Genomic DNA, 461,373 nt, shown 5'->3' with positions numbered 1-461,373 from the left:
CTATGTGGTTCTTGATTTGTAATGTCATGCCAGGCAGACCTACACAGCGCTTAACATAATTCTCACGGCGGTCTGTAGGCCTCGTCATTATAGAACCGTATTCTGCCTGGTTGTCAAGTATTGCTTGCTTACCAATGGCATAAACCTTATCAAACAAGGCCCGGCGCTGCATAGGATTAAGTGAGTCTATATTAGGATGTTGCGGGTACAACTGCCATCCCATACCATAGCACATCTGATAATAATCATAAGCCTGATATCGAGGTGAACTTACAAGAGTATCACCTGCAGGATAGTTGAATACAACAATATCATTTAGTTTAATCTTGCCAAGTCCCTTTACACGACGGTATTCCCAATGAGGCCATTCAATATATGATTTCATGTCTACGATAGGCATTGTATGTTGTGTAAGAGGCATGGTGAGAGGTGTTTCAGGTATACGTGGACCATAACTGACCTTGCTTACAAACAGATAGTCTCCTGTTAGAAGAGATTTTTCAAGTGAGGAAGACGGAATAACATAATTCTGGAAGAAGAAAAGATTGATGAAGTATACCGCAACCAGAGCAAATACTAGAGCATCAACCCAACTCATAAGGAATTTTACAGGTTTTTCAGCATCTTTCCACCATTGCCACTTTATCTTTTTAGTAATATATACATCAAAGATGAATGGAACAACAATTAGTCCGAGCCAACTCTTTACCCAAAGTAGAAACGCCAGATATAATGCCATTACGACAATGAACTTAGTCCATTGTACCTTCATGTTACGGCTTTCTTTCTCTTTATTTATCATATTATTCTAAAATTTAAACAGGTCGCTAGTAGTAAGCAAACCATTGTGATCTTTTGTGTACTCTGCAGCTAATACAGCCCCTAGTGCGAATCCCTTACGGCTGTGCGCATCGTGAGTTATAGCGATTTTGTCTGCTTCAGAATCATACTCAATAGTGTGTATGCCCGGAACTTCGTCACGGCGAATACTATTGATTGCCAACTCATTGTCGGCACATTTATCTGAGCCTGTAATAGAACCGTCCGGTGCCAGTAAAGTACCTTTCACCCATTTGTCTTTGCTGTTAATATTATCTATTATATCTTCAGCAAGTGTTATAGCTGTACCTGAAGGAGCATCCAATTTATGTATGTGGTGAGTCTCTTCCATCTTAACGCTATACTGTGGAAAATCATTCATGACCTTAGCCAGATAGCGGTTAACGGCACTGAATATAGCTACGCCAATGCTGAAGTTTGAGGCCCAGAATAGTGTTTGTCCACCTTCGGTACACATTTTCTTTACATCATCGCCATGTTCCTTCATCCATCCGGTAGAGCCTGAAACTACTTTAACATTGTGCTTGAAGGCCTTAAGATAGTTACCGTAAGCTGCCATTGGTGCTGTAAATTCTATCGCAACATCAGCAGATGAGAAAGCAGGACTGTCAAAATCCTGTGGATTATTAATATCTATGATACTAACAATTTCATGGCCACGGTCTTTAGCAATCTGTTCAATCATTTTGCCCATTTTACCGTAGCCGATCAAAGCAATTTTCATTTTAATTCGAATTAAATTTTCGCAAAGGTAACTATTTTAGTCCATATCTTGTTTGTTTTCAACCAATTTTATTAAATTTTTCAACAGATTATGCTTGAATTTAGTGTTGTTTATCTGATGCATAGCTAAACTGGTATGAGTAATATTTTGAAAATAGAGCATAATACACTATTGTATCATTTTTTATTTAGAAATGTTTTTTCACCTCCCTCTGGTATGAAATAACGTAAGCAACTGATATGTAGATATATAAATCTGGGGAGGTGAAATTCTGACCTCCCCGGATTTTATGATTTTCGCCTACTTTCTATCAATAGGCAGAGATCCTTGTAATCGTAAGATGCATGTATTAATGACATCTTGTACTATTTTATTAATCAATGAAACTCTAAACATATAAAAAACCAATAATAGCCTATCCCTTTTATTGTATAAAACGATGATTCTCGAATACCAATTCAAGTTAGATTGCTTACCAATTTAACTTAGATTACCAATCAATTCAAGTTAGATTGCTTGTTGTTTAACCCCCTTAATACTCGGTATCTCAATCCGGGGAGGTGAAAATTTCACCTCCCCGTAGATAAAGTGTTGATAATTATGTAGTTATATGTAAAAATACCAGAGGGAGGTGAAAAACACTTTTATTTTTTGGAAAAAACATTTTGGAAGAACAAGTTCATGATTTGAAAACCTGCTGGTTGCCATTTTAATTTTTTGCAGGACATTTAATAGCAATACCAGCAGGATACTAAAAATACAAAGTTTACCTTACTAAAGCCTATTTATTTTTCTCTATACATATCGCAGCTCCTCCACTAGGCGCAAGATGTAACTTCAATACTGTTGCTGATGTAACATCACGTGTCATCGTAGTAAGTGAAGTGGGATTATTGCGATAGTCGGCACCTGGGCCATCTTGGTATATTATGGCGGTATACTGTGCACCGGCATCAAGAAAATCAAGAGATATGTCTATGTCACGGCCATCTTTATCAGTCACACTGCCTACAAACCACTTTTCACTGTTACGGTCTTTACGTGCTATTGTAACATATTTTCCTATCTCGGCATTAGGTACTACAGTCTTCGACCAGTTCGTGGAACATGATTCTATAAACGCCAGTCCGGGTTGGTCTTCGTAATTCTCTATCATATCGGCTGCCATCTGCCATGGACTATATATTATTACATACTCAGCTAACTGCTTTGCCAACGTTGTCTGTGGATGAGTACTAGGAAAAGCTGTGTTGTGAAAATTAAATATTCCAGGGGTAAAATCCATTGGCCCTGCCAGTCCACGGGTAAAAGGCAATAAGCAAATATGTTCAGGAGGATTGCCTCCGTCTGTTGACCATGCATTATATTCTTGTCCGCGCATTCCTTCCTGAGTCATAAGATTGGGATATGTGCGTTGCAATCCTGTTGGCATTGCAGGTTCATGATTTACTACCATAAGATGGTATTTTGCTGCTGTTTCTATTACCTTACGATAATGACGAATGCCATACTGGCTGTGCTGCAGTTCACTGTTGTCAAGAATGGTATTTACATATCCTGTCTTTATTGTATTAATACCTAGAGAATGATATAAAGCAAAAGCACTGTCCAATTGATTCTCATAATTTTTAGCTGCACCACCTGTCTCATTATGGGCTATTATGCGAACACCTTTTTCGTTGGCATAAGCACATAAGCCTTTCAAGTCGTAGTCTGGATAAGGACGTGTAAAACTAAATTTATCTCCTTCTCTAGTCCAGTCGCCATCCCATCCGTAGTTCCATCCTTCTACTAATACAGATTTGAAACCATGGCGTGCTGCGAAATCGATATAACGGCGTGTGTTTTCTGTCGTAGCTCCGTGCTGAGGTCCCTGCGCCCATGTGTACTTCTTCATGTGCATCCCCCACCATATACCTACATATTTGCCAGTCTGTATCCATGAGGTATCTTTTATCTTGCATGGTTCATTGAGATTGAGCATCAGCCTTGATGTTATCAACTCGCCCGGTTTGTGCACGATGATGCAAGTGCGCCACGGCGTTTTGAAAGGTGCTCTGGCATACACCTTTACACCGTTTTTCCATGGCGTCAATGCAGCTACCAGTGTTACGGCTGCTCCAGGATAATGTCTAGGTGTATAGTTGAGTGAAGCATAATCTGTGAGATTTGCTTCATGCAGTGCCATAAAGAGAGAGTCATTCACTTGGATTGTAATGGGTGTATTCACTGTATCTTTATTGCTAAGTGGCGATTTTGTCCATAGTGCCTCATAATAAGATGTCCCATTTGTTGGTTCTGTCCATGCCTGTGCGTCAACGGGCATGGATACTTGTGTTAGTTCTTCCATGATGCGGAAGTCTGTGAGATTGTTCTGCTTTGGGAATTCATAGCGGAAACCGAAACCATCGTTGAATACACGGAACACTATATTCATTTTCAAATAATGTTTTTTGGTCTGTTGCAAACATAGAGTCAATTCATTATAATTATTCTTTACGGTTTTGTCTTCTCCCCACACTTGCTCCCATGTTTCGTTTTTGCTGTCTCTGCTTTTAGAAACTATTTTGAGTCTGTCTTTCAATGAACCATCATTCATTTTGAAACCCAGATATGAAACATTAATGATTGATTCCTTGTCACGTCTTACCTGATAGTATGGTTTCCCGCCCTTCAATCCTGTTGTAACAATTATATGTCCGTCAGGCGAAGCCACTGTGTCGGCGGCATATATCCCTTGCAGAGTCATAACAGAAAGCGACACGGTGAGTACTAATTTTTCTAATTTCATATATTATTGTTTTTATGTTTTATATCTATAGTTGGTCCATCAGAGTCTTTGCCTTTTCAGGCTGTAGGGCATTGAGATAGTCATAGCACTTATCGAGTATTTTTGTCTTCACCGTGTCGTTGGCATATTTTACGCGTAATTGATACCACTTGTATATCAGTTCCAAGTTGCTCTGCTGATAACTTACACCGGTGAACGATTGCAATGCAGTAAGATAACGATAGCCGAACTCTTTTGTTGGCTCTATGATGGTACCTTCGCCATAGTCGTTCCATGTACTAACCTGGAGGTAATTGAGACCTGCCGACTGTGCAGCCTGTAGTTGACTATTGAAAAGTGCTCCATCTTTGTCATCGTATGTGGTGTATCCATCTCCTGCACCACCCAATTTATAATAGTCGTAGAAACCGGGCATAGCTCCGCCTATTACCATCATGTAATTTTTCTTTGCTTGTGTGTACCAGTCTGCTGGACTGGCGTTAACCCAGAGGAATTCGCCTTGAGAATTGGTGTATTCAGGACTATTTGCCTTACTAGATGCATAGTTGAGTACTATGAATTCGGGCTTTGTCGACAAAACCTGGAAAACACGGTACCAGTCAGCTGATGTCGTTATCTTCTGAGGACCGAAATCGAGCAATAGTGGTCTGCCGTCGATTTTTGTATAGTTGTCAGAGGTAAAGAAGTTTTTTGCCAGATATGTCATATCTGTACGGGCTTCTATCACTGCATCATTACCAAGATTAGCATCCTCATAGCATATAGACAACTGCATTCCAGCTTTCTTGATTGCGGTGAAAAGTGCTACAGTATTGCTCGTATGTTTAGCTGTAGAATTGTCGGCATTAGACCCATACCAGTCAACTATCACTCCGTCTATACCCGAATATTTCATCAGCAGACACTGATAATTAAGTATATCGACATCACCAGAGGCGTATGCTCCTGTAAGCGGATGGTAGTGAGAAGCTATCTCGCCGTTACCGGGGTTTAGAGAGGCATTCATTGTCCAATGCCATCCCCATTTACCTGTAGTGCTAGTCTTATTTGTTTCAAACCAAATCATGAAATGGGCCAATATTTTCATAGAGTTGGTTTTCGTAGGCAACTGTGCTGTAAGTATCTCTGTATCCGTATTTCCGCTAGATGATTGGTCGTTGGCGTCACTGCTACTGCATGACGAGAATAGCAGTGACGTTATGATTATATATAGTAGGATTCTTTTCATTCGATAAATATTAATAACCTGCATTCTGTTTCAGATTAGGATTTTTGGATAGTTCCTCTGCAGGGATTGGATAGATTCCTGTGTGATGGTCGGAAGCATCCTCTCCCTTGTTCCACCATGACTTATAAAATGTACCGAAACGAATGTTTACAGTACGGCGGTTGCCCTCGTATGCAAATTCATGCAGCCATTCGTTGTCAAGAGTAGTATCATCAAGTGTTGTAAGGTCACCTAGTCCTGCACGCTCACGTATTTTATTTACGAATGTAAGGGCTGTTTGTGTATAACCCAGTCGATAATATGCCTCACCTTCCATCATCAGCACTTCTGCATAGCGCATCAGTACCCAGTCGTTGTCTCTCTCCCATGAATCGGTAGCGTTCCATTGGTATTTATCAAGACGGGCACCTTCGTTTTGAAGGGCGTTGGTATAATCTTTTATTTCTTCTGTATAGTTGAGTGGTTCACCGTTATCCATATTTACTGCCGAACCGTCCTTTGCACTGTACTGCTGACCAACCATCAGAGTCTTCCCGCGACGTGTATCTCCGTCTTCGTATGATGACCATACGCCAGGTTTGGCACATATACCGTTACCACACCACTGGTATGAACCGTCGGCTGAGAAGGCGTATTTCTGATTGTAATGGTATGTCATAGAAGCCAGGTAGTTGCCTACTGTTCCTTGCTTGTGGTCGTAAGGGATGGCAAAGATTATCTCTTTAGAACCTTCGTTAGCTGTATAGAAGTTTGCCTTGTAATCCGACATCAGCGAATAACCTGAAACCTTTTCGCAAGCGTCAATACATTTTTTCCATTGTGCTGTACCTGTGTACACTTCAGCGTTAAGGTACAGACGTGCTAGCAACGTATAGGCTACATTCTGGGTGAAACGGCCATACTGGATACCTGTAGGCAGATAACTCATAATATCTGTCAATTCATTTTCCACAAAGTTATAGACAGTCTTACGATCTGAGTTGGAGGGAAGTTCAGTTACTGTAAAATCGGTAGATATTGGAACATTTCCAAACTCATCGAGCAAGAGATAATAGTAGTAGGCACGTAATCCGCGGAGTTCAGCCTCGACCTTTTTCTTTGACTCGTCAGAAAGACCACTTTTCTCTACTTGATAGATGATGGCATTTACCTTTGAAACTCCGGTGAAAGCATACCGCCATCCAGCCAGCACACATTGGTTGCTGGCATCATATGTATGGTATTGTAACTGCTGGTAGCGCCCACCGTCATACCAGTCGCTACCACGTGTCGGGATACAAGCTTCGTCACTTACACATTCGTTAAGGAAAAACACATATTCACAAGTTGGATAACAGTTCACACCATTACCTTCGTCAGTACTCGAACCATAGCCACGCAAGGTGGAATAGGCTCCGCCAACGATAGTTTTCACTTCTGATTCAGTCTTGCCATAGTCGTCCATTGATACGACATTGAATAAATCCTCATTAAGATTTGTACAACCTGTTATTGAGAGTGCCCCGAAAAACAATGAGGCAACGATATATTTTGTTTTCATTTTCTTGTACTTTTTAATTAGAATGAAATGTTAACACCTATTGAGAACGTACGTGGGCGTGGAGAATATGTTGCCCCGTCACCTGTTTCGTTATCGGTAATCAGACGGTCGATGCCAGGACCTTCCAGTACATTGTCAGGTATATATATTTCAGGATCGGTTCCCTTATATCCTGTGATACAGAACAGATTTTCACCGGTAACATAAAGACGGATGCGCTCGAAACCCAACTTTTTCACACCTGGTATCGAATAACCTATGGTTAGCGCCTGTAGACGGAAGAAACTGCCGTTTTCTATATAATAGTCTGAGAACACAGGGTTTGCTTTGATACCACTACTGATAAAATCATCTAGCGTGTTCTGTGCTGGCAGCCGGGATGAGTCGAAGAGTTCCATACGGGTTGCATTAAGTACCTTCTGACCAAACATTCCATAACCAGATACTGTAAAGTCGAAATTTTTATAGTTAGCGGTAATCGAAACACCGAGATTCCATTTTGGCATCGCTGAACCTAGATAGAATCCCTTGCCATCCTCTCCGTAGTCGAGAATATATTTGCCATCTGCATCAATACCTGAACATTTTGGTCCCCAGAAAGCTCCTGTAGGATATCCTTCCTTAATAACCTGTGAATAGACGCCAGATAGACCGCGTAGCCCGTGTAGAGAACCAGCCTGCAGACCTACTGCCTCGTATGTGTCGTTAGACAATTTCGTTATTTCCTGATGATTGTATGACAATGATGCGTTAGCATCTAGAGTAAAGTCTTTTGTACGTACTATATTTGTACCGAGTGTCAGTTCCACTCCCTTGTTTTCCATATCTCCTACGTTGGCTAGCATCTTTCCTACTATATAAGGAGGTTGCGGTACAGGATAGGTCCAAAGCAAGTCGGATGTCTTCTTGCTGTAGAATTCAATACTACCGTTGATGCGGTTGAAGAGACCAAAGTCTAGACCGATGTTCCATTGTGCTGTCGACTCCCATTTCAAGTCAGAATTTGTATTTTGTGTTTGTGTATATGAATTTTTCCATGTTCCTGTAGACGAATCATAATATACAGCTCCTGTAGCACTTAGCACAGCTATTGACTTATATGCCGATACACCACTTTGGTTACCTGTAACGCCATATCCGGCACGCAGTTTCATATTGTCGAGCCATCCGCTTGTACCTTTCATGAATGTTTCGTCACTGATACGCCACGCTAGCGATACAGAAGGGAATGTTCCCCATTTATGATCTTCACCGAATACTGAAGAACCGTCATGGCGCAATGTAGCAGTAAGCATATACTTGTTCATTAGGTTGTAATTGGCACGACCGAAGAACGAGATAAGTTTGGTTTTGCTCTTGTAAGAGTATACATCCGTCTGACGGTAGTCTGTACCTGCAGCAAGGTTATTGTAACTGAAAGCGTTGGTTTCGAATCCGCTACGGGTGGCACCGAAACCTTCGTTTACATTATCTAAATATGAATAACCTGCCATTATATTCAAGTGATTATCCTTATCTATTTTTTTGTCGTAAGAGAGATATGTCTCTATCTGACGATTGGTATATTCTGCATAAGTGCGCTGTGCCCAACCGTTTTCGCTCTGACCCTCCAATCTTGCATAAGTGGGTTTGTATGTTCCGCCTGTTGTATGCTGGAACTCATATGAACCGTTAGCAACTGCTTTCAGACCATCAATTATTTCCAATTCCACCTTACCATAACCGAGGAAACGATGACGCTTATTTTGTTGCTCGCGGTTGGTGTTTATTTCTACTGGGTTTTCTGTATTAGTTCCATTAAGTTGCGCAAAACTACCATCTTCGTTGTACACAGGGAATGTTGGGTTGATATTCAATTCACGCTCGAAAATACGTGAATCAATAGGATGCCAACTGTCAAAGTTGGCATTTACACCAGTTTCCATACGCAGACGTCCGTTTAGTCCGAACTGGTATGAACTGACAGAGATCGCTAGTCGGTTCATTTTGTTGTTTACAATTACACCTTCGTTATTGTTGTATGTAACGCTGGCACGGTAGCCACTAGTTTTACGTGAATTGCTGAAACTTACATTATGAGAGTGTGAGATAGCTGTGCGGAGCAGTTCATCTTGCCAGTCGGTATTAGCACCATAGTCAAGAGCATTTGCCACTTTGTTTTCGCGTACATAATCGCGCCACTGATTAGCAGATAGCATATCCAGTTTCTTAGCCACACTGGCGAAAGCAACGTAGGCATTATATTGCATTGTCTTCTTCTCTACGTCTGTTGCAGTTCGATTGGTTGTTACTATTATCACACCATTGGCACCACGACTTCCGTATATGGCTGCTGCTGAGGCATCCTTCAGTACATCAATACTTACTATTTCGGATGGCTGTACTGAGTTGAAATCAACTCCTGCTATACCGTCTACCACTATCAAAGGACCGTTGCTAGCTGATAGCGAAGTACCTCCACGAAGACGTAGTGACGCACCATTTTCAGGTGAACCACTGCTTTGTACTACCGACAATCCTGCAACCTTTCCCTGCAGCATTTGTTCGGTACTAGTTATAACGCCCTGTTTCAGGTCTTTTGCATTAACCGAAGCGATGGAACCTGTGAGGTCACTCTTGCGCATAGTACCGTAACCTACACCTACAACAATTGTTTCGTTAAGTGTCTTGGCATCTGTCTCCATCTTGATGGTAAGGCTCTTCCCTGCTTTCACCTTTCTGGTTACGTAACCTATATATGAGATTTCGAGAGTTGCGTCCTGACTACAGTTTACGGAAAAGTTTCCGTTCATATCAGTAACAGAGCCTCCGTTAGCCTTTAATACTTTAACTGTGGCACCAACTAATGGTTCATTTTGATCGTCTACTACACAACCAGTGGCTGTGCTGTTCTGTGATGACACAGGTAAACTGAAGGCCATTAACATCATTATGGCAATGACCGATAATATATTATTGAATGATATCTTATTCATAATCGTTCTTTATTTTAGAATTATTCGTCAACTGTAAACAATGGGATTTCTGTTGAAATCAACGTTGCCCCTGCTTCGTTTGTAATAGTCAGTGTCATACTGCTAGCACTTACACTTGCTAGTTGCTCAAGCAGGTTGACGGATACTTGACGCTTGTCACGTGTACCGTCTATTGTACCAGTAAAGGTTTTGTTTCCTGCATCTATCTTATATTTTAGAACACCATCTCGCTTGCCGTTATATTTACGTATAAATGTAATAATATCTTGGGTGCTGACCTTTGTGGGGAAATAAGAGAATATGGGATCTGGATAGACTTCTGCTGACCCAGCCTTGTTCAAATAGTCTGAACTTGTGCCTCCCCAGTCGTTGTTTAGTATTCCTACAACGAGCCATGCCAGATTGTCTATCTGTTCATCTGCTTTCAGAAGTGTTGATGCCTGCGAACCATCATCGGCATAGTTCCAACTGTAATAGTCATAAGGACTTGTCATACTTATTTCGTAATAGCCGTTGGTCAATTTATGTATGTTTGTCTTCTTCATACAACCGTCTATCCATACTTTTACACCTTGCAGGAATGTCCAGTCGTTCAGTCCTGAGTGGAGTTTAAAACCACCGAAGCTACTCTGCTTGGTAAACTCTGTCATGGTTTTTCCTCCTACGGTAAACAAATCGGGATTAAATACTATAGTAAGGGCTTTGTTGAGTGTGAAACCTTCGGTCAATGTTAGTGTATTTCCTGTAAACGAAGTAGCATAAAACTTGCATGCACTATTGCTTTTTGCAAATTCTTTCCATGTAGAACGACTGTCTGGAGCCTGGAATACATCACTCTCCTCTGCTCCGTCCTTTGTCTTTAATCGGCACCAGAAGCCTGCCCAATCGTCAGTCTGGCAAGTATTATAAACATCTGTTTCACTCATTGTAGATGCACCTTGCGAGAAATACTTTGTAGGGGTAATTGTCATTGAATAAACATTCTCACCTTCATACTTCAGTTTGGCGAAATTTGATGAGTTTTCCCAGTTGCCTGCATCAGGTTCACTTGGATTCCAACACCAAAGATACAGATCAATGCCTTCTTTGAATCCGGCATCAGTCATATCAAAATAGAAGGTTACAGGCTCGTCAACCGAAAATACAGTAGGAACAGTCCACATACGTTGTGGACCGCCGTGGTCTACGGTTGCAAAGGCAGTCATTGACTGCAATGTCATAACTAGTAAAATAATTAAAGTAACGAAAGTCTTTTTCATAATATTTTCTCCTGTTTATTTTTGTGCAGTTAGATTATATGTATAGGATACAAACGACACACCATTGTTTTTTCGGGTTAGTTTGTACTCTAGAACGGCATTTGTTCCAGGTACAGCAGTGATTGTCAGGTCTACATTGTTATTGAGTAGAATCTTTGCAGACGAACCATTACTATTTACAAAAGCATTAGCCAGTTTCCATGTACCGGATGTTGGCAATAGGGCTGGAGCACTACCTGTAATAGTAAAGGTTGTAGGATTGTTCTCACTGTCAAGGTTAAAACTGATGCCAAATGACTTAAAATTGAACACATTGGTAAGGTCCATTGTACTAGTTGTGGTCTCATCGGTCTGTGTTATAGAATTGAGGATCCAGTTTCCTCCTATCTTCTCATACTGTGTGATAGGAGCCACATAATTTCCGTCGTCAGTGCTTGCGCACGAACATACTGATAATATGCCGAGCACTAGAAGTGAAGACTTCAGAACATTTGAAATTCCATTTTTTCTCATAGATTTATTTATTAGGTTTATAATAAAAATTTTAATGCTGCAAAGTTATTGCAGATAATCCGTGAAATAAAAATAGTATATAAAAATATAACCAAAAAAGAAGTTGTAATTTTATAACTTCTTAATTATAAGATAGTTATAAAATTACAACTTAAAATTTGTATAAAGAAAATATTACGTTTATATCTTCATAATCCGTTTTTCAAACTCATCATTACTTACTATAGACTTGTTCTTCACACGGGTCTTATAAGTATTGATGGTATTTACCGAGTAATTAAGGAACTGCGCTATACGTTCAGCATCATTGATACCAAGTCTTGTAAGTGCGAAGATACGCATTTCAGTTGTTAAATTTTGGGTATTCTCAGGCAACTTACGGTCTTTCTTGTCAAAGAGCTTATTGAAGTTTTCTATAAAGTCGGGGAACAGCTTTAGGAATGTCTCGTCGAAATCAGCAAACATAATTTTACGGTCAGCAATAAGAGTCGACTCTTTCAGACTCCTCTGTAATTCTTCGTACTGATGTGCTGAAATTTTATGGTCGATAGCACGGTATAGTTTTTCAACCTTATTTATATAGTCTGCATTGATAGCAAACGATTTGCCTATATATTCTGTCTTTATCTTATTGGCTTCCTGTAGCTCCACGAACCCTTCCTCCAGTTTTTTGTTACGGTCTTCTATCGTATTACGTGCCTCCTTCAACTTACGCATCTGTCGGCGAATGAAGTAAAACGAACATATAAGTACAAATACAAGTAACGATACTGCAATTATGACAGCTAGCATGGTATTCCTCTGTCTGCTGATAGCTTTATAGCGATCTTGCTGAATGATAGGTAGAATATTGCCAATCTCTATTTTTCGTTGACGGGCATCATACATATTGGCATCATCAAGAGCTTTCTGCAAATATAATATAGCACGGTTATAATCACCATTTTTATATAATATAGCTCCAACTTCGCGCAGTGCTGTTGTTTCTTTTGTAGACGACTGAATATCATAGATGGCAGCTTCAGCCAGATAATTAAGGGCATTCTGATTATCACCATTCAACTTATAAATCCAACCCAGACTAGATGTAACAATAGCCCTTACATGATTACTCAGATACTTATCCTTGAGCAGTTTTTTAAATGAATACTCAGATTCATCATATTTATATTCCTTCATCTGTTGAAGTCCGTCTATATAGTACCACTCCCACGATGCATTCTTAAGATGAACTTTCATAGAGTCAACCATCTCATGAGCCTTTTTTACATAGTTGTTTTGGTATGGTTTCGCATGATTATAATCTGAAATATCAGCAAGCAGGCGCCATCTTGTGAAAAAATAACGCATTCTCGCCTTCTCATCTGCGTGAGAAATATCGATAGCATCAATCCCATCGAAAGCCTCCTTATATAGTCCTGCTGATAGCAGACAGAATACCACATTACATTTGGCATTCACTATCAGACTAGAATTTTTCAGTCGTTCAGATTGAACCAGAGTTTTCTGAGCATAAATAAAAGCGGAATCATATTTAAAAGAACTGTACGACTCATACATATCATTATAAACATTATAGAGAGCCATATCATTATGCGCCTGAGCAACCCTCTTATGCAGCATCTTTATCCTATCCTCCTTCTGTCTGTCGTACGTAGCACTCTTACGCAGATATATATCCAATGTATCGAGGATTTCCATACCCGCGAAACAGTGAACGCCATAAAGGTTGAATAGCAATATAAACAAATATAATTTTGGCATAATAGTTTAACTAGTATTGCAACATTGCTTAAGGTGTAACTATTCTCATTATTTATATAGAATCTGCTGCAAATATAATATTAAATTCTTAAAGACGAAATTATTTTATTGAAATAATTCCGATTCGCACATTTTTAATAACATATCGATTCGCACAAGAATACACGAATAATTCACAGGTTCTTCATAGGGTGAAACCTGCTTCTTATGATAGCGGATGAGGCAACTATTAAGTACTTGCTGTCGTTACGGCTCAGAAGTATTATCTCCGAATGCTTCGTAGCTATGCTTCAACAAATCCTTAATATTCGTATTTAAGAAGGTTTATAGGTTGGCATATCAAAAATTTTACACAACGCTTTCGTAATTGTGCCCCCCTTTAGTCTATAGAGGTTTTCTATACAGGTATATCCAACATTGTACAAGTCAACACCATATTATTTTTATTGCCATTGTGTGGAGACCACACTCTTAGCCGGTATAATAACTTTTATTGTATTTTTGCTATCACCGATTGATATGTTTTGTTGCATAGCAGATGTGTTGCATAATACCATTCCATAAGAACCGTCTGTATTTTTAAATGCTGAATAAATAATACCATTTATAGCAAGACTTTTTTCAGTAGTGCCTATACGCACAGCTCCGGGTTTTATCACAGAAGAGAGATGAGCTATTACATAATAGTGCGAATTCAAACTAATTGTCTTGTAGTCATTCTTATTGATATCTACAGCACCATAACAGGTCTGACAGCCTCCGTCAAGATTAGGTCCCATATTGCTATCAAGCATCAGGTTCCATACTATTACAGCTGTACAATATTTATTTACAGTGCCCAAGGCTATATGCTGCATGTCGTCTAGCAGACGGGTTCTTAAATTTCTACCGTCGTTCCATGTTCCTATAGAAGCCTCTGAAAATATCAATCCTTTATCAGGGCGGCTATTGTGCATAGCATCCAGTGAACTTTCATCGCCAAGATAGTTATGAAAGGCTGCACCTACTACATATTCGGAGCCTTCATAGCCATCCATAGTTTTATATACATTGAGTGGATATGAATAGGCATCATAATTATGATCGTATGCATAAATCTTGGTTGTCAATCCGTTCTTCTTGAATGTTGGAGTTAATACCTTCAGAAAATCAGCTTCTTCAGACCAAGGCATATATAGTGATGCACAATTGCCTTTGTTGAGTGGCTCATTCTGAGGAGTAATGGCATATATAGGTATACCTGCACTTTGATATGCATTAATCCATTTCACGAAATAGTCTGAATAAGTCTGATAATAATCAGGATTAAGATGACCGTCTGTCCAACTATTGTGAGGTGTCTTATTATTAATGTCTTCTACTTTCATCCATTGTGGGCATGTCCATGGTGATCCTATAACCTTTAGATGTGGGTTGATAGCAAGAATTTCTTTCATTACAGGTATAACATAATTTATGTCGTCTGATTGAAGTCCAAAATTTTCAATTCCCGGATTGTCACAACATGTGTATTCCTTGCTAGAAAAATCTGAACATCCAATAGAGATTCTTACATAACTGAATCCGTATCCGTCTGTATCAGAGAATGTCTTGCGTAGAAAATTAGTCCTGTCAGTCTGTGACATCTTCAATAGATTGTATGCAGTGCTGTATGTAATAGCAGCCCCAAAACCATCCATAGTCTGATAAGTCAGCGAAGGGTTGATCTCTATATCAGCACTTTTATTATTGTCACCGGATAATATATCAGCATTTATTTTAGTTAACGAATACATACCTGTAGCAGATGTCATATATACGGTTGCTTTACCTGTGACAGTGCCACCTGTTGTTCCTGACGGGTCATCGCTTATAGAATTGCTACTGCCACACGACACTAATGGTATAAAACCTATCATTGTGATGATTAGCAATTTCCTTGTCTTTCTCTTCATAGTCTTCAATTTTACAAAAGTTATTAATTTAATTAGATCTCACATTATTAGATTTCTATTTTAGAATCTATTGCAAAATTAGATATTAAAAATGAAACCAAATTTAAGACAAAGGTCATAATGTGGACCAATATTGTGGATCGTAAATCTTAACGTATTGATATATAATCAGATACGATAATTATAATAAATAAAAAATGTGGATTATTGAATATTTAATATAAGTCGGACTACGTACATTTATGTAAAAAATGAAGAAGGTAATTCATAGATATTAAAAAGATATATTATCTTTGCAATGTAACTATTCAAAATTATTATGAAAAGGACTTTCCTTCTTTTATTTTTTGTATGTCTGGTTTTTGGCTGTAATGCACAAAACCTCGATTCAATGTATACATGTCTTGATAAAGCAATAGCCAATTCAAGTGAATATATGCGTAATAAGCAATTTAGAATAGATGAATTGAAGAATCAATACAGATATGCAAATAATGGAATAGGGAAATATAATATTGGTCTCAAATTATATGAAGAATATCATGCGTTGATGAATGATTCAGCCATATCATATCTCAATAGATGTATTCAAATTTCAGAAGACCTTCATCGTGAGGATTTGAAGGTCAGAGCTTATATATTGATAGCTCATCAGTTTGCTGTAGCAGGTTTTTATACCGAGGCTCAATACTATTACAGCCTTATTGATAAAAATAAAATAAAAGGAAGTAACATTGTAGACTATTATTATGGTCTTTGTCATTTGTATGGAGATATGGCTTTTTATGCGAAAGACAATAAAATGAAACAAGTATATTTTAAGACATCCGACAATTATCTTTCTCAATTGTATAAATTCCTTGGCAGCAATACCACTATGTATTTATACCAGAAATCAGTACAACTTTGTAATGAAGGTAAATATAAAGAGTCATTGATGTACAATGACAGATGGATGAAAAAAGTAAAGCCGGGAACACATGATAATGCTATCGTAGCTTTTTTCCGTTCGGAGATATATAAGAATATGAAAGACGTAAAGATGCAGAAATATTGGCTTTGCGTATCAGCTTTATATGATATTAAGTGTTCTGTTATGGATCAGTCATCATTGTGGAGTCTGGCAGATCTTGTAAATAGAGATGGAGATGTAGAACGCTCATACAGATATATAGAATATTCATGGTCGTGCATATCTACATTCAGTACTCATATGCGTGGATGGCTTGTATCTCCTATTCTTACAATGATAAGCAACAAATATAAGGAAAAGCTAAAGACGGCTAATCATTCATTATCTACGATGATTGTAGTTGTAAGTGTGTTATCTTTTGTCCTGCTTGTTTTGCTAGTAAGTGTTTTCCGCAAAGAGACACAATTAAAAATAGCTCGTAATGACTTGAGTGATACAAATAATGAATTGGAATCGCTTAATGGAAAACTAAATGAGTCGAACGCAGAACTGTCGTTAGTAAATCGACGGCTTAATGAGTCGAATATAGTTAAGGATGAGTATATTGGCAAGTTTTTAAGCATTTGTTCAGAGTATATTGATAAGTTGGATAACTATCGTATAAAGGTAAGGCGTATGGCCAAATGCAATCAGTTTAAGGAGATTTTGTCAATGACGAGTTCTCAGACACTGAAGGATAGTGAATTAAAGGAGTTGTTTGATAATTTTGATTCAGTCTTTTTACATTTGTTCCCTAATTTTATTGATGATTTTAACTCTCTTTTAAAAGAGGAATGTAGGATAAAGCTTTCTGATAGGAGCAAACTTACTACCGACTTGCGTATTTTTGCGCTTATACGTTTAGGTATAGACGAGAGTTCACGTATTGCAGAGTTCCTAAGATATTCTCCTAATTCTATATATAACTATCGCGCCAGAATAAAGAAAAACGCAATATGTGGCCGTGATGATTTTGAGAAGAAAGTAAAAGAGATAGGTATGAAAATTTAAATACTATTTATACATTCTGAGATTTTATTAAGTATATAAGATGGATACCTTTTGTGATTTTATATATTTATAATACTTCTATATTGTGTCCACTTTTCCGTGAGAGGCATTAACTCATAATTTATTGATTATGAGCTGATTAGCAAAAATACTTCCGAAATTTCATCCACTTTTTATACACAATGGTGAAATAACCTTAATATTTTGTGCTACTTTTGCAGCATCACAATTAAAGTGTTAACGTATATATTAATCTAATAAATTAAGTATGAAAAAGAAAAGGTATTTAATCTTATTGTTGACTTTATTGGTCTCAATAACAACTTTTGCTCAGAAATCGACATACAAAGGTGTCGTAGTAGATAATCATGGCGATCCAATTATTGGTGCGTCTGTTGTACAAAAAGGAACTTCCACTGGCACAGTAACTGATTTAGATGGTAATTTTAGTGTGTCAACTGATGCAGGTTCAATTCTTTCAATTTCTTATATAGGTTATAAAACCAAAGAAATAAAAGTATCTTCAAATATGAAGATTACACTTGATGAAAATGCAGCATCACTTAATGAAGTTGTAGTAGTAGGATATGGTGTACAAAAGAAAAGTGTTGTTACTGCATCTATTGCGAAAGTCGGAGCAGATGAATTGGGGAAGACTCAGCCTGTAAGAATTGATGGGGCTTTAAAAGGTCTAGTATCAGGTGTTCAAGTTACAACAGGTGGAGGTCAGCCTGGCGCATCAAGCAAAATCCGTATACGTGGTAATGGAACAATCAACAATTCAGACCCTCTTTATATTGTAGATGGCATGCCTATAGATGGCGGTATCGATTATCTTAATCCTAGTGATATAGAGAGTATAGAAATACTTAAAGATGCTGCTTCTGGTGCTGTGTATGGAGCTCGTGCTGCTAATGGTGTAGTACTAGTTACTACAAAGACAGGTAAATTGGGTAAAGTAAAGGTAAAATATGATGTTTCGTTTGGATGGCAAAATCCATGGCGTAAAAGGAATATGATGGATGCAGATGATTACAGCACATTGATGAAAGAAGCAGCAGGTTATGCAGGTGATAATAGTATTGATGCAAAACTTGCTAGTTTCGGTACTTCTAATACAAATTGGCAGAAAGAATTGTTTAATGATAATGCTCCCGTACAAAATCATCAGATTAGTTTAAGTGGCGCATCAGAAAATTTAGACTACTTCTTGTCACTTGGGTATTATAAACAAGAAGGTACTATAGGTGGTAATTATGATAGAAGTAATTATGATAGGCTTTCTATACGTAGTAATACTAATTATAGAGTCTTTGATGTATCAAAAGACCGTAATTGGTTACATAAAATGAAAGTAGGCGTAAATGTTGCTTATTCAAGGATTAATAGTACCAGTATTGAAACTAATAATCTTACAGGTTCTGCATTGGGCAATGCTTTGTTCTTGTCTCCTTTGATGAGTGTATATCCAGAAAATGAAGATGCTTTAAGATCTACTTATACTGGTGAGGTCAGTAAATATGGACCACTGGTTAATGATAAAAATTCTGGTCGTCTTCTTAATATCCCAACTAATGATTTTAATGAAATAACTAATCCTCTAGCATATCTTTCTTTGCCAGGGACAAAAAGTAACAGTGATAAATTCGTAGCGAACTTTTATGCAGAACTTAATTTATGGGATGCATTAAAATTCCGCACAAGTTATGGCGTAGACCTATCTTTCTGGGGTGATGATGGTTATTCATATCCTTATTATATTGGTGTTAATGCACACAATGATAAATCTTCTGTTTATTCTTCAATGAATAGAGGATGTCGTTGGCAAGTTGAAAATGTTCTTTCATATGATAAAACATTTGGAAAACATAGCATTTCTGTAGTTTTAGGACAGTCTGCAATAAAATATACCGGACGCAAAATTGGTGGTTCTGCAGAAGATATGATAGAAATAGATGGAGATAAAGCTAATTTGGATTTCACAACAGGTCTTAAGACAGATGGAAAACGTGATGTTTATGGAGGATTATTTGATCCCCATACATTAGCATCTTATTTTGGTCGTTTTAGTTATAACTATGCAGAGCGCTATATGTTGCAAATGACAATGCGTCGTGATGGTTCTTCTAATTTTGGTCCTAACCATAAATGGGGTACATTCCCTTCTGTATCTTTAGGATGGAATGTAACAAATGAAAATTTCATGGCTGATCGTCCTTCTTGGTTCACAAATATGAAAATTCGTTTAAGTTGGGGTAAAAATGGTAATGAGAATATTGGAGCATTCCGCTATACTGCAAATGTTGCAATGGGTAATAACTATGCCTTTGGAGATGGCTCTAATCAGACAGTTGTAAAGGGAAGTAAACCAACAGGAACGCCAAATGAAGATTTGAAATGGGAAGAATCTGAACAGTATGATGCTGGTATTGATTTTGGTTTCTTGAATAACTCTCTAACATTTACAGTAGATTGGTTTAAGAAGAAAACAAACGGTATGCTTAAGGAAATGAGTATACCATCATATCTAGGAGAATCAAAACCTTGGGGTAATGTTGGAGATATGCAAAATTCAGGTATTGAATTTGAGGCATCATATAAGTTCAATTTAGGAGAATTCAAGTTCAACACATCAGGTAATATAAGTTATCTGAAAAATAAATTAATAAAACTAGGCAATGCAGCTGGATTTGAGACATATGATAATGTTCATCAGATTGGTAATGTAAGTCGTGCTGAAAATGGACAGCCTTATCCATATTTCTATGGTTACAAGACTGCCGGGATATTCCAGAATATGGACCAGGTAAACAATTATGTTAATTCTAAAGGTCAGAAGATGCAACCTAATGCTCAACCAGGTGATGTCATTTTTGTAGATTATAACAATGATGGTGTTATTGATGATAATGATAAAACAAAAATAGGTAAAGGAGATCCTGATTGGACATATGGAGTTACTATCAATGCTAGTTGGAGAAACTTTGACCTTTCTATGTTGTGGGCAGGATCTATTGGCAATAAAATATTTGATGCAACTCGCCGTCTAGATCTTCGTTATGTGAATCTTCCTCAAGAATATATGGACAGATGGCATGGTGAGGGAACTTCAAATTCAATGCCTCGTTTTACTTGGAAAAATGATAATGATAATTATCGTGTATCTGATCTTTATATCAAAAATGGTTCTTATCTAAGACTTAAGAATATACAATTGGGTTATACTCTTCCTCAGTCTATAACAGAACATGTTTTTATCTCTAATTTACGTTTATATGTAGCTGCAGAGAATCTTCTTACATTAACTGGCTATAAAGGCATGGAACCTGAAATATTCTATGGTACTCAGTCTGGTATTGATCGTGGATATTATCCTCAGAACCGTACTATAACTATCGGTGCAAATATAACATTTTAATTATCTTAATAAATATAAAATATGAAAACATTAAATATATTTAAATACAGTGCTATAGGAATACTCTTACTTTCTGTAACGTCATGCGGAGATAGCTTTTTGGAGGTAGAACCGTCCAGCAGTGTTCCTATTAATGGATATTATACTACTAAAGCGCGTATGGATGAAGCTGTTACAGCCTCATACGATCCAATGCATTGGTATGACTATTTTTCTGGTTGGTGTCCTATGTTCCTTGTTTCAGATAGTCAAGGTGATGATCTTTATGTTGGTGGTGGTAGTACAAGTGATCAGGCTGAGATACACCTTGCATCACAATATAAATCTACTAGTCTTATGAATTTTAGTGGAGCATGGACTACTAGTTATTCTGGTATTAATAGATCTAATCTGGTCATTGCTGATGCAGAGTCTTCAACTTTATCAGATACAGAAAAAGCTGCTTATATAGCAGAAGGTAAAACTACTAGAGCTTTTTATTATCTAATGCTGTGGAAATATTGGGGTAATATTCCATACTATGATAAGAATTTGGCTATGCCTTATATTGCTCCACAAAAATCAGAAGCAGATGTATACAAATTGGTAACAGACGATTTGGAGAAAGTTATTGAGAGCAAAGCACTTCCAATGAAAGAGACTGCCACACGTGCAGGACATGCCACACAGGCTTTTGCCGAAATGTTATATGCTGATTTTGTCATGTATCAGAAAGATGAAAGCAAATACAAACAGGCTTTAGGTTATATGGAAGATATCATTAATAGCCATAAGTATCGTCTAATGGATGATTTTTCAAGTATTTGGGAACAGCCAAATGAATGGTGCGATGAGTCTATATATGAGATAAATTATTTTGCAAAAGGCAGTACACGTGATTGGGGAAATGCTAACGCTCCTGGTGGAACTGTTGTACCTGCTATGATAGGTGTTGATGGATTGACATATAGCGCTTCAGATGCTCATAAAGCACAAAATCCTAATTATGCTGCTAAAGCTGATTTCGTAAGTGGATGGGGTTTCTGTGATGTATCTAAAGAGTGCTACGATGCATATGAAGATAATGACCAGCGTCGTGATGGTGGTATCTTGGATATGGAAACATATGCTGTTAAGTATAAAGCACAAACTGGCGATAATGTAACATATGGAGGACGTTATCAGAATACCGGTCTTTTCTTAAGAAAATATTTAGGTCGTCCGGGTGGAAATGCTAATGCAACAGCAAGTAGTGACCTTGGATGGGACAATAATCAACGTATTTATCGTTATGCAGAAACTCTATTGAATGCTTCTGAACTAGCATTGCGTACTGGTGATAATTCTAAAGCGCAAAATTATTTTCAGCAGGTTAGAGACCGTGCCTTCAAAGGGAATGCTCCTGCAAAACAAGTATCTTTAGATAATTTGCTTAATGAGCGTCGTCTTGAATTTGTTGGTGAAGGTAAGCGTTATTATGACCTTATACGTTTTGGTAAGGCTGCAGAAGTACTGAAACCTGGTGGTGGTAAGGTCTTGAATGCACAAAAGACTGCATATGATAAGCAAGGCATTCCAGAAAGGATACAATGGACTGAAAGTAAAAAGTATTTGCCAATACCTCAGGGTGAGGTTGATGCAGCTCAAGGAACAATAGTCCAAAATCCATACTGATGATTATCAAATTAGCAAATATGTTAATGATTCTATTTATAGAATTTATCGGCATATTTGCTAATTTATAAATGTAAAAAAATAAAAGGTAAAAAGTATATTATGAAAAGAATATATAAGTTTGCACTTTGCATAAGTCTGGCATTTACATTATTTGGTTCTGTAAGTGCTATGGCTAAAGGCAAATTTGTGACAATAGATGGTAAGAATCTGGTACAACCCAACGGGAAAAAACTGTTTATCGTAGGTACAAATTTAGGAAACTGGTTGAATCCTGAAGGTTATATGTTTGGTTTTAAAAAGACTAATAGCTATTGGATGATAAATAATGCTATTTGTCAGATGGTAGGTCCTGATGCAGCTGATGAGTTCTGGCGTAAGTTCAAGGATAATTATGTTACACGTCATGATATTGAGTATCTTGCATCTATAGGAGCCAACACAATACGTGTACCATTTAACTATAAGTTGTTTACAGACGAAGACTATATGGGCTTAAACGCCAATCAGGATGGATTTGCACGTGTAGACTCTCTTGTAAACTGGTGTCGTGATAATCATTTGTATATGATACTTGATATGCACGATGCTCCCGGAGGACAGACAGGTGATAATATTGACGATAGTTATGGTTATCCTTGGCTTTTCGAAAGCGAAAAGAGTCAGTCGTTGTTCTGTGAAATCTGGCGCAAGATAGCAGACAGATATAAAGACGAGTCCGTGATATTGGGCTATGAACTTCTGAACGAACCTATCGCTCCTTATTTTGACAACATGAAAGATATCAATACTAAATTGGAACCATTGTATAAGCGTGCCGTTAAATCTATAAGAGAAGTGGATAACAATCATATAGTCCTTCTTGGCGGCGCTCAATGGAATGGTAATTTTGATGTCTTTACTGATTGGAAATTTGACGATAAGATCATGTATACATGTCACAGATATGGTGGTGGTACAGACACTAAAGCCATACAGAATATAGTTTCTTTTCGTGATAAGACAGGATTACCTATGTATATGGGTGAAACAGGCCATAACACAGATGAGTGGCAGGCTAGTTTCTGTAAGATGCTTCGTGAAAACAATATAGGCTATACTTTCTGGCCTTATAAGAAGCCTGAAAATTCTTGCATAAATGCCGTGCAGCTCCCTGCCGAATGGGATAGTATCGTAGTAAAGTTTGCTGAGTCTCAACGAGTAATATACAAAGATATACGTGATGCTCGTCCTAATCAGGAGAAGGCAAAAGATGTACTAAACCAGTATTTGGAGAAAATAAAATGTGAAAATTGTATTCCACAGATTGGTTATATTAAGTCTATAGGACTAAAGGCCTCTCAAAAATAATAATCTGTTTATTAAAGATAATATGAAGAATATAATAATTACGTCCTTATTCTTTATGTCTGTTTCGCTTGTGGCTAACGCCCAGACACCGATATATCAGGATAGATCTAAACCAATAGAACAACGAGTCGAAGATGCTCTTTCGAGGATGACGCTAAATGAGAAAATTGCTGTGATTCATGCACAGAGTAAATTTTCATCACCGGGCGTTAAAAGATTGGGCTTTCCTGATTTCTGGACTGACGATGGCCCTCATGGGGTTCGTCCTGATGTACTTTGGGATGAATGGGAGCAAGCCGGACAGACTAATGATTCGTGTGTTGCATTTCCTGCACTTACATGTCTTTCTGCAACATGGAATCCACAGATGTCAAACCTTTATGGCAAGAGTCTTGGAGAAGAAGCTCTTTATCGTGGTAAAAATATGATATTGGGTCCGGGCGTAAACATCTACCGTACACCTCTGAGTGGCAGAAACTTTGAATATCTGGGCGAAGATCCTTATCTTAGCGGTAAGATGGTAGTACCTTATATTCAGGGACTCCAGTCTTGTGGAGTTGCTGCCTGTGTTAAGCACTATGCAATGAACAATGATGAGGAATACCGTCATCAGGTCAATGTTGTTGTTAGCGACAGAGCCTTACACGAGATTTATCTTCCTGCTTTCCGTGCAGCTGTAATTGATGGTAAAGCATGGGGTGTAATGGGAGCTTATAATATGTATAAGAATCAGCATAACTGTCATAATGAAGAGTTGCTGATGAAGATATTAAAAGGCGACTGGAACTTTGATGGAGTCGTTGTTAGTGATTGGGGTGGATGTCATGATACAGACCAGGCTGTAAAGAATGGACTGGATATGGAGTTCGGAACATGGACTAATGGATTATCATTGGGAAAGACCAATGCCTATGATTCTTATTACATGGCAAGTCCTTATCTGGAGGCCATACAGAAGGGCAAATATACTACCAAAGAACTTGATGATAAAGTGCGCCGCGTACTGCGCTTGTTTTTCAGAACCACTATGAACAGTAACAAACCTATGGGTTTCTTATGTTCAGAGTCTCATTACTCTGCAGCCCGTAAGGTGGCAGACGAGGGCATCGTGCTTCTGCAAAATAAAAATAATGTATTACCAATAAAATTCAATAGGACTAAGCATGTTCTCGTAGTAGGTGAGAATGCTATAAAGATGATGACTGTCGGTGGAGGTTCATCTTCGTTGAAAGTTCAACGTGAGATATCTCCCCTCGATGGTCTGAAATCACGTTTGGGCAGTAATGTTAAGGTAGATTACGAACGTGGATATGTAGGTGATACTACCGGTTCTTATAATGGAGTTACTACTGGTCAGAATCTGACAGACAAACGTTCTGCCGACCAACTTATACATGATGCTGTAGAGAAAGCTAAAAAAGCAGATTATGTTATATTCTTTGGCGGATTGAACAAGAGTGATTATCAAGACTGTGAAGGCCACGACCGTAAGTCATATGATTTGCCTTATAATCAGGATCGTGTCATTGAGTCATTATCCAAAGCCAATAAGAACTTTATATATGTCAACATATCAGGTAATGCCGTTGCCATGCCTTGGCACAATAAGGTGCCTGCTATTGTTCAGGGATGGTTTATTGGCTCAGAGGCAGGAGAGGCTTTGGCAGACGTACTCACAGGAGACGTAAATCCTTCAGGCAAACTTCCTTTCACATGGCCAGCTACTTTACAAGATGTAGGTGCACATAAGTTGAATGCTTATCCGGGAGTATGGCGTCCCGACCATAAGGTTATAGACGAAGAATATAAAGAAGGTCTGTATGTAGGTTACAGATGGGTGGACAAGGAAAAGATACATCCGTTATTCGCTTTTGGACACGGACTCAGTTATACCACCTTCAAGTTGTCTGATTTACGTGAATCTTCTAATAAAATCTCGCGTGACGGCAATATAACGTTTACTGTAAACGTTAAGAATACAGGGAAATATGATGGTTCCGAAACTGTGCAATTGTATATCCATGACGTAAAGTCTTCTTTAGACAGACCTTATAAAGAACTTAAAGGATTTAAGAAGGTAGAGCTTAAAGCAGGTGAAAACCGTGATGTTGATATAACCATTGATAACAGTGCCTTAAGTTTTTATGATGACAGAGCGCATGCATGGACATCCGAAGATGGCGACTTCGAGGCTTTAGTAGGTAACGCATCAGATAACCTTCCACTTATGATAAAGTTTAAATTACAGTAGATATGAGAAAATTTTTAATGACTTTCGCATTAGTTCTTACAGCTTCTGCAGGTATGGCACAGCAGAAACCTATGGATGAATACATCAATGGGTTGATGTCTAAGATGACTCTCAAGGAGAAAATAGGCCAACTTAATCTTATGGTTGCCGGAGATATCACCACCGGAGGCAAAGTTGATACTAAGGTTGCCGGAGATATCCTCAGCGGCAATATGGGAGGAGTATTTAATGTAAAGGGCGTTGACAAGATACGTGCTTTGCAGGATATAGCCGTAAAGAAGAGTCGTATGCACATACCTTTGATTGTAGGAATGGATGTGATACATGGTTATGAGACAATTTTCCCGATACCTCTTGGCACATCCTGTTCATGGGATATTCCTGCTATAGAGCATAGCGCCCGTACAGCAGCCAAAGAGGCTAGTGCAGATGGCATCAACTGGACATACAGTCCGATGGTGGATATAGCATTAGATTCACGTTGGGGCCGTGTATGCGAAGGCTCAGGCGAAGATCCATATCTGGGTTCACGTATAGCAGAAGCTATGGTACGTGGATATCAGGGCGATTATAGCAGTAAAGAGAATATAATGGCCTGTCTCAAGCATTTTGCTCTTTATGGAGCTGTTGAAGCAGGAAAAGAATATAACACGGTGGATATGAGCCGTATCAGGATGTACAATCAATATTTTCCACCATATAAGGCAGCTGTTGAAGCCGGAGTAGGCAGTGTAATGTCATCATTCAACCTTGTCGACGGTATACCTGCAACAGCCAACAAATGGCTGCTTAATGATGTTCTTCGTAATCAATGGCATTTCAATGGTTTTGTTGTTACCGATTATGGTTCTATCGGAGAGATGATCAATCATGGCTTGGGCAATTTACAGGACTGTTCGGCCATGACCCTAAAGGCAGGTACAGACATGGATATGTGTACACAAGGCTTTGTTGGTACATTAGAGAAATCATTATCAGAGGGTAAAGTTACTTTGGCAGATATTGATACAGCATGCAGACGTGTACTGGAAGCTAAATATAAGTTGGGCCTGTTCAAAGATCCTTATAAGTATCTTGATGCCAGCCGCCGTAAACGTGATATCTTTACAGCTCAAAACAGAGCGATAGCCCGTAGCCTGGCTACCGAGTCATTCGTCTTGCTTAAGAATGAAGGCAATGTCCTTCCTCTTCAGAAGAAAGGCAAGATAGCATTGATAGGACCTCTTGCCAATACAAGGGCAAATATGGCCGGTACATGGTGCGTTTCGTATACACCCGACAAATATTCAACCTTGAAAGAAGGACTTGAGCGTGCTGTAGCCGGAAAGGCAGATCTGCTATATGCCCAAGGCAGTAATCTTACTGCTGATGAGGCTTTGCAAAAGGCCGCTGAGTTTGGTAAGACTATTCCACGTGGTGATGATAAGAAACTTAAGGCCGAAGCTTTGCAGATAGCAAATCAGTCTGATGTGATAATAGCAGCTATGGGAGAATGTGCAGATATGTCGGGCGAGAGTTCAAGCCGTTCTAATCTGGAACTCCCTGATGTACAGATGTCATTGCTCCGCGATTTGGTAGCTACAGGCAAGCCTGTCGTACTTCTTAACTTCTCAGGCCGTGCTACAGTACTGAAGTGGGAGAGCGAACATGTTAATGCCATCATGAATGTATGGTTTGGTGGCAGTGAGACAGCTGATGCCATAAGTGATGTACTCTTTGGAGATGTCAATCCAAGTGGAAAACTTACAGTCAGCCTGCCTCAGTCTACAGGTCAGGAACCATTGTATTATAACCACCTTCCAACCGGCAGACCTGTTCCTGATGGAACCAAGGAATTCCGTAAATATGCAAGCAATTATCTTGATGTCCGTAATGATGCATTATATCCATTCGGTTACGGACTCAGTTATACAACCTTTGAGTATGGTGATATCCGTTTGAGCAGTGACAAGATGGCTTCTGATGGAAGTATAAAAGCTACCATAAACGTTAAGAATACCGGTAGCCGAGATGGAGATGAAATAGTACAGTTGTATATCCATGATCAAGTAGCAGGAATATCAAGACCTGTAAAAGAGTTAAAAGGATTTCAGCGTATTCACCTTTCTGCAGGTGAGAGTAAAGACGTGACATTCCAGATTACCCCCGAACTTCTTAAGTATTATAACTATAATCTTGAATACATATTAGACCCCGGCACCTTCGATCTTATGATAGGGCCGAATAGCAGTAATCTTAAGACAGTTTCTTTCACAGTGATGTGATAGAGTTCCTGCTTATCAAGTATAATGATGATTAAGTCATTTTGATAGGTTAATGTTGTTTGCCGTAGTCGTCCTGGTGACGACTATGGCATCAACTTATTTCGTAATCATATCACCGCTGAAACTGATGTATTGCCTTTGGTTGGATGAAACATCTATAGAGGTACTTCCATTATCGAATATTTCCAACGAATATTTATAGGTGTCCTCATCAGTCTTTACGTTTAACGTTATGCGCGTCATATTCTTCTTATTGCGTACGGCCGTGTAATTGTATATCTTTCCGGTAAAGTTCAGAGCTTTTCCTCCACCATAGGGAACGTTATACGCCCTGCCATAATAAGGCAGATACGAGATAATACTATCACCTGATATCCGTACAGAGTACATACTCGTGAGATTGATGGCACGGTGAGATTGTGGATATGCCATGTTTACATTAACAGTGAAATGCCTGTTGTTGACAGAGTCCTTGACTTGTTGAGCCAGCTTGTTGTATTTCTCAATCTTAGCTGTCTTTTTGTTCTGGGCATTACACGGTATGCTGTAACCGTTTACGAATAATATAACCACGAATAGAAAATAAAATACTTTTTTCATCTTTACCTCCTTTATTTATTGCGAATATACAATAAAAGAAATATAAATAGAGAAACATACATCCGAATTAAGCCTATTTTGTAAATATTTACATTCTATATATTCATGAATAACATAATAAAGTCTTCGTTTTTATTGAAAATCTTGTAAAAATGCTTTATATTTGCATTCATAATCAAAAACATGAGAAAAATAATATGAAAGTCTTTTTCCTTACCGTCATTTTACAATTTTCATTTGCTCAAATGTTTGCCCATAGTATAAACCTTGAGCAAATGTACAATAAATTAGATAATCTTATAGATCATTCTTCTCAGTATATTGATAATCATGAAAATAATATAAACAGATTACGTTTGTATTTGTCTAAGGCACAAGATCAGAGGGTAAGATATGAAGAGTCTTTTAAATTGTACAGCGAGTACAAGTCATATACCAATGATTCTGCTATTGTGTACCTTCAGAGGTGCATAAGCATAGCCCAGAAGATGCATCGCAAAGACTTGGTTGGCAAGTGCAGATCGCTTATGGCTTTCCAGTGCTCATCATCGGGTCTGTACACAGAGGCACTGCAGATACTCAGACAGGTATCTACACGTGATCTAACCCGTATGAATGGCCTGAGCGAGTATTATATTGCGTACAATCATGTATACCAGGAACTTGGCTATTACACCAGATTGAATGATCTTAAACGCAAGTACATTATCATGTCTGATATATATAGGGATTCTGTTTACAACGTATTAGACAAAAATACCGAAGAGTATCTCTTGTGTAAGGAGAGCTACTACTTCTCGCACAAGTTGTATGCCGACGCCATGAACATCAATAACAGGCGTCTTGCCAAGGTAACACCGGGCTCCAGAAACTATGCCATCGTGGCTTATTACAGGTCGCGACTGTATAATATTAACGGCAATATGCCGATGAAGAAATATTGGCTTATAGAGTCGGCTATGTCTGATATAAAGAATGGCGTTATGGACCAGGCCTCTCTATGGGAGCTATCTGATATTCTAAACAAAGAGGGAGACATAGACCGCTCACTTAAGTATATAAGATTCACCTGGGAGTGTAATAACAAGTTCGGTACCCGTATGCGAAGTTGGCAGATATCCCCTCTGTTGTCTATTATCGACAGCAACTATCAGAAACAGATTAACCGTAAGAACCAGACACTCACCGTCTTCATAACCATTGTCAGTCTGATGTCATTAATGCTCCTCAGCTCATTGTTCTTCGTATACAGACAGAAACGCAAGCTCTCTGACGCCCGTAACGAACTGAGACGTATAAACGAGAAATTGGTCATGCTCAACAGCAAACTGTCTAATGCCAATGATAATCTAGACATATCCAATCACGAACTGTCGGCAACCAACCAGAAACTGGCAATATCCAATCAGCGTCTTAATGAGTCTAACAGAGTAAAAGAAGAATACATAGGCCGATTCCTCAGCATATGCTCACAGTATGTAGACAAACTTGACGACTTCAGAAAGATGGTAAACAAGAAACTTAAGAACAAAGAACTGCAAGACCTCTTTACTATAAGCAAGTCTACAGAGTTTAAGGATAAGGAACTCGATGAACTTTATGCCAATTTCGATTCAGTGTTCCTGCATCTTTTCCCCAATTTCGTAAATGATTTCAATGCCATGCTTAAACCTGAATTCCAGATACATTCTAAAGATTCAGAACGCCTGTCAACAGATATTCGCATCTTTGCACTCATCCGCCTTGGTATCGACGACAGTTCCAAGATAGCCGAGTTCTTGCATTACTCAGTCAATACGATATACAATTATCGGGCAAGGATAAAAAATGGTGTATTAACAGACCGTGAAGATTTCGAACGCAGAGTCAAAGACCTCGGGCTAAATAGCTAGAATCACAATTCACGAAGTGGTCATCTACCGTACCATCATGTGTAGGAATTGAATTTTTTATAAGTTATTTTTCTTAGTTCATTAAATTATTATCCAAAGATACAACAATATGCGATACTAATCAAACATATTTTTTTATCTTTGTATCGATAAAATAGATGGACATGAACTAATACACTTATAATACCGGAATAATTTAGATATTCATTCAAACTTTTTTATTTTCCAGGTTAGGAAAATAAATATTCATTCGTTATATAGATAACGACAGCAAAATAAGTATGCAGAATAAAGAACAATTTGAAGAGCTTTTCAGAAATAATTATGGGCAGATGCTTAGATTGTCAATGCTTATAGTTAAGGATGAAGACGAATCCAAAGATATTGTGAGTGACATCTTCACGGAGATTTGGGATGGAGCCATCAATCCCTATGTAGACAAGCCCAAAAGTTATCTTATGATGTGTGTACGCAATCGTTGTCTTGACCTGCTTAATCACAAGCGCATCAAAGAGCGTGTCAGTCGTCTGCTTATTCTTGACTCGTCACTGCCGGCTATTAATAACGATACGCCCGACATGCAGAGACTCAGAGATATAGTAGACACTCTTCTAAGTGCAAGAGACAGGCAGGTGCTTATTATGAAGTATGAGCGTAAGATGAAGTATAGAGAAATATCCGACGAACTTAAAATAAGTCAGGTAGCTGTATACAAGCATCTTTCACAAGCGCTTAAAACACTTAAGGCCAATTTCAAATAGGAGGATGAATATGAAAACGAACGACAAAATAGAGCGGTTGCTTGATATGATAGAGCACCCTGAACATTATTCTGAAGAGGAAATCCAGAAAATACTTGAAGACGAAGAAACCCGCGAGTATTATAATCTTATTGTAAAGACAGATGAGGCCTATACCAAGACAGATGATGTAGATGTAGAAAAAGCCCTGCAAGAGTTTGAGGCCAAACATATCCATCATTTCTCATGGAGCAAGATAGCCGCTGTATTTATAGGAATACTATTGGTGTCGGGCATAACCTATGCCGCAATTGTGTTTAATCGTAGTTCATCAGAGAAACAAGTTAGTCAGAAGGCACAGACAGGCAGAGTGATTACATACACGCCTGCCAAGAGCACAGAGGCAGAAACGACAGATACCATAGCAACACAGAAAGAACAGTCGTTTGATAATGTAGAATTACAAACCATACTAAATGATATATCTTCATTTTACAAACTAGAGGTAGTTTACCATTCAGACAAGTCAAGACATCTGCGTCTGCATTTTCATTGGGATAAGACCAAGGATGCAGCATCCATAGTAGAGTCATTAAACCATTTTGAGAATGTGAACATTACATTAGTTGACAGTAAAATAGAAGTAAAATGAAAAGATATATATTACTATTGATTGTATCTTTCATTGCTGTATCAATCAATGCACAGAAAATCACACATAATTTCAGAGACGTCCCCCTGTCCAAGGCGCTTAAGATCATAGAGGCTTCTACCGGTAAATACAAGATAAACTTTATCTACAACGAACTCGAAGACTTTACCGTCACTACCGGCATCGACAAGAAGGATATTCCCGATGCCATCAGAGACGTGATAGGCTTCTATCCCATAAAGATGACCGTAGATGGAGAGAACATCTTTGTAGAGTGCGTACAGAAGGAAAACACAAAACTGATAGGAGAGGTTGTCGACAAGAGAGGGCAGCCCATAATTTACGCCAACATATCATTGCTGTCTGCCAAAGACTCCACATTCATTAATGGCGGAGTAAGCAATCTGGCAGGCAAGTTTGTCATCCCCTGTGGCGCCAAGCATGCTTTGGTCAAGGTGTCATGCATAGGATATATGACGAAGTATGTAGAATGGACATATGGAGAAGAGTGCGATATAAAAATGGTTGAGAACAGCAAGATTCTTAATGAAGTTGTTGTGAAGGGGCATCGTAATTTCATTAAGTCAACCAATACGGGACTTTCTATATCAATGGACCACAATCCTCTTTCCAAACTCAGTTCTGCTGTTGATGCTATCAGACAGATGCCGATGATTGATGGTTCTGGCAACGATATATCTGTTCTGGGTAAGGGTTCTCCGGAAATATATATCAACCAGCGTAAGATCAGAAATATGAATGAAGTATCCCAACTGTCACCTCAGGAAATCAAAAGCGTGGACATCATCACTAATCCCGGTGCGCAGTATGGTGCTGATGTGACATCTGTTATTGTAATTCATACAAAGCGACTAGACTCTGGACTTGCCGGTGTCGTGAAAGTATCTGGAAGTCAGTCTGAAGTTTTATCTGCATCTACTGACGCCGATATATCATGGATGGGAAACAATGGTTGGGGACTGTATGCCGGTGCCAATGTGGCTGATGACGGATTCAGACAGAAAAGAATATATACAGAGAAGTTCAACGAAAACAGATATGAAACTATAACTCACGGTGCATATAGAAACCGGTCTGAAAGCCTTAGACTTACCGCAGGCACAAGCTATGACTTCAAGGATAATTCTCTGGGCATAAGGTATGAATTCAGCAGAATTCCGGAAAGCAAATTCACTTCAACCGGTGACATCATGACAAATGTAAGTGCCGGACTTGACAGTATCTCATCTTCCAGTACGGATAACAGCCGTAGCTTCCGCCATTATGTAAATGCCTATACTCTGTTCAAGTTCGGTATCAGAAAGAACTACGAATTTACGTCAGATATGGACTATCTCTATGGAAATTCTCGTTCCTGCTCTGAAACAGAAGAGCAGGCTCAGTCTTATCAGCAGAATATTAATACAGGGAACAGTAGTATCTATCATCTTGTTGCGGCAAAAGCAAATTTAAAAGCCGTGTGGAACAGTGTCACCATGAATATTGGAGGGCAGTATTCATACACAAAGAACCTTCAGAACTTTGCAGGCAGCACTTCAGATGGCAGCAGTTTCTTCGAACCGTCACAGGATAACGAAAAACAGCATCTCTCGGCTGGTTACGCTTCTTTGAACTATAAATACAATAATTACTGGAATATTGATGCTGGACTGCGATTTGAAAGTACCGATTTCAATTATGAACAGAATGGAATCATTGTTCCTGCTCAGTCAAAGACATATACAGACTGGCTGCCTTCTCTTGGACTTAATTATAGTAATAACGGTTTTGGGATGGGAGTCTCATATAATACTAACATCAGTCGTCCTAGTTACAATATGCTTAATAATAATTACTTCTACGTATCACATACTTCATGGGAGACAGGCAATCCACTTCTGCAGTCATTCAAGGATCATAATATAGACTTTCGCCTTTCATATAAACACACATATATAACAGCCTCATTTACACGTAGAAAAAGAAATATCAGCACGACATATACATACCTTGAAAGTCAGAATGTGAATGTACGGCAAGAAATAAACCTTCCTGATTATAGCAGGTTTCAGATAGTGGCATCCCAGAGCTTTGATATTGGCAGATGGCATCCCACATTGCAGGGACTGCTCCAGTTCCAGAATCTGAAATACGGCAGTCCGGAGAAACGCTATGATAGCGTGTTGGGAAAGCTGGAAATGAACAACCGTTTTGATTTGCCATGGAACTTTTATGCGTATCTGTCGGGAATGTGGCTGACAAAAGGCAATGATGCTACAGTTTACAGCAATGGTGGAGCCATGCTTTATATGATGCTAAACAAGAGTATAGGCAAATGGTCATTCAATCTTCTGGCAAATGACTTCGTCTCTTCATGGAGACAGAAAAATCTTGTGGAAACCAATGGCGTTTATTATCTTGACAATAGGAAAGGGGCTTCATGTTTCGTTCGCCTAAGTGTTACATATTCGTTTAACCACAAGAACACATTCAAAGGCAAGGGTGCTTCTAAAGAAGAGCTTAACCGGCTATAGTTTATAGGTGACTGTAAGATTTTAGCTATCCATTCATACTTTTTTTTATTTTCGGGGTTAGGAAAATAAAGATTCATTCGTTATATAGATAACAACAGCAAAACAATTATGAAGAATAAAGAACGATTTGAAGAGCTTTTCAGAAGTAATTATAAGCAGATGATGAGACCATCCCACCACTTCTCCTTGAGCAAGATAGCAGCCATATTCATTGGTATACTATTGGTGCCGGGCACAACCTATGCCGCAATTGTGTTTAATCGTAGTTCGTCAGAGCAACAAGTTGGCCAGAAGGCACAGACAGGCAGAGTGATGGCATACACGCCCGCCAAGAGCACCGATACCCAACCTGTGGATACCGCAGCAACACAGAAAGAACAGTCGTTCGATAACGTAGAATTACAGATCATACTCGATGACATATCCTTGTACTACAAGCTAGAGGTAGTTTATCAGTCAGACAGGTCAAGACACCTGCGCCTCCACTTCCATTGGGATAAGACCAAGGATGCAGAAACCATAGTAGAGTCATTAAACCACTTTGAGAATGTGAACATTACATTAATTGACCGTAAAATAGAAGTAAAATGAAAAGATATATATTACTATTGATTGCTTCTTTTGTTGTCATATCAATCCATGCACAGAGAATCACACGCAATTTCAGAGAAGTCCCCATGTCTAAGGCACTTAAGATTATAGAGGCTTCTACCGGTAAATACAAGATAAACTTTATCTATAACGAACTCGAAGACTTTACTGTCACCACCAGCATTGATAAGAAGGACATTCCGGATGCTGTCAGAGACGTGATAGGCTTCTATCCCATAAAGATGACTGTAGATGGAGATAACATCTTTGTAGAGTGCGTACAGAAGGAAAACACGAAACTGATAGGAGAGGTTATAGACAAAACCGGACAACCTATAATTTACGCCAACATATCATTGCTGTCTGCCAAAGACTCCACATTCATTAATGGTGGAGTGAGCAACCAGGCGGGCAAGTTTGTTATCCCATGTGGCGCAAAGCGTGTACTGGCCAAAATGTCTTGCATAGGCTATAAGACCATCCTAAGGGCATTTGATGTCAGGGATATCGGCAAGATAACCATGACAGAAGATATGCAAGTCATCAAAGGTGTCCTTGTTAAAGGTTCTCGGCCTGCAACCCGCCTCACCACAGAAGGATATACCACACAGGTTAGTGGCACGCTTCTGGCCAATGTAGGCGACGCTCAAGATGTGCTCAAAGAGATACCACGCATCCACGAGAATAATGACGAGTATACTGTTTTTGGCAAGGGGACACCTATAATATACATCAATGGCAAGAAGGTAACCGACAATACAGACCTTAAACGTATCACCTCACAAGAGGTTAAGAGTGTAGATGTCATCACAAGTCCCGGTGCGCAATACGATGCTGAGGCCCGCTCCGTAATAAGGATAAAGACCATCCGCCAACAGGGCAACGGACTTAGTGGCAACTTCCTTACATCGGGCAATTTAGCCAAGAAAAGTTCGATAAATCAACTTATATCTCTCAACTGGAGACATGATGGACTTGATATTTTCGGAACATTCTATGCCATGAGTAGAGGATGGTGGATGGACCAAGTAGCGACGAGCCAGAAATATTTTACAAAAGACAAGGTAGATATGATCCAGGCTACTAATATGCGTGCACGCACAAATATGGTTGTAGGCACATGGGGCTTCAATTATCAGTTGGATGATAACAACTCCCTGGGTGTGACATACTCTGTAAACAAGAGGCTACCATCTTCCACAGGGTCTGGCAGTCAAAACTATACAGTATACACCAATGGCACATATACCGGCGCTGTGAAGTATTACGATGATGAGAGCGAATCTTCTGATGGCCCTAACCATGAACTCGATGCATACTATTCAGGTATTGTAGGCCCTTTGCATTTAGACTTTAATGGTACACTGTGTTGGAAAAAGAGCATCACTATCCAGGATGCCACCGAGCAGAGTGACGAGTTTGATAACAGAACCATCAATGCAGATGCCACAAATCATAACAAGATGGCAGCAGCAAAGATAGTAGCCACTTATCCGATAGGCAATAAAGTAAGCTTAAATGCAGGTACAGAGTATACCAACACTACTAGCAGGTCTCTTTACGTTAATCAACAAGACTTCATCACCTCGTCAGACGATAATATAAAAGAAAGTAATATCGCTGCGTTTGCAGGTGTGGATATCCAATGTGGCAATTATAAGTTTAATGGAGGTTTGAGATACGAGCACGTAAAGTCAGATTATTACTCATACAATGTTTTTCAAAACGATGCAAGCCGTAAGTACGACAATCTTTTTCCAAGTCTTAGTATAGCATATTCAGACAAAGGACTGAATGCAAGCCTTAATTTCACAGAGAAGACCCAACGCCCTGATTATTATCAACTCTCAGGTTTCATCCGATATGATGACAGATACACTTACGAGGGTGGCAATCCGTTACTCCGCCCAATGAAAATTTATAATATAGAATGGAATTTACAGTATAGTTGGCTAACTCTCTCGGCCGACTATACATACAACAAAGACCAGGTAGTGTATTCTACTTCGATTTACAAAAATTCAGATATTATTATTTCAAGTTATAGTAACATAAACCATCTGCAGAACTTGAATTTCTCAGCCACAGCATCACCTGTCTTTGGCCTTTGGCATCCGGTGATCGAGATGGATTTTCTCAAGCAGTTTCTTGATACCCGTCAGTATGGCATTGACTTGACTTTACAGAAACCACAATGGAATCTTTCTATCCACAACCGTTTCGTATTCAAGCACGACTGGATAGCAGAGTGCGATTATGAATACAGTACATCGTACGACGAACAATTTAATCGTAAAGGTAAGTACTCCGAATTGGATTTAGGTATAACCAAGTTATTTCTTAACAAGAAACTCATGACACGCCTAGAAGTTACAGACATCTTAAATACAAATAAGGATAGGGGTTTTAATTATTACAGTTCATGTTTTAACTTCCAGAAAAATGTACACCCCAATGACCGTGGCATACGTCTCACCATATCATATAGCTTCAATTATGCACGCAGTAAGTATAAGGGTACAGGAGCTGGTAATGAAGAGAAAAAGAGACTATAGGCATGAAAACAGATGGCATACCTTATGCCGATACAGATACTTATAACTGTACTCAGCGCCATAGCCGGATTGGTAACAGGAACTGCAGTGCCAGCCAACTGAGCTTAATGGAATGTCTGTAATGGCATCTGCGAATAATAGTAGCAGATGCCGTTATTGCTTTGTATAAAATATCTCTTGTATTATGCTTTAATGCATTACAAAAATGTCTTTTGTATTAAAACATAAGGTGGAATCCTTTATTTCTCGAAGATTCAAACGTTTTCTTGTTGTGTAAATAATATTAAAAGTAAATCCTCTTCTGCAATATTTATATACCTTTGCACATAATATATTTATTTCTAATAAAAAAGTACAGTATGCACAGAGTCTTTGTAAGTATTCATGACAAGAACTACCAATATTTAAGGATATTTTTAACCGTTTTATTGTTGTCGGTGATGCCTGTAATCAGTATGTATGGGCAGGTAATTATGCAACATCCACATGAAGAGATAGGCAACAGTGTTGATACAGTAGGTTTTAAGAAAGTATTTCTTGCGGGTACCATTGATATGGGTAATAGTGTAGACTGGCAGAAGAATCTGGTCACCTATTTAGAATCAAGAGGCGGTAAATGGCTACTTTTCAATCCAAGGCAAGACTCATGGAATGGTGAAAAGAAAGGCGAAATGGATTATCAGGTAAATTGGGAACTTTCACATCTGGAGCAATCTGATTTTATCATCATGAATATTCTTGAGACAAGCAAATCACCTATATCATTGTTAGAACTGGGGCTCTTTGCCCGTTCCGGAAAGATAGCGGTTGCCTGTGATACAAAATTTTACAGATACAATAATGTTAAGATTACATGTCAAAAATACGGTGTGCACTTGTATCCTAATCTGGAGGCATTGCTCCAGAGTGAATTCAAATAGGCAGATGCATGTACCAGAATGCCTCTATTGTACACTTGGATGATATACTTTCTTAGCCTTTATACGTGATTTCATCGACCTTATGGTAACATTGCTTACCGCCATGATCTTTTCAACAGTAGCCTCGTCCTTATTCATTGCGTTCACCATTATCAAGTATAGATATTGTTTTGGACTTAGCTTACGGTATTCGTCATCGAGCGATGATACGAATGGCAGGTCTTTGAACTTGTAATAATCTATGAAGTCATTAAGATCCTTAGCAGACCAATTCACTATTGTGTTATTAGCAAGAATACTCTCGTAGCATTGTTTTCCATTATAAAGAGCCTTCGACTCTTTATTCTCCAAAACATTGATCTTCTTTTCTAAATGTGAAATCTTAGAAACTGAATTATCTTTTGCGTTTTCCATTTTAGATATTCTCTTTTTGTATTCGTTTATCAGCAGGCGGTTTTGAATTATGTCATGTTGTGTTTTAGAGTTTCTGTATTTCTGTCTGAAGATTAGCAATACTATCAACAGAGATAGTAGCAATAATGCCCCAATCATATATATAATGTGGCTTTTAAAATTCTGTGCCATAATCTCACGATCGTATTTTGCCTGGATATCGTTAAGGTTGTCATGCTCTCTGGCGTTGTCTATTTTTTTGTTAAGTTCAATGATGGAGTCTGCTGTACCTAATGCCTTGACATAGTTCTTGGATTTTCTATTCAAGTTGTATAAGGTTGATAGCTTTTTCAACAGTTCAAAGTCATTGGTAGTTTTAGGTGCCTTTGCCATTATCTCTTCTGCCTTTACATATTTCCCTTTTTTAATATACATGTCTGCAACAACCGTATATACGTATGCTGTATGACTTTCTTTTAAGGCTTTAGTTAAGAACTCTTCGGCTTTTTGGGTGTTCCCTTTCTCAAAATAATATTCACCTATATTTCCCAATAATATAGTTTGGTTCAGTTTATCATAGTATTTAGAATATGAAAAGGCTTTTAGATAATATTCCATAGCCTTATTATCCATTTTTAGTTCAGAATAGGCATTTGAAATATACAACAAATCGTAAGCTACGCTAGCTGTATCTTTAATATTGTGAGCAACGCTAAGTGCCTTTAATCCATATTCAAGGGCTATATTATAATGATTGCTCCAAAAATTTACTGTACATATATTATCATAAATCTTATGTATTAGTTTTGCATCAGCTGTTTTTAGGGCAATAGTTTCTGCTTTTTTAAGGTATTCAATAGCTTGCTTCTTTTTTCCTCGGTCGAAATACAATGTCATTGCCTTATAATTATATGCTTCAGCCAGTCTCCTTTCAGGTCCATTCTGCTTATAATAGAATATGGCATAATCGATGGAATCGTTCTTTACGGGAATATATTTGATGTATTTTGTCTTAGTATTTAATAATGTATACAGGGCTATATTTGCATCTCCGTCTAGGTTATCAGGATTAATATGCTTTAGGATATTGTATGCTGAATCAACCTTGTTTCTGTCCAGGCATCCATCGGTCATTTCCAATTTCTTGTTTATATTATCATGGCATGATGCTAACATCATGATGATATATAAGGGAGCTAATATTTTTATGCCGATTTTCATTATGGATCAAATTTTAATTAGAATCATTAAAAGTGATGCAAAAATACTAATTTTATTTGAAAACATTAGATTAATATTGTAGAATTTAAACTCATAAAGTCATGATTCTAATCATTCTTGCCCTTTTTATCGGCATTTGTGAGTGACGATAGAGTGACTATTGTGCTCCGACTCAGGCAAAGAATAATGCACATGATGAAATATGCAATAAAGAACTCATAAACGACCAACTTTGGAAGTGAAAATGCGCCAAAATTGGAAATGAAAATGCGCCAAAATTGGAAATGAAAATAAGCCAATTATGGAAATGGTCCGTCTTTTTTGTTGCATTTGATCTGCAACGAAACAGCTGAAATATCCGCAAAATACTGATATTGTGTATTTTAACCTGCAACATTACCTGCAACACCAACTTTTAATTTGTTACAAAAAATTGGGAATATAAAAAAAACGTTCCTACTTTTGTTTTGTCTACAAGCAAAAAATAACAAATAAATAAAGATAAAAACATGAAAAAAGGACAAGGCGTAAATGTAATGAGATGCAGATTTAGAGCACTAAAAATGATATTATTAGTCACAGTTTTGCTTACATTTCCGAATGTAATATTCTCACAATCCATTACGGGCCGTGTAATAGATACTGATAACAGACCATTGTCATTTGTTGATATTGTGGTTAGCAATCAAAAGGATTCTAGTTTTATAGCAGGCGCGGTAACCGATTCTCTGGGATGCTTTAATGTAAAGAGCACAAAAGGTGGTGACAGACTTCTGAAGATTAGTTCTATAGGCTATAAAACAATATTGTTGCCAGTAAAGGCTGATGATATGGGAACAATTACATTGTATGAGGATGTAAAGACATTGAACGGTATAGTGGTAACGGGGAGATTGCCTAAATATAGAAACATATCCGGAGGTTATTCTACAAATATATCTGGTACGATATTGTCAAAAGCCGGTACGGCAAATGACGTGTTGTCAAATATGCCTCGTGTAAAGGGTGAAGATGGTTCATTCAGCGTATTTGGTAAAGGAAATGCCGTGATATATATAGATGGTCGTAAGGTTACAGATGGGAAGGAGCTGCAACAGTTGTCATCTCAGGATATTAAATCAGTGGATGTACTTACAAATCCCGGAGCGCAGTATGATGCAAGTACCAAGTCGGTAATAGTAATAAGGACATTGAAAAAGGCCGGTAATGGTTTGAGTGGTGATATGCTGGCAAACTATGACCAGTCTTCAAAGGCCGGTACTTTTGAAAATGTGCACTTGAATTACAGAGCTGGCAAACTTGATGCATTTGGAACTCTGACTTATGCCAATAACGGAGGAACTACAGACCAGAAACTTACGCACGAGATCACCGCTGCAGACAAGGTTCAGGAAAATGTACTTATGAATGAACGTGGCAGACATGAGACTGTACAGGGAGAAGCAGGAGTTAATATAACCCTTAACGACAGTAATTCAATAGGTGCAAAATATAAGTTGACAAAGACGACACCACGTGAATACGACCGTACGTCTGAAAACTCAACAGAAATGGTGAACGGTAAAAATGCCGGCAGTATTGACTATCTGCTGGACACAGACTATAGTCTTGGACCAAATCATGCCATAGACGCATATTATGACGGCAAGTTCGGGAAACTGGGAATTAATCTTAACACAACAATTCTTTTGCAAAAGACTGTAACGTCATCATTGAACAAAGAAACAAGCAAGGAACTTGGCGATAGAGTAGTGACGATGGATAATTGTGGCCATAGTAATCTGTTTGCTGCAAAACTAGTAATGTCGTATCCTTTCAATAATTATCTGAAAATTGATTTTGGTTCTGAATACACAAGCAGCAAAAACAAGCAGATCTATGATAACAAGGAAGAACTTATAACATCCTCGAATGACAAGGTGAAGGAATATAATATTGCCGGTTTTGCATCACTGGCACTGAACTGTGGCAAATGGTCTGTTAATACAGGACTGAGATATGAGCATGTGGATCAGAATTACTATAATCACGGAGTTAAAGTTGACAATCAGAGCAGGATATATAATCAACTGTTCCCCAATATATCGTTAGCTTATGGAACAAACAGTTCACAGTTTGAACTGAGTTACACTGCAAAGGCAAGCCGTCCTAATTACGACATGTTGTCAAATTATGTAAGTTACGACAGCCGTCATCTTTATGAAGGTGGAAATCCTTTGCTGAAGACAACTATAGAGCATACTTTGGAATTCAGCTATACCCACAGTTGGTTGAACTTTGCAATGGACTATGAATACAGAAAAAATCCAATTCTTAGTTGGGCGCGAATATATAATAGCACCAATAACATAGTATTGTTGACGACAGAAAACATAGATAAGATTCAGACCCTTTTTGCAACAGTATCTGCAACTCCGGTGATAAGTTTCTGGCATCCTTCTTTGCAGTTAAACTTCCAGCGTCAGTTTGTTGATGGCCGGAAGTATGGAATAGATGAGAATCTTAATCATCCATATTTTGAAATAGCCTTCGACAGTAAGTTCGCACTGAGAAACAACTGGATATTCGGGGCAAAGTATGACTACGTTTCCAATTTCCATGATGACTTCGCAAATGTTGGCCAACGCCAGATGTTGGGCGTGTATATTAACAAGACATTCCTAAATGATCGCTTGTCTGTAAGACTGAATGGCAGCAACTTGTTTAAAAGCCGTAAAAAAATAACGCTATACATGCCTAATTATATTCTGCATCAGGATGCGTGGGATAATAGCCGTAGAATCTCCTTGAGCGTAAGCTATCGCTTTAATTCAACGAAAAATAAATATAAGGGTCAAGGTGCTGGACTAGATGAACAGAAACGCTTATAAGGCATAAATTATCCATCTGTCTTTAGCAAGATTCAATGCAATGTGGTGTGGCTTGCTTGCAGATGTTTAGCTGATATTTCGGCAGGGAGTATTCTCTCCACTTCCTGTCGGATATTTGCTTTTCCACAAGTGAAGGTGTCTCTATGTTGGGAATCAGTGAGGCTGCCCTAATTTCCCCAATGGGTAATAATATAAAGCATTTTAATTTTCGGTTCTCTTGATAGTTCGCCTGGATTACTTCCTTGAACACCTTCTGGTACGGTCATGCCAGCTTTAGAGTAGTATTCTTTCCAAAAAACGGTGATTTCACCGCTTTTGTCATGGAAGCTCATAGGTATGGTGTGGAATATCAGTTGGCCTTTACGGTCTACGAATGATATCTGCACAAGTTCGCTGCAATAGATGGCGCTGTCGCCTGGCTCGAAATAGAAATCATAGGGTCTGCCGATATATTTAAGTGCATTGTGAATACTCTTTGGAATATCAATGGAACCGCGGTTTATTCTGCCTATGATGATCTGGCCGTTGTACTCGTCAACTATATTGCTTTTGATGAAACTGTCAATGGGATTAATGCATACACCCTTGTGGATGGCTTCGATAGCATAGGAACCGTTATTGTCCTTATGGAATATCGCCACGTGATTTATACCCATTCCATCGATACCATGTGAGACATCTGTTATGGCGTCTGGCTTTCCGCTTAAGCAAAACATCAGGTCGCCGTCTTGCAATAGAGATGTATTGGAGATGTGGCGTAACTTGGTCTGCGGAAATCCCTGCGTCACCATTAAGGTGAGAAGGGAAATTATAAGAAATCTTCTCATTATAGATTCATGTTGATGCTGGCTCCTGCCATAATACAGAAGCGACTTCCAGTCAGCGGAACTCTCGACCCAGAGACATTCAACTTGCTTCGTTGCAAGGCGAGTGCAAAGGTACTAAAAAAAAAGAATAAAGCTGATAACGAAGGTCAAAATAGGTTTATGACAACAACCGGTATTACTTTATGTTTGTCTGTCGGTCTCTGATAATTTTTTATCTGTCTAAGAATATCGTTGTAGTGTATTTTGTTTATTCCTGTAGCTTTTGCAGTCTGTGACCTAGCATAGTTATCTACATTATCAAGATTCTGTGAGCCAAAGAAATTGATAATATATGAAACGAATAACATTATTGGCGATCATGCTACTCTCTTTGAGTTGTGTATTTGTTCAGAATAAGGACATAGAAGCCCTAGCCAAAATCAAAGGTGTAAATTATCAATTTGTTGATAAATATATTGATTTTGTTGTTTTAAAAACAATAAAACGGTCAATTAATGTTCAAAGTGGGTCTGCAAAGACTAGCATATTGCAGAACTTGAATAATCTCTTTGTTGAAAATACTTTATAGTATTTGTTTTTTATTTCTTAATCACCTTTTATAATTAGCAGAAATATACTTAGTTCAACTGCCCAAAGCGGTTTCTCTTGCATCCGCCTGTTAGATGCATTACCTTTGCACTCGCAATCAAGAAACAAACCTCTTATTGCAGATGCCGTTATTCTTTTGTATTAAAATATAAGGTGGAAATCTTTATTCCTGGAAGATTCAGTTTCAAAATACATAAATATTTGAAAATATGACCTTATAATGAATATGATACTATAAAAAATCTATACCTTTGTAAAATGATCCAAGATAATTTTAAGTTTTACAGCCCCTGTAAGTTGCTACAATCTTATGTAAGGTATTATTGGGTATTCAAAAGCAACCAACCGATAAATACCTTTACATTTCCACTTGGTTGTCCTCAAATAATCTTTCACAAGAAATCACCGCTTTACATTCCAGAATTAAAAGCCACACAAGAAAAACTGACTGTCAGCGGTCAAGTCAATTTTTCGTCACACTTATATTCTGACGGAGATATAGAAATGATAGTGGTTGTATTTCAACCACACGCAATGAGCGCATTCCTCGATACCCCGACATCTCTATTTTACAATCAAGAAATATCTGGATACAATCTTGAAAACAAGAGTTTGAACGAATTGGCAGTACGAATATCAGAATGTAAGGATAATACATTTTGCGTAAATCTTATTGAGCAATGGTTGTTATCACAAATAACAGTCAATTTGTATGATGCTGCACATAAAAAACGTCTGGGTACAATAGAACAAAACTTTAAAAGAGTGGATGCCGCTATAAAAAGTATATGTGTAGTTCCTCAAACCTCAGTAACTGAGTTATCATCTATTGCTTGTCTAAGCAATAAACAGTTTGAACGATTATTCAACTACCTTGTAGGCATAAATCCCAAAGAGTATGCAAGAATTGTCCGTTTTCAAAAGGCATTGGGGCAAATACAGAACTATTCAGGTGAGAGGAGCCAGGCTCAAATAGCCCATTCAAGCGGTTATGCTGACCAGTCGCATTTTATAAGAGAATTTAAGAAGTTCAGTGGGCATACGCCTGTATCCTTACTGAAAGTATCTACTCCCTATTCGGATTTGTTTACCAATCCTATATAATGTCTCGTTTGTTCTATCATGGTCCGCAAACTTGCCATACTTTTGCAGACTGTTTGTTAAATATAAAAGATTATAAGAATGAAAGTAGTAAACCCCAAAGAAACCCCACGTGCATATGCATTTGAAATGTGGATGAACGCGCCCATGCCCATGGTAACATTCTTCAAAACATTGAATGTGTCACGCCTTGTCAAAATCAGTAGGAGGAAAAAAATGAAATTCAACATGCTGATGTGTTATTGCATAGGTAAGGCTGCAAGTGGTATTAAAGAATTTTACCTTTTGCCTGTAGGAAAGAAACTTATACAATATGATCGTATTGCTGTAAATACGATTGTTGCCAACAAAGAGGGCGAAGTAAGTTCGTGTGATATACCTTTTACAGATGATTTATCCTTATTCAAAAATAGTTATATGCAACTTACTAAACAAGTAAGTGAAAGTTGTATTAATCATGATCTGACGGAAAGTATGGTTATAGGAACTTCAGCATTGGCACAATACGAAATAGATGGTGCAGTAGGTATGTATAGTGGAATTTTTAATAACCCGTTCCTTATTTGGGGTAAATACAAACGCCATTTACTTAAAACTACACTTACTGTTTCTTTTCAATTTCATCATACACAAATGGATGGTGCGCATGCTTCACGTTTTTTGGACCAGGTACAGAAAGAAATTGATAATATGTCAATGTAAATCAGGAAAAGACAAGATGATATATAAAAACAAAAAATCTCAAGATCACTCTTGAGATTAATGCGCTTCAAGATGGGCTTGAACCAACGACCCCCTGATTAACAGTCAGGTGCTCTAACCAACTGAGCTATTGAAGCATTTAATGCGGAATCATTTCTGATTTGCGTGTGCAAAAGTACATCGTTTTTTTTATTCCACCAAACTTTTTCTAGAAAAATTTTATTTTTAGTGCTAAAATGCAAAATTTTTTATCCAAAAAGAGTGGAATAAGGGCATAAACTTGTATTTTTGCACTCAGTAATTAATTAAACTTGATATGAAGAGAATAATCTTTCAACTTGTCCTGTTGCTTCTACCGGTCGCAGCGTTGAACGCACAAGACGTGAAAAGGCATAACTTTGAGGTAACAAAAAACCTTGATGTGTTTAATACAATATATAAGGATCTTGATCTTATGTATGTGGATACGCTTAATGCCGATGAGGTGATAGGTACAGGAATAAAGGCTATGCTTAAGAGTTTGGACCCCTATACGGTGTATTATCCCGAAAGTGATGTAAAGGATCTTAAACTCATGATTACGGGATCTTATGCAGGTATCGGTGCTTTGGTTAGATATCATCAGAAACTGAAACGTGTGGTCATAGATGAACCTTATGAGGATACTCCTGCTGCACAGGCCGGACTGAAAAAGGGTGATATCATATTGGCTATAGATGATACCTCAATGGTAAATAAGAACGTTTCTGAAGTGAGTGACAAGTTGCGTGGTGATGCCGGTACAAGCTTCTTGATGAAAGTTAAAAGGCCGGGAGTAAATAAGGATCTGACATTCAAGATAACTCGCCGTGCCATACAGATGCCTTCTGTACCTTATTATGGGATGCGCGAGAATAATATAGGATATATCAATCTGTCTAGTTTTACTGAAGACTGCTCTAAAGATGTGCGCCGTGCATTCATAGACCTTAAGAAGAGGGGGGCTAAAAGTCTGGTGTTTGACTTAAGGAATAATGGCGGAGGTTCTCTCTCGGAAGCCATTCAGATAATAAATATGTTTGTACCCAAAAACCTGCTTATCGTAAAGACAATTGGTAAGCTGAAACGTGTAAACTCTGAATATCGTACGAAGGTGGAACCGCTGGATACGATTATGCCGGTTGTAGTACTGGTTAACGGTGAGACTGCAAGCGCAAGCGAAATAACAAGCGGTTCGCTACAGGATTTGGACAGGGCCGTTATAATAGGTACGCGCACGTATGGCAAGGGATTGGTTCAGGTGCCGCTCGATATTCCTTATAATGGAAATCTAAAACTTACTACCAGCAAATACTATATACCAAGTGGAAGATGTATACAGGCTATTAATTACAAACATAGCGAAGGCGGTTATAAGGAACATATACCCGACAGTCTTACGCACGTGTTCCATACCGTTGGAGGGCGTGAAGTACGTGATGGCGGAGGTATAAAACCGGATTTGGAAGTCAAGCCGGATTCACTGCCAAATATAGTATTTTATCTGTCAGGTCAAGGCCGTGACTCTACCGAAGTGATGTTCGATTATGAACTGGACTATCTGTCTAAACATCATACAATTGCCCCCGCAAAAGATTTTGAAATAACAGATGCTGATTATGAAGAATTTAAACAGCGGGTGATAAAGAGCGGTTTCACTTATGACCGTATAAGTGAAGCGGCATACAAAGAACTGGTAAAGGCTGCAAAGTTTGAAGGATATTATGATGACGCAAAACCTGAATTTGAAAATTTGGAAAAGAAACTTACACATAATACTGCAAAAGATCTTGACCGAAACAAAGAAATAATAAAACAGATGATGGCTTCTGACATCGTGGCTGCATATTATTATCAGAAAGGCTCTATTGAGAATGGACTAAATAAAGATAAGGCCCTCAAAGAGGCAATACGTGTACTTTCAAATCCTGCTGAATATAGTAAAATATTACATCCTGCAGTCAAAATAACGGTGAAAAAGTAGTACTTATCATATAAATACATCGATTTTTATCAAATATTTCTATAAATACTTGGTAAATATTGAAATTATTACTAATTTTGCATCGTTCAGTGGAATGAGGGGCTTTAATAAGTCCCTCATTTTCATTTTAATAATCATAATTTATGATAGATAAGAAGGTTGTAAAACAGTTAGTAGATGAATGGCTGCAAGATAACGATTATTTTCTTGTAGACATTGCAATTAGTCCGGATGACAAGATTGTTGTTGAAATAGATCATGCAGACGGTGTATGGATTGAAGACTGTGTGTCTTTGAGTAAATATATCGAAGATCACTTGAGCCGCGAAAAGGAAGACTATGAGCTTGAAGTAGGCAGTGCCGGAATAGGTCAGCCATTCAAGGTGCTCCAGCAATATCAAAACCATATAGGAAAAGATGTTGAGGTTCTTGACAATCAAGGCAATAAGTCGAAGGGCGTGCTGAAATCTGTTGATGGAGAGGACTTCGTCGTTACTGTAAGTGAAAAAGTTAAGAAAGAAGGCGTAAAACGTCCTGTACTTACAGATATTGACAAGACATTCAATATGAATAATATAAAATATACTAAATACTTATTAAGTTTCAAGTAAAGCTATGGCAGCAAGAAAAATTGAAGAAGATGCACCGAGCATGATCGACACCTTCAAGGAGTTTAAAGATACAAAGAATATTGACCGTACTACTCTGGTTAGCGTTTTGGAAGAAAGTTTCCGTAACGTTATAGCAAAGATATTCGGAAGCGATGAAAATTTCGATGTTATTGTAAACCCGGACAAGGGTGACTTTGAAATCCACCGTAACCGTATTGTCGTAGCTAATGGTGAAGTACAGGATGAGAATAAGGAGATATCTCTTACAGCAGCTCAGAAGATAGAACCTGACTATGAAGTAGGTGAGGAAGTATCTGAAGAAGTAAACTTCAGCAAGTTTGGCCGCCGTGCTATTCTTAACTTACGACAGACACTGGCTTCTAAGATTCTTGAACTGGAGCATGACAGCTTGTACAATAAGTACAAAGACCGTGTAGGCCAGATAGTAAGTGGCGAGGTGTATCAGATGTGGAAGCGTGAAATGCTTCTCGTGGATGATGAGAATAATGAGATGCATATGCCTAAGACAGAGCAGATACCGGCAGACCAGTTTCATAAAGGTGAAACGGTACGTGGGGTGGTGCTTCGTGTAGACAATGAAAACAATAACCCAAAAATTATATTGAGTCGTACAAGTCCTCTATTCCTGGAGCGCCTGCTTGAAGCAGAAGTACCTGAAATAGCTGACGGACTTATAACAATAAAAAAAGTTGCCCGTATGCCGGGAGAGAGAGCCAAGATAGCAGTAGAAAGCTATGATGAGCGCATCGACCCGGTAGGAGCCTGCGTAGGTGTAAAGGGCAGCCGCGTTCACGGCATAGTACGTGAACTGTGTAATGAAAATATTGATGTAATAAACTATACATCAAATATTAAACTATTTATCCAACGTTCGTTGAGCCCGGCAAAGGTTACTCGTATAGAACTGGACGAAGAAAGCCGTCATGCTGATGTATTCCTTAAACCGGAAGAAGTTTCATTGGCAATCGGCCGTAGTGGACTTAACATCAAACTGGCTAGTATGCTTACAGAGTATACTATCGACGTAATACGTGATGTACCTGAGAATGCAGGTATGGATGATGAAGACGTAATGTTAGATGAATTCTCTGATGAAATTGATCAATGGGTTATAGATGCGATCAAGTCTATCGGATTGGAGACTGCAAAGTCTGTAATCAACGCTCCTCGTGATATGCTTGTAGAGAAAGCAGACTTGGAAGAAGAAACCGTTGACAATGTTTTACGAGTATTAAATGAAGAATTCGAGAAATAAGAGAAAAAATAATAAATGAGCATCAGATTAAACGTAGCATTAAGAGAATTAAACGTAGGACTTCAGACGGCAGTTGATTTCCTACAGAGAAAAAACCTCGGAGAGGTTAAAGCTGACCGAAACGCCAAAGTTACAGATGAGCAATATAAAGCGCTCATTGATGAATTCAAGGGCGATAAGGATCTTCGTAATCAGGCTGAAAGACTCTTCCCTAAAAAGCAGAAGGAGAAAAAACAGTTTACTGATAAAAGAGAGAACGGTTCAGACAACATAACCACTCTTAACAAACCTAAGTTTGTCGGCAAGATAGACTTAGATAACTTGGGCAAAAAGCCGGCACCAAAACCGTCTGCTGCTCCTGAAATTACGCCTGTGTCTCAGCCGAAGGTTTCTGCCGTAAGCCCGACAACTGAAAAGAAACAGCAACCGGAAGAAATAACTCAGCAACATAAAGTGGAACCGATTGAAAAAGTTAGTGAAAACAATAATAGTGAGGTGCATAATATGAAACCGTCTGAACAACCAAAGCCAATACAGAAGCAGGAACAGCCGGTGGTAGCACCAAAACCCCAAGTAGTAGAGCAGCAACCTGCAAGTGTTCAACAGCCTAAAACAGTTGACCCACGGCCTGCTGTTGCTCAGAAGCCCAAACCGGTTCAGCAAAAGTTTCAGGGTTTTCAACCCAAAAAGGAAGAACCTAAAGCTCCGGAAGCAAAAGAGGAACCTAAAGATAGTAAACTATTTACTCTTAAGAGTGAGTCTAAACTAGCCCCGAAGGTAAATGTCCTTGGAAAGATAGATCTTTCAACCCTTAACCAGAGCACTCGCCCTAAGAAGAAAACTAAGGAAGAGCGCCGCAAAGAGCGTGAAGACAAAATACGTCAGAGCCCAAGTAGCAATGCTAATGGTGGAGAACGTAAAAAACGTCAGCGCATTAATAAAGAACGTGTAGATATTAATGCAGCTGTAAGTCAGAACAATAATTCTAATAACGGTAACCGTAACAATAACGGTCCCGGCAATAGAAATAATGGTGCTCCCGGCAGTAGGCCTAATAATGGACCCGGCAATAGAAATAATGGCACATCCGGCAATAGAAACAACAATAACAATAATAGCAGCAGCAATAATAACAATAGTAACCACAAACGCAGCAAAAGATATGTTCAGCGCAGCCTTGAGGTGAATAATGTGGATGTTGCAAAGCAGGTTAAAGAGACTCTGGCACGTCTTACAAATAAGAGTCAGAATAAGAAAGGCGCAAGATATCGTAAGGAGAAACGTGAAGCCGTTCAGGAAAAACTGAATGAGGAGAAGAAGGAAGAAAGAGCAGAAAGTAAGACACTTAAGCTCACTGAGTTCGTTACTGTCAGTGAACTTGCAACAATGATGAATGCTCAGCCAAATCAGGTTATTGCTACCTGTATGAACCTTGGTATTATGGTATCTATAAACCAGCGTTTGGATGCTGAAACAATTAATATTGTTGCAGATGAGTTTGGTTATAAGACAGAATATGTAAGTGCTGAGGTTTCTGAAGCTGTAAGTGAAGATATAGATGACGTAGAAGATTTGATGTCTCGTGCTCCTATTGTAACTGTTATGGGACATGTAGACCACGGTAAGACTTCTTTGCTCGACTATATACGTAAGTCAAATGTTATCGCTGGTGAGGCCGGTGGTATCACTCAGCATATTGGTGCCTATAATGTGAGACTTGAGGACGGTCGTCATATCACATTCCTTGATACTCCTGGACATGAGGCCTTTACGGCCATGCGTGCCCGTGGTGCTCAGGTTACTGATATCGCGATTATCATTATCGCGGCTGATGATAGTGTGATGCCTACAACCCGTGAGGCTATATCTCATGCTCAGGCAGCTAATGTGCCTATGGTATTTGCGATAAATAAGATTGATAAACCGGGAGCTAATCCTGATAAGATACGTGAAGACTTGGCTAATATGAATTTGCTTGTAGAAGACTGGGGTGGTAAATACCAATGTCAGGAGATCAGTGCAAAGAAAGGTGTCGGAGTTAAGGAACTTCTAGAGAAGGTTCTTCTTGAGGCCGAAATGCTTGATCTTAAGGCAAATCCTAATCGTAATGCTACAGGTTCTATTATAGAGTCTTCTCTTGACAAGGGTCGTGGATATGTTTCTACACTGCTTGTTTCTAATGGTACACTTAAAGTTGGTGATGTAGTAATAGCAGGAACATATTTCGGACGTGTAAAGGCTATGTTCAATGAACGTAACATACGTATGGATGAAGCCAAACCTGCAGAACCGGCTATAATCCTTGGTCTTAACGGAGCACCTCAGGCAGGTGATTCATTCCATGTTATGGAGACAGAGCAGGAAGCCAGGGATATAACTAACAAGCGTATGCAGTTGCAGCGTGAGCAAGGTCTACGTACACAGACTCGTCTTACTCTTGAGGAGATCGGTCATCGTATTGCTCTTGGTGAATTCAAGGAACTCAACCTTATTGTTAAGGGTGATACTGACGGTTCTATCGAGGCACTCAGTGATTCGTTCATCAAGTTGTCTACACAGAAGATACAGGTCAACGTAATACATAAGGCTGTAGGACAGATATCAGAAAGTGATGTATCTCTTGCTTCTGCATCAGATGCCATTATCGTAGGTTTCCAGGTTCGTCCTTCTGCTGCAGCCCGTAGGGTAGCAGATCAGGAAGGTGTGGAAATCACTACATACTCTGTAATCTACGATGCTATAGAAGATGTGAAAGCTGCTATGGAAGGTATGCTTGACAAGATTAAGAAAGAGGTTATCACCGGTCAGGTTGAGGTACGTGAAGTTTACAAGATATCAAAGGTCGGTACAGTTGCCGGAGCTTTTGTTACAGAGGGTAAAGTTCACCGTGCAGACAAGGCCCGTCTGGTACGTGATGGTATTGTTGTACACACAGGAGAAATCAATGCTCTTAAGCGTTTCAAAGACGATGTAAAAGAGGTTGGTGTCAACTTTGAGTGCGGTATCAGTCTTGTCAACTTCAATGACATTCAGTCAGGGGATATCATAGAGACATTCACTGAGATTGAAATCAAACAGAAACTGTAATGACAATGTGACTATGTGCACATATAAACAATAAAAATATGCTATTTTGCCATCTCTAGATGGCAGAATAGCATATTTGGCATAAATATTGTTGGAGAATTTGTATGGAGAATAATAATAAAAACGAATTTGTAAAACAGGTAGCAGAGCAGAAGTATGAGTTCGGCTTCACTACTGATGTACATACGGATATAATAGAAAAGGGTCTTAACGAACAGGTGGTGAGACTTATTTCTTCTAAGAAAGGGGAACCTGAGTGGCTTCTCGACTTCCGAATTAAGGCATATAATTATTGGGTTAGCCAGACTCAGCCTACATGGGGTCATGTTCATTTGCCTGAAATAGACTATCAGGCTATATCATACTATGCTGATCCGATGGCGAAGAAGAAAAATGATGATGGCAAGAAGAAAGGGATAGACCCTGAACTTGTTAAGACTTTCGATAAACTGGGCATTCCCCTTGAGGAGCGTCTGGCATTGAGTGGCACAGCCGTTGATGCTATTATGGACTCTGTATCAGTAAAGACGACCTTCAAAGAGAAACTTGCCGAGAAGGGAATAATATTCTGTTCGATAGGTGATGCGGTAAAGAACCATCCTGATTTGGTAAAAGAATATCTTGGTTCTGTAGTACCTTATCGTGACAACTATTTTGCTTCACTTAATAGTGCAGTGTTCAGTGACGGATCTTTTGTATATATACCGAAAGGTGTACGCTGCCCAATGGAGTTGAGCAGTTATTTCCGTATTAATGCCCGTAATACGGGTCAGTTTGAACGTACGCTTATCATTGCTGAAGATGATTCGTATGTATCATACCTTGAGGGTTGTACAGCCCCAATGAGAGATGAGAACCAGTTGCATGCAGCAATAGTCGAGATTATTGTTAAAGACAATGCAGAAGTAAAATACTCTACTGTACAGAACTGGTATCCCGGAGATAAGAATGGTAAGGGTGGTGTGCTCAATCTTGTAACAAAGCGTGGAGACCTACGCGGTGTAAACAGTAAATTGTCATGGACACAGGTAGAGACAGGTAGTGCCATAACATGGAAGTATCCATCTTGTATCTTACGTGGTGATAATTCACAGGCAGAGTTCTATTCTGTAGCTGTAACAAACAATTATCAGGAGGCTGATACCGGTACCAAGATGATACATATGGGTAAGAATACCAAGAGTACTATCATCAGCAAAGGTATTAGTGCCGGTCATAGCCAGAATTCGTATAGAGGTCTGGTACGTGCAACGGCCAATGCAGACAATGCCCGTAATTACAGTTCATGTGACAGTCTGTTGCTTGGAAGTGACTGCGGTGCACATACATTCCCCTATATGGATATACATAATGATTTGGCTATAGTAGAGCATGAGGCAACCACTAGTAAAATCAGTGAAGACCAGCTATTCTACTGCAATCAGCGTGGTATACCTACAGAGCAGGCCGTAGGTCTGATAGTAAACGGATATGCAAAGGAAGTATTAAACAAATTGCCAATGGAGTTCGCTGTTGAGGCTCAGAAATTATTGTCTGTATCACTCGAAGGAACAGTTGGATAATAATAAAAACGATATATATGTTAGAAGTTAGAAACCTTCACGCCAAGATAGGCGATAAAGAAATACTGCGAGGTATCAACCTCACGATAAATGATGGTGAAATACATGCTATTATGGGACCGAATGGTTCTGGTAAGAGTACCCTGAGTGCTGTACTTGTAGGCAATCCTCTGTATGAGGTAACCGAAGGTGAGGCGTTCTTCAATGGCAAGGATCTTCTTCAGATGAAACCGGAGGATCGTGCTCACGAAGGACTGTTCCTTTCTTTCCAATACCCGGTTGAGATACCAGGTGTATCGATGACAAACTTTATGCGTGCCGCTATCAATGAAAAACTTAAGTATCAGGGTAAAGAGCCACTCAATGCAGGTGAGTTCCTTAAACTGATGCGTGAGAGACGTAAAATAGTAGACCTGGATAGTAAACTGGCCAATCGTTCTGTGAACGAAGGATTTAGCGGTGGTGAGAAAAAACGCAATGAAATATTCCAGATGGCTATGCTTGAGCCGAAACTTTCTATTCTTGATGAGACAGATTCAGGACTTGATGTTGACGCATTACGTATTGTAGCAGAGGGTGTAAACAAACTGAAGACTCCTGAAACAAGTTGCATAGTCATTACCCATTATGAGCGTCTGCTTGAGATAATCAAACCGAATGTTATCCATGTGCTATACAAAGGCCGTATAGTAAAGACAGCAGGTCCTGAACTCTCACAAGAAATAGAGGCACGCGGTTACGACTGGATTAAGGAAGAAGTAGGAGAAGAATAATATGGGAAGTGAGAAACAATATATCGACTTATACGGAGAATGCCGTGATATGATCTTCAGCCATAGCGCTGCTCCGCTTAATACTGTGCGCGATAAGGCTTTTGAAGATTTCAAACGATTGGGCTTTCCGTCACGTAAGGTCGAAAGATACAAATATACAGATATGCAGGCACTGTTTGAGCCCAATTATGGTCTTAACATAAATCGCCTCGACATACCTGTAAATCCGTATGATGCGTTCAAGTGTGATGTTCCAAATCTTAGTACATCATTGTTCTTTGTCGTTAATGATGGATTTTATACCAAGTCATTACCCAAAAGCCTTTTGCCTGAGGGTGTTGTTATAGACTCATTGAGCAATGTAGCAGCTAAGAATCCAAACTTGATACAAAAGTATTATGCAGGGTTGGCTAAGACTGACGATGATGCCATTACAGCTCTTAATACAATGCTTGCACAAGACGGACTATTGGTTTATGTTCCTAAAAATGTGATAGTGGAACGTCCTGTACAGGTTATTAATATATTACGCTCTGATGTAGACCTGATGGCTAACCGTCGTGTTCTTATCATCGTAGAAGAAGGGGCTGAAATTAAACTCTTGTTTTGCGACCATGCAGCAGATGATTGCAATTTCCTTACTACACAGGTTATCGAAGCTTATGTTGGTGACAATGCAGGACTAGACTTGTATTGTCTGGAAGAGACTCATGCAAAGAATGTACGTGTAAGTAATCTGTATATTGATCAGCAGGCTAATAGTCGTGTTAATCATAATATAATAACTCTTCATAATGGCGTTACGCGCAACCGTACAGACCTTGTATTTAATGGAGAGGGTGCTGAATGTAACTTATGCGGATGTGTGATAGCAGATAAGGATCAACGTGTAGACAATAATACGCTGATAGATCATAAAGTAGGCCATTGCAGTAGTCATGAACTATATAAGTATGTACTTGGAGATAAATCTGTAGGTGCTTTTGCCGGTCGTGTACTGGTACGTCATGATGCTCAGAAGACAACTTCGCAGGAGACTAATCAGAATCTTTGTACTACTAAGAATGCAAGAATGTATACACAGCCAATGCTTGAGATATATGCTGATGACGTGAAATGTTCGCATGGTAGTACTGTAGGTCAGTTAAATGATGCTGCTATGTTCTATATGCGTCAGCGCGGAATAAGTATGGATGAAGCTAAACTATTGTTGGAGTTCGCATTTGTAAATCAAGTTATAGACAGCATCAAGCTGGAACCTTTACGTGATCGTCTGCACCATCTGGTAGAGAAACGATTCCGTGGAGAATTGAGCAAATGCGAAGGTTGTAAACTCTGTAAATAAGAAATATATGTACGATATAAATAAGGTTAGAGCTGATTTTCCGATACTTTCACGTACGGTTTATGGCAAGCCGCTGGTATATCTTGATAATGCTGCTACTACACAGAAACCACGTGAAGTAGTAGATGCCATTGTCAATGAATATTATTCTGTCAATGCCAATGTGCATCGTGGTGTACACTTCCTTTCACAGCAGGCTACCGACTTGCATGAAGAGGCCCGTGAGAAAGTACGCAGTTTTATCAATGCAAAATCTACCAATGAGATAATTTTCACCCGTGGTACTACAGAAGGGCTTAACCTTGTATGTTCTTCTTTCACAGAAGAGTTTATGGAGCCTGGAGATGAAGTTATCGTCTCTGTGATGGAACATCACTCTAATATCGTACCTTGGCAATTACAAGCTGCAAAGAAAGGTATTGCTATACGTGTAATACCTATGAATGATAAAGGAGAACTTCTCCTTGATGAATACAAAAAACTTTTTACTGAGAAGACAAAGATTGTCAGCGTAACACAGGTCAGCAATGTACTCGGCACTATAAATCCTGTAAAGGAAATGATACGTATAGCTCATCAACACGGAGTACCGGTTATGGTAGACGGAGCGCAGAGCACACCACATTTCAAAGTTGATATGCAAGATATGGATTGCGACTTCTTTGCTTTCAGTGGGCATAAGATGTATGGTCCTACAGGCGTTGGAGTTCTATATGGTAAGGAAAGCTGGTTGGACAAACTTCCTCCTTATCAAGGTGGAGGCGAGATGATCGAGAGCGTAAGTTTCGAGAAGACAGTCTTCGAAAAACTTCCGTTTAAGTTTGAAGCAGGTACACCTGATTATGTAGCAACCAATGGACTGGCTAAAGCAATAGATTACATTACACGTTTGGGTATGGATAATATAGCTGCACACGAGTCTGAACTGACAAAATATTGTATGCAGGAGATGCAGAAGATTGATGGAATGCGGATTTTTGGACAATCAGCCTATAAGGATGCTGTAGTATCTTTTCTGGTGGGAGATATTCACCATCTCGATATGGGAACATTACTAGACCGACTGGGTATTGCAGTGCGTACAGGCCATCATTGTGCACAACCACTGATGATTAGTCTCGGTATACAGGGAACAGTACGTGCATCTTTCGGTTTATATAATACCAAAGAAGAGATAGATGTCCTGATAGCAGGAATCAAAAGGGTAAGTAAAATGTTCTGACCATGCTGGAAAGTCATTTCTATGAAGGAAAAATTGAAGCTGGTTGCGATGAAGCCGGAAGAGGCTGTCTGGCCGGTAGCGTATATGCAGCAGCTGTAATTTTTCCTCCTGACTATAATAACCCCGAACTTAATGATTCAAAGAAACTGTCGGCGAAGAAACGTTACGAACTGCGTAAGACCGTAGAGCGTGATGCCATTGCGTGGGCTGTAGGGATAGTAACTGCCGAAGAAATTGATAAGATTAATATTCTTAATGCAAGTATATTGGCTATGCACAGGGCTCTCGACCAACTTAAAGTCAGGCCGGAGGCAGTGATAGTAGACGGTAACCGTTTTAAGAAATACAGAGATTTGCCTCATACTACTATTGTAAAAGGTGATGGCAAATATCTATCTATAGCAGCCGCGAGTATATTGGCAAAGACATTCAGGGATGATTATATGGATGAACTTGCCGAACAATATCCTCAGTATGACTGGAAATCAAATAAAGGATATCCTACAAAGAAACATCGGGCAGCTATAAAACAATATGGGATAACCCCATTACATCGTAAAAGTTATAACCTTTTAGGAGACGGACAACTAAGTTTTGAATTCAAATAATAATCAGGCTGGTTATCTATGCCTGCAATAATATATGATGATTATGAAAAAGACATTATTCCTGTTATCATTCATGGTAATAGTATTTTCGGTTTCAGCCCAAAATAGGTATCGACAACAAATAGATTTGCAAGGCAGGTGGCAGTTTGCACTTGATCCTGATTCTACAGGAATATCCCTGAATTATCCCATTTCAATATTTAATGAGGAAGTTATTCTTCCCGGAACTACCGATACTAATAAGAAAGGTATACCTTTAACTAATAAAGAAGAGACCACACATCTATCACGACTGTTTTCTTATTTTGGTAAGGCGTGGTATAAAAAGGATATAGTAATACCTGCTAGTTTCAAAGGCAAGGACATAATACTTTATCTTGAACGTACCAAACCTACTATAGTGTTTGTAGATGGCAAGAAAGTAGGGCATAATGATGATATCACAATAGCACAGACATATAATCTTACAAACTATATGAAGCCAGGCAAGCATACTCTTGCTGTGATGGTGGATAATGGTAACTCTGTGCCCAAACAGTTACTTAGCAACTCACATGCTTATACAGAAGACACCCAGACAAATTGGAACGGTATAATCGGTAAAATGTACGTCGAAGCTATAAGTAAACAGCATATCACAAATCTTGTAGTTATACCAAGTGCTTCTGATGGAAGTGTTGCTGTATCTTTCAACATTGATGGCAACATAAAGAAGAACAGACATATTAGCTTGAGTGTATTAGATCCTAATGGTAAATCTGCCATTAAACCAATTGAGGTCAAATGGCTTGCAAATAAAAATAGCGAGAATGAGTTTAAAACAAAGTTTACGGTTACCGATCCACAATTATGGAGCGAGTTCCATCCATCACTATATCAACTTAATGTTGAGATAGATGGAGCAGACAGTATATCGTCAACATTTGGATTCTGTGACTTTAAAGCCAATGGACACCATTTCTATGTAAATGGACATGAAACATTCCTGCGTGGCAAACATGATGCATGCGTATTTCCTCTTACGGCTCATACAGCTATGGATGTAGATTCATGGCGCAAGTATTTTCAGATAGCTAAACAGTATGGTATAAATCATTACCGCTTTCATTCATGGTGCCCACCAGAGGCGTGTTTCGAAGCGGCTGATATAGAAGGTGTGTATCTGCAGCCTGAATTGCCGTTCTGGGGAGATTTTAATAAGAGTGACAATTATCTTATGTCGTTTCTTAAGAAAGAAGGCATGAATATGATCAAGGCGTATCGCAATCATCCTTCGTTTGTAATGATGGCTTTAGGCAACGAACTCTGGGGTGACATACCTACTATGAAGAGTTTCGTAGATTCGTTTAGAACTATTGACAATAAAATACTATATACTTTTGGATCAAATTTCTATCTTGGATATCAGGGTTATAAAGAAGGTATGGACTATTTTACTACATGCCGGGTAGGCGGAGAAAAGTATGGTGAATACAATACACATGTGCGTGGCTCATTTGCTTTCTCGGATGTAGCAGATGGTGGACTCATAAATCATGAATATCCTAATACTGTAACTAACTTTGACAAGGCTATAGGCGCATGTCCTATGCCGGTGATAAGTCATGAGACAGCACAGTTTCAGACATATCCTGACTATAATGAAATAAAAAAATACACAGGTGTTCTATATCCTTATAATATGGAGGTGTTCCGTTCACGACTGGACAAGGCTGGCATGCTGTCGCAGGCTGCAGATTTCCATAAAGCATCAGGCTTGTGGAGTGTAGAACTGTACAAAGCAGACATCGAGATGGATCTTCGTACTCGCAACATGGGTGGATTCCATCTTCTCGACTTGCAAGATTATCCGGGTCAGGGTTCTGCTTATATAGGAATATTGGATGCTTTCATGCAAAGTAAGGGTCTTACCACTCCCGAAGAGTTCCGTCAGTGGTGTTCTCCGGTTGTTCCTTTGCTTAACGCGAAGGGTTATACTTATAATGATGGAGATGTCTTAGACTTCAATATACAGATTGCAAATTATACTGAACAATCATTACAGGATAAATCGATGTCATGGAGAATAACCGATACTAAAGGTAATACATATGATAAAGGTTCTTTTGCTATACCTAATGATAGTATAGGACTATTCAATGCCGGTAAAATATCGTCAAAAGTTTCTGTGAAACAGGCAGGTAGATATACACTGTCTTTAAACATAGATGGTACTCAGTACCGAAATACTTATCCTATATGGTTCTACCCAATGCAGACAGATGCAAAGCAACTTGAGAAAGGAATAATAATTACATCTAAGATTACAGACGAAATAGGCAAGAAACTAGAAAGAGGTGCAAAAGTGCTCTTAATGCCCGATTCTACACAGTTTGTAGGAAATACTGTTGGCGGGCTATTCCAGACCGACTATTGGAACTATCGTATGTTCAAGACAATCAGCAATAATAATAAAAGGCCTGTATCACCGGGTACACTTGGTATATTGACAGATCCTACACACCCTATATTCGTAGATTTCCCGACTGAGATGCATACTAACTGGCAATGGTTCCCTATCATAAAACAAAGTCACCCGCTTATTCTTGACGGACTAAAGACAGACTATAAACCTATCGTCCAGGTAATAGACAACATAGAGCGTAACCACCGTCTGGGACTTATCTTCGAGTTTTCTGTGGGTAAGGGCAAATTACTCGTGTGCATGTCAGAACTCAGCATGAAATCAGAATATAAAGAGACAAGACAATTATATGAAAGTATTTTAAAGTATATGCATTCAGATAAATTCAATCCTGGTTATAATGTCACTTTGCGTTCATTATTGAATAGTCTGACCAATAGAGCTAATTCGGAAAAGATCAATGAACTGAAGAATATATCTTACGAATAATCTTTCTTAGTTATAACCGGTAATATATTTAGGTGTAAGGTCACTTCAAGTATTTATGGTCTGCATTATTAATAGCTAAAACGATGAAACTTTCTGCAAAAAGTTTCATCGTTTTAGCTAATTTAATTTCTATTTTGCTTTCAACCGATAGCTAACACACTTACTATCAGTTCGTTTGGCTGAAGGCAACTTCTTAGTAGTCTCTTTACTCTATGTCTTGTTTTGCAGGCGTTTTCATCAGATGGCACCAGACTGTCACTCTGGAGCATAGCTTTTACCTTGTCTTAGCTATCTTTCTACTATGCAAAAGCATTGAGTTAGACCACTTGGAGCATAGCTTTTATATCAGTAAAGCTATGCTTCGGAGTAAAAGTAGCCCTAAAAATGAGTTAAAGGCATACGTTTTGCATCGCTAACAGTTCTATTTTAGAAATATCGCTGTGATTTTTAATAAAAAAAATACCACTATGTCACCATATTCATAAATCATTGAATATAAACACTATACAGAGCAGCTAGTAGAACGCGTTTACCACAAAATACCACTTATATACCACTATGAAAAAAAAGTGGTATATAAGTGGTATTTGAGTGTCATTTTGTGTCATTTTGATAATAGGTAAAAGCCTATAAACACAGGGTTAGTGGTATAGTGGTATTTTTTATAACAAACTTCTTTTCAGAATTGCTGAATAATCAAAAATACTAACGGAGCCCTTCCTTTCAACTAAATTGAATAAGAACCACCAATATTAGGGATAAGGTTTAAAAGAGTCAGGCAAAATTCTGTAAACACATTAGCCTGGAAGTTGCCTTCAGCCAAACGAACTGATAGTAAGTGTGTTAGATATCGGTTGAAAGCAAAACGAATTTTCTTTTGATATAATTGATATTGTGCCTTATTGGCGAGATATTTTATGGCAACTATCTTTCAATAAAATGGAATAAGAACAATAAATCTAATTAAAAGACAAATGATATAAAATGCTACTTTTTTATGTAGTTTTACAGCATTTAATAATATTTAGTTAATAACAATTTTTACAATTTTACGTTTGAGACGAGAAAATGAAACAATAATCTGTTATTATTCAATATATGCTATAAAATGAATATTATTATGCATTAAATATACAAATACACAACTACCAATTCGTAACTTAAAATCATTTTTAGTTATCAAAAAGTTGGTAATATACCAAGGATGTGGTATTTTTAACATAAAAATGAGGATAAAAATGCACTTTTTTCAAATTATCTTTGGTTGTAGAATAAAAATTATATAATTTTGCATCGAAAATAATTATTTAAGGTAAAATTTTTAAAAGAGAGAGAATTTATGAAGAAAAAAGTTTCACTTTTGTTATTGGCATGTCTCCTCGTCTTTGTAGGAAGTGCAATGGCACAAACTCGTACAGTTACGGGTACTGTCATTTCATCTGAAGATGGAGAACCAGTAATTGGAGCCTCTGTTGTCGTTGATGGCAGCAGAATGGGCACGGCAACAAATGTAGATGGAACATTCTCTATTACAGGAGTTCCAGCTAATGCAAAGAATTTAAGAGTGTCTTACCTAGGTTACAAGACCAAAGTTGTAGGAATTGCACCTAACGTTAAGATAGAGTTACAGTCTGATGCGAATCAGCTTAATGAAGTTGTAGTAACTGCAATGGGTATTACTCGACAGCAGAGAACCTTAGGTTATTCAGCAACAACATTGAAAAATGAGGAGTTGACCGAAGCACGTAATACAGACGTAACTAGTTCATTGGCAGGTAAGGTAGCAGGTGTACAGATTCAGTCTACATCTTCTCAGCCAGGTTCATCTAGTAATGTGATAATTCGTGGTTATGGTTCTATAAACGGAAGTAATCAGCCTCTATATGTTGTTGATGGTGTACCTATGCAGCAGACTACATTTGATGCTGAAAACGGAGGAAACGTACGCCAGGGCTACGATGCAGCTCTCGGTGGTATATCAAATGTATCAGCTGATGATATAGAATCAATGACTATCCTTAAAGGAGCTGCAGCTACTGCACTTTATGGTAGCCGTGCTTCTAATGGCGTAATTGTCATAACAACTAAATCTGGAAAGAAAGGCGATGGCCGTAATTTCACCATAACTTATAACGGTGGTGTTCAAGCTCGCGTTGTTTCTTATCTTCCTGATTTCCAAAATGAGTTTGGCCAGGGATGGAATGGAAAGCAGACTTTTACAGAAAATGGTTCTTGGGGACCAGCTCTAGACGGTTCTACACAAGTTTACGGACCTGTATGGAATAACCAACAGATGCTACATTCTTATTCTGCAAAAAAGAATAGCATAAAGAATTTCTTTGATACAGGATGGTCACAAAACCATGATATAGCATTAAGCGGTGTATCTAATGATAATAAGACTACATACTATTTGTCATACTCATATTCTGACGATAATGGTATCATGCCTGGAAATGTAGATACATACAAACGTAATACATTAGCATATCGTGGAAGTTATGAAGCTACAAATTGGATGAAACTTTCATCTTCTATTAACTTCGCTAAAACAAGTACAAATATGGTTGGTGCATTCCAAGGAACATCTGTTATTGATGGACTTTATGAATTCCCACGTGATATTGACACAAAATACCTAAAGGATACACAATCTGCTTTTGGAACTCCTGAGGCTTATTTTACTCCTTGGGGAATAACTAACCCTTATTGGTCATTGGAAAATAACTATAATCATAATGACGCTAAACAGGTGTATGGTAAAATACAGGCAGATTTTAAGCCAATAAAAGATTTGACTCTTACATACCGTTTCGGTTTCGACTACACAGATTATGATATGAAGATTGGTGTACCAAAGATAGATATTGATGGTTCTTTGTTGGGCCCAGACAAAATATCATCTAGCTACAAATCAAGTGCAATTGGTAGTATGAATCAGGAAGGTTACGTTTATACAGAGTATATGCGTAAGTATGAGCTTAATCATGATTTCCTTGCTAATTATGCAAAGAAGTTTTTTGGTGGTCGTTTAGATTTGAATGGTACTGCAGGTTTGAGTATTAATGAACGTTATAGCACGGTTAGCAGAAACCAAACAACAAATCTTACATTCCCTACAGGATTTTGGGATTTGAGCAATGGTGCAACAAAGAAGCTTATTGAAGAACAACAGTCAAAACGCCGTCTTGTAGGTCTTTTTGGAGATGTTACTTTCGGATGGAATGAGATGTTGTATTTAAACCTTACAGCACGTAACGACTGGTCTTCAACATTACCAATCAATGCTAACAGCTACTTCTATCCAGGAGCAACATTAAGTTGGATCTTTACAAAGGTATTACCAGAAAACAATGTCTTGACTTTTGGTAAAGTGCGTATGGCATATGGTAAAACTGGTAATGATGCAGATCCATACTATACATCTGTACGTTACGTACAAGCTTATTCTGATGGATACTATATCAACGATGTTTCAAAGTTCCCAATGAATGGTACTAACTCATTCCAGGCAGCTAGTACAGCAGCAAGTAATACATTGAAACCAGAGATGACATCTGAGACAGAACTTGGTCTTAATCTTCAGTTCTTTGGCGGCCGTATAGGTTTGGATGCAGCTTATTATAATAGAATAACTAAAGATCAGATCTTTAAGTTGCCGGTAGATCCTTCTTCAGGTTATTTATATAAGGTAGTTAACTTTGGTGAGGTTCGTAACCGTGGTGTCGAATTATTGTTGACAACTACTCCTATTAAGACTGCTAAATTTAAATGGGATTTGAATTTAAACTTTGCTGTCAATAAGAATAAAGTATTGTCAATGCCTTCAAGTCTTGAGGGCGGAAAGACAACAATTTATAGCTTCTCTGCCGGTAATCATGCAGTTTATATGTATGCAGAAGAAGGCAAACCTATGGGTGAGTACTATGCATATCTTCCGCAAAGGGTAACAGATCCGAAAAGTGCTGATTATGGAAAGATGATAGTTGATGCCAATGGACAACCTGTCTTAGGTACATCAGTAGAGGATACCGGTAAGAATATGAATAACAAGTGGACTGGTGGTGTAACGACTGCTCTTTCTGCTTATGGATTTACATTGAGCGCAGCTCTTGATATTCGTGCAGGTGGTTACATGTTCTCACGTACTAAAGATTTGATGCAGTTTACAGGTAACGGCACAATCTCGACATACAATGATCGCCGTCCATTCGTAATACCGAATTCTGTAGTTGCTAATGGTAATACATATTCAGAGAATACAACACCTATTTATTTGACAAATTCAAGTTACCAGTCATATTTTAATGATTATGGTAATGGACAAGGTGATTACTTCTATCTAGTTGATCGTTCTTATGTTAAATTGCGTAATATAACTTTGGCATATGCATTCCCAAGACATTTGGTTCGTTCTTTATCTTTATCAGATATCACAGTGTCTTTGTTCTGTAATAATGTATTTACATGGACAGCTAAAGATAACTATTATATTGATCCTGAGACAACAACAACAGGTACAGACCTTCAAGGACAGTTTGGTGAGCTTTATGCTAACCCTTCTTGCCGCACATTTGGTTGTAACCTCAGCGTTAAATTCTAAAAATGAAATGATATGAAAAAATTATTGATAATATCAACAATATTACTAGGACTTGTAACAACGTCTTGTAATAATTACTTGGATATTAACCAAGATCCAAATTCACCTTCAGAGGATAATGTGACATCTTCTATGTTGATGCCAGGCGCTGAGATGAATTTAGCTGGAAGCTATGGTTGTTTCTTAAGAATGGCAGGTGGATTCCATGCACAGCAATATACACAGCAATTTGGTAGCAGTAACTATTTGGATTTCTCGCAATTCCAAATGAATGCAACTCGTAGTAATGATGCTTATGATCAGTTGATGAGCCGTGCATTAAAGAATCTGGAGACAATAAGAACAAAATCTTCAGCCAAAAATGAATGGGGTACATACCTTGCAGCTACAACCTTACGTGCATTCGTTTTCGAGACATTGGTAGACTGCTATGGTGAAGTTCCATATACAGAAGCCTTGAATTCTGATAATGCTACACCAAAATTTGATGATGGCCAGACAATATATACTGGTATATTAAAAGAACTTGATGATGCATTAAGCAAAGCTTCTTCTTCAGATATTGTTTGCACAAATTTCTTATTCCCATCTGCCAAGGCCGACAGTTGGATTAAATTTGCTAAAGCTTTGAAGCTGAAAATATTGATGCGTGAATCAAATGTAGATGATGTAAAAAATCAGATATCTGCACTTATTACAGAAAATGATTTCCCTACATCAGATGTAGCATATTCTAGTTGTTGGGCAAACCAAAGCGGTAGCTATAACCCATATTTTGCAGAAGAATTTTCTACTTCAGGTAAAGCTACAAATAATACAATCGCTAACTTAGCAATTGTTGGAACAATGCAAGTAACTGATGCATCAGGTGATATAACTTATACAGACCCTCGTTTATCAAAATTCTTTGCAGTTAATGGAAGCTCAAAATATGCAGGAAGTGTTTCTGGTACAAGCCTTAGTACATCAAAGGCTTATAATGCGACTTCTTTTAGCCGCCCTGCAATAACATATAATTCTCCTGTTTATCTTTTGACTGTATCTGAAATTGAATTCTTTAAAGCTGAGTATTATGCTCGTTATGGAACAGCTGATGATGCAGAATCTCATTATGACGCAGCAGTGAAGGCATCTTTCCAATCTGCAGGTATTAGTAATCCAGACGAGAGTCTTGCAGATTATCTGAAGGTTTACCCTTACGATAATGTAAATTATAAAAAGTCTATTGGTATTGCCAAATGGGTTGCTCTTTCAGGTACAAATAATTTTGAGGCTTGGTGCGAGATGCGTCGTTTGAATTTCCCAACATTTGGAACTGTTAAAGGTGATGATCTCTATGATAGTGCTAAAGATGTGATCTATACTTCTAAATATGTACCTGGTACTTTATATACACCTATTTTGGTTTACGGACCAGTAGGAGAGGGTAAAATTTTGGAGCGTTACCCATACGCTGAGCATTCTTCTGCAAGAAATAGCAATGCTCCGAGTTTCCCAGGTTATACATCACCAGTATTTTGGGGTAAGTAATATAAGTTTCAATATTTAATTGGAAAAGAAAATGAAAAGAAAAATATTTTATTTAATGATATTCGCATTGACTGTCGTAGCTTTTAGCAGTTGCAGCAAAGACGAATATAATGATACCCGTATTACATATTATCCTACTTTGACAATGTCTGGTGATAATTATATGTCTTGGGCAAAGGGTGCACAATTTAAAGATCCCGGTTACAAATGTATCTTGAATGGAGAAGATGTAACAGGTCAGGTAACAATTAAATCAAATGTTGATGTTACTAAGTCTGGACTGTATACTGTAGTCTATTCTTTTACTAATGCAGATGGATTTTCTTCAAGTTTAACTCGTACTGTATTTGTAGCTGATGCAAGTGATGCAGTAGAGGGATTATATAAAGTTGATCCAAATAGTTATCGTATGAGTGCAGGTAAACAAACTCTTTATTCATCATTTGGAAAGGATATGTACATAGAGGTTCTTAAGAATGGTTCTAATTATAGTGTAACTGACTTCATAGGAGGTTACTATGATCAGGGTAAAGGATATGGAACGACTTATGCTCTTGCAGGGAATATGAAGGTGGCTAATGATGGAACAATTTCTATATTAGACAATAATTTACCTGGATTTGGAGGTTCTGCAACAAGTTTCACAGGAAATTTTGATTCAGCAAAAAGTACATTATCTTGGAGTGTTGTATGGTCTGGTATGACTTTCAATATTATATTGAACAAGAAATAAAAGAATAAATATGAAAAAAATTATATTTTCAGCTACATTGTTGATATGCCTAGTATTGGCATCATGTAGCAAAGACGAAATAGGTGGTACAGCTACTCAGTCTGTTGCAGGAGAGTGGTATGTGACAGTTGAAGGCGTGGATGCATCAAACAAAGTTGTACTATCTGATGGTGATTTGTATGGACTTGGACATCAACTTATGAAAACTTATAATACGGCAGCTAATACAACCGATGAGATTTTTGTAAATATGCCTTTCGATTTAAGTAATAGTGGCTTGCCTGACTATACTTTTGCGCAGAAAGTATCATGCGATATTAATAATCTGACATTCCAGTCTAAGACTGGAAGTACGGAGACTGCAAGTATTTCTGGTGGACAAATTCTTCCAGGACAGGGCATTCAACCTAATGGGTCAAAATCGGATTCGATTGTATTCTATGTAACATTTAAAGGTGATGCAATACCTTCTGGAAATGGTTTCGTAAAATATAAGATTAGTGGTCATCGCTATTCAGGCCTTGTCAATAATAACTAATTTTATTATTGCGAAGCATAATAAATGATAATATAAATTGGGCGCGTCAATTATTGGCGCGCCCAATTTTTTATGCGTATTATCTATTAAAAAATTTGCAAGAAGAGTTAAGCTATATTTAAAGTGGCAACAAATATAATATAAGTTGTACCACAGTGTAAGTAACTTTTAGTTGAGTTCAGACTTTTTAGTAGTAAATTTTGCCAGTTGGTATAAAATAATTCTAGATAATAGATATAATGTAGTATCTTTGTGCCTTAAATGAATAACTGATATTAGATATGAAAACATTGTTTATAGCAATAACGCTGTCGCTTTTCTCTGCAACGATTTCAGCGGCAGATAGGGACAGTACCGAAATGCTATCAATAGCTAATAAATTCTTTAGTAATACATCATCTTCTAAAAGCAGAAATAGTTCCGGATATGGAAAATCTGCAGTTGTTAGAAAACGACTTTCTATGGATAAACTTGATGTTTATCAGTCTGGAAATAATGGATTTGTGGTATTGGCAAGAGATGACAACTATAATGCAGTTATCGGTTATTCAGATAATACAGCATTTCCTGATACGCTGCCGGATGGTCTCAGATGGTGGCTGGCAAAGGCTGACTCTTCAATGAAAAGCAATATTACAAAAGGTATTGTGAAGATGTCTTCTTCTGAAATACTTAATAGTATGACAACCAGTAGCACTGTTGGTACGTCTGTGGCACCATTCGTAACTACTAAATGGGGACAGGATGGTGCTTATAACCTTTTGACTCCGAAAATAAATGATTCTCATACACCTACCGGTTGTGCTGCTACAGCTATGGCTCAATGCTTAAAGAATATCGGATATCCATCAACATCTAAGGGTACTGGTTCATATTCTGTGTCTGTTGTAGATGCCAAGAAGGATACTACGACTACAAAATACCAATATACTTTTGGACAATATGTATATAATTGGGCAGGAATGACTGATTCATATGATGGTACTTATGCTTTGACAACTTCTAAATTAGCTGCTGCAAATGCTGTAAGTCAGTTGATGGTGGATTGTGGGGCTGCAGCTAAGATGAATTATATGTCAGATAGTAGCGGTGCATTAATATATGATGTGACAAGAGGACTATTTGATAATATGCAGTGTGATAGCAATAGCATTAGATTTTATGATCGTGAATTCTATACAGATTCTGAATGGTCTGGTTTGATATATGAAGAATTGAATGCACATTACCCTATATTTTATTCTGGTCAGGATACAGACGATGGAGGGCACGCTTTTGTATTTGATGGTTATGATGCAAACGGTAATGTTCATGTAAATTGGGGATGGAACGGATTGGCTGATGGGTATTATGATATAACATTGCTAAATCCTAATATTACAGGTTATGATATAAAGTTTTCTGAATACCAGATGATGACTACCGGAATACGGGCAAAATCAGATCTTCGTAGTTATAAGTCTCAATGGTTGCTTTATAAAAATCTTAATATTACGTGTAGCGGGAATAATATAAATTATACTATAGGTGCTGCATGCAATTACGGTACAATGTATTTTAAAGGTCTTATAGCTTTGGTAGCAAAAAATGCTTCTGGTGGGTACACTGTCTTAAATGCTATAACCACCGGCAATAGTTATGCAGGTACGATGTATGGAATCTCTAATTATTCATCCTCAAAGGGTATAAGTCTAAGCTATTTGAGCGATGGTACATATACTATTACGCTTGCTACAGAAGGATATTCAGGCAGTGGAGAAATAGAGACTACTTGGCAGCCTATGTTAGCTTATCAAGGTATAACAAGTGCTTATACGCTAGTTAAAAATGGTAGTACAATAACTCTTACCCCTGTGAAAAGTATACAAACGGGGATTGAAGAACTAGAACCGGGTATTACTAAAAAAGGAGATGGAATAACACGGGTTTATAATACTCAGGGGCAAATTCTATATTCTGCACCGACATCAACTTTCTCTGAAAATAATATTCCATCAAGCAATGGTCTTGTTATTATAAAACAGGGTAAGGATGTGAAAAAAATAACTATAAAGTAGTAAAAAAGGTGGATTATAGTCCACCTTTTTTACATTGAATTACAGATGTGGCAAACCAAATGATGAATAATATTCGTAGTATAATAGAATAACTTAATGGGAAAATGGTGAAGACCGCTGCTACTTGGGCATTCAGTAATAGAAGGGTCTGGCGTGTGCTAATCTTTTCTCCCATAAGTTTTGTGTAATACTTACTTAATGTCACAATAGGGCGGAGTGCATGTTCTTTAATACTTGATATAATTTCACTGATATTTCGTGTACCAGAGTTGTTTGTGGTCAAAACTAATTCCTTTTTCATTGTAGTAATTATTAATTTATTATTGTTTATGCTGCAAAGAAACTGCCGTTTTGTGCAAGATTAGTTCAATTCTAAAGTTTTTTTGTTAAAAGTATGGTGTTTTTTAATTATATTTGCAGTAGAATAAAAAAATATGCGTTTAGACAAATTTGATAGACAATTACGGCTCATGATTCTTCTTACACAGAATCGTGAATACACGCTTGATCAATTATGCGAAAGACTGGAGATATCACGTCGTAACCTTTACTATTATATTGAGGGCTTTAAAGAAAATGGATTTATAGTTGAGAAGAAGGGGCAGATATATAGATTGGATAAAAGTTCTCCTTTCTTTAAAAGGATAACTGAATTGGTACATTTTACCGAGGATGAAGCGATAACGCTCAGGCATGTACTTGAATCGGCCAGTGATACTAGCATTCAGGTCCGTAATCTTAAAAACAAGTTGTATAAGCTTTATGATTTTGATATTCTTTCGAATGTAGAAGTAAGTAAACAAGTAGCAGAAAATATATCCACACTTTATGATGCAATAAAGGAGCATAGGCAGGTCATAATAAAAGGATATTCTTCACCGCATAGTAATACTACCTCAGATAGAGCGGTGGAACCGTTCCTTTTTATGAATGGCAATAATGAAATTCGCTGTTATGAACTTAAAAGTGGGATGAACAAGACATTTAAGATTTCACGTATGGGGGGCGTTAAACTTCTGGATTTGATTTGGTGTAACGAGAAAAAGCATAAAATTATTTATACTGATATATTTCAGTTCAGTAGTGAAGATAAAAAACCAATTAAGTTACGCTTAAACCGGCTGTCGTGTAATATTTTAAAAGAAGAATACCCTATAGCAGAGAAATATATATCACAAGAAGATGAACAACACTGGATATTTCAAACAGACGTATGCAGTTATAAGGGTGTAGGCCGATTTGTGTTAGGAATGTTCGAAGATATCCAAGTGCTTGAATCCGATGAATTCGCTACTTTCCTAAAAGATAAAATACAGAGTATGACTAATTCCTGTCTCTAATTTTTTAGATAAAACTATTTGTCGATTAATGTAGTAAGTTTTTCTTCTGCGAAAATATCTTGAGCAACCTGATGTATTATATCAGGTGTTAATGCATCAATATGATTAAATAGATTTGTTATATCACGTTCCCATCCATAATGCAGATAACTCTTACCGAAGTCAAGAGCAAAGTTTTCACGATTGTCGCATGCAACACCTATCTGACCCTTAATCTGTTTTTTTGCAGCATTCAACTGAGTTATGGTAAGTGGTTTTTCCATAAATCTGTTTAACTCTTTGCGAGTAAGTTTTAGGCATCTTTTTATATCTTTTGGATCGCATCCGAAATATGTGCACCAAATACCGGTATCAGAGTAGCTTATCATGCTGCTTTCTACTGTATAAACTAATCCGTTACGTTCACGCAGGGATAAATTAAGGCGTGCATTCATTCCAGGTCCACCAAGTATATTATTTAGCAGATAAAGAGCCATTCGTCGCTCATCGTGTACAGAATATGCCCTGTTACCAATCATTACGTGAGCTTGATGAGTGCCTTTGTCTTTTTCTATGTATTTAGGTTCATATATAGGTAAAGGACTGTTCGACTTAATATCCATAAGAGGCTTGCAATTGCCAAAATCTTTAGTAGATTTACTCAAAAAATTTACCATTTTGTTGAAGTCCAAATCACCATATGCAAAGAATATGACATTCTCCGGCTTATAGAATCTGGCTGTAAAACGTAATGCATCATCTGTAGTATAAGTACGTAGATGGTCGGCATTACCAAGAATATTATGACCTAAAGGGTGGTTGTTAAAGATGATGTTTTCGAACTCATCATATATAAGTTCAGAAGGAGAATCATTATAACTCTCGATTTCATCGCATATAACCTCTTTCTCTTTATCAAGTTCCTGCTGTGGGTAACGGCTGTTGAATACAATATCAGTAAGTATATCTGCTGCACGGTTGAAATGATCCTTAAGGATTGCTGCATAATATACGGTATCCTCTTTATTGGTGAAAGCATTAAGGTCTCCACCAACACTTTCAAGGCAGTTCAATATATGCCATGCCTTTCTGTGCTCTGTACCTTTAAAAGTAACATGCTCACAGAAATGTGCCAATCCCTCTTCATCGTGAAGTTCGTTTCTAGTACCGGCATTGATTTCATATCCGCAATATACTACCGGTGATGTGGCAGGAAGATGGATTATTCTTAATCCATTAGGGAGAGTATAAGTATTATATTTCATAATTGGATGCAAAAATACCATTTTTTAGTTTGTTTTTTGCCAAAAAATTCAGATATTTGCATAAAATTTTGGGACGATAAGATTATGAGAAAAGTAATAGGTATAGGAGAGACTGTTCTTGACATTATATTTAAGGACGACCAACCTGTAGGTGCTGTACCGGGAGGTTCGGTCTTTAATGGGATAATATCACTTGGGCGTGCAGGTATTAATGCAACATTTATTAGTGAAACAGGCAATGACAGAGTTGGAGAAAAAATTATAAAATTTCTAAAAGACAATAATGTCAATGCTGATAATATTAATGTTTATACTAATAGCAAATCACCTATATCCCTTGCGTTCTTAAATGAGCATAATGATGCGGAATATATATTCTATAAAGATCATCCTTGTGATCAACTAGATTTTACCTATCCAGATGTTCAGCGTGATGATGTGGTAATGTTCGGATCGTATTATGCTGTTAACCCTGTAATCCGTCCACAAGTATCTGCTTTTCTAGACTATGCACGGAATAGGGGTGCAATACTTTATTATGATGTCAATTATCGCCCATCTCATCAGAATGAAGTGATGAAACTCACTTCTAATATACTTGAAAATCTTGAGTATGCAGACATCGTAAGGGGTAGTTATGAAGACTTTGACGTAATGTTCAATATAAAAGACCCTGATAAAGTATATAATGCTGAGGTATCTTTTTATTGTAAGAAATTTATATATACCCATGGTAAAGAGCCTGTATCATTGCATGCAGAAAAGTTGCAGAAAAATTATAATGTAATTAAGACAGAAACAGTAAGTACGATAGGTGCCGGTGATAACTTTAATGCAGGTTTCGTATATGGATTGATAAAATATGGCATCACTAAAGATATGATTGATGAAGGAATTGACGAGGAAAATTGGGATAAGCTTATAGCTTGCGCTCAGTCTTTTTCAGGTGAATGTTGCAGAAGCATAAATAATTCTGTGGATAAAGCCTTCGGAGATAGAATGAAGAAAGAAATGATTGAATACAAACTTCAGCATACTGAAGAATAATATTTAGAAACTATGATAGAAATAAAAGACAAAATCTACTATGTAGGTGTTAATGACCGTAATAAATCTCGTTTTGAAGGTCTTTGGCCCTTGCCAAATGGCGTATCTTACAATTCGTATCTTATAGATGACGATAAAGTTTGTCTTATAGATACAGTAGAAGTTGACTTTTTTACCCAATTCATCGAGAATATACATGAGGTTATAGGTGACCGTCCAATAGATTATATAGTTATTAATCATATGGAACCAGACCATAGTGGCTCTTTGGGACTTATTAAAAAGTTTTATCCCAATGTAAAGTTCATTGGCAACAAAAAAACATTTGGAATGCTTTCCGGCTTCTATGGAATAAATGGAGATACAATAGAAATAAAGGAGGGTGATTCTATAAGCCTTGGAAAGCATAATATTAGTTTTACTATGATTCCAATGGTGCATTGGCCTGAAACTATGGCAACTCTGGAAACAACTACAAATATTCTATTTTCTGGTGATGCTTTCGGAAGTTTTGGAGCACTTAATGGTGGATTGATTGATTCTGACATATGTTGTGATCCTTTTTGGTTGGAAATGATACGCTATTATTCTAATATAGTTGGTAAGTATGGCGTACCTGTACAGAATGCCCTAAAAAAGTTGGTAGAGATGAAAATAGATTATATTTGTTCTACACATGGACCCGTATGGCATGAATATATCTATAAAGTAATGAGCCTTTATAATATGATGAGCAAGTATGAGACAGATGAAGGCATCGTTATATGCTATGGTACTATGTATGGTAATACTGAGCGTATGGCAGAAGTTATAGCCCGTGCTGCAAGCAACGCCGGAATAAAGAATATAGTGATGTACAATGTTTCAAAGACAGACCATTCATATATAATTAGGGATGTTTTCCGTTATCGTGGACTTATAGTTGGTGCACCTACATATAATACAGGATTATACCATGAAATGGATACTTTGCTTAACGAAATAGGCAATAGAGATGTGAAAAATCATTATATTGGTTGGTTTGGAAGTTATGGATGGGCAGGTAAGGCCGTTGCAAAGATAAAAGAATTGAATGAAACGCACTTGCACTTCGAGAAAGTGGGAATTCCGGTAGAGATGAAACAAAGTATGACACCTGAGGTTGCTGCTCAATGCGAGGCCCTTGGCAAAGCTATGGCAGAACGCCTTAAGGCAGACAGATGTGCTGATTAATATAATTGGAATCAGATGAGCAGAATCTTGGTTATTGTAGGCAGCATGCGAAAGCATGGAAATACCGAAGTTTTAGCTTCTGAATTTGAAAAGGGAGCAAGAGATGGTAACAACAATGTTACTGTTATATCTGTTCGAGATTATAATATAGTTCCATGTACAGGGTGTAATGCATGCCACAGACGTGAGAATAAAGATTGCGTGATAAATGACGATATGCAGAAAATATTCCCGATATTAAGGGATGCTGATATAATAGTCATTGCCTCACCAGTATATTTTTATGGAATTAGTGCCAGATTAAAGTCAATAATAGATAGGCTCCATCAACCTGCAAGATCTGCAATGAAGGTTAAGAAACTTGGACTTTTGCTTGTTGCAGCAGATACCATACCTTCTGTGTTTGATGCAATAAAGATGCAGTATAATCTCATTCTGGATTATTTTCATCTTGATAATATTGGCGAAGTATTGGCTTATGGTGTAGAGGCTGTTGGCGACATCGAAGGAAAACCAATTCTAGATGAAGCATATCAACTAGGCAAAAGATTGGAATAATATATGCATGTAATAAATAAAAATCATGATAACACAAGTAGTATCATATATCTGTAATGAAGACCAGAGAGGCAAATTCTGGAAAGATATAGTATCCGCGGGAATAGATATAGAAGGGGAAAAAGAGATTGGGAATATCCGTTATAATTTCTTTTTATCTCTTGAAAACAGCGATACTATTCTATTAGTGGAATCCTGGGAAGATGAGAAATCATTGGAATGCCATTATGGATCAGAAAATTTCAGGAAATTGGGGATACTCAAAAAAACATACGTCAAGCAAACAATAATAGAGAAGTATATAAGTAATAATTGTAATAACTAATAAACCAACTATTTGAAGTAGAATAAAATTATTGTTAAGTATTTCTCTTTTGTTAGAATATAAATAAAATGAATAATAAAATTATCAAATGGAAATAATAACAATAACAAAAGAAAACCTTGATAAAGAACATATTTGTTGTGCAATATCAAACAACAAGGATTTTAAGGTCTTATCTAAGAAAACTTGGCTTTCTGAAAGACTTCAAGACGGTCTAATATTCAAGAAGGGCAATGTTCGTGGCAAGTGCTTTATAGAATATATTCCTGCCGAAAAAGCTTGGGCGCCTATTGAGGCTAAAGAATATATGTATATAGACTGCTTTTGGGTAAGCGGACAGTATAAAGGACAAGGAAATTCGACTTTACTACTTGATGAATGTATTTGTGACAGTAAGGAAAAAGGGAAAAAGGGCTTGGTAGTATTGTCTTCAAGAAAGAAAATGCCGTTTCTTTCTGACCCGGATTATCTTCGTCATAAAGGTTTTATGGTTGCAGATACAGCTAATCCTTACTTTGAACTGCTTTATTTGCCTTTCATGAAAGATTCAGTTATTCCAAAGTTCAGGCATCAAGTGCGTGAACCGAAAATAGAAAGTAAAGGTTTTGTCCTTTATTATACAGCGCAATGTCCATTCACAGTTCAATATGTTCCTCTTATAGAGATTATTGCAAATGAGAATGATGTGCCGTTCAAATCAGTAAAAATAGATTCTGTTGTTGATGCCCAGAATTCACCGTCACCATTTACGACATATAGTCTTTTCTATAATGGCAAGTTCATCACACATGAGATATTATCAGAGAGTAAATTCAAAAAGATGATAAAAGAGATATTATAATATGTATGTTTAATTCTTAAAACCAAAATAGTGATATGACAGAAGAGGAAAAAATATTTGCCGGTAGGTTGTTTGATGCGCGTACTAAAGAATTACGTGATATCAAGCATAAAACTCATGAACTTTGCCGTAAATATAATCTTATGGATGAATACGACAATGAAAGACTGCCTATAATCAGAGAGTTTATAGGATGCATTGGTGATAAGTATTATCTTCAAGGGCCTATACAATTTAATTATGGCACCCATACATTCATAGGAGAGAACTTCTTTGCTAATTTTAATCTTATGGTTATGGACGATGCTCGTATATTTATCGGTGATAATGTTATGTTTGGTCCTAATGTATCTCTTATGGCGACTAACCATCCGTTGATAGCTAAAGAGCGAATATCTATGAAATATCCAGACGGTCATATTTCTGTATCGGAATATGCTGAAGAAATACATATTGGGAATAATGTATGGATTGCTGCTAATGTTGTTATATTGGGAGGCGTATCAATAGGCGATGGAACTGTAATTGGTGCAGGTAGTGTCGTAACTAAGAATATACCTGCAGGTTATGTCGCTTTTGGCAGTCCATGTAGACCGGTAAGGAAGATAACTGATGCAGATAGCAAGATAGACTTATTATGAAAATAAAATGATAAAATGGATATTAACGTTATATTTGTTGCATCTTTGCCAATAGTCTATATGTTGCATGATTTTGAAGAAATCATTGGAATGAAACCATGGGTTAAGTTGAATGAAATGCATTTATATAGTAGATTTCCTAAGATTGCTTCAAAATTAGTCCCGCATCTGCAGAGTACATCAACAGAGGGGTTTGCGCTTTGCGTTGCAATATTGTTTATGCTAATAGGCGTAATAACTATATCAGCATTGTTTACGGACTTTTATAAACTATGGATGGGAATTTTTATGGTTTTCTCAATCCATATTGTTGTGCATTTTATCCAGTGGATAGTATTTCGAAGATACATTCCAGCTATTATAACATCACTGTTATGTATTCCTTATTGTATATTTGGAATTATGTATATAAATCGAATATTCTCTTTGGGAGATATATTTGCTTACACTATTCTTGTTTTAGTTGTTAGCATTATATTATTATACGTTGGTCACCGCTATATTGCAAAATTAATATAATATGTACTGTACACGCTATGCGGGTTGTCTGATGAATGAATTATGTCGTTTACTGCATCTTAAACATAAAAGAATAGGCCCTATAGCATCACGGCAAGCTAAAGAACATGGTAAAGAATAAAGCATTATTTATAGGAGCAATGATTAATTTTATCATTGGCATAGGACATTTAGTATGCCTTGCATGCCTTAATAGGGTGTTTGAAATTTATGACATTACAGATATAATGACTAGATTTGCAGAAACCTATGGTGGCTACTTCCCGTATATACTTACCGTAATTATAGCATTATGCTTCTTTTCTTGCGGAATATATGGGTTGTCGGCTTGCGGGATTATTCGCAGATTCCCTCTTTTGAAATTAGGTATATTTGCTATTGCCTCTGTATTCATTTTTCGTGCCTTATGTGGAATATTTATGATGATAAGTGGTTTTACCTGTATTGAATTATCATCTACTTCTGTTTCTGCATTGGTAGGATTGCTATACTTGTTTGGAGGCATAAAGGCATTCTCAAAAAGTAATAATAGAAAATAATATAATAAAAGAACAATATTTAGATCAGACAAAAAACTATTAGTAAATGAATCCAAAACAAATATATCCTCGCAAGGGAAACAATGCTACAGAAAGTGTTTATTTGCAGTCTGTAGTTAAAGATCCGAATATAATTGTCGGTGACTATACAATATACAATGACTTTGTTAATGATCCTCGTGATTTCGAGAAGAACAACGTATTGTATCATTATCCTCTTTGCAACGAAGAAAAACTTGTAATAGGTAAATACTGTTCTATAGCCTGTGGGGTTAAATTTATGTTCACAGGAGGCAATCATACATTAAAGTCGCTTTCAACATATCCTTTCCCTGTATTCCCAGACGAATGGGGACTCGACGAATGGAAAGTAGCACGTGCATGGGATAATCATGGCGATATAATTATAGGTAATGATGTTTGGATCGGTTACGAGGCTGTAATAATGCAGGGAGTGACGATCGGTGACGGTGCTATAATAGGTACCAGAGCAGTTGTTAGCAAGGATGTAGCTCCTTATTCTATCGTTGGCGGAGTGCCTGCAAAGGAGATTCGCAAACGTTTTGATGATGAGACAATAAAAAAACTACAAGATAAACAATGGTGGAATTGGCCTGACGAAAAAGTAAAAGAGAATATTGAAAATATAATTAATGGCGTAATCTGATTAATATGACAAAAATAGAAACAGAGAGACTGATTCTTCGCAATATAACAGAAGATGATGCTTTTGATATTTTCGAATACGGAAGAGAGGCTAATGTAGGTCCTAATGCAGGATGGAAGCCTCATGAAAATATCGAAGAGACACGGGAAATAATGAAACAGGTCTTTCTTAATCAACAATATGTATTTGGCATCGTTCTTAAAGAGAATAATAAAATGATTGGATCTATCGGTTTAATAAAAGATCCTAAACGAGAGAATCCTTATGCTCTAATGCTTGGTTATGCGATATCTGAGAAATATTGGAGACGTGGAATAGTAACTGAGGCTTCAAAAGCTGTTATAGACTTTGGCTTTAAGGATCCTGAAGTGGATATTATAACCTGTTGCTGTTACAGCTTTAATCAACGTTCGCGTAGAGTGATTGAAAAATGTGGCTTTAAGTATGAAGGATGCCTACGTCAAGGCGAGAGGAGATATGATGGCGAGGTGTTTGACATTGAGAGTTTTTCATTATTAAAAGAAGAAGTATGAAGAAAAAAGTTTTGTTTGTTGTTCTCAACGAATATGCCGATTGGGAAGGAGCTTATCTTGCTACTGCAATTAACAAAGGTGTTATGCCCGGTAGAGAGTCATTATATGAGACAAAAGTTGTTGGCCCAACATTAAGTGAAGTTCATTCACTGGGGGGATTCCGAATAATGCCAGACTACAGTATAGACAACATCCCTGAAGATTATGCTGCGCTTATTCTTATTGGAGGGGACCAATGGAAATCAAAGGACGCGGAGCGTGTGGCACCTATTGTGAGTGATGCAATAAAGCAAGGCAAAGTTGTTGGCGGTATCTGTGCAGGAGCTTCATTTATGGCGGCACATGGCTTTCTCAATAATGTAAATCATACTGGTAATGGTGTGGATAATCTTAAGGAGTGGGGTGGTGATAACTATACAAATGAAGTTGGTTATATGAATTCTCAGGCTGTTAGTGATAATAATATTGTTACGGCTAATGGTACCGGTTGCCTTGAATTCACCCGCGAACTTTTACTTCTGCTAAAGGCTGATACTTCTGAGAAAATAAATCAATTTTACGATTTTCAGAAAAATGGATTTGTTAGATGAATGTATAACATCTCAAATGATTTCAATAGAAAAATGTAATTATAAAGTTTGAATTATGGCTTCTAAAAAAGAAACATTAGATTTTGTCCTCAACCAAATTAAAGGCATCGAAAATATATCTTCTCGTAAGATGATGGGCGAATATCTTATTTATTATAAAAGTAAGGTGATAGGTGGAATATATGATGATCGCTTTCTTGTCAAAAAGACCAACGGTAGTGCTATACTTTTGCCGGATGCAACAGAGGAGATACCCTATCAAGGAGGAAAACCAATGCTAGCTGTGTCGGATATCATATTCGATGAGCATTCGGATAATGCAATCTTAATAGAAAAAGTATTTGAAGCAATTTATAACGATATATAAAAATAACAGTATGAAATTAGATGGCTTTGGTATATTTGTTAAAGATATGCCGACAATGGTTAACTTTTATCGAGATGTCTTAGGATTTGAGATACAAGAAGATGAAAACACTACAAATGTTTATCTTGTTAAGGATGGAACACTGTTCCTCCTTTACAGAAGAACAGATTTTGAAACAATGACAGAGAGTAAATTTCAATATGCAAATGGAATAAATGGTCATTTTGAGATAGCTTTGAGTGTCGAAAATTATAATGCCGTAGATGATGCTTATAAAAAAGCATTATCAAAAGGTGCAACTTCTGTAATAAAACCTACCACAGAACCTTGGGGACAACGTACATGTTATATATCAGATCCTGAAGGAAATCTTATAGAGATAGGTTCTTTTTCAAAGTGATTTTTGTCTTGTCTTAATTATTGGAGGACCATGGAATGGATATAAAAGAAGAAATAAGGAGTATCGTGTTATCATCTGGAGCTGATATTTGTGGATTTGCAAATATTGATCGCTTTGACAATGCTCCAGTAGGTTTTGCACCGACCGACATTTATAAAGACTGTCGATCTGTACTCGTTTTGGGAGTCGCTTTGCCTAAAGGATTGTCTCAGGTAAATCCTCAGCTGATATACAATTATTTTAATGGTAATATTGTAACAATGGTTGATGATATACTATTTAGGGTGGCTAAAAAGATAGAGATAACCTTTGGTGGATTTGCTGTTCCGCTTCCAAGTGATATGGCTGGTTCATGGAATGAAGAGACAAAGACTGCTCATGGCATTTTGTCAATGAAACATCTGGCAGTTCAGGCCGGAATTGGATTTATGGGCAAGAATACAATATTATGTAACGAAAAATTTGGGAATTTAATGACAGTAGGGGCTGTCTTGCTTAACATCGATTTACAATCCGATGAGTTGTGCATAAACCATTGTCCTCCAAAATGTCATATATGTATAGATAACTGTCCTGCTCATGCCATATGTGAAGATGGAACAGTAAATCAGACCTTATGCCGACCTGTTGCATATGGCACAACATTTCGCGGCTATGGTACTGTGGAATGTAACAGATGCCGAATGGGATGTCCATTGAGGTTTGGAGTAAAGAAAAATAAGAAATGAACAATAATCCAAAGAAACTTGGAACTGAGAAAATCAGCCGGTTATTAATTAGCTACGCTTTGCCTTCAATAATAGCCTCGACAGTAATGTCTGTATTTAATATTGTAGATAGTATATTCATTGGGCATGGTGTAGGTACTTTAGGGTTATCCGGATTGGCTATATTAATGCCATTTATGAATATAATGGTAGCTTTTTCTTCACTAGTAGCTGTGGGAGGAGCAAATCTTATGTCTATCCGTTTAGGTCAGAAAGACTATTATAGCGCTAATATGATATTGGGCAATGTAGTTACTCTGAGCATAATTTATGCTACACTATTGAATATAGTCTGTTATATATTTCTTAATAAAATTCTTGTATTTTGTGGAGCATCAGCTGAGACTCTACCTTATGCACGTGATTTTATGCAGGTTTTTCTGGCAGGTAACATTTTTACACAACTATTTTTTAATCTCAATGCTATGTTGCGTTCATCAGTGGCACCTCAAAAAGCGATGATCGCTACTGTCGGAATGGTGATTATAGTCATAATATTGAACCCTATTTTTATATTCAAATTAAAGATGGGAATGAGAGGAAGTGCTCTGGCAACAGTTTTGTCACAGGCAATCATGTTATGTTACCAATTGCATCATTTCTTTAACAAGAAGAATTTCATTCATTTCCAAAAAGGTATATTTGGATTGAGACGATCTATCATTGTAAAGGTTATGTCTGTTGGCTTGTCTCCTTTTTTTATGAATTTTACAGCGTGTATAGTTGTTATACTGATTACTAACAGCCTCACTAGGTATGGAGGAGACCTGGCTGTAGGAGCTTATGGAATAATCAATCGTTTCTTATTTTTATTTGTAATGGTTGTGATAGGGCTTATGCAAGGTATGCAACCCATTGTCGGTTATAATTATGGCGCAAAATTATATACGAGGGCTTTTAAGACTTTAAAGATCTCACTCCTATTTGGCACATTAATATCTATTACCGGTTTCCTGATAGGTGAGATAATGCCAAATATAATAACTTCGATGTTTACGACTGATAGGGAACTCATGTCTATATCTATATCAGGTATGAGAATAATGATGCTTGCAGTACCATTACTTGGAATACAGGTAATATCAACAGGCTTCTTTCAAAGTATTGGCTATGTTAAGACAGCTGTGTTCTTATCTTTGCTCCGTCAGTTGATATTGATAGTACCGGCATTGATTTTCTTGCCTATGCTATTTGGACTTAAAGGTATATGGATGAGTATACCGATAAGTGATACATTGGCAACAGTCATATCTGTAACATTGTTAGGATATAATTGTATGAGACTCAGAAAAAGTAATTAATCGTATTTTATAATATAGTTCGAAGTCGCCCTTTTTGTCATATTTAACCTATTACGGATATTAGAGAATAAATCCGATAAATTTAAACAAATTTCCACTATTTATGCCTATTGGTAGAAATAGCACATGTGTTTGTTTATTAAATAGTTGAGTTGTAATTATAAACTTATAAAAAGATGAGACGTGGTAAAAACTATTTGACACATTTATAGTATTAACTTTAGATTAATACTGGTATTTTTGTGAATTCTTAAATCAATTATAATATGAATGCAAAAAGGATCTTATTATCATTTCTTGCCATTTGGTCGTTATGCTTATCGTATGCACAGAAATTAAACCTTAACGAACAAGGGTATTATGAAAAGAGAGGCGTAAATGTACTGGTATATAGTAACCAGTACAACGGGATGTTCTTCGATGAAAAGACTGCCGGAGTAGAGATTATTCATCACGGTGTAAGAACCGTTACAGGTGGAGCTGTGAGATTGCAGAATACGCCAGAACAATGGGATCTAGTTCCTGATGTTGTTTCGCGTACTATTAATAAAGATGGTAGCATAGATGTGGTACTTAACTATCCGGATTTCAATTTTACTTCGTCTATTAAAGTTTTTCCAAAGGGGAATGGGTTTGTAATTGATGTCATTCTTGACAAACCTTTACCGGAGAAACTTGTAGGAAAGGCTGGGTTTAATATGGAGTTCCTGCCATCAGCTTATTTTGAAAAGAGTTATATTGCGGATAATAAACCATATTATTTCCCACGTTATCCTAGTGGAAAGACAATGATGAAATCATCTGATGATAAAATTCATCAGATTTTCAATCATAACACATTTGATGACAGAGGCCGTAATGAGTATATAGTGCCACTGCCACTTGCTACAGGTAAAGATATCATTCTTGCACCAGAGGATATGCAAAGAACAATAAAGTTGCAGTCAGACAGTACAATATCTCTTTATGATGGGCGTAATTTAGCTCAGAATGGTTGGTTCGTTGCTCGTTCAATATTACCATCTAATAAAAAAGGTAAAGTTCTGGAGTGGTATGTTGAACCGTCATCTGTATCCGATTGGATAAGAGAGCCTAATATTGGCTTTTCTCAGATAGGCTATTGTCCAAACCAGAAAAAAGTTTCAGTCATTGAACTTGATCCTAATGATGATCCATTGCAGGATGCTACCCTTTATAAGGTTAATAGTAATGGTGAGTCGACTGTTAAATTGACTGCTGATTTAAAGAAATGGGGCAAATATTTGAGATATAATTACTTTACTTTCGATTTCTCCAGTATAAAGGATGAAGGTGTTTATTATATACAATATGGGAAAATAAAAACCAATACATTTGTTATAAGTAAGGATGTCTTTAAGGATATATGGCATCCAACACTTGATGTTTGGTTCCCTGTGCAGATGGATCATATGGAGGTAAATGAGGCATACCGTGTATGGCATGGCGTACCTTATCTTGATGACGCACTTCAGGCACCGGTAAATGAAAAGCATTTTGATGGTTACAGTATGGGACCTACTACCGATACAAAATACAAACCTTATGAACGCATACCCAGCTTGAATGTTGGTGGATGGTTTGATGCCGGTGATTTTGATATTCAGACTGGTTCACACGACAGTGCTTTGCTGAGTTTTACAGATGCATGGGAAAACTTTAAAGTAGATCGTGACGAAACCTTTATCGATCAGAAAACGCGTTATGTTGATATTCATAGACCTGATGGAAAGCCAGACCTTCTACAACAAATAGAGCATGGAGCACTCAATGTAGTAGCTCAGGTGAAGAATATTGGCCATCCTGTAAGAGGTATAGTAGTACCAAATCTGCATCAGTATCATCATCTTGGAGATGCTGCTGACATAACCGATAATCTGCCATATAATCCAAATCTTAAACCTTACGAAAGTGATGGCAAATCAAGTGGAACTATGGATGATCGTTGGGCGTTCACAAATCGCATGCCTATGCTAGATTTGCAGACTGCTGCTGCGTTGGCTGCTTCGTATCGTGCATTGAAAGACTACAATCCGTCATTAGCTGATGATTGTCTATCTTGTGCAAAAAAACTTTGGGAAGATTCTAAAGATGCGCAGATGTCATTCCCGAGATTTGAAGGAATGCCTTCGTTAAGGCATTTTAGAATGGATACTCAAGCTGCACTTGAGTTATATATAAGTACTCGTGAAAAGAAATATCTAAAACGATTCACAGACCATATTTGGGAATCCTTAGATTTTGCACCAAGCTTTTCAATATCTTATGCATTACAAGCATGCCCTTATATGGACAAAAATTATATAAAGAGACTGCGTAAGTATGTTATAAAATGTAAGGTTCAACAAGATAGTATATGTAATGAAAACCCTTATGGAGTTCCTCTTGGTAAAGGCATGTGGGCCGGTAACGAAAGTATTATAGATTGGGCAATAACTAATTATTATGCCAATAAATATTTTCCTGATATAATTAATGAAGACAATATTTATAGTGGAATTGATTATATAATGGGTTGCCATCCTTACTCAAACTTATCTTTTGTGGCATCTGTAGGGACAAAATCAAAGAAGATTACTTATGGCAATAATCGTGCTGATTTTAGCTTTATAGCAGGTGGCGTTGTTCCTGGAGTAATGCTTCTAAAGCCAGATTTCTTTGAGAATAAAGATGATTGGCCTTTCTTCTGGGGAGAAAACGAATGTACTGTTGGTGCATGCGCATCTTATATATTCCTAGGTAATGCATTAGAAAATATGAATAGATAATCAAATCTGTTTTTCGTGAATTAGTAAAATATCTAAATTCAAGGATAGAGATATCTTTGGATTTAGATATTATAGTATTTGCATTGTACCTTTATCTTCGAGGATTATAGTTTTATAATGTTTAAAAGTGGGATGAAATAAAGTTCATTTCACCGATATAATATTATATATTCACCGATAAAGTATTGTATGGCATCTGTATAATTAATATCTTTGCATCGTCAAGTCAATCAAGCAGTATGACTTGTGGTTATTTTATATGTTTATATTTTAATAAAAATAATATGGAAAGAAATGGTTTTAGAAGTGTCATCACTGGTGGCGTAATTGTATTAATAGGTATTGTATACTTATTATTTAATGTTGGAATATTGCCTGCAGATTGGAGAGGTATAATAATATCATGGCAGTCTCTGCTTATATTATTAGGCGTAGTCGGAATATGCAAGCGTAGTTATATTGGTGGTACGATACTCTTGGCTCTTGGCATTTGCTTTTTGCTACCAGACCTGTCTGCTGTAATGGGATTTACTTATTCATCAGCAACTCTGCACTCTGTAATGTGGCCAACGGCAATAATCATAATTGGAGTGATGATAATGTTGCATAGACATCATCACCATCATTTTAAACATTGTCATAGAGTAAAATATAGTAATGGGTCAAAAGAAGGCAAGGTCGATTATAATCTTGTGATGAATGGTATTGATGAGGTATTTCTAGATCCTGAATTTAAAGGCGGCGAGATTAATACCATAATGGGAGGAGCTAAATTAGATTTGCGCAGAACTTCGTTGCCAGAAGGTGATTCGGTATTGAAAATAAGTTCTATATTTGGAGGCGTTACGTTATTGTTGCCTTTAGATTGGAATGTAGAGGTACACAGCGATTCTATACTCGGAGGTTTCGCAGATCATAGGCGTATCAATGGAATGTATACAGATCGTCGTCTTATTATTGAGGCTAGTTTTATTTTTGGAGGAGGTAGTATAGAATAATGGAAAATCCAATACTACATGATACGTTAGTGCGCCAACACCATATAGTTTTATGTGTGTTAGTGGGTGCTGCTTATGCGGTAAGTTTTGGATTATCCTTTAATATAACGCCACAAGATTTTGCTGTTGATTCATTAGCGAGTATCTTACTCTTTTTTGGCGAAGCTGTAATGCTATGGACCATATTTACATATAGTCGTCTAGAGTTTATAGATTTTTATCAGTCTGTTGCCATACATATAGTTTATGCTATTGTGGCTGTTGCGTTAATGCTTGCATTAGAATATTTGATAGTCGATACAATAGTGCCTGGATATTCGGATTCATTTATAAAATCTTTTGCAGCTAGAGCATTTTGCCTGATAATAATTTATACTTCTTATCGTAAATATTATACTAGTAGCATATCGGATGATGTAAATTATGGACATTCTGATATTACTGATAATAAAACAGATACAGAATCGGTAGTTAAGGCTGATGTTATAGAGCGTATTACCGTAAAAGTAGGGACAAAGATAAAAGTGATACCGGTAGATGAAATAGTATGTCTTAAGGCGGAAGATGATTATGTATCAGTTATAACAGCTGAAGGACATTGGCTTAAAAGTGAACGTCTCAAAGATTATGAGATGTCATTACCAAGTGATAATTTTGCACGAGTTCATCGCTCTTATATAGTGAATATAAGTAAGATATCAAAGATAGAACGTTATGGTCAAAAACAAATGCTTTCGATGAGTGATGGTGAGCAAATAAGAATAAGTATGACTGGTTATAAAGTATTAAAGGATAAACTAAACTTATAATGAATAAAGTAATAAATACTCATAGCAATTACCAACTAAGTGGGTAATACTATATGGTAAATGTATTGTAGGTGCATTAGCATATAGCTTTTGTAAGTAATATAAAATAACATATAAATAGATAGCGTGAAATGGAAAATAAAATTTTAATATTCACAACATCAGCCAAAAAGAGAAGCGACGCAATACGAATAGAAAAGCTGCTTGATAAAAAATATAATATTTGCAGCTTTAGTTTAGATTTAGATGATTGGGAGAAAATTTTAAGAATTGAATGTAATAATGCGTCTGAATCTGAAATAATATCATTGCTTAAAACAATTAATATAAGTGCTGCTGTTCTTAATCATTAAAGGACTCAATTTCATAACTTTCCTTATTGTAAAATAAAGAAATACATCTAATTAGTTTTATTTAACGTAAAATATTTGACTGTTACCGTATAGTAACTTACCTTTGTTCCCGATTAGTAACATACGGTATGATAACAGAAAGAAATCGTGAAGCTACAGAGAAACGCTTACTGGATACAGTAAGCGATATGATTGCTGAAAATGGCTTTGAAACCATCGGAGTGAATGCGGTTGCAAATAAATCCGGAGTCTCTAAAATCTTGATTTATAGATATTTCGGTTCTGTAGAAGGGTTATTGGCAGCCTATTTGCATCAAAATGATTTTTGGATTAATTATCCAAAAACGATCTCACAAAAAGAGGATTTACCAGAGTTTGTAAAGACAATGTTTCATGGGCAGCTACGTAAACTTAGAGAAAATCCTGCACTAAGAAAACTTTATCGTTGGGAATTGTCAAGCAGTAATGCTATTATTATAAATCTTAGAAAACAGAGAGAGACAGCAGGGATTGACTTGATAAATGAAGTAAGTCGTGTTTCAGGAAGAAAGAAAGAAGATATTGCATCTGTTGCGACTATGATTAGTGCTTCTATTGCATATCTAATGATGTTTAGTGATGTATGCCCTGAATATAATGGATTACGCCTTGATGAGGATAAGGGATGGCAAAGTATTGAAAATGGTATGGATGAATTGATAGACAAATTCTTCAGTTAAAAAAATCTTTAGTGTATACTTTTACCTGTATATTTATTACAGGTATTTTTTTAAGGTAAGATGTTCCCGATTAGTAACATAATATAATATAAAAATGAGAAAAATGATAATTATGACATTGATTATCTTGAGTTTTATGGGATTTTTTTCTTGTCAGGATAATTTAGTAGACTACTCAAGTGGTGATGTAAAAGTTAGTATTGAACAGGGAGATGAGTGGCTTCATGATTTCCCCTTGTTTCTTGGTCTTAAAAAGAAAAATCCACCTCAGATAGCTATTTGGATTGAAGATACATCCGGTCATTATGTGTCTACTGTATATGCGACATATAAGATAGCTACTCAATCATGGCAAATGAATAATGGTAATAGAAGAAAAGAAGCTCTTCCGTATTGGTGTTATTCTCGTGGTGTGAAATATAGTGATGGACTTTACCTTCCAACAAAGGATCATCCTCTAGTAGACGGAATGACAGGGGCTACTCCTCATGGAAGTTTTAATGTAAAATTAAGACCTACTGATAAATTGAAAAAGTTCGTTGTCAAAATTGAAATAAACCATTCCACCGATTTTAATGATTATTATCCAAAGTCAGCAAAGGAGGGTGATGCAAACTATTCAGGTGGTAAAGATGGCAGTGGTCAGCCTGCTGTTGTATATTCCGCAGATGTGGATTTGTCTTCAGGTAAGAAAACATTTGAGGCTAAACTGATAGGGCATAGCAGTCCTGATGGAACATCTGGGAATTTATATACTGATATGTCGGGATTAACAACGGCATTGCATATAGTCAAAAACATAACAATAAGCATACAATGAAAAGATCTTTTTTAATAATAATACTATTTTTTACTTTGCTGTCGATTAATGCACAGCAAAGTAATAGATTTTCTTTAACAAGTGATATCTCTTTATCAAAATCTATAAGTGTTCCATCATATACTCCATTTGAATGGCATGCTGCAGGCCTGTACAATATTAATAGTCATTTGGCAGTAGGAGCTGGTACGGGGTTGTCTTTTTATGAAAAAACGCTTATGCCAGTTTATGGAGATGTAAAATATGTTTTTTCAAGAAAGCATTCCCTAATTCCCTATATTGAATATCAGATAGGATATGGATTTGATTTTGCTAGAAAATCAAATGGTGGACTTTATATGAATCCGTCTTTCGGAATTCAACATTCGCTGAATCGTAATCTGGCACTTACGTTTTCTATTGGATATGAAATACAAAATTTAGAGAGATTAAAGACATACGAGAATGAGTATTATGAATCGGAATTTGCAGAAAAATTGAATCATAATTCTATTTCATTCAGAATAGGATTAGTTTTTAATTGATGAATAGAATTTTTTACTATATTTGTAGCGTAAATAATCTTAAAAGTACAAATGAGAGTATTGGTAATTAATGGGAGCCCCCGTAAGAATGGTAATGTGGCTAAAATGCTTCATTCCGTATCAGATAATATAGAAGGTGCTGAAATTCATTGGTTTGATGTTAATGATCTTAAGGTTCATCCTTGTACAGGCTGTATGTGTTGTCGTAAAACCGGCAAATGTGTTCTGCCACAGGATGATGGCCATATAATTGCAAATGAAGTTGACAATTGTGATGCTATGATTTTAGGTACACCTGTCTATTGGGGTAATATGAGTGGACAGATGAAACTTGTATTCGACCGCATTGTACCATCAATGATGGATGAACCTAAAACTGGATTTCCAATACCTCTTCATAAGGGTAAAAAAGCAGTAATAGTAACAGCATGCACAACCATATGGCCGTTTAGTTTTATATGTCGTGAGACAACAAATACATTGCATGCAATGAAAGAGATCCTTGGTTATTCCGGATTTAAAACAATCGGTAAATTAGTATTATCCGGAACGAGAAAGAAAACTTCTGTTCCTGTTGGCCTTCTGAATAAGGGGAAACGACTGGCAGGTAAATTCTAATGTAATTTATTATGAGAAAAACAAGTATCCTAGCTGTCCTGATCACATTAATAACACTAAATGTTAGTGCTCAGAACTTCCTGCCGATGAAATGGAACATTTCTTTTAAGAATAATTCTTGTTTCACATCACGCATGGCTAAACAAAACTCATCGATAAGTACCTTGCTATCTTGGGAAAGGCAAGGATATTTTGCCGGTGACGGTGATTGTCAATTGTCTAGTAGTTTTGATATACCCAATTTAAAATCTGGATATGTGTTGTACGTTAGGATGGTTTGTGATATAAATAGTATAATAATAAATGGGCATACCATTGCCAAAAGCATAAAGAATCGACATCTACAGAATAATACTCTTGTTGAAAGTTTCAATATAGGTAAGAATATTTTGCTTAAAGGTAAAAACAAAATTGTATTAAATTGTTCATCTTTAGGATATACTGGTGGAGTAAGCAATACTACTATTGCTATTAAGCCAATAGCAGATCATAATGTAGAGTATTTAAAAATATCGTTACCTACAGAAGATCATGTATGTCTCAAAAATAATAGATACATTAACTTGCATTATCTTACGACAAAGAATACTTGCATAAAAATTAATATAGAGAATGATTTTCATAAATTAATACTAGACAGTACTATTACCGTGAATAGTAAGGATTCTGTTATTAATCTAAATCTAAATGGAATATGTAGCAAGGCTGGTTTTTATCAGATAGTAGCAATGATGCATGGCAAGGGTTATAGTGGAGATGCACAATGGATGGCTGTTAAGCCTGAAGAGATTAATTGTAGCAATACTGTTGCTGATGGATTCGATGATTATTGGAATAGAGCTAAATCAGAATTGTCGGCAATAGCACCTGATTATAAAATGTATAAAGTTGACTCACTTTGTCGCAAAAGTAAGAGAGATGTTTATATCGTTGAAATGAAGTCTTTAGGTAATATTACCATTCGTGGTTATTATTTTGTTCCACGTACCTCTGGAAAACATCATGCAGTGTTGCAGGTGCCTGGTTACGGATGGGGATTTGAAAATATAGATGGTATGCTCAATGATGACACTAACAGAATTGAGTTGGCTCTATGCGTTAGAGGTCATGGTATAAGTGCCGATGTATTTAATCCCGGATTTGGATTGCCTGGTATATGGGGATATAAGTTGTACGATAAAGATAGCTTATCTTATCGCGGTATATATATGGACTGTGTCAGAGCTGTAGATTTTCTTTGTAATCGTGAAGAAGTGGACAGCAATCGTATAGCTGTAAAAGGTGGTAGTCAGGGTGGTGGACTTACACTCGCTACAGCTGCTTTATGTTCTGGACGAATAGCTGCTTGCGCATATTTTGATCCTTTCCCATGTGATATGCGCCATCAGATAAAAATACGCACAACATGTCAAACAGAACTCAAAAACGATTTGGCTTACTATCATAATCCATGTTCTTTTGATAAAGTACTGGATATTCAAGACCTTATTGATACACGTTCGTTTGCTCCGAAGATAACGTGTCCTGTATTATTTACTACGGCATTGTTTGATGATGATTGCCCTGCACATGTCGGTTTTTCTGCATTCAATCTTATTAAGTCTGAGAAACAGTATAAGGTATATCCTAATGATGGTCACATGCAGGGATTTACACATGATGGCTTCATCTTAGGATGGTTAGATGAAAAACTTAGTTTGAACTTAAAATAAAGAATTATGATTTTATCAACAACTCCAACCTTAGAAGGTAAAAGAATCACAAACTATTATGGTGTTGTGACAGGCGAGACAATAATTGGTGCTAACATATTCCGTGACTTTTTTGCCGGTATACGTGATATAGTAGGTGGACGCTCTTCATCTTATGAAAATGTACTTCGCGAGGCAAAGGATGTAGCTTTGAAGGAAATGAGTGAACGTGCTTCTGCATTGGGTGCTAATGCTATTGTTGGCATAGATCTTGACTACGAAACTGTAGGTAGTAATGGCAGCATGCTTATGGTCACAGCAAGTGGTACAGCTGTTAGTGTAGAGTCTTTATAATAGAGCGATGCAGATTCTGATATCTTGCGCTAAGATAATGACGGGAAAGGCTCCAAAGGAGATTCCTTATATTACAAAACCGTCATTTCAGTTGCAGGCAAATGACAATGCCATGCAGATGGTTGCTTATTCAGTGGATGAATTGCAGGATATGCTACATGTAAATCATGAAATAGCAGCAGAAAATTGGCATAGGTTTCAGACATTTCATACAAAAGAGAATAGAGAGCCTGCTGTATTCTGTTATGATGGTATGGTATTTCAAAAACTTGCACCTGAAACTTTTTCGGATGATGAACTGAGATATGCCAACGATCATCTGCTAATAAGTTCTTTTCTTTATGGACTTCTTCGTCCGCTTGATATTGTCAATAAATACAGACTGGAAGGAAATATTGTGCTACCTGAAAATGATGGTAAGTCAATGTTCGACTTTTGGAAACCTATTCTTACAGATTGGTTCATCAGAAAGATTAAGGCAGATGATGGTATACTTGTTAATTTGGCAAGTGACGAAATGCGTAATCTATTTGACTGGAAGAGGGTTAAGAAGGAGGTTACTATCGTTACGCCTGAATTTAAGATAGAGAGGAACGGAAAACTTAAGACGATAGTCATTTATACCAAAATGTGTAGAGGAGCTATGACACGATATATTCTTAAGGAACGGATTACAAATATTCAACTTCTTAAACTATTTGAATATGATGGATTCAAAATAGATGAGTCAGAAGGTGATTGGATGTTTACTTTAAAATAAAAACAGCAAGGAAATTTGATATAATCAATGTAAATTTGTATCTTTGCCACCGGATGTTAAAAACAAATTTGGATATTGTAAAGTAAATAACCTTATGACCATTTGGTTATAGGTTATCCCTAAGGTTTCTCAGGTACATACAAGTGTCTGAGAATAATTACATTATATATTTACAATAAAATTTTAACGTCATGAATAATGATAAAGAACAAACAATCTATGATTTTGATTTCAGTTTACTATGTGAATATTTCTCAAGTATAGAACGCCAGGGCCCCGGAAGTGAGGAGATGACGAAGCTGGCTCTCAGCTTTATCGATGGGCTTACTGAAGATAGTAAAATAGCTGACCTAGGTTGCGGTACAGGTGGGCAGACTGCTACCTTGGCACAGAATATAAAGGGCCGTATTACTGCCTTGGATCTATTTCCCACATTTATTGATAAACTCAGAAATCGTTTCGCTAATCTTAAGTTATCCGACAGAGTTAACGGTATTGTAGGCTCTATGGACGAACTACCTTTTTCAGAAAGCGAGTTTGATGTAATATGGTGCGAGGGCGCTATCTATAACATTGGCTTTAAACACGGTCTGGAATATTGGCGTAAGTTTATCAAGACCGGAGGTTATGTTGCTGTGACAGAAGCATCATGGTTTACAGAGAACCGCCCTGAAGAGATAGATAAGTTCTGGAATGAGGCGTATTCTGAAATAGACACGATACCTAATAAGGTGAAGCAAATGCAGGCAGCAGGATATATTCCAGTGGCCACGTTTATACTTCCAGAAGAATGTTGGACAGATAATTTCTATACTCCACAAAAGGGTGCACAGGAGATCTTTCTAAGAAATTATCCAGGCAACCCTACTGCCGAGAACTTGATTAAGTATCAACGCCATGAAGCGGAATTATATTCCAAGTACAAACAGTATTATGGGTATGTGTTCTATATAGGAAAGAAAATATCTATATAGAAAGAATATCTAAGTTGATTCAATTAAGGCGTGCCATCTATAGCACGCCTTAAAAATTTATACTTTTTTTGCCGGAGCACCAATATATCTGTTGTCTGCAGACAGTGTTTCATTCTTCATAAGTACAGACAATGGGTCAAGTATGGCATTTTTCTCCATCTTCGAATCGTAAAGCACAACAGACATACCACCAACAGAGCAGTTCTCTTCCATAGTGACATACGACATCTTCATGACGCGGTCTTCAAATAGGTGGGTCTGCATTGTACAATTGTCATTAAGGGCAGTATAATCATCCACATGTATGAGGTCGAATTCTGTTATCTGTGTCGTAAATATACATGTGCGTTTACCTATTTTACAACCTAGCAGTCTAAGTGGATATTTTATAAATGGTGTACCTGTAAGGATATTGATGCAAAATAGCACTAAGAAATTCTCATACAGACCGGTTATAAGTTCACTACGCCATACAAATCCACTCCATAAAGGTTTGTTTTGTGGTACATACTTTCCAACAATTATCCATTTTAGCAGTGCTGTTACAAATATACCGATTATTGATGCGCCTATATAGAGAAGAGGGAACCATAATAATAGTTCACTAAGATCTCTCTCAATCTGCATACGAGAAGTTACGTCGGTGATGATACCTGCCATGAAAATAAAGAAGGTTGATGGTAGAATAACACGGAAAAATTCAATAAAATAGCGGTAGAAAAATAATTTTTTTGAAGGCTTGTAAGTGCGTTCTGACGAAAAGTCGTGGTTTATGTCTCTTCGTGGAAGGAACACTGCAGGTGATCCAAACCAATTTGTCCCGTCTTTTACAGGTAGGTCTTCTTCCTTCATCTTTGAAAGAACGCCAACGAGGACATCGTCTCCTATTTTGGTTCCAGGGCTCAGTACGGCACTGTTGCCTACGAATGTACGGTTTCCTATATATGTTTTTGCTATCTCTATATAACCGTTACGTACATACGATGCACCCACCGATACAGAGTCGGCTAGGAAACATTCGTCTCCAGTAACCAGTAAGTCTGGAGAGATAAACTCCACGGTTGATATCTCCACGCGTTTACCCATCTTTACACCCAACATCTTGAACCATTTTTGTAGATATAGCGTCGTGTAAAGAGTGCCAATAACCTGCAAACTTAGTTTCATCAGTTGGTCAAAAAACCATTTCTTATAATAGAAGAGACTGTTTACTTTGTAGCGTCCCTCTTTTATATTGCCAAGAAGCAACCATTTAAATAATGCGATAATTACTGTTAGTAGCACCACGAATGATAAGCCGATTAATAGTGTTATCCATGCGAAACTCCATATGCTTGATACATAGTTGATGTGGGCTACTGCCAACATACCAGGGAAGAATGCCACCATAGTGACAAGTGGTATGATGAATACACATGCCAATGACAGTAAAGTGAATTTAGGAGACCAAAGCTTAATGGTATCTTTCTTTTCGTTTATCCCGATTTTGGTAGGAGGCGAACCACCCCAATTTTCGTTCTCAGGTATAGTAGTGCCTTCTGGTACCAGAGTAAGGTCTTCTATCGAACTGTTTTTACTCATCTTTGAATTATGAGCTAGGCAGCAACGAGTACCTACAAAAGCATTGTCTTCAAGTTCTATAGTGCCTATTTTGAGCCAACCGTCTTCTATGGTATATCCTCTTAGGTGCGTATCGGTGCAAATGCTCACATTGTCACCTATCTTTACTAAATCGAATGTGTCGATGGCAGATGTATTGATATAGCAGTTGTTTCCTACCTTTGCACCCATAAACCTCAGGAACCAGTTCATTATGGATGTGCCCGTGAAGTATATTACAGGGCAGATAGCTGTAACTTTGCCTACAATCCAGAAACGGAAGTAATAACTACCCCAAAGCTTGTATTTCCCCGGACGGATCCTACCGAGTACTATCCATTTGAATATTATAGAAAAGACAGTGAGGCAAGGTAGTATAAGGAAGTAGGAGAATAGACTCACATATATTGAGTATAATACACCGTAATCGGCTGAATAGAAATATGAATAGATGAAGAATGGTCCCAACCATTCTAGTCCAAATAGTAAAGTTAGGAATACAAGTGATATACCCTGACATAGTGAACAAAGATAATAGTTCAATGTAGTAACTTTGTATATATCACGTTCCTCTTTTTTCTCGTCTTTTGTAGGACGTTTTTTCTCTAGTTCTTTCGCAAGATCTGAAAGTATCGGATATTTGTATACATCTACCACTGACATGTTTTCAAACATCTTCTGTTCTCTCATTTCAGAAACTACAATGGCAGCGAGTAGTGAATGTCCTCCCAAATCATTGAAGAAATGGTCGTCCATGGATATGTCATCACGGTTTATGTTTTTGGCTATTACTTTAACCATAGCCTTCTCTAGAGGTGTTGAAGGCTGTATAATGTTTCTGTCTCTAGAAAAGCTCAGAGGTATCTTTGGCGACGGTAGACGTTTGCGGTCTATCTTCTGACTAGATGTCATCGGAAGTTTGTCTATTACGTCAAGTGTAGATGGAATCATGTAATATGGTAGCAATAATCTGAATTGCTTTGCAATCACAGCACGATCTATTGTTTTTCCTGCGCGTAGCACCACGAAGGCTGCTAATTGCTGAGTATCTTTGTCAAGTGTTACTGCTGCAGTTTGTACGGCCTCGTCCTGCATGAGCAGTCCTTCTATCTCAGCGAGTTCTACACGGAATCCGCGTACTTTCACTTGAGCGTCGGCACGACCGATGAAAAGGAATTCCTTGTCTTTGTTATATTTAGCCAAATCGCCTGTGCGATAATATCGCTTCATTTTGCCGCAGTAGCGTTCGGTGGTGATGAATTTCTTTGCAGTGAGGTCGTCTCGATTTAGGTAACCCCTGGCTATGCTGTCACCACCAATTAGTATTTCACCTTCTTTGTCTATCTCGTCGATAACATTCATGTCGTCATCTACCAAGAGTACGTCATATCCGTCTAGTGCTTTACCAATCGTTACTTCTTCGCATGGTTTGAGAATGGAGTAGGTGGCGATGACAGTAGCTTCTGTAGGACCGTAAGTGTTGTACACCATACGGCCCTCTTTACACCATCGATTGGCTATGTCGCGAGAGCATACCTCACCACCGAATATCAAAATTCTGAGATTTGGGATATCATCTTTTACCATTGACAACAGCGTAGGTGCGCATGATAGGAATGTGATGCCAAGACCTTGAAGTATTGATGAGAACCTGTCGCCGGAGCGCATAATGTCGAATGTTCCAATCACAAGTGTGGCTCCTGCTGATAATGGCACCCATATTTCTTCAACTGACGCGTCGAAAGATACAGAAAATCCCTGTAGGGCTCTATCAGTTTCGTTTATGGGGTATATTTTCCGTGCTCCGTTTACGTATGTCACGGCGTTTTTGTGCATCAATAACACACCTTTAGGTTTACCGGTGGTTCCAGATGTGTATATCATATAGCACAAATTGTCTTCACTACGTCCTTCTACAATTGGTTTTGTGTCGGGGTAGTTATCAAGTTCTGCTGTTTGTTTGTCTATGTTAAATATAGGAAATGACGATAGTTGCCCTCCTATTCTATCTAGTATTTCATCGGATGTGATTAGTAGTTTGGCGTCAGCATCCTCCATTATAAAGTTAACTCTGTCGGCAGGAATTTCCGGATCTAGTGGAATATACGCTGCGCCGGCCTTTAGTATTCCAAGCATTGAGATTGTTACCTCTGCACAACGTGGCAATAATATCGTAACTTTATCTTCAGGACCTATTGAAAGTCCCTTAAGATAGTTGGCCAGTTTGTTTGCTTTCTTTTCAGCCTCAAGATAGGTATACTGTTTTTCACCTTCTTCAATTGCCTTATTATTAGGGAAAGTCTTTACTGAGCCTTCAAAAAATTTTTCTAAAAACATAAAGTAAGATTCTTATCAATTATTTCGATTGTATGTAACCATATTAAGATAGTCACGACACAGATTTGTATTATCTATTTACTATAAATCTCAATGATGAAATTTGAATTGTCGCAAAGATAAGAATAAATATTAGAAAGCATGATGCATAATATATATTTTTGAGTTAATTTATCTTATGTATTAAAAATACTTTTTTAGAGGCTGTGATATATTAAAGATCCCCCTTTGTAGATTATTATTCAATTAGTTGGTACTTTGAGCGTTTATACTAGGCATTTTTCAATGTCATCAACAGTAGATCGTTTGATTTTTTTATAAATAATACCACTATACCACTACCTCTGTGTTTATGGGCTTTTACATTGTATTGAAATGCCACAAAATGCCACTCATATACCACTCTACCTTCAGAGTGGTATATGAGTGGTATTTTGTGGTAAAAACGTTATGTTGGTTGCTTTGTATATCTTTTGTATTCAGTGACTTATGAAGATAGTGGTATTGTGGTATTTATTTCGTTAATAGATCACCTGGATATCACTAAAATAGTGTAATTAGAGATGTGAAAAGTAATGCCTTTAACTCATTTTTAGGTCTGTTTTTACTGCGAAAAGCATTGAGTTTGACTACTCGGAGCATAGCTTTTACATCATTAAAGTTATGCTCCGAGTAGTCAAACTCAATGCTTTTGGATAATAAAAAGATAGCTAAACATTTACTTTTGTATTATCTTTGCATCGAATAATATGAAGTTAGCAAGATTGGACAAGTGTATAAATACGACTCTAGCTATCTTTGCACTCGTGATATAAAAGAAAAATTATGCAACAAAGACTATCAACAAGAGAGGACTATTCGAGGAGGATAAACATTATCGTCGAGTACATAAACAATCATTTGGCCGATGATATCGATTTGGAAGTGTTGGCCGGCATTTCCAACTTCTCGCCTTATCATTTCCATCGCATCTTAAAGGCATTCCTTGGCGAACCTATCGGGGCATTTATTACAAGAGTGAGAGTCGAGACTGCAGCCCGACTATTACGGTATACCGATATGTCTGTTCAAGAAATAGCTTATAGCGTAGGATATGATGTGCCTTCTTCTCTGTCAAAAGCCTTCAAGCAGTTCTATGACATCACACCTACAGATTATAAAAACAATAAAACGTACACAATTATGAAACCGTTAAAAATCAATCCCGGTCTGGAGTTAAGTGAAAGAATCATTAATTTGGAGCCTAGACAGGCAATATATATCTGCCTTATAGGTGACTACAAGAAAAATGATTATGGTATGGCATGGCGAAAGTTATGGCAGTATGTAAGTACATCAGGAAAGTTCAAAGATGAAATGGAAAGAATATGTGGCTCTACTGATAAGTCTAATATAATACATCAGATGCTTATAGAAGGTAAAATTGCCCATATTGGTATATATCATGATGACCCTAAAGTCACGGAAAGTGATAAACAGAGAGCAGATATATGTTTGGCATTACCTTTCAAAATGGAACCAAAAGGTGAAATAGGAGTTAAGGAAATAGCCGGTGGCAAGTATGCCGCATATAAATATCAAGGATCTTATGACAAACTTGATGAAGTATATGATACTATATATGGTAAGTATATACCAGATGGAGGGTATCAGATAGATGCCCGCCCCGGTTTTGAAATTTATCTCAATGATCCTGAATGTACAGATCCTAATAAGCTGGAAAGTGAAATATATGTTCCTATAGTATAATTAGTAATAGGCTGTGGTGATATTTTCACAGCCTATTTTTTGACTTAATATTTGGAAACTAATTTTATTAATATTATATTTGCATAATAATATGGAGAATAAAGAAATAAAAGTTGATAAAGATTTGATAGCCTATTGTGGGCTGTATTGTGGCTCATGTCGTAAGTATATTAGTGGTAAGTGTCTTGGCTGCAGAAAAAATGAGAAGGCTGCGTGGTGTAAAGTTCGTGCATGTTGTATGTCGAATGGTAATAACTCGTGTGCAGCATGCAGTATGAATCCACATGACTGTAAGAAGTTTAATAACTTTTTCACTAAAGTGTTCTCATTTGTATTCAGATCAGATCGTGAGGCTTGCATCAGAAGAATAAAAGAAGTAGGAGAGGACGAGTATGCTAATGAGATGGCTGAGAAAAAGATTGTGGTCATAAAAAAATAGTATGCGGAGCTTTATATTTATGGACTTATTAATATGAACAGATTATGAAATTATCAAGAAAGGTCTTTATTATAATCGCTGCTATGGGTGTCTTCATAGGTACCGCGTATGCACAAAAGAAGTCGAAGCGCAAGGTTGAAGTTGTCCCGGCTCAGGAGTTCAACTCACGTTTACATCTTGATAAAGATGCATATCTCTTAGATGTACGCACTAATGCTGAATTTGTTGCCGGACACCTAAAAGGATCTCATCAGTTAGATTGGCTAGACAGTACATCGTTTAATAATGGAGCAAACCAACTTGATAAAACCAAAACTATTTATGTTTACTGTCGTAGTGGTCATCGTAGCAATCTGGCTGCGCATAATCTTGCCGCTAAAGGGTTTAATGTAGTAGATTTGCAAGGCGGATATATATCATGGATAGCAAATAAACTTGAAATTGAAAAATAAAACCTATTGTATTGGGCTGGTATTGTCGGACAGAGGAAACTGATAGCCGGAGAATAATAGGCTGAATCTCTGACTGTGAATTACTCTTCGTTATAACTCTAAATAGGTATACACATTAATTGTTATAAATATGTATACCTATTCAGAAAAAATATCTACGAATTCTCAATCAAATTGCATAATTCTTCAAATGTCTTCGCATTCACGATATGTTCAGATACAGGTTCGCGCATAAATTTGCTTTTTTCCATACCTTCCAGCATAACTAAAAGATCATCCCAAAATCCATTTATGTTATAAAGAATAACCTTTTTGTTGGTATATCCTATAGTAGCTGATGCGGCAACAGTGAAAATTTCATCCAGAGTACCTAAGCCTCCAGGCAAAGCAATTATAATATCACTCTGAACAATCATAAGTTGTTTGCGGTCAGAGAGATCTTCGCATGGAATCTCAACATCTAAGAATTTGCTTATATGACCATTTTTCTCTATTTTTGATGGCACAACACCAATAACCCGTCCACCATTTTCGTGAACAGCCTGTGCGGTACTCTCCATAAGGCCCAGGTCGCATCCGCCATTTACCAATGTATAGCTATTTTTACCAATCCATTCACCCAATTCCTTAGTCTTTTCAGCAAATATAGGGTCGATATTATTATTAGCTGAACAAAATACTGCAATCTTTTTCATGCCGCGAAGTTACCTATTTTTGCTAAAAACACAAAATATATTGCGCATAATTTTGATATGTGCATAATTATATGTACCTTTGCACCCCAAATCAGGAATAAATGCCGGGCAGCGAGAACCATTGTATGGTTGGGAAGGTTTTCAAATTGCCCGCTTTATGCTACCTCCATGGTGGAGGGAAAGCAATATTTACATAAAAAAGTTAATTTGAAAACATTTGAAGAATTAGGCGTAAGCGAAGAGATTCGTCACGCTATTAGTGAAATGGGTTATGAGAACCCAATGCCCGTACAAGAAGAAGTAATCCCTTATTTATTAGGAAATGGTAATGATGTAATAGCTTTGGCTCAGACCGGCACAGGTAAAACTGCTGCTTATGGATTGCCTCTGCTACAGAAAGTCGACTCTACACGTAGAGAAACTCAAGCTATTGTTTTGAGTCCTACACGTGAATTATGCCTCCAGATTGCAGATGATCTTAATGATTATTCTAAGTATATGAATGGAATGCATGTACTTGCCGTTTACGGCGGTGCTTCTATTGATACACAGATTCATGCCCTAAGACATGGAGTACAAATCATAGTAGCAACTCCTGGACGTCTTATAGACCTTATGAAGCGTGGCGAAGCTAAGTTGGGCGCTGTTAATAATGTAGTGCTAGATGAGGCTGATGAGATGCTTAATATGGGATTTTCTGAAAGTATCGATGAGATACTAAAGGGTGTTCCAAGAGATAGAAACACATTGCTGTTTTCTGCAACTATGAGTAAGGAAATAGAGAAGATAGCACACAACTATCTGAATGATCCTAAAGAGATAGTAGTAGGTAGCCGTAATGAGGGCGCTGAGAGCGTAAATCATGTATATTATATGGTTAATGCTAAAGATAAATATCTAGCTCTAAAACGTATAGTAGATTTTAATCCACGTATTTTTGCAATCGTATTCTGCCGTACAAAACGTGATACACAGGAGATAGCAGATAAACTTATACGTGATGGATATAACGCAGAAGCCTTGCATGGTGACTTATCTCAGCAACAGCGTGATACCACTATGCAGAAGTTCCGTGAACATGTAGTTCAGATACTTGTGGCTACAGATGTTGCCGCACGTGGACTGGATGTAAATGACCTTACGCATGTCATCAACTATGGATTGCCTGACGATATAGAAAGTTACACTCACCGTAGTGGTCGAACAGGCCGTGCAGGTAAGAAGGGTACAAGTATCGCAATTATCCATACACGTGAGAAGGGTAAGATGCGTGCAATTGAACGCGAGATAGGTAAGGACTTCGTTGAAGGAACAATACCTACATCTAAGGAAATCTGTTCTAAACAGCTGTATAAGGTGATGGATCAGATAGAGAAAGCTGATGTAAATGAAGAAGAAATCGCTCCATTTATGGACGAAATAACTCGCCATTTCGAGTTTATGGACAAAGAAGACATTCTCAAAAAAATTGTAAGTCTTGAATTTGGCCGTTTCCTTTCTTATTATGCTAATGCTCCTGAGATAGAGAAAGCCTCTGGCAAGGGAGACCGTTTTGGTTCTGAGCGTGGTGACAGAAGACGTGGTGATCGTAATGACAGAGGTGATAGAGGTGATAGAGGTGATCGTGGCGGAAGTAGAGGCCCCCGTGGTGGTGGCAGTCATAAGGCTGAAGCAGGATACAAGCGATTGTTTCTTAGTGTAGGTAAAGCTGATGGATTCTATCCCGGAGAAGTGATGCAGTTCATTAATAAGAATGTTAATGGTCATCAGGATATCGGTCATATAGACTTATTGAATAAGATATCATATATAGAAGTACCTGAAAAGGATGCTGACAAGGTTATGAATGCGCTTAATGGCTCAGATTTTAAGGGCCGTGATGTACGTTGTAACGATGCTGAAGATTCAAGCAGATCTAATATGGGTAGAGGCCGTCGTGGAGATCGTGCAGGAGATAGTGCTCGCAATGGTGACCGTAGAGGCCGTCGTGGAGATCGCAGAGATGGCGGTAACAAGCCAGATGCTACTAGCAAGGACGAAAATAAAGGAGATTGGCGTCAGTTCTTCAAGGGTAATGATAATGTCAAATTCAAGGACGAAGAACCTGATTTCTCTGAAGAAGGTTGGGCTAGAAGAAAACCAAGAAAGAAATAATGTAGATAAGTAGACTTATATAGTAAGTCTTTGACATAAAAAATGTCCCAGCCTTTTTGGTTGGGACATTTTCTTATTAGTGTATTCTTTATTTCTTTATTTCATTTATAAGTCTGTCGGCATGTCCCCATTTGTCCATCATATACAGGACATAACGGATATCTACACATATAGTACGTGCCAACTTTTTGTCAAAGTGGATGTCACTGCTCAGCGCATCCCAGTTTCCGTCAAAGGCCAAACCAATAAGTTCTCCTTTGCCATTGAATACAGGACTACCACTGTTGCCACCTGTAATATCATTATTAGTGAGGAAGCATAGCTGCATTTTGTTGCTTGTTTTATCTTTATAATCCCCAAAGTCATTTGACTTTAGCATTGATTGTATTTGCTGTTCTGCAAAATAGTCTGGATTATCAGAACCTTTTTCCATCTTTTTAAGCACACTCTCTGCATCTGTGTAATATCCGGAGTTGTGGTTGCCCATATTATATCCACCTACCTGTCCGTAAGTTAAACGCATAGTGAAGTTCGCATCGCTGTAGTGAGGTAAATCCTGTTCCATACGTAATATTGCAGCGCATAGGTATCGTTCTTGATTGTCTATAGAATCATTGATACTAGCAATCTTGTTCTTTTCTGCACTTATATAATCATTAAGTTGGCAACCCATAATATATCCTGGGTCTTTCTTTGTACTTTTCTTATTGATATATATCTTTATGTTTTTCTTCATAATATTAGATTTGCTATAAAGAAAATCAACATATTTTGCATAGTCGCCTTTGAACTCATCCTTAATGGTATTGTATAGCTCAGGAAGATATTCCGGTCTGACCTGCTTGTCATAGTTCTGCAGTGTGGCTAAAAGCATCTCTTTATCAACATTTTCATCATAAGTATCTGTTATATCAGGATATACTATGAATTTCCTGTTGTCTTTGTTATTTAAAGCCTTTCTTTGACTCTGACTTACCTCATATGCTCTTGAAGCGAAATCTGCACCACGACGGAATGTTTCGACCCAAAATGTGAGAGCACGTTCGTGTTCGAATCGCTGAGAATACCAATTAGACATCTTGTCGAAATTAAGTATACCCTTAAGATAGCCAGTAGAGTCTACATATGCCTTTATTTTCTTCTCATAAGCTTGTTTCTGTGGAATAATCTCAAGACTGTCTATGCATTTGTTCATCCCGATGCTATTCTTCCAGTAGTTTGCACTATGGGCAAATTTTGAATCATATTTAATGCGTATAGCTTCATCAGCAACCATATATTTCTTCATAATGGCTTGCTTTATATCTCTGACCTGCACGCGAGGGGTATTATCTGCATCACGCATCTCTTTTATTCCATAAGAAGAAAGGTAACGCTCGGTACCTCCTGGATATCCCATAATCATGGCATAGTCGCCATCTTTGTATCCTTGTGTGGAAACGGGGGCCCAAACAGCGGGATGATAAGGAACATTGTCTTTACTATAAGCAGCAGGACCATTTGTTTTAGGGTCTGCATAGATACGGAACACGCTGAAATCGCAAGTTTGGCGTGGCCACATCCAGTTGTCTGTCTCGCCACCAAATTTGCCCATAGACTTAGTTGGTGCAAATACTAGGCGTAAGTCATGGAATGTCTGATATACTGTCATATAGTATTTGTTTCCTTCATAGAAAGGTTTTACCTCTGCATACATCGTAGAATCAGCCTTGCTCACAGAATCACTTAATACATTCTCAATAGAGTCTATAGCCTTTTCCTTCTCCATATTGCTCATCTTCTGAAAAGCCGGAGTGTTGATGCGGTCTGTAACATCCTTCTGCGAGATCATAAAACTTACGAACATTCCATCGTTTGGTAGTTCATCAGTCTGTGTCTTGGCACAAAATCCATTCAACATATAATCATTCTGTACTGTAGAATGACTGCGTATTGCTTCGAAACCACAGTGGTGGTTAGTAAAGACAAGTCCGTCGGGAGATACAACAACACCTGTGCAATATCCACTGAAATTAACTACAGCGTTTTTTAATGCATTATTGTTGTTGTATAATTGATCGTAAGGCATCTGGAGCCCTTCTGCTTTCATTTGCTCATACACAGCCTGTGGAAGGTTATAGAGGGTCCACATTCCCTCATCAGCCTTAGCCATAATTACAGCCATAAAGGCTAGAATTATAATTGATAATCTTTTCATATATATTAAAATAACCTTTAGTGTTTAAAGTATTTACCTACTACTGGAATTCCTGATAAAGGAAAGTCTTTCTTTACAATGTAGGTCGCGAAGATAAAAATAAGTACGGTATTTATACCAATAGCTCCTAAAGGAGCAAGGTACTTGTTAGAGAAATACATGCCAACATTTAATAGTATAGATAGTACTACATATTTCATCATTTCTGCAATAGGGTAGTTTATGCGATACATTTTCTGCCCAACAAAATATGATATTAGCATAGATGTTCCATAACCTGTTATTCCAGACCATGCACAAGCCATATATCCAAAACGTGGTACAAATATAATATTGCTTATTATCAGTACTGTACATCCTATTCCCGAGAAATAAGCTCCCCATATGGTTTTATCTATTAGCTTATACCAGAAAGAAAGGTTAAAGTATATGCCATACATTATTGTCCCAATCATTACAATAGGTACAACACGTAGACCTTCCCAATAGTCACGTCCTACAATATATTTAAGAATATGCATGTATCCTATTACCACAAGATAAGCAAAAAGGGTGAATATAACGAAATATTTCATTACTTTGGCATACGTTTCACGGTTGTCATTTTCATTAGCTTTGCCAAATACAAAAGGCTCGTAAGCATATCTGAATGCTTGGGTAATAAGGGCCATTATCATGGCTATCTTACTTGCAGCACCGTATATACCAAGTTGCATCTTCATGTCAGAACCCTTGTATATATATGGGAATAAAATTCTATCTGCAGTCTGGTTTAATATGCCAGCAATGCCAAGTATAAGTATAGGCCAGCTATAAGACATCATTCTCTTCATAAGAGCCTTGTCGAAAACGTATTTGAACCCCTTAAATTCTTTGTAGAAACAGAAAGTAATTGAACCTGTACAAACTAGATTTATGTAAAAGGCATATCCTGCACCTACTGTGGGATCGTAAATTTTGCCTATCAAATCGGGGTTAGACTTGTACAAGTCAGGTAAAATGATGAAGTACAATATATTTAGCAAGAGACTCATGAAAATGAAAAGCAATTTTAGTGTGGCAAACTTGATAGGACGTTTTTTGTATCTAAGATATACAAAGGGGACACATTGGAATGAATCCAAAGCGACAGTTATTGCCATTACCCAAATATATGAAGGATGGTCTGAGTACCCCATGAAACTTGCTATCTGTGGTAAGAAAAGGAATACCAGAGCTACAAAGAGTAATGAGGTAAAACCAACCGAAATTAATATTGTAGAGTAAACCCTTTCTGGATTCTCCTTAGATTTATTGGCATAGCGGAAGAAAGTGGTCTCCATACCATATGTAAGTATTACGAGAAGCAGTGCCGTGTAGGCATATAGGTTCGTTATAACACCGTAGCCGCCGCTAGCTGCTGATAGTTTCGCCGTGTGTATCGGCACAAGAAGATAACTAAGAAAACGTCCTACAATGCTCGACATACCATATATAGCGGTATCTTTAGCAAGTGACTTTAAGTTTGCCATATTTTTATTTTAATTATTTCAATACTAATATCTATTAACGTCCAAAAAACATATATGCGATGGATATAGCGGCAATGACTCCGGCAAGATCGGTTAATAGTCCACACGCAACAGCATGACGCGTGTAACGTACGTTGACACTTCCGAAATATACTGCTAAAATGTAAAACGTTGTATCTGTTGAACCCTGAAATATACAACTAAGTCGGCCTACAAAAGAGTCTGCTCCATAAGTTTTCATTGCATCTACCATCATGCCGCGCGCACCGCTTCCTGATAGAGGTTTCATTAGAGCTGTTGGTATTGCACCAACGAAATCTGTGTTTCCACCACATGCTTGTACACACCATTTTATACCGCCTGTAAGCATATCCATTGCTCCTGATGCACGGAATACTCCTATTCCTACAAGTATTGCAATAAGATAAGGTATTATTCTTACAGCTGTCGAAAATCCGTCTTTAGCACCTTCAATAAAAGCATCGTATACATTTATCTTTTTGCGTACACCTGCCAGAATGAAGGATACTATAATTGTCATAAGCAGTATGTTCGCTATCGTGGTACTCACAATGTTCATCTGGTCTTTATCCAATTGCCCGAATCCCCATATTATGCCGGCAACTAATAGGCATAGCCCTCCAAGAGTGCACAGCATAACCTTGTTAAAGAGATTGATACGCTGATAGATACTTGTAACTATGATGCCAGTAAGTGTTGAAAAAAATGTAGCAAGCAGAACAGGTATGAATATATCTGTAGGTTGAGCTGCACCCATCTGAGCACGGTATACCATTATACTTACAGGTATTATGGTAAGGCCTGATGTGTTGAGAACGAGGAACATAATCATAGGATTAGTCGCCGTATCTTTCTTTGGATTTAGCTCTTGTAACTGTTCCATAGCTTTCAGACCTAATGGAGTCGCTGCATTGTCAAGCCCTAGCATGTTGGCTGCGATGTTCATAAAAATTGAACCTGTAACAGGGTGACCTTTAGGAATGTCAGGGAATAGTTTGCAAAATACAGGACTTAAAATCCTTGCAAGCACATTTATTACGCCTCCCTTTTCACCTATCTTCATTATACCAAGCCACAGAGACAATACACCTGTAAGTCCTAAGGATATCTCGAATGCAGTCTTTGCTGAATCGAATGTCGAATTCATAATATCCGGGAAGACAGAAAAATCTCCCATAAAAATCAGTTTGACAAGCGCTATAACGAAAGCGATGACAAAAAAAGCGATCCAAATATAATTCAGTACCATATAACGTGCAAAGTTACAGCAAAGCTAGAAATAACCAAAAGAAAATGCATTATTTTTTCTTTTTTCATACAAAAAGAGGATATGCAAATGCATACCCTCTAGTGTTTTATAAGTTTATGAATTACTGAATACATTTTGAGACATCGTGTTGTGTAACCCAGTCTACTGTTTTATCTTTTACCCAATTAAGGAATTTTGGATAGGCGTTATCTATTGGTACTCGTTCTAGAGGCCAATCCCATTTACCGGCTATAACTATAGCCTGAGGAGCCATACCTGTTACTTTGTTAGTACTTATGTCATATGTAGAACTGGCACCATTCACTTTAATGCTGAATAAAGATGCATAGTCGCTATTAGTTAATGTAAAACCACTTGGTAATGGTATATCAGACTGGGATGCGATAACATTACCTCTTGTCGTAGTGTTAGTTATCTTGCCATCATTCTTTGTGAATAGCTTAGTAGTACCAAAGTATATGTCAATAGGCATTATACCTCCAGCTGCAACAAGGTCTACTTTCATCTTTTGTGACTGTGTATAAGGATATACGTATAATACAATATCATTAAAGTCGAAATCGTCTGTTGAACCTAAATCTTCAAAAGCTATAGTATATGCTGGGTCTGTTTTAGGTATATCTCCACCGTTGTTATTCGGGTTGTATCCTGACCCAGTGCAATCTCCTTTAGGAATGCTTATAGCGGATGTACTTTCAGAAGTAGTGTATTTTATATAATTGATTGTAGGATGATACCATGGATCCTTATTAAGTATACCTCTAACTTGTATCTGAGTTTCATCAAAAGTTCCATCGTAATAAAGATATCCTAAAGTTGAAAAAGCTCCAGCATTATTTTCTAAAATAGAACCTGTAAATTTAAAGACGGCTGCATTGCTAATTTCATTTGGGCCGTAGAATGATCCTCCGTTATCTATCCAGTCTCCTGCAGATATTACAGAGTGATCTCCTTCTATTATTATTCCGCCATTTCCTCCTCCTGTATAAATTCCTGTTGGACAATCAAGACGAGAATTATTGCATAAAATCAAATCGTATATGCCGGCAGCACTTATATTAGCATAACAGCAATTTATAAAATTGAAATTAGAAGCAGCAGTACCTTGCCCCGATGTATTATAGTATAACATAGATGTAGATAAAGCGGTGATATTTCCAAAATTTGTAAATGTACAATTCCCTCTAGCATCAAGGTACTTCATAGTCATTGTACCTTTGTTATATAATTGTGAGTTATTTCCGGCAACAGATAGTCCACCGTTATTTAAGGTCATAGTTCCTGAGTTGTAACAATCTGCTTCATCACCAGACCAATTCTCAATGTATATTGTTCCTGTCTTAGTTTCAATAGAACCTTTGTTCATGAAGTGAGCACCGCTATTGAAATGAGCATCTCCATCGAATATTATTTTTCCGCCTTCAGCTACTAGTATAATTTGATTATTTGAGAAGTTAATAGAATATGGCACTTCCCATGTACCATTTACAAGTATTACGCAGTTGCCATCTTTCGACTGGCTATAGTCTAGATTGGCTTTAACTGTTGCCCCGGCCGGAATTACATAATGTTTGCCGTCACCATAATAATAACTAAAAGGATAAGTATTATAATTGATTTTATCCATACTGAGCAAATTATAAGAAGGAATATTCGTCACGTCATAATAATTATTATTATAAATGGACGATGGTATAAATTTTGATTCACTTATCTGATAGGCTGTAGGATCTGTTGAAACACCACTGAAGTTAGATCGTGTAGCAGCTTTACTTTTAGATGAAAGGGTCTCACCTATTACACTATTTAGAATTCCATCTTTTATAGTATCTGATTTTACTATTTCTCTACCTTTTGAATCATATACACCAATATAATACATCTTAGAATTAGATCCCTCAAAAGCTGTAGAGAAGGTACTCCCTTCCGCAACATTTCCAGTTACTATTGTACTGTAGTTTTTGCTATACAAAGGATTCTTATCAAAGATACCAACAGTATAATTTGCATCGATTCCAAGCTTAACGGTTATGTTTGCAGTGTATTTGTTGATATTAATCCAATTTTGATCAGGTGCGATGTCACCGAATTTTGAAACAAAGTTGGCTTCAGATGCTTTTTTGTTGGCATTAGCATCATAAACATCTCCCATTGAGCAGCTAGTAACTAGTAATCCTAGAAATAGAAAAGGTAATATATATAAATTTCTCTTCTTCATTTACAATTATTTTATATAATTAATGGTTGTCACCTTATTAGTAAGGTATTCACAATTTATTTATAGTTAATCAATCCTTTTTGCAAATATATGAAAGAAAATATACTATTTGTGTTTAATTTAAGTTAATTACGATTAACAGTTCTAATTTATTCCAAAATACACGCTAATTTCTGACAAACGACAGCTCTATCTTGCATTTATGGAATTAAATTTATATATTTGCTGCAATATTATAATTAATATCAGCATGTGGCATAAATTTAGATTGTATATCTGTATTGCTTTTCTAACATTATTCTGTATTACATCTTGTACTAGAGAATATTTTGACGAGGACGCTTATAATAATATAGTTAAAGAGGCTTTCCCTGTAACAAATGTGGATGTTAATCATGACTGGCAGACAATAGAAACGTCTGATTTGAACGTTAATATTAATCAAACACCGGGTGCTACTTATACGATAAGAGTGTATGAACAGAATCCTGAAATCAATACTTCTGTTACGGTAATGGCTGAAGGCATTGCAAAGGATGGAAAAACATTTTCTACATCATTGATCCACCCTACAGTGGATAGCACTTTTTATGTAGCAAGAATAGATTCGGGTGGATATAGGGAAGTGAAAGCAGAGAAAGTAATTAATGGAAAAGTCTCTGCAAACTTTACGACATCTGATACATATAAATATAAGGAGTTTAATGATATATCTTATTTCAGTTGGCGCTATGTATTTGAAGATGCTTTCCCTCAACCTGGAGATTATGACTTTAATGATATGGTTATGACTGTAACGAGACAGGCAGACAGCAGAGATCCAACAATATTATACCTAACAGTAAGCCTTGATGCTCTTGGCAGTATGATGCCTATGGCAGCTGCAATACATATCAGTGGACTTAATCCGGCTTCTGTGGAATCGATAAGCTCATTTCAGAAGTTTCTGTTTTATAAATATTCAGGTGTAGACAAAGTTAAGGACGATGTTGACTACACTACAGGATTTAATGGGGATGTGGTTATACCTCTTTTCAATGATGCCCATTATGCCTTGAGTCGAGGTAATGATATAGTAAATGGCAGTCCTTCCTATTATTATTATAATACTGTGAAAGATGCATCAAGTCCTTATTATGCTTATAGTAAAACAGCAAATCCTGCAAGGGTTATTTACACAATAAAATGCAAATCTGCCGAAGCGGTCAATAATATAACTTCAAATACTATTGACGCATTCATAATAACCCAATATAATGGTTCATATTGGGAAACTCATGCGGCTCCTTATAAAAAATATGAAGTGTTGTATCGCTATTTGAATAGTAATTATCAGACAGCTTATACAGATAATTTCCCATGGGCATTAAAGGTTCCTGGCAACTTTAAGTATCCTACAGAGGGTACGCCTATTAGTAAAAATAGGAACGCGGTAAATTCTGGAGCATATTCTACGCCAAATCATTCTTTTGGAGAGTGGGCTACTAACGAGAATACGGCACAAGACTGGTATAGTTATCCCAATTCAAGTTATGTCTACGAATGAAAACATAAATAAAAGAAAAATGCTAAGCAGATTAATATCTTCTTAACATTTTCTTTTGCAAGTGGGCCATTAATGGTTTGAACGTGAGCAGCAATACACTGAAGATAAGTTTTTTATATTTCAGAAATCACGTACGAAAACCACTTGGACAAAGAAAAACTTTGCATTGATATTTATCATTACATGTTCTGATTACTTGTAATGCCCAAAAAGTTGGGAAACCTTGAGAATCTATATATTAGAGAGGCAATTTTGATTGCTAAATAATGACATAAAGAAAAATAACGATGGACCATATAAAGAAACTTTTCAATATAAAAGACCCATATCTATATGATGACAAGCTCTTTGTGCAAGCAATGAGGGAAAATGTTTGCTGGCATTACAACCAGAATAAAGATTACAGGAGAATTCTCGATTCCTTTTCATTTAAGCCGAATGATATAAAAAAAATCACTGATCTGGAAAATATTCCTTTTATTCCGACGCTTTATTTCAAACATCATTATCTTTTGTCGGGCAAGAAGAGGATCATTCAGATTAATGCTACATCCTCTGGAACTTCAGGTAGGAACAAGTCAATGATCTCGTTTGATTTTTATACTCTGAAACGTCTGTTTCGTATGGTGATCAGACTTTTCAAATACCATAAGATTCTTTCCTTCCGTTTTCAGAGATTTGTTATTTTCGGTTATGAACATACATTCCGTAATAATAAGGCTGTTGCTAAGAGTGCATGGGCATTTACGTTTACGTCGCCGGCAAAATCAAAGGATTATGCTATCAGGTATGTTGATGGTGAATACAAAGTTGATCTACCAAATATTGAGAGAAAACTCGTGAAATATGCTAAAGGCAGTACGCCTGTGAGGACACTCGGATTTCCTGCATATACCTATTTTCTTCTTGAACAGATGGATGAACATGGAATAAATGTGAAACTGCCTAAAGGTTCACTCATGACACTTGGGGGAGGGTGGAAACAGTTCACTGCCGAAAAGGTTTCGAAAGAAGATTTTTACAAACTAGCAAAAAAAGTGCTTGGGCTTGATAGCGAGAGTATCATAGAGTTCTTCGGGGCTGTGGAACATCCTATAATGTGGACGCAATGCGAGTGTCACCACTTTCATGTCCCAGCTTATGCAAGGGTGATTATCAGAGATGCAGATACTCTGGTTCCGCTTCCACATGGTCAGAAGGGATTGATAAATCTTCTTACTCCGGCATCAAAAAGTTGCCCTCTATCTTCAATCATGACGGATGATATAGGAATCATTCATGATGAAGAATGTCCGTGTGGAATCAAGACTCCATATCTTGAAATACTTGGACGTGTTGGCATTGACGATATAAAAACATGTGCCGAGGGCGCAACTGAACTACTAAAAAGTGATAAGAAATGATACTTTACCGTGGTGAAATAAAAAACAATAGCGAGCAGGAACAGCTCATTGCTGATTTATATCCACATCTCATCGAAACACTGGAAACTCAGAGGATAGATGTAGAGAAACTGATGAAAGCCTGCGACAGTCTCATGAGAAAAGCATTTAATCATGAGTATGATGAATATGCACTTCCGTTGCTTGAATTTGCCGGAGTATCGTATGAAAAATTCATCGAATATGCTGGAATGTTCTCGTATGAATCATTGAAGAAAAGAGTGGAAAGTGAGCTTGGAACTGATTTTAACAGGGAAAAAAATGTAAATGATAGTATCAGAAGATGCACTGCTCCATTGGGAACTCTTCTTCATATTGCGGCAGGAAATGCAGATATACTTCCTGCGTATTCGGTGATCGAAGGTCTGCTTGCTGGCAATATCAACCTTTTGAAACTTCCCACTGGAGATAGTGGACTTTCAATCAAACTTTTATCAGAAATAATAAAGGAATATCCTGAAATCAGAGATTTCGTCTATGTATTTGATGTGCCTTCGGTAGAGATCGGAACAATCAAGACTTTGGGAAGTTATGCTGATGGCATAGTTATTTGGGGTGGCGATGTAGCAGTGAAGGCTGTAAGAGAATTTGCTGCACCCAATCAGAAAATAATCATCTATGGCCATAAACTATCCTTCGCTTATGCAAATGGTGAAACGACCGACCAGATGCTTGGGGAACTAGCGAAAGACATATGTATTACTAATCAGCTCTTATGCTCATCATGTCAGGTGCTTTACTACGATACTGACGATATGGATGAACTTGTATCGTTTGCACGTCGTTTTCATGAAATTTTGCGTAAAACGAATAAAGCCTTAGGCAAGGCCCCGTTGTCAATGAGAGGAAAGAACAGAATAGAAATATATAATGATTTTCTTGAGGGAAAGAAAAATATCTTTACTGAGGATGGAGTATCGGTAATCGTGAAAGATGACTCAAAGCTTGAATTGTCAAAGCTTTTCCGCTCGGTTAATATAAAGAGGCTTCCGCACGAAATAATCATTTCAACTTTAAAACGTGAAAAATGTCATCTCCAGACTGTAGGGCTTCTGGTCCCAGACTCAGATGAAAGAAGAAACCTGGAAGATCTCTTTATTCGTGCAGGTATCACACGAATAACATACGGAAGCATGAGGGAACTAATTCCTGATGAAGCGCACGACGGCATGTTTCCACTGAGAGAATATACAAAAATAGTAGATGTCCTACGATAGGTGTTGGTAAAGTAAATCAGTTTTGCGTAAACATAGATATAAGCCTTCTGTTTTTTCCTGCTATTAGATAAGTCTTTGATAATAGACACAAAAAAGCAGCATCTCTGCTGCTTTCTTGTGGGCCATCAAGGGCTTGAACCTTGGACCTCCAGATTATGAGTCTGTTGCTCTAACCAACTGAGCTAAAAGCCCGGCTTAACCATCATCGATTAAGTTTGCGGGTGCAAAGATAAGGCGTTTTAATCAAATCTCCAAATAATTCTTGCAAAAAGAATCTAAAAATTTAATATAAACTTGTAATATATGGGTAATTTGCATAACTTTGCAGATAATTATGAGTAAAGAATACAACAAGAATTTTGTCAATTCCAAAGGTCTTGACTATCAACAGGTGAAGCAAAATAGGGCTGAATATGGCGAGAATGTATTGACTCCTCCCAAGAAAGCTTCGCTTTGGCTACTGTATATAGAAAAATACAAAGATCCGATAATAAAAATTCTTTTGGTTGCTGCTTTTATTTCATTGGTTCTTGCTTTTTTTGAGAAAGATTTCATAGAAACTATAGGTATATTTTTAGCTATATTTTTAGCTACTACTATTGGATTTTACTTTGAAAGGGATGCCGCCCGCAAGTTTGATGTGCTAACTGCTCTGGGCGAAGAACAGCCGGTAAAGGTAATGCGTAATGGTAAAGTACTACTTATTCCTAGAAAAGAAGTAGTAGTAGGGGATCTCGTTCTTATAGAGGCTGGTGATGAGATACCGGCAGATGGCGAACTCATAGAATCAACAGATCTACAGATAGATGAGTCATCGCTTACCGGTGAACCGATGATAAATAAACACGCCGACAAAGAACAAAATGAAGTAGAAGCGACTTATCCTTCAAGTAAAGTGCTTCGTAGTTCTATGGTTATGAATGGAGGTGGTACTGCTATAGTTACCGCTGTAGGTGATAAGACCGAAATCGGGAAAGTGGCACATAGTTCTATGGAAGAAACTGAAGTGAGAACCCCCCTTGATATGCAATTGGAGCGTTTGGCTAAAATGATTAATAAGATAGGCTTTTCTATATCTATAGCTGCATTCCTTATATTCCTTATTCATGATGTGCTTACAAATGATGTATGGCATGGCACTGAATATTTTAAGATGGCCGAAATAGTGCTCAATTATTTTATGATGTCTGTCACTCTTATTGTGATGGCTGTGCCTGAAGGATTGCCAATGGCAGTAACATTAAGTTTAGCACTTAATATGCGTCGTATGCTCAAAAGCAACAATCTAGTAAGAAAATTGCATGCTTGTGAAACAATGGGAGCTGTAACAGTTATCTGCACGGATAAGACCGGAACGCTTACACAAAACCGTATGCAGGTGGCTGATATGCTTATAGCCGAAGGAGATGATGGCATGTTTGCAAATGCTATTGCTCTTAATACCACTGCATATCTGGATGATGAAGATAATGGTATAGGTAATCCAACAGAGATAGCATTACTGCTATGGCTTAAAAGTAAAGGTTTTGACTACAAAGACATACGTGATGATGTCAAAATAGAAAACCGTATTCCATTTTCTACCGAACGGAAATATATGGCAACAGTTGTTGTTATGGATGGCAAACGCTGGCTCTTTGTTAAGGGCGCTCCTGAAGTTGTAATCGGGCATTGTGATATTACTCCAGAAATACGTGCGCATATAAATGAGGCTTTGATTGGTTATCAGCGTAAAGCTATGAGGACTTTGGCTTTTGCATGTAAACAATTGGCAGACAATACAGAAATAGTATCTATTGTAGGCAATCTTAATTATCAGGGAATTGTAGCTATTAGTGATCCATTACGCTATGATGTGCCTGATGCTGTAAGCGAATGTTGTTCTGCTGGAATTCAAGTTAAGATAGTTACAGGTGATACCTCTGCTACTGCTATTGAGATAGCACGCCAGATAGGTATATGGAATAAGGATACGCCAGCTAGTGCTCAGATTACAGGTGCTGATTTTGCTGCTATGAACGATGAGGAAGCCTACAGGTGTGTACATGGACTTCTTTTGATGAGTAGGGCCAGACCTACAGATAAACAAAGACTTGTACAGTTGCTTCAGAAAAGTGGTGAAGTTGTAGCTGTAACAGGTGACGGCACTAATGATGCACCTGCGCTTAATTATGCACATGTCGGATTGTCATTAGGTTCAGGTACTAGTGTCGCGAAGAATGCAAGTGATATAACTCTAATGGATGATTCTTTCCACAGTATAGTAAAGGCTGTAATGTGGGGACGCTCATTATACAAAAATATTCAAAGGTTCCTGTTTTTTCAGTTGGTGGTGAATGTTACTGCTTTGCTATTAGTTCTTGGAGGTTCTATAATAGGTACAGAACTTCCCTTAACGGTAACGCAAATTCTTTGGGTTAACCTAATAATGGATACTTTCGCAGCAATGGCTTTGTCCTCACTTCCTCCTTCGCGTGAGGTTATGAAAGAAAAACCAAGAAAGCAGGGCGATTTTATATTATCTCATGGCATGCTTAAAGGCATATTTTTTATAGGTCTTTCTTTTTTCATTATAATGTTTGTAATGTTGATATACTTTGAAAGATTCGCAGGCGTTTCAATCTATGAACTAACTATATTCTTTACAGTTTTTGTTATGTTGCAGTGCTGGAATCTTCTGAATGTAAAATGTATTGGGTCAAACCATTCTGCTTTTCATCATTTCTTCCGTGACAGGGGATTACTTGCTGTATTGGCTATGATAGTTGCCGGACAATGGTTTATAGTACAGTTTGGTGGTAAAATGTTCCGTACGACACCATTGCATGCCCAAGAATGGTTTTGGATAATATTAGGTACATCTCCTGTTCTAATGATAGGGGAGATATGGCGTTTTATAAAGAGAATCATATGCAGAAGAAATTAAAAAATATAGTATTTGATTTGGGAGGAGTGTTAGTAGGCCTTGACAAACAGAGGTGTGTCGATGCTTTCTACAAGTCAGGACTTGATGATATTGCATATTATGTGGATGAGTTCAGAACGGAAGATATGTTTCATGAATTGGAAATAGGCAACATTGATACACATGAATTTTGCAATGAGGTTAGAAAAATTACCAAAAGGGATATTGGAGATGATATTATATGTTGGGCATGGAACCAGCTCCTGACAGATATCAAACAAAATAAAATAAAAAAAATGATTGAACTTAGTGAACATTATAGATTATTTCTTTTAAGCAATACAAATCCTATACATTGGAAAAAATGTTTAGAGGATTTATTTCCTTATGATGGATATGGGGTATGTGATTATTTCGAACATACATTCCTTTCTTATCAAATGCATGTCGTTAAACCTTGTGATGAAATATTTGAGGTGATGATGGAACGTGGTGGAATGAATCCGGAAGAAACTTTGTTTCTTGATGATTCAAAAGCAAACTGTGATGCTGCAGCCCAGCTTAAAATTAAAACATATAATGTAGTTGCTAACAGTGATTGGACTGCATATATAGATAAAATACTAGATAGGTATGAATAAGATTTTTTTAGGAGAGGAAACAAAATTAAAACCTTGTGTTGCTACTGTTGGATTCTTTGATGGAGTTCATAAGGGACATCAGTTTCTTATTAAAAATATAATAGATGAGGCTAAACGCAATAATATTGAATCTACTATAATTACATTCGATAAGCATCCAAGAGAAGTGTTGCATAGTGATTATCAGCCTAATATGTTGAGTACATATGATGAGAAATTAGTAATGCTTTCTCTAACAGGTATTGATAATTGTGTGACTATCCCATTTGACTTGGAGATGGCTAATCTTTCAGCTCGCGATTTTATGGGGGAAATATTACGCGACCGTTTAAATGTAAAGACCTTTATCATAGGATACGACAATCGTTTCGGCCATTATAATGATAATGAAGGATTTGATGACTATGTAAATTACGGTAAAGAACTTTGTATAAATGTAATAAAGGCACAGCCATATATAATGCATGGGGTGAGTGTAAGTTCATCAGTTATACGAACATTTGTATCTGAAGGAGAAGTCGAGATGGCGGCTCAATGCCTTGGTCGTCCATATAATATTTTTGGGCGTGTAACAAGTGGTTTTGGAGAAGGGCATAAATTGGGGTTTCCTACGGCCAATATTGATACTATGGGTATAAGTAAAATCATACCTGCCGGAGGAGTGTATGCTGTAAAGATAAGGATAGAAGGTAGTATTGAGATGAAACATGCCATGATGAATATCGGTACGCGTCCGACATTCAATGGTGATAAAACAACATTGGAGGTTAATATATTTAATTTTGATGAGGATATATATGGTAAGAAGGTTTCAGTGTCATTCTTTCATCGCTTAAGGTCTGAAAAGAAATTCAATAATATAGACGAACTGGTAAAACAGTTAAAAGAGGATGAAATATCAGTTAAAGAACAATTTAAAAAAGATATAGAAGGATGAAAAAAGCGATAATTTATTTAGTGACTTTCGTTGCATTGCAATTATTTGTTGCTTTGCTTGTCAAACTTGGGTTTATGCTTTTCGGTAATTCGAAGGCAGCTATGGATACAACCACCCTTATTATTACTCAGGCATCGGTAAGTGTATTAACTATCGTAGTGTTTTTGTGGACAAAATGGGGTGTCGTTTCAAGAGATTATCTTCTTAGTAAGCCATACTTCACACTCTTCTGGTGTGTATTGGCCTCTTTAGGTGCAATAATACCTTCTACATGGATTCAAGAGCAAATGCCTGCATTGCCTAATATCTTAGAACAGCAGTTTGACATGATTCTGAAAGACCGTATGGGGTATTTAGTAATAGGATTGCTGGCACCTTTCGCCGAGGAACTCGTATTTCGTGGTGCTATACTGAAGGCACTCTTAGGCTGGTCAAAGAACCACTGGTATGCAATTGCAATTTCAGCATTAGTGTTTGCTTTGGTTCATGGTAATCCTGCCCAGATGCCACATGCATTTGTAATAGGACTGCTGCTTGGATGGATGTATTATCGTACAGATAGCATAGTACCAAGTGTGGCATTCCATTGGGTTAATAATACAGTCGCTTATATACTGTATAATATAATGCCAAATCCTAATGCCAAATTGATAGAGGTATTTAATGGTAACAGTAAGACTGTGTTGCTTAGTATTGTGTTCTCATTGTTTATATTGGTACCTTCAATATATCAGTTGAATATGAGATTGAAAAAGGCAAAATAACCTCATTATATAGCAATAATTAAGGGCCGCAATTCATATATGAGTTGCGACCCTTTTTCTACGTTAGTATGTTATGAAAAATTTGAGAGATTAGAAACTTCACAGTTTCATTTTTGTTTTAACTAAACATGATTTTATAGAGAAAGCATAGAAATATATCTTTTGAATTCATCGTCAATTTTGCCCGTGAGGTTTATAAGTATGAACTTCTTTGCCTTTACATTGGCATGCAATAGAATAAGTTCCACTGTCTGTCCTTTTACTTTTCTTACAAAGAAAGAACCATATGAATGACTATTACGATAGTTCCCGTCGTTCTTGAAACGACTTGAGTTTTTCTTTAGCAATTCATCAGCTATTTGAAAATATCCTTCACCATGTTGACTTGTCGTTATAATTCGCGCACTCTTTAATTTCTTTATAAGAGGTTTTAAATCCTCTTTGTGGTGCGTGCCACTTTTAAGCATCTGGGCCATCATCTTAGGACTCACTGTTATACAGTGTACCGCGGTGTCTCCCTTACAAATCTGCATATATTTAGATGCAAAATCCTGATTGCCTGTTGCAGTAGCGAAAATTGTTACACAAGTTAGTAACAGTAAACAAAGAGCGCGTTTCATTCTGTTCTTGTAGTATCGTTATTAATAACAGAACTAACTGAATTTACCGAATCACTTTTTTGAGCTTGGTTAATACCTTCAGATACTAACTCAAGAGCATTTTGCACTTTACTATAAGCCTCCGAAGGGTCTGAATAAGTGTCTTTGTAGCTAGAGTAATTTATATCGTCAGATTTATCTTTATTACTCTTAAATGAAAACTGTGCGGCATTGCCCAACGTCAGAATTATAGCAACTATAGCAGCAGCTCTGAAAAGCGGCATTAGTCTACGTCTGATAGTTATAGTACGTGCCTTAACAGGTATCGGCTCATCAATTATAGATAATATCTTTGAATCAAAGTCTTCTCCCAGCACAGTCTCCTTCTTATCGTTCTGTTCGTATGTGAATAGAACTTTATATTTATGGAGATTAGCTGGAACGTCTTCCTGACTGAAGAAAGCTTTTAGGATTTCTTCTTCCGCTAGTGTTGTCTCACAAGCGAAGTAGCGTTCCACTAACTGTTCGATATACTTATAATCCATAGTTTTCTGTTTCTATATATTTTTGTTTGATTGCTTGGCGTGCTCTGAATATGTTTACTTTAACCTGTTCTTCACTTATTCCAAGTATTTCTGCAATTTCTTTATAACTTTTGTCCTCAAAATCCCTGAGTTGCATTACACTTTTTTGTTTTTCTGGCAGATCGTTTATTAAATCTCTTACTAATTTTACTCTGTCACGTTGTTCTGCCCGCTCTTCTGGGTTTGAGGCGTATGAGTCGTCTGGTGAATCTCCCCCGGTATCTTCGAGTGAAGAATTCTTATTATCCATCCTCTTGTTCTTGTCAAGGGCAAGATTTCGACATATTGTGAGACAGAATGCTTCTATCGAATCTATGGTGTCCCAACTGTCGCGTTTATTCCAGACTTTTATCATTGTCTCCTGTACAATGTCTTCAGCTTCCGCATTATTAAGAGTAATACGGAGAGCAAGCCTATAAAGTTCATCTTTTAAAGGCAATACATCGTTCCGAAAACTGATATTTTTCATCCTCTCTAAGTATATGACGATTGTAAAAAGAAAAAGTTACAATAATATGGAAAAATATTTCATTCAATTATTGTTCCATGATTTCCGTCTATTGCTGTTGCAAGTGTTATATTGACTTTTTTAACTCCTGAATCAATTGCAGCAAAGGCATTTTCAAGCTTGGGTATCATTCCTCCGGCAACAGTTCCGTCGCTTACATATGTTTTGAAATCACTTCGTGTTATTTTTGATATGATGCTTTCATCATCATCAGGATTTCTCAAAACACCTTTTTTTTCAAAACTGTAAATAAGAGTGACATCATAATACTTTGCTAGAGCTTTTGCTGTTTCGCTGGCTATTGTGTCTGCGTTTGTGTTAAGTATATTGCCTTTACCATCGTGTGTTAGTGGTGCCATAACAGGTGTTATACCTGCTTCAATTAGTGAGCGCAAGGCTGCACCGTCTACACTGTCAACATCACCTACAAAACCGTAGTCTACTTCCTTTACAGGGCGTTTATGAGAGTGTATGACATTCATATCTGCTCCTGTAAGCCCTATTGCGTTTACTCCCTCTGCTTGTAATTTAGCTATCAGGTTTTTATTGACAAGTCCCCCGTATACCATTGTTACTACTTCAAGCATAGCCGAGTCTGTTATTCTGCGCCCATTAACCATCTTGCTTTCTATACCAAGGCTGGATGCAATCTTTGTAGCGCGTCTTCCTCCTCCATGTACTAGTACTTTTTTTCCATTGATTGCGCTGAAGTCTTTAAGAAGTTGATCTAATTGGTCATTGTTTTCAACAACAGCACCGCCAACTTTCACTATTGTTAGTTTTTCTGCCATGATGTTTAGTTTTAAACAAAAGGACGGTTATCAATAGATACCGTCCCTTTGTGTGTTTTATTGTTCTAAATAAGTATATCCGTATAGTCCGGAACGGTAATTACTTAAGAATTCCTTTCCCTCTTCTAGCGATATTTTACCTTGTTTTACGCTTTTCGTAACCCATATTTCTAATTGTCTAACCAATTTCTTAGGGTCGTATTGTACGTAATCAAGTACTTCTGCAACAGTTTCTCCATCAATAACCTGATCAATACTATATCCACCGTCCTTGACACTTATATGTACTGCTGTGGTGTCGCCAAACAAGTTGTGCATATCTCCAAGTATTTCTTGATAGGCACCAACCAAAAAGACTCCTAAATAATATGGTTCATTTTTGCGTAGTGAATGTATAGGCAGGATATGTGATATATTACGGTTAGTAACAAAATTTGTTATTTTGCCATCGCTGTCACAAGTGATATCCTGTAATGTGGCACTACGGTTGGGGCGTTCATCAAGACGCTGTATTGGCATTATAGGGAATAACTGGTCAATAGCCCACGAATCGGGTAGGGACTGGAACAATGAGAAGTTGCAAAAATATTTATCAGCCAGAAGCTTATCCATATTTGCAAGTTCCTCGGGTGAGTGCTTCATTTGTTTAGCAAGTGAGTTAATCTCACGGCATACACTCCAGTACATCCTTTCTATTTCTGCACGAGTCTTAAGGTCTACAATACCATGACTGAACAAGTCAAGTGCTTCTTCACGTATTTGTTCTGCGTCATGGAAATCTTCCATCATTGTTCGTGGGTTAAGATTATCCCATATTTCGTACAGATCCTTAACCAGTTGATGACTATTTTCATCTGGCTCATATTCTTCATCCATCTCAGGCAATGATGCTGTTTCCAGAACATCTATTATTAGCACGGAGTGATGTGCGGCAAGAGATCTTCCGCTCTCTGTGATAATGTTAGGGTGTGGTATATCATTATGATCGGATGCTTCTACAAAAGTATAAATACAGTCGTTTACATATTCTTGAATAGAGTAGTTTACAGAGCTCTCACTGCTTGATGATCTGGTTCCGTCGTAATCTACGCCAAGTCCGCCTCCGCAATCCACGAAATCAACGTTACAACCCATTTTATGTAGTTGGATATAGAATTGTGAAGCTTCTCTCAAAGCTGTCTGTATGCGGCGTATCTTTGTTATCTGACTACCAATATGGAAATGTATAAGTCGCAGGCAATCTTTCATGCCTTTATTCTCAAGAATATCAAGAGCCTCTAGCAGTTCACTGCTTGTAAGTCCGAATTTGCTAGCGTCTCCTCCGCTCTCTTCCCATTTTCCGCTACCGGCAGATGCCAGTTTAATGCGTATTCCGAGGTTTGGTCTCACGTTAAGCTTTTTAGCCTCGCGTGCAATTATTTCAAGTTCATTAAGTTTCTCTACTACAATAAAAATTCTTTTACCCATTTTTTGAGCAAGAAGAGCGAGCTCAATATAACTCTGGTCTTTATAACCATTACATATAATAAGGGCGTCGCTTTGACATTGCACTGCAATTACAGCATGCAATTCAGGTTTTGAACCAGCCTCCAGTCCTAGGTTAAATTTACGACCGTGCGTTATTATCTCCTCAACTACAGGTTGCATTTGATTAACCTTGATGGGATAGATTATAAAATTTTCACCCTTATAATGATATTCCTCCGCTGCTCTTTTAAAGCAACTACTAGTTCTCTCGATACGATTATCAAGAATGTCAGGAAAACGCAGAAGAACAGGAGCTGTGACATCACGCAGAGACAGATCATCCATTACATCGCGCAAGTCTATCTGTGCATTATCCTTGCACGGTGAAACATAGACATCTCCCTTTTCGTTGATGCCAAAATAAGAAGTACCCCAACCGTTTATGTTGTAGAGCTCTTTCGAATCTTCAATGGTCCATTTTTTCATTAATCGAAATTAGTTGCTTATTCTTAAATATTAATTAGTTTACGTATTCTTTCTACCGAGATTTTAATCTTTTCGTAGTTGTCAAGCAAGTTTACATCAAGTGTGTACTTTGCCTTGTTATAAAAAGGTTCTCTTTTTGTCAACTGCTCATTTATAAATGTTTGCATTTCCTCGGCAGACTTATTCTTTAGTAGAGGACGCTCGGTCTTTCCCATCTTTAGATGTCCATAAAGCACTTCTGTTGTTGCTTTTAGAAATATTGTATCCCCCTGTCTATTCATATATTCCATATTGTCAAAGAAACAAGGTGTACCTCCACCACAACTGATTATTACATCTTCGAATTCAGCAACTTCATGTAGCATGTTATGTTCAATCATCCTGAAGCCTTCTTCGCCTTTTTCGGCAAAGATCTGACTTACCGTTTTATGCATTCTGTTTTCTATGTACCAGTCCAGATCATAGAAAGTAATGTTCATGTCTTGCGCAAGAGCTTTTCCTACAGTAGTTTTCCCGGACCCCATATATCCGACAATAATGATTCTAACCATTTAGGTATATTATTTCTTCTTAACAGGAGTGTTTTTAATAATTTCCATACATTCGTCAATAGTGAGTTCTGCAGCCTTGTCGTGCAAATTTTTTGGAAGGCGATAATTCTTTCCTGCATATGCAATATATGGTCCGTATCTTCCGTTCATTACTTCAAGTTTAGGATCTTCATCAAAAGACTTAATGTGCCTTTTCTTATCAGCCTCTCTTCTTTCTTCGATCAGAGAAATTGCGGTCTCCAGACCTACTGTCATAGGGTCCTCTGTCTTAGGCAGAGAAACATATTTTTTATTATGTAAGATATAAGGGCCGAAACGTCCGGCTCCTATTATGACATCAGAACCTTCAAATTCACCTACTGTACGAGGTAATTTAAATAGCTCTAGAGCTTCTTCCAATGTAATTGTCTCCATGCTTTTGTCAGAAGGCAATTGTGCAAACTTTGGTTTCTCTTCATCTTCTGCAGTGCCTATTTGTACTACAGGTCCAAACTTACCGATTTTTACGAATACAGGTTTGTTGCTTTTAGGATCAATACCCAGTTCACGTTCACCAACTTTATGTTCTGAACGAATATTCATGGTCTTATCTACTACCGGCTCAAACTTTTTATCAAACTCTTTGATCATTTTCCCCCATCCGGCTTTCCCTTCTGCTATCTTATCGAATTTGCCTTCCACATTAGCTGTGAAGTTGTAATCCATTATTTCAGGGAAATACTGTAATAAGAAATCATTTACAACAATACCAATATCTGTAGGCAGAAGCTTTCCTTTTTCACTTCCGGCTATTTCAGTATTTTCTTTTTGTGTTATTTTAAGACCCTTAAGCAAGTATATACTATATTTTCGCTCTTCGCCTTTCTTATCTCCTTTTTGCACATATTCACGCTGCTGTATAGTGCTGATTGTCGGTGCGTATGTAGAAGGACGACCAATACCAAGTTCTTCAAGTTTATGCACAAGGCTAGCCTCTGTATATCTTGAAGGTCCCTGACTGAAACGCTCTATTGCTGATATTTCCCTGCGTTGTAGTTCATCACCCTTCTTCATTATAGGCAGTTGATGTGAAAATTCGTCTTGGTTAGTATCATCATCATCCAAAGATTCTCTATATACTTTAAGGAAACCGTCGAAAGTTATAACTTCGCCATTCGACATGAACTGTTCATTAGCTTCACTTATCTTGATGTTTACAATAGTCTTTTCTATTTGTGCATCAGACATCTGACTAGCTGCAGTACGTTTCCATATCAGTTCATAAAGACGCTTTTCTTGTGATGTTCCTTCTATCGTAGCATCGCTCATATAGGTAGGACGAATTGCCTCATGGGCTTCTTGTGCTCCTTTAGAATGGGTTTGATATTGACGAGGATTGCTATATCCTTTACCCCATAACTTATTTATTTCTTCTTTACATGCATTTATACAAAGTGAAGACAGATTGACAGAGTCGGTACGCATATATGTAATTCGTCCGTTTTCGTATAAGTGCTGTGCAACCATCATCGTTTGAGAAACAGTAAACCCTAGTTTGCGTGCTGCTTCTTGTTGCATGGTACTAGTAGTAAATGGAGGTGCAGGAGTTCGCTTAAGAGGTTTCTTGCTTATGCACAGAACCGTGAACTTAGAGATCTTGCATTTTTCAAGAAATGTCTCAACTTCTTCTTGAGTATTGAATCTTTTATTTAGTTCTGATTTTACCTCTGTAGCAGAACCATCTTCAGCCATTATCGCGAATATTGCATTCAGTCGGTAGTATCTCTCTGTCTTGAATTCTTGTATTTCGCGTTCACGCTCAACGAGAAGTCTAACAGCGACACTCTGAACTCTACCTGCTGAAAGAGATGGTTTTACTTTACGCCAAAGTATAGGAGAAAGCTTGAAACCAACAAGTCTGTCAAGTATACGTCGTGCCTGTTGTGCATTAACCAAATTCATATCCAGATGTCTTGGGTTCTTTATTGCCTCAAGAATAGCAGGCTTAGTAATTTCATGGAAAACAATACGATTAGTCTTAGCTTCATCTAGTCCAAGCACTTCACATAAATGCCAGGATATAGCCTCTCCCTCGCGGTCCTCATCGGATGCTAACCAGATCTTTTCGGCCTTTTTGGCATTACTCTTAAGTTCCTTAACTACTTTTTCCTTCTCTTCAGGAATTTCGTAATCAGGTTCCATAGAGTCAAGATCAATGCTGAGCTCTTTTTTCTTAAGGTCTCTGATATGTCCGTAACTGGACATTACTTTATAATCTTCACCTAAGAATTTTTCGATAGTTTTGGCCTTCGCGGGCGACTCGACAATAACAAGATTTTTTTGCATAATCTAATACGTACTTTTATTTTGGGCGCAAAAGTAAGCAAAACTTTTACTTATACCTTATTAATATGGTATTTTTTCTATTTTTTTAAGTTATTTAGTCTTGTTTGATATATTTAAGTAGTCCGGCACGTATTGATCTGAGTCCGAATTGTTCTGTATGAATGTCTTTTATTGCTATCCATTGATATTCGGCTGCATCATCCATTGCTTTAATTTCAGAGACATCATTCACCTGACATTCAAAAAACATGTCAAGGGTATGTATCTCTATCCCGGAATAAAGATATATGTTCGGTATACTGAAAATATATTTAGCTTGAGCCACAATAAGTCCTGTTTCTTCTTTGACCTCTCTAATGATGCCTTCTTCTCCTGTCTCATGCATATCAACAAAGCCTCCGGGAAGATCTAACGTACCTTTTGCGGGTTCTTTGCCACGCCTTACAACGAGAAGTTCTTTCTTGTCGTTAAATATTAATGCTACTGTGGCAGAACTGGGATTCATATAATATGAGAATCCGCAGTTGCTACACAATTTGCTTTTTTCGTTTTTTATTTCGAAATGAGAACTGCCACATATTGGGCAGTATTTAAATTTTTCTAATGGATGCATTTAATCAATTTTTACCAATTGTCTGTACGGAAAGGGAATAATGGCAAGCCACCCATATTGGATAAATTGCCAATCTCAAAGTTCCTGAAACAATAACGTACAGCTACTGGCTTTTTTACTTCCGGACATGTTATTATCAATCCCTTAGTCCAGAGATAGTAAGTGTTTGCTTTGTGGAATACCTTGTCTGTTCCAGCCAATTCAAATCCTTTAATATCTTCGTAACGGCTTACTCCTCCAGCCAGATTCTCCAACTGTACGTAAACTGTGTCATTGCTTATCTTCATGCTTTTGTAAGTAGGTGCATCAGTTATCAGTTGTTTCATTCCATATTGTTTGTTTAGAGCCAAAAAACCAAGACGCTCTCCGACTTTCTTTTTTTGACATGGATGAATCTGCTGAGTCTCATAAGGATATACAGCATCATTAGTACCTACTATAGCACTATTGGATATTATGCCGGCAGCCTTTAATTGTTGCTCGCGCAATCTAGCACCTTGATCACCGTTTACATTGTTTTCATAATAATAAGGGGCAATCTGTACAAAATAGAATGGAATTTCACCTAGTCCGAAACTTTCACGCCACTGTTTTACTAACAATGCAAGACGCTGTGAGTATTGATCACCGGGATCACCTACGTTAGAGCAACCTTGGTAGAACAGTATACCCTTAACGGTATAGTTTAGAATCGGATTAAATGTACCGTTACCCCAGAGCAGAGGGTATAGATAATCTCCTTGGAAATTAGCCTTTATATGGTTTATGTTAAGATCTTCTTTAGTGTATTTCTTCAGATTTTCACGGTTTAACCAACTTTCCACGCGCGTACCGCCTTTATTAGCTTCTACCAATCCAATAGGGATGTTGAGTGTACGACTAACTAGTCTTGCGAAAAAATAACCTGTGGCACTGGCATCACCTACAGTATTGCTGTCGCAAATTTTCCATTCGCATTTGGCATCATCAAGAGGCGTTTCGCTCATCACACTAGGAATCTTTACAAAATGCACTCCTTTTGAGTTTGCTGCATCTAGCACGACGCTATTATAATCTTCAAGTGGACAATTAAAGAATCCCTTTACCGGCATTTCCATATTACTTTGTCCGGCACATACCCATACCTCGCCAGACAAGACATTATTAACTACAGTCTTCTCGCCATCATCGAAAGTAATAGAGTAGGGCGTAAATCCTGCTGCGGGAGTTTTTACCTTAACTAACCATTTACCGTCTTTGCCGGTAGTGGTATTATAAGTATCGTTAGACCAAGATACAGAAACATTTACAATTTTATCAGGCTCATCGGTACCCCATAGTCGGGCATCGCTATTTTGCTGTAAAATCATGTTATCACTAATTAGATGAGGTAAGGTTACCTTTGCTTGAGCACTTAAGGCAATTGCGGCAAAAGCTGAAATAATTAAAAACTGTTTATGCATAATATCTTTGATTAATAACGACTGCAATATTACAAAAAAATACCTATCTTTGCAACTGATTATCAAAATATTTACATAAAAAGTTATCAAATTATACTATTAATAAAAACAATGAAACAAATTAAATCATTATTGCTATTAGCTTTAGTTGCAGTTTCAATGTCGGCTACAGCTCAGAAACCTTTAGACATGAATCTTTGGCAGGGAGGAGCTCCCAATAATAATGGAGATGTAAACGATACAGCAAAGGTTCGGGTATACCTTCCAAATCCTCAGAAAGCTACTGGCCGTGCTGTCGTAATTTGTCCTGGAGGCGCATATGCTCATCTTGCAATTGACCATGAAGGCTACGACTGGGCTCCTTTTTTCAATAAGATGGGTATAGCTGCAATAGTACTGAAATACCGTATGCCACGTGGAAACTATTTAGTGCCTATATCTGATGCGGAAGAAGCAATCAAACTTGTTCGCCGTAATGCAGTGGCGTGGCATATTGATCCAAATAATGTTGGTATAATGGGTTCTTCTGCCGGCGGTCATTTGGCTTCAACAATAGCAACTCATTCTGAAAAAGACGCATATCCTAACTTCCAGATACTTTTCTATCCTGTTATTACTATGCAACCCGGTTATACGCATCAGGGTTCGCACGATAATTTCTTCGGTAAAGACGTAAAGAAAAAACTGGAGGATGAATATAGCAATGATATGAAGGTAACAAGAAATACACCTAGAGCTTTCATTACTTTAAGCGATGATGATAATGCTGTACAACCGGCTAATGGCGTAAATTATTATTTCGAACTTTATCGTCACGATGTTCCTGCGTCTCTTCATGTTTATCCTTCAGGAGGTCATGGATGGGGATTCCGTGAAAACTTTATGTACCATATCGAAATGGAATTAGAACTTAAGGCTTGGTTGCAGAGCTTCTAGTGCTATTCGAATATAACATTAAACAGACTAATTTTCCTGTTAAAAATAATGTCCCAACCTGCTTTCAAGGTTGGAACATTATTTTTATTATCTGTCGATTAATTACGACTAAATAATTCTTTTTAAAGAATTCCGAACATTACAGCAATTTCTTTATTTCCTCGTCAAGATTCTTGATTTGAGAATCGCGTTTAACAAGAGAGTTGTTTTTGTCTATTAAGAAAAATGCAGGTAGGTTCTGTATGTTATAAGTAGTTAGATAACGTGAATCCATACCATCGGCATCTCTTACTGATATCCATGGCAGTTCGGCAGTATTAACTTTCCAGAAATGCTCGTCTTGATCAAGAGAAACTTGATAGATCTCAAATCCCTTATTATGATACTTATTATATATACTGCGCAGAGCCATTATCCTCTGTGTCGATTCTTTTGTTGCAAATACATGGAAATCCAACATGACCACTTTGCCTTTCAGATCTGTGAGATGACGCAAATGACCATTGTTGTCATATAGTGGGATATCAATAACACCTGATACAGTGACTTTGCTGGCGTCTATCTTCTGATTGTTTTGGGCTTCAACAATGCGTGTGTTCTTCATTCCCTCTATTGCTATGTTATGCAGATTTTTTCCTCTCATAGCTTTAGGGTAATAAGTATCCCAACTAGTTGCTACAGCAGCAAAAACCTTTATATCATCCTTGTTGTTGCGTGGATTGAAAATTAGCGAGTTGCCTAAAGTCTGGAATAAAGCATAATAAGCATATGCCTTATTTGGCTCCTTGAATATATAGTCATGTTTTACTTTGCTCTTATATGCTTCGACCAATTTCGCTATACTGTCTTGTGCAAGGCCTCCAAGTTGTGAGTTATTATTCAAAGCTGTAGCCTTGTTGGTTAGATCTATTTGCATAAGAGCCAGCTCTTTTATTTTAGAACAGTTGTAAGAGCCGCTTACTGTGTATTTTGTAGGCATAGTAGGATAAGAAGCCTTTACAGTTACAGTCTCTGTTGAGTCGATGGATAAATTTATGCATTGTCCTGCAATTCTCAGGCGGTAGAATTCAGGAGCATTTGTCTTATTTCCACTGAAAGAGAATGATCCATCCTCAGCCAATTTTACAGAATCAAGTACTACCGGACCGTTAAGTCCTACATTCTCGAAATATAGAGTAGAATCTTTAGCATCTGTGATATTACCCTCTATATGGAATTTCTGTCTACCACATGAAGATACTCCAATTGTAGTGACGACTATCACGCAAACGTAAAATAATTTTAAGATTGTCTTTTTCATATTATAGTTATATTTGTTTTATCAACTGACTGCCTAAAAATACAGCAAGAAGCCCAAGGAATACACTGCCACCGGCATAAAGAGCACCATAAAGAATATTGTCAGATCTGAAAAGTTGCAGACTCTCGTTCATAAATGTGCTGAAAGTAGTGAAACCACCGCAGAAACCTACCGTGAGCAGTAACCTGAGATTAGGATTAAGTAGCGAACCTCTGTCAAACAAACCATAGAAGATACCGATGAGCAAACATCCAAGAAGATTCACTACTAAAGTACCAATAGGGAACGAAGTAAGTATCGATCCCTGTATCACTTTAGACAGCAAGTAGCGTACTACTCCTCCGATACCGCTGCCGATAGCCACTATAATTATATTTTTCAACATCGCTGCAAAGTTATAAATTTTAATCGAGAATTGAGAAATAAAATCAAATGAAAGTCAACAGTGAAATGATAAATTGTTGGATAAGGCAGGAAAAAACATAAAAAAACCGAATTAAATATAGATTTAAGAATAAAAAATCTTTTGTTATTACATTTTTGATTATCTTTGCCCGGTAAAAACAAAAATAGGAGAGTCCTATCTTTGTAAGATATTTAGATGTAATCAAAACAATAAAGTTTTAATTTAGATGAACGTAATTACGAAAACAGTTTCATTGCCTGACGGAAGAACCATCAGCATTGAAACCGGGAAAGTGGCAAAACAGTGCGACGGTTCATGTGTCCTCCGTATGGGCAATACCGTTCTTTTGGCCACAGTTTGTGCCGCAAAAGATGCAGTTCCCGGAACAGATTTTATGCCTTTGCAGGTAGAGTACAGAGAACAGTATGCCGCAGCCGGTCGTTTCCCGGGCGGTTTTACCAAACGCGAAGGTAAAGCAACAGACAATGAAATTCTTACTTGTCGTCTTGTAGACCGCGCATTGCGCCCTCTCTTTCCTTCTAATTTCCATGCAGAAGTATTCGTTAATGTTATTGTATTCTCAGCCGATGGTGTAGATATGCCGGATGCATTAGCAGGATTTGCCGCTTCAGCCGCTTTGGCTTGTTCAGATATTCCACTAGAATGCCCTATATCAGAAGTTCGTGTAGCCCGTATTAAGGGTGAATACGTAATCAACCCGACAATCGCACAGATGAAAGAGGCTGATATGGATGTCATGGTAGGTGCTTCTAAAGACAATATTATGATGGTTGAGGGTGAAATGCAGGAAGTATCAGAGCAGGATTTGCTCGGAGCACTTAAGGCAGCACAGCAAGCTATTGCACCTATGTGTGAAATTCAGCTCGAACTATCTAAAGAACTTGGCACAGATGTTAAGCGCGAATATTGTCATGAGAATAATGACGAAGAACTTCGTGAACAGCTCCGTAAGGAAACATATGATAAATGCTATGCTATAGCAGAAGCCGGAAATAAAGACAAAAAAGAGCGTGAAGACTCTTTCGATAAGATTAAGGCTGATTTTGAGGAATCTTATGCCGCAGCTCATACAGAGTTGAGCGAAGACGAAATTGCTGCAAAATATGCACTTATTGACCGCTACTATGCAGATGTAATGCGTGACTCTATGCGTCGTTGCCTTCTAGACGAAGGTAAGCGCCTTGATGGTCGTAAGACAGACGAAATTCGCCCTATCTGGTGCGAGGTTTCTCCACTGCCAATGCCTCATGGATCTTCTTTGTTCCAGCGTGGCGAGACAATGTCTCTTACTACATGTACACTTGGTACAAAATTGGATGAAAAGATGGTAGATGATGTTCTTAACAAGAGCTACCAGCGTTTTATCCTACATTATAATTTCCCTCCTTTCTGTACAGGCGAGGCTAAATCACAGCGTGGTGTAGGTCGTCGTGAGATTGGTCATGGTCATTTGGCATGGCGTGCACTTAAGAATCAGATTCCAGCAGACTATCCTTATACAGTACGTCTTGTTTCTGAGATTCTAGAGAGCAACGGTTCTTCATCTATGGCTACAGTATGTGCAGGTACACTTGCACTTATGGATGCCGGTGTTCCAATGAAGAAACCTGTAAGCGGTATAGCTATGGGACTTATCAAGAACCCTGGCGAAGATAAATATGCAGTATTGAGTGATATCCTTGGTGATGAAGATCACCTTGGAGATATGGACTTCAAGACAACAGGTACAAAAGATGGTCTTACTGCAACACAGATGGATATCAAGTGTGACGGACTGAGTTTCGATATTCTTGAGAAAGCTCTTCTACAGGCTAAAGCAGGTCGTGAGTATATCTTAGGTAAACTTACTGATACTATATCTGAACCACGTGCCGAACTTAAACCACAGGTTCCACGTATTGTAGCTATTGAGATACCTAAAGAATTCATTGGCGCTATAATAGGTCCTGGTGGAAAGATTATACAGCAGATGCAGGAAGAAACAGGTGCAACAATTACTATTGACGAAGTAGAGGGTAAGGGTAAGGTTCAGGTTAGCGGTGCTAACAAGGATGTTATCGATGCAGCTCTTGCTAAGATTAAGGGAATTGTAGCTGTTCCTGATGTAGGTGAAGTTTACGAAGGAACAGTACGTTCGATAATGCCTTATGGCTGTTTCGTAGAGATCATGCCTGGAAAAGACGGATTGCTTCATATCTCAGAGATAGACTGGAAACGTCTTGAAACAGTAGAAGAGGCTGGTATTAAAGAGGGTGATAAGATTCAGGTTAAACTGATGGAGATAGATCCTAAGACTGGCAAATACAAACTTTCTCGTCGTGCACTTCTTCCTAAACCGGAAGGATATGTAGAGCGTGAGCGTCGTCCTCGTCCAGAGCGTGGCGAACGTCGTCCTCGTCCTGATAGAGGTGAGCGTCGTCCTCGTCCAGAATTCAATGATGGCGAGCCACGTCATTTCGAACATAAAGATTTTCATGATCCTATGGAAAACAAAGAGCCAAAGGATTTTAATGATTCATTAGACAAACAGGATTTCTAATTAATAATTAGATAATAACATTAATCCCCGCAAACGATAATTTGCGGGGATTTTTTTGTTTCGTAAAATACTGTATGTCTGTATTACGTTATAAATAGGTGTATGTTTTTTATAAATGTTAATTAAGTCTTGCTTTCAGTTAAGGGTTAAGTATCTGATTTTCAGATTGTTCGGCTGAAGGCAACTTCAAAATTTGGATCATGCCCCTCTATTTTTTGTTTCTCGAATTAGGGTTGACCCTTTTAAGCCTTATCCTTAGTATTGGTTGATTGAAACCACCTTAATATAGGCATTTTAGTCTTATATACACTTATTTCATGCAAAACCTTCTCTGTCATATTTAAAATACATAGATAATAAGTTGTAAAAGCTATGCTCCGAGAAGTTTCGACCTAGGTCGAATGATCGTGCGACCTTCGTCAAACGGTTGTGCGACCTAGGTCGAACAGTCGTAAATAATTATTACGGCAACAAAAAAGCATTGCTTTTGTGGGTAGAATAGCCTTATTTTGTCTTTAGCAAGCACCCTTTTTTAGTAAAATACATAATGAAATATTTAGTAAAAAGAAATGGCATATTATATAGTACATCTAAAGTTGCCTTCAGCCGAACAATCTGAAAATCAGATACTTAACCCTTAACTGAAAGCAAAACTGATTTATAAATATGATACTTCCGTGTATAAAGAATATATTATTAAATGGTTATATGATATTGTCGTACAGTGATATATTGTACCCAACAAATATCATATAACCATAATTTTATTCAAATAATATATTTACTGTCTCAGCAAATTTAAAACCTGCTGAGGTTTCATAACATCGTTAACCTTTTCAGTAGCCCCTGATATTCCGACTGTTGCTGATGCCTTTATATCGCGGCTAGAAGCTCCAATTCTGAATGTATATGTTCCTTTATCTACGACCCATTCACTCTGAGTGTCATCGAACGAAGCCAAATCCATCTTTTTAATAGACATCTTTAGAGTTTCACTTTCACCAGGTTTCAAATCTCTAGTCTTGCCAAAAGCTTTAAGTTCTTTAGTAGGCTTTTGTAGTTTCCCCTTTGGTGCTGATACATATACCTCGGCAACTTCTTTACCGGATTTGCTGCCGGTATTTTTGATATTTATAGATACTTCAACATTATCACCATTAACTTTCACAGAAGGATGACTATAACTGAATGTAGTATAAGACAAACCATAGCCAAAAGGATATGAAACATTCTTGTTGAATGTATCGAAGTACCGATATCCTACATAAATGTCCTCCTCATGATTGGTAAAGTCAGAGCATTTGATAGGTGCTCCCCAATCTTTCATTGATTTATAATCATAAAGAGACATATCTTGAGGGAAGTTTTTTGTAGAAAAATGATCTGTCGCAGATATAGGCCATGTCATGGTAAGCTTTCCCGAAGGATTAGCCTTGCCTGTTAATACATCTGCAACAGCATTTCCTCCCTCCTCACCAGGTTGCCATGCAACAAGTATAGCATCAGCCATGTCTCTCCAGGAAGCAGTTTCTATTACAGATCCTGAATTTATTATTACAATTAAAGGTTTGCCATGTTGATGGAAAGCATTACTTACGTCACTTAATATTTTACGTTCAGATTCGCTTATATTAAAGTCTGTGTTGATATCCCGATCAAGTCCTTCGCCAGCCTGTCTTCCGATAGTAAATATAGCTGCATCAGCATTATCAATTTCAGAGTCTATGCAACGCTTAGTTACATCCATCTCAGGTAACTTAGGTTGACCTTGACTCAGAAACCACATTGTTGGGTCTTTGTCTGCCTGAAACTTTATTCTTTCATATTCCACATATTTCTGGTATATGTCTGTAAGAGTCTTCGTAGTTGATATGCCTGCATTATTAAGACCCGCTACCATATCAATAACATAGGGGGCGTGAACACAGCCTGAACCTAGTCCGCATGAAAGAAAATCATATGAGTTTACTCCAAAAAGAGCAACTTTTCTGATATTCTGCAAGGGTAGGGTGTTTTTCTCATTTTTAAGTAGAACCATTCCTTCTGTAGAACTTTGACGCGTTATCATTGCATGAGCTTTAAGGTCGGGAGTATCGCTATACTTATAACCTTTAAATTTAGGAGATTTTACAACAATATCCAGTATATGCTTTACATCATTATTGACGTCATTAATGTCCAGACTCCCATCTTTTGCACTTTGTATGATCTCTTTTGCTTGTGCAGGATATCCCGGCATCATCAAGTCATTTCCGGCATGTACCTGTGCCGGCGTATTACGTTTACCTATCCAATCTGTCATGACAGCACCCTTGAATCCCCACTCATTACGTAATATTGTAGTTAGCAGGTCGTGGCTTTCTTGAGAGAAAGTTCCATTTATCTTATTGTAAGAAGCCATCATGGTCCATGGCTGACTCTCTTTTACCATTATTTCGAAACCTTTAAGATAAAGTTCACGCAGAGCACGTTGTGAAAGTCTTTCGTCAACCTTTGTGCGATCACTCTCTTGAGAGTTTACTGCGAAATGTTTTGCACTAGTACCAACACCTTGGCTCTGTATGCCCTGTACCATTGCAGCACCGATTTTTCCTGTAACCAAAGGATCTTCAGAGTAATATTCAAAGTTACGTCCACAAAGAGGATTACGGTGAAGATTCATCCCCGGACCTAGTATTACATCACATCCATACTCTAGCACCTCATTGCCGATAGCCTTACCTACAGACCTTATGAGATCAGTATTCCATGTACACGCCAAGGCCGTACCGATAGGAAACCCTGTGGCATAAAATGTCTGTGAAGTACCTTCGCGAGTAGCGTCTATATGCACTCCTGCAGGTCCGTCTGTCAATACGATAGAAGGTATGCCAAGACGTGGTATAGCCACAGTTATACCGGCAGCACCTGCTACCAACTTTTTCTGTGCACCCATCATTGCACCGCTACCGGCAAATCCATCATTTCCTCCACCTACAAGCAAAGATGCTTTTTCTTCGAGAGTCATTGCCTTAATCACTTCGTCAATATTATTGGCGTTTAGTTTAGGAGCATTGACCTGTGCTGAAAGTTCTGCGCTACAGATTATAGCTGCTAAAAAAATAGTAGTCCTTTTTATAATTTTCATGATAATAAGTTAATAAATTTTAGGTTGCAAATATAGTGAAATTAAGCAACAAACCAAAATAAAAAAGATATTTTATTAGCACAACTAATCTGTATAAGAATAACACGATAGTGCAATAAAATAAATAAAATGGCTAGTATAATTAATTATGCCAACGGTTTAATTATATAAAACCTTGCGTATTTTATATGCTTTTAGAGTTAAAATAGAATAATGTTTATAGGTGACAATAAAGAATGTTTAATGTGACATACATTTAGTAATAAAATAAAACTTATTTTATTTTGTATTCCACCCGAATTAAAGTAACTTTGCGGTCAAATTCTAGAATTATAATTATTACAATTATGGCAAAAAAAGCATTATTAATGATCCTCGATGGTTGGGGAATCGGAAAACATGGTAAAGGTGATGTTATTTATAATACACCAACTCCTTATATAGACCTCCTTTTCGCAACAAGTGCACACTCTCAGTTGCAGGCTAGTGGTGAAGATGTTGGTTTGCCTGAAGGACAGATGGGCAACTCTGAGGTAGGACACCTTAATATTGGAGCTGGTCGTGTGGTCTATCAGGACCTGGTAAAGATAAATCGTGCTTGCAAGGATGGTTCTATCATGAAGAATCCTGAGATAGTATCAGCTTTCACATATGCTAAAGAGACTGGCAAAAAAGTACATTTTATGGGTCTTACATCTAATGGTGGAGTGCATTCTTCATTAGATCATCTTTTTAAGTTGTGTGAGGTATCTAAAGAATATGGATTAAAAAACACATTCATTCACTGTTTTATGGATGGACGTGATACGGATCCTAAAAGTGGTGCCGGATTTATCAAAGAATTAGAGGATGTCTGTGGTAAAACAGATTGCCATATAGCAAGTATCATTGGTCGTTTCTACGCAATGGACCGCGATAAACGTTGGAACCGTGTAAAAGAGGCTTATGATTTATTGGTAGATGCTAAAGGAAAGAAAGCTACTGATATGGTTAAGGCAATGGAAGAAAGCTATGCCGAGGATGTCACTGATGAATTTATCAAACCTATAACAAACTCAACTGTTGATGGTTCTATCAAAGAAGGTGATGTAGTTATTTTCATAAACTTCCGTAATGACCGTGCAAAAGAGCTTACTCAGGTACTTACTCAGAAGGATATGCCAGAGGAAGGTATGAAGACTGTACCAAATCTTCAATATTATTGTATGACTCCTTATGATGCTTCTTTCAAGGGCGTTCATATCCTATTCCCAAAAGAGAATGTTATGGATACTTTAGGAGAATTCTTGAGTAAAAATGGTAAAAAACAATTGCATACTGCTGAAACCGAGAAATATGCTCATGTAACATTCTTCTTTAATGGTGGTCGCGAAGCTCCTTACGAGGGAGAGGATAGAATATTAGTGCCTTCTCCTAAGGTTGCTACTTATGATCTGAAACCTGAAATGAGTGCTTTTGAGGTTAAGGACAAACTTGTAGCTGCCATAAAGGAGGATAAGTATGATTTTATCGTAGTAAACTTCGCTAATGGTGATATGGTAGGTCATACAGGTATATACAATGCCATAGCAAAAGCTGTATGGGCTGTAGACAACTGTGTTAAAGAGGTAATTAAAGCTGTCAAGGAAACCGGTTACGAGGCTATAATAATAGCAGACCATGGTAATGCCGATAATGCAATAAATTCTGATGGAACACCAAATACTGCACATTCTCTTAACCCTGTACCATTTGTATATGTAACAGATAACAATAGTGCAAAAGTAAAAGATGGTCGTCTTGCTGATGTTGCGCCTTCTATTCTTCATATTATGGGATTGGGGCAACCTTCAGATATGACAGGTGAAAATCTGATTTCAGATAAATAAAATAAGCTTATGGACGTTAAGATTGAAGATAGCTGGAAAACTCATATTGGTGCCGAATTCGAGAAACAATATTTTCTGGATTTGACTAAGTTTGTGCGTGAGGAATATATGCATAATACATGTTATCCTCCGGGTAAAATGATTTTTAATGCTTTCAATCTATGTCCATTTGATAAAGTTAAAGTGGTGATTATAGGACAGGATCCGTATCATGAACCAGGTCAGGCGCATGGATTGTGCTTCTCTGTAAATGATGGGATACAGTTTCCTCCGTCACTAGTCAACATTTTTAAAGAGATACAGAATGATTTTGGTACCCCTGCTCCTTTGAGCGGAAATCTTTCTCGTTGGGCGGAGCAGGGAGTACTTCTTCTTAACGCTACACTTACTGTCAGAGCACATCAGGCAGGAAGCCATCAACGTAGGGGTTGGGAAGAGTTTACAGATGCAGCAATAAAGGCTTTGGCAAAAGATAGGGAACATTTAGTATTTATACTGTGGGGTAGTTATGCTCAAGGTAAGGCGGCATATATTGACCCTTCCAGGCATCTTGTATTAAAGTCAGCCCATCCGTCTCCTTTGTCTGCTTATCGTGGCTTTTTTGGAAATAAACATTTCAGTAGGGCAAATGATTATCTGATACAAAATGGAGAAGAACCTATTAAATGGTAATTATATATGGATACGCCACCAATTATAGAAGTAGATAATGTATTGATTTCTCTTGATTGTCTTACAGAGAAGTTTTGTTGTGACCTTGAAAAATGCAATGGTGAATGTTGCGTTGAGGGTGATGCCGGTGCACCTGTCACCTTAGATGAAATCGGAGGGATAGAGGATTCGCTAGATACTGTTTGGGATGATTTGTCGGCTTCGGCGCAGGCTGTGATAGACAAACAAGGGGTAGCGTATATTGACCAAGAAGGATGTATGGTCACTAGCATTGTTAATGGGAAGGACTGTGTCTTTACATGTCATGATAAAGGTTGTTGCTATTGTACACTCGAAAAAGCTTATCGTTCAGGGAAAACGAGATTCTGTAAACCGATAAGCTGTTATCTTTATCCTATAAGAGAGGTTAAGATTGGAGAAGATATGGTAGGACTTAACTACCATGTATGGGATGTATGCAAGTGTGCTAGGGAAAAAGGTAAAGAACTTGATGTTCCTGTCTATAAATTCTTGAAGCAACCACTTATACAGAGATTCGGAGAAAAGTGGTACGAATCACTTGAAGAGGTTGTAAAAGAACTTAAAGCTAATGGCTATATTAAATAGACATTAAATAGTTATCTTATATATTTTACATAATCGCTTTTGCGAGGTTTTGCTGTTGGCGCATCTTTAAGTGCATATCCAATTACACAATGAGCAATACCTTCGTAATCTCCTTCAATTCCCCATTCTTTAAGCATGGCTTTACCTTCTGCAGAATCGAAAACTTCTTTCGCACGGTGAATCCAACAACTTCCTAATCCTACAGAATGAGCGGCATTCATGAGGTTTCCCATAACCAGACTACCGTCATAAATATATGTCGGACGTTCTCTACTTGCCAGTACTATAAGGACTACCGGAGCACCATAAAAAGGGTCTGATTTTGTACCAAGAATATCTCCATTCATCTTAGATAGTTTGTCGCGCACTGCCTTATTGGTTACTGCTATAATTATTGGCGATTGCATTCCCATACTAGTTGGTGCGTATGTACCAGCCTCTATAACTTGTTTTATTAATTCATACGCAGGCATCTTGTCTGGCTCATATCCTCTTATGCTACGGCGTGACTTCATGTTTTCTAATGTCTCGTTCATAATTATTTATATTTTAGTGATGAAAATTTAGTAATAGATTATGTGAAATCAAATAAGTTCTATTTACTCATATAATATTGTCTTTCGGATTCTGGAAATTTCTCGATGGAGTATCTAAGCATTGTTCTTGGCATCTCTTTACAATGTATGTCAAGAAAGTCCATAAGCAAAGGTTTATCGCGTTTACCTGCTTCTCTGAGCATCCATCCGATAGCTTTGTGCATTAGATCATGCTTGTGATGTATAAGAATCTCTGCCAATGAGTAGATTTCTTTAAAATCATTTTCACGTATAAATGCATAAGTAGATACTACAGCAATGCGCTGATCCCATAAAAGCGGGCTCTTAGCTAATTTGTAAAGGATGTCTCTGTCCTTGTCCTTAAGGTAGTTACCTACTATTGTAGGTGCTGTAAGGTCAACGAGATCCCAATTGTTGATCCTATCCGTATGTTTAAGATACAATTGGAAAAGTTTTTTACGAAGGTCCTCTCCTTGTTTTTCAGAATGTAATTTAATCCATTTGCTCTTTCTTGTGAGTTTACAATTTTCTACCATAATCATAAGTGCGCACATTCGTATCTCATGCCATTGAGAATGCAATAATTCCTCAATTTCATTATTGTTTGTGTCGAGATGTAACATGGCAACACTTCTGATATTCGGTACTGTCACGCCTATGAATTTATCTCCTTCTCCATACTCCCCTTTGCCTGTCTTGAAAAATCGAGGCAGTATCTGGCGCTTTTCATTGTCTGAAAGAAATTCAAGCTCTGATTGTATGGTTTCTGTTTTTATCATATCGTTTTATTGTACTTAATATATTAATGATTAGTAGCTTATGATTTTCTATATTCTGAAGGTGACATTCCTGAGTGTTCCTTGAAATATTTACCAAGAAAAGACTGATTAGGGAAGTGCATGTCTTCTGCTATTTCTTTAATGCTTTTGGCAGTATTTTTAAGTTGAACACGAACTTCTAATGTTACGTATTTATCAATCCACTCATTCGGGGTACGTTTGCTAATCTGTTTTACAGTTTCTGAAAGATATTTCGGAGTTATGCACATTTGCTCACCATACCAACTAACTCTGCGTTCCTTCCTAAAATTGCTCTCAACTAGGCGTATAAACTCTGTAAAGATAGTGTCTGCACGACTTCTCTTCTTATCGGATATCTTCATCAGACTATATATGATATTACTTACATCGTATATCATAGTATTGAATAATGAACGGACGATATCCTTACGAAAATGGTTATTGCACTCGTTTACTTTCGTTTTTAGCATATTATAGTACCAAATTACAAGTTGTGCCTGATCTTCGTCCAGCTTGAACACTGGATGATTGCGCGTAAATATGAATAATGATGAAATATCGTTAACACCCTTAACGGCATCGTTGAAGAAATTATTCGATATTATCATTGCAACACCCTGAAAATCAGGACTTATCATGTAGTTGTCAGTAACTTGGTTATCATTTATTATAATAACGTCATTCTTGGTAATCATGCGTTCTTCTGTCTCAACAGTGTACTGCGCTTTGCCGTGAAGACACAGCCCGATTATCAAACCTTTTATCCTACTTGGTTCATTAGGAATTGGCAAGTTTTGAAAATTGTCGAACATGGCTATGTCATTCTCTATGTATCCATCATTTGAGAATGATTCCACAGAGTTTACATTAATGTCTCTAATTGCAGAATTGGTCATTTTTTCATATTTTTATACTGCAAATATATGAAAAATGTTCCAAAAATAGAAATTAAAAGGTAAAAAGGAACAATATTGTTTTAATATTGATAAGTTATATTGAAATATGGGGTAATTTCTATACCTTCTATTTTCATTATTTTATCTATAGAAAAGTCAGCCGGACCTATTACTAATGCTCTTCCAGATTCAGAATCGGTGAATTTTCGGCATGCCTGCTCATCCATTTCACCTGAGCAGATATATGTAAGCCCGTTTATTTCTATTCTCTGGCCTTTTCTCATGCCTCTTAATGTTACTCTAGTCCAACCAATGAAAGAGTGCCCAAAATCATATAAAACTTTGTTGCCATCATTGTCAAAAGATCTGTATGGATATATATGATTTATATGATTTGATACGCTAATGGGTGATTCTAAATTATATCGTACTTTTGAAGAGTTGCATATTTTGCTTTCTTTCCAATCGTATATTGGGCAATATTTGTCTTTCCATTCATATTGGTATTCTGGTGCTATTATTATTTCATTATTGTTTGCTGTCGTACAGGCGTTAGATTTTTTGCATAACCATGTCGAATCTGTGTTGTATGAAAATGATTCACCTGCTGCTGTTTCTCCATAGAAATCTACTGCAATTTGTCTGCAGCTTTTGTTGCCATGTAATGTTGGAGAGTACCAGATTGCAATAGTGTTGTTTCCTTTATGCAAGAAACGTGATACTTCAAAAGTAATTATACTAGTGGTATTTGAGTTTCCTTGAGCGTGTGGCATCAATACGTCCACACTTACATTACGACCGTTTAAATATAGAATATATCTACCCGAAGAGGCTATTGACACAGAGGCCCTGGTTGTAATATCTGGTAAATTATATTGCTTGCGAAACCATATTTGTGCTGTGCTGTCTACATCTGGGTATCTAATCCACTGCATGTTCCACCATGAGGCATATACATTATAACTAGAAAGAATAATAAAAAATACAACAGACAATCTTTTTATCATGATTTGTCTAAATAAAAGAGTCGATTTCCGAAAATATTTCGGAAACCGACCATATTATATTTAATTAATTTTATGCGTCTATATTTGCATATGTAGCGTTCTTCTCTATGAATTCACGACGTGGCTCTACATCATCACCCATGAGCATGGAGAAAATCTCATCTGCATCAGCTGCATTTTCAATTGTTACTTGCTTAAGAAGACGTGTTTGTGGGTTCATTGTGGTTTCCCAAAGTTGTTCCGGATTCATTTCACCCAAACCTTTGTAACGTTGTGTGTGAATCTTTTTGCCATCTTCTATACCATTTCCATATTTGTCCAGAAATGTTTGGCGCTGTTGGTCTGTGTAGCAATATTCTTTAACTCTATTGTTGAATGTGCAAAGATAGAGTGGAGGAGTGGCTATATATAAATGTCCTTCCTGAATTATCTCTGGCATGAAACGATAGAAAAGTGTCATTATAAGTGTGTCGATATGTGAACCATCGACATCGGCATCGGTCATTATAATAATCTTGTCGTAGCGAAGTTTATCTATATTGGCATCTTTACTGTCAGAACCATCTACGCCAAAACGAACGCCAATGCTCTGGATAATATTTGTTATAGATTCACTTTCAAAGACTTTGTGCCACATTACCTTTTCAACGTTAAGAATCTTACCACGTAGTGGAAGTATAGCTTGTGTATATCTGTCTCTACCTTGTTTAGCTGAACCACCGGCCGAATCTCCCTCGACTAGGAATATCTCACATTCTTTAGGATCTTTGTTAGAACAGTCGGCCAATTTACCAGGTAGACCACCGCCTGACATTGGATTCTTGCGCTGTACGCTTTCTCTTGCTTTGCGAGCGGCAATACGCGCTGTAGCTGCTAAAATGACTTTATCGCATATCATTTTTGCTTCTTTTGGATGCTCTTCCAAGTAATCAGATAGAGCTTCTCCAACGGCCTGTTGCACTGCGCCTGCTATTTCACTATTGCCTAACTTTGTCTTGGTCTGTCCTTCAAATTGAGGTTCGGCAACTTTTATAGATATAACAGCTGTTAATCCTTCACGGAAATCTTCACCGGCGATCTCAATCTTTGCTTTTTCTATTTGCTTTGAAATCTGTGGATCTGAATCTGCATATTTCTTTAACGTTCTGGTTAATGCCATACGGAAACCTACTAAATGGGTTCCTCCCTCTATCGTATTGATGTTATTAACATACGAGTGGATATTTTCACTGTAATCTGTGTTATACATGATGGCAACCTCAATAGGTGTCCCTTGCTTTTCTGTCTTAAGATATATAACATCATCAAAAAGATTTGTGCGGTGACGGTCTACATAACGTACAAATTCTTTTAGGCCTTCTTTAGCATGAAAAACTTCCTGATGTGTATTGCCTTCTTCGTCAGGACGTAGATCCGTCAGTGTTATATTTATACCTGCATTTAGATATGCTAATTCTCGCATGCGAGATGCTATTATATCGTATTTGTAAGTTGTAGTAGTAAATATTGAGGCATCTGGCCAAAATTGTTGCCGTGTTCCCTGTTGGTCCGTAGTACCGACAACTTTTACGGGATATAAAGGTTTCCCCTTTTCATATTCCTGTTGATAGATTTTACCATCTCTAAATACTTGAGACGTCATATGTGATGATAGTGCATTAACACATGATACACCAACACCATGTAAACCTCCAGAAACTTTATAAGATCCTTTGTCGAATTTACCACCGGCGTGAAGTACTGTCATTACAACCTCAAGTGCTGATTTATGCAGCTTTTTGTGTTCGTCTACAGGAATTCCTCGACCGTTATCTTGTACTGTTATTGAATTATCTTGGTTTATAATAACCTCAATGTGTGTACAGAAACCAGCCATAGCTTCGTCGATAGAGTTATCGACTGTCTCGTTAACCAAATGATGAAGACCTTTCTCGCTGATGTCACCAATGTACATTGCCGGACGCTTACGAACAGCTTCCAAACCCTCTAGTACTTGAATGTTACTTGCGGAATAGTTGCTTTCTTTTTTTTGTTCTTCTGTCATATTTAAGATATATATATTTAATTTGCAAATATACAAAAAATCTTTTATATACGAAAATTTTGAGCACTAAAAAAGGCTGCGATCAAAGAGATCACAGCCTTTATATTTTGATGATTGAACAATCTGAATTTATCCCAGTTTGTTTATGTGAAGAGCGAGGCTTGATTTAATGTTCGCAGCCTTATTCTTATGGATAATATTAGTCTTTGCCAATTTATCCAATATCTTCTGGATACTTGGGTACATCTTAACTGCCTCTTCTTTGTCTGTTACAGCACGAAGTTTGCGTACTGCATTACGCATAGTCTTTGCATAGTATTTATTATGCAAAGCCTTTTTCTTGTCCTGACGGATTCTCTTAACTGATGATTTGTGATTTGCCATCTGTCTTATTCTTTATATTTTTATTATTGGTAGTCCCTAGCAGAATCGAACTGCTCTTTAGAGAATGAAAATCTCTCGTCCTAACCGATAGACGAAGGGACCGATTGCTTTTTGCGGGTGCAAAGTTATGCGTTTTATTTCAACAAACCAAATTTTATTGGATAAATTTTCTATTTTTGGCGAAAAAAGTGTAATTTTGTGCTCATGTTAGTCAAAACCAGCGCCATAGTACTGCATTCTTTCAAATTTGGAGAATCCTCGTTAATTATCGATATGTTTACCGAAAGTGACGGGCGTATGTCTTTTATTGCACATGTAGGCAGTAGAAAAGTGTCGAAAATTAAGAAACAATTCTTTCAACCGATGTCAATCTTAGAAATTGAGTGTGATACTAGGCGTGCTCATGGACTGCAGCATATTAAAGATGTAAGATGGTTATATATATATTCTTCTGTGTCTTTTGATCCTAAAAAAATATCCATCTCGCTTTTTATTTCCGAATTTTTATATTATGCTTTGCGTAATGAGCAATCTAACATTAAACTTTTCGAGTATATAATGAATGGTATGAAATGGCTTGACCAGTGCGATAAGGCTTACTCTAATTTTCATTTGGTATTCTTAATGCGTTTATCTAAATTTCTAGGTTTCTATCCAAATTTGGAAAATTATAGAGCTAATTGTTGTTTTGATCTTCGAAATGGTTGCTTTTCTGAATTTGCCCCATTGCATTCTGATTTTCTTAATCCAGATGAATCTGAAAAGATACGGCTGATTATTAGAATGGATTATGAAACAATGCACCTCTATACAATGTCACGCATAGATCGTAATCGTTGTATAGAGGTGATATTAAATTATTATCGTATTCATATTCCAGATTTTCCTGATATAAAATCTTTAGATATACTAACAGAAGTATTTTCTTAAGAAAGTAGATCCTTTACGATAGTTGATATAATTCTGCCATCAGCTTTGCCTGCCATACTTTTACTAGCGATGCCCATTACCTTACCCATATCTTTCATGCTTGTTGCTCCTGTCTGAGCAATAATATCTTTGATTTGAGCTTCAATATCTGATTCGCTCATTTGTTTGGGCAGATATTCTTCGATAACATTTACTTGAGCTATTTCTTCGTCAGCAAGATCTTGTCTTTTCTGTTCTGTGAATACATGTGCAGATTCTTTACCCTGTTTAGCTAACTTTGCAAGTATTTTTAGTGCTTCGCTATCTTCTAGAGTGTCGTTTGCTCCTGGAGCTGTTTTTGCTTCAAGAAATACTTTCTTAATGTTGCGCAATGTTTCCAGGCGAACTTTATCTCTGGCTTTCATCGCATCTTTAATGTCGTTACTAATTTTTTCAAAAAGTGCCATAATTATATATTTTTATGCAAATTTTATTGTACCTTGTATAGGACCCCTTTTAGGCTCTTCATCGCTATTTACTTCTTCTCCATTACCGCTTGCCTGACTCCGTATGCTGTCTAAAACATCTCGCGTACGCTTGTAAGTAGGTGTGGATTCGACAGCAGAAATAACATCGTCATTGTCAAGATCTTCGTTACGGAATATAAATATATGTGGACGACGTTTGTATACCCTGTTATCAGCTTCTTTTCCATAGTAGCGGTGACGGCGATCTTGGCGTTCTGCAGCTTTTTCTTCTTCTTCTGCTCTCCTGTTTGCCTCTTCTTGTGAATGTTTCTTGAGGTGAGAATCCATTCCTGAAACGTCCTTTATCCCAAATCCGGTAGCTAAAATGGTTACTTTTACTTTAGCTCCTAGGTCAGGGTCGGTTGCAAGTCCCCATTTTATTTCAAATCCGGTTCCGAATTTTTTCATGAAATCATCCACGTCATTCATTTCTTCCATCATCAGACTGCTTTGTCCTTGTTTTTCACTGCAGAATGATATAGATAAAAGAATCTTCTTTGAGTTGAATATATCATTGTCATTTAGCAAAGGAGAATTCAATGCGTCTTCAATGGCTCTCTTTACTCTACCTTCACCTTCACCGTAGCCTGTACTCATTATAGCGACACCACCATCTTTCAATACAGTCTTAACATCGTTGAAGTCTAGGTTAATTAAACCGTGTACAGTTATAATTTCGGCAATACTCTTCGCTGCTACACTTAGGGTGTCGTCTGCCTTTCCAAATGCATCAAGTACTGTAAGATCAGGATAAATCTCTCGTAGCCTCTCATTATTTATAACTAGTAGTGCATCAACGTGCTTAGACATTTCTTCAACACCATCTAATGCTTGATCTATTTTTTTATCTCCTTCAAAGCGAAATGGTATTGTGACAATACCTACAGTAAGTATGCCGAGCTCTTTAGATACGCTTGCTATTACAGGAGCTGCGCCAGTACCTGTGCCACCCCCCATTCCTGCTGTAATAAATGCCATCTTTGTTCCGTCACCAAGCATTTCGCGTACATCTTCGATGCTTTCTTCAGCTGCCTGACGGGCTTTTTCTGGTTTATTTCCTGCACCAAGTCCTTCCTTTCCCAGTTGAACATGGACAGGAACAGGCGAGTCGTTGAGTGCTTGATTGTCTGTATTACACAACACGAAAGAAACATCATGTATCCCTTCGCGGTACATGTGGTTTACAGCATTACCGCCTCCACCACCTACACCGATAACTTTTATTATGCTATGCTCTTTTTCAGGCTCACCGAAATCCAATACATCTGCTTTGTTATTTTCTTCCATTTTAGTAAGTTTTCAATATTAAACAATATATAAATTTACTCGTCTTCTTTTATAATACTTTCGAAGAAGTTTTTGAGCTTTTTCCCAGCTTTGTTTATTATGCTGTTTTTCTTTTTGACTTCTGCAATTTTTCTTCTTTCTTCTTCTGCAGCAATTCTATTAGCTTCATCTTCAGCTTCCTTCTTTTTTAGAGCTTCTTCTTCCGCCTTTTGTTTTTCAGCTTCTGTGCGTACTACTCCAGGAGCTGTTTCTGTAGCCTGCCGTGCCTTTATATGGATATCGGTCTGTATCGTAGTAGGATGTTGAGCAGAAAAAAGGTCTCCATTTGCATTTATTTCATCTCCAGCACAGTTAATATCCCCTTTTGAAAGTAAGGCTAGTACTGTGTTCATCATGCCATTATGCTCGTTTATAATAGGATTAGTGGAGTCAATTGTTTGTGATACGAATTTTGCAATACGAATTTTGTCTACATGTGAGTGATTCATGAATGCTTTATCTATATCCTTTAGGTTTGAACCCCCACCGGTCAATATGATACCTCCTAAAAGTTTATCATCATATTCAGATGATTGTATTTGGAACCAAACGTTTTCGATTATTTCTTCAAGTCTGCCTTCTGTTATTTCTATGAATTTTCTGCTTTCGACAGATCTATCTTGATCAATAGGAAGCATAAGAGTGCTGTCTATCTCACTATTGTCTGTGAATGCGCATGCATATTTTAGCTTCATCTTTTCAGCTTCCTCCTCTTCCATTTGCAGGGATGCTATATCCTTTGTGATATTGTTGCTTCCTAAAGGTATAACTGCCAGATGACGTAATATATTTTTGAAGTAAACTGAAACTGTTGTTGTGTCAGCACCAATATCAACAAGCGCACATCCAGAACGTCTTTCAGCTTCTGTTAGTACACTATCTGCTAACGCATAAGGAGCAAGAAACATTTCTGCAACATTTATACCTGCAGCGTCGAAACATTTATTCAAGTTACGATAGAACGTCTTGCGCGACATAATATTGAGGAAGTTCCCTTCTAGGTGGCTGCATTCAATACCTACAGGATCTAACTGTAGTTGAGAATCTACCATATATTCTTGCTCGGCAGCATCCAGAATTTCTTGTTCAGGATATTTCATGTTTCGGTTAGCATCCATCAACTCGATAACCATTTCTTTGGTGACTTTTGTCTCAGCAGGTAACTCTTTTGAGATAGTATTCTTTATGCTACGTATCGATTGACCCCCAACACCAACATATACTTGACTAATGCTGATCTTAAGAGTATTCGTCAGTCTTTTAACTATATTGGTAAGACATTGTGCTGTCTTATCTATATTGTAAACCACGCCTTTGCGTATAAAAGAGGAAGATTCCTCTGTGGCAACAGCAAGCACGGTTATGCTGCCGTCAAGATTTTTCCTTCCGGCTATTCCTGTCATCTTTGATGAACCTAATTCAATAGCTACGATAAATTCCTTTGCTGCCATACTAGTTTATATATTTTGTTTTTTCTTGCATATTATTTGGTTGCTAAACTCAAGGTCGATATAAGAATATTTATTCCATCCTACTTGATTCAAACCATATTTATAAAACTTTTCCAGTCGTGATAATTTGTCTTGTATATATGTGGGTCTGCCTAGATATACTATATGATCGCCTACGCGTGGTACAATTTCAACACTTAGATCCTGTAGAATATTAATTTGCATTATCTGGTTTTTCCAAAAGTTATCGTGGTTGATATGATTTGCCACATGCTTTAATATCTTACAAGCATACCATCTTGGTATGTATCCTGTTGCGATGATTAAGTTTGAAACGTATCTAGTATTCGGCATTATACCACCTTGGTCGTCCAAATAATAATCGTCTCCATTTATACTTTTAATTCTTATTACAGGTGTCCTTTGTTTGATGTTTATACATACATGTCCATCTTCTGTTTTATAGCATTGTGCAGATTTGACGAAAGGACTGTGTCTTAAAACATCTTCAATAGTTCTTATATCTAAATTCTGCATTTGACGGTTTAGTGGATATAAATTCTTTTTTATAAGTATATTCCTTATTTCCGCTGCACTTAGGAAACCATCAGTTACATCATCGCAGATATTGATACCAACCTTGGTACACAATCTATTTTTATCGCTCGGTTTATTAAACGACGTAATAGCGAATACTAAGTATATTGCAATTACAATATCAAGTACGATTATAATTGATTTTTTCCAGTTTAGAGTCATTTAGTTATATTTCTCTTTCAAAATTTTCGTCATTTGTGGAACGTAATTATCCAAATCACCTGCTCCAAGTACTAAAAGGACTTCGAAGTCATGGTTTTTTATATAATCCAGAACATCCTCTTTATGTATCATTTCTTTTTTAACACCTTCTTTTAGATTGTCATATATAAGCTTTGATGTTACACCTTCAATAGGTTTTTCTCGTGCTGGATATATATCGCAAAGTATAACTTCATCTAAGATACTTAGACTTGATGCAAAATCTTTATAGAAGTCTCTTGTACGTGTATATAGATGAGGCTGGAATATAGCAGTAATTTTCTTGTCTTTATATAGTTCGCGTATGCTTTTCGCACTTTGGTATATCTCTTTTGGATGATGTGCATAGTCGCTTAAAAATACTATATTGTCGTTTTTAATCTTAAAGTCAAAGCGGCGATCTACACCTGCGTATGTCTTCATTCCATATTTTATCTCTTCAGCAGTGCATCCGTTCAATTGCGCTAATGCCATTGCTGCTATAGCGTTTTCAATATTAATAGGTACTGGTTGTCCAAGACTTATATTTTTGATAGATTCAATAGGAGAAATGAAGTCAAACGTGATCTCTCCATTTTCGATTAAAATGTTTTCAGCATGAAAATCACCTTCATCTAGGCTATAATCGTATTTTTTAACACCTTTAGAGATGTCATCTTTCATTTCGAGTCCTTTGTGTATAATCAGAACACCACCATCTTGTATGAGTGTCGTATAATGACGGAAACTTTCAAGATAAGCTTCTTTTGTTCCGTAAATGTCCAGATGGTCTGGGTCTGTAGCTGTTATTACGGTCATATAAGGGCGAAGCCAGTGGAAAGATCTATCAAATTCGTCTGCTTCAATAACGACATAATCGCTTGTATCACTTAAAATGTAGTTTGTCCCGTAATTTTTAGATATACCACCTAAGAACGCATTGCAATCTACATGGCTTTGGTGCAATATATGTGCAGCCATTGTAGATGTAGTTGTCTTTCCATGTGTTCCAGCAACACACAATCCTTTATGGGTGCGTGTAAGAGTTCCTAAAACTTGTGCTCTTTTCTCAATTTCAAAATTTCCTTTTTTGAAAAATTCTAGTTCTTTGTGTTTTGCAGGGATGGCCGGCGTGTAAATTACTAGTGTCGATTTTACATCTTTGCATGCATGAGGAATTGCATTTATATCTTCTTCGTAATGAATTAACATTCCTTCTTTTTCTAACTGTTTAGTTAGTTCTGATTCGGTCTTGTCATATCCGGCAACAACCATTCCTCTATTGATGAAATAGCGTGCTATAGCACTCATTCCAATGCCACCAGCACCTACAAAATAGACTGATTTAATATCTTTAATTTCCATAATTTTATTTTTGCAAAGCCATTTTTATTACTTCATTGGCTATGATATCTGCAGAATTAGGTAATCCTAATTTTAATATATTGTTACTAAGTTGATTAAGTTTTTCGTTTTCTTTCACCGTATCTATTGCTATTCCAAGTAGTGATTTGGATGCTTCAGAGTCTTTTACATATAATGCAGCGTCCTTCATGACTAATGCTAATGCATTCTTAGTCTGATGATCTTCTGCAACATTAGGCGAAGGAACTAAAATTACGGGTTTGCCGATCAGGCAGAACTCAGATATGCTACTTGCTCCAGCTCTGCTTATAACTAAATCCGCAGCTTTATATGCTGTTCCCATGTCTGATATAAAATCAGTGACATGTAGCATTTCTAATTCTTTATGTTTTTTCAATTCTTCCATTATACTGGCATTGTAATATTTACCAGTTTGCCATATAAATTGAACCCCTGAATTTTCAACCATCTCAATGTGATTTAAGATGCTCTCGTTAATTGTACGTGCACCAAGGCTTCCTCCAACGAGTAATATGGTCTTCTTTTCGGGATCTAATCCAAAACTTTTTATAGCATCCTCTTTGCTGATAGTAGTTGTTAATATAGCTTGTCTAACTGGATTACCAGTTTTTATTATTTTGTCAGCGGGGAAGAATCTATCCATCCCATCATAAGCTACACATATCTTATTAGCTTTTTTTGCGAGTATCTTATTAGTTACACCCGCATAGGAGTTCTGTTCCTGTATAAGACATGGAATCTTCATCTTAGCTGCTTGATTTAGAGTAGGCCCACTAGCGTATCCACCAACTCCGACAGCAGCCATAGGCTTGAAATCCTTAATAATGTTCTTTGCCATGCGTTGACTCTTCCATAGTTTGTAAATTACTATGATGTTTTTTAGCAGATTTTTTCTATCAAATCCGCATACAGGCAGTCCCTTAATTTCATATCCAGCTGCTGGAACACGCTGCATTTCCATACGTCCAAGTGCTCCAACGAATAGAATCTTAGCATTAGGGCGCTTTGCTTTTATTGCATTAGCAATTGATATAGCCGGGAAAATGTGTCCGCCTGTGCCACCGCCACTAATTATGATTCTTAATTCTTCGTTCATATTTTTCTCTTTTATTTCGCAAAAGTAACTATTTTTTTTCTCTTTTTATAATTTCAGTGAGATTTTATTCGCATATTTGTGAGTTTCGCTTCACTTCTGTTTGGGTATCGTCAGAAATTTCTTTATCATCCTCTCTTTTTACAGAAGAACGGCTTATACTTAGTATTACGCCAATGTATGCGCAATTGATTATTGTCGATGTTCCTCCTTTACTCACTAAGGGCAATGGCTGACCTGTTACAGGTGCTAGTCCAACGGCAACAAGCATGTTAAATATAGCTTGTGTCACAAGCATAAGGGCAAGTCCCATTGCGAGGAATGCAGGAAAGTTGTTTTCGCATCTATTTGCTATTCTTCCTGTTCTAAATAGCAATACAACATATAGAAATGCAACAATTATAGCACCTTCAATACCCATCTCTTCAATAATTATTGCGTAAATAAAATCTGAAAATGCCTGCGACAGAAAGTCTCTCTCAACAGAGTTTCCAGGGCCTTTTCCTACAATATTAGATGATGCGATGGCTATATTTGAGTGGGCAACTTGTGCATCTTTGTCCAAATCGTAATCTTCTGGAGCTACTTCTTTGTCGCTCATGAATTTATTAATTCGTGATTTCCATGTGTCTGCTCTATGAAATATTTTCTCAATAGTAGAAGACTTTTTGTTTTGCGCTACTTGTTCTTCAAGATTGGTCTTTGAAGTTTCTTTCGATTTGTCGGTACCGAAAATCATAATTATCGCAAAAGCCAAGGCTACCATTATCATTATAATACCCATCAGTTTACCAATCTGCAATTTAGGAACTCTCCCTATGATCATCATCATTATTATGACCATGCAGAGTAACACAGCTGTAGATAAGTTTTCTACAGCTATGGGTAATACCATGAAACCGGCAACAATCAGTATATATTTGAATGCCCTTTTATCAGCTCCATTATCTGTTTGCATGGCACTTAATATTTGTGCTTCGGCTAGAATCATCGCACCTTTCGCAATTTCAGAAGGTTGGAATTGCATTCCAAAAACACTTATCCATCTTTGTGCACCATTGGTAGAGTGTCCTGTCAGAAACACTATAATGAGTGTAGTTAATGCCAAGAATAGAAGAAACGGTGTGAATAACTTGAAGTATTTGCATTTTATGTTAAGGGTTATTACCATTACAAATAATCCTGCAGCCAGTATGGCGCAATGGTAAATTATCGGTGATAGATAATTACCTTTTTTGTAAGTCAGTTCGCTAGATGCACTATATACCTCAACTATACTAATCATACAAAGGAAAAAGAATACCATCCATATTACTTTATCACCCTTGAATATGTTATTTAATGCTTTGTTCAACTTTGTAAATTTTATAAGTTGTTTACTATAGATTCTTAACTAATGTTTTGAATTGTTCGCCACGGTCTTCCATATTATGGAATAGATCGAAGCTGGCACAACATGGACTAAGTAAGACTGTATCGCCCGATTTAGCCATTTCATAGCATGCAGTCACACAATCTTTCATGCTGTGAGTATCTTTTATAGGTATTTCCATTTGGTCAAAGAATTTGTGAAGTTTTGTGTTGTCTGCACCAAGATAGACGAGTCCAACACATTTTTCTTTTACAAGTTCTTTGATAGCATTATAATCATTACCTTTATCTTTACCTCCAAGAATAAGTATAACAGGCGTTTTCATACTCTCTAGTGCATACCAGCATGCGTCAACATTCGTTGCTTTTGAATCGTTGATATATTGTACCCCACGTACTTTAGTTACTTTTTCCAAGCGGTGCTCTACTCCGGGAAAATCACTAAGACTTTTTCTGATGATGTCCTTCTTAATTCCTGATATGTTAGATGCTATCCCAGCTGCAAGCGAGTTGTATATATTATGTTTGCCAGTCAAACTTAACTCTTCTTGTTCCATATTGAATGGGGTAGGCTTTTCTATCTTATATTTTCCTTCTTCTATGTATCCGATAGCTCCTTTTTCTTTTAGTTCAGCAAATGGACATTTAACAGCTTTAATGTCATATCTGCTTAATTCTTTCTTGATTATAGGATCATCGTTCCAATATATAAAAGAATCATCCTCCGTCTGGTTCTGAATAATTTTCATTTTTGCATCCACATAATTTTGCATGCAGTTATTATATCTGTCCAGATGGTCTGGAGTTATATTGAGCAAAATAGCTATATTTGCGCGGAAATTGTACATGTTGTCCAACTGGAATGAACTAAGCTCAATGATATAGTATTTGTGAGGTGATTCGGCTACTTGTAGTGCAAGACTTATGCCAATGTTGCCTGCAAGACCAACATCATATCCAGCTGATTTAAATATATGATAAATAAGAGATGTAGTAGTCGTTTTACCGTTGCTGCCTGTAATACAAATCATTTTAGAATCTGTATATCTGCCTGCAAATTCTATTTCACTTATTATATGTATACCTTTCTCGATGACCTTCTGTATCATAGGAGCACTGAATGGTATGCCCGGACTCTTTATTATTTCGTCGGCATTTAGTATTTTATCTTTTGTGTGATGCTCTTCCTCCCACTCAATGTCATGATCATTCATTAGTTTCTTATATTTGTCGCTGATTTTAGACATGTCAGAAACAAATACATCAAGACCTTCTTTTTTTGCTAGTACAGCAGCTCCTGCGCCGCTTTCACCAGCTCCTAGTATAACAATTCTTTTCATATATAAATCTGTTTACTATTGTTTATTCTATTACCGCATTTTTAGCGTTATTATGGTCAGCGCTGCTAGTATTATAGTCATAATCCAGAAGCGTATTGTGATTTTTGACTCATGTATTGCGCCTTTAGGCTTTTTAACCAGATATTTGCATTCAGGATCCAATTGTGATTGCTGTGTACGGAAATTATCATGTATTGGCGTACGTTTGAATATACGTTGTTTCACCCCATGCTTTTTTCCTAATTTATAGTAGTACACCTGCATTATCACACTGAGACTTTCTATAAAGAATATACCACATAAAATCGGTAGCATTAATTCTTTGTGAATGATAATTGCGCATACAGCGATAATTCCGCCAATTGTGAGTGAACCTGTATCTCCCATGAAAATCTGTGCTGGGTAGGCATTGTACCATAGAAATCCAATAAGTGCACCAACGAATGCGCATATAAACACAACAAGTTCCTGTGATCCAGGTATATACATAATGTTAAGATAGGCCGCATATTCAATATGGCTACTTACATATGCGAATATTCCAAGTGCAACTCCTATTATTGCTGAATTTCCAGCACACATCCCGTCCATTCCGTCATTAAGATTAGCTCCATTGGATACAGCTGTAACGACAATAATTGTCATTATAACAAATAAAATCCAACCTGCTGCGGTTTTGTATTTTCCACAAAATCCCATTAACTTTGAATAGTCTAGATTGTGCCCTTTAACAAAAGGTATTGTCGTTTTTAATGATTTTACTGGTTTACTTCTATGCTTGACAACCATTTCTTGTCCTTGCTTTTGTATTGTAAGATTCTCACGTACAACAGCATCGGGACTTAAATATAAAACCATGCCAACAATAAGTCCAAGTCCTATTTGTCCTACAATTTTAAACTTTCCCTGAAGTCCTTCTTTATTTTTTCTGAATATCTTTATATAATCATCCAAACCACCGAGTAACCCTAGCCATAAAGTGGTTATTATCATTAATATTAGATATATATTTCGCATTCTTCCTAGTAAGATTACAGGAACCAATATAGCTACAATGATGATAATACCTCCCATAGATGGTACACCTATTTTTTTTACTCCGAAAGGGTCAATGCTTGCATCACGCTGCGTCTCTGTTATTTGCTTACTTTTTAAGAACTTGATAAATTTTTCACCGAACCAAGCTGATATAATAAGTGATAGAATCAAAGCTAATAATGCCCTGAATGATATATATGCCCACATGTGAGATCCAGGTATACCGAATTGGTCTAGAAATCTGAATAGATAATATAGCATTTTTTAATTTCTTATTTTCAGTTTTTGAATATTTCGTGTAAAATCTCTTTATCATCAAAATGATGCTTTACACCTTTGATGTCCTGATAGTCTTCATGCCCTTTACCTGCAACAAGGATAACATCACCTTTTTTGGCCAGCATGCATGCAGTGCGTATAGCTTCTTTTCTATCTACTATACTTATTACTTTTTTCATTTGCAGTGAGTTAAGACCGGCAAGCATATCATTTATTATATCTTGTGGCTCTTCAAGTCTTGGATTATCACTTGTTATAATAACTTTATCGCTTTGTTTTACTGCCTCTTGTGCCATTAGTGGACGTTTGCCTTTATCTCTGTTACCACCAGCTCCACAAACTGTAATCACATTTCCGTTACCATTTAGTACTTCATGTATTGCATTTAATACATTCTCCAAAGCATCAGGAGTATGAGCGTAATCTACAATTGCTGTAAATCCATTTGGAGAACTTATTGGTTCCAGACGGCCGCTAACACTCTTAAGTGTACTTAGTACTAATAGTATGTCTTCTGGATTTTTGCCTAGCATTACAGCTGTTCCATATACGGCCAAAAGATTACTTACATTGAATTTGCCAATAAACTGTACGCCTACTTCCTTTCCGTTGATATCTAAATACATTCCTTCAAAATGGCACTCAAGCAGTTTTGCTTTAAAATCTGCTATTGTACGTGTAGAGTATGTCTTTATTGTTGCTTTTGTATTCTGTACCATTACCATACCATTCTTATCGTCAGCATTAGTAATCGCAAATGCATTTTTAGGCAGTCCGTCGAAAAATGCTTTTTTCGCGTCACGGTAGTTTTCAAATGTCTTGTGATAATCAAGATGGTCCCTGGTGAGGTTCGTAAATATTCCGCCAACAAATTTTAATCCGCCAATTCGTTTCTGGGCAATGGCGTGACTGCTACATTCCATGAAGGCATATTCACAACCTTTTTCTACCATCTTACTGAGAAGTTGGTTTAGTTCAATAGGGTCTGGCGTAGTATGGTCTGCTGGTATAGCTTCTCCATCTATATAATTGCATACGGTAGATAATAATCCACACTTATATCCAAATTTTCTGAACATATTATATAATAAGGTGGCAATGGTCGTCTTCCCATTTGTGCCTGTTACGCCAACTAGTTTTAATTTAGAAGATGGATCTCCGTAAAATAAAGTCGCAACTCTGCCAACTGAATCTTCTGTAGATTCTACCTTTATATATGTTACATTGTCGGTCTTCTCATTAGGCATATCTTCACATAAGATTGCCTTTGCACCAAGTGTTATAGCTTTACTTATGAATTTATGACCGTCAACTTGCGTACCCTTTATAGCAACAAAGAGATGCCCTGACTCAATGCGCCTTGAGTCAATGTTTACTCCAGTGATTTCCACCTCTGTATCGCCATCGATATCAATCGGTTTAATGTTTTTGAGTAAATCTTTTAATTTCATATCTATTCTTGTTTAAATTTTTATTCCATCTTTATTGTGCAAACAGCACCTTTTGTTATTAATTTACCTGCAGGGTAACTTTGCGACACAACCTTTCCGCGTCCTTGTATTTTTACTTTTATACCTCTGCTTTCAAGCATATATACAGCATCACTTGCGCCCATTCCCATTACGTTAGGTGTTATGTTGTGCCTGTACATGGCCTGTCTTGATAAATTTACTGTTTTGCTATTACTACTTGCTGTTCCCCATATCGGGTTTCCGTTTGCGTACGAGCCACCCCAACCTGTGTTAGTATTTATACCTAGATGGTTAAGGACATAGTCTGCAGCAAGGATATTTCCATTCTTTACATTTGGAATTAATATTGAAGTAGAGTCACGGGCATCAGAAACATCAAGCTTCAGGCTTCTTGCCATAATACCTTCTGCAATGTGATGAAACACAAGACCACTCATACCACCACCGGATGCCGGTGTGCCTGTCTTTTGTATGCAGACTATGCAACTATATCTTGGTTCATCAGCAGGGAAATAACCTGCAAAACTCAGAAGATAGTTAGTTCCACCTTCCTTATATCCTCCGATACCTTTTGAAATTTGTGCTGTACCTGTTTTACCGGCAACTAAAAAAGACTTTGAGCCTGCTTTTTTACCAAGTCCTTGACTTACCACATGCTCTAATATAGTTTGTAGTTCATGTAGCGTCTTCTCTTTGCAGATGTGTGCTTTAATCATCTCTGGTTGAAATTCCGCAATAACTTGATCACCCTTTAATATCTTCTTTACGAATCTGGGCCGCATCATTCTTCCTCCATTAGCAATGGCGTTATAGAATGTCAAAGTAGATATTGGCGGAACCTGACTCTCATAACCGATACTCATCCAAGGCAAGGCTGTCTTACTCCAGTTGACATATTCGCCACGCCTGTTTTTCTTTGGCATACGTATTTTTGGAGGAGTAGCTCCAACAAGCGGAATATGTAGGTCTGTTGCAATTCCTGTACGGTATAAACCTCTTACAAATCTCTCAGGGTCATTGCCATAATGGTCATCAATAATTCTACTGACACCTATATTAGAACTGTACATAAGTGTCTGTGGCAGAGTTAGTACTTGATATCCACCTTTTCGCCAGTTGTGGTCTTTCATATCCCTTCCATGCATATTCCATACACCACACCCTGTGTCTACTGTATATGTTGTGTCTACAACACCATCATCTAGAGCCACCATCATTGATGCTGTCTTAAATACTGATCCAGGTTCCATTAGGTCGGAAACAGCATTGTTTTTAATTTCTCGGTATTCTCCATCGTCACATTTTGACATATTAACGATAGCCTTTACGTCTCCGGTTCCTACTTCCATAACAATAGCGACCCCGACATTCCCATTTATATCTTTTAATTCATTAATTAAAGAACGTTCTGCAAGATCTTGAATGTTTACATCTATTGTCGTTATAATATCAGCACCATCAATCGGTGGCGTATCTGTAATACTTAGGAATTTATTCATTACCTTTCGGCGGTGTGTTATACCATTCGTACCCCTAAGAATAGAGTCGTAAGATAATTCCAGACCGCAACGCGCCATGTCTTTAGCTCCATATAAATCTCCAACGGTCCTTTGAGCAAGAGATCCGAATGGTCTACGTCTTGAATCAAAAACTTCTTTATGGAATCCTCCAGAATACCCGGACATACAGAATATTGGAAGCTTTTTAACCTCTGTATATGTGTTATAATCAATACGTTTATCCCAAATAGGCCAGTTCTGATTCATATCCTTACGTCCTTCTTCTAAGTCTCTCTTGAAAGCGGCTATTGATTTTGAAGGGAAAATTCTATGTAGGCCTTCACATATTTTATCTACATTGGCAAGCCACATTGAATCCTTTTTGTGTCCTCCGGCCTTGAAGTCCATATATATTTTGAATTCAGGTATAGAAGAAGCCATTAGTTGTCCGTCGCAACTAAGAATGTTACCTCTAACAGGTTTCACGCTTACGCTATCTTTCTTCTGCCTAGAAGCAACTTTCATCCAGTAGTCATGCTTTGCTGTCATAATATAAAAAGCCTTACCTACAATAAAAATGGATATTAGTGTCATTACAATAGCAATGACAGAATAGCGTGGCATTATCTTTTTATTTTCAAACTTACTCATCAGGCACTTCTATTTTGTATGGTGGTTGATTTGCAATGTGCAGTATGCTGTCTTTATTGTTTTGCAAAATTTCCAGCACATGACTTTCTCTGCATCTTTCGGTTAACTTACTAGAGCTCGAGAGAGCTTTGTATTTAGCATCTTTCAATTCACCTTCAAGCTTGTCTATTTCTATTAAGTCTTGCTGGCAACTATATCTGCTAGATATATAAAATATAGTGAATCCTACTATTAAAACGATTAACCATATTTGGCTACGAATCATTTTCGCAGTAAGGAAATCACCGCCAATGATTTTGCGGAGAGAAAAATTTGTAGAGGATACAGGATCTTCTTCCCGAGCCTGTTCCTTTATCGCTGCTTTTACATAGTCTTCAGATTCCTCAGCTTCTTTTTCTTTAGGGGATACCTGTTCCGTTTCTTCTTTACTTTCTATCATTTCTTTTCTGCAATTCTAAGTTTTGCACTACGGCTGCGAGAATTTTGTTTCTGTTCATCTTCAGTAGGAACAATAACTTTGTTGTTTATCATGTTAAAAGGTGTCTCTATTCTACCGAAGAAGTCTTTTGATATCTTACCTTCTACATTTCCGGATTTCATCATGTTCTTTACAATTCTGTCTTCCAGACTATGATAAGTTATTACTACCAGTCTGCCTCCGGGACATAAAAGATCTTTTGAAGAATACAACATCTCTTTGAGTGCACTCATTTCGTGGTTAACTTCGATGCGTAAAGCCTGAAATAGTCTGGCCATCTCTTTCTTTTCTCTTTCACGAGTAAATAGCTTTTCTGTTACATCAAGAAAGTCTTGTGTTGTCAGTATTGACTTCTCCTGACGTGCTTTGACAATTGTAGCTGCTATCTTTCTTGAATTTCTAAATTCCCCATAAAGATAGAATACATCAGCTAATTGCTCTTCTTCGTATGTGTTTAGTATATCTGCAGCAGTCTTTCCTGCACGTTTGTTCATGCGCATGTCTAATTGAGACTCGAACCTGAAAGAGAATCCGCGTGTCTCATCATCAAAGTGATGGCTTGAAACACCTAGATCCGCGATAAGTCCGTCAATATGTTCTATACCATAGTAACGCATCCAATTTTTTAAATATCTGAAGTTGCTTCTTACAAACGTAAAACGCTCATCGTTTACAATATTCCTTTCAGCATCAGCATCCTGGTCGAAACCATATAAATGCCCTTTCGCATCTAGTTTATTAAGGATGCACCTACTATGGCCACCTCCGCCGAATGTGACGTCTACATAAACGCCATTCGGCTTTACTATCAATCCGCTTACGCTATCATTAAGCAAAACTGGTACATGATATGTTTGTACTTCTTCTAAAGGCTGCATACGTACATCTTATAAAAGTGATTTTGGGTTCAAAGGTACATAAAAATCCTTATATACATTCACAAAATCGTCAATTTTTCAATTTTTCTTTAGTTCGTATTACAAACCATGTCATTTTTATTAAATATGTATATTTGACAAATATGCTACAATTATGTTGAGATAGTATCAAAATATAGTTTTTTGAACATTTTTTCGACAAAATAGTATTTAATTTAAAAGATTTCTGCTATTTTTGCAAATTGTTAGTGTAAATAGAAATATGACTGAGATTACAGAGAAGACAATAGACATCCGTAAAATACTGGAATCTAAGATTGGTACAAAAATAAAATTTGTTCCACGTTTTTTTGTCTCTTGGCTTAAACATATCGTGCATCAAGATGAAGTTAACGCCTTCTTATGGAAAAGTCGTAATGAGGTAGGTACCGAGTGGCTTGAAGAGTGTGTGCGCTATCTTGATATGGATATAACTATTGAGGGTAAAGAGAATCTCCCGGATAAAAATGATGGCAAATTATATACTTTTGTAAGTAATCACCCCCTTGGAGGCGCTGATGGAGTAGCATTGGGCGCAATTATAGGCCATCATTACGATGGCCGTTTTCGTTATCTAATTAATGACTTGTTAATGAATCTTCCCGGTTTGAAGCCTGTAAGTATTCCAATAAATAAAACAGGTAATCATGGACGCAATTTCCCTGCAATGGTTGAGGCCGGATTTATGAGTGATAATAATATTCTGATGTTTCCGGCTGGGATATGTTCTCGCCGAATTAACGGTAAAATTCATGATTTGACATGGAAGAAGACTTTTATTAGTAAAAGTGTAGAGACGCATCGCGATGTTGTACCTATACATTTTAGTGGACATAACTCAAATTTCTTCTATAACTTGGCAAATCTATGTTCGGCATTACATATAAAGTTTAATGTCGCAATGTTATTTCTTGTAGATGAAATGTATAAAAATACGCATAAGAAATTTAGAATTGCTATAGGAAAACCTATTTCTTGGCAGACATTCGACGACAGTAAAACACCGGTGGAATGGGCTAAATTTGTCCAAAATAAAGTATATGAACTCTAACTAATCGAACTTAATACAATTGATATGGAAGAAGACATAATCCAACCTATTGATAGGGAAGTTATAAAAAGTGAATTAACTCCGGAGCGCCAGCTTCGTATGACTAACAAAAGCCATAACGAAATTTATGTGATAACAGCTCACAATGCTCCTAATGTATTAAAAGAGATTGGTCGTCTTCGTGAGATTGCTTTTCGTACAGCTGGTGGCGGTACAGGTAAATCTATGGATTTGGATGAATTTGATACTATGGAAAATTGTTATAAACAATTGGTGGTATGGAATCCTGAAGCTGAAGAGATAATAGGTGGGTACAGATATATATTAGGTACAGATGTTGATATAGATGAAACGGGACAGCCTATATTGGCAACCAGTCATATGTTCCATTTTTCCGAGAAATTTATGAAAGACTATATGCCGCAGACTATAGAGCTCGGTCGTTCTTTTGTTTCTCTTGAGTATCAAAGTACTCGAAGAGGTTCTAAGAGTCTTTTTGCTCTTGATAACCTTTGGGATGGGTTAGGGGCTCTCACTGTTGTGATGCCTAACGTCAAATACTTTTTCGGAAAGATGACAATGTATCCTTCTTATGTACGTAGGGGTAGAGATATGATTCTCTATTTTCTAAAAAAACATTTTAATGATAAGGACAATCTTATCATACCGATGAAACCGTTGGTAATTGAAACCGATGAAAAGGAACTGCAGAGACTCTTTAAGGAAAAATCTTTCAAAGATGACTATAAAATATTAAACCATGAAGTTCGTAAACTAGGATATAATATTCCTCCATTAGTCAATGCATACATGGGGCTAAGCCCTACTATGAGAATGTTTGGCACTGCTATAAACTATGGTTTTGGAGATGTCGAAGAAACCGGCATACTTATAGCCGTTGATGAGATTCTGGAAGAGAAACGTATACGTCATATTGATTCCTTCATAAAGGCTCATCCTGATGCACTTCATATTACTTCAGGTGCCAATAATGTTATTTACAAAGAAGATGATTGATAATCCCACTATACTATAGGCAGACTTATTCCGTTTATTTTCTGATAAACATCCAGAGCATAGATGTCAGTCATTCCACTTATGTAGTCTAATACAGCCATGATACGAGTCTCAATATTGTCAGATTCAATATCATATTGGCTACTCACTCTGTTTATCAGTTGTTTAGAATAGAATCTTTTAGGGTATGTAACCGCTTCTACCATTTGATCCATAAGCGTACCCATAATTTTAAAACCGGACAATTCCACATCAAGTACAGGCTTGCTTTTATATATTTTCTTGAAAGAAATATCAGAGCAATGTTTGTATGCCTCGCGAGGAATCTCTGAAATGTTTTCTATGAGGCATCCTTCAAAAGTTCCTTTTAATATCTGTTCTTCATTTTCAACAAAGACATTCACACATTCATTCTCCAGTTTTCCTATCGTACATGCACGCAGGTATACCACCTTTTCGTTTTCGTCAGAAAGTCCTTCGTCCTCCATTCGTTTTAAAATCCGCTGTCTATTCTCACTATCAAAGAAATTCAGCATCAGATCTTCTGTGTCCTTGTACGACAATATTTTAAGTTTGAAAGCATCTTCAATATCCATTATTTCATAACAAATATCATCAGCAGCTTCTACTAAATATACTAGAGGGTGGCGAGCATATTTCATTGGTTCATTATCTTTAGATTTGCAAATAATGCCCAATTCATCGGCTATTTTCTTATATATGTCCGCTTCAGATTTGAAAAAGCCAAACTTACCGTGGCTACCCGCAAGAGCTGAAGCAAAAGGATATTTTACGATAGAAGCCAGAGTGGCATATGTCATTACAAAACCACCTTCTCTTCTCCCATTAAATCTGTGTGTAAGTATTCTGAACGCATTAGCATTTCCTTCAAAGTGCGTGATATCATCCCAGAATTGCTCGCTTATTTTTGACTTTAGTGAAGCGCCATTGCCCTCTGTAAAGAAAGTTTGAATTGCTTTCTCCCCCGAATGACCGAAAGGAGGATTCCCAAGATCGTGAGCAAGACATGCAGCAGAAACAATAGAGCCGATCTCACCTATATGCGAAGACTGAAGTTCCGGATGCATAGCTAATATTTTTTGTGATGCGTCAGTACCTAGTGACATTCCAACGCTTGCCACCTCAAGACTATGAGTTAATCTGTTATGTACGAAGACACTCCCAGGCAGAGGGAAAACTTGTGTCTTGTTCTGAAGTCGTCTGAATGGAGCAGAGAAAATCAGCCTGTCGTAATCGCGACGAAACTCCGTGCGATCGTCATGTCTTTCCATATGTCGGTGTTCTTGCCCCAACCTTTTATTCGAAATTAATCTTTCCCAATTCATCATAATGGTACAAATATAATGCAAATTTTGGTATTTTCTTACTTTTTAAACTGAAAAATTCAAATATGTGAATATTATTACTTATTTTTGCATCTAAAATATATAAAAGAAATCAGATGATTAAAATAAGAGTTGTAAATAAAGGTCATCAACCACTACCGATTTATGCCACCCAACAGAGTGCCGGTATGGATTTGCGTGCTAATTTGGATTCCTCAGTTGTATTGAAACCTTTGGAACGTAAATTGATACCAACAGGCTTACATATAGCATTACCTGTAGGATACGAAGCTCAAATCAGACCAAGAAGTGGCCTGGCATTAAAACATGGGATAACAGTTTTGAATACTCCCGGTACTGTAGATGCTGATTATCGTGGAGAGATAATGGTTCTCCTTATTAATTTCTCATCTGATGAATTTATTATAAATGATGGTGAGCGAATAGCTCAAATGATTATAGCCAGACACGAAAATGCTGAATTCATCGCAGTTGAAGAGTTGGACGAAACAGAGCGTGGTGAAGGCGGTTATGGTCATACCGGGGTAAAATAAAAATCTAATGAAAAATATCTGCAAATATTTATTGTTAAGTGCTACTGCTTTTACATTACTTACAGTGGTATCTGCCTGTTCTGTGCAGAAAATGCAGTCAGCAAAGACTGTTGTGGGTAATGTGAAATCACCTGTTGCAGATAATTTATCCCATAATTCCAGATTACGTTTTGATTATTTCCTCTTTGAGTCAGAAAATCAAGAACAGAAAGACAACCTTGCCGGGGCGTTTGATTTGTTAGACCATTGTAAGGATATAGATTCCACATCAGCAAACGTCTATTACAAGAAAGCCGAGCTTTATGCTCAGCTTAAACAAGATTCACTAGCTTTGTTGAATTTTGAAAAAGCAGCTACGTACGATCCTTCAAATAGTTATTATGAAGAGATTTTGGCACAATTTTATACCCATGCAGCAAAATACGATAAGGCAATAGCTGCATACGAAAAATTGTATAATACCAACAAAGACAGACCTGATGTTCTTGAGATACTATTACAATTGTATAACCAGAAGACTGATTATGACAATGTGATTAATACAATTGAACGTTTGGAGAATGTTGCAGGCGCTAATGAGAAACTTTTGATGGCTAAAGTTCAGATATACTCATTGCAAGGAAAGAAGAAAGAAGCTATTAATGTTATACGTCAGTTGGCCGAATCTCATCCCAATGATTTGAATTACCGCGTGATTGAGGGTGATTGGCAGATGGAAAATGGTCTTCCCGAAGAAGCTTTGGCTACATACGGGCGTGTATTAAAACAAGAACCTGACAATACTATGGCGCAGATGTCAATGCTGTCATATTATAAAAATAACAATCAAGACTCATTAGCCAATACTTTATTAAAGAAACTATTAGTCAACAATAATACAGATGATAGTGAGAAGTTGGATTTGATGAAACAGGCTGTAACCGATAATGAACAAAAAGGTGGCGATAGTACCCAAATATTGAATCTCTTCAAGGATGTATTCAAAGAAAAACAGACTGATCCCAACATGTATATACTATGTAGTGTATATATGAATGCAAAGAAAATGCCTAAAGACAGCATAGCAGTTATGCTCAATAAAGTTCTTGAAATAGCTCCTGATAATGCAGCAAGCAGGCTACAATTGATACAATATGCTTGGGAAAAGAAAGACTATAATCAGGCTATCGAACTATGTAAACCCGCATTGGAATATAACCCCGATGAAATGGCATTCTTTTATTATTTGGGAATGGCCTATTATTTCAATAACGACCTGGATAATGCTTTAGAGATATTCAGGAAGGGAACAAGCATGATAAATAATCAGAGCGATGCCTCGCTGGCTTCAGATTATTATGGACTTATGGGAGATATCTTACATGCTAAAGGAGAGCATAAAGCTGCATTTGCTGCATACGATTCATGTCTTCAGTGGAAAGATGATAACGTTCCATGCTTGAACAATTATGCTTATTATTTAAGCGAAAAAGGATTGAATTTGGAAAAGGCAGAACAGATGAGTTATAAGACCGTTAAGGCAGAACCTAAGAATAGCACCTATCTTGATACATATGCATGGATATTATTCATGCAGAAACGCTATGCGGAATCAAAGATATATATCGATCAAGCCGTTCAGAATGATAGTACCAAGAGCAATGTTATCCTTGAACATGCAGGTGATATATATATAAAGAATGGCGATGTCAAGCAAGCACTGAACTATTGGAACCGATCTGCAAAGACAGCAGATAAATCAAATATATTATTATTCAAAAAAATCAAACTAAAAAAATATTTGGAAAAATGAAACCTTTATCTTTTCTTAAAATAGCCCTGTTGATTTTTCCTTTGCTGCTCACATCCTGTGCAGCCAAGAAGACTTTGGTCAATGTCGAAAAACCTGTTAAAATAGAAAATATAGAACAACAGAAGGTTTTGCAGAAAGTCTCTGATAATGCCATGTATTCTAAGTTTATTACTTCTAAGGTTAAATTCCAAATCGAAGTAGGATCCCAGAATATGACCTTGACGGGAAATCTCAAAATGAAGCGTGACGATGTAATTCGTCTACAGTTGATGATGTTTGGTTTTGTTGAAGCCGGACGTCTTGAATTTACAAAAGATTATGTACTTATTGTTGACCGTATAAATAAACAGTACATCAAAGCTACTTACGATCAGTTGGATTTCTTACGCAATAGCGGATTGAATTTCTATTCCCTTCAGGCATTGTTCTGGAACGAACTTTTTGAACCGGGCCAGACAAAGGTAACAGATGAAATGCTGAAAGATTTCGCAACAGCGATAGACGGCGGGAACACAATAATAACACTCTCAAGGGATAAAATGAACTATAAATGGCTTGCCGATAACAACAGTGGACAGCTTAATATGGCTAACATTCTGTATAAGGATAAGTTACATGGCCAGACCCAACTTAACTGGGATTATCGTGAATTTAAATCTGTAGAGAATAAGACATTTCCGACAGATATGAAGATAGATTTTACTACAGCAAATAAAGAAGTGAAAATAAATCTCATTCTGAATAATGTTGGTCACGATAGTGAATGGGAACCACGTACCACTGTGTCAAGTAAATATACAGAAGTTACAGTTAATGATATTCTTAGGAGGTTTATGGCATTATAATGAAAAGATTTTATATACTTCTAGTCTTACTATTTACTATTATAATTAGTCCTTACGCACAAAATAAAAAAACTGTAAGGAAGAAAGCCCGTGTTACCAATACTACAAGAAAAACCAGTAGGAAAGGTAAAACGGCAAATTATAGTAACCTTACTATAAAAGGTTTGCAAACTCAGCGCCAGAAGATTCAGCGTGAGATACGTTTACAGGAACAACGCCTCAATTCTAATCAGCGTGATGTTAAGGAGCGTCTTCAAAATCTTATGTTGATTAATAGTGAGATAGAGCAGCGCCGCCGTTCTATTGATACCATTCAGAGTGATATTAATCATATAAATGGCAATATTGACAATCTTAATAATCAATTGAAAATTCTTCAGGCTGAGCTTAACGATCGTAAGCAGAAGTATGTTAAATCCATGCGTTATCTATATAATAACCGTTCTATACAAGATCAGATTATGTTCATCTTCAGTGCAAAAAACTTTGCACAGATGTATCGCCGTCTGAGGTTTGTACGCGAATACGCTTCTTATCAGCGGGCACAGGGCGAGATGGTTAAATGCAAACAGCAGCAGGTAGACGCAAAACAAGCTCAACTCTTTCAGGTTAAAGGAGTAAAGAAAGTAGTGCTGCGTAAAGGACTAGTAGAACATCGTAAGTTGCAAGGTAAGAAAGATGAGCAGCAACAAGTTGTAAGCACCCTTCAAAACCAGCAGAAGACCATACAGACTATTATATCAGAACAGCGTAAGAAAGATGCTGCGTTAAACTCTCAGATAGACAGACTCATTGCGCAAGAGGTAGCAAAGGCAAGAGCCCGTGCTGCTGCAGAATCTAAAGCCCGCGCAGATGTCCAGGCAAGACGCAAGCGAGCTGCCGAATTGGCTAAGAAGAAAGCTGAAGCAGAGATGGCTGCCCGTGAGAATCATCGTAAGATTTTAGCAGCCAAGGCTGCTGAAGAAAGAGCAAAAGCAGCTGCACGTGCTGCTGCTCAGAAGAGTGCTGCCGAGAAAGCAGCTGCAGATGCAGCTGAACGTCAGGCTGTTGCTGAGCGTAAGGATGCTGAACGGCAGGCCGAAAATGATAGAAGAACTTCTGCTAGAGAAGTTGCTGCTGCGCAGAAATCAGTAGACGTACCTATGCTTAATAGCGTAGACCGTCGTCTTAGTGGTGGCTTTGAGAGCAATAGAGGCAGGTTGCCTATGCCTATTACCGGTTCATATCGTATTGTAAGTCATTTTGGACAATATAATGTAGAGGGCCTTAAGAATGTTACCCTCGATAATAAAGGTATAAACATATTGGGACAGTCGGGTGCACATGCACGTTCCATATACAATGGAGAGGTTAGTGCAGTATTCAGTTTTGGAGGAACGATGGTAGTAATGGTACGTCATGGTGATTACATATCTGTATATTGTAATCTGTCATCTGTATGCGTCCATCGCGGTCAGAGTGTAGGTACACGCCAGGTTCTTGGTTCTATAGGCGCAGACAATATACTGCAATTCCAATTGCGTAAAGAAACGTCAAAGATAAACCCTGAGTCTTGGTTGGGAAGATAAATAAAAAAGGAGGACTGTGATTTATATCACAGCCCCGTCTAATAAATCAGAATAAGTCTTTATAGCTTCATCTATCTCGCTGATTTTAATGAATTCATTGGCAGAATGTGATCTGGATGATTCACCTGGACCAAGTTTAAAAGATGGGAATGGCATAAGCGCCTGGTCTGACAGCGTAGGTGAACCAAAAGGTTTCATACCCATTTTTATAGCACGCTGAATGAGCGGATTATTTATGTCTATATGAGACGGGTTCAATCTGAAAGACCTTGCTTTTACTTCGCTTTTTATATTTTCACAAATGAAGTTGTAAACAGATTCATTGTCATAAAATTCATTAGTTCTTACGTCAACGGTAAAATAACATTTGTCAGGTACTACGTTATGCTGTGTTCCTGCATTTATTACAGTAACGTTCATTTGAGTAGAACCAAGAAAATCACTGATTTTATCGAACTTGTAGTCTTTGAACCATATCAGGTCATCAAGTGATTCATATATTGCGTTAATACCTTCGTTTCTTGCCGCATGCCCCGATTTTCCTCTTGCGATAACATCAAGTACCATTAGCCCTTTCTCTGCAATAGCAGGTTGCATTCCTGTTGGTTCACCAACAATCGCGATATCAATATCAGGTAATAGTGGAATCACACTAGTTATACCATTCTCTCCTGAAATTTCCTCCTCAGCAGATGCCAGAAATATAGTGTTATATTTTTGTTCTTTTGATGTAATGATACGGAAAACCTGTAGCAAAGATACCAATCCACCCCCACAGTCATTACTTCCCAGACCGTAAAGGATGTCAAAGTACATGTCAGGTACAAATGGAGACCTTGTCCATGAATCCACAGGCCTTACCGTGTCAATGTGGGCATTCAATAGCAAAGTAGGCTTATTATTGTCAAAATCATTAGAGAAGATCCAGACATTATTAGCTTCCCTTTTATATTTGAAACCCCATTCCACAATAAATTTGGTAAAGACATTAGCCGCTTTCTCCTCGTCCTTGCTTATTGAGGGCGTGGAAATCAATGCTTTTAGCATTTCTACCGCATCATTAGTATATTCTTTATAATCCATAACGGTAGCAAAGATACCAAATTAAATGAAAACATCATACATTAAGTTGCAAAAGATTAAGAAACTTCGTTTTTTATTTTGTATTACGCCCAACTTGTACTATCTTTGCATTAATAAATATTAATGCATATGCAGACTAACAGCCATCTTTCGGTACTTATTCACGATCAGGCTAAAAAATATGGCGAGCGTGAAGCCTTGATTTATAAAGACTTCGGCGGATCGCAGTGGAAGTCAGTAAGTTGGAATACATTTTCCAAAACAGTAAAACAAGTTTCCAATTCATTACTGAATCTAGGGGTAAAGGTACAAGAGAATATAGGTATATTCTCACAAAATACAGTTCAATACGTTTATACAGATTTTGGTGCATGGGGCATACGTGCCGTAACTGTTCCTCTATATGCTACTACTAGCGAGGATCAGATACAATACATGGTCAATGATGCTCAGATTCGATTTATTTTTGTAGGAGAGCAGGAACAATATGATAAGGCCCACCGTATATTCGCATTGTGTCCACAACTGGAACGTATAATCATTTATGACCGCAGTGTACGTATAAGTACACACGATCCCAATGCGCTGTATTTTGATGACTTCTTGAAACTTGGTGAGAATCTTTTACGTCAGTCAGAGGTAGAAACCCTTTATAAGCAAGCAAGTTTTGATGATATAGCTAACATTCTCTATACAAGTGGAACCACAGGCGTAAGCAAAGGTGTCATGTTAACGTATGGTCAGTATTATGCAGCTCTAGTGGCTAATAATAAGTGTGTGCCTATAACAGAGAAGGATAGAATAATGAATTTCCTTCCATACACACATGTATTCGAGAAAGGCTGGACCGCTCTTTGTCTTAGTGAAGGAGCAACACTCATTGTTAATACTAATCCTAAAGATGTTCAGAAATCAATGCGTGAGACACATCCTACAAGTATGTGTTCTGTTCCTCGTTTCTGGGAGAAAGTATATGTCGGTGTAAAAGATCAGATAGACAGGGCAAATCCTATACAGCGAAAGATATTCGTAAACTCGCTTAAAATAGGTCGTAAGCATAATATAGAATGTCTTAGCAAAGGAAAGCGTCCTTCTCTGGCGTTAAGTCTAAAATATAAGTTAATAAACAACACCGTATTCAGTCTTATCCGTAAGGAAATGGGATTGGAAAATGCTAATCTCTTCCCTACAGCAGGTGCAACAGTATCCTCTGAAGTCGAAGAATTCGTTCATTCCATCGGCCTGAATATGATCGTAGGATATGGTTTGACAGAAAGTCTTGCTACTGTTTCCTGTGATCATCTTGGTGAAACCTATACAGTAGGTTCTGTGGGTCGTCCTATAGAGGGCATTGATATAAAGATATCAAAAGAAGGCGAAATACTCCTTAAAGGACCTACTATTACTCCCGGATATTATAAGAAAGAAGACCTTACAAAGATGGCTTTCGATGAAGAGGGCTATTTTCGTACAGGCGACTCCGGTTATCTGCTTGATGGCGAATTGTATCTTAAAGAGCGCATTAAAGATTTGTTTAAGACTTCCAATGGTAAGTATATTGCTCCTCAGATGATAGAATCTAAGATGCTTGTAGACAAGTTTGTTGACCAGATATCAGTAGTTGCCGATCAGCGTAAGTTTGTCTCAGCTCTTATAATACCTGAATATCGTTTGCTCGAAGAATGGGCAAGAGAGAATGGAATAGAGTTTATAAGTAGAGAAGATCTTTGTTCTAATCCAAAAGTTTGTAATATGATGATGGAACGACTTGAAACATTGCAACAGTCATTGTCTCATTACGAACAGATAAAGCGTTTCACCTTATTACCTCATCATTTCAGTATGGAGAAGGACGAACTCACCAATACACTTAAGTTGAAGCGTGGCGTTATCAATAAGAATTACGCCGATGAGATCGATAAAATGTACAAAGAATGATAACGAGTGACCAGCTGAAAGATGTGATCGAACGCGCTGATGCGCTAAATCATTATCTTGATATAGATAAGAAACAAGTAGAATACGAAGAAGAAAGTCTTCGTACTCAAGCCCCTGATTTCTGGGATGACCCCAAGGCTGCCGAAGAGCAGATGAAGAAAGTCAAAAGCATAAAGAAGTGGGTAGACGGTTATGCAGACGTCCGTCGTATGACTGATGAATTGCAACTTGCTTTTGATTTCTTTCACGATGAAATGGTCACAGAAGAAGAAGTTGATGCAGATTACGCCAAAGCGATAAAGGCCATTGAAGACCTTGAACTGATGAATATGCTCCGCCAGAAAGAAGATCCGATGGACTGCGTTATGAAGATAAACAGTGGTGCCGGTGGAACAGAAAGTCAGGATTGGGCACAGATGCTTATGCGTATGTATATGCGATGGGCTGAGGCGCATGGTCATAAAGTTATTATAAGTAACCTTCAAGAAGGCGATGAAGCCGGAATTAAGAGCGTAACCATGGAGATTGAAGGTGGAGATTACGCTTACGGATACCTTAAGAGTGAAAATGGAGTCCACCGTCTTGTACGTGTATCGCCATATAACGCACAAGGTAAACGTATGACGAGTTTCGCCAGTGTGTTTGTCACTCCTTTGGTTGATGATACCATTGAGGTCTATGTAGATCCCGCCAAGGTAAGCTGGGACTTGTTCCGTTCGGGAGGCGCAGGTGGTCAGAATGTAAATAAGGTAGAAACAGGTGTGCGTATACGATACCAGTATACAGATCCTGATACAGGCGAGGAAGAAGAAATACTTATTGAAAATACAGAAAGTCGTAAACAGTTGGAAAACCGAAATAACGCAATGCGATTATTGAAGTCACAGCTTTACGACCGTGCTATGAAGAAGCGCCTTGATGCGATGGCTAAAATAGAAGCCGGAAAGAAAAAGATAGAATGGGGAAGTCAGATACGTAGTTATGTCTTTGATGACCGTCGTGTGAAAGATCACCGTACCAACTATCAGACAACAGATGTAGACGGTGTTATGAACGGTAAAATCGATGATTTCATCAAGGCTTATCTTATGGAGTTCCCTGTGAACGATGAAGAATAACCTTTTAAAATTATAATACGATTATGAGCGAAAAAAGTAAATTACACCGTGCTCAGAAAGAGGCACGCCAAGAGAAACAAGCAAAGAAATTAATTAATTGGATTTTTGGAGGATTAATTATTCTTGCAGTAGTATATCTGATATACTATATTACTAAGTGTATGTAATGAAGGGTCTTGAGATAGAACGCAAATTTCTTGTAAAGAGCGGTGACTTCAAAAAAGAAGCTTTCTCAAGCAGTCGTATCAAACAGGGCTATATTTGTAGCACTTCCGGTCGTACCGTCCGTGTAAGAATTCGCGATGAAAAGGGGTATCTTACCATAAAAGGTCCTTCAGACGCCAACGGATTGTCCAGATACGAGTTTGAGAAAGAGATAACACTTGACGAGGCCGAACATCTTATGCAATTGTGTGAGCCCGGTATGATAGACAAGACTCGTTATCTTGTGAAAAGCGGTAAGCACACATTCGAAGTTGATGAGTTTTACGGGGATAATGAAGGACTCGTTATGGCCGAAGTAGAACTTGAATACGAAGACGAACCATACGAAAAACCCTATTTTATCGGACGAGAAGTCACAGGAGATAAACGTTTCTATAATTCTAATCTACAGAAAGAACCCTTTACCGTCTGGCGCGCCACTTTGCCACCAGAAGACCTATTGCTGTTGCCAAAATCACGCCAACAGAATTAGCAGCAAAGTCCAGCCAGTCTCCATCACGTCTGCCGTTTGTGCAGTATTCTTGAAGAATTTCGATCAATCCGCTCATCAGGATTGGTGCTACAATAGCAAGAGATATCAATTTCTTGCTATTTATTTTTTTATGCCAATGCAGATATTCCAACCACAATACGCTACACGTCCCTCCGTACATGGTGATGTGCACCCATTTGTCAATGAACGATATATTATCCAATGGCGTCTTCGGCGGTGTGAAGAAGCACAAATACCATATTACCATAAAAAGTATCACAGATATAGGGTATCTTCTTAATAAATGAAATATGTAATTCATTTTTTCTTATATTTTGATACAAAAGTAGGATATTTTTTATAAATTTGCATCAATTTTACAGACAAAATATAAAAACGATCTATAAAATAATATGTCTCAGAGTAACAGAGTAAATTTCGGAAGTAAATTAGGAGTGATTTTAGCTACTGCAGGTTCTGCGGTAGGTCTTGGTAATATATGGCGTTTCCCCTATATGGCAGGCCATAATGGTGGAGCTGCATTCATGTTGATATACATAGGCTGCGTTATCTTTTTAGGCATACCGGGTATGGTATGCGAATTTATAATTGGCCGTCATGTTTCAGCTAATGCCGCTAGGTCTTATCTCACAATGGGTAAGGGCACACCTTTCTCTATAGTAGGATACGTAGGTATACTGACATCCATCATAATTCTAGGTTTTTACTCTGTAGTAGCAGGTTGGTGTCTCCAATATCTTATGGCTTCCATTTTGGGCCATCTCAACGGAGACTCTACTTATATAGTCAATTACTTCCAGACTTTTTCTACCAACCCTCTCAAACCCGCTTTGTGGGCAGTGCTATTTGTATTACTTACACATATTATTGTTGCCCATGGCGTAGACAAAGGCATAGAGAAAGCCTCAAAACTGATGATGCCGGCTCTTTTTATTCTTTTGATAGTAATCATAATCGCATCATGCTCACTGCCAAATGCCATGAAAGGTATCGACTTTCTTTTCAATCCAGACTTTTCCAAAGTAGACCATAACGTAATATTAGGAGCATTGGGTCAGGCGTTCTTTTCTCTCAGTCTTGGTACCGGATGTCTTTGTACATATGCGTCATACTTCAATAAACATATCGACCTGCTCAAGTCAGCTACACAGATAGCATTGATAGATACACTTGTAGCCATCTTTGCGGGACTGATGATTTTCCCTGCTGCTTTCTCTATCGGCGTGAGTCCGGATTCAGGTCCATCACTTATCTTCATCACCCTGCCACGTGTTTTTCTCCAGGCATTCCATGCCATTCCTATCATAGGGTATGTTATTTCAATATTATTCTATTCACTGTTAGCCTTGGCAGCACTTACATCCACTATCTCAATACATGAGATCGGTACAGCCTTTATTCATGAAGAGATGCACCTGTCTCGTAAAGGTGCCGCCTGGATTGTTACAATAGCCTGCTGTATAGTAGCTGTTTTGTGTTCTCTGTCCGTATCATCCTCAAGTGGATTGATGATACATGGCAAGTCGCTGCTTGACTGCTGCGATTATATCACAGCTCAGGTATTGCTTCCGTTAGGCGGATTCTGTACGTGTTTAATGATAGGATGGTATGTACCCCGTAAAGTAGTAAAAGATGAGTTTACTAATTGGGGCACATTACGTGGTAAACTCTTTCATGTGTTTGTGTTCTGCGCAAGATACGTGTGCCCAATATTAATATTGATGATATTCTTAAATCAGTTCGGCTTTATCTGATATATCTATGTTTCTTAAAGAATTCTTTTATTTACAGAAGTCCGACCGTAAGGTGGTGCTGGTATTCTTATCAGTAGTAGTCATTTTTTTATTAATAATATTCGTAGTAGGGGGCAGAAACGATAAAACCGCTGATAATTTGTCCGACTCGTCATCATATGACCGAAACATAAGGTCGTCGGCTGATAGCAAAGGTTCTTATTATATAGACGGAAAGCGTGCCGAATTGTTTACATTCGATCCCAATACAGCAGATAGCACGGCACTTCTCAAGTTGGGTCTCCAACCATGGCAGGTGCGTAATATCTATAAGTATAGAGCCGCCGGTGGTATCTATAGAAGTCCCGAAGATTTCGCCCGTCTTTATGGACTAACTGTAAAACAGTATCGTGAGATGCGACCATATATAAGGATATCACCCGATTACTCACCGGCTGCCAATATATATTCGGATAACAGTCATTTGGCTGATGATTATAAAAAAGAACCATTCCAACGTGATACCGTCAAGTATCCTCTTAAGTTGAAAGCTCATGAATGCATATCATTAAACTTATCGGACACTACAGCACTTAAGCGAGTTCCAGGTATCGGCAGCGGCTATGCCAGGGCTATCGTGAGATATAGAGAACAGTTGGGAGGCTTTTATAGAGTAGAGCAACTTAGAGAAATAGAAGGATTCCCCGAAGAGGCCATGAAGCATTTTACTATAGTCAGTGGCAGCATACAGAAAATCAATATTAACAAACTTACGCTGAGTCAACTTCGCCGGCATCCATATATCAATTTTTTTCAGGCGAAAGACATACTAGACTATAGACGCTTGCGTGGATCGATACACAGTCTGCAAGATCTTCGCTTGCTTAAAGACTTTCCACCTTCCGAAATAGAACGCCTGCAACCATACGTAGAGTTCTGAAGTCAAAATCATGCAAATTGTTTAACCCGCAATAATATAATACAAAATGGATAAGAGTAATGTTTATTTAGCTTCTAAGCCTCGTTATGAAATTTTAGATGGACTACGAGGCGTGGCTGCAATGCTGGTTGTAGCCTTTCACCTTTTCGAGATCTACTCTCATGGTCCTGCCACCCAAATAATAAATCATGGTTATTTGGCTGTAGATTTTTTCTTTGCGCTTTCAGGTTTTGTTATAGGTTACGCTTATGATGACCGATGGAATCGCATGTCTACATGGAATTTTTTCAAGCGCAGACTTATTCGTCTTCACCCGATGGTCATCTTTGGAACCTTCCTTGGTCTATGTCTGTTCTATTTCAGTAGTAGTAGCACCGGATTCCCATCGGTCGAAAAGACATCCGGCACGATGTTAGTACTGTACTTCCTGTGGTGCTGTACAATAATTCCAATGCCCAATTCTCTGGACTTCCGTGGATGGGGAGAGACTAACCCGTTTAACGGTCCTGTATGGTCACTCCAATGGGAGTATCTGGCAAATATACTTTATGCCCTTTTCATACGCAGGTTCTCTAAATTAGGACTCTCATTATGTGTAGTCATCTTTGCCTTCCTTACCATTAACCTGACTTTAAATATAGATATCTTCAATTTATTTTCAGTTCGCGATTATGCCAAATATACTGTAATCGGCGGTTGGAGTCTTACGCCCGATCAACTCCTTATAGGTCTTACCCGTCTGCTTTATCCTTTCTTTGCAGGTCTGCTTATTTCCCGTGTTGGCAAGTTGATCACCGTCCGTGGTGGATTTTGGTGGTGCTCCATTTTCATCGTCATACTGATGATTATGCCACGTATCGGATCCGGTTCTGCCGACTGGTTGAATGGTCTCTATGAGTGTGTAGCCATTCTGGTGCTCTTCCCCTTGATAGTATCTATGGGAGCCGGCAGTCGTGTTACAGACAAACGTACAACGTCGGTATGCAAGTTCTTCGGCGAGATATCATATCCTCTTTATATCACCCATTATCCTCTTGTGTATATGCAGGTAGCATGGGTACGCAATCATCCTAATGCTACGCTCAGTCAGCACATAGTAGTTTGTACCGGAGTGTATTTAATGTCAATAATGGCCGCTTATGCCGCCTACAAACTCTACGATGTTCCTGTAAGAGAAATTCTACGTACCAAACTATTCACTAAAGTCAATAAAAGATGAAAATAGACCATGTCGCAATATATGCCCAAAACTTAAAAGGAATGAAAAATTTCTTTGTTACCTTCTTTGATGGCAAGGCATCTAGAATATATAAGAATAGTAAGACAGGCTTCAGTTCTTATTTTATACAATTCGAAGACCATACTCGTCTTGAATTGATGCATCGGTATAATGTAGTGCAAACAATGAAAGCATTTGAATATCCCTCAGGTCTGCACCATGTATGTTTCTCGGTAGGGAGCATTGAACAAGTGGATAAAATCACCGCATTATTAAATGATAAAGGGTATGAAATCCTCTCCGCTCCACGAACCACCGGCGACGGTTATTATGAATCGTGCATAAGTGGTCCCGAAAGAATAATCATAGAGATAACAGCATGATATTTAAACAAAGATGCCAAGTTGCTGAAATTCAGAAACCTGGCATCTCGTAAAGTCATTACACGAGACAACTTCTCAAATTTTAAATGAGACTCAATCTAATATTATAAATGAATAAAACTATTTTTTTTTGTTTGCTATTGACTTTTAATGCATTAAGTGTGGTAGCTCAACAGACCATTAATCTTAATGGTAAGAATACTGGCAAGCGCTTTGACGGTATAGGTGTAGTAAATGGTGGCGGAGCTACATCTGTATTACTAAAAGATTATCCTGAAAAGCAGTGCAGCGAGATTCTTGATATGGTTTACAAACCAATGTTTGGCGCATCTGTGAGTGCGCTATTGGTAGAAATTCCCGGAGACGGCAACTCCACACAAGGTTCAATGCCAAGCCACAGTCATTATCGGGGCGATTTTATCTATCAGCGCGGATACACATGGTGGATACTTCGTGAGGCAAAACAGCGCAATCAAAAACTATCTCTTGATGGAACAGCGTGGAGCGCACCACATTGGGTTGGAAATGGTGACTTCTGGTCACAAGATGCAGCTGATTATTATGTATCATGGCTAAATGGACTTCGTCAAGTATATGGACTGGAAATGGATGCTATAGGTTGTCGAAACGAAAAAGGTTGGAATCGTGACTTTGCTATTATGTTCCGTAAGACGATGAATGAAAAAGGATTCAGCAATGTAAAACTCCATGCATTCGACAATTGGGGAAAGTCTAAACTTGACTTCATAAAAGAAATGATAAATGACAAACCATTCGCTGATGCAGTTGATGTGATTAGTGCTCATACATTTAGTGAAATAGAAGTTACTCCAGAACAGAAAGCTTTGGTTGCAAAATTGGGTAAACCTATATGGAACACAGAAGAACATGTTTATCGTAAAGGATACGATTGTCTTATAAATATTGTTTCCGACTTCAATAAAAATTATATAATCAGTGGCGCCACAAAAGTCATTAATTGGTATGATATAGCTAGTGTTTATCCCTTGGAACCATACAGTCTTGACCCGGCAATGCTACTCGCTCGTGAACCATGGAGTGGTAACTATGAAGTACGTGAAGCATTGTGGGGATATGCACATTATGGACAGTTTACTGAAGTGGGTTGGCAATATCTTGACGAAGGATGTAAAATGCTTCATGATGGAGGAACAATGATTACTATGAAGAATCCTGCAACACAAGACTATAGTATTATCATAGAAACTAAAGATGCAAAAGCTAATCAACTTGTGAATGTGAAAATCACAAAAGGACTGTCAAAGAAAAACTTATGTGTGTGGAGAAGTAATGAAAAAGAGCAGTTTGTGCAACTTGCCGACATTACTCCAAAAGGCGGAAAATATACATTGACACTTCAACCGAACAGTGTTTACTCTATATCTACAGTTAGAGGTCAACGGAAAGGTTCTTTTGCTGATATTCCGAAGACTGAGCCATTTCCAATACCATATTTCGATAATTTCGACGAATATACCCATCCTGAACAATGGGGATACTTACCTCATTACACTGCAGACATAATTGGTGCTTTTGAACTTGCAGAACGGCCCGACCATAAAGGACAGTGCCTAAGGCAGGTCGTAGGTGAACATACCAATAGTTGGGCACCGGAATGGAATTATTACACTATAATAGGTGATTCAGCTTGGAGTGACTACCAGATAAGTGCTGATATATACCTCAATCCACAAGACGAAGCCGCACTGATGGGGCGTCTGTGCAATGTTGGATCTGGCTATGGTATCACACCAAAAGGATATTATGTGAAACTTGACGATAAAGGCAACTGTAGTCTTGTAATCAGCAGAGGAAAACTAGATAAAAAAGAACTTGTAGGAGATGCAGAACAGCAGGCTCTTATAGCGTCTAATAGTGATAAAGAAGTTGGTGGTGAACGAATTATGGCGAGTAAAAAAGTTGATGGTATAGCTGCATGTCAATGGCACAATTTAAAACTTCGTTTTGAAGGTAATAATATTATCGGATATGTAGACGGTAAAGAGGTCGTATCGTGCACCAACACTCAGTACCCACGTGGTATGGCTGGACTAATGGCACCAATGCAACAGAACCGAATAAGTACACCTTATTTCGATAATTTGGAAATTATCCCTATTGGTAAAACACCATCATGTACTGCAAAAACTCTTGATATTCACCCTATGTATCCTGCACATTAAAGAGTATTCTGCTTTGTCAGAATAAAAGATCTGAATAAACCTGATTCTTTATTTGTTGCATTGGATATAAATTGTGCAAATAATTTTTAAGGCACCCTGATAAGATATATCGAAAGCATGCAAATTTACAAAACAGAAATGCCAAGTTGCTGAAATTCAGAAACCTGGCATCTTGTAAAGTCGGGATGAGGCGATTCGAACGCCCGACCCCTACGTCCCGAACGTAGTACGCTACCAACTGCGCTACATCCCGCTCTATTTGGTGTTGCAAAGGTACGGCAAATTTCGGAAACACGTGCATTTTTTAGAATAAAATTGCCTAAAAATTTGCTAGAATGATAAAAAAGGTATATCTTTGCACCCGCAAACAACAAAGGTGCCATAGCTCAGTTGGTAGAGCAAAGGACTGAAAATCCTTGTGTCCCCGGTTCGATTCCTGGTGGTACCACAAAAAAGCCGCTTCCATTACGAAGCGGCTTTTTTGTGGTCAGTTCATAAGTTTGGGTATTTAATAATGGCTCACATATCTATTCAGCGGTTGTTAAGTATTCCTGTTTCACTGTCGCAGAACCTTATCATCATTTTATCTGTGAATTGAACAGATTGGTACATTTTAAATAGATTGATTTCGAGGAAGAATACATATTACAGATTATTGTATACATATTACTGTTATTCTTCATAACTTATTGTATATTAAGTAGAAAAGAGTATTTTTGCATAAAATAAAAGATGAAAGGTATATGGATAATATTAGAATTTATAAAACAATAGATGAATATAATAAGGCAATGGGTATTGAAACACTACACCCATTGGTTTCATTTATAGATTTTTCAAAGACCACATATAATGAAGAACTTCCTTCTGCTCAAAGTTTTGGATTTTATACCGTTTTTTTGAAAGATATGAAATGTGGCGATTTGAAATATGGAAGAAATTATTATGACTATCAAGAAGGCACTCTAGTCTTTCTTGCTCCAAATCAGGTCCTTTCTATTGAAAATAGACAACCTCATCAACCTAAAGGATGGGCACTGATGTTTCATCCTGATTTGTTGAAAGGCTCTTCATTAGGACGTTCAATTCAAAATTACACCTTTTTTTTATATGAAGTTTATGAAGCTCTACATCTTTCAGAACAGGAACGTAAGATTGTACTGGAGTGCTTTAATAATATTCAATTGGAACTAAACCATAATATTGATAATCACAGTCAAAAGTTGATTATATCTAATATAGAATTGTTTTTAAATTATTGTACACGCTTTTATGAACGTCAATTCATAACTCGTAAACATACAAATAGTGATATATTAAGCAGATTTGAAAAATTACTTAATATCTATTTTAGGTCTGATTTGCCCCAATCATCAGGTTTGCCAACTGTAAAATATTGTGCCGACAAGCTTAATTTGTCTCCTAACTATTTTGGGGATTTAGTTAAGAAAGAAACTGGCAAAAGTCCGCGAGAGCACATTCAATTACAATTGATAGAAGTGGCGAAAGAAAAGATATGTGATAAAAGTAAATCTGTGAGTCAAATTGCTTATGAATTAGGATTTGAATATCCTCAGCATTTTAGTCGGTTTTTTAAAAGATGTGTTGGCGTAACTCCAAATGAATATAAGGAGAGCGTTTGAATATTATACTCAAATATTAATAAGTCAATTAATTCGAAATAAGTAAAATTATATGTATATTGAAAGAATAGAAAGTCCGAGTGACGTAAAAAAATTATCTGTCAGTGAACTTGAGGTATTAAAGGATGAAGTTCGTGCGACATTGTTGAAGAAATTAAGTGAACACGGAGGACACATCGGTCCCAATCTGGGTATGGTTGAAGCAACCATTGCTCTTCATTATGTATTTAATTCTCCGATCGACAAAATAGTATATGATGTTTCTCACCAAAGCTATGTTCATAAAATGATTACGGGACGAAAAGAAGCTTTTCTAGACCCGGAAAAATATGATGACACATCAGGTTACTCTGAGCCGAGCGAAAGTGAACACGATTTTTTTGTAATCGGGCATACCTCAACATCGGTTAGTCTTGCTACCGGTCTGGCAAAAGCACGTGACTTGAAGGAAAATAAAGAAAATATCATAGCTGTAATAGGTGACGGATCACTCAGTGGTGGCGAAGCTTATGAAGGATTGAACAATGCTGCCGAACTCGGTTCGAATATTATAATTCTCGTAAATGACAACCAAATGTCGATTGCTGAAAATCACGGAGGAATGTATCAAAATCTGCAGTTGCTTCGTGATACAGAAGGCAAAGCCGAATGTAATTTCTTCAAAACTTTTGGATTTGATTATTTGTATGTAAAGGAGGGCAATAATGTAGAATCTTTGATTGAAGCATTTCAAAAAGTAAAAGACATTGACCACCCTGTAGTTGTGCATATTAACACCGTAAAGGGCAAAGGTTACAAATTTGCTGAAGAAAACAAAGAACGTTTTCACGCTGGAGGTCCGTTTGATTTGGAAACAGGAAAACCGAATTCTAGCAATAATAGCGAAAACTATAGTGACTTAACGGCTAAATACCTTTTGAAAAAGATGAAAGAAGACAAAACTATTGTCGTTATTTCATCAGCCACTCCTACTGTTCTCGGATTCAATCAAGAAAGAAGGAAACAAGCCGGCAAGCAGTTTCTGGATGTCGGTATCGCTGAAGAACACGCAGTCGCAATGGCTTCAGGTTTAGCTGCTAATGGTGCTAAACCTGTGTATGGAGTAATTAGCACATTTATACAACGCGCATATGATCAACTGTCGCAGGATTTATGCATCAATAATAATTCAGCATTGATTTTAGTCTATTGGGCTTCTATTTCTTCCATGAATGATGTAACTCATCTTGGAATTTTTGATATTCCATTGCTTAGCAATATTCCCAATATGGTTTATTTAGCACCAACAAATAAAGAAGAATATTTTGCAATGATGGAATGGGGTATCAAGCAAACCTCACATCCTGTAGCAATTCGTGTACCGTATTATGGTGGCGTCATTTCAACCGGTGAGAAAATAAATGAAAATTTTGACCAATTGAATCGTTATAGAATAACTAAAAAAGGCTCTAAAGTCGCTATTCTTGGTTTAGGATCATTCTATCAATTGGGTGAATCTGTAATTGAAATACTAAAAAAAGAAGCAGGTATTAGTGCTACTCTTATCAACCCACGTTATATTACAGGCATGGATGTGGATCTTTTGAATAACCTGAAGAAAGACCACAGTTTAGTAGTCACATTAGAAGATGGTGCTTTGGACGGTGGCTTCGGTGAAAAAATAGCCCGTTATTATGGTGCGGACGATATGAAAGTGTTAAACTTCGGAATAAAAAAAGAATTTATCGATCGTTATTCCGTAGATAAAATACTCAAAGAAAACCATTTGACTGCGCCTCAGATTGTAGCTGATATATTAAATTCTTTCAGGTAAATTATTAATGTAAAATTAATCAGAAAAGCCTACGGGTTAGGGGCCAAAAAAGCCGCTTTCATTACGAAGCGGCTTTTTTGTGTCCTTACTATAGCAGTTCCGGCAACTGGAACAGTTTTATACCGTTGCTGCCCTTTATCAGTATATAATACCCTTCAGGCTGTTTCTCTTTGATAGCTGCTTTCACATCATCCACATTCTTGAATTTACGGAATTCACAGTTCGTTTTTCCGAATTCATCGCCGACCAACCATACATTATCAATGCCGTTGTCTTTGAGGAAGTCTACAACTTTCTGATGCTCCTCAGCACTTACATCACCCAGTTCGCGCATGTCACCCAGAATAGCCATCTTATGGTCAACATCCATGTCACGGAAGTTCTTCAGCGCAGCGTTCATACTCGTAGGGTTAGCATTATATGTGTCCACAATCAGTTTGTTATGAGCAGTTACAGTCAACTGAGAGCGGTTGTTGCTTGGCACATAGTTGGCAAGCGCATGGTCTATTTGTTCGGGCGTCACATCACAGTAAAGACCGATGCATGCAGCAGCTAGCATATTGTATATGTTATAACTTCCTATAAGATGCGTCTGCACCTTGTGCCATTCGCCTGCACCATGCCTCCATTCAAAGTTGAGGAACGGCGCACACGATACCACCTTACCGTTGGCACACAGACTGTCATTATCAGCGGTACCATATTTTATCAGGTTTAGGTCGTGTGATATCTTAGCCAGATGCTCATTCTCATTATCGATGAATACTACACTTTCTGCCTTAGTACGCAGAAAGTCGTACAGTTCGCCCTTAGTCTTTATCACACCCTCGAAAGATCCGAAACCCTCAAGATGAGCTTTGCCTACATTCGTTATTATACCATAGTCCGGCTCCACAATGTTCACCAGCGTTTTTATCTCACCGGGATGATTTGCCCCCATTTCAACGACGGCGATATCATTCTCTTTAGTGAGACGCAACAGAGTCTTTGGCACACCTATATGATTGTTGAAATTACCCAGAGTGTACAGCACATTATATTTCTCGCCGAGCACAGTAGATATCAGTTCCTTGGTCGTAGTCTTGCCATTAGTGCCCGTAACACCGATAATTTTAGTACCCAACTGTCGTCTGTGGTAGTTAGCCAACTTCTGCAGAGTGGTCAGACAGTCATCTACCAGAATATAGCGGTTGTCATTCTCCTTGGCAAACTGCTTCTCGTCAATCACTGCATAAGCACATCCCAGGTTGAGAGCCTTATCAGCGAACGCGTTACCATCAAAAGATTCTCCTTTTAAGGCGAAGAACATAGACCCCTTAGGGCAATCACGACTGTCAGTAGTTATCTGAGTGTGTTGCAGAAAAATACGATAAAGTTCAGATATTTCCATTATTCGAATATTTATGACTGCAAAGTTACTTATTTTTATTCAATTCCCGATTTCAAATCACATTATTTTTTGTGTCTTTGCAGCCCTTGATATTAAAATAAAAATAGAAATTTACCCTGAAGAATTTAATAACAAGAGGTGTTAATAAAAGAAATGTTTTACAAAAAAGGTCGCCTTTTTGTTTTATTTTTTATAATTTTGCATACCTGTGATTATGTTTGCCTTCTAATTAATAATCTAAAATATAGAAGTATATTCTTAGATAAGGAATAAATGGCATGTAATATTTTTATGATGAATATATATATAAATAATTCTTTGAGACGCTTATCTTTAATATTAATAGAGCTTTTTGTAGTAAATAGTTTCGTAAGTGCGCAAGCCCAACAGTGTGTTTTTGGAGAGTTTTTGGGTGCATCTACCGGTTTTGGTGTTCACTACGATACCCGTTTTAATGAAAATACAAATTGGGGATTTCGTTTAGGTCTGGCTTTTACAGATTCTCATTCTGAAGATTTTTTCGATAGCAATCCTAGCCATACCACAGGATGGACAATCCCTATAGGTTTAAATTATTTGTTTTTTAAAAATAAAAGTCACTTAGAGTTAGGAGGTGGATTTAGTTTTGGACGATACCATTGTGTATACAAAAATAATCCACATGAATATGAAAATGATAAATCAGAAATTTCTTGTTTCTTGATATCGGCTATAGATATCAAACAGAGAAAGGATTCATGTTTCGGGCTGGTTTTAATCCCGGTATAGCATTAAGCAGAAATGATGATCTTGGTAGACGCGAACATGGTGTAGATCGCGCTGCTTTAATTTATCCTTATGTAAGTTTTGGCTATTCATTTTAAATCAATAATATTGAAATCACAGAAATTGGCGGCTATTATTTTTGAAACCTTATTTGTTACTTGTAACTTTGGCATTATTATTTATAATGCAAGTGTAAACCGTATTAATAAAAGTATAAGTGATAACCTTGTGCATAATTTTACTTTATAAACCTATAAAAATATGGGAATAATAAACTACTCAATTAATAAAAATCCTCTTAAGGAAGGCGATGATCAGGAATATCATGTCAGAGCTGTAACGGCCGGTGGTAATATGAGCCATGAAGAACTTCGTGAATATCTGGTAAGAAATACCGGACTGCAGGCAGCACATTTCGAAGAGACTATCACGGCACTCGCCGAGCGGCTCCCTTTTCTTCTACTTCAGAACTGTAGTATTAACATTAAAGGGATAGGACGATTGTCTCTTAAACTGGGATTGAAGAAAAAACGTAATTCAGATGGGAAACTCGTTCCATATCATTTTACCGATCCAAAAGATATAACTGCCCATTATATTGAAGTGAAAGGCGTGAATATTACACCCGATGTTAAGTTTAAGAATGCTGTACGCACTGTAAAGGCTTCATTTAATGAGTCGAATGCAGTGGGGCGATCTGATACTGTTACCCGTGCACAACTGCTACTTGCTGTCGATCAACTTTTCAAGGAGCATCCTTTCATTACCTATAAGACTCTTCGTGAGAAGTTGGACATCACCGTATACAAAGCGCGCAAACTTCTTAACAATCTGGCCGCAGAAGAATATCCAAAGATTCACAGAGAAAAATTAGGTACTCAGTACGTATATCTCAAGACAGGTGATAAGATTTAATTGAATTATTAAAATCAAGAATGCCTTCAGCCGTGACTTAAATCATTGATAATTAATAGTTTCGGCTGAAGGCAAATTTTTATAGGGGTATTACGCAGTATTCGTTTTGCGTGGCAGAGTGGTGCATAGGTATCTGTAGCAGTCGCAGGTGTCTGCCCAACTGTGACGGTGACATGCCACGTGTAATTTTAGTGTCGTGTTTGCTCAGATGTTTCAGTATTGTCTCTGCCGTCATCCGCATTCCCTTCTCACCATCCTTAGCCTTGCGGAAGAAATTCGAAAACAGATTTTCAATAGGCGCATGCACATAATACGTCTTGTTATGCTCTTGCATCACCTTTTCTTCTTTAGCGCCGAAGTAATATTGTTCACCGTGCTCCACCTCATATATAAGTTGCGCGTATAGTTGGTCGTATTCTATACCTTCGGTATTGATATTACCATCAGGTTCCAGAATAAGGAATCTACGACTACCTGTACGGTCGGTCAGTAATTCACGTTTATTGCTGGTGCCTGTAAAAGAAGCGATGCGTGGCAGGCGGTTGAAATTTTTCTTATAAGCACCAATAAAGCTCGGTTTCATCGTCTGCATCAAAGTTTTCAACGCCGGCATCTTCTTAGGATCCTCTTTATCAAATTCATCTACATTTATTATTGCAAATTCCACCATCTTACGTTGTGCGTTGCCTTTCATGTTCAGCGAGAAGTCGTCTGTATAATAATCCTGAAGAGCCGGCGGTAGCAGTTTACGCAGAAAAGTACTCTTATTCTTGCCCTGAGCAGTAGACACCAACATGAGCATCACACTGTTGGCATGACTCTTATCTATTCCCAGATATTGAGCAACGATAGCACGCAACCATATGCGTCCCATATTCAAAGCATAATCCGACATATTTATACGTTGCAGCAGTGAAGCTGTACGGTCTTTGCCGTCCCATATACCCCTTACGCTGTTAAGATAAGTAGTAACCGGATGATACTTGTAAGCAAAGTTTGACTTAAACAGACGTTTCACGAAACGGTCGAGCGTGAATATGCCTGCATGCTGTACCTCAATAGCCACAGAGTTAAGTTCATTTTCGTCCACCACTTTAAAAAATGCCCCCTTGCCATCTGCTTTAGATCGGTATTCGTACACGTCCGTCACAACATTATGCCTTACCTCATAATGCTCTTTTACGAAAGCATCCATATCATTTACCGGTCGCAGATAGTTTTTAGATCTCTTTATATATTTGCTCTCCTCGTCATCCTCCTTTTGGGTTTCGACAAGATTGAGTTTATCTCGAAGCAGAACGTTTTGATCTTCGAGTGCAGCCACGAATCTGGTTCGATGCAGCATCTTGTACGCCAATCTGATAATATTTTTCATTTCGGCTGCAAAGGTAAGGTCATATTAAGCCAATAAAAAGCAAAAAACCGTCTAATGCAGGCCTTATAGATAAAGTTTCAAAAGCTATGCAAACGACACATGAAAGGGTAGCAATAAAGTTTCAAAAGCTATGCTCTGCGAACTTTCGACCAAGGTCAAACGATCTTTTCACCTAGGTCGCACGATCGTTTGACCTTGGTCGCACGCTTGTAAAGAAATGAGAAAGTAAGTTGTTACCAATGCTTTTGGTAGTTATTTTGGTAAGTATTGGAAGTTGATAAGATAATTTTGCCTTCAGCCGAATCCACTCAGTATAAGTTAGTTGAATGTTGACTGAAGGCAAAACTGAAATAAGGAAATCAAAGTTTACAAAAACAATTTTAAGCTGAAAGCTTCAGTATATGGAATTATTTTATTCTCATTATGGTAGTTTATCCAAGCATCCTCCTTATGACTATGATTTACTATCTCCTCTGTAGTCATAGGTTGTATAACTTTGATAACTTCATTCAATGTATTAATTTCACTTTCTGATAAAGCTTCTATATTAAAATTATCGCATGTCAAACAGGAACTTTCATTATTATGCGACATTACTATATTCTTGTTGATGCCTTCAATATTATCATATATGGTATCATAATGTACTGGCACCGGTCCATATTGAATAGCTTTGTAGTTGAGCCCGCTTATAGAAATCCCATGCAGTTGGTAATGTCTAAAATCAGCATAAAATAACTCCTTATTAAGTTTAGTAGGGAACAAACACTCTTCTTTACTTATGAAGAACTTTATCATTTCAGTTAGCTTATTAATATTCATTGCTCCAAATCCATTATAAATAGAGCGTTTGGTATTCCTATAAATAATGTTTTGCAGTTCATCTACTTCATTAGCCTCTTTACTTTTTTCTATTATGCTTACTATTTTATTATATTCCTGTACAGCGAATTCGCATTTGCTCTCTTTCAGGATATTGAGCATAATATTTCTGTTTTGAATGGCTGAGATCATTTTTCCATTAGACTCAGAAGGTATTTGTCCTTTTTCATATTGCGCATACTGGTTAGCACCAAATCCCAATATTTTAGTAATCTGCTGATAATTCAATCCATAACGTAGCCTTATGTTTTTTATATCCTCTTGAAAAGGTATGCCATGTTTTACTCTGTATTGAGAGTACAAATCATTGAAAAGGAACTCATCCTGTTCAGTCGTGGTAAACTTTTCTCCGGTATCCTCACATACATAATAACGAACATGTACATCATATGTTTCCTTTCGAAACTCATGAGTCTCGATAGTACTTATCTCTTTGACCTTACCTCCGGTAAAAGGACTTTTTATATCTACATATTTTTCCATATTACTTAATTATATTTTGAAGTTACTAGTGTCTCGATTTTAACGGGACACTAGTATACAAATATATGTAATAAATATAAAACAACTTGTTTATTACACTTTAAAATTTTATATATTAATAAAATATAACCTTATAATTGATTAAATTGAGTTTGTTACGATTATTGTAGTATCATAATGATGCCAACGATATTAACTAACTAAAAAATAGTTAGGTCGAATTTCCCTCCCCCCTCTTGAAAATAAATATATAGAAAGCCGATAATTATAATAAGAAAATTGTTAGATACAGATTGAAGAAAAGCATCTATTTTTTTAGACCCTGTTATGATGGTACTTGTCGCTCAAAGTACAATAATTAATGTTTTTATAGGCAAGCAAAACTTTTTTTTATTTCCTACTTGCTTTTTTCATTTAAAAGGTGTAACTTTGCGAATTGAGATAAAATAATAATAAATTAAATCATGATTATGTATCAAAGTTATGCATTTGACCTGCTTGGTGATGATGAGTTTGAACATCTTGTAGTCGATATTTGCAGGAAAATTCTTGGACCTGGTACTCATGAATTTACTAAGGGAAGAGATGGTGCACGCGATAGCTCATTTGAAGGAACAGCACAATGCTATCCATCAACTGTAAAGCCATGGAAAGGTAAAATAATCATTCAGGCTAAGCATATCTCTACTGTTAATAGCAGTTGTTCAGATAAAAATTTTTTCGAAAATAGCTCAAGTATAGTGAACCGTGAGATTAAACGAATTAATAATATAAAAGCTGATACAGGAGAGAGTTTTGATTGCTACTTGATGTTTACCAATCGAAAACTTACGGGCGGTATTCATCCCCAAATAAAGAAACGACTGAAGGAAGGTTTAGGTATCCAATATGCTGATATTATAGGTATTGAGGACTTAACAGCTTACGTGAATGAGTATAATGATTTAATCCGTAAATACAGACTGTTGCGGAATTTCCTTCCTGATAGATTCTTTGAAGAAGATATCCAAAAAGTTATATTACTATTTAGTAACAATAAGGATTGGGCTCAGATATCTCCCATTAAGGAGGATAATTTTGATTATATTAATAAGAAAGAAAAGAATAAGTTGAATAATGTAAGTGAAGATTATTTTGCTGACATTCGCGATAATTCTCTGAAGTCTTTCGATATTATAGATGACTTTCTAAAGGATCCAAGAAATGTAAAATTGCTTCAATATTATATCAATACAGTGTCAGATTTGCGAGGATATATTTTCCAAAATAAAGATTCTTATACATTTGAGGATATATTGGAATCAATTATACGAAATATTGCCGGTGAAAAGCCAGACGATGATATTTTCCGTGTAAGGGCACTAGTAAGGGTATTTGTTCACTATATGTATTGGAATTGTGATATAGGTCGTAAAAAGTAAAGTCATGCTTAAACCTGATAAATATATGAATTTGGATATGTCTGTCATTAATGTTGGCGGGCTAATCATTAAGTCTCTTCTCTCTTGCCCTGTGCAAAAGTATGTAGAGGTGGAAAATTATGTCTTAACTGCTCTTGGTAATGCAGTAAAGCCTGTAATTATATATGCTCTTGATTTTCTTTATATGTTGGGTAAGATACTCTATATTACGAATTCGGATATAATAAAACTTGTCAGATCATGAAACTCCATAGATTATATTGTAATGATAGTCGTTTTCATGATATTACATTCAATGATGGGTTGAATGTAGTATTGGGCCATGTCACACATTATTATGATATGGATAAAGACTCCCATAATTTGGGCAAGTCTACTTTGATTGATGTGATTGACTTCATGCTTCTTAAGGAAATCGACAAGAATTTTTTTTTAAAGCGATACCCGGAGCAGTTTGTTAATCATATCTTCTATTTGGAGTTACTATTGAATTCTAAAATGTATCTTACAATAAGAAGATCCGTTGCTGCTGCGACAAAAATATCATTCAAGGAACATGAGGCAAGTGAGGATTGTGGTCTGGCTACCAACTGGGATAAGAAGGATTTGAGCCTGAAAGTGGCCAAGAAATATCTTAACGATAAGTTAGGCTTTGATGTACTGACAAATTGGGACTATCGCAAGACGGTATCTTTTTTCCTTCGTACGCAGATGGATTATTATAATGAGTTCCAACTTGGAAAGTTTATGAAAAGCAAGCATGAGCAGTGGAAGCCTATTGTTTTTGAACTCTTAGGATATGATAGCTCGGCTTTGTTAAAAAAATATGATTTGGATGATAAGCAGAAAGAACTAAAGACAGAGATTAAGGCAATCAGGGAAGGCAAGACTATCTCTGCTGATGATTATGATAAGGTGAAGAGCGCGCTTGATTTGCGTAAATCTGAGCGCGACGAGATGCAGAAGAAAATAGACACCTTCAGTTTCTATTCTGAAGAACGAATAATCGGTAAAGATTTAGTAGTTGAAACTGAGCGGAAAATATCAGAACTGAATACTAAAGAGTATGCTTTGTCATACGATTTGGAAAAGATGAAGTCATCGATTAAGAATATCCCTACTTTCGACATAGAACAACTGAAGAAACTCTATGAGGAGGTCAAAGTTATTATGCCTCATAGTTTAGCCCATAATTATCAGGAACTGTTAGATTTTAATGTAAAGGTTACTAAAGAGCGTAATAAGTATCTTCGTGAGCAGATAGTGAATAATGAAGCTCAACTTGATTTAATACGTAATGAGTTGAAAAAATTGGATAATCAGCGCAACATGCAACTTTCTGTTCTGCAAGATAAAGACACATTTCGTAAGTTTAAGATTTTTGAAAAAAAATTGGCATCACTGGAAGGCGATATATCTCGTCTTGAGGTTCAACTTCAGTCGATTGACACGATGTCTTCTATGGATGAAAAAATAGAAGAAGTTAGTCAACAGATTATTTTAACATCTAAGGATATAAAATCAGAAGTTTCTAAATCTGGAGATATTCCTTCTGTTGTAAAGACTAATTTTAATGATATCTTTTATTCCATCTTCGGCATGAGTGCTTTACTTTATGTAAAGCCTAATTCTAGTGGAAATGTTGATTTTAAAGTGGAAGTAGCTCCAGATGAGAATTCGGATGCAACTGCAGAAGGTCTTGGCAATAGTTATAGGAAGATGCTTTGTGTAGCTTTTGACCTAGCTGTGCTTTCGGTTTATAGTAATAAGTCGTTCTTCCGGTTCGTTTATCATGATGGAGTATTCGAAGGTCTCGACAATCGCAAGAAAAAATTGTTTATCGAGACTGCCCGCAGATATTGTCAACAGTATCACCTCCAATATATTTTCTCTTCTATTGAAGATGATATACCTGCCGATATTCTTCATTCTTTTAAGGAAGAGGAGAAGTGTTTGGTACTTAATGATGAGGACGATGGTGGAAAGTTGTTCGGATTTAGCTATTAGGCAATCGATTGGTAAACATAGAAAAGATTCATTTTATAAAATGTTGAGAAATTTTTGAGCAGATTTAATTGCCCCACATAGTTTAAGTTTTATGATTATGTGGAATGAAACAAAAAGTGGAAATATAGTATGATGGATGCGGTTTGGGCTAGTAGACATAAAAAATGTATTAGGTCAAATAAAGAAGCAAAGGTAAAGAATATATCAACAATGGAAGATTTATCTAACTTTCTTATTACAATATGATAAATGGATTAATCTTTATATCAAAATTTAAAGTGCACTTGAAAGCTAGATGCTCTAATATTGCACTATAAAAGAAGCTGTTAAAAAACTGTCTATATGGCAGTCCTTTTTGTGTATAGTTTACTAGTTAAATAATCTGGATAACTCAGCAAAAGTAATGGATATTACTGTTTGTAGTATGAGAATATAAATCTTTTTCATTCAATTTTTGGCAAGCGCAATAACTAGATATTCCAGAGTATTGCGGTCCATCGTCAATTTTGGTGCAGCGAATTAGCCCGTACAAGCGTGGAACATTTTAATTTTCAGTAACTTATTACTGGCCCTCCCATACATGCTAAGCTTGACAACTTTAATCTTATTGTTTATTCCCTCAACCAATCCATTGCTAAAAGGTCTAAAAATAGCATTCTTTATGGCATCATAATCAGAAACCAAACCTCTACAAAAAAAATAGTTCTTGATATGTTGACTCCTTATATGTATCGATCCATTCATCTAATTCTTTTACATTGTCACTCCCGACAGCATTTCTAAATGCCAAACAGGCATCTCTTAAAGATGATAGAATTGAGGATGATTCTATTAGTTTATCAAACTTTATACGCTCTTTGCCAATTTCTCCAGTTTTTGTATTAATGCCATAATTGGGATTGCAAATATATATATTCAACTTCATATATGTTATTGACTTAAACATTTTTACGAAGGGTGATTGGATTAAATTATCTTTATTTGTAAGTTCCGTTTGTTGCATCTGTTTTGTATAGTTCTTGTATCTTGTTGCAAACCACACATAAAAAGAACTTAGCGCTACTTTAAACCCTGAATTCAGTACTGTTTTATGTATTTCCTTAATACATAAGCCTTTGTTACCATATTCAATTATGTTTATACGACTATTGTAATCAACTTTATAGATCTTATGCTTTCTTGGTGGCTCATTTAGCAGTACATATTTATTAATGGTAGATTTATCAAGTCCAACAATCTTGGCGGTTCTCCTGTTTGATATACCTAAGCCATACAAACGTTGTACCTCATTATAAACAGTTTCTATTTTGGTTGACAAATCTGATGTGTATGGATGTTAATTAGGATCAGGTTTAATCTTATGTATTATGGATTCTAGGGTGTGGTTATTAGATGTTGTATCTATGTCATTTGTTTCGGACGCTTTTGATAACTCTTGAATAATAGACTTATACATAGACTTGATTTGAACTTCAATACGTTCGCTGCAATTTTTGACTAAATGAAAACGATCTGCTATTTGTTGCGCATTTGATATGGCTTCGTTAATTGCTGCCGAATAGGAAGAAGAGCGATCTCTTACAACTATTTCGGCATGACGATATTCTTTTAGATAGTCAACAACGTCTGCTTTGTTTCTACCTTCAATCATATCAAGAACCTGATGTGTATCTGCATCAACGGCAACGGTACCATAAGATATTCCTTTTTTATAAGCAAAGTCGTCAACACATATATGTTTAATATCAGCTTTGTTGATAGGCTTTTCAGTAATGCCATTTACTATTCGTAAGCAAGTTGATGAACTTTGAGGTATACCTAATAAGGGTGTAATTAAAGCAGCTTTATTTGAAGACATCTCTATAAGCATATTTTGCAATGAGTATAAAGCGGGTAAGATTTTCCTTCCATATCTACGAGTTATACCATACGGCTGCTTTGAGAAGATAGACTGAGGATATTTAGAATTTGTACAACGAAATTTTCTTGTGGTCAATTTAATGGATAGCTTTTTACCACAAATAGGCCGGTCCAATAAAACTCTGGTATATTTTGAGTGGACAGAATAGCTTTTCTTCGCACAATTAGGACATACGTCATAATAATGTTTAGCACAAGATTCTATTACTACGTAGTCTTGATTAACACACGCATTGTGAAATTTCAAACCAACGTAGCCTATGATATGTGTTAATACTAAGTTTGAAAACCCTAAATTATAGTTGTATTGATCTGCTTTTTGTTTCATATAAAGTGCTCTAAATCAGAGTACTAAGATACAAAAGATTGACTTACGCAACATAATCAGGTGATAATAAACGAGTTAATGGATGTTTTTTTTGGAAGAATTTGGCAGTAGCAAATTCGCACCAAAATTGACGATGAACCGGTATACTCTGGAATATCTAAAATGTGGGCGATTAATATACATTGGTCCTGTTTTGTTCAATTCAAAATTTGTCATTATCTGTATCTGTTAATAACTTCAATGCTATACTTATATGATTATTTATGGTCTTTTTATATAAACTGGCATTTATTACATTACTGCAATTTTATGCTTTTTATTATTCTCGACAAAAAGAGTGAAAAAAAGGTTTATGACAAGTTTTAATAGTATTATTTGATGTTTTAAATAGCACTTCCGTATTTATGTTTTAAATGTTACTACACTACATTACATAATATTAAAATATTCACAGTTATAAACAAATACTATTGCTATATCATATTTTAGCTTATGCTTTCTTTTCATATCTAATTCAGTATAATCTAGAAAGAAATCTCAATTTTCTTTTCGTATCTCTACCTATATAGAAAGATTCTTATCATATTCTTTCTGTTAATTCTATAGATGAATATCTATGTCCGGATCAAGAAACAATATATTATTGTAGTAGCGTTCAGGAAACTCCTGAGCCATGGTGAGCTTCTCAAGATACCGGAGGACTTCAGCTTGTCATAGACATCCCGCTGATTCATCTTCAATTTAGAAGATAATAAGCCTATGCAATATGTCGCAAAGTCAAGTTGATCGTATGTCATAACTAGATATTTTAATGGCAAAGATAACACAATATTTAAATTTTACCAAGTTTTTGAAAGAAAATCATGTTGAACCGACAATCGAATGTTAAAATGCAGATTGTTCAGGTATGGCGATCTCAAACTCATTATTGACCATGGTAACTTAATAGAATCCGAATGATCTAAATAACAAACAACCATAAATATTTTTATAATCGTCTTCATGCAATAACAATAAATTTAGTTATCTTTGCATCACAAATGAACCGCTTAACATTAAACTTTATTTTATGCAGGAATCATGATGAAACTTGGTAAACCCATCCTATTTATATTATCCGGATTGCCCGCCTCGGGAAAATCGACGCTGGCAAAACTCATATCAAAAGAGTATAATGCTTTCTATTTGAGAATTGACACAATAGAACAATCTTTACGAGATTTATGCGACCTAGATGTACAAGGAGAAGGATACCGTCTGGCATATCGAATAGCAAATGACAATTTAGACCTGAAGCATCATGTTGTTGCGGACTCATGCAATCCCATAAATCTTACCCGCCAAGAATGGGAAAAAGTCGCCATCCAAAACAAATGTCTGTACATCAATATTGAAGTAATTTGCTCCAACAAGAGAGAACACGAGAAACGGTGTGAAACAAGAGATAATGAAGTAGCAGGACTACGACTCCCTACATGGGACGAAATTCAGAATAGGGAATATGACGTATGGGAAAGTGATTACATTAAAATAGATACCGCAAATAGATCGGTTGAAGATAGTTTTTCTGAATTAAAGAAAAAGATTGTCAGATATTTAGAAGACAACAAATAGAGAAACCTGGCGGCATATGCTACAAAGATAATCGCATTTGCATTTTTATTATTGCCATGTTAATATCGTTGCAATTAACTGTTAAATGTATCTTGGGAAAACGCAATAAGCATGATCATTAACAAGATTTTTTTCATTCTATTCTTTTATTTATGGAAGTGAAAATGTTTTTTGTACTTGACACAATAAGTATGGCTAAAACAAATGGCATTGTATATTGCATCTATTAGGACAGACTAGGGTCGATAATTCGGATCTGGCATGTACCACTCCATCGCTTCAAAGAATTTTTGCAGACTCTGATCCTTGAATATATATCCTCTTCGAGCAAATGGGATATTCCTTAATACTCTGGCACTATATTCATCCTTTGCCTTCATTTTTGGTTTTACGTCTGTAAATGGAATATGACAGAAAAACTCATCTTTATATTTTCGGGCATCAAACAGATCATTATTTATATTCTCTGTTGTTATTGTGCATATACCATCCAGACAGAATATATTCAGATTACTCATGGGTACAAAGTCTGTCTTGTGAAAAACGATCATTCCCTGACGGATATAACATTTCATCAGACTATCCGGAGAATAATCTTCTTTGTCCTTCATACTCTTCTTAAAATCAATTATTTTGCCGTTACCCACCATCGTCCAATCGGATATGTTATCAAAGAAGGTCTCAGGAATGCCTAAAGAGGCAAAGTCTCCCATATCAACAATCAGCGTGAAGTCACCAATCTTACCTCCGGCCCATCGTTTGGCAGCATCGAGCACATAACTAAATTCATAAAAGGAACTTACGTTCTCAGAGAAGTCGCAGATATAAGAATGCCGGATTATATTTTTACCGGTAACGAAATCTGCATTAAACAGATAGACATACATCTTTGTAGAGCCGTACTTCTGGTTATATTCCACTTTGTTTGTAAATGGCAGTATCTTACCGTTCATACTTACAGTGAAATTATGCATAAATGGGTGTGGCGCATTTGCCGGTACCTTCTTGAAAGTATCGTCAGCAAGGGGCTCTTCGTCTTCCTGTGGCGGCCTGGCCTCGAAACCTACATTTATGAGTTGTCCTTCACCTGGATTGTCAAATTCATAATAGACAGACACCGCTACTTGTTTTTCTGAAATTTTCTTGATACTCAGGATCTCTTTCGACACCTTTATATCTGTATTGTGGATAGGTACCAACTCATTACCGTTGATACGAAACACTCCGTCGTTAGCTTTTGCATAACCCAGAGCTATTAAATTTGCTATGATTATAAATAATATTCTTGTCATTCTTCCTTTAATTACATTTAGGTTAAAATCAACCTCTAGTATTGGTCTTTTACAAATCATTCTCATGAGTGACTTTGAGGTTAAACTAGACTTTCATACCTGTCAACTTTATTTAACACAACAAATTAATAGCTTTTTTAGTTCTACAACAAATATTCTTTGTTAAGAAAACTAAAACATATTATTTTTGATAATGTCCTATTCCTTTGTAATATTTTATTTTGATTCTACAAAAGCATATGTTGGTGAGAAAGAAAGTGTGAAAGCTAAAGCCGGTGGTACTCCATCTGAGAATAATAGTAGTAGATGCCGTTATTCTTTTGTTAATGATTTTGATTTTAAGGGTATAACGTTATTACTTTGTATATAATTTAATGTCATTTACTTTATCTCTATAAGATATTTACTATCTTTGCGCTATTACAAATAAAAATTGATTTTAACAAGATATGAAATATAAACATATATTATTTGATATCGACGGCACCTTGGTTGACAATGAAAGTGCTGTCATAAATACATGGCAACAAACTATACAAGAACTTTTTGGTAAACATTTTGAGAAAGATGAACTAAACTTCGTATTAGGAATACCCGGCGTCACCACCATGCAGAAACTAGGAGCAGAAAATCCGGAAGAAGCTTTTAAGCTGTGGGGTAAGAATTTTCAGGAGCATAGAAACGAAATAACCTTGTTTGATGGAATTGATGAAGTAGTTAGAAATCTCAAGCAAAAGCATTATAAATTAGGATTGATTACTTCACGAACACGGGATGAGTTAAATAACGATGATGCTTTATGCAAGATCTTTCACCTTTTTGATGTCGCTATTTGTGTTACTGACACGGTAAACCCTAAACCGTCGGCAGACCCGATACTTGCATACTTTGATAGAACAGGAGCTACACCATCAGATACTCTGTATATCGGGGATGCTGCTTATGATAGCCAATGTGCTGCAAACTCACATGTTGATTTTGCACTAGCTACTTGGAGCAGTGGAAAAAAGAAAATACCGTGTAAATATGAACTTGAAAAGCCTTCTGATATTTTGAACTGTTCGGAATTTCCGAACAGTTCAAAATAAATATCTAGCTCAATGTTTCTTTTCTGTTTGGGTCTTTGCTAACCACGTAGCTGTTAGCCTGGTGTGTAGCAAGAACAAGTACTTCTGCTATCTGTACATGCTCAGGGGCACTTGCTGCATAGAATGCTACATCGGCAATGTCATTACCGCTTAATGGATGGATGCCGTTATAGACATTGTCTGCTTTGTCCTTATTGCCATAGAATCTGGTCACACTGAAGTTGGTCTCTACCAATCCGGGTTTGACATTAGTTACTCTTATGCATGTGTCGGCTAAGTCGATGCGTAAACCATCGCTGATGGCTTTAACGGCTGACTTGGTGGCGCAATATACATTACCGCCCGGATAGGCTGCTTCGCCGGCAAGACTGCCCATATTGATTATGTGGCCACGATTACGTTCTACCATATGCGGTACTATAAGGTGGGTCATCGTAAGCATTCCCTTGATGTTGGTGTCTATCATCGTCTCCCATTTCTCAGGGTCTAACTCGTATTCTTTTTCTAAGCCTAACGCCAGTCCGGCATTGTTGATAAGTACGTCTATATCACACCACTTGCCGGTAAGAGAATTTACTGCCTCGGTAGCGGCTTTACGATCGCGTACATCGAAGGTAAGCAACTTTACATCTGTGCCGTCGGCATTAAGTTCGCTCTGTAATGAATCTAATTTGTCCTGCTTGCGACCTGTAAGTATCAAGTCGTATCCACCTGCTGAGAAACGACGGGCACATGCCTCGCCGATGCCACTCGTTGCTCCTGTTATTAATGCAATCTTTTTCATATTATGGTCTTGTTATGTATTAATTTATTTTGTGCAAAGGTACAATAATAAAAATATATAGTTAACAAAACAGATAAAAATATTGAAAATAGGAAAATCTAAATGTTTTTAGACTGTTTTTCGGAATTTTATTCCTATTTTTGCATCTATAAGAAACTTAATTACTGAATGAAAGGCCTCATAAACTATACAATAAATGCAAAAGGACGCTTGCTTGATCTCTCTGAACCTCAAGTGATGGGTATCCTTAATGTTACACCAGATTCGTTTTACGCAGGGAGCCGTAAGCAGACTGAAAAGGAAATAGCGCTGCGTGCTGACCAGATAATAAAGGAAGGCGGATCTATTATAGATGTAGGCGCTTTCTCTACACGGCCCGGTGCTGCTGTGGTTTCTTCTGAGGAGGAGATGGCACGCATGAGGCACGCTCTTGAGATAATAAGGAAGCAGCAGCCTGATGCTATCCTGTCTATTGATACATATAGGCCGGAGGTGGCTGAGATGGCTGTAGAAGAATTTGGAGCGGATATCATCAATGATGTTTCGGAAGGTGGAATAACGGGTATCGCAAATGTTCCTCTTGCTAATAATGGGGTGGAGGAGTATCCTGCAATGTTCAGAATGGTGGCTAAGTTGAAGGTGCCGTATATACTGATGTCTGTACAGAAGGATATTCATGATATGATGATCGGTTTCTCTAAAGAGGTACAGCAGCTGCGCGACCTTGGTGTGAAAGATATCATATTAGACCCCGGCTTCGGATTCGGCAAGACGATAAGGCAGAATTATAAGTTGATGAGCGAAATGGAGAAGTTACGTGAAATGGAACTGCCTATACTCGTAGGCATATCAAGAAAGTCAATGATATCCAAATTGCTCGGTTTCACTGCGGACGAATCTCTGAATGGTACGTCAATACTTAATACCATAGCTTTGCAGAAAGGCGCGTCAATATTGCGCGTGCATGATGTGAAGGAGTGTGTGGAAGTTATAAAAATAGTAAGCGAAATGCTCAAATAATAAAAGAATGTTCTTCGATTTCGGCATAAAAGACATAATAGATATCTGCCTGGTAGCGTTGATGTTGTACTACATATACAGGCTGATGAAAGAATCACGCTCTCTCAATGTGTTTATTGGCATATTGATATTTGTGGTAATATGGCTGTTCGTGTCGCAAGTGCTTGAGATGCGCCTGCTTGGTGCCATAATGGACAAGCTGGTGAGCGTTGGTGTTATTGCTCTTATAATCTTATTTCAGGAGGAGATACGTAAATTCTTATATACGCTTGGTGCTCATCAGAGAATGAAGACGTTTATTAACTTTTTCTCTTCCAGTTCAAACCGCGAGAAGGATGTGGACAAGACGGCCATCATACCTATCGTACTGGCATGTATGAGTATGAGCAAGGATAAAGTGGGCGCGCTGATTGTGGTAGAGCGTTCTGCTCCGCTGGATGATATCGTGGATACCGGTGATACTATAGATGCTAACATCAATCAGCTGTTGATAGAGAATATATTCTTTAAGAACTCACCGCTTCATGACGGGGCTATGGTGATAGCCAACAAGCGTATAAGGGCTGCTGGATGTATTCTCCCTGTATCGCATAATCTGGATATACCAAAGGATCTGGGATTGCGCCATAGGGCTGCAATGGGTATATCTCAGGAGTCGGACGCGATAGCTATTGTGGTATCTGAGGAGACCGGTAATATATCTGTGGCTATAAAAGGAACATTCCAGTTGCGCCTTTCGGCTGAGCAACTGGAAAGTATACTTACTCAAGAGATGGCTTGATGTTGTGCGTTAATTCAACATTAAGTTCATTTCGACATTCTCATCCCTAAATATAAATTCGGCAAGATCGTTTATACTCATCTTTATGGCCGACTCGCTTGGTTCGTCGGTCTGTCTTACCTTACCATTCTTGATAACATAATATGCATTGTTCATAGGTATATTCTTGTCGTATACTCTGATAATGCAACTGACGTCTAAGTGTGTGGATGCGTATATCTTAAGGGCCTTGGTAGCGTTAACCACACGAATCATCCCCTTTATAGGTTTTTCTTCGGGTTCGTAGTCTTCGCCGGCCAGACGTATGTCTTCTTTTATAATATCAAAGCCTTCTTTGTCGTGTAGTAATATGCATTGTTTTCCTCTCTGGATCTTATCAAAATCTTCGAAGCTCATGTCTTTGATATTCGTGGGGTCGGGCAGGCATGTTATACACTTTGAATACCCACATCTCTCATACCATCCATACAACCATTCTTCTGCAGGAATAAGGGTGGAGAAAATAACATCGTGGAAATAAACATGGAAGTGTGCCTGGCGCATAAGATTGTTGCCGATATCTTGTTTGCGGTAGTCGGGATGTGTACTTACACCACTGACATATACTGTCTTGACTAACTGACCATGATAGTACATGGTATAGGGTAGGGTCTGGAGAGCAGCTACTACCTTATGGTCGATCTGGCAACAGATATTATATTCGCTTTTGTATACTTTTGAGAAGTAGAGATCCATGAATTGTTCGGAATCTTCGAATACAAGTTTCCATATATCACGTGTCTCTTGCTTTATCCGTTCTTGATCTTCGAAATCGGCTAGAGGGTGCTTCTCCATAATGGTGTTCTTCTCTAAAAGGATATCGGGCTTGTAAGAGAGTTTGGCTTTACGCAGTCCTTCGTTGCCCATGTCTTCTTCTCGATTGATGTATACATACTTCTCGGGAAGGTGCTTTACAAATTCCTGGTTGATAATAGTGAATGCGCCTTCGTAATTGACATCGGCTTTCTCTACACAGACATCAAAGGTGGTCTGGTTGATGGGACATCCGAAGGTGAAGGCTATGAGTTTGGTGTCTATCCATATTGTGCCTCCGATAAGTCCGAGTCTTTCCCATCTGTGAAATGCTCTTGTCATAGAACGGAGCTCTTCTGACAGGCCTTCGTCCAGATCGTCTTCTTTATCGTCTTCTTTGGAAATTTTTCTCCACTGTTTTTCCAATTTCAGACATTGCGGTATCATATCGGGTGTAAGATCTTTATAGGTATAGTCGGGATAAAGACTCTTAAACTTGTTGATGTGGTTGCGCTTGCTCTGAAGTTTCTTTCCTGCAAGGTTAGTCAACTTTTCACGGGTATAAATATAATCACTGTAGTTCATGTCAGGATTTATATTGAATGTATCCGGGAAAGCCTTCTCTATCACACCTCTCATATAATTGCATACGCCAAGCATAAGGAACGGATGGCCCATGGCGATGGAATCATCGCGTATGGCACGTATAACATTCACCGAACACTCGTCGCAGGGGATAACCTTGTAGGTGCCGTCTTCCTGTAATTTGGGCAGGGGCAGTGGCATCATATATGCAAGATGATGATTAGCGTAAAAACGGAATATCAAGTAATCTTCAAGAATGGCATATTGTGTATTATAAATGAACCTCCAACTGATTAGATTAGAGAAAGACAGATCACAATTCATACGTTCTCCAAAAAGAGTGAAACGCTGTATTATATCTTTGTCATCTGTCGTAATATCTTTAAATTTTATCATAAAAATAGATGATAGTAGGTAATGTCTGCAAAAGTAGAAAAAAATAATAGAAAAGCCATTATGTTTACGAATATTTTTCTTACTTTTGCATCCGAAATGCAATGTCGAAATTACAAAATAGATATAATTAGTAACAAACTATGGATTTAGTAGAAAAAATCATCGAGCGCGCAAAAAGTGACAAACAGCGCATTGTACTCCCCGAAGCCACTGAGGAGCGCACATTAAAAGCTGCCGATAAAGTATTGGCTGACGGTGTGGCAGACCTTATCCTGATCGGCAACCCTGGCGAGGTGCATGCTGAGGCTGAAAAATTCGGGCTGAAGAATATAAATAAAGCTACGCTTATTGATCCTGAAAACAATCCTAAAGCAGAAGAATATGCAACTCTATTAGCAGAATTGCGTAAGAAAAAAGGAATGACAATCGAGAAAGCCCGTGAGTTGGTAAAGAACCCTCTTTATCTTGGGTGTATGATTATCAAGACCGGTGGAGCTGATGGTCAGATTTCCGGTGCTCTGAGTACTACAGGCGATACTTTGCGTCCTGCATTACAGATTATAAAATGTGCTCCCGGCATTACTTGTGTGAGCGGTGCCATGCTTCTTATAACAAAGCATCCTGAATATGGTGAGAATGGCGTTATCGTAATGGGTGATGTCGCTGTGACTCCTGTTCCTGATGCTGACCAGTTGTCTCAGATCGCTGTTTGTACAGCTGAGACTGCTAAGGCTGTAGCCGGATTTGCTGATCCACGTGTAGCTATGTTGAGCTTCTCTACTAAAGGTTCTGCTTCGCATGAGGTAGTAGATAAGGTGGTTGAGGCTACAAGATTGGCTAAAGAAAGAAATCCACAGTTGAAGATTGATGGTGAACTGCAGGCTGATGCTGCAATCGTACCTTCTGTTGCTAAAACAAAAGCTCCGGGAAGTGATATAGCCGGTAAGGCAAACGTATTGATCGTTCCATGTCTTGAGGTTGGTAATATAGCTTACAAACTGGTTCAGCGTCTTGGTGATGCATTTGCTCTTGGCCCAATACTTCAGGGTATCGCTCGTCCGGTAAATGATTTGAGCCGTGGCTGCTCTGCAGATGACATCTATAAGATGGTTGCTATAACTGCTTGTCAGGCACAAGATTCTAAGGCTGCAAATAAATAATAACTTAATAATATATTATGAATATTCTAGTATTAAATTGCGGCAGTTCGTCAATTAAGTACGCGCTGTACAATATGGATGACAAATCAATAATGGCATCTGGTGGTGCAGAGCGTGTAGGACTTGATGGCGCTTTCGTAAAGGTTAAGTTGCCTAACGGTGAGAAAAAGAAAATAATGCATGATATTCCTGAGCATACTGAGGGTGTGAAATTTATCTTCAAATTGCTTACGGATCCTGAAATAGGTGCAATAAAAGACCTTAAGGAGATTGACGCTGTAGGTCATCGTATGGTGCATGGAGGCGAAAAATTTAATAAGAGTGTTATTCTTAATGATGAGGTCCTTAAAGAGTTTGAGGCTTGTAGTGATTTGGCTCCTCTGCATAACCCGGCCAACCTGAAAGGCGTAAATGCTGTATCTGAGTTGATGCCCGGATTGCCACAGATAGGAGTGTTTGATACTGCATTCCATCAGACAATGCCTAAATATGCATATCTTTATGCTTTGCCTTACGACTTGTATGAGACTTATCATGTAAGACGTTACGGATTTCACGGAACAAGTCACCGTTATGTTTCACAGCGTGTATGTGAGTTCTTGAATGTTAAGGCTGAGGATAAGAAAATCATCACTTGTCATATCGGTAACGGTGGTAGTGTTGCTGCTGTAAAGTATGGTAAATGTATGGATACATCAATGGGTCTTACTCCGCTTGAGGGATTGATGATGGGTACTCGTAGTGGTGATGTTGATGCCGGTGCTGTAACTTTCCTTCAGAAGAAATTGAATCTTAATCCTGATCAATTGTCTGACCTGCTCAACAAAAAGAGTGGCGTACTTGGCGTAACAGGTATCTCTTCGGATATGCGTGAGATAGTTGAGGCGATGAACAAAGGTAACGAGCGTGCTACTCTGGCTCTGGATATGTACAACTATCGTATAAAGAAGTATGTTGGTGCTTATGCTGCAGCTATGGGTGGATGTGATATAATCGTATTCACTGCAGGAGTGGGTGAGAACCAGTTCGAAATGCGTGAGGCTGTATGTAAGGATATGGAATATATGGGAGTGAAACTGGATAAGGAACTGAACCGTTCTATCCATAGCACAGAAGCTGTAATTTCTACTCCGGACTCTAAGGTTACTGTTGTGGTGATACCTACTGACGAGGAACTGATGATTGCTACTGATACGATGAATCTGTTGAAGTAATATATCAATTAAAATATAAAGCCCCGGTGCATTGAGATTTGCACCGGGGCTTATTTTATGTAATGTGGTTTCTATGGCTCGCTTTCGCCTTCAACATATTCTTCGAGGAAGATATGCTCTCCATCGAATACGACATACGTAAATTGCCATATCCAGTCGCCTATAATCATCATCCTGGATTTACGGGATAGCATTAGGTCCAGTTCGATATGTCTGTGACCATAGATGAAATAGTCGATGTCTGTATGGGTCTTCATGTATTCTTTAGTGTATCTTACCAGATACTCTTTACTTTCACCCATATAAGGCAGTTCCTTGCCGTCTAAACGCTTCAGTCTGCTATGCTTGGCCCATGTCAGGCCTAGCCACATTCCCCATCTTGGATGGAAAGCATTAAGCATCTGCTGACATGTATGGTTGTGGAATACTTTGCGCAATAATTTGAACTTGTTATCAGGGTCTCCCAATCCGTCGCCATGGGCCAGATAGAATATCTTACCGTAGATGTCGGTGGTTATTGGTTCGCGGTGTAATATCACTCCGCACTCTTCTTCAAGATAACCGTAAGTCCAGATGTCGTGGTTGCCGGTGAAAAAATGTACTTCGACCCCCATATCAGTAATTTCTGACAATTTACCAAGAAAACGAGTGTATCCCTTTGGAACGACATATTTGTATTCGTTCCAGAAGTCGAACATGTCGCCAAGTAAATATATAGCGGAGGCTTTGTCTTTTATGCTGTCAAGAAAGCGTACCAGACGTCTTTCTTGAGTTCTGTTATGCTTTACAGCCAATGAACCTAAGTGGGCGTCTGAGAGAAAATATACATTTTTCATAAGCATTTCTATTATTAAGAGAAACCTAGTTCAACTTTGGCTTCCTCTGTTAACATGCTCTGATCCCAAGCGGGTTCGAAAACAAGTTGAACGTTTGCGCTTTTTACTCCTTCTACACTTTCTACTTTCTGTCGCACATCTTCAAGGATGAAGTCGGCTGCAGGGCAGGATGGGGCGGTAAATGTCATATCAAGATCTAATGTTCCATCTTCTTTCAGGTCAACTTTATAGATCAACCCTAAGTCGTATATGTTCACAGGTATTTCAGGATCGTAAACAGTCTTTAATACGTCAACGATTCTCTCTTCGATTTTAGTTTTTTCTTCTTGTGTCATAGTCGCTGATTTTAAATTTTACTTATAATCTTCCTTGTTCTCTATAACTATAATAGTTGCCGTCTGTAATTATTACGTGGTCGGCAAAATATATTCTCATTATATCGCTTGCCTTTTTAAGGCGTAGTGTTAGTCTGTCGTCTTCGGCACTTGCCTTTGCATTGTTGCTTGGGTGATTATGGCAAAGTACGATTATCGTAGCACCGTTTATTATTGCGGATTTCATGATTACGCGTATATCAACCGCTGTCTCGCTTATTCCTCCATGAGATATGCGTTCGCTCTTTATCAGTTTATAGTTCTGATTCATAAGCAGAATCCATGCTTCCTCTACATCAAGGTCTTGCATCATGGGATGCATATAGTTGTAAATGGATGTAGCACTGCCCAAGTCTTTTCTTTCCTCAGCTTTTTCTCTTTGTCTACGCTTGCCTAGTTCGCAGGCTGCGAGTACTGTAATGGCCTTGACCGGTCCCATACCGTTATATTCGGTGAGATCGCGGATGCTTTTCTTGCCAAGGGTGTTAAGATTGTTATTGCAGTCGCTCATCACTCGTTTCATCAGATCAACAGCGCTCTCTTTTGTGGAACCGGAACCTATCAGTATAGCTAATAGTTCTGCATTACTTAATGCTTCGGCACCCAGGCGTTCCATTTTCTCGCGTGGGCGATCTTCTTGAGCCCACTGGTTTATATTCAGTTTAGCTTCCAAAAACTTTTCTTTTATTTATAGAATGTCTTGTCGAATGCGTGGAATTCATCTTTTCCCTGAACGCATCTTTTCCACCATGCAGATATGAATCCACATCCATATCCCATGAGTTGTATGAATGACGCCACGATACTAAGAAAACCTATTTTGAGGTTCTTGTTTTTAACCGTGGAGTCTATAAGTATCATCATGCAATATACGATAATGGGTATCCATGGGAATGCACACAGGTCGTACCATTTATGGATGTTATCGTATTGCATCATTAGTCTGCCGAATGCTGATGTCAGTACCAATAAGATTACGCCGACAGTGAAAACCATCGGCAGCATGTGCACTAACTTGAGTGATTCGGGATATTTCTTGTATAGATTAATTCTTGCTATTCCGCTATTGAATACCTGGCGGAAAAATTTTCTGAAATCGGTACGGCGCTTATGCCAAACCCATGCGCCTGGGAATAGACGGCATTTGTAACCGGCTTTGAATATGCGGATGCTGAAGTCGATGTCTTCACCAAAACGCATGTTGGAGAATCCACCTAATTTGAGATATACATCTTTGCGTATACCCATATTGAATGATCTGGGATAAAACTTATCCATCTTCTTTTTACCACCTCGTATACCTCCGGTAGTGAAAAAACTTGTCATAGAATAACTTATAGCTTTTTGAACATCAGTGAATGATGAATGGGCACGATCTGGACCTCCGAATGCATCGGCAGGTTCGCGTGTCAACTCATCATTGACGGCCATAAGGTAATCGTCGGGTAAAACGACATCAGAATCAAGCACTATAAGATATTCGCCGTTACTACGTTCAGCACCGTAGTTGCGACTCTGTCCGGGTCCTGAATTATCTTTGAAATAATACTTAATATCAATCTTGTCTGCATAACTGTCTGCTGTCTGTTTGCATGTCTTTGAAGAGCCGTCTTCGATAATTACCACCTCAAAGTCTTTAAAAGATTGCTGAGCAAGACTTTTTAGTAGTTCTTCTGCTTCTTCGGGACGGTTATAAACCGGAACAATTATGGAGTATTTCATTTGATATCAGTTAAAAGATAATATAAAGGGGCAGACCTGCAGGCCCGCCCCTACAAATTATATTTCAGTATACTATTCTTTAACGCGGCTTAGATAAGAACCATCGCGTGTATCAACCTGAATAAGTTCGCCTTCGTTGATGAACAAAGGTACACGAATTTCTACACCTGTTTCCAAGGTAGCAGGCTTTGTAGCATTTGTAGCTGTGTCGCCTTTGATTCCCGGTTCACTGTGGCTAATACGAAGATTCGTCTTTACAGGCATTTCTGCATAAAGGATTGTACCGTCTGTAGTATCAGTAACAACTTCTACTACATCGCCTTCTTTCATGAAGTCTACACCTGTTATGGCTTCTTTATTGATAGGAATTTGTTCGAAAGTTTCCTGGTTCATGAACATGTAACCGGTAGGATCTTCATAGAGATACTGATAAGGACGACGCTCAATGCGTACATCCTCAAGTTTGAAACCTACCTGAAAAGTACGCTCTATAACGCGACCTGTTGTCACACTTTTCAATTTCGTACGCATGATCGTATTACCTTTACCCGGCTTTACGTGCTGGAACTCTACGCAAATATAAACCTGACTGTCCAGGCGGATGCATGTTCCGTTCTTAATTTCCTGTGAATTAATCATATACCTTATGTTGTTTATTATTATATATTCAAATATATAAATGTAAGTTTTAGGATGCAAAGTTACTACAATTTTGGAAAAAAACGTAAAATAATACACTAAAAATCATTTTATTCTTTGTTATTTCGAAATAAATGCGTAATTTTGCAGCCCAAAAGCTAGGAATAATAACAAATAAATATACAAACAATGAAAAGAACATTTCAGCCACACAACAGAAGAAGAGTGAACAAGCATGGCTTCCGTGAGAGAATGGCAACAAAGGATGGTCGTCGTGTATTATCATCACGTCGTGCTAAAGGTCGCAAGAAATTAACTGTTTCTGACGAGAATCACGGTAAATAATTATCGATTAAATTATTGCGAAACGTAATAGACAGAAAGAGGCGGAGATTCTAAATCTCCGCCTCTTTCTGTCTATTGTGATCATTACCATATAGTAACTCTCTTTTCTTTTGGTATGAACATTGGGTCGTTAGGTGTAATACCAAATGCTTCGTACCAAGCGTCAATATGTGGCAACTGACCATTAACTCTCCAGCGTGCTATAGAGTGAGGGTCGGTCTTGGTGACCATCCTGATGTACTCGTCGCTATTCTTTTCTCTCCAACTTATACCGTAAGCTATAAAAAAACGTTGGTCTGCTGTATATCCGTCTTTTACAGGTAGTGGAGCATCCTTGGTGATGTCTTTGTATGCTTGATATGCTACCATTAGACCTCCGTGGTCTGCGAGGTTCTCACCTAATGTCAGTTCACCGTTGCATTTCAAGTTGGGCAATACATTAATATTTGAATAATAGTCTGCCATAACTTTTGTGCGCTCGTTGAAGCTCTTACGGTCTGAATCTTTCCACCATACGCGTAGATTTCCGTTCTTATCAAACTGACTTCCTTCGTCATCAAATCCGTGAGTCATTTCGTGTCCTATTGTGGCTCCGGTAGAACCGTAGTTGTAGGCATCGTCTGCTTCCATATCAAAGAATGGAGGCTGAAGTATTCCTGCAGGGAAACAGATCTCATTCGTAGTAGGATTATAATAGGCGTTGACCTCTTGTGGTGTCATTTCCCATTCATCACGATCTACAGGTTTGTTCAGTTTCTTATTTACCATATAGTCGAACTCGAATGCTGAAGCACGCAAAGTATTGGCGAAGTAATTGTCGTTGTGTATATCTAATGCAGAATAGTCACGCCATTTGTTAGGATAACCAATCTTTACATAAAACGAAGCTAATTTGTCTAGTGCTACTTTCTTTGTAGAGTCGCTCATCCAATCTTGTGCCATGATCCGTTCACCTAATGCTGTCTGAAGGTTCTTTACCATCTTTACCATACGCTCTTTGTATGCTGCAGGGAAGTATTTCTCTACATATAGATGTCCTAGACCTTCGCCCATAAAATTCTCAACGGCACCGACAGCTATTTTCCATCTTGGTCTGTCTTTCTGTTGACCTGTCATCTTACGGTTGAAAAAGTCGAATGCTCTTGCTCTAATATTTTCGCTAAGGTCGAAACATGAAGACTTGATGATGTTCCACTGCATGAATGATTTAAGATTATCAAGCGGTTCACTTTTTATCAATAGTTCAGCTTCATGTACAGGATCCTTCTGATCTACACTTAATGTACTAAAGTTTTTCATTCCCAAGACGTCGAAGTAATTGTTCCAGTCGATGCCTGGATAATCTCTTAATAATCGGGCATATGACATCTTATGATAATTGGTCTCAGGATCACGCAACTGTGTTCTGCTATATGCTACCTTTGCCATAGCAGTCTCGATTTTCATTACTGTTAGCATTTTTGCGTATGCCTGTGAATGATTGAAACCATATAATTGGAATAGGTCTACGATAGCTTTTTTATATTCATTACGCAATGCTATGGTCTGAGAATCAGTATCCAGATAATATCCTTTTTCTCTAAGGGTCATACCACCTTGACCTAGTGATACAAGATTGTTTTTGCTGTCTTTCATATCAGCACTTATGTAGGTGGAAAATAATCCATCAATACCATTATGGTAAAATTTTGCCATAAGTGTTGTAATCTCCTTACGATTCTTTATCGCATTTACTTCTTTGAAGAGTTCTTTAACAGGAGTTATGCCGTCTTTATTAAGCTTTACACTATCCATGACGATATTGTACAGGTCGCCAATTTTTTTGCCAATCGAGTTTTGTGCATTATTCTGATGAGCTTGCTGAAGAATTATCTCTTTGAGGCGTTCCTTATTCTGCTCTTCAAGCATATATGTTATTCCGTAGCTTGGATATTCAGCAGGAATAGCAGTGTTTTTTAACCATGTTCCATTTACATAATCAAAGAATGACGTACCAGGTTTTACATTAAAGTCCATACTGGGCTTGTCAATTCCAGATTTTAGCGAGTCTTGTGTATTAGCGTATACTGTTGTTGTGCATAACGCAAGACCGCATAATAAAAATTTAATATTCATCGTCTTATAGTTATTGTTTGGTGCAAAGTAACATATAATATATCAAAACTGCGAATTATTTTGTAAAAAAGTACAATTTTATTGAATCTGCCAAGAGCTTGGGTATGTGGCAGCTTCTACTTTGTTCTCTATATTATCAGGTAGATTGCAGAAGAAATCTATACCTGTCTTTTGTTCTAATTGATCTATCGAAATTACGTATTTGCTAAGAGGATCATTGCTATGGTTTATAGTTTGATGGTCTACCCAGAAAGCAATAGCTTTATATCCTTCTGAATTTTTGCATAATATCGCCATAAAGAAATATCCCGGGATGAGAAGTCCTGAAGATGTATATCCTTTTATCTGATCAGGATTATCAATCGTTCCTCCTTTAACAATATATAAGGTATCACGGAAAGATGATTTATTCCATGTCCGGATTTGATTCTCCATAACTTCCCATATACCTGCGTTAAGATTATGGTTCTGAGGTTGCATATTGGAAAGATAGAATGTCTGTTCGTTGGCATCCTTACTATTAAGTCTGTCAGCCGACGGGCACATGTGCCCTCTATCATATCCCGAGCCTCTATACATACTTAGGGTTGTACGATATTTAGAAGGTATATCTACATCTTCTTGAAAAGGGTCTCCTCCCCATGTTGTATTATACCAGCTGTTCCTGTTCCAGTTTGTAACGCTATTGCTGTTATACATCTCGTAAGCGCTCCATCTTTGTGCTTTCTTATCACAATCCCACTCTAGTGTGTAGGTAACTCCATAGCTTGGCGTGGCATGAGAAATGATGATGCTGCTACCACCTTTTATGTGTGGACACTCTAACAACTTGGTCTCCGGAATGCCAGAAGGATTAGCATTCTGGTTTGTGTTATTATCATTATTGTTGCTGATGTCATCACTGCTTCCACAGCTGACAATCATTGCAGATAGTACAAATAAGTATAGGATCTTTTTCATAAATATATTTTATAATATGTAAGAGATTTATTTCTTTAATAGAAAAGATGATGTGCTAATTTGAATAGGCACACCATCTTTCTAATTTGTAGTAATAATATTTATTATTTCAATGTAATGACAGCCTTGTCAAGGTAAATTGCACCAACTTGGTCATTGCTTATAGTGAAATATTTATAGCTTCCTGTACTAAGGTCAAAAGTCTGTGTGTAAATATTAAACCCACCATCTGTCGTTTTTGCAGAGGTTGCTGTCATAGTATTGCCCGTCGTTTTCGTTGGGTGAGCAGCTGTTCCTGCATACAAATCGTAAGCTGGATCGAATGTAGATGTAGTTACAACTTTCAGAGTAAGTGTTATAGTCTTTATATCTGAACCAAATGCTGTAGTGTTAAATATAAAACCTTGTTTTGTAGCATCACTAGCATTGCCTTGGAATTGAATTCCACCACCATTTGCTGCAGAGGCCTTGCAAATCTTAGCACCTTCGTAATTAATATTATTGAAAGTCCATGTATACCAAGTTGATTCGTCTGTCGTAGATTGAGAACCGTAATTGTTTTCTGTTAAACTAGAAGCACCGGTTTTACCACTTAAAATGAGGTCGGATGTCATTTCAGAACCTGTTGACCCTGTTCCCCCACCTGTATCAGCAGTTTTACCATTTAACGAGTAAATCTGACTGCCTTGTGTTACTTCAGGAGTTCCACTATATAATGTTAATACTCCACTAATAATAACTTTATCTCCTACTTTGATATCACTTTCTGAAGCGAATTTGTTACCACCAAGTGAATATCCGCGATAAACCTCTAGCTGACCTGTAGTTGTACCATCATCAGAGATATAGTATGTTGCATTACCAAAAGAAGTGTCAACTTTATCAATCTTTGAAATCGTACCACTTACATAAACAGGATCTTTTGTGAAAGTGTTTTTAGATATAATATCCTGAGCTTTAGCTACATTATATGGAGATGCCTGTGTTCCATCACCTGTACCTTGGTTAGGGTTTGGCTTTACCATAGGAGTTCCGTCACCAACAATTTTGAAGTTACTAACTTCCCATGAGCCGGCATCATTGTCAGTACTTGCATATTTAAAACCTACATACACCTTTTTCTGTCCGCAGTATTGATCTAAAGCTATATCTCCTGAACCATTAAAAGTCCATGATGTTCCTGCTGGATATTTTGGAACGCTAACCGCTTTCCATGTAGCTGTTTTTGCATCACCTGCATAATCGGTAGATATCCAAACAGTCATCATAGAAGGAATGTTAGAAACATTTGTCAACTTATTTATGGCATGGTCAAATGTCAATGTTGCTGTATGACTGTCGCCCAAATCAATAGCAGGAGAAACAGCCCAAGATTCTGAAGAATGGCTAGCCTTATTATAATAAGCAGATGCTATAAGATAGTATGAAGAATTATAAGATGTGGCTTTCCATACAGAAGTAAGACCACCGGTAAGAGTAACATCACTAAATGTAAAACCACCTTGGCCAGTAGAAAAATCTTCGGAAAATATAACATTAGATGTTGTTCCACCAGTATTTCCTCCGTTAGGGTTATCGTATGGAGCTGGTACGTCTGAGCAACTGAATAATGATAAGGCTGCAATAGCCATCGTAAATGTTGAATAGATTAACTTTTTCATATTATTTATTGTTTTTATTTTACTTGTTGTATATCTGATTCTGAACGCATTAATATCTGCCACGTACCATTAAATCGTGTGGCAATACCAGTTATGTTTACTTTACCTGTAGGCATTACTGCATTGGCAAAGTCGGCGTATGTGCTGGTACGTAGTATAACGGTAGAACCGAATTCATTGAAATTTCTGTTAGCGCAGTTGGCTGTTAGAGCTACACTGCCATCGTTAGGCGCGAAAACAGCTTTGCCGTCAGCTTCTTTTAATGTTACATTATTAAGAGTAACAAGTCGGCCACAGTATTCGTCAATGTTAAGACTCTCACTGAAATCAATAGGTGATATTGCTGCAATATCAGGATTCGAAATTATCTTGAAATGTTGTTGCCATGTAACTTTGTTCATTCTGCTTACATATGTACTACCACTACTGCTTGTATATGGGGTTCCTATCTCTGCTTGTTTACCGTAAGCACCTATATATAGGCCTTTTAGGTTTACAAGAATTTCCTGACCAACAGGAAGATAACCATATATACCACTTTGGCTTATACAAATGATGATTGCTCCTGTTTCGTCTTGTAGAGAAACCTCATTGTATAGATTTCCACCTATGTCATTACCTGTTATGCGACCTTTGACTTGTATATCCTCATCAACTGAAGCCATGCCGTTCGAGGTTATAACGGAATTGTACTTTGACTTCAGATTGGCTATCGTGATTACATTCGTCTCTTTTATTGAATTGTCACCGTAAGCAGGCTCGCTGTTGTCTGTGGCATTCCAGTTTCCATCCATACAAGATGTGAACATAACGCAGGCCATTGCCAATATTATAAAATATATTCTTTTCATAATTATTCTTGTTTTAGAATTTGTATGATATGTTGAGCATCCCGTTAAATCCTAGAGCATAAAATTTCTTAGGATTCTGTGAGAATTTGTATGCACGCTCATTATTGTAAGCACCAGTTGTACTGTTTACTGTATAGTCGCTTCTGCTCTGCTCATAACCACCTGTACATATCTTTGTGTTGTTGAGCAAATTGTCAAGAGTAAGATTGATGGCAAGTGAACCTTTCTTAAGGTTTATGCTCTTTCCGATGCTTGCGTCAAGCATGAATCCACCATTCCCTTTTGACTGGTCTGGGACATTAAAGTTTCCTTCGTTGTCTACGCGTCCCATTGTTATAAGAGACTTCTGATATAGGAAACAAGGAGGGTAAGACAGATATATACGATCGTAATAGTTTCCATTCAGGTCAAGGTACCATCCTGCTTTATGATAACTTATACCTAAACTATAAGCTGAAAGAGGAGTTCCTGACTCACGCATGTTTTTGTTCATTACGATATCATTTGTATAAGTGCCCTTAGTAGAGTTCATATAAGTTACATCTGAGTTGTTTATGTATTTCGCATCGCTCATTGTTGCAATGGCTTTGATGTTTAATACAGAAGAGACTTTAAAGTTAAGACCTGCCTCTATTCCATAATATGCTTTCTTTATGTTGGTCATAGATACATATGAGAAAGAATTTATATCATCGAAATAGAAATTCTGCCACTCTGTTCCGTCTTGTATATGATTATAGTAACCATTAATGTTGGCATGCAACCATGTTGTCTCTAGTGCGTATCCGATTTCACTGCTGAATACTTTTTCACAAACAAGATTCTTAACAAAGTCATTATTTACTTCTGGAGATGAGAATGCTGTAGAGGCTAATGGAGCCCTCCATTCATATCCTGCACCTACTAATATAGTGTTGCCTCTTCCAAGGTTGATGTTAGTACCTATTTTACCGCCACCGTCAAGGAAATGTGCTGTTCCGCTCTTGCCATAACTGTTGTTTGCAGCTAAACCGTTACGCATCTTTCCGTCTCTTTGCATACTTGTGCCGCCGATCTTGCCGTTTATGAATGTATGGAAACGACCTTTGTCAATCGTATATCCCATCCATGCGCCAGCTTTATCAACAAGCATATTATAGTTATATCCGAATTTGTCGCCTTCCTTTACTACACCATTTGGATTGTTCAAGTCGTATTGTACCTGATCGGAGTTGGATGGATAAGTGCCTATAGCATAAGTGTTTATGTTATGGAATGTTGTTGCTCCAAGCAGATCGCTCATAGTAAGATAATGGAATCCTTTGTTAGTAGATAGATTTACACCTATATTACATACAGAGAATTTATCAAGATTTACTCTCAAAGATGAAGATAGATTTATAGCCAACTGGTTATTATGCTTTGCCTGTATATAATACATAGCGTCTCCTCCAAGTTTTGAAATTTGACTATTGGCATAATAGAGTTTGTCCCACTGGATTTGTCTGTTATATTCAGATGCAGTCATATAGTTGTATGCTGTATTCCAATCTGCAAGGTCCTGCGTAGTACGGTTACTTACGTCATTGACATTCCATACGTCATAAAAGCTACTTGGCATATTCTTCCAATAGTCAGGCTGGGGATTCTCACTATTGCTGTAATTGAGTTTTGTGCTACTATAAGCAGCATATTTGCCACTCAAGGTAGTAGTAAGTTTCATAGATTTGTTTATCTTCCAATCCCATGTGAATAAAGCAGTAGGAGCAAAATCATTTACGACACGTGAATTACGTATCTTTCCATTCTGATATCCCCAATAAGGGTTGTAGTAGTTGCTATTGGCGAGCCAGTAATTTTCATCTGTTGCTCCGCCTTGCATACCACGTTCTGTTGGATTACCCCATGTAGCAAATGATATCCTATGTTGGTTATTGATTATTTTTTCGGCACCGAAAAAGTAAGAAAGAGAATTGTAGAATGTGCCTTTTACATATCCTCTGTTTGCCCATCTGTAAGATACGCTTCCCGTAAATGCCCATCCATCTTTCATTAAGCCTGTACTATATGTATACATAGCTCTTAATGTGTAAGTACGGTTAGCTCCACTTATGGTTACACGGTTTCCTGCCGGCATATTACTAGCACGGAAATTGTAATTGTCTGAACCGCCAATTCCAGGTACAGAGAAATCATTACTCTCAAAAGGGAGAGCATTCTCCATATCTCTTGTCTGATTGTTCAGACCACCTATCATACTGTAGTTGAACTGTCCTGTTTCGGCATTGTTCATCAACGCTCCGTTGATGTAGATGTCATTGTACTTTTGGTTGTATGCCCGATATCTGAACCTTACAGGACTGAATAGATATCCCACATTGTTAGCATAGAAGTTGTTGTTCGAATTGATAATCGTAACATTTTGATTCATTTCGTCATCCTCGCCCAACTGGGCTTCCGTAAATGTGAATGCCGACTCGTCTTGATCCGTTGTAGTCTTGTTAGGATTCTGGTCTTTTGTCTGTGCATTAGTAGCAGCGACAAAACAAGTGGCAATCAAAGCGGTAATTAGCTTTTTCTGCATAGCTTTACATTATTTAGTTATTATATCCGATGCAAATATACTTAATTTTTTTAGAATAAATTTAGTAATAATGATTAAAATTTAATTAAATATGCACTTTTTGCGATATAGTTTGATAAAATTACCGTACTTTTGCAAATATAATTATCATTCTATATGAAAATAAGAAATCTATTTATTTCTGCCATATTCCTATTTGGAACAGTGGCCATTTTTGCTCAGCAGAAAAAATATTCTGTATACGCCGTAGGGTTTTATAATCAAGAAAATCTATTTGATACCTGCCATGATGCAGGGAAAAATGATTATGAGTTTTTGCCGAATGGTTCGTATAAGTGGACTAGTTTGAAATATAAGCATAAAATCCATAATATGGCTCAGGCTTTGGCTGATATCGGTACAGATGTTCTACCGCAAAGCATAGGATGCAGTATGATAGGTATGGCTGAAGTTGAAAATGATAATGTGATGAATGATCTTATCGCACAGGAACCATTGAAAGCTCGTGGTTATAAATATATACATATTGAAGGTCCTGACACTCGTGGTATAGACTGTGCACTTTTGTATAACCCAAGACTTTTTAATGTTCGCAATTCCAAACTAGTACCTTATGTTCCTGATGCAAAAGACAGTGCATATAAAACTCGTGGATTCCTTATTGTTAGTGGAACTCTTGCAGGGGAGCATGTAACGGTTATTGTAAATCACTGGCCTAGTCGTTTTGCTGGTTCGATAGTTAGAGAAAAAGTGGCAAGTCAGTGTAGGATGGCAAAGGATTCGGTCATGCGTGATGATCCTAATGTAAAAGTCATCGTTATGGGTGATATGAATGATGACCCTTTTAATAAGAGCATGAGTGAGTCGTTAAGAGCTAAACGTGAGATAGGCGAAGTGACTGATAGTGATATGTATAATCCTTGGTGGAACATATTGGCGAAAGAGGGCAAAGGTACACTTGCATATAATGGAAGTTGGAATCTTTTTGATCAGATAGTGGTATCACCTAATCTCATCAACCGTGATGGAGGCAATGATTACAAAACATTGAAATTCTTTAAAAACCAAATATTCAGACGTGATTATCTGATACAACAAGATGGTAAGTATAAAGGTACCCCTAAAAGGACAACCGCCGGTGGTGTTTGGCTTGACGGATACAGTGACCATCTGCCTACTGTAATTTATCTCATAAAGCAGCAGTAAGCCTTTATAATAGAGAGTTAAGTCATTAATAAGTTGCTTATATGTTTAATCAGTGAGGTTGTACTAATCTTTCAACCTTTTTACACATTTAAGCAACTTTTATTTTGTAATTATCTCTATTTGCACTATCTTTGTCCCATAAATAAGAACTGTTAATGGAATCAAAAGAATTCATTAAGAAATTTAGTAGTAAGTATCTTTGGGGCAATATATTGGCAATGATTGCTGTTATTATACTACTTTGTGCCGGACTAAAGTTCGGTCTGGATTTGTATACTCATCACGGTCAGAGTATATTGGTACCCAATCTTAAAGGTATGCAGTATGAAAATGCACGGCGATTGCTTGAAGATGATGGATTAAGAATTGAAGTCAGTGATTCTGGCTATAATAAATTATTACCTGCAGATTGTATACTTGCACAGACTCCCGGCACTCGTGACAGGGTAAAGAGTGGTCACGTAATTTATGTTACTGTCAATTCACCTCATTCTCCAATGATTGCAATACCTGATATAATAGACAATAGTTCTGTACGTGAGGCAAATGCTAAACTTACGGCTATTGGTTTTAGACTCCTTCAGCCGCAATTGGTTCATGGAGAAAAGGACTGGGTGTATGGAATAGTGAGCCGTGGACGCAAATTGTTTGCCGGCGACAGAGTGCCTGTTGATATCCCTCTGATGTTACAGATAGGCGATGGCAAATTTGATCAGGGTTCTTCTGATGTTGATTATACCGACCCTTCGCAATCAGAAGGTGATCAAGATGAATTTCAAGAGGTTTCGGGACCTGATAATAATGAAGCTCCGGCAAAAAAAGGAAATAAAGAAGCTACTAAGGGTGGCAAGATAGATGAGAGCGGAATAAATGATTATTAAATTCTGCTATTCATACTTTAATATTACAATATGGCAAACGAAGAACTTATAGATAAAGATATAGAAGAAATTGAAGATTCAGAGGAACAAGACTCTCAACTCTATGAACATATACGTATGGTTGTTGACCATGGGCAGGTGCCTCTGCGTGTAGACAAATATATGTTTGAGCGTCTGCAGCATTCCAGTCGTAACCGTATACAAAAAGCTGCCGATTCAGGATATGTACATGTAAATGACCATCCTGTTAAAAGCAACTATAAGGTGCGCCCGTTTGATGTTATCACATTAATGCTTGACAGACCTCATTTCGATACATCTATAAAGGCTGAGAATATACCACTTAATATAGTTTATGAAGATAAACAGGTAATAGTTGTTAATAAACCGGCCGGGTTGGTAGTACATCCAGGATGTGGTAATTTTACAGGTACACTGGTTAATGCCATTGCTTATTATTTGCGCGAATTGCCTTCGTATGATCCTAATGACCCACAAGTTGGACTTGTGCATCGTATAGATAAAGATACAAGTGGTCTGCTTGTTATTGCAAAAACGCCTGACGCCAAGACAAAATTAGGAGCTCAGTTTTTTAACAAGACAACACATCGTAGCTACAATGCACTGGTATGGGGAAATATGGCAGAAGAGGACGGACGTATAGAAGGAAATATATCTCGAGATCCTAAAGATAGATTGCGTATGACTGTCTTTCCTCCTGATTCTGGAATTGGAAAATCAGCAGTTACTCATTATAAGGTTATTGAGCGGTTTGGGTATGTTACTCTAGTAGAATGCATATTAGAGACAGGACGTACGCATCAGATACGTGCACACATGAAACATATTGGCCATCCGTTATTCAATGACGAGCGTTATGGTGGTAGCGAGATACTACGAGGTGAGAGAAGTGGATCATATAAGCAGTTTATACAGAATTGCTTCAAATTATGCCCAAGGCAGGCTTTGCATGCACGCACTCTTGGATTTGTACACCCAGAGACAGGCAAACAGATGGATTTCACTTCTTCGCTACCCGATGATATGCAACAGCTAATAGAAAAATGGCGAACTTATATAAAAGGAATAAATTAAAAACAATACATTATGAAAAATTTAAAGAGAACTATAGCCATCGTATGTGGTGGTGACTCATCAGAACACGATGTTTCAATGCGTTCCGGACAGGGACTCTACTCTTTTTTCGATAAAGAGCGTTACGATGTATATATAGTAGACGTAAAAGGAATGGACTGGAATGTTAGCCTGCATGACGGTACTACTGCTCAGATAGACCGTAATGATTTTTCTTTTATGGAAAACGGCAAACTGGTTCAGTTTGATTATGCATATATTACTATCCATGGTACTCCTGGTGAGAATGGAATTATGCAGGGCTTTTTTGAACTTATTCACTTGCCATATTCTACCAGTAGTGTGCTAGTAGAAGCTATGACATTCGATAAATTTGTACTCAATCAGTATCTTAAAGGTTTTGGTGTACGCGTAGCAGATAGTCTGCTTATACGTAAAGGATATGAGCAATTGGTCAGCGATGAAGATGTTGAGAAGAGAATTGGTATGCCATGTTTCGTAAAGCCATCTGCAGACGGTAGTAGCTTTGGTGTTTCAAAAGTTAAATCGGCTGATCAGCTGGCACCTGCTGTGCGTAAAGCTATGCTTGAGAGCAACGAAGTAATGGTAGAAGGATACATAGATGGTATAGAGATTTCTGTAGGTTGTTATAAAACAAAAGAAAAGAGTGTGGTACTTCCAGCCACAGAAGTGGTAACTGATAATGAGTTCTTTGATTATGATGCAAAATACAACGGTCAGGTAAAGGAAATAACACCTGCACGTCTCAGCGAAGATACTACAAAGCGTGTTGCTGAGATAACAAGTAGAATATATGATATCTTACATTGTAATGGTATTATTCGTATAGACTATATAATATCTAAAGGAAAAGATTCTGACGGGAAAGACGTTGATAAAATTAATATGTTGGAAATCAATACAACACCAGGTATGACGGCAACAAGTTTTATACCGCAGCAGGTAAAAGCGGCAGGCCTTAACATAAAGGATGTCCTTACTGATATAGTAGAAAATCAATTTAGATAATTATGAAAGTTCCAGACGAGTTTGATGAGATACGTCCTTATGGACCAGAGGATTTGCCCGATGCCTATGAGCGACTGATTGTCGATCCGCAGTTTCGTACAATGGTTGGATACATTTTCCCTAAGGTTCCATATGATGATGTTATTGCAAAAATGCGCACTTGCAAGACTAATCTTGAGTTTCAGAAGGCATTTTGTTATAAGTTTCTTGCAAACCTTTTAGCAACAGTAAGCAAAGGCGCTGAGATGGATTCCAGTGATATATGTAATACGGGCAGATATACATTCCTTAGTAATCACAGAGATATTGTTCTGGATTCAGGATTTCTGTCAAAGTTGCTTCTAGATAATGGTTTTACAACCACTTGCGAGATTGCCATTGGCGATAATCTTCTTGTAATGCCATGGATAAAAGATCTTGTGCGTGTAAACAAGTCATTCATTGTACAACGTAGTGCCTCAATGCGCCAGATGCTTATGGCAAGCAAAAGGCTCTCTGAATATATGCATTTCGCTATATTGGAGAAAAAAGAAAATATATGGATAGCACAGCGTGAAGGTCGTGCCAAAGATTCAGATGACCGCACCCAGAATTCAATATTGAAAATGATGGCAATGGGAGGTCAAGGGAGTATTATAGAGCGACTCGAACAATTGCATATCGTACCACTTTCGATATCTTATGAGTTTGATCCATGTGATTTCTTAAAAGCAAAAGAATTCCAACAGAAGAGGGATATATTAGATTTTAAAAAAGCCAAAGAGGATGACGTTATTAGTATGAAAACTGGTGTTATGGGTTATAAAGGTCATATACACTATCATTGCGCTCCATGTTTGGATGACTTTTTGCATCAATTAGACCCTGATATGCCTAAATTAGATCTGTATGATACTATAGCTCATCATATAGACCATGAGATACATCGTAACTACCTTCTATATCCCAACAATTATATTGCTCTTGATATGTTGAATGGCAGTACCATGCATTCTTCAAAATATACATCCCATGATGAGGCTGTGTTCGAAAAGTATATTAATGATCAATTGGCTAAGATATTATTGCCTAATAAGGATGAAGCCTTTTTACGGAAATGCATACTTACTATGTATGCAAATCCTGCTATTAATTATTTGGCAACATTATGAAACATTTAGGATTGGCATTGACAGTTATCGTATTAGTTGCATGTAACCGTAATACATATGATTCGGGAGATGGCAATTATTCTTATCTCTGTGCTGATTTTGTTGAGGCTCATACAAATAATGATTTGAAAGCGGATTATGTCATTATTGACGAGGGCGATACACTGTCAATGTCTAATCCTTTTACTAATAAGAATTTTAAAGTAAGGGATTCTCTTTATCGTGGGGCATTATATTATAATAGGGAAAGTGATGATAATGATAATGTTAAGATATCTCCAGTATCTTATTCTCCCATACCTGTTATCAGGGTTGTTCCTAATAATGACAGTTTGAGATATGATCCCATGGATTTTGAAAGTATGTGGTGCAGTAAAACAGGAAAATACCTGAATATGTCGCTCATATTTAAGACAGGACAAGTAAATGGTTCTGAGGGTATGCATGCTGTATATTTTACTAAAGACTCGAATATCGCTATATTTAACGGTAAGAGACGTCTCCATCTTACTTTTAGTCACAACCAGAATGGAGTTCCTGAGTATTACACAGCTCGACAATATGTAAGTATACCATTGAAGCAATTCGCGACCGAACTTCATAAGGGTGATTCTATCGCAGTTTCGGTGAAGACATATGATGGCTGGGTTCAAAAATGTATAGAATACTAGTAATATTTTGCGGAAATATAAACCTATAATGTTTGCCGGTACAGGCAGTGACGTTGGCAAAAGTGTTATTGCTGCGGCTTTTTGTCGTATACTTAAGCAGGACGGGTATTCTCCAGCTCCGTTTAAGGCGCAGAATATGGCACTCAATTCTTTTGTAACATCCGACGGACTGGAACTTGGACGTGCTCAGGCTGTCCAGGCTGAGGCTGCAGGCATACCATGCCTAAGTGATATGAATCCTATTCTACTTAAGCCCCAATCTGATCATACCAGCCAGATTGTTCTTAATGGTCGTCCTACGGGGAATAAAGACGCCTATGACTATTTCAGTGAAGATAATAATGATATGTTGCGTAAAGAGGCCTATGCTGCTTTTGATAGACTTTCAGAACGTTATAGTCCAATTGTAATTGAAGGTGCAGGTAGCATATCTGAAATAAATCTTCGAGATCGTGATATCGTTAATATGTCTGTGGCTGTACATTCTGATGCCGGTGTGATATTGGTAGCAGATATAGATCGAGGGGGCGTTTTTGCTAGCGCTTATGGTTCGTTGGCTCTCTTACCACCTGAAGAACGGAAATACATCAAGGGTATACTTATTAATAAATTTCGTGGTGATCTTAGGCTTTTTGAGTCTGGTAAAAAAATGATGGAAGATATATGTAAAGTTCCAGTCGTCGGTGTCGTACCTTATTATAAAGACATACACATTGATGAAGAAGATAGCGTTGATTTAGCATTAAAATCTCGGAATTTGGAACACGGCAAAATAAATATAGCTGTAATATTGGTTTCACATTTAAGTAATTTTACAGATTTCAATGCGTTGGAACAAGATTCCCGTGTAAATCTTTTTTATACAAATAATACAGAAGATCTGCAAAATGCTGATATCATAATATTGCCTGGAAGCAAAAGCACTATAGCTGATCTGTGTGAACTGCGTAGAAATGGTTTAGCGGTAGCTATTATAAAAGCATATAATGACGGCACCTCAATAATCGGTATATGTGGTGGTTATCAGATGTTGGGCACCGAAATATCAGATCCTGAATGTATAGAAGGCAATGTCGGACATATTCCCGGACTTAATATTCTTCCTGTAGAGACAACCATAACTAACGAAAAACTTACAACTTGTGATGTCTTCTCGTTGGCTGTAGGTGATAATACGACGAATAAAATGGAAGGCTATGAGATTCACATGGGTATAACAGTTCCTGTTACTGGCACTGAAAATTCACCTTTGAATAAATTTGCAGACGGTAGAAAAGATGGCTATTATAAAAATAAAAAGTGCATGGGAACATATATACATGGAATATTAGATAATAGACCATTTATAGATTTCATCCTTTCGCCATTTTCTGATAAATTGAATAGTACAGATAGTTTTACAGATTACAAAGATTTTAAAGAGATACAATACAATAAGTTGGCAGATCATGTACGTGCAAATGTAGATATGGATTTGATATATAAAATATTCGAATACAATGAATGACGGGCATGGCGATGATATATATAAGTATGGTAATAAGGTGAAAATAAACTTTAGCAGTAATATTTTTGCTTATGCAGATCTGGAAGGTCTGAAACATCATATTTCAGAATACTTAGATGTTATTGCAAATTATCCGGAGCCACAACCTATAGCTCTTGAAGAGAAATTGTCCAAAAGATTAAGTTTGCCACGTGAATGCGTTATGATAACTAACGGTTCAACAGAGGCTATTTATCATATTGCACAAATGTATAGAGGTGCCAAGTCGTGTATTCATCAGCCTACTTTCAGTGAATATGAGAGTGCATGCATAGTTAATGGGCATATTTTTTCGGATAAGGCTAGCATACATTGGATATGTAATCCTAATAACCCAACTGGTGATGTTATACCTAAAGAACAGTTAGAAGAAACCTTAAAGGTGAATCCTGATCATATATTCATTATAGATCAGGCTTATGAAGATTATACAACATTACCACTTTTCAATTCTAAGGAAGTATTGAAATATCCGAATCTTATACTTTTGCATTCGTTTACAAAAAGATACTGTATCCCTGGACTGAGAATAGGTTATGTTACAGCTATCAATGGTATAATAGAAAAATTAAGAGAATATCAGCAACCATGGTCAATAAATGCTATCGCTATTGAGGCCTGCAGTTATCTCCTTGATAATGATATACCCAATTATCCTGATATAGATGTCTACATGTCTGAGGCTATGAGATTAAGATCAATGCTCGTTGAAACAGGTTATATTGATGTACATCCTACAAATACTACATTTATGCTTGCAGAATTGAAAAAGGGTAGAGCCGATGAACTGAAAAATTTCTTAATAGAGAAATACGGTATGCTTATAAGAGATGCGTCTAACTTCAAGGAACTTAACAACCGATTCTTCCGTGTGGCTGCGCAACGTGCCAAAGAGAATGATAAACTTGTTAAGGCAATTAAAGATTATTTGAGATGAACTTATTTGATATAATATGTTCTAATATTAAATGTTTTAAAATAATACTGGTTCCTGTGTTTTCTATAAATTTTCCACTAATATTTGCATGGTTATTAGATTTAGTATTTGGTGACCCGATATGGTTCCCACATCCAGTCGTTTTATTCGGCAAGATCATTTCTTTTGGTAATAAATGTTTGAATAAAGGGCGATACAGAAAAATAAAGGGCGCTTTTATGGCAGCTATATTAGTCGTACTGGTATATATACTTATAAGTCTACTTGTTTACATATGTAATAAATACTTCTTTAAAAAGCCATACGTTGATATTGTTGTCGAAACGCTGATAATTTTCAGTTGCCTTGCCGGTACAACGCTTATTCGTGAGGTACGAAATGTCTTTTTTGCATTAGACCGTTCGTTAGATGAAGGGCGATCTCAGGTATCACGTATTGTAGGTAGAGATACATCTAATTTGTCAGCTCAGGAAGTTCGTAAGGCTGCGTTAGAAACGTTGGCTGAAAATCTTAGTGATGGAGTAATTGCTCCTCTTTTTTGGTATCTTATATTAGGTGTATCAGGAATGCTAGCATATAAAATGATAAACACACTTGATTCGATGATCGGTTATCGTACAATACGTTATAAGGAGTTTGGATGCTTTGCTGCGCATATGGATGATGTCGCAAATTATATTCCAGCAAGGCTCACTGCTTGCCTGATGGCATTGGTTGGTACTATAATTAACAAAAGATCTATAATTTATACTATAAAGTTTATAAAAAGATATGGACGTAATCATGCCAGTCCCAATAGTGGATATCCGGAATCAGCTCTTGCTGGTATATTAGATTGCCAGTTTGGTGGCCCTCATTATTATTTTGGAGAGTACTTCCATAAACCTTTTATTGGCTATAATGACAGGCAGCTGTCTACAATAGATATGAAAAAGGCTGTAAAGATAAATAGAGTTGCTGAAGCAATTATGATAATGTCAGTGATTCTACTCCATTCTTTACTAAACTCATTTTCCTAGGTAAATAACTGATAAATGTATCATTTTTATATTAAATATGAAAATATTGTTTACCTTTGCAGATATTGTATTCAATGGCATAATTAAATGAGTAAAATACTTCTTATAAATGATATGGCAGGTTATGGGAAAGTTGCTACTGCTGCAATGCTTCCTATAGTATCATATTTTGGACATTCAGTGTATAACCTCCCAACGGCTTTAGTATCTAATACATTAGACTATGGCAAATTCAATATATTAGAGACAACCGAATATATAAAAGGAGTCTTTCCTGTATGGAAACAATTAGGCTTCACTTTTGATGCTATAGCTACAGGCTTTATTATTTCTGAAGAACAAGCCCGTATTGTATCTGACTATTGTAGAGAGCAGTCTGCTAGCGGCACGATTATATTTGTAGATCCAATAATGGGTGATGAAGGAAAACTATATAATGGCGTTACCAATGAGGCTGTAAATAGAATGCGTGAGATGGTAGCTGTTGCCAATCTGGTTATGCCTAATTATACAGAAGCTACATTACTTGCCGGGATTGAATTTCGTAAAGATGGTGTATCTTATGATGAGGCTAAGATTCTTTTAGATAAGTTGCGTGCTATAGGAAGCAAATCTGTTCTTATAACAAGTATAAAAGTAGATGGCCAAAATAATGTAGTAGGATACAATAATTTTGATGGTGAATACTTCAAACTGCCATATACAGAGATTCCTGTTCATTATCCTGGAACAGGAGATATCTTTTCAGCAGTGCTTATAGGTCATCTACTTAAAGGTGATGCTTTGAAAAACAGTACGCGTATAGCTATGGATGCAGTAAGTAGCATGATATGTAGATATAAAGACAACGAAGACAAAAATCAAGGTATACCTATTGAGAAATGTCTAGATATATTGTAGATGGTACGCTTAGAAATCTTCTTTCTTTTCTATGTGTATTTCTACGCCGGTAATTGGATGTCTGAAATATATTTCTTTAGCGTGTAAGAATAATCTTTTATCTTCCTTTCCATAAAGTGTATCTCCAAGTATAGGAGTGTCAAGTCCGTCTTTGTGAGCGCAATGTACTCTTAATTGATGCGTTCTACCTGTATGTGGACAAAGCTTTATTTTGGTATGCCCATTTTTAACGCTTATTACTTGGTAATCTGTTAGGGCAGGCTTACCATTTATATCTACAACTTGTCTTGGGCGATCTAGGTAGTCAGGACGCATTGGCAATGATATAGTGCCTTTCTGATTTGTTACTATTCCATCCAGTATGGCTATATATATTTTGCGAATTCTATGATTTTTAAATTGAGCTTGTATGTTTTGATATACTATCTTTGTTTTTGCAATTATCATTATGCCAGAGGTGGCCATATCTAATCTATGTACTATTACAGGGCAATCTTTTTCAATGTCGAACATTTTCATTGCGATTGATTTTACAGAAGGAAGATCCCCTTTACCCGGAACTGAAAGCATTCCGGCAGGCTTATTTATTACCGCGAGCCATTTATCTTCATACAAAGTATCTAGATTTCGCTCTGTATAAGAGTCAAGTGGATTTTTATCTACAATAAGCCCTTGCATTGCATGGCTAAGTATAGGCTTACATTTCCCTTGGCATGCAGGATAATAATTAAGATGATGCCTAATTTCAGTCTTTGGTGATTTACCCCACCAGAATTCAGCCATGCAGATTGGTTTTGCATGATTTATGTATGCATGCTGCAATAGTTTCGGCGCACAGCATTCTCCCGCGCCTGCCGGCGGATTTTTATGTACTGTTTCTGCGAAAATACTACAGAGGTCTCTTTGTTCACCTTTCGCGTTTAAAATTTTAAATTGAGAAAATAGCCAATGTTGTAATGCGTCAGACTTTTCTTTCCGTTCTTTTTTCAACTTAGATATAGATGCGTCTATCTTGCTCAGATCTTCTTCTTTTGATGATAAACTATCTGATAGTCTTTTCTTCAATCTTTTTAATTCAGCCTTCATAAACTGGCTCTCTTTTATCAGCGAATCATCTTCAAATAATGATGACCGTAGTTTGTCGCGGTGAATTTTCGCCTCTTTCATCTTTTCGCGATATTCAGATATTTCAGAATTCGATTTTTCTTTCAGCTTCTTTATTTCTTTGGCAAGTGATAGACGTAATGCTGATCTTTCTATATTATCAATCTTTTTATTGATATATGATATTTCTGCTTCATGAATTTTGAAATAACCCTCAGGATTAAGTAAATCGTATATTGGTGGCACAAAAAAATCCCAATCATTTCTACCTAATAATATTCCTGAATATGCCGCATAGTAGCCCAATTTCCCATCTTTATTTTCGACAACAAGAACACCGAACATTTTACCATTGTTAAGTTCTTCTTTCCATATATCTTTAGATTCAATATATGTTTGCACTTCTTTTGCAGCCATTATGCATAAAGGATGTGGCACGTAGAAAAAAGGGTATGTAAATTTTTTAGGTCTTTCGATTACTGTATGAAGCGGATGAAAAGTCATATGGCGATATTAGTCCTTTAATATTTTAATTTTCATTGTATCTTTATCAAATAAGATTCCCTTTCGTTCAACATATCTGCTTAATTCTCCATTTTCAGATAATTGTTTTGGCGTACCTATGCTTACTTCCCTTTTTCTGTTCATTAGCCATACTGTATCTGCTATCTGTAGGGCAATTTCAAGATCATGTGTTGATAGAAAAATTGTTTTTCCTGAATCTCTACATAATTTTCTAAGCAATTGCATTATTTCTATTTTGCTAGGAAAGTCAAGGAATGCCGTCGGTTCATCAAGAAAGATTATAGGTGTCTGTTGAGACAATGCTTTTGCTATCATTACCTTTTGTCTCTCTCCGTCGCTCAAAGTCTGAATCATTCTGTCTTCCAGATGCTTAATACCTACAGTATTCATCGCGTCTTCAATTATCTTATTATCTTCTTCAGAAATAGAACCCCAGAAATCTGTATATGGGCTGCGCCCCATGCCTACAAGTTCTTTAGCTGTAATATTGGATAGATCCGGCTTCTCTGTTAAGACTACTCCTACCGTTTTAGCTAACTGTTTGTCTGTTATCTTATTAATTTCAATATCTTTTATAAAAATATCACCACTTATCTTTGGCTGAAAACCAGATAATGTTCTCAAGAGGGTTGATTTGCCTACACCATTGGCTCCAAGCAGACAAGTAAGCTCTCCACTATGAATTTTCGCATTTATATTATCTGCAACAATATTAATGCAGGTTTTGTCATTTTTATATCCAATACATAAATTTTTTAGTTCAATTGTAACCATGTCTTAAATATACCTTGTATTATATTAATATAATTGATACTTTATTGTTTGCAAAAATAATCATTTTATTCATGATTGGTATCAAAAATACACTTAATTATGTATAATTTTCTAAATTGGTGTTTTTGTGTTCTTTAAAAATATGTAAAATAAAGTGTAAAAAATACGCTATATAGCCTAAAATAGGGCTTTTTGCAAAAAAAAATAGTATTTTGCAAAAAAAGTATGTGTATTTGCAAAGAAAGTATTATATAAATTTGTGCAATTGACTTATCTTTGCATTCGAAATCTAAATAAATCTAATAATAAGAAAAGAATAGATAATTGACCTAATTAAAAATTATAGCATGATAAATAACACAGCATGACTTATTGAGACTAATTCCGTATTTTAAATTTAAAATACGAAAAAGAGCTGGCTATATGTCAGCTTCTCATCATTTAAATCAAAATGTTTAAACATTAACCTAAAAAAATACTAAAGTATGAACTTAAATTTAAGAAAAACAGTGCTAATGATGGGTGCTTGTTCTGCTCTGGGTTTGACTTACCCTTCACAGACGTTCGCTGTTTCATCTAATGTCTCTGAAGCAGCAGTTCAGCAGTCCAAAAAGGTACAAGGTGCGGTTGTTGACGCATCCGGACCTGTTATCGGTGCCAGTATTATGGAAAAAGGAACAAGTAACGGTACGGTTACAGATCTTGATGGAAATTTCTCTCTTAATGTAAAACCTGGTGCAACTCTCGTTGTATCTTATGTTGGTTACAAAACGCAGCAGGTAGTTGTAGGCAATAATTCTACAATAAAAATTCTGATGAAAGAGGATAGTAAGTCTCTTGATGAAGTTGTTGTTGTTGGTTATGGTGTCCAGAAAAAAAAGCTTGTTACTGGTGCTACTGTTGAAGTAAAAGGTGAGGATATACAGAAACTAAACACGACTCAGGTACTTGGAGCTTTGCAAAGTCAATCTCCTGGCGTTAATATTCAAGCAATATCAGGACAGCCTGGTGATGGATATAAAATTAGTATTCGTGGTGCAGGTACTAATGGTGCAACAGCTCCTATTTATGTAATTGATGGAGTTTCTGGAGGTGATATCAATTCGCTAAATCCTGCGGATATTGAACGTATTGATGTGTTGAAGGATGCAGCTTCTTGTGCAATATACGGTTCAGCTGCCGCTAATGGTGTGATCCTTATTACAACTAAGCAAGGAAAAGTTGGAAAAACGCAGGTCTCATATGATGCAAATATAGGTTGGCAGAATGTCTATAAAAAGCCGCAAATGCTTACAGCAAAGCAATATATGGACATTCAAGATCAAGTGTCTTTCAATGCCGGTGGTAGTGTTTATGATTGGTCTAAGTTTATGAGTGCTGATTTATTGTCGGCATATAAAAATGGAACAAATTCTGGTACAGATTGGGTTGACGCAATCCGAAATAAAAATGCCATAGTTACAGACCATGCAATAAATATAACAGGAGGTAATGAATTTTCAAAGTTTTCTACAGGTATTGGTTATCAATATCAAGATGGTGTCTTTGGAGGTCCTGTTAAATCCGATTTCCGTCGTTTAACATTCAGATTGAATTCAGATCATGTTATTTATCGTGTAGGAAATCTTGATATAATTAAGTTTGGCGAGAATATTTATTACCAGCATAAGCAAAATCAGGGAATCCAAATAGGAAACCAGTATTCTAATAATCTTTCTAATATGCTCCGTGCAAATCCTTGTATTCCAGAATATAATAGTAATGGAGACTATTTTGGATATAATGATCTGTCGTCTTCTGGTTGGTTTGGATTTAACTCATATTCTAGTAATCCTATAGCAAATATGATTTATAACCAGGCAGGGAATAACAAAAGCAAAAACTTTAATTTAAGTGCTATCGGTTATATGGAAATACAACCAATTAAGAATCTTGTTTATAGAGGACAGATTGGTTATAAACAATATTCAAGTTCTTATCGTTGTTATTTACCTGTTTATAAATTGAATGATCAAGGAGATAGTAATGCAACAGATAAAACAATAGATAATGTATCTTTGGGATGGAGCTGGAATCTTACAAATACAATAAATTATAAATTTGCAGTTTCCAGTCATCACTTTGATTTATTAGCTGGTACAGAGTACTCAAAGTCAAGGCCAGATTATGGTGAATCTGTAAACGCTACAGGATATAATAGTACATTTAGTGATTTTGAACATGCATATTTGCATAATACACAAAGAACAGCATCAGCTTTGGTTGATGGTTATCCTGCCGATTTTGGAAGCAAAATGTCTTACTTTGGACGTTTAAATTACGATTATAACGAGACATACATGCTTACTGCAATAATACGTGCAGATGGTTCATCTAAATTTGCGAGTGGTCACCAATGGGGCTATTTCCCATCTGTTTCAGCAGGATGGGTTGTCTCAAATGAAAAATTCTTGAAAGGTACTTCAAACTGGTTGTCTTTTTTGAAAATTCGTGCTGGTTGGGGACAAAATGGTAATGATAATATTCCTAATTCACAGTGGAGAGCTGGTTATGACTTTGGCGATTTTGGTTTATATTCTTTCAATAATCAGAAAGATGCTGGTACAACTGGAGGCTATCCCAATCGTTTGCCTAATCCTGATCTTAAATGGGAGACTTCAGAACAACTTGACTTTGGTTTTGATTCCAGATTTCTTGATGGTAGGCTTGGCTTGACATTTGATTGGTATAATAAAAAGACAAAAGATTTGTTGATCTCAGCTCAAGCAAATGCAATAACAGGCTTTGGTTCAGCGTATAGAAATGCCGGAACAGTAAAAAATACGGGTATAGAACTTGCGCTTAATTGGAATGATAAAATAGGTAAAGACTTCACTTATGGAGTTAATTGGAATATGGCCTATAATAAGAATAAGGTTACTCAAGTAGATGCAGGTTCTGATTATATAGAAGGAGGAAATGATTTACTCGCCCAAGGTGTAGGATTTCTTTCACGTATGTGGGAAGGACATCCAATTGGATGTTTCTATGGTTATAAGACAGAAGGAGTTATGCAGAACCTTGCTGATGTACAGGCTTATCTAGATAAAAATTGTGGAGGGAAAGCATCAAATTCCTTACAGGGACAATCAATTAAGCCTGGTGATCTTAAATTCGTAGATACTAATGGTGATGGTGTTATTGATTCAAAAGATAAAACAGATATAGGTAATCCTCATCCAAAGGTTACAATGGGATTCTCTCTTAATGCAGCATATAAAGGTTTTGATATTTCAGTTACAACATATGGAGCTTTTGGACAAAAAGTAGCTCGTTCATGGCGTAAGTTTACTGATGGTCAGTATGAAAACTATACTACAGAAGTTTATGACTATTGGCATGGAGAAGGTACATCTGATAAGTATCCATTGCTCGCTCCTGGTAATAGAGGCGCAAACTGGCAGAATATATCTGATATTTATATAGAGAATGCAAGCTATTTCCGTCTTCAGAATTTAACAGTAGGATATGATTTTAAAAAGATATGGAAAGAATGTCCATTTGAGCAATTGCGTATATATTTTGCTGCACAAAATCTATTTACTATTACAGGTTATAAAGGTATGGATCCTGAGAACGGAATGGCTCTTAACAGCAATGAACCATGGGTTACTGGTGTAGATGTTGGTAACTATCCACAACCTCGTACTTATATGTTCGGTGTTAATGTTAAATTCTAAAAAAAGAACACAATGAAAAAGAGAATATATTTAATAGGTGCAGCTTTAGCTGTAATAACCGGATTCGTTTCGTGTGATTTGGATTCTCTAAGTTTGACGGAGAAGGATACCACGAATTTCCCTGTGAATTCTAATGATGCAAATCAAGCGCTTGCCGCAATATATGAAAATTTGAATGCAGTAAGTGCTTCTCCTCAAGAATCATTTTATTATTTATCTATGTTAGCAAGTGATGATAACTTAGGTGGAGGCGGTGCAAATGATAAGTTGATGCAGGCAATGGACCTTATGTGCAATTACCAGGCAAATATGACTCAAGATTTCTGGAAAGCACGTTATCAAGGAATCAACCGTGCTAATACTTTAATTGAAGCTCTTGGTAATGTCAATATGGACCCTACAATTAAGGCTCAAACTTTAGGAGAGGCTAAATTTATGAGAGCTTTTTATTATTATGAATTGGCATCTATGTATGGACGCGTTCCTTTGGTAACAACTCCTGTAGCTCCAAGTGATCCAACTCCTCCAACAGCAGCGGTTATTTGGGGACAGATTTTACAAGATCTGTATGATGCTTCTACAACAATGCCAGCTGTAAGACATAGCGATGGCCATGTTGATAAATATTGTGCAGAAGCTATGTTATGTCGCGCATGGTTGTTCTATACAGGATTCTATTGCAATGGAGAAGAACTTTCGGGTTTGACGAGCACAACTTATACTCCACTGACTTCTGTTACTTTACCTAATGGGACAACTCTTAAAAAAGAAGATGTTATAAAATGCATAGATGATTGTGTTAATAGTTCAGGTTATAGCCTAGTTCCTGATTATCGAAATCTATGGGCGTATACAAATAAATGTACTGTCGAAGATTATCCTTATACAAAGGGTCAAGGCTTAAAATGGGTCGAAAATGATAATGCGGTTAATCCAGAGTCTATGTTCGCTATAAAGTTTAATAAACTAGCCTCTTGGAGTACAACTATTGGGTACGGAAATGGTTATGCGTTACATTTTGGAGTTCGTGGTGGTCAGGATTATGCAAATACTTTCCCTTTTGGCCAAGGATGGGGAGCCGGACCGGTAGCACCAAACTTGGTTAATGACTGGCATTCAGCAGATCCTAATGGAAAGGATATACGTCTTAAAGCATCAATAGAGAAAACGAGCGATATGCCAGCATATAAAAAAGGTGCAGCTAGTTGGGCTGATTTTGTTCAAGAAACAGATTATTTTGAGAAAAAGCAAAGTCCAATTTCTTGCAAGAATCCTGGTGGCTTGAAGGGCTATGATCTTGACAAGAATCCATATCTTCCTGTATTTGAACTTTCAATGTATGGCGTAGATAACTGGATTAATAATAATCCTATGCAGACAGGCAATATACATGATCTTGTACTTCTTAGGTTCGCTGATGCTTTGCTAATGCAATCTGAGTTGGAAGAAAATGTTAGCGGTATTAATAAAGTTAGAGCACGAGCAGGATTAGATCCTATTTCATCCTATTCGTTATCAGCTTTGCAAAATGAGCGTAGGTGGGAACTTGCTTTTGAAGGAACTCGTTGGAATGATATTCGTAGATGGCATATAGCAGCAGCAGCTCTAGAAAAGCAAACCAACCAACCGATTTATTTTGGTGGAGCAGATGATAAAAATACTCCTCATAATGGTGGATATGCTGCTAGGTATAATGCTACAGCCGGATTCCAAAAAATTCCAGAGAATCAAATTTCATTAAGCAACGGAACGCTTTCTCAGAATGCAGGTTTTTCAGATGCTAGCAGTGAATATAATGGTTGGAAATAAATTGTCCAAAAGGTTTAATATTAAAAGACTATTAAGTATGAAAAAAATAATATTTGCGACTCCATTATTGGCATTGCTTTTTGTAGCATGTGATCCAATAAGTGACAATAATGGACCCGGTTCCAATGTTACTGCAGATGAACTTACAAGTGAATTGCAATTGAAACCAAAGAGTGCGGGAAATAATAATATAACTTTTGTAACGAGTCCTGCTCGTTATATAAAAGTATTTGATTCAAATACCCAAAAGCTCCTAAACGAAGGTACAGCACCTGTCGTACAAGTTGTTCCACCTAATACTGCCCCAAGTTTTTATGTTGAGGCAATTAATCCTGATGGTACAGTTGTTAAATCGTCATCAAAATCAATAACAGTTACAAATTATACAGATCTTCCAAGTATTTATTATAAATTATTTGGAGATGATTTGGGTACAACTAAATGGTCTTGGGACACTACAGCCTCTGATGGCGTTTGGGGAAATGGTGGATACCTTGAAAATACAGGTCCTGGTTGGTGGGTCGTTAAAGCATCTGGAATAGATGAACAGGCGACAGGTATAAATCTTCCTCAGGATGGCTCTAATGGATGGTTTACGCTGAGTTTGGCTGGCGTAACTACCAGTCGTGGAGAAAACGGTTCTGTAGTTGCAACTGAAAATGTAGTAAAGGCTGGTTGGGATATAGGAACCTTGACTTTCTCTGGCACAATTCCATTATTAGGTGTACAGCATAATAAAGGGAATGCACGCCAATATGTTTATCAGATATTAAAGGCAGATGGTAATTCTTTACGTCTTTGTGCTCCTGAACCAGGAGCTGGCGATTGGGGAACTGCATGGTTCTGGAATTTTAAGAAGCAATAATCTTTAGATTACTTTTGATATATCGCCTCGTTTGCTTATCTTTGCAGACGAGGCGATTTAATAACAATACTTAATGAAAACATTTATTAGCAAATATTGGGAATTTATATTGTCAGTCTTTTTTGGAGTGGCTGTATTTATATTTTGGGACGTTTTATATCCTTGTTACCTTTCATATCAAGAACAATTTCAATTATTCTTATTTGATGGTAACTATTTTATGGAACGTATTATCGTGCCTGGAGGATTGGCAGATTATATTGCAGAATTCCTTACACAATTCTATTATATAACGTGTATTGGTGCTTGTATCCTTGCCATCATATTGGTCTTTATACAACGGATGTCATGGGTAATAGCAAAACATGAAGGTGCTGTTGATGAATATTATGTTGCGAGTTTTATCCCTGCTTTATTCCTTTGGGTATATATGGGCGATGAGAATGTATTGCTTTCATTTGCATTAGCATGTTTAGTATCCCTTATTATTTGTTGGGGATATATAAAGTTAGAGGATCATAAAATATATGGTTTGATTTATTTGCTATTAATTATTCCATCTTTTTATTGGCTGTTTGGCTCTACTGTCTTAATCTTTGTCGTTTTTGCAATTATTAATATTATAAAAAGTGAAAGATTAAAAATTAGTGCCGTTGGATATTCATTTTGTACAGTGGTTTATACGTTGGCTTGGATGTTATTCGTATCCACTTTAATACAGTATCCTATGTTCCGTATTTTTGGTGGTATCAATTATTATAGATTTCCGGTGACAATTCCTGATATGCAGATTGTGACAATGATTGTTTTGATTATTTTTCCTTTACTTGTGAGCTTATTGCCACATTCAGAAAGACACAAAACATTGAGGGTAACCGTGTGCATTACTGTAACAGTATTATTGGGCTTCTTCGGTTTACGAATAGGATTCAATCCATTAAAGTATGAACTTATTGATTATGACTATCTTGTTCGTTATGAACAGTGGGACAAGATAATAAGTAAGGCTGAGAGGCATCAGCCAAGTACCCCTATGGGGGTGGCAAGCGTGAACCTTGCACTTGCTGAAAAAGACGTAATAGGGGATAGAATGTTTGATTTCTATCAGAATGGCGCAGAGGGTTTACTGCCTTCATTTCAGAGAGACTTTACTTCTCCTCTTTGTACAAGTGAGGCTTTCTATCGTTTGGGTATGATAAACACTGCTCAACGGTTTATGTTTGAGGCACAAGAGGCTATACCGAATTTCCGCAAGAGTGGAAGATGTACAAAACGATTAGCTGAAACCAATCTGATCAATGGCCAGTATGCTGTGGCTGCAAAATATCTGCGTATATTACAGAAGTCTCTTTTCTACAAAGGTTGGGCAAATAATATGATGACTTATCTATATAATGAAAAGAAAATCAACTCAGATCCAGTATATGGTAAGTTGCGTAGATATAGATATACAAAAGACTTTTTGTATAGTGATACTGAAATGGACCAGATGCTAGGATTACTTTTTGCGCGGAATCTTAAGAATAAAATGGCTTTCGAGTATTTGATGGGTTGTGAACTATTGAACCGCGATCTTCAGAAATTCCTTCAGTTTTATCCTTTAGGTAAATATACAGATTTCGACCATATTCCACGCAGTTATCAGGAGGCATTGGTATATATATGGACACAAAGTCATAAGGATTTTAATGGAATACCTTGGGGAATTTCAAATGAAGTTGCCAATGATGTTACTGATTTTGCGCGTGCATATATTAGTAATCCGAATGATCCTTCTTTGATCCAAGGACATTTTGGTCAGACTTATTGGAGTTATTATTTACTGAAAAAGAAAAAGTGATTATGAATAAAATATATATTGCGTTTATCTCATATGTGGTATTGATAGTTTCTTGTACATCAGTACCTGAGAATGCAAAAAAAGTTGGTTCGTTGCCAAAGATATATCCTGACTATGCAGGAGTTACTATACCTGTGGATATAGCACCTTTGAATTTTAATTATGCGGATGGCCATATCGAATGTATGGATGTAGCAGTGAATGGTTCTAAAGTGGGAGAAATCCATTCTAACGGAGATTTTGCCAAATTCGATATAGATGAATGGCACCAGTTGACAGAACAGAATAAAGGCGGCAAGCTCACTTTTACTGTTTGTGTGGAAAAAAACGGTAAGTGGATTCAGTATAAAGATTTTACAATGTCAATAAGTCCTTATACTATTAATGAGTACGGACTGACATACCGTAAGATAGCTCCTGGGTATGAGGTGTATAGCAAGATGGGCATATATCAGCGTAATTTGTCCAACTATGATGAATCTGCAATATTGGAGAATACAGCAGTACCTGGCGCTTGTCTCAACTGTCACACATCCAATCGCACAGACCCGAAGGAATTCACAGTTCATGTACGTGGAGCTAATGGTGCTACTCTTGTGCAGGTGAACGGTAAGCGCACATGGCTGAATACAAAGATAGATACGGTACGCGGATTGGGCTCCTGTGTATATCCTTATTGGCATCCATCCGGCAAATATTGCGCATATTCAACCAATAAGACTCATCAGTCTTTCCATTGCGTTAAGAATGAGCGCATAGAGGTCTTCGATCAGGCTTCAGATCTTATGGTATATAAAGTGGCTACAAATGAGGTCTTGATATCTCCATTGTTGGCGACAAAAGACCATTTCGAAACTTATCCGGCATTTTCTCCAGATGGTCATACTCTTTATTTTTGTTCATCACAAGCTCAAATTATACCTGATAATTACAAGAAAATAAAGTATAATCTATGCAAAATAACTTTCGATCCTGAAAAAGGAACATTCGGAAATAGGGTTGATACTATTGTTAATGCTGCTGCGATGGGTAAAAGTATTGCTTTCCCTCGTCCTTCTTATGATGGTAAGTACATAATGTTTACTATGTCTGATTATGGCTGTTTCCCTATTTGGCATAGAGAAGCTGATCTTTGGATTCTTAATCTTAAGACTGGGAAAATAGGGCCAATAAGAGAGGTTAATAGTAATAATACGGAAAGCTTCCATAATTGGAATGTGAACTCTCATTGGTTTGTCTTTAGTAGTCGTAGGGGGGATGGACTGTATACACGACTTTATCTAGCAAGCATAGATGATAATGGTAACGTTACAAAGCCATTTTTACTGCCGCAGGAGAATCCATGGGAGTATTATGATGAATCTGTGTATTCATATAATATACCTGACTTTACTAAGACACCCGTAGATTTTGATGCAAGGAGTGCTAGCAATGAAATAATGTCTAATAAGAGAACTAAAATTAAAGTGAAGGATGTAAAATAAATATCCTTCATATAAAAAACTTTTTATTTTTTAGTTTCACCTCCCTGAACGTGAAATCATTATAATGATCTTATTATCAATGATATATATACGGGGAGGTGAAAATTTCACCTCCCCGGTGTTTTTCCATATATGTTAGCATCTCATGATCCCATTTTTACCTTTTTACTTTCATCATTATGGACTAAGAAAACTTTATTGGGAAAATAATGAGTTTGTACAAGGTTTTAATACAACAATTTTGTATCTTTGTACTTATAGAATGAAACTTGTACCTAAAGTTGAGAATAGACTAAAAAGCATAACTAGTAAAATTGGGAAATAATATACAAGAAACTTTCTTGCATTCACTAACCATATGGCTAGAAACATAAATCGTCAGACACGGACATAAAAAGTAAGAAAAATGAAAAAGGCATTAGTAGTAATTGACATTCAAAATGATATAACAAAGAATTATAAGGGAATAATTGACAATATAAATAGAGCCATAGATTGGGCAGTTGATAATGGTGTTTATGTTGTTTATATAAGACACGAAAATTTATCAGATGGTACAAGGACTTTTAAACATAATACACATGGAGCTGAATTAGTTCCGGATTTGAAAATAGTATCAAAAAATGTTTTCACAAAATACAAAGGAAACGCATTAAGTAGTGAGGAGTTCGCAGACTTTATTAATAAAAATGGAGTAGATGAATTCTACATAACAGGAGCTGATGCGATTGCTTGTGTCAAGTCAACTTGTTATAACTTGACTAAGGCAAATTATACAGTAAATGTCTTATCAGATTGCATTACGAGTTATGATAAAAAGAAAATAGACGAAATGATTCGTTATTATGAAAGTAAAGGCTGTAAAATAATTAGTTTGAATGAACTATCATGACAACAGAGACAGAAATAAAATATTTTGAAGATCGAGAAGATTGGAGAAAGTGGCTCGTCGCAAATTTTGAGGCCAAAGGTGGAATTTGGTTCGTATTTCCTAATAAATCATCAGGCAAAAAAGGTATTACATACAACGATGCTGTTGAAGAAGCCCTTTGTTTCGAATGGATTGACAGTACAGTTAGATCGCTTGATCAAGAACATAAAATTCAGCATTTCACGCCTAGAAATCCTAAAAGCGGATACTCCCAAGCCAATAAAGAAAGACTTAAATGGTTATTGGAAAATAAAATGATATACTCTAAATTTGAGGATAAAATACGAAAGATCTTGTCTGTTCCTTTTGTTTTTCCTAATGATATAATTGATAGATTGAAAGAAAATGAAATAGTCTGGGAAAACTATCAACACTTTTCAGATGGATATAAACGTATTCGAATTGCATATATTGAAGCAGCAAGGAAACGACCGGAAGAATTTGAAAAGAGGTTAAACAACTTTATCCATAAAGTAGAAGATAATAAAATGATAAAAGGATTTGGCGGAATTGAAAAATACTATTAATCACAATAAAATTCCGGCACCTAATAATTGTTATTATTGCAAGTGTGTTGCAATAGTTAATCACTAACAATGTTATAGCTATAAGAATACTTACTAATTTAATTTGAATTGGTCATCAATCTAACTTGGATTGGTAACCAATCTAACTTGAATTGGTCTTTAAGTCAAGTTGATTTAGCATGTGATATGTATGCTTTTATGGTATGATATATTGCCATTTTGCCTTGCAAACAATATATCACGATTATAGTTACAAGTAAAATAAGCAAGATGATATATTATCAGGTGTAATGAAATAAAAACGGGGAGGTGAAATTTTCACTTCCCCGGAGATAAAAGTCTTGTATTCAGATCGTTATGCTATTTTGTACCAGAGGGAGGTGAAATCATTATTTTTTTATAAATAGTAATGGGCTATTTAAATTTCTCTGATTTTTTATCCATTAACCTCTTTACATCCACAGCATTAAAAGGTATTTTACCTCTGCTGAGTTCTGGGATATTGAACGATTTTAGGTTGAGGTCGTAGAAACTAGGGTCGCTCTGTGGTAGAACGAATGGCTTATGCGCTTTTCCATTGCGGTCTATGTAGCAAAAGTATGGTTTGCCATATAGACCATCATCACGCTTGCTTGCAAATACGAACCAATGGCTGTTAGACGACCAACTGTGATATGTGTCAGAGCGGTTGGAATTGACGATAGCCAGAGTATCTATTTGCCTGGTCTTGAGATTCATCATCTGTAAGTCTGCCTCTCTGTGCCAGATAGGGAAAGTACCATAATCGGCTACTGTATAGAGTATGTATTTCCCGTCGGGAGATACTCTTGGATGGCATACAGAACGCTTACTGCTATTATATGGTGCTCCCTTTGAATTAGCATTAAATATAGTATCCACCTTTTGTCCTATTTTTCCATTGTTTTCATTAAAAGTAGTACGGCACAAACTATACTTCAGTTTTTTGATATCCTCAGGCAGTTTTACACTTTTAGCTGAACAAAAATAAATATATTTGCCATCTGGTGAGAAAGTTGGAAATGTTTCCAAAACAGTAGAGTCACATAGATTCTTTTGCGTGAATATAACGTTTTTATCTAAGTCGGCTATGTAAACATCTGATTTGCTGTCGAAGACTTCTAGTCTCTTGCTGCCTTGCGCATGGAAGGCTGGAATTATGATGTTGGTGGAAAAGACAATATAACGGCCTGTATGATTGAATCCGGCATAGACGCTAGAGGATATCATCCCGGCTTTCTTTAAATCAAGTTTGCGGAGTTCTCCATTGCGGTTTAATACTGCACCTCCATTTTTGCCTCTTACATACATCATAGAGAGATTAGGGTTCTGATTGCCAACGATATGGCAGTTCATACAACTGTTGTTGACCAGATTATGGTCACAAAGAGCGCTCTCGTCGAAGTTCTCCACGCAGCGTTGGTGTATTTGCAGGTTATTGAATATTTCGTAATCCGGTTCTATCAGTCTGTAAGTGAGATAAGAGTCTATGCTGTCTTTTACGATCTGCCATTTGAAGGATTTGTATTCTACCCATTTGTCTCCTTCCCGTGCAATTACATTTACGTCTACAGTCTTTCCGGAGTTTTCTTTGGTAAAACCTTTCCAGGAACTCATATCAAACGTTACCTTATTGTCATCACCGCTATATAGTTCTTTGCCGCCGGCAATCACCTTTACACCATTGGCATTGTTGCGTAAAAGAAAATTGAGAGGAGCAATATTTACAGGAATAGTTATATCCATATAGTCGGGATACATAGGCACCGGATTTTTAGACTCTATCAAAGGTAAATCTTTGCAGGATACAATTGTGCATATTGCAGCGAGAAAAAATAATATTTTTTTCATATCCGTTATTTATTAGGATTATTCTGGTTGTAGAAATCAACTGCCTGACGATACAGCTGAGGTTCGTTTTTTCGTTTCTGCAACGCGTAATATTTGTTGTAGTCATCCATAAATACTCCTATTTGATGTGCCATCAAGTCACTACACAGCAGATAGTCTAGAGCCACGGCGTTTTTGGAGTTAGACTGGAGTAGTTCTAAGAGCACCTCACGGCAGTTGTCTGTCAGTCTTAGCGTATCAGTTTTGTTCACGAATTGCCGTTTTTTTGCTATCTCCATTTTTACCTCAGCTGTTTGCATTCCAGGTGTATGCTTTTCCGCCCACTTTTTGTATACAATAGTATTGTCTAGTATGCGCAGATACTTCATTGCGGCAGGTATATCATTGTTTACAAGATTAGCTTCAGCAAGTCTTTTTATCATCCTTACATTACGATTATTTGCAGAAAAAACATTTGCCATCATTGCAGCACGTTCTGTTAGGGTCATATCTCCGAGCGTATAGTAAAGCTCATTCATCATTTTGATAATTATTAGAGGTGTGTTTGGACCAATATGATAGAATGTACCTAGATTAGTCGGATTAGCAAGGTCAAAACTATTAGCTAACAATCCTTGGTGGGCTAAGGTTAGATTATAGAAAAAGCTAATTTGTTCGGGTATAGAATCCATTCTGCTACATGCTATCAACACCTTGTTATAATGGCCGAAATAATATTCATTGTCAATCATAAGATAACGTTCTAAATCCATCTCAGGCTTTTTAAGTTTTCCAAGTCCGGGATAGGTTAAGTTATTATTATCATTTAGCAAGTATAGATTTTGAGTGAAATGTATACAAATCGTAAATATCGGAATATAACAGAATCTCATAATTGCAATTTTTATGTTAGTGTGCTTCCATCCACTAATAATTGCAAGAATAATGAAAATAATCCATCCATATCCGAACATCCAATACGATATTGCAGAAGAAACTATTATTACTATCTCATTTAGAAACTTCCATTTATTTATTCTTGGTATGAAGCTAACTAAGTAAAATATTGTAGCTCCACCTATTATCGCGATTGTTGAAGCTAGACGAAATTCAGCTTTGAAATGGCATATGATTTCCAGAATCATAGCTATAATTGCTATGATAAATGATATATTAGTGCTTAATCCTGCTTTTTGAAGGGATCTTCTTATTACATCTCCCATCGTAAGTAGAACTATTGTAAGTATTAAGGCTCCAGCGTATAAGTAATAATAAAATTGGGTTAGAAAATCACCTATAAGGCAGGCTGCCCAGGCTGGCTTTGAAAAATATTCTGCTACATAGTTCCATGACATCAAGAATATCTGATTCTGTTCTTTATAAAAGAAATGGTATGAATAGTAGTTTTGAAAAAACACATAGCAAACGATAGCTAATATTACTATAATTATGTAATATGGATTTATTATTTTAGAATTTAATTTAAGATGTTTCATTTCTTGCCTGTCATACTGGATATAAATTTACTAATTGTGGATTTCTTGTCAGAATGTATAATTCTTAAAGTAATAGAATCTGCATATTCTTTTGCAGAATTTGCCTTATTTATTGCATTTTCAAGATCTGTCCCCTTTTTGCCCTTTGTTTTAGCTTTTTGCATTTTCGCAAAATAGAGATTACTATTCATGATGGCATCTTTCCATTGTTGCATTAATTTATTTTGAGGAGTCCCACTTCCAATACTATTTGTGTCTAATTTTACTGTTATAATGCCTTTTTCTGTAATAACAAGTAATTCTTGTAATTTAAGCCTTAGTATGGGCCTTAACCTTATAATGCTTACTCTTTCTGTATCTCCTTCGAATGTAAATTTGCCATTCGATATTATTGTTGAATCAACATTTGATGGATTATCGTTAATGGCAGGTACTAGGTATACCTTCTCTCCATCATACTTATTTGATGGAACTGTACCGTTGATTATAAACTTATTTGTATTGTTGTTTGCACAGGATATAATTAGTATCAAAGCAAAGAATAAAAATGCCTTTTTCATTTTGTATTTTCAGTTTAGATTATTGTTGCAAAGATAAAATAAATAGATAAAAAAACAAAGCAAATATGGCTCTTTTTATTAATTGAATTTATGCTCTGATACTATGTTTGCAAATTATGATATTATATTGTTTTTGATGCCACACATTCCATTTCAATAAGCCATTCAGGGCGACAGACATTTGCTTCGACTATTATATGTGGAATGTCTTTGTACACACCGTCCATAAATGTGGATACACATTCATAATCTGAAATGTCTCTAAGGTATATGATAAAGTAGTTAATATCTCTCATAGTCGCACCACCATCTTTAAGCAGAGCTCCTATATTCTCAAGTAACCTTCCTGTTTGTCTTATCACATCTCCTTTGTACATTACCATTCCATTCTTATCTATGCTAGCGGTCCCTGATATGAAAAATGTTTCAGTATTGTCAGTATGAATGCGTATACCCCTCTCAAAGGCAACTCCATATTCGTGAGTTGGATTAAGATGATCAAGTGCCTGAAGATATCTTTTATCCTTTTCTTCAATTCTGGGGTAGGTAAGAAAATCCATCGCAACTGCAGCGTCACGTATTTGTGAACGCCCACCTATCCCCGTACTTGCTATATAATGAGTATCAGAGGTCAGACCGTATTTAGCAAACACATCGTTACGGGCATTTACCACATCAGCATAATTGTTGTCAATGTCATTTACATATATCCAAGTACGTATACAGTTTTGGTTCATAGTCATACCAGAACCTTCAATGGATTTTAGATACTTATCGAATAGTAGACGCGTTTGTGTATAAGTGTCTATCCCTGTTGATTCTTCAGCTTTTAATCTGAAACTATTGAATATGAAAGGACACTTTGCTTCTGAGGTCTTGATGAGAATAGATATTTTAGATCTGTTCAATGGCGCTTGTTCCACTATAGTGTGTGGAACCTTTGAAATAATATCAATATATAGTTCTGATTCTATTAATTCCTGATATTGGTTTTGGGCATCACTTAGAAACACTTTACAATATTGGAGATTCCTGCCTTCTAGTTTTTCCATATCTACGAAATCTCCAACGGTCATATAAAGGCAAGCTAGCCTCTCTAAAAATAGCCCTTTATTGTTGGCTGATATAATCTTATATTTATCCATGGTAATTTATTTCTTGTCTGCAAATATACAATATTACTTTGGTATTTATGTAGAATATTATAAAGAAAAATCCTATTATACCTAGATTTGAGTATATATTTACATCGCTAATAAAACATATATGGACATCTCAAATAGATGAGACGCCCATATAATTCTTTCTTTTATTAGTTGTCTTTACAGACTTTCCAACATACGTTTAATAACTACTGATGCAGATATCTCACGATTGGCTGCTTCGGGAATAACAAGTGATTGCTTGCTCTCTATGACATCGTCTGTAACTATAAGCCCGCGACGTACAGGCAGGCAGTGCATGAAGTATGCATTATTTGTCCACTCCATGTGCTTCGTATCTATCGTCCAATTCATATCCTTGCAGATTATCTTGCCATATTCGGCAGGATTACTAAAACCAGGACAACTCCAATTCTTCGCATAGATAAAATCTGCGCCATCAAGAGCTTTCTTCTGGTCATATTCTATCTTTGCATTACCTGAAAATTTAGGATCCAATTCGTATCCTTCCGGATGAGTTATAACAAAATCAACATCTGCTGCATTCATCCATTGTGCAAATGAGTTAGGAACAGCTTGAGGCAGAGCACGACAATGAGGCGCCCAGCTCATTACAACTTTTGGACGTTTCTTATTTTTGTATTCTTCTATTGTTATAAGGTCAGCAAATGCTTGTAACGGGTGCACTGTTGCTGTCTCCATAGCGAATACAGGTTTGCCGCTATATTTGATAAATTGGTTTAATACAGTTTCTGCATAATCGTATTCTCGGTCTGATAAACCTGCGAATGATCGAACTCCGATTAGGTCGCAATAACAGCCCATAACAGGAATAGCTTCTAATAGGTGCTCAGATTTGTCTCCATCCATTATTACACCACGTTCAGTTTCCAACTTCCATGCACCGGCATTCACATCCAGTACAATAACATTCATTCCCAGGTTCATAGCAGCCTTCTGAGTGCTTAGACGGGTGCGTAGACTGTTATTAAAGAATATCATCATCAAAGTCTTGTTTTTGCCAAGGCTCTGATACTTGAAACGGTCATTCTTAATCTCTTTAGCTTCATCTAGAGCTTTGCTCAGATCGCCAATGTCTTGTACGTTTATAAATGTTTTCATGCTGTATTTAAATATTTATTTAAATGTCTAATTTCTTATTTGTCCGTGCCCTTCTATAAGCCATTTATATGTAGTTATTTCTTCGAGTGCCATAGGACCTCGAGGACCAAGTTTCTGAGTACTTATTCCTATTTCAGCACCGAGTCCAAATTGCCCGCCATCCGTAAAGCTTGTAGGAGCATTAACATATACACAGGCTGCATCTACTCTATTTTGAAATATCGTTGCGTTCTTTGCATCTTCTGTTATAATGCATTCACTGTGCCCTGAACCATATAGACGTATATGATTGAGAGCTGCATCAATAGAAAGAACTGTCTTTATTGCCATCTTATAGTCCATAAATTCTTTGCCATAAGTTTCAACATCAGCATGTTTAAGCAGTTCGTGTGGATAATTTCCTGTTAGTGCTTCATATGAGGCATCGTCAGCATACAATTCTACATTGCTTATGCTAAGTAATGCACATAACTCTGGTAATTCTTTAATTCTAGACTTGTGTATAATAAGACAGTCTAAAGCATTGCAGACACTAACTCTTCTGGTCTTTGCATTGTTTACTATCAGACGACCTATCTTCATGTCTCCGAATTCATCAAAATAAGTGTTTACGACACCTGCACCGGTCTCTATTACAGGCACTTTTGCCGTATCTCTTACAAACTTTATAAGTTTTTTCCCTCCTCTTGGTATGCAAAGATCTATATATCCAACAGCATTAAGCATTTCACTTGTCGCTTCATGTGTGGCTGGCAAAAGTTCTACAACAGATGTATTGATGTCATACTTTTTAAGTATTTCGTGTATAAGAGATACTTCTGCAAAATTTGAAGAATTAGCATCTTTGCCTCCTTTCAATATACATGCATTACCACTCTTGAAACATAAAGAGAATACATCGAATGTGACATTTGGACGGGCTTCATAAATCATACCGATTACCCCAAAAGGAACGCTTATACGTTTCATGTCAAGTCCATTTTCTAGAACTTTATGCTTAGTTACATGTCCAAGTGGAGATGCAAGAGTGCTTACGTGGCGCATATCATTTGCGATATCTTCTAAACGCTTTTCCGTAAGTTGAAGACGATCATAGAGAGGGTCGGATTTGTCCATCCTTTCTAAGTCTTCAGTGTTTGCTTTCAGGAGAGACTCTTTATTAGATAAAATTGCATCAGCTACGGCCTGCAATACAACATTCTTTTTATCATCATCAATAAGTGCAAGTTCGGTGCTTGCAAATTTTACTTTTTCAAATATGCTTTGTAGTTCCATAATTATTCCATATATAGATAATCATAGTGTACAAGTGGCTTCTGATCGTGTGCGCCTATAAGCTTTTTTGCTTCTGTACTATCATATCCTGAACGACCTACAGCTATACGTTTACCTTTGTCATCTACAATGCTTATTATATCACCTTCTTCGAAGTCTCCCTCAATAGAATCAACGCCGACAAATAGCAGACTTACAGCTCTATCTTTACTGCGTAAAACATTAGCAGCTTTTTTATTAATATGAATTATGCCCTTTGAGAAACTCTCACTGTGAGCTATCCATTTCTTTACATTTGAAGCAGCTTCAGGGTTCGGAATGAATTCTGTATGAAGTGTGCCAATAGGGTTCTTGACGAGGTCTATAAGTATATTGTCACGTTTGCCGTTGGCAATAATTACCTTAATACCTTCGTCAGCTACTTTTCGTGCTATATTACATTTAGTAATCATACCACCTCGACCGAATCCACTTTTCTCTTCTTGTATGTATTCGCTTAAATCCCTGTCATGTTCTACTTGTGAAATCACTCTCGAACTTGGATTCTTAGGCGAACCATTATATATGCCATCTATATTACTTAGTACGACTAGAACAATCGCATCCATCATAGATGCAATAAGACCTGACAATTCATCATTATCGGTGAACATTAGTTCTGTAACACTTACAGTATCATTCTCATTTACTATGGGTATAACATCATTATCAAGCATTACGTTCATGCAAGCCCTTTGGTTTAGATAATCACGACGAGTAGAAAAGCTCTCCTTCATCGTGAGAACTTGACCAACATGTATACCATGTTCACGAAAAAGGTCGTAATAAAGGTTGATAAGTTTAACCTGACCAATAGCCGAAAATAGTTGACGCTGTTCAACACTGTCAAGTTTATGGTTAACTTTCAGTTCACTGCGACCACTGGCAATCGACCCGCTAGAAACAAGAATAATCTCGTATCCATTGCGTTTCAACCATACTATCTGATCTACAAGGGCAGACATACGTGTAACGTCAAGTTTGCCGTCTTCACGTGTAAGTACATTGCTACCAACCTTTATTACAATCCGTCTCATTTTTTTATTTGTTATCTTTTTCTCTTATTTCTACACGACGAATCTTTCCACTTATAGTTTTTGGCAATTCGTCTACAAATTCTATTATTCTAGGGTATTTGTATGGAGCCGTAACATGCTTTACATGATTTTGTAGCTCTTTTACCAAGTCGTTTCCAGCTTTATCTTTGTAGTTCTTGCTCAATACTACAGTTGCTTTTACAACCATACCGCGTACTTCGTCAGGAACGCCTGTGATGGCACATTCTACTACAGCAGGGTGAGTCATTAGTGCACTTTCTACTTCGAACGGACCAATACGATAACCGCTACTCTTGATGACATCGTCTTTACGGCCTACAAACCAGTAGTATCCATCTTCATCTCTCCATGCTACATCGCCTGTATAGTATATCCCATCATGCCATGCCTCTTTTGTTAGAGATTCGTCTCTATAATATTCTTTAAATAGTCCTATTGGTTTTTTGTCACCTACACGGACAACAATCTCTCCTTTTTCACCGTCTTCGCAAGGTGTTCCGTCTGATTTAAGAAGATCGATATCATATTGCGGATTAGGCATACCCATACTTCCAGGTTTTGATTTCATCCACGGCATAGTGCCTAATGTCATAGTTGTTTCGGTCTGTCCAAATCCTTCTTTCAATTCGATACCTGTCAATTTATGAAATTCATCGAATACTGATGCATTGAGGGCCTCTCCCGCCGTACAACAATACTCAAGAGAAGACAAGTCATACTTCTTGAAATCCTCATGAATCATAAAGCGATATACAGTTGGTGGGGCACAGAATGATGTTATATGATATTGTTCTATTTTACGAAGAATCTTATCTGCTGTAAATTTCTCGTGATCAAAAACAAATACAACAGCACCAGCAAACCACTGTCCATATAATTTCCCCCATACGGCCTTTCCCCATCCTGTATCAGCTACAGTAAGATGGATACTGTTCTCATGCAGATTATGCCAGAATACACCTGTAGTTAGATGCCCCAATGCATAAAGAAAATCATGGGCGACCATCTTTGGTTCACCACTTGTTCCACTCGTGAAGTACATAAGCATAGTATCTTCATTGCTGTTCACGTGTTCTGGTCTAACAAACTTAGGAGCTTTGCTCCATTCTTTGTGCCAGTCATGAAACTCTTTAGGAACATTAGGTCCAACACTTATAAGAGTCTTTAGCGAAGGACTTTCTGCTTCAGATTTTCTTACTTGCTCTACTACATATTCATCGCCCACACATACGATTGCTTTTATACCGGCACGGTGGTTTCGATATATGATATCCTTGTCTGTTAGCATGTGAGTTGCAGGTATAGCAACAGCACCTAGTTTATGCAGAGCCAGTATTGATAACCAGAACTCGTATCTTCGCTTAAGAATCAGCATAACCATATCACCTCTGCCTATTCCTAAAGTTTGGAAATAAGATGCTGTCTGGTCAGTCTGCTCTTTTAGGTCTTTGAATGAGAAACGTATGCACTCTCCCTCATCATTGGTCCATAAAAGGGCCAGCTTATTAGGCTCTTCTTCAGCCCATACATCCATCACGTCATAAGCGAAATTGAAATTTTCGGGTATTATGAAGTGAAGGTTTTCTTTGTAATCCTCATTTGACGTAAAATGCGTCTGAGTTAAAAATCTTTCAATCATTATATTAATTATACATGTCTTTCTTATAAGATGACGGCAAGAAAACGCACGGCCTTGTCGTCAAGAGCCCTCATACAATGAGGTAAGGATGAATCAAAATAGATGCTGTCTCCTTGGTTTAGGATAAGCGTTTTATTCTTAATGGTTAGTTCCAGTCTTCCTTCTGTTACAAAATCAAACTCTTGGCCTTCGTGCGAATTTTGTTCGATAATAGATCCTTCAGGTTTTGGCTCTACAAGTACCATGAAAGGATCTGCATTCCTTCCACGAAATCCGCTTGCCAGACTTTGATATTTGTATGCTTGACGACGCTCTACACTCATTCCTTGGTCCTTACGTGTTAAAAAGTATGAGCTCATGCGTGGTTCTTCACCAAACATAAGTACGTCAAGAGCTATCCCATAACGCTTGGATATAGTTTGCAGTTTGCTTATAGAGATATCACCATCTCCATTTTCCATTTTTAAATATTCTTCTATACTAATATTACATAGCTGTGCTATTTCTTCAGCAGGAATATCTAGAACATCGCGAAGACCTTTAAGGCGCTCACCTATTTGCTTAATTGGTTCATCCATCGTTTTTTCTGTTTTAATTCGCACCAAAAATACAAATTATTTTTGAAATTTTTTATATTAAGAAGTTTTTTATTTTGTATATTCTAAATAAAATGAAAAATACTGCACACTGATTTTGCTAGTGTGCAGCATTATGTCAATAATTCAGAAATATTATTATTTTAATCCTGCTTTAAGTCCTTTTATGACTGCACTTGTAAAACCAGCATGTTCCATTTCGTTGAGGCCTTTGATAGTTACTCCACCGGGAGTAGTAACCTTATCAATTTCAGCCTCAGGATGGTTGCCGTTGGACTGCAATAATTCTACGGCACCCTTTACAGTTTGTAATACTATTTTCTCTGCATCCTTAGCTTTAAACCCAAGTTCTACACCACCTTCTACAGATGCTCGTATATATCTCATCGCATATGCTATACCACAAGATGCAAGAGTCGTTCCGGATGCTAATAAACGCTCTTCAGTAATTAATGAACCTCCCATCTCATCAAATATTTCGGAAATCAATTTTATATTTGTTTCGGATGCATTAACAGGTACAATGAAAGTCATCGAGTTCATTACTGCTATAGCAATATTTGGTATTACCAGAAAGAGTGGAGGCAAAGATCCATCATCTTTTTTCATCCAACTGTTGATTTGTTCGGATGAAACACCTGCTGCTATAACTATAAGAATCTGTCTTTTATAGTTCATAGAATCTTTTATACCGTTCAGCACATTTTCTACTAACCAGGGTTTAACGACAACAGCAACAATATCACCACTTTCCGCTGCAACTTTATTATCTGTAGTAATGCTGGCACCTGTTTCTGCAAATTTCTGAAGTGTATCCTGTGAAGGATCAGCTACTGTTATATCAGATGGCTTAAATGTTTCTACTTTGAGTAGACCTTGAGCTAAAGAACCACCCATGGCTCCTGCTCCGATAACAGATATTTTCATAATTTCTCTAATACATTTTTAAGTTTTACGATAAATTCGTCTACATTGTCTTTTGTAAAGCAGAGAGGGGGTAATAGACGCAAAATATTAGTTGACGCACAACCCGTGAAACAGTGCTGCTCATAAACCAGTTTTTCTCTTATTGGTTTGTGCATTATATCAAATTCTACTCCAATCATTAAACCTCTACCACGAACATTGATAATATGTTTTTCTATTTTCTGCAATTCTTTCAGCTGATTAATGAAATAATCGCCAACAATGTGCGCGTTATCTATAAGGTTCTCTTCTTCCATGACGTCTAATACTGCTATAGCAGCTGTACACGCCAGATGATTTCCTCCGAAAGTAGTACCAAGTTGACCGTAAACGGGCTTGAACTCAGGTGAGATTAGCACTCCACCCATAGGAAAACCATTGCCAATACCTTTTGCGACAGAGATAAGATCAGGTTTTATTCCAAGCCACTGATGAGCGAAAAACTTACCAGAACGTCCGTATCCACATTGTATTTCATCACATATCAGGTATGTTCCGTATTTTTTGCAAGCAGCTTGTAATCCCTTTGCGAATTCCTCAGTAATCAGATTGCAACCACCTACGCCCTGTATACATTCAATGATACAAGCGCAGACATCACCTTTTGAAAGTTCCTTTTCCCATGCTTCCAAATCATTTATTGGAAGATAGGTTGTGTGACCGTTATCATTGATAGGAGCTATAATCTTTGGATTGTTAGTAACCTCTACTGCAAGTGATGTACGTCCGTGAAAAGCTTTTTGTGCTGAAAGTACACGCTTACGCCCATTATTGAATGATGCAAGTTTTAGACAGTTCTCATTAGCTTCCGCACCACTGTTGATTAGAAAAAATTGATAATCATCGTAGCCGCTTATTTTTCCAAGTCGCCTTGCCAACTGTCTTTGTAGCATATTTATTACAGAGTTGGAATAAAATCCTAACTTGTTTAACTGTTGTGTCATCATATCCACGTAGTGAGGATGACAATGACCGATGCTTATAACCGCATGACCACCGTAAACGTCAAGGTATTCCTGACCTTTATCGTCCCATACATTACAGCCTTTGCCCTTTACAATATTAATATCGAAGAGCGGATATACATCGTATAATTTCATTTCTATCTATTTTAAAAAGCAGAAGGTTTTAATTTCAAGCCGGAATTCTCTTCGAGGCCAAACATGATATTCATATTTTGTACAGCTTGACCTACAGCACCCTTCAATAAATTGTCTATTGTAGATGTTACTAGCAGCTTATTGCCATACTTCTCGCAGTGTACTAGAGCTTTATTAGTATTTACTACTTGCTTCATGTCAATAGCCTTATCTATATAGTGTGTAAACACTGCATCATTATAAAATTCTTTGTATCCGGCTATTATTTTATCTATATCCTCATCTGTCTTTATTACCTCAGTGGCGAATATTCCACGGGCGAAGTCACCACGATAAGGGATAAAGTCTATGTCCGCATTAAGAAATCCTTGTACTTGTTTTAGACTTTGCTTTATTTCAGGTACATGCTGATGTTGGAATGGTTTGTAAATACTCATATTGTTGTTACGCCAGCTGAAATGCGTCGTAGCTCCAGGCTTTACGCCTGCGCCAGTGCTTCCTGTTATGGCATTTACAGATACATCATCTCGTATAAGTTCCATATTAGCTGCCGGGAGCAGCCCTAGTTGTATACAAGTTGCAAAGCAACCAGGATTAGCAATATGTTGAGCTTTAGCAATTTTATCCTTATTAATTTCAGGTAGTCCGTATACGTAATCATTGTCTTCTGCTTCAAGACGGAAATCTTGAGCCATATCTATAATCTTAATGTTTGCAGGTATATCGTGCTCCTTAAGAAAAGCTTCGCTTTTACCATGACCGAAACAAAAGAAAACCACATCAACATCCGAGAAAGGCATTTCAGAAGTGAACTTTATGTCTGTTTCACCATATAGGCCTTCATGAACGTCTGTAATCAAATTACCGGCATTGCTTTCACTGTTTACAAATTTTATATCTGCTTGTGGATGATTCATCAACAGACGTATAAGTTCGCCAGCTGTGTATCCTGCACCACCTAGAATTCCTACTTTAATCATATTTACTGTTTATCTTTTCTCATCAGGATGAACACCATAGTAAACGCGAAGGGGGGTACTTAGCACTTTTATGAATCCCTTTGCTTCTTCTGCAGTCCAACCATGTTGCATCTCGCCATATTCTCCTAATTTGCTTTTCAACAAATCATCGGCAGAATCAACACCTACAGTTTCAAATCCTAATGGGCGGAGCTTTAGTATTGCAGTACCGTTCACATTACGCTGACTACTACTTAGCATAGCTTCTATGTCAGGCATTACAGGTTCAAGATATTGACTCTCATGCAAGAACATTCCGTACCAGTTACCTATTTGGTCTTTCCAATATTGTTGCCATTTGCTTAATGTATATTTTTCAAGCAGTCGATGAGCCTCTATTATAAGTTTTGGGGCTGCTGCTTCAAAACCAACACGTCCCTTTATTCCAATAATAGTGTCACCAACATTGCAGTCACGACCGATGCCATACGATGCTCCTATTTCTTCAATCTTTTGTATAGCCTTTATCTTATCATCAAATTCTTCTCCATTGACTGAAGTTATTTCACCTTTTTTGAATTCAATTTTGAGTTCACTTTCTTCATGGCGTGTTACGTGTTTCAGGTAAGCTTCTTCTGGTAGTCCTTGCGTGCTGTCAAGAATTTCACCTCCACATATGCTTGTGCCCCAAATGCCAACATTATAAGAATATTTCAGTTTCGTAAAATCTGCAAAAAATCCGTTTTCGTTCAGATAGTCAACTTCATCTTTACGAGAAAGCGCTTTGTCGCGGGTAAGGGTAATTATTTCAACACCCGGAGCCATAACTAGGAATGTCATGTCAAAACGGATCTGGTCATTACCGGCACCGGTACTACCATGAGCAATGGCGTCAGCATTTATATCTTTTGCATATCTGGCGATGGCAATAGCTTGAAAAATACGTTCAGAAGAAACAGAAATAGGGTAGCAGTTGTTACGCATTACGTTACCATATATCATATATTTTAAACTCTTCTCGTAATATTCTTGAGTTACATCTAGTGTAACATACTCCTTCGCTCCAAGTTTAAAAGCATTTTCCTCATTTTTCTTCAACTGCTCTGCACTGAATCCCCCAGTGTTGGCACAAGCAGCATAAACATCATATCCCATATCGTGCGATAGCTTCATTACTGTATACGAAGTATCCAGTCCTCCTGAAAAAGCTACAACTACTTTCTTCTTTGCCATAATATTATATTTATAATGTATAGTTTAATTATATGTCTATTTTTCTAAGTCTGTCTTTAATATCCTTTGGAAGTTCTGCAGGCAAAGGTTCGTTATGATGCTCTTCCGGATCATAAAGCATACCTGTGCATATACAATATTTCCTTTCGGTACGTTTCAGAACATCAACATTTACGCAACCTTCACATCCACGCCAAAATGCTTCATCATCTGTAAGGTCAGAAAATGTTACAGGCATATACCCTAGGTGAGTATTCATTTTCATAACAGCTGAGCCACTTGTGAGACTGAATATTTTAGCGTTAGGCCATCTTGTACGCGCTAGTGTGAAAGTCATATCCTTAATATGCTTTGCCACGCCTTTATTACGGTAATTGGGTGAAACAATAAGTCCTGATGTAGTAACATAATGTTTGTTCCCCCAAGTCTCAATATAACTGAATCCGGCGAATTCTTCGCCGCATAGAGCAATTACAGCCTTGCCTTCTCTCATCTTTGTTGCCACGTATTCGTGAGTACGTTTGGCAATACCCGTTCCTCTTACTTTTGCGGCGGCTGTAATAGTTTCCAATATGGTGTCGACGTATTTTTCGTGGGAAGCATCGGCCACCACAACTATAATTTCTTCCATTTCTATATTTGGTGTTTTACTTTATGTTGGAAATGACAGCTCTAAGAGCGTCAATGACATCATTTTTAAATGTCCCTTCCTTTGTTACGATCAATATTGTATCGTCACCCGCAATAGTACCAATAACTTCGTCGATGCTACTGTTATCAATGTTATAAGCGATACTACTAGCATATCCAGGTCTTGTCTTTATTACTCCAATGTTGGCTGAGAAATTTATTGATAAAAATCCTGAGGTCTGCAGCATTTCTGTGGCAGATCTTGGCTTGGCTATTCTTTTGTACATTGTTTCGTTAGGCAATACATATACGTACTTACCGTTCATACTAGCTGCTTTAGCTACTTTTAGTTGTTTCAAGTCACGGCTTAGTGTTGCCTGAGTAAGATTGAATCCTTCCTCTTTTAAGGCTTTTAGCACTTCCTCCTGACTGCCAAGCTCTGTGCTTGAAATAAGCATTTTTAATGCTTCTAATCTGTCGCTTTTAATTCTCATATATGGTATATTTATACAAACTGTGTGCAAAATTATACAAATATGATTAAACTTCCAAGGAAAATATGCATAAAAATATTGCATGATATTCATTTTAATGTATTTTAATACAATGTTTCCTTTTTTTTATTGTTTTTAAAAATAAGCTATGATAGGTTCTTTCTTGTTGTTAATCAATTAATTAGCAAATGAAGTAAAAATTAAGTTGATACTTGTTTTTCGTTGTGACCGGTATCGCGTATTAATATTGCATATTTTTGCAAGTCTCTTATTCGCGTAGCATATGTCTTAATTCTTTGTAATACCTATTTATGAACATTATTTAAAAGTAAAAAACCGAAACTCTCTCACAGAGTCTCGGTTTCTTCTCTAAATAGTTCTCATATTAGAACTGTTATCACATTACTTTCTTTATATTACCATTTTTGTCATATTCAATTTCTACAACCTTGAGGCTGCGTAGCCAAGTCTTGTCATTAGAAGGTACACAGTCATGATGAAAAAGATACCAATGACCTTTATATTCTGCGATAGAATGATGTGTAGTCCAACCTACAACAGGGTCGAGTATTACTCCTTTGTATGTGAAAGGGCCATATGGGTTGTCTCCAACCGCATAGCATAAAAAATGAGTGTCACCTGTAGAATACGTGAAGTAGTATTTACCTTTGTACTTGTGCATCCATGATGCTTCAAAGAAACGGTGTGGATCGTCTGCTTTTAGCGGTTCACCATTATCGTCTATCACTAATACAGGTTTTGGCTCTTCAGCGAACTGTAGTACATCGTCAGTCATCTTTACAACTCTAGAGGGTAGGGCTACCTGCTTTCCTTCAGGAAGAAATGCATTTTCAAGTGCCTTATTGTCTTTGTATCTTTGTAATTGTCCACCCCAGATGCCTCCAAAATAGACATATACGCTATTGTCGTCATCTTTGAAGACACAAGGGTCTATAGAATAAGAACCTCTTATAGGATTGGCTTCAGGTCTGAATGGCCCTTCGGGTCGATCTGCTATTGCAACTCCAAGATGGAAAATGTCTGTTTTGTCTTTCATGCAGTAGATCAGATAATATTTTCCATTTTTCTCTACAACATCATTATCCCACAACTGGCGCCCTGCCCATGGAATGTCTTCTACACTTAGTATTACTCCTTCATCAGAAGCTAAGTCATTTTCTATATCATTTATAGAAAGACAATGGTAATCTTTCATGTTGAAGTGGTCGCCGTTGTCATTCTCAGGTATACCCGATTCCCAATCGTGAGATGGGTAGATGTATAATTTGCCATTGAATACATGTGCAGCAGGATCTGCCATATAATCACTAGGAAATAGATATCTTGCTTTTTTCATAATTATATTATTTGAACAGGTTTATTATTTTCTTTACTACAGGTTTAGCTTTGTAATCACGGTCAAATAGAAGAGGGTAACTGCTCCTTCCTGGTATTGGCCAGTTGTTGAGCCATGAGCTCTTGTCTGATACTCCCCATAGGGTGATACGCGATATCTGGCTAGCATGTTTCCTATATATTTTAAAAAATTCCATATAGCGGTCTTCGAACTTACGGTTCATTGCTTTATCTAATCCATTTGGATATGGGTTATATTTTTTGTCGTATCTGAAATTTTGACTGACATCTGCTCCTCCGAAATATTGAGGATTTGGAAGTAGGTTCAAATCTAGTTCTGTAAACATAACTTTTACTCCACAAGCCGCGAATGAATCAATCGATGCTTCATAATCTTTGAGGTCTGGGAAATCCAAGCCATTGTGTGACTGCATTCCTACAGCATCTATTCTGCATCCTATAGATTGTAAATGGCGTACAAGTTTGCATACTGCGGCACGTTTCCCTGGTTTAGCCATAGAATAGTCATTATAGTATAGTTGAGCATTTGGATCAGCTTCGTGTGCAAATTTAAATGCCAGGTCGATGAATTCAGGGCCTATAATATTATAAAAAGGTGACTTACGGTATGTTCCATCATCATTTATAGCTTCGTTTACGACATCCCATCCCAGGATTTTACCTTTATATCTACTTACAACGGTTGATATATGTTTGTGTAATCTTTCAATAAGAACTTCTCTGCTTACTGGTTTTCCTAATGAATCAACAAAAAACCACCTCGGGGCTTGAGAATGCCATACAAGACAATGACCTGTTATAGTAAGGTTGTTTTCTTCTCCAAATTTTATTAACTTGTCGGCATCCTCCCAGTTGAACTTGCCTTCAACAGGTTGTAAAACCTCTGACTTCATACAGTTTTCAGCTACGATAGCATTGAAATTATCTTTAACTACTTCTGCACCTTTGACATCTCGTCCATCTGTTTGTGGTACATTAACTGCTGCACCTATAAGAAAATACTTGCCAAGTACATCTTTAAGGCTAGCAGCTCTGTTACCAGCCATTATGGCTGATGGCAGAGCAAGTATTAAAATTATTGATAAAATGGTTTTTCTCATTGTTCATTAAGTTTACGGCGAGCAGCCAATTCTGCCTGCATATTTTCATTAAATCGTTTAGTTATAGGATAAAAGAACAGGCAAACAACACCAACTCCAAATAATATTGCAGGTACAATACTTGAAACAAGACGTATACCTTCTACGGCAGAGTCTGATTGAACACCAAAGTTACCGGATATATAGCCGAAAGAAGAAAGAATAAGACCGGCAAATGCTCCTCCTAATCCAAGACCTGCCTTAAGAGCGAATACTACACCTGAAAAACAGAAACCTGTTGCCCGGCGGTGATTTACATATTCAACGTGGTCAGCTACGTCGCCTATCATAGCCCATAACAGAGGTACTGTTGGTGCATATGCAAGACTCTTTAGGAAGCAAAGCACGAACATAAGATGTATATCTCCTACATTAGGAATATAGAATGCTGCAGTGAATATAGCTGTAAGTGCAAGACAAACTATAAATGTTTGTTTCTTACCAAAGCGGTTTGCTAAGTAGTTAGATAGAAGTACCACTCCAAAGAATTGGACTATTGCCCCCATCATATTAAATACGGAGAACCCTATAGAATAAGCATCACTCTCTTTGTGTGCAATAAGGTTGAATGCACTAAGAATAGTCGCTCCTACTCCGTGTACATTGGTAGATGTAGATACTAGTCCCAGTGAATCTAAAAATTTATACAATGCATGCTGGTCTACGTAACTTTGGAAGTAGAAACTCATAGCACTACCCCACATAGCCAATGTTATAAAGATGAACAAAGTAAGTACGAACATAGCTCTCCATGGAATATCCGTAAATGTTTCCTTTATATCTTCTTTGATATTCATCTTCTGCTGTGGAGGAGGGGATATACGTTCTCTTGCTGAAATGAATGTTATAATAAAACATATGAATGATATGGAAGCAAACAAGAGTATTGTACAGAACCATCCGTGGCTGTTATCACCGTGGCCAAATTTAGAGACAAGAGGCAAAGTAAGTCCTTGTACTATAAACTGAGCGATTGTCGAACCGATAAAACGGATACTGGTTATACTGGTACGTTCCTTTATATCACCCGTCATTACACCTCCTAAAGCTGAATAAGGCGTGTTGTTGAATGAATAAGCTGACATTAGCAGTACATAAGACACGGTAGCATAAACAGCCACCATAGTTTTGTCATGTATACCAGGATTGTAGAATGCCAATACATAGAATACGCAGAATGGAATTGATGTCCATAATACCCATGGACGATACTTTCCCCAGCGTGTTTTGGTACGGTCTGTTATGATTCCTACCATAGGATCTACGAATGCATCTACGAAGCGGGCAATAAGAAGGACGGAACCGGCAACGGCGCCATCCAATCCAAATATATCCGTGTAGAATTTGAGCTGGAATATCATCATCATCTGGAAAACCAGATTGGCAGCGACGTCGCCTAATGAGTAACCAACTTTCTCGCGAAGTAAAATTTTATTGTTCATAATATTGTTTTAAAAAATAACATCTGCAAAATTACTCACTTGTTTTCAAATGTCTCGTTTTATTTGTAGCAATTACTTTTCTATTTGTATCATTTTTGATAAAAATTTGCATGTTCTCATTCGTTTCATTAACTTTGCAACACTTAATTTATTAATACATGAAGAAAAATCGACATCAATCTCTTCTTTTGATAATGTGTATTTTGTTGTCTTTAATGGTATCAGCAGGTACAGGCAAATTATATACATCAGATAAATTGTCCAGTAGTCTAATAACGTGTATATGTCAAGACAAATATGGATATATTTGGATAGGTACCGAATATGGACTTAATAAATTTGATGGTTACCGTTTTACTAATTATCTACATAATGATAGAGATACGTCAACAATCACTGACAATATCATATCTAATTTTATAGTTGATAAAAATGGTGGATTGTGGATAGGATGTAGCAAGGGTTTTGTCAAATATGATTATAGCAAAGATAAATTTATAAGAATGCCATTTCCAGGTAATCGTAAACCTCGTGTAAATTCCATTTTGCAAAATCCACATGGGGACATATTAATAGGAACGGCTGGTTATGGATTATATCGTCTTAAGCATGGTACTAATACAATAACAGAAGAGAATAAGTTTTCTAAACGTGCGCAAGACAAATTTTTCAGCAGAATGTATGAGGATGAATATCAGAATCTTTGGAAAAGTAGTCATTTATCTGTTTTCTCATGCATAAAGACAAAAAACGGACGATTTGTTTCTGTGAGGGATTTTAACTCTCCTTGTGGACCTCCAATGTCATTTTTAAAGTATAGCCACAGAGAATTACTTATTGTATGTATGTATGGAATTCTCAAATACGATTATATGACTGGTAGACTATTTGATGCAGGTTATAATCTTGAAGAACTTAAAGGGAGTAATGTTACAATAAGAAAAGCGATTATTGATCATGCCGGTAATATATATGTCGGTACACTTGGAGGTGGACTGATGATTATTCCGCATGGTAAAAATAAAATGGTGAAAGTCGAAAATAATAACGGGACATTTAGCTTGGCTTCGTCTAATGTAAATTGGCTTATAGAGGATAAAGATAATAATTTGTGGGTAAGTTGTTACAAAAAGGGACTTTATCTTCTTAACGATCGTAAGGTGGCTTTTACTACATGGAGTTTTTCTGCTCAGAATTATGTCATTGGAAGTAGCGTATCTTCTATCGCGAAAGGTGATAATGGTGATACTTGGTGCACCGTACAAGGTAATGGTGTATATAAGTTTGATCGTAATGGCAGAATAACTGCACACCCTGCGTCTCCTATAGGTACAATAATAATATATAGAGACAAACAAGGACGATATTGGTTGGGAACTGAAAGTGGACTGTATAGTTATAACCCCTCCAATGGAGCATACAAGCTAGCTAAGCCTTTTCAGGGATGGGGCCTTAACTGTATGGTAGACGATGGAAAGGGTAATCTTTACATATCCAACTATGGTAAAGGATTATGCATTTATAATATTAAGACAAGTAAGTGCATCACATTTAGTATGAATCAGAATCATGCTAATGGAACTTTGCTGAATGATTGGATAATATCAATGAAATTTGATCATTATGGACTGTTGTGGATAGGTTCATCCAATGGCTCGCAATGTTTTGACCCGAAAGGCTTTAATTTCAGTCCTTATGGATGGAAAAACAGTAAACTTCTGAATATGCAAAGTACAGCTATTGCTGAGGCTATTAATGGAGATATGCTTCTAGGTACAGACGCAGGATTGTATGTTTTCAACCGTAAGACCCAAATAATATCTTTATTCCCTCATTCAGAACAGTTAAGGGATAAAGTTATATGTGGAATCGTGACCGATCGTAAAGGTGATATTTGGTTAAGTACTTCAATGGGAATATGGGAATATAATAAGAGAACAGGGAAATTCATAAGTCATATTTCTGGTAATGGACTTACTACGAAAGAATATATTATAGGTGCTGTTATGCATAGAAAGGATGATATGATAGGCTTCGGTACTAATGATGGAGTTACTGTGTTCTATCCTGAATTGGTGAAAAAGAATGGAATAAAGATGGGGCAGGTATATCTCACTAATTTTATTTTGGGAGGGAAAAGTATAGACTGTCAGAGTGATTATTTTGAAATACCATACTCTGAGAATTCTTTCTCAATGGAGTTTTCTCTATTAAACTATAAAAATACTGATAACATAGGATTCCAATATAGAATAAATGGAACAAAAGATTGGACTTCAACAAATGAAGGTAGTAATGCGATTGCATTTAATAAACTACGTCCAGGTAAGTACATTATTGAAGTTCGAGCTTATAACAATGGTATTCATTCAAAATATACAAAGACTATAACTGTCATTGTTAATGAACCATGGTACGCCTCCACGTTTGCTTGTATAATATATATATTATTGATATCATGGATTGTCTATATGATTGGAGCGTACTATACACGCAGAAAGAAAACCCAGCTGGAGGAAGATAAAATGAAGTTCCTTATTAATGCAACTCATGATATCCGTTCTCCGCTAACTCTTATCCTTGGACCATTGGAAAAATTAAAGAAACGGTTAACTGATAATGAAAATATGGTCGATCTAGACACAATAGATAGAAATGCCAAGAGACTTCTGTTGTTAGTAAATCAGATTCTTGATGAGCGAAAAATTGATAAAAATCAGATGCACTTACATTGTTCTAAGACCGAATTGGTTGGATTTATAAGTGGAATACTTACTCTTTATAATTATAATGCAAATGAACGAAATATAAAGATAAACTTTGAGCATAAAGATAAAGAACTTTTTGTGTGGATAGACAAAATAAATTTTGATAAAGTCATATCCAACTTATTGTCAAATGCCTTTAAGTATACATTTGATGGTGGTGAAGTCACTGTATCATTGTCAAAGGATGATAAAAACGCAGAGATTAAAGTTATAGATAATGGTATAGGCTTTAATGATGAAAAGATTGACAGACTTTTTGAAAGATTCTATCAGGGAGGCAATTCTAAAGATTTACATATAGAAGGATCCGGCATTGGATTGAATTTATGTAAAGCTATAGTTACGATGCATGGAGGTAAAATAAATGCATCAAATAGAGATGATGGAAAGAATGGCGCTTGTTTTACGGTTAATATACCTTTAGGTAAAGAACATCTAAGGCAGGAACAAATAGAAGAACCACAATATAAGGAAAAAGATAAATCAGATGACGTAAATAAACAAGCAAATAAAAACTATCATATAATGATAGTTGATGATGACCGCGAGATAGGACAGTATATCAATACAGAGTTGGGAAAATGGTATAAGTTTGAGGTTTTTCCTAATGGACGGGAAGCTTTGAAAGCTTTATTGACAAAGAACTATGATTTGGTGATATCAGATGTGATGATGCCAGAGATGGATGGAATAACGCTATTAAAGAATATTAAAAGTAATTCTAACATCAGTTATATACCTGTTTTGCTGCTTACATCTAAAGCTGAAGTCAGTGATCGTATGGAGGGATTAAAAAAAGGAGCAGATGCCTTTTTGGCAAAACCGTTTAGTATGCAAGAACTGCATATATTGATAGATAATCTTATTGATAATGTCCGTAGACTCCGTGGAAAATTCTCAGGTGCACAAGAGCAGAAAGATAAAATAGTGGAGGTGGAGGTAATAGGTAATGATGATGCCCTTATGAATAGAATAATGAAGGCTATTAATGAAAACCTGTCAGATCCTGAATTCAATGTAGAAAAACTCACAGAGGATGTTGGTATTAGTAGAGCCCAACTGCATCGTAAGATGAAAGAGATTACCGGAATATCAGCAGGCGAATTTATCAGAAATCTACGTTTGGAACAAGCCGGGCGACTTATCCGCGAAGGTAAAATAAATGTTACGCAGGTCGCTTATACAGTAGGATTTAATAACCAATCGCATTTCTCTACCTTATTTAAAAGACATTATGGGATGTCTCCTACAGAATATGCTGCAGATAATATTAAAAAACAATAATTGAAACAAATTGTAATGGAACATATACTTTTGTTAATGAACAAAACATAAAGTTTTCGTATCTTTGCAAACATTATTTAAAAAAGTGTTTCATGAAAAAATATCTAATTATATCAGTCGTTATTCTATTTGCTATTTCGCTTTCAGCTGAGGATGGTTCAAAGCTATGGCTAAGAATGCCTGATGGAGCCAATTCCCTTGTGTATACTAATACGAAGTCAAAGACCGTAGACATAGCAGTCAATGAATTAAAAGAATATTGGCATGGAAGTCCTGTTTATTTGAAAATAGATGATACATTGCCTCATAATGATGGATATCGTATATCATTCGGTGGTAGGGATGTAACAATAAAGGCTAGTAGTAATATTGGAATACTATATGGTGCTTATGATTTGTTGCGTCGTCAGCAGACAAATGCGTTGAATAATTCAACTGATAAATGGAATGCTCCGGCTTTCTCTTTGCGAATACTTGATCATTGGGATAATTTGGATGGAAGTATTGAGCGTGGATATGCAGGAAAAAGTCTTTGGAAATGGCAAGAGATAACATCTAAAATATTAAATCCCAAAGTATGGTCTCCTGTTGCTGATAGAATAAGACAATACGCCCGTGCCAATGCATCTATAGGTATTAATGGCTCTGTTCTTAATAATGTTAATGCATCATCAAAAATTCTTTCCGGAGAGTATATTAATAAGGTTAAGATCATTGCAGACATATTACGTCCATATGGTATTAAAGTTTATCTCTCGGTAAATTTTGCTTCTCCAATGTCACTTGGAGGTTTGAAAACAGCAGATCCCTTAGATTATAATGTATGTAAATGGTGGCAGGCTAAAGTTAATGAAATATATAAGGAGATACCCGACTTTGGAGGCTTTCTAGTTAAGGCTAATTCTGAAGGTCAACCTGGCCCTGGCGATTATAACCGTACTCATGCTGATGGAGCAAATATGTTGGCTGAGGCATTGAAACCTCATGGAGGCATAGTTATGTGGCGTTGTTTTGTATATGGTAATCATTCAGGCGAAGATCGAGTGAAACAAGCTGTAAATGAGTTTAAACAATTTGATGGTAAATTCTTAAGTAATGTAATACTTCAGGCTAAAAACGGTCCTTTAGATTTTCAGCCAAGAGAGCCATATAATCCAGTATTCGATCAGATAAGTCATACATCGTTAATGCCAGAATTTCAGATAACACAGGAATATCTCGGTCAGAGTTTGCATTTGGTATATCTGGCTCCTATGTGGAAGGAATTCTTTAAATACGTATCTCCTAAAGGTCTTAAGGCTATTGCCGGTGTATCAAATATTGGTGATGATAAAAATTGGTGTGGTCATCATTTCTCTCAGGCCAACTGGTATGCTTTCGGTAGGTTGGCATGGGATCCTTCTTTGTCTTCTGAGGATATAGCAAGAGAATGGCTAGATCAGACATTTACCACAAATACTTTCTTTGTTAATCAGATGACATCTGTAATGCTTCGAAGCAGAGAAACATGTGTAGATTATATGATGCCACTTGGTTTACATCATATATTCAGTGCAGATCATCATTATGGTCCTGAACCAGATGGAAACCAATCTTTTTTCCCTATAGAGTGGCGTCCTGTATTTTATCATAAAGCTGATTCTATTGGTCTTGGTTATGATCGTACTGTTACAGGTTCGGATGCAGTATCTCAGTACAGACATCCTTATGATAGTCTTTATAATGATTTGCGTACATGTCCTGAAGAGTATCTATTGTGGTTCCACCATGTACCTTGGAATTATGTAATGAATGATGGCAATACACTGTGGAACGATTTGTGTATGCATTATAATAGGGGTGTTGGCAATGTGGAATCATATGTTAATATATGGAACAATATGAAACCGTTTATAGATGATGAACGATTTAAAGAAGTGGATGACAGATTAGTTACTCAACTAGATAATGCTAAATTATGGCGTAAAGTATGTTTGGGATATTTTCAGAAATATAGTAAAATGCCTATTGTGTATTATCCTCAATAAAAAATACTTCTTATTATAAAGAATTCCTTGTTGGAATTCTAAACTTTTATACTGTATAAGGTTAATGTAAAGTGCCATGTTTAAATAAAAACATGGCACTTTTCTGAAAAATACAGTTTGAAACAGACTAATAATAAATTTATATATAGCTAGGAAAGACATTGTTCTATTATAATTTTTGCATTAAAGATATAATATTTAAACTATACATATTATAATTTAATAAATTCCTAAAATTGAAACATTTTTGAATATAAAAGACACAAGTTGTAATGACTTGTAACATCATAATGTTATATATTTGCAACATTAATATTCTTAAAACTTAATAAAAATTTAGCCTATGAAAAAATTAACAAGTAGTGGAACGTAGTATTTGTTATTTATGAATCTAAGAAAAACAGAGTTATAAAACTACAATTCTAACAAGTAAAGAGAATTCTTACTAATACTAAAAATTTAAGAACAACTATGGAATTTAATTTAAGAAAAACAACCTTATTGGTGGGACTATGTTCAGCTTTTGCGACAGGTTACACCACACAGTCTGTAGCAGCGACATCACAAGATTTTGTTGCAGCTGCTCAGCAGACTAAAAAAATTACGGGTCGCGTGAGTGACTCTAATGGTCCTCTTATTGGGGCAACCGTTATGGTGAAAGGATCAACTACTGGTTCTGTCACCGACCTAGATGGAAAATATTCTATTAACGCAAATCCGGGTGCAACATTAGTTGTATCTTATATTGGGTATGTTTCACAAGAAATTAGAGTCGGAAATGTATCAAATATGAATTTTGTCCTAAAAGAAGAAGGACGAAACCTTAGTGAAGTTGTAGTAATAGGTTATGGAACACAACGTAAGGAAGCAGTTACAGGTTCTGTCGCTTCAATGAAGGGTGATTTGATGCGTCAAGTTCCGGGAGCAGATATCACAAATGCTCTACAAGGCCGTATCGCCGGAGTTGACATGACTCAGACGTCTTCAAAGCCAGGATCTTCAATGCAGATACGTATTCGTGGAACACGTTCTCTGAATGCGAGCAATGACCCTTTAATTGTCCTTGATGGAATACCTTTTGCAGGTACTATAAGTGATATTGACCCTAATAATATCAAGTCGATGGATATCTTAAAGGATGCTTCTGCAACAGCAATTTATGGATCTCGTGGTGCTAACGGTGTCATTCTTGTTACCACATATAGAGGTATGGCAGAAGAAAAACCTAAAGTGACATATAATGGATATGTAGGACTTAAAACTCTGTTTGCAAAATATCCTATGATGAACTCTGAGCAATTTACACAGATGCGTAAATATGCCGGACTTTATAAGAATGGTCCTGATGAATCTGATGATACTAGTACTGATTGGCAAGATCTGCTATATAAGAACAGTATCGTTACAAATCATGATATAGGTCTATCAAGTGGAACAAAGAGTGGAGCTTATAATGTAGGCGTATCTGTATATCGTGATGAATCACTTTTGCCGCAGCAGAATTATAATCGTTATTCTATGCGTTTTTCTCTTGACCAGGAGATAGGAAAATATGTAAAGGTTGGTCTTAGCACTAATACAAGTTATGCTGTAACAAACGGTGCAAGTTTAGGACTGTATAGTACATTGAGCTCAACACCTATTTCTAATCCTTACAATGCCGATGGTAGTCAGAAAAGGGTGGTAAGTAGTTCAACTGATGATACCTACGTTATAACAAGAGATGGAATTAATAATCTTGGTGATAAATGGAAGGATCAAACAAAAGCATTCGGAACTTATAACTCATTCTATGGTGAGGTTAAAATTCCAGGAATAGATGGATTGAAGTATAGACTTAATGTAGGTCTTAACTACAGACATTCTGATGGTGGTACATACACAGGTAAAGGTGTATTTAGTTCTACTGCTGATGCACCATCTTCAGCTTCAAATACAAAGACAACTACATCAAACTGGGCTGTAGAGAACTTAGTAACATATGATAAAACCTTTGGAAAGAATACACTTAATTTCACCGGACTTTACTCTGCAGAGCAGACACAGTATACCAATTTGTATGTTACAGCAAAAAATGTTCCTAACGATGCTTTCCAGTTTTATAACCTGGGTCAGGCCACAGGCGAAATTTCAGTACCTCCTGCTAGTCAGGGTTATTATATGAGTGGACTTATGTCATGGATGGGACGTGTAATGTACTCTTATGATGATAAGTATATGGTTTCAGCAACATTGCGTTCTGATGGTTCTTCTAGATTGGCTAAAGGCCATAAATGGCATACTTATCCAGCTATATCTGTAGGTTGGAATATAGCAAAAGAGAATTTCATGAAAGATGTAAAATGGATAGACAATCTTAAGTTACGCTTTGGATATGGAGAAACATCAAACCAATCAGTAGATCCATATAAGACTTTAGGTCTTCTCTCTACACGTCCATACAACTTTGGATCAACTACAGCTGTTGGTTACTATGTATCTCAACTGCCAAACGATCAACTTGGTTGGGAATTTTCTAAAACTTACAACTTTGGTCTTGACTTCTCAATGTTCAAAGGTCGTCTTAATGGTACATTCGAGTATTATATTACTAATACAAGCGATTTGTTGTTAAGTGTAAACCTACCTTCTACAACAGGTGTAAGCAGTTATATGGCTAATGTTGGTAAAACACAAAACAGAGGTTTTGAGTTATCTCTTAATGGTACGATCATAGACGATCTTAACGGTTGGACATGGGAGGCAGGATTGAACTTGTATTCTAACCATAATGAATTGAAAGAATTGGCATCAGGTGCAACACGTGATGAAAGTAACTGGTGGTTTGTTGGTTCACCTATCAATGTTATTTATGACTATAATAAGATTGGTTTGTGGCAGAAAGATGAAACTGCTGCTCAGGCAATAGAGGAACCAGGAGGTAAACCAGGTATGATAAAGGTTCAATATACAGGAGACTATGATGCAAACGGATTACCTACACGTTCTATTAACTCATCAGATCGTCAAATTAGAAAAGTTGATCCAGACTGGGAAGGTGGTTTTAATACCCGTATAGCATATAAAAACTGGGATATCAGTATGGTTGGTGCATTTAAACACGGTGGAACCTTAATTAGTACACTTTATAGCTCATCAGGCTATCTTAATATGCTTACCGGACGTCGTAATAATGTTGATGTTGATTACTGGACAGAAGATAATACAGGTGCAAAATATCCAAAACCGGGTGGTTTACAAGATGGTGATAACCCAAAATATGGAAGTACATTAGGATATTTTAGTGGTTCATACCTTAAAATACGTACAATAACATTAGGTTATAACTTTAAACAAGAATGGATGAAGGCAGCCGGTATAAGTGCATTACGTGTATATGCAACAGTACAGAACCCATTTGTATTATTCTCTCCGTACCATAATGAATCAGGTATGGATCCTGAAACGAACTCTTATGGAAATGAAAACCAAGCTGTAACTTCGGCTTATCAGAGCAGATTAGCTGTAATTGGAACAAATACTCCTTGCACTAGAAATTATTTGGTAGGCTTAAATGTAACTTTTTAAATAATTAATGAAATGAGAAACAAACATATAAAATCAATTATAGGTATTGCCTTTGCGGGTCTGCTTTTGTCAGGCTGTTCTGATATTCTAAATGAGACTCCACGAGGCAATTATACTCCAGATTATTTTAAGACATCTGAAGGTGTAATGGGTGGTATTACCTCTCTCTATGGTCACCTTCGAAACATATGGGGTAATGGATATTGGCTAGACGCATGTGAAACAGGAACCGATGAATATACATGGGCTCAATCTGCTGATGGTAATTTTAAGGATATGGACCTTGATGGAAGCGGTAATCTTACATCTTCAAGTAGCCGTTCTGATGTTCTGTGGTATAATACGTTTTCAGATATAAACACAGCTAGTGGAATTATAGAGAATGGATCTGCAGCCGGTGTTGATTCTTCACTTGTTGCTGAAGCATATTTCTTCCGCGGATTTGATTATTTTATGCTTACACAGACTTTTGGAGGTGTTCCTCTTGACTTAGGAAGTGGAGAACTGAAATTCAATACAACAGCAGTTCGTGTGTCTAAGCGAAATACTGTTCCTGAGGTCTATACAAAATGTGTATTCCCTGATTTGTTGAAAGCTATTAATGACTTACCAGAGAAAGCTCGTGTAACAGGTGGTGCCACAAAAACAGCAGCCAGACTGTTCTTGTCTAAGGCATATTTAACTTATGCATGGTGGCTTGAAAATCCTAACAAAATAGATACATATCCAGTATGCGACCGTAAAGATCCAACGGGTCATGATCCCGCATATTACTACCAGCAAGCTTACAATTTAGCAATTGCAGGTATTCAGAATCCTGGAAATTATGCTCTTCAGAAGACATTCTATGATTTGAATGTAGGTAGTAACGATCATAATAGTGAGATGGTTTTGTATGCTGATCACATTGAAAGTAGTGAATATTATGATGACAATAGCCATTCTTATGGTTCTGCAAGTTCTCCTAGTAACTTTGCTGCTTGGATGGTAACATGCAACTATACAAATGTGCGCAGTAATACAGCTGCAAATTGGGGTGGAACAGCTGTAAGTTCTGTACAGCGTGAGGCTGCACAATTATATGGTCGTCCTTGGACACGTATGGCTCCTACAGTAAACGGCATCGTTAATAATTTCCCAGATAAGACATATGACTCTAGATATGATGGTACATTTGTTACATGCTATCGTGGAAACTGGAACAGAGCCGGTAGAACAGAAGTAACTTTGTATAATGCAAATGGACTTCCAATTGTTCAAAATGATTCTGTATTGTCATTTCTGCCTTATCCTAATTCAAATATAAATTATTCAAATACAACTTATGCTAGTAATATTGGTGGAGGTGTATTACCTGGAAGAGCTGACTTTGTTGTAGATGTTAATGGTATCAGCCGTCTTTTGTATCCAGGCTTATGGAAAATTGGAACTTATCGTACAGACAATAACGGTGGAATGGGACAGCCTAATGGTTCTATTACACGTCCTTATCCAATAGCAAAATTCTCTGAATTATATCTTTTAGCTGCTGAGGCAGCCGTTAAGGGTGCAACTATTCAGAGTGGATATTCTGCTCGTGACTTAGTTAATGTACTACGTGCTCGTGCAGGTGTATGGACATTTAGTAATAGTAGCAATAAAGCCAAAGTCGCCGATTATAGTAAGGTTCTTACAGATGCCACACCTCAGACTATAACTATAGATTATATCTTGGCTGAGCGTAGTCGTGAGTACTTTGGTGAAGGTCAACGCTGGTGGGATCTTGTACGTACCCAAGAATGGGGCGATTATGCAAAAACATATCAGATCTGTGGTTCTGCTACAGGCGACCATACCTTGAAGTCTTATTCTCGTAATATAAAGACTTATATGTATCTTCGTCCAATTCCACAGGGACAGATTGATGCACTTCAGATGAGTGATGCAGACAAAGCTGCATATCAGAATCCGGGTTATTAAGTAATAGTTGTTAGTAGTAAAAGCGGGATGGGTTTGTTTGAACCCTCCCGCTTTTCATTTTTTATGGGATTATCATACTTGTAGTTTTATGAGTAATAATAAACAGGAATCAGAAAAACTGCTATTTTATTCTCAAATCTTTATTTTGTAATGTTTTTTTTATATATTTGCGATATTAAATTTATTATTGAAAAACATTATGAGGAAAACTATATTTATTGTAATACTATTTTTGGCAATATTCGGTTCAGTCTCTAATGCTAAGAATAATTATGATCTGCAAAAGAAGGATTCTATTGTTACAGTAGGCTATGCATCGGGTAATACTAATTTTTTGTCTGGTTCTATTGATAAGATAGATGTGGATAAAATGAATAATCGTGATCAGGTTATAAATCCTCTTGATGCTATACGTGGACGTGTTGCCGGACTTACTATACAACGTAATGCAGCTAATGCGATGAATGCAGTACGTTTGCGTGGAACTACTTCATTGACTGGTGGTAACGATCCACTTATAATAGTAGATGGTGTAATGGGCAACCTAAGCTTACTTGAGTCTATATATCCTACAGATATACAAAGTTTCACCATATTGAAGGATGCTTCAGAGACAGCACAATATGGTTCACGAGGAGCTGCAGGTGTTATAGAGATTACCACACAAAAAGGACAGGCTGGACGTACGCGTGTAATATATAATGGAAGCATAGGTCTTTCTTCTGTATATAAACGTTTAGACATGCTTGATGCTGATTCATGGAGAATACTTTCTTCACAGCGAGGAATAAATATTCTTGATTATGGTAAGAATACTAACTTTCAGAAAGAGATTGAACAGACCGGTGTCACACAACAACATCATGTCGCCTTTTATGGAGGAACTGCGTCAAGTAACTATCGTGTCTCTTTAGGTTATGTGGGCGATGATGGTATAATAAGAACAGAAAAAAATAAGAGCTTTATAGCAAATATGAACATGAATCAGGATATGTTTGACGGACTGCTTAAGGTCGAAATCGGGCTATTTGGATCTACAGCTAACCGTAATAGTCTATTTGATGTCCAGAAAACTCTATATTCTGCAGCTTCATGGAATCCTACATTTCCCAATCATCTTAATCAGAATGGTGAATGGGATGGTATGTCTTCAGCAAGTCAGATAAATAATCCGTTTGCACTATTAGAAGAACAGAACCATGATGCGTCTGCACATATCAGCGCTCATGCAAAGTTGATTTTCGACATTCTTCCCGAACTTAAGTTCACCCTTTTTGGAGCATACACATATAATAATGATAATTTGTCACAATACCTTCCTACAATTGTATGGAATAAAGGACAAGCTTATCAGTCTACAGATAAGTTAGAGACATTGCTTGGCAATGCAATAATTTCATTTAAGAAAAAATTTGGAAAGCATTCTTTTGATGCTATAGCTCTTGCAGAGATTCAAAGAGAAAAGTATACTGGATATAATGTTACTGTTACTAATTTCAGTAGTGATTTATTTGGATATGATAATCTGTCAGCAGGTGCTTTACGCCCATGGAATGGTACCGGTTCATACTACGAAGATCCTAGAATGACATCTTTTATGGGACGGCTAAATTATACATTCAATAATCGTTATATATTAACATTGACAGCACGTACTGATGGTTCTTCAAAGTTTGGGAGCAATAATAAATGGGGCTTTTTCCCATCTGTATCAGGTACTTGGATATTAACGAATGAGAAATTTATGCAGAAACAGAAATTTATTCATGAAATGAAGTTGAACATTGGTTATGGTTTGGCGGGAAATCAGGATGGTATAGATTCTTATACAACGATGTCACTCGTAAAACCTAATGGAGTCACTCCTGTTGGTTCGGGAACTAGTGTCTCATTAAGCACACTCCGTAATGTAAATCCTGATCTTAAGTGGGAAGTAAAGAAAAACTTTAATATTGGTATAGATATGTCAATGTTCAATGGTCGACTATTGTTGACAGCCAATTATTATAATTCAAAGACCGAAGATATGTTATACCCATATAGTGTAAGTGTTCCACCTTTTACATATAATATACTAGTGGCTAACATCGGTTCAATGCGTAACCGTGGTCTTGAACTTTCTTTAGGTGCAACGCCTCTTATAAGAAAAGATATGGAATTGAATATTAATGCAAATGTTACTTTTCAGAACAATAAGTTGTTATCTTTGAGTGGGTATTATCGTAATCAGTATCTTTCAGCACCTTCATATCAGGCCATAGCCGGACTTAATGGTGCTGGTTTTCATGGTGGATATAATGATGTTACATATCAGATAGTAGGGCAGAGTCTTGGAGTCTTTTATCTTCCTAAATGTTCAGGACTTGTAAGTGATGGTAAAGGCGGATATACTTATGGCGTAAAAGATCTTAACGGTGGAGGCGTAGATATTGAAGACGGTCAAGACCGCTATATAGCAGGACAGGCAGAACCTAAAGTCCTTTTAGGGTCTAACATAAGTTTTAGATATAAGGATTTTGATATTATCATGCAGATGAACGGAGCTTTCGGACATAAAATATTTAATGGTACATCACTCGCATATATGAATATGAGCAGTTTCCCTTTGTACAATGTATTATCAAAGGCCCCTTCATGTAATATTATGGATCAAACAGTTACCGATTATTGGTTGGAAAGAGGTGACTATGTGAATATAGATTATATAACTCTGGGATGGCGTGTACCACTTAAATCGAATAAAGTATTACGTTCTCTACGTCTATCCATTACAATGAATAATGTAGCTACATTTACTAGTTATAGCGGGTTATCACCTATGATTAACAGTTCGTCTGTAGATAGCACTTTTGGTGTGGATGATAAACGCACCTATCCTCTGTATCACACATATACATTTGCAGTAAGTATGAATTTCTAAATGAGAAACAATATGAAAAAGGTTACATTTTTGTTGGTGGAAACCCTTATGGTGTTGACATCGTGTAATAGTTTCTTGGAAGAAAAACCTAAAAGTGCCTTACCGGAAGATGAGGCTTATAATAGTATTCCAAATCTGTATATTAATGCTGTTGCATCTATATATAACTATATTGGGGGCAATACAGACAGTCAGGGACTTCAGGGTACTGGTCGTGGAGTTTACGATTTTAATACACTTACTACAGACGAAGCAATTATGCCAACAAGAGGTGGTGACTGGTATGACGGAGGTTTTTGGCAGCGTCTATTTCTTCACAAATGGGGCGAGAATGATGCGTCTTTGTTGGCTACTTGGGAATATCTGTATAAAGTTGTCTCGTTAAGCAACTATTATATGGAAAAGGTTAAAGCGTATCAGACAATACATGATGATGCAATACTCAATAAATATTTAGCCGAACTCCGTGCAGTAAGGGCAATTTATTATTATTATATAATGGATATGTTTGGTCGCGTTCCTTTAGTAACGAGCACATCTGCAACTACAGATAGTATGACAATAAGTGACCGTGCTACTGTATATAAGTTTATTGTTGATGAACTTCAGGCTGTAGCTCCATTATTATCAACAGAACGTAGCAATCAGAGTGGAGATTATTATGGAAGGATAACTCGTCCGGTAGTATATTTTATTCTTGCCAAGTTATGTCTTAATTCTGAAATTTATAGTGATAATGATTGGACAGACAATACAAGATATGATGGTAAAGATATCTATTTTACTGTCGGAGGCAATAAAATGAACGCTTGGAAAGCGACACAAGCATATTGCGACAGTATCACTTCAATGGGGTATAAACTGGATAAAAAATTTACAGACTGCTTTGTCGTAAATAACCAATATTCAGAAGAGAATATATTTACTATACCAATGGATAAAGCGTTATATTCAAATTGGTTTATATACTTATTCCGCTCTCGCCATTATTCTCATGGCAGTGCATACGGAGATGCCTCTGAGAATGGTACAAGTGCAACCGTCGAAGCTTTAAACACATTCGCTTATGGTACGGATAGCATTGATCCGCGTTTCAAACTTACATATTATGCTGATACGGTGCGTGATTTAAACAACAAAATAATAATGCTGGATGATGGACATACACCTCTTATATATCGCCCACGTGAAGTAGCACTTGATGTGACAGGTACTACTTATGAAAAGACATGTGGGGCAAGAATGAAAAAGTATGAGGTAGATCCTAATGCAAATGCAGACGGTCGTCTATGTGACAATGATATAGTACTTTTTAGATACGCAGATGTGCTACTTATGAGGAGTGAAGCAAAAGTCCGTAATGGAGAAAATGGAGATATAGAACTTAATGAAGTTCGTAGCAGGGTAGGTGCCAAATATCGTAAGGCTACATTAGATAATATATTAGCCGAAAGAGAACTTGAACTGGCTTGGGAAGGGTGGAGACGTAATGATCTGATACGTTTTGGCCAATTTACAAGAACCTATACAGATCGTCCACAACTAGCTGGTGAATCTGATGGCTATACTACAGTCTTCCCAATACCTGATAATATTCTTTCAAGATATTCATGGAAACAAAATCCGGGATATCCACGATAATAAAGCATATTTCTACTTAAAGCAATTATTATCAATGAATTCGTCAAACTGTGTGCGATAGCCATTAAAGACATTGATGTCCACTTTTCCACGTATACCACTGACATTTCCGTCTGGACAAAGTTGCCAATATATAAGTTTTACATCCGGCTTATATTCGCCGTATCTTGCTATCCATATCATGTAGTTGTTCTTTATGTCAGGAGCAGCAGACAAATATCTGTTTACAAAACTCTGACTTACATATAGAATTGGCCTTACCCCTGTACGATTCTCTACTATACGCATCCATGTTCTTATCCTGTTGAATAATACATGACATCCTCCCATCTTTTCTATTTGTTTATGTGTAGGTTCTACATCCAGTACTGGTGGAAAATCTCCTTTATGGAAAGATGCGTACCTTAAGAAAAAGTGGGCTTGTATGGCCGCATCAGATAATGGAGAAAAGAAATGATAAGAACCGGCATGTATGTCATGCTTGCGAATCTGCGAACAGTCGCCGGCATAGTATGTGTTATATATTGATACACCTTCAGTACACTTAACATATACAAATGATATAGGGAAGTCTGCCTTACCGCTTACATTCTTTTTAGTCATTGTACCTAGATGGCTTACTCTTAAACGATCCCAATTAATACCATAGCGATGCACTACCACTCTTTTTACAGTCTTCCAAACTCTACGTCTGTGCCGGCGTATTTTTATCCTTTTTGATATTATCGATTTAGTCTCGTGCTGATATTTTGATATGTCAATACCATATATTCTATCCGACGTATATACTATTCTTTCGCCTAAGTAACTGTCATTTCTCCACTCGCCAGCGCGCAAACCTTTGTCTGCAGTAACAGAAAAACCGAAGATGTTGCGTTTGTCATTTGTCCAGTGACCTTCGTAGTAACTTCCGTCTTTATCCAGATAACTTCCATGACCATTTGCCAAACCATACTTGTCAAATTGTCCATTGTATATTCCAAGCGAGTCTATTCTTTTACCACTTACAAGAGTATCTGCATTCCAGTTACCGATAATTTTTCTTCCGATCGAGTCCTTGATAATACCTTTGCCGGCACGTTTACCGTTAATCCATTCTCCGGCATACAGAATACTGTCTTGGTAAGATAGTTCTCCATAACCATTAAATTTATTGTTTTTAAGTTGTCCTACGTAAATGTATTTGCCGTTAGTAAGAGTTCCGTTACCTTGTTTCTTACCGTATAACCAAAAGCCAATGTAACTTTCACTGCCGTCGTCATTTGTCCAACTTCCATATCCTGAAGGGACGCCGTCTTCTGTTTCACCTTCATAATTGCCACCATTAAATCTTATTGATTCCGTTCCGCAAGAAATTAATAACAGTATTATTGTTGAAAATATAAAATATTTGAATTTCTTGTCCATGGCTATTTTATCTTTTTTAAAAGGAAATAAAATTGGCGGGTATTTATTACTGCGCCATGATAGCTTACGCCAAGGAAGAAACCACTCTTGCTGAATACAGGTGATCCATCCTGTGCAAAAGAATAGTTTACGGTATGTGCAGCTTTATTTCCAAGAAATTCTTTAAGGATTCCTGCAGTTATATCACTATTTGTCTTTTTATAATCAAAACTTCCGTCATTTATACCGCTGTATCCAGCTATAAAAATAGTTTTTCCTTTGCGTTCTAACCATGCCCATAAATGGTGAAAATGCTGCGGACGAGCATATTCAGGTGTCTCTTTGCTGTCTGTTTGTATCATCCTGAATCCACTCTTACCATTTGCTATAATCTGGTGGCAATGTTCGGTATTAAGTTTGTTATTGTTATCACGGTATATTATTCTATAGTCAGTCAAATACTCTACATTTACTTTTACGTTCGGTTTTAAACTATTGATAATAGCCATTGTCTTCTGTGCTATTTTTATTTTTTCTGATGTTTTTGTAGCATATTGTGATATGTTGTTATAACCTTCATCCTGAACTCCATGTACACGGATATAATAAGATAAATCATCTGATTCATCTTTTAGAGTTTTTAAATATTCTGCTGCTTTATCCTTTTCTTTGTTCAGAATGCTATTGAAGTTACTTTGTGCAACCATTTTTATACTATCTATATTACCATCGTCAGCAACCATAAGTAGTTTGCCGAAGCAAGATGGTATAATAGCATATTTGTTTATCCAGCATCCCGTAGCATATTTTTTTTGTCCAAGATTCTTGCAATCTGACGAAAGCACATTCATAGCAGTGTCTTTGTCTAACGTATCAAAAAACAGAGTATCTTTTTTATCAGTAGTAATTCTGTAATACGAGCTATACTCCACTATAGCGATGCTCCGTTTCATAGCATCTCTTGTTGAAGGCCAATAAGAAGCGATAATAAATGATGCCAATATTATTAGTATCACAGGTACCGCCCATAGAAATTTTTTATTAAATCTGATATGAATACATTTCATTATAACATCCCATCTTTATTGGAATGCAAAAGTAATGATTATTTTTGTTTTAGCCAAAAATAATATTGTTACTCATGCATATAATTACCAACCTAGAACAAACTCTCTTTTAGAATAGTTGTTTATCGTGTTTTTGTCCTTTACTGCATCTAATTGTTTTGATGCAGGATTGCGTTTACTTATATCTGTTGGTGAGCCATCCGCATTCTTACTTGCATATTCCCAAAAATTGATATTCTTGGTGTCACCTTCTACAGGTCCCCAGCCTATAGCCGGTACACCGTCTAGTGTACAGTTGATAAGTACTGCTTCTGCATAAGGGTAACCCTTACCTTTGTTCATAGGAGAGCGTGCAATTACAGCATTTTCACCAAGTCCCTTGAATTTACAATTCAAAAATACATCTCCGTGATTCTCCTGTGTGTTGCGCACCCACAAGAAAGCCCCATAGCTGCTTAAAGAGCAATTGTCGAAGAACGATGGTCCTCTGCCTAGTACTGTGTCTCCGCCACCGTCTATAATGCAGTTGTGCCAATAAGCACTTCCATTTGTTTGTAGAGCATCTCCGGAACCAATAATGTGAACGTTTTCTATAATATTATGGTCTCCGTTTAATAAGAACCCTTCTGCCTGTCCTGTAAGATCTGTTTTAAGAGTCATATTGCGAAATTGCATATAAGTGCAGTTGTCAGCTGCGAAAGCAGCTCGGCGTGATGGAAATGTACCTTTCAGTTCGTTTGTCTTTATGTCTATTGGATGAGGGTTGAAAACCTCATTATTGGCATAATGTATTATTACACTGTCTCTTGATTCTCCTTCAATAGAAATATATTGTTTGTTTCTAAAATATACTAATTCTTCATAATCTCCATTCTGAATCCAGATGTTCCATGCTTTAGTACTGTCATTGATAAAGTCTGGTACAAAATCCAAAGCTCCTTGAATGGTATTAAAGTCACCGTCTCCTGTTGCGCTCACCATAAGAAAATGGTCTGGTGCTCCAGGAGCTTGCTCTTTTGTAGAGAATACCCAACTGCCTTTATCATTAAATCCATGAAAATCTCCGTCAGTAGTGGTTATGACGCCGTCATCTATTGTAATATAATAACAGTGTCCATATTCCAGCATATTATTGTGTAGATAGATTGTGGCTTTATTACCGTGTGCTATTATGGGATAAAAATGAAATCCATCAGAAAAGCCTCCTATAATGGTACGTTGGTATCTGCTAGTATCTTTACGGTTTATGCCGGAGGGTGTGCCTGGTACCGTGTTTACATTATTAATCTTTTTAGATAGATACTTGTATGGCACAGTGGTATATATAGCCTCTGGATTAACGGGTTGTGGCGCAGTTGGACCGGCTGGAATGCTCATATCTATAACTTCAATTAATTCGCCTGTTTTTTTGTCGAAGACTTTTATAAATCCTTTGTTACCGACATTAACTTTACTGTTAAATGTTAGTACCAGATGTGCATCGGGATTTATCTCTGTTGAATTGTTCGCAGGATATAAGTCAACAGCTTTGGCAGTAGTAGTTATGCTTAGCAGTATAAATATGGCTATTAGAGTGTGTTTCATATCTGTGGTTTATATTTTGCAAAGATAATGTAAAAACTTATTTTGCTATTCTAAAATAGAGTAATATTTTAAGCGTGAGTTATAATTTTGCTTAAATTGATATGGATATATAATTGTGGTTAGGTCTTAATTTGTTTATTATTCTTCGGTATAGTTGAAATAGAACTTTTTTTTGATATTTTATACCAAATGAGGGCATTGTAGGTAATATGAATACTCTGCATAATATAATGATAGTGATAATACATTAGATATTGCCATAAGCCTTTAAGGATTTTTGATCAATGTAATTTATGTTTTGCTTTCATTAAGTACTTAACAGACTGGTTATCAGATAATTTGGCTGAAGGCAATTTTGAGAAAAGAATTGTACCCCTAATTTTACGTATATTTTTGATTTTGTTTTTATACTAATATATATACATGTGAATAGCCTTTAGTATATAATAGAAAGACACCTTTCAATGTACAAAAACATTGCTCTTTTACTGTCATAATGATTATCTTTAAACTTTCGACCTAGGTCGAATGATTGTGCTACCTAAGTCAAATGATCGTTTGACCTAGGTCGAAAGTTTAAAGAGTATAGTTTTTGTAATTTATTATTAATGCTTTATTAATATCAATAGGCCTGTTTTAAAGGTCTTAAGTTATACTTACTTGCACATTAGTATTTTTTCAATTTATTCGAAACAAACATATAGTCAGTAATATACTAATTGGCGCTTTGTCTAAAAACGACCTAAAACGGTGGATACCCCGTCAACTAATTTTGCCTTCAGTCAAATTATCTGATAATCAGTCTGTTAAGTACTTAATGAAAGCAAAACATAAATTACATTGATCAAAAATTCTTAAAGGCTTATGGCAATATCTAATATATTAAGTCTATAAATACAATATTGAATAAAACAAATATCTGTATGAACGAACTATAAGCGATTATCTAACAGATTAATATAATATTATATTGTTTATAAAGATTATAAGTAATAGAGAGTACAATATACAGATTCTTTTACTATATTTGCACATATAATTTTAATGACTAAAATAATATATGAAAACTTTACGTAAGATTTTTCTATTGTTCATTGTGCAGGCAATGGCAATACCAATGATGGCACAATTTGTGCTAAATGATGCAGACACCAAGTATGCGACAAATTTGCTGAAGAAAGGAACTCATGCTCCTGATTTCAAATTGAAGACTTCAACAGGCAAAACTTTCAAACTTAGTAGTTTAAAAGGTAAATATGTAGTTCTTGACTTTTGGGCCTCATGGTGTCCTGATTGTCGTAAAGACGCCCCTAATATTGTTAGGATGTATAATGAATTTCATAAACGAGGCGTAGAGTTTGTTGGCGTTTCTTTTGATACAGATGCCAAAGCCTGGGCTGATGCTGTTGTTAAATATGGTATACCATATACACAAGTCAGTGAACTAAAGAAATTTCATGATACAGAAATATCAAAATCTTTTGGAGTACAGTGGATTCCATCAATGTACCTTATTGGTAAAGATGGAAATGTAATTCTTGGAACAGTACTTTCTGATAAATTGGAAAGAACACTTACAGAGATTACATCTACAAATAAAAAAATATCAGGTAGCAAGGAAAATGTTACGATACAAGGTTCAAAAGGCAAGTTAGCTGCTATAATACAGAAGCCAGAACTAAAAGATGGCGAACATTGTCCAATGGCAATTCTTATGCATGGTTTTGGAGCTAATAAGGAGGGTCAACTACTACAACTTATCAGTGACAGTTTGCAAGCTAACGGAATAGCCTCTATACGTTTTGATTTCAATGGACATGGTGCTAGCGAAGGTGATTTTAAAGATATGACAGTGCCAAATGAGGTAGAAGATGCCAAGAAAGTATATGAATATGTAAGTTCTCTTCCTTATGTAAATAGTGTTTATCTTGCAGGGCACTCTCAAGGTGGAGTAGTTGCAAGTATGACAGCCGGTGAATTGGGCAATAAAATATCAAAAGTAGTCCTTATGGCCCCGGCAGCAGTACTTCGTGAAGATGCAATAAGAGGTAACACAATGGGTGCTATGTATGATCCTTTAGATCCTCCTGAATCAGTAAAACTTTTCGGAAGTTTAAGATTAGGCCACGATTATATTGTGACAGCCTTTTCACTTCCTATATATGAGACAGCTGCAAAATATCAAGGTCCTGCCTGCATTATACATGGCACAGGTGATAGAGTAGTGCCTTATACTTATGGAGAGCGTTATCATGAAATATGGAAGAACAGTGAACTTGATATTCTAGATGGTTTTGACCATGGATTCTCACAGAACCCATATCGAGCAGCAGATTTAGCATCAAAGTTTTTTATAAAATAACAAAAATAGCTATAGGCAATATACTACCTATAGCTATTTTCTTTATAAGATGGCTCAATTTATTATCCACCTATACCGGTAAACTCCTTGAGTAAATATCCAATTGCGAAACTTAGTAATGCAACAGAAAGGCTTATTAGAGCCATCTCTCCAAATCGTTTATGGAATTTCTCATTACGAACTACCGAATAATAGAAGTTGAACACTGCTATGATGGTTATAGCCAATAATAGCATTATACAAGAAGCCATAATTGGTCGTGATATCCAGATATAAGGGGCAATCAGTATAAATACAGTTACCAGATAAGCGCTTAATGTATATAATGCAGAGCGTATAGCATGTTTACTTGTTCCTCCGTCTGACTTTGTAGAGAGATATTCTGATGACCCCATACTTAATGCAGCTGCAATACCTGTGATGCTTCCGGTGAGAGCAACCATAGAGCAATTTCCTAACGCCAAAGTATATCCGGCTAATGCTCCTGTAAATTCTACAAGGGCGTCGTTGAGCCCCAGAACAATAGAACCCATATATTGCAGAAATCGTTCGTCAATCATGTTTAATAAGCGTTCTTCATGTTTGTCTTCAGTCTTGGCAAATGCGGCTAATGTCTCATTGTTTGCATAAGATGAGGCGGTAAGCCCCTCTTCCTTTTCCAATAGTTTAAGTACAAACATTAAACCGAAAATATTTGCAAGGAAACATGTTATGAAAACCTTAAATTTATTGTATGACAATTGCCGACCGGTGTATTTGGATATAAAATCATAATGTCCATATTCTTCTTTAGACATTTCCAAAAGGACATCTCTATTTGTATTCGACTTTGCCCTGTTGCCGAGTCTTTTGTATATTTCAACAGCATCGCGCTCTTCTTGCTGAAAATTAATAAACTCTTTTAATTCTTTGTCTGTCATAATATATTATCTCTAATTATGTTTTGTGTTATTATATTAATCTTACCGACAATTACAAAGATATTAATAATATTTGGATTAGCAATACGTCTGGTATATTTTTATAAAAAAGAGGTCTCAGAATATTCTCTGAGACCTCTTCTATGTCATAAATATTTAAATTAGTTTCTCTTTCCGAATATACGTAAAAGGTATAAGAATAGATTTATAAAGTCAAGGTAAAGACTCAAAGCTCCAAGCAGAGCTATCTTTTGTGGTCCTTCACTCATATCATCACACTGCATCAGCATCTTTTTAATCTTCTGAGAGTCATAAGCTGTAAGACCAACAAATATTGCTACGCCTATATAACTTACAATTAGATCAAAGCCGGAACTTTTGATAAAGAATACGTTTACTACAGTAGCAATAATTAATCCAATCAATCCCATCATTAATATTTTACCAAGTGACGTAAGATCTGTCTTAGTAGTATATCCTATAAATGCCATAACTCCGAATGTTCCTGCTGTTATAAAAAATACATTGGCAATAGATGACATGGTATATGCCATGAATATAAATGATAATGTTGCTCCGTTGACTACAGAGAAAAGTATAAACATGAGGGTTGCTGATGACAGAGAAAGTCTGTTTATAGCTGATGTCAGACCTATTACCAAGCCAAACTCTGCAATTATTAGTCCCCAAAACAGTAATCTGTTAGTTACTATTGCAGTTATGAGGTTAGGACTTGTTGCTATACCATAGGCTGTAAAACCGGTTATAACGAGAGCCAGTGTCATCCATACATATACTTTTCTCATAAGTTTAGGAAAAGCAATAGACATAGATCCATCTTTTTCTCTTATCAGATTCATAAATTCTTCTTGTTCCATAATTTTTTAGTCTTAAAATGTCCCGCAAAGATAATAATTTATTTTTATTTTATTCATGTTACAACTCATATTTTAGAATATTATACTATATTTGCAAGTATGAATAAGATTTTTTAATTTGCAAGTTAAAGAAGAATGACAGAATTTGAAAAGATGCGTAATAGGGAAATGTATTATTTCTCTGATCCTGAAATATATAAGAGCCTAGATCATGCAAAGAAAGTTTGTACAAGATTGCAAACTATGAATATCGCTGACAATGGCTATAGAGATGTAATAGAAGATTTAATACCTGATATTCCTTATACAACAAAAGTGTGCCCTCCATTCCACTGTGATCATGGTAGTGGCATAATATTAGGCGAGCATGTATTTGTAAACTATAACTGCGTTTTTTTGGATGGCGGATACATACGAATAGGATCACATACATTGATTGGTCCTAACTGTCAACTTTATACTCCTCAGCATCCAATGGATTATTTAGAACGTCGTGAAAAAAAAGAGACAGCTTATCCTATAACTATTGGTGAAGACTGCTGGTTAGGAGGAAATGTGGTAGTTTGTCCAGGCGTAACGATTGGTAATCGCTGCATTATTGCAGCAGGCAGTGTAGTAACAAAAGATATACCGGATGATTCAATGGCCGCAGGTTGTCCTGCCGTAGTTAAGAAACGACTTAATGGAAAATAAATATTTTAATCTAATATCCTTAATGCTATTGCGGCACAAGCTTCAGCATCTGCCAATGCGTTATGATGCTGCCTTAGGTCATATCCGCATCTCATAGCAACTGTCTGCAACTGATGATTGGGCAATTCTTTACCAAAAACTCTCCGCGCAGCACGACAGGTGCAATGAAATTCGTAGTTGGGATAGTCCATTTGATATGTCTTGAATACTGCTTTAAGACATCCTTCGTCGAAAGGTGCATTGTGAGCTATTAGTGGTAAACCCTCTATTTCAGACATAATATCTTTCCATACGTCAGGAAAAATGTCTGCTTGCATGGTATCTTCAAGAGTTAGTCCATGAACTTTTGTATTCCAATACGAATAATATTCCGGTTCAGGACGTATAAGACGGTATATTTCGTTGACGACCTCCCTATCTTTTACGATTACCACTCCAACGCTACAAACACTTGAATGCTCTTGATTGGCTGTCTCAAAATCTATTGCTGCGAAGTCTTTCATAGAGTATTTATTTTGAACCGAAATACAGGAACATCATACCTAACATAACAAGTGCCAGATCTACCACTTTGCTCTTCAGATTTTTCTCGTGGAAGACTGCAGCTCCGAACATGAAGGATACTATAACGCTACTGCGGCGTATCATTGATACGATTGATATCATAGCTCCTGGAATACTAAGTGCGTAAAAGTATACAAAATCGGCAGTGCTGAGGAATATGCTTATGAATATTATGCACCAATCCCAATGAAAAGGAGTCGTTTCTTTATGTTTTGGCCACCATAAAATAATTAACATAGCAAGCATCATGAAGCACTGATATATATTATACCAACTTTGAACAATCATACGATCAAGTCCTACGCCTCCATCTTGAACAGGTGCCATAAGATATTTGTCATATAGTCCGCTTACAGCTCCAAGAACAGCTGCCAAAACAATAAATAAAATCCATTTGTTATGTTTGAAGTCGATACCTTCTTTTTTGCCACTTCTGCTGAGCATAAAGAAGGATGCCACTGCAAGGGCAACACCAATCCACTGATAAATGTTGAGGTGCTCGCCGAATACAAGTAGTGCACCAACAAGTACCATAATAGGGCGGGTTGCATTGATTGGTCCGACGATAGTAAGAGGCAAGTGTTTCATACCGAAATACCCAAAAATCCAACTAGAAAGTACTATACAACTTTTTAATAGTATATACTTATGGACTTCAAGTCCACCTGATGCCACGTGAAATATGGAGCCATCAAGTAAATGAGTGTTAGCACTCAGAATAATGAACGGTAGAAATATTAAAGATGAAAACAGAGTATTGAGGAACAATACAGGAATAACGGCATTGTCTCTAAGTGCCTCTTTTTTGAATGAATCATAAAATCCCAGCATAGCAGCTGAGAGGAAAGCTAATATTAACCACATTTATTTAATACTTTATATCTTCTAAAAACAGTGCGTTGGCTGGCATACTCTCGCCAGCTTCTGTTCTCTTTTTACCTTCTATTATTTTTCGGAAATCATCAATACTTGCGCGGTGTCTGCCAACCTCAACAAGTGTACCTACTACAGCGCGTACCATGTTGCGTAGAAATCTGTTTGCGGTTATCTCGAAATACCAATCTTCATCTGATACTTTTATCCATTTGGCTGTAGTAACATCGCATAGAGTTGTCTTTACATCAGTATGGCTCTTGCAGAATGCCCCGAAGTCATTGTATTCCATTAGTATTTCCGCCGCTTTGTTCATTTCATCAAAGTCGAGTTGATAATGTAACTCGCACGAATACTTTCTCAAGAAAGGGTTCTTAGATGTATGTACATAATAGTGATAAGTGCGAGATGTGGCACTAAAGCGTGCGTGCATATCCTCTGCAACCGGTTTGACATTTCTTACTGCTATGTCCCGAGGCAATAGCCGATTTAGTTTGTATGCAGTCTGTACACAGTCTATCTCTTTATCAATATTAAAGTGGGCTACCATCATGTGTGCATGTACACCTGTATCGGTACGTCCTGCACCAACTACAGTTATATCCTGACGCAGAATAGTAGACAATGCCCGTTGCAATTCTTCTTGTATCGAATTGCCATTAGGTTGTATCTGCCAACCGTGGTAGTTGGTTCCGTCGTAACAGAATGTTATGAAATAGCGCTGCATTGATATGTACTTATGTAAATCGTTTGCAAAATTACGAATTTTTATCGAGATAAAGACTTATACGATGAAGTTTTATTACATACCTTATTAGTATATATGTTGAGATTATAATAATATATACCATAATAATCTGGATGCATGAAGGTTGCAGACCATCTATTGATGAACCTGGCATGTTGGCAATAAATGATAGTGTGGAATTTAAACTTTTAACTGTGTAACTCAAAACAAAAGCTATCAAATTGTTTAAAACAGGGATAAATGATAATGTCAGCAATCCGATTCCGAAGCATAAGATTATGTTTGCTGCGAGGATTACAATAAGGTTGGTAAGTATGAAATAGCATGATATACGTCCGAAGTAATAGCAGACCAGAGGAGCTGTACATATTTGAGCTGCTATAGATACTGCAGATATCTGCCATATTAAATTAAGAAAGTAATGATTTGAAATAAAGTTTTTGTCTACACACTTATAAATGGGTCTGTAAAAAACAAGAATGGACAAGACAGCCATAAAAGACAATTCGAATCCTACATCGAAAAGGTTTAATGGGTTGCATAGTAACATTATTAAGGCTGTTAATGCGAGGGTGTTAAGCGAAAACTTGCTACGTCCCAATATTTCATTTACTGAACAGATACTGAGCATTGTGGCTGAACGTACAACAGATGGAGCCATGCCTACAAGTATAGTAAAAGACCATATTGATATAAGGATGATGATTTGCCCTAAAATTTTCTTTTGCTTTTTGAATGTTAAGATAGTCAGTATGCTGTATATTATGCCTAGATGCAGTCCCGACAATGCTAATACATGTGAGGCGCCGGTTACAGAATATATGTCTTTGGTCTGTTTAGACAGAGTTGACTTGTCGCCAAGTGTCATAGCTGCTATTATTGCATATACTTGTCCGTTGAAGTTGTGTGCTTTATATTTGGATAATAAACGCTGTCTAAATCTTATGGCAGCTAACTCTGTACGTTCGAGTATTGACAGGTTCGTAAGACTTATACTTTTTTGTTTCCAGTCTTTATAATAAATGAATGTTTGTGCAGAATATTCATGGTACATGAGATAACGTTTGTAATCAAAGGTGGATCTCTTGTAGTTCTTGGGCTTCTCCAAGCGTGAATATGCAGATATGCCGTCGCCAATACTTAATCGGCTACTATAATCATCTTTTAAAAAACAAGATTTTACTTTAATAGGATTTGATAAATGTTGGCTTTTTGTAATTATCATATCACACAACACTGTTTTTTCCTTTATAACTGGCTCGCTTACAACGACACCCTCATAATCCTGATAAGCATCATATATATTACTGTCTAGTTGTGCTTCTTTATCACATGTTATGTATCCACCTAAAATAAATGCGGTTAACATTATAAAGACAGTCTGCACAATCCCTTTTCTGTAAGACGTCAATGATAAAACTAATGATGCAATAAGAAAAGACAACCAAAGCGAAGGCTTAAAAGATGCTCCGATACAATCGGCTGAAATGATACCAAGAATAAAAAACAATACAATGCGTAATAAGGGGTATAACTGAATTTTTCCGTTTGGCTGCATTATATATTGATTATTTTTTAAGCGTATGCAAAATTAGCGAAAATATTTTGATATTAGTAATAATATTGCTATTTTTGCAATTATGATATTCTATTTTTCTGGTACAGGTAATACTAAGTGGGCTGCAGAATATGTCAGTAGCTTGACTAATGAGAAATTGATATTCATCCCTGATGTGTTGGAAGGCGACTGTCATTTCAATGTTGAAGTTGATGAGCGTATAGGATTTTGCTTTCCTGTTCATGGTTGGCGCCCTCCTTTCATAGTACGTGATTTTATCCGTCGATTGAGGATTGATGATGCAGCTGCCCATTACTGTTATGCGCTTGCTACCTGTGGTGATGATGTAGGACTTACATTTGAATATTTAAATAAGGATCTCGCTGAAATAGGTTTGCAGACAGATAGCGTATTCTCATTTATTATGCCCGAGTCTTATGTCGGTTTTCCTTTTATGAATGTTGATAAAAAGGAAAAGAGAGATGCAAAGAAAGAAAAAGGAGTTAAAGAGTTAAATTTGCTTGCACAGGATATCGTTGTTAGAAAGAAAGGCCTATGTATCATAAATAAGAGTCATTGGCCTATAATAAATAGTAAAGTGATTGGTTCCTTTTTTGTAGAAAAAATGGTCAAAGACACCCCGTTCCGTGTAGAAGAAAACCGTTGTGTGAAATGTGGTATCTGTGCAGATATCTGTCCTGTAGATAATATCAAAGGAGGTTTAGGCATTGAACCTGAATGGTTGCATAATGGATTATGCACTACCTGTTTTGCTTGCTATCACCATTGCCCGCATCATGCTATTGAATTTGGTAACCGTACAAAAAATAAAGGACAATATTACTTTCATAAAAAATAAATATAATACAGAGACTTTGTGTCTGTATTATATAAGACCGCAAATATTAGATAAATTTATTTGTATTATTGTGAAAATATTTATTTCTGCCAGATTACAAGTTCTCGTGGAAGAGTTATAACCTTCAACCGTTCATACCAAATCTTTGAAGAACCCTCTACGTGGCGTTTTACATGCCCGCTAATGATATAATATGTAGCTGAATATTCGTCCATGGTGTCTGAAAAAGCTTTCTTGATTCGTGAACACTTTTCATTGATGGCATTGTCGAAAGGATTAATAAGGTGTTCTACGCTCTCTTCTATCTTTGAGAGGTCTGATATGTTTGTCGTTTCTTTGTATAGGTATAGCAATTCTTTCTTATAGTTGGTAAGGCGTTTGAACTCTATGCCCTCTGGATGATTAAGAAATAGTAAGTATACGGCCTTGTGAACAGGTGATAGCTCTATCTCCGTGTTATGATTAGTTAGGATAAACCTATAATCCGAAGTTATTTTGAGAGGGCTGAGGGTACTACGTGCTGCTTGGATGCGTAACTCTTCTAGTACAGGGATACTTATTGCCTGCAGGAGCAGATCATTTCTTCCCATATTTTGTAACGCGTTGACACGAGATTGTATTTCCTCTGCAATTTCTTCTGGAGTGTTGTCTTTATTCGCCTCAATCATTATGCTTTATTTGTTGTCGTCATCTTGAGTAATATCAAAAGCGAATTGCTCCATTCTCTTCTTAACCTTTTCTACAAACGTAAGAGGTCGTTTTTTTTCTGGTTGCTGCGGTTTGGGCTCTTGACGCGTTACTGTTTCTTCATTTTCTTTTTTACCATTGATCTGATTTGTCTCTGTATTGTATTGAACCGGTTGAATCTCTTCCGTAGTGGCGGAAGATTGTTCTATATTTATCTCTTCATTTTTTACTTGAAAATTTTCAATGTAATTATTTTTACTTTCACTCTTCTCACTGATAGATATTTCAGTATCTGCATTTGTCTCAGCATTTAGTGTTTTTTTATCTGAAATGTCTACATCTTCATTATAATCATCTCCACCTACGCTTACAGTAAAGGTAATATCAGCATCGTTGGCGTTGTCAATTTCTTGTTCTTCATTACTATTTACAATGGTATCTTTTTGAAAATACAATTTTTTGATTATCTTGTCAAAATAATCGTTATCGTTAATGTCATGGTTCTCAATTGGAATCTCGTCAATGAACCTGTCTTCAAATCCTGTTGCCAGAATAGTAACTTTGGCATCTTCACCTAGTGAGTTATCATCTGATATACCCCAGATAACATCTATGTCAGGGTTAAGTTCGTCCATGAAGGCATCTATTTCCTGCATCTCACTTACGAATAAAGGATTCTTTTCTCCTGTATATATATTAAATAATATCTTTTTTGCCTTACTTATATCACTTCCATATATGAGAGGTGAGTCTAAAGCATTAATTATAGCCTTCTCTACACGATGCTCACCTTTTGCACGACCCATTGCCATGATAGCGCCTCCACCTCCACGCATGGTTGTCTCTATATCACGAAAGTCGAGATTAATGTCACCACCTACAGTAATAAGTTCGGATATGCTTTTAGCTGCATTACAAAGAATATCGTCTGCTCTATGGAATGCTTCCTTAATGGTAACTTGTGTATCAGAGAAGACATCGCAGAGCCTCTCGTTATTGATTATTAGTAGTGCGTCTACATTTTTGCGCATCTCCTCAACACCTTTAAGAGCTTTGATTATTTTTCTCTTCTTTTCGAAATAAAAGGGTATTGTGACAATGCCGATTGTGAGAATTCCTTTCTCTTTAGCTATACCGGCTATTATAGGCGCAGCGCCAGTACCTGTTCCTCCACCCATTCCTGCTGTGACAAATACCATTTTTGTACCGTCATCCAGTAGTCGTTTTATGTCATCAATGTTTTGTTCTGCTTCTTCACGACCTTTTTCAGGATTTGCTCCAGCACCAAGTCCGGATTTTCCAAGTTGGATTTTTACCGGGACAGGAGATTTTGCAAGTGATTGGCTATCTGTGTTACATACAGCAAATGTTACGTTCACAATGCCTTCCTGATACATGTTGCGTACAGCATTGCATCCACCACCACCAACACCAATTACTTTGATGATGTTTTTTGATTTGTCTTCAGGCTGACCGAAGTCTACTAAAGGTGTAAAACTGTTATTTTCCATTGCTTGTATATATCTTTGGTTGCAAAGATAATAATTTTATCTTGAAACAAAACTTTTCTGCAAGGCTTGCGAATAAAATTTAATAAAAAATTATACCTTTGCAGTCTTAGGTAAACACTGCTCTTTGCAGAATACTTTTATTATATAGAAATGCGTATAGACATTAATTTTATAGAATCGAACTTCGAAAAATTCAACCATGACTATTTCGAAGATAAACTGCCGAAACCAAAATTTGCGATAGGTAGGGCTAAAATGATTCTTGGTTCACTGAATTATAAGACTAAACATACATTGTTTGGATCAAAAAGATTTGATTATACAATAAGGCTAAGTGTATATTATGATCAGAGTGAATGGCAATATCTTAATACACTGTTGCATGAGATGCTACATTATTACATATCATTAAACAATATCAAGGACACATCTGCTCATGGTAAAGTTTTCAGATCTATGATGAATAATCTAAATAAAAAATATAATTGGGAATTGTCTGTAAGCACTAAATTGCAAACACTTAATATCGCTGTAAAACGTGCTCCCGTAGAGAGGCTTGTACTAGCGGCAGAATCCAATGAAAATGATTATTATTTGTCGGTAATAAATCCTGGTTACGTGCGTTATATTGATAATATATTTTGTAAAGCGCCGAATATTAAAAGTCATAAATGGTATATAGCCAAAGATGAATATTTTAGTTCATTCAGGCAGGTAAGGAGCCCTAGAGCACGTAAGGTTAGCAAAAAAATATATGATGAAAAAGTCTCTATATTAGAACCTTTTATTTTAGTATAGCAAAAGCAATCCGGCAAAAGCACTATATAGAATCATCCTTATTGGATTAATTTTCATATACTTTATTCCAATAAACGTAGATATGAACAGTCCTATACTTATCCAGAAATGCCATGGATTAACCTTCGGGGAATTGAAGTTCTCGGGCGTCATTAACAGTAATGTTGCAGCTGTAAGTATTCCTACTATGGCAGGTCGTAGGCCAGAAAATATAGATTGTACCTCTATGGTATTCATATATTTTATGAGCATCTTGCTTGCCATAATTATGATTATAAAAGATGGCAAAATTAATGCGATTGTAGCTATACTGCTGCCTAGTATTGACATGCCTTCATTGTATCCGGCATTGTGTATGGCTGTATATCCACAATATGTAGCAGAATTAATCCCGATTGGTCCAGGAGTTGCCTGACTGATAGCTACAATATCAGTAAATTCACCTGTAGTAAGCCAGTGATAATGTTGTACTACCTCACTTTGAATAAGTGAAAGCATACTGTATCCTCCACCGAAACCGAATATTCCGATCTCAAAGAATGTTATAAACAATTGCAAATAGATCATTTTATCTACTCTGTTGGCTTAATAAACTTACCGTAAAGAAATCCTCCTAGTCCGGCTATTATTATTATATAAATAGGTGATACTCCAAGGGCCCAGATTGCTAATGTGCTTGCTATAGGAATCCAGAAGTTGCTCCATCCGATATTAGCACTCTTTGCTAGATTGAAAGTAGGTACAGCAATGAGAGCAACAACAGCAGGGCGGATTCCATGGAATATTGCTGCGATAACTTTGTTGTCTTGAAAATGATGAAAAAACATCGCTACTAAAAGAACTATGAGAAAAGAAGGTAAGGCTGTACCGATGCCTGTACATAATGCGCCACGTGTTTTCTTTAATTTATATCCTATGAAAACACTTATATTAATGGTAAAAGCACCGGGACAACTTTGTGATACAGAAATAAGGTCACAAAAAGTTTTCTTGTCTATCCATTTATTCTTATCTACAATTTCTGATTCAATAACTGGTATCATGGCATGTCCACCACCAAAGGTGAACATGCCAATCTTAAAGAATGTCTTAAATGATTTCCAATAAAAATTGTCCATCCAATTATTTCATTTTTCCTTCAATCCATTTGCGTGCATTTACAAATGCCTCAATCCAAGGTGTTACCTCATCATTGAGATGGTCTGCCGGATACCATGCGCTCTGCCATGGGAATATGGCTCGCTCAAGATGTGGCATCATTGCCAGATGACGTCCGTCTGTACTACAAATACCTGCTACATTATAGTCTGAACCATTAGGATTACCAGGATACTCGCTATAGTTGTATTTTGCTATGACATTGTATTTGTCTTCTGATTCTGGCAAAGAGAACTTTCCTTCTCCGTGGGCAACCCAGAGACCTAGTTTGTTATCACTAAGACTTCCAAACATAACACTATTGTTTTTAGGAATAGTGATACCAACAAATTTACTCTCAAACTTATGTGACTCATTGTGAAGCATGCGTGCGCGGTTCTTATGCTCAGGGTTTAATAGGTTGAGTTCAACCATTAATTGGCAACCGTTACATATTCCTAAAGAAAGTGTATCTTTACGTGCATAGAATTTGTCAAGCGCTTCTTTCGCTTTAGGATTGAATAAGAAGGCTCCAGCCCATCCCTTAGCAGAACCAAGGACGTCAGAATTAGAGAATCCTCCGCAAAAGACGATCATTGATATGTCTTCTAATGTTTCGCGGCCGCTTATGAGGTCGGTCATCATTACGTCTTTTACATCAAATCCTGCAAGATACAGAGAATAAGCCATTTCACGCTCTCCATTGGTTCCTTTCTCACGGATGATAGCAGCTTTTATGCCACTTGCTGTACGACGGTCTGGTGATATCCCATATTCAGTGAATTTTCCTGTGAAGTCTTTGTTAAACTTCATATCCATTGGTTGTTTCTTGTAGTTTTCGTAGCGTTTCTTTGCACATCCGTTCATACTTTGTTTCTGATCAAGCAGGTAAGATGTCTTGTACCATACGTCGCGTAATGCATCTATGTCAAACTCGTGCTCCAATTCACCTTTCTTTATTACTATCTTTCTTATAGATGGAGTAGGGTAACCGATTTTAGCAAATCCGACACCTGCATCTTCCATAAATTTTATGAATTCTTCTTTATGTGTATCTGATACCTGTATGATAACACCTGGATTCTCAGCTAATAATATTTTTACGATATCGTCTCCTACTAAATCATGCAGGTTGATATGCATACCACCATCTACATTAGCAAAGCACATTTCAAGTAAAGTAGTAATCATACCACCTGCACTTATATCATGGCCAGCCATGATCCATTCGCGATTAATCATTTCTTGAATAGCATTGAATGCGTCTACAAAGTAATCAGGGTTCTTAACAGTAGGAACATCATCACCAATCTTGCCCATGCTTTGTGCAAATGCACTGCCACCTAATCTTTGATCATCAAATGAGAAATCAATGTGGTATATAGAAGAATTTTTGTCGTTAACCAATACAGGTGATACGACCTTTTTCACATCGCTTACCTCACCGCCACTGGTTACTATTACTGTTCCGGGGCTTATTAGTTTTTCTCCACTAGGATATTGCTGGCTCATTGAGAGAGAGTCTTTACCTGTAGGAACATTGACATTGATTGCACAGCAGAAATCGCTAAGCGCCTTTACTGCACTGTATAGACGTGCGTCTTCTCCTTCTTGTGAACGGCAAGGCCACATCCAGTTGGCTGATAGGCTGAGACTATTCAATCCCTCAGCTAGTGGTGCCCATACTATGTTCGTAAGTGACTCTGCGACTGATAATACAGAACCTGCTTCAGGTGATGCAAGACCGGCCTGAGGTGCATGACCTAAAGCAGTAGCAATACCTTTCTCTCCACGATAGTCGAGCGCCACGACACCGCAATCGCTTAAAGGTAACTGTATTTGACCTTGACATTGCTGGCGGGCTACTTTTCCTGTTACGCTTCGGTCAACTTTATTTGTCAACCAGTCTTTGCATGCTACAGCTTCTAACTGAAGTACTCTATTTATATATTCATCAAGTTTGTCTTGAGTATAACTTACATTTTCATAATGACGTTCAACCGTCTTGTCTATCATATAAGTCTTTGGCGAATGTCCAAACATCTGAGCAACATCCAAATCAAATGGTTTAATTCCATCACCTTGCACAAAAGAAAAGTGGGAATCACCAGTCGTCTCGCCTACAACATATAACGGAGCACGTTCGCGCTCAGCTATTTTACTTACGTGCTCAATGTGTTTTTCGTCAATCAGAAGACCCATACGCTCCTGACTTTCGTTGGCTATAATTTCTTTAGAAGAAAGTGTCTTATCACCGATAGGCAATTTCGTCATATCAATTTCCCCACCACATTCTTCAACTAGTTCAGAAAGACAGTTTACGTGACCTGCTGAACCATGATCATGAATACTCACTACAGGATTATTATCCTCTTCGCATAGTGCACGTACTAGATTATAAGCACGTTTCTGCATTTCAGGATTGGCACGCTGTACTGCATTCAGCTCGATTCCATTAGAGTAACGACCTGTGTCAACGCTTGAAACGCTACCACCGCCAAGCCCGATACGATAGTTGTCTCCACCTACAACAACTACTTTATTGCCGGTTTGTGGTTCTTTTTTAAGACAATCGCGCTTTGTTCCATATCCAACACCACCTGCAAGCATGATGACTTTATCGTAAGCATAAGTCTCTTCACCTTCTTTGTGTTCAAATGTAAGTACCGAACCGGTAATAAGTGGCTGACCAAATTTGTTTCCGAAATCAGAAGCACCGTTTGATGCTTTAATAAGAATCTGTTCTGGAGTCTGATACAACCATTTACGTACAGGTAGAATGTCCTCCCAGTCGCGGCCACCATTAAGGCGAGGATAAGAAGTCATGTATACAGCTGTACCAGCAATAGGCCATGAACCTACACCACCACCCATACGGTCGCGAATTTCACCTCCAGTACCGGTAGCTGCACCATTGAAGGGTTCAACTGTAGTAGGGAAATTATGAGTTTCTGCCTTTAAAGAGATAACGCTTTCTACATCTTTGATACGAAAGTAATCAGATGTAGACTGATCTGCAGGTGCAAACTGTTCTATGACGGGACCTTGGGCAAAAGCCACATTATCTTTATATGCACTAAGTATCTTATTTGGATTCTCTTTTGTAGTCTTCTTTATCATAGAAAACAGTGAAGACTCCATTTCTTTTCCATCTATAACGAATACGCCACCGAAAATCTTATGTCGACAATGCTCTGAATTGATCTGTGCGAAACCGAAAATTTCAGAATCTGTAAGAGAACGGTTAAGTTGCTTCTCAATAGTGTGCAGATAGTCCATCTCTTCCTTTGATAGAGCTAAGCCTTCCTCCTCGTTATATTTTTCAAGGTCTTCTACATGCTTTATTGGTTCCGGTTTGTGGTTTACGGTAAAAATCTGTTGGTCAAGACCATCATACATACGTTGTAACATAGGGTCGTGATCAGCATCCTTAGTCTTTACAGGGAAATACTCTTCTATACGCAAAATGCCGTGGAGACTCATATTCTGTGTTATCTCTACGGCATTTGTACTCCAAGGAGTAATCATTTCACGGCGCGGACCGACGAAGTAACCTTCTATCTTGTCGCCATTTTCAAGCTTCGCGTCACCGTAAAGCCAACAAAGTTCATTCGTCTCGTCCTGATTCAGCTGATGGTCAGTTTCTGTTGCTATCACGCTGTCAGATGGAGTCCTAAAAAAAAGAATCATACCTTATTTATTTATAATATGTTATGAAATATGTTGCAAAGGTACTGTAATTTGCGATAAATACAAAATAAAAAGAGAAGTTTATATTTTTTTATTCTACGTCTCCAAAAGGAAGTGTTATAACAAATTTACAACCTTTGTTATAGTCTTTATCCAGTATAACTATTCCTCCCATTTGTTCTATAATATACCTGCATGCAGTAAGACCAAGACCGGTACCAGAAGTAAAGCTATCTAGTTTTACAAATTTATCAAATACAATTTCTGCTTTTTCTATTGGGATGCCAGGACCAGTATCCATTACGCTTAATATCATTTTTTCCCCATCTTTACTGCTTTCACAATGCATATGTATGTATCCTTTTTTAGTAAATTTGCATGCATTTGTAAGTATTTTACCTATTGATATAAGTAAGTCGTGTTTATTAGCTATTAGGTTCTTGCTGTCGGGTATGTCAGATGAAAATATTAATTCAACATGCTCATTTTTATTGTCTTTGATATTAAACAAAGCCTCTTTGCAGAATGTATTGCAATTTATTTGTTCCTTTTCGACTATTTTTGCATTACTCTTTAATGACGATAATTCTAGTATGTTATCTATTATATCTGTTAGTTTTTTGACATTGTCTGTAATCTTGAAAGACATGCTCTTTCTAGTATCATGATCAATATCTATAGAATCAGTTGCCATTATCTGCGTGAAACCAGAAATTGTATTAAGTGGAGTTCGAATCTCGTGGCTCATATTCTCAATGAATTCAACTTTCATCTTTTCAGATGCTTCAGCTTGTTCTCTTGCTAATTTTAGTTCTTCGTTTTTGCAGTTTAATTTTTTTAATTCATGTTTCTTTCTAATAAATAAATAATGTAGAAGAACAATCATTAATAGGAGAAAGAACGTAAATCCTGAATAGGTAATATTCCTTATCTTATTTTGCATCTCTTGCCGTTCCTTTTGCATCTTGGCCTTGTCCATTTCTTGTGTTATGGCTATAAAATCCTCATTGTCTGCTACAGCTCTTGATGACTCTTCATATTGATACATCTTTTCCATTTCTTTTAGAGCCTTGTCACTGTCGCCCATTTTTTTGTATATGTAATACCGAATATGATGCTTATCAATTTCTTCTGCAATATATTTAGTTAGGTACAATGCTTTGTCGTAATTTTTGTCAAAGTACTGTCTGATTACTTCTAGATATGATGTCCATTCAGGAACAATGTATTTCTTATTGTATCTTTCTATGTACTTACATTTTTTATAATATTCATAGAACTTTTCATTGTTATCTGTAGTAAGTCCTAAATAACATTCTTGTGAATAGCAGTCAAATTTTGCAGTCCAGTCTGTTTCTTTGTCTATAGATAAGTTTAATAGACTATCTGCTATTTCTGGTTCTGTTTCAATATACAATGTCGCTAATCTGTTATATAAAGGTGCTAACCTCTCTTTATTGTGAAATTGCTTCATTAAATTAATGCTTTCAGTATAATATTTTTTCGCCAATTTATTATCTTTACTTATTTCATATATTATTCCGAGATCATATGACGACAATGCTTGTCCATATTTGTTATTTGAATTTAATGCGTCTATCCTCATTTTGCCAACTTCAGAAATGGCACGGTGTAAATTTTTTACATTAACGTAAAAAATGACTTCATTACACCAAATACGGTAAAATTTATCTTTTTCACCTTTTTGTATATATATGTTTTTAAGTTTTTCTGCAACAGGGAAAAAAGATTTAGCATCATTATCCCCAAAGTATTTTAAGTATTTATCTGTAAGAATGTCTTCTCTATATTCTACCTTTGTATTGCTTTCAGAATAGCTTTTTTCATACCAGGCAATTACTAGTGTCAATAAAAATAGAATTGTTATATATGGTGTCTTCATTTTTAGCATTTTAAATTTTGGGATGCAAATTTAGCAATATTTTATTTTGTTTATTAAACTGATATAAGATTTTATATTTATTTAAGTTCGATCAACTTAACTTTTTTTGTTTTGGCGCGTCTTATATCCAGTATAATGTTTAATTTTGCATTTTAACATCAAGTAAAAAGAATATGAAAAAGAATTATTTAGTAATATCCCTTTTTTTAGGGGCAATGCTTCTAAGCAGTTGCGCAAGCAAAAAGGATTTAGTTAATCTTCAGAACGAAAACAAAAGTCTGAATAGCAATTATCAGGATTCCAAAGAACAATTGGCAGCAAGTCGTTCACGTGTAACCAGTCTTGAAGAGCAGTTGGCACAGGAAAAAAGAAATAATCAGGTGCTAAAGTCATCATATGATGCGCTTCAGGGTTCTCTTGATAAGAGTTTGCAATCTAATAATCAGACAAGTGTAAACATTTCAAAATTAGTTGATGAGATAAATGCTTCTAATGCATTTATTAAGAGACTAGTAGAGGCAAAGTCTAAGTCTGATTCATTAAATTTAGCTCTTTCAAACAAACTTACGCGTTCTCTTAATACTGATGAGTTGAAAGAGGTTGATGTACAGGTTTTAAAAGGTGTAGTTTATATATCTTTGGCAGACAATATGCTTTATAAGAGTGGATCTTATGAAATAAATGATCGTGCAGCTGAAACATTAAGTAAAATAGCAAAGATAATAAAGGACTATAAGGACTACGATGTGCTAGTTGAAGGTAATACTGATAATGTTCCTATCTCACGTACAAATATAAGAAATAACTGGGACTTAAGTGCCTTACGTGCTTCAAGCGTAGTACAGTGCCTGCAAAATCAATATGGCGTAGAACCAAGACGTTTGTCAGCTGCTGGCCGTGGTGAGTATAATCCTGTAACGACAAATGATACTGAAGTAGGAAAACAGCGTAATCGCCGTACACAAATTATCATAACTCCTAAACTTGATCAGTTTATGGATCTAATTGATAAAGCTCCAGAAGGAAATAAATAACTTTAAGTTAATTTTTATGCAAGGCGGGTCATTTGACCCGCCTTTTTTTATTTTATTTTATTAAATTATTCATCAAAAGTATTGCGTAATAGTTTCATGTAGAGAATCTAGTTAATTGTAATTTATAATATTAAAGCAAAATGATAGTATTTAACGGCTAAATTAGACAAAAAGAGAATAGATTCAATAAAAATGTGATTTATTTGCGATTTTATTTGCTTTTATATTAATTTTTATTTATTTTTGCGCTTTGACGAAAATTTTAAGTTATGAACTATTAAAAGAGAGTTTTATGGAGAAAAAACTAACAATGATTTTAGCTTGCTTATTCCTATCAATAGGAATGGCAATGGCACAAACAAAAATCACTGGTACTGTTATCTTTCAGGAAGATGGTGAACCTGTGATAGGGGCGTCCGTTTTCGTACAGGGAACAAAAACAGGCACAGTGACAGACGTAGATGGGAAATTTACATTGGAAGTTCCTACTAACAAAAGGCTTGTAATAAGTTATGTTGGTATGGAGAGTCAGACAGTTCTTGCAAAAGCGGGAATTAAAGTTGCGTTAAAATCGAGTACATCTCTTAATGAGGTAGTCGTTACAGGTATGCAAAAGTTGGATAAAAGACTTTTTACAGGTTCAACAACAAAAATTGATGCTGAGGCTGCAAAAATAGATGGTCTGCCAGACATCAGTCGTTCTCTTGAAGGCCGTGCAGCAGGAGTTTCTGTACAAAATGTATCGGGAACATTTGGAACTGCACCTAAAATTAGAGTACGTGGTGCTACTTCTATTTATGGTAGTTCAAAACCTTTATGGGTCGTAGATGGTGTAATAATGGAAGATGTTGTAGATGTAAGTGCAGATGCTTTGTCATCTGGAGATGCGAACACGCTTATTAGTTCTGCAATTGCCGGACTAAACTCGGATGATATTGAGAGTTTTCAGATATTGAAAGATGGTTCAGCTACATCTATCTACGGAGCAAGAGCAATGGCAGGTGTTATTGTAGTAACAACCAAAAAGGGTAAAGCAGGACAGGCTCATATCAATTATACAGGTGAGTACACAATGCGTCTTATTCCCAGTTATAGTACCTTTAATATAATGAATTCTCAGGACCAGATGTCTGTATATCAAGAATTACAACAGAAGGGATACCTGAATTACGCAGAGACAGCTAATGCTGCTAATAGTGGTGTCTATGGCAAAATGTATCAATTGTTGAGCCAATATGATGCAACTTCTGGTCAGTTTGGCATAGCAAATACAGTTGATGCAAAGGCTGCTTACCTTCGCGCTGCTGAATACAGAAATACCAATTGGTTTAATGAATTGTTCTCGAATGCAATTCAGAGCAATCATTCAGTAAGCATCTCTGCAGGTACAGATAAGGCACAATATTATGCATCTGTTAGTGTAATGTACGACCCGGGATGGACAAAACAGAGTTCTGTACAGCGTTACACGGCAAATTTTAATTCTACATTTAATATATCAAATAAGTTGACCTTCAATGTTATTAGCAATGCTTCATACCGTAAACAGAAGGCACCAGGAACTTTGAGCAGTACAACAGACCCCGTATCTGGTAAAGTGAACCGCGCATTTGATATAAATCCATATTCTTATGCATTGAACACATCACGTGTATTAGACCCTGATGAATATTATACTAGAAATTACGCACCATTCAATATTTTCCATGAATTGGAAACTAACTATATAGACCTTAATGTTAATGATTTCCGTATTCAAGGTAAGTTGTCTTATAAGCCAATTTCTAAAGTGGAAATTAGTGCCCTTGGTGCTGTAAAATATTCAGCTACATCACAAGAACATAATATTCTTGATGATTCTAATGAGGCACAAGCTTACAGAGCAATGGGAACATCTACTATAAGAAAAGATAATAATTATCTGTATACTGACCCTGATAATATTTACGCATTGCCTATAACTGTTTTACCAGACGGAGGTATTTATGACCGTACAGACAATAGAATGCTTGGATATGATTTCAGAGCTGCTGTTAACTATAATGATGTCTACAACGAAGACCATATAGTTAATTTGTATGGTGGTATGGAGACCAATAGTGTAGACCGCCATAGTTCATGGTTCCGTGGTTGGGGTATGCAGTATAGTCTAGGCGAGGTCCCTTCATATGCTTATGAAGTATTCAAGAAAGGTTCAGAACAAAATACTAATTATTATTCAATGACCAATAACTATGAGCGTAGCGCAGCCTTTTTTGGCAACGGTACATACTCATATAAAGGACGTTATATACTTAACGGAACAATCCGATATGAAGGTACTAATAAATTAGGTAAAAGCCGCTCTGCACGTTGGTTGCCTACATGGAATGTTGCAGGTGCATGGAATGTACATGAAGAGAACTTCTTCAAATCATTTGAGCCAGTCCTTTCACATTTGACATTGAAGTTATCTTATTCATTGACAGCCGATAGAGGTCCGTCGAATGTAACCAATTCACGAACAGTTATAAAAAGTGATAGTCCATGGCGTCCATCAGCAAGTTTAAAAGAAACTGAGTTGTATGTTGATGAATTTGAGAATTCAGACTTGACTTATGAGAAAAAGCATGAGCTGAACTTTGGTCTTGATGCAGGATTCCTTGACAATCGTCTTAATATGAGTCTTGATTTGTATTCTCGTAGAAATTACGATTTGATAGGATTGACAACTACGGAAGGTGTAACTACACAAATAAACAGATTTGCAAATATCGCATCAATGAAATCAAATGGTTTGGAACTTACCATATCATCAGTAAACATAAAGAATAAGGATTTCTCATGGGAAACGAACTTCATATATTCGCATACTCATAATGAAGTTACAAAACTTAAGACATCCATGCGTGTAATAGACCTTGTTTCTGGAACCGGATTTGCGCAAGAAGGATATCCTGTACGTGGAATATTCTCAATACCATTTAAAGGATTAAACTCTGAAGGATTGCCAACATTCCTTGATCAGGATGGAAATATATCAACTACGGGAATTAATTTTCAGGAAAGCGATCCTGCAAAACTTAAGTTCCTAAAATATTCAGGAAATGTAGACCCTACTGATATAGGTAGTTTGGGTAATATGTTCAGGTACAAAGGATTTTCACTTAATGTCTTTATCACTTATTCATTTGGTAATGTAGTAAGATTAGATCCTGTATTCTCTAATAAATATGATGATCTGACATCTACACCAAAAGAATTCGTTAACAGATGGGAAGTGGCTGGGAATGAAAACAAAACAAATATCCCTGTAATCTCAAGTAAAGTACAGAATAAAAATGATACTAATCTTAGTTACGCATATAATGCATACAACTATTCTGATGCACGTATAGCAAAGGGCGATTTTATCAGAATGAAAGAAATATCTATTGGATATGATTTTCCTAAAAGCTTTATAGAATCATTGAAAATAAACAACTTGTCTCTCAAATTACAAGCAACAAACTTGTTCTTAATTTATGCTGATAAGAAATTGAACGGGCAAGATCCTGAATTCTTTAATACAGGTGGTGTTGCCGTTCCTGTACCTAAGCAGTTTACACTTACTTTAAAATTAGGAATCTAAAATACGCGTATATATGAAAAAAAATAATATATTCAAATTAATGGCATCGGGTGCGCTTGTACTGTCAATGGCATCTTGCGACAGTTACTTGGACAAATTGCCTGATAATAGAACTGATATAAATACAGAGACGAAAGTTCAGGAGCTTTTGACTTCTGCTTATCCTCATAACGATTATTTGAAGATAGCAGAGTTCATGTCTGATAATGTTGATAACATGGGCGAAAATAATCCTAATACATCACGTTTTTTAGACCAGTTGTATGCATGGAAAGATGTTACTGAAAGTGACAATGAAGATAACGAAAGTTTATGGGAAAGCTCAAATAAAGCTATCGGTACTGCAAATGTGGTTTTGCAGGATATAGAAAACATGGGTGGAGCAACTACTACTACATTAAAGAATGCCAAAGCGGAAGCGCTTTTGTGCCGTGCTTATAACTATTTCATATTGACTAATATATTCTGTATGAATTATAATAGTAGTACAAGTTCCAAAGACCTTGGAGTTCCTTATGTAACAGAGCCGTCTACTACTGTTGGTTCTGATTATGACCGTGGAACGGTAGCAGACGATTATGAAAAAATGGATAAAGATATACAAGAGGCTCTACCTTTAGTTGGAGATTCTTATTATACAGTTCCAAAATATCATTTTAATCAGAGAGCAGCTTACGCATTTGCATGTAGATTCTATTTATATTATGAGAAATGGGACAAAGCTATAGAATATGCTAATAAATGCCTTGGCACACAAGCAAAGACAATGCTTCGTGATTGGTCTTATATGGGTAGTATGACTGCAGATGAAAAGGCTTGGTCTTTACATTATATAGATGCTTCTCTTAGTTGTAATTTGTTATTAATGACAGGCAATTCTTCTATGGGACTTGATTTCGGCGCTTATTATTACGAGTCAAAGTATTCTCATAATAACTATCTGGCAAAAAATGAAGATGCAATGGCAAATAATATTTGGGGTAATGACTCTAAGTTCTATTATAGAATGGAAGTTTACCAAGGCACAAATCTGGATAAAACATTGATGATAAAACTTCCATATCTTTTTGAGGAAACAGATGCAATCGCAAAAACAGGATTGTATCATACTGTTTATCCTGCATTTACAGCAGATGAATGCCTGCTTAATAGAGCAGAAGCATATATCATGATGAAACAATATGATAAGGCATGCGGGGATTTGAATACATGGTTGCATAATTTTACAGCTTCTAATTTTATAATAACTCCAGACAATGTCAATTCTTTTTATAAGAGTGTCGCGTATGCTACTGGTCTTAATTCAACGATAAAAAAACATTTGCATCCTTCATTTACAATAGATGCGGAAGGAAGTGTACAAGAATCTATGTTGCAATTAGTACTTGGAATACGACGCATAGAGACTTTGCATGAAGGACTTAGATGGTTTGATGTTAAGCGATATGGCATTAATATTGTTCGCAGAACAATGGGCGCAGACGGAAACCCGGCCTTAGTCACAGATTCTCTGACAACTGCTGATCAAAGAAGAGCTGTTCAACTGCCAACCAAAGTAATACAAGCAGGTATGAAAGCAAATCCTCGTGCAAAACAATAATTTAAAGTAAAAATAATATGGAAAAGAAAATATTATATTTGATTTTACTTATAACTATTATTACATTCACATCTTGTTCAAGCGATGATTTGTCATCTACAAGTGTAATTAATATAGATAAGGTAGATCAGACTCAATTTGATAAATGGTTGAATGTTAACTATGTTCAACCTTATAATGTAGAGTTTAAATATAGGTATGAATATAATGAGTCAGACCCTGATTATTATACAGTGCCTGCTAAGTATGATGAATGTGTTGAGATGGCACATCTTATTAAATACTTATGTCTTGAATCATATGATGAGGTAGCCGGAGTGAATTTCACAAGAGCGAATTTCCCTAAGTTGATATATAATATAGGTGAATTCGAATACCGCAATAATGGAACATTTATTTTGGGAACTGCCGAAGGTGGCAAGAAAATATTGCTTACAGGAGTTAACCATCTTGATGAGGTAAAAAATAGTCCTGAATATATGAATGAATATTATTTTAAGACTATCCACCACGAGTTTACTCACATACTGAACCAGACTAAAGATTATTCTACTGATTTTAGACAGATAACAGGTTCTGGTTATGTCGCAGATAAGTGGAGCACAGAGACTTATAGTGTGGGCTATTTGCAAAGAGGATTTATATCTGCTTATTCACAACATTCACATGGTGAAGATTTTGCTGAGATGTTATCTATCTATGTTTGTAACTCACAGGCACAATGGGATGCATGGATGAATGAAGCAGGGCCTGATGGAGCTTCACTCATTCAAGAAAAACTTGATATAGTAAAAGATTATATGAAGTCTTCTTGGAATATTGATATGGATGAATTAAGAGCTGCTATACAGAGGCGTCAGGCTGATGTTTCTGCAGGTAAAATTAATTTGACAGACTTAACCGTAAAATAAAAAAAAGTACGATTATGAAGAAATTTAAAATTTATATTTATATATTAATGCTTTTACCTACACTGCTTCTGCAATCTTGTTTAAAAGATCAAGAAGATGTGTTCGATGAGCCATCTGCAGTTCGTATGCAGAAAACATTAGAAGATGTTAAAAAAGTTCTGACATCTTCAGAGCATGGTTGGGCCTTTGATTATTTCCCAGATAGAAATGTTACTTATGGTGGATATGAATATGCTGTAAAGTTTGATTCGTTATCGGCAAATATATACTTTGAGTTGGCTCCCGGACAGAGCGAAACAAGCCTTTATAAATTGAAAAGTGACGATGGACCAGTCTTGTCATTTGATTCATATAATCAATTTATGCATTTTTTTGCGACACCTTCTTCATCAAGATACGAAGCTTATGATGGCGATTTTGAATTTGTTATAGATAGTCTATCTAATGATTTGATAAAGTTGCATGGTAAACGTTCTCAGAATATTATGTACTTGCGCAAGCTAAATGAGGATTGCAGTTCATATATGTCGAAGACTGTTGCAAATAGTAATCAGTTTCTTTTATCAAGTTTAACAGGCTCAATTGGTACTACTAGTGTATCAGGGTCTTTAGATTTGGATAACCGCCATTTATCACTCACATATAAGAATTCAACGGGTAATATTCAGACGTTTGATGGTAAATATGTATTCACAGCGAATGGAATTCGTTTGTATGAGCCTTTTAATGTCGGAGGTAAAACAGTAATGAACTTTACTTATAATGATGATGATTTATCTTTGAAATGTACTGATGCAGGTGCAACAGATGTTGTATTAAATGGTTTCCTTCCGGCTGCATATGTTAGGTCTGCCATAGGAAAAGATAGAATTGTAGCAAAGGATGATGCTTCTTCATTAGTGTATACCTTAAAACACAATAACATTGTGAACTATATTTCTCATCCAGATTGGGTTACGTTGACTAAAGATGGTACAACTTTGAAATTAGAAACTACAGCTAATAATACAGGTCATGTTCGCTCTGGTTATATTAAGTATGTTATTGGTAATGACGAAGATTCGTTGAAAGTAGTACAATGTGATTTTGATAAGGATGTCGCAGGTAATTACCTACTATATTATAAAGATTTGAATACTGGAAAATTAAGTAATTATTCTGTTAATGTTACTTCCGATGCTATCTCTTTTAATGGATTAGATTGGAAAATGCCAATTTCTTATGATACAAAAAATGGAGCTATCACGGCAATAAGTGGACAATACATAGGAACTGCAAAATCAAGGACAGGGAAAGTGTATTACTTGTATTCATTATTCTTAGATAAAAAAATATCTGTATGGTCTGGACATGGTGGAACAGGTGGCTTTATTTCTGCGCCTATTGATTATGAGGATGGAGTTGGAACCTATGCAGTATTCTCAGGGAAAGCTACGACCGACGGTGACTTCGGAGCTATATTCTTTGGAGCATATTCAGCTAACAATCCTACAAGCTCGAATTATTTGGGATATTGGGAATGTTTCCAATCTCCATATCTTGTAAAAGTTCAATAAGATAAATGATGATTAATATGAAGAAAATTTTAAATATATTATTGGTCTCTTTGACTATCATTGCATTCAGCTCTTGTAAAGATGATGTGGATAATCCTTATTCTGCTAAGTCAAACATCTCTGTAATAGAGTCAAATGTTGCTTTCCAGGCTAAAGCATCAAAGGGATATGTTAAGATTAAAACAGATGGACCTATTACAGCAACAGTAGCGTCTAAGTGGTGTAAGGCTATCGTATCAGGAGATTCGGTAGCTGTGACAGCTGACGAGAATGATGATCTTAATGGTCGTTCTTCTTTGTTGACTATCAAATCAGGAACAGATTCTGTTAATGTAACAATACAGCAGGCTGGTTTGATATTCCAGTTGAGTGCCGGTTCTAGTTTGGCAGTAGGAGACGACGATTCAGCATATCAATATTATATGAAACATAATGTAGATGTAAATATAATTTCTACTCCGGATTGGGCAAAAATAGAGACGACTACAGATAGTCTTAAAATTAATGTCGCTGCAAATAATACGGGGCATTTCAGAACAGGCTATGTCAAATATAAAGCAGGAGCCTATGCTGATTCAATAAAGGTAACACAATGTGATTTCAATAAAGACTTAGCAGGTAACTATTATTTGGCATATACAAATGATGCAGGAAAGCTGGCTGGATTACCAGTGGTATTAGATCAAAATTCTATTACGATTTCTGCGTTAAATTTAAAGATGACTTCATCTTATGATGCTACTTCTAATTCATTGTCTGTAACATGTGGACAATATATAGGGAAATATTCATCGTATTATATGTACCTGATGTTTGGAGATACTGTAGGAAAATACCAAACAAGTTATTCAAATACGACTTCTGCAAGTATTGCTAATTTTGATTATAATGACGATGATGGTACAATCGCAAACTTTGGTGGTACTTTTGGTAATAGTAAGATAGGGTCTTTCTTACTTGAGGCATTTAGTAGCAATTCATTTACTGAAGATGCTGATTTAGGCTATTTATTGAAAATGACGAATCCTTTTTTGTTGAAGATAAGTGATGTGTCATCAAAACAGAATTATAATTTTCAGTCTAAAGCACAATTAAAGTTTATTCTTAGGAAATAAGTATAACTATAATAATTAATATAAGCGGCTATGATTAATAAATCTTTAGCCGCTTATATCATTTTAATCTATTATATCGAAATATTTTAAAGCATTTGCAATACCATCGTCGTCAATGTTTGTAGTTATATAGTCTGCATGCTTTTTAACATCATCATTCGCATTGCCAAGTGCTACGCCAGTTCCGGCATATTCTAGCATTGAAATGTCATTACCACCATCTCCGAAACATATTATTTCTTCTTGTTTTACACCAAAATGGTCCGCCATTTCCTTTACACCTTTACTTTTCTCTATGCCTAATCCGGTAATGTCTGTAAATCCGGGATGCCATCTGTTTGCCATGGCACTTTTAACATTTCTCATGGCTTCTTTTTCCTGATCTATATTAAAGAAAGGTGTAATCTGGTATATTTCCCCATTCCATCCTTCTTCGAAAGTAGTTACAGGCATATCGTCTACATGAAGGTTCTCATAGAATATCTTCCTTAAAAATGTGTCGGGATTGCAAACACGAATTCCTTTAGCCGGAACAAATATGCATGCGATATTTTTTTCTTTTGCATATTTACCTATTGATACCACATCGTTGTGATCTATTGGATGGCTGAATATTATTTCATCATCAATAAAGCAATAGGCTCCGTTCATTGTTACATAACCGTCTATTAAACCTTTCTCTTCTAATTGTGACATGTTATTTATTATAGCCATAGGTCTGCCTGTAGCTATAAAAATCTTTATACCTTTATTGTGAGCCTTTTCAAGTGCCTTTACAGCAGAATCAGGGATTACATGGGTCTTAAAACTGACCAATGTTCCGTCTATATCAAAAAATAATGCTTTAATCATGTCGGCAAAGGTACAAAAAATGAAGAAAATAATGGATGCGTTTTTTCATTGAAATGATTTTTTTACTATATTTGCCTTTTGAAAATAAATGTATACAAGCAAATGAAAAAGCTATTTTTGTTATTATTGTTACCTTTATGCTTTGTGTCTTTGAATATTTGCGGCGATGAACCGATGTTTTTCACAGCATCTGATACAGCCATGATGATGAAATCTAAATATTTCAGTTTTGAAAGAAAAGTTTTTATCAACATACCTGCAAGATATACTGAGAACGATTCACAAAATTATGACGTGATATATGTCTTTGATACTCAGGATAAACCTTATTTTGATATTGTAAATGGTCTTCTCCCATTTATAAATACAAATTACGATTCTCGTTTTATTGTAGTTGGCTTATGTTCACCTACAACAATGACTTATTCAAGGCAAAGCGATTTCTTGCCGGTGCCAAAGACTGTGGCGAGGGGTGATTTTTATGGTGGCCGAAATGGCTATGCTGATAGTTTGTGCCTGTTTGTTAAGAACGAATTGATACCTTATATTAATTCCCATTATCGTACTACAGGTCGAACGTTAGCAGTAGGGCATTCGCTTGGAGCATCTTTCATACTTGAAGCTATGATAAACCATGAACTTTTTACAGATTATATAGCCGTTTCTCCTAATCTGGCTTATGATAGTGACAGAGTTTCAGACGAATTAATGGCATATAATTACTCTCAGATTAAAGGTAACCGATTCTTGTTTATAACAAATTCTACTGAAGAGAAAGTGCCTAGATGGAAGTCATGGAAACCGGCACGAGAGAAACTTTATAAGTTTTATAAAGAAAATATATTGCCTTCTAATATTATGCTTAAAATAAAATCTTATCCCGATTATAATCATATGTCTTGTTTTCCATATGCACTTCATGATGGATTGGAATATTATTTTCATTACCGTGATTCTATTGATAATTTCTTAAGTCGGGAGAATTATAAGGTGCATATTGAACTGAAAACATTGAGAGCAGATGATGAAGTGTATATCACTGGTAATCAGTATACTTTAGGCGATTGGAATCCTAGTAAGGTAAAAATGAAACGAATCTCTGATTACGTACGTGCTATAGATGTAGATTTGCATTACCCAGCTTTGTTTAAGTTTACTCGTGGAAGTTGGAACTCTGAAGGTTTTGTAGAAAATACAGGTGTTTACGGTAATCTTCGTATTGAATCACCCGATAGGCATAGCTATAAATTTATTATAGAAAATTGGCGTGATATTCTTGAAAGATAGTTATTATGTCTGGTACGATACAATGTCTATCTGTAATTATTTTAAATTTAAAAGTCCCTATGTAGTGTGTTTTATTATAAAATAGTGACTTTTCTGGGTTATTTTTGTTATATATAACCATAATAATGACTTGATACATAATCGGCAAATATCTTCGCAGCCATGGCTATGCGCATAGGAAAAGCGAAGGAATGTCATCGTATTATGTGATGAACCGATAGCTTTGGGGTACCAATCTAACTTGAATAGCCTGGCAATTTAAGTTGGATTGGTGACCAATTCAAGTTGGATTGGTGTATAAATCAACTTACGCTGGTAACTGAAACCATCACGGGGAGGTGGAATTTTCACCTCCCCGCAGATAAAGCACTAATAATAAACAAGTTATAAAGAAAACAGCCTCGGGGAGGTGAAAATAAAAAAGAGTATGAGTTTAAAAATAACATTAAGGGAAAACAAGATCAAATCCAATAAATCATATAAGAAATGGTTTGCCCGCCCGGTCCATATCGGTGAGGTTCACACCGCCGATATAGCAAAGAAGATCCAGACGAACTCGACGTTCAGCCAGGGAACGGTAAAAGGCGTGATCGACGATTTCCTTCAGGAGATGAAGCAGTCAATGGAATCCGGCCAGACAGTCGTGATCGACGGCCTCGGCCGTTTTGAGCTTACAGTAGAGAGTGAAGGCGTTGACGACCCGAAGGACTTTCGCATAGCCAGACATATTAAAAAGGTAAAATGCAAGTTCCTTCAGGCAGGCAAACGTAAGATGGACGGCACACTCTCCTTGCAGTTAAGCAAAGATGCGGATATTGACTGGGCCCCCGGGGCGTGGGAATAACAACCCCTTTTGCAGTCCCTTTGTATAATATAATAAGGAGAGCGCTAAATAAGCGCGACGTGTTTGTAAAGAAAGTGGAAACCTTTGCAAATAATTTCATTTTTTTTGCGAAAAGATTTGGTATTGTGGAAAATAGTTGTACCTTTGCATCCGCTTTCGAGAACGAACGTTCTTGTAAGCAAAAAGAAAGAGTTCTTTGAAAAGATTTACATAGACAGAGAAGTAGTACAAGAAGCGAGTGCTGGTATTGATATATTGGTACTCGGGTAACAAAAAGAAACGAACCGTCATTTATAATGAATAGGTGCTTTTAGACTTGAATTACGGAGAAGCGTTCTGAAACAGAGACAACTTTACGTATTGTGGAGGTCAGCAATGTCCGAGACAAGAAGTAGAAACAATATTTTACAATGGAGAGTTTGATCCTGGCTCAGGATGAACGCTAGCTACAGGCTTAACACATGCAAGTCGCGGGGTAACATTAGTCTAGCTTGCTAGACTAGATGACGACCGGCGCACGGGTGAGTAACGCGTATCCAACCTGCCTTTTACCACGGGATAGCCCCTCGAAAGAGGGAGTAATACCGTATGAGGTCATGCGACGACATCAGATCATGACGAAAGGTTTAGCGGTAAAAGATGGGGATGCGTCTGATTAGGCAGTTGGCGGGGTAACGGCCCACCAAACCGACGATCAGTAGGGGTTCTGAGAGGAAGGTCCCCCACATTGGAACTGAGACACGGTCCAAACTCCTACGGGAGGCAGCAGTGAGGAATATTGGTCAATGGTCGCAAGACTGAACCAGCCAAGTAGCGTGAGGGAAGACTGCCCTATGGGTTGTAAACCTCTTTTATCTGGGGATAAAGTGAGCCACGTGTGGCTTATTGCAGGTACCAGAAGAATAAGGACCGGCTAATTCCGTGCCAGCAGCCGCGGTAATACGGAAGGTCCAGGCGTTATCCGGATTTATTGGGTTTAAAGGGAGCGTAGGCCGCTTGGTAAGCGGGCAGTGAAATGCAGAGGCTCAACCTCTGACTTGCTGTTCGAACTGCCAGGCTTGAGTACGCACGAGGTAGGCGGAATTTGTGGTGTAGCGGTGAAATGCTTAGATATCACAAAGAACTCCAATTGCGAAGGCAGCTTACCGGAGCGCAACTGACGCTGAAGCTCGAAAGTGCGGGTATCGAACAGGATTAGATACCCTGGTAGTCCGCACGGTAAACGATGGATGCCCGCTGTTGGCCCATGTGGTCAGCGGCCAAGCGAAAGCGTTAAGCATCCCACCTGGGGAGTACGCCGGCAACGGTGAAACTCAAAGGAATTGACGGGGGCCCGCACAAGCGGAGGAACATGTGGTTTAATTCGATGATACGCGAGGAACCTTACCCGGGCTTGAATTGCAGACGAACGCGGCAGAGATGCCAAGGCCCTTCGGGGCGTCTGTGAAGGTGCTGCATGGTTGTCGTCAGCTCGTGCCGTGAGGTGTCGGCTTAAGTGCCATAACGAGCGCAACCCCTTTCCTTAGTTGCCATCAGGTCAAGCTGGGCACTCTGGGGATACTGCCACCGTAAGGTGTGAGGAAGGTGGGGATGACGTCAAATCAGCACGGCCCTTACGTCCGGGGCGACACACGTGTTACAATGGCGCGTACAGAGTGATGGCCGCCGGCAACGTCGGTCGAATCTATAAAACGCGCCTCAGTTCGGACTGGAGTCTGAAACCCGACTCCACGAAGCTGGATTCGCTAGTAATCGCGCATCAGCCATGGCGCGGTGAATACGTTCCCGGGCCTTGTACACACCGCCCGTCAAGCCATGAAAGCCGGGGGCGCCTGAAGTCCGTGACCGCAAGGGTCGGCCTAGGGTGAAACCGGTGATTGGGGCTAAGTCGTAACAAGGTAGCCGTACCGGAAGGTGCGGCTGGAACACCTCCTTTCTGGAGACGTTTCTCATACAACGTTATGCAAGACGAGAGGCACCATAAAAGTAAGAATAAAGAGGCGAGTGGATATAGTTATCCTTTTAGCTTCTTGTACACGGAACTGTTTATAAAATATAGAGGAAAAGGAAGCCGGGCGGACAAGCCCCTAAGGCTTGAACGATAAAACCGGGATAGAGTCCTATAGCTCAGTTGGTTAGAGCGCCACACTGATAATGTGGAGGTCGGCAGTTCAAGTCTGCCTGGGACTACAAGGCCCCAGGACGTATATATACAACATACGGGGGATTAGCTCAGCTGGCTAGAGCACCTGCTTTGCAAGCAGGGGGTCAACGGTTCGAATCCGTTATTCTCCACACTCGGGAACAGTCCGCAAGGATTTAAAGAGTTCCCAAACGATCTTTGACATATTGGTACATGAAACTGTAAGTAAGACTTTTAAGTAAAGAAAAGAGAGCAATCTCAAGATACAGCTGAAAGTATGAGCTACTCATCCGGTCTCTCAAGAGCCGGATAGTAAGAAAGAAAGTAAATAAGGGCGCAGGGCGGATGCCTTGGCTCACGGAGGCGATGAAGGACGTGATAAGCTGCGATAAGCTTCGGGTAGGTGCAAATAACCGTTAATCCGAAGATTTCCGAATGGGACAACCCGGCAGTCTGAAGGACTGTCATTTGGACTTATGTCCAAAGGCGAACGCAGGGAACTGAAACATCTTAGTACCTGCAGGAAGAGAAAATAAACTAATGATTCCCCTAGTAGTGGCGAGCGAACGGGGAAGAGCCCAAACCGTTTTTGTGGTAACGCAAGAGCGGTGTTGTAGGACCGCGACATCGGACCTTAGAATCGATCGGAACGTTCTGGAAAGAACGGCCATAGATGGTGAAAGCCCAGTATGAGAAGACGATAAGGCCGTAGCGAGCTCCTGAGTAACGCGGAACACGAGAAATTCTGCGCGAATCCACCGGGACCATCCGGTAAGGCTAAATACTCCCGTGAGACCGATAGTGAACCAGTACCGTGAGGGAAAGGTGAAAAGCACTTCGATTAGAAGGGTGAAAGAGATCCTGAAACCCTGCGCCTACAAGCGGTCGGAGCCGAGCAATCGGTGACGGCGTGCCTTTTGCATAATGAACCTACGAGTTGCCGTCGCCGGCAAGGTTAAGGATGAAGACATCCCGAGCCATAGTGAAAGCGAGCCTGAATAGGGCGCTGAGTCGGCGGAGGCAGACGCGAAACCAAGTGATCTACACTTGACCAGGATGAAGTCCGGGTAACACCGGATGGAGGTCCGCACCAATAAGCGTTGAAAAGCTTCTGGATGAGTTGAGTGTAGGAGTGAAAGGCCAATCAAACTTGGAGATAGCTCGTACTCCCCGAAATGCATTTAGGTGCAGCGTGGCACGATCCCGTAGAGAGGTAGAGCGACCGATAGGATGAGAGGGCTTCACCGCCTATCAAGTCCTGACGAACTCCGAATGCTCTACGGCCGCAGTGCCGCAGTAAGGGCGCGGGTGCTAAGGTCCGTGCCCGAGAGGAGAAGAATCCTGACCGCCGTCTAAGGCCCCGGAATTCTGCCTGAGTTAGTCTAACGAAGTCTGGTCCCTGTGACAGCTAGGATGTTGGCTTGGAAGCAGCCATTCATTCAAAGAGTGCGTAACAGCTCACTAGTCGAGGGTCCGGGCATGGATAATAATCGGGTATAAGGCAGATGCCGAAGACGCGGGATAGTAATAATAAAAGTATCGGTAGGGGAGCATTCCAGTCCGCGTTGAATCCGGGGGATAACCTCCGGTGGAGCGTCTGGAAAAGCAAATGTAGGTATAAGTAACGATTAGGGGGGTGAGATCCCCCCCCGCCATAAGACTAAGGTTTCCCGGGCAACGTCAATCGGCCCGGGGTTAGTCGGGTCCTAAGTCTAAGCCGAACGGCGAGGGCGATGGCAGACACGGTTAATATTCCGTGACTAGCGTACGGAGTGAAGCGGGGACGGAGCAGTGAAACCACCGCGCGCAGACGGAATTGCGCGTTGAAGGGTGTAGGAGTTGATTGACGGAGGCAAATCCCCGTCAAGATCCGAACCTGATAGTACGGCTGTCCCTTCGGGGAAGGCTGATAGTGTGGGTAAACATACTTCCTAGAAAATCCGCTAAACTTAATCCGTACGGTACCCGTACCGCAAACGGACACACGTAGTCGGGTAGAACATACTAAGGCGTTGAGAGATTCATGGTTAAGGAACTAGGCAAATTAACCCCGTAACTTCGGGATAAGGGGTCCTCTCCTCCGGGAGAGGCGCAGAGAATAGGTCCAGGCAACTGTTTAACAAAAACACAGGGCTGTGCGAATTCGAAAGACGAAGTATACAGCCTGACACCTGCCCGGTGCCGGAAGGTTAAGAGGAGATGTCATCCTTCGGGAGAAGCATTGAATTGAAGCCCCGGTAAACGGCGGCCGTAACTATAACGGTCCTAAGGTAGCGAAATTCCTTGTCGGGTAAGTTCCGACCTGCACGAATGGTGTAATGATCCGGACGCTGTCTCAACCATGAGCTCAGTGAAATTGTAGTATCGGTGAAGATGCCGATTACCCGCGATGGGACGAAAAGACCCCGTGAACCTTTACTATAGCTTAGCATTGACTTTGGTCATCCGATGTGTAGGATAGGCCGGAGGCTTCGAAGCGCAGGCGCCAGCCTGTGTGGAGCCATCCTTGAAATACGGCCCTTTGGCTGTCTGAAGTCTAACTCGTATAACGAGGACATTGTTTGGTGGGTAGTTTGACTGGGGTGGTCGCCTCCAAAAGCGTAACGGAGGCTTCCAAAGGTGCCCTCGGACCGATTGGTAACCGGTCTCATAGAGTGCAATGGCATAAGGGCGCTTGACTGGGAGGGAGACATCCCGAGCAGGCAGGAAACTGGGGCATAGTGATCCGGCGGATCCGTATGGAAGGTCCGTCGCTCAAAGGATAAAAGGTACTCCGGGGATAACAGGCTGATCCCCCCCAAGAGCTCATATCGACGGGGTGGTTTGGCACCTCGATGTCGGCTCGTCACATCCTGGGGCTGGAGAAGGTCCCAAGGGTTGGGCTGTTCGCCCATTAAAGTGGCACGCGAGCTGGGTTCAGAACGTCGTGAGACAGTTCGGTCTCTATCTATCGTGGGCGTGGGAGTTTTGCGTGGTGCCGTCACTAGTACGAGAGGACCGTGATGGACAGACCTCCGGTGAACCGGTTGTGCCGCCAGGCGCACCGCCGGGTATCCGAGTCTGGGAAGGATAAGCGCTGAAAGCATCTAAGTGCGAAGCCAGCCACAAGATGAGAACTCCACATAAGGGTCGTCATAGACTATGACGTTGATAGGGTGTAGGTGTAAAGGCGGTGACGCCAAAGCCGAGCACTACTAATTGCCCGAAACTTCCTTTTAGAGTCATAATTTCAGATGTATCTGCTTTTTTTGCAGGAGAAATACGATAAGGTTATCATGTACCGAAAAAGTCAAACCCAATATCAGGTGGTTATTGCGGCGGGGTCCCACCTCTTCCCATTCCGAACAGAGAAGTTAAGCCCGCCTGCGCCGATGGTACTGCAATGCAATGCGGGAGAGTAGGTGGCTGCCTTTTTTAAAAATTAAGCCTCGAAACGATTATGTTTCGAGGCTTTTTTTGTATATTTGCACTTTATCTTTTATTATGTATACTGTAAGGAATATATTGATATGGTTAAGGCGTTCAAGACACTCTTTGGGTTTTGGAGTTCAGTCTCCTTTTGCTTTTAATTTCATTACTGATGTTGTCAATGAACATTATCCATATTATTCTTATAATAGGCTTAATGATACATTTCCGTTATTGAATAAAAAGAATGGTAAATTAAGTAAGCTGTACTTTAGATTGGCAAATTATTGCCAGCCTAAGTGTGTCTTAAACTTTTATCCAGAGTCTGATGCTTACAGTGATTATATAAGAGCAGGATGTAGCAAATCAAGTATTATAACTATTACTGATGAGTCTGATGAATTGAATATATTTAGAGTTGACATGGTAATTATGTCTCTTGATGCAAATTATGAAGAATTCTTTTATTCTTTATTAGATAAGATTACTATTGATTCATTAGTAGTGATTCAGGGGATTAAACAGAATAAAAAAGCCAAAAAATTTTGGAAAAAAGTAATTGACGATGACAGAGTTGGGATTACATTTGATTTGTATTATGCCGGTATCGTTTTCTTCAATAAGGAACGATTCAAACAAAACTATATAGTGAACTTTTAAATTCATATATTATGAAAGATCTTAAAGTGTATACAAAAACGGGTGATAAAGGTACGACAAGCCTTGTAGGTGGCGTCAGAGTATTGAAAACTGATGAAAGAATAGAAGCTTATGGAACGGCTGATGAACTTAATTCACATTTGGGACTTTTGGCCTCCTTGATGGATGACGGAGACGATAAGCAAATGGTGGAGAATATCCAGAACAAATTATTCGTCGTTTCTTCATATTTGGCAACTGACCAATCTAAGACTGCTCTGAAAAATTGTTCAATAGTCGCTGAAAGCGATGTGAAATTGATCGAAGAAGAGATAGACAAAATACAGGAGATAATACCTCGTCAGAATAGCTTTATTCTGCCAGGTGGAACATACAAGGCATCGATTGCTCATGTATGTAGAACTATATGCAGACGTACAGAACGAAGAATATTGGCTTTGACTGGTGAAGTACAGATTGATGGCAATATTCTTGCATTTATAAATCGTTTATCTGATTATTTATATGTTTTAGCTAGGAAATTAAACTTTATTGAGGGGAAAGACGAAAAAATATGGAAGAAGTCTTGTGAATAAGATAAAAAGTATTATTTTTGCGGCGAAATAGAAAAACTTAATAAAATAATAGATAAGACTATGTATTGGACACTTGAACTAGCTTCAAAATTGGAAGATGCTCCCTGGCCTGCAACGAAGGACGAGTTAATAGACTATGCCATCCGTTCCGGAGCACCACTTGAAGTCTTGGAAAATTTGCAGGAAATAGAGGATGAGGGTGATGTATATGAAAGTATAGAAGACATATGGCCTGATTATCCAACTAAAGAAGATTTCTTATTTAATGAAGATGAGTATTAGTAAGAAATAAATGCCGTTCAATTTTGGACGGCTTTTCTTATACAATAAACTACAATCTTTATCGTTATTATCACGTGTTTAAACATGCCTTATATATAATAACGATATTTATACTTCTGCCAATTCCGGTCAGAGGGCAATATGATCCATCCTTTAGTAATTATTGGGCTATGGAACCTTTTTTTAATCCTGGATCAGTAGGCAAAAATTCTAAGATAAATTTTGTTGCTGCTTATGCATTAGACTTTGCAGGATTTGAACATAATCCTAGAACTATGTATGTAGGTGCTGATATGCCTGTCCATTTAATCAATGATTATAGTGGGGTTGGTATTTCTTTTATGAATGATCAAATAGGTCTTTTTACTCATAAAAAAGTGGCTTTACAATATGCGTATAAGCATAAACTTTTTGGAGGAACAATAAGCTATGGATTGCAGTTGGGTATGTTAAGTGAAACCTTTGATGGTTCGGGTCTGGATTTGAACGAACAGTCTGATCCTGCCTTTAGTACTTCTAGTATAAATGGTAACAAAATAGATGTCAGTATAGGTATATATTATTTAAATAAAGATTGGTATGGAGGCCTTTCTGTTCAGCATGCGAATGCCCCTTTGATAAAAATGGGAGAAACTAATGAATTGCAGATTGATAGAACATATTATATGACATGTGGATACAATATAAAGTTAAGGAATCCGTTTGTTACTATACAACCATCTTTATTGGAACGTACAGATGGAAAAGCTTACAGAACTGATATTACAGGGAGACTAGTGTATACAAATGAAGAGAAAGTAATGTATGCAGGAGTTTCATACAGTCCATCAAATTCTGCTACTGTCCTTATTGGTGGAAGTTTTCATGGAATAAACTTGGGATATAGTTATGAGATCTATACATCAGCATTGAGCATAGGTAACGGAAGTCATGAACTAGTTTTAAGTTATCAGACTGAAATAAATTTAGGAAAAAAAGGTAGGAATAAACATAAAAGTGTGAGGATACTATAAAAATGAATATGAATAAGAGTATTATAACCATTTTTGCCGTGACTCTATTACTTCTGACTGGTTGTTTTGGAGGTAAGTCCACCTTATCTACAGGAGGAGAGGTTACAGGTATAGGTGGTGGAAGAGGATTCGCTGAACCTACTCCTTATGGAATGACACTTGTTAAACGTGGACATCTTAAAATGGGTATAGATAAACAGGATAGTCTATGGGGTATCGAAACACCCGTAAAGGATATATCTGTTGATGGATTCTGGATGGATGAAACCGAAATAACAAATTCAGAATATAAGCAGTTTGTACAGTGGGTACGTGATTCAATTCTGCGGGAGAGGCTTGCTGATCCTGCTTATGGAGGCGATGAAACATATAAGATAACTGAGGACAGAAACGGTGACCCTGTGAAGCCACATCTGAATTGGAAAAAACAATTGCCGAGAAAACCAAACGAAGATGAACAGAGAGCTTTTGAAAGCCTGTATAAGACGAATCCTGTGACAGGCGAAAAAATTCTTGATGCAAGCCAAATAAATTATCGTTATGAGGTTTATGATTATACAGCTGCTGCTTTAAGGAAAAATCGAATCAAACCAGAGGAGAGAACACTAAATACGGATGTTTCTATTGATCCCAATCAACAGACTTGGATATCAAAAGATACAGCTTATGTTGATGACAACGGTAAAATAATAAATAAGACAATTAACCGTCCTCTTACCGGCCCTTGGGATTTCCTTAATACTTATATCGTAAATGTATATCCTGACACAACATGTTGGGTTAATGATTTTAAAAATTCAGATAATGAAATATACATGAGATTATATTTCAGTAGCCCGACGTATAATGATTACCCTGTGGTTGGTGTTACATGGGAACAGGCCAATGCATTTTGTGCTTGGCGTACAGATTACCTGTTAAAAGGACTTGGAGGCGTAGCGCGTTATTTACAGAGATATCGTTTGCCGACAGAAGCAGAATGGGAATATGCTGCTCGAGGGAAGGATGGAACAGAATTCCCATGGAGTAATGAGGCGACAAAAAGTGCTAAAGGTTGTTTTTATGCCAATTTCAAACCAGATCGTGGAGATTATACAGAAGATGGTAATCTCATAACAAGTAAAGTTGGAATATATGCAGCTAACAGTAATGGACTTTACGATATGGCAGGAAATGCAGCAGAATGGACTAGCACGGTATACACAGAAGCCGGAGTTGGTATGATGAATGATATGAATCCTGAATTATCATATAATGCTGCTACAGAAGATCCTTATAGGTTGAAAAAGAAAAGTGTAAGAGGAGGATCATGGAAAGATCCTGAATCATTTATTCGTTCGGCTTGGCGTTCTTATGAATATCAGAATCAACCACGATCTTATATTGGATTCAGATGTGTTAGAAGTCTTGCGAGTAGCACGAGTAATAAAAATAAAAAATAAAAGTAAAATGACAGAATATAGTAAATACAATATTGTTTACCGTTTGCAAAAGTGGATGGATAGTGTTCCCGGGCAGACATTCCTAAACTATTCATATAGTTGGGGAGCCTCTATCGTAATACTTGGAACACTATTTAAACTTACTCATCTTCCCTGTGCTAATTTGATGCTTTACATAGGTATGGGCACAGAGGTCTGCGTATTTTTTATTTCTGCATTTGATCGTCCTTTTGACAAGACTGCAATAGATAAAGAAATCCCTTCTCATGTTACAGATGAATATTTGGAAGAAAACGAAAAGTTTAAAAGAGAGGATGTGCATAGCCCAAATATAGTTTCGTCTCATTTAAAAGGTGAACAATTCTATAGAGAAAAAGTTACATCCAATAATATAGCAGAGCAAGCACACTCAGCTATTCAAAATTCAGAATGGGTTGGAGAACAGCAACAGGTCTCTCCTGAGATGGCAGAGGCCACAAGTAATTATGTAGAGGAGCTGAGAAAACTTACAGATATGCTTGCTAATGTTTCAGAACAGAGTTCTCGTCTTACGAGGGATTCTGAAGAAATGGAAAACCTTAATCGTACTCTTACAGGCATTTGCAAAGTTTACGAAATGCAGCTTAAGAGTGCTAGTGCACAAATAGGGACAATAGATCAGATTAATGACCAGTCAAGAAAGATGGCAGGACAAATAGAACAGTTGAATAAGATTTATGCTAGGATGATAGATGCAATGACAGTTAACATGCGTTCTGCTACTTCTGGAGCTAGTAATCTGGATGCAAATGTTTAAGGTTAAATAAATGGCAATAAAAAAAAGACCAATATCTCCGCGCCAAAAGATGATAAATTTGATGTATGTCGTCTTGATGGCAATGCTTGCTCTAAATGTATCTACTGAGGTGCTCAATGGCTTTTCTATAGTTGAGGAGAGCTTGAATCGTACTACAGCTAGCTCGAATAAGGAGAATCAGGCTATATATAATGATTTTGCTTCTCAAATGAAGTCTAACCCTGAAAAAGTTAAGGCTTGGTTTGATAAAGCTCGTTCGGTAAAAGAAATGAGTGATTCATTATACGACTTCGCTCAACAATTGAAAGTAGCTATTGTAAAAGAGGCCGATGGTAAAAATGGAGACCTTCAAAATATAAAGAATAAGGAAAGTCTAGAACCTGCTAATCAGATAATGTTAGCACCAATAGGGGGTAAAGGTAAAAATCTATTCAATGCTATCAATTCTTATAGAGAGCGTATACTTACTATGGTTACTGATGAAAATCAGAAATTGATTATAAACAACAATCTTTCGACTAAACTACCTAGGAAAGCTCATACCATGGGTAAAAATTGGCAAGAGTATATGTTTGAGGATATGCCGGTAGCTGCTGCTGTGACATTATTGTCTAAATTGCAGAGTGATGTAAGATATGCAGAAGGAGAAGTATTGCATACTTTAGTCTCAAATGTAGATATGAAAGACATACGTGTAAATAAGTTGAGCGCATTTGTTATTCCTAATGCCCAGACTATTATTAGTGGTGGCAAATTTACAGCTAGAATTGTAATGGCAGCAATAGATACGACTCAGCGACCTAATATATATATAGGTAACAGACGTGTAAATCTTCACAATGGACTTTATGAGATGCAATGTACTCGTACAGGCGACTTCAATCTTACTGGCTATATAACTATGGCTAATGGAAGAGGAGATGTGCTACGTAGAAACTTTACACAAAAATATACGGTAGTTGCACCGAGCGCAACTGTTTCGGCCGATCTTATGAATATGCTTTATGCTGGTTATAGTAATCCTATAAGTATTAGCGTTCCTGGAGTTCCTCTTAATAAGATTTCTGCAACAATGAGTGGAGGAATTTTACAGCCGGTATCTTCGGGTAAGTATATTGCCCGTCCGATGAATATAGGACATGATGCTGTTATATCTGTGTTTTCAAATATTTCAGGTCATATGCAGCAAATGGGCAAGTTCGTTTTTCATGTACGTAAGTTGCCTGATCCTTCAGCATATATTGCATTCAAAGATGCTAGTGGTGCGTCATCAAGATATAGAGGCGGAAGTCTGTCTAAAGGCCAATTGATGTCTGCTAGCAGTATTGGTGCTGCAATTGATGATGGATTACTTGATATACCATTCAGAGTAATTAGTTTCGAAACAGTATTCTTTGATAATATGGGGAATGCAGTACCACAGGCATCGAATGGTTCTAACTTTTCTGAACGACAGAAAGAAGTTTTCCGAAAACTTCAGCGTAACCGTCGATTCTATATAACGCATGTCGTAGCAGTTGGACCTGATGGAATTGAACGGAAATTATCAACTGCTTTAGAGGTTGTTGTAAGATAGTTTATTTAGTAGAATATTAAAACATAATGAGAATGAAACGGCTATTTTTCATAATAATAATATCATGTGTTGCAGGAGCGATATCAGCTCAACCTGCAGCTCGAATAAAGGATCAAGCACAGAAAAATAACAGTTCTGTAAAAATGACAATGCGATCACAGCTTAGTTATCCGACAGCGATACAAATGCCAGAAGATGTGGTATGGCGAAGAGACATATATAGAGAAATAGATCTGACAAAGGATGCTAATGCAGGTCTTTATTATCCTGTAGAACCTCAAGGAACCAAAATGAATCTATTTACATATCTTTTCAAATTGGCACTTGCCGGATATATAAATGTTTATGAGTATAGGTTGGATGGTAATGAATCTTTTGAAGATAGCGCTAAAGTAAATCTTAAAGATTTGCTTAAAAATTACCATATATTTTATGAGTTGAAAAATGGAAATTTGCATGTTGAAAACAGTGATATACCTTCTTCAGAAGTAAAGTCGTATTATATAAAGGAGTGCAGTTATTTTGATCAGATCAGTAGCACATTTCATACCAAAGTACTTGCTCTATGTCCAATTATGACACGCGAAGATGATTTTGGAGACGGTTCAGCTAAATATCCATTGTTTTGGGTAAAATATGACGATGTGGCTACATATCTTAGTCGGATGACAACTATGGTAAGTAATTTTAATAATGCTGCAACAATGAGTCTTGGTGATTATTTTGCTATGAAGAAATATCGTGGTAATATTTATAAAACAAATAATATGCTAGGTAAAACTCTTGCACAATACTGTTCTTCAGATACCACTATGGCTAAAGAACAGAAACGGATTGAAGGGGAAATTGAATCTTTTGAAAAGAATATTTGGGGGAATCAGGCAAGAAAAGACTCAATAGATAGCATAGCAAAACTTGATAAAACAGGTTCTAAAGCAAAAATCATAAATAAGAATCGTCGTTCATCAAGTGTATTAAAAACAAAGGCTCCTTCGTCTTCAAGTTCATCCTCTTCATCTCCTGCACGAGTAACTGTTCGTCGTCAGAGACATTAAATAACAAATAAATAAAATCGATATGAATAAAAAAATTACTCTTTTACTTTTTGCCATTGTTTTAATGGCTGTAGCACCTGTACAAGCTCAAGTAAAACTTGGCGTAAAAGGTGGACTGAATATTAATAATATGTCATTAAACTCAGACCTTGTCAGTTCTTCAAACAGAACGGGATTCTTTATAGGACCGACTCTTAAGTTTACTCTTCCGGTTGTAGGATTAGGAATAGATGCAGCTGCCCTTTATGATCAGCGCGAAGCTAAATCAGATGACAAAACAATAAAATCGCAAAGTTTAAATATTCCTATCAATCTACGTTATATTATAGGATTGGGTAACATCGCCGGTATTTATTTTGCAGCAGGTCCTCAGTTTGGATTTAATGTTGGAAATAAAAATATATACACTGAAAATGATTTAAATGCCACAAAAACAACATGGAATTTTAAAGATTCTAATTTCAGTATTAATCTTGGTACCGGTGTAATGTTACTAAAACATCTTGAAATTGGAGCTAATTATAATATTGTATGTGGAAAGACAGGTGATGTTACTGTTAAAAAAGCAACAGATAGTGTTACCAGTACCAGTAAGAACCGTTCTAACGCATGGCAGATTTCTGCAGCATATTATTTCTAAGAGATAAAACAAAGAATCTGCAAAGATATAAAAAAGCAGGTGCTAAATATTTGGCACCTGCTTTTTTTTGCTACCTTTGCATTTATGAAATATGTAGATGTGATATTACCTCTTCCGCTATACGGTTGTTTTACTTATGGCATCCCCAATGAGATGCTTGGTAAACTGAAAATTGGAATAAGGGTAATAGTTCCCTTTGGAAAGAGTAAAACGTATATTGCAATAGCAGCGCATATTCATGACAATAAACCTACTGAATATAAGATTAAAAATATAATAAGGATCATTGACGAAAGTCCTGTTTTACTTGATAATCAGTTGAAACTATGGGAATGGTTGGCAGACTATTATATCTCGCCTATAGGTGATGTCTATAAGGCCGCTTTGCCTACTGGTATGAAGACCCAAGATGGTTACAAACCCAAGACGGAAACTTATATCACACTTACCAAACAGTTCCGTAACGAACGTTCTTTGCATGATGCCTTTAATATTTTGGCACGTGCTACACAACAGCAAAAAGCTCTTGTGACATTTCTTGAGATGTCACATTGGGATTCTCTAGATGGTGATGAATGCAGAGAGAGTACAGTAGAGATAACAAAAGAGGAACTTATAAACGAAAGCCATTGCACTACTGCTATTATAAATAATATCATAACTCGAAATATACTTGTTACTTATGAGAAAGAAGTGGGTAGGTTAAACAAAGGGATTGAACCTCATCTTGATAAAATTAAGAAACTTAATACGTATCAGCAGGAAGCGTATAATTCTATATTGTTTAATTTTCTAAAAAAGGATGTCTGTCTTCTTCATGGGGTTACATCTAGTGGGAAAACTGAAATATACATACATCTTATTGAGCAAGAATTGCAAAAGAAAAAACAGGTGTTATATTTGCTGCCAGAAATAGCACTAACAGTCCAAATAATGGAACGTTTGCAGCGCGTGTTTGGTAATAGGCTCGGTATATACCACTCGAAATATTCAGATGCAGAGAGAGTCGAAATATGGAAAAAGCAACTTTCTGATAATCCATATGATGTAATATTGGGAGCTCGCTCAGCTATATTCCTTCCAATTAAGAACCTTGGAATGGTTATAATTGATGAGGAGCATGAAACATCCTTTAAACAACAAGACCCGGCTCCAAGATATAACGCCAGAAATGCAGCCATTGTGCTGGCTAAAATGTATGGAGCAAAGACTTTGCTAGGCACAGCTACCCCAAGTCTGGAAAGTTATTATAATGCTATTAAAGGGAAATATGGATTGGTAGAGTTAAATACACGTTATAAGGATATAGCATTGCCAGAGATTGATGTCGTAGATATAAAAGATCTTCAGCATCGTAAGATGATGACAGGTCCATTTTCACCTAAATTGATTTTTAACATAAAGAGGGCTTTAAACAATGATGAACAAGTGATATTGTTTCAGAACCGCCGGGGATTTGCACCAATGGTAGAATGTAAGGAATGTGGGTGGGTTCCACATTGCACAAATTGTGATGTGAGTCTTACTATGCACAAAACTACTAATCAACTAACTTGTCATTATTGTGGCTATACATATCAAATTCCAACAGTTTGTCCTAATTGTGGTGGTACAGAATTACGCGGACGTGGTTATGGCACTGAGAAAATAGAAGATTATGTGAAAGAAGTCTTTCCTGAAGCACGTCTGGCAAGAATGGATCTTGATACTACAAGGACTAGAAGTGCTTACGAACGTATAATTAGTGATTTTTCGATGGGTAGAACGAATCTTCTTATTGGAACACAGATGATAAGTAAGGGTTTAGACTTTGACAAGGTTAGTGTTGTAGGCATATTGAATGCCGATAGTATGCTTAATTATCCTGATTTTAGAGCTTACGAACATTCTTTTATGATGATGGCTCAAGTTAGCGGACGAGCAGGCAGAAAAGGTAAAAGAGGCTTGGTTATTTTACAGACGAAAAGTCCAGATACTCCTGTCATATCTCAAGTAGTCAGCAATAATTATAAGGACTTCTTTTATGGCCAATTGGAAGAGCGTAAAACATTTCATTATCCTCCATATTATCGCTTAATTTATGTTTATCTGAAGCATCGGAATGATAATGTCGCTGAAACTGCCGGTATAGAGATGGCTAGCAGGCTTCGGCAGATGTTTGGTAGTCGGGTATTAGGTCCTGACAGACCTGCTGTGGCAAAAGTAAAGGCAATGAATATACGTAAGATCGTATTAAAACTAGAACTACAGATTAATATTAAAAAAGTACGCGAATGCCTCCATTTTGCACAGCTGCAAATGATGGAGGATTCGCGTTATAGTTCTTTGCAGATTTACTTTGATGTAGATCCGCTATAGCATTATATATCCAAGTCCAGACCTACACCAAACACTTTGTTTGTGCGTGTAAAATCATCAGTCCTGTTTGTTGGAATAGTTGTAGTGCTTACAGTCATGTTCTGAGCATATTCCTTATGGAATGTATCATAGGTGGTCCAGAAGTAAGCTACATTTAGCTTAGCTTTCTTTGTGACTTGGAATCCAGCTCCTAATCCTACTGAATAGCTGCTAGTGGTGAAACTCATGTCATTAAGGAATGAGCCATCTCCAAATTTGTAATTTGTCTTCTGTATACCTGCACTTACTTGTATTACTTTGTTAATGTCATATTCAGCACCGGCTAAGAATTCTTCAGTGTTTCCTGTCAGTAACTTTTGCTTATCTTTATCCATGCGTGCATCCTTGTCGAAGAAATAATGGTAACCAACGTTTACTCTTAGTGAAGGTAGAATGCTATATTGTCCACCTATAGTGAATATACCTGGTAAATCATTCGGCGTGTTTACACCATCTGTAAACAATCCTGTATCATCTCGTTTCGTGTTATTTTGGATGTTGAATTTTGTTGTGAATTCAAGTCTTGTGCCGATATTAATATTTTTCCATTTTAAGTCAAGACCTATGATAGGGGTTATTCCCCATCCAGTTTGAGTACATTCCAAATATTTATCAGCAAACTGTCTTTTTGCTTCTGTAGCCTGTGTAGCGCCTGCTGCATATCCGGCAGATTTTTGCTCATATGCTGTTTTATCAGCACTACCATCAGCCATCTCGCTTGCACGCATCTTATAATAGAATGCCATTTGTGAATAACTGTTAGCCATATCTCCGAAGTAGTTGTAAAGATTTTCACTTGTACCATTTATATTAGCAGAGATATTTGTTATGCTTCCTTCATACTTGTTCTGAATGTAGTTAAATCTAGCACCAGCATAAGCAGAAAGATATTTAGTAATCTTATATGTAGCTCCCAACTGCAAGCCAAATACGTACTGCTGTCCGTATATATAACTTTTTACAGAATACCCAGGTGCCGAAGTCTTATTAAATCCCATCTGATATAGAAGAGCCGGTATCATTGCTACTTGACTCTCAAAAGAGCCTAGACCTTCATCATATGTGGCTTTACCACCACCACCAGTTACAGCAAAGCTAGCTTGGAATCCCCATTTGTCATAATTGAGTGCAGCTTGTACAGAAGGAATCACAGGTGCAGATGCTGTACCTTTAAATGTTTTAACACCATTATTGTCTCCACCATTCATCTTGAATGGCTGATAATATGGAGTTCCTTGTAAAGCAGGTACTGTTAGACCGCTGTTGATTGTTCTAGTCTGATACACGTTCTGGACATTGAACGACAGATGTAGTCCTTTTTCCAACCATGCTACACCTGCCGGGTTGCTATATGTTCCATCAATACCAATAGCACCATCACGTGCAGGGTTTCTTAAAAAAGCAATATTCTGATTTGTGTTAGTCAGTAAACCGCCTGCTTGAACGGTAAAACCTGTCATCATCATTAATCCGATGCAGGTCAATTTTATTTTATTCATCTTAATCACTATTAAAAAATATGGCCGCAAAGGTATACAAATTGTTCTGTTTTCCATTTTTAATGTGATTTACTTAACACGTATTAACAAAATAGCATATAAATATTGCACATATCATCAAAAATGTGCAATATTTATATGCTATTTTTTAAGTTCAGGATAACTTATTCTAGTATGATATACTGTCTTTAATTTATCGACCAATACCGTTTTTGCTACAGAAATATCTCGGAAAGTGATAGGGCAATCTTTGAAGAAACCATCATTTACCTGTTGGTCGATAAGTTTGTTCACCATATTATATATACTAGCCTCTGTGTATTCTTGTAGAGAGCGTGATGCTGCTTCTACAGTATCAGTCATCATAAGTATAGCTTGCTCTCTTGTGAAAGGGTTTGGACCTGGATATGTGAACAATGAGTCGTCTATCTCTTCACCGGGATGTTCGTTTTTGTATTTTATATAAAAGTATTTTGCAACACCTAACCCATGATGAGTTGTAATAAAGTCTTTGATAATATTTGGCAAATTATATTTTTCAGCTAATCTAAGTCCTTCCGTTACATGACTTATTACCATTTGAGCACCTTCTGTGCACGACATATTGTCAAGAGGACTAATTCCTGCTTGGTTTTCAGTGAAGAAAACGGGATTTGTCATTTTCCCTATATCATGATAAAGAGCTCCTGTCCTAACCAATTGTGCTTTAGCTCCGATTTTGTTTGCTATCTCTGCGGCAAGATTGCTTACAGAAATGGAATGCTGGAAAGTACCAGGTGCAACTTCACTAAGTCTTCTTAGTAAGTCTTTGCTTGTATCTGATAATTCAATAAGCGTGACATTTGAAATAAATCCGAATGTTCTCTCAATAAGATCCATAAGAGGGTATGCGAACAAAAGAGCTACACCATTTATTGCAAGATGCGTATACATGCTCCTGTCAATTTTAGCTAAATCATTGTCATTGATTAACTCAAGAGAGAAGTATATTGCAGCACTGGCAATCGTAACAAGCAATGCTGTCTTGAATAACTGAGCACGGCGTGATAATTCCCTTAATGAATATATTGCAACAAGCCCAGCAATTAGTTGGACAACTATAAATTCATATTGGTACCTTAAAGCACAAGCACATATAAGTATCATTGTAACATGAGCTATGAACGCAGTTCTAGAATCCATAAAGACCCTTACGAATATAGGCACCATTGCGAAGGGCAGTATATATACGCTGAAGTAATTGTGCGATACCATTAGAGACACCATGATAGGGAATATCAGAATAAGTGAATATAGCATCATTATGCTCCTTGGTTTCTCAAAGTAATCTTTACGGAACAACCCCAAATATAGAGTGAACATAATCATAATGGTTAGCACATACAATATTTGCCCACCCATAGTCTGCCAATAGTCAGCTTGACTGTTAGTACGTTTATCATTTTCTTTTTTGAGTGATTCCAATACACGATAGGTGCTCTCTTCTACAATTTCACCCCTATCAATAATCTTTTGCCCACTCAAGACAACGCCGTTGGCAAGTGGTATACCGTTAGTTAAATCGTCCATGCTTGCTTTGCTCCGCTTCTTGTCAAACATTAGATTAGGCTCGATATATTCATTAAGATTGCACTTTTGAAGAATTTGCCGTTGTTTCGATATCGCGTCGTCAAGAAACAATTGTTCATAAGCTGATAAGGTTGAATATAAACAGTTTATCTGTATGTTTATAGCTTGCTTACCGCTCACGATCCTTATCATCCTCGTACTATCTTTGTATATGTCAGAGTATAAAGGAGTTTCTATTATACCTTGTTGATATAACCTGTGCAGGCGATCCGCTATAGTGTATATAAAACTCTTTGGTAGGCCATTAATGCCACCTTTATAGTCGTTAATAAATTTGCTTATTTCTTTGTTTTCGACACTCCTGTCAAGATTAAAATATGGCTCGTATTGAGCTAGCATACTATCTTTCTCCGCTTTTATAGTTTTCTCTGATTTATATACAGGAAAATCATATTTTGCGATAAGTGAACTATACATCCAGGGCTTACCAATCTCATATTGGAACTCTGGACCATTCTTCCTTGGCAAGAACCAGACAATTATAATTACTGTGGTAACAATAAGTGTAAGTCTGGTTAAAAAGTTTCGCCAATACAGTTCGCTTTTATTATTAAAAATGTTCATATTATGGTCTTCAAATGTTTTAAAATACATTTACTTTGCGAAAATACGAAAAAAAACAGCAAATTAAGAAAAAAAAGTAGTATTTTTGCAAAAAATTAGCTTATCTACATTACTTTATCAATGGCAGAAAGAAAAGTAAGGGTGCGTTTTGCACCAAGTCCTACAGGGGCATTACACATTGGCGGAGTTCGTACCGCGTTGTATAATTATTTGTTTGCACGCCAGCATGGTGGCGATTTGATTTTCAGGATAGAAGACACCGATACACACAGGTTCGTACCAGGTGCTGAAGAATATATCATCGAATCTTTCAAATGGCTCGGCATCAAGTTTGATGAGGGCGTAAGTTTTGGTGGAAATTACGGTCCTTATCGACAGAGTGAACGCCGTGATATATATAAGAAATATGTTAATCAGCTCCTTGATGCTGATAAGGCGTATATTGCATTTGACACACCTGAAGAATTGGATGTCAAACGCGAAGAAATAAAAAATTTTCAGTATGATGCTAAGACCCGTGGACTTATGCGTAATTCACTTACACTTCCTAAAGAAGAGGTGGATAAACTTATCGCTGAAGGCAAACAATATGTTGTTCGCTTTAAGATAGAACCGGGTGAAGCTGTACATGTTAATGACCTTATTCGTGGAGATGTACGTATAATGAGCGATATCCTTGATGATAAAGTGCTTTACAAAAGTGCTGACGAATTACCAACATATCACTTAGCCAACATAGTTGATGATCACTTGATGGAAATAACTCATGTAATTCGTGGAGAGGAATGGTTACCGAGTGCTCCATTACATGTATTATTGTACCGTGCTTTCGGGTGGGAGGATACTATGCCACAGTTTGCACATCTCCCATTGCTACTTAAACCTGATGGAAAAGGAAAGTTGAGCAAACGTGACGGTGACAGGCTTGGATTCCCTGTATTCCCATTGGAATGGCATGATCCTAAGACAGGAGAAGTGTCTTCTGGATATCGTGAAAGTGGATATTTCCCTGAAGCGGTAATTAATTTTCTGGCATTATTGGGATGGAACCCAGGAACAGAACAGGAATTGTTTACTCTTGATGAGTTAGTAACACTTTTTGATATTACAAAATGTAGTAAAGCTGGCGCCAGATTTGATTTTCAGAAAGGAATTTGGTTTAACCATGAGTACATTCTAAGAAAAAGCAATGAAGAGATTGCGGCAGACTTTGCACCAATAGTTAAGGAAAATGGCGTTGAAGAGACTATGGAACGTATAACAAAAGTTGTCTCTCTAATGAAAGACCGTGTAAACTTTGTTAATGAGTTGTGGCCACTATGTTCATTTTTCTTTATTGCTCCAACTGAATATGACGAAAAGACTGTGCGTAAGCGTTGGAAAGATAATTCTGCTCAAGTTATGGTAGAGTTGGCTGATGTGATAGAAGGCATAGACGATTTCTCTATAGGAAATCAAGAAAAGATAGTTGAAGGTTGGATTGAAAGTAAAGAGTACAAACTTGGTGATGTTATGAATGCTTTCCGCCTTGCCCTTGTAGGTATCGGTAAAGGACCTGGAATGTTTGATATAACAAACTTCTTGGGAAAAGAAGAAACACTGAAACGACTACACCGTGCGATAGAATTACTTAAATAAGAACGAAAACTCAAACAATCGTGTACAATCTGATAATCTACATATATTTGTTGGGCGTGGCAATAATGAGCCTATTCAGCAAAAAGGTTAAAAAGATGTGGCAAGGAGAGCGAACCGCCTTCAATGTCCTAAAAGAAAACGTAGATCCAAGTGCAAAATATGTATGGTTCCATGCAGCTTCATTAGGAGAATTTGAACAGGGACGCCCTATCATGGAGCGCCTAAGGCAGTCGCATCCCGAGTATAAGATACTTCTTACATTCTTCTCTCCATCTGGATATGAGGTACGTAAAAACTATGAAGGAGCAGATGTTATATGTTATTTGCCTCTTGATACTCCGCTAAACGCAATACGCTTTTTGCGACTTGTCCGTCCATGTATGGCCTTCTTTATCAAGTATGAATTTTGGTGGAATTATCTTCATATATTGAAGCATCGTAATATACCAACATATAGTGTAAGCAGTATTTTCCGTCATGAACAGGTGTTCTTCCGCTGGTATGCTTACGAATATCGTCTTGTACTAAAGTGCTTTACACATTTTTTTGTGCAAAATGAGACTAGTAAACAACTTCTTTCCAAATTAGGTATAAACAATGTGTCCATTACAGGTGATACTCGTTTTGATAGGGTACTTCAGATAAAGGAAACATCTAAGATACTACCTATAGTTGAATCTTTCAAAAAAGATTCTAAGGTATTTGTTGCCGGTAGCAGTTGGCAACCAGACGAAGATATTTTTATCCGTTACTTTAATGAACATAAAGATTGGAAACTTATTATAGCTCCACATGTAATAGGAGAGGATCATTTACAACAGATATTATCTAAACTAGACCGTAAAACAGTTCGTTATACACAGACCACAACGACAGAAGTGGCTGATGCAGACTGCTTGATAATAGATTGTTTCGGATTATTGTCGAGCATATATCATTATGGAGAAATAGCATATGTCGGTGGTGGTTTCGGTGTTGGAATACACAATGTGTTAGAAGCTGCTGTATGGGATGTACCTGTATTTTTCGGTCCTAATAATCAGCGTTTCCAGGAAGCCCGTGAACTTTTGGCATCTGGAGGCGGTTTCGAAATAACTGATTATGACACCTTTAATAATATAATGGTAATGTTTGCTACTGATGCCGCATATCTTAAAGATGCCGGTGACAAAGCTGGCGCATACGTAAAGAGCCGTTCGGGAGCCACAGAAAGTATTCTTTCGTTTGTTTCTCTATAACAGTCGAAAGAATACTTTTTCAGATTCTCAAAGACTATCTAAAATCTAAAATCACTAATCCATTACTATTTGCTCGTATTAGCCTCAGTTATTATTGGCTAAACCTTCGCATATATTCCTTTAAAATTTTAAAGGATAATTTATTAAGATAGCACAACTAAGCGTATTCGTCAATATAACTTTAGTAGGGAGTGTTGTGTTTATTTTTTTTTACGAACATAAGAAAATCAGTATAATAAGTAAAAGTAATATTATCGTAACGGTATTGTAAAATAATTATAACCACTGGATAATGGTTATGAAATATTACCACTGTATCTTTGCATTAACAAAGAAACAAATACAAAATAAAAAGAAATTGACGGAACTCAAGTACAGCAAGTTGTTCCAAATAATATAATAGGAGAGAATATACTTGCTGACTAGAAACTGAAAAGGTGATTTTAACCGGGCCTTTAAGGCGTAACGATGGGGCGGTTATATTACGATCATTAAACCAGTCCGTCATAGTGAACAATATTTTATCATTATAATATTTATCCGTAAAATTGCTAACCTTATTATTTTGATATAATCAAGTCCCGAATAAAATCGATAATGCAACATATGGTTTTATTCGGGTTTATGCTATTCAGAAGTTGGTCGATTTTATTTGTAACAGGAATGAAAGAAATATGTAAAAGCTTCATAATCTTAATGAAATAATGGTGAAATATTATGATTGTATCTTTGCATCGTGATTTAGAAACAAAAAGTCATATTAATTAAAAACGAAAAAGATGAAAAGAATTTTTATTTCAGTGATGGGCATTATGATTGCCGTATCAGGCATGGCGCAGGAGACAACAACCACGTTTAAACCAAGTGGAAGTCCAATAGTCACAGTGTTCACTGATTTCAGAGTGCAATCTACAGATGGTAAAACAAACACCGCTTTCGAGATTTCAAGAGCTTATTTAGGCTATGCCTACAACTTCTCTCCTTACTTTTCTGCAAAGGCTGTTATGGATGTCACTGATAAGAATAACGGTTATCAGGGTTCTGCTTATACCGCTTATATAAAGAACGCCTATGGCGAATACTCAAAAAACGGTCTTACTGTCGACTTCGGTTTGATAGGTACTAACACATTCAATCTACAAGAGTCTTTATGGGGTAAGCGTTATCTTTTGAAATCATTCCAGGATCTTAATGGATATGCATCAAGCGCAGACCTTGGACTAGGTATCAAGTATCAGATTATTCCAGAGTTGAGCGTTGATGCTCAGGTAGTAAACGGAGAAGGTTACAAATCAGTACAGTCAGATAGTGCTATTAAGGTTTCTGCTGGAATAACATATCAGCCGATCAAGAAACTCTATATGCGTGTATACGGAGATTATCAGAAGAAGCAGGAGGCACAGACCACATTCAACGCTATGATAGCTTATAAAGATGATAAGTTCACTTTAGGTGGTGAATACAACTTGCAGACAGGTCACAACAAGGTGAAAGATCATAATCTTAGTGGTTTATCGTTTTGGGGTACATACAATCCATGCCCAAAATTCGCAGTATTTGCACGCTATGATAACCTGACATCAAAGAAAACAAATGGAGCTACCGATGGTTGGAATTCTACCGATGGCAATCTCTATGCAGCAGGTCTTGAAATATTACCGGTAAAAGGTATCGCAATATCACCTAATGTGCAGATAAGTGACCCTTCTAAATCAGGATCAAAAACTTCCACAAGTTATCTTGTAAGTTTCAAGTATAGTTTGTAAAAATAAAAAAGGAAATAGTATTATTGCTATAGTCTGTAAAAACAAAATATAAATCATTTATTAAATAAAAAATTATATGAAAAAGAGTATTATTTTAGTTGCATTGTTGAGTTTGATGACTCTAGGCAACAAGGTTAGCGCGCAGTCAATTTCAGGTGCAGGAGCTACATTCCCACAACCATTCTATAATGCAGCATTTGTAACATATGAGAGACTTGCACATGCTAAAGTAACTTATGGTGGTATTGGTTCTGGAGGCGGTATCCGCAGTCTGAAAGATAAAATCGTAGACTTCGGTGCATCAGATGCATTCCTTACTAATGCAGAACTCAAAGAGATGCCGGCTACTATCGTACATATCCCTACATGTAGCGGTGCTGTAGTAGTGGCTTACAATCTACCAGGTGTAAAGCAAATTAGGCTTACTCCTTCTGTATTAGCTTCTATTTTTCTAGGACAAATAAAAAATTGGAATCATCCTGCTCTAAGAAAATTGAATCCAGGTGTGAGATTCCCAAATAAGGAGATCACTGTAGTTCACCGTTCAGATGGTAGTGGTACTACTAATATGTTCACCGATTATCTTACTAAAGTGAATAACGTATGGCGTACTAAGGTTGGTGCAGGCAAGACTGTCAACTGGCCTGTAGGTATTGGCGCAAAAGGAAATCCAGGTGTCGCAGGAGCTATTCATCAGACATATGGAGCCATTGGATATGTAGGTTCTGAATACGCTTTCGCTCAGCGCGAACCGTCAGCACTAATCCAAAACAAGGCAGGTAAGTTCATCAAGGCAACTGTAGCTTCTACAAGCGCAGCCGGAAAAGGTAGAATCCCAGCAGATACACGTGTTATGCTTAATAATTCATCAGCTCCTACAGCTTATCCTATCGCAGGTTTTACATGGCTAATTCTCTATAAGGAACAGGCTTACAACAACCGCAGTTTAGCACAGGCTCAAGCAACTCTGAAACTGATAGACTGGATGGTAAGTCGTAATGCACAAGTGCTAGCTGTTAAAACTAATTATGCCCCACTTCCAGCAGGTGTAGCCGCAAGAGCAAAAGCTATACTACGCACAGTGACATATAGAGGAAAAAGAATACTGAAGTAAATGAATAGTGATAAAATTCTGAAACGCGTATTGTTCGCCTCCTCTCTGGTTATCATTATGATAGCCGTGGCAATGGTATTTTCACTGTTCGAGAGGTCGTTACCGTCTATATCCAAATTTGGATGGCGGTTTCTGATCTCCGACCAGTGGAATCCTACGCAGGGGAGTGAGAATTATGGCGCATTGCTCTTTATAGCCGGTACACTGCTCACATCAGTAGTAGCTCTGGTTCTAGCCATCCCGTTGGCGTTCTGCACTTCGCTGTTCGTTGCGGAATACTTCCGTGGTACTAAGCTTGCATCTGTTGTCGGTACACTTGTAGATCTTTTGGCTGGCATCCCGTCCATCATCTATGGCCTCTGGGGATTCTATATACTTTGCCCATTAGTCGTTAAATTAGGATTGAGTCCGCAGGGATTTGGTGTATTTACATCGGCATTGATACTTGCCATTATGATTGTACCTTACGCCACATCTTTGAGCAATACTACAATAGCGATGGTGCCTAACGACCTGAAAGAAGCCGCATATGCGCTGGGTGCCACTCGACTGGAAGTAATACGCACGGTGGTGTTGCCAAATGCCCGTTCGGGAATGACAGCAAGCTACATTCTTGCCTTCGGTCGAGCTATCGGTGAGACTTTGGCAGTGACCATGCTTATTGGTAATGAGAACGTTATACCACATGGACTTTTCTCTACTGGTAATACTATGGCGAGTGTTATCGCCAATCAGTTCGGTGAGGCTAGTGGATTGCAGTTGAGTGCATTGATAGAGCTAGCTCTGCTCCTCTTTGTGATAACTACGATTATCAATGCGATAGGTAAATACATCATTAAAAAGATTGGATAATGGATAATACTATTAATATGGAGAAAACGGCAGGGTTGCTATCTTCAATTAGTTATAGAAAAGCTAAAAACAATATCTTCAAGATAGCTGTGATGCTATTTTCTTTCCTTACAATCTCGATGGTATTCCTAATTATCGGTACATTGCTAGTGAAAGGTTACAAGCAGATCAACTGGGCTTTCTTTACTGAAGTTGCCCCCGACACGTTTACCGCCATGATGGCTACTGCTAGTGGAGAGGTTATCCCAGGAGGAATAGCCAACGGTATACTTGGTTCGATCTATTTGGTCCTAATTGCATCTGTCATAGCCATTCCAATAGGAATCGTCATCGGGGTGTATCTCTCAGAGAATAGTAAGAAAAAATATGCATGCGTGATACGTGATATCGCAGACATCCTACAGGGTGTGCCTTCTATCGTTATCGGTATCATTGCTTATATCTGGGTAGTGGTTCCATTGACCAAAGGATATTCTGTTTTAGCCGGCGGTGTTGCTCTATCTATTATGATGCTACCGCTGATTGTGCGATCCACAGAGGAGTCGCTCAAAATGGTTCCTGAAACACTCAAAGAGGCAGCCCTTGCCTTAGGTACACCTTATTATAAAGTGATATGGCGTGTGCTCATACCTACGGCTTTCTCAGGACTAATTAGCGGCATACTGCTTGCCGTTTCGCGTGTGCTTGGCGAGACCGCCCCGCTGATGCTCACAACATTGGGTAATCCAGACATCAATTGGAACATAGTTAAACCGGGTTCGGCTGTACCATTGTTGATTTGGCAGTTTTATAACGACCCTAACATGGTGAATCTGATATGGAGCTCAACTATATTCCTGATGGGATTTGTGCTGATACTCAATCTGATATCAAAATGGATCGGGGCAAAAAGAAAATAAAGAATAAATGATGAATATTAAAGAAAATACAAATGCGCCGGTGATATCTATTGAGGATATTTCAATCAGCTACGGTGACGATAAATATGCGGTGAAACATGTTTCGGCAACGATAGACGATAATTCTATCACAGCCATCATGGGACCATCCGGATGCGGCAAAACTACTCTATTGAGGGCAATCAACCGTATGCACGAGCTTTACCCAAACATCAGTACTGAGGGTAAAATATTACTCAGTGGTGATAATATCTATGAAATGCCTACAATAAATCTGCGTCGCCAGATTGGTATGGTATTCCAACGCCCAAACCCTTTCCCCACACTCAGCATCTACGATAATGTGATTGCCGGTTACCGTCTCAACGGCATTCGTATGAAGAAGCAGGAACGTGATGAGATCGTAGAGAAGTCGTTGCGTGATGTGGCCCTGTGGGACGAGGTGAAAGACACATTGCATAGCAAAGGTAATTTCCTGTCAGGCGGTCAGCAGCAGAGACTTTGTCTCGCCCGCACTATAGCCTTCCGTCCGAAAGTGATATTACTCGATGAGCCTACTTCGGCTCTTGACCCTATATCCACTTCTAAAATAGAAGACCTGCTTGTGGAACTGAAAAAGAACTATACCATTATTATGGTCACTCATAATATGTCGCAGGCTGCGCGTATATCAGACAAGTCGATGTTTATGTATCTAGGTGAATTGGTGGAATATGACAACACCAAGAAGATGTTTACTACTCCGACAGATCCGCGTACCGAGGCATATCTTACAGGTAAGTTTGGATAACGTTTAATTACAAATCGCTTCGTGCATTAAAAATAACATTATGGCAATAACAAAAGACAATGCATTACATTCCTTATTGAGCCATTTCAATGAAATGGTGGAATTGGTAATGCGCCAGTTGGAAATCGTGGATAAGCTTCTTGTTGACGGCACCATAGATATTCCCGCTCAAATTCAACAAGAAATAGAAAATAATGAAAATCGTATAGACGGTTTCGAGATAAGTCTTGGCAACGAGATTATCAATATTATTGCGTTGCAGAATCCTGTAGCATCTGATGTCCGCAAGATAATTTCCGCTTATCAGATGGTTTCCAATTTGGAGCGTATCGGTGATCAGGTGAAGAATATAGACAAGTTTCTTTCTCGTATAGAGGACAAAACTGTGTTTGAACATATGTTGCCTGTCATATCGAGTATGATGGCGTCAAGTATATTGATGGTTAAGAAATCAGTCTCAGCTTTCCTTAATGATGATAATGATGCGGCCGTCTGGACTATTAAAAACGATGATTTTGTAGATGATATTAATCACAAACTCATAAAGGATACTATCAAGAAGAGCCAGTATTCAGAAGAAACACGTCATCTACTCTTTACCTTTATTAATCTTAATGGCATCATATCTAACATTGAACGTATTGCCGACCATGCCACAAATATAGCTGAGGCTTCAATATATACAAATGTGGGCGAAAATTTGCGCCATCCGAAGGTGGAAAAAGATGAAGAAGAAACTAAACTAAACCATTAAATTATAATATAACTGGATTTTAATTGTTAGTTGATTGTTGATATTCGTAGGAAGGTGGGTCGTTGAGGTTCGCCTTTTTTTGTTTGCCTTCTTTGAGATTAGACAGGTGTATTCATACATAAAAATGCGTAATTATATGATATTTAATGTTTTGTTATATGAATGCAGTGGCGTGGGCAATACATAATCATACATCTGTTACTGTTGTTTTATACAAGTAACAAGTAGTTATACTAAAGCTATGCTCCGAGAGTGCAAAAGCAAAGCTCTGATAATGCAATAGCTATGCTCCGACAATGTGAAAGCTATGCTTTTGATGGAAATGTAGAGCTATATTTTGTCTGGTAGCTATGTGCTTGTATTGCATGAGTTGTCTTTTTAAATATATAAAGAATACTTAGGCTTTAAGATTGGCCATAATATGTATGATGAATGTATGATTGTGTATATTTGCTGAAAAATTATGTGCTTGATAATCAATGATATAGGGATGTCTTTGTGTATGATGTACCTTTTCTGATAAAACTATTGTAGGATAATTTGCATTATAATATTAGGTAACATATTCTTAGTGGCAAAAAAGACAGCGAAATACACATAGTGTAATACTAAAATTAGAATAGTTTCGAGAAATAATGAAAATATCAATATGATGATATGTCTTTGTTGCTAATTCATTTGGAACAAAATATTATTTGTATTAACTTTGCCACAATAAACAAAGACTACCAATTAATATGAAAAAATCTATATTATGTGCACTCGCCTTAGTTGCTGAATTGTTCGCAACACAGCCTATAAATGCCCAGATACCGATAGATTATGTATGGAAAACACCTAGTAAAAACTCATCAGAATCTATGCCATGCGGAGGAGGCAGCGTAGGAATGAATGTGTGGGTGGAAAATGGAACTATCTTTTTCTATGTTTGTAGAACAGGCTCTTTTGATGAAAATAATACAATATTAAAGCAAGGCCGCTTCCGTATAAATCTTATTCCGGCGCTGAAGACTGATGCCAATTTCTCACAGATTCTACATTTGAGTGATGGATATGTATCAGTTTCTGATGGTGAAAAAACTGTAAATATATGGGTTGATGTCTTTAAACCTGTGATACATGTAGATATTGATGGAAAACAGAGTTTGAAAGTTGAGGCTAGTTATGACAATTGGCGAATTGAAGATAAACAATTAGGAGATAGAGAAAGATTCCAGACTTCATATAAATGGAGTGCACCTAAGGGAACTGTTACTCATCGTGATTCAATATCAGCTGATAAACAATCGATAACATTCTTCCATCATAATGGAGAACTCACTATATTTGATGCTACTGTGGCTCAACAAAAAATGGAAAGTGTTAAGACGATTATGTATAATCCACTTAAGAATCTTACATTTGGAGGGGAAATGTCAGGTAATGGTTTCTTCTTAAAAGGAGAAAATAAAGGAGTCTATGCAGATACTCCATATTCAACATGGATCTACGAGAGCGTAAATGCAGCGAAGCATCAACAATTGCAGATAACATTAGCATCTGCGCAGGGTGATATACCGCAGTGGAAAAATGAGTTGGAAAAAACAAAAACAGCAGTTAATACTAAAAAAGACAAGGACATTACTCGTAAATGGTGGAAACAATATTGGCAACGTAGTGTGATTGAAGGAAATGGAGAATGTGCAGCTATAACACGAAACTATACCTTGTTCCGTTATATGTTAGGTTGTAATGCTATTAGTGAATGGCCAACAAAATTTAATGGAGGATTATTAGCTTTCGACCCTGTATATGTGGATAAAAATAATCATTTTACGCCTGATTACCGAAATTGGGGTGGTGGAGTACATACAATGCAGAATCAGCGCCTTGTATATTGGCCTATGTTGAAAAGCGGAGATTATGATGCAATGAAGTCACAGTTTGATTTCTATTTGCGTATTCTAGAAAATGCACAATTGCGTAGTAATGTCTATTGGAATCATAAAGGTGCTGCGTTTACCGAGCAGATGGAAAATTTCGGTCTCCCTAATTTTGATGAGTATGGTAAAAAACGTCCAGTTGGCTATGATCCGGGAATACAATACAACGCATGGTTAGAGTATACATGGGATACTGCGTTGGAATTTTGCGAGATGATATTGGAAAGTGAAAGTTATTCGAATAATAATATAAGTGAATATATCCCATTCGTAAAGTCTACGCTTGATTTCTTTGATGAACATTATCGTTACCTTGCTAAATCAAGGGGAATAAAAGAACTTGATGGTGATGGGAAACTCATTATATATCCTGGATCTGGAGCAGAAACATTCAAGATGGCATATAATCCTACTTCAACTGTTGCAGGGCTCAAAGTCGTTACTTCCTCACTTATAGCTTACCTGTCTAAACATAATTCAGATTCTATATCATTAAATAAGTATAAAGAACTGTTGCAACGCATACCGGATATTTCTTTCAGAGAGGTGGATGGACATAAAATATTGTCGCCTGCTGTAACATGGGCGAGGGTTAATAATACAGAACCAACAGAATTATATCCGGTTTTTCCATGGCATATATATGGTGTTGGAAAACCAGATATTAAGTTAGCTCAAGATACATACCTATATGATCCTTTTGCATTGAAATTTAGATCACATGTAGGATGGAAACAAGATAATATTTGGGCAGCAGATTTAGGACTTGCTGATGAGGCTGCAAGACTAGCACAACTGAAACTGTCTGATGGCCCTTATCGCTTTCCTGCTTTTTGGGGACCAGGATTTGATTGGTCTCCAGATCATAATTGGGGAGGAAGTGGTATGATTGGTCTGCAGGATATGCTCTTACAAGAGGCCGACGGGAAAATAATAATATTCCCTGCGTGGCCAAAATCATGGAATGTACATTTTAAACTTCATGCTACACAGAAAACGACAGTTGAGGCAATTCTTAAGGATGGCAAAATAACAGAACTTATAGTTTTGCCTAAGTCAAGAACTAAGGATGTAGTGAGCAACATCAATTAATGTTGCTCCTTACTATCTTCTTCAAGATACCATTTAGAATACATAACGTAATGCCTTGCAAAGTCTTCTGCTTGATTAGGTTTGGTCTTCTTTATGAACTTGGCTGGTACTCCACCCCATATTTCGTGAGAGCCTATCTTTGTATTGGATAAAACTAAAGCTCCGGCAGCTATTATAGCCCCTTCACCTACTTCACAGTTGTCTAGTAAGGTAGATCCCATTCCTATTAGTGCACCATCATGTATCGTGCATGCATGAACAGTGGCATTATGCCCAATAGTTACATCATTACCTATATTAAGAGGACCTATCTTATTTGTTACATGCAGGCATGAACCATCTTGTACGTTAGTTCTGTCGCCTATATGTATAGGACAGACATCACCTCTTAGAACAGCGTTAAACCATATTGAACATTCATCACCCATTACTACATCGCCTACAATGGTGGCGTTCTCGCTGAAGTAACATTCTTTTCCCCATTTAGGAGTAAGTCCTTTTATAGATTTAATTAAAGCCATAATATTTATTATTAATAAAAAAGCAGTATGGAATTCATCTTGAAGACCATACTGCTTTTGTTTGTATCCCGTTAGATGTTATTTCAAGTTAGGATTGATTTCGCCCCATTTTTCAACTGGAGGAACAACACCAAGGTCAATAACTTCCTGACGCATAGTAACGAGGTGCTCATAGCTCTTCTTAAGAGCGTCCATCTCTTCAGCAGTACCTACAACTTCTTCGTAAGCAGAACCATTCTTTGTGATAGTTACTTCCATAGCCATCATGATATGGTCAATACCAGCGAATGATACGTAGCGACCTGCAGGCCATGCGAATTCTTCACCACCCATAGCTGCTTCAATCATACGTACTGATACATATGCAGGGCTCTGGAATGAAGAACGACCACGAAGTTTGATGATGTTAGAACCACCCTGAACTGTTTTCTGCTTGATCTCTTCCCACTGCTCGTTTGTAAGCTTAGATGTACCGATAAGGTCTGTTAGAGGTGTGCCGGCAACCTTTGCTGTAGAAGCAAATACAGCCATAGCTTCACCATGACCTCCGTATGTGCGACAACCTGTTACTTCGCTCTGAGCTATACCGAAGTGTTTAGCTAGTTCGCTCTGAAGACGAATAGAATCTAGAGCTGCAAGTGTAGAAACCTGTGATGGTTTCAGACCAGACCAAATAAGAGTAACTAGACCGGTAATGTCTGCTGGGTTGAAGATGATAACAACGTGTTTAACATCAGGGCAATATGATTTGATATCTTTACCTAGTTGTTCTGCTACTCCAGCATTACCTTTCAGTAAATCCTCACGTGTCATACCTTGTTTACGTGGAGCACCACCAGAAGAAATAATGTATTTAGCACCTGTAAGCGCTTCTTTTACATCTGTTGTGAATGTGAAGTTTACACCTTCAAATCCGCAATGACGCATTTCTTCTGTTACACCTTCTAGTCCTGGCTCGTAAACATCATAAAGGCAGATGTTAGGAGTAAGTTTTAACATTGCGGCTGTCTGAGCCATGTTTGAACCTATCATTCCGGCTGCGCCGACAATGGTAAGTTTCTCGTTAGTTAAGAATTCCATACTTGTATTATTAATAAATTTATAAACTATCTACTTTTGTCGAACGCAAAGGTAGCAAAAAATGCAATATATTCATTATTTATTTTGCTTTTAATTTGTTATTAAATATGAAAAGGTCTATCTTTGTAAACTCGAAATTACAATTTTATAATGAATATGTCTATAAAAGAAAGAATATCTGCTTTGAGAGATATTATGAAAAGCGAAAATCTTGATGCTTTTATCTTTCCAAGTACAGATCCTCATAATGGTGAATACATTCCTGAACATTGGGAGGGACGTAAATGGATCTCCGGTTTTAATGGTTCGGCAGGGATTGCTGTTGTTACTCAATCTAAAGCAGCTCTTTGGACTGACTCTAGGTATTTTATAGCTGCAGCAGAAAATCTGAAGGGTTCGGAGTTTGAACTCATGAAGGAAAAAGTGCCCGGTACTCCTTCTATAAGTAAATGGTTGGGCGTTAATTTGGCTTATGTTGATAATCCATCTGTAGGGATAGATGGTATGGTAAATTCTCAAACTACGGTGAGTTCTCTTATTTATGAATTAAGAAATGAGGGTGGCATAACGCTCAGAACAAATTTTGATCCTTTGAATTTCATATGGAAGGACAGACCTGCTATACCGGAAAATAAAATAAAAATTCATTCGACCGAATATGCAGGTGAACCTTCTCACGTGAAAATCGAAAGAATACGTGAAAATTTGCACAAGAATCATGCTTGTGGTGTTCTTATATCTGCTTTGGATGATATTGCATGGACTCTAAATATGAGAGGAAATGATGTACATTGCAATCCTGTCTTCGTTTCTTATTTGCTTATAGATCCTGTAGGTGCTACCTTATTTATTAATAGCAAGAAACTTAATGCCGAAACGACGGAATATCTTATAAACGAAGGCGTGACTGTTGATGAATATGATAATGTGAAAAATAGGCTAAAGCAGTATTCTGAATATAATATATTACTTGATCCTGATGAAATAAACTATACATTATATAATATGGTTGGATGTAAGGAAATCGTAAATGGGAAATCACCGGCATCATATATGAAAACCATAAAGAATACGGCTGAAATAAAAGGATTTAAAAATGCGATGACTAGAGATGGTGTGGCAATGGTTAAATTCTTGATGTGGCTTAAACCAGCTGTTGCTAGAGGTGGGCAGACAGAAATGTCAATAGATAAAAAACTAACTGGGTTGCGTGCTGAGCAAAATTTATATAGAGATATATCCTTTGACACAATTGCTGCATATCAGGAACATGGGGCCATCGTTCATTATGAAGCAACAAAAGAAACCGATATCCCTTTGATCAGCAAGGGACTTATATTGATTGACTCTGGTGCACAGTATTTAGATGGAACTACTGATATAACAAGAACAATAGCTCTTGGAGATGTCTCAGAAGAACAAAAGAAAATATATACACTCGTGCTTAAAGGACATATACAATTAGAGATGTTGAAATTTCCAAATGGCGCAAGTGGAACCCAACTGGATGCAATAGCAAAAAAAGATATTTGGAGAGAGGGGATGAATTATCTTCATGGTACAGGACATGGGGTTGGTTCTTATCTGAATGTTCATGAAGGTAATCATCAGATAAGGATGGAATGGAAACCTGCACCGCTACTTTCAGGTATGACTGTTACTGATGAACCTGGTTTGTATCTTTCGGGGCGATTCGGTGTAAGAATAGAAAACACGTTGCTCATAAAACAATATAAAACAACAGAATTTGGCGAATTTCTGGAATTTGAACCGTTAACGCTATGTCCTATAGATACTGTACCAATAGTTAAAAAGATGATGACAGATGAAGAAATATTATGGCTTAATCAATATCATAGAATGGTTTATGAAAAATTATCTCCTTATTTAAACAGTGAAGAAAAGGAATGGCTAATAGCCTCTACAAAGTCTATAAGTAAGTGAAAATGAAATATTTCGAAAAAAAGTGACCAAAAACTTGTAAGTTTCCTAAATTAGATGTAATTTTGCACCCGCAAATTGTGGTAAGGCACCGCAATATTGGTTTAATTTAAAAATTTAAAATAAAAAGAACATGATCGTTGTACCAGTAAAAGAAGGCGAAAACATTGAAAGAGCCTTGAAGAAATTCAAAAGAAAATTCGAAAAGACAGGTGTTGTTAAAGAACTCCGTTCACGTCAGCAATATGACAAACCTTCTGTTTTGAAGAGGCTTAAGATGGAACACGCTGTTTACGTACAGAAATTAAGAGCTAGCGAGGAATAAAAAATCTCGAAAAAATTTGGTGGTTCGAAAATTAATTCGTACATTCGTTGCCGAATAACATTATGAAAGCAACGTCTATATGATGATAAAACAATTTTTGAACTATTTGCAATATGAACGGAATTATTCCATATTAACATTGCAGAGCTACGGTCGAGATTTAGAATCATTCGAATCGTATTTCAAAAATTTGGGTACTCATCTCTCGTGGGAATCTGTTGATTCTGATATTATCCGTGATTGGATAGAGAGCATGATGGATAAAGGAAACACTGCTACCTCAATCAATAGAAGATTGAGCGCTTTGCGTTCCTTTTATCGTTTTGCTATGTCTCAAGGTCTAGTCCTCTCAGATCCTGTCCGGACTCTTTCTGGTCCGAAAAAAAGTAAACCTTTGCCTCAGTTCTTAAAAGAAAAAGAAATTGATGAACTTTTGGATGGTAATATGTTCGGGTCTTCTTTTAAAGATGTTCGCGCGTATACTATAATCATGATGTTCTATGAAACCGGCATTAGACTTTCGGAACTTATAAACATGGAAAAGTCTTCTGTTGATTTGGTTGATTATAAGATAAAGGTGACCGGAAAAAGAAATAAACAGCGTATCATTCCTTTTGGTAGAGAACTTGCGGATGCAATAAAAAGATATCTCGAAATTAGACAGGAATCTTTGATAGAGTCTTCTGATTCAATGTTTGTCACGGATAGGGGAAAACCTATGAATCGTAATCAGGTGCGTTACGAAGTCTCCAAGTATCTTAAAATGGTATGTACATTGAAAAAATGTACACCTCATGTACTTAGACATACATTCGCTACAGCTATGCTTAATCATAATGCGAATCTTGAAAGCGTTAAGAAACTGCTAGGGCACCAAAGTTTGACAACAACTGAAGTGTATACCCATACAACTTTTGAGCAGTTAAAAAAAGTGTATAACCAAGCCCATCCGAGGGCTTAATAAAACAAGGAGGTTACTATGGACATTAAAATTAGTTCAATTCATTTTGATGCAACTGAAAAATTACAGGCATTTATTGAGAAAAAAATTGCGAAATTGGGGAAAACATTTGAGGATATACAAAAAGTTGATGTGCAATTAAAAATTGTGAAGCCTGCAATAGCATTAAATAAAGAGGTAAGTCTAACTGTTGCAGTACCTGGGAGTACATTATTTGTGGAAAAGACGTGTGATACTTTTGAGGAGAGTGTAGATCAAAGTATTGATGCTATGAAGGTCAAATTGGCAAAATATAAAGAAAAAATGCGCCAATATTAAAAAAAACCTTGAAAAATTTTTGTAGTTTAAAAATAATGCCTATCTTTGCAGCCGTTTTACAACACGTCCTAAAACGCAAGCCTAACGGCTGCAGGGATTTGCCTCTTTAGCTCAGTTGGCCAGAGCACGTGATTTGTAATCTCGGGGTCGTTGGTTCGAATCCGACAAGAGGCTCAAGAAGATTGTGTTGTTTAATTAAGGGTGGTTACCAGAGTGGCCAAATGGGGCAGACTGTAAATCTGCTGGCTATGCCTACGGTGGTTCGAATCCATCACCACCCACATCAGAAGAAGTTTTGCGGAAATAGCTCAGTTGATAGAGCACTAGCCTTCCAAGCTGGGGGTCGCGGGTTTGAGTCCCGTTTTCCGCTCCACTGCTGTAATAGCTCAGTGGTAGAGCACTTCCTTGGTAAGGAAGAGGTCCCGAGTTCAAGTCTCGGTTACAGCTCTTCCAAAATTCTTTTTATTAAAAAAGAAGCATAAATAACACGGATTATTCATTTATATAAATAAAACAAGAAAAGCTATGGCTAAAGAGAAATTTGAACGTACCAAACCGCATGTTAACATTGGTACTATCGGTCACGTTGACCACGGAAAGACCACTCTGACTGCAGCTATCACAAAGGTGCTTGCTGAGAAGGGTTTCTCAAAGAGTGATGAGATCAAGTCTTTCGATCAGATTGATAACGCTCCTGAGGAAAAAGAGCGTGGTATTACTATTAACACTGCACACGTAGAGTATGAGACAGCTAATCGCCATTATGCTCACGTAGACTGTCCGGGACACGCTGACTATGTAAAAAATATGGTTACTGGTGCTGCTCAGATGGATGGTGCTATTATCGTTGTAGCTGCAACTGATGGTCCTATGCCTCAGACACGTGAGCACGTATTGCTCGCTCGTCAGGTAAATGTACCTCGCTTGGTTGTATTCCTGAACAAATGTGATATGGTTGAGGATGAAGAAATGCTTGAACTCGTTGAGATGGAAATGCGTGAACTTCTTGATCAGTATGAATATGATGGTGACAATACTCCTATTATTCGTGGATCTGCTCTTGGCGCGCTGAATGGCGTTGCTAAATGGGAAGATAAAGTTCTCGAATTGATGGAAGCTGTTGATACATGGATTCCACTGCCTCCACGTGATCTTGATAAACCTTTTTTGATGCCTGTTGAAGATGTATTCTCAATTACTGGTCGTGGTACTGTTGCTACAGGTCGTATTGAAACTGGTCGTGTTAAGGTTGGTGATGAAGTTGAACTTCTAGGTCTTGGTGAAGATAAAAAATCAGTTGTTACTGGTGTTGAAATGTTCCGTAAGATTCTTGATGAAGGTGAAGCTGGCGATAACGTAGGTATACTTCTTCGCGGAGTCGACAAAGCTGAAATCAGACGCGGTATGGTTCTTTGCCACCCAGGACAGATTAAGCCATATAAGACTTTCAAGGCTCAGATATATGTTTTGAAGAAAGAAGAAGGTGGCCGTCATACTCCATTTGGAAATAAGTATCGTCCACAGTTCTATCTTCGTACAATGGACTGCACAGGTGAAATTACTCTCCCAGAAGGAGTTGAAATGGTAATGCCTGGTGATAATGTAACTATCACAGTAGAACTAATCTATGCAGTAGCTATTAATGTAGGTCTTCGTTTCGCTATCCGCGAAGGTGGACGTACAGTAGGTGCTGGACAGATAACAGAGATTTTGGATTAATATCTAAAACGAATATATTGTAAGGTTCCCGCTTAATCTACGGGAACCTCTTTTACGGGAATAGCTCAGTTTGGTAGAGCACTGGTCTCCAAAACCAGGTGTCGGGAGTTCGAGTCTCTCTTCCCGTGCCCAAATAATAAACATTATGTTTAAGAAAATAGTTAATTATTGCAAGGCATGTTATGACGAACTTGCGCATAAAACTACTTGGCCTTCAAGGTCTGAACTAACACACAGTGCAGTGGTCGTATTATCAGCTTCCCTGGTCATTGCTGTTGTTGTGTTTGTAATGGATACTGTCTTTAAGTTTATTATGAACAACGTCTATCCAAGTTAATCGTTTTAGAAATGGCTGGAACAGAAAAAAAATGGTACGTGCTTCGTGCCGTAAGTGGAAAGGAAGTAAAGGTAAAAGAATATATCGATGCTGAACTTAAACACAACGTTACTCTTGCTGACCATGTTTCACAGGTTTTAATACCTATGGAAAAGCATGCAAGCGTTCGTAACGGAAAACGTGTAGTTAAGGAGAAAACTTTTCTCCCTGGCTATATATTGGTAGAAGCGAACCTTAATGCGGATATCGCGCATATTTTGCGCTTTATGCCTAATGTTTTGGGTTTTCTAGGCGGCATGGATTGTCCTTCTCCTGTAAAGCAGTCGGATATAAATCGAATTCTAGGAAATGCTGAAGAGACTGAATTGGCAACAGAGGATACTAATGTACCTTATTCTGTTGATGAGACTGTTAAAGTAATTGACGGCCCTTTCAGTGGTTTCAGTGGAGTAATAGAAGAGGTTAACGCTGTTAAACGTAAACTTAAAGTTATGGTTAAGATCTTCGGACGTAAAACTCCGCTTGAGTTAGGTTTTATGCAAGTTACAAAAGAATGAATTGTATTTGTTACGGTACATGGAATTCTTTATAATAATAAATAAATAATAATTAGAAATGGCTAAAGAAGTTGCTGGATTAATCAAATTACAGATTAGAGGTGGCGCTGCAAATCCTTCTCCTCCAGTAGGACCAGCATTAGGTTCTAAGGGAATCAATATCATGGGATTTTGCAAAGAGTTCAACGCCAGAACCCAGGATAAGGCAGGAAAAGTTCTTCCTGTTGTTATCACATACTACACTGATAAGTCATTCAGCTTTGTAATTAAAACTCCTCCTGCTGCTGTACAGTTGCTAGAGATTGTTAAAATTAAAAGCGGTTCTGCAGAACCAAACCGTAAAAAAGTTGCATCTGTAACTTGGGAGCAGGTAAAGGCTATTGCAGAGGATAAAATGACTGACTTGAATTGTTTCACCATAGAATCAGCTATGAAACTAGTTGCTGGAACTGCAAGAAGTATGGGTATAACTGTAAAAGGGGACTTCCCTGGTAAATAATTAATAACTTCAATTTAAAAAATGAGTAAACTGACAAAAAATCAAAAATCAGTAGCTGATAAGGTTGAAGCAGGGAAAGCATACTCTTTGAAAGAGGCATCAGAATTGGTTAAGGAAGTAACCACGACCAAGTTTGACGCTTCACTCGATATTGATGTACGCTTAGGTGTAGACCCACGTAAAGCGAACCAGATGGTTAGAGGTGTCGTATCACTTCCTAATGGTACTGGTAAGGTTACACGTGTTCTTTGCCTTTGTACACCGGATGCTGAAGCTGCTGCTAAAGAGGCAGGTGCTGATTACGTTGGTCTTGATGAGTATATCGAAAAGATCAAAGGTGGATGGACTGACATTGATGTCATCATAACAATGCCGTCTTGTATGGGTAAAATTGGTCCTTTGGGTCGTTTTCTTGGTCCAAGAGGATTGATGCCTAACCCCAAAAGCGGTACAGTTACTATGGATGTTGCAAAAGCAGTCACAGAGGTTAAACAGGGTAAAATAGACTTTAAGGTTGATAAGGCTGGTATTGTCCATACTTCAATTGGAAAAGCTTCTTTTACAGCTGAACAGATATTTGAAAATGCTAAGGAATTTATTTCTACAATTATCAAATTAAAACCATCATCTGCAAAGGGTACTTATATTAAGAGTATCTTTATTTCAAGCACTATGAGTACAGGTATCAAAATTGATCCTAAATCAGTTGAATAACTCGTAAAAGTTTAGTAAAATGAAAAAGGAAGTAAAAGATACTATAATAGTTGAGCTCGGAGAAAAGTTGAAAGAATTTTCTCATTTTTATCTAGTTGATGTAACTGGATTGAATGCTGAAAAAACAAGTAGCCTTCGCCGTAAATGCTTTAAGAGTGAAATCAAGATGGTCGTTGTTAAGAATAAACTTCTTCACAAGGCTTTCGAGGCTTCAGATGTTGATTTTGAACCTGTTTATGGTTGTTTGAAAGGTAGTACAGCTGTAATGTTCTGTAATACTGCAAATGTTCCAGCTAAGTTGCTGAATGATTTTAAGAAGGAAGGAATTCCTGCTCTTAAAGCAGCTTATGCAGAGGAGTGTTTCTATGTAGGTTCAGACAAGTTGGATGATCTTGTATCTCTAAAGAGCAAGAACGAGGTTATTGCAGATATTGTGGCATTGCTACAGTCACCGGCAAAGAATGTCGTATCAGCTCTTCAATCAGGCGCTGGCACTATTCATGGTGTGCTGAAGACTTTAGGAGAGCGTCCTGAATAAAAAATTAAGTCAAGAATATTAATAATAAAAACATTAAAATTTAGAATAAAATGGCAGACGTAAAAGCTATTGCTGAAGAATTAGTTAATTTGACAGTTAAGGAAGTAAATGAGTTGGCTACAGTCCTAAAGGACGAGTATGGAATTGAACCTGCTGCTGCAGCTGTTGCTGTTGCTGCTGGTCCTGCTGCAGGTGGTGCAGCTGCTGCAGCTGAGGAAAAATCATCTTTTGATGTTATCCTCGCTGAAGTTGGTGCTACAAAGCTACAGGTAGTAAAGGCTGTTAAAGAAGCTTGTGGTCTTGGTTTGAAAGAAGCTAAGGATCTAGTTGATGGTGTTCCTTCTACATTGAAAGAGGGTATGACCAAAGACGAGGCTGAAAACTTGAAGAAAACTATCGAAGCTGCAGGTGCTAAGGTAGAACTCAAGTAATAACTTGTTATACAATAAAATTTGGTTAAGATTCTCTAAGTAAGAGAGTCTTAACCTTTTTTGCGTTTTTATTTAGAAAATAGTATTATTATCATTATCTGCTAATGGCTTCAAAAATCGTTGATAACAGAGTAAATTTTGCCAGCGTAAAGAATCCGATGCCCTATCCGGATTTTCTCGATGTGCAATTAAAGTCTTTCAAAGACTTCCTTCAGTTGGACACACCGCCTGAGGAACGTAAGAATGACGGATTATATAAGGTGTTCTCAGAGAACTTCCCTATAACCGACACTCGTAATAATTTTGTTCTTGAGTTCTTGGATTACTATATTGATCCGCCTCGCTATTCTATAGATGAATGTTTGGAGCGTGGACTTACATATAGCGTACCTTTAAAGGCTAAGTTGAAATTGTCTTGTACTGACCCGGAGCACGAAGACTTTAATACGGTTGTTCAGGATGTATTCCTAGGACCGATACCGTATATGACAGATAATGGCACATTTATTATCAATGGTGCTGAACGTGTTGTTGTTTCACAGTTACACCGTTCTCCTGGTGTTTTCTTTGGTCAAAGTGTTCATGCAAATGGAACATTATTATACTCAGCTCGTATAATTCCATTCAAGGGTTCTTGGATTGAATTTGCTACTGACATAAATAATGTTATGTATGCATACATTGATCGTAAGAAAAAGTTACCTGTAACAACTCTTTTGCGTGCCATCGGTTTCGAGAATGATAAGAATATTCTTGAAATATTTGATTTAGCCGAGGAAGTTAAGGTTAATAAGAAGGAACTATCAAAATGCGTAGGACGTAAATTGGCTGCGAGGGTTTTGAAAAGTTGGACAGAAGATTTTGTTGATGAGGATACAGGTGAGGTAGTTTCAATAGAACGTAATGAGGTTATTATTGAGCGTGAAACTATTCTTGATGAAGACAACATCGCAGAGATAATTGAAAGTGGTGCACATACTGTGCTTGTTCATAAGGATGAGTCTGTAGCATCTGATTTTTCAATTATATTTAATACATTACAAAAAGACCCTAGTAACTCTGAAAAAGAGGCTGTAACTTATATATATAGACAGCTTCGTAATGCAGATCCACCTGACGATAGTACTGCTCGTGAGGTCATCCAAGGTCTATTCTTTTCTGATAAGAGATATGATTTGGGTGAAGTCGGACGGTATCGCATAAATAGAAAATTAGGACTTGATACAGGAATGGATGTCCGTGTCTTGACAAAAGAGGATATAATAGAGATTATTAAGTACCTAATTCAGCTTATTAATTCTAAAGCTGCAGTTGATGATATTGACCATTTGAGCAACCGTCGCGTAAGGACTGTTGGAGAGCAGTTGGGCAATCAGTTCTCTATAGGTTTGGCACGTATGAGCCGCACTATAAAGGAACGTATGAATGTACGTGATAATGAGGTGTTTACTCCAACAGACTTGATTAATGCTAAGACTATATCTAGTGTTATCAATTCATTTTTTGGAACAAATGCCCTTTCTCAGTTTATGGATCAGACTAACCCTCTTGCTGAAGTAACTCATAAGCGCCGTATGTCGGCATTAGGCCCTGGAGGTCTTTCTCGTGAGCGTGCCGGTTTTGAGGTTCGTGATGTGCATTATACGCATTATGGTCGTCTTTGTCCTATTGAGAGTCCTGAAGGACCTAATATTGGTCTGATATCTTCTTTATGTGTATATGCAAAGATAAATCAACTTGGTTTCATAGAGACACCTTACCGTAAAGTAAGCAATTCTAAAGTAGATCTTGATAATAAGGACGTCATATACTTTACAGCTGAAGATGAATCAGATGTAATTATTGGACAGGGAAATGCTCCTCTTAATGATGATGGAACATTTATACGTGATCTTGTAAAATGTCGTCAGGATGCTGATTATCCAGTTGTTCCTCCTTCTGAGGTTCAATTGATGGATGTATCTCCTCAGCAGATCGCTTCTATTGCTGCAGCTTTGATTCCATTCTTGGAGCATGATGATGCTCACCGTGCATTGATGGGTTCTAACATGATGCGTCAGGCAGTCCCATTGCTTCATAATGAAGCTCCTATAGTAGGCACTGGAATTGAAAAACAGGTTTGTGAGGATTCTCGTACTATGGTAACTGCAGAGGGTGAGGGTGTTATCGAATATGTAGATGCAACAACAATTCGTATTCTTTATGACCGTACAGAGGAAGAAGAGTATGTAAGTTTTGAACCCGCTCTCAAGGAATATCGTATACCTAAGTTCCGTCGTACAAACCAAAGCATGACTATAGATTTACGCCCTATATGTACTAAAGGACAAAGGGTTAAGGCTGGAGATATACTTACAGAGGGATATGCTACAGAAAATGGAGAATTAGCTCTTGGACGTAATCTTCTAGTCGCTTATATGCCTTGGAAAGGTTATAACTATGAGGATGCCATCGTTCTTAACGAACGAATTGTACGTGAGGATGTATTAACATCTGTACATGTTGATGAATACTCTCTTGATGTGCGCGAAACTAAACGAGGTGTTGAGGAGTTCACAAGTGACATCCCTAATGTAAGTGAAGAAGCTACAAAAGATTTGGATGACAATGGTATCATAAGGGTTGGTGCTCGTGTAGAACCTGGTGATATCCTAATTGGTAAAATTTCACCTAAAGGTGAGAGTGATCCTTCTCCTGAGGAGAAATTGCTTCGTGCTATTTTTGGAGATAAAGCTGGAGATGTTAAGGATTCTTCTCTTAAAGCCAATCCATCGCTTACAGGTGTGGTTCTTGATAAAAAATTATTTTCTCGTGCGGTAAAGACCCGTCAATCAAAGCAGCAAGATAAAATTATCTTACAGAAAATTGATGATGAATATGTAGCCAAACTTGAAGATCTAAAAGCAATACTCATTGCTAAAATAGAAACTCTTACAAAAGATAAAATATGCCAAGGCATTAAAGATTATGCTGGTATAGAACTTATTAATAAAGGGTGTAAATTTAATGATAAGGATGTAATTGCTCACATTGCTGCTCTTGAATTCTCTGATATTCAGGTGAACAAGTGGACAAATGATGATCATACCAATGATCTTATCGCTAAACTTATTATAAACTTCTTGAAGAAGTCTAAATTGCTTGATGCAGAACAAAAACGTAGGAAGTTCGCTATTACAATAGGTGATGAACTACCTTCAGGAATTCTTCAGATGGCAAAAGTTTATGTTGCTAAAAAGCGTAAAATAGGTGTTGGTGATAAACTAGCTGGACGTCATGGAAATAAGGGTATCGTTTCTAAAATTGTACGTCAGGAAGATATGCCATTCTTAGAGGATGGCCGTCCTGTCGATTTGGTGCTCAACCCGTTGGGTGTGCCTTCTCGTATGAATTTAGGACAGATATTTGAAGCTATTCTTGGTGCTGCCGGAAGAAAACTTGGAATAAAATTTGCTACGCCTATTTTTGATGGTGCAAAACTTGCTGATCTTCAGGAATGGACCGATAAAGCAGGTCTTCCAAGACTTTGTTCTACTCATCTTTATGATGGTGAAACAGGCGAACGTTTCGATCAGCCTGCTACTGTAGGTATAACATACTTCTTGAAACTTGGGCATATGGTAGAGGATAAGATGCATGCTCGTAGCATTGGTCCGTATTCTCTTATTACACAACAGCCTCTAGGTGGTAAGGCACAATTTGGTGGACAGCGTTTCGGAGAGATGGAGGTTTGGGCTCTTGAGGCATTTGGCGCAAGTCATGTATTACAGGAAGTCTTAACTATCAAGTCTGATGATGTCGTAGGACGTTCGAAGGCTTACGAAGCAATTGTTAAAGGAGAACCAATGCCAACACCTGGTATACCTGAATCTCTTAACGTGTTGCTGCACGAATTGAGAGGATTAGGTTTAAGCATAACTCTAGATTAACAGTCAAACTCTTTACATAACAACATAGATATAACAATTATGGCTTTTAAAAAAGATTCAAAGATAAAGAGTGTATTTACGAAGATTACCATAGGACTTGCTTCTCCTGAAGAAATCCTAGAAAATTCGTATGGTGAGGTTACAAAACCAGAAACCATAAATTATCGTACATATAAGCCTGAACGTGATGGTTTGTTCTGCGAGCGTATATTTGGTCCAACAAAGGATTATGAATGTGCTTGTGGCAAGTATAAACGTATTAGGTATAAAGGTATTGTATGTGACAGATGTGGTGTGGAAGTAACAGAGAAAAAAGTACGTCGTGAACGTTCTGGTCATATCGAATTGGTCGTTCCTGTTGCACATATTTGGTACTTCCGTTCTTTGCCTAATAAAATAGGTTATTTACTTGGACTACCTACTAAGAAACTTGATGCTATCGTTTATTATGAACGATATGTCGTTATTCAGGCAGGCATTGTTGCTGGTAGAAAAGACCAGGATGATAATGAGCTAAACGGTTCTCATAAAATGGACTTGTTGTCTGAAGATGAATATAATGACATTGTAGATAATTTACCTCAGGAAAATGAGTATCTAGAAGATAATGATCCTAATAAGTTCATCGCAAAGATGGGCGCTGAGGCAATTTATGATCTTTTGGCTCGTCTTGATTTGGATTCTTTATCATACGAACTGCGTGACCGTGCAAATAGCGATTCATCTCAACAGCGTAAAAATGAAGCTTTGAAACGTTTACAGGTGGTAGAAGCTTTTAGAAGTAGTACTGGAATTAACAGGCCTGAGTGGATGATAATGAAAATTATCCCTGTTATACCACCAGAGTTGCGTCCTTTGGTTCCACTTGATGGTGGACGTTTTGCTACATCTGATTTAAATGACTTGTATCGTCGTGTCATTATACGTAATAACCGTTTGAAGAGACTTATGGAAATTAAGGCTCCTGAAGTTATTTTACGTAATGAAAAGCGTATGCTACAGGAGGCTGTTGATAGCTTGTTTGATAATTCGCGTAAGAGTAGTGCGGTAAAGAGTGATTCTAACCGTCCGTTAAAATCGCTTTCTGATTCATTAAAAGGTAAACAAGGTCGTTTCCGTCAAAATCTTCTTGGTAAACGTGTTGACTATTCTGCGCGTTCAGTTATTGTTGTTGGTCCTGAATTGAAGATGGGTGAATGTGGACTTCCAAAATTGATGGCTGCAGAACTATATAAACCGTTTATCATTCGTAAACTGATTGAACGTGGTATTGTAAAAACGGTTAAGAGTGCTAAAAAGATTGTTGATCGTCGTGAACCGGTTATTTGGGATATACTTGAAAATGTTATGAAAGGACATCCTGTTATGCTTAACCGTGCTCCTACATTACACCGTCTTGGTATACAGGCTTTCCAGCCTAAACTTATTGAAGGTAAAGCTATCCAGTTGCATCCATTGGCTTGTACTGCGTTTAATGCTGACTTTGATGGTGACCAAATGGCTGTTCATCTTCCATTAAGTAATGAAGCTGTTCTTGAGGCTCAGATATTGATGCTTCAAAGTCATAATATCCTTAATCCTGCAAACGGAGCTCCTATAACAGTACCTTCACAGGATATGGTTCTTGGTCTTTATTATATAACAAAGTTACGCCCTGATGCAAAAGGTGAGGGATTGACATTTTATGGTCCTGAAGAGGCAATTATTGCTCATAATGAAGGCAAATGTGATGTTCATGCTCGTGTACATGTAATAGTTAATGATCTTGATGAAAATGGTAACATTGTCAAAAAGATGGTTGAAACATCTGTTGGTCGTGTTATTGTAAATGGAATAATACCTGATGAAGTTGGATTTATTAATGCTGTTATATCAAAGAAAAGCCTTCGTGATATTATTGCAAAAGTAATTAAGACTACAGGCGCAGCGAGAGCTTGCGAATTCCTTGATGGAATTAAAAATCTTGGTTATAAAATGGCTTATCTAGCAGGACTTTCATTTAATCTTGATGATATTATAGTTCCACCAGAAAAGGAAACATTAGTTAAAAAAGGTAACGAAGAGGTTCGTCAGATTACTGAAAACTATAATATGGGATTCATAACTGATAATGAACGTTATAATCAGGTAATTGATACATGGACTCATGTTAATAATGATTTGGGAAATGTATTGATGAAAGAAATGACGGAAGCGGATAAAGGATTCAATGCTGTGTTTATGATGCTTGACTCAGGTGCCCGTGGTTCAAAAGATCAGATTCGTCAGTTATCTGGTATGCGTGGACTTATGGCTAAGCCTCAGAAAGCAGGTGCTGAAGGTGCTCAGATTATTGAAAACCCTATTCTTTCAAACTTCAAGGAAGGTATGAGTGTGCTTGAATACTTTATATCTACTCATGGTGCTCGTAAAGGTCTTGCTGATACTGCTATGAAAACAGCTGATGCTGGGTATTTGACTCGTCGTCTAGTTGATGTTTCTCATGACGTAATCATAAATGAAGATGATTGTGGAACACTACGTGGACTTGTTTGTACAGCTCTTAAAAATGGAGATGAGGTTATTTCTACCCTATATGAACGTATTTTGGGTCGTGTGTCTGTACATGATATAATACATCCGACAACTGGAGAACTTATTATTTCAGCTGGTGAGGAAATTACTGAACCAATTGCTCAAATTATAGAAGATAGTCCAATTGAAAGTGTTGAGATTCGTTCTGTTCTTACTTGTGAAAGTAAACATGGCGTATGTAAAAAATGTTATGGACGTAACCTAGCTACAAGTCGTATGGTTCAGAAAGGTGAGGCAGTAGGTGTTATTGCAGCCCAGGCTATTGGTGAACCTGGAACTCAGCTTACACTTCGTACGTTCCATGCTGGTGGTGTTGCTGCTAACGCAGCAGCCAATGCAGCAATTGTCGCTAAAAATGATTGCAAGTTGGAATTCGAAGAATTGCGTACAGTTCCATTTGACGAAGAAGGTAAGGAATGTCAAATGGTTGTTAGCCGACTCACTGAGTTACGTTTTGTTGATGCGAATACAAAAATTGTCTTGTCTACTGTGAATGTACCTTATGGTTCTTCATTGTATTTCAAAGATGGTGATAGTGTAAAGAAAGGTCAGAAAATAGCACAATGGGATCCTTTCAATGCGGTAATCGTAACTGAAAATGCAGGAACATTGAAATTTAATGATGTGATTGAAGGCGTTACCTATCGTGCAGAGACGGATGAAACTTCAGGTCTTACCGAAAAGATTATAACTGAGTCTAAAGATAAAAATAAAGTTCCTACTTGTGATATCCTTGACTCTGCAGGTGAGGTAGTCCGCACATATAACTTTCCAGTTGGTGGTCACTTGAATGTTGATGACGGGCAAACCGTTAAGACAGGTGAGACTATCGTTAAGATTCCACGTGCAGTTGGAAAGGCCGGTGATATCACAGGAGGTCTTCCTCGTGTTACAGAACTATTTGAGGCCCGCAATCCTTCAAATCCGGCTGTAGTATCCGAAGTAGATGGTGTTGTTACTATGGGTAAGGTTAAACGTGGTAATCGTGAGGTTATAGTAACTAGCAAAACAGGTGAACAACGTAAGTACCTTGTAAACTTAGGAAAGCAAATTCTTGTTCAGCAAGATGATGCTGTGCGCGCAGGTACACCTTTATCAGATGGAGTTATAACACCAGCAGACATCCTTGCTATTAAAGGTCCTACAGCAGTACAAGAATATATTGTAAACGAAGTACAAGATGTTTATCGTCTGCAGGGTGTTAAAATCAATGATAAGCATTTCGAAATAATTGTTCGGCAGATGATGCGCAAGGTCCAGATTAATGATCCAGGCGATACTATCTTTTTGGAGCAAGAAATAGTTGATAAACTAGATTTTGCAGAAGAAAACGACCGCATATGGGGTAAAAAGGTAGTTTTGGATATAGGTGACAGTGATACATTGAGAAAGGGCCAAATTGTTACAGCTCGTAAATTGCGTGACGAAAATTCACTTCTTAAACGTAGAGACCTTAAATTAATTCAGGTTCGCGATGCTGTACCTGCTACTTCTACACAGATATTGCAGGGTATTACTCGTGCTGCGTTGCAGACAAAGAGCTTTATGTCTGCTGCATCATTCCAGGAAACCACAAAGGTTTTGAATGAGGCTGCTATTCGTGGAAAGGTTGATAGACTAGAGGGCATGAAAGAAAATGTAATTTGTGGACACTTAATACCTGCAGGTACAGGCCTAAGAGAGTTCGACAAATTAGTAGTTGGGTCTAAAGAAGAATATGAGCGTATGATTGCTAATAAACGAAATGTTATTGATTTCGCAGGTCAGCAGTCTGATGCTATTCAAGCAGATCAGAAAACCGTAGAATAAAAACCTTAATATTTAGGGCTATAACAATAATGTTGTTATAGCCCTTATTTTTTCAATAAGCATTCTTTATTATAAGTGCAGAATTTACTATTTATGATGTGTCTTTATTTTATGTGATTAACTCAAGTCTTGTTTGAGTCCATAAATAATTTAAAAAAGCTTTATGTCTTGTTTCTTGTTTTTTGAAATAAAATGTTTACCTTTGTATCAGAGACTATAAAAAATAATAAAATGATTGATGAACCAAACAAAACACAAGGACAATTTCAAATTGATTTGCCACAAGATTTAGCTCAAGGTGAATATGCAAATTTTGCTATAATAACACATTCCAGTTCTGATTTTGTACTAGATTTTGCGAGTATATTACCGGGCGTACCTAAAGCTGTTGTCCGTAGTAGGGTAATAATAGCCCCTGAGCATGCTAAACGTCTTTTGCAGGCTTTACAAGAGAATATATTGCGGTATGAAAATGAATTTGGAAAAATAAAAGTTCCTGATCAACAAGAGCGTGCAATAGCACCTTTTACTATAAATAAGGGTGAAGCGTAAACGCTTTGCACTTCTACATGCTTAATTTCGGTATAATCGATAGCCTAATTATCGATATATACTGATGTGTATGTGAATTAAAGTTAAAGAAGTATATATTGAGTAAAAAATATAGCGTATACTTTTTTTTGGACCTTCTTAAATTAGGTATTTTGAATAATTCTTAGTACCTTTGCAGCCCAAAATGGTCTATTGTGATCATTGCATAAAAGTTGATAATAATAAAATAATATATAAATTAAAAAAGTAATAAAATGCCTACAATTCAACAATTGGTAAGAAAAGGTAGAAAAGTGCTTGTTGACAAGAGCAAATCACCAGCTTTGGATTCATGTCCTCAGCGTCGTGGCGTTTGTGTTCGTGTTTATACAACAACACCTAAGAAGCCTAATTCGGCAATGAGAAAAGTTGCCCGTGTTCGTTTAACAAACCAGAAAGAGGTAAACTCTTACATACCGGGAGAAGGACATAACTTACAAGAACACTCTATCGTTTTGGTTCGCGGTGGACGTGTTAAGGACCTCCCAGGTGTACGTTATCACATTGTTCGTGGTACTTTGGATACAGCTGGCGTAGCTAACCGTACACAACGTCGTTCTAAATACGGAGCTAAACGTCCTAAAACTAAGAAGTAAACCTATAAAGGTTAATAATTTATTAAACGTTTTGCTGGAGAAATGTTATACAGGTTGAGTAAATGCTTGAGAGTAAGCGTTGAAGAACAATAAATACAACCCCATGCAGAATTAATTTTTAAACAAAATGAGAAAAGCAAAACCAAAGAAACGTGTGATCTTACCGGATCCCGTTTACAATGACCAAAAGGTCTCAAAATTCGTAAATCACCTGATGTATGATGGGAAAAAAAGTACTTCATATGAAATTTTCTACAATGCTCTAGATGCAGTTAAAGAGAAAATGGCAAATGAGGAAAAATCTTCTCTCGAAATCTGGAAAAATGCTCTTGATAATATAACACCGCAAGTGGAAGTTAAAAGTCGCCGTATTGGTGGTGCAACTTTTCAGGTGCCTACAGAAGTCCGCGCTGATCGTAAGGAGAGTATATCAATGAAAAATATGATAGCTTTCGCTCGTAAACGTGGCGGTAAATCTATGGCTGAGAAACTAGCTGCTGAAATAATGGATGCTTTTAATAATCAGGGTGGCGCTTATAAACGCAAAGAAGACATGCACCGCATGGCTGAAGCAAACCGCGCTTTTGCCCACTTTAGATTCTAATAGTAATATATAAAGGTAAAAAGAATCATGGCAAAACAAGATTTACATTTGACTCGTAATATCGGTATCATGGCTCATATTGATGCCGGTAAAACTACAACTTCTGAGCGTATCTTGTATTATACCGGAAAAACTCATAAGATTGGTGAAGTGCATGATGGTGCAGCTACAATGGACTGGATGGCTCAAGAGCAAGAACGTGGTATTACTATTACCTCAGCCGCTACTACATGTAACTGGAACTGGAATGGTGATGAATATAAAATAAATTTGATTGATACTCCAGGGCATGTTGACTTTACAGCTGAAGTTGAACGTTCTCTTCGTGTTCTTGATGGAGCAGTAGCAACTTATTCTGCTGCAGATGGAGTTCAACCACAGTCTGAGACTGTTTGGCGTCAAGCAGATAAGTATAATGTTCCACGTATTGGCTATGTTAATAAAATGGACCGTTCTGGCGCAGACTTTTTTGAGACTGTTGAACAGATGAAAACTATACTGGGAGCAAATCCGATTGTTCTACAGGTGCCAATCGGTGCAGAGGAAAACTTTAAGGGTGTTGTTGATCTTATTAAAATGAAGGCTATCCTATGGCACGATGAGACAATGGGAGCTGAATATTCTATTGAAGATATACCAGCAGACCTTAAGGACGAATGCGATGAGTGGAGAAATAAACTTCTTGAGGCAGCTACTGAATATGATGAAGCTTTGATGGAAAAATATTTTGATGATCCCGCTTCAATTTCGGAAGAAGAAATTATCGCAGCGATTCGTAAGGGTACCGTTAAAATGGATTGTACTCCTATGATATGTGGATCTTCATATAAAAATAAAGGTGTACAACCATTATTGGATTATACATGTGCTTTCTTACCATCTCCCCTTGATACTGAAAATATTGTTGGAAGTAATCCGGATACAGATGAGGAAGAAGACCGCAAGCCAAGTGATGAAGAACCAACATCAGCTTTAGCGTTTAAGATAGCAACTGACCCTTATATGGGGCGTTTGGTGTTTTTCCGTGTATATTCAGGTAAAATAGCAGCAGGCTCTTATGTTTATAATCCTCGTTCTGGTAAGAAGGAACGTATAAGTCGTTTATTCCAGATGAACTCAAATAAGGAAATCGCAATGGAATCGATAGATGCTGGTGATATTGGAGCTGGTGTTGGATTTAAGGATATACGTACAGGAGATACTCTTTGTGATGAAAATCATCCTATTGTACTTGAATCAATGTCATTCCCTGATACTGTTATTTCGGTTGCTGTAGAACCAAAGAGTCAAGCTGATGTAGCCAAGATGGATACTGGTCTTTCTAAACTGGCAGAAGAAGATCCTACATTTACAGTTCGTACTGATGAACAGAGCGGACAAACTATTATCTCAGGTATGGGTGAACTTCATCTAGATATCATTATTGATCGTTTGAAACGTGAATTTAAGGTGGAATGTAACCAAGGAAAACCGCAAGTTAACTATAAAGAGGCAATTACTAAAACGGTTAATCTCCGTGAGGTTTATAAGAAACAGAGTGGTGGCCGTGGTAAATTCGCTGATATTATTGTTAATGTAGGCCCTGTAGATGCTGACTTTAAAGATGGTGGACTTCAATTTGTAAACGAGGTCAAAGGTGGTAATATTCCTAAGGAATTTATTCCTTCTGTTCAGAAAGGCTTTGAGAATGCAATGAAGAATGGTGTACTTGGTGGCTATCCAGTGGACAGCCTGAAAGTCGTCCTTGTGGATGGTTCATTCCATCCTGTTGACTCGGATCAGTTGTCTTTCGAACTTGCAGCAATCAATGCATATAAGAATGGATGTATTAAAGCAGGTCCTGTACTTATGGAACCAATCATGAAACTTGAAGTGATAACTCCAGAAGAGAATATGGGTGATGTTATAGGTGACTTGAATAAACGTCGTGGACAGGTTGAAGGAATGGATGAAGCTCGTAGCGGAGCCCGTGTAATCAAAGCAATGGTCCCTCTATCTGAAATGTTTGGATATGTGACAGCTCTCCGTACTATTACATCTGGACGTGCTACAAGCTCAATGGAATATGATCATCATGCTCCTATGTCAAGTTCAATTGCTAAGGCTGTCCTTGAAGAAGTAAAGGGACGTGCGGATTTAGTGTAGAAAATCTAATTAGATAAGAATCGGGGAACTGTTTAGCGAATGACTCTTAAACAGTTTACCCCTTTTCTCTAGTTATAATTTAATAATAAAAATAATGAGTCAGAAAATTAGAATTAAGCTGAAGTCTTATGACCATAAATTGGTTGATAAGTCAGCAGAAAAAATTGTGAAGGCTGTAAAGGCAACAGGCGCTATTGTTAGCGGTCCTATTCCATTGCCAACACACAAACGTATCTATACGGTGAACCGTAGTACATTCGTTAATAAGAAAGCTCGTGAACAGTTCCAACTGAGCGACTTTAAGCGTCTTATAGACATATATAGCTCTACAGCTAAAACCGTCGACGCGCTTATGAAACTTGAATTACCAAGCGGTGTTGAAGTAGAAATCAAAGTATAGTAATTTTTAATATTAATTGAAATGCCAGGATTAATTGGAAAAAAAATCGGAATGACATCCGTTTTCAGTGCCGACGGTAAAAATGTACCGTGCACTGTTATCGAAGCTGGTCCTTGTGTTGTTACCCAAGTTAAAACTGTCGAAACAGATGGTTACAAGGCAATTCAGCTAGGTTTTGGTGAAGCTAAAGAAAAGAACACCACAAAACCTATGATGGGATGCTTTAAAAAAGCGGGTACAACACCTAAGAGACACTTGGTTGAGTTCAAATTTAATGAAGAGTATAATCTAGGTGATACAATCACTGTAGATATCTTCGAAGGAGCAAATTTTGTTGACGTTGTAGGAACATCAAAGGGACATGGCTTCCAAGGTGTTGTAAAGCGTCATGGATTCGGTGGAGTTGGTCAGAGTACTCACGGTCAGGATGACCGTCTGCGTAAGCCAGGTTCAATCGGTGCTTGTTCTTATCCAGCCAAGGTTTTTAAAGGAATGCGCATGGGTGGTCAAATGGGAGGAGATAGAGTAACTACTCAAAACCTCAAAGTGTTAAAAGTAATACCGGAACATAACCTTATTCTTGTTAAGGGTTCTGTAGCTGGTTGTATTGGTTCAACCGTATTAATTGAGAAATAATGGAAATTAACGTATTAAATATCAAAGGTGAAGACACTGGAAGAAAGGTTACGTTAAACGAATCTATCTTCGGAATAGAACCTAATGACCATGTCCTTTATCTTGATGTAAAGCAATATCTCGCTAATCAGCGTCAGGGTACGGCTAAATCAAAGGAAAGAAGTGAAATTTCTGGTTCGACTCGTAAGTTGGGACGCCAGAAAGGTGGCGGTGGTGCTCGTCGTGGTGATATTAATTCACCTATACTAGTTGGTGGTGCCCGTGTTTTCGGTCCAAAGCCACGCGATTATCGTTTTAAATTAAACAAAAAAGTAAAAGTTCTTGCCCGTAAGGGTGCTTTGTCTTACAAGGCAAAAGATAATGCTATACTTATTGTTGAAGATTTTAATTTCGAGACTCCTAAGACTAAAGAGTTCATAGAAATGTCAAAAAATCTTAAAGTTGACGGCAGAAAAGTACTATACGTTTTGCCAGAAGCAAATAAAAGCGTATATTTGTCAGCTCGCAACTTACAACGTAGCGAAGTTATACTAGCTTCTGCTCTCAATGCTTATAAAGTTTTGAATGCAGATGTAATTGTTGTGACAGAAAAATCGTTGTCAACTATCGATGGAATCTTAACAAAATAAGGAGGCAATAATTATGGCAAATATAATAAAACCATTAGTCACTGAGAAAATGACTAAAGTAACAGAGAAGCAGCCTAGTCGCTATGGCTTCATTGTGCGTCCTGAAGCAAATAAGCTTGAACTTAAGAAAGAAATCGAGGGACTGTACAATGTTACAGTAATGGATGTAAACACTGTTCGCTATGCAGGTAAACGCTCAAGCCGTTATACAAAGGCAGGTCTTGTTAAAGGACAGAAAAATGCGTTTAAGAAAGCAATCGTCACATTAAAAGACGGTGAAACTATAGATTTTTACAGCAATATTTAAATAAAAATGGCAGTACGTAAATTAAAACCGGTAACCCCGGGTCAAAGACACAAAATTATTGGTACGTTCGAGGACATTACTGCATCCGTACCAGAAAAGTCTCTCGTTTACGGTAAACGTTCTTCAGGTGGTAGAAATAACACTGGTAAAATGACGGTTCGTTATATCGGCGGTGGTCATAAAAAGAAGTATCGTTTGATAGACTTTAAACGTGAGAAAGATGGTGTTCCAGCTGTAGTGAAAACAATTGAATACGATCCGAATCGTTCGGCTCGTATTGCTTTGTTGAATTATGCTGATGGTGAAAAACGTTACATTATTGCTCCTAATGGATTGCAAGTTGGTGCAACTTTGATGTCTGGCAAGGATGCGGTTCCAGAAATTGGTAATTCACTTCCTCTTGCTAACATTCCTGTTGGTACTGTAATTCATAATATTGAATTACGTCCAGGACAAGGTGCATTGCTCGTTCGTTCGGCTGGTAATTTTGCACAGTTGACTTCTCGTGAAGGTAGTTATTGTGTTATAAAACTTCCTTCTGGCGAAACACGCCAGATTTTAAGTGCTTGTAAGGCTACTATCGGTAGTGTGGGAAATTCAGATCATGCTCTTGAGCAGTCTGGTAAGGCTGGTCGCTCACGTTGGTTGGGTCGCCGTCCTCATAACCGTGGTGTTGTTATGAACCCTGTTGATCACCCAATGGGTGGTGGTGAAGGACGTCAGTCTGGAGGACACCCTCGTTCACGTAAGGGCTTATATGCTAAGGGTCTTAAGACAAGAGCTCCTAAGAAGCTTTCTAACAAGTATATTATCGAAAGAGCTAATAAATAACAAAGTTAACTAGAGTAAATTATGAGTCGTTCATTAAAAAAAGGTCCATACATTAACGTATCACTTGAAAAGAAAATTCTCGCTATGAATGAGAGTGGTAAAAAGAGTGTAGTTAAGACATGGGCTAGAGCATCAATGATTTCCCCTGATTTTGTGGGACACACTGTTGCAGTTCATAACGGAAATAAATTTATCCCTGTTTACGTTACAGAAAACATGGTTGGACATAAGTTGGGAGAATTCTCACCGACACGTAAGTTCGGCGGCCATGCAGGTAATAAAAGATAAGCAGGTCAATCCATTGAAAATAAAAAGATAAAATAATGGGAGCAAGAAAAAAAATATCGGCTGAAAAAAGAAAAGAAGCCCTTAAAACATTGTACTTCGCAAAGTTGAAAGGCGTGCCATCTTCTCCGCGTAAAATGCGTTATGTCGTAGACATGATCCGCGGCCTGGAAGTTAATCGCGCTCTTGGCGTCTTGAAGTTCTCTAAAAAAGCTGCAGCAGCTGACGTAGAGAAACTTCTCCGCTCTGCTATTGCAAACTGGGAAACAAAGAATGACCGCAAAGCTGAGGATGGTGAATTATACATTAGTAAGGTCTTCGTTGATGAAGGCGTAACTCTCAAGCGTATGAGACCAGCACCTCAGGGAAGAGGTTTCAGAATCCGTAAACGTTCTAACCACGTCACACTCTTTGTCGAGACGAAAGCATCAGACGCTAAAACTAATGATAAATAATTAATAGAATGGGACAGAAAGTTAATCCAATAAGCAACCGTTTAGGAATTGTCAGAGGTTGGGATTCAAATTGGTTTGGAGGCAAAGACTTCGGAGATAATTTAGTAGAAGATTCTAAAATCCGAAAGTATCTTAACGAGCGTTTGGCTAAGGCTAGCGTATCTCGTATTGTCATCGAACGTACTTTGAAACTAGTTACCATTACTGTTTGTACAGCTCGTCCGGGCATTGTCATTGGTAAAGGTGGTCAAGATGTTGACAAACTGAAGGAAGAGTTGAAAAAACTCTATGATAAAGAGATACAAATTAATATCTTTGAAGTAAAGAAGCCAGAACTTGATGCTTCTATAGTAGCTAATAATATAGCTCGTCAAGTTGAAGGTAAAATAGCTTATAGACGTGCAATTAAAATGGCTATAGCTAATACAATGCGCTCTGGAGCTGAAGGTATTAAAGTTCAAATTGCAGGTCGATTAAACGGAGCTGAAATGGCCCGTAAAGAAATGTATAAAGAAGGACGTACTCCTTTGCATACTTTTCGTGCAGATATCGATTTCTGCCAGGCAGAAGCTCTTACAAAGGTAGGTCTACTGGGCATAAAGGTTTGGATTTGCCGTGGTGAAGTTTATGGAAAACGTGATTTAACACCTAACTTCTCACAGAGCAAAGATAATAATAGTCGCCAGAATGGTGGCAAGCCTGGAAGAAACCGTAAGAGAAACAATAACCGCTAAAAAGTAAGAAGCTATCATGTTACAACCTAAGAGAGTAAAATATAGAAGACCCCAAGACGGACGTGGCAACAAAGGCAACGCCCACAGAGGTACACAATTGGCTTTCGGATCATTTGGAATCAAAACTCTAGAGGCCAAATGGTTGGATAGTCGTCAGATTGAGGCAGCTCGTGTAGCTGTCAACCGTTACATGCAGCGCGAAGGTCAAGTTTGGATTCGTATCTTTCCAGATAAACCAATAACTCGTAAACCTGCAGACGTACGTATGGGTAAAGGAAAAGGAGATCCAGCAGGCTGGGTCGCTCCTGTTACACCAGGACGTATCCTCTTTGAAGTAGAAGGCGTTTCTTTTGATATTGCTAAAGAGGCTTTGCGCCTTGCAGCACAGAAACTACCTGTTAAGACTAAGTTTGTTGTTAGACGTGATTTCGATAAAAACGCTTAATTATTATGAAGATTAAAGAAGTAAGAGAACTTGATGCTAAGGACTTAGCAGAGAGAATAGAAAATGAAGTGGCAAAATACAACCAAATGAAGTTGAACCACTCTATTACTCCACTGGAGAATCCATTACAGATTAAGGCTGCTCGTCGAAATATAGCACGTATGAAATCAGAACTCCGTCAGAGAGAACTCAATAAATAACAATGGTCCAGATGGAAACAAGAAATTTAAGAAAGACAAGAACGGGTGTCGTTGTTAGCGATAAAATGGATAAGACCATTGTTATTGCTGCTAAATTTAAGGAAATGCACCCAATATATGGTAAGTTTGTTCAGAAAACAAAAAAGTACCATGTACATGATGAGAAAAATGAGGCTAATGTAGGTGATACAGTACTCATTATGGAGACTCGTCCTTTGAGCAAAACAAAGAGATGGAGATTAGTTCAAATAATTGAAAAAGCTAAGTAATTATGATACAAGCAGAATCAAGACTTACAGTATGTGATAATAGCGGCGCTCGTGAGGTTCTATGTATCCGCGTCCTTGGTGGAACACGTCGTCGTTACGCAAGTGTGGGTGATGTTATTGTCGTTGCAGTTAAAAACGTCATCCCGTCAAGTGATTTGAAAAAAGGTGCAGTATCAAAGGCTTTAATTGTTCGCACAAAGAAGGAAATTCGTAGAGCAGATGGTTCTTATATCCGCTTTGACGATAATGCTTGTATTTTGTTGAACAATGCAGGTGAACTTCGTGGTAGCCGTATTTTCGGCCCTGTAGCTCGTGAGTTACGTGCAGTCAATATGAAAGTCGTTTCGTTGGCACCTGAGGTACTTTAACATTTAAGTAATAGAAGTAATGAGCAAGTTACATATAAAGAAAAACGATACAGTTATTGTCCTTTCAGGTAATGATAAGGGCAAAACTGGTAAGGTGCTAAAGATCTTGGTAGAAGAAAACCGTGCTATTGTTGAGGGCATTAATGTCGTTTCAAAGAGCACAAAACCAAGCGCTAAGAACCCTCAGGGTGGAATTGTTAAACAAGAAGCCCCAATACAGATTTCTAATTTGAGTTTGATTGATCCTAAAAGTGGTAAAGCTACTCGTATTTCAATTAAGAAAAATGAGGATGGAACAAAAGTTCGTATCGCTAAAAAATCAGGGGAGGAAATTAAATAATGAATACAGCACAATTAAAGAATGTATATGTTGAGAGCATAGCTCCAGCACTGCAAAAACAGTTTAATTATTCTTCGACTATGCAGATTCCAGTCTTGAAAAAGATCGTTATCAATCAAGGTTTAGGTGATGCAACTCAAGATAAGAAAATAGTAGACGTAGCGATAAACGAAATCACTACAATAACAGGACAAAAAGCTGTCGCTACATATTCAAAGAAAGATATTGCGAATTTTAAGCTTCGTAAAAAAATGCCTATCGGTGTTATGGTTACTCTTCGTCGTGAACGTATGTACGAATTCCTAGAGAAATTAGTACGTGTTGCGCTTCCTCGTATTCGTGACTTTAAGGGTATTGAGAGCAAGTTTGATGGTCGTGGTAACTATACACTTGGAATTGAGGAACAGATTATATTTCCTGAAATCAACATCGATACTGTAGATCGTATTCAAGGAATGAACATTACTTTCGTTACATCAGCTAACACTGATGAAGAAGGTTCTGCACTCCTTAAAGGATTTGGTCTGCCATTCAAAAATTCTAAAAACGATTAAGAGATATGGCTAAAGAATCAATGAAAGCTCGCGAAGTTAAACGCGCTAAAATGGTAGCTCGTTATGCAGAAAAACGCGCAGCATTGAAAACGGTAATCGCAACAAGCGATGATCCTGCAGAAGCTTATGAAGCAGCACGCAAACTTCAAAGTATTCCTCGTAATGCAAACCCAATCCGTTTGCATAATCGTTGTAAGATAACTGGTCGTCCAAAGGGATATATCCGTCAATTTGGTCTTTCACGTATTCAATTCCGTGAAATGGCTTCTAACGGTTTAATACCTGGAGTAAAGAAGGCCAGTTGGTAATTTAAAGAACATTTTTTAATATTGTCGGGGACTCCCGATTAATTAAACATTTATATTTTATGACAGATCCAATAGCAGATTATCTGACGAGGTTGAGAAACGCAATCATGGCTCATCACCGTGTAGTTGAAGTACCAGCCTCTAACTTGAAGAAAGAGATCACTAAGATCCTCTTCGAGAAGGGTTACATTTTGAACTATAAGTTCATTGAAGTAGGCCCACAAGGAACCATAAAGGTTGCCTTGAAGTACGATTCAGCTACAAAAACAAACGCTATTAAGTGTTTGAAAAGAGTGTCTACACCAGGTTTACGTAAGTATACTGGCTATAAAGACATGCCGAGAGTAATTAACGGATTAGGTATAGCAATTATATCTACATCTAAAGGTGTAATGACAAACAAAGAGGCTTCTGACCTGAAAATTGGTGGTGAAGTTCTTTGCTATGTATATTAATTGGAGGATTAGAAATGTCTAGAATAGGAAAATTACCAATTAGTATTCCTGCAGGTGTAACTGTTAATCAAAAGGATGGTATTGTTACAGTAAAAGGTCCTAAAGGCGAACTTTCACAGATGATAGATTCTTCTATTATTGTTAAAATAGCTGATGGTCAAATTGAATTTGAAGTTGATGAGAAAAGCTCTGTTGATCAGAAGCAAAAACAAGCATTTCATGGCCTTTATCGTTCATTAGTTAATAATATGGTTATTGGCGTAAGTGAAGGATATAAGAAAACCTTGGAGTTGGTTGGTGTTGGTTATCGTGTTTCAAATCAAGGTAACATTATAGAATTTGCTCTAGGTTATACACACCCTATTTTCATACAATTACCTAGTGAAGTTAAGGTTGAGACTAAATCAGAAAGAAATCAAAACCCTATACTTATGTTGGAGTCTTGCGACAAACAGTTGTTAGGCCTTATTTGTGCAAAAATTCGTTCTTTCCGTATGCCTGAACCTTATAAAGGAAAAGGTATATTGTTCCAAGGCGAGGTCATCCGCAGAAAGTCTGGTAAGACAGCTGCAGCTAAGTAACTTTAATAATTTACGATTATGACAACAAAGAAAGTAGAAAGACGAATAAAAATTAAATATAGAATTCGTAAGAGCGTAAATGGTTCTGTAGAAAGACCACGTATGAGTGTATTTCGCAGTAACAAGCAAATTTATGTTCAGATAATAAATGATCAGGAAGGTAAAACTTTAGCTTCTGCTTCTTCTATAGGTTTGGAAACAATGCCTAAGATACAGCAAGCTGAAAAGGTTGGAGAATTGGTAGCAAAGAAAGCTCTAGAAGCTGGAATTACTTCAGTTGTCTTTGACCGTAATGGTTACCTTTATCATGGTAGAGTTAAACAACTTGCTGATGCAGCACGTAAAGTTGGACTTAAATTTTAAACGATTATGGCAATGGACAAAGTTAAAGTAAATAGTGACGTTGAATTAAAAGACAGACTGGTTGCTATAAACCGTGTTACTAAGGTAACTAAGGGAGGTCGTACCTTCACTTTTGCGGCTATCGTTGTAGTAGGCGATGGCAACGGCGTAATCGGTTACGGTTTAGGAAAAGCTGGAGAAGTAACTGCAGCAATTGCAAAAGGTGTAGAAGCTGCAAAGAAAAATCTCGTTAAGGTTCCTGTTCTTAAAGGAACAGTTCCTCATGAGATGGAAGCACATTTCGGTGGATCACAGGTTCTGCTTAAGCCAGCAGCAGCTGGTACTGGTGTAGTAGCCGGTGGAGCTATGCGTGCTGTTCTTGAAAGTGTTGGTATTAAAGACGTTTTGGCAAAGTCAAAAGGCTCTTCAAATCCTCACAATCTTGTTAAAGCTACAATTCTTGCTCTTAGTCAGATGCGAGATGCTTACACTATAGCAGGCACACGTGGCATTAGTATGGACAAAGTTTTTAGAGGATAAGGAGAATAAAATATGGCAACAATTAAAATCAAACAGATTAAGAGCCGCGTTAATGCTCCTAAAGATCAAAAGCGTACGCTCATCGCACTAGGATTGCACAAAATTTCTCAGGTAGTAGAGGTTGAGGATAATCCATCAATGCGTGGAATGATAAGTAAGGTTCACCATTTGGTAACTGTTATCGATTAATTAATCCAAACGTTTAAAAAGATTCGATTATGAAATTAAATAATTTAAAACCAGCCGAAGGTTCTACGCATTCAAGCCGTAGAATTGGACGTGGTACTGGTTCTGGTCTTGGTGGCACTTCTACACGTGGTAATAAAGGTGCAAAGTCAAGATCAGGTTATAAGAGAAAGATTGGATTTGAAGGTGGCCAGATGCCATTACAACGTCGTATTCCGAAGGCAGGATTTAAAAATATCAACCATAAGGAATATGTAGCTGTAAACCTTTCAACACTTCAGTCTCTTGCAGAAAGCAAAAACCTTACAAAAATATCTAAGAGTGATCTTGTGGATGCAGATTTAGTAAAAGCTAGTTCATTAGTTAAGATATTGGGTAATGGAGAACTGAAAGCAAAACTTGAAGTAGAAGCTAACGCTTTCTCAAAAACAGCTGAAGAGGCAATCAAGGCTGTAGGTGGAAATGCAACTATAATCTAAGTATATTATGAAGAAGTTTATTGAGACACTAAAGAACTGTTGGAAGATTGAAGATTTGCGTCAACGCTTATTAATTACTCTTCTATTTGCTGCGATTTATCGTTTTGGGTCATTCGTGGTTTTGCCAGGTATAAATCCGAGCATGTTGTATAAATTACAGTCCCAAACAGCAGGTGGTTTGATGTCACTGCTGGATATGTTCTCTGGTGGTGCATTTTCTAATGCTTCAATATTTGCATTGGGAATTATGCCTTATATCTCAGCTTCTATCGTAATGCAACTTCTTGCTGTAGCTGTACCTTATTTTCAGAAGATGCAGCGTGAAGGCGAAAGTGGCCATAAAAAGATTAATTGGTATACACGTGTGCTTACAATTGCAATATTGCTTTTTCAGGCACCGTCATACCTTATTAATCTTAAAATGCAAGCCACAGGCGCTTTGGCATCAGGCGTTTCTTGGTCAGTATTCATGATACCAGCCACTATAATCCTTGCTGCAGGTAGTATGTTCGTCCTTTGGTTAGGGGAGCGCATTACTGATAAAGGTGTAGGCAATGGCATATCTCTAATCATTATGATTGGTATTATTGCTCGTCTACCTCAAGCTTTTGTACAGGAAATTGGCTCTAGATTCACCGCAATAACAGGTGGTGGTCTTGTTATGTTTATTGTTGAGATTATAATCCTTTATGTCGTTGTTTGTGCATCTATATTGTTAGTTCAAGGAACCCGAAAGGTCCCTGTTCAATATGCAAAACGTCTTGTTGGAAATAAACAATATGGTGGTGCTCGTCAGTACATACCATTGAAGTTGTTTGCTGCTAATGTAATGCCAATAATTTTTGCACAGGCTTTAATGTTCATTCCTTTAGCGTTCGTGAAATATTCAACAGGAGATAATACTAGTTGGGTTATGCGTTCATTGATGGATCATAGAAGTTTGATGTATAATTGTGTATTTGCTCTTTTGATTATTGCATTTACATATTTTTATACAGCTATTACTTTAAATCCACAACAGATGGCTGAGGATATGAAGCGAAATAACGGATTTATCCCAGGTATAAAACCAGGAAAGGATACCGCGGAATATATTGATACAGTAATGTCTCGTATAACATTCCCTGGTTCACTTTTTATTGCTTTTGTAGCGATAATGCCTGCTTTCGCCGGTCTTCTGAATGTACAGGATGCTTTCTCTCAATTCTTTGGAGGTACATCATTGCTGATTTTAGTCGGTGTGGTTATAGATACCTTACAACAGGTTGAAAGTCATTTGCTTATGCGTCATTATGATGGCTTGTTGAATTCAGGTCATGTACGTGGCAAATCTGGAGGCGTTTCAGCGTATTAATGTCTATCTGAAATGCATATATTTCTGAAGACTGAAGATGAAATTGAGTTGATGTATAATGCGAACCAACTCGTCGGTAAAACGCTAGGCGAGTTGGCAAAGCATATAAAACCAGGTGTTACAACTTTGGAATTGGACAAAATTGCGGATGAATTCATTAGAGATAATGGTGCCGTTCCTACTTTCAAGGGGGTTGAAAATCCTTATGGAGGTCCTTTTCCTGCAAGTATTTGTACATCAGTTAATGATGTAGTTGTACATGGTATCCCAGATAGTAAAACTGTCCTAAAAGAAGGAGATATAATATCGATAGACTGTGGCACGCTTTTAGATGGCTTTAATGGAGATTCTTGTTACACTTTTGCTGTAGGAGAAATTTCTGAAGAAGCTAAAGCATTGCTTAAGACTACAAAAGAGTCTCTTTATCTAGGAATAGAAAAAGCTGTTGCTGGAAAGCATATAGGTGACATTGGAAGTGCAATTCAAGAATATTGTGAAGGTCATTGTTACGGAATCGTAAGAGAATTGGTCGGACATGGTATAGGAAAAGAAATGCATGAAGATCCTCAAGTTCCTAATTATGGGAAAAAAGGTAACGGAGTTCTTTTGAAAGCAGGGATGTGTATAGCGATAGAACCTATGGTTACAATGGGTGATAAGTCCATTTATGTGATGCCAGATCGCTGGAGTATAAGAACAAGGGATTGTAAACCTGCAGCACATTTTGAGCATACAATAGCAATTAGAAAGGGAAAAACTTCTATTTTATCTTCCTTTGAGGAAGTTGAACGTATTGAAGGAAAATTATATTAATTATGGCAAAACAATCCGCTATCGAGCAAGACGGAACAATCGTAGAAGCATTATCAAATGCAATGTTTCGAGTAGAATTGGAAAATGGACATGAGATAACAGCGCACATCTCTGGTAAGATGAGAATGCACTATATCAAAATTTTACCCGGAGATAAAGTAAAGGTTGAAATGAGTCCTTATGATTTATCAAAAGGTAGAATAGTATTTAGATACAAATAAAATTAGAGATATGAAGACAAAAGCATCACTGAAGAAACGCACACCGGAATGTAAAATTGTCCGTCGCAAAGGTCGTTTGTTCGTTATTAACAAAAAGAACCCTAAGTACAAGTTGCGTCAGGGTTAAAAGAGTAAAGTTTACAAATAAACATTATTAATTCATTTATTTAATATGGCAATAAGAATTGTTGGAGTAGATTTGCCCCAGAATAAGCGTGGCGAAATCGCATTGACTTATATCTATGGTATAGGTCGAAATAGTTCAGCAAAGATATTGGATAAGGCAGGCGTAAGTCGTGACCTGAAAGTCAGCGAATGGACTGATGACCAGGCAGCTAAAATCCGTGAAATTATCGGCGCTGGATTCAAAGTAGAAGGTGATCTCCGTTCAGAGATCCAGTTGAACATTAAGCGACTGATGGATATTGGTTGTTATCGTGGAGTTCGTCATCGTAATGGTCTTCCGGTTCGCGGTCAGAGCACAAAAAATAATGCTCGTACACGTAAAGGCAAGAAGAAGACTGTTGCTAATAAGAAAAAGGCTACTAAATAATAATTAGTTATGGCAAAGAAAACAGCAACATCAAAGAAAAGAAACGTAAAGGTTGATGCTATGGGACAGTTACATGTCCATAGTTCATTCAACAATATTATCGTGTCTTTAGCAAATAGCGAAGGCCAGATTATTTCATGGTCTTCTGCAGGAAAAATGGGATTCCGTGGTTCTAAGAAGAATACCCCTTATGCAGCACAGATGGCAGCAGAGGATTGCTCAAAGATCGCTTTTGATCTTGGCTTACGTAAAGTAAAGGCATTCGTTAAAGGTCCAGGAAATGGTCGTGAATCAGCCATACGTGCCGTACATTCAGCAGGTATAGAAGTTACTGAAATTGTTGATGTAACTCCATTACCACATAATGGATGCCGTCCTCCAAAGAGACGAAGAGTATAATTACTAATATTTAATTTAAAGCATATAATTTTATTATGGCAAGATATACAGGACCGAAATCAAAAATTGCACGTCGTTTTGGTGAACCAATATTCGGCGCAGACAAAGTTTTGTCCAGAAGGAACTTCCCTCCTGGACAGCATGGCAACAACCGTCGTAGAAAACTCTCTGAGTATGGTGTCATGTTGGCAGAGAAGCAAAAGGCAAAATATACATATGGAGTTCTCGAACGTCAGTTTCGTAACATGTTTGCTAAAGCAGCAAAGTCAGATGGTATTACCGGTGAGGTTCTTCTTCAGGACCTTGAGAGTCGTCTAGATAATGTTGTATTCCGTTTGGGAATGGCGCCAACACGTGCAGCAGCTCGCCAATTGGTAGGTCACAAACATATAGTAGTTGACGGTAAAGTTGTATCAATTCCTTCTTATTCAGTTAAACCAGGTCAGATTATAGCAGTACGCGAAAAGGCTAAATCATTAGAAGTCATAGATGCTGCGCTTGCTGGTTTTAACCACAGTAAGTATCCTTGGATTGAGTGGGATGAGAATACTAAGAGTGGTAAGTTCTTGCATAAGCCAGAACGTGCCGACATTCCAGAGAATATAAAGGAACAATTAATCGTTGAGTTGTACTCTAAATAAATCATTAAATTAATGGCGATATTAGCATTTCAAAAACCTGATAAAGTAGTAATGCTGGAGGCTGATGACAAGTTCGGTAAATTCGAATTTCGTCCATTAGAGCCTGGCTTTGGTGTTACCGTCGGTAACGCTTTACGCCGTATTCTTCTTTCATCGCTCGAGGGTTATGCTATTAACACAATCCGCATTGCGGGTGTGGAGCATGAGTTCTCATCAGTACCTGGTGTAAAGGAAGATGTAACCAACATTATCTTGAATCTGAAACAAGTAAGATTCAAGCAAGTAGTAGAAGAATTCGAGAATGAAAAAGTCAGTATCACCGTCGAGAATTCTACGGAATTTAAGGCTGGTGATATAGGTAAGTATCTGACTGGATTTGAAGTGTTAAACCCTGAAATGGTGATTTGTCATTTAGATGCCAAAGCTTCAATGCAGATTGATCTTACCATTAACAAAGGTCGCGGATATGTACCGTCTGATGAAAATCGCGAGTACTGCACCGATGCTAACGTAATTCCAATCGATTCTATTTACACTCCAATCCGTAATGTAAAATATTCAGTTGAGCCGTTCCGTGTTGAACAGAAAACTGACTATGACAAGCTTGTTATAGATGTAACAACGGATGGTTCCATCAACCCGAAGGATGCCCTTAAAGAGGCCGCAAAAATTTTGATTTATCATTTCATGTTGTTTTCTGATGAGAAAATCACTCTTGAAACAGGTGAAAATGAAAATAATCAAGAATTTGATGAAGAAGTTCTTCATATGCGTCAATTGTTAAAGACTAAACTCGTTGATATGAATCTGTCAGTACGTGCTCTCAATTGTTTGAAAGCTGCTGATGTAGAAACATTAGGCGATTTAGTACAGTACAATAAGACTGACCTCTTGAAGTTCCGTAACTTCGGTAAGAAATCGCTCACTGAGCTTGATGATTTGCTCGAGAGTCTGAATCTATCGTTTGGAACCGATATTTCTAAATATAAATTAGATAAAGATTAAAAAAAAATGAGACACAATAAGAAATTCAACCACTTGAGTCGTACTGCATCTCACCGTAATGCGATGCTTGCAAACATGGCAATATCTCTGATCATGCACAAAAGAATCACTACGACTCTTGCCAAAGCAAAGGCTTTGAAAAAATATGTAGAACCTATGATAACACGTTCTAAAGAAGATACAACTAATTCACGTCGTGTTGTCTTTCGTAATCTGCAAAATAAATTTGCTGTTACGGAACTCTTCAAGGAAGTCTCTGCTAAAGTGGCTGATCGTCCAGGAGGATACACTCGTATAATCAAATTAGGATCTCGCCAAGGAGATGCAGCTTCAATTTGTTTTATTGAACTTGTTGACTATGATGAAAACATGGCAAAGACAAATAAACCAGTTGCAAAGAAAACTCGTCGTGCAGGTAAGAAAGCTACTGCTAAAGTAGAAGAAACTGTCGTAGAGGCTCCAAAAGCAGAAGAAGCAAAAACTGAAGAAGCTCCAAAAGCTGAATAAATTACAGTTAGATAAAAAATGAAGACGTCTCTTAAAAAAAAAGAGGCGTCTTCTTATTTTACGGGTTTAATAGTTAAAAAAATATAGAGTTTTATTTGTTTTCAATATAATAAATTATATTTGCAGCAATAAAACAATAAATTGATATGAAGAGGTCTGTATTATTTCTATGCGGGGCTATAACATTAAGTAGCTGTGGCTCATATACAGCAAATGGAGCCTACGCTGGATCAATGATCGGTTCAATGTTAGGTTCTGCTATTGGTGGTATAAGTAGTGGACCTAGAGGGAGTGATTTAGGTTCAATCTTTGGAATGGCTGGTGGGGCAGTTGCTGGTGCTGCAATAGGTTCTATTGCCGACAAAGCAGAAGAAAACGTTCAGTGTAGGCAAAATGGAGTTTCGCGAGATGATGCTACGGATGATCCTAGTGGCTTTGATCCTACGAATAGTGCAGACGATAGAATATATGAATACAATGACACTACTTACAGTGGAAATTATAGTGCAGTGCAACCACAGACATTGTCTCAATCAGCTATAGTATCAGATGTTGGTAATGGAGCATCATATGGGTTTAAATTAAATTCGACCATAGAAATACGTAATGCAAGATTTGTTGATATGAATCCGGATGGAATATTAAGGGCTAATGAAGAATGTAAAGTTATATTTGAAGTTATTAATAATTCATCAGATACACTTTATGATGTGCAGCCTACGGTTATAGAAACAACAGGTAATAAACATATATTTATATCTCCCAATATTCATGTTGAAAGTATCTTGCCTTATAAAGGAATAAGGTATACAGCTACAGTAAAGGCCGATAAAAGATTAAAAGATGGTATTGCCAAATTCTGTGTAGCAGTTGCTCAAGGTAATAATCAGATTACATCGAATGTAAAGGAGTTTTTGATTAAGACAAAGAAGTAATTTCTTTTTGTAATTCCAATCTTTTCTAGTTAATATAAAAAGAAATGTTTTTTAATTATAAAGTCGATCAATAATTTTACAGAATCATTTTTTCTAAATTAGAAGCCTTGCCCCTCATTTTAAAAGAGGAACAAGGCTAATATATTTACTGAAATATTAAATTATTTCATAATCATTTACACAATACCTTGAGCCATCATTGCGTTTGCAACTTTCATGAATCCAGCTATGTTAGCACCTTTGACATAGTCGATATATCCATCATTAAGTTTACCATATTTTACACATTGCTCGTGTATGCTATGCATAATTTGATGCAATTTTTCATCAACTTCATCTGAACTCCAACTAAGGCGTATCGCATTTTGTGTCATCTCCAATCCAGAGGTAGCAACACCACCAGCGTTTACAGCTTTGCCAGGGGCAAACAATTGTTTAGCTTTTACGAATTTTTCGACAGCTTCTGCAGTACATCCCATATTAGAAACCTCAGCTACACATATAGGGTGATTAGCTAGTAGAATATCAGCATCATTGCCATTCAGTTCATTCTGTGTAGCACACGGTAATGCTATATCGCACTTAACTTCCCAAGGACGTTTGTTTGGAATAAACTTAGCCCCAGAAAACATTTCCGCATACGGTGCACAGACATCATTACCAGTGGCGCGAAGCTCAAGCATATAATCTATTTTCTCTCCACAAATTCCGTCTGGATCATATATATAGCCATCAGGACCAGAAATAGTTATAACCTTTGCACCAAGTTGTGTAGCCTTGGTCACAGCTCCCCATGCTACATTGCCAAAACCACTCACAGCAATAGTTTTACCTTTAATATCTATATTATGCGTTTGTAACATTTGATTTACAAAATAAAGGGCACCGAATCCTGTTGCTTCTGGCCTTATTCTAGAACCACCCCATTCAAGTCCTTTACCTGTTATAACACCATTCCATTGATGAGTTAGTTTTTTGTACATACCAAATAGATATCCTATTTCTCTGGCACCTACACCTATATCACCAGCAGGGATGTCTGTTTCTGGACCTATAACCTTAAAAAGTTCTGTCATAAAAGCTTGACAGAATCTCATAACTTCATTATCACTTTTTCCTCTTATTGAGAAATCTGATCCACCTTTGCCACCACCCATAGGCAAAGTAGTAAGTGAATTCTTGAAAGTTTGCTCGAATCCCAAGAACTTAAGAATAGAAAGATTTACTGAAGGATGGAATCTCAGTCCACCTTTGTAAGGTCCAATCGCGCTATTAAACTGCACTCTATAACCAATGTTTACATGTACCTCTCCTTTATCATCTACCCATGGTACACGGAAAGTAAGAATCCTTTCAGGTTCTACTATTCTTTCAATAATTTTTGCCTTTTCAAATTCAGGGTGCTGGTTATATACATCTTTAATTGAAATTAGGACCTCTTTTACTGCCTGCAGATATTCTGCCTCACCTGGGTGTTTTTGCTCCAAGTCTTGCATTATTTTCTTAACTTCCATAGTAATGTGTTTTTATTGTTAAATTATCAAATTGTCATTTAGACTATCACAAAAGTAGAATTTAATATTGGAATGACCAAAAGAAATCCCAAATATTTTGTATGTTTGCTTACGTTTTGTTAAAAGAGAAGATACTGCTAATATATTTGAAAGAAAAAGACAACCGTGTTTGTTAGGAATATTCGGTTGTCTTTTATCTTATGAAACTTTGGATGTTAAATTTTGTCCAAAGCCTGTTTTATGTCATCTAATATATCCTCAATATTCTCAATACCAACAGATATGCGAATCAAGTCAGGAGCTATTCCAGCTGCTTTCAACTGTTTCTCTGTTAACTGGCGGTGTGTGTGACTGGCCGGATGCAGTACGCAAGTGCGTGCGTCAGCAACATGAGTTACTATATTAATCATCTCAAGAGAATCCATGAATTTTATTGCTGTATCTCTGTTGCCCTTAAGTCCGAAAGCTATAACCCCACAAGAGCCGTTGGGCATGTATTTTTGACCTAGTTCATAACACTTGTCATCCTTTAGTCCGCAGTAATGTATCCAAGCCACGCGAGTGTCATCTTTCAAAAACTCAGCCACTTTTTGTGCATTCTTACAATGCTGAGGAACGCGCAAATGCAAAGTCTCCAGTCCTAAATTAAGCAAGAATGAATTGTTAGGACTAGGTATAGAACCAAGGTCACGCATCAGTTGAGCTACTAATTTAGTGATGTATGCTAATTTACCGAAAGCTTTAGTGTAAGTAAGTCCGTGGTATGACTCATCAGGTGTGCAAAGGCCTGGAAATTTGTCGGCGTATGCGTCCCAATTGAAATTGCCACTATCAACAATAGCACCACCAACAGAGGTAGCATGTCCATCCATATATTTTGTAGTAGAATGAGTTACTATATCACACCCCCATTCAAAAGGGCGACAATTTATAGGAGTAGCAAAAGTATTGTCCACTAAAAGAGGAACGCCATTCTTGTGAGCAATTCTTGAGAATTTCTCAATATCAAGAACATTGCATCCAGGGTTAGAAATAGTTTCACCAAATACTAATTTAGTATTAGGCTTAAATGCCTTTTGTATTTCATCTTCACTGCTTTCTGGATTAACGAAAGTACATTCAATACCTAACTTTTTCATAGTAACTCCAAAAAGGTTGAACGTTCCACCATAAATTTCGTTAGAAGCAATAATATGGTCACCGGCCTCACATATATTAAATACAGCATAAAAATTTGCAGCCTGTCCAGATGAAGTTAGCATTGCCCCAACACCGCCTTCCAGTGCCGCAATCTTTTTAGCCACTGCATCATTTGTCGGATTCTGTAATCTTGTATAGAAAAAACCTTCTTTTTTCAGGTCAAACAACATAGCCATTTCTTCACTGTTGTCATATTTGAAAGTAGTACTCTGTATTATAGGCAATACCCTTGGTTCTCCATTTTTTGGTTCCCATCCAGCTTGTACACATAAGGTGGATGTCTTCAAATTCTTTTTCATTTTTTCATTTATTGTTTTTACGATTTCTGAATGCAAAATAACAAAAAAAAATTGAGAAAAGACTTCAATGCAATTATAAATAAGCCTTTCTGGTTATATTTTAGTAATATTGTGACATAATCTGTCATTAATTCATAGCCGCAAAATAATAGATTTTTAAATAATAGAGTATATAATATATTACCATTCAGTTTGGTCCGATCGAAAAATTACATTAACTTTGCTGCAATAAATAACTAATATAAATGGAAAATAAAATACCACAAGAATGGAATCGTTTTTATCTTAAAGATGTCTCTTTCGTTAACCTTATGACCAGACGCATCTTCAATGTCTTGATTGTGGCCAATCCTTATGATGCTTTCATGCTTGAAGATGATGGTAGAGTGGATGAAAAGATATTTAATGAATACACTGAATTAGGTTTGCGCTATCCCCCTACATTTACCCAGGTCAGTACTATAGATGAAGCATCTCATGTTCTTAAATCTACAAATGTAGATCTTGTGATATGCATGCCGGGTAATGCAGATAACGATGCCTTTGCTGTTGCTCGTGCAATTAAAGACAGCTTTTCTGATATTCCATGCGTAGTACTTACCCCTTTTTCTCATGGTATAACAAAAAGGATGGAGAATGAAGATCTTTCAATTTTTGAATATGTATTTTGTTGGTTAGGAAATACTAATCTGATACTTTCAATTATCAAACTTATAGAGGATAAAATGAACATCGAACACGATATACGTGAAGCCGGTGTACAGATGATATTATTGGTAGAAGATAGTATAAGATTCTATTCTTCTGTACTTCCCAATCTCTATAATTATATTTTAGCTCAAAGCCAACGTTTTGCAACAGAGGCACTTAATCCACATATAGCAGCACTTAGAATGCGTGGCCGACCAAAAGTGGTACTGGCCCGGAATTATGAGGAGGCAATAAATATATACAACAAATATTCTGACAATACACTCGGGGTAATATCAGATTGTCGTTTTCCTGTTAATGGTGAGAAAGATTCAGAGGCCGGATTAAAACTTTTAACTGAAATTCGTAATAAAGATGAATATATACCTCTTATATTGCAAAGCTCAGAAACAGAAAATAAAAATAAAATAACGAAGCAAGGTTTCAGATTCATAGACAAGAACTCTAAGAAAATGAATATCGATCTACGCAATATACTGGCAGAACATATGGGTTTTGGAGATTTTATTTTCCGTGATCCCAAAACGCATGCAGAAATAATGCGTATTCACAATCTGAAGGAACTACAGGATAATATATTCAATATACCTAATGATTCTATGCTTTACCATGTGTCTCGTAATCACATGAGTCGCTGGTTGTGTGCCCGTGCTATATTTCCAGTCTCTGCATTCCTTAAAAATGTCACATGGCATAAGTTGCAGGATGTTAATGCGCATAGACAAATTATATTTGATGCCATTGTACAATATCGTCACATGAAGAATATAGGAGTGGTAGCAGTGTTTCGTCGTGATCAATTTGATAGCTACTCACATTTCGCCAGAATAGGTGACGGTTCATTAGGAGGAAAGGGTAGAGGTCTTGCTTTTCTTGACAATATAATAAAAAGTCATCCTGAATTCAATGAATTTGAAAATGCCAATGTCTCAATACCAAAGACTGTAGTGTTGTGCACAGATATATTTGATGAATTTATGGATAGTAACAATCTCTATCAGATTGCGCTTAGTGATAGAGATGATGATGAAATATTGCATCATTTCCTAAAAGCAAAGCTTCCAGACCGTTTGGTCGCCGATTTCTTTACATTCTTTGAAGCGACCAACAGTCCTATTGCTATACGTTCATCCAGCCTGTTGGAAGATTCTCACTATCAGCCATTTGCAGGTATTTATTCAACTTATATGATACCCTATCTTGAGGATAAGTATGAAATGTTGAGTATGCTGTCAAGTGCTATAAAGGGAGTATATGCATCAGTATATTATCATGATTCCAAGGCATATATGACAGCTACTAGTAACCTGATAGATCAAGAAAAAATGGCTGTTATCTTACAAGAGGTTGTTGGCAAACAGTATGGAGATCATTTCTATCCTAATATGAGTGGAGTATTACGCTCTATAAACTATTATCCAATCGGTGACGAAACATCCGAAGAAGGTGTCGTAAGTTTAGCATTAGGCTTAGGCAAATATATAGTAGATGGCGGACAAACCCTTAGAGTAAGTCCATATCATCCCAATCAGGTGTTGCAGACCAGTGAAATGGAAACAGCACTTCGTGAAACACAAACACAATTCTATGCACTTGACATGAAAGATGTTTGCGATGACTTTAAGGTAGATGATGGTTTTAATATAAAGCGTCTTCGTGTAAAGGAAGCAGATGCAGATGGATCATTAAACTACATAGCATCAACATTCGATCCACATGACCAGATAATTCGTGATGGTCTATATGAAGGTGGAAGAAAGATAATATCCTTCTGCGGAGTTTTACAGCAAGGAGTATTTCCTTTACCAAAAATTTTGCAGATGTCTATGAAATATGGACAATCTAGTATGCGTCGTCCAGTAGAAATAGAATTTGCATGTAATGTAAATGCAGATAAAACAGGAGACTTTTATTTGCTTCAGATACGTCCTATTGTAGACAGTAAACAGGTTCTTGATCAGGATTTGGCATTGATTAACGATGAAAAATGTCTGCTTCGTTCTCATAAATCATTGGGACATGGCATTTGTGATGATGTAATTGATGTTGTATACGTAAAGACCGACGATGATTTTTCTGCTGCTAATAATCTATATATAGCTGATGATATAGAAAAAATAAACAGGACTTTTCTAAATGATGGCAAAACTTATATCCTTATAGGTCCTGGCCGTTGGGGATCTAGCGATTATTGGCTGGGCATACCTGTAAAATGGCCACATATAAGTGCTGCGCGAGTTATTGTCGAAATAAGTCTGGCTAATTATCATGTAGATCCAAGTCAGGGAACTCACTTTTTCCAGAACCTAACAAGTTTTGGAGTGGGGTATTTCACTATAAATGCGAATGTAGGTGATGGCATATTCAGAAAAGACATACTAGATTCAATGCCGGCAGTAGAAGAAACTAAGTATGTACGGCATGTTCGTTTTACTAAACCTCTTAAAATAATGATGGACGGAATGAAACAAGAAGGAGTAATATTATATAAATAGTTAGTCTTAATTTTTGATACCTATTGTATTTCGAGTTACTATATATTAAGATCAATTAGGCTCATAAACATTATTTAGGATAAAAGCAAGGTTATTCTTTGGCTTTTTAAAATTTAAATGTAAATTTGCAAAATTAAAGATATACTGTTGATGTGGAAAATCTATAATATATTGCTTCTTGTTGTCGTGTTGATTGCTTTCAAGCCATTATTATGCGAAGCCTCAGAAGACAAAAATGCAACAAAAGAGAAAGTCCTTGTTGCAAAGTTTGTCAAAGGCTTCTATGATAAAAAAAATATGCATGAATTCATTAATACAGGCGAAGAACTGAAATCTCTATACGCTGAACGTGGCAATCAAGATAAATATTACAGAGTTTGGATTAATGAAATATGCTATTTTGCAGATGCATATCGGATATATAAGGGGCTTTATGAGACTAATGAAATGCAAACAAAAGCACTTCAAGAAAAAAATTATTATGGATTAGCTCAGAGTTATTATGCTTTAGGTTTACTGTATGGCAAAAGAGGAAATCAAAGTCTTGCTTTGAAAAACTATAAAAAGTCTCTAAGTATATTCAATAAGTATGTAAAAAATGCTAATACATCAGAAGTTTATTGGCAGATAGCAAATCTTTATATTGATGACTCACCTAAAGAAGCTGACAGACAGGCAAAATTAGCAATTCGTTTTGCCGGAAATAGAATATATGACCTATGCTATGGGTATGCAATCGAGTGCCTTGTTTCATTGCATCTAGATGATGAAAAAGGGTTCAGATATTATTATGATTTGTTCGTAAAGACTTCTAAAAAGGATAAGACTTTTCCTGCTGCAAGTTATAAATACTACTTTGTAAGTATAGATCGTTTTTTTAAGCATGATTATCATGGTGCACTTTCTGCAGCTGATTCGATAGAAATACCAGAAGACCGTGCAGAAATGAGATATCTTTTATGTACAAAAATAGGTAATCCTATCAAAACGTTACAATCTTATAAGAAACTTATAGAAGTAAAAGATTCTATAAGTGCTATTGTCAATGGAGAGGATTTTCTAGCGATGTCACATGATGCTGATGCTGTAAAAATAAAAAAAGTACAAGGTGAAATGAAGTATAACCTTTATCTAATTATTACTTTGGGTGTCGTATTCTTATTTCTATTTGTAGTAATATCATTTATGTATTATGGTCACATAAAACATAAGGAATTGGAGCGAATGAACCATAAAAACAAAGAATTGCGTAAAGCTTGGGAAAAAGCAGAAGAATCAGATAGACTGAAAGAAGATTTTATACGAAATATAAGTCATGAGATACGCACACCATTAAATGCTATAGCCGGATTTTCTCAGATTATCACGAGTTCGGGTATGAATTTGGATGATGATATGCGCAAAGAAATGTCACAACGAATAAATGATAACTCTTTGCAACTAACTGGTATTATAGACAATATGCTTGAATTGTCATTGGTGGAAAGTAATAGAGACACTCCTCAAAAGGAAAAGATTCTGTGTAGTGAATTCTTTAATAAGATTATCATTGATATGAAACCTTTTGCAAAAGATACAGTTCAACTTTCATATTCAAGTCGTTTTTCAGACCATTTTGAAATATATGCTAACAGAGTGCTATTAACCAAGGTTTTACAAAAACTATTGGATAACGCATGCAAATTTACAGAAAAGGGGAATATACGAATATTTTGTTCCTGCAATGATGATAAAACTAAATATGTTATTACTGTTACTGATTCAGGTATTCCTATACCTATAGATAAAGCAGAAATTATTTTTGAAAAATTTGTAAAGTTGAATGATTTTCTTCCAGGAGCAGGTATCGGACTTACATCATGCAGAAGTTTGGTAATGCGAATGGGAGGAACCGTAACTCTTGATACCAGCTATACAGATGGTAATCGTTTTGTCGTTTCTATACCGGCAATATGATGCCCAATATATATAGAAATAAAAATAATTTCAAAAAAAACATTCAAATATTTGGAGCGTATCAATATTTTATATACTTTTGCAGTGTTCTACATATGTATAACACTGCAAATATGCTTTTAACTATTAAAATATAAGATATGAAAAAGATTAGTTATTTTATGGCATTAGCCTTGGTCTGTTTGATTGCAATGACATCTTGCAGGCCTTCTGTTCTTTTCTCTCATAGAGGTGGAACGTATCTTGAACCAAGTGATAAGGTTATTACGAAAAATTATTCTGACATGAACTTTCAGTCTATAGACTTCAATACCGTAGGTGAGGTAGAATTTGTCCAGACTAAGGGTGGAAAGTGTAGTATATCTGTAACGGCTCCTGATAATTATATGCCTTTTATAATACTAAAGACAGAAAAAGGAGCTTTAAGTATTTCTTCAGATGAGAGATACGACATGCAGGATGGTCGTATCAAAATTCGGATATGCGCACCAACATTGAATTCAATTGATAACAGTGGTGTAGGCACTATTAATATTGGCAATCTTAATGTACCTAAAATAGATATAGACAATTCTGGCGTTGGTAAACTCAAAATAGATAATATTGAAGCTGTATCTGTTAAGATTGATAATAGTGGCGTAGGCAGTGTAGAAATTAAGGGTAAGGCAAGCAATGCTGTTTTAGACTGTTCTGGAGTTGGTAGTATTAATGCCCTTGATCTGCATGCTGTAACGGTAAAGGCTGATGTATCAGGTGTTGGTGGAATAAAGTGTTACGCTTCAGAAGAAATCTCTGGAGGTGTATCTGGAGTAGGTTCTCTAAAATATGCAGGAAAACCTAATAAGAAAAATTTGGAGTCAGATGGCGCTGTAGGAAAAACAGAAGAAATAAAAGAATAAGTTTAGTTTCCTATAATTTAAACCTCCATCCGTAAACTATTTCTCTCTCAAGTTTTCTGGATGGAGGCTTTTTTGCTTTATGTTGAATAGTGTTTGAATTTTTGGTATTAGGCTCTAAATTAGTAACTTAGGAGTTTATGAAAGGAATTTTAATTAAATTGTTAACGCAAACAAATTAATTGATTTAAATCAAGAAAATGACATTAAAATGAATATTCAATGACAGAACTATTGCATAAGTGAAAAAATAGCCTACCTTTGCATCGTGTTTTTCATAGTATTAGATTTAAGGTTAACAAAGGTTGGGACTCAGCGGAGCCCCTTTTTTTATTTCTATACCTCTGCTCTATATTATTTTAAAGGTTAGAAAATTACAAAAATAAAATACCACAATACCACTATTGGTGTTAACTGGCTGAATTACAGTAAAATAAGAATCAGCCCCTATAATGGTAAACACCACAAAACGTCACTAAAACGCCACCCCCAAAAGATTTAATAATTAAATATTTCTTTTATGTCAAGAAATTCAGTAATGTTTTTATGTTTATGTAAAGTGTTTCAGTAAAGCTTTCAATAACTTGTATAGTAAATCAGTAAGTATAACAACAAAGATGTATAGCTAATTCAGGCATAGTCAAAGTCATAGCTTTCACATTGTCGGATCATAGCTTTTGTATTGTCGGAGTATAGCTTTTCTGTATTAAGTAAGTAACTTTATAAAAGTGGCATTTTGGTGACGTTTTGTGGTATTTTATTAACTCTAAAAAGCCCATAAACACTAGGCTTGTGGTATAGTGGCGTTTTTATTATAAAATATTTGCTGTAAGATAACTTAATCAGTCTCCAATACATAATATTCAACATCATTATTATAAGGCCGAATGTCATTATAATGATTACGTTCAGACTATTATTGCTATTTCCATTAAAAAATAAAATGTTTCTTAATTTTAATCCTGTTTAGAGTATAAAGCATTAACTTTGCACAAATACCGCTCATCGTAGGATGAATCTATACAAAGTAATATGAAACAAAATTTTAAAAATTTTTATACCAATAAAGTAGAGTCATTAAACGTTGATATAACGTTACTGAAAAATAAAAATCGTTTTTTCATTGTTTCCGAATTGATATCGTTTATCGCTGCATTGACCTCATTTGTTTTCTATTGTATAGGAGGATTACATGTAATTTTACTTTTGATTACATTAGTGCTGTTAGCATCTTATGTGATTTTGCGCAGAAGGGATATTAACAACAGTGAAAACATAATGCGGTTGAGTAATATACAAAAAGTTTATAGTAAAGAATTGAAATATTTAGATTCTGATTTTTCATCTTTTGATAATGGAGCAAGATATGTAGACAGCAATCACTCATTCACATTTGATATGGATGTCTTTGGCTGTGATTCTTTATACAATCGCATCTGTAGGGCAATAACTGTGGGTGGACGTGACCGACTTGCTTCGAACCTTAAAAATCTTTTAAGAGATAAACAGGCCATAGACCGTAGGCGAGAGGCAGTGGACGAAATGGCAGAAGCTGATAAATGGAGAACTGATTTTTTGGCTTGCGGTCAAGAGCAGGTGATAGATACAAAAGCAATAATAGAGGTTCTTCGTAATGTTGGTAAAATGAAAGTAAATCCAAACCTTGGAACTCTTTACTCCCTTATTTTGGCTATCGTTGCGATCGTTATCCTTTTCGTTTTGATATTGCTGTCTGTATTCACACCTTTGAGTGCTGATTTTCCTATGATATGGAGTTGTATACAATTATTCGTTATACTTATGTTTACAGCTAAACCTCTTCGTGAGATAAGCAAGGCTGTTAACAGTCTGCATAAACAATTAAACTCATATATAAGAATTATAAAGTTGATTGCAGGTTCTGAATTTAAAAGCATTGAGATAAAACGGATAAAAGATTTACTCTTTTCAGAAACATCCAACTCTTTAGAATCATTCGGACAGCTCTCTGATATACTTTCCAGAATAGACCGTAGATCTAATATTCTAGGACTAGTCATCTTTAATATTCTATTTCTGAGTGATTTCTTCCTGGTAAGGAGATTTTTAAAATGGCAGAAAACTTATTTGGACAAAATAGAGGAATGGGTTGATGCATTGAGTGAATTTGATGCAATTGTATCTATGGCAACATTCAGATATAATGAACAAGAAGCCTGCGTTGCAAATATCGTTGACACTGATAATGTCGTGTATGAGGTCAGGGGACTATATCATCCGTTTATTGGCCCAGAAGCCGTAAAGAATGATTTTAATATTGTTGATGGTAACTATTATATAATAACAGGTGCTAATATGGCTGGCAAAAGCACATTCTTACGATCTATTGGGGTTAATTATATTCTTGCGCTTAACGGAATGCCAGTCTTTGCAGATTCATTCAGAGCTTCAATCTTTACACTATTCACCAGCATGCGTACTACTGATGACTTAACCCATGGGATATCGTATTTCAATGCAGAACTGTTGAGGCTTAAGCAATTGATAGATAATTGTAAACAATCCGATAATACTCTTATCATACTAGATGAGATATTAAAAGGAACCAACTCTTTAGATAAATTGAATGGCTCAAGACTATTTTTGCAAGAAATATCAAAGTTGCCGGTAACAGGCGTAATAGCAACACACGACCTAGAACTATCTAAGTTGGAAGATGAAAATCCTATGCGTTTCCATAATTATTGTTTCGAAATAAAACTTGAAGATAATATAAAATATTCATATAAGATAACAGAAGGGGTGGCACGTAATCAGAATGCTACATATCTCCTTAAGAATATAATAAAGGGTATTGATAGAATTTAATAATTTCATCTCGGTTTATGTCTTGTAGTATATACTATCCTTTTTTGTTTATAGCTTGGATTTAATAAAAATATTATCTAATTTTGCCGATTAGAAAAACGTTCTTACCATGAAAAAAATACTTTTGATGACAGTTCTTGGTGCTTTGTGTTTTAGCATAAAGGCACAGACTTATCATAATCCTGTGATTCCAGGTTATCATCCAGATCCAAGTGTATGTAGAGTAGGTAATGATTTCTATTTAGTAAATAGTAGTTTCCAATATTTTCCAGGAGTGCCAATATTCCATAGTAAAGATATGATACATTGGCAACAAATTGGAAATGTGCTTGATCGCAAATCTCAGTTGCCATTAATGGGCGCTTCATCATGGACTGGCATATATGCTCCAACTATCAGATACAACAATGGAACCTATTATATGATAACGACAAACATAGGGCATGGCGGTAACTTTTTTGTTACAGCTACAAATCCAAAAGGCCCATGGAGCGAACCGGTGTGGCTGAAACAAAAGGGCATAGATCCTTCTTTCTATTTTGAGAATGGAAAATGCTATATGGTAAGTAATCCTGATGATGCAATATGGTTGTGCGAGATAGATTCTAAGACAGGCAAACAACTAACAGAAAGCAGACAGATATGGCAAGGTACCGGTGGACGTTATCCAGAGGGTCCGCATATATATTATAAGGATGGCTATTATTACCTCCTGATATCAGAGGGAGGAACAGAATACGGACATATGCTTACGATTGCCCGTAGCAAGAATATCTACGGACCTTATGATGGTAATCCTAATAATCCAATATTATGTCATCAGAGGTGTATATCAGAAAACAATCAGATACAAGGTACAGGACATGGAGATTTGGTACAGGCGCAAGATGGTTCTTGGTGGATTGCATTTTTGGGCTTTCGAACTTATGGAGGTAATTATCATCATCTGGGTAGAGAAACATTCGTATCTCCTGTAGATTGGGCTGAGAATGGATGGCCAATCGTTAATAAGAATGGAACAATAGATACATTGATGGAAGTACATACACTTACTCCGGTTAATATGCCTTTATCTCCAAAAAGAATAGATTTTGATAATGTTAATAGCCTTAAGGAGATTGGTCCAGAATGGATTTATATCCAGAATCCAGATGAATCAAAATATGAGATAAAGAATGGCAAATTAAGATTGTATGCTTCTGCTAGCAGTTTGACCGAAAATATCCAACCTACTTTCATCGGTCGTCGTCAAGAGAGTGCAATGTTTTCTATTGGTACATCTTTATCACTTGGTAAATATATATCAGATGATGAGGCCGGACTTACTGTATACCAGACAAATGATGGTCACTATGATATAAGTGTCTCCAATGTAGATGGGAGGCAAGTAGTAAAATACAGGCTTCAAGTTAAGGGCTTAGTTTATGAAGACTATGTTAGCAATGCAGAAATATCAAAAGCGAAGAATATCTATTTACGTGTACGTGGTGATGAAAAATATTATCATATGGAATATTCAACAGATGGGAAACTTTATCATGAAATAAAGACAGCAGATACTTGTTTGTTGAGTTCTGAAGTAGTAGGTGGATTTACTGGTGTTGTCCTTGGTCTTTATTGTACGGGTAAAAACCAATCAGGATACGCCGATTTTGAATATTTCGATTATAAGTAAAATAGGTGTAATATATTAATATCTAGATTGAATGGATGTATATAATAAAGATTATTCCGCACTCTTAAAATGAATTTACGCCCAAAAAGTTGTTTAATAGTCTTTTGCGGTATAAACGTCCGACCTTTACGTAATCCAAGTTAGAAAAAGGAGGGAAGAAACGACATACATTATCGGTCACCTCCATTAAATAATTAATATTGATGATATATTTCTGATGCACTTGTACAAATGTGTCGCTAATGTTTAATATTGACTCTTTTTGTGTGTTACGTTTTAGTCTTATTATGTTTTTACGTCCATTTACTATAATTTCCCAGACCCTTAGGTCATGATTATATCTGAATAAACCAATATCCTTGATTGTGATAAGACAAAAGTCAATAGAATTTATGTAAAAAAGAAGTTTACCGTTACCTTGGTTTTGCATGTCATACTTATTATTATTTAGGTGTGGCTGTTGATAATCAGTATAAAATCTTTGCATTACAGCTTCAAGATCTTTGTCCTCAATTGGCTTTTGTAAAAAGTCAAAGGCGTAATTTCGGAATGCAGGTAACATATAGTTGCTGTACGATGTATATATTATTACATGGCACCAATTGTTTGAACTATTGCGCATTTGATATAGAAAATCAAGTCCCGATATATCTGGAAGTTCTATATCTAAGAACAATAAATCAGGATTACTATTTCTTACTAATGTTAATCCTTCATTACCATTAGTGGCAGTGGCCACTACCTGTATATCATGGTATGATTCTTTGAGTTTCGCTTTTAATGCCTCTATGGCCGCTATGCTATCATCAACAATAATTGCTTTCATCCTATATTAAGTATTCGTTATGGATATTAAGTGCTTGCAAAATTACTTAAAATCAGACACTTCTGCAAGCGTGTCTTTTCATGAAATGGAATGAATGTGCCTTTTTAGTGATTATCTGTTTCTATATTAGGTATGATTGTCATAAAATTACATGTGACTTCTATTTTCTTTGTTTTATGTTTGGTATATGCAGTACATTTTCACATCCAGCTATTTTTCCATGTTCATCTATTATATTATGTATATCAAATCTGTATTTGTCATACTTAATGCTCTTGTTGCATATTGCAAAGGTGCGTGTTATAATGTCAAGCCCGGTTTTTGTACTACTATTGTTGCTGCGTCGTATATCGAATCCTATTCCGTTGTCTTTTACAATGATATCTGTACCATTCGTGTTATTGCTTACATTGATTTCAAGTATTTTCTTTCCCTCTTTACATTTTAGTCCATGCTTGATCGCATTTTCTGCCAATATCTGTATGAACATAGACGGTATTGTTATTTCAGAAATTATAAGATTATCAGGCACTTTTAAGATGAACTCAAAATCGTCTCCTAATATATACTTTTCAATATTAATATAGTATTTTACAAAATCTAGTTCATCTTTAAGACTTATATATGTGTTACGTGAAATATCTAGGTTTGCCCTTATCAGTTTTACAAGCATCATTAGTTCGTCGGCTTCTTGTTTATTTGTGCTTGTTATTTTGTTGTTCAATACATTAAAAATGAAATGTGGTGATATTCGGTTACGTGCATTTAGTAATTTTAATTGCATTATCTTTATATCATTTTGTAAACTAATTTTTCTAAAATATACAAACCAGAATGCAATTCCCAAAATAAGAATTAAAATTATGCTTATAGAAAGCCAAAATGCATTTTCCGTTTTGCGGACTGTTATGTCTTTTTGTTGTATCTCAATCTTTTTATGTAGTGATAAAGTATCTTCTGTGAATCTCATCATTATTTCGGATGCACGCATATATTGGCGCTCTTTTGCTATTGAGTCTTCTATGTTTATAGACTTTTTTAAACTTTTGTATGCATCTTTATAATTGTCACATTGTTCGTAAAATTTACGAGCATATCTATTTCTGATTTCTACTATTTCGGTTAGAGAAGGAGGCGAAACCGTTCCTCTTTTTAATATATTAGATGCCTTCTTTATATCTTTTTGTTTTACAGCTATCCCAAGTCGTATAGAATTAGCATAATAAATGCAGTCTTTGGCTTTTATTTTTTTAAAATATGGCTCACATTCATTGAGGTAAACAATTGCTTTGTTTATATTACCCAAATTAAGGTATATGTCTGCAAGATCTAATTTTCCTAATTTGTCATCAAAACTGCCCTTCATGCCTCTTTCAGACAGTATACTTTTCATCCTAAGGAAAAATTCAAGCGCTTTCTTATAATTTTTAGCATAATAGTAATAGGATCCTGCATTTGATAGATAATACACTTTAAGGTTAGGTTTAAGACCTTGGAAATGTTTTTCTGTCTCATAATAGTATCTTTCAGCCTGTTTGTTGTCTCCTAATATTTGGTATATATGAGCAAGTCCCATATACAGAGACACATTCTTTTCGCTTGGTAGTTTTAATGAATCAACAAGAAAGAGCGCTCTTCGATAGTAAAAAGACGCTTCTGGTATTTTGTTCTTTGATATATATGCATCTGCTAAATTTGCTAACAAGTCTGGTGCATGATTTTTATTGTCGCTTTTCATAAGTAACTTATATGCCTGTTTGCACAAGTTTATAGATTCATCTATATTCTTTTGAAATATATATAGACTGGACGACTTTATAGAATATGCTGTTGCAAGAAGTCCATTTATTCTTGGCGTTTCTTTCTGTCTTTTAGCAAAATTGATAACCTTATCCGCATATTTTGTGGTTGATGTTTGAGTTTGCATTGCTGCAAATTTGCCTAACTGAAGATAATAATCATAGTACGTAAGACTATCTTTTGCATCCTTTAATCCTTTATTTATCATTTTAAGAGCATTCGGTGTCATATTATATACAGAATCTTCTGTAACTCTTAATAGAGAATCTTCCTTTTCTGTACGTTCATCTTTGTCGCTACCTCTTATGCATGATCCGAATTGTAGGCATATTAAAATAATAAAAATATATATAGAATTTCTCATTTTCTAGGTCTTGCTTATTTTCGTACAAATGTATATAAAATAATTATATAATTATAACAAATTATGATATAATGATGCAATTTTTATCATAAAGACTTAAAATAGCAGATTTTAAATATAAAATGTATTATGTAGGTTTGAATATTTTTTATGTTTTGTAAACTGCATCTTACAATTTGTCTGAGATGATATATAAAGTAAAACATTATATTATTGTTGCTACTTTTTTGTTATTAAAAAATGTTGTAATACTTGGGATTGATAAATTAAAATGGTACCTTTGCGGTCGGTTAAAAGGTAGGAAACTATTCATTTAATAAATATTATAATTATGGTAGATTACAAAACATTAGGCTTGGTAAACACCCGTGAGATGTTTAAGAAAGCCATCAATGGCGGTTACGCTATTCCAGCTTTCAACTTCAACAATATGGAGCAGTTGCAGGCTATCGTTAAAGCTTCTTCTGAGCTTAAGTCACCGGTTATCCTTCAGGTTTCTAAAGGTGCCCGTAACTATGCTAACCAGACTCTGCTTCGCTATATGGCTCAGGGTGCTGTAGAATATGCAAAAGAATTAGGTTGCAAACATCCTGAAATCGTTCTGCACCTTGATCATGGTGATAGTTTCGAACTATGCAAGAGTTGCGTAGACTTCGGCTTCTCTTCTGTTATGATAGACGGTTCTGCTCTTCCTTATGATGAGAACGTCGCTCTTACAAAGAAAGTAGTAGAGTATGCTCACAAATATGATGTAAGTGTAGAAGGTGAACTAGGTGTATTAGCAGGTGTTGAGGATGAGGTAGCTTCTGAGGTTTCTCATTATACAAAACCTGAGGAAGTTATTGACTTCGTAACAAAGACAGGTGTTGATTCACTTGCTATCTCTATCGGTACTAGCCATGGAGCATACAAATTCAAACCAGAGCAGTGCACACGTGACCCGAAGACAGGTCGCTTGGTTCCTCCTCCATTGGCATTCGATGTTCTCGATGCTATCATGAAGCAGTTGCCAGGATTCCCAATCGTACTTCACGGATCTTCTTCTGTTCCTCAGGAGTATGTTGATACAATCAACGCTAACGGTGGTAAATTGCCAGATGCAGTTGGTATCCCAGAAGAGCAGCTTCGCAAAGCTTCTAAGAGTGCTGTTTGTAAGATTAACATCGACTCAGACTCTCGTCTTGCTTTCACTGCAGCTGTACGTAAGGTGTTCGCTGACAAACCAGCTGAATTTGACCCACGTAAGTATTGTGGACCGGCTCGTGATCTTATGGAGGACATGTACAAACATAAGATTGTTGACGTTCTTGCTTCTGATAACAAGTTGGCTAATCTCGACTAACTTATATACATATATATCAATTAATAAAGCGGAATCCTTATTCTTAGGGGTTCCGCTTTTATCATGTATTGTAAGTGTTATTTTGTTATTGTTGCAAAAGTGTTTCTAATTTTTCAACACTTCCAGTGTTAGGATTCAATGTAAGATGTGTTTCGTATTTCTTATTGAAAAGTTCTGTACTTAGACATTCTGCATGGCCGAACTGTCCTGCATAAATTTCAATGCTTCCTAACATTTTATCTCCATTAAATAACGTAGCTTTTATCTTACCGGGAATGTTTACGAATAGTCCATTTTCTGTCTTTTTCTTCTTTCCATTATTTAAGGTGTTTTCCTGTGGTACAAAATGTTCGTCTTCAATACTTATATAATATGGATTACCTGCCATATCATCTCTGTCTAGCATTCCTAATTTGCTTGAGAAACGGAATAATAATGATTTTGCAGTCTCATGATCAGGACAATACATTATTATATGTTCGGTTGTGTCCTTTACTGTTGTCCCAATAAATGCTTGTGTAAGGGCTGACTCCTGTAAATCAAGATTCTGAAGCATGATCTTTAGTTGTTCTCCGTCTTTTGGCATAAACTCAGCCTGTCCTTTTGCCAACTGTGCCCTGCTGTCTCTCAAATCATATATTTCTTGGGCAGCTAATTCCGCCATTTTAGCTGTACTACCGGCTGAAAGAATATCTTGATTCATGAACTTATGTGGATTTATAGCTACAGGTTTGGGCGCGGGTTTAAAAGCCTTTTGCTGATTAATAACTTTTGGCGTGGCATTTATAGCAAGAAGAATTCCTTCATCGTCCAAAACAAACTTTGTTGTAGCATTTTTGGGATTTAATTTAATAGAGTAGCATTTAGATGTATCAGGTATTCCCACAGAAGAAATACCAATTTGAGCAATTTTATACAGAGTGTGAGATTCACATTTTACGTCTTCGTTGTTGAGGTATTTGCCAGCATATTGACAAAATTCTCCAGGAGAGTAAACCGATTTTTCTATAAGAAGATCTATTCTTATAGATGTCTTCGGCAGATAGTATATTGCTCCATCCTGAGTAATGCCCGGTTTGTACCGGCTAACTTCTGTTTGTGCATATATTGCAACACTTGTCAACAGAAGGTATGCAATAAATAATTTTCTCATAAATATTTTGTTTAGATTTTAATCGTTCAACTTTTTAAAAGCGTTAGGTAGATATTTTATGATGTCACTAGAGATCAAACTCTCTTCACCTAATTCTTTGGCTGCTAAGTCTCCTGCAAGCCCATGAATGTATATACCTAAGATACATGCTTCTTTTTGTTTGTATCCTCTAGCCAATAGACCGGTGATAATACCTGTAAGCACGTCTCCACTGCCCGCTGTTGCCATACCAGCATTGCCGGTTGAGTTGAATAGTACGCGACCATCAGGTAGACAGAGTGCAGAAATATGTCCTTTTAATATAATATATGATTGCAAATGTTCAGCCAAATCTCTCGCCCTGGAAAGTCTTTCATAACCTTCTATATTGTGTACGTTTGTTAGCCTTTCTAGTTCTTTAGGGTGTGGAGTCATTATTATCCCTTGTGGTAATTGCTCTAGCCATGCACGATGACTTGATAGAATATTCAATCCATCTGCGTCTATCACTATTGGTGCATGTGTGCGTCTTATCTGTCCTATAAGTGCGATTGCTGTATTTTCAGATAGACCCAAGCCCGGTCCAATACCCATTGCATCAAATTTATCACTGTCTATAGTTTCTGAAAAATATGTTTCTTCTTGGTCTAGGTCTACTATCGCTTCAGGTACAGATATCTGCATTATATCATTATTTTTCTTTGGAGTATGAATGGTCACTTTTCCAGCCCCAGCTCTCATGCAAGCTTGCGTAGCTAAGACTGCAGCTCCGGCCATACCGTAACTACCTGCAATTAACAGGGCGTTACCCATGTCTCCTTTGTGAGAAAATGCATTTCTTGGTTTTAGTATTTCTCGTACGTCATTCTCTTCAAGCATTGAATATTGAGAATCCATCATATTAATGCCTTCAGAACTTAGTCGGATGTCTAGAATCTTAGTCTTTCCAATATACTGCTGATTTTCTGCGAATAGAAATGAAAGCTTGTTTTGTTGCAGAGTAAGTGTGACATCTGCATGTAATATATTAGCTTTAATGTTGTAAGTGTTGTCTTCAGTCATAAGACCAGATGGGATGTCTATACTTACAACTTTTGCCGCAGATGCATTGATATATTTTACTAATGATGCAAACCCACCTGCAAGAGGCTTGTTTAGGCCAGAGCCAAAAAGGCCGTCAATGACAAGGTCGTCTTTGTTTAGTGTTGGAGGTTCGAATTCTTGTTCGACTTCTATAAAGTCTTTTATTCGTTTACTATCTATTATTCTTTGCTTGTTTACGGCGCAGTCTTCTGATAGACGACCGTGAACATTAAACAAATATATTCTAATATGATACCCTAGCTCTGATAACATTCTTGCTACTGCTAGAGCATCACCGCCATTATTACCAGGGCCGGCAAATACTACTACAGGTGTCCTGTTACTCCATATGTCGGTAATTGCATGTGTCAAAGCACGCGCTGCTCGCTCCATGAGGTCTATTGAAGCAATTGGCTCATTTTCTATCGTATATTTGTCAAGCTCATGTATCTGAGTGCCTGTAAAAATCTTCATACATGCAAAAATACAAAATTAATGCTAACCGATAGCTATAAATTGAAGTATTTTTAGTATTTTTGTAGCAAAATTTTTAAATTTGTATAATGAGCACTACTAAAATTAAGGATAAGACATTTGAAACGTCTATACCTGAAGCAAAAATACAGAAGAGAGTAAAAGAAGTAGCAGAACAGATAAGTAAGGATATGGAAGGTAAAAACCCCCTTCTTTTGGCTGTGTTAAATGGATCTTTTATCTTTGCAGCTGACCTTATGAGAAATATAACAATTCCGTGTGAGATATCTTTTGTGAAACTGGCTTCGTATCAGGGTACAACTTCTACAGGAAAGGTTAAGGAGGTTATAGGACTTAATGAAAGTCTTGCTGGACGTACTGTAATAATTGTAGAAGATATTGTTGAAACAGGGACGACGATGCAGCAGATGATTGAATCTCTTGGGACACGTAATCCCGAATCAGTGCATATATGTACTTTGCTTCTTAAACCTGAAAAGTTGCATATCCCATTAAATATCGAATATACTGCATTCCGCATTCCTAATGATTTTATCCTCGGATATGGGCTTGACTATGATCAGCAGGGTAGGCAACTTAGAGATATATACACGCTTAAGCAGTAATAATAAACAAATAATAAATTAATATGAAAAATATCGTAATTTTTGGTGCTCCTGGTTCTGGTAAGGGCACACAGAGTGATCTTATGATTAAAAAGTATGGCTTTAATCATATTTCAACAGGTGATGTACTTCGTAATGAAATAAAGCAAGGAACTGAACTTGGAAAAACCGCAAAGGGATATATAGATAACGGACAGCTTATACCTGACGATTTGATGGTAAATATACTGGCAAGTGTCTATGATAGTTTTGGAAAAGATCACAAAGGTGTTATCTTTGATGGTTTTCCTCGTACGATACCTCAGGCTGAGGCTTTGAAAGTAATGCTAAGCGAGCGTGGACATAAAATAGCTGCAATGATAGAACTTGATGTTCCTGAGGAGGAACTTATGACTCGTCTTATCAGACGTGGACAGGAGTGTGGACGCTCTGATGACAATGCTGAGACAATTAAAAAACGCCTTGATGTATACCATAATCAGACATCACCTCTGATTAATTGGTATAAAAAAGAGGGAATACATAATCACATTAAAGGATATGGCGAATTAGATCGTATCTTTGGTGATGTATGTTCTGTAATCGATAATATATAATATTATGCCAGAATCCAACTTCGTAGACTACGTTAAAATATACTGCCGCTCAGGTAAGGGTGGAAGGGGCTCAATGCACTTACGCCACGTCAAATACCAGTATAACGGTGGTCCTGACGGTGGTGACGGAGGCCGTGGAGGATGTGTATATCTTCGTGGCAATCATAACTATTGGACATTGCTTCATTTGAAGTATGAACGGCATGTTTATGCTGAACATGGTGGCAATGGTAGTAGTGATAAGTGTCACGGTACTGACGGAACAGACCAATACATAGATGTACCTTGTGGTACTGTTGTATATAACGCAGAAACAGGCAAGTATGTCTGTGATGTTACATATGATGGCCAAACGGTATTACTGTTGAAAGGCGGTAGAGGCGGATTGGGTAATTTCCAGTTCCGTACCTCTACTAATCAGGCTCCAAGATTTGCTCAACCAGGTGAACCTATGCAAGAACTTACAATAATTTTGGAATTGAAGCTTCTTGCTGATGTTGGACTTGTCGGTTTTCCTAATGCGGGAAAGAGCACTTTGCTTTCTGCATTATCTAGCGCGCGTCCTAAAATTGCCAATTATCCATTTACAACTTTAGAGCCGTCTCTTGGAATTATAAGCTATCGTGATAAACAGTCTTTTGTTATGGCTGATATACCGGGTATTATAGAGGGAGCTAGTGAAGGTAAAGGACTTGGACTTAGATTTCTAAGGCACATTGAACGTAATTCGTTGCTTTTGTTTATGGTACCTGGCGATACCGATGACATTAAGCATGAATATGAGGTACTACTTAATGAATTGAAAAACTTCAATCCTGATATGCTTGATAAGCATAGAGTACTTGCTGTTACTAAGTGTGACCTTTTGGATGAAGAGCTCATTGAGATGCTTCGTGAAAATATCCCACATGATTTGCCTGTTGTTTTCATCTCTTCAGTTACGGGCAAAGGTGTTGATGAATTAAAAGATGTACTTTGGTCGGAATTGAATAGTGAAAGTAATAAACTTAATGAGATAATATCAGAAGGTAACTTGGTCCATCGTGATAAAGATATTGGTGAGTTATCAGAAGAACTTCATTTGGAAGGTGAAGATGATGTCATTGAATTTGTTGATGAAGATAATATAGAGGATTTGGATGATTTCGAATACGAAGATGTAAAAGATGATTAAGCCTATCCTAAAATATTACGATATTGGTATTGGTGTTAAAGCGTTTAGCAGTACACGCAAGGGTGGATGCAGTCATGGCAACTATGGTGAGTTTAATGTTAATATGTACTGTGGCGATGATGAGGCTTGTGTCATTGAAAACCGTAGAGCATTGTGCAATGAGTTGGATATAAACGAAGATCGTTTGATAATGCCACACCAGAGCCATGGAATAGAAATAAGGCAAATAGCTCCCGACTTCTTTAAATTACCTAATGCGATACAAACGCAGATACTAGAGAATGTTGATGGAGTAATGACAAACATGACGGATGTATGTGTGGCTGTTTCAACAGCCGACTGCATTCCTGTCTTGTTATATGATAGAGAACATCATGCTTGTGCTGCAGTTCATGCCGGATGGAGAGGAACTGTAGCTAAAATTTTACAGCGAGCCGTTGCTGTTATGAAAGCGGCATATAAGACAAATCTGGAAGATCTGCAGGTTTGTATAGGTCCTGGAATATCGTTAGATGCTTTTGAGGTAGGTGATGAAGTATGGCAGCAGTTTGCTGAAAACGGATTTAAAATGGAATCAATAAGCAAACGATATGACAAATGGCATATAGATTTGTGGGAATGTAACCGCTTGCAACTGATTGACATTGGTGTGAACCCCTGTAATATTCAGATTGCAAATATATGCACATACTCTAATACTGATGAGTTTTTTTCAGCCCGTAAAATGTCAATTAATTCGGGGCGTATACTCACAGGAATTCTTTTGGAATAATTATAATAAAAAACCTTTTGACCGTATGAATTTACATTTTAGACAATTACTATTGTCTTTGGCTCTCATTGTGACAATGACAGCAGAGGCAAATGAGACTTTTTCTTCTCTTGAACAACAACAGATTAGTATTCCAACTCCTGGATTGTTTAATCGTTCAAATGCTTTTAGCATAGATTTTGATATGTTAAATGCATCGGAATGGTCTTTTCCTTTACCAATAGGTAAGGCCTCTCTATCTGATGATTATAAGATGGAGATTAAAAGTAAAAAAGGAGATAATGTAAAAGCAATGTTTGATGGGATCGTACGTCTTTCTCGGGAAAATGTATCTTATGGAAATGTTATTGTTATTCGTCATAAAAATGGCTTGGAAACAGTCTATGGGCATAATGCGCAGAATTTGGTAAAGGTTGGCGATAAAGTGAAAGCAGGTCAGACTATCGCTATCATTGGTTCTAATGGAGGGAAAACTTATTGCCAATTTGAAATTATGATTGATGGGCGAAGGATCAATCCTGAAATTATAATGGATGTTACCGGGCATCGGCTAAAACGGCAGACTATACTTTGCGAAAGATCTGATGCTCGTATTAATGTTAGTATAATACGTAATGAATTAGCTAAAGCAAATAAAATAGGACTATTAAAGCCAGACAACATTAATGCAAAATCATCAAGGTTAGATCCTTTTAATGGAGGGCATGAGTTTACTATAAATTTATCAGATTTTAATCCTGGCGATTGGTGTTATCCTTTGCCAGGGAGCCATGTTATTAGTCCTTATGGTGGTGGACGTCATCATAGTGGGGTAGATATAAAGACAAAACCAAATGATAATATTTTGGCTGCTTTTGATGGTATTGTTACAATGTCAGGGCCTTATTTCGGTTATGGTAACTGTGTCGTGATTCGTCATGCCAATGGACTAGAGACATTATATAGTCATAATTCTCATAATCTTGTTAAAGTTGGAGATAAGGTTAAGGCTGGACAACCAGTAGGACTTACTGGGCGTACAGGTAGAGCAACAACAGAACATTGTCATTTCGAGTGCCGTATCAATGGTCGGCCTTTCGATCCTGCAATAATATTTGACCATTTAAATAAGTCTCTTAGGATGGATCTTATAACATTTACAAAGAGCACTAATGGTGCTGTAAAAGTAAAGTCTCAAAAGAACTATATGGCAAAGTCTAAATAAAAAGAAAGACTGCAATATGCAGTCTTTCTTTTTATTTATGCCTGTTCGCACGCTGTTCACGGTATTTAGCTTTTTGTTTGGCTGAACCGCTACCGTGTGCTCCAGTGATGTACTTCTTCTTCTTTGCCTTTGTTTTAATCTTTTTAGGATCTGATGAGTCCTCTCTGGCTTTGCTGAACACTATACCGCCTCCAGCAATTATCTCATCAATAGCATCACCTTTACTCATTCGCTTTTATATATTTAATGATGGAATAGTCTTATACCTGTGAATGCCATAGTTATACCATATTTGTCACATGTTTCTATGACATTATCATCACGTACAGATCCTCCTGCTTGCGCTATATAATCAACACCACTCTTGTGTGCACGCTCAATATTATCTCCAAAAGGGAAAAAGGCGTCACTTCCAAGAGAAACATTTTTATTTTTTGAAATCCAAACCTTTTTTTCTTCCATTGTTAGAACCTCAGGCTTTTCAGTGAAGAAATTCTGCCATACTCCATCAGCAAGTACATCCTCGTGATCTTCACTAATGTATACGTCTATAGTGTTATCTCTATCTGCTCTGCGTATTTTGTCTTTCCAAGGCAAGTTCATTACTTTCGGATTCTGACGTAACCACCAAATGTCAGCTTTATTACCGGCAAGTCGTGTACAATGAATTCTACTTTGTTGACCCGCACCGATTCCAATAGCTTGTCCATCTTTGACATAACATACAGAATTACTCTGGGTATATTTTAAAGTTATAAGACTTATTATCAAATCTCGCTTTGCATCGGCAGTAAAATTTTTACTCTTTGTTGGTATATTCCCAAATATGGCTGGGTCATCTAGCTTAACTTCATTACGACCTTGTTCGAATGTTACTCCGTATACTTGCTTGTGTTCTATTGATTCTGGAACATAGTTGGGATCAATTTTTATAACATTGTAAGTGCCTTTGCGTTTGTCTTTCAATATTTCTATTGCTTCTGGTGTATAGTCAGGAGCTATTACGCCATCACTTACTTCACGCTTGATGAGTGTTGCCGTAGCTTCATCACAAGTGTCGCTGAGAGCTATAAAATCGCCGTAGCTGCTCATCCTGTCTGCGCCACGTGCACGGGCATAAGCTGATGCTAGCGGAGTCAATGGAATCTTTACGTCATCAACGAAGTAAATTCTTTTTAGAGTATCGTTCAAAGGCAGCCCTACAGCGGCACCAGCAGGAGATACATGTTTGAAGCTTGCGGCTGCAGGTATACCTGTTGCGGCTTTTAGTTCTTTTACTAACTGCCAAGAGTTTAGAGCATCCAGAAAATTTATGTATCCTGGACGTCCATTAATTACTTCTAATGGTAATTCTCCTTCTGTCATAAATATCCTAGAAGGTTTCTGATTCGGATTGCATCCGTACTTTAATGCTAATTCTTTCATTATAATGAAGTCTATTTGTATTTGCAGTTGCAAAAATACTATTTTTTTTTAGTTTTTGGGCGATTAATAGCATCCTTTTATATTATTTTTCTAAATTTGCAGTCAAACTCTATAAAGATGAATAGAAAACGTTGGGCACTACGACAATTATTGACAGTTGTAGAGGATAAAATTAGTAGGGATAAGTTAAATCCAAAGTCTTTTAAAAAATTTTGGAGGGCTGTATCTACATTGGAGAAGCCTAAAGAAGGAACACTTGATAGACTTTCTTTATTTGCTGGCTTTCAAGATTGGGACAGTTTTAAGGAAACTCTTTATGGCGATACCGATGCACAGGTAAATTGGGAGGGGGACGAAAAAGAAAAATTGGATCAGATTCCGAAAAAATAAAGCATTGTATATAAATAAAAAGAGGTTCCATATGGAACCTCTTTTTATTTCATAAAGTCTACTTGGCTTAGGCTTATTTGACTTGTCTTTTTTCTTGAATACGAGCCTTTTTACCTGTTAGTTTACGTAAGTAGTACAATTTGGCCCTACGTACTTTACCATGCTTGTTAACTTCAATGTTATCGATGCTCGGTGATTCGATAGGGAAAATACGCTCAACACCTATTGTTCCTGACATTTTACGAACAGTGAAACGTCTTTTGTTTCCATGTCCACAAATCTTAATTACAACACCACGATAGAGCTGTATTCTTTCTTTAGTACCCTCGATAATTTTGTAAGCGACAGTGATAGTATCACCACTTTTGAATTCAGGGAAGTTCTTGCCGGTTGCAAATGCTTCTTCAGCAACTTTAATTAAATCCATCTTATTTATAATTAAATTTGTTTATCGTTCCAACGCAACATAGTAGGTAACTCTTATCCTACCAGCGATTACGCCGAAAAGCGGTGCAAAGGTACTAATTTTTCTTTTCTTTTACAAGAACCAAATTGTTTTTTTTGCTAAACTGACTTATTTTCTTCTTTTTTTAACTAACTTTGTGCCAAACTTTATGATTATGAATAAAAAATCTTTATTTATAGGATTAGGATTCCTATTGCTCACCAGCTATTCTTGTTCTACCTATCATTTATTAGAGATAAAGAGATCCTTAGTGATAGTTGACAAACGTTATGACGAAAAGCCTGATTCTGTTGCATTATCGTTTTTACGTCCATATAAACAACATGTGGACAGTATAATGACTCCTATAGTTGGACAAATTTCCGAGAATATGTCTGGTTATAGACCGGAAAGTCCGTTATCCAATCTTTTAGCAGATATACTATTATGGGCTGGTGGTACATATAATGAAAAACCTGATTTTGCTGTATATAATATAGGAGGAATAAGATCTTCTCTTGTTAAAGGCAATGTAACGTATGGTGATGTTTTGGATGTCGCTCCTTTTGAGAATAAAATATGTTTTCTTACATTAAAAGGTATTGATGTCATTGAATTATTTAGAAATATTGCCTCATCAGGTGGAGAAGGGGTTAGTCATGGTGTTAATCTGGTTATAACAAAAAACGGAAATCTTGTTTCTTGTGAACTTAATGGAAAACAGATAGATGAGAACCGTTTTTATAGAGTCTCAACAATAGATTATTTAGCCCAGGGGAATGATAAAATGTTGGCATTTAAGAGTGGATTATATTTAAATTCACCAAAATCGAATAGAAACGATACTCGATATATTATTGCAGATTTCTTTAGGCAGAAAATGAAAGAGGGTATTGTAATTGAATCAAAAATTGAAGGTCGCATAAAGGTAAATAAATAATGAAAGCAAAATATATATTATTAACATGTCTTTTTTTTGTCGCTTTTTCTTCATTTGGAAAAAAAAGACAACTGATAATTCTACACACAAATGATACTCATAGTTGTATATTGCCAATACCAGCAGATATTGGAGATACATTATTCGCAGATAGAGGCGGTTATATCAGGCGCTCAACTATGATAGCGGAACAACGAAAATCTAATCCGAACCTTTTATTATTTGATAGCGGTGATTTCTCGCAAGGTTCTCCTTTTTATACAATGTTTAAAGGCGATGTCGAAATTGAATTGATGAATATTATGAAGTATGATGCCGCAACAATAGGAAATCATGAATTTGATTTTGGACTTGACAATATGGCTCGTGTATTCAAAAAAGCGTCTTTTCCTATTGTATGTTCTAATTATGATGTTACAGGTACTGTGCTTGGTGACTGCGTAAAACCTTACATTATTATTAAGCGTGGTGGCTTGAAAATCGGAGTAATGGGACTTTCCCCACAACTAGAGGGACTTGTATTTAAAATTAATTATAAAGGGATAACTTATAAAGATCCTGGAATAGTCGCATTGCAAATGGCTACATTTCTAAAAGAAAAGAAAAAGTGTGATATTGTTATTTGTCTTTCACACTTAGGTTGGGATATTGGTGGACAAGATGATCAGTATATGATATCGCATTCTCGTAATATTGATTTGGTACTAGGGGGTCATTCACATTCCTATTTGAAGAAACTCGAATATGTGAAAAATATTGATGGTAAACCTGTTCCTGTTGATCAAAATGGAAAAAATGCAGTTTTCGTAGGTAAGCTCACTATTGATTACTCGAAGTAGAAGGATAGTACAATCATTTTTGTTCTTGATTCTTTCACCGAATTTGTATACAATAGCATGCTTTTGTCTTTCAAATCATTAGCATGCTTTGTATCTAAACTGTTTATTAAACTGTAACAGAATTTTAGTTCAGGTTTTAATTTAAATAACGGCATGTAAAAGTCACAGCCAATTCCAATTTCGAATAGATAGTCATATGTCTTTAGTTTGATATAGTCATCATTCTTTGCTGATAAATTGAGCATCGGATTAATACCTACAAGAATATATGGCCTTTGATTGTTGAATCTCTGTGAATTGTATATAAGATCTATTGCCGCTGAAGCGTATATGCTTTTTAAATCCTGATATGTTTCAGTGTAATTATTATTAATATCTAAATCTGTCCTATTCCTGAATGTTAAGTGTCTTGAGCCAAAATACATAGTTGGGGATATTCTTAATCCGAGATAGTTGTTAAGTTTAAATTCGCCAGCTACACCTACTGTAAATCCAGGATCCCATCTGTCTTGGTCACATACAATATCTTTTTTTATGCCAATTCCTGATTCATTAGCGATTGTCTGTTCTCCTATATTTTTAAATTGTGTGTCTTGTACGTGCGTACCGATTACTACCCCAAAATGGAATGTCTTCAAGTCTGCGTAAGGTATATTCTCTACTAGCCTTTCTTGTGCATTTATTCTTAATGCTAGTAGGAACATTATTAGAGTTAAGCATAATACTTTTCTTTTCATAATACTTATAACGTTATACTTGATTTCTTATTGTATCTTTCTAATTTTGACAAAACTTAAAATATTAAAAAATATATACCTAATTATAGGTATTTAGAAATATTAATGTAACTTTGCATCGTACATAAAACTAAGTACAAAACATTATTAACAAAAAACATTTAATTATTATGGCTTACGTAATTGGTGATGATTGTATCGCTTGCGGTACATGTATTGACGAATGTCCATCAGGAGCTATTTCTGAGGGAGAAAAATATTCAATTAATCCGGATATGTGTACAGAGTGTGGAACTTGTGCAGATGTTTGTCCTTCAGAGGCAATTAGTCTTCCGAAATAATTGAAGATTATTTATTAAATATAAATGGCGACTTTTAAGTCGCCTTTTTTATTAAAAAAATGGATATAAAGAAAACTCTATATCCATTTTTTATGTTTCGCTTATTATTTTTATTTGATTCCTAAAGCTTGTTTTGCAGTTTCGTTATTAGGATCAATGTTGAGAATCTTACGCCAGTATAAATTTGCTGTTGCATTGTCTTTCTTCAAGTAATTATAGTAGCCTAGGTATCTGTAACATTCTACAAGTCTAGCGTTATCTGCATTGTCTTTCTCTGTTTTTGCAGAGATGAGGTCTGCCAACTTTTCATAATAAGGCTTTGCCAGACCTAGTCTTGTATCAGGATCCATATATGAGTTAACTCTTGCTCTCATGAAATCAGCGAACTCAACAGCATTAGGGAATTTGTCTGCAAGATCACCATATATTGCATCTGCGCTCTTGTATGCTTCTGTCTTAGCAGCTCCGGTCAATTTATCAGCTTGCTCATTATATAGCGTTCCTAAGCCTGCTAAATCACTTGCAGTTTCTTTTTCAATACTGTTTAGATAATCTTTGTAGAACAAAATGGCATTACTATAATCACCACTTGCTTCGTAGGCTGATGAAATCTGCTTCTTTACATCTGCGATAATTTCTTTACGGTCAATGTTTTCAGCTAAAGCTTTTTTAAATTGGGCTATTGCGTTGTCATATTGTTTTGCCCCCATGAGAGCATGTCCGTAATAAGTATAGTCCAAATATGAGAATTTTGCACTATCTGATTTGTTGAATAATGCATCAGCATATTTTAATGCATTTTCGTAATCCTTTAGGTCGGTGCTATTAAAAAATGCTAATCTGTTGAATGCTGCTTCTCTTGGAGATTTTTGTATACCAAATGTAGCTATCTCTAAACTTTTTTTGAAGTCCTGTTTTAGGTAAGCAGCCATAGCATAATTAGTGATGTCGGTATTGTCCAACCTATTCATGTCTACTTTAGAATAGCTTTCTATTGCTTTATCAAATTTATTAGAAGAGTAATATATACGGGCAGCCATTGCATCAACCGCAATGTCTGGGCGCTGAATACGCAAATCCTCTAATTTAGAAACAGCTTCTTCCGGACTTCTTCCTCTATAAATACTTGCATACTTAAAGTATCCATCTGGATTCTTGGGATCAAAATATATGGCTTGTTGATACCATCCTGCTGCTGCTCCACCATCGTCTTTTATGACTTCAATGTCACCATGTAGAATGTACCCAGGCGCATATTTTTTGTCAGCCTTAATGGCAAGATCTGCGAAGTTCTTAGCTTTTGCAGTATCTTTAACATCCAAGTAAGCTCTACCAATACCTACAAGAACTTCTGCGTTCTTTTTGTTGTTTTTGTATACACTCTTTACTTGGTCGTCTACATCACCACTTTTGTTTTTGATAACTTTGGTAATTGACTCAATAGTCGCTTTGCTATCATTTTGAGCTATAGAAGTAGCGCTGAATCCTACAATCGCTGCTCCAATTAAAAGATATTTTATTGCTTTCATAATTGTCTTAATATTAATGGTTAGACATTTTATTCGTTAACGTTTACGTCTCTAATTGTAATATTCCCTTGTACAGGAAGCATTCCGGATTTAAATATTATCATTTGACCTTTAGGTGATTCCATAAAGTGTGCAAAACCCCATGGTAAACCGTTTATAGGATCATTAAGTAATGCATATATTGTTCTTATCAAAGGATAATTTCCATTATATAAATATGCCTGATATGGTTTCCAGCTGTTGTATGGTGTAGCTTTTGCCATTCTACTAACAGACATTACTCTTATTTTCTTGTTGAATGTTACGTTCGTACTATCGCCTTTTTCATTTAGCCAGTTCGAACCTATTATTCCGATTGCGTTAGGAGTTTTTTGTACATACTCAATAACTTCGGATGTCTTATTCGTTGCGAATATATTAGGACTATTAATTGGCTTTCCATGTAATATAGAATCAACTGCATATCTAACAGTGCTTGATTTCCCATTACTAAAAACTACTTCAATGTCTCCTAATTTGGATTTAGAATTAATTTGTTTCCATTTGTTAGCTTGTCCACTAAGTATTTTTCTTATGTTGTCAACTGTAATGCAAGTATCTACATTACTCTTGTTGACGATCAAGGCAAAACCGTCATAGGCAATTGGTATTGCTCTAGGTTGAAATTGTCTCGCTTGAAAGTTCGCATATTCCGCTTTAGTGAGATTTCTTGATGTAATAACCAAGCAAACTTTGTTGTGCAATAACATGTTTATTCCGTCCACTTCATTTGTATATATTGGATTGACCTTTGCACTTGGATATACACTTTCAAAAATTTGTTTTTCTTCATCAATTATTGAACCAAAACTTTCATCAGAAGCGAATTTAATCGCTCCTGATGAATATGTATCAGTTCTTCCACCTTTGTGTTTCTCATTACATGAAGAGAAAAGCACGGAGGATAGTATTAATCCTACAATAGCGTAGAATATGTTCTTGTTCATTTTATTGCAATCTAAATGTTACAGGTACTGTGTATTTTACACGTACTGCTGAACCATTCTGTTTACCAGGAATCCAGTTAGGCATGCTTTTTACGACACGCTGTGCTTCTTTATCTAGTGAAGGGTCTACAGATTTTGCTACACGCACATCTGTAATAGAACCGTCTCTCTCAACTACGAAAGTAACGATTACACGTCCTTGTACACCATTTTCTTCAGCCACAACTGGGTATTTGATGTTCTTGCTTAAGAAAGACATCAGCGCTCCATTTCCACCAGGGAAAGCAGGCATCTGTTCTACTACATCGAATACTTTGTTTTCTTCCTCTTTAGGAGGTTCAGGTTGTGCAATTATTTCCTTTGCTTTAAGGACTTCGCCACCAGCATCGTCATTACCTTTTACATCGAATCCACCAATTGCTTTTGTGTTGTTCATCAACTGATCTTGAGTTTTCAACTCATCTTCAGGTTTAACTTCACTATCCTTCTTGATGATAGGAGCTGTGAATTTAACAGAACTTTTTACTTTTTCAACTGGTTTTTGTTCTTCAACTTTAATTGGGGCTTTTTTCTTAACCTCGACTTTTTTGTTGTTGATTACAGAAGCATTCATCGCTGCATTTAGTGCAACTTGTTGTTTTGCGTCAACGATAGATTTGATTCCAATAAAAGAGGCTATGAGTGCAGCAGCTAGTAGCATGATAATGATAGACATAATATTACGCTTAGAAGTACCTTTACGGAGCTTGTATGCCCCATAGGTTTGGTTTCTTCCTGTGAATATCAAGTCGCACCATGCATCTGATGTTAAATCAATTTTTGACATTGTCTTTCCTTTTAATAATTAATTGTCTTCGTATTGATTACTTTACACCTTTCAACTTGAGTAACTTCATGTCGTCAGGATTGATTTTGTCAATCACATATTTACCAATACTACAAATCTGCATTTCATCGAGTGCGTCGACCATATTCTTGTAAGAAGCATTGTCTGTCGCTTTGATGATGATAGTCATAACAGGGATTTTCTCTCCGTCTACATCACCAGCTTTTATCTTAGTGAGCTCATCATTATATACTTGATCGGTATATTTTTTAGGCTCCTTAAGCTTTTTAGCATCTAGTTTAGCTTTAGCTTCCATTATTGCTTGTACAGGTGTAGATCCATCTTCTATTACGTGATTAATCAACACTTTACGTATGCCCTTTGATCCCCATGTGGTTTCTTTCATACATTTAGGATCATTATAATTAGGCAAACCGTCTACGTGGAAGACTTTGTTGTCTCCACATACATAGATAGTTATAGTCTGAGAAGCTTTGGTCGCAGTCTGGTCCTGTTGCTGGATGTTCTTATCGTTACTAGGCATTGTCAACTCCATTGTCTGAGGCTTACTCAAAGACGTACAGAGCATGAAAAATGTAATAAGCAACATCATCATGTCCACCATAGGCGTAAAGTCTACACGGACATTTATCTTCTTTTGTTTACTTTTTTTCTGTTTCGCCATTCTTTAGTCCTCCGTCTTTTTATATGAAGTAATCAGATAATAACGGTTTTGATTCATATCCTGTAATTCAGACATTACTTTCTTAACAAACTTGTATGGAGTATTGGCATCTGCTTTGATAGCGATCTTAAGTTTATCGTTATCATTTGTAGCTGCTTTTATCCAATTTTGGAACTCGCTTGCTTTTTTGTCTATGCTGTCTGTAGGTATACCTTGGTTCTTGATCTCATCAGCCATCTTAGATGGATTCAGATTAAGATAATCGCCTAATTTATCCATTGGAACTCCAAACATAGGATCCTTTACAAATTTTTTTGTCTGCTCAGCATTTAGTGACAAACCATACTGGTCGGTCATGCTGCTTAGTACAGACTCCAAACTTAGTTGGTTGTCCATACTCATGAATATCTTGCCGTCTTTCGCAACAAGTATATTCAGCACATCTTTTTCTGGAACCTTTATTTCCGATACAGAGCCAGGTGTGATAACCTTTACTGGTTCATTCTTCACGAACGTTGAAGTCAACATGAAGAACGTCAGCAAGAGGACCATCACGTCACTCATAGGGGTCATATCGATCCAGACGTCGTTTTTCTTAATTTTTACTTTACCCATAGTGATAAAATTTAAAAGGGTTAGTAGAAATTAAGCTTCTTCTGCGTGATTGGCTTCGTATGTCTGAGCGATAGAGTAACCGACCTCATCGAGGGCGTATGTCAACTTATCAATCTTGTTTGTGAAGTAGTTATAAGAAATAACAGCACACCAAGATGTTGCGATACCGAATGCGGTGTTGATCAAGGCCTCAGAAATACCAGTAGACAAAGCGAGTGAGTCGCCACCACCACCAGCTGCCAAAGCTGCGAATGAACGGATCATACCAGTTACAGTACCGAGAAGTCCAGTAAGTGTACCTAGTGTTACGATTGTTGCTACAATAGGCAAGTTCATCTGAAGAGTAGGCATTTCTAACTGAGTTGCTTCTTCATGAGCTTGCTGAATCTTAGCTACTTTCTGACCTTTCTTTATACCAGAAGTTGCTTCCATTTCTTTGTAAGCGTTAAGAGATGCTTGTACAACGTTTGCAACAGAACCTCTTTGTTTGTCACAAAGCTGCTGTGCTTTGTCAAAATCTTTAGCGCTGATGGCTGTCTTGATGTTTGCAACAAACTTTGTTAATGAACCTTTTCCAAATGCTGTACGAAGAGCAAGGAAACGCTCTATTGATAAAGCAATAACTGTTAGTAGCAGAGTGTGAATAACTGGTACGACAACACCACCTTTGTAGATTGTTCCCCAGATATTGCTATTAAGGACGGCACCTGTATTATCTCCATTGACGAAATGCTCTCCACTTCCAAGGAAGTATTTGAAGAAACAAACTGCAATGATGAAACATACTACGATGATCCAAAATGCTGCTCTGATACCTGAGAAGCCCTGACTTTTTTTCTTAGGACTTGCTGTTTTTGTAGTTCCCATAATTTTAATTTTTTAAATTTTTAGTTATTTGTAAATTGTAAGTTTATTTTGTATTAAATTCGGGGTTTGATGCAATGTGTTGCAGACTACACCCGTCGATAATTGTGGCAAAAATAGTAATTTATGATGGACTACCATATTAATTAACTACTTTTAACCCCTAATTATTTCTTTTTGTGTTTTATATTTTGCAGAAATTTTTAAGACCTTATTTTAATTTCATTAAAACCTCTTTTATTCTATTCATCGCTTTTATTATATTTTCATCGCTAGTAGCATAGCTAATTCTAAAACACTCAGGTGCACCGAATGCATCCCCTCCGACAGTCGCAACGTGTGCCATTTCTAATAAATAAAGAGCAAAGTCTGTAGAATTGTTTATTATATGTGTCCCGTCACTCTTTCCAAAGAAACTATTGCATTTTGGGAATAAGTAGAAAGCTCCATTGGGAATATTGACTTCCAATCCAGGAATATCTTTTGCTAATTTTACTATTAAATCTCTACGGCGTTCAAATGCTTTTCTCATATATTCTACTTCACTTTGAGAACCTACATAAGCATCTTCTGCGGCCTTTTGACTTACAGAACAAGGACCACTTGTGTATTGACCTTGAAGCTTGTTGCAACCTTTTACAATCCATTCAGGGGCAGCAATGAAACCAATACGCCACCCAGTCATCGCATATGCTTTAGAAACTCCGTTTACGATGATTGTCTTATCTTTCATTCCTGGTAATTGAGCAAAACTTGAATGCTCTCCGATGTAGTTGATATGTTCGTAAATTTCATCAGCAAGGACATATAAATCGTTATGCTTTTTTATAACTTCTGACAATCCTTCGAGTTCTTTCTTTGTATATACACTACCTGTTGGATTACAAGGTGAGCATATAATCAACATTTTTGTCTTTGGAGTTATAGCAGCCTCAAGCTGATCGGCTGTGATTTTGAAGTTCTGGTCTATTTTGGTTTCGATAAATACTGGAGTTCCACCAGCAAGTTTTACCATTTGTGGATAACTTACCCAATATGGAGCTGGTATTATTACTTCGTCTCCGGGGTTTATTAGTGCCATTACTGTATTGCATACACTCTGCTTTGCTCCATTAGAAACCAATACTTCGCTTATGGAATAATCAAGCCCATTCTCATTTTTGAGTTTAGCAACAATTGCTTTTCTCAAGTCTGCATAACCAGGTACAGGCGAATACTTTGAGAAGTTATCGTCTATCGCTTTTTTGGCAGCCTGTTTTATGTGGTCTGGTGTAAAAAAGTCGGGTTCTCCGACGCTCATGTTAATTACATCGATGCCTTGAGCTTTCATTTCATTGCTCTTCTGTGACATTGCTAATGTTGCAGATGGGGCTAGTCTATTCAGACGATCAGATAGTTGTGCCATAATATTCTTTCTTGATGGTTCTTTAGTATATTGCTAGCTGCAAAAGTAGTCAAAATATTCCTTTTACAGAAAAAAATCTATCAAATTCTCACTAATTTAACTTAAAATATTTCATTTAGCGTCTCATTTAAGATGCAGAGTGTGCCCCATGCGCTCTTGTTTTGTTTTGAGATACTTATAATCATATTCATTAGGGGTTATTTCGATAGGTACATTCTCAATTATTTCAAGACCATATGCTTCTAGCCCTACACGTTTTGTCGGATTATTGGTCATGAGGCGCATTTTATGAACTCCTAGATTTCTTAGCATTTCTGCCCCGCATCCATATTCGCGTTCATCAGGTTTAAATCCTAAGTGAATATTGGCTTCAACAGTATCATAGCCTTCTTCTTGTAATTTATATGCAGCAATCTTGTTCATCAGGCCTATTCCACGACCCTCTTGTTGCATGTAGATGACAACACCTTTACCTTCTTTCTCTATCATTTCCATAGACTTATGTAATTGTTCACCGCAATCACATCTTTTACTTCCTAAGATGTCACCTGTAGCACAAGATGAATGAACGCGTACCAATATAGGTTCGTCTTTTTCCCATTCACCTTTGGTTAGTGCTATATGTTCTAATCCATTACTTTTCTGTCTGAATGGTATTAGTTTAAAATGACCATATATAGTAGGCATATCAACCTCTTCTCCAACTTCAATAAGTGTTTCCTTTTTTAGTCTGTATGCTATTAAATCTTTAATAGAGATGATTTTTAGTCCGAATTTTTCAGCCATTTCTTTTAACTGAGGCATTCTTGCCATAGTTCCATCGTCATTCATTATTTCCATTAATGCACCAGCAGGGTAGAGACCAGCAAGATTACATAAGTCTATCGTGGCTTCGGTATGTCCGCTGCGGCGTAGAACTCCGTTGTCTTGTGCATAAAGAGGGCTTACATGACCAGGCCTTCCAAATGTCTGGGGGTTAGAACTAGGGTCTGATAATGCTTTTATTGTTTCAGCACGGTCGTGCGCCGAAACTCCAGTTGTGCATCCTTCGAGTTTGTCAACAGTTATTGTGAATGGAGTTCCCAATACAGATGTGTTTTCTAGCACTTGGTGTGGGAGGTCTAGCTCATCGCAACGTCCAAGAGTTATTGGTGCACAAAGGACTCCGCGAGCATGCTTTAACATGAAATTCACTTTATCTGGTGTAATCATTTCTGCGGAGATAATGAGGTCGCCTTCGTTTTCGCGATCTTCATCATCTACTACTATTACAAATTTTCCTTTTTTGAAGTCATTTACAGCGTCTTCAATGCTGCTTAATTTAAAGTCTTCCATATTTATACACCTTATTATAATAATATATACGATATCTATTTTTTGTTTAACTCTTTTATCCTTTCTATGATATTAGAGTTTGTTGTTGAAATTGTACGTAAGTCAAAATATAGTCTCAATCTGAATTTCCACATTCTGAGATAGAAGAATATGCCTAGTGGTACTAGTATTGCTGACATTACATTAAGCCATTGATGTTCGAATGGTCGGGTATGTGCTTTAACCGAAACTATTGGATATTTATTTAGTTCAGACAAGATTATTTTATCATTTGTATTTGATAAATCTTCTATAATTTCTTCCATTTCAGTACTTAACTTTTCTATTATATGGTCCTTTTTGTATTTAAAGAATACCTTTATTATATTAGGCGCCATAAATAGCCTGTGTACTTTAGAATATTTTGTTGCATTATCAGATAATTTTTCTAGGCGGATTATATCTGTTGCGTAATCAGGATCGTTGATTATTACTTCCTTTCGATATACCATACGCTGGATTTTTAACCCAAGCAGTTTTCGCATTATATCTCGATCAACATCAAAATTGAATACAACAGAATCTTTGTTAGCTTTATATGTGAAAAAGATAGCTAAAGGCGTTAAAACCCCTGTTGCAATACTTTTTCCAAACCAAACAGCCCACATTCCACCTCTGGCCATTCTGAATCCAGTATTGTCAAATATATAATAAATAATAAAGACTATTACCGATATAATAACAGGGATTCCAAGGCCTCCTTTCCTTATAATAGCACCTAAGGGAGCACCGATAAAGAAGAAAATCAAGCACGATAATGAAAGCGTAAACTTGTTTATTGCTTCAATTTGATGCTCACGTATGGTCTTGTCTCCGTCAGAAGTCGTGAAACTTTTGTATTGCAGTGTGTTGTATATCATTTCACTCCTGTTAAGAGCTGCATTTATAATTGCTTGTCTTTTTTCAGAAGATATATGAGCGAAAACAGTATCAATGTTTATTTTCCCATTCATAGTTTCACTAATAGCTTTCATAGAATCCTTTTTGCTTGTGAGCGGTATATAATAGTCGCTACGCATCGCATCCGAATAAAATCTATGCCCAACACTATCGTATACACAATTAATAGAGTCTATATCCCGACTTATTCTAGAAAGACTTTTTGCTCTTGCATCTCCGGAAATTAAAGAACCGTCATTCATATTGAATCCACTGTCAAAGTCAAGTACTATACTTTTAGATTCAAATGTTTCACGCCTGTAAGGTACACTTGCGCTTGAAGCTAGTTGTTGCGATTGCATATTCTCAAACCACTCGCCACTGTATAAATTTAATAATAAATGCTTCTTCTCGGCCGTAGAACGTAGCATACCAGAATCAGCGAGAATAATAGCCGCATCTTCATAACTACCATTCATTTTATATATCATAACACCGTAAAGCATACCCGTCTTCATGTCTTTTTTCTGTACGTATATGTTGGTTTGTGGGATCCCGTCATAAAAGATTCCTTCCGGGATTTCTAGCTCGGGACTTTTCTGTTTCATTGAAATTAGCAGGGTAGCAAAATCTTTATTTGCTGCCGGACCTACAACATTCTGGAAGAAAAAAGATCCGATAGATATGATAATTGTTATAAATATAAGAGACCTGAAAGATTGAATTAATGATATACCCGCTGCCTTTATGGCTGTCAATTCGGAACTCTCTCCCAAATTACCGAAAGAGATAAGAGATGATAGCAGAATAGCCAACGGAAAAGCCTGGGGCATAAGCATAAGTCCCATATACCAAAAAAACTGCCCCATTATTTCTAGAGACAATCCTTTTCCTATAAGTACGTCAACGTAACGCCATAAGAACTGCATCATTAGTACGAATTGGCAAATGAAGAACGTACCGATGAAAAGGACTCCAAACTGTTTAGCTATGAATATATCTAATTTTTTTATACGAAGCATTATGATTTTTGCGCAAATTTGTGCTGCAAAGGTACTATAAAAATATTATAGTAAATATAATTTTCTAGTTTTTTATCAAAAAACAACTATAGAGTTGTTACTTATCTGATATTAGATTCCACTCGCTTGATGGAGCCTGTTCATATTTTCGTTCCATATGTATTTAAGTCCGTCAGGATCATCATTATCGGCAAAATCAGTTATAATTAGAAGATACTCATCGGTTTCTTTACTTTGTTCAATTCTTAATTCCCAATAGTCATTATCGTCAGTATCATCGTTCCATTTGAATCTTATAAATCGATTTTTTTCCTTATTAACAATCCTTGCATAACGTATCTCATGATGCCCCCATATTTCACCCCATGTGAATATTATATCATTGTCTTTCTGTTCTACATTGTTAGCAACCCAATTGGATAAACCGTCGGTTGTGCTAATCAGATTCCATATAATAAATGGTGATCTTGTGTTTAGCTCGTACTCTAAAGTGATTTTCAGCTTATTCATAAGTACATGTTTACTTGTGTTTGGCGCATTAATGGCACAAAAATAATACATTTATTCTAAAAATAGAAGAAAAATCTGTTTTTTTTTTTGTGCATTAAAAATAATATATTACCTTTGCACCCGCAAATCAGCAATTGGCGGGATAGCTCAGCTGGTTAGAGCGCATGATTCATAATCATGAGGTCCCCAGTTCAATCCTGGGTCCCGCTACGATTTCAAAAGGCAATATCGATATTTCGGTACTGCCTTTTTTTGATGCTATTATTATAGCAATATTAATTCTTACTCATTTAAATTAAGATCTTATTATTTTCATGGTAAGTGGATATTTTGAATAATATCATTGTGGTCAATGTGTTTTTCATTATTGGTTAATAATAAATATGTTGATAAATAGTTATAAACTTAAAACATTATGCAAAAATATATTTTTCGCCAATAAAAACATTTTTTATCGTTAAAAGTTACCAAAGTCAAAGCCTTTTTAGTAACTTTGCAGTCTGAAATATTTAATAAATATATTATGGCTGCAACAAAACAGATAAAGACCGCTCTAATCTCGGTCTTTCACAAGGACGGTTTGGACACATTATTAGCTAAACTGAATGAAGAGGGTGTAAAGTTCTTGTCTACTGGTGGAACTCAGAAATTCATCGAGGGACTTGGTTATGAATGTCAGACGGTAGAAAGTGTGACTACGTATCCGTCAATATTGGGTGGCCGTGTTAAAACGCTTCATCCTAAAATATTTGGAGGAATTCTTGCTAGACGCGATAATGAAAACGATAAAAAGCAGATGGCGGAATATGAGATTCCTTCTATAGACCTTGTAATTGTTGACCTCTATCCGTTTGAAGATACTGTTGCAAGTGGCGCAGCTGAAAATGATATAATAGAAAAAATAGATATAGGTGGTATTTCTTTAATTCGTGCAGGTGCTAAGAATTTTAAAGATGTAGTAATTATACCTAGTAAGTCAGAATATTCAGTGTTGCTCAATATACTTAATAAGAAAGGCGCAAATACTGATATTGAAGATCGTCGTATGTTTGCAACACGCGCATTTGGCGTAAGCAGTCACTATGATACTGCAATTCATGGCTGGTTTGAAAAATAATAAGAATTTATAGCTATAATAAGAAATAATAAAAAAGATGGGATTTTTTTCATTTATTCAGGAGATTGCAATGGACCTTGGTACGGCCAATACTATTATTATCAGTGATGATAAAATTGTAGTAGACGAACCATCTGTCGTAGCACTCGACCGTCGTACAGACAAGATGATCGCTGTTGGCGAAAAAGCTAAGATGATGTACGAAAAAACTCACGACAATATACATGTTATACGCCCTTTACGTGATGGCGTTATTGCCGATTTTACGGCTTGCGAGCAAATGATGCGTGGGCTTATAAAGATGGTACATTCAGGTAGCCGCCTTTTTTCTCCGTCTTTGCGTATGGTTATTGGCGTTCCTTCTGGTTCTACTGAGGTAGAGCTCCGTGCAGTACGTGACTCTGCAGAACATGCGGATGGTCGTGATGTATATCTGATTTTTGAACCGATGGCAGCTGCTATTGGTATAGGTATTGATGTTGAAGCTCCGGAAGGTAATATGATTGTTGATATTGGTGGTGGCAGCACTGAAATTGCTGTTATATCATTGGGCGGTATTGTATCTAACAATTCAATACGTGTAGCCGGTGATGACCTTACTGCTGATATTCAAGAATATATGAGTCGTCAACATAATGTAAAAGTCAGTGAACGTATGGCTGAACGTATAAAGATACATGTTGGTTCTGCTCTTACAGATTTGGGTGAAGAAGCACCGGAAGATTATATAGTTCATGGCCCTAATCGTATAACGGCTCTTCCAATGGAGGTTCCTGTATGCTATCAGGAAGTAGCTCATTGCCTTGATAAAAGTATAGCTAAAATAGAGACAGCGGTGCTTAGCGCGTTAGAGAATACTCCTCCAGAACTTTATGCAGATATCGTAAAGAATGGTATATACCTCACTGGTGGTGGCGCTTTGTTGCGTGGTTTGGACAAACGTCTTACAGATAAAATAAATATTCCATTTCATATAGACGAAGATCCTCTGCACAGCGTAGCGAAAGGAGCCGGTATCGCATTGAAGAATGTTGACCGTTTCTCTTTCCTAATGAGATAATATGCGCAATCTTTTAGATTTTATTGCGAAATATAATCACTGGTTCCTCTTTATATTATTAGAGGTAACCAGTTTTGTGTTGCTATTCCAGTATAATAGCTACCAAGGTAGTGTATGGTTAAGTTCTGCCAATGTTGTTGCGGGAAAGGTTTATGAATGGAACTCAAGTGTAGAACAATTCTTCAGCCTTACTCATGTTAATAAAGAACTAATGCTTCGCAATTTCTACCTTGAGCGTCAAGTAAATCAACTACGTGCTCAGATGTACGATATTACAAAGGATACTACATCTGTTCAGCGTAACAAGTTGCAAATGCTAAGTCAGTATCATCTGATACCTGCTAAAGTAATAAGCAATTCGGTTAATAGAAATGATAACTTCATAACGTTGGATAAAGGTAGTGATGATGGAATAAAAAGTGACATGGGAGTAGTTTGCGGAAATGGAGTAGTTGGAATTGTATATTTGGTATCTAAGCACTATTCTATTGTAATTCCTGCATTGAATCCAAAATCAAATATAAGCTGTTCCATCCGAGGTCGTGGCTATTTTGGCTATTTACATTGGTCTGGTGGCCCTAGTCAGCAGGCTTTTGTTGATGATATTCCTCGTCATGCTCATTTTAAGTTAGGTGATTGGATTATCACAAGTGGGTATTCTTCAGTTTTTCCGGCAGGTGTCCTTGTTGGCAAAATTCTGCAAGCGTATAATTCGCATGATGGACTTTCATATAGGCTCAAAGTACAGTTATCTACTGATTTTGGAAATCTAAGGGATGTCTGTGTCGTTGATGAACCTAATATAAAAGAAAGAGTTCTGCTGTTAAATGCAGCAAAAGATTCGCTCAAACAGAAAAGTAATTATTAAGAGATGACTATAGATATATTAAAACGAAGCTTGACTTTTATCGTTTTATGTTTGGCACAGGCGTTGGTGTTTAATCACATCCATCTGTTTGATTGTGCTACACCATTGTTATATGTCTATCTGGTGATGTTATTCCGTCGCAATACATCGCGTTGGAGTATATTGCTATGGAGCTTCTTTCTTGGCCTATCTGTAGATATGTTTGCCAATACCCCTGGCGTTGCAGCTGCGTCACTTACTTTCATTGGACTTATCCAACCTTATATACTTGATCTTTTTATGCTTCAAGATAGTGATGATGATTTTGAACCAGGCTTGAAAAGTATGGGTGGGGATCGTTTTTTCTATTATGTATTGATATTAGATCTATTATACAATATAGTGTTCTTTACATTAGAAACATTCAACTTCTTTAATTGGATTCAGTGGTTAGAGTGTATAGGTGGAAGTACTATAATTACAGTTATTCTTATACTTGTAATTGAAAATCTAAGGAAGAAGTAGTATAAGGAGACACAATTTTATGAAGGACTACGAACTAGAAAATAGGCGAATGGTTATTGGCGGAGTCGCTATAGCTATTGTTGCACTTTATATTATACGTCTTTTCACTCTTCAAATAATGAGTGATGACTATAAGAAAAATGCAGATAGTAATGCCTTCTTAAAAAAAATAGAATATCCATCAAGAGGTGCAATATATGATCGTAATGGCAAATTGATGGTATATAATCAGCCTTCTTATGATATTATGGTTGTTATGAACGAGGAAAGTGGTAGATTGGATACAACAGACTTTTGTAATAGTCTAGGCATAACAAAAGAATTCTTTATTCAACGAATGAAAGATATAAAAGATCGTTCAAAGAATCCTGGTTATTCTAGATTTACACAGCAGATGTTTATGAATCAATTGTCTGATAAAGAATTCAGTCTTTTTCAAGAAAAGATATTCCGCTTCCCCGGTTTTTATGTCCAAAAACGATCGATTAGACAGTATCAGTATGGCTACGCTGCACATGTCCTTGGAGATGTAGGCGAGGTTTCTCCTGCAGATATAGAGGAAGATAACTATTATCAGCCAGGTGACTATATTGGAAAACTAGGTGTTGAGCGTTATTACGAAAAGCAGCTACGTGGCGTAAAGGGTATACAGATTCTTCTCCGTGATGCTCATGGCCGTATACAGGGGAGTTATCAAAATGGTAAACTAGACCAAAAACCGTTACCAGGTAAAGATTTAACTTTAGGCATGGATCTTAATCTCCAGGCTCTTGGAGAAAGACTTATGCAGGGTAAAATAGGAGCTATTGTAGCTATAGAACCAAGTACGGGAGAAGTTCTATGTATGGTTTCTTCACCTACATATGATCCGCGAATATTGGTTGGCCGCCATAGAAGTAAAAATACAGTAAGCCTTACACGTAATGTTTGGAAACCATTACTGAACCGCTCTATTATGGGACAATATCCACCTGGTTCAACATTTAAGACAACACAGGCTTTAACATATCTTACAGAAGGAATCATAACACCTCATACAATGTTTCCATGTCATCATGGATTCTATTATAAGGGTTTACATGTCGGGTGTCATGGTCATGCATCTCCATTAGACCTTACTGATGCTATTAGTACATCATGTAATAGCTATTTTTGTTGGGGACTTTACCATATGATGTCTGATAGGCGCAAATATAAGAATGTTCAGCAGGCAATGGACCTTTGGCGAGATTATATGGTAAGTATGGGCTTAGGGTATAAATTAGGGATAGACCTTCCCGGTGAGAAACGAGGACTTATACCAAATGCTAGTTTTTATGACAGAGCTTACCGAGGATCATGGAATGGTCTTACGGTAATAAGTATAGCTATTGGGCAAGGTGAGGTTAATCTCACACCGTTGCAAATTGCAAATTTATGTTCAACAATAGCTAATCGTGGCTATTATTACATACCTCATGTAGTAAGAAAAGTACAAGGAGATCCTTTGGCACCGGAATATATGCGCAAGCATTATACTAAGGCTAGTCATTGGGCTTATGAAGCTGTTGTCGCAGGTATGCGCAGTTCAGTTATAAAGGGCTCTTGTAAGGCTGCTAATAGAGCAGATTATTTAGTTTGTGGTAAAACAGGAACAGCACAGAATCGTGGCCAGGACCATTCTGTATTTATGGGATTTGCTCCTATGAATAAACCGAAAATAGCGATAGCTGTATATGTAGAAAATGGTGGTTTCGGTGCTGATTATGGTGTACCTATAGGTGCACTTATGATGGAACAATATATAACAGGCAAACTTTCTCCTAGTTCAGAGAAAAGAGCTACAGAATTCCAAAATAGACGTATTGCATATGGCTCAAAGAACAGGTAAACAACAGGGAGTACTTGGTTCATTAGATTGGTGGACTATCGGTATATATTTAGTATTACTTGCTTTTGGATGGGTGAGTGTATGTGGAGCAAGTTATACATTTGGTGAAACTGATATATTTAGTTTTGGAACACGTTCAGGCATGCAGATAATCTGGATAGGTACATCAATATGCCTTGGATTTGTATTGTTGATGCTTGATGATAGATTCTATGAAACTTATGCATATATTATATATGCAGCTTTGTTATTACTACTTTTTATAACGATATTCAATCCTCATGAGATAAAAGGTTCACGTTCATGGCTCGTATTAGGACCATTGAGATTGCAACCGGCAGAGTTCGCAAAGTTCGCAACAGCATTAGGCGTGGCAAAATTTATGAGTTCTTATGGATTTAATATGAGCAGATGGAAAGATTTTGCATGTGCTTGTGGCATGGTCGTTTTGCCAATGCTTTTTATTGTAGGCCAGCGTGAGACTGGATCTGCTTTGGTTTATCTAGCCTTTTTCCTTATGTTTTATAGAGAGGGAATGCCCGGGAGTATATTGTTCACGGGAGTTGCTTTGGTAGTATATTTTGTTGTAGGAATACGTTTTGAAGAGACTCTCATTTTGAGTAATACTACTTCGGTAGGTAAATTTGTGGTATTATTTTTGGTGCAGATCTTTACAGCATCAATGGTGCATATATATTGTAAAGAGGCTAAAATGGCACGTTATATAATCTTTTATGTAATAGGCCTGACCCTTATCTTCGTACTGTTTTCAACGTATGTAATACCATTTGATGTCGTTTGGGCTCAACTATTCATGACAGCTGGAATGATTGGATTCCTGTTTTATCAAGCCCTTAGTACCCGTTTTAAAAACTATTTTTATATAGTATTGTTTGCTTTGGGGTCAGTACTATTTTTCTATTCGGCAGATTATGTTCTTAATGATGTGATGGAACCTCATCAGCGTGTGCGTATCAATGTCCTGTTAGGATTGGATGAAGACCTTGCTGGTGCAGGATACAACGTGCACCAAAGTGAGATAGCAATAGGTTCTGGTGGATTAGAAGGAAAAGGATTTCTTAATGGTACACAAACAAAACTTAAATTCGTCCCAGAGCAAGATACAGACTTTATATTCTGTACTGTAGGAGAAGAAGAAGGTTTCCTTGGATCTGCAGGTGTCTTACTATTGTTCTTAGCCTTGATTCTACGTTTAATATACCTTGCAGAGCGGCAACAATTTAAGTTTGGGCGAATCTATGGCTATTCTATAGTAGGAATATTTCTATTCCATGTATTCATAAATGTCGGTATGGTTTTGGGATTAACTCCTGTAATTGGTATACCTTTGCCATTCTTTAGCTATGGAGGATCTTCATTATGGGGATTTACGTTCTTACTTTTTATATTTTTGAGGATAGATGCAGGCCGCAATCTTGTAAGGACATAAAAATATTATCTTCCTAGAGAAAATCCTACGTCGGATATTCCAGGTAAAATTTCCCGTTTCATGTTATGCCTTATGCATACATGTATAGAGTCTCCTTTGTGTAATTCTATATGCGAAATGTTAAAGTTGTATTGGTAATAACTTATTCCATTACCCTTTGCATATCCATCTTTATTGATTAGACTACAGTTTAGTGTATCAACAATAGTTTTATTGCTAGGATATATTGTTTGCTCTACTATAAGGCAGAGGCTCATAAAGGGATAAGCACCGTTTATACGTAATCCAAGGTCTTGCTTGTAAAAGCCTCCTTCGGCTATTGGTATATCAAATTTCAATGTATCATTTTTCTCCCAACCTGTTATGGGTGTATGATTGTATTTATTATACACAACATGTTTATTGCATGATGACAACATAAATGTTGTCATCATAATAAACGATTCTAATAATATGTAAAACTTGCGTTTCATCATTATTTTTTATTCACATCATTTTGTTTTGGTTGGGCCTCAGGATTATTATTATCTTGCTTGTCATTTATATTGCGTGGTTTGCGTGGCTTCCTCTTTTTGTTTTTCCTGTTTTTATCAAAGCGGTTTATGTTTTCTTGAGCTAACAAGTCTACATGCTCATCAGCTTTCTTCTCTTTACCGTTTTCTTCAAGTGAAAGAGGCTTCTCACCTTTTCTGTTCATCTCGATTATTTCCATTGCACGCTTCCCTGTTATCGTCTCAAGGTTTGCTGGCATATTCTTATCAGTAGAGTAAGTTATAAGTCCTGATAGTATATCAGATTTAAACAAGTAATAATCACTGTCGGTAGTTTGCAATATTATTTCTCTACTAGGCAATCTCTTGTTTGCATCAATATAATCATCAACTTCGTAGTTTAGACAACATTTCAATTTTGCGCACATACCAGCTAATTTCTGTGGGTTAAGTGATATGTCCTGAAAACGAGCTGCGTTTGTACTTACAGATACGAAACTTTTCATCCATGTTGCGCAACATAGTTCACGACCACAAGGTCCCGTTCCTCCGATACGTCCGGCCTCCTGTCTTGCACCTATTTGTTTCATTTCTATTCGGACGTGAAATGTCTCAGCTAGAACTTTTATTAGTTGTCTGAAGTCAACTCGCTCATCAGCGATATAATAAAATATGGCTTTGTTGCCATCACCTTGGTATTCAACATCACCGATTTTCATATTCAGTCCCAGACCCTTAGCTATTTCACGGCTTTGGATCATAGTATCATATTCTCTACCTTTTGCCTCTTCGTATTTATCCATATCTACAGGTTTGACAATACGATATATGCGTTTTATGTCATCAGCAGATTTTAGATTGGCCTTTTTGATTTGCAACTTTACTAACCGCCCTGTTAGTGTTACTACGCCAATATCGTGGCCAGGACTAGCTTCTACAGCTACAATATCACCCTTTTTCAACTCCAGATTATTTACATTATGGAAATAACCTTTGCGCGTATTTTTGAATTGAACTTCAACAAGGTCTGTACTTTCTGCATTGCCAGGAACATCAGCTAACCAATCATAAGTATTTAGTTGCTTATCTTGACGACTGCAACCTTTATGGCAGAGCCCTCGGTCGCATCCTGAGCATATTTTGAATTTCATATTTTTGTAATCCATATATTTATTTTTGTATTAGTAATACTATCATATTTAAAGCTAAATCAAAAAAGACTATTTTCCCATTAGCATTTTGTATTATATCTCTTTGAGCTTTGTTGATCAAATCTGCAATAGGAATTATGTTGGCTTCATTTATGAAACGGGCAAAATTCCTAGAGAAGGCTTCCTCTTCAGCTGTAAGGTAGTTTATCTCTGTTTTATTGAAGTTGTATACGAAGTTCTCTCTCACCATCCTTAAAAAATAAGTAAGGAAACGTTTCTGTTTCTCTCTTCCAAAACTTGATACAGATTCACTCCATTTAGCAAGCTCTTTTACGTTGCGAACGTATGCCATTCGCATTAGTATGATGAACATATCAAGAAAGGCCTTGTTTTCATTTCCGTAGTCCAATTCCTGAAGTGCACGCATCCAACTTCCGTTTGCTATGTGAGCAATGCGTAGGGCTACAGGTTGGTCTATTCCACGCTTTTCAATAAGCCCATCTTCTATTTCTTTATCGTCAATTCGTTTTAGATCAAAACGTTGTGTTCGGCTTCTTATTGTTTCTAATAGTCGTTCAGGTTCTTCTGATACTAATATGAATACTGTTTTAGAAGGTGGCTCTTCCAACAATTTCAGCAGTGCATTAGCACATTCCTGATTCATGTTCTCTGGCAACCATATCAGAGATATCTTGTATCCACCCTGACTCGACTTCAAACTTAGTTTCTTTAATAAATCTGTACTTTCGCCAACACCTATTTTTGCCTGCTGGTTACCCGCTTTCTGGTAATCCAGCCATTGCTCCATATCAAAATAGACTCCCTTGCAAATCATTTCATGCCATTCCGTACTGAAATCATCACTGATCATCTTATGTGCAGCTGATTCTCCGGCAGGTCTAATTACAGGATAAGTAAAGTGTAGGTCCGGATGTTCCCATTTACCTAACATGACGCACTGGCTACACATACCACAAGAATCCTCATCTTTGTGGTCTTTGCATAGTAGATATGATGAAAATGCCATAGCCAGTGCCATTTTTCCACAACCTTTGGGGCCACAGAATAATAAGGCATGTGGTATGCGATTTTCATTAACAATCTGTATCAGACGGTTTTTTGCTTCACTTTGACCTATGACTTCACTGAATTTCATCTTAGAGTAACTTGTTTACAATTTTACGAACCGAATCTACAGCCGAGACAGTATAAAAATGCACACTGTGAACGCCTGCTTTGTACAATTCTTCACATTGCGAAGTTGCCCATTCTATGCCCAATTGCTTTGCTTCATCGTCTGTTTCGCATTTAATGGCTTCTCTAGCGAGTTCATCTGGTATATCGCAATGAAATGTTTTAGGTACAATATTCAATTGTGATGTTTTAGTAAAAGGTTTAATGCCAGGAATAATAGGAATAGTTATTCCCATTTCTCTAGCACGCTTTATAAACGAGAAGAACTTATTATTGTCATAGAAAAGCTGTGTAACCGCATATTCAGCTCCTAGATCTTGTTTCTCTTTTAGATATTTCAAATCCATCTCGATGTTAGGCGATTCTTCATGCTTTTCAGGATAACAAGCCACTCCATAGTCAAATTTTTGTCCAGAACATTTGATTTTTGTTCCGTCTTCAAAGAATCCATCGTTGAATTTATTAACCTGCTTTATTAAATCTGTCGTATGAAGATGTCCACCGTTAGTAGCTTTAAATGATTTGTCATCTTTTGCTTTATCACCTCTGAGTAGCAGTAGATTTGAAATACCTAGAAATTGCAAATCCAGCAATTCATATTCAATATCCTCAATAGTAGCTCCGCTACAAATTATATGAGGCTGTACAGGAATGTCAAATTTGTTCTGTATGGCAGCTGCAATAGCAATTGTGCCGGGACGTCGTCTTACACTTTGACGCTCAAGCAATCCATTATCAAGTTCCTTATATGTATATTCGCTATGATGCGTGGTTATATTTATAAACAGAGGTTCAAAATCTCTCAGCTTATCTATTGTATTGAAGAGCTTTTCGGTGCCGGTGCCTTTTAAAGGAGGCAAGACCTCAAACGAAAAGTGCTTGCGATCAACATCTTTTTTGATTAAATCAATGATTTTCATCTTACTCTTGTATTATTTTGTTGCAAAATTAATAAAAAAATATCTCTTTAGTGTGGTTTTTACATAAAATGTTATTAAATTTGTAACCTAAAAAGTAATAGTATGGCATTAAATGAGGGCAATGTCCAAAGACCATATTATATAAAACTCTAATACACAATGGAATATAGTCAGAAAGGTAGCAAAACTTACTTGGTAACAATTGTTATGGTCGCTGTAATCGGCGGCTTGCTGTTCGGATATGATACAGCAGTAATCTCTGGAGCAGAAAAAGGTCTACAAGCTTTTTTTCTTCAGAAAGGCGTTAATTTCGTATATACAGATTTTGCACATGGTATAACATGTTCTAGTGCATTGATAGGCTGTATAATAGGTAGTGCCTTATCAGGCTTATGTGCTACAAGATTAGGTCGCAAACGTTCTTTGTTTCTGGCAGGTGTTTTCTTCTTCCTTTCTGCTTTAGGATCGTATTATCCAGAGTTTCTTTTCTTTCATTATGGAAAACCTACATTTGGATTGTTGATAGCATTTAATTTTTACAGAATAATCGGTGGCGTTGGTGTTGGTCTTGCTTCTGCAATATGTCCTATGTACATAGCAGAAATAGCCCCTTCTAATATACGTGGAACTCTAGTATCATGGAACCAGTTCGCAATTATATTTGGACAACTTGTTGTATATATGGTCAACTTCTTTATAATGGGCTCTCATACAAATCCAGTATTTGAGATTTCTCAAGGAATAAGTACTATTGCAGCAGGAACTGATATGTGGACTGTTGAAACAGGTTGGCGCTATATGTTCTTAAGCAATGCTGTGCCCGCAGGAATATTCGCTATCTTAATTTGCTTCGTACCAGAGACACCGCGCTATTTAGCAATGATAGGTAAAGACTCAAAGGCATTACATATTTTGGGCAAAATAAACGGAACTGCTAAAGCTGAAGAAATCCTTGCAGAGATAAAAAATACCGTTTCAGAAAAGACCGAAAAGTTATTTACTTACGGAGTTATGGTAATCTTTATTGGTATTATGCTTAGCGTATTCCAACAGGCAGTAGGTATAAATGCCGTATTATATTATGCACCACGTATATTTACAGATATGGGCATGGGTAATCCTATGATGCAGACTGTAATAATGGGTGTCATTAATATATCGTTTACTTTGGTAGCTATCTTTACAGTCGAAAAATTGGGCCGCAAGCCTCTTCTTATAATAGGTTCTTTAGGTATGGCTGTTGGCGCATGCGGTGTGGCCTTAAGTTTTGGTCATAACTCTATTGTTACAATGGTCAGCATCATGTTCTATAGCGCATCGTTTATGATGTCATGGGGACCTATCTGTTGGGTTCTTATATCAGAAATATTCCCTAATACGATTAGAGGTAAAGCAGTGGCAATTGCAGTAGCTTTCCAATGGGTATTCAATTGGATTGTAAGTTCTACTTTTGTGCCAATGTTTAATCTGAGCGTGGGAGGAAATAATAACTTTGGCCATGTATTTACATATAGCATTTATGGCGTAATCTGTCTAATTGCAGCAATATTCGTATGGAAACTTGTACCGGAAACAAAAGGAAAAACACTAGAAGAAATGAGTAAACTTTGGAAAAAATAATTAATCAAACTAAATTAATAGAGATAGGAGAACGTATATGAAGACCATTTTAGTAGCAGAAGATAATGATGGCAATTACATTCTTATGACTTATATTCTCAAGAAGAATTATAATATTGTAAGAGCTGTAAATGGACAGGAAGCAGTTGATAAAATTGCAGAAGGTGGCATTGATATGATTTTGATGGATATAAAAATGCCAATAATGGATGGCTTGGAAGCGACCAAAATCATACGTAAAGATCATCCGGACCTTCCTATTATAGCATTGACTGCAAATGCCTATGAGAGTGACAGGGAGTCGGCTTTTGAAGCTGGTTGTAATGATTTTATTGCTAAGCCTGTAAACTGTCAGACTACACTTGATATCATTGCCAAATATATCAATAAATAATTTGAGGCATATCCTCTGGAGAGTCTATCTTTAAGGTGGATTCTTATAAAAATAAAATGAGTTCGGTTTTTCGCCGAGCTCATTTTATTTTTTATTATCCGCAGTGAATATCCGTTTATGAATCAAATCTCTACAAGTGTCATGTGCTCATCTGCCGCAATATTGATATTTTCGAATAAATACATTAGTATATAATGCGAAAAGTTATTCTCGTTTTGCCTTCAGCCGTCACTTAAGATTCTGATTATCAAATCATTCGGCTGAAGGCAACTTCCAGAGGATATTTTGTATGCTACTTTTTATCTTATCTCAGATTTAGGTCGACTCTTTTAAAACTTATACCTAATATTGGTTGGTTGAAAATGGAGCTTTCTTAATGTCGTTGTGCTTTGCTCTGAAAATTGGTTTTAAAAAGATGAAAAATGCTTTGTTTTAACACCTTTTTTATACATAAAAGCAATGCTTCTTTATTCCGGAAATAATCCTTTACAGTCGTGCGACCTAGGTAGAACGATCGTTTGACCTGGGTCGCACGATCGTTTGACGTCGTCGAAAGTTCTAGGATGATAACTTTTATAACTTACTATATATGCATTAGATGTACGTTAGTTAGGCTATAAGAACTTATTTGCAATACTATAGATTGGTAAAGCCTATCTTCATTAAATAATAAGTCCGAGTTTGAATATGGCTTGGCAATAGTGACCAATATATCCTCTTTGAATTTGCCTTCAGCCGAATGATTTGATAATCAGAGTTTTAGGTTCCGGCTGAAGGCAAATTTAGAATGGCTTTTATAAAAAACATTAGATTATAATGACCGCCGATTAATCTCTCGAGTTGTCCGTTACGGACAAAGTATGGTAACTTATACTGAATTCCATTCTGGAAATCTCAGAATAGATTTCTGTAGATGCTAGCTATATTTTTATTCCTGTCATTTAATCCTACCCACAAAACCACCGCCTGGTAACATCTTTATTTCCAGTTTATCATCTGGTGAGACGGTTTTCTCGCGTCTGTCTATAGCAGTATTTGAGCTGTTGTTGTCATAAACGAGTGTAGCAGTTTTCTTCGTCTTCAAAAAATCCAATGAGAGATTAATCGTACGTGCCTCAGCTCCGTTCATCACACCAATCCACCACATATCACCTTTACGGCGTGCATAAGCTACGACCTTTCCCATTTCTGTACATGAAAGCACACGTGTTTCATCCCAGGTGGTGGGGATCGTCTGAAACAAATCGAACATCGGGCTTTCTATGTAGAACTTATACTGATCACAAAAGTGTGTGATGGGCGAAAGATATACAATAGCCTGCGCAAACTCGTGTGGCCACGAATACTTTGCCGACTGGAGCTGCTGAGGATCGAGCATCACAGGTGTTACATCTGCAGCTCCCGCCATCAATCTCGTGAAAGGTAGACTTACATCCTGATCATACGGCATTACACGACCGTAGCGGCTCATGTGGTATTCATCTCCGCGAACAGCCTCACGAGTGATATTATTAGGATAGGTACGTGAGAGTCCTGTCGGCTTCACACTACCATGGAAATTCAATAACAGTTTGAGTTCGGCACAATCCTGCATAGCACCCATATACCACTGTAGGATTTGAGAAGTTGCATCCGGAATGAAGTCGATCTTAATACCGGCAGCACCTAATGCTTTAACCTTCTCCAGGTATGCACGGCGGGCAGACGCATTACGCATCTCACTGGAATTGACCCAAACCATCGATTTTACACCAACACTCTTACCATAATCTATCACCTTTTTGAGTAATGTCCACGGATCTTTGCCCTCAGATTTCCAGTTGCTCCATCCCTCGTCAATGAGATAATACTCCCATTTCAGTTTGGCAGCAGCGTCATACCATGCTTTCTGATTTTCATATATCGGTGCCCCTATGCTCCACCAGTGCCAAAGGCAACGACCGGGTTTCACCCAAGAATAATCAGATCCGGCCGAAGGAGCGGGACACAGATTCATGATCAAGTCGGAATTGACCAAATCCGTCAGGTTCTTTGCAATGATAACCGTTCTCCATGGAGTCACGTGCAAGTTTCCATACATACCTTTAAGTGACGAAGGATTCTCATCGGCAAGGCGTTTTATCTCCCAACCGTTCTTTGCAAAAGGGAAACAAGCCTTGAACGTTCGGTCATGACAAACAAACGCCATATCAGAAAAATCCTCACAGTCAGCTTCGGATATCGACAAAAGATGAGTTCCCTCATTAATAGTAAGAGGTCCCATCACGATTTTATCATTAGGCACACTTTCGAAAGATGTCACATGACTGAAACCCTCATAGCACTGGTTCAGATCCATCCATGCCACTGTTTTTGCAGTCAAGGGCAGTCTCCATGAAGTAGACTCACCGTCAATACGTTTTGCACCATCAGGCAGGGAATAACGGACAGCCACCCCATCATTATAGGCACGTAATATAAGATGATATTTATGTCCCTTACTTGTCAACGCCACAACTGCCTCATTGGCTAAATTATGTGCAGTGCTATGATTACCGAATATCTGATATTTCTCATCTATCTTCTTGTAAGTCGGTGAAGAAGCAAACATAACATTCATTCCTAAGTCCAAACTATCGACAGTGATGCCAAGCGGTGAATTGGCAATCACCGTTGAACCGTCGGCAACAACTGTATAGGTAAGACGGTTACTGACGATGGTCGCATTGACTATAATGTGGCTGTCGGGACTAGATAACTTAACTCCGTTCATTCGTGCTGCTGCACTGGTTATTCCCGACCCCGTTACCAACAGAGTCAGAAACAAAAGATGTTTGAATATTTTCATTTTCATAATAAAGATGTGACAAATTTACATAAATAATTTGAAACAGCAAACATATTAGATAATTACCTTATTAATAATAAGTCATAGCATGATTCATATCTGTTCTCCATGAGCTCCGATACGGTAGTTGATATTGGCTTTGTTTGCCTGAGATATTTGGAATCTGCGGCGAACAAGATACAATTTCCCGTCCTTTACTAATCTGGCCCCTGTCTGGTGGAAATGAAAAGGAATATTCTTTTCAATACACTGCGCACGAAGATCCAATATCCAGTCATAATCGCAAACACGAGCTTCGGATCCAGATTCTCCGCTGACAGCAACTTCCGCAATAGAATTGTCAAGATATGCCCTTAAATCAACACGCTCTAAGATCGGAGCAACAATAATAGCCTTATGTTTTATCTTCTGGCTTTTGAATATGGGTAGCCTATAATCTGCCATGGCCTGATTTTCGACGGTACATCCCACAATTACATTATCATAACCTTCCCCCCAGTCCTCCGGTAGGCATTGAGCAAAGCGGTCAATTCGTTTAGTGAAAAAGAAAAAGGTCAGATCACTTCGTTTACGTATCATATTCCATGCTTCAGAACGCCATTCATCAGCACCTTCAACTAGGAAGTCAGAGGTAAAACAGGTGAAAACAATTGTTCCGGGATCTATCTTATAACTTTTATCCCGTTTCCGTTTGATCGGTTTATTAAAATCTGCATTCTTAGTTACAACACAGCTTCTCTTCTCAGAACCATACATCTCATCCTGCCGATACACATAACAATATTTGCACCCCGGACTAATCTTAGTACAACCATGCCATGGATTCCAATCTATATACGATTGTTGAGTGCACGTCATTCTCTTTTGTTTTCGCAGAATAAAATATCAAAACAGCAAAGTCTATAAGAGATTTCTGTTTGTATAAAATAGAATCTAATATATGACTTTGAGATGAAAAAAATAACTATTTACTTTTTATAACGAAATTATCTTTTGGGATTCTTACTTTTTTCATTTTTACGAGCCAGTCGTTTGTGTTATCTCGATAGCCGAGGGGCATTAAAACTACACTTCTAAGTCCTTTAGATCTCAGACCTAACAGTTCATCCAAGGCTTTATTATCGAAACCTTCCATAGGGGTGCTGTCCACTTTCAACTCTGCGGCCTGCGCCAAGGCTAATCCCAAACCGATATAAGCCTGTCTGGCTGTGTGTGCAAAATTCTCTTCTGCAGTCTGTGGCAGATAGAGGGCTTTCAGTTTGTTAGTATAAGAATCAAACCTACCTTTTGGTAGACCTCTTTGATCTGTGGTATAATTATAGATGTCATCAATTCTTTTTTCTGTGTACTTATCCCACGCAACAAAAACCAAAAGATGAGAACATTGAGCTATATTTTGTTGATCCATAGCAATGGGAACTATTTTTTCTTTCAGTTCCTGATTGGTAATAACCATTACTCTGAATTGTTGTAAACCTGAAGAGGTCGGGGCTAAACGTGCCGCTTCGATAATCTTATCTACATCTTTCTGATCTACCTTTTTTGTAGAATCATACGCTTTTGTAGCATATCGCCATTTTAAGTCATCTAATAGAGCCATATTATATATATATTAGTTATGAGACAAAGTTATACAACTTTTTTGAAACGCCAATATATTTCTGTTATATTTTTCTATTATTGAATATATGGTGGCTATTAGCGGTAAAGCAGTATGCAGACATTCAGTGCCATCTCTTTATGACGGCCTAAGGATTCCGTCCGCAGGAGACTCATACATACTGATTTGCAGCGTGTTATGGCAATACAAGACACTTATCAGGAAAATATCAGGGAAATCTCAGTTTGTTTTTTCCTCCATCCCTTATATAGTTTCTACCTTTGCGCTTCAATTCAAAATAAGGCGCAAATGAAACGAATAATCCTTTTATCAGTTCTCTTAGGTTCAACACTCTCATCCTTTGCTCAGGATGTGGAAAAGGAGGTCAGTCTTCAAGAAGTAGAAGTGAAAGCAGCAAGAGTTGTCAACAAGGTAGATGGTCAGTTTATTTTTCCATCGGAAGAACAGAAGACCCATTCATCATCTGGATACAGTATCTTGCAGAAGCTATCCTTACCAAATATCCGTATAGATGAGATTGCCCACAGTATTGCTGCCATTGACAATCGTGGTAGTGTGCAATTGCGTATCAACGGTATTGAGATTGATAAAACAGAAATGCTCTCACTCGATCCTAAGAGTATCTGCAAAATTGATTTCATTAACAATCCTGGTGTGCGCTATGGAGAAGGTATTGCATACGTCATCAATATCATGACATGTAAGGTAAACAGGGGTTATATCGTAGGCACAGATCTCACCCAGTCGATTACAGCAAAGAATGGCGATGACATGATATTTGGAAAGTGGAACGCCGGAAAAAGTGAAATATCGTTGAGTTATGAATTTGGTTACAATGATGACAAAAGTAATCGCACGAAGGAATCGGCTGACTACCATCTAAATGACGGTTCGGTCTACACTATACAAAGAAACGATTTCGCCTCTCGGAACAGATGTTTCAGTAACAATATGAAGTTGACCTATAATCTGGCTGACTCCACAAACTATGTGTTTCAGGCAACTCTGAGTGGCGATTTTATGAATATCCCCGGAGATTATAACTACAAGAACATTATTGATGGTACCAATCAGTATGTCGCAACAGATCATCAACATAGTCTTAGCAGCACTCCCGTTCTAGACCTTTACTACTTCCGCCAGTTGACACCAAAACAATCCATCACACTCAATGCGGTGGGCACTTACATCAATACCGATGCACTTAATTATTACGATGAGAGAACACCCTATCAATATAACGTGAATGGAAAAACCTACTCAGCAATCACTGAGGTAATCTATGAAAACAGACTCAAGCCTTTCATCCTTTCTGCAGGTGTCAACTATAAATATAAGTACACGCGCAATGAATATACAGGTGATGCCCAGTCGCATGATACGATGCAAAACAATCGTCTTTATGCCTTCTCTGAAATAAAAGGAAATCTAAGTAAGTTACGTTATGCAGTCGGAATGGGAATAAGCTATCTCAATTATCACCAGCAAGAGCATGAGTACAATTATTCGTTATTCAGAACAAAGGTTTCATTGGCATACAACATTACGAACGAACTCCAACTTAGTTATTCTTCCGAGATGTACGATGCCGCCTCTAGGATTGCAATGATTAGTGACATCACCATTCGAACGAATAGCATGGAGTCGACAGTAGGAAGCCCTGATCTCAAGCCAAATAGAGATTTTGAGCATACCCTTAAGATGTCTTATAACAAAGGACCTTGGCAATCATTTATTCAGTGTTACTATAAATCGTGCAATCATCCCAATATGGCTGCTTATGAACGAACTGCTGACAATCAGTTCATCTATACTCAACGTAATCAGAAAGAGATTGACGTACTCCATATAATGGCATACGCTAATTATTGGCTCATTCCCGAGAAACTGAGCATTGCCACTGACGGAGGGTTATTCCGCTGTTTTAATTTCGGAGATGACTACACACATTGCTATACTTCATATTTCTGCACAGGAAGCATCAATACCTACCTCGGCCACTTTACACTCGTAGCTCACGCTGACAACGGCTCACGTTTCCTTGAAGGAGAGGGGAAAGGCTACAATGGTTCGTGCATCTCCTTGCAAGGGTCTTATCAGTACAAAAATTGGCAGTTCTCCCTCACATGGTCGCAACCATTTTCCCGGAATTATAAAATGTACGAGTCTGAAGTTCTCAATCGTAATCAGCACAAGATTACCACCCTTTACAGCAGTAGCAACAGCAACCTCGTCAGTTTGAATATTACATGGCGACTGAGCAAAGGCCGTAAATACCAAGGTGTTGATAAAAAAATCAATCTGAAAGATAATGAAACAGGAATTATCAAACGATAGGGCTTTTGATAATAAAGATATTATTCCCTCACTTTATTAATAAGTGCGCCACGACTTTTACTCCCGAGCATAAGGTCTTCATCTGCTTAGAACCGACTTTAGGCAGTTTGCCTTCAAGGATGAAGTTGCAATGTACCGCTTTCACGTGCTCGGCCACATTAAAATAATTGGGATTACTAATCGAATTACTCTTCGTGTGCCTATAATAAATATATTGCCATTTATTAATGTTTTTAATTGTATTGATGTGCAACCAATAATAAAACATTGAAAATTCTTATATGGAAATATTGGCATAATACAAAAATATAAATATCTTTGCACTCTTATCAAAACATATTAATCCTCTTTTTATTTATGATAACGAATTGGGAAATAGAAGATGTATTTCATCTTAATGACGAATATGAAATTTATGAATTTTGCAAGGCCTATGCCATGAAGAATCCTATCATAATATTCCATCAATGATACGACAACTAGAATTTATTTTAAATTTATAATTATGGGGAAATTAACAGATAAAATAATAACTGAGTTTGTGAGTCAATATGGCGATAATTTCAACTCTATCGATGAAATAAACAGCAAGATGCAGCAGTTTATGACTCAATGTAACAACGTTGGACGTGATGAATTTGAAGGATATTCACCTGTTGAGATGAGTGATATTCTTTATTGTACTTTTTCTACGGGCAATATAGTTCAATTAAAAGAATGCTCTTCTGATGTCTATAACGAAAGCCCTCTCTTTCGTCAAATAAAATACGTGATATCTGTATTGCAACGAGATGGTAAAATCAAATTGACCACAAAGGGTGCGTTACCCTCAAAACTTGTGAAAGAATTGTATCCGCTTGGTGCATTAGATTATTGGGTGGAAACCGGACTTACCAAAGTATATAAAGAGGCTGATACTATTTCAACTCAACTCACACACCTTATAATGAAGCAGATGAAAATAGTAAAAGAGACACATGGGGTAATGACAATTGTCAAGGGACGAACAAAGATGCTTGAAGACGACCATGCTTTAATGAAGTCAATGCTCTATGTAATGACAAACTTATTTAACTTTGCGTATTTTGATTTGATGGAAGAGAATCTAGGTGTTGTCGGTATAGGCTATTCGATAGTTTTACTTCATAAATATGGAGATAAAAAGAGAGACGCTACATTCTACTCTACTAAATATTTTAAAGCATTATTTCCTGGGGAGGATGATCATTATGTATATTGGATAAGAGTGTTTGATAGATGCTTACGTCAGCTGGGACTTATTGCATACAAAGAACGTAGATTTTGTGAATCTCCTGATATTCAAAAAACAGATTTATTTGATAAACTAATTACAGTGGCAGCTCCCAAAGGTAAGTAATTCACTATGGCTTACAAACCTAAAAGTCCATATGAGTCCTATACTATTAGCGTTCAGTTACGCCAACGCAAGATAGCAAATACAAACTGGCCCAGATTTTTCCTCTTCAGAGTAGCTAAACTTTATGCATAGAAATTGTTAAATTCCCAAAATTATGAATCGACCCCGAATTGGGACATAAGAAGTCTATTCAACGAAAAAAGGACTCCGTAATGGAATCCCTCTAAATTTGTCTTAGTGATCCGCTTGGGGTCATGGAATAAAATTGTTATACTTTTGAATTCATTGAAGTACAATGAAGTAATAAAAATTAAGGATTCGAGTAGCACACTTTTGTAGCGCATTTTTCCATGATTCCTTGTCGGATCATAATACATGACCCTTTGTAAGAGAGATCCTTACCTTTTATATCTTATGAAATATTTTTCAATCGCAGTATCTCCCATTTTGATGTTGGGATCATACGCGAACTTAAAGAGAAGGGCTTAGGGCAATAATGAAAAACAAACTGATGCCTCTTTGGGATAAAATCATGTTGCGCAAAAGGTATATCATTGAATGCATTAATGATAGACTCAAAAATACAGCTCAGATCGTATATTCCAGACACCGTTCTATAAACAATTTCATCATGAATCTCGTTCCTGTTATTACTGCATATTGCTTCTCTGACAAGAAGCTACGGCCTCTTTCTAGATATGAAATCGTTCAAACTAATCAACCATCTTTCTTCTGATTTCTTATACCGAACTCAAGTAATTCTTCATCAGGGGCCAACTCTTTGAATACTTTTTATAATCAGTTATTTTTCCGATCAGATCACTTCACCAATATGTTTATAGTTTGACTTAATGATCTTAAAAATTTCATCTACACGTCCGCTTATCATCATTTTCCCCATATAAAAAGCAAAACCTTTCATTTGGTCGAATTCCAGTTTAGGAGGCATGGCAAGAGCATTCGGATCAGTCTGAATGGTAATTAATGCAGGACCATCCTGTAGAAAGGCTTTTTCTAATGCCGGTCTAACATCTGCAGGATCATTAATTAGAATTCCGTACATTCCCATTGCTTCAGCTAATTTTACGAAATCAGGATTCAACATATCCGTTTCAATGTCAGGAATTCCTGCTACTTGCATTTCCAGTTTTACCATACCCAATGAACTATTATTAAAAAGTACAATCTTCACAGGTAAATTGTATTGAACAATCGTCATCAAGTCACCCATCATCATGGATAAACCGCCATCACCGCAAAAGGCAATCACTTGTTTGTCGGGACAGGCAAATGCTGCGCCAATGGCTTGCGGCATGGCATTTGCCATTGATCCGTGATTAAATGAACCCAACATTTTTCGTTCACCGGTTCCAGCAATATAGCGTGCAGCCCATACACAACACATTCCTGTATCTACCGTAAATATGGCATCCTTGTGAGCCAACTCATTTATCACAGAAGCAACATATTCAGGATGAATAGTATTTGGTTTACCGGGATCGTTTACATATAATAATAAATTCTTTTTGACTACATCGTAAAACTTTAATTGCCGATTGAGAAATTTAGTATCTTTTTTCGTTACTATAAGGGACAAGATGGCTTGTAGCGTGTCTTTTACATCACCACAAAGACCCATCTCAAGTTTTGCTCTTCGTCCAAGATTCTCCGGTTTAATATCAATTTGTACAATTTTATTATGAACAGGCATAAAGGGTGTATACGGAAAATCTGTTCCTAATAATATAAGCAATTCACATTCATGCATGCTTTGGTAAGCAGAAGGGACCCCCAGTAAGCCGGTAAGACCCACTTCATAGGGATTATCATACTGAATCGCCATCTTTGCCTTATAAGAATAGGCAACTGGTGATTTTAATTTTTCTGCAAGCTGAATAATCTCATCATGTGCTTCTGCAGCACCAAGTCCGCAATAGATAGTGACTTTCCGATACGAATTTATTATTCCGGCGAGTTGTAACAGTTCATCCTCGGATGGTCTGACAATAGGTTCGGTATGAAATAGCCTTGTTGTAGTTTCGGCCTCTTCTGCAGGAAAATTCGTGATGTCACCAGGCAACCCAAGAACAGCTACCCCCTTTTTCTGTATGGTATATTGAAGGGCGGCCTGTAGCATACGAGGAAATTGCGTTGTTGTTGTAGCCATTTGATTATAGCAACTGCAATCGTCAAACAGCTTGAATATGTTTGTTTCCTGAAAATAGTCGGTTCCAAATTCACTGGTCGGGATAGTGGATGCAATGGCCAATACGGAAGCCGACGAACGATTTGCATCATACAGACCATTGATCAGATGAACATGTCCTGGACCACTACTACCCGCACAACATGCCAGACCGTTTAACTGTGCCTCTGCACTGGCTGCAAAAGCGGCAGTTTCTTCGTTTCGGACATGAACCCACTTGATCTTGCCATTACGATGCACTGCTTCATTTACATGATTAAGACTATCTCCTGTTACGGCATAAATTCGTTGAATTCCTGCTGCAACTAAGGTTTCCACTAGTTGATCCGATATATTTTTACTCATAATATATATATTAAATAATGCATAATTTTTTTTTTACTAAATAGCAAATAATCCTAGTAATCCGATTAAATAAACGATCATTACAATGAATGAATCAATACCCATCCTTAGTATTTGCTTTCGGGGACGGAATATTAAACCGCAGATATAGATAATAGTTAGAAGTATTGCTAACGCTGTGAGATAAATATCAGTTTTATGCGCTTGCGGAAGAACAGATTCACCCGAAATGATAGTTGCCACCATAAATAATACCGGCAGGAATGCATTTCCTCCGAAAATATCACTCATGGCCATTTGATAATCTTCTAATTTCACGGAAGTTAAACCTGTAGCTACTTCAGGCAGCGAAGTCGCAGCCGCTAAAATTGTAGCACCGAATAATACACCCGTCATTCCTATCTGTTTAGCAATGGCTTCGCCCGTTACTTCCAATCCCACACCGGCAACTAAAGTAACCAATGAGCATAAAGCAAAAATAAAAATAACAACTTGAATGCTTGTCCCTTTTTTTATAGCTAAATCATATTTTTTTATTTTGCTGTGTCCTCGCTTTTCTTTTTGACTGCCCGGAAGAACACCTAACTGATGCCAAGGCAAGTTAGTTCTTGCTTTCCCGATCAAATATATACCTACAATCCACACCAACACGATGATTACATCTATTGGCGCTACACCATGGAAAATAACCAAGGAGCCAAACTGATTGCCCACAATCACTAATGTCAAAACAATAATAACCATTAATCCTTCCAGCACTAATATAAGCGATGCAGCACGATAAGTAAGAGGATCTTTTTTGCCCAGTCCAAATACATCCAACACCACAAGTACGACAGTTTGTAGAGCAATACCTCCCAGAATATTTCCGATAGCAAGTGCCATATTGTGCTGAATTGCAGCGCTTACAGTAATGGCAATTTCGGGGAGATTTGTTACAATTGCCAGTAAAATTAATCCACCCAATGCTTCACCCAAACCGAAGTGTATGGAAAGAATGTCGGCAGTCTCGGTTAATTTGATTCCTGCCAACCATATTAGTATTGCACTAACGCCGAATATAAGTAGAAGCATTGTCAATGAAAGAGATTCAATCATAAAAATATATTGAGTAACAATTAATAGTCCATTTCAAATCTTTTAAAACCTCATTTTCTTCTTTAATTCTTACAGATAACATAATCAAATTAAGTACCGTAAACACAATTGAGGTGCAATACAAATGTAATGTCTCCAAAATCCGTACCCTTTGGGAAGTCTTTTCTAATAAGTCCATTTGTGTTTTCATTGGCTCCTCTTTCCCATGAGTGATATGGTTTCGCAAAGTAAATAAAAATATTCAATTTCTCTGCGATTTTTTCGTGAAAACTGAATTATTTTCCATTATCAGCCGTTATTGTGTGTATTATGTCCTTAATTGGTAATAATGCTTTTATGGCAGCTTCGGTCAGTGGAGCGGCTTCTTTCCCACTTAATAATCGAATCCATACCAGACCTGTGGCCCTATCATTGATAGTAAGAAGGGCTCCTTTCTGGTTCTTGCCAATCACTGTGTCAATCTCTAAATCTCGGAATCTAAGCTTCTCATCTACGATAGATGGTCTTTGATCAATGTCAATACGATTCTTGATAAATCCACGATCATTCGTCTTTTGACCACGTTTTGTATAGTGTCTTCCGAGTCGACGAAGATTCTTGTGTAATTCTTTGCCACCTAGTTTCTTGGGACAATAACTTGAAAGTGAAGGTCTTTAACTCTACCTCTAATAGCGGTGTAAAAGTAAGCAATTTATTTGTGGATAAAGAATTTAATACTAAAAATGGTATTGCTAATGACATCCTAGCTTCATCGGCCATTGAAGGTATTATTCTTGATTTGTCTGAAGTGCGCTCTTCTATAGCTCGAAAGTTGGGTATCAAAGTTGCAGATGAAAAAGCTCCAACGCATTATATAGGTGGTATCGTAGAAATGATGCTTGATGCCACAGTTAATTATCTTGACCCGCTATCTGAAAAAAGGCTTTTCTCCTGACATGGAGCATTATTCCCCACAGGACGAAGTGGACTTTCGGAAATTAATGTTGGAGCCTATCGCACAGAACCAATGCAAGTCGTGTCCGGCATGTTTGGCCGTGAAAAAGTGTATTATCGTGCCCCTGAAGTGGAGAAAGTGCTTGTAGAAATGAAGACTTTTATCGATTGGCTAAGATTTTTTCAGAAAGAAGTCACCTTGCAGGATTTGGTTGACAAGTATTTTGCATTCCTAGAAATGGGATAATAAATTCATTTAAACAGATGAATTGGAACATGAAAAGTTTATTTAACTAGAAAAGGAGTTCATTTGAACTCCTTTTCTAGTGATCCGCTTGGGGTTCGAACCCAAGACCCCAACATTAAAAGTGTTGTGCTCTACCAACTGAGCTAGCGGATCATACCGTGCTTATTTTGTTAAGCGAGTGCAAAGGTATGAGTTTTTTTTGTAACAACCAAATTATTCAATAACTTTTTCGGGAAAATCTTCATTTCCCTGCTCTTTTGTGACATATTTTTGGTAATATGCAATTATCAAAGTGGTCAGCGGCAGGGCAATTATTAGCCCGATGAAACCTAACAAAGTGCCCCATACGGATAACGAAAGTAATAATATCGCAGGGTTTAACCCCATAGCTTTACCCATTATTTTTGGCGTCAGTATCATATCTGCAATAAGTTGAACTACTATAAAGACGGCAACTGCAGATAGTAGTATTATCCAGAAATTCTGTCCAGTGTCAGCTGCTTTAAGCAATGACAGAAAAATAGTTGGTATAATAGCTAATGTATGTAGATAAGGAATCAAATCCATCAATCCTATAAGTATTCCCAATCCTATAGCCATTGGGAAACCTATTATGGTGAAACCAATACAGAATAAGACTCCAACACATAAGGCTACAACTGCCTGACCACGCATATAACTGTTTAATTCGTGTTCTACATCAGTCATCAGTTCTTTCCAAAAAGGACGGTTCTTTTTAGGAAATACCTTAATCCATTTGGAAGAAAGTACCTCGTAATCCATAAGTATGAAGAACATATATAATATTGTGATGAAAGATGCTATTATACTTATTATTATGTTAGCGGTCTGACCTAAAACAGAAAAAACTCCAGGCATGGCATTTTTTATAGCTTCAATAACTTCTTTGTTCTTAAAGAACTTCTCTATATTTTTGTCATTTGCCATTAGCCATTCTTGAATTGTAGTAGGATAGTTCTTTATGTGGGTAGTTTGATTCAAATAGCGTGTAGCTAGATCGCCCAATTTCTCAAATTGTTCTATCAGAGGTGGAATAATAAGATAAACTAAACCTCCTATTACAGATATTACGAATATTAGTGTGACGATAATAGACAATACGCGTCCTGGAACATGTAGTTTGTGTTGTACAAAACATACAATAGGATAAAGAAGATAGGCAAATAGCCATGCAATAAAAAAAGGTAATAGTACGCTACTTAGATAATTTGTCACATATAATATAGCGATAATAAGCAAAGCAGTCAAAGCCCATCTTATGAATTTATCGAATGTTATTTTATTTTCTAACATATTTTTAGTTATAATTGAATAAGGTCATACATTATTATAATTAAGTGCAAAAATACAAATACGTTTTAAAAATTGCAAAGAATTGGCTGCTTTTTTTGAATAAATCAAATAATTATATATATTTGTATTCAATATGGGTATATTATACGTAGTGCCTACTCCGGTAGGGAACATGGAAGATATTACTTTCCGTGCTATTCGCATCCTGAAAGAGGCTGATCTAGTCTTGGCAGAAGATACAAGAACATCTGGTATTCTGTTGAAACATTTCGATATCAAGAATAATTTGATGTCGCATCATAAGTTTAATGAGCATGGAACATCTGCTAATATAGTGGAAAAACTAAAAGCAGGTATGACAATAGCTCTTATTAGCGATGCAGGTACACCTGGAATAAGTGACCCTGGCTTCTTCTTGGTTCGTGAGGCTGTAAAGGAGGGCATCACAGTGCAGTGCCTACCAGGAGCAACTGCATTTGTTCCTGCATTAGTGTCTTCTGGCTTGCCTGATGATAGGTTTTGTTTTGAAGGCTTTCTTCCCCCAAAAAAGGGTAGGGCCACAAGACTGGAAAACCTTAAAAGCGAAACGCGTACAATGATTTTTTATGAATCACCATACAGGTTACTAAAAACATTGCAGCATTTTGCAGAGGCTTTCGGTGAAGATAGACAAGTAAGTGTATGCCGTGAAATATCTAAAATTTACGAAGAAAGTGTAAGGGGCACTTTATCTGATGTTATAAATCATTTTTCGGAGACAGAACCTAGAGGCGAGATAGTTATTATTCTTGCCGGTGTGAGTACAAAAGAATATAAACAAAACAAAAAATGAAGATGAAAAAAGTATTAATACTAGCTGTATGTGCTTTGTCGTTGGTGGCTTGTAATAACGAGAAGCCAAAATCAAATGTTGTTACAGCTCAACAGACTGATTCGCTTCAGAAGATTATTGCTCAGAAAGACAATGAACTCAATGATATGATGGGAACTATGAATGATATAAATGAAGGTTTCCGTGAAATTGGTGAGGCTGAAAATAGAGTCGCTTTGGCTAAACAGGGGGAAGGAGCTGATGCCACTCAGCGTGTACGTGAAAATATACAGTTCATACAGTCTACAATGAAGCAGAACCGTGAACTAATAAATAAACTGAAAGAGCAACTGCGTGAAAGTTCTTTTAAAGGAGAACAATTTAAACGTACAATAGATGGTCTAGTAAAACAACTTGACGCAAAAGATCAACAACTGCAGCAACTTAGAGCAGAGTTGGATGCTAAGGATATTCATATTTCTGAATTGGATGAAACAATATCTAATCTTAATACAAATTTATCTAGTTTGACAGATGAGAGTAGTCAGAAATCACAAATGATAAGCCTTCAAGACAGACAGTTGAACTCTGCTTGGTTTGTGTTTGGCACTAAAAGTGAACTTAAAGAACAGCATATTATAGAAGAAGGTCGAGTTTTGCAGTCTAACTTTAACAAGAATTACTTTACAAAGATAGATATACGAGTAGATAAGGATATAAAATTATATTCTAAATCGGCAAAACTTCTTACAACTCACCCAGCAGGTTCTTATAGCCTTCAGAGAGATGCAAACAATCAATACGTATTGCATATAACAAACCCTCAATCATTTTGGGGAACAAGTAAGTATCTTGTGATATTAGTCAAATAACAAAAAGAGCGGTTCATAAGAGCCGCCCTTTTTTATCTTTTGTCTTTAAAAAAATCTATTATCAGCTGTTTGCATTTGTCAGCTAATATGCCTTCTGTTACAGATGCTTTTGGATGCAATGCATTAGGTGCATATTTATGATAACCTCGCTTATCATCTGCAGCGCCATATACAATACGTGTAATCTGTGCCCATCCGATAGCACCCGCACACATCGTGCAAGGCTCTATAGTTACATATAGAGTACAATCACTTAGATATTTACCACCAAGAGAATTGGCGGCAGATGTTATAGCTTGCATTTCTGCATGAGCAGTGACATCGCAAAGGGTTTCTGTAAGATTATGAGCTCTTGATACGATAACATCATTGCATACAATTACAGCTCCTATTGGTATCTCTCCTGCATCGAGTGCCTTATGAGCTTCTAAAAGTGCCATCTGCATATAATGTTCATCTTTATTTATTGGTTCTTCTTTATTATTCATCATGATACTTGTTTTTTGTGGCTGACTATAGCAATTTTATTTCCTGCAAATTTAATAAAAATTCCTGATATGGTTTTGTAGGATTGGATAATTGTAGTATTTTTGCAATATAATAGAGAATATAAATGGCCGCACATAATAATTTAGGGTCTTGGGGCGAAGAAAAAGCTGTCGAATACCTTAAAAGAAAAGGATTTCAAATATTACATCGAGACTGGAAATATCAGCATCGTGATTTGGATATTGTAGCAAGTATAGACAATCAATTGGTTATTGTTGAGGTTAAAACACGTAAGAAAGATACTGTACTTGCCCCTGAGATGGCTGTTGACCGTAGAAAAGTGCGCAGTCTTATGATTGCAGCCAATGCTTATATTAAGTTATTTAAAATAGATAAGGAAGTCAGATTTGACATCATTGCTATCTTAGGTGATAACGATGATAATATGGAAATTAATCATATAGAAGATGCTTTCTTGCCGATACCTTATTAGAATTAAATGAAGACTAACATAATTTATCTGGAAGAGACGGACTCTACAAACAGATATCTTAAGGATATAAGTTTGGACGCAAGTGATGATATAACAGTGGTATGGACTACTTATCAAACTGCTGGAAAAGGCCAAGGGGGTCATAAATGGGAGTCTGAGAGAGGTAAAAATCTGTTATTTAGTGTTTTGCTACATCCTGTTAACGTGCCTGTAAGAAAACAGTTTATTCTTTCAATGGCCATAGCATTATCTATAAAGAATGCTTTGACAAAATATACTTCTGATTTAAGTGTAAAGTGGCCAAATGATATATATTGGCAAAATAAAAAGATATGTGGCATCCTTATTGAGAATAGTATTTCTTCAGCAGGTTTCAAAGACTGCATTTTGGGACCTGGCATTGATGTTAACCAGAAATTTTTTTATAGTGATGCTCCCAATCCGGTATCTCTCTATCAGATTTTGAATAAGGAAACAGACATAAGACAACTACTTGATTCGGTTATTGAGAATCTAACTATATATTTGGAATCTATATACAGTGGTGAATATATGAATGTAAGAGAAGAGTATTTAGCGTCTCTGTACCGTAGAGATGGCTTATATTCTTATAGAGATATGGATGGAGAGTTCAGAGCTTATATAAAAGATGTTACTGATAATGGATATTTAGTGCTTCAGAATACAGAGGGCATCGCCAAAAAATATGCATTTAAAGAAGTTGAATATTTAATAAACAAATAATATAAATAAAATGGCAAAGTATAAAAGAATCCTTTTGAAACTCAGTGGAGAGAGTCTGATGGGTAAACAGAGCTTCGGAATAGATCCGGACCGTCTGGCAGATTATGCGCGACAAATAAAAGAAGTGCACGATATGGGCGTGCAGATTGGTATAGTTATAGGTGGTGGTAATATATTCAGAGGATTGAGTGGTACCGGTAAAGGATTTGATCGTGTAAAAGGAGATCAGATGGGTATGTGTGCTACTGTTATTAATTCGTTGGCGTTAAGTAGTGCAATAGGTACTTTGGGAATTAAAACGAAGGTGATGACAGCAATACGTATGGAGCCTATAGGTGAGTTCTATAACAAATGGAATGCTATCGAATATATGGAACAAGACTATGTTTGTATATTTAGTGCAGGAACAGGAAATCCATATTTCACAACTGATACGGGTTCTTCTCTTCGTGGAATAGAAATAGAAGCTGACGTGATGTTAAAGGGTACGCGTGTAGATGGAATCTATACCGCAGATCCTGAAAAAGACCCATTTGCAAAGAAGTTTAAAGATATAACTTATGATGATATTTATACGCGTGGCTTAAAAGTTATGGATCTTACAGCAACAACAATGTGCAAAGAAAATGACTTGCCGATATATGTTTTTAATATGGATATATTCGGTAATCTGAAAAAAGTTATTGAAGGTGAAGAAATCGGGACACTAGTTCATAACTAAGAGTCTTCTTCATATTTTACATATTCTCCCTCTTTTTGGGAGAATATTTTTCTTTTAGATATAGAAGGGTCTCTTGTGTCTATTATAGTATCATCTTTACTTTTGCTATTATTCCCATTACTGCTACTAGATCCCTTTTCATCATCATCATTAAACTCGTAGTTTTGTCCACCGTTCATGCTATTAAAATCATAACTGGCATTTTTTGCTTGTTTTAGAATCTTATATACACGGTAAACGAATTTACCTATAAGCAATGCAATAATAGCGAAAAATGCGATTATTAAAATGAAAATAATAAGCAGTCCATGCATAATGAAACCTATTTATTTCTTTTTACTATTTGTTATAATAGATAATACGACATACCAAGCTATGATGATGGCAAATCCACCAAGCCGAAATATTAGAAGCAATGGTATGCAAGTTATAAGGAAAATATACTTTATTTCATTACCTTTCCATTTCCATTGTTTGAATTTTAACGCAAACATTGGAATCTCTGCAATTAGAGTATAACTGCATAATACGATCAGCGCCAAAACTATAATTAGTGCTGATGAGCCAACCTCTGCAAGACTTGTTCCTGTTATCAGTGATGCCCAGAATAAAGCATTTGCTGGTGTTGGCAGCCCTATAAATGATGTGGCTTGTCTTTCATCCAAGTTAAACTTTGCGAGCCTTAGAGCAGAGAATGCTGCTATTATATATGCAAAGTATGGCATTATTGGACGTGCAAATTCTAATGCTGATGGATATTCTATTGTATATAGAAGTGCAAATACCATAGATGCGGGGGCAACCCCGAAGGTTACATCATCAGCTAATGAGTCGAGCTCTTTTCCAATTGGTGAAGAAACACCTAGCAGTCGGGCACTCATTCCATCAAAGAAATCAAAAATAGCACCGATCACAATAAAAAGGAATGCTTTTTCTGATGCTCCAGCAAGTGCAAATGTTGTAGCAATACATCCTGAAACTAAATTGCAGCAGGTAAGAGTGTTCGGTATTATTTTAGTAATGCGATTAGCCATTTTATTTTAATTTTGCTAAAACAGTTAGGTCTCCAGTAGTACATTGTCCCATCTTTACACATACTTCTGTGCCAATAGGCAAGAATACGTCAACGCGAGATCCTAACTTTATAAATCCTAAATGCTCATCTATATAGCATTCTTCACCTTCCTTAGCATATGTTACTATACGGCGTGCCATGGCTCCTGCTATCTGGCGGCATAAAACTTCTGTTCCATCTGCCGTCTCTATCATTGTGTCAGCTCGTT

389 protein-coding genes, 13 tRNA genes, 3 rRNA genes and 4 pseudogenes (2 of these 409 only partly in view) are annotated in these 461,373 nt (G+C 37.2%); 255 read left to right on the top strand and 154 right to left on the bottom strand.

Annotated elements, in window-relative coordinates; genetic code table 11:
- The 10 genes from lepB to XYLOR_RS10465 all read right to left on the bottom strand — a co-directional run.
- Positions 1 to 802 carry the 5' portion of a signal peptidase I gene (gene lepB / locus XYLOR_RS10510; RefSeq protein ID WP_036879270.1) on the bottom strand. Its footprint begins 635 nt before the window's first position, so 802 of the gene's 1,437 nt are visible here — the first part of the coding sequence; it begins with the start codon at positions 800 to 802; its stop codon lies off the left edge, out of view.
- A gap of 6 nt (positions 803 to 808) precedes the next feature.
- Positions 809 to 1,564: a 4-hydroxy-tetrahydrodipicolinate reductase gene (gene dapB, locus XYLOR_RS10505; RefSeq protein WP_036879267.1), complete on the bottom strand. Its 756-nt coding sequence runs from the start codon at positions 1,562 to 1,564 to the stop codon at positions 809 to 811.
- Between the two features lie 781 nt (positions 1,565 to 2,345).
- Positions 2,346 to 4,355 (bottom strand): glycoside hydrolase family 97 protein, encoded by a 2,010-nt coding sequence (locus XYLOR_RS10500; RefSeq protein WP_036879265.1) that lies wholly within the window; start codon positions 4,353 to 4,355, stop codon positions 2,346 to 2,348.
- A 25-nt stretch (positions 4,356 to 4,380) separates the two neighbouring features.
- The gene (locus tag XYLOR_RS10495) at positions 4,381 to 5,583 is read right to left on the bottom strand and encodes a glycoside hydrolase family 99 protein (RefSeq protein WP_036881025.1); all 1,203 of its coding nucleotides are present in this window, start codon (positions 5,581 to 5,583) and stop codon (positions 4,381 to 4,383) included.
- Between the two features lie 10 nt (positions 5,584 to 5,593).
- On the bottom strand, positions 5,594 to 7,123 hold the full coding sequence (locus XYLOR_RS10490) for a RagB/SusD family nutrient uptake outer membrane protein (RefSeq protein ID WP_036879262.1): 1,530 nt from the start codon (positions 7,121 to 7,123) through the stop codon (positions 5,594 to 5,596).
- A 17-nt stretch (positions 7,124 to 7,140) separates the two neighbouring features.
- Positions 7,141 to 10,098 carry a SusC/RagA family TonB-linked outer membrane protein gene (locus XYLOR_RS10485; protein ID WP_036879259.1) on the bottom strand — a complete coding sequence of 986 codons (2,958 nt, stop codon included), beginning with the start codon at positions 10,096 to 10,098 and terminating at the stop codon, positions 7,141 to 7,143.
- Between the two features lie 20 nt (positions 10,099 to 10,118).
- Positions 10,119 to 11,357 (bottom strand): hypothetical protein, encoded by a 1,239-nt coding sequence (locus XYLOR_RS10480; RefSeq protein WP_036879257.1) that lies wholly within the window; start codon positions 11,355 to 11,357, stop codon positions 10,119 to 10,121.
- Positions 11,358 to 11,372: 15 nt separating this feature from the next.
- A complete protein-coding gene (locus tag XYLOR_RS10475; protein WP_036879255.1) occupies positions 11,373 to 11,870 on the bottom strand; it encodes a DUF5004 domain-containing protein in 498 nt (165 codons plus the stop codon).
- A 180-nt stretch (positions 11,871 to 12,050) separates the two neighbouring features.
- Positions 12,051 to 13,634, bottom strand: coding sequence for a SusR family glycan utilization regulator (susR, locus tag XYLOR_RS10470; RefSeq protein WP_036879252.1), 1,584 nt, complete (start codon positions 13,632 to 13,634; stop codon positions 12,051 to 12,053).
- A gap of 443 nt (positions 13,635 to 14,077) precedes the next feature.
- Positions 14,078 to 15,568 (bottom strand): endo-1,6-beta-glucanase, encoded by a 1,491-nt coding sequence (locus XYLOR_RS10465; protein WP_036879249.1) that lies wholly within the window; start codon positions 15,566 to 15,568, stop codon positions 14,078 to 14,080.
- Between the two features lie 319 nt (positions 15,569 to 15,887).
- Here XYLOR_RS10465 and susR (XYLOR_RS14060) point away from each other — a divergent pair, with 319 nt between their 5' ends.
- The 6 genes from susR (XYLOR_RS14060) to bglX all read left to right on the top strand — a co-directional run bounded on the left by susR (XYLOR_RS14060) (position 15,888) and on the right by bglX (position 28,467).
- Positions 15,888 to 17,531 carry a SusR family glycan utilization regulator gene (susR, locus tag XYLOR_RS14060; RefSeq protein ID WP_036879245.1) on the top strand — a complete coding sequence of 548 codons (1,644 nt, stop codon included), beginning with the start codon at positions 15,888 to 15,890 and terminating at the stop codon, positions 17,529 to 17,531.
- Positions 17,532 to 17,799: 268 nt separating this feature from the next.
- On the top strand, positions 17,800 to 20,949 hold the full coding sequence (locus tag XYLOR_RS10455) for a SusC/RagA family TonB-linked outer membrane protein (protein ID WP_036879243.1): 3,150 nt from the start codon (positions 17,800 to 17,802) through the stop codon (positions 20,947 to 20,949).
- A gap of 21 nt (positions 20,950 to 20,970) precedes the next feature.
- A complete protein-coding gene (locus tag XYLOR_RS10450) occupies positions 20,971 to 22,602 on the top strand; it encodes a RagB/SusD family nutrient uptake outer membrane protein (protein ID WP_036879239.1) in 1,632 nt (543 codons plus the stop codon).
- Positions 22,603 to 22,704: 102 nt separating this feature from the next.
- Positions 22,705 to 23,952, top strand: a complete 1,248-nt coding sequence (locus XYLOR_RS10445) for a glycoside hydrolase family 5 protein (RefSeq protein ID WP_036879236.1) — start codon at positions 22,705 to 22,707, stop codon at positions 23,950 to 23,952.
- 22 nt (positions 23,953 to 23,974) lie between these two features.
- Positions 23,975 to 26,203, top strand: a complete 2,229-nt coding sequence (locus XYLOR_RS10440; RefSeq protein ID WP_036879232.1) for a glycoside hydrolase family 3 C-terminal domain-containing protein — start codon at positions 23,975 to 23,977, stop codon at positions 26,201 to 26,203.
- A 2-nt stretch (positions 26,204 to 26,205) separates the two neighbouring features.
- Entirely contained in the window at positions 26,206 to 28,467 is a 2,262-nt protein-coding gene (gene bglX, locus XYLOR_RS10435; RefSeq protein ID WP_036879230.1) for a beta-glucosidase BglX, read from the top strand.
- Positions 28,468 to 28,563: 96 nt separating this feature from the next.
- Here bglX and XYLOR_RS10430 read toward each other — a convergent pair whose 3' ends face one another.
- Positions 28,564 to 29,067: a DUF4251 domain-containing protein gene (locus XYLOR_RS10430; RefSeq protein ID WP_036879227.1), complete on the bottom strand. Its 504-nt coding sequence runs from the start codon at positions 29,065 to 29,067 to the stop codon at positions 28,564 to 28,566.
- A gap of 197 nt (positions 29,068 to 29,264) precedes the next feature.
- On the opposite strand from XYLOR_RS10430, the gene susR (XYLOR_RS10425) reads away from it, so the two are divergent.
- From susR (XYLOR_RS10425) to XYLOR_RS10395, 7 genes are all read left to right on the top strand, one after another.
- Positions 29,265 to 30,959 (top strand): SusR family glycan utilization regulator, encoded by a 1,695-nt coding sequence (gene susR, locus XYLOR_RS10425; RefSeq protein ID WP_036879224.1) that lies wholly within the window; start codon positions 29,265 to 29,267, stop codon positions 30,957 to 30,959.
- A gap of 281 nt (positions 30,960 to 31,240) precedes the next feature.
- Positions 31,241 to 31,720 carry a sigma-70 family RNA polymerase sigma factor gene (locus XYLOR_RS10420; protein ID WP_036879221.1) on the top strand — a complete coding sequence of 160 codons (480 nt, stop codon included), beginning with the start codon at positions 31,241 to 31,243 and terminating at the stop codon, positions 31,718 to 31,720.
- Between the two features lie 10 nt (positions 31,721 to 31,730).
- Complete coding sequence (locus XYLOR_RS10415; protein ID WP_154655719.1) at positions 31,731 to 32,351, top strand: DUF4974 domain-containing protein; 621 nt, start codon at positions 31,731 to 31,733, stop codon at positions 32,349 to 32,351.
- Complete coding sequence (locus XYLOR_RS10410) at positions 32,348 to 34,885, top strand: outer membrane beta-barrel family protein (RefSeq protein ID WP_036879214.1); 2,538 nt, start codon at positions 32,348 to 32,350, stop codon at positions 34,883 to 34,885. The genes XYLOR_RS10415 and XYLOR_RS10410 overlap by 4 nt, the downstream gene beginning before the upstream one ends.
- A 159-nt stretch (positions 34,886 to 35,044) precedes the next feature.
- Complete coding sequence (locus tag XYLOR_RS10405) at positions 35,045 to 35,476, top strand: DUF4974 domain-containing protein (RefSeq protein WP_154655718.1); 432 nt, start codon at positions 35,045 to 35,047, stop codon at positions 35,474 to 35,476.
- Positions 35,473 to 38,031: an outer membrane beta-barrel family protein gene (locus XYLOR_RS10400; RefSeq protein WP_036879209.1), complete on the top strand. Its 2,559-nt coding sequence runs from the start codon at positions 35,473 to 35,475 to the stop codon at positions 38,029 to 38,031. Before XYLOR_RS10405 ends, XYLOR_RS10400 begins: the two co-directional genes overlap by 4 nt.
- Positions 38,032 to 38,390: 359 nt before the next feature.
- Positions 38,391 to 38,951: a nucleoside 2-deoxyribosyltransferase domain-containing protein gene (locus XYLOR_RS10395; protein WP_051508975.1), complete on the top strand. Its 561-nt coding sequence runs from the start codon at positions 38,391 to 38,393 to the stop codon at positions 38,949 to 38,951.
- 24 nt (positions 38,952 to 38,975) lie between these two features.
- Here the strand turns inward: XYLOR_RS10395 and XYLOR_RS10390 are convergent, their stop codons facing one another.
- A complete protein-coding gene (locus XYLOR_RS10390) occupies positions 38,976 to 40,565 on the bottom strand; it encodes a tetratricopeptide repeat protein (RefSeq protein WP_154655717.1) in 1,590 nt (529 codons plus the stop codon).
- A gap of 509 nt (positions 40,566 to 41,074) precedes the next feature.
- On the opposite strand from XYLOR_RS10390, the gene XYLOR_RS10385 reads away from it, so the two are divergent.
- Both XYLOR_RS10385 and XYLOR_RS14055 read left to right on the top strand, forming a co-directional pair.
- Positions 41,075 to 43,435: an outer membrane beta-barrel family protein gene (locus XYLOR_RS10385; RefSeq protein ID WP_036879205.1), complete on the top strand. Its 2,361-nt coding sequence runs from the start codon at positions 41,075 to 41,077 to the stop codon at positions 43,433 to 43,435.
- Positions 43,436 to 43,470: 35 nt separating this feature from the next.
- A pseudogene (locus tag XYLOR_RS14055) lies at positions 43,471 to 43,602 on the top strand (cysteine peptidase family C39 domain-containing protein); the annotation flags it as partial.
- On the opposite strand, the gene XYLOR_RS10380 reads toward XYLOR_RS14055, so the two are convergent.
- Positions 43,603 to 44,262 carry a YiiX/YebB-like N1pC/P60 family cysteine hydrolase gene (locus tag XYLOR_RS10380; protein ID WP_036879204.1) on the bottom strand — a complete coding sequence of 220 codons (660 nt, stop codon included), beginning with the start codon at positions 44,260 to 44,262 and terminating at the stop codon, positions 43,603 to 43,605.
- A gap of 846 nt (positions 44,263 to 45,108) precedes the next feature.
- On the opposite strand from XYLOR_RS10380, the gene XYLOR_RS10365 reads away from it, so the two are divergent.
- Together XYLOR_RS10365 and XYLOR_RS10360 are read left to right on the top strand one after the other, a co-directional pair.
- Complete coding sequence (locus XYLOR_RS10365) at positions 45,109 to 45,954, top strand: helix-turn-helix domain-containing protein (protein ID WP_036879197.1); 846 nt, start codon at positions 45,109 to 45,111, stop codon at positions 45,952 to 45,954.
- 78 nt (positions 45,955 to 46,032) lie between these two features.
- A complete protein-coding gene (locus tag XYLOR_RS10360) occupies positions 46,033 to 46,653 on the top strand; it encodes a CatA-like O-acetyltransferase, family 2 (protein WP_036879194.1) in 621 nt (206 codons plus the stop codon).
- A gap of 63 nt (positions 46,654 to 46,716) precedes the next feature.
- Here XYLOR_RS10360 and XYLOR_RS10355 read toward each other — a convergent pair.
- A tRNA-Asn gene (locus XYLOR_RS10355) sits at positions 46,717 to 46,790 on the bottom strand.
- Between the two features lie 179 nt (positions 46,791 to 46,969).
- On the opposite strand from XYLOR_RS10355, the gene XYLOR_RS10350 reads away from it, so the two are divergent.
- From XYLOR_RS10350 to XYLOR_RS10305, 10 genes are all read left to right on the top strand, one after another.
- Positions 46,970 to 48,655, top strand: coding sequence for a S41 family peptidase (locus tag XYLOR_RS10350; protein ID WP_036879191.1), 1,686 nt, complete (start codon positions 46,970 to 46,972; stop codon positions 48,653 to 48,655).
- A 143-nt stretch (positions 48,656 to 48,798) separates the two neighbouring features.
- Positions 48,799 to 49,266, top strand: a complete 468-nt coding sequence (rimP, locus tag XYLOR_RS10345) for a ribosome assembly cofactor RimP (RefSeq protein ID WP_036879190.1) — start codon at positions 48,799 to 48,801, stop codon at positions 49,264 to 49,266.
- Between the two features lie 4 nt (positions 49,267 to 49,270).
- Positions 49,271 to 50,542 (top strand): transcription termination factor NusA, encoded by a 1,272-nt coding sequence (gene nusA / locus XYLOR_RS10340; protein ID WP_036879188.1) that lies wholly within the window; start codon positions 49,271 to 49,273, stop codon positions 50,540 to 50,542.
- A gap of 15 nt (positions 50,543 to 50,557) precedes the next feature.
- Positions 50,558 to 53,629, top strand: a complete 3,072-nt coding sequence (gene infB / locus XYLOR_RS10335) for a translation initiation factor IF-2 (RefSeq protein ID WP_036879186.1) — start codon at positions 50,558 to 50,560, stop codon at positions 53,627 to 53,629.
- 104 nt (positions 53,630 to 53,733) lie between these two features.
- Complete coding sequence (gene sufB / locus XYLOR_RS10330) at positions 53,734 to 55,191, top strand: Fe-S cluster assembly protein SufB (RefSeq protein WP_036879184.1); 1,458 nt, start codon at positions 53,734 to 53,736, stop codon at positions 55,189 to 55,191.
- Between the two features lie 17 nt (positions 55,192 to 55,208).
- On the top strand, positions 55,209 to 55,964 hold the full coding sequence (gene sufC / locus XYLOR_RS10325; RefSeq protein ID WP_036879182.1) for a Fe-S cluster assembly ATPase SufC: 756 nt from the start codon (positions 55,209 to 55,211) through the stop codon (positions 55,962 to 55,964).
- A 1-nt stretch (position 55,965) separates the two neighbouring features.
- The gene (gene sufD, locus XYLOR_RS10320; protein ID WP_036879180.1) at positions 55,966 to 57,309 is read left to right on the top strand and encodes a Fe-S cluster assembly protein SufD; all 1,344 of its coding nucleotides are present in this window, start codon (positions 55,966 to 55,968) and stop codon (positions 57,307 to 57,309) included.
- Between the two features lie 7 nt (positions 57,310 to 57,316).
- A complete protein-coding gene (locus XYLOR_RS10315) occupies positions 57,317 to 58,531 on the top strand; it encodes an aminotransferase class V-fold PLP-dependent enzyme (RefSeq protein WP_036879178.1) in 1,215 nt (404 codons plus the stop codon).
- A 2-nt stretch (positions 58,532 to 58,533) separates the two neighbouring features.
- The gene (gene rnhB, locus XYLOR_RS10310; RefSeq protein WP_036879175.1) at positions 58,534 to 59,139 is read left to right on the top strand and encodes a ribonuclease HII; all 606 of its coding nucleotides are present in this window, start codon (positions 58,534 to 58,536) and stop codon (positions 59,137 to 59,139) included.
- Positions 59,140 to 59,182: 43 nt separating this feature from the next.
- Positions 59,183 to 62,032 (top strand): DUF8487 domain-containing protein, encoded by a 2,850-nt coding sequence (locus tag XYLOR_RS10305; RefSeq protein WP_245602001.1) that lies wholly within the window; start codon positions 59,183 to 59,185, stop codon positions 62,030 to 62,032.
- A 140-nt stretch (positions 62,033 to 62,172) separates the two neighbouring features.
- On the opposite strand, the gene XYLOR_RS14095 is transcribed toward XYLOR_RS10305, so the two are convergent.
- Positions 62,173 to 62,301 (bottom strand): hypothetical protein, encoded by a 129-nt coding sequence (locus XYLOR_RS14095; RefSeq protein WP_258575513.1) that lies wholly within the window; start codon positions 62,299 to 62,301, stop codon positions 62,173 to 62,175.
- Between the two features lie 1,070 nt (positions 62,302 to 63,371).
- On the opposite strand from XYLOR_RS14095, the gene XYLOR_RS10300 reads away from it, so the two are divergent.
- From XYLOR_RS10300 to XYLOR_RS10280, 5 genes are all read left to right on the top strand, one after another.
- Positions 63,372 to 66,635: a SusC/RagA family TonB-linked outer membrane protein gene (locus tag XYLOR_RS10300; protein ID WP_036879173.1), complete on the top strand. Its 3,264-nt coding sequence runs from the start codon at positions 63,372 to 63,374 to the stop codon at positions 66,633 to 66,635.
- Positions 66,636 to 66,647: 12 nt separating this feature from the next.
- On the top strand, positions 66,648 to 68,165 hold the full coding sequence (locus XYLOR_RS10295) for a SusD/RagB family nutrient-binding outer membrane lipoprotein (protein ID WP_036879171.1): 1,518 nt from the start codon (positions 66,648 to 66,650) through the stop codon (positions 68,163 to 68,165).
- A 31-nt stretch (positions 68,166 to 68,196) separates the two neighbouring features.
- Complete coding sequence (locus tag XYLOR_RS10290; RefSeq protein WP_036879170.1) at positions 68,197 to 68,898, top strand: BT_2262 family domain-containing protein; 702 nt, start codon at positions 68,197 to 68,199, stop codon at positions 68,896 to 68,898.
- Between the two features lie 10 nt (positions 68,899 to 68,908).
- Positions 68,909 to 69,436, top strand: coding sequence for a lipid-binding protein (locus XYLOR_RS10285; RefSeq protein ID WP_036879168.1), 528 nt, complete (start codon positions 68,909 to 68,911; stop codon positions 69,434 to 69,436).
- 281 nt (positions 69,437 to 69,717) lie between these two features.
- On the top strand, positions 69,718 to 71,493 hold the full coding sequence (locus XYLOR_RS10280) for a C10 family peptidase (RefSeq protein WP_036879166.1): 1,776 nt from the start codon (positions 69,718 to 69,720) through the stop codon (positions 71,491 to 71,493).
- Positions 71,494 to 71,506: 13 nt separating this feature from the next.
- On the opposite strand, the gene XYLOR_RS10275 is transcribed toward XYLOR_RS10280, so the two are convergent.
- A complete protein-coding gene (locus tag XYLOR_RS10275; protein ID WP_036879163.1) occupies positions 71,507 to 71,794 on the bottom strand; it encodes a hypothetical protein in 288 nt (95 codons plus the stop codon).
- A gap of 133 nt (positions 71,795 to 71,927) precedes the next feature.
- On the opposite strand from XYLOR_RS10275, the gene XYLOR_RS10270 reads away from it, so the two are divergent.
- Positions 71,928 to 72,833 (top strand): helix-turn-helix transcriptional regulator, encoded by a 906-nt coding sequence (locus tag XYLOR_RS10270; protein ID WP_036879160.1) that lies wholly within the window; start codon positions 71,928 to 71,930, stop codon positions 72,831 to 72,833.
- A 14-nt stretch (positions 72,834 to 72,847) separates the two neighbouring features.
- Here the strand turns inward: XYLOR_RS10270 and XYLOR_RS10265 are convergent, their stop codons facing one another.
- Positions 72,848 to 74,077, bottom strand: a complete 1,230-nt coding sequence (locus tag XYLOR_RS10265) for a M16 family metallopeptidase (RefSeq protein ID WP_036879157.1) — start codon at positions 74,075 to 74,077, stop codon at positions 72,848 to 72,850.
- Between the two features lie 84 nt (positions 74,078 to 74,161).
- On the opposite strand from XYLOR_RS10265, the gene XYLOR_RS10260 reads away from it, so the two are divergent.
- From XYLOR_RS10260 to XYLOR_RS10130, 27 genes are all read left to right on the top strand, one after another.
- The gene (locus tag XYLOR_RS10260) at positions 74,162 to 75,124 is read left to right on the top strand and encodes a carbohydrate kinase family protein (protein WP_036879154.1); all 963 of its coding nucleotides are present in this window, start codon (positions 74,162 to 74,164) and stop codon (positions 75,122 to 75,124) included.
- 12 nt (positions 75,125 to 75,136) lie between these two features.
- Entirely contained in the window at positions 75,137 to 76,336 is a 1,200-nt protein-coding gene (locus XYLOR_RS10255) for an FprA family A-type flavoprotein (RefSeq protein ID WP_036879152.1), read from the top strand.
- A 15-nt stretch (positions 76,337 to 76,351) separates the two neighbouring features.
- Entirely contained in the window at positions 76,352 to 76,894 is a 543-nt protein-coding gene (locus XYLOR_RS10250; RefSeq protein WP_036879149.1) for a flavodoxin family protein, read from the top strand.
- Between the two features lie 25 nt (positions 76,895 to 76,919).
- Positions 76,920 to 77,219 (top strand): putative quinol monooxygenase, encoded by a 300-nt coding sequence (locus XYLOR_RS10245; protein WP_036879148.1) that lies wholly within the window; start codon positions 76,920 to 76,922, stop codon positions 77,217 to 77,219.
- A gap of 88 nt (positions 77,220 to 77,307) precedes the next feature.
- Positions 77,308 to 78,060: an N-acetyltransferase gene (locus XYLOR_RS10240; protein WP_036879145.1), complete on the top strand. Its 753-nt coding sequence runs from the start codon at positions 77,308 to 77,310 to the stop codon at positions 78,058 to 78,060.
- 35 nt (positions 78,061 to 78,095) lie between these two features.
- On the top strand, positions 78,096 to 78,701 hold the full coding sequence (locus XYLOR_RS10235) for a sugar O-acetyltransferase (protein ID WP_036879142.1): 606 nt from the start codon (positions 78,096 to 78,098) through the stop codon (positions 78,699 to 78,701).
- 15 nt (positions 78,702 to 78,716) lie between these two features.
- Positions 78,717 to 79,220: an HXXEE domain-containing protein gene (locus XYLOR_RS10230; RefSeq protein WP_036879139.1), complete on the top strand. Its 504-nt coding sequence runs from the start codon at positions 78,717 to 78,719 to the stop codon at positions 79,218 to 79,220.
- Between the two features lie 107 nt (positions 79,221 to 79,327).
- The gene (locus XYLOR_RS10225) at positions 79,328 to 79,759 is read left to right on the top strand and encodes a hypothetical protein (RefSeq protein WP_036879137.1); all 432 of its coding nucleotides are present in this window, start codon (positions 79,328 to 79,330) and stop codon (positions 79,757 to 79,759) included.
- 46 nt (positions 79,760 to 79,805) lie between these two features.
- Positions 79,806 to 80,426: a CatB-related O-acetyltransferase gene (locus XYLOR_RS10220; protein WP_036879135.1), complete on the top strand. Its 621-nt coding sequence runs from the start codon at positions 79,806 to 79,808 to the stop codon at positions 80,424 to 80,426.
- A 5-nt stretch (positions 80,427 to 80,431) separates the two neighbouring features.
- The gene (locus tag XYLOR_RS10215) at positions 80,432 to 80,959 is read left to right on the top strand and encodes a GNAT family N-acetyltransferase (protein WP_036879134.1); all 528 of its coding nucleotides are present in this window, start codon (positions 80,432 to 80,434) and stop codon (positions 80,957 to 80,959) included.
- The gene (locus tag XYLOR_RS10210) at positions 80,956 to 81,549 is read left to right on the top strand and encodes a type 1 glutamine amidotransferase family protein (protein ID WP_036879132.1); all 594 of its coding nucleotides are present in this window, start codon (positions 80,956 to 80,958) and stop codon (positions 81,547 to 81,549) included. The genes XYLOR_RS10215 and XYLOR_RS10210 overlap by 4 nt, the downstream gene beginning before the upstream one ends.
- A 55-nt stretch (positions 81,550 to 81,604) precedes the next feature.
- Positions 81,605 to 81,916 (top strand): TfoX/Sxy family protein, encoded by a 312-nt coding sequence (locus XYLOR_RS10205; protein ID WP_036879131.1) that lies wholly within the window; start codon positions 81,605 to 81,607, stop codon positions 81,914 to 81,916.
- Between the two features lie 10 nt (positions 81,917 to 81,926).
- Complete coding sequence (locus XYLOR_RS10200) at positions 81,927 to 82,316, top strand: VOC family protein (RefSeq protein ID WP_036879129.1); 390 nt, start codon at positions 81,927 to 81,929, stop codon at positions 82,314 to 82,316.
- Between the two features lie 35 nt (positions 82,317 to 82,351).
- Positions 82,352 to 83,044 (top strand): epoxyqueuosine reductase, encoded by a 693-nt coding sequence (locus XYLOR_RS10195; protein ID WP_036879126.1) that lies wholly within the window; start codon positions 82,352 to 82,354, stop codon positions 83,042 to 83,044.
- Entirely contained in the window at positions 83,041 to 84,384 is a 1,344-nt protein-coding gene (locus tag XYLOR_RS10190; RefSeq protein ID WP_036879124.1) for an MATE family efflux transporter, read from the top strand. Before XYLOR_RS10195 ends, XYLOR_RS10190 begins: the two co-directional genes overlap by 4 nt.
- A gap of 266 nt (positions 84,385 to 84,650) precedes the next feature.
- On the top strand, positions 84,651 to 87,170 hold the full coding sequence (locus XYLOR_RS10185; protein WP_154655716.1) for a glycoside hydrolase family 9 protein: 2,520 nt from the start codon (positions 84,651 to 84,653) through the stop codon (positions 87,168 to 87,170).
- Positions 87,171 to 87,454: 284 nt separating this feature from the next.
- A complete protein-coding gene (locus XYLOR_RS13435) occupies positions 87,455 to 88,168 on the top strand; it encodes a LiaF transmembrane domain-containing protein (protein WP_169730565.1) in 714 nt (237 codons plus the stop codon).
- Entirely contained in the window at positions 88,168 to 88,977 is an 810-nt protein-coding gene (locus XYLOR_RS13430) for a LytR/AlgR family response regulator transcription factor (protein WP_051508969.1), read from the top strand. The genes XYLOR_RS13435 and XYLOR_RS13430 overlap by 1 nt, the downstream gene beginning before the upstream one ends.
- Positions 88,978 to 89,108: 131 nt before the next feature.
- Positions 89,109 to 89,330 (top strand): hypothetical protein, encoded by a 222-nt coding sequence (locus XYLOR_RS10170; RefSeq protein ID WP_036879117.1) that lies wholly within the window; start codon positions 89,109 to 89,111, stop codon positions 89,328 to 89,330.
- Positions 89,331 to 89,458: 128 nt separating this feature from the next.
- Positions 89,459 to 90,049, top strand: coding sequence for a TetR/AcrR family transcriptional regulator (locus XYLOR_RS10165; RefSeq protein WP_036879114.1), 591 nt, complete (start codon positions 89,459 to 89,461; stop codon positions 90,047 to 90,049).
- 94 nt (positions 90,050 to 90,143) lie between these two features.
- Complete coding sequence (locus XYLOR_RS10160; RefSeq protein WP_036879111.1) at positions 90,144 to 90,869, top strand: T9SS type B sorting domain-containing protein; 726 nt, start codon at positions 90,144 to 90,146, stop codon at positions 90,867 to 90,869.
- Positions 90,866 to 91,393, top strand: coding sequence for a hypothetical protein (locus XYLOR_RS10155; protein WP_036879110.1), 528 nt, complete (start codon positions 90,866 to 90,868; stop codon positions 91,391 to 91,393). Before XYLOR_RS10160 ends, XYLOR_RS10155 begins: the two co-directional genes overlap by 4 nt.
- Positions 91,394 to 91,444: 51 nt before the next feature.
- Complete coding sequence (locus XYLOR_RS10150; protein WP_036879106.1) at positions 91,445 to 92,011, top strand: flavodoxin family protein; 567 nt, start codon at positions 91,445 to 91,447, stop codon at positions 92,009 to 92,011.
- A gap of 11 nt (positions 92,012 to 92,022) precedes the next feature.
- A complete protein-coding gene (locus tag XYLOR_RS10145; protein ID WP_084608597.1) occupies positions 92,023 to 93,723 on the top strand; it encodes an acetylxylan esterase in 1,701 nt (566 codons plus the stop codon).
- 6 nt (positions 93,724 to 93,729) lie between these two features.
- The gene (locus tag XYLOR_RS10140) at positions 93,730 to 94,056 is read left to right on the top strand and encodes a heavy metal-binding domain-containing protein (RefSeq protein ID WP_036879100.1); all 327 of its coding nucleotides are present in this window, start codon (positions 93,730 to 93,732) and stop codon (positions 94,054 to 94,056) included.
- Between the two features lie 7 nt (positions 94,057 to 94,063).
- Entirely contained in the window at positions 94,064 to 94,816 is a 753-nt protein-coding gene (locus tag XYLOR_RS10135) for a YaaA family protein (RefSeq protein WP_036879097.1), read from the top strand.
- Between the two features lie 191 nt (positions 94,817 to 95,007).
- Entirely contained in the window at positions 95,008 to 95,790 is a 783-nt protein-coding gene (locus XYLOR_RS10130; RefSeq protein ID WP_036879094.1) for an SAM-dependent methyltransferase, read from the top strand.
- Between the two features lie 57 nt (positions 95,791 to 95,847).
- On the opposite strand, the gene XYLOR_RS10125 is transcribed toward XYLOR_RS10130, so the two are convergent.
- Positions 95,848 to 99,726: a Pls/PosA family non-ribosomal peptide synthetase gene (locus XYLOR_RS10125; RefSeq protein ID WP_036879091.1), complete on the bottom strand. Its 3,879-nt coding sequence runs from the start codon at positions 99,724 to 99,726 to the stop codon at positions 95,848 to 95,850.
- Between the two features lie 825 nt (positions 99,727 to 100,551).
- Here XYLOR_RS10125 and XYLOR_RS10120 point away from each other — a divergent pair.
- From XYLOR_RS10120 to XYLOR_RS10110, 3 genes are all read left to right on the top strand, one after another.
- Complete coding sequence (locus XYLOR_RS10120) at positions 100,552 to 101,475, top strand: AraC family transcriptional regulator (RefSeq protein ID WP_036879087.1); 924 nt, start codon at positions 100,552 to 100,554, stop codon at positions 101,473 to 101,475.
- 91 nt (positions 101,476 to 101,566) lie between these two features.
- Positions 101,567 to 101,914, top strand: a complete 348-nt coding sequence (locus tag XYLOR_RS10115) for a DUF3795 domain-containing protein (protein WP_051508968.1) — start codon at positions 101,567 to 101,569, stop codon at positions 101,912 to 101,914.
- A 44-nt stretch (positions 101,915 to 101,958) separates the two neighbouring features.
- Positions 101,959 to 102,366, top strand: a complete 408-nt coding sequence (locus tag XYLOR_RS10110) for a rhodanese-like domain-containing protein (protein WP_051508967.1) — start codon at positions 101,959 to 101,961, stop codon at positions 102,364 to 102,366.
- 155 nt (positions 102,367 to 102,521) lie between these two features.
- On the opposite strand, the gene XYLOR_RS10105 is transcribed toward XYLOR_RS10110, so the two are convergent.
- Positions 102,522 to 103,061: an LOG family protein gene (locus tag XYLOR_RS10105; protein WP_036879086.1), complete on the bottom strand. Its 540-nt coding sequence runs from the start codon at positions 103,059 to 103,061 to the stop codon at positions 102,522 to 102,524.
- Between the two features lie 207 nt (positions 103,062 to 103,268).
- On the opposite strand from XYLOR_RS10105, the gene XYLOR_RS10100 reads away from it, so the two are divergent.
- The gene (locus XYLOR_RS10100) at positions 103,269 to 105,215 is read left to right on the top strand and encodes a DEAD/DEAH box helicase (RefSeq protein ID WP_036881015.1); all 1,947 of its coding nucleotides are present in this window, start codon (positions 103,269 to 103,271) and stop codon (positions 105,213 to 105,215) included.
- A gap of 88 nt (positions 105,216 to 105,303) precedes the next feature.
- Here XYLOR_RS10100 and XYLOR_RS10095 read toward each other — a convergent pair whose 3' ends face one another.
- From XYLOR_RS10095 to XYLOR_RS10080, 4 genes are all read right to left on the bottom strand, one after another.
- Entirely contained in the window at positions 105,304 to 107,412 is a 2,109-nt protein-coding gene (locus tag XYLOR_RS10095) for a S46 family peptidase (RefSeq protein ID WP_036879083.1), read from the bottom strand.
- Positions 107,413 to 107,429: 17 nt separating this feature from the next.
- The gene (locus tag XYLOR_RS10090; protein ID WP_036879080.1) at positions 107,430 to 108,923 is read right to left on the bottom strand and encodes a lipopolysaccharide biosynthesis protein; all 1,494 of its coding nucleotides are present in this window, start codon (positions 108,921 to 108,923) and stop codon (positions 107,430 to 107,432) included.
- A 34-nt stretch (positions 108,924 to 108,957) separates the two neighbouring features.
- Positions 108,958 to 110,193, bottom strand: coding sequence for a spore maturation protein (locus tag XYLOR_RS10085; RefSeq protein ID WP_036879078.1), 1,236 nt, complete (start codon positions 110,191 to 110,193; stop codon positions 108,958 to 108,960).
- Positions 110,194 to 110,314: 121 nt separating this feature from the next.
- Complete coding sequence (locus XYLOR_RS10080) at positions 110,315 to 112,432, bottom strand: DUF4842 domain-containing protein (protein ID WP_084608596.1); 2,118 nt, start codon at positions 112,430 to 112,432, stop codon at positions 110,315 to 110,317.
- Positions 112,433 to 112,682: 250 nt separating this feature from the next.
- On the opposite strand from XYLOR_RS10080, the gene XYLOR_RS10075 reads away from it, so the two are divergent.
- From XYLOR_RS10075 to XYLOR_RS10065, 3 genes are all read left to right on the top strand, one after another.
- Positions 112,683 to 113,978 (top strand): LruC domain-containing protein, encoded by a 1,296-nt coding sequence (locus XYLOR_RS10075; protein ID WP_036879072.1) that lies wholly within the window; start codon positions 112,683 to 112,685, stop codon positions 113,976 to 113,978.
- 287 nt (positions 113,979 to 114,265) lie between these two features.
- The gene (locus XYLOR_RS10070) at positions 114,266 to 115,381 is read left to right on the top strand and encodes a LuxE/PaaK family acyltransferase (RefSeq protein ID WP_036879070.1); all 1,116 of its coding nucleotides are present in this window, start codon (positions 114,266 to 114,268) and stop codon (positions 115,379 to 115,381) included.
- Complete coding sequence (locus XYLOR_RS10065) at positions 115,378 to 116,637, top strand: acyl-CoA reductase (protein WP_036879068.1); 1,260 nt, start codon at positions 115,378 to 115,380, stop codon at positions 116,635 to 116,637. The genes XYLOR_RS10070 and XYLOR_RS10065 overlap by 4 nt, the downstream gene beginning before the upstream one ends.
- Before the next feature lie 118 nt (positions 116,638 to 116,755).
- On the opposite strand, the gene XYLOR_RS10060 is transcribed toward XYLOR_RS10065, so the two are convergent.
- Positions 116,756 to 116,829 (bottom strand) — tRNA-Ile (locus XYLOR_RS10060).
- Positions 116,830 to 116,971: 142 nt separating this feature from the next.
- On the opposite strand from XYLOR_RS10060, the gene XYLOR_RS10055 reads away from it, so the two are divergent.
- Genes XYLOR_RS10055 through XYLOR_RS10040 form a run of 4 tightly spaced genes read left to right on the top strand, consistent with a single transcriptional unit; the run spans position 116,972 to position 121,884 of the window.
- Positions 116,972 to 119,563, top strand: coding sequence for a calcium-translocating P-type ATPase, PMCA-type (locus XYLOR_RS10055; protein ID WP_036879066.1), 2,592 nt, complete (start codon positions 116,972 to 116,974; stop codon positions 119,561 to 119,563).
- On the top strand, positions 119,548 to 120,183 hold the full coding sequence (locus XYLOR_RS10050) for an HAD family hydrolase (protein WP_036879063.1): 636 nt from the start codon (positions 119,548 to 119,550) through the stop codon (positions 120,181 to 120,183). Before XYLOR_RS10055 ends, XYLOR_RS10050 begins: the two co-directional genes overlap by 16 nt.
- On the top strand, positions 120,176 to 121,120 hold the full coding sequence (locus XYLOR_RS10045) for a bifunctional riboflavin kinase/FAD synthetase (RefSeq protein ID WP_036879060.1): 945 nt from the start codon (positions 120,176 to 120,178) through the stop codon (positions 121,118 to 121,120). Before XYLOR_RS10050 ends, XYLOR_RS10045 begins: the two co-directional genes overlap by 8 nt.
- A complete protein-coding gene (locus tag XYLOR_RS10040; RefSeq protein ID WP_036879057.1) occupies positions 121,117 to 121,884 on the top strand; it encodes a CPBP family intramembrane glutamic endopeptidase in 768 nt (255 codons plus the stop codon). The genes XYLOR_RS10045 and XYLOR_RS10040 overlap by 4 nt, the downstream gene beginning before the upstream one ends.
- 134 nt (positions 121,885 to 122,018) lie before the next feature.
- Here XYLOR_RS10040 and XYLOR_RS10035 read toward each other — a convergent pair whose 3' ends face one another.
- The 9 genes from XYLOR_RS10035 to XYLOR_RS09995 all read right to left on the bottom strand — a co-directional run bounded on the left by XYLOR_RS10035 (position 122,019) and on the right by XYLOR_RS09995 (position 131,250).
- Positions 122,019 to 122,504 (bottom strand): DUF4252 domain-containing protein, encoded by a 486-nt coding sequence (locus XYLOR_RS10035; protein WP_036879052.1) that lies wholly within the window; start codon positions 122,502 to 122,504, stop codon positions 122,019 to 122,021.
- On the bottom strand, positions 122,501 to 123,028 hold the full coding sequence (locus tag XYLOR_RS10030; protein WP_036879049.1) for a PG0215 family putative anti-sigma factor: 528 nt from the start codon (positions 123,026 to 123,028) through the stop codon (positions 122,501 to 122,503). The genes XYLOR_RS10035 and XYLOR_RS10030 overlap by 4 nt, the downstream gene beginning before the upstream one ends.
- A complete protein-coding gene (locus XYLOR_RS10025) occupies positions 123,018 to 123,536 on the bottom strand; it encodes a GFO_1088 family ECF-type sigma factor (RefSeq protein ID WP_036879047.1) in 519 nt (172 codons plus the stop codon). The genes XYLOR_RS10030 and XYLOR_RS10025 overlap by 11 nt, the downstream gene beginning before the upstream one ends.
- Positions 123,537 to 123,595: 59 nt before the next feature.
- Complete coding sequence (gene argB / locus XYLOR_RS10020; RefSeq protein ID WP_036879045.1) at positions 123,596 to 124,366, bottom strand: acetylglutamate kinase; 771 nt, start codon at positions 124,364 to 124,366, stop codon at positions 123,596 to 123,598.
- Between the two features lie 57 nt (positions 124,367 to 124,423).
- On the bottom strand, positions 124,424 to 126,319 hold the full coding sequence (speA, locus tag XYLOR_RS10015) for a biosynthetic arginine decarboxylase (RefSeq protein ID WP_036879042.1): 1,896 nt from the start codon (positions 126,317 to 126,319) through the stop codon (positions 124,424 to 124,426).
- 23 nt (positions 126,320 to 126,342) lie between these two features.
- A complete protein-coding gene (locus XYLOR_RS10010) occupies positions 126,343 to 126,870 on the bottom strand; it encodes a shikimate kinase (protein WP_036879039.1) in 528 nt (175 codons plus the stop codon).
- A gap of 9 nt (positions 126,871 to 126,879) precedes the next feature.
- Positions 126,880 to 129,195 carry a type I DNA topoisomerase gene (gene topA / locus XYLOR_RS10005; RefSeq protein ID WP_036879037.1) on the bottom strand — a complete coding sequence of 772 codons (2,316 nt, stop codon included), beginning with the start codon at positions 129,193 to 129,195 and terminating at the stop codon, positions 126,880 to 126,882.
- Between the two features lie 94 nt (positions 129,196 to 129,289).
- On the bottom strand, positions 129,290 to 129,808 hold the full coding sequence (locus XYLOR_RS10000; protein ID WP_036879035.1) for an NUDIX hydrolase: 519 nt from the start codon (positions 129,806 to 129,808) through the stop codon (positions 129,290 to 129,292).
- 11 nt (positions 129,809 to 129,819) lie between these two features.
- Complete coding sequence (locus tag XYLOR_RS09995; RefSeq protein ID WP_036879033.1) at positions 129,820 to 131,250, bottom strand: sialate O-acetylesterase; 1,431 nt, start codon at positions 131,248 to 131,250, stop codon at positions 129,820 to 129,822.
- 111 nt (positions 131,251 to 131,361) lie between these two features.
- On the opposite strand from XYLOR_RS09995, the gene XYLOR_RS09990 reads away from it, so the two are divergent.
- Positions 131,362 to 132,186 (top strand): alpha/beta hydrolase, encoded by an 825-nt coding sequence (locus XYLOR_RS09990; RefSeq protein ID WP_036879031.1) that lies wholly within the window; start codon positions 131,362 to 131,364, stop codon positions 132,184 to 132,186.
- A 139-nt stretch (positions 132,187 to 132,325) separates the two neighbouring features.
- On the opposite strand, the gene XYLOR_RS09985 is transcribed toward XYLOR_RS09990, so the two are convergent.
- Both XYLOR_RS09985 and crcB read right to left on the bottom strand, forming a co-directional pair.
- Complete coding sequence (locus XYLOR_RS09985; protein WP_036879029.1) at positions 132,326 to 133,486, bottom strand: TlpA disulfide reductase family protein; 1,161 nt, start codon at positions 133,484 to 133,486, stop codon at positions 132,326 to 132,328.
- Between the two features lie 7 nt (positions 133,487 to 133,493).
- On the bottom strand, positions 133,494 to 133,871 hold the full coding sequence (crcB, locus tag XYLOR_RS09980) for a fluoride efflux transporter CrcB (protein ID WP_154655715.1): 378 nt from the start codon (positions 133,869 to 133,871) through the stop codon (positions 133,494 to 133,496).
- 247 nt (positions 133,872 to 134,118) lie between these two features.
- Here crcB and XYLOR_RS09975 point away from each other — a divergent pair, with 247 nt between their 5' ends.
- On the top strand, positions 134,119 to 136,452 hold the full coding sequence (locus XYLOR_RS09975; RefSeq protein ID WP_036879026.1) for a polyribonucleotide nucleotidyltransferase: 2,334 nt from the start codon (positions 134,119 to 134,121) through the stop codon (positions 136,450 to 136,452).
- 781 nt (positions 136,453 to 137,233) lie between these two features.
- Here XYLOR_RS09975 and XYLOR_RS09970 read toward each other — a convergent pair.
- Entirely contained in the window at positions 137,234 to 139,579 is a 2,346-nt protein-coding gene (locus XYLOR_RS09970; RefSeq protein ID WP_036879024.1) for a glycoside hydrolase family 3 C-terminal domain-containing protein, read from the bottom strand.
- Positions 139,580 to 139,926: 347 nt separating this feature from the next.
- Between XYLOR_RS09970 and gpmI the strand changes: the two genes are divergently transcribed.
- The 3 genes from gpmI to XYLOR_RS09955 are packed head-to-tail and all read left to right on the top strand — an operon-like array spanning position 139,927 to position 142,725.
- Positions 139,927 to 141,447, top strand: a complete 1,521-nt coding sequence (gene gpmI / locus XYLOR_RS09965; RefSeq protein WP_036879022.1) for a 2,3-bisphosphoglycerate-independent phosphoglycerate mutase — start codon at positions 139,927 to 139,929, stop codon at positions 141,445 to 141,447.
- Positions 141,448 to 141,456: 9 nt separating this feature from the next.
- A complete protein-coding gene (gene ung / locus XYLOR_RS09960) occupies positions 141,457 to 142,119 on the top strand; it encodes a uracil-DNA glycosylase (RefSeq protein ID WP_036879019.1) in 663 nt (220 codons plus the stop codon).
- A gap of 6 nt (positions 142,120 to 142,125) precedes the next feature.
- Entirely contained in the window at positions 142,126 to 142,725 is a 600-nt protein-coding gene (locus XYLOR_RS09955; RefSeq protein WP_036879017.1) for a DUF3109 family protein, read from the top strand.
- Positions 142,726 to 142,736: 11 nt separating this feature from the next.
- Here the strand turns inward: XYLOR_RS09955 and XYLOR_RS09950 are convergent, their stop codons facing one another.
- The 6 genes from XYLOR_RS09950 to rpsT form a co-directional block, all read right to left on the bottom strand.
- Positions 142,737 to 143,261 carry a nitroreductase gene (locus XYLOR_RS09950; RefSeq protein WP_036879015.1) on the bottom strand — a complete coding sequence of 175 codons (525 nt, stop codon included), beginning with the start codon at positions 143,259 to 143,261 and terminating at the stop codon, positions 142,737 to 142,739.
- A gap of 59 nt (positions 143,262 to 143,320) precedes the next feature.
- Positions 143,321 to 144,061 (bottom strand): DNA alkylation repair protein, encoded by a 741-nt coding sequence (locus tag XYLOR_RS09945; RefSeq protein WP_036879014.1) that lies wholly within the window; start codon positions 144,059 to 144,061, stop codon positions 143,321 to 143,323.
- A 38-nt stretch (positions 144,062 to 144,099) separates the two neighbouring features.
- Positions 144,100 to 144,978, bottom strand: coding sequence for a helix-turn-helix domain-containing protein (locus XYLOR_RS09940; RefSeq protein WP_036879012.1), 879 nt, complete (start codon positions 144,976 to 144,978; stop codon positions 144,100 to 144,102).
- Between the two features lie 80 nt (positions 144,979 to 145,058).
- Positions 145,059 to 145,985 (bottom strand): alpha-L-rhamnosidase N-terminal domain-containing protein, encoded by a 927-nt coding sequence (locus XYLOR_RS09935; protein ID WP_036879009.1) that lies wholly within the window; start codon positions 145,983 to 145,985, stop codon positions 145,059 to 145,061.
- Positions 145,986 to 146,055: 70 nt separating this feature from the next.
- Complete coding sequence (gene gyrB / locus XYLOR_RS09930) at positions 146,056 to 148,029, bottom strand: DNA topoisomerase (ATP-hydrolyzing) subunit B (RefSeq protein WP_036879007.1); 1,974 nt, start codon at positions 148,027 to 148,029, stop codon at positions 146,056 to 146,058.
- Positions 148,030 to 148,158: 129 nt separating this feature from the next.
- A complete protein-coding gene (rpsT, locus tag XYLOR_RS09925; RefSeq protein WP_036879005.1) occupies positions 148,159 to 148,413 on the bottom strand; it encodes a 30S ribosomal protein S20 in 255 nt (84 codons plus the stop codon).
- 204 nt (positions 148,414 to 148,617) lie between these two features.
- Between rpsT and recO the strand changes: the two genes are divergently transcribed.
- Complete coding sequence (recO, locus tag XYLOR_RS09915) at positions 148,618 to 149,343, top strand: DNA repair protein RecO (protein WP_036879002.1); 726 nt, start codon at positions 148,618 to 148,620, stop codon at positions 149,341 to 149,343.
- On the opposite strand, the gene XYLOR_RS09910 is transcribed toward recO, so the two are convergent.
- From XYLOR_RS09910 to rsmH, 13 genes are all read right to left on the bottom strand, one after another.
- Positions 149,340 to 149,789, bottom strand: a complete 450-nt coding sequence (locus tag XYLOR_RS09910; RefSeq protein WP_036879000.1) for a GatB/YqeY domain-containing protein — start codon at positions 149,787 to 149,789, stop codon at positions 149,340 to 149,342. The two genes, recO and XYLOR_RS09910, sit on opposite strands and share 4 nt — an antisense overlap.
- Positions 149,790 to 149,801: 12 nt before the next feature.
- Entirely contained in the window at positions 149,802 to 151,136 is a 1,335-nt protein-coding gene (gene ftsZ / locus XYLOR_RS09905) for a cell division protein FtsZ (protein WP_036878998.1), read from the bottom strand.
- 35 nt (positions 151,137 to 151,171) lie between these two features.
- Entirely contained in the window at positions 151,172 to 152,626 is a 1,455-nt protein-coding gene (gene ftsA, locus XYLOR_RS09900) for a cell division protein FtsA (RefSeq protein WP_036878995.1), read from the bottom strand.
- 6 nt (positions 152,627 to 152,632) lie between these two features.
- Complete coding sequence (locus XYLOR_RS09895) at positions 152,633 to 153,385, bottom strand: cell division protein FtsQ/DivIB (RefSeq protein ID WP_036878993.1); 753 nt, start codon at positions 153,383 to 153,385, stop codon at positions 152,633 to 152,635.
- Complete coding sequence (murC, locus tag XYLOR_RS09890; protein ID WP_036878991.1) at positions 153,386 to 154,768, bottom strand: UDP-N-acetylmuramate--L-alanine ligase; 1,383 nt, start codon at positions 154,766 to 154,768, stop codon at positions 153,386 to 153,388.
- 4 nt (positions 154,769 to 154,772) lie between these two features.
- Positions 154,773 to 155,885, bottom strand: a complete 1,113-nt coding sequence (gene murG, locus XYLOR_RS09885) for an undecaprenyldiphospho-muramoylpentapeptide beta-N-acetylglucosaminyltransferase (protein ID WP_036878989.1) — start codon at positions 155,883 to 155,885, stop codon at positions 154,773 to 154,775.
- Between the two features lie 64 nt (positions 155,886 to 155,949).
- Complete coding sequence (locus tag XYLOR_RS09880) at positions 155,950 to 157,188, bottom strand: FtsW/RodA/SpoVE family cell cycle protein (RefSeq protein WP_051509052.1); 1,239 nt, start codon at positions 157,186 to 157,188, stop codon at positions 155,950 to 155,952.
- Between the two features lie 73 nt (positions 157,189 to 157,261).
- Entirely contained in the window at positions 157,262 to 158,593 is a 1,332-nt protein-coding gene (murD, locus tag XYLOR_RS09875) for a UDP-N-acetylmuramoyl-L-alanine--D-glutamate ligase (RefSeq protein ID WP_036878987.1), read from the bottom strand.
- 30 nt (positions 158,594 to 158,623) lie between these two features.
- Positions 158,624 to 159,892 (bottom strand): phospho-N-acetylmuramoyl-pentapeptide-transferase, encoded by a 1,269-nt coding sequence (locus XYLOR_RS09870; protein WP_036878986.1) that lies wholly within the window; start codon positions 159,890 to 159,892, stop codon positions 158,624 to 158,626.
- A 17-nt stretch (positions 159,893 to 159,909) separates the two neighbouring features.
- Positions 159,910 to 161,361: a UDP-N-acetylmuramoyl-L-alanyl-D-glutamate--2,6-diaminopimelate ligase gene (locus XYLOR_RS09865; RefSeq protein WP_036878985.1), complete on the bottom strand. Its 1,452-nt coding sequence runs from the start codon at positions 161,359 to 161,361 to the stop codon at positions 159,910 to 159,912.
- 20 nt (positions 161,362 to 161,381) lie between these two features.
- Positions 161,382 to 163,532, bottom strand: a complete 2,151-nt coding sequence (locus XYLOR_RS09860) for a PASTA domain-containing penicillin-binding protein (protein WP_036878984.1) — start codon at positions 163,530 to 163,532, stop codon at positions 161,382 to 161,384.
- Positions 163,525 to 163,971, bottom strand: a complete 447-nt coding sequence (locus XYLOR_RS09855) for an FtsL-like putative cell division protein (RefSeq protein ID WP_245601999.1) — start codon at positions 163,969 to 163,971, stop codon at positions 163,525 to 163,527. The genes XYLOR_RS09860 and XYLOR_RS09855 overlap by 8 nt, the downstream gene beginning before the upstream one ends.
- Entirely contained in the window at positions 163,968 to 164,888 is a 921-nt protein-coding gene (gene rsmH / locus XYLOR_RS09850; RefSeq protein ID WP_036878983.1) for a 16S rRNA (cytosine(1402)-N(4))-methyltransferase RsmH, read from the bottom strand. Before rsmH ends, XYLOR_RS09855 begins: the two co-directional genes overlap by 4 nt.
- A gap of 262 nt (positions 164,889 to 165,150) precedes the next feature.
- On the opposite strand from rsmH, the gene glsA reads away from it, so the two are divergent.
- Together glsA and glsB are read left to right on the top strand one after the other, a co-directional pair.
- Entirely contained in the window at positions 165,151 to 165,978 is an 828-nt protein-coding gene (gene glsA, locus XYLOR_RS09845) for a lyso-glycine lipid O-acyltransferase GlsA (protein WP_036878982.1), read from the top strand.
- 24 nt (positions 165,979 to 166,002) lie between these two features.
- Entirely contained in the window at positions 166,003 to 166,995 is a 993-nt protein-coding gene (gene glsB, locus XYLOR_RS09840) for a glycine N(alpha)-acyltransferase GlsB (protein WP_036878979.1), read from the top strand.
- Between the two features lie 8 nt (positions 166,996 to 167,003).
- On the opposite strand, the gene XYLOR_RS09835 is transcribed toward glsB, so the two are convergent.
- On the bottom strand, positions 167,004 to 168,341 hold the full coding sequence (locus XYLOR_RS09835; protein WP_036878976.1) for a deoxyguanosinetriphosphate triphosphohydrolase: 1,338 nt from the start codon (positions 168,339 to 168,341) through the stop codon (positions 167,004 to 167,006).
- 116 nt (positions 168,342 to 168,457) lie between these two features.
- Here XYLOR_RS09835 and dut point away from each other — a divergent pair, with 116 nt between their 5' ends.
- From dut to XYLOR_RS09815, 4 genes are read left to right on the top strand one after another with little or no spacing between them, the layout of a single operon-like run.
- The gene (gene dut, locus XYLOR_RS09830; protein ID WP_036878973.1) at positions 168,458 to 168,895 is read left to right on the top strand and encodes a dUTP diphosphatase; all 438 of its coding nucleotides are present in this window, start codon (positions 168,458 to 168,460) and stop codon (positions 168,893 to 168,895) included.
- A gap of 7 nt (positions 168,896 to 168,902) precedes the next feature.
- Entirely contained in the window at positions 168,903 to 170,687 is a 1,785-nt protein-coding gene (locus XYLOR_RS09825) for a tetratricopeptide repeat protein (RefSeq protein ID WP_245601997.1), read from the top strand.
- Positions 170,684 to 171,532 carry a lipoprotein insertase outer membrane protein LolB1 gene (lolB1, locus tag XYLOR_RS09820; protein WP_036878970.1) on the top strand — a complete coding sequence of 283 codons (849 nt, stop codon included), beginning with the start codon at positions 170,684 to 170,686 and terminating at the stop codon, positions 171,530 to 171,532. Before XYLOR_RS09825 ends, lolB1 begins: the two co-directional genes overlap by 4 nt.
- On the top strand, positions 171,532 to 173,100 hold the full coding sequence (locus tag XYLOR_RS09815) for a murein hydrolase activator EnvC family protein (protein ID WP_036878967.1): 1,569 nt from the start codon (positions 171,532 to 171,534) through the stop codon (positions 173,098 to 173,100). The genes lolB1 and XYLOR_RS09815 overlap by 1 nt, the downstream gene beginning before the upstream one ends.
- A gap of 21 nt (positions 173,101 to 173,121) precedes the next feature.
- Here the strand turns inward: XYLOR_RS09815 and XYLOR_RS09810 are convergent, their stop codons facing one another.
- A complete protein-coding gene (locus XYLOR_RS09810) occupies positions 173,122 to 174,183 on the bottom strand; it encodes a M20 family metallo-hydrolase (protein WP_036878963.1) in 1,062 nt (353 codons plus the stop codon).
- A gap of 129 nt (positions 174,184 to 174,312) precedes the next feature.
- Between XYLOR_RS09810 and XYLOR_RS09805 the strand changes: the two genes are divergently transcribed.
- Genes XYLOR_RS09805 through XYLOR_RS09795 form a run of 4 tightly spaced genes read left to right on the top strand, consistent with a single transcriptional unit; the run spans position 174,313 to position 177,936 of the window.
- A complete protein-coding gene (locus tag XYLOR_RS09805; protein WP_036878959.1) occupies positions 174,313 to 176,121 on the top strand; it encodes an AMP-dependent synthetase/ligase in 1,809 nt (602 codons plus the stop codon).
- Positions 176,118 to 177,239, top strand: a complete 1,122-nt coding sequence (prfB, locus tag XYLOR_RS09800; RefSeq protein WP_036878956.1) for a peptide chain release factor 2 — start codon at positions 176,118 to 176,120, stop codon at positions 177,237 to 177,239. The genes XYLOR_RS09805 and prfB overlap by 4 nt, the downstream gene beginning before the upstream one ends.
- A 23-nt stretch (positions 177,240 to 177,262) precedes the next feature.
- A complete protein-coding gene (locus XYLOR_RS13935) occupies positions 177,263 to 177,406 on the top strand; it encodes a hypothetical protein (RefSeq protein ID WP_169730564.1) in 144 nt (47 codons plus the stop codon).
- Entirely contained in the window at positions 177,406 to 177,936 is a 531-nt protein-coding gene (locus XYLOR_RS09795; protein WP_051508966.1) for a CYTH domain-containing protein, read from the top strand. Before XYLOR_RS13935 ends, XYLOR_RS09795 begins: the two co-directional genes overlap by 1 nt.
- Here the strand turns inward: XYLOR_RS09795 and XYLOR_RS13660 are convergent.
- A complete protein-coding gene (locus XYLOR_RS13660) occupies positions 177,866 to 178,258 on the bottom strand; it encodes a VanZ family protein (protein WP_374057289.1) in 393 nt (130 codons plus the stop codon). The genes XYLOR_RS09795 and XYLOR_RS13660 overlap by 71 nt on opposite strands.
- Positions 178,259 to 178,349: 91 nt before the next feature.
- On the opposite strand from XYLOR_RS13660, the gene XYLOR_RS09790 reads away from it, so the two are divergent.
- From XYLOR_RS09790 to XYLOR_RS09770, 5 genes are all read left to right on the top strand, one after another.
- Positions 178,350 to 179,711: a sodium-dependent transporter gene (locus tag XYLOR_RS09790; protein ID WP_036878953.1), complete on the top strand. Its 1,362-nt coding sequence runs from the start codon at positions 178,350 to 178,352 to the stop codon at positions 179,709 to 179,711.
- A 7-nt stretch (positions 179,712 to 179,718) separates the two neighbouring features.
- Positions 179,719 to 180,630 (top strand): ComEA family DNA-binding protein, encoded by a 912-nt coding sequence (locus XYLOR_RS09785; protein WP_036878950.1) that lies wholly within the window; start codon positions 179,719 to 179,721, stop codon positions 180,628 to 180,630.
- A gap of 46 nt (positions 180,631 to 180,676) precedes the next feature.
- On the top strand, positions 180,677 to 181,849 hold the full coding sequence (locus XYLOR_RS09780) for an acyltransferase family protein (protein WP_036878947.1): 1,173 nt from the start codon (positions 180,677 to 180,679) through the stop codon (positions 181,847 to 181,849).
- Positions 181,846 to 182,232 (top strand): VOC family protein, encoded by a 387-nt coding sequence (locus XYLOR_RS09775; RefSeq protein WP_036878946.1) that lies wholly within the window; start codon positions 181,846 to 181,848, stop codon positions 182,230 to 182,232. The genes XYLOR_RS09780 and XYLOR_RS09775 overlap by 4 nt, the downstream gene beginning before the upstream one ends.
- A gap of 110 nt (positions 182,233 to 182,342) precedes the next feature.
- Positions 182,343 to 184,436: a glycoside hydrolase family 30 protein gene (locus tag XYLOR_RS09770; protein WP_036878944.1), complete on the top strand. Its 2,094-nt coding sequence runs from the start codon at positions 182,343 to 182,345 to the stop codon at positions 184,434 to 184,436.
- A 180-nt stretch (positions 184,437 to 184,616) separates the two neighbouring features.
- On the opposite strand, the gene XYLOR_RS09765 is transcribed toward XYLOR_RS09770, so the two are convergent.
- Positions 184,617 to 184,689, bottom strand: a tRNA-Pro gene (locus XYLOR_RS09765).
- A gap of 122 nt (positions 184,690 to 184,811) precedes the next feature.
- On the opposite strand from XYLOR_RS09765, the gene XYLOR_RS09760 reads away from it, so the two are divergent.
- From XYLOR_RS09760 to XYLOR_RS09750, 3 genes are all read left to right on the top strand, one after another.
- Positions 184,812 to 184,884: transfer RNA gene (locus tag XYLOR_RS09760), tRNA-Phe, on the top strand.
- Positions 184,885 to 185,179: 295 nt separating this feature from the next.
- Positions 185,180 to 186,079, top strand: coding sequence for a helix-turn-helix domain-containing protein (locus tag XYLOR_RS09755; protein ID WP_036878943.1), 900 nt, complete (start codon positions 185,180 to 185,182; stop codon positions 186,077 to 186,079).
- A 52-nt stretch (positions 186,080 to 186,131) separates the two neighbouring features.
- A complete protein-coding gene (locus XYLOR_RS09750) occupies positions 186,132 to 187,892 on the top strand; it encodes a 1-deoxy-D-xylulose-5-phosphate synthase (RefSeq protein WP_036878942.1) in 1,761 nt (586 codons plus the stop codon).
- An 88-nt stretch (positions 187,893 to 187,980) separates the two neighbouring features.
- Here the strand turns inward: XYLOR_RS09750 and XYLOR_RS09745 are convergent, their stop codons facing one another.
- Positions 187,981 to 189,282, bottom strand: coding sequence for a UDP-N-acetylmuramoyl-tripeptide--D-alanyl-D-alanine ligase (locus XYLOR_RS09745; protein WP_036878941.1), 1,302 nt, complete (start codon positions 189,280 to 189,282; stop codon positions 187,981 to 187,983).
- 291 nt (positions 189,283 to 189,573) lie between these two features.
- On the opposite strand from XYLOR_RS09745, the gene XYLOR_RS09740 reads away from it, so the two are divergent.
- Together XYLOR_RS09740 and XYLOR_RS09735 are read left to right on the top strand one after the other, a co-directional pair.
- Positions 189,574 to 190,050, top strand: coding sequence for a hypothetical protein (locus XYLOR_RS09740; protein ID WP_051508965.1), 477 nt, complete (start codon positions 189,574 to 189,576; stop codon positions 190,048 to 190,050).
- Positions 190,051 to 190,308: 258 nt separating this feature from the next.
- Positions 190,309 to 190,962 carry an HU family DNA-binding protein gene (locus tag XYLOR_RS09735; RefSeq protein WP_036878940.1) on the top strand — a complete coding sequence of 218 codons (654 nt, stop codon included), beginning with the start codon at positions 190,309 to 190,311 and terminating at the stop codon, positions 190,960 to 190,962.
- Positions 190,963 to 191,041: 79 nt separating this feature from the next.
- Here XYLOR_RS09735 and XYLOR_RS09730 read toward each other — a convergent pair whose 3' ends face one another.
- Both XYLOR_RS09730 and XYLOR_RS09725 read right to left on the bottom strand, forming a co-directional pair.
- Positions 191,042 to 192,337 (bottom strand): VapE domain-containing protein, encoded by a 1,296-nt coding sequence (locus XYLOR_RS09730; protein ID WP_051508964.1) that lies wholly within the window; start codon positions 192,335 to 192,337, stop codon positions 191,042 to 191,044.
- 366 nt (positions 192,338 to 192,703) lie between these two features.
- Positions 192,704 to 193,702 (bottom strand): type II toxin-antitoxin system antitoxin SocA domain-containing protein, encoded by a 999-nt coding sequence (locus XYLOR_RS09725; RefSeq protein WP_036878937.1) that lies wholly within the window; start codon positions 193,700 to 193,702, stop codon positions 192,704 to 192,706.
- A 464-nt stretch (positions 193,703 to 194,166) separates the two neighbouring features.
- Between XYLOR_RS09725 and XYLOR_RS09720 the strand changes: the two genes are divergently transcribed.
- Genes XYLOR_RS09720 through XYLOR_RS09710 form a run of 3 tightly spaced genes read left to right on the top strand, consistent with a single transcriptional unit; the run spans position 194,167 to position 197,130 of the window.
- On the top strand, positions 194,167 to 195,123 hold the full coding sequence (locus XYLOR_RS09720) for an ABC-three component system protein (protein WP_036878933.1): 957 nt from the start codon (positions 194,167 to 194,169) through the stop codon (positions 195,121 to 195,123).
- A gap of 4 nt (positions 195,124 to 195,127) precedes the next feature.
- On the top strand, positions 195,128 to 195,367 hold the full coding sequence (locus XYLOR_RS09715) for an ABC-three component system middle component 8 (protein ID WP_036878929.1): 240 nt from the start codon (positions 195,128 to 195,130) through the stop codon (positions 195,365 to 195,367).
- On the top strand, positions 195,364 to 197,130 hold the full coding sequence (locus XYLOR_RS09710; RefSeq protein WP_036878926.1) for a DUF2326 domain-containing protein: 1,767 nt from the start codon (positions 195,364 to 195,366) through the stop codon (positions 197,128 to 197,130). The genes XYLOR_RS09715 and XYLOR_RS09710 overlap by 4 nt, the downstream gene beginning before the upstream one ends.
- 519 nt (positions 197,131 to 197,649) lie before the next feature.
- On the opposite strand, the gene XYLOR_RS14180 is transcribed toward XYLOR_RS09710, so the two are convergent.
- From XYLOR_RS14180 to XYLOR_RS13655, 3 genes are read right to left on the bottom strand one after another with little or no spacing between them, the layout of a single operon-like run.
- On the bottom strand, positions 197,650 to 197,874 hold the full coding sequence (locus XYLOR_RS14180) for a transposase (protein ID WP_051508963.1): 225 nt from the start codon (positions 197,872 to 197,874) through the stop codon (positions 197,650 to 197,652).
- On the bottom strand, positions 197,819 to 198,448 hold the full coding sequence (locus XYLOR_RS09700) for a hypothetical protein (RefSeq protein WP_036878923.1): 630 nt from the start codon (positions 198,446 to 198,448) through the stop codon (positions 197,819 to 197,821). Before XYLOR_RS09700 ends, XYLOR_RS14180 begins: the two co-directional genes overlap by 56 nt.
- An 18-nt stretch (positions 198,449 to 198,466) precedes the next feature.
- Positions 198,467 to 199,378 carry a transposase gene (locus XYLOR_RS13655; RefSeq protein WP_084608594.1) on the bottom strand — a complete coding sequence of 304 codons (912 nt, stop codon included), beginning with the start codon at positions 199,376 to 199,378 and terminating at the stop codon, positions 198,467 to 198,469.
- Positions 199,379 to 200,458: 1,080 nt separating this feature from the next.
- On the opposite strand from XYLOR_RS13655, the gene XYLOR_RS09690 reads away from it, so the two are divergent.
- Positions 200,459 to 200,992, top strand: a complete 534-nt coding sequence (locus XYLOR_RS09690; RefSeq protein WP_245601995.1) for a P-loop nucleotide/nucleoside kinase family protein — start codon at positions 200,459 to 200,461, stop codon at positions 200,990 to 200,992.
- A 236-nt stretch (positions 200,993 to 201,228) separates the two neighbouring features.
- Here the strand turns inward: XYLOR_RS09690 and XYLOR_RS09685 are convergent, their stop codons facing one another.
- Positions 201,229 to 202,284, bottom strand: a complete 1,056-nt coding sequence (locus tag XYLOR_RS09685; protein ID WP_036881002.1) for a YARHG domain-containing protein — start codon at positions 202,282 to 202,284, stop codon at positions 201,229 to 201,231.
- 193 nt (positions 202,285 to 202,477) lie between these two features.
- Between XYLOR_RS09685 and XYLOR_RS13820 the strand changes: the two genes are divergently transcribed.
- Together XYLOR_RS13820 and XYLOR_RS09675 are read left to right on the top strand one after the other, a co-directional pair.
- Positions 202,478 to 202,654, top strand: a complete 177-nt coding sequence (locus tag XYLOR_RS13820) for a hypothetical protein (protein ID WP_154655712.1) — start codon at positions 202,478 to 202,480, stop codon at positions 202,652 to 202,654.
- 79 nt (positions 202,655 to 202,733) lie between these two features.
- Positions 202,734 to 203,372, top strand: a complete 639-nt coding sequence (locus XYLOR_RS09675) for an HAD family hydrolase (protein ID WP_036878915.1) — start codon at positions 202,734 to 202,736, stop codon at positions 203,370 to 203,372.
- 4 nt (positions 203,373 to 203,376) lie between these two features.
- On the opposite strand, the gene XYLOR_RS09670 is transcribed toward XYLOR_RS09675, so the two are convergent.
- Entirely contained in the window at positions 203,377 to 204,156 is a 780-nt protein-coding gene (locus XYLOR_RS09670) for an SDR family NAD(P)-dependent oxidoreductase (protein WP_036878912.1), read from the bottom strand.
- A gap of 168 nt (positions 204,157 to 204,324) precedes the next feature.
- On the opposite strand from XYLOR_RS09670, the gene folP reads away from it, so the two are divergent.
- Both folP and cdaA read left to right on the top strand, forming a co-directional pair.
- A complete protein-coding gene (gene folP / locus XYLOR_RS09665) occupies positions 204,325 to 205,176 on the top strand; it encodes a dihydropteroate synthase (RefSeq protein WP_036878910.1) in 852 nt (283 codons plus the stop codon).
- Positions 205,177 to 205,183: 7 nt separating this feature from the next.
- Positions 205,184 to 205,957: a diadenylate cyclase CdaA gene (cdaA, locus tag XYLOR_RS09660; RefSeq protein WP_036878907.1), complete on the top strand. Its 774-nt coding sequence runs from the start codon at positions 205,184 to 205,186 to the stop codon at positions 205,955 to 205,957.
- Positions 205,958 to 205,966: 9 nt separating this feature from the next.
- Here the strand turns inward: cdaA and XYLOR_RS09655 are convergent, their stop codons facing one another.
- A complete protein-coding gene (locus XYLOR_RS09655) occupies positions 205,967 to 207,730 on the bottom strand; it encodes a GNAT family N-acetyltransferase (RefSeq protein ID WP_036878905.1) in 1,764 nt (587 codons plus the stop codon).
- A gap of 140 nt (positions 207,731 to 207,870) precedes the next feature.
- On the opposite strand from XYLOR_RS09655, the gene pta reads away from it, so the two are divergent.
- Positions 207,871 to 208,890: a phosphate acetyltransferase gene (gene pta, locus XYLOR_RS09650; RefSeq protein ID WP_036878903.1), complete on the top strand. Its 1,020-nt coding sequence runs from the start codon at positions 207,871 to 207,873 to the stop codon at positions 208,888 to 208,890.
- 17 nt (positions 208,891 to 208,907) lie between these two features.
- A complete protein-coding gene (locus tag XYLOR_RS09645; RefSeq protein WP_036878900.1) occupies positions 208,908 to 210,104 on the top strand; it encodes an acetate/propionate family kinase in 1,197 nt (398 codons plus the stop codon).
- A 71-nt stretch (positions 210,105 to 210,175) separates the two neighbouring features.
- Here the strand turns inward: XYLOR_RS09645 and XYLOR_RS09640 are convergent, their stop codons facing one another.
- The 5 genes from XYLOR_RS09640 to efp all read right to left on the bottom strand — a co-directional run bounded on the left by XYLOR_RS09640 (position 210,176) and on the right by efp (position 213,675).
- On the bottom strand, positions 210,176 to 210,940 hold the full coding sequence (locus tag XYLOR_RS09640) for a UDP-2,3-diacylglucosamine diphosphatase (protein ID WP_036881000.1): 765 nt from the start codon (positions 210,938 to 210,940) through the stop codon (positions 210,176 to 210,178).
- Between the two features lie 14 nt (positions 210,941 to 210,954).
- A complete protein-coding gene (locus XYLOR_RS09635) occupies positions 210,955 to 211,275 on the bottom strand; it encodes a metal-sulfur cluster assembly factor (RefSeq protein ID WP_036878897.1) in 321 nt (106 codons plus the stop codon).
- 22 nt (positions 211,276 to 211,297) lie between these two features.
- A complete protein-coding gene (radC, locus tag XYLOR_RS09630; RefSeq protein ID WP_051508962.1) occupies positions 211,298 to 211,987 on the bottom strand; it encodes a RadC family protein in 690 nt (229 codons plus the stop codon).
- Between the two features lie 11 nt (positions 211,988 to 211,998).
- Positions 211,999 to 213,036, bottom strand: a complete 1,038-nt coding sequence (locus XYLOR_RS09625; RefSeq protein ID WP_036878891.1) for a glycosyltransferase — start codon at positions 213,034 to 213,036, stop codon at positions 211,999 to 212,001.
- 72 nt (positions 213,037 to 213,108) lie between these two features.
- Positions 213,109 to 213,675, bottom strand: a complete 567-nt coding sequence (gene efp / locus XYLOR_RS09620; RefSeq protein WP_036878888.1) for an elongation factor P — start codon at positions 213,673 to 213,675, stop codon at positions 213,109 to 213,111.
- Positions 213,676 to 213,864: 189 nt separating this feature from the next.
- On the opposite strand from efp, the gene rpmH reads away from it, so the two are divergent.
- The gene (rpmH, locus tag XYLOR_RS13645; RefSeq protein WP_084608591.1) at positions 213,865 to 214,020 is read left to right on the top strand and encodes a 50S ribosomal protein L34; all 156 of its coding nucleotides are present in this window, start codon (positions 213,865 to 213,867) and stop codon (positions 214,018 to 214,020) included.
- Between the two features lie 84 nt (positions 214,021 to 214,104).
- Here rpmH and XYLOR_RS09615 read toward each other — a convergent pair whose 3' ends face one another.
- The 5 genes from XYLOR_RS09615 to XYLOR_RS09595 form a co-directional block, all read right to left on the bottom strand.
- Positions 214,105 to 216,135: a M13 family metallopeptidase gene (locus tag XYLOR_RS09615; protein WP_036878885.1), complete on the bottom strand. Its 2,031-nt coding sequence runs from the start codon at positions 216,133 to 216,135 to the stop codon at positions 214,105 to 214,107.
- 78 nt (positions 216,136 to 216,213) lie between these two features.
- Positions 216,214 to 217,095 carry a DNA/RNA non-specific endonuclease gene (locus XYLOR_RS09610; RefSeq protein WP_036878882.1) on the bottom strand — a complete coding sequence of 294 codons (882 nt, stop codon included), beginning with the start codon at positions 217,093 to 217,095 and terminating at the stop codon, positions 216,214 to 216,216.
- Positions 217,096 to 217,199: 104 nt separating this feature from the next.
- Complete coding sequence (locus XYLOR_RS09605; RefSeq protein ID WP_154655711.1) at positions 217,200 to 218,756, bottom strand: choice-of-anchor J domain-containing protein; 1,557 nt, start codon at positions 218,754 to 218,756, stop codon at positions 217,200 to 217,202.
- Positions 218,757 to 218,770: 14 nt separating this feature from the next.
- A complete protein-coding gene (locus XYLOR_RS09600) occupies positions 218,771 to 219,607 on the bottom strand; it encodes a DUF5689 domain-containing protein (RefSeq protein ID WP_036878875.1) in 837 nt (278 codons plus the stop codon).
- 13 nt (positions 219,608 to 219,620) lie between these two features.
- Entirely contained in the window at positions 219,621 to 222,170 is a 2,550-nt protein-coding gene (locus XYLOR_RS09595) for a TonB-dependent receptor (protein WP_036878873.1), read from the bottom strand.
- A 156-nt stretch (positions 222,171 to 222,326) separates the two neighbouring features.
- Between XYLOR_RS09595 and XYLOR_RS09590 the strand changes: the two genes are divergently transcribed.
- The 10 genes from XYLOR_RS09590 (at position 222,327) to XYLOR_RS09545 (ending at position 232,605) form a co-directional block, all read left to right on the top strand.
- Complete coding sequence (locus XYLOR_RS09590; RefSeq protein WP_051508961.1) at positions 222,327 to 223,376, top strand: endonuclease/exonuclease/phosphatase family protein; 1,050 nt, start codon at positions 222,327 to 222,329, stop codon at positions 223,374 to 223,376.
- A gap of 155 nt (positions 223,377 to 223,531) precedes the next feature.
- Positions 223,532 to 224,257, top strand: a complete 726-nt coding sequence (locus tag XYLOR_RS09585) for a PASTA domain-containing protein (protein ID WP_036878871.1) — start codon at positions 223,532 to 223,534, stop codon at positions 224,255 to 224,257.
- A gap of 30 nt (positions 224,258 to 224,287) precedes the next feature.
- On the top strand, positions 224,288 to 225,352 hold the full coding sequence (locus XYLOR_RS09580; protein WP_036878869.1) for an RluA family pseudouridine synthase: 1,065 nt from the start codon (positions 224,288 to 224,290) through the stop codon (positions 225,350 to 225,352).
- A 12-nt stretch (positions 225,353 to 225,364) separates the two neighbouring features.
- A complete protein-coding gene (locus XYLOR_RS09575; RefSeq protein ID WP_036878867.1) occupies positions 225,365 to 226,381 on the top strand; it encodes a D-alanine--D-alanine ligase in 1,017 nt (338 codons plus the stop codon).
- Between the two features lie 2 nt (positions 226,382 to 226,383).
- Complete coding sequence (locus tag XYLOR_RS09570; RefSeq protein ID WP_036878865.1) at positions 226,384 to 227,532, top strand: 1-acyl-sn-glycerol-3-phosphate acyltransferase; 1,149 nt, start codon at positions 226,384 to 226,386, stop codon at positions 227,530 to 227,532.
- A complete protein-coding gene (locus XYLOR_RS09565; protein ID WP_036878863.1) occupies positions 227,529 to 228,203 on the top strand; it encodes a NigD1/NigD2 family lipoprotein in 675 nt (224 codons plus the stop codon). Before XYLOR_RS09570 ends, XYLOR_RS09565 begins: the two co-directional genes overlap by 4 nt.
- Positions 228,204 to 228,231: 28 nt before the next feature.
- The gene (locus XYLOR_RS09560; RefSeq protein WP_084608590.1) at positions 228,232 to 229,710 is read left to right on the top strand and encodes a cobyric acid synthase; all 1,479 of its coding nucleotides are present in this window, start codon (positions 228,232 to 228,234) and stop codon (positions 229,708 to 229,710) included.
- Positions 229,703 to 230,686, top strand: coding sequence for an aminotransferase class I/II-fold pyridoxal phosphate-dependent enzyme (locus XYLOR_RS09555; protein WP_036878859.1), 984 nt, complete (start codon positions 229,703 to 229,705; stop codon positions 230,684 to 230,686). Before XYLOR_RS09560 ends, XYLOR_RS09555 begins: the two co-directional genes overlap by 8 nt.
- Positions 230,683 to 231,705, top strand: coding sequence for an adenosylcobinamide-phosphate synthase CbiB (gene cbiB, locus XYLOR_RS09550; protein ID WP_084608589.1), 1,023 nt, complete (start codon positions 230,683 to 230,685; stop codon positions 231,703 to 231,705). The genes XYLOR_RS09555 and cbiB overlap by 4 nt, the downstream gene beginning before the upstream one ends.
- An 87-nt stretch (positions 231,706 to 231,792) precedes the next feature.
- Complete coding sequence (locus XYLOR_RS09545) at positions 231,793 to 232,605, top strand: pyridoxamine kinase (RefSeq protein ID WP_036878858.1); 813 nt, start codon at positions 231,793 to 231,795, stop codon at positions 232,603 to 232,605.
- Positions 232,606 to 232,614: 9 nt separating this feature from the next.
- Here the strand turns inward: XYLOR_RS09545 and XYLOR_RS09540 are convergent, their stop codons facing one another.
- Positions 232,615 to 234,213: an RluA family pseudouridine synthase gene (locus tag XYLOR_RS09540; protein ID WP_084608588.1), complete on the bottom strand. Its 1,599-nt coding sequence runs from the start codon at positions 234,211 to 234,213 to the stop codon at positions 232,615 to 232,617.
- 21 nt (positions 234,214 to 234,234) lie between these two features.
- Positions 234,235 to 235,008 (bottom strand): annotated as a pseudogene (locus XYLOR_RS09535) (ABC transporter ATP-binding protein); the annotation flags it as partial.
- 485 nt (positions 235,009 to 235,493) lie between these two features.
- On the opposite strand from XYLOR_RS09535, the gene XYLOR_RS09530 reads away from it, so the two are divergent.
- From XYLOR_RS09530 to XYLOR_RS09495, 7 genes are all read left to right on the top strand, one after another.
- The gene (locus tag XYLOR_RS09530; RefSeq protein WP_036878856.1) at positions 235,494 to 238,727 is read left to right on the top strand and encodes a SusC/RagA family TonB-linked outer membrane protein; all 3,234 of its coding nucleotides are present in this window, start codon (positions 235,494 to 235,496) and stop codon (positions 238,725 to 238,727) included.
- 12 nt (positions 238,728 to 238,739) lie between these two features.
- Positions 238,740 to 240,536, top strand: coding sequence for a RagB/SusD family nutrient uptake outer membrane protein (locus XYLOR_RS09525; RefSeq protein WP_036878855.1), 1,797 nt, complete (start codon positions 238,740 to 238,742; stop codon positions 240,534 to 240,536).
- Positions 240,537 to 240,573: 37 nt separating this feature from the next.
- Complete coding sequence (locus tag XYLOR_RS09520) at positions 240,574 to 241,401, top strand: hypothetical protein (RefSeq protein WP_036880992.1); 828 nt, start codon at positions 240,574 to 240,576, stop codon at positions 241,399 to 241,401.
- 73 nt (positions 241,402 to 241,474) lie between these two features.
- Positions 241,475 to 243,241, top strand: coding sequence for a DUF6057 family protein (locus XYLOR_RS09515; RefSeq protein WP_036878853.1), 1,767 nt, complete (start codon positions 241,475 to 241,477; stop codon positions 243,239 to 243,241).
- Between the two features lie 2 nt (positions 243,242 to 243,243).
- Positions 243,244 to 244,725 (top strand): TolB family protein, encoded by a 1,482-nt coding sequence (locus tag XYLOR_RS09510; protein WP_051508960.1) that lies wholly within the window; start codon positions 243,244 to 243,246, stop codon positions 244,723 to 244,725.
- Positions 244,726 to 245,131: 406 nt separating this feature from the next.
- Positions 245,132 to 245,617, top strand: coding sequence for a cysteine hydrolase family protein (locus XYLOR_RS09500; protein WP_036878848.1), 486 nt, complete (start codon positions 245,132 to 245,134; stop codon positions 245,615 to 245,617).
- Positions 245,614 to 246,183: a YdeI/OmpD-associated family protein gene (locus XYLOR_RS09495; protein WP_036878846.1), complete on the top strand. Its 570-nt coding sequence runs from the start codon at positions 245,614 to 245,616 to the stop codon at positions 246,181 to 246,183. Before XYLOR_RS09500 ends, XYLOR_RS09495 begins: the two co-directional genes overlap by 4 nt.
- Before the next feature lie 414 nt (positions 246,184 to 246,597).
- Here XYLOR_RS09495 and XYLOR_RS09490 read toward each other — a convergent pair whose 3' ends face one another.
- The 18 genes from XYLOR_RS09490 to XYLOR_RS09405 all read right to left on the bottom strand — a co-directional run bounded on the left by XYLOR_RS09490 (position 246,598) and on the right by XYLOR_RS09405 (position 266,319).
- Positions 246,598 to 248,052 carry a TolB family protein gene (locus XYLOR_RS09490; RefSeq protein ID WP_036878845.1) on the bottom strand — a complete coding sequence of 485 codons (1,455 nt, stop codon included), beginning with the start codon at positions 248,050 to 248,052 and terminating at the stop codon, positions 246,598 to 246,600.
- Between the two features lie 5 nt (positions 248,053 to 248,057).
- Positions 248,058 to 249,527, bottom strand: coding sequence for a DUF6057 family protein (locus XYLOR_RS09485; protein WP_036878843.1), 1,470 nt, complete (start codon positions 249,525 to 249,527; stop codon positions 248,058 to 248,060).
- The gene (locus tag XYLOR_RS09480) at positions 249,524 to 250,087 is read right to left on the bottom strand and encodes a DUF4369 domain-containing protein (protein ID WP_036878841.1); all 564 of its coding nucleotides are present in this window, start codon (positions 250,085 to 250,087) and stop codon (positions 249,524 to 249,526) included. The genes XYLOR_RS09485 and XYLOR_RS09480 overlap by 4 nt, the downstream gene beginning before the upstream one ends.
- Before the next feature lie 122 nt (positions 250,088 to 250,209).
- A complete protein-coding gene (locus XYLOR_RS09475) occupies positions 250,210 to 251,232 on the bottom strand; it encodes a Rid family hydrolase (RefSeq protein WP_036878839.1) in 1,023 nt (340 codons plus the stop codon).
- Positions 251,233 to 251,409: 177 nt separating this feature from the next.
- Positions 251,410 to 252,372, bottom strand: a complete 963-nt coding sequence (locus tag XYLOR_RS09470; protein WP_036878837.1) for a Rossmann-fold NAD(P)-binding domain-containing protein — start codon at positions 252,370 to 252,372, stop codon at positions 251,410 to 251,412.
- A gap of 27 nt (positions 252,373 to 252,399) precedes the next feature.
- On the bottom strand, positions 252,400 to 253,647 hold the full coding sequence (locus tag XYLOR_RS09465) for a glutamate-5-semialdehyde dehydrogenase (RefSeq protein ID WP_036878834.1): 1,248 nt from the start codon (positions 253,645 to 253,647) through the stop codon (positions 252,400 to 252,402).
- Positions 253,648 to 253,649: 2 nt separating this feature from the next.
- Positions 253,650 to 254,723 carry a glutamate 5-kinase gene (proB, locus tag XYLOR_RS09460; RefSeq protein WP_036878832.1) on the bottom strand — a complete coding sequence of 358 codons (1,074 nt, stop codon included), beginning with the start codon at positions 254,721 to 254,723 and terminating at the stop codon, positions 253,650 to 253,652.
- 4 nt (positions 254,724 to 254,727) lie between these two features.
- Positions 254,728 to 256,383: an AMP-binding protein gene (locus XYLOR_RS09455; RefSeq protein ID WP_036878829.1), complete on the bottom strand. Its 1,656-nt coding sequence runs from the start codon at positions 256,381 to 256,383 to the stop codon at positions 254,728 to 254,730.
- Positions 256,384 to 256,406: 23 nt separating this feature from the next.
- A complete protein-coding gene (locus XYLOR_RS09450; protein WP_036878828.1) occupies positions 256,407 to 256,961 on the bottom strand; it encodes a helix-turn-helix domain-containing protein in 555 nt (184 codons plus the stop codon).
- 156 nt (positions 256,962 to 257,117) lie between these two features.
- Positions 257,118 to 257,906, bottom strand: coding sequence for a pyrroline-5-carboxylate reductase family protein (locus XYLOR_RS09445; RefSeq protein ID WP_036878825.1), 789 nt, complete (start codon positions 257,904 to 257,906; stop codon positions 257,118 to 257,120).
- The gene (locus XYLOR_RS09440; RefSeq protein ID WP_036878823.1) at positions 257,903 to 259,045 is read right to left on the bottom strand and encodes an aspartate aminotransferase family protein; all 1,143 of its coding nucleotides are present in this window, start codon (positions 259,043 to 259,045) and stop codon (positions 257,903 to 257,905) included. Before XYLOR_RS09440 ends, XYLOR_RS09445 begins: the two co-directional genes overlap by 4 nt.
- An 11-nt stretch (positions 259,046 to 259,056) precedes the next feature.
- Positions 259,057 to 260,025, bottom strand: a complete 969-nt coding sequence (argC, locus tag XYLOR_RS09435; RefSeq protein ID WP_036878820.1) for an N-acetyl-gamma-glutamyl-phosphate reductase — start codon at positions 260,023 to 260,025, stop codon at positions 259,057 to 259,059.
- A 9-nt stretch (positions 260,026 to 260,034) separates the two neighbouring features.
- Complete coding sequence (locus XYLOR_RS09430; protein WP_036878817.1) at positions 260,035 to 261,237, bottom strand: argininosuccinate synthase; 1,203 nt, start codon at positions 261,235 to 261,237, stop codon at positions 260,035 to 260,037.
- 28 nt (positions 261,238 to 261,265) lie between these two features.
- Positions 261,266 to 261,868 carry a GNAT family N-acetyltransferase gene (locus XYLOR_RS09425; RefSeq protein WP_036878813.1) on the bottom strand — a complete coding sequence of 201 codons (603 nt, stop codon included), beginning with the start codon at positions 261,866 to 261,868 and terminating at the stop codon, positions 261,266 to 261,268.
- 16 nt (positions 261,869 to 261,884) lie between these two features.
- Positions 261,885 to 262,361 carry an arginine repressor gene (locus tag XYLOR_RS09420; RefSeq protein WP_036878810.1) on the bottom strand — a complete coding sequence of 159 codons (477 nt, stop codon included), beginning with the start codon at positions 262,359 to 262,361 and terminating at the stop codon, positions 261,885 to 261,887.
- A 397-nt stretch (positions 262,362 to 262,758) separates the two neighbouring features.
- Complete coding sequence (locus tag XYLOR_RS09415) at positions 262,759 to 263,718, bottom strand: glycoside hydrolase family 43 protein (RefSeq protein ID WP_036878807.1); 960 nt, start codon at positions 263,716 to 263,718, stop codon at positions 262,759 to 262,761.
- A gap of 7 nt (positions 263,719 to 263,725) precedes the next feature.
- Positions 263,726 to 264,838, bottom strand: a complete 1,113-nt coding sequence (locus XYLOR_RS09410; RefSeq protein WP_036878804.1) for an endo-1,4-beta-xylanase — start codon at positions 264,836 to 264,838, stop codon at positions 263,726 to 263,728.
- Positions 264,835 to 266,319, bottom strand: a complete 1,485-nt coding sequence (locus XYLOR_RS09405) for an MFS transporter (RefSeq protein ID WP_036878801.1) — start codon at positions 266,317 to 266,319, stop codon at positions 264,835 to 264,837. The genes XYLOR_RS09410 and XYLOR_RS09405 overlap by 4 nt, the downstream gene beginning before the upstream one ends.
- Before the next feature lie 158 nt (positions 266,320 to 266,477).
- On the opposite strand from XYLOR_RS09405, the gene XYLOR_RS09400 reads away from it, so the two are divergent.
- From XYLOR_RS09400 to XYLOR_RS09375, 6 genes are all read left to right on the top strand, one after another.
- On the top strand, positions 266,478 to 270,371 hold the full coding sequence (locus XYLOR_RS09400) for a hybrid sensor histidine kinase/response regulator transcription factor (RefSeq protein ID WP_036878798.1): 3,894 nt from the start codon (positions 266,478 to 266,480) through the stop codon (positions 270,369 to 270,371).
- A gap of 92 nt (positions 270,372 to 270,463) precedes the next feature.
- Positions 270,464 to 272,398 (top strand): alpha-glucuronidase, encoded by a 1,935-nt coding sequence (locus XYLOR_RS09395; protein ID WP_036878796.1) that lies wholly within the window; start codon positions 270,464 to 270,466, stop codon positions 272,396 to 272,398.
- A gap of 471 nt (positions 272,399 to 272,869) precedes the next feature.
- Positions 272,870 to 275,965, top strand: coding sequence for a SusC/RagA family TonB-linked outer membrane protein (locus XYLOR_RS09390; RefSeq protein WP_036878793.1), 3,096 nt, complete (start codon positions 272,870 to 272,872; stop codon positions 275,963 to 275,965).
- A 12-nt stretch (positions 275,966 to 275,977) separates the two neighbouring features.
- Positions 275,978 to 277,924 carry a RagB/SusD family nutrient uptake outer membrane protein gene (locus tag XYLOR_RS09385; protein ID WP_036878790.1) on the top strand — a complete coding sequence of 649 codons (1,947 nt, stop codon included), beginning with the start codon at positions 275,978 to 275,980 and terminating at the stop codon, positions 277,922 to 277,924.
- A gap of 199 nt (positions 277,925 to 278,123) precedes the next feature.
- Positions 278,124 to 280,844, top strand: a complete 2,721-nt coding sequence (locus XYLOR_RS09380) for a SusC/RagA family TonB-linked outer membrane protein (RefSeq protein ID WP_036878789.1) — start codon at positions 278,124 to 278,126, stop codon at positions 280,842 to 280,844.
- Positions 280,845 to 282,485, top strand: coding sequence for a RagB/SusD family nutrient uptake outer membrane protein (locus XYLOR_RS09375; RefSeq protein WP_036878787.1), 1,641 nt, complete (start codon positions 280,845 to 280,847; stop codon positions 282,483 to 282,485).
- A 12-nt stretch (positions 282,486 to 282,497) separates the two neighbouring features.
- Here XYLOR_RS09375 and XYLOR_RS09370 read toward each other — a convergent pair whose 3' ends face one another.
- The 3 genes from XYLOR_RS09370 to XYLOR_RS09360 form a co-directional block, all read right to left on the bottom strand.
- Positions 282,498 to 283,892, bottom strand: a complete 1,395-nt coding sequence (locus XYLOR_RS09370; protein ID WP_051508959.1) for a GH25 family lysozyme — start codon at positions 283,890 to 283,892, stop codon at positions 282,498 to 282,500.
- Between the two features lie 2 nt (positions 283,893 to 283,894).
- Complete coding sequence (locus XYLOR_RS09365; protein ID WP_154655710.1) at positions 283,895 to 284,872, bottom strand: hypothetical protein; 978 nt, start codon at positions 284,870 to 284,872, stop codon at positions 283,895 to 283,897.
- 150 nt (positions 284,873 to 285,022) lie between these two features.
- Positions 285,023 to 286,522: a pectinesterase family protein gene (locus XYLOR_RS09360; protein WP_084608587.1), complete on the bottom strand. Its 1,500-nt coding sequence runs from the start codon at positions 286,520 to 286,522 to the stop codon at positions 285,023 to 285,025.
- A gap of 1,060 nt (positions 286,523 to 287,582) precedes the next feature.
- Between XYLOR_RS09360 and XYLOR_RS14120 the strand changes: the two genes are divergently transcribed.
- Positions 287,583 to 288,884 (top strand): peroxiredoxin family protein, encoded by a 1,302-nt coding sequence (locus tag XYLOR_RS14120; protein ID WP_084608586.1) that lies wholly within the window; start codon positions 287,583 to 287,585, stop codon positions 288,882 to 288,884.
- A gap of 62 nt (positions 288,885 to 288,946) precedes the next feature.
- On the opposite strand, the gene XYLOR_RS09350 is transcribed toward XYLOR_RS14120, so the two are convergent.
- Together XYLOR_RS09350 and XYLOR_RS09345 are read right to left on the bottom strand one after the other, a co-directional pair.
- Positions 288,947 to 289,804: a VIT1/CCC1 transporter family protein gene (locus tag XYLOR_RS09350; protein WP_036878784.1), complete on the bottom strand. Its 858-nt coding sequence runs from the start codon at positions 289,802 to 289,804 to the stop codon at positions 288,947 to 288,949.
- A 161-nt stretch (positions 289,805 to 289,965) separates the two neighbouring features.
- Positions 289,966 to 290,682 carry a Bax inhibitor-1/YccA family protein gene (locus XYLOR_RS09345; RefSeq protein WP_036878782.1) on the bottom strand — a complete coding sequence of 239 codons (717 nt, stop codon included), beginning with the start codon at positions 290,680 to 290,682 and terminating at the stop codon, positions 289,966 to 289,968.
- A gap of 135 nt (positions 290,683 to 290,817) precedes the next feature.
- Between XYLOR_RS09345 and XYLOR_RS09340 the strand changes: the two genes are divergently transcribed.
- Positions 290,818 to 291,375 carry a sugar O-acetyltransferase gene (locus XYLOR_RS09340; protein WP_036878779.1) on the top strand — a complete coding sequence of 186 codons (558 nt, stop codon included), beginning with the start codon at positions 290,818 to 290,820 and terminating at the stop codon, positions 291,373 to 291,375.
- A 5-nt stretch (positions 291,376 to 291,380) separates the two neighbouring features.
- On the opposite strand, the gene XYLOR_RS09335 is transcribed toward XYLOR_RS09340, so the two are convergent.
- From XYLOR_RS09335 to XYLOR_RS09320, 4 genes are read right to left on the bottom strand one after another with little or no spacing between them, the layout of a single operon-like run.
- Entirely contained in the window at positions 291,381 to 291,878 is a 498-nt protein-coding gene (locus XYLOR_RS09335; RefSeq protein ID WP_051508958.1) for a 3'-5' exonuclease, read from the bottom strand.
- A 7-nt stretch (positions 291,879 to 291,885) separates the two neighbouring features.
- Positions 291,886 to 292,803, bottom strand: coding sequence for a DMT family transporter (locus tag XYLOR_RS09330; protein ID WP_036878771.1), 918 nt, complete (start codon positions 292,801 to 292,803; stop codon positions 291,886 to 291,888).
- 4 nt (positions 292,804 to 292,807) lie between these two features.
- Positions 292,808 to 293,539, bottom strand: coding sequence for a tRNA pseudouridine(38-40) synthase TruA (gene truA, locus XYLOR_RS09325; protein ID WP_036878768.1), 732 nt, complete (start codon positions 293,537 to 293,539; stop codon positions 292,808 to 292,810).
- 31 nt (positions 293,540 to 293,570) lie between these two features.
- A complete protein-coding gene (locus XYLOR_RS09320; RefSeq protein ID WP_036878765.1) occupies positions 293,571 to 295,118 on the bottom strand; it encodes a ComEC/Rec2 family competence protein in 1,548 nt (515 codons plus the stop codon).
- 82 nt (positions 295,119 to 295,200) lie between these two features.
- Between XYLOR_RS09320 and XYLOR_RS09315 the strand changes: the two genes are divergently transcribed.
- Entirely contained in the window at positions 295,201 to 295,977 is a 777-nt protein-coding gene (locus XYLOR_RS09315) for an EFR1 family ferrodoxin (protein WP_036878763.1), read from the top strand.
- A gap of 80 nt (positions 295,978 to 296,057) precedes the next feature.
- Here XYLOR_RS09315 and XYLOR_RS09310 read toward each other — a convergent pair whose 3' ends face one another.
- Positions 296,058 to 296,645: a hypothetical protein gene (locus XYLOR_RS09310; protein ID WP_036878759.1), complete on the bottom strand. Its 588-nt coding sequence runs from the start codon at positions 296,643 to 296,645 to the stop codon at positions 296,058 to 296,060.
- A gap of 6 nt (positions 296,646 to 296,651) precedes the next feature.
- Positions 296,652 to 298,175 carry a cell division protein FtsZ gene (gene ftsZ, locus XYLOR_RS09305; RefSeq protein WP_036878757.1) on the bottom strand — a complete coding sequence of 508 codons (1,524 nt, stop codon included), beginning with the start codon at positions 298,173 to 298,175 and terminating at the stop codon, positions 296,652 to 296,654.
- 150 nt (positions 298,176 to 298,325) lie between these two features.
- Between ftsZ (XYLOR_RS09305) and XYLOR_RS09300 the strand changes: the two genes are divergently transcribed.
- Positions 298,326 to 298,973 (top strand): SprT-like domain-containing protein, encoded by a 648-nt coding sequence (locus XYLOR_RS09300; protein ID WP_036878755.1) that lies wholly within the window; start codon positions 298,326 to 298,328, stop codon positions 298,971 to 298,973.
- Here the strand turns inward: XYLOR_RS09300 and XYLOR_RS09295 are convergent.
- The 4 genes from XYLOR_RS09295 to XYLOR_RS09280 all read right to left on the bottom strand — a co-directional run bounded on the left by XYLOR_RS09295 (position 298,965) and on the right by XYLOR_RS09280 (position 305,703).
- Positions 298,965 to 299,540 carry a chromate transporter gene (locus XYLOR_RS09295; protein WP_036878753.1) on the bottom strand — a complete coding sequence of 192 codons (576 nt, stop codon included), beginning with the start codon at positions 299,538 to 299,540 and terminating at the stop codon, positions 298,965 to 298,967. The genes XYLOR_RS09300 and XYLOR_RS09295 overlap by 9 nt on opposite strands.
- Before the next feature lie 5 nt (positions 299,541 to 299,545).
- Positions 299,546 to 300,091: a chromate transporter gene (locus XYLOR_RS09290; RefSeq protein ID WP_036878751.1), complete on the bottom strand. Its 546-nt coding sequence runs from the start codon at positions 300,089 to 300,091 to the stop codon at positions 299,546 to 299,548.
- A 4-nt stretch (positions 300,092 to 300,095) separates the two neighbouring features.
- Positions 300,096 to 303,800: a phosphoribosylformylglycinamidine synthase gene (gene purL / locus XYLOR_RS09285; RefSeq protein WP_036878749.1), complete on the bottom strand. Its 3,705-nt coding sequence runs from the start codon at positions 303,798 to 303,800 to the stop codon at positions 300,096 to 300,098.
- A 91-nt stretch (positions 303,801 to 303,891) separates the two neighbouring features.
- The gene (locus XYLOR_RS09280; RefSeq protein ID WP_036878747.1) at positions 303,892 to 305,703 is read right to left on the bottom strand and encodes a sensor histidine kinase; all 1,812 of its coding nucleotides are present in this window, start codon (positions 305,701 to 305,703) and stop codon (positions 303,892 to 303,894) included.
- A gap of 173 nt (positions 305,704 to 305,876) precedes the next feature.
- On the opposite strand from XYLOR_RS09280, the gene XYLOR_RS09275 reads away from it, so the two are divergent.
- The 6 genes from XYLOR_RS09275 (at position 305,877) to XYLOR_RS09250 (ending at position 315,529) form a co-directional block, all read left to right on the top strand.
- Positions 305,877 to 306,737 (top strand): OmpA/MotB family protein, encoded by an 861-nt coding sequence (locus tag XYLOR_RS09275; protein WP_036878745.1) that lies wholly within the window; start codon positions 305,877 to 305,879, stop codon positions 306,735 to 306,737.
- Positions 306,738 to 307,029: 292 nt separating this feature from the next.
- Entirely contained in the window at positions 307,030 to 310,347 is a 3,318-nt protein-coding gene (locus tag XYLOR_RS09270; RefSeq protein ID WP_036880983.1) for a SusC/RagA family TonB-linked outer membrane protein, read from the top strand.
- A 13-nt stretch (positions 310,348 to 310,360) separates the two neighbouring features.
- The gene (locus tag XYLOR_RS09265; RefSeq protein ID WP_036878743.1) at positions 310,361 to 311,947 is read left to right on the top strand and encodes a RagB/SusD family nutrient uptake outer membrane protein; all 1,587 of its coding nucleotides are present in this window, start codon (positions 310,361 to 310,363) and stop codon (positions 311,945 to 311,947) included.
- 17 nt (positions 311,948 to 311,964) lie between these two features.
- Positions 311,965 to 312,858 carry a zinc-binding metallopeptidase gene (locus XYLOR_RS09260; protein ID WP_036878740.1) on the top strand — a complete coding sequence of 298 codons (894 nt, stop codon included), beginning with the start codon at positions 311,965 to 311,967 and terminating at the stop codon, positions 312,856 to 312,858.
- 14 nt (positions 312,859 to 312,872) lie between these two features.
- Complete coding sequence (locus XYLOR_RS13425) at positions 312,873 to 314,414, top strand: DUF4302 domain-containing protein (RefSeq protein WP_051508957.1); 1,542 nt, start codon at positions 312,873 to 312,875, stop codon at positions 314,412 to 314,414.
- A 17-nt stretch (positions 314,415 to 314,431) separates the two neighbouring features.
- Entirely contained in the window at positions 314,432 to 315,529 is a 1,098-nt protein-coding gene (locus tag XYLOR_RS09250; protein WP_169730563.1) for a BACON domain-containing protein, read from the top strand.
- Positions 315,530 to 315,592: 63 nt separating this feature from the next.
- Here XYLOR_RS09250 and XYLOR_RS09245 read toward each other — a convergent pair whose 3' ends face one another.
- A complete protein-coding gene (locus tag XYLOR_RS09245) occupies positions 315,593 to 316,381 on the bottom strand; it encodes a Cof-type HAD-IIB family hydrolase (RefSeq protein WP_036878733.1) in 789 nt (262 codons plus the stop codon).
- Positions 316,382 to 316,483: 102 nt separating this feature from the next.
- Between XYLOR_RS09245 and XYLOR_RS09240 the strand changes: the two genes are divergently transcribed.
- From XYLOR_RS09240 to priA, 18 genes are all read left to right on the top strand, one after another.
- A complete protein-coding gene (locus tag XYLOR_RS09240) occupies positions 316,484 to 317,668 on the top strand; it encodes an alpha/beta hydrolase-fold protein (RefSeq protein WP_084608584.1) in 1,185 nt (394 codons plus the stop codon).
- A 427-nt stretch (positions 317,669 to 318,095) separates the two neighbouring features.
- Positions 318,096 to 318,512, top strand: coding sequence for an HU family DNA-binding protein (locus XYLOR_RS09235; protein ID WP_036878730.1), 417 nt, complete (start codon positions 318,096 to 318,098; stop codon positions 318,510 to 318,512).
- A 123-nt stretch (positions 318,513 to 318,635) separates the two neighbouring features.
- Positions 318,636 to 318,782, top strand: coding sequence for a hypothetical protein (locus XYLOR_RS13930; protein WP_169730537.1), 147 nt, complete (start codon positions 318,636 to 318,638; stop codon positions 318,780 to 318,782).
- 137 nt (positions 318,783 to 318,919) lie between these two features.
- Positions 318,920 to 320,448 (top strand): 16S ribosomal RNA (locus XYLOR_RS09230).
- Between the two features lie 180 nt (positions 320,449 to 320,628).
- Positions 320,629 to 320,702: transfer RNA gene (locus XYLOR_RS09225), tRNA-Ile, on the top strand.
- A gap of 31 nt (positions 320,703 to 320,733) precedes the next feature.
- Positions 320,734 to 320,807 (top strand) — tRNA-Ala (locus tag XYLOR_RS09220).
- A 166-nt stretch (positions 320,808 to 320,973) separates the two neighbouring features.
- Positions 320,974 to 323,872, top strand: a 23S ribosomal RNA gene (locus XYLOR_RS09215).
- A gap of 84 nt (positions 323,873 to 323,956) precedes the next feature.
- A 5S ribosomal RNA gene (rrf, locus tag XYLOR_RS09210) occupies positions 323,957 to 324,069 on the top strand.
- The 16S, 23S and 5S rRNA genes sit together here with 2 tRNA genes alongside, the layout of an rRNA operon.
- A gap of 69 nt (positions 324,070 to 324,138) precedes the next feature.
- Positions 324,139 to 324,723 carry a hypothetical protein gene (locus tag XYLOR_RS09205; RefSeq protein ID WP_051508955.1) on the top strand — a complete coding sequence of 195 codons (585 nt, stop codon included), beginning with the start codon at positions 324,139 to 324,141 and terminating at the stop codon, positions 324,721 to 324,723.
- 11 nt (positions 324,724 to 324,734) lie between these two features.
- Entirely contained in the window at positions 324,735 to 325,298 is a 564-nt protein-coding gene (locus XYLOR_RS09200; protein WP_036878726.1) for a cob(I)yrinic acid a,c-diamide adenosyltransferase, read from the top strand.
- 60 nt (positions 325,299 to 325,358) lie between these two features.
- Positions 325,359 to 325,580: a DUF2795 domain-containing protein gene (locus XYLOR_RS09195; RefSeq protein ID WP_021852076.1), complete on the top strand. Its 222-nt coding sequence runs from the start codon at positions 325,359 to 325,361 to the stop codon at positions 325,578 to 325,580.
- A gap of 74 nt (positions 325,581 to 325,654) precedes the next feature.
- On the top strand, positions 325,655 to 326,593 hold the full coding sequence (locus XYLOR_RS09190) for a PorP/SprF family type IX secretion system membrane protein (RefSeq protein ID WP_036880976.1): 939 nt from the start codon (positions 325,655 to 325,657) through the stop codon (positions 326,591 to 326,593).
- A 2-nt stretch (positions 326,594 to 326,595) separates the two neighbouring features.
- On the top strand, positions 326,596 to 328,035 hold the full coding sequence (gene porK / locus XYLOR_RS09185; protein ID WP_036878719.1) for a T9SS ring complex lipoprotein PorK/GldK: 1,440 nt from the start codon (positions 326,596 to 326,598) through the stop codon (positions 328,033 to 328,035).
- Between the two features lie 7 nt (positions 328,036 to 328,042).
- Complete coding sequence (gene porL, locus XYLOR_RS09180) at positions 328,043 to 328,831, top strand: type IX secretion system motor protein PorL/GldL (protein WP_036878716.1); 789 nt, start codon at positions 328,043 to 328,045, stop codon at positions 328,829 to 328,831.
- A 10-nt stretch (positions 328,832 to 328,841) separates the two neighbouring features.
- Positions 328,842 to 330,407: a type IX secretion system motor protein PorM/GldM gene (gene porM / locus XYLOR_RS09175; RefSeq protein WP_036878713.1), complete on the top strand. Its 1,566-nt coding sequence runs from the start codon at positions 328,842 to 328,844 to the stop codon at positions 330,405 to 330,407.
- Between the two features lie 32 nt (positions 330,408 to 330,439).
- Positions 330,440 to 331,462, top strand: a complete 1,023-nt coding sequence (porN, locus tag XYLOR_RS09170) for a type IX secretion system ring subunit PorN/GldN (protein WP_036878710.1) — start codon at positions 330,440 to 330,442, stop codon at positions 331,460 to 331,462.
- Between the two features lie 22 nt (positions 331,463 to 331,484).
- Complete coding sequence (locus tag XYLOR_RS09165; RefSeq protein WP_036878708.1) at positions 331,485 to 332,102, top strand: porin family protein; 618 nt, start codon at positions 331,485 to 331,487, stop codon at positions 332,100 to 332,102.
- Between the two features lie 84 nt (positions 332,103 to 332,186).
- Positions 332,187 to 334,460, top strand: a complete 2,274-nt coding sequence (gene priA, locus XYLOR_RS09160; RefSeq protein WP_036878705.1) for a replication restart helicase PriA — start codon at positions 332,187 to 332,189, stop codon at positions 334,458 to 334,460.
- A gap of 2 nt (positions 334,461 to 334,462) precedes the next feature.
- On the opposite strand, the gene XYLOR_RS09155 is transcribed toward priA, so the two are convergent.
- A complete protein-coding gene (locus XYLOR_RS09155) occupies positions 334,463 to 335,998 on the bottom strand; it encodes a porin family protein (RefSeq protein ID WP_036878703.1) in 1,536 nt (511 codons plus the stop codon).
- 141 nt (positions 335,999 to 336,139) lie between these two features.
- A complete protein-coding gene (locus XYLOR_RS09150; protein WP_036880974.1) occupies positions 336,140 to 338,191 on the bottom strand; it encodes an HD family phosphohydrolase in 2,052 nt (683 codons plus the stop codon).
- 120 nt (positions 338,192 to 338,311) lie between these two features.
- On the opposite strand from XYLOR_RS09150, the gene gltX reads away from it, so the two are divergent.
- The 9 genes from gltX to XYLOR_RS09105 all read left to right on the top strand — a co-directional run bounded on the left by gltX (position 338,312) and on the right by XYLOR_RS09105 (position 350,256).
- Complete coding sequence (gene gltX, locus XYLOR_RS09145) at positions 338,312 to 339,829, top strand: glutamate--tRNA ligase (RefSeq protein ID WP_036878702.1); 1,518 nt, start codon at positions 338,312 to 338,314, stop codon at positions 339,827 to 339,829.
- 20 nt (positions 339,830 to 339,849) lie between these two features.
- On the top strand, positions 339,850 to 341,067 hold the full coding sequence (locus XYLOR_RS09140; RefSeq protein WP_036878700.1) for a 3-deoxy-D-manno-octulosonic acid transferase: 1,218 nt from the start codon (positions 339,850 to 339,852) through the stop codon (positions 341,065 to 341,067).
- Between the two features lie 779 nt (positions 341,068 to 341,846).
- Positions 341,847 to 342,833, top strand: a complete 987-nt coding sequence (locus XYLOR_RS09135) for a hypothetical protein (protein ID WP_036878698.1) — start codon at positions 341,847 to 341,849, stop codon at positions 342,831 to 342,833.
- Between the two features lie 76 nt (positions 342,834 to 342,909).
- Positions 342,910 to 343,947, top strand: coding sequence for a phosphate ABC transporter substrate-binding protein PstS (gene pstS, locus XYLOR_RS09130; protein ID WP_036878697.1), 1,038 nt, complete (start codon positions 342,910 to 342,912; stop codon positions 343,945 to 343,947).
- Positions 343,948 to 344,799 (top strand): phosphate ABC transporter permease subunit PstC, encoded by an 852-nt coding sequence (pstC, locus tag XYLOR_RS09125; protein WP_036878695.1) that lies wholly within the window; start codon positions 343,948 to 343,950, stop codon positions 344,797 to 344,799.
- Entirely contained in the window at positions 344,799 to 345,698 is a 900-nt protein-coding gene (pstA, locus tag XYLOR_RS09120; RefSeq protein ID WP_084608583.1) for a phosphate ABC transporter permease PstA, read from the top strand. The genes pstC and pstA overlap by 1 nt, the downstream gene beginning before the upstream one ends.
- A 7-nt stretch (positions 345,699 to 345,705) precedes the next feature.
- Positions 345,706 to 346,488, top strand: coding sequence for a phosphate ABC transporter ATP-binding protein PstB (pstB, locus tag XYLOR_RS09115; RefSeq protein ID WP_036878694.1), 783 nt, complete (start codon positions 345,706 to 345,708; stop codon positions 346,486 to 346,488).
- 40 nt (positions 346,489 to 346,528) lie between these two features.
- Positions 346,529 to 347,242 (top strand): phosphate signaling complex PhoU family protein, encoded by a 714-nt coding sequence (locus XYLOR_RS09110; protein WP_036878693.1) that lies wholly within the window; start codon positions 346,529 to 346,531, stop codon positions 347,240 to 347,242.
- 737 nt (positions 347,243 to 347,979) lie between these two features.
- Positions 347,980 to 350,256: a DUF5703 domain-containing protein gene (locus tag XYLOR_RS09105; protein WP_036878690.1), complete on the top strand. Its 2,277-nt coding sequence runs from the start codon at positions 347,980 to 347,982 to the stop codon at positions 350,254 to 350,256.
- Here XYLOR_RS09105 and XYLOR_RS09100 read toward each other — a convergent pair.
- Together XYLOR_RS09100 and XYLOR_RS09095 are read right to left on the bottom strand one after the other, a co-directional pair.
- On the bottom strand, positions 350,253 to 350,777 hold the full coding sequence (locus XYLOR_RS09100; RefSeq protein ID WP_036878688.1) for a gamma carbonic anhydrase family protein: 525 nt from the start codon (positions 350,775 to 350,777) through the stop codon (positions 350,253 to 350,255). The two genes, XYLOR_RS09105 and XYLOR_RS09100, sit on opposite strands and share 4 nt — an antisense overlap.
- A 78-nt stretch (positions 350,778 to 350,855) precedes the next feature.
- The gene (locus XYLOR_RS09095) at positions 350,856 to 351,857 is read right to left on the bottom strand and encodes a malate dehydrogenase (RefSeq protein WP_036878686.1); all 1,002 of its coding nucleotides are present in this window, start codon (positions 351,855 to 351,857) and stop codon (positions 350,856 to 350,858) included.
- Positions 351,858 to 352,013: 156 nt separating this feature from the next.
- Here XYLOR_RS09095 and XYLOR_RS09090 point away from each other — a divergent pair, with 156 nt between their 5' ends.
- The 53 genes from XYLOR_RS09090 to XYLOR_RS08840 all read left to right on the top strand — a co-directional run bounded on the left by XYLOR_RS09090 (position 352,014) and on the right by XYLOR_RS08840 (position 388,217).
- Positions 352,014 to 353,801, top strand: coding sequence for an aminopeptidase P family protein (locus XYLOR_RS09090; RefSeq protein ID WP_084608655.1), 1,788 nt, complete (start codon positions 352,014 to 352,016; stop codon positions 353,799 to 353,801).
- A 130-nt stretch (positions 353,802 to 353,931) separates the two neighbouring features.
- A complete protein-coding gene (gene rpsU / locus XYLOR_RS09085) occupies positions 353,932 to 354,123 on the top strand; it encodes a 30S ribosomal protein S21 (protein WP_036878682.1) in 192 nt (63 codons plus the stop codon).
- A 79-nt stretch (positions 354,124 to 354,202) separates the two neighbouring features.
- Positions 354,203 to 355,084: a tyrosine-type recombinase/integrase gene (locus tag XYLOR_RS09080; protein WP_036878680.1), complete on the top strand. Its 882-nt coding sequence runs from the start codon at positions 354,203 to 354,205 to the stop codon at positions 355,082 to 355,084.
- 18 nt (positions 355,085 to 355,102) lie between these two features.
- Positions 355,103 to 355,402 carry a ribosome hibernation-promoting factor, HPF/YfiA family gene (gene hpf / locus XYLOR_RS09075; RefSeq protein WP_036878678.1) on the top strand — a complete coding sequence of 100 codons (300 nt, stop codon included), beginning with the start codon at positions 355,103 to 355,105 and terminating at the stop codon, positions 355,400 to 355,402.
- Positions 355,403 to 355,502: 100 nt separating this feature from the next.
- A tRNA-Thr gene (locus tag XYLOR_RS09070) sits at positions 355,503 to 355,576 on the top strand.
- A gap of 25 nt (positions 355,577 to 355,601) precedes the next feature.
- Positions 355,602 to 355,683, top strand: a tRNA-Tyr gene (locus tag XYLOR_RS09065).
- Between the two features lie 16 nt (positions 355,684 to 355,699).
- Positions 355,700 to 355,775: transfer RNA gene (locus tag XYLOR_RS09060), tRNA-Gly, on the top strand.
- Positions 355,776 to 355,777: 2 nt separating this feature from the next.
- Positions 355,778 to 355,849, top strand: a tRNA-Thr gene (locus XYLOR_RS09055).
- A 78-nt stretch (positions 355,850 to 355,927) separates the two neighbouring features.
- Positions 355,928 to 357,121 carry an elongation factor Tu gene (gene tuf / locus XYLOR_RS09050; RefSeq protein WP_036878676.1) on the top strand — a complete coding sequence of 398 codons (1,194 nt, stop codon included), beginning with the start codon at positions 355,928 to 355,930 and terminating at the stop codon, positions 357,119 to 357,121.
- Positions 357,122 to 357,175: 54 nt separating this feature from the next.
- Positions 357,176 to 357,249, top strand: a tRNA-Trp gene (locus XYLOR_RS09045).
- A gap of 17 nt (positions 357,250 to 357,266) precedes the next feature.
- Entirely contained in the window at positions 357,267 to 357,458 is a 192-nt protein-coding gene (secE, locus tag XYLOR_RS14175; protein ID WP_084608582.1) for a preprotein translocase subunit SecE, read from the top strand.
- A gap of 11 nt (positions 357,459 to 357,469) precedes the next feature.
- Positions 357,470 to 358,015, top strand: coding sequence for a transcription termination/antitermination protein NusG (gene nusG, locus XYLOR_RS09040; RefSeq protein ID WP_036878674.1), 546 nt, complete (start codon positions 357,470 to 357,472; stop codon positions 358,013 to 358,015).
- A gap of 58 nt (positions 358,016 to 358,073) precedes the next feature.
- Positions 358,074 to 358,514 carry a 50S ribosomal protein L11 gene (rplK, locus tag XYLOR_RS09035; RefSeq protein WP_036878671.1) on the top strand — a complete coding sequence of 147 codons (441 nt, stop codon included), beginning with the start codon at positions 358,074 to 358,076 and terminating at the stop codon, positions 358,512 to 358,514.
- A 21-nt stretch (positions 358,515 to 358,535) separates the two neighbouring features.
- Positions 358,536 to 359,228: a 50S ribosomal protein L1 gene (rplA, locus tag XYLOR_RS09030; RefSeq protein WP_036878668.1), complete on the top strand. Its 693-nt coding sequence runs from the start codon at positions 358,536 to 358,538 to the stop codon at positions 359,226 to 359,228.
- A 19-nt stretch (positions 359,229 to 359,247) separates the two neighbouring features.
- A complete protein-coding gene (gene rplJ / locus XYLOR_RS09025; RefSeq protein ID WP_036878666.1) occupies positions 359,248 to 359,766 on the top strand; it encodes a 50S ribosomal protein L10 in 519 nt (172 codons plus the stop codon).
- A 50-nt stretch (positions 359,767 to 359,816) separates the two neighbouring features.
- Positions 359,817 to 360,197 carry a 50S ribosomal protein L7/L12 gene (gene rplL / locus XYLOR_RS09020; protein ID WP_036878664.1) on the top strand — a complete coding sequence of 127 codons (381 nt, stop codon included), beginning with the start codon at positions 359,817 to 359,819 and terminating at the stop codon, positions 360,195 to 360,197.
- A 104-nt stretch (positions 360,198 to 360,301) separates the two neighbouring features.
- Positions 360,302 to 364,126: a DNA-directed RNA polymerase subunit beta gene (rpoB, locus tag XYLOR_RS09015; protein WP_036878661.1), complete on the top strand. Its 3,825-nt coding sequence runs from the start codon at positions 360,302 to 360,304 to the stop codon at positions 364,124 to 364,126.
- A gap of 39 nt (positions 364,127 to 364,165) precedes the next feature.
- A complete protein-coding gene (gene rpoC, locus XYLOR_RS09010) occupies positions 364,166 to 368,509 on the top strand; it encodes a DNA-directed RNA polymerase subunit beta' (protein WP_036878655.1) in 4,344 nt (1,447 codons plus the stop codon).
- Positions 368,510 to 368,740: 231 nt separating this feature from the next.
- Positions 368,741 to 369,061, top strand: a complete 321-nt coding sequence (locus XYLOR_RS09005; RefSeq protein WP_036880970.1) for a DUF3467 domain-containing protein — start codon at positions 368,741 to 368,743, stop codon at positions 369,059 to 369,061.
- 254 nt (positions 369,062 to 369,315) lie between these two features.
- Positions 369,316 to 369,696, top strand: coding sequence for a 30S ribosomal protein S12 (gene rpsL / locus XYLOR_RS09000; protein ID WP_036878653.1), 381 nt, complete (start codon positions 369,316 to 369,318; stop codon positions 369,694 to 369,696).
- A 127-nt stretch (positions 369,697 to 369,823) separates the two neighbouring features.
- Positions 369,824 to 370,300, top strand: coding sequence for a 30S ribosomal protein S7 (rpsG, locus tag XYLOR_RS08995; protein ID WP_036878652.1), 477 nt, complete (start codon positions 369,824 to 369,826; stop codon positions 370,298 to 370,300).
- Positions 370,301 to 370,327: 27 nt separating this feature from the next.
- Complete coding sequence (gene fusA / locus XYLOR_RS08990) at positions 370,328 to 372,445, top strand: elongation factor G (protein ID WP_036878650.1); 2,118 nt, start codon at positions 370,328 to 370,330, stop codon at positions 372,443 to 372,445.
- A 94-nt stretch (positions 372,446 to 372,539) separates the two neighbouring features.
- A complete protein-coding gene (rpsJ, locus tag XYLOR_RS08985; protein ID WP_021582852.1) occupies positions 372,540 to 372,845 on the top strand; it encodes a 30S ribosomal protein S10 in 306 nt (101 codons plus the stop codon).
- Between the two features lie 21 nt (positions 372,846 to 372,866).
- Entirely contained in the window at positions 372,867 to 373,481 is a 615-nt protein-coding gene (gene rplC / locus XYLOR_RS08980) for a 50S ribosomal protein L3 (RefSeq protein WP_036878645.1), read from the top strand.
- Positions 373,481 to 374,110 carry a 50S ribosomal protein L4 gene (gene rplD / locus XYLOR_RS08975; protein WP_036878643.1) on the top strand — a complete coding sequence of 210 codons (630 nt, stop codon included), beginning with the start codon at positions 373,481 to 373,483 and terminating at the stop codon, positions 374,108 to 374,110. The genes rplC and rplD overlap by 1 nt, the downstream gene beginning before the upstream one ends.
- 13 nt (positions 374,111 to 374,123) lie before the next feature.
- Entirely contained in the window at positions 374,124 to 374,417 is a 294-nt protein-coding gene (rplW, locus tag XYLOR_RS08970) for a 50S ribosomal protein L23 (RefSeq protein WP_036878639.1), read from the top strand.
- A gap of 6 nt (positions 374,418 to 374,423) precedes the next feature.
- On the top strand, positions 374,424 to 375,248 hold the full coding sequence (gene rplB / locus XYLOR_RS08965) for a 50S ribosomal protein L2 (RefSeq protein ID WP_036878636.1): 825 nt from the start codon (positions 374,424 to 374,426) through the stop codon (positions 375,246 to 375,248).
- 21 nt (positions 375,249 to 375,269) lie between these two features.
- Complete coding sequence (gene rpsS / locus XYLOR_RS08960) at positions 375,270 to 375,536, top strand: 30S ribosomal protein S19 (RefSeq protein WP_036878632.1); 267 nt, start codon at positions 375,270 to 375,272, stop codon at positions 375,534 to 375,536.
- 35 nt (positions 375,537 to 375,571) lie between these two features.
- Positions 375,572 to 375,988: a 50S ribosomal protein L22 gene (gene rplV / locus XYLOR_RS08955; RefSeq protein ID WP_036878629.1), complete on the top strand. Its 417-nt coding sequence runs from the start codon at positions 375,572 to 375,574 to the stop codon at positions 375,986 to 375,988.
- Between the two features lie 8 nt (positions 375,989 to 375,996).
- Positions 375,997 to 376,722 (top strand): 30S ribosomal protein S3, encoded by a 726-nt coding sequence (gene rpsC / locus XYLOR_RS08950; protein WP_036878623.1) that lies wholly within the window; start codon positions 375,997 to 375,999, stop codon positions 376,720 to 376,722.
- 16 nt (positions 376,723 to 376,738) lie between these two features.
- Entirely contained in the window at positions 376,739 to 377,167 is a 429-nt protein-coding gene (gene rplP / locus XYLOR_RS08945; protein WP_036878620.1) for a 50S ribosomal protein L16, read from the top strand.
- A gap of 5 nt (positions 377,168 to 377,172) precedes the next feature.
- Positions 377,173 to 377,367, top strand: coding sequence for a 50S ribosomal protein L29 (gene rpmC / locus XYLOR_RS08940; RefSeq protein WP_036878617.1), 195 nt, complete (start codon positions 377,173 to 377,175; stop codon positions 377,365 to 377,367).
- 11 nt (positions 377,368 to 377,378) lie between these two features.
- On the top strand, positions 377,379 to 377,636 hold the full coding sequence (gene rpsQ / locus XYLOR_RS08935; protein ID WP_051509049.1) for a 30S ribosomal protein S17: 258 nt from the start codon (positions 377,379 to 377,381) through the stop codon (positions 377,634 to 377,636).
- Between the two features lie 2 nt (positions 377,637 to 377,638).
- Complete coding sequence (rplN, locus tag XYLOR_RS08930) at positions 377,639 to 378,004, top strand: 50S ribosomal protein L14 (RefSeq protein ID WP_036878611.1); 366 nt, start codon at positions 377,639 to 377,641, stop codon at positions 378,002 to 378,004.
- 19 nt (positions 378,005 to 378,023) lie between these two features.
- Positions 378,024 to 378,344 (top strand): 50S ribosomal protein L24, encoded by a 321-nt coding sequence (rplX, locus tag XYLOR_RS08925; RefSeq protein WP_036878609.1) that lies wholly within the window; start codon positions 378,024 to 378,026, stop codon positions 378,342 to 378,344.
- Positions 378,344 to 378,898 carry a 50S ribosomal protein L5 gene (gene rplE, locus XYLOR_RS08920; RefSeq protein WP_036878606.1) on the top strand — a complete coding sequence of 185 codons (555 nt, stop codon included), beginning with the start codon at positions 378,344 to 378,346 and terminating at the stop codon, positions 378,896 to 378,898. The genes rplX and rplE overlap by 1 nt, the downstream gene beginning before the upstream one ends.
- A 5-nt stretch (positions 378,899 to 378,903) precedes the next feature.
- Positions 378,904 to 379,206 carry a 30S ribosomal protein S14 gene (gene rpsN, locus XYLOR_RS08915; protein WP_036878603.1) on the top strand — a complete coding sequence of 101 codons (303 nt, stop codon included), beginning with the start codon at positions 378,904 to 378,906 and terminating at the stop codon, positions 379,204 to 379,206.
- Between the two features lie 59 nt (positions 379,207 to 379,265).
- Positions 379,266 to 379,661 (top strand): 30S ribosomal protein S8, encoded by a 396-nt coding sequence (rpsH, locus tag XYLOR_RS08910; protein WP_036878600.1) that lies wholly within the window; start codon positions 379,266 to 379,268, stop codon positions 379,659 to 379,661.
- Between the two features lie 14 nt (positions 379,662 to 379,675).
- Positions 379,676 to 380,242 carry a 50S ribosomal protein L6 gene (gene rplF, locus XYLOR_RS08905; RefSeq protein ID WP_036878599.1) on the top strand — a complete coding sequence of 189 codons (567 nt, stop codon included), beginning with the start codon at positions 379,676 to 379,678 and terminating at the stop codon, positions 380,240 to 380,242.
- A gap of 18 nt (positions 380,243 to 380,260) precedes the next feature.
- The gene (rplR, locus tag XYLOR_RS08900) at positions 380,261 to 380,605 is read left to right on the top strand and encodes a 50S ribosomal protein L18 (RefSeq protein ID WP_036878597.1); all 345 of its coding nucleotides are present in this window, start codon (positions 380,261 to 380,263) and stop codon (positions 380,603 to 380,605) included.
- Positions 380,606 to 380,611: 6 nt separating this feature from the next.
- Positions 380,612 to 381,124 (top strand): 30S ribosomal protein S5, encoded by a 513-nt coding sequence (gene rpsE / locus XYLOR_RS08895; RefSeq protein WP_036878595.1) that lies wholly within the window; start codon positions 380,612 to 380,614, stop codon positions 381,122 to 381,124.
- Between the two features lie 12 nt (positions 381,125 to 381,136).
- Positions 381,137 to 381,313, top strand: coding sequence for a 50S ribosomal protein L30 (gene rpmD / locus XYLOR_RS08890; RefSeq protein WP_036878592.1), 177 nt, complete (start codon positions 381,137 to 381,139; stop codon positions 381,311 to 381,313).
- Between the two features lie 29 nt (positions 381,314 to 381,342).
- Positions 381,343 to 381,789, top strand: coding sequence for a 50S ribosomal protein L15 (gene rplO / locus XYLOR_RS08885; RefSeq protein ID WP_036878589.1), 447 nt, complete (start codon positions 381,343 to 381,345; stop codon positions 381,787 to 381,789).
- Between the two features lie 7 nt (positions 381,790 to 381,796).
- On the top strand, positions 381,797 to 383,143 hold the full coding sequence (gene secY, locus XYLOR_RS08880) for a preprotein translocase subunit SecY (protein ID WP_036878586.1): 1,347 nt from the start codon (positions 381,797 to 381,799) through the stop codon (positions 383,141 to 383,143).
- Positions 383,144 to 383,155: 12 nt separating this feature from the next.
- Positions 383,156 to 383,956, top strand: coding sequence for a type I methionyl aminopeptidase (map, locus tag XYLOR_RS08875; protein WP_036878583.1), 801 nt, complete (start codon positions 383,156 to 383,158; stop codon positions 383,954 to 383,956).
- Positions 383,957 to 383,958: 2 nt separating this feature from the next.
- On the top strand, positions 383,959 to 384,177 hold the full coding sequence (infA, locus tag XYLOR_RS08870) for a translation initiation factor IF-1 (protein WP_036878582.1): 219 nt from the start codon (positions 383,959 to 383,961) through the stop codon (positions 384,175 to 384,177).
- A 10-nt stretch (positions 384,178 to 384,187) separates the two neighbouring features.
- Positions 384,188 to 384,304 carry a 50S ribosomal protein L36 gene (rpmJ, locus tag XYLOR_RS13630; protein WP_084608581.1) on the top strand — a complete coding sequence of 39 codons (117 nt, stop codon included), beginning with the start codon at positions 384,188 to 384,190 and terminating at the stop codon, positions 384,302 to 384,304.
- A gap of 45 nt (positions 384,305 to 384,349) precedes the next feature.
- Complete coding sequence (gene rpsM / locus XYLOR_RS08865; protein WP_036878578.1) at positions 384,350 to 384,730, top strand: 30S ribosomal protein S13; 381 nt, start codon at positions 384,350 to 384,352, stop codon at positions 384,728 to 384,730.
- A gap of 9 nt (positions 384,731 to 384,739) precedes the next feature.
- Positions 384,740 to 385,129 (top strand): 30S ribosomal protein S11, encoded by a 390-nt coding sequence (rpsK, locus tag XYLOR_RS08860; protein WP_036878576.1) that lies wholly within the window; start codon positions 384,740 to 384,742, stop codon positions 385,127 to 385,129.
- A 35-nt stretch (positions 385,130 to 385,164) separates the two neighbouring features.
- Complete coding sequence (rpsD, locus tag XYLOR_RS08855) at positions 385,165 to 385,770, top strand: 30S ribosomal protein S4 (protein ID WP_036878573.1); 606 nt, start codon at positions 385,165 to 385,167, stop codon at positions 385,768 to 385,770.
- 12 nt (positions 385,771 to 385,782) lie between these two features.
- Positions 385,783 to 386,775 carry a DNA-directed RNA polymerase subunit alpha gene (locus tag XYLOR_RS08850; RefSeq protein ID WP_036878570.1) on the top strand — a complete coding sequence of 331 codons (993 nt, stop codon included), beginning with the start codon at positions 385,783 to 385,785 and terminating at the stop codon, positions 386,773 to 386,775.
- Between the two features lie 6 nt (positions 386,776 to 386,781).
- Entirely contained in the window at positions 386,782 to 387,282 is a 501-nt protein-coding gene (gene rplQ / locus XYLOR_RS08845; protein WP_036878566.1) for a 50S ribosomal protein L17, read from the top strand.
- A 146-nt stretch (positions 387,283 to 387,428) separates the two neighbouring features.
- The gene (locus XYLOR_RS08840) at positions 387,429 to 388,217 is read left to right on the top strand and encodes a hypothetical protein (RefSeq protein WP_036878563.1); all 789 of its coding nucleotides are present in this window, start codon (positions 387,429 to 387,431) and stop codon (positions 388,215 to 388,217) included.
- Between the two features lie 176 nt (positions 388,218 to 388,393).
- On the opposite strand, the gene gdhA is transcribed toward XYLOR_RS08840, so the two are convergent.
- Both gdhA and XYLOR_RS08830 read right to left on the bottom strand, forming a co-directional pair.
- Positions 388,394 to 389,731, bottom strand: coding sequence for an NADP-specific glutamate dehydrogenase (gene gdhA, locus XYLOR_RS08835; protein ID WP_036878560.1), 1,338 nt, complete (start codon positions 389,729 to 389,731; stop codon positions 388,394 to 388,396).
- 215 nt (positions 389,732 to 389,946) lie between these two features.
- Positions 389,947 to 391,230, bottom strand: a complete 1,284-nt coding sequence (locus tag XYLOR_RS08830; RefSeq protein ID WP_036878557.1) for an O-acetylhomoserine aminocarboxypropyltransferase/cysteine synthase family protein — start codon at positions 391,228 to 391,230, stop codon at positions 389,947 to 389,949.
- Between the two features lie 245 nt (positions 391,231 to 391,475).
- Between XYLOR_RS08830 and XYLOR_RS08825 the strand changes: the two genes are divergently transcribed.
- The 5 genes from XYLOR_RS08825 (at position 391,476) to XYLOR_RS08805 (ending at position 401,810) form a co-directional block, all read left to right on the top strand.
- The gene (locus XYLOR_RS08825) at positions 391,476 to 394,436 is read left to right on the top strand and encodes a PEP/pyruvate-binding domain-containing protein (protein WP_036878554.1); all 2,961 of its coding nucleotides are present in this window, start codon (positions 391,476 to 391,478) and stop codon (positions 394,434 to 394,436) included.
- Positions 394,437 to 394,586: 150 nt separating this feature from the next.
- Entirely contained in the window at positions 394,587 to 396,392 is a 1,806-nt protein-coding gene (locus tag XYLOR_RS08820; protein WP_036878552.1) for an ATP-binding protein, read from the top strand.
- Positions 396,393 to 396,532: 140 nt separating this feature from the next.
- The gene (locus XYLOR_RS08815; protein WP_084608580.1) at positions 396,533 to 397,291 is read left to right on the top strand and encodes a head GIN domain-containing protein; all 759 of its coding nucleotides are present in this window, start codon (positions 396,533 to 396,535) and stop codon (positions 397,289 to 397,291) included.
- A gap of 1,275 nt (positions 397,292 to 398,566) precedes the next feature.
- Positions 398,567 to 400,135 (top strand): MutS-related protein, encoded by a 1,569-nt coding sequence (locus tag XYLOR_RS08810; protein ID WP_245601989.1) that lies wholly within the window; start codon positions 398,567 to 398,569, stop codon positions 400,133 to 400,135.
- A 109-nt stretch (positions 400,136 to 400,244) separates the two neighbouring features.
- On the top strand, positions 400,245 to 401,810 hold the full coding sequence (locus tag XYLOR_RS08805) for a glycoside hydrolase family 43 protein (RefSeq protein WP_036878541.1): 1,566 nt from the start codon (positions 400,245 to 400,247) through the stop codon (positions 401,808 to 401,810).
- Between the two features lie 64 nt (positions 401,811 to 401,874).
- On the opposite strand, the gene XYLOR_RS08800 is transcribed toward XYLOR_RS08805, so the two are convergent.
- The gene (locus XYLOR_RS08800) at positions 401,875 to 402,636 is read right to left on the bottom strand and encodes a LytR/AlgR family response regulator transcription factor (protein ID WP_036878538.1); all 762 of its coding nucleotides are present in this window, start codon (positions 402,634 to 402,636) and stop codon (positions 401,875 to 401,877) included.
- Between the two features lie 160 nt (positions 402,637 to 402,796).
- Positions 402,797 to 404,800, bottom strand: a complete 2,004-nt coding sequence (locus XYLOR_RS08795; protein WP_036878535.1) for a histidine kinase — start codon at positions 404,798 to 404,800, stop codon at positions 402,797 to 402,799.
- Between the two features lie 331 nt (positions 404,801 to 405,131).
- On the opposite strand from XYLOR_RS08795, the gene XYLOR_RS08790 reads away from it, so the two are divergent.
- The gene (locus XYLOR_RS08790) at positions 405,132 to 406,142 is read left to right on the top strand and encodes a class II fructose-bisphosphate aldolase (RefSeq protein WP_036878531.1); all 1,011 of its coding nucleotides are present in this window, start codon (positions 405,132 to 405,134) and stop codon (positions 406,140 to 406,142) included.
- 85 nt (positions 406,143 to 406,227) lie between these two features.
- Here the strand turns inward: XYLOR_RS08790 and XYLOR_RS08785 are convergent, their stop codons facing one another.
- Both XYLOR_RS08785 and XYLOR_RS08780 read right to left on the bottom strand, forming a co-directional pair.
- Entirely contained in the window at positions 406,228 to 407,295 is a 1,068-nt protein-coding gene (locus XYLOR_RS08785; RefSeq protein WP_036878528.1) for a DUF4831 family protein, read from the bottom strand.
- Between the two features lie 18 nt (positions 407,296 to 407,313).
- Entirely contained in the window at positions 407,314 to 408,831 is a 1,518-nt protein-coding gene (locus tag XYLOR_RS08780) for a bifunctional ADP-dependent NAD(P)H-hydrate dehydratase/NAD(P)H-hydrate epimerase (protein WP_036878526.1), read from the bottom strand.
- 89 nt (positions 408,832 to 408,920) lie between these two features.
- On the opposite strand from XYLOR_RS08780, the gene hpt reads away from it, so the two are divergent.
- Genes hpt through XYLOR_RS08755 form a run of 5 tightly spaced genes read left to right on the top strand, consistent with a single transcriptional unit; the run spans position 408,921 to position 413,203 of the window.
- Positions 408,921 to 409,457: a hypoxanthine phosphoribosyltransferase gene (gene hpt / locus XYLOR_RS08775; RefSeq protein WP_036878523.1), complete on the top strand. Its 537-nt coding sequence runs from the start codon at positions 408,921 to 408,923 to the stop codon at positions 409,455 to 409,457.
- Between the two features lie 23 nt (positions 409,458 to 409,480).
- Positions 409,481 to 410,053, top strand: a complete 573-nt coding sequence (locus XYLOR_RS08770) for an adenylate kinase (RefSeq protein ID WP_036878521.1) — start codon at positions 409,481 to 409,483, stop codon at positions 410,051 to 410,053.
- A 4-nt stretch (positions 410,054 to 410,057) separates the two neighbouring features.
- A complete protein-coding gene (gene obgE, locus XYLOR_RS08765; protein ID WP_036878519.1) occupies positions 410,058 to 411,227 on the top strand; it encodes a GTPase ObgE in 1,170 nt (389 codons plus the stop codon).
- Positions 411,220 to 411,999, top strand: a complete 780-nt coding sequence (gene pgeF, locus XYLOR_RS08760) for a peptidoglycan editing factor PgeF (RefSeq protein WP_036878516.1) — start codon at positions 411,220 to 411,222, stop codon at positions 411,997 to 411,999. Before obgE ends, pgeF begins: the two co-directional genes overlap by 8 nt.
- 25 nt (positions 412,000 to 412,024) lie before the next feature.
- The gene (locus XYLOR_RS08755; protein WP_036878513.1) at positions 412,025 to 413,203 is read left to right on the top strand and encodes a M23 family metallopeptidase; all 1,179 of its coding nucleotides are present in this window, start codon (positions 412,025 to 412,027) and stop codon (positions 413,201 to 413,203) included.
- A 31-nt stretch (positions 413,204 to 413,234) separates the two neighbouring features.
- Here the strand turns inward: XYLOR_RS08755 and XYLOR_RS08750 are convergent, their stop codons facing one another.
- Both XYLOR_RS08750 and XYLOR_RS08745 read right to left on the bottom strand, forming a co-directional pair.
- Positions 413,235 to 413,432 carry a hypothetical protein gene (locus tag XYLOR_RS08750; protein ID WP_036878511.1) on the bottom strand — a complete coding sequence of 66 codons (198 nt, stop codon included), beginning with the start codon at positions 413,430 to 413,432 and terminating at the stop codon, positions 413,235 to 413,237.
- Positions 413,433 to 413,446: 14 nt separating this feature from the next.
- Entirely contained in the window at positions 413,447 to 414,628 is a 1,182-nt protein-coding gene (locus XYLOR_RS08745) for a phosphoribosylaminoimidazolecarboxamide formyltransferase (protein WP_036878509.1), read from the bottom strand.
- Between the two features lie 117 nt (positions 414,629 to 414,745).
- On the opposite strand from XYLOR_RS08745, the gene XYLOR_RS08740 reads away from it, so the two are divergent.
- Positions 414,746 to 415,018, top strand: a complete 273-nt coding sequence (locus XYLOR_RS08740) for a hypothetical protein (RefSeq protein WP_036878507.1) — start codon at positions 414,746 to 414,748, stop codon at positions 415,016 to 415,018.
- A 73-nt stretch (positions 415,019 to 415,091) separates the two neighbouring features.
- Here XYLOR_RS08740 and rplS read toward each other — a convergent pair whose 3' ends face one another.
- Positions 415,092 to 415,445, bottom strand: a complete 354-nt coding sequence (rplS, locus tag XYLOR_RS08735) for a 50S ribosomal protein L19 (protein ID WP_036878505.1) — start codon at positions 415,443 to 415,445, stop codon at positions 415,092 to 415,094.
- A 193-nt stretch (positions 415,446 to 415,638) separates the two neighbouring features.
- On the opposite strand from rplS, the gene XYLOR_RS08730 reads away from it, so the two are divergent.
- Positions 415,639 to 416,403, top strand: coding sequence for a 5'-nucleotidase C-terminal domain-containing protein (locus tag XYLOR_RS08730; RefSeq protein WP_036880968.1), 765 nt, complete (start codon positions 415,639 to 415,641; stop codon positions 416,401 to 416,403).
- Positions 416,403 to 417,242 carry a bifunctional metallophosphatase/5'-nucleotidase gene (locus XYLOR_RS08725; RefSeq protein WP_036878503.1) on the top strand — a complete coding sequence of 280 codons (840 nt, stop codon included), beginning with the start codon at positions 416,403 to 416,405 and terminating at the stop codon, positions 417,240 to 417,242. Before XYLOR_RS08730 ends, XYLOR_RS08725 begins: the two co-directional genes overlap by 1 nt.
- Here XYLOR_RS08725 and porT read toward each other — a convergent pair.
- Positions 417,230 to 417,979 carry a type IX secretion/gliding motility protein PorT/SprT gene (gene porT / locus XYLOR_RS08720; RefSeq protein WP_036878500.1) on the bottom strand — a complete coding sequence of 250 codons (750 nt, stop codon included), beginning with the start codon at positions 417,977 to 417,979 and terminating at the stop codon, positions 417,230 to 417,232. The genes XYLOR_RS08725 and porT overlap by 13 nt on opposite strands.
- A 170-nt stretch (positions 417,980 to 418,149) precedes the next feature.
- Between porT and fdxA the strand changes: the two genes are divergently transcribed.
- Entirely contained in the window at positions 418,150 to 418,320 is a 171-nt protein-coding gene (gene fdxA, locus XYLOR_RS08715; RefSeq protein ID WP_036878498.1) for a 4Fe-4S ferredoxin, read from the top strand.
- A 110-nt stretch (positions 418,321 to 418,430) separates the two neighbouring features.
- On the opposite strand, the gene XYLOR_RS08710 is transcribed toward fdxA, so the two are convergent.
- From XYLOR_RS08710 to XYLOR_RS08665, 10 genes are all read right to left on the bottom strand, one after another.
- Positions 418,431 to 419,849 (bottom strand): tetratricopeptide repeat protein, encoded by a 1,419-nt coding sequence (locus XYLOR_RS08710; protein ID WP_036878496.1) that lies wholly within the window; start codon positions 419,847 to 419,849, stop codon positions 418,431 to 418,433.
- Between the two features lie 29 nt (positions 419,850 to 419,878).
- Positions 419,879 to 420,835 carry a PstS family phosphate ABC transporter substrate-binding protein gene (locus tag XYLOR_RS08705; RefSeq protein WP_036878493.1) on the bottom strand — a complete coding sequence of 319 codons (957 nt, stop codon included), beginning with the start codon at positions 420,833 to 420,835 and terminating at the stop codon, positions 419,879 to 419,881.
- A gap of 1 nt (position 420,836) precedes the next feature.
- A complete protein-coding gene (locus XYLOR_RS08700) occupies positions 420,837 to 421,661 on the bottom strand; it encodes an energy transducer TonB (protein WP_036878492.1) in 825 nt (274 codons plus the stop codon).
- A 37-nt stretch (positions 421,662 to 421,698) separates the two neighbouring features.
- Positions 421,699 to 422,346, bottom strand: a complete 648-nt coding sequence (locus XYLOR_RS08695) for an ExbD/TolR family protein (RefSeq protein WP_036878491.1) — start codon at positions 422,344 to 422,346, stop codon at positions 421,699 to 421,701.
- A 3-nt stretch (positions 422,347 to 422,349) separates the two neighbouring features.
- Positions 422,350 to 422,961, bottom strand: coding sequence for an ExbD/TolR family protein (locus tag XYLOR_RS08690; RefSeq protein ID WP_036878490.1), 612 nt, complete (start codon positions 422,959 to 422,961; stop codon positions 422,350 to 422,352).
- A 30-nt stretch (positions 422,962 to 422,991) separates the two neighbouring features.
- Positions 422,992 to 423,828: a MotA/TolQ/ExbB proton channel family protein gene (locus tag XYLOR_RS08685; RefSeq protein WP_036878489.1), complete on the bottom strand. Its 837-nt coding sequence runs from the start codon at positions 423,826 to 423,828 to the stop codon at positions 422,992 to 422,994.
- Positions 423,829 to 424,036: 208 nt separating this feature from the next.
- Positions 424,037 to 425,230: a pyridoxal phosphate-dependent aminotransferase gene (locus tag XYLOR_RS08680; RefSeq protein ID WP_036878488.1), complete on the bottom strand. Its 1,194-nt coding sequence runs from the start codon at positions 425,228 to 425,230 to the stop codon at positions 424,037 to 424,039.
- Positions 425,231 to 425,353: 123 nt separating this feature from the next.
- Positions 425,354 to 426,565, bottom strand: coding sequence for a bifunctional 3,4-dihydroxy-2-butanone-4-phosphate synthase/GTP cyclohydrolase II (locus tag XYLOR_RS08675; protein ID WP_036878487.1), 1,212 nt, complete (start codon positions 426,563 to 426,565; stop codon positions 425,354 to 425,356).
- Positions 426,566 to 426,600: 35 nt separating this feature from the next.
- Positions 426,601 to 428,505 carry an LptF/LptG family permease gene (locus XYLOR_RS08670; protein WP_036878485.1) on the bottom strand — a complete coding sequence of 635 codons (1,905 nt, stop codon included), beginning with the start codon at positions 428,503 to 428,505 and terminating at the stop codon, positions 426,601 to 426,603.
- A 111-nt stretch (positions 428,506 to 428,616) separates the two neighbouring features.
- Positions 428,617 to 429,015 (bottom strand): START-like domain-containing protein, encoded by a 399-nt coding sequence (locus XYLOR_RS08665; RefSeq protein WP_036880966.1) that lies wholly within the window; start codon positions 429,013 to 429,015, stop codon positions 428,617 to 428,619.
- A gap of 136 nt (positions 429,016 to 429,151) precedes the next feature.
- Here XYLOR_RS08665 and XYLOR_RS08660 point away from each other — a divergent pair.
- The 7 genes from XYLOR_RS08660 (at position 429,152) to rodA (ending at position 435,884) form a co-directional block, all read left to right on the top strand.
- Positions 429,152 to 429,225 (top strand) — tRNA-Met (locus XYLOR_RS08660).
- 313 nt (positions 429,226 to 429,538) lie between these two features.
- Positions 429,539 to 430,132, top strand: a complete 594-nt coding sequence (locus XYLOR_RS08655) for an IMP cyclohydrolase (RefSeq protein ID WP_036878483.1) — start codon at positions 429,539 to 429,541, stop codon at positions 430,130 to 430,132.
- A 37-nt stretch (positions 430,133 to 430,169) separates the two neighbouring features.
- Entirely contained in the window at positions 430,170 to 431,192 is a 1,023-nt protein-coding gene (locus XYLOR_RS08650; RefSeq protein ID WP_036878482.1) for a rod shape-determining protein, read from the top strand.
- Position 431,193: 1 nt separating this feature from the next.
- Positions 431,194 to 432,060 carry a rod shape-determining protein MreC gene (gene mreC / locus XYLOR_RS08645; RefSeq protein WP_036878481.1) on the top strand — a complete coding sequence of 289 codons (867 nt, stop codon included), beginning with the start codon at positions 431,194 to 431,196 and terminating at the stop codon, positions 432,058 to 432,060.
- A gap of 3 nt (positions 432,061 to 432,063) precedes the next feature.
- A complete protein-coding gene (gene mreD / locus XYLOR_RS08640) occupies positions 432,064 to 432,564 on the top strand; it encodes a rod shape-determining protein MreD (RefSeq protein WP_036878478.1) in 501 nt (166 codons plus the stop codon).
- A 19-nt stretch (positions 432,565 to 432,583) separates the two neighbouring features.
- The gene (mrdA, locus tag XYLOR_RS08635) at positions 432,584 to 434,434 is read left to right on the top strand and encodes a penicillin-binding protein 2 (protein WP_036878475.1); all 1,851 of its coding nucleotides are present in this window, start codon (positions 432,584 to 432,586) and stop codon (positions 434,432 to 434,434) included.
- A complete protein-coding gene (rodA, locus tag XYLOR_RS08630) occupies positions 434,415 to 435,884 on the top strand; it encodes a rod shape-determining protein RodA (RefSeq protein WP_036878474.1) in 1,470 nt (489 codons plus the stop codon). Before mrdA ends, rodA begins: the two co-directional genes overlap by 20 nt.
- Before the next feature lie 5 nt (positions 435,885 to 435,889).
- Here rodA and XYLOR_RS08625 read toward each other — a convergent pair whose 3' ends face one another.
- From XYLOR_RS08625 to metF, 4 genes are read right to left on the bottom strand one after another with little or no spacing between them, the layout of a single operon-like run.
- Positions 435,890 to 436,357 (bottom strand): gliding motility lipoprotein GldH, encoded by a 468-nt coding sequence (locus XYLOR_RS08625; RefSeq protein WP_036880964.1) that lies wholly within the window; start codon positions 436,355 to 436,357, stop codon positions 435,890 to 435,892.
- A gap of 2 nt (positions 436,358 to 436,359) precedes the next feature.
- Positions 436,360 to 437,541 carry a PSP1 domain-containing protein gene (locus XYLOR_RS08620; RefSeq protein WP_036880963.1) on the bottom strand — a complete coding sequence of 394 codons (1,182 nt, stop codon included), beginning with the start codon at positions 437,539 to 437,541 and terminating at the stop codon, positions 436,360 to 436,362.
- Between the two features lie 4 nt (positions 437,542 to 437,545).
- Positions 437,546 to 438,682 carry a DNA polymerase III subunit gene (locus tag XYLOR_RS08615; RefSeq protein WP_036878470.1) on the bottom strand — a complete coding sequence of 379 codons (1,137 nt, stop codon included), beginning with the start codon at positions 438,680 to 438,682 and terminating at the stop codon, positions 437,546 to 437,548.
- 1 nt (position 438,683) lies between these two features.
- Positions 438,684 to 439,640, bottom strand: a complete 957-nt coding sequence (gene metF / locus XYLOR_RS08610) for a methylenetetrahydrofolate reductase [NAD(P)H] (RefSeq protein ID WP_036878467.1) — start codon at positions 439,638 to 439,640, stop codon at positions 438,684 to 438,686.
- Between the two features lie 159 nt (positions 439,641 to 439,799).
- Between metF and xylE the strand changes: the two genes are divergently transcribed.
- Positions 439,800 to 441,260 carry a D-xylose transporter XylE gene (gene xylE / locus XYLOR_RS08605; RefSeq protein WP_036878465.1) on the top strand — a complete coding sequence of 487 codons (1,461 nt, stop codon included), beginning with the start codon at positions 439,800 to 439,802 and terminating at the stop codon, positions 441,258 to 441,260.
- A gap of 37 nt (positions 441,261 to 441,297) precedes the next feature.
- Positions 441,298 to 441,654, top strand: coding sequence for a response regulator (locus XYLOR_RS08600; RefSeq protein ID WP_036878463.1), 357 nt, complete (start codon positions 441,298 to 441,300; stop codon positions 441,652 to 441,654).
- Between the two features lie 937 nt (positions 441,655 to 442,591).
- On the opposite strand, the gene XYLOR_RS08595 is transcribed toward XYLOR_RS08600, so the two are convergent.
- The 3 genes from XYLOR_RS08595 to XYLOR_RS08585 form a co-directional block, all read right to left on the bottom strand.
- Positions 442,592 to 444,481, bottom strand: a complete 1,890-nt coding sequence (locus XYLOR_RS08595; protein WP_154655709.1) for a glycoside hydrolase family 97 protein — start codon at positions 444,479 to 444,481, stop codon at positions 442,592 to 442,594.
- Between the two features lie 93 nt (positions 444,482 to 444,574).
- Positions 444,575 to 445,339 (bottom strand): DUF5131 family protein, encoded by a 765-nt coding sequence (locus XYLOR_RS08590; protein WP_036878458.1) that lies wholly within the window; start codon positions 445,337 to 445,339, stop codon positions 444,575 to 444,577.
- Between the two features lie 106 nt (positions 445,340 to 445,445).
- Positions 445,446 to 446,081, bottom strand: coding sequence for an NAD(P)H-dependent oxidoreductase (locus XYLOR_RS08585; protein ID WP_036878457.1), 636 nt, complete (start codon positions 446,079 to 446,081; stop codon positions 445,446 to 445,448).
- Between the two features lie 309 nt (positions 446,082 to 446,390).
- Between XYLOR_RS08585 and XYLOR_RS08580 the strand changes: the two genes are divergently transcribed.
- The 3 genes and pseudogenes from XYLOR_RS08580 to XYLOR_RS13625 form a co-directional block, all read left to right on the top strand.
- Positions 446,391 to 448,439, top strand: a complete 2,049-nt coding sequence (locus tag XYLOR_RS08580; protein WP_036878454.1) for a TonB-dependent receptor — start codon at positions 446,391 to 446,393, stop codon at positions 448,437 to 448,439.
- Positions 448,440 to 448,944: 505 nt separating this feature from the next.
- Entirely contained in the window at positions 448,945 to 449,817 is an 873-nt protein-coding gene (locus tag XYLOR_RS08570; RefSeq protein ID WP_036878450.1) for a hypothetical protein, read from the top strand.
- 481 nt (positions 449,818 to 450,298) lie between these two features.
- Positions 450,299 to 450,553 (top strand): annotated as a pseudogene (locus XYLOR_RS13625) (transposase); the annotation flags it as partial.
- Positions 450,554 to 450,631: 78 nt separating this feature from the next.
- On the opposite strand, the gene XYLOR_RS08565 reads toward XYLOR_RS13625, so the two are convergent.
- From XYLOR_RS08565 to XYLOR_RS13925, 3 genes and pseudogenes are all read right to left on the bottom strand, one after another.
- The gene (locus tag XYLOR_RS08565; RefSeq protein WP_036878448.1) at positions 450,632 to 452,368 is read right to left on the bottom strand and encodes a thiamine pyrophosphate-dependent enzyme; all 1,737 of its coding nucleotides are present in this window, start codon (positions 452,366 to 452,368) and stop codon (positions 450,632 to 450,634) included.
- A gap of 36 nt (positions 452,369 to 452,404) precedes the next feature.
- Entirely contained in the window at positions 452,405 to 453,466 is a 1,062-nt protein-coding gene (locus XYLOR_RS08560; protein ID WP_211242075.1) for a sodium:calcium antiporter, read from the bottom strand.
- A 125-nt stretch (positions 453,467 to 453,591) separates the two neighbouring features.
- Positions 453,592 to 454,092, bottom strand: a pseudogene (locus XYLOR_RS13925) (IS30 family transposase); the annotation flags it as partial.
- A gap of 17 nt (positions 454,093 to 454,109) precedes the next feature.
- Here XYLOR_RS13925 and XYLOR_RS14040 point away from each other — a divergent pair.
- Positions 454,110 to 454,400, top strand: a complete 291-nt coding sequence (locus tag XYLOR_RS14040; protein WP_245601987.1) for a DUF4172 domain-containing protein — start codon at positions 454,110 to 454,112, stop codon at positions 454,398 to 454,400.
- 72 nt (positions 454,401 to 454,472) lie between these two features.
- Entirely contained in the window at positions 454,473 to 454,646 is a 174-nt protein-coding gene (locus tag XYLOR_RS14035) for a hypothetical protein (protein ID WP_245601986.1), read from the top strand.
- Positions 454,647 to 454,726: 80 nt separating this feature from the next.
- On the opposite strand, the gene XYLOR_RS08545 is transcribed toward XYLOR_RS14035, so the two are convergent.
- Both XYLOR_RS08545 and XYLOR_RS08540 read right to left on the bottom strand, forming a co-directional pair.
- Positions 454,727 to 454,799, bottom strand: a tRNA-Lys gene (locus XYLOR_RS08545).
- A 60-nt stretch (positions 454,800 to 454,859) separates the two neighbouring features.
- Complete coding sequence (locus XYLOR_RS08540) at positions 454,860 to 455,960, bottom strand: AI-2E family transporter (RefSeq protein ID WP_036878446.1); 1,101 nt, start codon at positions 455,958 to 455,960, stop codon at positions 454,860 to 454,862.
- Between the two features lie 133 nt (positions 455,961 to 456,093).
- Here XYLOR_RS08540 and rsmI point away from each other — a divergent pair, with 133 nt between their 5' ends.
- Both rsmI and XYLOR_RS08530 read left to right on the top strand, forming a co-directional pair.
- Positions 456,094 to 456,792: a 16S rRNA (cytidine(1402)-2'-O)-methyltransferase gene (gene rsmI, locus XYLOR_RS08535; RefSeq protein WP_036878445.1), complete on the top strand. Its 699-nt coding sequence runs from the start codon at positions 456,094 to 456,096 to the stop codon at positions 456,790 to 456,792.
- 2 nt (positions 456,793 to 456,794) lie between these two features.
- Positions 456,795 to 457,643 carry a Cbp1 family collagen-binding glycoprotein adhesin gene (locus tag XYLOR_RS08530; protein ID WP_036880959.1) on the top strand — a complete coding sequence of 283 codons (849 nt, stop codon included), beginning with the start codon at positions 456,795 to 456,797 and terminating at the stop codon, positions 457,641 to 457,643.
- Between the two features lie 32 nt (positions 457,644 to 457,675).
- Here XYLOR_RS08530 and XYLOR_RS08525 read toward each other — a convergent pair whose 3' ends face one another.
- Entirely contained in the window at positions 457,676 to 458,131 is a 456-nt protein-coding gene (locus XYLOR_RS08525) for a nucleoside deaminase (RefSeq protein WP_036880957.1), read from the bottom strand.
- Between the two features lie 125 nt (positions 458,132 to 458,256).
- On the opposite strand from XYLOR_RS08525, the gene XYLOR_RS08520 reads away from it, so the two are divergent.
- From XYLOR_RS08520 to pyrH, 3 genes are read left to right on the top strand one after another with little or no spacing between them, the layout of a single operon-like run.
- A complete protein-coding gene (locus XYLOR_RS08520) occupies positions 458,257 to 458,625 on the top strand; it encodes a YraN family protein (protein WP_036878443.1) in 369 nt (122 codons plus the stop codon).
- 6 nt (positions 458,626 to 458,631) lie between these two features.
- Positions 458,632 to 459,369, top strand: coding sequence for a biotin--[acetyl-CoA-carboxylase] ligase (locus XYLOR_RS08515; RefSeq protein WP_036878441.1), 738 nt, complete (start codon positions 458,632 to 458,634; stop codon positions 459,367 to 459,369).
- A 10-nt stretch (positions 459,370 to 459,379) separates the two neighbouring features.
- Positions 459,380 to 460,090, top strand: a complete 711-nt coding sequence (gene pyrH, locus XYLOR_RS08510) for a UMP kinase (protein ID WP_036878440.1) — start codon at positions 459,380 to 459,382, stop codon at positions 460,088 to 460,090.
- Here the strand turns inward: pyrH and XYLOR_RS08505 are convergent.
- The 3 genes in view from XYLOR_RS08505 to XYLOR_RS08495 are tightly spaced (at most 12 nt apart) and all read right to left on the bottom strand, a layout consistent with a single transcriptional unit that may run on beyond the window.
- A complete protein-coding gene (locus tag XYLOR_RS08505; RefSeq protein ID WP_036878438.1) occupies positions 460,087 to 460,404 on the bottom strand; it encodes a DUF4834 family protein in 318 nt (105 codons plus the stop codon). The genes pyrH and XYLOR_RS08505 overlap by 4 nt on opposite strands.
- Positions 460,405 to 460,416: 12 nt before the next feature.
- A complete protein-coding gene (pssA, locus tag XYLOR_RS08500) occupies positions 460,417 to 461,124 on the bottom strand; it encodes a CDP-diacylglycerol--serine O-phosphatidyltransferase (protein ID WP_245601985.1) in 708 nt (235 codons plus the stop codon).
- Between the two features lies 1 nt (position 461,125).
- Positions 461,126 to 461,373: the 3' end of a phosphatidylserine decarboxylase family protein gene (locus XYLOR_RS08495; protein ID WP_036878436.1), read on the bottom strand. It continues 442 nt past the right edge of the window; the window shows 248 of its 690 coding nt (coding positions 443-690); its start codon lies off the right edge, out of view — the gene reads right to left on this strand; it ends in the stop codon at positions 461,126 to 461,128.

This window comes from Xylanibacter oryzae DSM 17970, from assembly GCF_000585355.1.
Classification (GTDB): Bacteria; Bacteroidota; Bacteroidia; order Bacteroidales; family Bacteroidaceae; genus Prevotella; species Prevotella oryzae.
The sequence above is the reverse complement of the archived record's forward strand: the minus strand, read 5'-3'. Positions and strand labels throughout refer to the sequence as shown.

Coding starts and splice junctions, on each gene's coding strand:
- dapB (WP_036879267.1), bottom strand. CDS start 1,564: ATGAAAATTGCTTTGATCGGCTACGGTAAAATGGGCAAAATGATTGAA.
- XYLOR_RS10500 (WP_036879265.1), bottom strand. CDS start 4,355: ATGAAATTAGAAAAATTAGTACTCACCGTGTCGCTTTCTGTTATGACT.
- XYLOR_RS10495 (WP_036881025.1), bottom strand. CDS start 5,583: ATGAAAAGAATCCTACTATATATAATCATAACGTCACTGCTATTCTCG.
- XYLOR_RS10490 (WP_036879262.1), bottom strand. CDS start 7,123: ATGAAAACAAAATATATCGTTGCCTCATTGTTTTTCGGGGCACTCTCA.
- XYLOR_RS10485 (WP_036879259.1), bottom strand. CDS start 10,098: ATGAATAAGATATCATTCAATAATATATTATCGGTCATTGCCATAATG.
- XYLOR_RS10480 (WP_036879257.1), bottom strand. CDS start 11,357: ATGAAAAAGACTTTCGTTACTTTAATTATTTTACTAGTTATGACATTG.
- XYLOR_RS10475 (WP_036879255.1), bottom strand. CDS start 11,870: ATGAGAAAAAATGGAATTTCAAATGTTCTGAAGTCTTCACTTCTAGTG.
- susR (WP_036879252.1), bottom strand. CDS start 13,634: ATGCCAAAATTATATTTGTTTATATTGCTATTCAACCTTTATGGCGTT.
- XYLOR_RS10465 (WP_036879249.1), bottom strand. CDS start 15,568: ATGAAGAGAAAGACAAGGAAATTGCTAATCATCACAATGATAGGTTTT.
- susR (WP_036879245.1), top strand. CDS start 15,888: ATGAAAAGGACTTTCCTTCTTTTATTTTTTGTATGTCTGGTTTTTGGC.
- XYLOR_RS10455 (WP_036879243.1), top strand. CDS start 17,800: ATGAAAAAGAAAAGGTATTTAATCTTATTGTTGACTTTATTGGTCTCA.
- XYLOR_RS10450 (WP_036879239.1), top strand. CDS start 20,971: ATGAAAACATTAAATATATTTAAATACAGTGCTATAGGAATACTCTTA.
- XYLOR_RS10445 (WP_036879236.1), top strand. CDS start 22,705: ATGAAAAGAATATATAAGTTTGCACTTTGCATAAGTCTGGCATTTACA.
- XYLOR_RS10440 (WP_036879232.1), top strand. CDS start 23,975: ATGAAGAATATAATAATTACGTCCTTATTCTTTATGTCTGTTTCGCTT.
- bglX (WP_036879230.1), top strand. CDS start 26,206: ATGAGAAAATTTTTAATGACTTTCGCATTAGTTCTTACAGCTTCTGCA.
- XYLOR_RS10430 (WP_036879227.1), bottom strand. CDS start 29,067: ATGAAAAAAGTATTTTATTTTCTATTCGTGGTTATATTATTCGTAAAC.
- susR (WP_036879224.1), top strand. CDS start 29,265: ATGAAAGTCTTTTTCCTTACCGTCATTTTACAATTTTCATTTGCTCAA.
- XYLOR_RS10420 (WP_036879221.1), top strand. CDS start 31,241: ATGCAGAATAAAGAACAATTTGAAGAGCTTTTCAGAAATAATTATGGG.
- XYLOR_RS10415 (WP_154655719.1), top strand. CDS start 31,731: ATGAAAACGAACGACAAAATAGAGCGGTTGCTTGATATGATAGAGCAC.
- XYLOR_RS10410 (WP_036879214.1), top strand. CDS start 32,348: ATGAAAAGATATATATTACTATTGATTGTATCTTTCATTGCTGTATCA.
- XYLOR_RS10405 (WP_154655718.1), top strand. CDS start 35,045: ATGATGAGACCATCCCACCACTTCTCCTTGAGCAAGATAGCAGCCATA.
- XYLOR_RS10400 (WP_036879209.1), top strand. CDS start 35,473: ATGAAAAGATATATATTACTATTGATTGCTTCTTTTGTTGTCATATCA.
- XYLOR_RS10395 (WP_051508975.1), top strand. CDS start 38,391: ATGCACAGAGTCTTTGTAAGTATTCATGACAAGAACTACCAATATTTA.
- XYLOR_RS10390 (WP_154655717.1), bottom strand. CDS start 40,565: ATGAAAATCGGCATAAAAATATTAGCTCCCTTATATATCATCATGATG.
- XYLOR_RS10385 (WP_036879205.1), top strand. CDS start 41,075: ATGAAAAAAGGACAAGGCGTAAATGTAATGAGATGCAGATTTAGAGCA.
- XYLOR_RS10380 (WP_036879204.1), bottom strand. CDS start 44,262: ATGAGAAGATTTCTTATAATTTCCCTTCTCACCTTAATGGTGACGCAG.
- XYLOR_RS10365 (WP_036879197.1), top strand. CDS start 45,109: ATGATCCAAGATAATTTTAAGTTTTACAGCCCCTGTAAGTTGCTACAA.
- XYLOR_RS10360 (WP_036879194.1), top strand. CDS start 46,033: ATGAAAGTAGTAAACCCCAAAGAAACCCCACGTGCATATGCATTTGAA.
- XYLOR_RS10350 (WP_036879191.1), top strand. CDS start 46,970: ATGAAGAGAATAATCTTTCAACTTGTCCTGTTGCTTCTACCGGTCGCA.
- rimP (WP_036879190.1), top strand. CDS start 48,799: ATGATAGATAAGAAGGTTGTAAAACAGTTAGTAGATGAATGGCTGCAA.
- nusA (WP_036879188.1), top strand. CDS start 49,271: ATGGCAGCAAGAAAAATTGAAGAAGATGCACCGAGCATGATCGACACC.
- infB (WP_036879186.1), top strand. CDS start 50,558: ATGAGCATCAGATTAAACGTAGCATTAAGAGAATTAAACGTAGGACTT.
- sufB (WP_036879184.1), top strand. CDS start 53,734: ATGGAGAATAATAATAAAAACGAATTTGTAAAACAGGTAGCAGAGCAG.
- sufC (WP_036879182.1), top strand. CDS start 55,209: ATGTTAGAAGTTAGAAACCTTCACGCCAAGATAGGCGATAAAGAAATA.
- sufD (WP_036879180.1), top strand. CDS start 55,966: ATGGGAAGTGAGAAACAATATATCGACTTATACGGAGAATGCCGTGAT.
- XYLOR_RS10315 (WP_036879178.1), top strand. CDS start 57,317: ATGTACGATATAAATAAGGTTAGAGCTGATTTTCCGATACTTTCACGT.
- rnhB (WP_036879175.1), top strand. CDS start 58,534: ATGCTGGAAAGTCATTTCTATGAAGGAAAAATTGAAGCTGGTTGCGAT.
- XYLOR_RS10305 (WP_245602001.1), top strand. CDS start 59,183: ATGAAAAAGACATTATTCCTGTTATCATTCATGGTAATAGTATTTTCG.
- XYLOR_RS14095 (WP_258575513.1), bottom strand. CDS start 62,301: ATGCTCCAGAGTGACAGTCTGGTGCCATCTGATGAAAACGCCTGCAAA.
- XYLOR_RS10300 (WP_036879173.1), top strand. CDS start 63,372: ATGAAGAAAAAAGTTTCACTTTTGTTATTGGCATGTCTCCTCGTCTTT.
- XYLOR_RS10295 (WP_036879171.1), top strand. CDS start 66,648: ATGAAAAAATTATTGATAATATCAACAATATTACTAGGACTTGTAACA.
- XYLOR_RS10290 (WP_036879170.1), top strand. CDS start 68,197: ATGAAAAGAAAAATATTTTATTTAATGATATTCGCATTGACTGTCGTA.
- XYLOR_RS10285 (WP_036879168.1), top strand. CDS start 68,909: ATGAAAAAAATTATATTTTCAGCTACATTGTTGATATGCCTAGTATTG.
- XYLOR_RS10280 (WP_036879166.1), top strand. CDS start 69,718: ATGAAAACATTGTTTATAGCAATAACGCTGTCGCTTTTCTCTGCAACG.
- XYLOR_RS10275 (WP_036879163.1), bottom strand. CDS start 71,794: ATGAAAAAGGAATTAGTTTTGACCACAAACAACTCTGGTACACGAAAT.
- XYLOR_RS10270 (WP_036879160.1), top strand. CDS start 71,928: ATGCGTTTAGACAAATTTGATAGACAATTACGGCTCATGATTCTTCTT.
- XYLOR_RS10265 (WP_036879157.1), bottom strand. CDS start 74,077: ATGAAATATAATACTTATACTCTCCCTAATGGATTAAGAATAATCCAT.
- XYLOR_RS10260 (WP_036879154.1), top strand. CDS start 74,162: ATGAGAAAAGTAATAGGTATAGGAGAGACTGTTCTTGACATTATATTT.
- XYLOR_RS10255 (WP_036879152.1), top strand. CDS start 75,137: ATGATAGAAATAAAAGACAAAATCTACTATGTAGGTGTTAATGACCGT.
- XYLOR_RS10250 (WP_036879149.1), top strand. CDS start 76,352: ATGAGCAGAATCTTGGTTATTGTAGGCAGCATGCGAAAGCATGGAAAT.
- XYLOR_RS10245 (WP_036879148.1), top strand. CDS start 76,920: ATGATAACACAAGTAGTATCATATATCTGTAATGAAGACCAGAGAGGC.
- XYLOR_RS10240 (WP_036879145.1), top strand. CDS start 77,308: ATGGAAATAATAACAATAACAAAAGAAAACCTTGATAAAGAACATATT.
- XYLOR_RS10235 (WP_036879142.1), top strand. CDS start 78,096: ATGACAGAAGAGGAAAAAATATTTGCCGGTAGGTTGTTTGATGCGCGT.
- XYLOR_RS10230 (WP_036879139.1), top strand. CDS start 78,717: ATGGATATTAACGTTATATTTGTTGCATCTTTGCCAATAGTCTATATG.
- XYLOR_RS10225 (WP_036879137.1), top strand. CDS start 79,328: ATGGTAAAGAATAAAGCATTATTTATAGGAGCAATGATTAATTTTATC.
- XYLOR_RS10220 (WP_036879135.1), top strand. CDS start 79,806: ATGAATCCAAAACAAATATATCCTCGCAAGGGAAACAATGCTACAGAA.
- XYLOR_RS10215 (WP_036879134.1), top strand. CDS start 80,432: ATGACAAAAATAGAAACAGAGAGACTGATTCTTCGCAATATAACAGAA.
- XYLOR_RS10210 (WP_036879132.1), top strand. CDS start 80,956: ATGAAGAAAAAAGTTTTGTTTGTTGTTCTCAACGAATATGCCGATTGG.
- XYLOR_RS10205 (WP_036879131.1), top strand. CDS start 81,605: ATGGCTTCTAAAAAAGAAACATTAGATTTTGTCCTCAACCAAATTAAA.
- XYLOR_RS10200 (WP_036879129.1), top strand. CDS start 81,927: ATGAAATTAGATGGCTTTGGTATATTTGTTAAAGATATGCCGACAATG.
- XYLOR_RS10195 (WP_036879126.1), top strand. CDS start 82,352: ATGGATATAAAAGAAGAAATAAGGAGTATCGTGTTATCATCTGGAGCT.
- XYLOR_RS10190 (WP_036879124.1), top strand. CDS start 83,041: ATGAACAATAATCCAAAGAAACTTGGAACTGAGAAAATCAGCCGGTTA.
- XYLOR_RS10185 (WP_154655716.1), top strand. CDS start 84,651: ATGAATGCAAAAAGGATCTTATTATCATTTCTTGCCATTTGGTCGTTA.
- XYLOR_RS13435 (WP_169730565.1), top strand. CDS start 87,455: ATGGAAAGAAATGGTTTTAGAAGTGTCATCACTGGTGGCGTAATTGTA.
- XYLOR_RS13430 (WP_051508969.1), top strand. CDS start 88,168: ATGGAAAATCCAATACTACATGATACGTTAGTGCGCCAACACCATATA.
- XYLOR_RS10170 (WP_036879117.1), top strand. CDS start 89,109: ATGGAAAATAAAATTTTAATATTCACAACATCAGCCAAAAAGAGAAGC.
- XYLOR_RS10165 (WP_036879114.1), top strand. CDS start 89,459: ATGATAACAGAAAGAAATCGTGAAGCTACAGAGAAACGCTTACTGGAT.
- XYLOR_RS10160 (WP_036879111.1), top strand. CDS start 90,144: ATGAGAAAAATGATAATTATGACATTGATTATCTTGAGTTTTATGGGA.
- XYLOR_RS10155 (WP_036879110.1), top strand. CDS start 90,866: ATGAAAAGATCTTTTTTAATAATAATACTATTTTTTACTTTGCTGTCG.
- XYLOR_RS10150 (WP_036879106.1), top strand. CDS start 91,445: ATGAGAGTATTGGTAATTAATGGGAGCCCCCGTAAGAATGGTAATGTG.
- XYLOR_RS10145 (WP_084608597.1), top strand. CDS start 92,023: ATGAGAAAAACAAGTATCCTAGCTGTCCTGATCACATTAATAACACTA.
- XYLOR_RS10140 (WP_036879100.1), top strand. CDS start 93,730: ATGATTTTATCAACAACTCCAACCTTAGAAGGTAAAAGAATCACAAAC.
- XYLOR_RS10135 (WP_036879097.1), top strand. CDS start 94,064: ATGCAGATTCTGATATCTTGCGCTAAGATAATGACGGGAAAGGCTCCA.
- XYLOR_RS10130 (WP_036879094.1), top strand. CDS start 95,008: ATGAATAATGATAAAGAACAAACAATCTATGATTTTGATTTCAGTTTA.
- XYLOR_RS10125 (WP_036879091.1), bottom strand. CDS start 99,726: ATGTTTTTAGAAAAATTTTTTGAAGGCTCAGTAAAGACTTTCCCTAAT.
- XYLOR_RS10120 (WP_036879087.1), top strand. CDS start 100,552: ATGCAACAAAGACTATCAACAAGAGAGGACTATTCGAGGAGGATAAAC.
- XYLOR_RS10115 (WP_051508968.1), top strand. CDS start 101,567: ATGGAGAATAAAGAAATAAAAGTTGATAAAGATTTGATAGCCTATTGT.
- XYLOR_RS10110 (WP_051508967.1), top strand. CDS start 101,959: ATGAAATTATCAAGAAAGGTCTTTATTATAATCGCTGCTATGGGTGTC.
- XYLOR_RS10105 (WP_036879086.1), bottom strand. CDS start 103,061: ATGAAAAAGATTGCAGTATTTTGTTCAGCTAATAATAATATCGACCCT.
- XYLOR_RS10095 (WP_036879083.1), bottom strand. CDS start 107,412: ATGAAAAGATTATCAATTATAATTCTAGCCTTTATGGCTGTAATTATG.
- XYLOR_RS10090 (WP_036879080.1), bottom strand. CDS start 108,923: ATGGCAAACTTAAAGTCACTTGCTAAAGATACCGCTATATATGGTATG.
- XYLOR_RS10085 (WP_036879078.1), bottom strand. CDS start 110,193: ATGGTACTGAATTATATTTGGATCGCTTTTTTTGTCATCGCTTTCGTT.
- XYLOR_RS10080 (WP_084608596.1), bottom strand. CDS start 112,432: ATGAAGAAGAGAAATTTATATATATTACCTTTTCTATTTCTAGGATTA.
- XYLOR_RS10075 (WP_036879072.1), top strand. CDS start 112,683: ATGTGGCATAAATTTAGATTGTATATCTGTATTGCTTTTCTAACATTA.
- XYLOR_RS10070 (WP_036879070.1), top strand. CDS start 114,266: ATGGACCATATAAAGAAACTTTTCAATATAAAAGACCCATATCTATAT.
- XYLOR_RS10065 (WP_036879068.1), top strand. CDS start 115,378: ATGATACTTTACCGTGGTGAAATAAAAAACAATAGCGAGCAGGAACAG.
- XYLOR_RS10055 (WP_036879066.1), top strand. CDS start 116,972: ATGAGTAAAGAATACAACAAGAATTTTGTCAATTCCAAAGGTCTTGAC.
- XYLOR_RS10050 (WP_036879063.1), top strand. CDS start 119,548: ATGCAGAAGAAATTAAAAAATATAGTATTTGATTTGGGAGGAGTGTTA.
- XYLOR_RS10045 (WP_036879060.1), top strand. CDS start 120,176: ATGAATAAGATTTTTTTAGGAGAGGAAACAAAATTAAAACCTTGTGTT.
- XYLOR_RS10040 (WP_036879057.1), top strand. CDS start 121,117: ATGAAAAAAGCGATAATTTATTTAGTGACTTTCGTTGCATTGCAATTA.
- XYLOR_RS10035 (WP_036879052.1), bottom strand. CDS start 122,504: ATGAAACGCGCTCTTTGTTTACTGTTACTAACTTGTGTAACAATTTTC.
- XYLOR_RS10030 (WP_036879049.1), bottom strand. CDS start 123,028: ATGGATTATAAGTATATCGAACAGTTAGTGGAACGCTACTTCGCTTGT.
- XYLOR_RS10025 (WP_036879047.1), bottom strand. CDS start 123,536: ATGAAAAATATCAGTTTTCGGAACGATGTATTGCCTTTAAAAGATGAA.
- argB (WP_036879045.1), bottom strand. CDS start 124,366: ATGGCAGAAAAACTAACAATAGTGAAAGTTGGCGGTGCTGTTGTTGAA.
- speA (WP_036879042.1), bottom strand. CDS start 126,319: ATGAAAAAATGGACCATTGAAGATTCGAAAGAGCTCTACAACATAAAC.
- XYLOR_RS10010 (WP_036879039.1), bottom strand. CDS start 126,870: ATGGTTAGAATCATTATTGTCGGATATATGGGGTCCGGGAAAACTACT.
- topA (WP_036879037.1), bottom strand. CDS start 129,195: ATGCAAAAAAATCTTGTTATTGTCGAGTCGCCCGCGAAGGCCAAAACT.
- XYLOR_RS10000 (WP_036879035.1), bottom strand. CDS start 129,808: ATGCATCCATTAGAAAAATTTAAATACTGCCCAATATGTGGCAGTTCT.
- XYLOR_RS09995 (WP_036879033.1), bottom strand. CDS start 131,250: ATGCATAAACAGTTTTTAATTATTTCAGCTTTTGCCGCAATTGCCTTA.
- XYLOR_RS09990 (WP_036879031.1), top strand. CDS start 131,362: ATGAAACAAATTAAATCATTATTGCTATTAGCTTTAGTTGCAGTTTCA.
- XYLOR_RS09985 (WP_036879029.1), bottom strand. CDS start 133,486: ATGAAAAAGACAATCTTAAAATTATTTTACGTTTGCGTGATAGTCGTC.
- crcB (WP_154655715.1), bottom strand. CDS start 133,871: ATGTTGAAAAATATAATTATAGTGGCTATCGGCAGCGGTATCGGAGGA.
- XYLOR_RS09975 (WP_036879026.1), top strand. CDS start 134,119: ATGAACGTAATTACGAAAACAGTTTCATTGCCTGACGGAAGAACCATC.
- XYLOR_RS09970 (WP_036879024.1), bottom strand. CDS start 139,579: ATGAAAATTATAAAAAGGACTACTATTTTTTTAGCAGCTATAATCTGT.
- gpmI (WP_036879022.1), top strand. CDS start 139,927: ATGGCAAAAAAAGCATTATTAATGATCCTCGATGGTTGGGGAATCGGA.
- ung (WP_036879019.1), top strand. CDS start 141,457: ATGGACGTTAAGATTGAAGATAGCTGGAAAACTCATATTGGTGCCGAA.
- XYLOR_RS09955 (WP_036879017.1), top strand. CDS start 142,126: ATGGATACGCCACCAATTATAGAAGTAGATAATGTATTGATTTCTCTT.
- XYLOR_RS09950 (WP_036879015.1), bottom strand. CDS start 143,261: ATGAACGAGACATTAGAAAACATGAAGTCACGCCGTAGCATAAGAGGA.
- XYLOR_RS09945 (WP_036879014.1), bottom strand. CDS start 144,061: ATGATAAAAACAGAAACCATACAATCAGAGCTTGAATTTCTTTCAGAC.
- XYLOR_RS09940 (WP_036879012.1), bottom strand. CDS start 144,978: ATGACCAATTCTGCAATTAGAGACATTAATGTAAACTCTGTGGAATCA.
- XYLOR_RS09935 (WP_036879009.1), bottom strand. CDS start 145,985: ATGATAAAAAGATTGTCTGTTGTATTTTTTATTATTCTTTCTAGTTAT.
- gyrB (WP_036879007.1), bottom strand. CDS start 148,029: ATGACAGAAGAACAAAAAAAAGAAAGCAACTATTCCGCAAGTAACATT.
- rpsT (WP_036879005.1), bottom strand. CDS start 148,413: ATGGCAAATCACAAATCATCAGTTAAGAGAATCCGTCAGGACAAGAAA.
- recO (WP_036879002.1), top strand. CDS start 148,618: ATGTTAGTCAAAACCAGCGCCATAGTACTGCATTCTTTCAAATTTGGA.
- XYLOR_RS09910 (WP_036879000.1), bottom strand. CDS start 149,789: ATGGCACTTTTTGAAAAAATTAGTAACGACATTAAAGATGCGATGAAA.
- ftsZ (WP_036878998.1), bottom strand. CDS start 151,136: ATGGAAGAAAATAACAAAGCAGATGTATTGGATTTCGGTGAGCCTGAA.
- ftsA (WP_036878995.1), bottom strand. CDS start 152,626: ATGGCAGCAAAGGAATTTATCGTAGCTATTGAATTAGGTTCATCAAAG.
- XYLOR_RS09895 (WP_036878993.1), bottom strand. CDS start 153,385: ATGACTCTAAACTGGAAAAAATCAATTATAATCGTACTTGATATTGTA.
- murC (WP_036878991.1), bottom strand. CDS start 154,768: ATGGAAATTAAAGATATTAAATCAGTCTATTTTGTAGGTGCTGGTGGC.
- murG (WP_036878989.1), bottom strand. CDS start 155,885: ATGAACGAAGAATTAAGAATCATAATTAGTGGCGGTGGCACAGGCGGA.
- XYLOR_RS09880 (WP_051509052.1), bottom strand. CDS start 157,188: ATGGTATTCTTTTTCCTTTGTATGATTAGTATAGTTGAGGTATATAGT.
- murD (WP_036878987.1), bottom strand. CDS start 158,593: ATGAAAAGAATTGTTATACTAGGAGCTGGTGAAAGCGGCGCAGGAGCT.
- XYLOR_RS09870 (WP_036878986.1), bottom strand. CDS start 159,892: ATGCTATATTATCTATTCAGATTTCTAGACCAATTCGGTATACCTGGA.
- XYLOR_RS09865 (WP_036878985.1), bottom strand. CDS start 161,361: ATGAAATTAAAAGATTTACTCAAAAACATTAAACCGATTGATATCGAT.
- XYLOR_RS09860 (WP_036878984.1), bottom strand. CDS start 163,532: ATGAGTAAGTTTGAAAATAAAAAGATAATGCCACGCTATTCTGTCATT.
- XYLOR_RS09855 (WP_245601999.1), bottom strand. CDS start 163,971: ATGATAGAAAGTAAAGAAGAAACGGAACAGGTATCCCCTAAAGAAAAA.
- rsmH (WP_036878983.1), bottom strand. CDS start 164,888: ATGCAGCCTTTAGAAGAAGTACAAACATATCATGTACCAGTTTTGCTT.
- glsA (WP_036878982.1), top strand. CDS start 165,151: ATGACTGAGATTACAGAGAAGACAATAGACATCCGTAAAATACTGGAA.
- glsB (WP_036878979.1), top strand. CDS start 166,003: ATGGAAGAAGACATAATCCAACCTATTGATAGGGAAGTTATAAAAAGT.
- XYLOR_RS09835 (WP_036878976.1), bottom strand. CDS start 168,341: ATGAATTGGGAAAGATTAATTTCGAATAAAAGGTTGGGGCAAGAACAC.
- dut (WP_036878973.1), top strand. CDS start 168,458: ATGATTAAAATAAGAGTTGTAAATAAAGGTCATCAACCACTACCGATT.
- XYLOR_RS09825 (WP_245601997.1), top strand. CDS start 168,903: ATGAAAAATATCTGCAAATATTTATTGTTAAGTGCTACTGCTTTTACA.
- lolB1 (WP_036878970.1), top strand. CDS start 170,684: ATGAAACCTTTATCTTTTCTTAAAATAGCCCTGTTGATTTTTCCTTTG.
- XYLOR_RS09815 (WP_036878967.1), top strand. CDS start 171,532: ATGAAAAGATTTTATATACTTCTAGTCTTACTATTTACTATTATAATT.
- XYLOR_RS09810 (WP_036878963.1), bottom strand. CDS start 174,183: ATGGATTATAAAGAATATACTAATGATGCGGTAGAAATGCTAAAAGCA.
- XYLOR_RS09805 (WP_036878959.1), top strand. CDS start 174,313: ATGCAGACTAACAGCCATCTTTCGGTACTTATTCACGATCAGGCTAAA.
- prfB (WP_036878956.1), top strand. CDS start 176,118: ATGATAACGAGTGACCAGCTGAAAGATGTGATCGAACGCGCTGATGCG.
- XYLOR_RS13935 (WP_169730564.1), top strand. CDS start 177,263: ATGAGCGAAAAAAGTAAATTACACCGTGCTCAGAAAGAGGCACGCCAA.
- XYLOR_RS09795 (WP_051508966.1), top strand. CDS start 177,406: ATGAAGGGTCTTGAGATAGAACGCAAATTTCTTGTAAAGAGCGGTGAC.
- XYLOR_RS13660 (WP_374057289.1), bottom strand. CDS start 178,258: ATGAATTACATATTTCATTTATTAAGAAGATACCCTATATCTGTGATA.
- XYLOR_RS09790 (WP_036878953.1), top strand. CDS start 178,350: ATGTCTCAGAGTAACAGAGTAAATTTCGGAAGTAAATTAGGAGTGATT.
- XYLOR_RS09785 (WP_036878950.1), top strand. CDS start 179,719: ATGTTTCTTAAAGAATTCTTTTATTTACAGAAGTCCGACCGTAAGGTG.
- XYLOR_RS09780 (WP_036878947.1), top strand. CDS start 180,677: ATGGATAAGAGTAATGTTTATTTAGCTTCTAAGCCTCGTTATGAAATT.
- XYLOR_RS09775 (WP_036878946.1), top strand. CDS start 181,846: ATGAAAATAGACCATGTCGCAATATATGCCCAAAACTTAAAAGGAATG.
- XYLOR_RS09770 (WP_036878944.1), top strand. CDS start 182,343: ATGAATAAAACTATTTTTTTTTGTTTGCTATTGACTTTTAATGCATTA.
- XYLOR_RS09755 (WP_036878943.1), top strand. CDS start 185,180: ATGGATAATATTAGAATTTATAAAACAATAGATGAATATAATAAGGCA.
- XYLOR_RS09750 (WP_036878942.1), top strand. CDS start 186,132: ATGTATATTGAAAGAATAGAAAGTCCGAGTGACGTAAAAAAATTATCT.
- XYLOR_RS09745 (WP_036878941.1), bottom strand. CDS start 189,282: ATGGAAATATCTGAACTTTATCGTATTTTTCTGCAACACACTCAGATA.
- XYLOR_RS09740 (WP_051508965.1), top strand. CDS start 189,574: ATGATGAATATATATATAAATAATTCTTTGAGACGCTTATCTTTAATA.
- XYLOR_RS09735 (WP_036878940.1), top strand. CDS start 190,309: ATGGGAATAATAAACTACTCAATTAATAAAAATCCTCTTAAGGAAGGC.
- XYLOR_RS09730 (WP_051508964.1), bottom strand. CDS start 192,337: ATGAAAAATATTATCAGATTGGCGTACAAGATGCTGCATCGAACCAGA.
- XYLOR_RS09725 (WP_036878937.1), bottom strand. CDS start 193,702: ATGGAAAAATATGTAGATATAAAAAGTCCTTTTACCGGAGGTAAGGTC.
- XYLOR_RS09720 (WP_036878933.1), top strand. CDS start 194,167: ATGATTATGTATCAAAGTTATGCATTTGACCTGCTTGGTGATGATGAG.
- XYLOR_RS09715 (WP_036878929.1), top strand. CDS start 195,128: ATGCTTAAACCTGATAAATATATGAATTTGGATATGTCTGTCATTAAT.
- XYLOR_RS09710 (WP_036878926.1), top strand. CDS start 195,364: ATGAAACTCCATAGATTATATTGTAATGATAGTCGTTTTCATGATATT.
- XYLOR_RS14180 (WP_051508963.1), bottom strand. CDS start 197,874: ATGAATGGATCGATACATATAAGGAGTCAACATATCAAGAACTATTTT.
- XYLOR_RS13655 (WP_084608594.1), bottom strand. CDS start 199,378: ATGAAACAAAAAGCAGATCAATACAACTATAATTTAGGGTTTTCAAAC.
- XYLOR_RS09690 (WP_245601995.1), top strand. CDS start 200,459: ATGATGAAACTTGGTAAACCCATCCTATTTATATTATCCGGATTGCCC.
- XYLOR_RS09685 (WP_036881002.1), bottom strand. CDS start 202,284: ATGACAAGAATATTATTTATAATCATAGCAAATTTAATAGCTCTGGGT.
- XYLOR_RS13820 (WP_154655712.1), top strand. CDS start 202,478: ATGTCCTATTCCTTTGTAATATTTTATTTTGATTCTACAAAAGCATAT.
- XYLOR_RS09675 (WP_036878915.1), top strand. CDS start 202,734: ATGAAATATAAACATATATTATTTGATATCGACGGCACCTTGGTTGAC.
- XYLOR_RS09670 (WP_036878912.1), bottom strand. CDS start 204,156: ATGAAAAAGATTGCATTAATAACAGGAGCAACGAGTGGCATCGGCGAG.
- folP (WP_036878910.1), top strand. CDS start 204,325: ATGAAAGGCCTCATAAACTATACAATAAATGCAAAAGGACGCTTGCTT.
- cdaA (WP_036878907.1), top strand. CDS start 205,184: ATGTTCTTCGATTTCGGCATAAAAGACATAATAGATATCTGCCTGGTA.
- XYLOR_RS09655 (WP_036878905.1), bottom strand. CDS start 207,730: ATGATAAAATTTAAAGATATTACGACAGATGACAAAGATATAATACAG.
- pta (WP_036878903.1), top strand. CDS start 207,871: ATGGATTTAGTAGAAAAAATCATCGAGCGCGCAAAAAGTGACAAACAG.
- XYLOR_RS09645 (WP_036878900.1), top strand. CDS start 208,908: ATGAATATTCTAGTATTAAATTGCGGCAGTTCGTCAATTAAGTACGCG.
- XYLOR_RS09640 (WP_036881000.1), bottom strand. CDS start 210,940: ATGAAAAATGTATATTTTCTCTCAGACGCCCACTTAGGTTCATTGGCT.
- XYLOR_RS09635 (WP_036878897.1), bottom strand. CDS start 211,275: ATGACACAAGAAGAAAAAACTAAAATCGAAGAGAGAATCGTTGACGTA.
- XYLOR_RS09625 (WP_036878891.1), bottom strand. CDS start 213,036: ATGAAATACTCCATAATTGTTCCGGTTTATAACCGTCCCGAAGAAGCA.
- efp (WP_036878888.1), bottom strand. CDS start 213,675: ATGATTAATTCACAGGAAATTAAGAACGGAACATGCATCCGCCTGGAC.
- rpmH (WP_084608591.1), top strand. CDS start 213,865: ATGAAAAGAACATTTCAGCCACACAACAGAAGAAGAGTGAACAAGCAT.
- XYLOR_RS09615 (WP_036878885.1), bottom strand. CDS start 216,135: ATGAATATTAAATTTTTATTATGCGGTCTTGCGTTATGCACAACAACA.
- XYLOR_RS09610 (WP_036878882.1), bottom strand. CDS start 217,095: ATGAAAAAGATCCTATACTTATTTGTACTATCTGCAATGATTGTCAGC.
- XYLOR_RS09605 (WP_154655711.1), bottom strand. CDS start 218,756: ATGAAAAAGTTAATCTATTCAACATTTACGATGGCTATTGCAGCCTTA.
- XYLOR_RS09600 (WP_036878875.1), bottom strand. CDS start 219,607: ATGAAAAGAATATATTTTATAATATTGGCAATGGCCTGCGTTATGTTC.
- XYLOR_RS09595 (WP_036878873.1), bottom strand. CDS start 222,170: ATGCAGAAAAAGCTAATTACCGCTTTGATTGCCACTTGTTTTGTCGCT.
- XYLOR_RS09590 (WP_051508961.1), top strand. CDS start 222,327: ATGAAAATAAGAAATCTATTTATTTCTGCCATATTCCTATTTGGAACA.
- XYLOR_RS09585 (WP_036878871.1), top strand. CDS start 223,532: ATGGAATCAAAAGAATTCATTAAGAAATTTAGTAGTAAGTATCTTTGG.
- XYLOR_RS09580 (WP_036878869.1), top strand. CDS start 224,288: ATGGCAAACGAAGAACTTATAGATAAAGATATAGAAGAAATTGAAGAT.
- XYLOR_RS09575 (WP_036878867.1), top strand. CDS start 225,365: ATGAAAAATTTAAAGAGAACTATAGCCATCGTATGTGGTGGTGACTCA.
- XYLOR_RS09570 (WP_036878865.1), top strand. CDS start 226,384: ATGAAAGTTCCAGACGAGTTTGATGAGATACGTCCTTATGGACCAGAG.
- XYLOR_RS09565 (WP_036878863.1), top strand. CDS start 227,529: ATGAAACATTTAGGATTGGCATTGACAGTTATCGTATTAGTTGCATGT.
- XYLOR_RS09560 (WP_084608590.1), top strand. CDS start 228,232: ATGTTTGCCGGTACAGGCAGTGACGTTGGCAAAAGTGTTATTGCTGCG.
- XYLOR_RS09555 (WP_036878859.1), top strand. CDS start 229,703: ATGAATGACGGGCATGGCGATGATATATATAAGTATGGTAATAAGGTG.
- cbiB (WP_084608589.1), top strand. CDS start 230,683: ATGAACTTATTTGATATAATATGTTCTAATATTAAATGTTTTAAAATA.
- XYLOR_RS09545 (WP_036878858.1), top strand. CDS start 231,793: ATGAGTAAAATACTTCTTATAAATGATATGGCAGGTTATGGGAAAGTT.
- XYLOR_RS09540 (WP_084608588.1), bottom strand. CDS start 234,213: ATGACTTTTCATCCGCTTCATACAGTAATCGAAAGACCTAAAAAATTT.
- XYLOR_RS09530 (WP_036878856.1), top strand. CDS start 235,494: ATGAACTTAAATTTAAGAAAAACAGTGCTAATGATGGGTGCTTGTTCT.
- XYLOR_RS09525 (WP_036878855.1), top strand. CDS start 238,740: ATGAAAAAGAGAATATATTTAATAGGTGCAGCTTTAGCTGTAATAACC.
- XYLOR_RS09520 (WP_036880992.1), top strand. CDS start 240,574: ATGAAAAAAATAATATTTGCGACTCCATTATTGGCATTGCTTTTTGTA.
- XYLOR_RS09515 (WP_036878853.1), top strand. CDS start 241,475: ATGAAAACATTTATTAGCAAATATTGGGAATTTATATTGTCAGTCTTT.
- XYLOR_RS09510 (WP_051508960.1), top strand. CDS start 243,244: ATGAATAAAATATATATTGCGTTTATCTCATATGTGGTATTGATAGTT.
- XYLOR_RS09500 (WP_036878848.1), top strand. CDS start 245,132: ATGAAAAAGGCATTAGTAGTAATTGACATTCAAAATGATATAACAAAG.
- XYLOR_RS09495 (WP_036878846.1), top strand. CDS start 245,614: ATGACAACAGAGACAGAAATAAAATATTTTGAAGATCGAGAAGATTGG.
- XYLOR_RS09490 (WP_036878845.1), bottom strand. CDS start 248,052: ATGAAAAAAATATTATTTTTTCTCGCTGCAATATGCACAATTGTATCC.
- XYLOR_RS09485 (WP_036878843.1), bottom strand. CDS start 249,527: ATGAAACATCTTAAATTAAATTCTAAAATAATAAATCCATATTACATA.
- XYLOR_RS09480 (WP_036878841.1), bottom strand. CDS start 250,087: ATGAAAAAGGCATTTTTATTCTTTGCTTTGATACTAATTATATCCTGT.
- XYLOR_RS09475 (WP_036878839.1), bottom strand. CDS start 251,232: ATGGATAAATATAAGATTATATCAGCCAACAATAAAGGGCTATTTTTA.
- XYLOR_RS09470 (WP_036878837.1), bottom strand. CDS start 252,372: ATGAAAACATTTATAAACGTACAAGACATTGGCGATCTGAGCAAAGCT.
- XYLOR_RS09465 (WP_036878834.1), bottom strand. CDS start 253,647: ATGGAACTACAAAGCATATTTGAAAAAGTAAAATTTGCAAGCACCGAA.
- proB (WP_036878832.1), bottom strand. CDS start 254,723: ATGAGACGGATTGTAATAAAGGTTGGTAGCAATGTACTTACACGTGAA.
- XYLOR_RS09455 (WP_036878829.1), bottom strand. CDS start 256,383: ATGATTGAAAGATTTTTAACTCAGACGCATTTTACGTCAAATGAGGAT.
- XYLOR_RS09450 (WP_036878828.1), bottom strand. CDS start 256,961: ATGGATGAACCAATTAAGCAAATAGGTGAGCGCCTTAAAGGTCTTCGC.
- XYLOR_RS09445 (WP_036878825.1), bottom strand. CDS start 257,906: ATGAAAATATCTGTTATCGGAGCAGGAGCCATGGGTGGTTCTTTAGCT.
- XYLOR_RS09440 (WP_036878823.1), bottom strand. CDS start 259,045: ATGAAATTATACGATGTATATCCGCTCTTCGATATTAATATTGTAAAG.
- argC (WP_036878820.1), bottom strand. CDS start 260,025: ATGATTAAAGTAGGAATTCTAGGTGGTGCAGGATACACAGCTGGCGAA.
- XYLOR_RS09430 (WP_036878817.1), bottom strand. CDS start 261,237: ATGGCAAAGAAGAAAGTAGTTGTAGCTTTTTCAGGAGGACTGGATACT.
- XYLOR_RS09425 (WP_036878813.1), bottom strand. CDS start 261,868: ATGGAAGAAATTATAGTTGTGGTGGCCGATGCTTCCCACGAAAAATAC.
- XYLOR_RS09420 (WP_036878810.1), bottom strand. CDS start 262,361: ATGAGAATTAAAAGCGACAGATTAGAAGCATTAAAAATGCTTATTTCA.
- XYLOR_RS09415 (WP_036878807.1), bottom strand. CDS start 263,718: ATGAAAAAAGCAAGATATCTATTTCCTAGTGATTATATGGCAGATCCT.
- XYLOR_RS09410 (WP_036878804.1), bottom strand. CDS start 264,838: ATGAGAAAAACCATTTTATCAATAATTTTAATACTTGCTCTGCCATCA.
- XYLOR_RS09405 (WP_036878801.1), bottom strand. CDS start 266,319: ATGAACAATAAAATTTTACTTCGCGAGAAAGTTGGTTACTCATTAGGC.
- XYLOR_RS09400 (WP_036878798.1), top strand. CDS start 266,478: ATGAAGAAAAATCGACATCAATCTCTTCTTTTGATAATGTGTATTTTG.
- XYLOR_RS09395 (WP_036878796.1), top strand. CDS start 270,464: ATGAAAAAATATCTAATTATATCAGTCGTTATTCTATTTGCTATTTCG.
- XYLOR_RS09390 (WP_036878793.1), top strand. CDS start 272,870: ATGGAATTTAATTTAAGAAAAACAACCTTATTGGTGGGACTATGTTCA.
- XYLOR_RS09385 (WP_036878790.1), top strand. CDS start 275,978: ATGAGAAACAAACATATAAAATCAATTATAGGTATTGCCTTTGCGGGT.
- XYLOR_RS09380 (WP_036878789.1), top strand. CDS start 278,124: ATGAGGAAAACTATATTTATTGTAATACTATTTTTGGCAATATTCGGT.
- XYLOR_RS09375 (WP_036878787.1), top strand. CDS start 280,845: ATGAGAAACAATATGAAAAAGGTTACATTTTTGTTGGTGGAAACCCTT.
- XYLOR_RS09370 (WP_051508959.1), bottom strand. CDS start 283,892: ATGGACAAGAAATTCAAATATTTTATATTTTCAACAATAATACTGTTA.
- XYLOR_RS09360 (WP_084608587.1), bottom strand. CDS start 286,522: ATGAAACACACTCTAATAGCCATATTTATACTGCTAAGCATAACTACT.
- XYLOR_RS14120 (WP_084608586.1), top strand. CDS start 287,583: ATGAAAACTTTACGTAAGATTTTTCTATTGTTCATTGTGCAGGCAATG.
- XYLOR_RS09350 (WP_036878784.1), bottom strand. CDS start 289,804: ATGACAGACAAAGAATTAAAAGAGTTTATTAATTTTCAGCAAGAAGAG.
- XYLOR_RS09345 (WP_036878782.1), bottom strand. CDS start 290,682: ATGGAACAAGAAGAATTTATGAATCTGATAAGAGAAAAAGATGGATCT.
- XYLOR_RS09340 (WP_036878779.1), top strand. CDS start 290,818: ATGACAGAATTTGAAAAGATGCGTAATAGGGAAATGTATTATTTCTCT.
- XYLOR_RS09335 (WP_051508958.1), bottom strand. CDS start 291,878: ATGAAAGACTTCGCAGCAATAGATTTTGAGACAGCCAATCAAGAGCAT.
- XYLOR_RS09330 (WP_036878771.1), bottom strand. CDS start 292,803: ATGTGGTTAATATTAGCTTTCCTCTCAGCTGCTATGCTGGGATTTTAT.
- truA (WP_036878768.1), bottom strand. CDS start 293,539: ATGCAGCGCTATTTCATAACATTCTGTTACGACGGAACCAACTACCAC.
- XYLOR_RS09320 (WP_036878765.1), bottom strand. CDS start 295,118: ATGCAGCCAAACGGAAAAATTCAGTTATACCCCTTATTACGCATTGTA.
- XYLOR_RS09315 (WP_036878763.1), top strand. CDS start 295,201: ATGATATTCTATTTTTCTGGTACAGGTAATACTAAGTGGGCTGCAGAA.
- XYLOR_RS09310 (WP_036878759.1), bottom strand. CDS start 296,645: ATGATTGAGGCGAATAAAGACAACACTCCAGAAGAAATTGCAGAGGAA.
- ftsZ (WP_036878757.1), bottom strand. CDS start 298,175: ATGGAAAATAACAGTTTTACACCTTTAGTAGACTTCGGTCAGCCTGAA.
- XYLOR_RS09300 (WP_036878755.1), top strand. CDS start 298,326: ATGCGTATAGACATTAATTTTATAGAATCGAACTTCGAAAAATTCAAC.
- XYLOR_RS09295 (WP_036878753.1), bottom strand. CDS start 299,540: ATGATCTATTTGCAATTGTTTATAACATTCTTTGAGATCGGAATATTC.
- XYLOR_RS09290 (WP_036878751.1), bottom strand. CDS start 300,091: ATGGACAATTTTTATTGGAAATCATTTAAGACATTCTTTAAGATTGGC.
- purL (WP_036878749.1), bottom strand. CDS start 303,800: ATGATTCTTTTTTTTAGGACTCCATCTGACAGCGTGATAGCAACAGAA.
- XYLOR_RS09280 (WP_036878747.1), bottom strand. CDS start 305,703: ATGAAGACACCATATATAACAATTCTATTTTTATTGACACTAGTAATT.
- XYLOR_RS09275 (WP_036878745.1), top strand. CDS start 305,877: ATGAAAAAGAATTATTTAGTAATATCCCTTTTTTTAGGGGCAATGCTT.
- XYLOR_RS09270 (WP_036880983.1), top strand. CDS start 307,030: ATGGAGAAAAAACTAACAATGATTTTAGCTTGCTTATTCCTATCAATA.
- XYLOR_RS09265 (WP_036878743.1), top strand. CDS start 310,361: ATGAAAAAAAATAATATATTCAAATTAATGGCATCGGGTGCGCTTGTA.
- XYLOR_RS09260 (WP_036878740.1), top strand. CDS start 311,965: ATGGAAAAGAAAATATTATATTTGATTTTACTTATAACTATTATTACA.
- XYLOR_RS13425 (WP_051508957.1), top strand. CDS start 312,873: ATGAAGAAATTTAAAATTTATATTTATATATTAATGCTTTTACCTACA.
- XYLOR_RS09250 (WP_169730563.1), top strand. CDS start 314,432: ATGAAGAAAATTTTAAATATATTATTGGTCTCTTTGACTATCATTGCA.
- XYLOR_RS09245 (WP_036878733.1), bottom strand. CDS start 316,381: ATGATTAAAGCATTATTTTTTGATATAGACGGAACATTGGTCAGTTTT.
- XYLOR_RS09240 (WP_084608584.1), top strand. CDS start 316,484: ATGAAAAAGCTATTTTTGTTATTATTGTTACCTTTATGCTTTGTGTCT.
- XYLOR_RS09235 (WP_036878730.1), top strand. CDS start 318,096: ATGAGTTTAAAAATAACATTAAGGGAAAACAAGATCAAATCCAATAAA.
- XYLOR_RS09205 (WP_051508955.1), top strand. CDS start 324,139: ATGTATACTGTAAGGAATATATTGATATGGTTAAGGCGTTCAAGACAC.
- XYLOR_RS09200 (WP_036878726.1), top strand. CDS start 324,735: ATGAAAGATCTTAAAGTGTATACAAAAACGGGTGATAAAGGTACGACA.
- XYLOR_RS09195 (WP_021852076.1), top strand. CDS start 325,359: ATGTATTGGACACTTGAACTAGCTTCAAAATTGGAAGATGCTCCCTGG.
- porK (WP_036878719.1), top strand. CDS start 326,596: ATGAATATGAATAAGAGTATTATAACCATTTTTGCCGTGACTCTATTA.
- porL (WP_036878716.1), top strand. CDS start 328,043: ATGACAGAATATAGTAAATACAATATTGTTTACCGTTTGCAAAAGTGG.
- porM (WP_036878713.1), top strand. CDS start 328,842: ATGGCAATAAAAAAAAGACCAATATCTCCGCGCCAAAAGATGATAAAT.
- porN (WP_036878710.1), top strand. CDS start 330,440: ATGAAACGGCTATTTTTCATAATAATAATATCATGTGTTGCAGGAGCG.
- XYLOR_RS09165 (WP_036878708.1), top strand. CDS start 331,485: ATGAATAAAAAAATTACTCTTTTACTTTTTGCCATTGTTTTAATGGCT.
- priA (WP_036878705.1), top strand. CDS start 332,187: ATGAAATATGTAGATGTGATATTACCTCTTCCGCTATACGGTTGTTTT.
- XYLOR_RS09155 (WP_036878703.1), bottom strand. CDS start 335,998: ATGAATAAAATAAAATTGACCTGCATCGGATTAATGATGATGACAGGT.
- XYLOR_RS09150 (WP_036880974.1), bottom strand. CDS start 338,191: ATGAACATTTTTAATAATAAAAGCGAACTGTATTGGCGAAACTTTTTA.
- gltX (WP_036878702.1), top strand. CDS start 338,312: ATGGCAGAAAGAAAAGTAAGGGTGCGTTTTGCACCAAGTCCTACAGGG.
- XYLOR_RS09135 (WP_036878698.1), top strand. CDS start 341,847: ATGAAAAGAATTTTTATTTCAGTGATGGGCATTATGATTGCCGTATCA.
- pstS (WP_036878697.1), top strand. CDS start 342,910: ATGAAAAAGAGTATTATTTTAGTTGCATTGTTGAGTTTGATGACTCTA.
- pstC (WP_036878695.1), top strand. CDS start 343,948: ATGAATAGTGATAAAATTCTGAAACGCGTATTGTTCGCCTCCTCTCTG.
- pstA (WP_084608583.1), top strand. CDS start 344,799: ATGGATAATACTATTAATATGGAGAAAACGGCAGGGTTGCTATCTTCA.
- pstB (WP_036878694.1), top strand. CDS start 345,706: ATGATGAATATTAAAGAAAATACAAATGCGCCGGTGATATCTATTGAG.
- XYLOR_RS09110 (WP_036878693.1), top strand. CDS start 346,529: ATGGCAATAACAAAAGACAATGCATTACATTCCTTATTGAGCCATTTC.
- XYLOR_RS09105 (WP_036878690.1), top strand. CDS start 347,980: ATGAAAAAATCTATATTATGTGCACTCGCCTTAGTTGCTGAATTGTTC.
- XYLOR_RS09100 (WP_036878688.1), bottom strand. CDS start 350,777: ATGGCTTTAATTAAATCTATAAAAGGACTTACTCCTAAATGGGGAAAA.
- XYLOR_RS09095 (WP_036878686.1), bottom strand. CDS start 351,857: ATGGAATTCTTAACTAACGAGAAACTTACCATTGTCGGCGCAGCCGGA.
- XYLOR_RS09090 (WP_084608655.1), top strand. CDS start 352,014: ATGTCTATAAAAGAAAGAATATCTGCTTTGAGAGATATTATGAAAAGC.
- rpsU (WP_036878682.1), top strand. CDS start 353,932: ATGATCGTTGTACCAGTAAAAGAAGGCGAAAACATTGAAAGAGCCTTG.
- XYLOR_RS09080 (WP_036878680.1), top strand. CDS start 354,203: ATGATGATAAAACAATTTTTGAACTATTTGCAATATGAACGGAATTAT.
- hpf (WP_036878678.1), top strand. CDS start 355,103: ATGGACATTAAAATTAGTTCAATTCATTTTGATGCAACTGAAAAATTA.
- tuf (WP_036878676.1), top strand. CDS start 355,928: ATGGCTAAAGAGAAATTTGAACGTACCAAACCGCATGTTAACATTGGT.
- secE (WP_084608582.1), top strand. CDS start 357,267: ATGTTTAAGAAAATAGTTAATTATTGCAAGGCATGTTATGACGAACTT.
- nusG (WP_036878674.1), top strand. CDS start 357,470: ATGGCTGGAACAGAAAAAAAATGGTACGTGCTTCGTGCCGTAAGTGGA.
- rplK (WP_036878671.1), top strand. CDS start 358,074: ATGGCTAAAGAAGTTGCTGGATTAATCAAATTACAGATTAGAGGTGGC.
- rplA (WP_036878668.1), top strand. CDS start 358,536: ATGAGTAAACTGACAAAAAATCAAAAATCAGTAGCTGATAAGGTTGAA.
- rplJ (WP_036878666.1), top strand. CDS start 359,248: ATGAAAAAGGAAGTAAAAGATACTATAATAGTTGAGCTCGGAGAAAAG.
- rplL (WP_036878664.1), top strand. CDS start 359,817: ATGGCAGACGTAAAAGCTATTGCTGAAGAATTAGTTAATTTGACAGTT.
- rpoB (WP_036878661.1), top strand. CDS start 360,302: ATGGCTTCAAAAATCGTTGATAACAGAGTAAATTTTGCCAGCGTAAAG.
- rpoC (WP_036878655.1), top strand. CDS start 364,166: ATGGCTTTTAAAAAAGATTCAAAGATAAAGAGTGTATTTACGAAGATT.
- XYLOR_RS09005 (WP_036880970.1), top strand. CDS start 368,741: ATGATTGATGAACCAAACAAAACACAAGGACAATTTCAAATTGATTTG.
- rpsL (WP_036878653.1), top strand. CDS start 369,316: ATGCCTACAATTCAACAATTGGTAAGAAAAGGTAGAAAAGTGCTTGTT.
- rpsG (WP_036878652.1), top strand. CDS start 369,824: ATGAGAAAAGCAAAACCAAAGAAACGTGTGATCTTACCGGATCCCGTT.
- fusA (WP_036878650.1), top strand. CDS start 370,328: ATGGCAAAACAAGATTTACATTTGACTCGTAATATCGGTATCATGGCT.
- rpsJ (WP_021582852.1), top strand. CDS start 372,540: ATGAGTCAGAAAATTAGAATTAAGCTGAAGTCTTATGACCATAAATTG.
- rplC (WP_036878645.1), top strand. CDS start 372,867: ATGCCAGGATTAATTGGAAAAAAAATCGGAATGACATCCGTTTTCAGT.
- rplD (WP_036878643.1), top strand. CDS start 373,481: ATGGAAATTAACGTATTAAATATCAAAGGTGAAGACACTGGAAGAAAG.
- rplW (WP_036878639.1), top strand. CDS start 374,124: ATGGCAAATATAATAAAACCATTAGTCACTGAGAAAATGACTAAAGTA.
- rplB (WP_036878636.1), top strand. CDS start 374,424: ATGGCAGTACGTAAATTAAAACCGGTAACCCCGGGTCAAAGACACAAA.
- rpsS (WP_036878632.1), top strand. CDS start 375,270: ATGAGTCGTTCATTAAAAAAAGGTCCATACATTAACGTATCACTTGAA.
- rplV (WP_036878629.1), top strand. CDS start 375,572: ATGGGAGCAAGAAAAAAAATATCGGCTGAAAAAAGAAAAGAAGCCCTT.
- rpsC (WP_036878623.1), top strand. CDS start 375,997: ATGGGACAGAAAGTTAATCCAATAAGCAACCGTTTAGGAATTGTCAGA.
- rplP (WP_036878620.1), top strand. CDS start 376,739: ATGTTACAACCTAAGAGAGTAAAATATAGAAGACCCCAAGACGGACGT.
- rpmC (WP_036878617.1), top strand. CDS start 377,173: ATGAAGATTAAAGAAGTAAGAGAACTTGATGCTAAGGACTTAGCAGAG.
- rpsQ (WP_051509049.1), top strand. CDS start 377,379: ATGGAAACAAGAAATTTAAGAAAGACAAGAACGGGTGTCGTTGTTAGC.
- rplN (WP_036878611.1), top strand. CDS start 377,639: ATGATACAAGCAGAATCAAGACTTACAGTATGTGATAATAGCGGCGCT.
- rplX (WP_036878609.1), top strand. CDS start 378,024: ATGAGCAAGTTACATATAAAGAAAAACGATACAGTTATTGTCCTTTCA.
- rplE (WP_036878606.1), top strand. CDS start 378,344: ATGAATACAGCACAATTAAAGAATGTATATGTTGAGAGCATAGCTCCA.
- rpsN (WP_036878603.1), top strand. CDS start 378,904: ATGGCTAAAGAATCAATGAAAGCTCGCGAAGTTAAACGCGCTAAAATG.
- rpsH (WP_036878600.1), top strand. CDS start 379,266: ATGACAGATCCAATAGCAGATTATCTGACGAGGTTGAGAAACGCAATC.
- rplF (WP_036878599.1), top strand. CDS start 379,676: ATGTCTAGAATAGGAAAATTACCAATTAGTATTCCTGCAGGTGTAACT.
- rplR (WP_036878597.1), top strand. CDS start 380,261: ATGACAACAAAGAAAGTAGAAAGACGAATAAAAATTAAATATAGAATT.
- rpsE (WP_036878595.1), top strand. CDS start 380,612: ATGGCAATGGACAAAGTTAAAGTAAATAGTGACGTTGAATTAAAAGAC.
- rpmD (WP_036878592.1), top strand. CDS start 381,137: ATGGCAACAATTAAAATCAAACAGATTAAGAGCCGCGTTAATGCTCCT.
- rplO (WP_036878589.1), top strand. CDS start 381,343: ATGAAATTAAATAATTTAAAACCAGCCGAAGGTTCTACGCATTCAAGC.
- secY (WP_036878586.1), top strand. CDS start 381,797: ATGAAGAAGTTTATTGAGACACTAAAGAACTGTTGGAAGATTGAAGAT.
- map (WP_036878583.1), top strand. CDS start 383,156: ATGCATATATTTCTGAAGACTGAAGATGAAATTGAGTTGATGTATAAT.
- infA (WP_036878582.1), top strand. CDS start 383,959: ATGGCAAAACAATCCGCTATCGAGCAAGACGGAACAATCGTAGAAGCA.
- rpmJ (WP_084608581.1), top strand. CDS start 384,188: ATGAAGACAAAAGCATCACTGAAGAAACGCACACCGGAATGTAAAATT.
- rpsM (WP_036878578.1), top strand. CDS start 384,350: ATGGCAATAAGAATTGTTGGAGTAGATTTGCCCCAGAATAAGCGTGGC.
- rpsK (WP_036878576.1), top strand. CDS start 384,740: ATGGCAAAGAAAACAGCAACATCAAAGAAAAGAAACGTAAAGGTTGAT.
- rpsD (WP_036878573.1), top strand. CDS start 385,165: ATGGCAAGATATACAGGACCGAAATCAAAAATTGCACGTCGTTTTGGT.
- XYLOR_RS08850 (WP_036878570.1), top strand. CDS start 385,783: ATGGCGATATTAGCATTTCAAAAACCTGATAAAGTAGTAATGCTGGAG.
- rplQ (WP_036878566.1), top strand. CDS start 386,782: ATGAGACACAATAAGAAATTCAACCACTTGAGTCGTACTGCATCTCAC.
- XYLOR_RS08840 (WP_036878563.1), top strand. CDS start 387,429: ATGAAGAGGTCTGTATTATTTCTATGCGGGGCTATAACATTAAGTAGC.
- gdhA (WP_036878560.1), bottom strand. CDS start 389,731: ATGGAAGTTAAGAAAATAATGCAAGACTTGGAGCAAAAACACCCAGGT.
- XYLOR_RS08830 (WP_036878557.1), bottom strand. CDS start 391,230: ATGAAAAAGAATTTGAAGACATCCACCTTATGTGTACAAGCTGGATGG.
- XYLOR_RS08825 (WP_036878554.1), top strand. CDS start 391,476: ATGGAAAATAAAATACCACAAGAATGGAATCGTTTTTATCTTAAAGAT.
- XYLOR_RS08820 (WP_036878552.1), top strand. CDS start 394,587: ATGTGGAAAATCTATAATATATTGCTTCTTGTTGTCGTGTTGATTGCT.
- XYLOR_RS08815 (WP_084608580.1), top strand. CDS start 396,533: ATGAAAAAGATTAGTTATTTTATGGCATTAGCCTTGGTCTGTTTGATT.
- XYLOR_RS08810 (WP_245601989.1), top strand. CDS start 398,567: ATGCGGTTGAGTAATATACAAAAAGTTTATAGTAAAGAATTGAAATAT.
- XYLOR_RS08805 (WP_036878541.1), top strand. CDS start 400,245: ATGAAAAAAATACTTTTGATGACAGTTCTTGGTGCTTTGTGTTTTAGC.
- XYLOR_RS08800 (WP_036878538.1), bottom strand. CDS start 402,636: ATGAAAGCAATTATTGTTGATGATAGCATAGCGGCCATAGAGGCATTA.
- XYLOR_RS08795 (WP_036878535.1), bottom strand. CDS start 404,800: ATGAGAAATTCTATATATATTTTTATTATTTTAATATGCCTACAATTC.
- XYLOR_RS08790 (WP_036878531.1), top strand. CDS start 405,132: ATGGTAGATTACAAAACATTAGGCTTGGTAAACACCCGTGAGATGTTT.
- XYLOR_RS08785 (WP_036878528.1), bottom strand. CDS start 407,295: ATGAGAAAATTATTTATTGCATACCTTCTGTTGACAAGTGTTGCAATA.
- XYLOR_RS08780 (WP_036878526.1), bottom strand. CDS start 408,831: ATGAAGATTTTTACAGGCACTCAGATACATGAGCTTGACAAATATACG.
- hpt (WP_036878523.1), top strand. CDS start 408,921: ATGAGCACTACTAAAATTAAGGATAAGACATTTGAAACGTCTATACCT.
- XYLOR_RS08770 (WP_036878521.1), top strand. CDS start 409,481: ATGAAAAATATCGTAATTTTTGGTGCTCCTGGTTCTGGTAAGGGCACA.
- obgE (WP_036878519.1), top strand. CDS start 410,058: ATGCCAGAATCCAACTTCGTAGACTACGTTAAAATATACTGCCGCTCA.
- pgeF (WP_036878516.1), top strand. CDS start 411,220: ATGATTAAGCCTATCCTAAAATATTACGATATTGGTATTGGTGTTAAA.
- XYLOR_RS08755 (WP_036878513.1), top strand. CDS start 412,025: ATGAATTTACATTTTAGACAATTACTATTGTCTTTGGCTCTCATTGTG.
- XYLOR_RS08750 (WP_036878511.1), bottom strand. CDS start 413,432: ATGAGTAAAGGTGATGCTATTGATGAGATAATTGCTGGAGGCGGTATA.
- XYLOR_RS08745 (WP_036878509.1), bottom strand. CDS start 414,628: ATGAAAGAATTAGCATTAAAGTACGGATGCAATCCGAATCAGAAACCT.
- XYLOR_RS08740 (WP_036878507.1), top strand. CDS start 414,746: ATGAATAGAAAACGTTGGGCACTACGACAATTATTGACAGTTGTAGAG.
- rplS (WP_036878505.1), bottom strand. CDS start 415,445: ATGGATTTAATTAAAGTTGCTGAAGAAGCATTTGCAACCGGCAAGAAC.
- XYLOR_RS08730 (WP_036880968.1), top strand. CDS start 415,639: ATGAATAAAAAATCTTTATTTATAGGATTAGGATTCCTATTGCTCACC.
- XYLOR_RS08725 (WP_036878503.1), top strand. CDS start 416,403: ATGAAAGCAAAATATATATTATTAACATGTCTTTTTTTTGTCGCTTTT.
- porT (WP_036878500.1), bottom strand. CDS start 417,979: ATGAAAAGAAAAGTATTATGCTTAACTCTAATAATGTTCCTACTAGCA.
- fdxA (WP_036878498.1), top strand. CDS start 418,150: ATGGCTTACGTAATTGGTGATGATTGTATCGCTTGCGGTACATGTATT.
- XYLOR_RS08710 (WP_036878496.1), bottom strand. CDS start 419,849: ATGAAAGCAATAAAATATCTTTTAATTGGAGCAGCGATTGTAGGATTC.
- XYLOR_RS08705 (WP_036878493.1), bottom strand. CDS start 420,835: ATGAACAAGAACATATTCTACGCTATTGTAGGATTAATACTATCCTCC.
- XYLOR_RS08700 (WP_036878492.1), bottom strand. CDS start 421,661: ATGTCAAAAATTGATTTAACATCAGATGCATGGTGCGACTTGATATTC.
- XYLOR_RS08695 (WP_036878491.1), bottom strand. CDS start 422,346: ATGGCGAAACAGAAAAAAAGTAAACAAAAGAAGATAAATGTCCGTGTA.
- XYLOR_RS08690 (WP_036878490.1), bottom strand. CDS start 422,961: ATGGGTAAAGTAAAAATTAAGAAAAACGACGTCTGGATCGATATGACC.
- XYLOR_RS08685 (WP_036878489.1), bottom strand. CDS start 423,828: ATGGGAACTACAAAAACAGCAAGTCCTAAGAAAAAAAGTCAGGGCTTC.
- XYLOR_RS08680 (WP_036878488.1), bottom strand. CDS start 425,230: ATGGCACAACTATCTGATCGTCTGAATAGACTAGCCCCATCTGCAACA.
- XYLOR_RS08675 (WP_036878487.1), bottom strand. CDS start 426,565: ATGGAAGACTTTAAATTAAGCAGCATTGAAGACGCTGTAAATGACTTC.
- XYLOR_RS08670 (WP_036878485.1), bottom strand. CDS start 428,505: ATGCTTCGTATAAAAAAATTAGATATATTCATAGCTAAACAGTTTGGA.
- XYLOR_RS08665 (WP_036880966.1), bottom strand. CDS start 429,015: ATGAATAAGCTGAAAATCACTTTAGAGTACGAGCTAAACACAAGATCA.
- XYLOR_RS08655 (WP_036878483.1), top strand. CDS start 429,539: ATGGCTGCAACAAAACAGATAAAGACCGCTCTAATCTCGGTCTTTCAC.
- XYLOR_RS08650 (WP_036878482.1), top strand. CDS start 430,170: ATGGGATTTTTTTCATTTATTCAGGAGATTGCAATGGACCTTGGTACG.
- mreC (WP_036878481.1), top strand. CDS start 431,194: ATGCGCAATCTTTTAGATTTTATTGCGAAATATAATCACTGGTTCCTC.
- mreD (WP_036878478.1), top strand. CDS start 432,064: ATGACTATAGATATATTAAAACGAAGCTTGACTTTTATCGTTTTATGT.
- mrdA (WP_036878475.1), top strand. CDS start 432,584: ATGAAGGACTACGAACTAGAAAATAGGCGAATGGTTATTGGCGGAGTC.
- rodA (WP_036878474.1), top strand. CDS start 434,415: ATGGCTCAAAGAACAGGTAAACAACAGGGAGTACTTGGTTCATTAGAT.
- XYLOR_RS08625 (WP_036880964.1), bottom strand. CDS start 436,357: ATGAAACGCAAGTTTTACATATTATTAGAATCGTTTATTATGATGACA.
- XYLOR_RS08620 (WP_036880963.1), bottom strand. CDS start 437,541: ATGGATTACAAAAATATGAAATTCAAAATATGCTCAGGATGCGACCGA.
- XYLOR_RS08615 (WP_036878470.1), bottom strand. CDS start 438,682: ATGAAATTCAGTGAAGTCATAGGTCAAAGTGAAGCAAAAAACCGTCTG.
- metF (WP_036878467.1), bottom strand. CDS start 439,640: ATGAAAATCATTGATTTAATCAAAAAAGATGTTGATCGCAAGCACTTT.
- xylE (WP_036878465.1), top strand. CDS start 439,800: ATGGAATATAGTCAGAAAGGTAGCAAAACTTACTTGGTAACAATTGTT.
- XYLOR_RS08600 (WP_036878463.1), top strand. CDS start 441,298: ATGAAGACCATTTTAGTAGCAGAAGATAATGATGGCAATTACATTCTT.
- XYLOR_RS08595 (WP_154655709.1), bottom strand. CDS start 444,481: ATGAAAATATTCAAACATCTTTTGTTTCTGACTCTGTTGGTAACGGGG.
- XYLOR_RS08590 (WP_036878458.1), bottom strand. CDS start 445,339: ATGACGTGCACTCAACAATCGTATATAGATTGGAATCCATGGCATGGT.
- XYLOR_RS08585 (WP_036878457.1), bottom strand. CDS start 446,081: ATGGCTCTATTAGATGACTTAAAATGGCGATATGCTACAAAAGCGTAT.
- XYLOR_RS08580 (WP_036878454.1), top strand. CDS start 446,391: ATGAAACGAATAATCCTTTTATCAGTTCTCTTAGGTTCAACACTCTCA.
- XYLOR_RS08570 (WP_036878450.1), top strand. CDS start 448,945: ATGGGGAAATTAACAGATAAAATAATAACTGAGTTTGTGAGTCAATAT.
- XYLOR_RS08565 (WP_036878448.1), bottom strand. CDS start 452,368: ATGAGTAAAAATATATCGGATCAACTAGTGGAAACCTTAGTTGCAGCA.
- XYLOR_RS08560 (WP_211242075.1), bottom strand. CDS start 453,466: ATGATTGAATCTCTTTCATTGACAATGCTTCTACTTATATTCGGCGTT.
- XYLOR_RS14035 (WP_245601986.1), top strand. CDS start 454,473: ATGCAAGTCGTGTCCGGCATGTTTGGCCGTGAAAAAGTGTATTATCGT.
- XYLOR_RS08540 (WP_036878446.1), bottom strand. CDS start 455,960: ATGTTAGAAAATAAAATAACATTCGATAAATTCATAAGATGGGCTTTG.
- rsmI (WP_036878445.1), top strand. CDS start 456,094: ATGGGTATATTATACGTAGTGCCTACTCCGGTAGGGAACATGGAAGAT.
- XYLOR_RS08530 (WP_036880959.1), top strand. CDS start 456,795: ATGAAAAAAGTATTAATACTAGCTGTATGTGCTTTGTCGTTGGTGGCT.
- XYLOR_RS08525 (WP_036880957.1), bottom strand. CDS start 458,131: ATGAATAATAAAGAAGAACCAATAAATAAAGATGAACATTATATGCAG.
- XYLOR_RS08520 (WP_036878443.1), top strand. CDS start 458,257: ATGGCCGCACATAATAATTTAGGGTCTTGGGGCGAAGAAAAAGCTGTC.
- XYLOR_RS08515 (WP_036878441.1), top strand. CDS start 458,632: ATGAAGACTAACATAATTTATCTGGAAGAGACGGACTCTACAAACAGA.
- pyrH (WP_036878440.1), top strand. CDS start 459,380: ATGGCAAAGTATAAAAGAATCCTTTTGAAACTCAGTGGAGAGAGTCTG.
- XYLOR_RS08505 (WP_036878438.1), bottom strand. CDS start 460,404: ATGCATGGACTGCTTATTATTTTCATTTTAATAATCGCATTTTTCGCT.
- pssA (WP_245601985.1), bottom strand. CDS start 461,124: ATGGCTAATCGCATTACTAAAATAATACCGAACACTCTTACCTGCTGC.